The organism is Lysobacter silvisoli (assembly GCF_003382365.1).
GTDB classification, from domain to species: Bacteria; Pseudomonadota; Gammaproteobacteria; order Xanthomonadales; family Xanthomonadaceae; genus Lysobacter; species Lysobacter silvisoli.
Window position 1 is genome coordinate 1,645,747 of the sequence record NZ_QTSU01000001.1, and the last position, 450,073, is coordinate 2,095,819.

The 450,073-nt window shown below is 69.5% G+C and carries 412 protein-coding genes, 6 tRNA genes, 3 pseudogenes and 1 riboswitch (2 of these 422 running past the window's edge); of the genes and pseudogenes, 187 read left to right on the top strand and 234 right to left on the bottom strand.

Annotated features, from left to right (window positions below; all coding sequences use genetic code 11):
- Window positions 1-179 carry the start of a transcriptional repressor LexA gene (gene lexA / locus DX914_RS07210; protein ID WP_115858323.1) on the bottom strand. 466 nt of this gene lie to the left of the window's left edge, so only the first 179 of its 645 coding nucleotides appear in the window; the start codon lies at window positions 177-179; the stop codon falls past the left edge of the window.
- Window positions 180-295: 116 nt separating this feature from the next.
- Between lexA and DX914_RS07215 the strand changes: the two genes are divergently transcribed.
- Entirely contained in the window at window positions 296-1,231 is a 936-nt protein-coding gene (locus DX914_RS07215; protein ID WP_115858324.1) for a bifunctional helix-turn-helix transcriptional regulator/GNAT family N-acetyltransferase, read from the top strand.
- A gap of 157 nt (window positions 1,232-1,388) precedes the next feature.
- Here the strand turns inward: DX914_RS07215 and DX914_RS07220 are convergent, their stop codons facing one another.
- From DX914_RS07220 to DX914_RS07230, 3 genes are all read right to left on the bottom strand, one after another.
- The gene (locus DX914_RS07220; RefSeq protein WP_115858325.1) at window positions 1,389-1,886 is read right to left on the bottom strand and encodes a CinA family protein; all 498 of its coding nucleotides are present in this window, start codon (window positions 1,884-1,886) and stop codon (window positions 1,389-1,391) included.
- Window positions 1,887-1,925: 39 nt separating this feature from the next.
- Complete coding sequence (locus tag DX914_RS07225; protein WP_115858326.1) at window positions 1,926-2,354, bottom strand: VOC family protein; 429 nt, start codon at window positions 2,352-2,354, stop codon at window positions 1,926-1,928.
- Window positions 2,355-2,763: 409 nt separating this feature from the next.
- Window positions 2,764-5,340 (bottom strand): TonB-dependent receptor, encoded by a 2,577-nt coding sequence (locus tag DX914_RS07230; protein WP_231118171.1) that lies wholly within the window; start codon window positions 5,338-5,340, stop codon window positions 2,764-2,766.
- A gap of 461 nt (window positions 5,341-5,801) precedes the next feature.
- On the opposite strand from DX914_RS07230, the gene DX914_RS07235 reads away from it, so the two are divergent.
- A complete protein-coding gene (locus tag DX914_RS07235; RefSeq protein ID WP_115858328.1) occupies window positions 5,802-6,632 on the top strand; it encodes an esterase/lipase family protein in 831 nt (276 codons plus the stop codon).
- A gap of 14 nt (window positions 6,633-6,646) precedes the next feature.
- Window positions 6,647-7,651, top strand: coding sequence for a hypothetical protein (locus DX914_RS07240; RefSeq protein ID WP_115858329.1), 1,005 nt, complete (start codon window positions 6,647-6,649; stop codon window positions 7,649-7,651).
- A 5-nt stretch (window positions 7,652-7,656) separates the two neighbouring features.
- Here DX914_RS07240 and DX914_RS07245 read toward each other — a convergent pair whose 3' ends face one another.
- Complete coding sequence (locus tag DX914_RS07245; protein WP_115858330.1) at window positions 7,657-8,733, bottom strand: hypothetical protein; 1,077 nt, start codon at window positions 8,731-8,733, stop codon at window positions 7,657-7,659.
- Window positions 8,734-8,912: 179 nt separating this feature from the next.
- On the opposite strand from DX914_RS07245, the gene DX914_RS07250 reads away from it, so the two are divergent.
- The 8 genes from DX914_RS07250 (at window position 8,913) to katG (ending at window position 22,845) form a co-directional block, all read left to right on the top strand.
- The gene (locus DX914_RS07250; protein WP_115858331.1) at window positions 8,913-10,094 is read left to right on the top strand and encodes a hypothetical protein; all 1,182 of its coding nucleotides are present in this window, start codon (window positions 8,913-8,915) and stop codon (window positions 10,092-10,094) included.
- 154 nt (window positions 10,095-10,248) lie between these two features.
- Window positions 10,249-12,849: a DNA mismatch repair protein MutS gene (mutS, locus tag DX914_RS07255; protein ID WP_196778840.1), complete on the top strand. Its 2,601-nt coding sequence runs from the start codon at window positions 10,249-10,251 to the stop codon at window positions 12,847-12,849.
- Window positions 12,850-12,903: 54 nt separating this feature from the next.
- Entirely contained in the window at window positions 12,904-16,257 is a 3,354-nt protein-coding gene (locus tag DX914_RS07260; RefSeq protein ID WP_231118172.1) for an AAA family ATPase, read from the top strand.
- A gap of 38 nt (window positions 16,258-16,295) precedes the next feature.
- Entirely contained in the window at window positions 16,296-16,745 is a 450-nt protein-coding gene (locus DX914_RS07265; RefSeq protein WP_115858333.1) for a helix-turn-helix transcriptional regulator, read from the top strand.
- 31 nt (window positions 16,746-16,776) lie between these two features.
- Window positions 16,777-17,187 carry a VOC family protein gene (locus DX914_RS07270; protein WP_115858334.1) on the top strand — a complete coding sequence of 137 codons (411 nt, stop codon included), beginning with the start codon at window positions 16,777-16,779 and terminating at the stop codon, window positions 17,185-17,187.
- 62 nt (window positions 17,188-17,249) lie between these two features.
- Window positions 17,250-17,756 carry an iron chaperone gene (locus DX914_RS07275; protein ID WP_196778841.1) on the top strand — a complete coding sequence of 169 codons (507 nt, stop codon included), beginning with the start codon at window positions 17,250-17,252 and terminating at the stop codon, window positions 17,754-17,756.
- 87 nt (window positions 17,757-17,843) lie between these two features.
- Window positions 17,844-20,246, top strand: coding sequence for an ATP-binding cassette domain-containing protein (locus tag DX914_RS07280; RefSeq protein ID WP_115858335.1), 2,403 nt, complete (start codon window positions 17,844-17,846; stop codon window positions 20,244-20,246).
- Window positions 20,247-20,673: 427 nt separating this feature from the next.
- A complete protein-coding gene (gene katG / locus DX914_RS07285; protein WP_115858336.1) occupies window positions 20,674-22,845 on the top strand; it encodes a catalase/peroxidase HPI in 2,172 nt (723 codons plus the stop codon).
- A 274-nt stretch (window positions 22,846-23,119) separates the two neighbouring features.
- Here katG and DX914_RS07290 read toward each other — a convergent pair whose 3' ends face one another.
- On the bottom strand, window positions 23,120-24,037 hold the full coding sequence (locus DX914_RS07290) for an aminoglycoside phosphotransferase family protein (protein ID WP_231118173.1): 918 nt from the start codon (window positions 24,035-24,037) through the stop codon (window positions 23,120-23,122).
- A 249-nt stretch (window positions 24,038-24,286) separates the two neighbouring features.
- Here DX914_RS07290 and DX914_RS07295 point away from each other — a divergent pair, with 249 nt between their 5' ends.
- Window positions 24,287-24,916 (top strand): DUF937 domain-containing protein, encoded by a 630-nt coding sequence (locus tag DX914_RS07295; protein WP_115858337.1) that lies wholly within the window; start codon window positions 24,287-24,289, stop codon window positions 24,914-24,916.
- 761 nt (window positions 24,917-25,677) lie between these two features.
- Here the strand turns inward: DX914_RS07295 and DX914_RS07300 are convergent.
- The 8 genes from DX914_RS07300 to ffh form a co-directional block, all read right to left on the bottom strand.
- Window positions 25,678-26,106: an RNA-binding S4 domain-containing protein gene (locus DX914_RS07300; RefSeq protein ID WP_115858338.1), complete on the bottom strand. Its 429-nt coding sequence runs from the start codon at window positions 26,104-26,106 to the stop codon at window positions 25,678-25,680.
- Between the two features lie 66 nt (window positions 26,107-26,172).
- Window positions 26,173-26,538 (bottom strand): hypothetical protein, encoded by a 366-nt coding sequence (locus DX914_RS07305; protein WP_115858339.1) that lies wholly within the window; start codon window positions 26,536-26,538, stop codon window positions 26,173-26,175.
- A gap of 124 nt (window positions 26,539-26,662) precedes the next feature.
- A complete protein-coding gene (gene rplS / locus DX914_RS07310; protein ID WP_115858340.1) occupies window positions 26,663-27,061 on the bottom strand; it encodes a 50S ribosomal protein L19 in 399 nt (132 codons plus the stop codon).
- Window positions 27,062-27,188: 127 nt separating this feature from the next.
- Window positions 27,189-27,989: a tRNA (guanosine(37)-N1)-methyltransferase TrmD gene (gene trmD / locus DX914_RS07315; protein WP_115858341.1), complete on the bottom strand. Its 801-nt coding sequence runs from the start codon at window positions 27,987-27,989 to the stop codon at window positions 27,189-27,191.
- 84 nt (window positions 27,990-28,073) lie between these two features.
- Window positions 28,074-28,589, bottom strand: coding sequence for a ribosome maturation factor RimM (gene rimM, locus DX914_RS07320; protein WP_115858342.1), 516 nt, complete (start codon window positions 28,587-28,589; stop codon window positions 28,074-28,076).
- Window positions 28,590-28,641: 52 nt separating this feature from the next.
- Window positions 28,642-28,899 (bottom strand): 30S ribosomal protein S16, encoded by a 258-nt coding sequence (gene rpsP, locus DX914_RS07325; RefSeq protein WP_115858343.1) that lies wholly within the window; start codon window positions 28,897-28,899, stop codon window positions 28,642-28,644.
- A 231-nt stretch (window positions 28,900-29,130) separates the two neighbouring features.
- Complete coding sequence (locus DX914_RS07330) at window positions 29,131-30,027, bottom strand: hypothetical protein (RefSeq protein WP_115858344.1); 897 nt, start codon at window positions 30,025-30,027, stop codon at window positions 29,131-29,133.
- A 531-nt stretch (window positions 30,028-30,558) separates the two neighbouring features.
- Window positions 30,559-31,929: a signal recognition particle protein gene (gene ffh, locus DX914_RS07335; RefSeq protein WP_115858345.1), complete on the bottom strand. Its 1,371-nt coding sequence runs from the start codon at window positions 31,927-31,929 to the stop codon at window positions 30,559-30,561.
- A gap of 195 nt (window positions 31,930-32,124) precedes the next feature.
- Between ffh and DX914_RS07340 the strand changes: the two genes are divergently transcribed.
- From DX914_RS07340 to DX914_RS07365, 6 genes are all read left to right on the top strand, one after another.
- Complete coding sequence (locus DX914_RS07340) at window positions 32,125-32,913, top strand: cytochrome C assembly family protein (RefSeq protein WP_115858346.1); 789 nt, start codon at window positions 32,125-32,127, stop codon at window positions 32,911-32,913.
- Between the two features lie 18 nt (window positions 32,914-32,931).
- Entirely contained in the window at window positions 32,932-33,597 is a 666-nt protein-coding gene (locus tag DX914_RS07345) for a CPBP family intramembrane glutamic endopeptidase (protein WP_115858347.1), read from the top strand.
- 176 nt (window positions 33,598-33,773) lie between these two features.
- The gene (locus DX914_RS07350) at window positions 33,774-34,229 is read left to right on the top strand and encodes a MarR family winged helix-turn-helix transcriptional regulator (RefSeq protein ID WP_115858348.1); all 456 of its coding nucleotides are present in this window, start codon (window positions 33,774-33,776) and stop codon (window positions 34,227-34,229) included.
- A gap of 3 nt (window positions 34,230-34,232) precedes the next feature.
- On the top strand, window positions 34,233-35,732 hold the full coding sequence (locus DX914_RS07355; protein WP_115858349.1) for an efflux transporter outer membrane subunit: 1,500 nt from the start codon (window positions 34,233-34,235) through the stop codon (window positions 35,730-35,732).
- Complete coding sequence (locus DX914_RS07360; RefSeq protein WP_115858350.1) at window positions 35,729-36,913, top strand: HlyD/EmrA/EmrK family protein; 1,185 nt, start codon at window positions 35,729-35,731, stop codon at window positions 36,911-36,913. Before DX914_RS07355 ends, DX914_RS07360 begins: the two co-directional genes overlap by 4 nt.
- Before the next feature lie 159 nt (window positions 36,914-37,072).
- Entirely contained in the window at window positions 37,073-38,641 is a 1,569-nt protein-coding gene (locus tag DX914_RS07365; RefSeq protein ID WP_115858351.1) for a DHA2 family efflux MFS transporter permease subunit, read from the top strand.
- Between the two features lie 264 nt (window positions 38,642-38,905).
- On the opposite strand, the gene DX914_RS07370 is transcribed toward DX914_RS07365, so the two are convergent.
- The gene (locus DX914_RS07370; protein ID WP_196778842.1) at window positions 38,906-40,603 is read right to left on the bottom strand and encodes a hydrogenase maturation protein; all 1,698 of its coding nucleotides are present in this window, start codon (window positions 40,601-40,603) and stop codon (window positions 38,906-38,908) included.
- Window positions 40,604-41,108: 505 nt separating this feature from the next.
- Window positions 41,109-43,589, bottom strand: coding sequence for a Tle-like phospholipase domain-containing protein (locus DX914_RS07375; protein ID WP_115858352.1), 2,481 nt, complete (start codon window positions 43,587-43,589; stop codon window positions 41,109-41,111).
- 116 nt (window positions 43,590-43,705) lie between these two features.
- On the opposite strand from DX914_RS07375, the gene DX914_RS07380 reads away from it, so the two are divergent.
- Complete coding sequence (locus DX914_RS07380; protein WP_115858353.1) at window positions 43,706-44,710, top strand: ankyrin repeat domain-containing protein; 1,005 nt, start codon at window positions 43,706-43,708, stop codon at window positions 44,708-44,710.
- A gap of 207 nt (window positions 44,711-44,917) precedes the next feature.
- Here the strand turns inward: DX914_RS07380 and radA are convergent, their stop codons facing one another.
- From radA to DX914_RS07405, 5 genes are all read right to left on the bottom strand, one after another.
- Window positions 44,918-46,327 (bottom strand): DNA repair protein RadA, encoded by a 1,410-nt coding sequence (gene radA / locus DX914_RS07385; RefSeq protein ID WP_115858354.1) that lies wholly within the window; start codon window positions 46,325-46,327, stop codon window positions 44,918-44,920.
- Window positions 46,328-47,191: 864 nt separating this feature from the next.
- The gene (locus DX914_RS07390) at window positions 47,192-47,476 is read right to left on the bottom strand and encodes a hypothetical protein (protein WP_115858355.1); all 285 of its coding nucleotides are present in this window, start codon (window positions 47,474-47,476) and stop codon (window positions 47,192-47,194) included.
- A 220-nt stretch (window positions 47,477-47,696) separates the two neighbouring features.
- Complete coding sequence (locus DX914_RS07395; RefSeq protein WP_115858356.1) at window positions 47,697-48,824, bottom strand: DUF6973 domain-containing protein; 1,128 nt, start codon at window positions 48,822-48,824, stop codon at window positions 47,697-47,699.
- Window positions 48,825-48,881: 57 nt separating this feature from the next.
- Window positions 48,882-49,169 carry a hypothetical protein gene (locus DX914_RS07400; protein ID WP_115858357.1) on the bottom strand — a complete coding sequence of 96 codons (288 nt, stop codon included), beginning with the start codon at window positions 49,167-49,169 and terminating at the stop codon, window positions 48,882-48,884.
- A 293-nt stretch (window positions 49,170-49,462) separates the two neighbouring features.
- The gene (locus DX914_RS07405; protein ID WP_115858358.1) at window positions 49,463-49,768 is read right to left on the bottom strand and encodes a hypothetical protein; all 306 of its coding nucleotides are present in this window, start codon (window positions 49,766-49,768) and stop codon (window positions 49,463-49,465) included.
- 291 nt (window positions 49,769-50,059) lie between these two features.
- Between DX914_RS07405 and DX914_RS07410 the strand changes: the two genes are divergently transcribed.
- Complete coding sequence (locus tag DX914_RS07410) at window positions 50,060-50,872, top strand: alpha/beta fold hydrolase (RefSeq protein ID WP_115858359.1); 813 nt, start codon at window positions 50,060-50,062, stop codon at window positions 50,870-50,872.
- Here DX914_RS07410 and DX914_RS07415 read toward each other — a convergent pair.
- Window positions 50,869-51,738, bottom strand: a complete 870-nt coding sequence (locus DX914_RS07415; RefSeq protein ID WP_115858360.1) for an MBL fold metallo-hydrolase — start codon at window positions 51,736-51,738, stop codon at window positions 50,869-50,871. The two genes, DX914_RS07410 and DX914_RS07415, sit on opposite strands and share 4 nt — an antisense overlap.
- Entirely contained in the window at window positions 51,735-52,553 is an 819-nt protein-coding gene (locus tag DX914_RS07420) for an MBL fold metallo-hydrolase (RefSeq protein WP_158549206.1), read from the bottom strand. The genes DX914_RS07415 and DX914_RS07420 overlap by 4 nt, the downstream gene beginning before the upstream one ends.
- 139 nt (window positions 52,554-52,692) lie before the next feature.
- On the opposite strand from DX914_RS07420, the gene gcvA reads away from it, so the two are divergent.
- From gcvA to DX914_RS07455, 8 genes are all read left to right on the top strand, one after another.
- On the top strand, window positions 52,693-53,601 hold the full coding sequence (gene gcvA, locus DX914_RS07425; RefSeq protein WP_115858362.1) for a transcriptional regulator GcvA: 909 nt from the start codon (window positions 52,693-52,695) through the stop codon (window positions 53,599-53,601).
- Between the two features lie 8 nt (window positions 53,602-53,609).
- Window positions 53,610-54,308 (top strand): SIR2 family NAD-dependent protein deacylase, encoded by a 699-nt coding sequence (locus DX914_RS07430; protein WP_196778843.1) that lies wholly within the window; start codon window positions 53,610-53,612, stop codon window positions 54,306-54,308.
- Between the two features lie 75 nt (window positions 54,309-54,383).
- On the top strand, window positions 54,384-54,926 hold the full coding sequence (locus tag DX914_RS07435; protein ID WP_115858364.1) for a hypothetical protein: 543 nt from the start codon (window positions 54,384-54,386) through the stop codon (window positions 54,924-54,926).
- A gap of 97 nt (window positions 54,927-55,023) precedes the next feature.
- A complete protein-coding gene (locus DX914_RS07440) occupies window positions 55,024-55,296 on the top strand; it encodes a hypothetical protein (RefSeq protein WP_115859175.1) in 273 nt (90 codons plus the stop codon).
- Between the two features lie 45 nt (window positions 55,297-55,341).
- On the top strand, window positions 55,342-55,752 hold the full coding sequence (locus tag DX914_RS07445) for a DUF2946 family protein (protein ID WP_115858365.1): 411 nt from the start codon (window positions 55,342-55,344) through the stop codon (window positions 55,750-55,752).
- Between the two features lie 69 nt (window positions 55,753-55,821).
- Window positions 55,822-57,897 (top strand): TonB-dependent receptor family protein, encoded by a 2,076-nt coding sequence (locus tag DX914_RS07450; protein ID WP_196778844.1) that lies wholly within the window; start codon window positions 55,822-55,824, stop codon window positions 57,895-57,897.
- Window positions 57,894-58,025: a hypothetical protein gene (locus DX914_RS20695; protein WP_269204240.1), complete on the top strand. Its 132-nt coding sequence runs from the start codon at window positions 57,894-57,896 to the stop codon at window positions 58,023-58,025. Before DX914_RS07450 ends, DX914_RS20695 begins: the two co-directional genes overlap by 4 nt.
- Window positions 58,022-58,504: a copper chaperone PCu(A)C gene (locus DX914_RS07455; protein ID WP_196778845.1), complete on the top strand. Its 483-nt coding sequence runs from the start codon at window positions 58,022-58,024 to the stop codon at window positions 58,502-58,504. The genes DX914_RS20695 and DX914_RS07455 overlap by 4 nt, the downstream gene beginning before the upstream one ends.
- A 53-nt stretch (window positions 58,505-58,557) precedes the next feature.
- On the opposite strand, the gene DX914_RS07460 is transcribed toward DX914_RS07455, so the two are convergent.
- From DX914_RS07460 to cyoA, 7 genes are all read right to left on the bottom strand, one after another.
- Window positions 58,558-59,094: a response regulator transcription factor gene (locus tag DX914_RS07460; RefSeq protein WP_115858367.1), complete on the bottom strand. Its 537-nt coding sequence runs from the start codon at window positions 59,092-59,094 to the stop codon at window positions 58,558-58,560.
- Window positions 59,084-60,427 carry an ATP-binding protein gene (locus DX914_RS07465; RefSeq protein WP_115858368.1) on the bottom strand — a complete coding sequence of 448 codons (1,344 nt, stop codon included), beginning with the start codon at window positions 60,425-60,427 and terminating at the stop codon, window positions 59,084-59,086. Before DX914_RS07465 ends, DX914_RS07460 begins: the two co-directional genes overlap by 11 nt.
- The gene (locus DX914_RS07470) at window positions 60,402-61,202 is read right to left on the bottom strand and encodes an SURF1 family protein (protein ID WP_231118174.1); all 801 of its coding nucleotides are present in this window, start codon (window positions 61,200-61,202) and stop codon (window positions 60,402-60,404) included. Before DX914_RS07470 ends, DX914_RS07465 begins: the two co-directional genes overlap by 26 nt.
- A complete protein-coding gene (gene cyoD / locus DX914_RS07475) occupies window positions 61,199-61,591 on the bottom strand; it encodes a cytochrome o ubiquinol oxidase subunit IV (protein ID WP_115858370.1) in 393 nt (130 codons plus the stop codon). Before cyoD ends, DX914_RS07470 begins: the two co-directional genes overlap by 4 nt.
- Window positions 61,588-62,217, bottom strand: coding sequence for a cytochrome o ubiquinol oxidase subunit III (cyoC, locus tag DX914_RS07480; protein WP_115858371.1), 630 nt, complete (start codon window positions 62,215-62,217; stop codon window positions 61,588-61,590). The genes cyoD and cyoC overlap by 4 nt, the downstream gene beginning before the upstream one ends.
- Complete coding sequence (gene cyoB, locus DX914_RS07485) at window positions 62,210-64,189, bottom strand: cytochrome o ubiquinol oxidase subunit I (RefSeq protein ID WP_196778884.1); 1,980 nt, start codon at window positions 64,187-64,189, stop codon at window positions 62,210-62,212. Before cyoB ends, cyoC begins: the two co-directional genes overlap by 8 nt.
- A gap of 81 nt (window positions 64,190-64,270) precedes the next feature.
- Window positions 64,271-65,335 carry a ubiquinol oxidase subunit II gene (gene cyoA / locus DX914_RS07490; RefSeq protein WP_115858372.1) on the bottom strand — a complete coding sequence of 355 codons (1,065 nt, stop codon included), beginning with the start codon at window positions 65,333-65,335 and terminating at the stop codon, window positions 64,271-64,273.
- 144 nt (window positions 65,336-65,479) lie between these two features.
- Between cyoA and DX914_RS07495 the strand changes: the two genes are divergently transcribed.
- A complete protein-coding gene (locus tag DX914_RS07495; protein ID WP_115858373.1) occupies window positions 65,480-66,790 on the top strand; it encodes an MFS transporter in 1,311 nt (436 codons plus the stop codon).
- Window positions 66,791-66,880: 90 nt separating this feature from the next.
- Here DX914_RS07495 and DX914_RS07500 read toward each other — a convergent pair whose 3' ends face one another.
- Both DX914_RS07500 and DX914_RS07505 read right to left on the bottom strand, forming a co-directional pair.
- Window positions 66,881-67,537, bottom strand: a complete 657-nt coding sequence (locus tag DX914_RS07500) for a hypothetical protein (RefSeq protein WP_115858374.1) — start codon at window positions 67,535-67,537, stop codon at window positions 66,881-66,883.
- A gap of 208 nt (window positions 67,538-67,745) precedes the next feature.
- Window positions 67,746-68,693 carry a hypothetical protein gene (locus tag DX914_RS07505; RefSeq protein ID WP_231118175.1) on the bottom strand — a complete coding sequence of 316 codons (948 nt, stop codon included), beginning with the start codon at window positions 68,691-68,693 and terminating at the stop codon, window positions 67,746-67,748.
- A 171-nt stretch (window positions 68,694-68,864) separates the two neighbouring features.
- On the opposite strand from DX914_RS07505, the gene DX914_RS07510 reads away from it, so the two are divergent.
- Genes DX914_RS07510 through DX914_RS07530 form a run of 5 tightly spaced genes read left to right on the top strand, consistent with a single transcriptional unit; the run spans window position 68,865 to window position 71,188 of the window.
- Window positions 68,865-69,206, top strand: coding sequence for an ArsR/SmtB family transcription factor (locus DX914_RS07510; RefSeq protein ID WP_115858376.1), 342 nt, complete (start codon window positions 68,865-68,867; stop codon window positions 69,204-69,206).
- Entirely contained in the window at window positions 69,203-69,682 is a 480-nt protein-coding gene (locus tag DX914_RS07515) for an ArsI/CadI family heavy metal resistance metalloenzyme (RefSeq protein ID WP_115858377.1), read from the top strand. The genes DX914_RS07510 and DX914_RS07515 overlap by 4 nt, the downstream gene beginning before the upstream one ends.
- A gap of 8 nt (window positions 69,683-69,690) precedes the next feature.
- Window positions 69,691-70,128, top strand: a complete 438-nt coding sequence (gene arsN2 / locus DX914_RS07520) for an arsenic resistance N-acetyltransferase ArsN2 (protein ID WP_115858378.1) — start codon at window positions 69,691-69,693, stop codon at window positions 70,126-70,128.
- Entirely contained in the window at window positions 70,125-70,511 is a 387-nt protein-coding gene (locus DX914_RS07525; protein ID WP_115858379.1) for an arsenate reductase ArsC, read from the top strand. The genes arsN2 and DX914_RS07525 overlap by 4 nt, the downstream gene beginning before the upstream one ends.
- On the top strand, window positions 70,508-71,188 hold the full coding sequence (locus tag DX914_RS07530) for an aquaporin (RefSeq protein WP_115858380.1): 681 nt from the start codon (window positions 70,508-70,510) through the stop codon (window positions 71,186-71,188). Before DX914_RS07525 ends, DX914_RS07530 begins: the two co-directional genes overlap by 4 nt.
- A gap of 87 nt (window positions 71,189-71,275) precedes the next feature.
- On the opposite strand, the gene DX914_RS07535 is transcribed toward DX914_RS07530, so the two are convergent.
- Both DX914_RS07535 and DX914_RS07540 read right to left on the bottom strand, forming a co-directional pair.
- Entirely contained in the window at window positions 71,276-71,758 is a 483-nt protein-coding gene (locus tag DX914_RS07535; RefSeq protein ID WP_115858381.1) for a hypothetical protein, read from the bottom strand.
- 682 nt (window positions 71,759-72,440) lie between these two features.
- Entirely contained in the window at window positions 72,441-72,680 is a 240-nt protein-coding gene (locus DX914_RS07540; RefSeq protein WP_115858382.1) for a hypothetical protein, read from the bottom strand.
- A gap of 72 nt (window positions 72,681-72,752) precedes the next feature.
- Between DX914_RS07540 and DX914_RS19995 the strand changes: the two genes are divergently transcribed.
- Window positions 72,753-72,950, top strand: coding sequence for a hypothetical protein (locus DX914_RS19995; RefSeq protein WP_147300623.1), 198 nt, complete (start codon window positions 72,753-72,755; stop codon window positions 72,948-72,950).
- Between the two features lie 115 nt (window positions 72,951-73,065).
- Here the strand turns inward: DX914_RS19995 and DX914_RS20700 are convergent, their stop codons facing one another.
- Window positions 73,066-73,200 (bottom strand): hypothetical protein, encoded by a 135-nt coding sequence (locus DX914_RS20700; RefSeq protein WP_269204241.1) that lies wholly within the window; start codon window positions 73,198-73,200, stop codon window positions 73,066-73,068.
- Window positions 73,201-73,527: 327 nt separating this feature from the next.
- Here DX914_RS20700 and DX914_RS07545 point away from each other — a divergent pair, with 327 nt between their 5' ends.
- The 3 genes from DX914_RS07545 (at window position 73,528) to DX914_RS07555 (ending at window position 75,259) form a co-directional block, all read left to right on the top strand.
- On the top strand, window positions 73,528-74,151 hold the full coding sequence (locus DX914_RS07545; RefSeq protein WP_115859178.1) for a hypothetical protein: 624 nt from the start codon (window positions 73,528-73,530) through the stop codon (window positions 74,149-74,151).
- A 19-nt stretch (window positions 74,152-74,170) separates the two neighbouring features.
- Window positions 74,171-74,821: a DUF6766 family protein gene (locus tag DX914_RS07550; RefSeq protein WP_115858383.1), complete on the top strand. Its 651-nt coding sequence runs from the start codon at window positions 74,171-74,173 to the stop codon at window positions 74,819-74,821.
- A 246-nt stretch (window positions 74,822-75,067) separates the two neighbouring features.
- Entirely contained in the window at window positions 75,068-75,259 is a 192-nt protein-coding gene (locus DX914_RS07555; protein ID WP_147300624.1) for a hypothetical protein, read from the top strand.
- A gap of 39 nt (window positions 75,260-75,298) precedes the next feature.
- Here the strand turns inward: DX914_RS07555 and DX914_RS07560 are convergent, their stop codons facing one another.
- Entirely contained in the window at window positions 75,299-76,303 is a 1,005-nt protein-coding gene (locus tag DX914_RS07560; protein WP_158549207.1) for a magnesium transporter CorA family protein, read from the bottom strand.
- Between the two features lie 151 nt (window positions 76,304-76,454).
- Here DX914_RS07560 and DX914_RS07565 point away from each other — a divergent pair, with 151 nt between their 5' ends.
- A complete protein-coding gene (locus DX914_RS07565) occupies window positions 76,455-77,030 on the top strand; it encodes a DUF4142 domain-containing protein (RefSeq protein ID WP_158549208.1) in 576 nt (191 codons plus the stop codon).
- Between the two features lie 52 nt (window positions 77,031-77,082).
- On the opposite strand, the gene DX914_RS07570 is transcribed toward DX914_RS07565, so the two are convergent.
- Window positions 77,083-77,748 carry a hypothetical protein gene (locus DX914_RS07570; protein WP_115858386.1) on the bottom strand — a complete coding sequence of 222 codons (666 nt, stop codon included), beginning with the start codon at window positions 77,746-77,748 and terminating at the stop codon, window positions 77,083-77,085.
- 284 nt (window positions 77,749-78,032) lie between these two features.
- Here DX914_RS07570 and DX914_RS07575 point away from each other — a divergent pair, with 284 nt between their 5' ends.
- On the top strand, window positions 78,033-78,929 hold the full coding sequence (locus DX914_RS07575; protein WP_115858387.1) for an alpha/beta fold hydrolase: 897 nt from the start codon (window positions 78,033-78,035) through the stop codon (window positions 78,927-78,929).
- A gap of 460 nt (window positions 78,930-79,389) precedes the next feature.
- Here the strand turns inward: DX914_RS07575 and DX914_RS07585 are convergent, their stop codons facing one another.
- The 8 genes and pseudogenes from DX914_RS07585 to murJ all read right to left on the bottom strand — a co-directional run bounded on the left by DX914_RS07585 (window position 79,390) and on the right by murJ (window position 87,861).
- Window positions 79,390-79,785 (bottom strand): type II toxin-antitoxin system PemK/MazF family toxin, encoded by a 396-nt coding sequence (locus DX914_RS07585; protein WP_115858389.1) that lies wholly within the window; start codon window positions 79,783-79,785, stop codon window positions 79,390-79,392.
- 23 nt (window positions 79,786-79,808) lie between these two features.
- Window positions 79,809-80,261 carry a DUF6714 family protein gene (locus DX914_RS07590; protein WP_115858390.1) on the bottom strand — a complete coding sequence of 151 codons (453 nt, stop codon included), beginning with the start codon at window positions 80,259-80,261 and terminating at the stop codon, window positions 79,809-79,811.
- A 208-nt stretch (window positions 80,262-80,469) separates the two neighbouring features.
- A tRNA-Thr gene (locus DX914_RS07595) sits at window positions 80,470-80,545 on the bottom strand.
- A 111-nt stretch (window positions 80,546-80,656) separates the two neighbouring features.
- Window positions 80,657-81,607: a 4-hydroxy-3-methylbut-2-enyl diphosphate reductase gene (ispH, locus tag DX914_RS07600; protein WP_115858391.1), complete on the bottom strand. Its 951-nt coding sequence runs from the start codon at window positions 81,605-81,607 to the stop codon at window positions 80,657-80,659.
- 20 nt (window positions 81,608-81,627) lie between these two features.
- The gene (gene lspA, locus DX914_RS07605; RefSeq protein WP_115858392.1) at window positions 81,628-82,140 is read right to left on the bottom strand and encodes a signal peptidase II; all 513 of its coding nucleotides are present in this window, start codon (window positions 82,138-82,140) and stop codon (window positions 81,628-81,630) included.
- 27 nt (window positions 82,141-82,167) lie between these two features.
- A complete protein-coding gene (gene ileS, locus DX914_RS07610; RefSeq protein ID WP_231118229.1) occupies window positions 82,168-85,026 on the bottom strand; it encodes an isoleucine--tRNA ligase in 2,859 nt (952 codons plus the stop codon).
- A gap of 86 nt (window positions 85,027-85,112) precedes the next feature.
- Window positions 85,113-86,048, bottom strand: a pseudogene (locus DX914_RS07615) (bifunctional riboflavin kinase/FAD synthetase); the annotation flags it as partial.
- Window positions 86,049-86,232: 184 nt separating this feature from the next.
- Entirely contained in the window at window positions 86,233-87,861 is a 1,629-nt protein-coding gene (murJ, locus tag DX914_RS07620; protein ID WP_115858395.1) for a murein biosynthesis integral membrane protein MurJ, read from the bottom strand.
- A gap of 145 nt (window positions 87,862-88,006) precedes the next feature.
- Between murJ and rpsT the strand changes: the two genes are divergently transcribed.
- Window positions 88,007-88,276, top strand: coding sequence for a 30S ribosomal protein S20 (gene rpsT, locus DX914_RS07625; RefSeq protein ID WP_115858396.1), 270 nt, complete (start codon window positions 88,007-88,009; stop codon window positions 88,274-88,276).
- A 196-nt stretch (window positions 88,277-88,472) separates the two neighbouring features.
- Here the strand turns inward: rpsT and cgtA are convergent, their stop codons facing one another.
- The 3 genes from cgtA to rplU all read right to left on the bottom strand — a co-directional run bounded on the left by cgtA (window position 88,473) and on the right by rplU (window position 90,300).
- Window positions 88,473-89,540, bottom strand: a complete 1,068-nt coding sequence (gene cgtA, locus DX914_RS07630) for an Obg family GTPase CgtA (protein ID WP_115858397.1) — start codon at window positions 89,538-89,540, stop codon at window positions 88,473-88,475.
- Window positions 89,541-89,716: 176 nt separating this feature from the next.
- A complete protein-coding gene (gene rpmA / locus DX914_RS07635; protein WP_115858398.1) occupies window positions 89,717-89,977 on the bottom strand; it encodes a 50S ribosomal protein L27 in 261 nt (86 codons plus the stop codon).
- Window positions 89,978-89,991: 14 nt separating this feature from the next.
- Entirely contained in the window at window positions 89,992-90,300 is a 309-nt protein-coding gene (rplU, locus tag DX914_RS07640) for a 50S ribosomal protein L21 (protein ID WP_115858399.1), read from the bottom strand.
- A 208-nt stretch (window positions 90,301-90,508) separates the two neighbouring features.
- Here rplU and DX914_RS07645 point away from each other — a divergent pair, with 208 nt between their 5' ends.
- The 5 genes from DX914_RS07645 (at window position 90,509) to DX914_RS07665 (ending at window position 98,741) form a co-directional block, all read left to right on the top strand.
- On the top strand, window positions 90,509-91,138 hold the full coding sequence (locus DX914_RS07645) for a YidB family protein (protein ID WP_115858400.1): 630 nt from the start codon (window positions 90,509-90,511) through the stop codon (window positions 91,136-91,138).
- 747 nt (window positions 91,139-91,885) lie between these two features.
- Window positions 91,886-93,973, top strand: a complete 2,088-nt coding sequence (locus tag DX914_RS07650) for a S8 family peptidase (RefSeq protein ID WP_158549209.1) — start codon at window positions 91,886-91,888, stop codon at window positions 93,971-93,973.
- A 157-nt stretch (window positions 93,974-94,130) separates the two neighbouring features.
- Window positions 94,131-94,991 (top strand): OmpA family protein, encoded by an 861-nt coding sequence (locus tag DX914_RS07655; protein WP_158549210.1) that lies wholly within the window; start codon window positions 94,131-94,133, stop codon window positions 94,989-94,991.
- 418 nt (window positions 94,992-95,409) lie between these two features.
- Entirely contained in the window at window positions 95,410-98,331 is a 2,922-nt protein-coding gene (gene uvrA / locus DX914_RS07660; protein ID WP_115858403.1) for an excinuclease ABC subunit UvrA, read from the top strand.
- Window positions 98,328-98,741, top strand: coding sequence for an acyl-CoA thioesterase (locus tag DX914_RS07665; protein WP_115858404.1), 414 nt, complete (start codon window positions 98,328-98,330; stop codon window positions 98,739-98,741). The genes uvrA and DX914_RS07665 overlap by 4 nt, the downstream gene beginning before the upstream one ends.
- 67 nt (window positions 98,742-98,808) lie before the next feature.
- Here the strand turns inward: DX914_RS07665 and DX914_RS07670 are convergent, their stop codons facing one another.
- The 3 genes from DX914_RS07670 to DX914_RS07680 are packed head-to-tail and all read right to left on the bottom strand — an operon-like array spanning window position 98,809 to window position 102,295.
- Window positions 98,809-100,560 (bottom strand): DUF885 domain-containing protein, encoded by a 1,752-nt coding sequence (locus DX914_RS07670; protein WP_158549211.1) that lies wholly within the window; start codon window positions 100,558-100,560, stop codon window positions 98,809-98,811.
- Window positions 100,561-100,601: 41 nt separating this feature from the next.
- Window positions 100,602-101,420 carry a nuclear transport factor 2 family protein gene (locus tag DX914_RS07675; RefSeq protein ID WP_147300625.1) on the bottom strand — a complete coding sequence of 273 codons (819 nt, stop codon included), beginning with the start codon at window positions 101,418-101,420 and terminating at the stop codon, window positions 100,602-100,604.
- Window positions 101,417-102,295, bottom strand: a complete 879-nt coding sequence (locus DX914_RS07680) for a nuclear transport factor 2 family protein (protein ID WP_158549212.1) — start codon at window positions 102,293-102,295, stop codon at window positions 101,417-101,419. Before DX914_RS07680 ends, DX914_RS07675 begins: the two co-directional genes overlap by 4 nt.
- A gap of 191 nt (window positions 102,296-102,486) precedes the next feature.
- Here DX914_RS07680 and DX914_RS07685 point away from each other — a divergent pair, with 191 nt between their 5' ends.
- Entirely contained in the window at window positions 102,487-103,422 is a 936-nt protein-coding gene (locus DX914_RS07685; RefSeq protein ID WP_115858408.1) for a LysR substrate-binding domain-containing protein, read from the top strand.
- A gap of 16 nt (window positions 103,423-103,438) precedes the next feature.
- Here the strand turns inward: DX914_RS07685 and DX914_RS07690 are convergent, their stop codons facing one another.
- Complete coding sequence (locus tag DX914_RS07690) at window positions 103,439-103,897, bottom strand: copper chaperone PCu(A)C (protein ID WP_115858409.1); 459 nt, start codon at window positions 103,895-103,897, stop codon at window positions 103,439-103,441.
- A gap of 71 nt (window positions 103,898-103,968) precedes the next feature.
- Here DX914_RS07690 and DX914_RS07695 point away from each other — a divergent pair, with 71 nt between their 5' ends.
- Window positions 103,969-104,727 carry an enoyl-CoA hydratase/isomerase family protein gene (locus DX914_RS07695; RefSeq protein WP_115858410.1) on the top strand — a complete coding sequence of 253 codons (759 nt, stop codon included), beginning with the start codon at window positions 103,969-103,971 and terminating at the stop codon, window positions 104,725-104,727.
- 63 nt (window positions 104,728-104,790) lie between these two features.
- Here DX914_RS07695 and DX914_RS07700 read toward each other — a convergent pair whose 3' ends face one another.
- From DX914_RS07700 to DX914_RS07715, 3 genes and pseudogenes are all read right to left on the bottom strand, one after another.
- Entirely contained in the window at window positions 104,791-105,642 is an 852-nt protein-coding gene (locus DX914_RS07700) for a sulfurtransferase (RefSeq protein WP_115858411.1), read from the bottom strand.
- Window positions 105,639-106,501 (bottom strand): annotated as a pseudogene (locus DX914_RS07705) (NUDIX hydrolase). The gene DX914_RS07700 and the pseudogene DX914_RS07705 overlap by 4 nt, the downstream one beginning before the upstream one ends.
- A gap of 204 nt (window positions 106,502-106,705) precedes the next feature.
- Entirely contained in the window at window positions 106,706-107,392 is a 687-nt protein-coding gene (locus DX914_RS07715; protein ID WP_115858413.1) for an FKBP-type peptidyl-prolyl cis-trans isomerase N-terminal domain-containing protein, read from the bottom strand.
- Between the two features lie 202 nt (window positions 107,393-107,594).
- Here DX914_RS07715 and DX914_RS07720 point away from each other — a divergent pair, with 202 nt between their 5' ends.
- The 16 genes from DX914_RS07720 (at window position 107,595) to rnt (ending at window position 122,002) form a co-directional block, all read left to right on the top strand.
- Complete coding sequence (locus DX914_RS07720) at window positions 107,595-108,377, top strand: enoyl-CoA hydratase/isomerase family protein (RefSeq protein WP_115858414.1); 783 nt, start codon at window positions 107,595-107,597, stop codon at window positions 108,375-108,377.
- Window positions 108,374-108,760: a hypothetical protein gene (locus tag DX914_RS20725; protein WP_331250643.1), complete on the top strand. Its 387-nt coding sequence runs from the start codon at window positions 108,374-108,376 to the stop codon at window positions 108,758-108,760. Before DX914_RS07720 ends, DX914_RS20725 begins: the two co-directional genes overlap by 4 nt.
- 137 nt (window positions 108,761-108,897) lie before the next feature.
- Window positions 108,898-109,533, top strand: a complete 636-nt coding sequence (gene nth, locus DX914_RS07730) for an endonuclease III (RefSeq protein WP_231118230.1) — start codon at window positions 108,898-108,900, stop codon at window positions 109,531-109,533.
- Between the two features lie 344 nt (window positions 109,534-109,877).
- A complete protein-coding gene (locus DX914_RS07735) occupies window positions 109,878-111,101 on the top strand; it encodes an OprO/OprP family phosphate-selective porin (protein WP_115858417.1) in 1,224 nt (407 codons plus the stop codon).
- 187 nt (window positions 111,102-111,288) lie between these two features.
- A complete protein-coding gene (gene pstS, locus DX914_RS07740) occupies window positions 111,289-112,362 on the top strand; it encodes a phosphate ABC transporter substrate-binding protein PstS (RefSeq protein ID WP_196778846.1) in 1,074 nt (357 codons plus the stop codon).
- Window positions 112,363-112,683: 321 nt separating this feature from the next.
- Complete coding sequence (gene pstS / locus DX914_RS07745) at window positions 112,684-113,778, top strand: phosphate ABC transporter substrate-binding protein PstS (protein WP_115859181.1); 1,095 nt, start codon at window positions 112,684-112,686, stop codon at window positions 113,776-113,778.
- 243 nt (window positions 113,779-114,021) lie between these two features.
- Complete coding sequence (pstC, locus tag DX914_RS07750) at window positions 114,022-114,990, top strand: phosphate ABC transporter permease subunit PstC (protein WP_115858419.1); 969 nt, start codon at window positions 114,022-114,024, stop codon at window positions 114,988-114,990.
- The gene (gene pstA, locus DX914_RS07755; RefSeq protein ID WP_115858420.1) at window positions 114,990-115,886 is read left to right on the top strand and encodes a phosphate ABC transporter permease PstA; all 897 of its coding nucleotides are present in this window, start codon (window positions 114,990-114,992) and stop codon (window positions 115,884-115,886) included. The genes pstC and pstA overlap by 1 nt, the downstream gene beginning before the upstream one ends.
- A 49-nt stretch (window positions 115,887-115,935) precedes the next feature.
- Window positions 115,936-116,751, top strand: coding sequence for a phosphate ABC transporter ATP-binding protein PstB (gene pstB / locus DX914_RS07760; protein ID WP_231118176.1), 816 nt, complete (start codon window positions 115,936-115,938; stop codon window positions 116,749-116,751).
- Window positions 116,752-116,911: 160 nt separating this feature from the next.
- Window positions 116,912-117,622, top strand: coding sequence for a phosphate signaling complex protein PhoU (gene phoU / locus DX914_RS07765; protein WP_115858422.1), 711 nt, complete (start codon window positions 116,912-116,914; stop codon window positions 117,620-117,622).
- A gap of 239 nt (window positions 117,623-117,861) precedes the next feature.
- The gene (locus DX914_RS07770; protein WP_115858423.1) at window positions 117,862-118,377 is read left to right on the top strand and encodes an RNA polymerase sigma factor; all 516 of its coding nucleotides are present in this window, start codon (window positions 117,862-117,864) and stop codon (window positions 118,375-118,377) included.
- A 106-nt stretch (window positions 118,378-118,483) separates the two neighbouring features.
- Window positions 118,484-118,888 carry an HvfA family oxazolone/thioamide-modified RiPP metallophore gene (locus DX914_RS07775; protein WP_115859182.1) on the top strand — a complete coding sequence of 135 codons (405 nt, stop codon included), beginning with the start codon at window positions 118,484-118,486 and terminating at the stop codon, window positions 118,886-118,888.
- Between the two features lie 10 nt (window positions 118,889-118,898).
- Window positions 118,899-119,756 (top strand): HvfB family MNIO-type RiPP peptide maturase, encoded by an 858-nt coding sequence (locus DX914_RS07780; protein WP_115858424.1) that lies wholly within the window; start codon window positions 118,899-118,901, stop codon window positions 119,754-119,756.
- A complete protein-coding gene (locus tag DX914_RS07785) occupies window positions 119,749-120,534 on the top strand; it encodes an HvfC family RiPP maturation protein (RefSeq protein ID WP_115858425.1) in 786 nt (261 codons plus the stop codon). The genes DX914_RS07780 and DX914_RS07785 overlap by 8 nt, the downstream gene beginning before the upstream one ends.
- 61 nt (window positions 120,535-120,595) lie before the next feature.
- Window positions 120,596-121,246: an HvfX family Cu-binding RiPP maturation protein gene (locus DX914_RS07790; protein ID WP_115858426.1), complete on the top strand. Its 651-nt coding sequence runs from the start codon at window positions 120,596-120,598 to the stop codon at window positions 121,244-121,246.
- A 114-nt stretch (window positions 121,247-121,360) separates the two neighbouring features.
- Window positions 121,361-122,002 carry a ribonuclease T gene (gene rnt, locus DX914_RS07795; protein WP_115858427.1) on the top strand — a complete coding sequence of 214 codons (642 nt, stop codon included), beginning with the start codon at window positions 121,361-121,363 and terminating at the stop codon, window positions 122,000-122,002.
- Window positions 122,003-122,017: 15 nt separating this feature from the next.
- Here rnt and DX914_RS07800 read toward each other — a convergent pair whose 3' ends face one another.
- The 6 genes from DX914_RS07800 to DX914_RS20190 form a co-directional block, all read right to left on the bottom strand.
- Window positions 122,018-122,455, bottom strand: coding sequence for an acetyltransferase (locus DX914_RS07800; protein WP_115858428.1), 438 nt, complete (start codon window positions 122,453-122,455; stop codon window positions 122,018-122,020).
- A 56-nt stretch (window positions 122,456-122,511) separates the two neighbouring features.
- Entirely contained in the window at window positions 122,512-122,829 is a 318-nt protein-coding gene (gene sugE, locus DX914_RS07805) for a quaternary ammonium compound efflux SMR transporter SugE (RefSeq protein ID WP_115858429.1), read from the bottom strand.
- A 199-nt stretch (window positions 122,830-123,028) separates the two neighbouring features.
- Complete coding sequence (rlmB, locus tag DX914_RS07810; protein ID WP_115858430.1) at window positions 123,029-123,790, bottom strand: 23S rRNA (guanosine(2251)-2'-O)-methyltransferase RlmB; 762 nt, start codon at window positions 123,788-123,790, stop codon at window positions 123,029-123,031.
- A gap of 127 nt (window positions 123,791-123,917) precedes the next feature.
- Window positions 123,918-126,380 carry a ribonuclease R gene (rnr, locus tag DX914_RS07815; protein WP_115858431.1) on the bottom strand — a complete coding sequence of 821 codons (2,463 nt, stop codon included), beginning with the start codon at window positions 126,378-126,380 and terminating at the stop codon, window positions 123,918-123,920.
- A gap of 145 nt (window positions 126,381-126,525) precedes the next feature.
- A tRNA-Leu gene (locus DX914_RS07820) sits at window positions 126,526-126,610 on the bottom strand.
- Window positions 126,611-126,680: 70 nt separating this feature from the next.
- Complete coding sequence (locus tag DX914_RS20190; RefSeq protein WP_158549213.1) at window positions 126,681-126,833, bottom strand: hypothetical protein; 153 nt, start codon at window positions 126,831-126,833, stop codon at window positions 126,681-126,683.
- On the opposite strand from DX914_RS20190, the gene parC reads away from it, so the two are divergent.
- From parC to DX914_RS07835, 3 genes are all read left to right on the top strand, one after another.
- Window positions 126,832-129,075 carry a DNA topoisomerase IV subunit A gene (gene parC / locus DX914_RS07825; protein ID WP_115858432.1) on the top strand — a complete coding sequence of 748 codons (2,244 nt, stop codon included), beginning with the start codon at window positions 126,832-126,834 and terminating at the stop codon, window positions 129,073-129,075. The two genes, DX914_RS20190 and parC, sit on opposite strands and share 2 nt — an antisense overlap.
- Window positions 129,076-129,080: 5 nt before the next feature.
- Window positions 129,081-129,737, top strand: a complete 657-nt coding sequence (locus DX914_RS07830; RefSeq protein ID WP_115858433.1) for a thiopurine S-methyltransferase — start codon at window positions 129,081-129,083, stop codon at window positions 129,735-129,737.
- Window positions 129,738-129,973: 236 nt separating this feature from the next.
- A complete protein-coding gene (locus tag DX914_RS07835; protein ID WP_115858434.1) occupies window positions 129,974-130,444 on the top strand; it encodes a hypothetical protein in 471 nt (156 codons plus the stop codon).
- Window positions 130,445-130,501: 57 nt separating this feature from the next.
- On the opposite strand, the gene asnB is transcribed toward DX914_RS07835, so the two are convergent.
- The gene (asnB, locus tag DX914_RS07840) at window positions 130,502-132,187 is read right to left on the bottom strand and encodes an asparagine synthase B (protein ID WP_115858435.1); all 1,686 of its coding nucleotides are present in this window, start codon (window positions 132,185-132,187) and stop codon (window positions 130,502-130,504) included.
- Between the two features lie 403 nt (window positions 132,188-132,590).
- On the opposite strand from asnB, the gene DX914_RS07845 reads away from it, so the two are divergent.
- On the top strand, window positions 132,591-134,948 hold the full coding sequence (locus DX914_RS07845; protein WP_115858436.1) for a penicillin acylase family protein: 2,358 nt from the start codon (window positions 132,591-132,593) through the stop codon (window positions 134,946-134,948).
- A 145-nt stretch (window positions 134,949-135,093) separates the two neighbouring features.
- On the opposite strand, the gene dapE is transcribed toward DX914_RS07845, so the two are convergent.
- The 5 genes from dapE to map are packed head-to-tail and all read right to left on the bottom strand — an operon-like array spanning window position 135,094 to window position 140,971.
- Window positions 135,094-136,239 carry a succinyl-diaminopimelate desuccinylase gene (gene dapE, locus DX914_RS07850; protein WP_115858437.1) on the bottom strand — a complete coding sequence of 382 codons (1,146 nt, stop codon included), beginning with the start codon at window positions 136,237-136,239 and terminating at the stop codon, window positions 135,094-135,096.
- A complete protein-coding gene (locus DX914_RS07855; protein WP_115858438.1) occupies window positions 136,236-136,595 on the bottom strand; it encodes a Spx/MgsR family RNA polymerase-binding regulatory protein in 360 nt (119 codons plus the stop codon). The genes dapE and DX914_RS07855 overlap by 4 nt, the downstream gene beginning before the upstream one ends.
- Window positions 136,596-136,608: 13 nt before the next feature.
- Window positions 136,609-137,508 (bottom strand): 2,3,4,5-tetrahydropyridine-2,6-dicarboxylate N-succinyltransferase, encoded by a 900-nt coding sequence (dapD, locus tag DX914_RS07860; protein WP_196778847.1) that lies wholly within the window; start codon window positions 137,506-137,508, stop codon window positions 136,609-136,611.
- A complete protein-coding gene (glnD, locus tag DX914_RS07865; RefSeq protein ID WP_115858439.1) occupies window positions 137,505-140,198 on the bottom strand; it encodes a [protein-PII] uridylyltransferase in 2,694 nt (897 codons plus the stop codon). The genes dapD and glnD overlap by 4 nt, the downstream gene beginning before the upstream one ends.
- Complete coding sequence (gene map, locus DX914_RS07870) at window positions 140,195-140,971, bottom strand: type I methionyl aminopeptidase (protein WP_115858440.1); 777 nt, start codon at window positions 140,969-140,971, stop codon at window positions 140,195-140,197. Before map ends, glnD begins: the two co-directional genes overlap by 4 nt.
- Window positions 140,972-141,058: 87 nt before the next feature.
- Here map and DX914_RS07875 point away from each other — a divergent pair, with 87 nt between their 5' ends.
- From DX914_RS07875 to tsf, 3 genes are all read left to right on the top strand, one after another.
- Entirely contained in the window at window positions 141,059-141,958 is a 900-nt protein-coding gene (locus DX914_RS07875; RefSeq protein WP_158549214.1) for an MBL fold metallo-hydrolase, read from the top strand.
- Between the two features lie 453 nt (window positions 141,959-142,411).
- Entirely contained in the window at window positions 142,412-143,254 is an 843-nt protein-coding gene (gene rpsB / locus DX914_RS07880; RefSeq protein WP_115858442.1) for a 30S ribosomal protein S2, read from the top strand.
- Window positions 143,255-143,400: 146 nt separating this feature from the next.
- On the top strand, window positions 143,401-144,282 hold the full coding sequence (tsf, locus tag DX914_RS07885) for a translation elongation factor Ts (protein ID WP_115858443.1): 882 nt from the start codon (window positions 143,401-143,403) through the stop codon (window positions 144,280-144,282).
- A 393-nt stretch (window positions 144,283-144,675) separates the two neighbouring features.
- Here tsf and DX914_RS07890 read toward each other — a convergent pair whose 3' ends face one another.
- The 5 genes from DX914_RS07890 to DX914_RS07910 form a co-directional block, all read right to left on the bottom strand.
- Entirely contained in the window at window positions 144,676-145,368 is a 693-nt protein-coding gene (locus DX914_RS07890) for an AIM24 family protein (protein WP_115858444.1), read from the bottom strand.
- 208 nt (window positions 145,369-145,576) lie between these two features.
- The gene (locus tag DX914_RS07895; RefSeq protein ID WP_115858445.1) at window positions 145,577-148,861 is read right to left on the bottom strand and encodes an autotransporter domain-containing protein; all 3,285 of its coding nucleotides are present in this window, start codon (window positions 148,859-148,861) and stop codon (window positions 145,577-145,579) included.
- Between the two features lie 354 nt (window positions 148,862-149,215).
- A complete protein-coding gene (locus DX914_RS07900) occupies window positions 149,216-152,083 on the bottom strand; it encodes a TonB-dependent receptor (RefSeq protein ID WP_158549215.1) in 2,868 nt (955 codons plus the stop codon).
- 174 nt (window positions 152,084-152,257) lie between these two features.
- Window positions 152,258-153,238 carry a FecR family protein gene (locus DX914_RS07905; RefSeq protein ID WP_158549216.1) on the bottom strand — a complete coding sequence of 327 codons (981 nt, stop codon included), beginning with the start codon at window positions 153,236-153,238 and terminating at the stop codon, window positions 152,258-152,260.
- A 32-nt stretch (window positions 153,239-153,270) separates the two neighbouring features.
- Entirely contained in the window at window positions 153,271-153,870 is a 600-nt protein-coding gene (locus DX914_RS07910) for an RNA polymerase sigma factor (RefSeq protein ID WP_115858448.1), read from the bottom strand.
- 290 nt (window positions 153,871-154,160) lie between these two features.
- Between DX914_RS07910 and pyrH the strand changes: the two genes are divergently transcribed.
- The 18 genes from pyrH (at window position 154,161) to DX914_RS08005 (ending at window position 175,752) form a co-directional block, all read left to right on the top strand.
- Window positions 154,161-154,883: a UMP kinase gene (gene pyrH / locus DX914_RS07915; protein ID WP_115858449.1), complete on the top strand. Its 723-nt coding sequence runs from the start codon at window positions 154,161-154,163 to the stop codon at window positions 154,881-154,883.
- 597 nt (window positions 154,884-155,480) lie between these two features.
- Window positions 155,481-156,482 (top strand): cation diffusion facilitator family transporter, encoded by a 1,002-nt coding sequence (locus tag DX914_RS07925; RefSeq protein WP_115858451.1) that lies wholly within the window; start codon window positions 155,481-155,483, stop codon window positions 156,480-156,482.
- Between the two features lie 92 nt (window positions 156,483-156,574).
- Window positions 156,575-157,132, top strand: a complete 558-nt coding sequence (gene frr / locus DX914_RS07930) for a ribosome recycling factor (RefSeq protein WP_115858452.1) — start codon at window positions 156,575-156,577, stop codon at window positions 157,130-157,132.
- A gap of 170 nt (window positions 157,133-157,302) precedes the next feature.
- Window positions 157,303-158,076, top strand: a complete 774-nt coding sequence (gene uppS, locus DX914_RS07935; RefSeq protein ID WP_115858453.1) for a polyprenyl diphosphate synthase — start codon at window positions 157,303-157,305, stop codon at window positions 158,074-158,076.
- Window positions 158,073-158,909 carry a phosphatidate cytidylyltransferase gene (locus DX914_RS07940; protein ID WP_115858454.1) on the top strand — a complete coding sequence of 279 codons (837 nt, stop codon included), beginning with the start codon at window positions 158,073-158,075 and terminating at the stop codon, window positions 158,907-158,909. Before uppS ends, DX914_RS07940 begins: the two co-directional genes overlap by 4 nt.
- 2 nt (window positions 158,910-158,911) lie before the next feature.
- The gene (locus DX914_RS07945) at window positions 158,912-160,078 is read left to right on the top strand and encodes a 1-deoxy-D-xylulose-5-phosphate reductoisomerase (RefSeq protein WP_115858455.1); all 1,167 of its coding nucleotides are present in this window, start codon (window positions 158,912-158,914) and stop codon (window positions 160,076-160,078) included.
- A 41-nt stretch (window positions 160,079-160,119) separates the two neighbouring features.
- Window positions 160,120-161,481 (top strand): RIP metalloprotease RseP, encoded by a 1,362-nt coding sequence (gene rseP / locus DX914_RS07950; RefSeq protein WP_115858456.1) that lies wholly within the window; start codon window positions 160,120-160,122, stop codon window positions 161,479-161,481.
- Window positions 161,482-161,579: 98 nt separating this feature from the next.
- A complete protein-coding gene (gene bamA, locus DX914_RS07955; protein WP_115859184.1) occupies window positions 161,580-164,042 on the top strand; it encodes an outer membrane protein assembly factor BamA in 2,463 nt (820 codons plus the stop codon).
- Window positions 164,043-164,067: 25 nt separating this feature from the next.
- The gene (gene lpxD / locus DX914_RS07960) at window positions 164,068-165,120 is read left to right on the top strand and encodes a UDP-3-O-(3-hydroxymyristoyl)glucosamine N-acyltransferase (RefSeq protein WP_115858457.1); all 1,053 of its coding nucleotides are present in this window, start codon (window positions 164,068-164,070) and stop codon (window positions 165,118-165,120) included.
- On the top strand, window positions 165,117-165,569 hold the full coding sequence (fabZ, locus tag DX914_RS07965) for a 3-hydroxyacyl-ACP dehydratase FabZ (RefSeq protein WP_115858458.1): 453 nt from the start codon (window positions 165,117-165,119) through the stop codon (window positions 165,567-165,569). The genes lpxD and fabZ overlap by 4 nt, the downstream gene beginning before the upstream one ends.
- 8 nt (window positions 165,570-165,577) lie before the next feature.
- Window positions 165,578-166,360 carry an acyl-ACP--UDP-N-acetylglucosamine O-acyltransferase gene (gene lpxA / locus DX914_RS07970; RefSeq protein ID WP_115858459.1) on the top strand — a complete coding sequence of 261 codons (783 nt, stop codon included), beginning with the start codon at window positions 165,578-165,580 and terminating at the stop codon, window positions 166,358-166,360.
- 255 nt (window positions 166,361-166,615) lie between these two features.
- The gene (gene lpxB / locus DX914_RS07975; RefSeq protein ID WP_115858460.1) at window positions 166,616-167,845 is read left to right on the top strand and encodes a lipid-A-disaccharide synthase; all 1,230 of its coding nucleotides are present in this window, start codon (window positions 166,616-166,618) and stop codon (window positions 167,843-167,845) included.
- A complete protein-coding gene (gene rnhB, locus DX914_RS07980; protein WP_115858461.1) occupies window positions 167,832-168,485 on the top strand; it encodes a ribonuclease HII in 654 nt (217 codons plus the stop codon). The genes lpxB and rnhB overlap by 14 nt, the downstream gene beginning before the upstream one ends.
- Before the next feature lie 821 nt (window positions 168,486-169,306).
- A complete protein-coding gene (locus DX914_RS07985; protein WP_147300626.1) occupies window positions 169,307-169,951 on the top strand; it encodes a hypothetical protein in 645 nt (214 codons plus the stop codon).
- 174 nt (window positions 169,952-170,125) lie between these two features.
- Entirely contained in the window at window positions 170,126-173,683 is a 3,558-nt protein-coding gene (gene dnaE / locus DX914_RS07990; protein ID WP_115858463.1) for a DNA polymerase III subunit alpha, read from the top strand.
- Window positions 173,684-173,795: 112 nt separating this feature from the next.
- A complete protein-coding gene (locus DX914_RS07995; RefSeq protein ID WP_115858464.1) occupies window positions 173,796-174,755 on the top strand; it encodes an acetyl-CoA carboxylase carboxyltransferase subunit alpha in 960 nt (319 codons plus the stop codon).
- Between the two features lie 17 nt (window positions 174,756-174,772).
- Window positions 174,773-175,483 (top strand): transglycosylase domain-containing protein, encoded by a 711-nt coding sequence (locus DX914_RS08000; RefSeq protein ID WP_147300627.1) that lies wholly within the window; start codon window positions 174,773-174,775, stop codon window positions 175,481-175,483.
- The gene (locus DX914_RS08005; RefSeq protein WP_115858466.1) at window positions 175,480-175,752 is read left to right on the top strand and encodes a hypothetical protein; all 273 of its coding nucleotides are present in this window, start codon (window positions 175,480-175,482) and stop codon (window positions 175,750-175,752) included. The genes DX914_RS08000 and DX914_RS08005 overlap by 4 nt, the downstream gene beginning before the upstream one ends.
- Before the next feature lie 10 nt (window positions 175,753-175,762).
- On the opposite strand, the gene DX914_RS08010 is transcribed toward DX914_RS08005, so the two are convergent.
- Entirely contained in the window at window positions 175,763-176,845 is a 1,083-nt protein-coding gene (locus tag DX914_RS08010) for an NADH:flavin oxidoreductase/NADH oxidase (RefSeq protein WP_425480674.1), read from the bottom strand.
- Window positions 176,846-176,927: 82 nt separating this feature from the next.
- On the opposite strand from DX914_RS08010, the gene tilS reads away from it, so the two are divergent.
- Genes tilS through ispA form a run of 3 tightly spaced genes read left to right on the top strand, consistent with a single transcriptional unit; the run spans window position 176,928 to window position 179,418 of the window.
- A complete protein-coding gene (gene tilS / locus DX914_RS08015; protein WP_115858467.1) occupies window positions 176,928-178,223 on the top strand; it encodes a tRNA lysidine(34) synthetase TilS in 1,296 nt (431 codons plus the stop codon).
- A gap of 48 nt (window positions 178,224-178,271) precedes the next feature.
- Window positions 178,272-178,544, top strand: a complete 273-nt coding sequence (locus tag DX914_RS08020; RefSeq protein WP_115858468.1) for an exodeoxyribonuclease VII small subunit — start codon at window positions 178,272-178,274, stop codon at window positions 178,542-178,544.
- A complete protein-coding gene (gene ispA, locus DX914_RS08025) occupies window positions 178,537-179,418 on the top strand; it encodes a (2E,6E)-farnesyl diphosphate synthase (RefSeq protein ID WP_115858469.1) in 882 nt (293 codons plus the stop codon). Before DX914_RS08020 ends, ispA begins: the two co-directional genes overlap by 8 nt.
- Window positions 179,419-180,102: 684 nt before the next feature.
- On the opposite strand, the gene DX914_RS08030 is transcribed toward ispA, so the two are convergent.
- Both DX914_RS08030 and pmbA read right to left on the bottom strand, forming a co-directional pair.
- Window positions 180,103-180,465 (bottom strand): DUF4870 domain-containing protein, encoded by a 363-nt coding sequence (locus DX914_RS08030; RefSeq protein ID WP_115858470.1) that lies wholly within the window; start codon window positions 180,463-180,465, stop codon window positions 180,103-180,105.
- 223 nt (window positions 180,466-180,688) lie between these two features.
- The gene (gene pmbA, locus DX914_RS08035) at window positions 180,689-182,071 is read right to left on the bottom strand and encodes a metalloprotease PmbA (protein WP_115859186.1); all 1,383 of its coding nucleotides are present in this window, start codon (window positions 182,069-182,071) and stop codon (window positions 180,689-180,691) included.
- A gap of 102 nt (window positions 182,072-182,173) precedes the next feature.
- On the opposite strand from pmbA, the gene yjgA reads away from it, so the two are divergent.
- Window positions 182,174-182,737 (top strand): ribosome biogenesis factor YjgA, encoded by a 564-nt coding sequence (yjgA, locus tag DX914_RS08040; RefSeq protein ID WP_115858471.1) that lies wholly within the window; start codon window positions 182,174-182,176, stop codon window positions 182,735-182,737.
- A gap of 160 nt (window positions 182,738-182,897) precedes the next feature.
- Here the strand turns inward: yjgA and tldD are convergent, their stop codons facing one another.
- The 4 genes from tldD to DX914_RS08060 form a co-directional block, all read right to left on the bottom strand.
- On the bottom strand, window positions 182,898-184,340 hold the full coding sequence (gene tldD / locus DX914_RS08045; RefSeq protein ID WP_115858472.1) for a metalloprotease TldD: 1,443 nt from the start codon (window positions 184,338-184,340) through the stop codon (window positions 182,898-182,900).
- Between the two features lie 166 nt (window positions 184,341-184,506).
- Window positions 184,507-188,400: a YhdP family protein gene (locus tag DX914_RS08050; RefSeq protein WP_115858473.1), complete on the bottom strand. Its 3,894-nt coding sequence runs from the start codon at window positions 188,398-188,400 to the stop codon at window positions 184,507-184,509.
- 167 nt (window positions 188,401-188,567) lie between these two features.
- The gene (gene rng, locus DX914_RS08055) at window positions 188,568-190,055 is read right to left on the bottom strand and encodes a ribonuclease G (protein WP_115858474.1); all 1,488 of its coding nucleotides are present in this window, start codon (window positions 190,053-190,055) and stop codon (window positions 188,568-188,570) included.
- Window positions 190,056-190,136: 81 nt separating this feature from the next.
- Window positions 190,137-190,706, bottom strand: coding sequence for a Maf family protein (locus DX914_RS08060; RefSeq protein WP_115858475.1), 570 nt, complete (start codon window positions 190,704-190,706; stop codon window positions 190,137-190,139).
- Between the two features lie 124 nt (window positions 190,707-190,830).
- Here DX914_RS08060 and DX914_RS08065 point away from each other — a divergent pair, with 124 nt between their 5' ends.
- The 3 genes from DX914_RS08065 to DX914_RS08070 all read left to right on the top strand — a co-directional run bounded on the left by DX914_RS08065 (window position 190,831) and on the right by DX914_RS08070 (window position 192,735).
- Entirely contained in the window at window positions 190,831-191,613 is a 783-nt protein-coding gene (locus DX914_RS08065) for an SIMPL domain-containing protein (RefSeq protein WP_196778848.1), read from the top strand.
- The gene (locus DX914_RS20195) at window positions 191,613-191,783 is read left to right on the top strand and encodes a hypothetical protein (RefSeq protein ID WP_158549217.1); all 171 of its coding nucleotides are present in this window, start codon (window positions 191,613-191,615) and stop codon (window positions 191,781-191,783) included. Before DX914_RS08065 ends, DX914_RS20195 begins: the two co-directional genes overlap by 1 nt.
- A 283-nt stretch (window positions 191,784-192,066) precedes the next feature.
- Entirely contained in the window at window positions 192,067-192,735 is a 669-nt protein-coding gene (locus tag DX914_RS08070; protein ID WP_115858476.1) for an energy transducer TonB, read from the top strand.
- A gap of 198 nt (window positions 192,736-192,933) precedes the next feature.
- Here the strand turns inward: DX914_RS08070 and rlmH are convergent, their stop codons facing one another.
- On the bottom strand, window positions 192,934-193,404 hold the full coding sequence (gene rlmH, locus DX914_RS08075; protein WP_115858477.1) for a 23S rRNA (pseudouridine(1915)-N(3))-methyltransferase RlmH: 471 nt from the start codon (window positions 193,402-193,404) through the stop codon (window positions 192,934-192,936).
- Between the two features lie 142 nt (window positions 193,405-193,546).
- Between rlmH and DX914_RS08080 the strand changes: the two genes are divergently transcribed.
- Window positions 193,547-195,100 carry an alkaline phosphatase PhoX gene (locus tag DX914_RS08080; RefSeq protein WP_115858478.1) on the top strand — a complete coding sequence of 518 codons (1,554 nt, stop codon included), beginning with the start codon at window positions 193,547-193,549 and terminating at the stop codon, window positions 195,098-195,100.
- Between the two features lie 320 nt (window positions 195,101-195,420).
- Here the strand turns inward: DX914_RS08080 and rsfS are convergent, their stop codons facing one another.
- The 6 genes from rsfS to DX914_RS20200 all read right to left on the bottom strand — a co-directional run bounded on the left by rsfS (window position 195,421) and on the right by DX914_RS20200 (window position 201,661).
- Window positions 195,421-195,846, bottom strand: coding sequence for a ribosome silencing factor (gene rsfS, locus DX914_RS08085; protein WP_115858479.1), 426 nt, complete (start codon window positions 195,844-195,846; stop codon window positions 195,421-195,423).
- A gap of 171 nt (window positions 195,847-196,017) precedes the next feature.
- Entirely contained in the window at window positions 196,018-196,692 is a 675-nt protein-coding gene (nadD, locus tag DX914_RS08090; protein ID WP_231118178.1) for a nicotinate-nucleotide adenylyltransferase, read from the bottom strand.
- Window positions 196,689-197,732: a DNA polymerase III subunit delta gene (gene holA / locus DX914_RS08095; RefSeq protein ID WP_115858480.1), complete on the bottom strand. Its 1,044-nt coding sequence runs from the start codon at window positions 197,730-197,732 to the stop codon at window positions 196,689-196,691. Before holA ends, nadD begins: the two co-directional genes overlap by 4 nt.
- Window positions 197,733-197,734: 2 nt before the next feature.
- The gene (locus DX914_RS08100) at window positions 197,735-198,376 is read right to left on the bottom strand and encodes an LPS-assembly lipoprotein LptE (protein ID WP_115858481.1); all 642 of its coding nucleotides are present in this window, start codon (window positions 198,374-198,376) and stop codon (window positions 197,735-197,737) included.
- Between the two features lie 205 nt (window positions 198,377-198,581).
- Complete coding sequence (gene leuS / locus DX914_RS08105; protein ID WP_147300654.1) at window positions 198,582-201,320, bottom strand: leucine--tRNA ligase; 2,739 nt, start codon at window positions 201,318-201,320, stop codon at window positions 198,582-198,584.
- A 164-nt stretch (window positions 201,321-201,484) separates the two neighbouring features.
- On the bottom strand, window positions 201,485-201,661 hold the full coding sequence (locus tag DX914_RS20200) for a hypothetical protein (protein ID WP_158549218.1): 177 nt from the start codon (window positions 201,659-201,661) through the stop codon (window positions 201,485-201,487).
- 176 nt (window positions 201,662-201,837) lie between these two features.
- Here DX914_RS20200 and DX914_RS08110 point away from each other — a divergent pair, with 176 nt between their 5' ends.
- Together DX914_RS08110 and DX914_RS08115 are read left to right on the top strand one after the other, a co-directional pair.
- Window positions 201,838-203,154 carry a metal-dependent hydrolase family protein gene (locus DX914_RS08110; protein WP_115858483.1) on the top strand — a complete coding sequence of 439 codons (1,317 nt, stop codon included), beginning with the start codon at window positions 201,838-201,840 and terminating at the stop codon, window positions 203,152-203,154.
- 67 nt (window positions 203,155-203,221) lie between these two features.
- Window positions 203,222-203,473, top strand: coding sequence for a SemiSWEET transporter (locus DX914_RS08115; RefSeq protein WP_115858484.1), 252 nt, complete (start codon window positions 203,222-203,224; stop codon window positions 203,471-203,473).
- On the opposite strand, the gene DX914_RS08120 is transcribed toward DX914_RS08115, so the two are convergent.
- The 3 genes from DX914_RS08120 to DX914_RS08130 are packed head-to-tail and all read right to left on the bottom strand — an operon-like array spanning window position 203,460 to window position 204,915.
- Window positions 203,460-204,080 (bottom strand): DUF998 domain-containing protein, encoded by a 621-nt coding sequence (locus DX914_RS08120; RefSeq protein WP_231118179.1) that lies wholly within the window; start codon window positions 204,078-204,080, stop codon window positions 203,460-203,462. The two genes, DX914_RS08115 and DX914_RS08120, sit on opposite strands and share 14 nt — an antisense overlap.
- Window positions 204,065-204,280, bottom strand: a complete 216-nt coding sequence (locus tag DX914_RS08125) for a helix-turn-helix transcriptional regulator (RefSeq protein ID WP_115858485.1) — start codon at window positions 204,278-204,280, stop codon at window positions 204,065-204,067. The genes DX914_RS08120 and DX914_RS08125 overlap by 16 nt, the downstream gene beginning before the upstream one ends.
- A gap of 5 nt (window positions 204,281-204,285) precedes the next feature.
- The gene (locus tag DX914_RS08130) at window positions 204,286-204,915 is read right to left on the bottom strand and encodes a hypothetical protein (RefSeq protein WP_147300628.1); all 630 of its coding nucleotides are present in this window, start codon (window positions 204,913-204,915) and stop codon (window positions 204,286-204,288) included.
- A gap of 133 nt (window positions 204,916-205,048) precedes the next feature.
- Here DX914_RS08130 and trxA point away from each other — a divergent pair, with 133 nt between their 5' ends.
- From trxA to DX914_RS08165, 7 genes are all read left to right on the top strand, one after another.
- Window positions 205,049-205,924 (top strand): thioredoxin, encoded by an 876-nt coding sequence (trxA, locus tag DX914_RS08135; protein ID WP_115858487.1) that lies wholly within the window; start codon window positions 205,049-205,051, stop codon window positions 205,922-205,924.
- A gap of 314 nt (window positions 205,925-206,238) precedes the next feature.
- Complete coding sequence (locus DX914_RS08140; protein WP_115858488.1) at window positions 206,239-206,688, top strand: DUF4442 domain-containing protein; 450 nt, start codon at window positions 206,239-206,241, stop codon at window positions 206,686-206,688.
- Window positions 206,689-206,956: 268 nt separating this feature from the next.
- Complete coding sequence (locus DX914_RS08145) at window positions 206,957-208,966, top strand: bifunctional serine/threonine-protein kinase/formylglycine-generating enzyme family protein (RefSeq protein ID WP_158549219.1); 2,010 nt, start codon at window positions 206,957-206,959, stop codon at window positions 208,964-208,966.
- A 171-nt stretch (window positions 208,967-209,137) separates the two neighbouring features.
- Window positions 209,138-209,809, top strand: coding sequence for a DUF502 domain-containing protein (locus tag DX914_RS08150; protein ID WP_115858490.1), 672 nt, complete (start codon window positions 209,138-209,140; stop codon window positions 209,807-209,809).
- A gap of 4 nt (window positions 209,810-209,813) precedes the next feature.
- A complete protein-coding gene (locus DX914_RS08155) occupies window positions 209,814-211,019 on the top strand; it encodes a PQQ-dependent sugar dehydrogenase (protein ID WP_115858491.1) in 1,206 nt (401 codons plus the stop codon).
- Window positions 211,016-211,807, top strand: a complete 792-nt coding sequence (locus DX914_RS08160; RefSeq protein WP_115858492.1) for a queuosine precursor transporter — start codon at window positions 211,016-211,018, stop codon at window positions 211,805-211,807. Before DX914_RS08155 ends, DX914_RS08160 begins: the two co-directional genes overlap by 4 nt.
- A gap of 258 nt (window positions 211,808-212,065) precedes the next feature.
- Window positions 212,066-213,871, top strand: a complete 1,806-nt coding sequence (locus tag DX914_RS08165) for a DUF885 domain-containing protein (RefSeq protein ID WP_115858493.1) — start codon at window positions 212,066-212,068, stop codon at window positions 213,869-213,871.
- 69 nt (window positions 213,872-213,940) lie between these two features.
- Here the strand turns inward: DX914_RS08165 and DX914_RS08170 are convergent, their stop codons facing one another.
- The gene (locus tag DX914_RS08170) at window positions 213,941-214,348 is read right to left on the bottom strand and encodes a hypothetical protein (protein ID WP_147300629.1); all 408 of its coding nucleotides are present in this window, start codon (window positions 214,346-214,348) and stop codon (window positions 213,941-213,943) included.
- A 349-nt stretch (window positions 214,349-214,697) separates the two neighbouring features.
- On the opposite strand from DX914_RS08170, the gene DX914_RS08175 reads away from it, so the two are divergent.
- Together DX914_RS08175 and DX914_RS08180 are read left to right on the top strand one after the other, a co-directional pair.
- The gene (locus tag DX914_RS08175) at window positions 214,698-216,278 is read left to right on the top strand and encodes a FecR family protein (RefSeq protein WP_231118180.1); all 1,581 of its coding nucleotides are present in this window, start codon (window positions 214,698-214,700) and stop codon (window positions 216,276-216,278) included.
- Window positions 216,275-217,936 carry a CHASE2 domain-containing protein gene (locus DX914_RS08180; protein ID WP_115858496.1) on the top strand — a complete coding sequence of 554 codons (1,662 nt, stop codon included), beginning with the start codon at window positions 216,275-216,277 and terminating at the stop codon, window positions 217,934-217,936. Before DX914_RS08175 ends, DX914_RS08180 begins: the two co-directional genes overlap by 4 nt.
- 24 nt (window positions 217,937-217,960) lie before the next feature.
- Here DX914_RS08180 and DX914_RS08185 read toward each other — a convergent pair whose 3' ends face one another.
- Window positions 217,961-218,311 carry a hypothetical protein gene (locus tag DX914_RS08185; RefSeq protein WP_115858497.1) on the bottom strand — a complete coding sequence of 117 codons (351 nt, stop codon included), beginning with the start codon at window positions 218,309-218,311 and terminating at the stop codon, window positions 217,961-217,963.
- A gap of 17 nt (window positions 218,312-218,328) precedes the next feature.
- Window positions 218,329-218,784, bottom strand: a complete 456-nt coding sequence (locus DX914_RS08190) for a BLUF domain-containing protein (RefSeq protein WP_115858498.1) — start codon at window positions 218,782-218,784, stop codon at window positions 218,329-218,331.
- Between the two features lie 425 nt (window positions 218,785-219,209).
- Between DX914_RS08190 and DX914_RS08195 the strand changes: the two genes are divergently transcribed.
- The gene (locus tag DX914_RS08195) at window positions 219,210-220,421 is read left to right on the top strand and encodes a S1 family peptidase (RefSeq protein WP_115858499.1); all 1,212 of its coding nucleotides are present in this window, start codon (window positions 219,210-219,212) and stop codon (window positions 220,419-220,421) included.
- A gap of 602 nt (window positions 220,422-221,023) precedes the next feature.
- Here DX914_RS08195 and DX914_RS08200 read toward each other — a convergent pair.
- The gene (locus tag DX914_RS08200) at window positions 221,024-222,349 is read right to left on the bottom strand and encodes a DEAD/DEAH box helicase (protein ID WP_115858500.1); all 1,326 of its coding nucleotides are present in this window, start codon (window positions 222,347-222,349) and stop codon (window positions 221,024-221,026) included.
- Window positions 222,350-222,757: 408 nt separating this feature from the next.
- Here DX914_RS08200 and DX914_RS08205 point away from each other — a divergent pair, with 408 nt between their 5' ends.
- Window positions 222,758-223,114: a DoxX family protein gene (locus tag DX914_RS08205; RefSeq protein ID WP_115858501.1), complete on the top strand. Its 357-nt coding sequence runs from the start codon at window positions 222,758-222,760 to the stop codon at window positions 223,112-223,114.
- A 13-nt stretch (window positions 223,115-223,127) separates the two neighbouring features.
- Window positions 223,128-224,333, top strand: coding sequence for a low temperature requirement protein A (locus DX914_RS08210; RefSeq protein WP_115858502.1), 1,206 nt, complete (start codon window positions 223,128-223,130; stop codon window positions 224,331-224,333).
- A 15-nt stretch (window positions 224,334-224,348) separates the two neighbouring features.
- Here DX914_RS08210 and DX914_RS08215 read toward each other — a convergent pair whose 3' ends face one another.
- From DX914_RS08215 to DX914_RS08225, 3 genes are all read right to left on the bottom strand, one after another.
- Window positions 224,349-225,737, bottom strand: coding sequence for an MBL fold metallo-hydrolase (locus DX914_RS08215; protein ID WP_115858503.1), 1,389 nt, complete (start codon window positions 225,735-225,737; stop codon window positions 224,349-224,351).
- A gap of 123 nt (window positions 225,738-225,860) precedes the next feature.
- Entirely contained in the window at window positions 225,861-226,850 is a 990-nt protein-coding gene (locus tag DX914_RS08220) for a hypothetical protein (protein ID WP_115858504.1), read from the bottom strand.
- A 285-nt stretch (window positions 226,851-227,135) separates the two neighbouring features.
- On the bottom strand, window positions 227,136-228,152 hold the full coding sequence (locus DX914_RS08225; protein ID WP_147300630.1) for a hypothetical protein: 1,017 nt from the start codon (window positions 228,150-228,152) through the stop codon (window positions 227,136-227,138).
- Between the two features lie 324 nt (window positions 228,153-228,476).
- On the opposite strand from DX914_RS08225, the gene DX914_RS08230 reads away from it, so the two are divergent.
- Window positions 228,477-230,570 carry a M13 family metallopeptidase gene (locus DX914_RS08230; RefSeq protein ID WP_196778888.1) on the top strand — a complete coding sequence of 698 codons (2,094 nt, stop codon included), beginning with the start codon at window positions 228,477-228,479 and terminating at the stop codon, window positions 230,568-230,570.
- A 310-nt stretch (window positions 230,571-230,880) separates the two neighbouring features.
- Window positions 230,881-232,905, top strand: coding sequence for a M13 family metallopeptidase (locus DX914_RS08235; RefSeq protein WP_115858506.1), 2,025 nt, complete (start codon window positions 230,881-230,883; stop codon window positions 232,903-232,905).
- 66 nt (window positions 232,906-232,971) lie between these two features.
- Here DX914_RS08235 and DX914_RS20000 read toward each other — a convergent pair whose 3' ends face one another.
- From DX914_RS20000 to DX914_RS08245, 3 genes are all read right to left on the bottom strand, one after another.
- A complete protein-coding gene (locus DX914_RS20000; RefSeq protein WP_147300631.1) occupies window positions 232,972-233,886 on the bottom strand; it encodes a hypothetical protein in 915 nt (304 codons plus the stop codon).
- Between the two features lie 23 nt (window positions 233,887-233,909).
- Window positions 233,910-234,566, bottom strand: a complete 657-nt coding sequence (locus DX914_RS08240; protein WP_115858507.1) for a rhomboid family intramembrane serine protease — start codon at window positions 234,564-234,566, stop codon at window positions 233,910-233,912.
- 71 nt (window positions 234,567-234,637) lie between these two features.
- Entirely contained in the window at window positions 234,638-234,985 is a 348-nt protein-coding gene (locus tag DX914_RS08245) for an MGMT family protein (protein WP_115858508.1), read from the bottom strand.
- A gap of 48 nt (window positions 234,986-235,033) precedes the next feature.
- Here DX914_RS08245 and DX914_RS08250 point away from each other — a divergent pair, with 48 nt between their 5' ends.
- Complete coding sequence (locus DX914_RS08250; protein ID WP_115858509.1) at window positions 235,034-235,441, top strand: hypothetical protein; 408 nt, start codon at window positions 235,034-235,036, stop codon at window positions 235,439-235,441.
- A 170-nt stretch (window positions 235,442-235,611) separates the two neighbouring features.
- Here the strand turns inward: DX914_RS08250 and DX914_RS08255 are convergent, their stop codons facing one another.
- Together DX914_RS08255 and DX914_RS08260 are read right to left on the bottom strand one after the other, a co-directional pair.
- Window positions 235,612-236,739 (bottom strand): inorganic phosphate transporter, encoded by a 1,128-nt coding sequence (locus DX914_RS08255; protein ID WP_115858510.1) that lies wholly within the window; start codon window positions 236,737-236,739, stop codon window positions 235,612-235,614.
- 10 nt (window positions 236,740-236,749) lie between these two features.
- A complete protein-coding gene (locus DX914_RS08260) occupies window positions 236,750-237,376 on the bottom strand; it encodes a DUF47 domain-containing protein (RefSeq protein WP_115858511.1) in 627 nt (208 codons plus the stop codon).
- Between the two features lie 312 nt (window positions 237,377-237,688).
- Between DX914_RS08260 and DX914_RS08265 the strand changes: the two genes are divergently transcribed.
- Entirely contained in the window at window positions 237,689-239,026 is a 1,338-nt protein-coding gene (locus tag DX914_RS08265; RefSeq protein WP_115858512.1) for a hemolysin family protein, read from the top strand.
- On the top strand, window positions 239,010-239,648 hold the full coding sequence (locus DX914_RS08270; protein ID WP_115858513.1) for an exopolysaccharide biosynthesis protein: 639 nt from the start codon (window positions 239,010-239,012) through the stop codon (window positions 239,646-239,648). The genes DX914_RS08265 and DX914_RS08270 overlap by 17 nt, the downstream gene beginning before the upstream one ends.
- Before the next feature lie 223 nt (window positions 239,649-239,871).
- On the opposite strand, the gene DX914_RS08275 is transcribed toward DX914_RS08270, so the two are convergent.
- The 3 genes from DX914_RS08275 to DX914_RS08285 all read right to left on the bottom strand — a co-directional run bounded on the left by DX914_RS08275 (window position 239,872) and on the right by DX914_RS08285 (window position 243,872).
- On the bottom strand, window positions 239,872-242,007 hold the full coding sequence (locus tag DX914_RS08275; RefSeq protein ID WP_115858514.1) for a putative bifunctional diguanylate cyclase/phosphodiesterase: 2,136 nt from the start codon (window positions 242,005-242,007) through the stop codon (window positions 239,872-239,874).
- Window positions 242,004-242,903 carry a phosphate/phosphite/phosphonate ABC transporter substrate-binding protein gene (locus tag DX914_RS08280; protein ID WP_425480675.1) on the bottom strand — a complete coding sequence of 300 codons (900 nt, stop codon included), beginning with the start codon at window positions 242,901-242,903 and terminating at the stop codon, window positions 242,004-242,006. The genes DX914_RS08275 and DX914_RS08280 overlap by 4 nt, the downstream gene beginning before the upstream one ends.
- Window positions 242,904-243,041: 138 nt before the next feature.
- Window positions 243,042-243,872 (bottom strand): RNA methyltransferase, encoded by an 831-nt coding sequence (locus DX914_RS08285; protein WP_115858516.1) that lies wholly within the window; start codon window positions 243,870-243,872, stop codon window positions 243,042-243,044.
- 94 nt (window positions 243,873-243,966) lie between these two features.
- Between DX914_RS08285 and DX914_RS08290 the strand changes: the two genes are divergently transcribed.
- Window positions 243,967-244,785: an inositol monophosphatase family protein gene (locus DX914_RS08290; RefSeq protein ID WP_115858517.1), complete on the top strand. Its 819-nt coding sequence runs from the start codon at window positions 243,967-243,969 to the stop codon at window positions 244,783-244,785.
- 275 nt (window positions 244,786-245,060) lie between these two features.
- On the opposite strand, the gene secF is transcribed toward DX914_RS08290, so the two are convergent.
- The 8 genes from secF to DX914_RS08330 form a co-directional block, all read right to left on the bottom strand.
- On the bottom strand, window positions 245,061-246,014 hold the full coding sequence (gene secF / locus DX914_RS08295; RefSeq protein WP_115858518.1) for a protein translocase subunit SecF: 954 nt from the start codon (window positions 246,012-246,014) through the stop codon (window positions 245,061-245,063).
- A 13-nt stretch (window positions 246,015-246,027) separates the two neighbouring features.
- Window positions 246,028-247,896, bottom strand: a complete 1,869-nt coding sequence (secD, locus tag DX914_RS08300) for a protein translocase subunit SecD (RefSeq protein ID WP_115858519.1) — start codon at window positions 247,894-247,896, stop codon at window positions 246,028-246,030.
- A gap of 58 nt (window positions 247,897-247,954) precedes the next feature.
- A complete protein-coding gene (yajC, locus tag DX914_RS08305; RefSeq protein ID WP_115858520.1) occupies window positions 247,955-248,311 on the bottom strand; it encodes a preprotein translocase subunit YajC in 357 nt (118 codons plus the stop codon).
- A 270-nt stretch (window positions 248,312-248,581) separates the two neighbouring features.
- A complete protein-coding gene (gene tgt, locus DX914_RS08310; protein ID WP_115858521.1) occupies window positions 248,582-249,688 on the bottom strand; it encodes a tRNA guanosine(34) transglycosylase Tgt in 1,107 nt (368 codons plus the stop codon).
- Window positions 249,689-249,875: 187 nt separating this feature from the next.
- Window positions 249,876-250,937, bottom strand: coding sequence for a tRNA preQ1(34) S-adenosylmethionine ribosyltransferase-isomerase QueA (gene queA, locus DX914_RS08315; protein ID WP_115858522.1), 1,062 nt, complete (start codon window positions 250,935-250,937; stop codon window positions 249,876-249,878).
- Window positions 250,938-251,126: 189 nt separating this feature from the next.
- Window positions 251,127-251,729 (bottom strand): response regulator transcription factor, encoded by a 603-nt coding sequence (locus DX914_RS08320; protein ID WP_115858523.1) that lies wholly within the window; start codon window positions 251,727-251,729, stop codon window positions 251,127-251,129.
- Entirely contained in the window at window positions 251,726-252,895 is a 1,170-nt protein-coding gene (locus DX914_RS08325; RefSeq protein ID WP_115858524.1) for a sensor histidine kinase, read from the bottom strand. The genes DX914_RS08320 and DX914_RS08325 overlap by 4 nt, the downstream gene beginning before the upstream one ends.
- 136 nt (window positions 252,896-253,031) lie before the next feature.
- A complete protein-coding gene (locus DX914_RS08330; RefSeq protein WP_147300632.1) occupies window positions 253,032-254,810 on the bottom strand; it encodes a CIA30 family protein in 1,779 nt (592 codons plus the stop codon).
- Window positions 254,811-255,217: 407 nt separating this feature from the next.
- Here DX914_RS08330 and DX914_RS08335 point away from each other — a divergent pair, with 407 nt between their 5' ends.
- From DX914_RS08335 to upp, 3 genes are all read left to right on the top strand, one after another.
- A complete protein-coding gene (locus DX914_RS08335) occupies window positions 255,218-256,711 on the top strand; it encodes an aminotransferase class III-fold pyridoxal phosphate-dependent enzyme (protein WP_115858526.1) in 1,494 nt (497 codons plus the stop codon).
- 151 nt (window positions 256,712-256,862) lie between these two features.
- A complete protein-coding gene (locus DX914_RS08340) occupies window positions 256,863-257,171 on the top strand; it encodes a hypothetical protein (RefSeq protein WP_115858527.1) in 309 nt (102 codons plus the stop codon).
- Window positions 257,172-257,251: 80 nt separating this feature from the next.
- The gene (gene upp / locus DX914_RS08345; protein ID WP_115858528.1) at window positions 257,252-257,887 is read left to right on the top strand and encodes a uracil phosphoribosyltransferase; all 636 of its coding nucleotides are present in this window, start codon (window positions 257,252-257,254) and stop codon (window positions 257,885-257,887) included.
- 641 nt (window positions 257,888-258,528) lie between these two features.
- Here upp and DX914_RS08350 read toward each other — a convergent pair.
- The 8 genes from DX914_RS08350 to rsmD form a co-directional block, all read right to left on the bottom strand.
- Window positions 258,529-259,308: a TMEM43 family protein gene (locus tag DX914_RS08350; RefSeq protein WP_115858529.1), complete on the bottom strand. Its 780-nt coding sequence runs from the start codon at window positions 259,306-259,308 to the stop codon at window positions 258,529-258,531.
- Window positions 259,305-260,195: an MBL fold metallo-hydrolase gene (locus tag DX914_RS08355; protein WP_115858530.1), complete on the bottom strand. Its 891-nt coding sequence runs from the start codon at window positions 260,193-260,195 to the stop codon at window positions 259,305-259,307. The genes DX914_RS08350 and DX914_RS08355 overlap by 4 nt, the downstream gene beginning before the upstream one ends.
- Window positions 260,196-260,319: 124 nt before the next feature.
- On the bottom strand, window positions 260,320-260,901 hold the full coding sequence (locus DX914_RS08360; protein WP_147300633.1) for a hypothetical protein: 582 nt from the start codon (window positions 260,899-260,901) through the stop codon (window positions 260,320-260,322).
- A 91-nt stretch (window positions 260,902-260,992) separates the two neighbouring features.
- Complete coding sequence (gene ggt, locus DX914_RS08365; RefSeq protein ID WP_115858532.1) at window positions 260,993-262,711, bottom strand: gamma-glutamyltransferase; 1,719 nt, start codon at window positions 262,709-262,711, stop codon at window positions 260,993-260,995.
- Window positions 262,712-262,716: 5 nt separating this feature from the next.
- Window positions 262,717-262,965 (bottom strand): YfhL family 4Fe-4S dicluster ferredoxin, encoded by a 249-nt coding sequence (locus DX914_RS08370; protein WP_115858533.1) that lies wholly within the window; start codon window positions 262,963-262,965, stop codon window positions 262,717-262,719.
- 254 nt (window positions 262,966-263,219) lie between these two features.
- Complete coding sequence (locus tag DX914_RS08375) at window positions 263,220-263,726, bottom strand: hypothetical protein (RefSeq protein ID WP_115858534.1); 507 nt, start codon at window positions 263,724-263,726, stop codon at window positions 263,220-263,222.
- Window positions 263,727-263,752: 26 nt separating this feature from the next.
- Entirely contained in the window at window positions 263,753-264,265 is a 513-nt protein-coding gene (gene coaD, locus DX914_RS08380; protein WP_115858535.1) for a pantetheine-phosphate adenylyltransferase, read from the bottom strand.
- Between the two features lie 124 nt (window positions 264,266-264,389).
- Entirely contained in the window at window positions 264,390-265,028 is a 639-nt protein-coding gene (gene rsmD / locus DX914_RS08385) for a 16S rRNA (guanine(966)-N(2))-methyltransferase RsmD (protein WP_115858536.1), read from the bottom strand.
- A gap of 65 nt (window positions 265,029-265,093) precedes the next feature.
- Here rsmD and ftsY point away from each other — a divergent pair, with 65 nt between their 5' ends.
- From ftsY to DX914_RS08405, 4 genes are read left to right on the top strand one after another with little or no spacing between them, the layout of a single operon-like run.
- The gene (ftsY, locus tag DX914_RS08390) at window positions 265,094-266,284 is read left to right on the top strand and encodes a signal recognition particle-docking protein FtsY (RefSeq protein ID WP_115858537.1); all 1,191 of its coding nucleotides are present in this window, start codon (window positions 265,094-265,096) and stop codon (window positions 266,282-266,284) included.
- Window positions 266,285-266,304: 20 nt separating this feature from the next.
- Complete coding sequence (locus DX914_RS08395; RefSeq protein ID WP_115858538.1) at window positions 266,305-267,573, top strand: AsmA family protein; 1,269 nt, start codon at window positions 266,305-266,307, stop codon at window positions 267,571-267,573.
- Window positions 267,570-268,652, top strand: a complete 1,083-nt coding sequence (gene mutY, locus DX914_RS08400; protein ID WP_231118181.1) for an A/G-specific adenine glycosylase — start codon at window positions 267,570-267,572, stop codon at window positions 268,650-268,652. The genes DX914_RS08395 and mutY overlap by 4 nt, the downstream gene beginning before the upstream one ends.
- Window positions 268,653-268,706: 54 nt before the next feature.
- Window positions 268,707-268,979 carry an oxidative damage protection protein gene (locus DX914_RS08405; RefSeq protein WP_115858539.1) on the top strand — a complete coding sequence of 91 codons (273 nt, stop codon included), beginning with the start codon at window positions 268,707-268,709 and terminating at the stop codon, window positions 268,977-268,979.
- Window positions 268,980-268,989: 10 nt separating this feature from the next.
- Here DX914_RS08405 and DX914_RS08410 read toward each other — a convergent pair whose 3' ends face one another.
- Window positions 268,990-269,187 (bottom strand): hypothetical protein, encoded by a 198-nt coding sequence (locus DX914_RS08410; RefSeq protein ID WP_115858540.1) that lies wholly within the window; start codon window positions 269,185-269,187, stop codon window positions 268,990-268,992.
- A gap of 158 nt (window positions 269,188-269,345) precedes the next feature.
- Between DX914_RS08410 and DX914_RS08415 the strand changes: the two genes are divergently transcribed.
- Window positions 269,346-270,080, top strand: coding sequence for a DNA-formamidopyrimidine glycosylase family protein (locus tag DX914_RS08415; protein ID WP_115858541.1), 735 nt, complete (start codon window positions 269,346-269,348; stop codon window positions 270,078-270,080).
- Between the two features lie 429 nt (window positions 270,081-270,509).
- Window positions 270,510-272,834 carry a S8 family serine peptidase gene (locus tag DX914_RS08420; protein WP_158549220.1) on the top strand — a complete coding sequence of 775 codons (2,325 nt, stop codon included), beginning with the start codon at window positions 270,510-270,512 and terminating at the stop codon, window positions 272,832-272,834.
- A 115-nt stretch (window positions 272,835-272,949) separates the two neighbouring features.
- Here the strand turns inward: DX914_RS08420 and DX914_RS08425 are convergent, their stop codons facing one another.
- The 5 genes from DX914_RS08425 to DX914_RS08445 all read right to left on the bottom strand — a co-directional run bounded on the left by DX914_RS08425 (window position 272,950) and on the right by DX914_RS08445 (window position 279,419).
- A complete protein-coding gene (locus tag DX914_RS08425; protein ID WP_115858543.1) occupies window positions 272,950-273,360 on the bottom strand; it encodes an OsmC family protein in 411 nt (136 codons plus the stop codon).
- A 365-nt stretch (window positions 273,361-273,725) separates the two neighbouring features.
- Window positions 273,726-275,270 carry an alpha-lytic protease prodomain-containing protein gene (locus DX914_RS08430; RefSeq protein WP_115858544.1) on the bottom strand — a complete coding sequence of 515 codons (1,545 nt, stop codon included), beginning with the start codon at window positions 275,268-275,270 and terminating at the stop codon, window positions 273,726-273,728.
- 686 nt (window positions 275,271-275,956) lie between these two features.
- Window positions 275,957-278,356: a serine/threonine-protein kinase gene (locus DX914_RS08435; protein WP_115858545.1), complete on the bottom strand. Its 2,400-nt coding sequence runs from the start codon at window positions 278,354-278,356 to the stop codon at window positions 275,957-275,959.
- 76 nt (window positions 278,357-278,432) lie between these two features.
- Complete coding sequence (locus DX914_RS08440) at window positions 278,433-278,996, bottom strand: ECF-type sigma factor (protein WP_115858546.1); 564 nt, start codon at window positions 278,994-278,996, stop codon at window positions 278,433-278,435.
- 27 nt (window positions 278,997-279,023) lie between these two features.
- Window positions 279,024-279,419 (bottom strand): hypothetical protein, encoded by a 396-nt coding sequence (locus DX914_RS08445; protein ID WP_115858547.1) that lies wholly within the window; start codon window positions 279,417-279,419, stop codon window positions 279,024-279,026.
- Window positions 279,420-279,583: 164 nt separating this feature from the next.
- Here DX914_RS08445 and DX914_RS08450 point away from each other — a divergent pair, with 164 nt between their 5' ends.
- Entirely contained in the window at window positions 279,584-280,384 is an 801-nt protein-coding gene (locus tag DX914_RS08450) for a hypothetical protein (protein WP_147300634.1), read from the top strand.
- Between the two features lie 107 nt (window positions 280,385-280,491).
- Here DX914_RS08450 and DX914_RS08455 read toward each other — a convergent pair.
- Window positions 280,492-280,567, bottom strand: a tRNA-Phe gene (locus DX914_RS08455).
- Between the two features lie 170 nt (window positions 280,568-280,737).
- On the opposite strand from DX914_RS08455, the gene DX914_RS08460 reads away from it, so the two are divergent.
- Window positions 280,738-281,211: a DUF6491 family protein gene (locus DX914_RS08460; RefSeq protein ID WP_115858549.1), complete on the top strand. Its 474-nt coding sequence runs from the start codon at window positions 280,738-280,740 to the stop codon at window positions 281,209-281,211.
- 280 nt (window positions 281,212-281,491) lie between these two features.
- On the opposite strand, the gene DX914_RS08465 is transcribed toward DX914_RS08460, so the two are convergent.
- Complete coding sequence (locus DX914_RS08465) at window positions 281,492-282,883, bottom strand: S8 family serine peptidase (RefSeq protein ID WP_231118182.1); 1,392 nt, start codon at window positions 282,881-282,883, stop codon at window positions 281,492-281,494.
- Window positions 282,884-283,107: 224 nt separating this feature from the next.
- Between DX914_RS08465 and DX914_RS08470 the strand changes: the two genes are divergently transcribed.
- The 10 genes from DX914_RS08470 to dxs all read left to right on the top strand — a co-directional run bounded on the left by DX914_RS08470 (window position 283,108) and on the right by dxs (window position 296,280).
- The gene (locus DX914_RS08470; protein ID WP_115858550.1) at window positions 283,108-283,938 is read left to right on the top strand and encodes a DUF6689 family protein; all 831 of its coding nucleotides are present in this window, start codon (window positions 283,108-283,110) and stop codon (window positions 283,936-283,938) included.
- A 44-nt stretch (window positions 283,939-283,982) separates the two neighbouring features.
- Entirely contained in the window at window positions 283,983-284,861 is an 879-nt protein-coding gene (locus tag DX914_RS08475) for an FHA domain-containing protein (protein ID WP_115858551.1), read from the top strand.
- Entirely contained in the window at window positions 284,858-288,172 is a 3,315-nt protein-coding gene (locus tag DX914_RS08480; RefSeq protein WP_115858552.1) for a serine/threonine-protein kinase, read from the top strand. Before DX914_RS08475 ends, DX914_RS08480 begins: the two co-directional genes overlap by 4 nt.
- 3 nt (window positions 288,173-288,175) lie before the next feature.
- Entirely contained in the window at window positions 288,176-288,892 is a 717-nt protein-coding gene (locus DX914_RS08485) for a sensor histidine kinase (RefSeq protein ID WP_115858553.1), read from the top strand.
- Window positions 288,893-288,937: 45 nt separating this feature from the next.
- Window positions 288,938-289,588, top strand: coding sequence for a response regulator (locus DX914_RS08490; RefSeq protein ID WP_115858554.1), 651 nt, complete (start codon window positions 288,938-288,940; stop codon window positions 289,586-289,588).
- A gap of 205 nt (window positions 289,589-289,793) precedes the next feature.
- Entirely contained in the window at window positions 289,794-290,267 is a 474-nt protein-coding gene (locus DX914_RS08495; RefSeq protein WP_115858555.1) for an LEA/WHy family protein, read from the top strand.
- A 45-nt stretch (window positions 290,268-290,312) separates the two neighbouring features.
- Window positions 290,313-292,103 (top strand): acyl-CoA dehydrogenase C-terminal domain-containing protein, encoded by a 1,791-nt coding sequence (locus DX914_RS08500; protein WP_115858556.1) that lies wholly within the window; start codon window positions 290,313-290,315, stop codon window positions 292,101-292,103.
- A 288-nt stretch (window positions 292,104-292,391) separates the two neighbouring features.
- Complete coding sequence (locus DX914_RS08505) at window positions 292,392-292,904, top strand: HNH endonuclease (RefSeq protein ID WP_231118234.1); 513 nt, start codon at window positions 292,392-292,394, stop codon at window positions 292,902-292,904.
- A gap of 150 nt (window positions 292,905-293,054) precedes the next feature.
- A complete protein-coding gene (locus tag DX914_RS20365; protein WP_196778850.1) occupies window positions 293,055-294,236 on the top strand; it encodes a hypothetical protein in 1,182 nt (393 codons plus the stop codon).
- 133 nt (window positions 294,237-294,369) lie between these two features.
- Entirely contained in the window at window positions 294,370-296,280 is a 1,911-nt protein-coding gene (gene dxs / locus DX914_RS08520) for a 1-deoxy-D-xylulose-5-phosphate synthase (protein ID WP_115858558.1), read from the top strand.
- Window positions 296,281-296,375: 95 nt separating this feature from the next.
- On the opposite strand, the gene DX914_RS08525 is transcribed toward dxs, so the two are convergent.
- From DX914_RS08525 to DX914_RS08535, 3 genes are read right to left on the bottom strand one after another with little or no spacing between them, the layout of a single operon-like run.
- Window positions 296,376-296,705, bottom strand: a complete 330-nt coding sequence (locus DX914_RS08525) for a DUF3325 domain-containing protein (protein ID WP_115858559.1) — start codon at window positions 296,703-296,705, stop codon at window positions 296,376-296,378.
- A 12-nt stretch (window positions 296,706-296,717) separates the two neighbouring features.
- The gene (locus DX914_RS08530) at window positions 296,718-298,286 is read right to left on the bottom strand and encodes a PepSY-associated TM helix domain-containing protein (protein ID WP_115858560.1); all 1,569 of its coding nucleotides are present in this window, start codon (window positions 298,284-298,286) and stop codon (window positions 296,718-296,720) included.
- A 10-nt stretch (window positions 298,287-298,296) separates the two neighbouring features.
- Window positions 298,297-298,629, bottom strand: a complete 333-nt coding sequence (locus tag DX914_RS08535; protein ID WP_196778851.1) for a hypothetical protein — start codon at window positions 298,627-298,629, stop codon at window positions 298,297-298,299.
- A 187-nt stretch (window positions 298,630-298,816) separates the two neighbouring features.
- On the opposite strand from DX914_RS08535, the gene DX914_RS08540 reads away from it, so the two are divergent.
- The 3 genes from DX914_RS08540 (at window position 298,817) to DX914_RS08550 (ending at window position 300,703) form a co-directional block, all read left to right on the top strand.
- Entirely contained in the window at window positions 298,817-299,815 is a 999-nt protein-coding gene (locus DX914_RS08540) for a TraB/GumN family protein (protein WP_115858561.1), read from the top strand.
- 64 nt (window positions 299,816-299,879) lie between these two features.
- A complete protein-coding gene (locus DX914_RS08545; protein WP_115858562.1) occupies window positions 299,880-300,185 on the top strand; it encodes an NIPSNAP family protein in 306 nt (101 codons plus the stop codon).
- A gap of 32 nt (window positions 300,186-300,217) precedes the next feature.
- Window positions 300,218-300,703: a hypothetical protein gene (locus DX914_RS08550; RefSeq protein WP_115858563.1), complete on the top strand. Its 486-nt coding sequence runs from the start codon at window positions 300,218-300,220 to the stop codon at window positions 300,701-300,703.
- A 615-nt stretch (window positions 300,704-301,318) separates the two neighbouring features.
- Here the strand turns inward: DX914_RS08550 and DX914_RS08555 are convergent.
- Window positions 301,319-301,681, bottom strand: a complete 363-nt coding sequence (locus tag DX914_RS08555) for a hypothetical protein (RefSeq protein ID WP_115858564.1) — start codon at window positions 301,679-301,681, stop codon at window positions 301,319-301,321.
- 46 nt (window positions 301,682-301,727) lie between these two features.
- On the bottom strand, window positions 301,728-302,927 hold the full coding sequence (gene purT / locus DX914_RS08560) for a formate-dependent phosphoribosylglycinamide formyltransferase (RefSeq protein ID WP_115858565.1): 1,200 nt from the start codon (window positions 302,925-302,927) through the stop codon (window positions 301,728-301,730).
- Between the two features lie 107 nt (window positions 302,928-303,034).
- Here purT and DX914_RS08565 point away from each other — a divergent pair, with 107 nt between their 5' ends.
- The 8 genes from DX914_RS08565 to DX914_RS08595 all read left to right on the top strand — a co-directional run bounded on the left by DX914_RS08565 (window position 303,035) and on the right by DX914_RS08595 (window position 307,276).
- Window positions 303,035-303,952, top strand: coding sequence for an SdiA-regulated/phytase-like domain-containing protein (locus DX914_RS08565; protein ID WP_115858566.1), 918 nt, complete (start codon window positions 303,035-303,037; stop codon window positions 303,950-303,952).
- A gap of 157 nt (window positions 303,953-304,109) precedes the next feature.
- On the top strand, window positions 304,110-304,973 hold the full coding sequence (locus DX914_RS08570) for an SPFH domain-containing protein (RefSeq protein ID WP_115858567.1): 864 nt from the start codon (window positions 304,110-304,112) through the stop codon (window positions 304,971-304,973).
- Between the two features lie 7 nt (window positions 304,974-304,980).
- The gene (locus DX914_RS08575; protein ID WP_115858568.1) at window positions 304,981-305,352 is read left to right on the top strand and encodes a hypothetical protein; all 372 of its coding nucleotides are present in this window, start codon (window positions 304,981-304,983) and stop codon (window positions 305,350-305,352) included.
- A complete protein-coding gene (locus DX914_RS08580) occupies window positions 305,349-305,540 on the top strand; it encodes a type II toxin-antitoxin system antitoxin (protein WP_115858569.1) in 192 nt (63 codons plus the stop codon). The genes DX914_RS08575 and DX914_RS08580 overlap by 4 nt, the downstream gene beginning before the upstream one ends.
- Complete coding sequence (locus DX914_RS08585) at window positions 305,537-305,719, top strand: hypothetical protein (RefSeq protein WP_196778852.1); 183 nt, start codon at window positions 305,537-305,539, stop codon at window positions 305,717-305,719. The genes DX914_RS08580 and DX914_RS08585 overlap by 4 nt, the downstream gene beginning before the upstream one ends.
- 35 nt (window positions 305,720-305,754) lie before the next feature.
- Window positions 305,755-305,892: a hypothetical protein gene (locus DX914_RS20205; protein ID WP_158549221.1), complete on the top strand. Its 138-nt coding sequence runs from the start codon at window positions 305,755-305,757 to the stop codon at window positions 305,890-305,892.
- 1 nt (window position 305,893) lies between these two features.
- On the top strand, window positions 305,894-306,436 hold the full coding sequence (locus DX914_RS08590) for a PH domain-containing protein (protein ID WP_115858570.1): 543 nt from the start codon (window positions 305,894-305,896) through the stop codon (window positions 306,434-306,436).
- A 9-nt stretch (window positions 306,437-306,445) separates the two neighbouring features.
- The gene (locus DX914_RS08595) at window positions 306,446-307,276 is read left to right on the top strand and encodes a M15 family metallopeptidase (RefSeq protein ID WP_115858571.1); all 831 of its coding nucleotides are present in this window, start codon (window positions 306,446-306,448) and stop codon (window positions 307,274-307,276) included.
- Between the two features lie 15 nt (window positions 307,277-307,291).
- Here the strand turns inward: DX914_RS08595 and DX914_RS08600 are convergent, their stop codons facing one another.
- From DX914_RS08600 to rlmE, 15 genes are all read right to left on the bottom strand, one after another.
- Window positions 307,292-307,669 (bottom strand): hypothetical protein, encoded by a 378-nt coding sequence (locus DX914_RS08600; RefSeq protein WP_115858572.1) that lies wholly within the window; start codon window positions 307,667-307,669, stop codon window positions 307,292-307,294.
- Window positions 307,670-307,673: 4 nt separating this feature from the next.
- A complete protein-coding gene (locus DX914_RS08605; RefSeq protein ID WP_115858573.1) occupies window positions 307,674-307,907 on the bottom strand; it encodes a hypothetical protein in 234 nt (77 codons plus the stop codon).
- A gap of 65 nt (window positions 307,908-307,972) precedes the next feature.
- Window positions 307,973-308,344: a hypothetical protein gene (locus DX914_RS08610; protein WP_115858574.1), complete on the bottom strand. Its 372-nt coding sequence runs from the start codon at window positions 308,342-308,344 to the stop codon at window positions 307,973-307,975.
- A gap of 19 nt (window positions 308,345-308,363) precedes the next feature.
- Window positions 308,364-309,251 (bottom strand): restriction endonuclease, encoded by an 888-nt coding sequence (locus DX914_RS08615; protein WP_115858575.1) that lies wholly within the window; start codon window positions 309,249-309,251, stop codon window positions 308,364-308,366.
- 111 nt (window positions 309,252-309,362) lie between these two features.
- Window positions 309,363-310,655, bottom strand: a complete 1,293-nt coding sequence (locus DX914_RS08620) for an adenylosuccinate synthase (RefSeq protein ID WP_115858576.1) — start codon at window positions 310,653-310,655, stop codon at window positions 309,363-309,365.
- A 258-nt stretch (window positions 310,656-310,913) separates the two neighbouring features.
- On the bottom strand, window positions 310,914-311,102 hold the full coding sequence (locus DX914_RS08625; protein ID WP_115858577.1) for a DUF2065 domain-containing protein: 189 nt from the start codon (window positions 311,100-311,102) through the stop codon (window positions 310,914-310,916).
- Between the two features lie 2 nt (window positions 311,103-311,104).
- Window positions 311,105-311,968, bottom strand: a complete 864-nt coding sequence (hflC, locus tag DX914_RS08630) for a protease modulator HflC (RefSeq protein WP_115858578.1) — start codon at window positions 311,966-311,968, stop codon at window positions 311,105-311,107.
- Window positions 311,965-313,083, bottom strand: coding sequence for an FtsH protease activity modulator HflK (hflK, locus tag DX914_RS08635; RefSeq protein ID WP_115858579.1), 1,119 nt, complete (start codon window positions 313,081-313,083; stop codon window positions 311,965-311,967). Before hflK ends, hflC begins: the two co-directional genes overlap by 4 nt.
- A 91-nt stretch (window positions 313,084-313,174) precedes the next feature.
- Window positions 313,175-314,482, bottom strand: a complete 1,308-nt coding sequence (gene hflX / locus DX914_RS08640; RefSeq protein ID WP_115858580.1) for a ribosome rescue GTPase HflX — start codon at window positions 314,480-314,482, stop codon at window positions 313,175-313,177.
- Window positions 314,483-314,573: 91 nt separating this feature from the next.
- Window positions 314,574-314,846, bottom strand: coding sequence for an RNA chaperone Hfq (gene hfq / locus DX914_RS08645; protein WP_115858581.1), 273 nt, complete (start codon window positions 314,844-314,846; stop codon window positions 314,574-314,576).
- 144 nt (window positions 314,847-314,990) lie between these two features.
- Window positions 314,991-315,971, bottom strand: a complete 981-nt coding sequence (miaA, locus tag DX914_RS08650; protein WP_115859196.1) for a tRNA (adenosine(37)-N6)-dimethylallyltransferase MiaA — start codon at window positions 315,969-315,971, stop codon at window positions 314,991-314,993.
- A gap of 989 nt (window positions 315,972-316,960) precedes the next feature.
- Window positions 316,961-317,860 (bottom strand): dihydropteroate synthase, encoded by a 900-nt coding sequence (gene folP / locus DX914_RS08655; protein WP_115858582.1) that lies wholly within the window; start codon window positions 317,858-317,860, stop codon window positions 316,961-316,963.
- Window positions 317,861-317,927: 67 nt separating this feature from the next.
- Complete coding sequence (locus DX914_RS08660) at window positions 317,928-318,347, bottom strand: Cif family virulence factor (protein WP_115858583.1); 420 nt, start codon at window positions 318,345-318,347, stop codon at window positions 317,928-317,930.
- Window positions 318,348-318,437: 90 nt separating this feature from the next.
- Complete coding sequence (gene ftsH / locus DX914_RS08665; RefSeq protein WP_115858584.1) at window positions 318,438-320,333, bottom strand: ATP-dependent zinc metalloprotease FtsH; 1,896 nt, start codon at window positions 320,331-320,333, stop codon at window positions 318,438-318,440.
- 92 nt (window positions 320,334-320,425) lie between these two features.
- The gene (gene rlmE, locus DX914_RS08670) at window positions 320,426-321,058 is read right to left on the bottom strand and encodes a 23S rRNA (uridine(2552)-2'-O)-methyltransferase RlmE (protein WP_115858585.1); all 633 of its coding nucleotides are present in this window, start codon (window positions 321,056-321,058) and stop codon (window positions 320,426-320,428) included.
- Between the two features lie 83 nt (window positions 321,059-321,141).
- Between rlmE and yhbY the strand changes: the two genes are divergently transcribed.
- The 3 genes from yhbY (at window position 321,142) to DX914_RS08685 (ending at window position 322,617) form a co-directional block, all read left to right on the top strand.
- Window positions 321,142-321,447: a ribosome assembly RNA-binding protein YhbY gene (yhbY, locus tag DX914_RS08675; protein ID WP_115858586.1), complete on the top strand. Its 306-nt coding sequence runs from the start codon at window positions 321,142-321,144 to the stop codon at window positions 321,445-321,447.
- A 137-nt stretch (window positions 321,448-321,584) separates the two neighbouring features.
- A complete protein-coding gene (locus DX914_RS08680; protein WP_115858587.1) occupies window positions 321,585-321,959 on the top strand; it encodes an Mth938-like domain-containing protein in 375 nt (124 codons plus the stop codon).
- 121 nt (window positions 321,960-322,080) lie between these two features.
- Window positions 322,081-322,617 carry a hypothetical protein gene (locus DX914_RS08685; protein ID WP_115858588.1) on the top strand — a complete coding sequence of 179 codons (537 nt, stop codon included), beginning with the start codon at window positions 322,081-322,083 and terminating at the stop codon, window positions 322,615-322,617.
- 18 nt (window positions 322,618-322,635) lie between these two features.
- Here the strand turns inward: DX914_RS08685 and DX914_RS08690 are convergent, their stop codons facing one another.
- The 4 genes from DX914_RS08690 to surE are packed head-to-tail and all read right to left on the bottom strand — an operon-like array spanning window position 322,636 to window position 325,559.
- Window positions 322,636-323,463: a peptidoglycan DD-metalloendopeptidase family protein gene (locus DX914_RS08690; protein WP_425480658.1), complete on the bottom strand. Its 828-nt coding sequence runs from the start codon at window positions 323,461-323,463 to the stop codon at window positions 322,636-322,638.
- A complete protein-coding gene (locus DX914_RS08695; protein ID WP_115858589.1) occupies window positions 323,460-324,077 on the bottom strand; it encodes a YqaA family protein in 618 nt (205 codons plus the stop codon). The genes DX914_RS08690 and DX914_RS08695 overlap by 4 nt, the downstream gene beginning before the upstream one ends.
- Window positions 324,078-324,102: 25 nt before the next feature.
- On the bottom strand, window positions 324,103-324,783 hold the full coding sequence (locus DX914_RS08700; protein ID WP_115858590.1) for a protein-L-isoaspartate(D-aspartate) O-methyltransferase: 681 nt from the start codon (window positions 324,781-324,783) through the stop codon (window positions 324,103-324,105).
- Window positions 324,780-325,559, bottom strand: a complete 780-nt coding sequence (gene surE, locus DX914_RS08705; RefSeq protein ID WP_115858591.1) for a 5'/3'-nucleotidase SurE — start codon at window positions 325,557-325,559, stop codon at window positions 324,780-324,782. Before surE ends, DX914_RS08700 begins: the two co-directional genes overlap by 4 nt.
- A 374-nt stretch (window positions 325,560-325,933) precedes the next feature.
- Between surE and DX914_RS08710 the strand changes: the two genes are divergently transcribed.
- Window positions 325,934-326,509, top strand: coding sequence for a Smr/MutS family protein (locus tag DX914_RS08710; protein WP_115858592.1), 576 nt, complete (start codon window positions 325,934-325,936; stop codon window positions 326,507-326,509).
- Window positions 326,510-326,534: 25 nt separating this feature from the next.
- Here DX914_RS08710 and DX914_RS08715 read toward each other — a convergent pair whose 3' ends face one another.
- From DX914_RS08715 to DX914_RS08780, 14 genes are all read right to left on the bottom strand, one after another.
- The gene (locus DX914_RS08715; protein ID WP_115858593.1) at window positions 326,535-326,762 is read right to left on the bottom strand and encodes a hypothetical protein; all 228 of its coding nucleotides are present in this window, start codon (window positions 326,760-326,762) and stop codon (window positions 326,535-326,537) included.
- A gap of 109 nt (window positions 326,763-326,871) precedes the next feature.
- Window positions 326,872-327,936, bottom strand: coding sequence for a tRNA pseudouridine(13) synthase TruD (truD, locus tag DX914_RS08720; protein ID WP_115858594.1), 1,065 nt, complete (start codon window positions 327,934-327,936; stop codon window positions 326,872-326,874).
- Window positions 327,933-328,406: a 2-C-methyl-D-erythritol 2,4-cyclodiphosphate synthase gene (gene ispF / locus DX914_RS08725; RefSeq protein ID WP_115858595.1), complete on the bottom strand. Its 474-nt coding sequence runs from the start codon at window positions 328,404-328,406 to the stop codon at window positions 327,933-327,935. Before ispF ends, truD begins: the two co-directional genes overlap by 4 nt.
- 64 nt (window positions 328,407-328,470) lie before the next feature.
- Window positions 328,471-328,728, bottom strand: coding sequence for a hypothetical protein (locus DX914_RS08730; RefSeq protein WP_115858596.1), 258 nt, complete (start codon window positions 328,726-328,728; stop codon window positions 328,471-328,473).
- A gap of 7 nt (window positions 328,729-328,735) precedes the next feature.
- Window positions 328,736-329,425: a 2-C-methyl-D-erythritol 4-phosphate cytidylyltransferase gene (ispD, locus tag DX914_RS08735; protein WP_115858597.1), complete on the bottom strand. Its 690-nt coding sequence runs from the start codon at window positions 329,423-329,425 to the stop codon at window positions 328,736-328,738.
- Window positions 329,422-329,757 carry a cell division protein FtsB gene (ftsB, locus tag DX914_RS08740; protein ID WP_115858598.1) on the bottom strand — a complete coding sequence of 112 codons (336 nt, stop codon included), beginning with the start codon at window positions 329,755-329,757 and terminating at the stop codon, window positions 329,422-329,424. The genes ispD and ftsB overlap by 4 nt, the downstream gene beginning before the upstream one ends.
- Before the next feature lie 19 nt (window positions 329,758-329,776).
- Entirely contained in the window at window positions 329,777-331,063 is a 1,287-nt protein-coding gene (gene eno / locus DX914_RS08745; protein WP_115858599.1) for a phosphopyruvate hydratase, read from the bottom strand.
- 70 nt (window positions 331,064-331,133) lie between these two features.
- Window positions 331,134-331,673 carry a hypothetical protein gene (locus DX914_RS08750; protein ID WP_147300635.1) on the bottom strand — a complete coding sequence of 180 codons (540 nt, stop codon included), beginning with the start codon at window positions 331,671-331,673 and terminating at the stop codon, window positions 331,134-331,136.
- A gap of 59 nt (window positions 331,674-331,732) precedes the next feature.
- Window positions 331,733-332,566, bottom strand: coding sequence for a 3-deoxy-8-phosphooctulonate synthase (gene kdsA / locus DX914_RS08755; protein WP_115858601.1), 834 nt, complete (start codon window positions 332,564-332,566; stop codon window positions 331,733-331,735).
- Between the two features lie 8 nt (window positions 332,567-332,574).
- Window positions 332,575-334,233: a CTP synthase gene (gene pyrG, locus DX914_RS08760; protein WP_115858602.1), complete on the bottom strand. Its 1,659-nt coding sequence runs from the start codon at window positions 334,231-334,233 to the stop codon at window positions 332,575-332,577.
- Window positions 334,234-334,478: 245 nt separating this feature from the next.
- Entirely contained in the window at window positions 334,479-334,865 is a 387-nt protein-coding gene (locus DX914_RS08765; RefSeq protein WP_115858603.1) for a DUF488 domain-containing protein, read from the bottom strand.
- Between the two features lie 64 nt (window positions 334,866-334,929).
- Window positions 334,930-335,634: a phosphodiester glycosidase family protein gene (locus DX914_RS08770; RefSeq protein ID WP_115858604.1), complete on the bottom strand. Its 705-nt coding sequence runs from the start codon at window positions 335,632-335,634 to the stop codon at window positions 334,930-334,932.
- 9 nt (window positions 335,635-335,643) lie between these two features.
- Window positions 335,644-336,087, bottom strand: a complete 444-nt coding sequence (locus tag DX914_RS08775; RefSeq protein ID WP_115858606.1) for a GFA family protein — start codon at window positions 336,085-336,087, stop codon at window positions 335,644-335,646.
- A 5-nt stretch (window positions 336,088-336,092) separates the two neighbouring features.
- Window positions 336,093-336,296, bottom strand: coding sequence for a zinc ribbon domain-containing protein (locus DX914_RS08780; protein WP_115858608.1), 204 nt, complete (start codon window positions 336,294-336,296; stop codon window positions 336,093-336,095).
- A gap of 155 nt (window positions 336,297-336,451) precedes the next feature.
- Between DX914_RS08780 and DX914_RS08785 the strand changes: the two genes are divergently transcribed.
- Window positions 336,452-336,796, top strand: a complete 345-nt coding sequence (locus DX914_RS08785; protein WP_115858609.1) for a hypothetical protein — start codon at window positions 336,452-336,454, stop codon at window positions 336,794-336,796.
- Between the two features lie 64 nt (window positions 336,797-336,860).
- Here DX914_RS08785 and DX914_RS08790 read toward each other — a convergent pair whose 3' ends face one another.
- Window positions 336,861-337,097 carry a hypothetical protein gene (locus DX914_RS08790; protein ID WP_115858610.1) on the bottom strand — a complete coding sequence of 79 codons (237 nt, stop codon included), beginning with the start codon at window positions 337,095-337,097 and terminating at the stop codon, window positions 336,861-336,863.
- A gap of 200 nt (window positions 337,098-337,297) precedes the next feature.
- Between DX914_RS08790 and DX914_RS08795 the strand changes: the two genes are divergently transcribed.
- The 3 genes from DX914_RS08795 to DX914_RS08805 all read left to right on the top strand — a co-directional run bounded on the left by DX914_RS08795 (window position 337,298) and on the right by DX914_RS08805 (window position 340,343).
- On the top strand, window positions 337,298-338,026 hold the full coding sequence (locus tag DX914_RS08795; RefSeq protein WP_115858611.1) for a hypothetical protein: 729 nt from the start codon (window positions 337,298-337,300) through the stop codon (window positions 338,024-338,026).
- A 26-nt stretch (window positions 338,027-338,052) separates the two neighbouring features.
- Window positions 338,053-339,954 carry a DNA topoisomerase IV subunit B gene (parE, locus tag DX914_RS08800; RefSeq protein WP_115858613.1) on the top strand — a complete coding sequence of 634 codons (1,902 nt, stop codon included), beginning with the start codon at window positions 338,053-338,055 and terminating at the stop codon, window positions 339,952-339,954.
- 92 nt (window positions 339,955-340,046) lie between these two features.
- A complete protein-coding gene (locus tag DX914_RS08805; RefSeq protein ID WP_115858614.1) occupies window positions 340,047-340,343 on the top strand; it encodes a hypothetical protein in 297 nt (98 codons plus the stop codon).
- A gap of 158 nt (window positions 340,344-340,501) precedes the next feature.
- On the opposite strand, the gene DX914_RS08810 is transcribed toward DX914_RS08805, so the two are convergent.
- Genes DX914_RS08810 through DX914_RS08830 form a run of 5 tightly spaced genes read right to left on the bottom strand, consistent with a single transcriptional unit; the run spans window position 340,502 to window position 347,333 of the window.
- Window positions 340,502-341,755, bottom strand: coding sequence for a winged helix-turn-helix domain-containing protein (locus tag DX914_RS08810; RefSeq protein ID WP_115858615.1), 1,254 nt, complete (start codon window positions 341,753-341,755; stop codon window positions 340,502-340,504).
- Entirely contained in the window at window positions 341,752-342,558 is an 807-nt protein-coding gene (hutG, locus tag DX914_RS08815; RefSeq protein WP_115858616.1) for an N-formylglutamate deformylase, read from the bottom strand. The genes DX914_RS08810 and hutG overlap by 4 nt, the downstream gene beginning before the upstream one ends.
- 5 nt (window positions 342,559-342,563) lie before the next feature.
- Complete coding sequence (locus DX914_RS08820) at window positions 342,564-344,636, bottom strand: S9 family peptidase (RefSeq protein ID WP_115858617.1); 2,073 nt, start codon at window positions 344,634-344,636, stop codon at window positions 342,564-342,566.
- Window positions 344,637-344,682: 46 nt separating this feature from the next.
- On the bottom strand, window positions 344,683-346,044 hold the full coding sequence (gene gorA / locus DX914_RS08825) for a glutathione-disulfide reductase (protein ID WP_115858618.1): 1,362 nt from the start codon (window positions 346,042-346,044) through the stop codon (window positions 344,683-344,685).
- Entirely contained in the window at window positions 346,041-347,333 is a 1,293-nt protein-coding gene (locus DX914_RS08830) for an NAD(P)/FAD-dependent oxidoreductase (RefSeq protein WP_425480659.1), read from the bottom strand. The genes gorA and DX914_RS08830 overlap by 4 nt, the downstream gene beginning before the upstream one ends.
- A 455-nt stretch (window positions 347,334-347,788) precedes the next feature.
- Between DX914_RS08830 and DX914_RS08835 the strand changes: the two genes are divergently transcribed.
- Window positions 347,789-349,339 carry a M4 family metallopeptidase gene (locus DX914_RS08835; RefSeq protein ID WP_115859199.1) on the top strand — a complete coding sequence of 517 codons (1,551 nt, stop codon included), beginning with the start codon at window positions 347,789-347,791 and terminating at the stop codon, window positions 349,337-349,339.
- A 141-nt stretch (window positions 349,340-349,480) separates the two neighbouring features.
- On the opposite strand, the gene DX914_RS08840 is transcribed toward DX914_RS08835, so the two are convergent.
- Together DX914_RS08840 and DX914_RS08845 are read right to left on the bottom strand one after the other, a co-directional pair.
- On the bottom strand, window positions 349,481-350,698 hold the full coding sequence (locus DX914_RS08840) for a DUF418 domain-containing protein (protein WP_115858619.1): 1,218 nt from the start codon (window positions 350,696-350,698) through the stop codon (window positions 349,481-349,483).
- 151 nt (window positions 350,699-350,849) lie between these two features.
- The gene (locus DX914_RS08845) at window positions 350,850-351,329 is read right to left on the bottom strand and encodes an FKBP-type peptidyl-prolyl cis-trans isomerase (protein ID WP_115858620.1); all 480 of its coding nucleotides are present in this window, start codon (window positions 351,327-351,329) and stop codon (window positions 350,850-350,852) included.
- A 118-nt stretch (window positions 351,330-351,447) separates the two neighbouring features.
- Here DX914_RS08845 and DX914_RS08850 point away from each other — a divergent pair, with 118 nt between their 5' ends.
- Complete coding sequence (locus DX914_RS08850; protein ID WP_115858621.1) at window positions 351,448-352,029, top strand: C40 family peptidase; 582 nt, start codon at window positions 351,448-351,450, stop codon at window positions 352,027-352,029.
- 235 nt (window positions 352,030-352,264) lie between these two features.
- Entirely contained in the window at window positions 352,265-352,864 is a 600-nt protein-coding gene (locus DX914_RS08855) for a C40 family peptidase (RefSeq protein ID WP_115858622.1), read from the top strand.
- 505 nt (window positions 352,865-353,369) lie between these two features.
- Here DX914_RS08855 and DX914_RS08860 read toward each other — a convergent pair.
- The 5 genes from DX914_RS08860 to DX914_RS08880 form a co-directional block, all read right to left on the bottom strand.
- The gene (locus DX914_RS08860) at window positions 353,370-353,666 is read right to left on the bottom strand and encodes a DUF2149 domain-containing protein (protein ID WP_115858623.1); all 297 of its coding nucleotides are present in this window, start codon (window positions 353,664-353,666) and stop codon (window positions 353,370-353,372) included.
- On the bottom strand, window positions 353,663-354,106 hold the full coding sequence (locus tag DX914_RS08865) for a MotA/TolQ/ExbB proton channel family protein (RefSeq protein ID WP_115858624.1): 444 nt from the start codon (window positions 354,104-354,106) through the stop codon (window positions 353,663-353,665). Before DX914_RS08865 ends, DX914_RS08860 begins: the two co-directional genes overlap by 4 nt.
- Window positions 354,107-354,121: 15 nt before the next feature.
- Window positions 354,122-358,483 (bottom strand): cobaltochelatase subunit CobN, encoded by a 4,362-nt coding sequence (locus DX914_RS08870; RefSeq protein ID WP_196778853.1) that lies wholly within the window; start codon window positions 358,481-358,483, stop codon window positions 354,122-354,124.
- 213 nt (window positions 358,484-358,696) lie between these two features.
- A riboswitch (cobalamin riboswitch) is annotated at window positions 358,697-358,929 on the bottom strand.
- Between the two features lie 53 nt (window positions 358,930-358,982).
- Entirely contained in the window at window positions 358,983-359,483 is a 501-nt protein-coding gene (locus DX914_RS08875; RefSeq protein WP_115858626.1) for an acyl-CoA thioesterase, read from the bottom strand.
- Window positions 359,480-360,121: an NADPH-dependent FMN reductase gene (locus DX914_RS08880; protein ID WP_115858627.1), complete on the bottom strand. Its 642-nt coding sequence runs from the start codon at window positions 360,119-360,121 to the stop codon at window positions 359,480-359,482. Before DX914_RS08880 ends, DX914_RS08875 begins: the two co-directional genes overlap by 4 nt.
- A gap of 106 nt (window positions 360,122-360,227) precedes the next feature.
- Between DX914_RS08880 and DX914_RS08885 the strand changes: the two genes are divergently transcribed.
- Together DX914_RS08885 and DX914_RS08890 are read left to right on the top strand one after the other, a co-directional pair.
- Window positions 360,228-360,635: a hypothetical protein gene (locus DX914_RS08885; protein WP_115858628.1), complete on the top strand. Its 408-nt coding sequence runs from the start codon at window positions 360,228-360,230 to the stop codon at window positions 360,633-360,635.
- Window positions 360,632-361,099 carry a hypothetical protein gene (locus tag DX914_RS08890; protein ID WP_115858629.1) on the top strand — a complete coding sequence of 156 codons (468 nt, stop codon included), beginning with the start codon at window positions 360,632-360,634 and terminating at the stop codon, window positions 361,097-361,099. Before DX914_RS08885 ends, DX914_RS08890 begins: the two co-directional genes overlap by 4 nt.
- 673 nt (window positions 361,100-361,772) lie before the next feature.
- On the opposite strand, the gene DX914_RS08895 is transcribed toward DX914_RS08890, so the two are convergent.
- Window positions 361,773-363,191 carry a M16 family metallopeptidase gene (locus DX914_RS08895; RefSeq protein ID WP_115858630.1) on the bottom strand — a complete coding sequence of 473 codons (1,419 nt, stop codon included), beginning with the start codon at window positions 363,189-363,191 and terminating at the stop codon, window positions 361,773-361,775.
- 10 nt (window positions 363,192-363,201) lie between these two features.
- The gene (locus DX914_RS08900; RefSeq protein ID WP_115858631.1) at window positions 363,202-364,578 is read right to left on the bottom strand and encodes a M16 family metallopeptidase; all 1,377 of its coding nucleotides are present in this window, start codon (window positions 364,576-364,578) and stop codon (window positions 363,202-363,204) included.
- A 210-nt stretch (window positions 364,579-364,788) separates the two neighbouring features.
- Here DX914_RS08900 and bla point away from each other — a divergent pair, with 210 nt between their 5' ends.
- Both bla and DX914_RS08910 read left to right on the top strand, forming a co-directional pair.
- Window positions 364,789-365,670, top strand: coding sequence for a subclass B3 metallo-beta-lactamase (gene bla, locus DX914_RS08905; protein WP_115858632.1), 882 nt, complete (start codon window positions 364,789-364,791; stop codon window positions 365,668-365,670).
- On the top strand, window positions 365,670-366,158 hold the full coding sequence (locus DX914_RS08910) for an NUDIX hydrolase (protein WP_115858633.1): 489 nt from the start codon (window positions 365,670-365,672) through the stop codon (window positions 366,156-366,158). The genes bla and DX914_RS08910 overlap by 1 nt, the downstream gene beginning before the upstream one ends.
- Before the next feature lie 466 nt (window positions 366,159-366,624).
- Here the strand turns inward: DX914_RS08910 and DX914_RS08915 are convergent, their stop codons facing one another.
- Window positions 366,625-367,320, bottom strand: a complete 696-nt coding sequence (locus DX914_RS08915) for an alpha/beta hydrolase (RefSeq protein ID WP_115858634.1) — start codon at window positions 367,318-367,320, stop codon at window positions 366,625-366,627.
- A 257-nt stretch (window positions 367,321-367,577) separates the two neighbouring features.
- On the opposite strand from DX914_RS08915, the gene DX914_RS08920 reads away from it, so the two are divergent.
- The gene (locus DX914_RS08920) at window positions 367,578-368,495 is read left to right on the top strand and encodes an AraC family transcriptional regulator (protein ID WP_115858635.1); all 918 of its coding nucleotides are present in this window, start codon (window positions 367,578-367,580) and stop codon (window positions 368,493-368,495) included.
- Between the two features lie 81 nt (window positions 368,496-368,576).
- On the top strand, window positions 368,577-368,969 hold the full coding sequence (locus DX914_RS08925; protein WP_115858636.1) for a hypothetical protein: 393 nt from the start codon (window positions 368,577-368,579) through the stop codon (window positions 368,967-368,969).
- A gap of 214 nt (window positions 368,970-369,183) precedes the next feature.
- Here the strand turns inward: DX914_RS08925 and DX914_RS08930 are convergent.
- The 13 genes and pseudogenes from DX914_RS08930 to uvrB form a co-directional block, all read right to left on the bottom strand.
- Window positions 369,184-369,260 (bottom strand) — tRNA-Pro (locus DX914_RS08930).
- A gap of 54 nt (window positions 369,261-369,314) precedes the next feature.
- Window positions 369,315-369,671 (bottom strand): MerR family transcriptional regulator, encoded by a 357-nt coding sequence (locus DX914_RS08935; RefSeq protein WP_055902735.1) that lies wholly within the window; start codon window positions 369,669-369,671, stop codon window positions 369,315-369,317.
- Window positions 369,652-369,963: pseudogene (locus DX914_RS08940) on the bottom strand (integration host factor subunit alpha); the annotation flags it as partial. The gene DX914_RS08935 and the pseudogene DX914_RS08940, both read right to left, overlap by 20 nt.
- A 22-nt stretch (window positions 369,964-369,985) precedes the next feature.
- The gene (gene pheT, locus DX914_RS08945) at window positions 369,986-372,388 is read right to left on the bottom strand and encodes a phenylalanine--tRNA ligase subunit beta (protein WP_115858638.1); all 2,403 of its coding nucleotides are present in this window, start codon (window positions 372,386-372,388) and stop codon (window positions 369,986-369,988) included.
- Window positions 372,389-372,585: 197 nt separating this feature from the next.
- On the bottom strand, window positions 372,586-373,596 hold the full coding sequence (pheS, locus tag DX914_RS08950) for a phenylalanine--tRNA ligase subunit alpha (protein WP_115858639.1): 1,011 nt from the start codon (window positions 373,594-373,596) through the stop codon (window positions 372,586-372,588).
- Between the two features lie 186 nt (window positions 373,597-373,782).
- Window positions 373,783-374,142, bottom strand: coding sequence for a 50S ribosomal protein L20 (gene rplT, locus DX914_RS08955; RefSeq protein ID WP_115858640.1), 360 nt, complete (start codon window positions 374,140-374,142; stop codon window positions 373,783-373,785).
- A 13-nt stretch (window positions 374,143-374,155) separates the two neighbouring features.
- A complete protein-coding gene (gene rpmI / locus DX914_RS08960; protein ID WP_115858641.1) occupies window positions 374,156-374,353 on the bottom strand; it encodes a 50S ribosomal protein L35 in 198 nt (65 codons plus the stop codon).
- A 244-nt stretch (window positions 374,354-374,597) separates the two neighbouring features.
- Entirely contained in the window at window positions 374,598-375,803 is a 1,206-nt protein-coding gene (locus DX914_RS08965) for a Tle-like phospholipase domain-containing protein (protein ID WP_115858642.1), read from the bottom strand.
- Between the two features lie 82 nt (window positions 375,804-375,885).
- Entirely contained in the window at window positions 375,886-376,560 is a 675-nt protein-coding gene (locus tag DX914_RS08970; RefSeq protein WP_115859200.1) for an ankyrin repeat domain-containing protein, read from the bottom strand.
- A 311-nt stretch (window positions 376,561-376,871) separates the two neighbouring features.
- A complete protein-coding gene (gene infC / locus DX914_RS08975) occupies window positions 376,872-377,411 on the bottom strand; it encodes a translation initiation factor IF-3 (protein WP_115858643.1) in 540 nt (179 codons plus the stop codon).
- A gap of 71 nt (window positions 377,412-377,482) precedes the next feature.
- A complete protein-coding gene (thrS, locus tag DX914_RS08980) occupies window positions 377,483-379,399 on the bottom strand; it encodes a threonine--tRNA ligase (protein WP_115858644.1) in 1,917 nt (638 codons plus the stop codon).
- Between the two features lie 338 nt (window positions 379,400-379,737).
- Window positions 379,738-379,812 (bottom strand) — tRNA-Val (locus tag DX914_RS08985).
- 99 nt (window positions 379,813-379,911) lie between these two features.
- On the bottom strand, window positions 379,912-381,945 hold the full coding sequence (gene uvrB / locus DX914_RS08990) for an excinuclease ABC subunit UvrB (RefSeq protein WP_115859201.1): 2,034 nt from the start codon (window positions 381,943-381,945) through the stop codon (window positions 379,912-379,914).
- A 150-nt stretch (window positions 381,946-382,095) separates the two neighbouring features.
- Between uvrB and DX914_RS08995 the strand changes: the two genes are divergently transcribed.
- Window positions 382,096-382,608 (top strand): GspH/FimT family protein, encoded by a 513-nt coding sequence (locus tag DX914_RS08995; protein ID WP_158549222.1) that lies wholly within the window; start codon window positions 382,096-382,098, stop codon window positions 382,606-382,608.
- Between the two features lie 79 nt (window positions 382,609-382,687).
- Window positions 382,688-382,764: transfer RNA gene (locus tag DX914_RS09000), tRNA-Asn, on the top strand.
- 100 nt (window positions 382,765-382,864) lie between these two features.
- On the opposite strand, the gene DX914_RS09005 is transcribed toward DX914_RS09000, so the two are convergent.
- The 13 genes from DX914_RS09005 to grxD form a co-directional block, all read right to left on the bottom strand.
- Window positions 382,865-383,599 carry a hypothetical protein gene (locus DX914_RS09005; RefSeq protein WP_147300636.1) on the bottom strand — a complete coding sequence of 245 codons (735 nt, stop codon included), beginning with the start codon at window positions 383,597-383,599 and terminating at the stop codon, window positions 382,865-382,867.
- Between the two features lie 93 nt (window positions 383,600-383,692).
- Window positions 383,693-384,550: a DUF1570 domain-containing protein gene (locus DX914_RS09010; protein WP_158549223.1), complete on the bottom strand. Its 858-nt coding sequence runs from the start codon at window positions 384,548-384,550 to the stop codon at window positions 383,693-383,695.
- Between the two features lie 179 nt (window positions 384,551-384,729).
- Entirely contained in the window at window positions 384,730-385,128 is a 399-nt protein-coding gene (locus DX914_RS09015) for a type IV pilin protein (RefSeq protein ID WP_115858648.1), read from the bottom strand.
- A gap of 22 nt (window positions 385,129-385,150) precedes the next feature.
- On the bottom strand, window positions 385,151-389,008 hold the full coding sequence (locus tag DX914_RS09020; RefSeq protein WP_115858649.1) for a pilus assembly protein: 3,858 nt from the start codon (window positions 389,006-389,008) through the stop codon (window positions 385,151-385,153).
- 11 nt (window positions 389,009-389,019) lie between these two features.
- Entirely contained in the window at window positions 389,020-389,496 is a 477-nt protein-coding gene (locus DX914_RS09025) for a pilus assembly PilX family protein (protein WP_115858650.1), read from the bottom strand.
- Between the two features lie 12 nt (window positions 389,497-389,508).
- Window positions 389,509-390,765, bottom strand: a complete 1,257-nt coding sequence (locus DX914_RS09030; RefSeq protein ID WP_115858651.1) for a PilW family protein — start codon at window positions 390,763-390,765, stop codon at window positions 389,509-389,511.
- Window positions 390,762-391,247 carry a type IV pilus modification protein PilV gene (gene pilV, locus DX914_RS09035; RefSeq protein WP_115858652.1) on the bottom strand — a complete coding sequence of 162 codons (486 nt, stop codon included), beginning with the start codon at window positions 391,245-391,247 and terminating at the stop codon, window positions 390,762-390,764. The genes DX914_RS09030 and pilV (DX914_RS09035) overlap by 4 nt, the downstream gene beginning before the upstream one ends.
- A complete protein-coding gene (locus DX914_RS09040; RefSeq protein WP_115858653.1) occupies window positions 391,244-391,777 on the bottom strand; it encodes a GspH/FimT family pseudopilin in 534 nt (177 codons plus the stop codon). The genes pilV (DX914_RS09035) and DX914_RS09040 overlap by 4 nt, the downstream gene beginning before the upstream one ends.
- A gap of 480 nt (window positions 391,778-392,257) precedes the next feature.
- Window positions 392,258-393,637: a nucleotide 5'-monophosphate nucleosidase PpnN gene (gene ppnN / locus DX914_RS09045; protein ID WP_115858654.1), complete on the bottom strand. Its 1,380-nt coding sequence runs from the start codon at window positions 393,635-393,637 to the stop codon at window positions 392,258-392,260.
- A gap of 121 nt (window positions 393,638-393,758) precedes the next feature.
- Entirely contained in the window at window positions 393,759-397,019 is a 3,261-nt protein-coding gene (locus tag DX914_RS09050) for a TonB-dependent receptor (protein WP_115858655.1), read from the bottom strand.
- Window positions 397,020-397,282: 263 nt separating this feature from the next.
- The gene (locus DX914_RS09055; RefSeq protein ID WP_115858656.1) at window positions 397,283-397,879 is read right to left on the bottom strand and encodes a YhgN family NAAT transporter; all 597 of its coding nucleotides are present in this window, start codon (window positions 397,877-397,879) and stop codon (window positions 397,283-397,285) included.
- Window positions 397,876-398,628, bottom strand: a complete 753-nt coding sequence (locus DX914_RS09060; RefSeq protein ID WP_115858657.1) for an SDR family NAD(P)-dependent oxidoreductase — start codon at window positions 398,626-398,628, stop codon at window positions 397,876-397,878. Before DX914_RS09060 ends, DX914_RS09055 begins: the two co-directional genes overlap by 4 nt.
- 14 nt (window positions 398,629-398,642) lie before the next feature.
- Window positions 398,643-398,963: a Grx4 family monothiol glutaredoxin gene (gene grxD, locus DX914_RS09065; protein ID WP_115858658.1), complete on the bottom strand. Its 321-nt coding sequence runs from the start codon at window positions 398,961-398,963 to the stop codon at window positions 398,643-398,645.
- Between the two features lie 170 nt (window positions 398,964-399,133).
- Between grxD and DX914_RS09070 the strand changes: the two genes are divergently transcribed.
- Both DX914_RS09070 and DX914_RS09075 read left to right on the top strand, forming a co-directional pair.
- Window positions 399,134-399,712 (top strand): superoxide dismutase, encoded by a 579-nt coding sequence (locus tag DX914_RS09070; protein ID WP_115858659.1) that lies wholly within the window; start codon window positions 399,134-399,136, stop codon window positions 399,710-399,712.
- 141 nt (window positions 399,713-399,853) lie between these two features.
- Window positions 399,854-400,372 carry a CcdC protein domain-containing protein gene (locus DX914_RS09075; RefSeq protein ID WP_115858660.1) on the top strand — a complete coding sequence of 173 codons (519 nt, stop codon included), beginning with the start codon at window positions 399,854-399,856 and terminating at the stop codon, window positions 400,370-400,372.
- A gap of 154 nt (window positions 400,373-400,526) precedes the next feature.
- Here the strand turns inward: DX914_RS09075 and DX914_RS09080 are convergent, their stop codons facing one another.
- The 3 genes from DX914_RS09080 to purE form a co-directional block, all read right to left on the bottom strand.
- Window positions 400,527-401,027: a YegJ family protein gene (locus DX914_RS09080; protein WP_115858661.1), complete on the bottom strand. Its 501-nt coding sequence runs from the start codon at window positions 401,025-401,027 to the stop codon at window positions 400,527-400,529.
- A 69-nt stretch (window positions 401,028-401,096) separates the two neighbouring features.
- Window positions 401,097-402,236: a 5-(carboxyamino)imidazole ribonucleotide synthase gene (locus tag DX914_RS09085; protein ID WP_115858662.1), complete on the bottom strand. Its 1,140-nt coding sequence runs from the start codon at window positions 402,234-402,236 to the stop codon at window positions 401,097-401,099.
- Window positions 402,233-402,718 carry a 5-(carboxyamino)imidazole ribonucleotide mutase gene (purE, locus tag DX914_RS09090; RefSeq protein ID WP_231118235.1) on the bottom strand — a complete coding sequence of 162 codons (486 nt, stop codon included), beginning with the start codon at window positions 402,716-402,718 and terminating at the stop codon, window positions 402,233-402,235. The genes DX914_RS09085 and purE overlap by 4 nt, the downstream gene beginning before the upstream one ends.
- A 154-nt stretch (window positions 402,719-402,872) precedes the next feature.
- On the opposite strand from purE, the gene DX914_RS09095 reads away from it, so the two are divergent.
- Together DX914_RS09095 and nadC are read left to right on the top strand one after the other, a co-directional pair.
- On the top strand, window positions 402,873-403,142 hold the full coding sequence (locus DX914_RS09095; protein WP_115858664.1) for a Trm112 family protein: 270 nt from the start codon (window positions 402,873-402,875) through the stop codon (window positions 403,140-403,142).
- Window positions 403,139-404,008, top strand: coding sequence for a carboxylating nicotinate-nucleotide diphosphorylase (nadC, locus tag DX914_RS09100; RefSeq protein ID WP_115858665.1), 870 nt, complete (start codon window positions 403,139-403,141; stop codon window positions 404,006-404,008). The genes DX914_RS09095 and nadC overlap by 4 nt, the downstream gene beginning before the upstream one ends.
- 624 nt (window positions 404,009-404,632) lie before the next feature.
- Here the strand turns inward: nadC and DX914_RS09105 are convergent.
- Window positions 404,633-405,436: an FHA domain-containing protein gene (locus DX914_RS09105; protein WP_158549224.1), complete on the bottom strand. Its 804-nt coding sequence runs from the start codon at window positions 405,434-405,436 to the stop codon at window positions 404,633-404,635.
- 81 nt (window positions 405,437-405,517) lie between these two features.
- Here DX914_RS09105 and DX914_RS09110 point away from each other — a divergent pair, with 81 nt between their 5' ends.
- The gene (locus tag DX914_RS09110) at window positions 405,518-405,841 is read left to right on the top strand and encodes a DUF3301 domain-containing protein (protein ID WP_115858667.1); all 324 of its coding nucleotides are present in this window, start codon (window positions 405,518-405,520) and stop codon (window positions 405,839-405,841) included.
- A gap of 239 nt (window positions 405,842-406,080) precedes the next feature.
- Here the strand turns inward: DX914_RS09110 and DX914_RS09115 are convergent, their stop codons facing one another.
- The 6 genes from DX914_RS09115 to DX914_RS09140 form a co-directional block, all read right to left on the bottom strand.
- Window positions 406,081-406,581, bottom strand: a complete 501-nt coding sequence (locus DX914_RS09115; protein ID WP_115858668.1) for a ClpXP protease specificity-enhancing factor — start codon at window positions 406,579-406,581, stop codon at window positions 406,081-406,083.
- A gap of 82 nt (window positions 406,582-406,663) precedes the next feature.
- The gene (locus tag DX914_RS09120) at window positions 406,664-407,299 is read right to left on the bottom strand and encodes a glutathione S-transferase N-terminal domain-containing protein (protein ID WP_115859202.1); all 636 of its coding nucleotides are present in this window, start codon (window positions 407,297-407,299) and stop codon (window positions 406,664-406,666) included.
- Window positions 407,300-407,477: 178 nt separating this feature from the next.
- Window positions 407,478-408,311 (bottom strand): cytochrome c1, encoded by an 834-nt coding sequence (locus DX914_RS09125; protein WP_115858669.1) that lies wholly within the window; start codon window positions 408,309-408,311, stop codon window positions 407,478-407,480.
- Window positions 408,304-409,563: a cytochrome b gene (locus DX914_RS09130; RefSeq protein WP_115858670.1), complete on the bottom strand. Its 1,260-nt coding sequence runs from the start codon at window positions 409,561-409,563 to the stop codon at window positions 408,304-408,306. Before DX914_RS09130 ends, DX914_RS09125 begins: the two co-directional genes overlap by 8 nt.
- 3 nt (window positions 409,564-409,566) lie before the next feature.
- Complete coding sequence (petA, locus tag DX914_RS09135; protein WP_115858671.1) at window positions 409,567-410,181, bottom strand: ubiquinol-cytochrome c reductase iron-sulfur subunit; 615 nt, start codon at window positions 410,179-410,181, stop codon at window positions 409,567-409,569.
- Window positions 410,182-410,378: 197 nt separating this feature from the next.
- Entirely contained in the window at window positions 410,379-411,335 is a 957-nt protein-coding gene (locus DX914_RS09140; RefSeq protein ID WP_115858672.1) for a lytic transglycosylase domain-containing protein, read from the bottom strand.
- A 151-nt stretch (window positions 411,336-411,486) separates the two neighbouring features.
- Between DX914_RS09140 and miaB the strand changes: the two genes are divergently transcribed.
- The 3 genes from miaB (at window position 411,487) to DX914_RS09155 (ending at window position 414,063) form a co-directional block, all read left to right on the top strand.
- Window positions 411,487-412,896, top strand: coding sequence for a tRNA (N6-isopentenyl adenosine(37)-C2)-methylthiotransferase MiaB (gene miaB / locus DX914_RS09145; protein WP_115858673.1), 1,410 nt, complete (start codon window positions 411,487-411,489; stop codon window positions 412,894-412,896).
- Window positions 412,897-412,910: 14 nt separating this feature from the next.
- Window positions 412,911-413,408 (top strand): GNAT family N-acetyltransferase, encoded by a 498-nt coding sequence (locus DX914_RS09150; protein ID WP_115858674.1) that lies wholly within the window; start codon window positions 412,911-412,913, stop codon window positions 413,406-413,408.
- 181 nt (window positions 413,409-413,589) lie between these two features.
- A complete protein-coding gene (locus DX914_RS09155; protein ID WP_115858675.1) occupies window positions 413,590-414,063 on the top strand; it encodes a hypothetical protein in 474 nt (157 codons plus the stop codon).
- Window positions 414,064-414,127: 64 nt separating this feature from the next.
- On the opposite strand, the gene DX914_RS09160 is transcribed toward DX914_RS09155, so the two are convergent.
- The 6 genes from DX914_RS09160 to DX914_RS09185 all read right to left on the bottom strand — a co-directional run bounded on the left by DX914_RS09160 (window position 414,128) and on the right by DX914_RS09185 (window position 421,217).
- On the bottom strand, window positions 414,128-415,519 hold the full coding sequence (locus DX914_RS09160) for a DUF1501 domain-containing protein (RefSeq protein WP_115858676.1): 1,392 nt from the start codon (window positions 415,517-415,519) through the stop codon (window positions 414,128-414,130).
- Window positions 415,516-417,300, bottom strand: coding sequence for a DUF1800 domain-containing protein (locus DX914_RS09165; RefSeq protein ID WP_158549225.1), 1,785 nt, complete (start codon window positions 417,298-417,300; stop codon window positions 415,516-415,518). Before DX914_RS09165 ends, DX914_RS09160 begins: the two co-directional genes overlap by 4 nt.
- A 165-nt stretch (window positions 417,301-417,465) precedes the next feature.
- On the bottom strand, window positions 417,466-418,569 hold the full coding sequence (locus DX914_RS09170; RefSeq protein WP_115858678.1) for an ABC transporter permease: 1,104 nt from the start codon (window positions 418,567-418,569) through the stop codon (window positions 417,466-417,468).
- On the bottom strand, window positions 418,566-419,507 hold the full coding sequence (locus tag DX914_RS09175) for an ABC transporter ATP-binding protein (RefSeq protein ID WP_115859203.1): 942 nt from the start codon (window positions 419,505-419,507) through the stop codon (window positions 418,566-418,568). Before DX914_RS09175 ends, DX914_RS09170 begins: the two co-directional genes overlap by 4 nt.
- A 26-nt stretch (window positions 419,508-419,533) precedes the next feature.
- Window positions 419,534-420,496, bottom strand: coding sequence for an HlyD family secretion protein (locus DX914_RS09180; RefSeq protein ID WP_115859204.1), 963 nt, complete (start codon window positions 420,494-420,496; stop codon window positions 419,534-419,536).
- Between the two features lie 40 nt (window positions 420,497-420,536).
- Window positions 420,537-421,217: a TetR/AcrR family transcriptional regulator gene (locus tag DX914_RS09185; RefSeq protein WP_115858679.1), complete on the bottom strand. Its 681-nt coding sequence runs from the start codon at window positions 421,215-421,217 to the stop codon at window positions 420,537-420,539.
- A 699-nt stretch (window positions 421,218-421,916) separates the two neighbouring features.
- Here DX914_RS09185 and DX914_RS09190 point away from each other — a divergent pair.
- The 3 genes from DX914_RS09190 to ybeY all read left to right on the top strand — a co-directional run bounded on the left by DX914_RS09190 (window position 421,917) and on the right by ybeY (window position 423,728).
- Window positions 421,917-422,150, top strand: a complete 234-nt coding sequence (locus DX914_RS09190) for a hypothetical protein (RefSeq protein WP_115858680.1) — start codon at window positions 421,917-421,919, stop codon at window positions 422,148-422,150.
- Between the two features lie 98 nt (window positions 422,151-422,248).
- Window positions 422,249-423,235, top strand: coding sequence for a PhoH family protein (locus DX914_RS09195; protein WP_115858681.1), 987 nt, complete (start codon window positions 422,249-422,251; stop codon window positions 423,233-423,235).
- Between the two features lie 10 nt (window positions 423,236-423,245).
- Window positions 423,246-423,728: an rRNA maturation RNase YbeY gene (ybeY, locus tag DX914_RS09200; RefSeq protein WP_115858682.1), complete on the top strand. Its 483-nt coding sequence runs from the start codon at window positions 423,246-423,248 to the stop codon at window positions 423,726-423,728.
- A 350-nt stretch (window positions 423,729-424,078) separates the two neighbouring features.
- On the opposite strand, the gene DX914_RS09205 is transcribed toward ybeY, so the two are convergent.
- From DX914_RS09205 to DX914_RS09240, 8 genes are all read right to left on the bottom strand, one after another.
- A complete protein-coding gene (locus DX914_RS09205) occupies window positions 424,079-426,814 on the bottom strand; it encodes a M16 family metallopeptidase (protein WP_115858683.1) in 2,736 nt (911 codons plus the stop codon).
- Window positions 426,815-427,170: 356 nt separating this feature from the next.
- Window positions 427,171-427,659: a hypothetical protein gene (locus tag DX914_RS09210; protein WP_115858684.1), complete on the bottom strand. Its 489-nt coding sequence runs from the start codon at window positions 427,657-427,659 to the stop codon at window positions 427,171-427,173.
- A gap of 204 nt (window positions 427,660-427,863) precedes the next feature.
- Window positions 427,864-428,280: a type IV pilin protein gene (locus DX914_RS09215; protein ID WP_115858685.1), complete on the bottom strand. Its 417-nt coding sequence runs from the start codon at window positions 428,278-428,280 to the stop codon at window positions 427,864-427,866.
- An 8-nt stretch (window positions 428,281-428,288) separates the two neighbouring features.
- The gene (locus DX914_RS09220) at window positions 428,289-432,998 is read right to left on the bottom strand and encodes a pilus assembly protein (protein ID WP_115858686.1); all 4,710 of its coding nucleotides are present in this window, start codon (window positions 432,996-432,998) and stop codon (window positions 428,289-428,291) included.
- Window positions 432,999-433,012: 14 nt separating this feature from the next.
- The gene (locus DX914_RS09225; protein ID WP_115858687.1) at window positions 433,013-433,513 is read right to left on the bottom strand and encodes a pilus assembly PilX family protein; all 501 of its coding nucleotides are present in this window, start codon (window positions 433,511-433,513) and stop codon (window positions 433,013-433,015) included.
- A 10-nt stretch (window positions 433,514-433,523) separates the two neighbouring features.
- Window positions 433,524-434,741, bottom strand: a complete 1,218-nt coding sequence (locus tag DX914_RS09230; RefSeq protein WP_115858688.1) for a PilW family protein — start codon at window positions 434,739-434,741, stop codon at window positions 433,524-433,526.
- Window positions 434,738-435,217, bottom strand: a complete 480-nt coding sequence (gene pilV, locus DX914_RS09235) for a type IV pilus modification protein PilV (RefSeq protein ID WP_115858689.1) — start codon at window positions 435,215-435,217, stop codon at window positions 434,738-434,740. Before pilV (DX914_RS09235) ends, DX914_RS09230 begins: the two co-directional genes overlap by 4 nt.
- Window positions 435,214-435,741, bottom strand: a complete 528-nt coding sequence (locus DX914_RS09240) for a GspH/FimT family pseudopilin (protein ID WP_115858690.1) — start codon at window positions 435,739-435,741, stop codon at window positions 435,214-435,216. Before DX914_RS09240 ends, pilV (DX914_RS09235) begins: the two co-directional genes overlap by 4 nt.
- A gap of 491 nt (window positions 435,742-436,232) precedes the next feature.
- Between DX914_RS09240 and DX914_RS09245 the strand changes: the two genes are divergently transcribed.
- The 6 genes from DX914_RS09245 (at window position 436,233) to DX914_RS09270 (ending at window position 443,262) form a co-directional block, all read left to right on the top strand.
- On the top strand, window positions 436,233-436,760 hold the full coding sequence (locus DX914_RS09245; protein ID WP_158549226.1) for a GspH/FimT family pseudopilin: 528 nt from the start codon (window positions 436,233-436,235) through the stop codon (window positions 436,758-436,760).
- Window positions 436,761-436,934: 174 nt separating this feature from the next.
- On the top strand, window positions 436,935-437,798 hold the full coding sequence (locus DX914_RS09250; RefSeq protein ID WP_115858692.1) for a CorC family transporter: 864 nt from the start codon (window positions 436,935-436,937) through the stop codon (window positions 437,796-437,798).
- A 185-nt stretch (window positions 437,799-437,983) separates the two neighbouring features.
- Window positions 437,984-439,270, top strand: coding sequence for a lipoprotein N-acyltransferase Lnb domain-containing protein (locus DX914_RS09255; protein WP_425480676.1), 1,287 nt, complete (start codon window positions 437,984-437,986; stop codon window positions 439,268-439,270).
- A gap of 41 nt (window positions 439,271-439,311) precedes the next feature.
- Entirely contained in the window at window positions 439,312-440,313 is a 1,002-nt protein-coding gene (gene corA, locus DX914_RS09260; RefSeq protein WP_115858694.1) for a magnesium/cobalt transporter CorA, read from the top strand.
- A 680-nt stretch (window positions 440,314-440,993) separates the two neighbouring features.
- Complete coding sequence (locus tag DX914_RS09265; protein WP_115858695.1) at window positions 440,994-443,054, top strand: carbon starvation CstA family protein; 2,061 nt, start codon at window positions 440,994-440,996, stop codon at window positions 443,052-443,054.
- Window positions 443,026-443,262: a YbdD/YjiX family protein gene (locus tag DX914_RS09270; protein ID WP_115858696.1), complete on the top strand. Its 237-nt coding sequence runs from the start codon at window positions 443,026-443,028 to the stop codon at window positions 443,260-443,262. Before DX914_RS09265 ends, DX914_RS09270 begins: the two co-directional genes overlap by 29 nt.
- Window positions 443,263-443,447: 185 nt before the next feature.
- Here DX914_RS09270 and DX914_RS09275 read toward each other — a convergent pair whose 3' ends face one another.
- Entirely contained in the window at window positions 443,448-445,526 is a 2,079-nt protein-coding gene (locus tag DX914_RS09275; protein ID WP_115858697.1) for a S9 family peptidase, read from the bottom strand.
- A 152-nt stretch (window positions 445,527-445,678) separates the two neighbouring features.
- Between DX914_RS09275 and DX914_RS09280 the strand changes: the two genes are divergently transcribed.
- Together DX914_RS09280 and DX914_RS09285 are read left to right on the top strand one after the other, a co-directional pair.
- On the top strand, window positions 445,679-447,409 hold the full coding sequence (locus DX914_RS09280) for a peptide MFS transporter (protein ID WP_231118184.1): 1,731 nt from the start codon (window positions 445,679-445,681) through the stop codon (window positions 447,407-447,409).
- Window positions 447,410-447,617: 208 nt separating this feature from the next.
- A complete protein-coding gene (locus DX914_RS09285) occupies window positions 447,618-448,253 on the top strand; it encodes a hypothetical protein (protein ID WP_115858698.1) in 636 nt (211 codons plus the stop codon).
- A gap of 157 nt (window positions 448,254-448,410) precedes the next feature.
- Here DX914_RS09285 and DX914_RS09290 read toward each other — a convergent pair whose 3' ends face one another.
- Window positions 448,411-450,073, bottom strand: the 3' portion of a protein-coding gene (locus tag DX914_RS09290; protein WP_231118185.1) for an alpha/beta hydrolase family protein. It continues 65 nt past the right edge of the window; 1,663 of the gene's 1,728 nt are visible here — the last part of the coding sequence; its start codon lies beyond the right edge, outside the window — the gene reads right to left on this strand; the stop codon is at window positions 448,411-448,413.

Consider the following 450,073-nt stretch of genomic DNA (forward strand, 5'->3'; position numbering starts at 1 on the left):
CCGGGCATGCGCTCGATGGCGCCGGCGGCCTCCAGGGCCTCCAGGTGGTACTGCGCCGCGCGCACGCCCTTGAACCCGAAGGCCCGGGCGATCTCGGTCTGCGACGGCGGGAAACCCTCGGCTTCGATCCGCTCCGCGATTAGCGCGAGGATGGCTTGCTGGGTATCGGTCAGGTCCATGGTTAGCAGTATTACTACTAACAAGGCGCTATCGCAAGCCCGAAATCGGGAAATTTAGTTGACTTTGTCAAGTAGTTTCGCGAACGTGGCCGTGCCCTCCCCTGCGAGCCCCGGCCATGCCCGTCGCCGCTGCCGAAGTCGATGCCGTCCGCGCCTTCAACCGCTACTACACCCGCCGCATCGGCGTGCTGCAGGAAGACCTGCTCGACAGCCCCTTCCCGCTGACCCAGGCGCGCGTGCTGTACGAGCTGGCGCAACACGAACCGGTGGCCGCGCGCACGATCGGCGAAGCGCTGGGCCTGGATGCGGGCTACCTGAGCCGGATTCTGCAGGCCTTCGCCCGCGCCGGCCTGGTCGAGAAGGCGCGCTCCGGCGACGACGCGCGCAGTTATCTGCTGCGGCTCACCGCGCAGGGCCGCGAGGCGTTCGCACGCCTGGACCGCAGTTCGCACGAGGCTATCGAGAAGATGCTGGCGGCGTTGCCGCCGCTGCGCCGCGCGCGGCTGCTGCACGCGGTGGCGGAGATCGAAACCGCGCTGTCGCCGCAGACTCAGAGCGATGCGCAGCGCCTCACCGTTCGCGAGTACGGCATCGGCGACCTGGGCTGGGCGATCGAGCGCCACGGCCGCTTGTACGCCGAGGAATACGGCTGGAACGGCGAGTTCGAAGCGCTGGTGGCCAAACTGTTCGCCGATTTCGCGACCGATCACGACCGCGAGCGCGAACGCTGCTGGATCGCCGAGTTGGACGGCGAGCGCGTGGGCTGCGTGTTCGTGATCCGCAACCGCGACCACACCGACACCGCGCAGCTGCGCTGCCTGCTGGTGGACCCGCGCGGGCGCGGCCTGGGCGTGGGCCGGCGCCTGGTCGAGACCTGCCTGGATTTCGCCCGCGCGGCCGGCTACCGGCGCATGCGGCTGTGGACCAACGACATCCTGGTCGCGGCGCGGCGCATCTACGAGGGCTGCGGGTTTGGTCTGGTCGAGCAGTACCCGCACCACAGCTTCGGCCACGACCTGACCGCACAGGTGTGGGAGCGCGACTTGGACTGAGCGGGGGCGTGGGCCGTGGCAAGCCGCTGCCGATCCAACATCGCGGCGTAATCGCGGTGTCTGCAGCGCCTTAGGGCGATCGCGGCCCACGCCGCACCCACAGCAGGCACGTGCGCGACGGCGAGCGTTTCAAGACGCCGCCATGCCGATGACGCATCTACTCCATCAATCCCAACAAGCCCTGCAGCGCCGCCGCCACGCTCTGCCGGCGCACCGCCTCGCGGTCGCCGTCCAGGTGCAGCACCTCGGCCTTGGGATAGCCGCCGCGGCGCTTCCAGGCCAGCCACACCGTGCCCACCGGCTTGTCGGCGGTGCCGCCGCCGGGGCCGGCGATACCGGTGACCGCCACGGCCACGGTCGCGCCGGTGTTGGCCAGCGCGCCGGAGACCATTTCGATCACCGTCTCGCGGCTGACCGCGCCGAATTGCTCCAGCGTCTGCGGGCGCACGCTCAACAACGCCTGCTTGGCTTCGTAGCTGTAGGCGGCCAGGCCGCATTCGAACCAGCCCGAGGAACCGGGAATGTCGGTCAGGGTCTTGGCGATCCAGCCGCCGGTGCAGCTCTCGGCGGTGACCAGCATGTGGTGGCCCGATCGGGCGGCCTCGCCGATCCGTTCGGCGAGACGTTGCAAGGCGGCATCGGAGACGTCGGTCATGCGCGCACTATAGGGCCTGCGGCATGAACCGGGATTGCCTCAGAAGGTGATCCGCACCGACTCGGCGCTGCGCCGGGCCTGGCCGTGGTGGACCGCCTCGATATTGTTGCCGTCCGGGTCGAGCAGGAAGGCGGCGTAGTAGCCCGGGTGGTAGTCGCGTTCGCCGGGCGCGCCGTTGTCGCGGCCGCCGTGGCGCAGGCCGGCTTGGTGCACGGCGTCGACGGTGGCTCGGTCCTTGGCCTGGAAGGCGAAGTGGTGGCGGCCGGTCAGCGCACCCTGCGCGGCCTTGCTGTCGGCGGTGGACACGAACAGTTCGTCGGCCCAGAAGTAGTCGTCGCCGCTGCCGCCCAGCGGCAGGCCCAATTCCTTGAACACGGCCTCGTAGAAGCGGCGGCTGGCGGCAAGATCGACGACCACCAACTGGATGTGGTCGATCAGGCGTCCGCGGTGCAGTTCGGTGGTTTCCATGAGGGATTCCTGTCGTGGGGGACGGGGCCGCGCGTGGGACCAACGCGCGAGGCGGGGCCGATGGTAGGGAACGGGGTGTGTGCGTGGTGTGGGGGGGAAACGCGGCTCACGCCGCTCCCACAGAAAGAAAAGGAGTGGCGCCTGTGGAATCGGCGGCACCGAGGTTTCGCGGTGTGTGCGATGTCGCGGTCGCGGCTTGCGCCGCTCCTACCCCAAAGTGCCCAGCGGCGCTGCGATTCCGATTGTAGGAGCTGCGCGAGCTGCGACTGCGAAAGCTCGCTCGGCGATGTTTGCGCGGTGTATGCGGTGGCGCGGTCGCGGCTCACGCCGCTCCTACCCCAAAGCGGAAAGCCTAGCCGTTGCGGCTGGGCAACGGCGGCCGCGGACTTGCCGCGGCCGCCGCAGTGGCTCAGTACGAAACCCGGAAGGTCACGCCGTAGGTGCGCGGCGCACCGAGGAAGGCGTTGAACGAGTTGAAGGGGTTGTTCGGCAGCGGCGAGACGTTCTGCAGCGGCGCGTCGAAGCCGACCTGCACGTAGTCCTCGTCGAAGATGTTCAGGCCCCAGAACTCGACCATCCAGCGCTTGTCGCGGCGGCCGATGCCGACGCGGGCATTGACCACGGTGAACGCATCCTGCTCCTTCTCCGGGTCCAGGTCGGAACCGGTGTTGTAGTCGGACATGTACTTGGCGCCGACGTTGAAGCGCGCGACCAGGTCGTTGCCGAAGTTCCAGTCGTAGGTGATCGAAGCCGAGCCCGACCAGTAAGGCGCGAAGCTGACCTGGCTGCCCGGCAGCTTGTACAACGCACCGGCCGGCGCGGTGCCGCCGGGGGCGATGAAGTCGCCGCCGGGACGCTCGTCGCCGTAGCGGGTGTCGGCGTAGGTCAGGCCGCCCTGAATCATCAGGCCGCGGCTGGGCTGCCACAGCACTTCGGTGTCGATGCCCTGCGAGACCACTTCCGGAATCGAGCGCACCACGAAGCTGGTGCCCAGGAAGCTGTTGAGCTGGAAGTCCGAATAGGTCTGGTGGAACAGGGTCGCGTTGAGCAGCAGGTTGCCGTCGGCCCAGGTGGTCTTGGCGCCCAGCTCGAAGCTGTTGACGAACTCGCCCGGGAACGAGGTGTCGTTGACCGGCAGGATGCCCTGCCCCGCGCTGGACAGGCCGTTGGCCGACTGCACGCGGTCCAGGTTGAAGCCGCCGGCCTTGTAACCGCGCGCGCCGGACACGTAGGTCATGACATGGTCGTTCCAGCGGTAGGCCAGCTTCAGCGTGCCCGACCATTCCTTTTCTTCGCGTTCCTGGTGGGTGACCCGGCCGTTGTGCAGCGGGTTGGCCCAGGGCAGGCAGCTGAAGCCGACGATGTTGCTGATGATCGCGGCCTGCTGCGCCGGCGGCAGCGAGGCGAACGGCAGGCCGCGCCCGGTCAGCGCCGCGGCGATGCGGCCCTGCGCGGCCGCGCTGACCTGGCCGTTGGGGCCGAAGTACGAGGCGCAGCCCACGCTGCCGTTGGGATTGCTGTAGCGCGAATCCAGTTCCTTGTCTTCGCGGGTGTAGCGCAGGCCCAGGGTGACGTCGAGCGCGTCGGTGGCGTGCCAGGTGTTGTTGGTGAAGAAGGCCGCGGTCTTGGAGTTCTGGCGGTACTTGTCGTCGGCGCCGAAGCCGGCGAAGGCGGTGCCGAACGGCCGGCCGGTGGTCTGCGACAGGAAGGTCGCCGCGGTCGGCGACTGCGCCAACGCCGGATTGATCAAGGCCAGCAGCGCGGTCGACAGGTAGGGCTCGTAAGCGGCGCCGATGCGGTAGGTCTCGTTGCGGTTCAGGTCTTCGTCGGAGAAGAACAGGCCGAACATCCAATCGACCTTTTCGGTCGAACCGGTCAGGCGGAACTCCTGGCTGAAGGTCTTGAACTCGGTCAGCGATTCGTCTTCGTCGGCGTTGCGGTACAGCAGGTCGGCGCTGGAGAAGTCGAAGTCCAGGCCGTTGATCGCGCGCCATTCGCGCTTGGCCGTGATCGAGGTCAGGGTGGCGTTGTTGAACCAGGGCGTGATCCAGTTGATCTCGGCCGAGACGCCCTTGTCCTTCATGTCCTGCTCGGTGCTGCGGTTGCTGTAGGCCACGCGGCCGAACGGGTCGGCCGTGGGCGACACGCCCGAATCCGGGGACAGCGCGTCGATGATGTTGCCGGTGGCACCACGCACGGTGGTCACGCCCACGCAGCAGTTCTCCTCGCGGCTGGTGAAATCGCCGATGAGGTTGATGTCCAGGTTTTCGGTGGGTTCCAGCAGCAGCTGCGCGCGCAGGGTGTGGAAGTTCTGGTCGAAGTCCTCGGTCTCGCGGCGCGGGCCGGCGCCGGTGCGCACGTCGATGAAGCCGTCGCGCTCGCGCTTGGCGCCATAGACGCGGAACGCGGCGTTGTCGCCGATGGAGGTGTTGAACGCGCCCGACACGCCCAGCGCGCCGTAGTTGCCGACAGTGAGTTCGCCTTCGACGCTGGTGTTGTAATCCGGGCGGCGGGTGATCACGTTGATCACGCCGGCCGAGGTGTTCTTGCCGAACACCGTGCCCTGCGGACCCTTGAGCACTTCGATGCGCTCGACCTCGCCCAGGTCGCCGAAGCCCACGCCGTTGCGCGGCCGGTACACGCCGTCGATCACGACACCCACCGACGATTCCAGGCCGGCGTTGTCGCCGACCGTGCCGATGCCGCGGATGCGCGCGGTGGTCTGCGCCTCGCTCTGGGTGCTGGTCACGGTGAGGCCGGGCACCAGTACCTGCAGATCCTTGACGTCGCGCACGCCGTTGTCCTGCAACAGCTGCTGCGGCAGCGCGGTGATCGCGATGGGCACGTCCTGCAGCGCTTCCTCGCGCTTCTGCGCGGTCACGGTGAGGCCGGCCAGGGTGGTCGCCTCCTCCTCATCCTGCGCTTTCGGCGCTGGATCCTGCGCATGCAGCGGCGCGGCGGCGAGCGCCGACAGCGCTACGGCCACCGCAAAAGCGAGTCGACGTCGTCCATGGTTCCGTGTTCCGTGGCCTGCCGGCTTGCGAGCACTCATCGCTATCTCCCCTGACAATAGTTGAACCGCCGGCCCCTGCCGGCGGCGATCCGGTGTTGCGAATTGACGACCCCTGCGACCGCAGCGCGAACTTCGCGCCCACGCGCCCCCTAGGCACGGCCGGGTGCGAACGACCTACGCCAACGCAGTCCGACCGGGACGACGGCCAGGATAGTTGACGCTGTGCACAAAAAAGATAGCCGAAGCTAACACGCCCGTCGCCTGGGTCATGCGGCGCAGCAGCAATCGCACGACCGTTCGTCCAGACGTCGTTTTCACACGTCACCGCCCCATGCGTTCCTCGACGCGCCGCCGGCAGAAAAATTGACAGCGTTCGCATTACCGCAACAGACTGGCCCGGTCATACATCGGCGAATGCAACAGGGACCGTTCGCATGCCTCATATCGTGGTGGACCAGGTTCGCACGCGCGAACGCGATCCGTCCTATGCCTATTGGAATGTCCGGCCGGCCCAATCGCTGGTGGTGTTCGTGCACGGCTGGGGCGGGCATTGCACCGATACCTGGAAGCCGGCCGCCGGCTACATCGCCGCCCACGACGGCGCGGGCGCCGGACACGACCTGCTGTTTTACGCCTACGACTCGCGCAACCAGCCGGCGGGCGTGTCGGCTGCGCAACTGGCGCGCTACCTGCTGGACTTCCTGGCCGACCCCACCGCGGCGATCAACGCCAGTGCCAAGTTCGGACTGCGCAGACAGGCGACCGCATACCAATCGGTGATCTTCCTTTGCCACTCCCTGGGCGCAGTGGTGACCCGGCAAGCCCTGCTGGATCTGGCGGCCCGCAGCAATGCGCCGCCGGCATGGCTCAACCGGGTGCGTCTGGCCTTGTTTGCGCCCGCGCACAAAGGCGCGCTGGCCACCGAAGTCGGCAATACCCTGCTGTCCGAGTTGCTCGGGGCACCAGGACGGGCGATCGGAGCGGCGTTGCGCCTGAAATGGCAGTCGCTGCTCGACTTGGAACAAGGCTCTTCGTTCCTTGCGACCCTGGAACAAGACAGCCGCGCCTATCTGCAGCACAACCCTGGCGCGGGCTGTGCTCGCGCGGCCGTCGTGGCCTGGGCCAGCAACGACCTGATCGTGGTCCGGCAGAACTTCGCTCTGGATGTCCCGGCCGAAGTGGTGAACGGTACCGACCACGTCTCCATCTGCAAGCCGGCGCAACGCGAACACGATGCCTACGCCCTGATGACCGCCCTATTGTGACCGGTGCCGCGCCCATGAGCGATCTGCTGCAACTGCAACGCGACGCGCAATTGGCCCAGCTGCTGGCCAGCTGCAACTTCGATGCCACGGTGGCCGCGGTTTCGCGGCTCGACGACCGCAGGTTGAAGTACTTGTTGGGCTCGCACCTACTTCACGACTACGAAGGCGAGGAAGTGGCGTTCCGCGATGAGGTGGACGGTGTCGTCAGTACCTTGGGACTGGTCGAACTGGGGGTGGCCTTCGGCGCGGTCGCGGTGCCTGGGCCGGAAGTGCGCGAGTTCCTCGAACGCCCACGCGTGCACCGCTACACCTTCGATTTATACCCGCAGCTCCTGGCAGGGCAGCTGCTGCAGCGCCTGCGCGGAAACCCGGCCTTGCCCGAGGCCGGTCTGGGAGCACCGGAGGACTTCCATCGCGTGCACCAGCTCAACGCGCGCAAGCAACAGGAAGACCTCAACCTTTACCTGTCCCTGTTAGACGATATCGCGGTGGACGATTTCGGTCTTTCCGATTTCCTGGAACGGCTGAATGATCCCAAGCAGATAGAACGGGCGCTGAGCGGCCGCAAATCGACCTTCGCCACCGCGCTGTTCGGCCTGTTCGCGTTCCTCAAATGGAGCAGCGACATCCACGCATTGCTGGAGCGCACCGGCAACGACGTCGCGCGCTCGGTCATCTGGCATCAGTTCGGCTATTGGTTCGTCCTCAGCGGCGGCCAGCGCTACGGGGCGCTCGCTGCCTGCCTGGACAGCGCGCGCGACGCGCTGGGCCAACTGGCCCAAAGCGGCGGCGAGATCGATGCGCCGGAGATCGATCGCTATCTGGCGGTGCTGCGCGAACTCACCTCGCACCGCTATGGGGCACCCCTCGAAACCCGTATCCGGGAGCAGGCGCTGGGCCTGCAGTACCAGACGCTGGCGCTGGCACTGAACGATATCTCGTGGGGACCGACGCTGAGCGTGAGCGTGGCTCTGGAGCCTACGATCCAGCCTAAGCTGCTGCTGGGACACGAAGACTAGACGCCTCAGCAATCCCCCGGCTTGAACGGCCCCGCGCTCGCCGGCCTGGCCGCCGGGTCCTGGACGAAGATCTCCTCGCGCAGTACCGCCTCCACCTGGCTCCAGGGCGTGTTGGCGTCGCGCAGCAGGATCAAGCGGCGCGTGGCGGCGATGGCGGCGCGCACCTGCACCGGGTCCGCGTCGCCGGCCGGGTAACCCTCCTTGTCGGGCCGGTCGTGGCAGGCCGTGGACTGGCCGGTGTAGCTGTAGTGCTCGAGGATGCGCGAACCGCTGCCGTCGATGGCGAACTCGCGGCCGGTATGGCTGCGCGAGTACGAGTCCTGCACGGTGTGCAGCAGGGCGCCGAAGGCCATGTCGCGCACCAGCATGTCGTTGTAGTCCTGACCCAGGCGGAACAGCGTCTGCGCGGTCCAGTCGCGCTTGCTGCCCTGGAACCAGGGCTGCATGGGCGCGAATTCGGCGATCGGCCGGTTCACCGGCAAGCGGTCCGCGCCCTGGCGCAGGCCCAGCCGATAGGCGTACTGCGACCAGGCCATGATCCGCTCCAGGGTGAGCGGCGCCGGTTCGGCGTCGGCGCTGGCCATCGCGTGCAGGAACTGCAGGTCGCCGTAGTGGGTGCGGTAGAGCATCAAGTGGTCTTCGCCGAACAGCGGCTGCGGCGGCCCCTTGGGCTTGGGCGCGGTCTTGGCTTTGACGATGGCGTCGCCGATGAAGCCGATCCAGCAGTCGGGGCGGTGCTTGGGCATCAACACCAGTTCGCCCCAGCACGTGGGCCAGCGCACCGATTTCGGAATGCCCGGCGGGTTGTCGTTCCAGATCACCCCCAGCATCACCCGCTGGTACTCGGGCCGGCCGGGGCAGTCGCTGGCGGAAATGCAGCCGTAGGCCGACAGGGTCATGCGCTCGTGCACCGGCGTGGAGCGCGAGCGCAGCACCGTCTCCACGGTGCGCTGATCCACGCCCAGGTGCCGGGCGAGGCCGGCGGCGTCGGCCGCGGCATCGCGTTCGATCATCAACAGCTGCGAGGCCGGACTGACCCCGGCGGTAGCGGCCAAGGCGGCCGCCAGTATCCACTTGCGCATGGAAGCCCCCTGCTCCCTCCCCGATAGCCGCGCATGCTCCGCAAACGGATGACGCCGCGTCAAATTTCTTCTAGGCTGCCCAAGCACGCATCGACAGGGGGTCTTGCATGCGCACGCTTCGGCTAGGGACGGTCGTCGTCCTGCTGGCAGCCGCCGTTGGCTGTTCCAGCATCAATCACGTGGACACGCTGCCCGACGGCAGCGAAATGACGTTCGCCGGCCTCCGCGACCATTTCGGCGCGCACCCGGCCCTGCATGTGTTGCAGACCCATGGCATGGGCGACCATCCGGCGGCGGACCTCTGCGCGCCCGGTGGGCTCAATCTCAAGCTGCAGGACCGGATAGCCGAGCGGCTGAACTTCAAGGTGCTGCCCGAGTTCGCCGCGCCGGCCACGCAGTCGATCCTGCGCGACGGCGTGGAGGTGGGCAGCTATTCCACCCGGGTGTTCGTCGACGACCTGCAGCGGCCCAGCCGCCAGTTGTACTTCTCGTGCGTGACCTGGGGCGAGGCCAGCCGCCTGATCAAGCGCGAGCTGCTGGAGCTGGACGGCGACTTCCTGGAAACCAATCCGCACGAGGGGCGCCGCGCCTTCATCAACCGCAAGGCCAAGCAGTTCGTCAACCGCAGCTTTTCCGACCCGGTGATCTACGTCGGCGAATTCGGCCCGTTCATCCGCGAAACCGTGCGCGAGGGCATCGCCCGTATCGACGCGGCCCAAAGCCATAACCGCATGGGGCTAGTGCAGCGCTACCCCGCCCTGGTACAAGCGGCGCCGGCACCGGCCACGCAGAGCTTCGTCGCCAGCACGCCGATGGCGGTGATCACCGACAGCCTCGGCAGCCGGGTCCTGTTCGACGTGCTGTGGCCGCGCGCAGGCACCTCGGCGCAGAACGACGAATTCGCGCTGCATGGCGACAGCGATCGCGCCGCCAGCGACCGTGCGCTGCAGCGCGCCGGCCAGCAAGTGCGCGCTATCTATATGCTGGCCAACCAACTGCCGCTGCTGGCCCTGGCCGAACTCAAGCCTCCGCCGCAGGGCCAGCCGCTGGATCGCTGGGCGCGGCAGTCGCCCTGCCTGATGCCGCCGCAGGCCTTGGCCGAGCTGAAGGCGCTGCGACCGAGCGAGCCGGCCCTGACCCTGGTCGCCTTCACCGACGTCAACGACGCCCTGAGCTACCGCCTCAGCGACAAGTTCAAGCAACGCTGCGCCCCGCCAGGCTCCGGCCTGAGCATCGTCAACGTCACCCTGACCAATACCCGCGCCTGGTTCGGCCTGTACGCCAACCTGATCGAGGCCCATGCCGACGGCTTCAAGCACAACGAGGACGCCATCGGCTACGTGGTCGAGGGCAATAAGTAAGCCCCAGGGTCGATCCCTGAACGGCGCCGCCCCCGCGCCGGGGGGCCTGATCTGCTCGGCATTTGTCAACCTTGGGCGGGGCGGCCGACTTTAGCTACCCTGTGGCTCCGCGGACGGCACCCGCCCCGCGCCCTGCGCCACCCCACCGCCCCTGATGACCGATATCGCCGACGCGCGCAAAGCCCCGCAAACCGCGGAGCACACCCCGCTGATGAAGCAGTTCTTCGCCGCCAAGGCGGAGCATCCGGACGTGCTGCTGTTCTTCCGCATGGGCGATTTCTACGAGTTGTTCTACGACGACGCGCGCAAGGCCGCGCGGCTGTTGGACATCACCCTGACCCAGCGCGGCGCCTCGGGCGGGCAGCCCATTCCCATGGCCGGCGTGCCGCACCATTCGGCCGAGGGCTACCTGGCGCGGCTGGTGGCGCTGGGCGAATCGGTGGCGATCTGCGAGCAGATCGGCGACCCGGCGCTGGCCAAGGGCATCGTCGAACGCAAGGTGGTGCGCATCGTCACCCCGGGCACGGTCACCGACGAAGCCCTGCTCAACGAACGCCGCGACACCCTGCTGCTGGCGATCGCGCGCGGCAAGCACGGCTACGGCCTGGCCTGGGCCGACCTGGCCGGCGGCCGTTTCCTGGTCAACGAAGTGGCCAGCGAGGACGCGCTGGAAGCCGAGCTGGCGCGGCTGGAGCCGGCCGAGACCCTGGTCCCCGACGAGGACGGCTGGGCGCCGTTCGTGGCCGAGCGCAGCGGCCTGCGCCGGCGCGCGCCCTGGCTGTTCGACGTCGACAGCGGCCGGCGCCAGTTGTTGCGCTTCTTCGGCCTGCACGACCTGTCCGGCTTCGGCCTGGAAGACCGGCCGCTGGCGATCGCCGCCGCCGCCGCGCTGCTGGGCTACGTCGAGGAAACCCAGAAGCAACGCCTGCCGCACCTGACCTCGATCGCGCTGGAATCCGGCGACGGCGCCATCGCCATGAACGCCGCCACCCGCCGCCATCTGGAATTGGACAGCCGCATCGACGGCGACAGCCGCACCACCCTGCTGGGCGTGCTCGACAGCACCATCACGCCGATGGGCGGGCGCCTGCTGCGGCGCTGGCTGCACCGGCCGCTGCGCGACCGCGCGACCCTGCAGCTGCGCCACCAGGCGGTGGCCACCCTGATCGAGCGCGGCGCCGGCGACAGCGTGCGCGAGCGCTTCCGCGCGCTGGGCGACCTGGAACGCATCCTCTCGCGCATCGCTTTGCGCAGCGCGCGCCCGCGCGACCTGTCGACCCTGCGCGACGGCCTGGGCCTGCTGCCCGACGTGCGCGCGGTGCTGGCGCCGCTGGACGCGCCGCGCCTGGCCGAGCTCGGCGCCGAACTGGGCGAGCACGCCGAACACGCGCACCTGCTGGCGCAGGCGATCGTGCCGCAGCCGCCGGTGCTGGCCCGCGACGGCGGCGTGTTCGCCACCGGCTTCGACGCCGAGCTGGACGAACTGCGCACGCTGTCGACCAATGCCGACCAGTTCCTGGTCGACCTGGAAGCGCGCGAGCGCGCGGCCAGCGGCATCCCCACCCTCAAGGTGGGCTACAACCGCGTGCACGGCTATTACCTGGAAATCAGCAAGGCCCAGGCCGAGAAGGCGCCCACGCATTACACCCGCCGCCAGACCCTGAGCAACGCCGAGCGCTACATCACCGAGGAGCTCAAGCAGTTCGAGGACAAGGTGCTGTCGGCGCGCGAGCGCGCGCTGTCGCGCGAACGCCTGCTCTACGAACAACTGCTGGACGCGCTCAACGAACGCCTGGCCCCGCTCAAGCGCTGCGCCGCGGCGCTGTCCGAACTGGACGTGCTGTGCGCCTTCGCCGAACGCGCGGCCAGCCTGGACTGGGCGCAGCCGGAACTGACGGAGGCGCCGGGCTTGCGCATCGAACGCGGCCGCCACCCGGTGGTGGAGGCGGTGCGCAGCGAGCCGTTCGAGCCCAACGATCTGATCCTGGACGAGGACAACGGCCGGCGCATGCTGGTCATCACCGGCCCGAACATGGGCGGTAAGTCGACCTACATGCGCCAGAACGCGCTGATCGTGCTGTTGGCGCATATCGGCAGCTTCGTGCCGGCCTCGCGCGCCGTGCTCGGCCCGGTCGACCGCATCCTGACCCGCATCGGCGCCGGCGACGACCTGGCCCGCGGCCAATCGACCTTCATGGTCGAAATGAGCGAGACCAGCTACATCCTGCACCACGCCAGCGACCGCTCGCTGGTGCTGATGGACGAGATCGGTCGCGGCACCTCGACCTACGACGGCCTGGCGCTGGCCGAGGCCTGCGCTCGCCACCTGGCCCATCACAATCGCGCCTACACCCTGTTCGCCACCCACTATTTCGAACTGACCGCGCTGGCCGAACCCGGCAACGGCATCGCCAACGTGCACCTGGACGCGGTGGAGCATGGCGAGCAACTGGTGTTCATGCACGCGGTCAAGGACGGCCCGGCCGACCGCAGTTTCGGCCTGCAGGTGGCGGCGCTGGCGGGCCTGCCCAAATCGGTGGTCAAGCAGGCGCGCGCGCGCCTGATCGAACTGGAGCAGCAGGGCCGCGACCATCCCACACCCTCGCTGGCCACCGCCGCACTGGACGCACCGCAGCAGTTCGGCCTGTTCGCGCCGTCGTCGGCGGCGCTGGACGCGCTGGGCGAGGTCGATCCCGACGAGCTCACGCCCAAGCAGGCGCTGGAAGCGCTGTACCGGCTCAAAGCCCTGCTCTGAGGTCCGACGCGCCGCAGCCGCTAGACTGTGGCGCAAACGGTCAACGGAGCGGTCGTGGAAGCCCTGATTTTCGTCGTCGGCCTGGTCGCCGGCCTGATCCTCGCGCGCCTGTACCGCCCCGCCCCGCCGGCGCCGCCGGCCACGCCCATCGCCGCACCGCCCGAGCGCGAAGACGAGCGCAGCGAAGCCGCCTTGCCCGCGCCGCCCAGCGAACCGGAATCCGCGCCGCCCGACGCAGCGCCGGAGACGCCGCAGGATCGTCTGGATCGGCTGGTGCGCGAGGTCATGGCCAACGACGACCGCATCCAGCGCCCGCAGGACCTGATCGCCCAGCCCGCGTTCCAGCAGGGCGTGGACCTGCTCGCCAGCGACGCCTTCAGCGCCGACGAACTGCTGCGCCAGGTGCCCGGCGCGGGTTACGTGCTGCAGTCGATGGCCATCCGCGCCGCTGCGCGCCGCGAGGACGTGGCCTTCGCGCCCTTGCTGGATCAGGCCGGCCAGTTCGGCGCCTATCCGCTGCATCTGCTGATCGAAGCGCTGCGCACGCGCGCCGACGCCGCCTCGCTGCTGCCGCTGATGCGCCACGCCCAGCCGTGGTGGTGGGAGTTCGCCCCGCTGCGCCAGTTGCTGCGCGACTACCTGCAGTGGGCCGAGGGCATGGGCGCGGCGAGCGCGGTGCCGCCGCTGGACGATCTGGACGAGGACGGCATCGCCCAGCTGCGCGAGAGCCTGAGGCGCTTCGCCTCTCCTGCGCTGGCGCCGCTGGCCGAGCAGTTGGAACGCGCCGCGGGCGCGCGCCGCGAAGGCCGCGTGCTCGGCGGCTTCGGCCGGGTCAATCCGCAGCCCAAGCCGCGCACCCGCATCGTCCACGACGAACTGGCCGCGCAACTGCAACGCCTGCACGAGCTCTACAGCGGCGACGACGCGGCCTCGGTGCTGGTCTCCGGCGAACACGGCGTGGGCAAGAGCGTGCTCATCGACCTGCTGACCGAGCGCCTGCAAGCCGAAGGCTGGCTGGTGTTCGAAGCCTCCGCCGCCGAGGTGCTGGCCGGTCAGAGCTACATCGGCGAACTCGAGGAGCGCGTGCGCGAGATGCTGGCGGTGCTCAACCGCAAGCGCGCGCTGTGGCGGGTGCCGGAGTTCGTGGACCTGCTCAACAAAGGCGCGCATTCGCGCGACCCGCGCGGCCTGCTCGACCTGGTGCTGCCGGCGATCGAGCGCGGCGAACTGCGCCTGATCGGCGAGATCACCCCGCGCCAGCTGGCTCAGTTGCAGGTGGCGCGGCCGGTGATCAAGCACCACTTCCGCGCCCTCAACCTGGAGCCCCTGGCCGCCGACGCGCTGGAGCCGGTGGCGCAACGCTGGGCCCAGGCCGAGCGCGAGCGCCACGGCCGCGAGATCGCCGACGCGCGCACCCTGGGCGAAGCCGCGCGCATGGCCGCGCAGTACTTCCCCGAGCAGCACGAACCCGGCCGCCTGCTGCGCCTGCTCGACGACACCCTGCAGGCCGCCGTCGCCAGCGACCCGCCCCGCCTGCCGCTGGACGGCGAACAGGTGCTGGCGGCGATCGCGCGCCGCAGCGGCCTGCCGCTGGAGGTGATCGACGACCGCCAGAGCCTGGACCTGGAGCGCCTGCGCGCGCTCTTCCGCACCCGCGTGATCGGCCAGGACGAGGCCGTGGATGCGCTGCTGGACCGCATCGCCCTGCTCAAGGCCGGCCTGACCGACAACGGCCGCCCGATCGGCGTGTTCCTGTTCGCCGGCCCCACCGGCACCGGCAAGACCGAACTGGCCAAGGCCCTGGGCGAATTGCTGTTCGGCAGCGACGAGCGCCTGTTGCGCCTGGACATGAGCGAGTTCCAGTCCGAGGACGCGGCCTGGCGCCTGACCGCCGACGACGACGGCCAGGGCGTGCGCTCGCTGACCTCGCGCATCCGCCAGCAACCGTTCTCGGTGGTGCTGCTGGACGAGTTCGAAAAGGCCCACCCCAAGGTCTGGGACCTGTTCCTGCAGGTGTTCGACGACGCGCGCTTGAGCGACCGCAGCGGCCACACCGCCGATTTCCGCCACAGCATCATCATCCTCACCAGCAACGTCGGCTCCACGATCACCCGCAGCGCCGGGCCGGGCTTCACCGCCACCCGCGGCGGCTATTCGCGCGCGGCGGTGGAAAAGGCGCTGTTCGAAACCTTCCGCCGCGAATTCATCAACCGCCTGGACCGGGTGGTGCTGTTCAACCCGCTGGACCGCAACCTGATGCGCGAGATCCTGCACAAGGAACTGGCGCGGGTGCTGACCCGGCGCGGCCTGCGCAACCGCGACTGGGCGGTGGAGTGGGAACCCTCGGCGATCGAGTTCCTGCTCGACAAGGGCTTCACCCCGGACCTGGGCGCGCGCCCGCTGCGGCGCGCGATCGAGCACCACCTGCTGGCGCCGCTGGCGCGCAGCATCGTCGAGCACCGCGCGCCGCAAGGCGACCAGTTCCTGTTCGTGCGCAGCGCCGGCGACAAGCTGGAGGTGGAGTTCATCGATCCCGAACCCGCGCCGGCCGCCGCCGCGCCGGCGCCGGCGGGCGCGGTGCCGGCACCCGGCGGCGACGATCTGCGCGACCTGGTCTACGCGCCCACCGCCGATGCGGCCGCGGTCGCGCGCCTGGACGCGCGCCTGAGCGCGCTGGAAGCGACGGTGCAGGGCGCGCCCTGGCGCAACGAGCGCGAGGCCGACTATGCGCGCATGAGCGCCGCGGATTTCTGGGAATCGCCCGAACGCCACGGCGTGCTCGACCGGATCGAACGCCGCGACCGCATCGAAAGCGCGCTCGATACTGCCCGGCGCATGCAGCACCGCCTGCGCGAAGACCGCGGCAGCGACGAATTCGCCGGCCGCCTGGCGCAGTTGCTGTTCCTGCTCGATCTGGCCGCCAGCGCGGTGGCCGAGCAGCGCCCGCAGGACGCGCTGCTGGAAATCGACACCGATCCGTCCGTGCAGCAGCGCCACGGCGCCGACCTGCGGCTGTGGTGGCAGGACCTGCTGGAGATGTACCTGGCCTGGGCGCGCCGCCGCAACATGCGCGTGGAAGTGCTGCGCCAGGACGGCGAACGCTGCCGCGCCTGGCTGGCGATCAGCGGCTTCGGCGCCTACGACCTGCTGCGCGACGAATCCGGCCTGCACGTGCGCGAGGAAGCCGACGAAGGCGCGACCCGGCGCCTGAGCCTGTCGGTGCAGGTCGCGCCCGACCTGCCGGGCCGCGCGCGCGTGCCCGCACCGCGCGCCGAGGACGAGCGGCGGATCTGCCGTCGCTACCGCGACACGCCCTCGCCGCTGGTGCGCGACGGCGTGCGCGGCTGGCGCAGCGGCCGCCTGGACCGTGTCCTGGGTGGCGAATTCGATGTGATCCAGGGCGGCTGAGCTTGAGCGCCCCTGGGGCGCATGGCAGGATCGCGCCGGTGACCACTCCGACCGCCGAGGCAGTGCACCTGCGCGACCTGGCGCGCCTGCGCCGGGTGCGCGACCGCATGGACCGCGATTACGCCCAGCCGCTGGACGTGGAAGCGCTGGCGCGCGGCGCGCACATGTCCGCCGGGCACCTGAGCCGGCAGTTCCGCCTGGCCTACGGCGAATCGCCCTACTCCTATCTGATGACCCGGCGCATCGAGCGCGCGATGGCGCTGCTGCGCCGCGGCGACCTCAGCGTGACCGAGGTCTGCTTCGCCGTGGGCTGCTCCTCGCTGGGCACCTTCAGCACCCGTTTCGCCGAGTTGGTGGGCATGCCGCCCAGCGTCTATCGCGAGCAGGCGGCCGGCGACCTGCGCGGCCTGCCCTCGTGCCTGAGCAAGCAGGCGAGCAAACCGATCAGGAATCGAGAAGCGCCGGCGCCCGAGCCGGACCTAGCATGAGCGCTCCTTTCAACCGCCACGCAGGACCGCCATGGAACTCTCGATCCACGCCAGCTTCCTCCCCCAGAACGACCCCGACGCCGCGCTGAGTTTCTACCGCGACACCCTGGGTTTCGAAATCCGCAACGACGTGGGCTACCAGGGCCTGCGCTGGATCACGGTGGGCCCGGTCGGGCAGCCCGCGGTCAGCATCGTCCTGTATCCGCCGGGCGCCGCGCCGGGTGTGACCGACGAGGAGCGCCGCACCATCGCCGAGATGATGGCCAAGGGCACCTACGCCTCGCTGCTGCTGGCCAGCCGCGACGTCGACGCCGCCTTCGCCCTGCTGCAGGCGCGCGACGCCGAGATCGTGCAGGAGCCCATCGACCAGCCCTACGGCGTGCGCGACTGCGCGGTGCGCGACCCGGCCGGCAACATGATCCGCATCCAGCAGCAGCGCTGAACGCTCCCTCGCGATGCGGCCCGACGCCGCATCGCCCCTTCACCCTCGCCGAGGAACGCCCCATGGCCAAGACCGCCACCGGTGCCAAGAAAACCGCCCAGCCCGCGGCCAAGAAAGCCGCCGCCCAGAAGACCGCCAAGCCCGCCGCCAGCGGCTTCAGCGCCGAGGAACGCGCGGCGATGAAGGAACGCGCGCAGGAAGTGAAGGCCGAGGCGCGTGCGCGTGCCGGCCGCGAGGAAGGCGAACGCACGATCAAGGCCGCCATCGCCGCGATGCCGGCGCCGGACCGCGCCATGGCCAAGCGCCTGCATGAGATCGTGAGCGAGAACGCGCCGGCGCTGATGCCCAAGACCTGGTACGGCATGCCTGCCTACGCCGATCAGGACGGCAAGGTGGTGTGCTTCTTCCAGGCCGCGTCCAAGTTCAAGGCGCGCTACGCCACCTTCGGCTTCAACGACGCCGCCCAGCTCGACGACGGCGCGATCTGGGCCACCGCTTTCGCCGTCAAAGAACTGAGCGCGGCCGCGGAAAAGAAGATCGCCGCGCTGGTCAAGCAAGCGGCGGGCTGACACGCGTCACGCACAAGCGCGTCACCCATCGGGCCTCCCACGGCGGGACGGTCTCGTAAACTGTCCGGTTCCAACCCAGGAGGCAGGATGAGCAAGGGCAAGAGCGGCAATGCCGCCAGCAACGGCGGCGCGCAGCCGCACGCCGCCGACCGCCACGACCTGATCCGGGTGCAGGGCGCGCGCGAGAACAACCTCAAAGACATCGACATCGCCCTGCCCAAGCGCCGGCTGACCGTGTTCACCGGCGTGTCGGGCTCGGGCAAGAGTTCGCTGGTGTTCGGCACCATCGCCGCCGAATCGCAGCGCATGATCAACGAGACCTACAGCAGCTTCGTCCAGGGCTTCATGCCCACGCTGGCGCGTCCGGACGTGGACGTGCTCGATGGCCTGACCACCGCCATCATCGTCGACCAGCAGCGTCTGGGCGCGGACCCGCGCTCCACCGTGGGCACCGCCACCGACGCCAACGCGATGCTACGCATTTTATTCAGCCGCCTGGGCAAGCCGCACGTGGGCCCGCCCAGCGCCTTCGCCTTCAACGTGCCTTCGGTGACGGCGGTGGGCGCGCTCACCGTCGAGCGCGGCGCCAAGACCAAGACGGTCAAGGAAACCTTCAACCGCCTGGGCGGCATGTGCCCGCGCTGCGAGGGCCGGGGCTCGATCTCGGACATCGACCTGACCCAGCTCTACGACGCCGGCAAGTCGCTCAACCAAGGCGCGCTGACCATCCCCGGCTACAGCATGGACGGCTGGTACGGCCGCATCTACCGCGGCTGCGGCTACTTCGACCCGGACAAACCCATCGCCAAGTTCGGCAAGAAGGAACTGCACGCCCTGCTCTACCAGGAGCCGACCAAGATCAAGGTCGACGGCATCAACCTGACCTACGCCGGCCTGATCCCGTCGATCCAGAAGTCGTTCCTGTCCAAGGACATCGAGGCGCTGCAGCCGCACGTGCGCGCCTTCGTCGAACGCGCCACCACCTTCACCACCTGCCCCGACTGCGGCGGCACCCGCCTGGCCGAGCATGCGCGCGCGTCCAAGATCGGCAAGCTCAGCATCGCCGATGCCTGCGCCATGCAGATCAGCGACCTGGCGCTCTGGATCGCCGGCTTGAAGGAGCCCACGGTGGCGCCGCTGCTGACCAAGCTGCGGCACGCGCTGGATTCGTTCGTGGAAATCGGCCTGGGCTACCTGTCGCTGGACCGCCCCGCCGGCACCCTGTCCGGCGGCGAGGCGCAGCGGGTCAAGATGATCCGCCAGCTCGGCTCCTCGCTGACCGACGTCACCTACGTGTTCGACGAGCCCACCACCGGCCTGCACCCGCACGACATCCAGCGCATGAACGAGCTGCTGCTGCGCCTGCGCGACAAGGGCAATACCGTGCTGGTGGTGGAGCACAAGCCCGAGGTCATGGCCATCGCCGATCATCTGGTCGACCTGGGCCCTGGCGCCGGCACCGCCGGCGGGCGCGTGTGCTACGAGGGCGACCACGCCGGCCTGCGCGCCAGCGGCACGCTCACCGGCAAGCATCTGGACGATCGGGCGGCGCTGAAAACTCGGGTACGCAAACCGACCGGCTCGCTGCCGATCCGCGGCGCCGACGCGCATAACCTGAAACAGGTGAGCGTCGATATTCCGCTGGGCGTGCTGTGCGTGGTTACCGGCGTGGCCGGTTCGGGCAAGAGCTCGCTGATCCACGGCTCGGTGTCCGGGCGCGAGGGCGTGGTCGCGATCGACCAGGCGCCGATCCGCGGCTCGCGGCGCAGCAATCCGGCCACCTACACCGGCCTGCTGGAACCGATCCGCAAGGCCTTCGCCAAGGCCAACGACGTCAAGCCCGCCTTGTTCAGCGCCAACTCCGAAGGCGCCTGCCCCAGCTGCAACGGCGCCGGCGTGATCTACACCGACCTGGGCATGCTGGCCGGCGTCGCCGTGCCTTGCGACGACTGCGAAGGCAAGCGCTTTCAGCCGGCGGTGCTGAAGTACAAGTTCGGCGGCCGCGACATCAGCCAGGTGCTGGCCATGCCGGTGGCCGAGGCGCTGGAATTCTTCGCCGCCGGCAAGGGCAAGGACGCGGCCGCGCAGGCGATCCTGCAGTGCCTGGCCGACGTGGGCCTGGGCTACCTGAGTCTGGGCCAGCCGCTGACCACGCTGTCGGGCGGCGAACGCCAGCGGCTCAAGCTGGCCACGCACATGGGCGAGAAGGGCGGCGTCTACGTGCTCGACGAGCCCACCGCCGGTCTGCACCTGGCCGATGTGGCGCAGCTGCTGGCGCTGTTGGATCAACTGGTCGACGCGGGCAAATCGGTGATCGTGATCGAGCACCACCAGGCGGTGATGGCGCACGCCGACTGGATCGTCGACCTGGGTCCGGGCGCGGGCCACGACGGCGGCCGTGTGGTGTTCGAAGGCACGCCGGCGGAATTGATCGAGCGCCGGGCGACGCTCACCGGCCGGCATTTGGCCGATTACGTCGGCCGCAAATAGGCCGTCGCCGATCGCATAACGGCGGGCCGCAAGGTCCGCCTGTGCCGTGGCGACGTCACTCCGCCATCACACCGCCGCTACCGTCGCCTCCGCAGCCTGCGCCAGGGGCGGCGGGCGTTCGGCTGTGCATCGGCCTTCATAGCCAGGGCCTATCGGATACGTCGAAAGGATCGATTTCACAAGCAGATCGCGCCGACCTATCGTCCCTGGGTCCCCCGCGACACGGAACGCCAGCGATGAGCCAGCAGGACGACCGCTCCACTCTCTCCCCGACCGCTGCGCACGGCGTCGCGGTTCCTCGCTGGCGCCCTCCCCCGCTCGACTACTAGCGCCACCGCAACGGCGGCGCGCGTCCGCGCGCGCCGTTGCCTCGAACCCGTTCCCTCGAATCACGCACTCCACCCACACCGTCGAAGGCAGAGAGCCCATGTCAAACGAAAGCAAATGCCCGTTCAACCACACCGCTGGCGGTGGCCGCAGCAATCGCGACTGGTGGCCGCACCAGTTGCCGGTGGACCTGCTGCACGATCATTCCTCCAAGTCCGACCCGCTGGGTGCGGACTTCAACTACGCCGAGGCGTTCAAGCGCCTGGACCTGAAAGCGCTCAAGGCCGACATCGCCAAGGCGCTGACCGATTCGCAGGACTGGTGGCCGGCCGACTTCGGCCATTACGGCCCGCTGATGATCCGCATGGCCTGGCATAGCGCCGGCACCTACCGCACCTTCGACGGACGCGGCGGCGGCGGCCGCGGCCAGCAGCGCTTCGCTCCGCTCAACAGCTGGCCGGACAACGGCAACCTGGACAAGGCCCGCCGCCTGCTCTGGCCGGTCAAGCAGAAGTACGGCCAGAGCATTTCCTGGGCCGACCTGATGATCCTCACCGGCAACGTCGCGCTGGAATCGATGGGCTTCAGGACCTTCGGCTTCGGCGGCGGCCGCGCCGACACCTGGGAACCCGACCACGACGTGTACTGGGGCTCGGAAGACACCTGGCTGGGCGACAAGCGCTACAGCGGCGAACGCGACCTGGAAACGCCGCTGGGCGCGGTGCAGATGGGCCTGATCTACGTCAATCCCGAAGGCCCCAACGGCAACGCCGATCCGATCTCCGCCGCGCGCGACATCCGCGACACGTTCGCGCGCATGGCCATGAACGACGAAGAGACCGTGGCCCTGATCGCCGGCGGCCACAGCTTCGGCAAGACCCACGGCGCGGGCGATCCCAAGAACGTCGGCGCCGAACCCGAAGGCGACGACATCACCGCCCAGGGCCTGGGCTGGCGCAGCACCCACGGCACCGGCCACGCCGGCGACGCGATCACCAGCGGCCTGGAAGTGACCTGGACCACCACACCGACGAAGTGGAGCAACAACTTCTTCGAGAACCTGTTCGGTTTCGAGTGGGAACCCGACACCAGCCCCGGCGGCGCCAAGCAGTGGGTGGCCAAGAATGCCGAGGCGATCATTCCCGACGCGCACGACCCGTCGAAGAAGCATCGCCCGACCATGCTCACCACCGACCTGTCGCTGCGCATGGATCCGGCCTACGAGAAGATCTCGCGCCGCTTCCTGGAAAACCCCGACCAGTTCGCCGACGCCTTCGCCCGCGCCTGGTTCAAGCTGACCCACCGCGACATGGGCCCGAAGGTGCGCTACCTGGGTCCGGAAGTGCCGGCCGAAGACCTGATCTGGCAGGACCCGGTGCCGGCGGTCGATCACCCGCTGATCGATGCGCAGGACATCGCCGCGCTCAAGGCCAAGATCCTGGCCTCGGGCCTGAGCGTGCCGGAACTGGTGTCCACCGCCTGGGCCTCGGCTTCGACCTTCCGCGGTTCGGACCGTCGCGGCGGCGCCAACGGCGCGCGCATCCGCCTGGCTCCGCAGAAGGACTGGGCCGTCAACCAGCCGCAGCAGCTGGCCAAGGTGCTGGCGGCGCTGGAAGGCATCCAGAAGGATTTCAACGGCAGCGCCGCCGGCGGCAAGAAGGTGTCGTTGGCCGACCTGATCGTGCTGGGCGGCAACGCCGCGGTGGAGAAGGCGGCCAAGGACGCGGGCGTGAGCGTGGACGTGCCATTCTCGGCCGGCCGCACCGACGCCAGCGATGCCCAGACCGACGCCGAATCCTTCGCCGTGCTCGAGCCGTTCGCCGACGGTTTCCGCAACTACCTCAAGGCCAAGGCGCCGGTGCCGGCCGAGTCGCTGCTGATCGACAAGGCGCAGCTGCTGACCCTGACCGCGCCGCAGATGACCGCGCTGATCGGCGGCCTGCGCGTGCTCGGCGCCAACGCCGGCAACAGCAAGCATGGCGTGTTCACCGACCGCGTCGGCACGCTCAGCAACGACTTCTTCGTCAACCTGCTGGAAATGGGCACCGAGTGGAAGGCCGTCAACGGCCAGGAGAACCTGTTCGAAGGCTACGACAAGTCGAACCAGGTGAAGTGGACCGCGACCCGCGTGGACCTGATCTTCGGCTCGCACTCGCAGCTGCGCGCGCTGGCCGAGGTCTATGCGAGCTCGGACGCCAAGGAGAAGTTCGTGCGCGACTTCGTCGCGGCCTGGAACAAGGTGATGAATCTGGATCGGTTCGATCTGGCCTGATCCTGCGGCTGCGTGCGGATGCGTCCCAAACGGCATCCGCACATCACTGGCCCGGCGAGCGATCGCCGGGCTTTTTTTGAGGTCGGGCTGGCGTCGTCGCTTTGGATGCGCGGTCGCGGCTTACGCCGCTCCTACCCCAAGGCGTAATCGGAGTCGCCGCCGCGGGTGCGCGGCCGCGGCTTGGGCCGCTCCTGCACGAAAGCGATGCGGCACGCTGGCTTTGGGCTAGGAGCGGCGTGAGCCGCGACGCGGGTAACGGACCGCGGCGTGGCGCTCAGTCGCTGCCCTCGCCCGCACCCAGGACCAACGCCGCCCGCAGCACCGACAGCGGCAGCTCGGCTTCGTCTTCCTCGTCGTCTTCCAGATGCCAGGCCGCGGACAGACCTTGCTGCGCCACCACCCAGCGCAGCATGCGCGAACGCGGGATGCCGCCGGCTTCGGTGACGATGTCCAAACGGCCCGCCAACCGCCCGGGCAGTTCGTCGCCCAGCTGCAAGGGGTCGCCCAGTTGGGTCGCATAGTCGTAGCCACGCTCGCCGATCACACGCTTGGGATCGATCGCCAGCCAGCCGCGCTGCGGGCCGAAATCGAGCACGTTCTCGTGGTGCAGATCGCCGTGCAGCGGCACCGGTGGCCAGGGCTGCGACAGCAGTTCGTGCGCGATCGACCAGGCGGTGGCGTACAGGCCGCCGTGATCGCGCGCAGCCTGTTCCAGCGAATCGAAATAACGCGGCAGCGGCACCAAGCCCTGCGGCGGCGCATGCGGATGGCCGTGCAGGCGCTGGGCCACGTCGCAAAGGATGCGGCAGGCCTGCGCGTCGCGGCCGTCGCCGGCCATGGCGAGCAGGGTATCGCCGCCGGTCGCGCGTTCCAGCAACAGCACCGGACCCTCGCACGCGAGCACGCGCGCGGCGCCGTCGCCGTCCCACCAGCGCATCAGCACGCCGCTGCGCTGTTCTTCGGCGTCGTAGGCCAGCTTGAGCATCGCAGGCTGGCCTGCGTGCCGCACCGGTTGCAAGGCGCTGGACGGCGTGTCGAAGGCGGCACCGTCGGGCTGCAGCGACCAGCGCGCGCGCCACGGCGCCAGGGCGGTGTCGGGATCGGGGCGGGCCGCGTTCTCGGACGCGTCGGGCGCTGGGGTCATCGAGGCTCGGTCCAGGTAGCGGCGGAAGCGGCGGTCGCGGGGCTCCATCTTGACCGTTGCACCTCGCGAGGGCGATGCCGATTCGGGCCGCTGCGCGCCTGTCTTCATCCTGTAGAGGGTGCCGCCCGGCCGCCGCCGATCCGGAGCGCGCAACCCCTGCCCCTGTCGCTCGATGTGGAGCCACTACACACTGATTACATACCGCTTTCCGGCCGCGCCGGGCCCCGCCGTGGCCGTCACCACGGCCGCGCCAAACAGCGCTAGGATCGGCTTCCACCGCTAACAGGACACGCCCCCATGAGTTCGATGACCGACGACCTCCTCCGCCAACTCCAGGGCCAGCCGCTGGAACAGATGAGCAGCCAGCTGGGCCTGTCGCAGTCGCAGACCGCGGGCGCGGTGTCGGCGGCGCTGCCGCTGCTGCTGGGCGCGCTGGGCCGCAACGCCAGCCAGCCGCAGGGCGCCGAGGCGCTGTTCGGCGCGCTGCAGCGCGACCACGCCGGCGGCGCCGGCAGCGGCCTGGACATCGGCAGCGTGCTGGGCGCGGTGCTGGGCGGCGGCGCCAGCCGTCAGACCGACGGCGCCGGCATCCTCGGCCACATCTTCGGCGGCCGCCAGGACACCGCGGCACAGGGCCTGGGCCAGGCCACCGGCCTGGGCGGCGGGCAGGCCAATACCCTGCTCAAGATCCTGGCGCCGATCGTGCTGTCCTACCTGGCGCAGCGCATGTTCTCCGGCGGCGGCGGCCGTCAGGCCTCGCCGCAGGCACTGGGCGACGTGCTCGGCCAGGAGCGGCAGCGCATCCAGCAGGACAGCGGCGCCGGCGGCCTGCTCGGCGCGGTGCTGGACCAGGACGGCGACGGCCAGCTCGGCCTGGGCGACCTGCTCAAGATCGGCGGCGGCCTGCTGGGCGGCGGCAACCGCTAAGCGCTCGCCACCCTCAGCTCGCAAACAACGGCCGCGCTCGACGCGGCCGTTGTCGTTTTGCCCGGCCTGCGCCTCGGGGTAGGAGCGGCGTGAGCCGCGACCGAGTATCCGCAACTACGACGAAGGCCGCGATCGCCCCTGTAGGAGCTGCGCAAGCTGCGACCGCGAATTCGCACCTACGGCGTAGCTCTGCGCTTCCGCCTTTGCTTGTCTTCCCCCTCTGACAAAGGGGGATTGAGGGGGATTTGCTTTGGCTCTTAAGCAACAGCAACAGCTTCCGTCCGCAAGCGGCCGGGTCACTTTCTTTTGATAAGCGTCAAAAGAAAGTAACCAAGGAAAAACGCTTCGCCAGAGCTCCCGTGCGAGAGCGGAGTTGGCGCGGGGATTTTTCGATGGCACATCCCTGTGCCAGCGAAAAACGGCGCACATCCTGTGCGCCGCCCTTCGGGTCTTCTATTGGTACTGCGAGTTCGGCGCTCGAGCGAGGGGCAAGAGCATTCGCGCTTTGCGCTCACCCCCTCACCCTAACCCTCTCCCGTAAACGGGGTGAGGGGCAGCGCTTGCGAGCCACTGGCTCGCGCTGCACCGAGCGCCCGACCGCTATGCGGTCGGGCCGGGGTGCTGGTTGAAGTCGGTGATGATAATGCCTGCTTTAGCCCCTCTCCCGTTTACGGGAGAGGGGTTGGGGTGAGGGCGCGCGGGGCAGCAACCCACAGCGTTACCTCACCTCCACGCTTCCGGACCCGACACCGCACGCGCCCTCACAACGCATCGATATCCCCCAACGCCCGTATCAACCGCCTGGCGCGCTTATCCGGCTTGGTTTCCGGCGCGCGATAGCCGTTGCGTTCGGCCGCCCGCAACGCACGCGCCGCTTCGCGCGCGGCGCGAGAGGCCTCGGTTTCCGCGTACAGCGTCTGCGCCACGCTGGCCGGTCCGCGCGTGTCGCTGAGCGCGAGCACCTGCAGTTCGAACTGCTCCTCGCCGCGCACCACGCGCAACGCGTCGCCCGCGCGCACGGTGCGCGAGGCCTTGGCGCGCTGGCCGCCGATCTCGACCTTGCCGGTGTCGATCGCGGTGCGCGCCAGGCTGCGGGTCTTGTAGAAGCGCGCGGCCCACAGCCACAGGTCCAGGCGTACGCCGGCTGCGGCCGGGGCCGCGGAATGGGAGGTGTCGGAATTGGGTTTCATCGGATTCAAACTTAGGGCGCCGCACCGGATTCGCAATGACCGCAGCGATCCGCCCATCGGCAAAGCTCAGATCTCTTCCAGCGCCAGGGTGAACACACCCGCCTCGCCTTTGCCGTAGGCCTCGCGCCAGATCCGATACCCCTCCAGGTCCGCCTCGGCCACCGGCATCGAGCCGATCACCCGTGGCGAGGCTTCGAGCACCCGGCTGGCGACGATGGGGAAATGGTTGAGCAGCGGCAGGCCCATGAGCTCGGCGACGTCGTCAATGTGCTCGGCCAGCACTTCGTCGCCTGTGTGCACGTTGAATTTGCGCAGCGACAGCGCCTGCTCGCCGTCAGGCATGGGGTCGATGCGCTGCACCCAGAAGAACCCCCAGCCTCCGTCGCTGCGAGGATAGGTGCAGATATCGCCTACGGACAGAACCGGTTGCATGCGTGCGCTCCTGCGGCATGAGACATTCCGGACGAAATGTAGCGCATCGCGCAATCCGCCAACGAAAACGGCCGCCTCGCGGCGGCCGTTTTCTCGCGCTGCGCGCCTGGCGCGCGTCGCGGAATTACTCGGTGACGGCGGCGTTCTTGGCGCGCGCGTAGGCGGCCAGGTCTTCGCGGATGCGCGCCTTCTTGCCTTCCAGGCCGCGCAGGTAGTACAGCTTGCCCGAACGCACCTTACCGCGGCGCTTGACTTCGACCGAGTCGATGATCGCGCTGTGGGTCTGGAACACGCGCTCGACGCCGAAGCCGTGCGAGATCTTGCGCACGGTGAACGACGAGTTCAGACCGGCGTTCTTCTTGCCGATGACCACGCCTTCGTAGGCCTGGACGCGTTCGCGGTTGCCTTCCTTGACCTTGACGTTGACGACGACGGTGTCGCCGGGGCCGAAGTCCGGCAGCTGGCGCTGCACCTGTTCGGCTTCGAAGTTCTGCAGCAGGGTATTGAGCGAGGGCTTGTTCATGGCACGGCCTGTTGGATTAGTTGTTGCGCGAGTGCACGAGGACCCGCGTCATGGCATGGATGGAGCAATGAAGCCGCGCATTATAGCGGCATTTTTCCTTGTGTGACTAGCGTTTAGCCCGTTCCGCCTAGGCGGCGGGCTCGCCGTCGGCCGGCTCGGCCGGCCCAGGCATGGCACCGGCGCCATCCGCAGCGGCCATCTGGGCCTTAAATTCGTCCAACAGGCGCCGATCCTGCTTGGAAAGCGCGGCTTCGTTCAACAAATCAGGCCGCCGCAGCCAGGTCCGGCCCAGCGACTGCTGGCGCCGCCAGCGCGCGATCAGGGCGTGGTTGCCCGACAGCAGCACCTCCGGCACCGCACCCAGGGGATGCTCGACCGGGCGGGTGTAGTGCGGGCAGTCCAGCAGGCCGTCCTCGAAGCTGTCCTGGACCGCGGACTCGGCGTCGTTGAGCACGCCCTCGCGCAGGCGCGCGACCGCGTCCACCACCACCGCCGCGGCCAATTCGCCGCCGGACAGCACGTAGTCGCCGATCGACAGTTCCTCGTCCACCTCGGCCTGGAGCAGGCGCTCGTCCACGCCTTCGTAGCGGCCGCAGAGCAGGATCAGGCGTTCGCTCTGGGCCAGCTCGCGCACCTTGTCCTGGGTCAGGCGCGCGCCCTGGGGGCTCAGGTAGATCACCCGCGCCGGCGCCGGGTCGGCCGCGCGTGCGGCCCGCAGGCAGTCGCGCAACGGCTCGATCAGCATGACCATGCCGGGCCCGCCGCCGAAGGGGCGGTCGTCGACGCGGCGGTAGTTGCCTTGCGCGTAGTCGCGCGGGTTCCAGCCGTGCAGCGACAGCAGCCCGCGCTCGCCGGCGCGGCCGACCACGCCGAAGGCGGCGCACTGGGCGACGAATTCGGGGAACAGGCTGACGATGTCGATACGCATAGGGCAGGAGTTAGCGCGTAGGAGTCAGAAAATAGCAAGAGCGGAATCGGCTTCTGCCAACGCCTGACTTCTATCCTCTATTTCCTAGAAATCCGGATCCCAATCGACGGTCACGAGCCCCTGCTCGAAATCCACCGAAGTCACGTACTGCGGAATCACGAACGGAATCATGCGCTCGCGTTCGTCGTCGCGCGCCACCAGCACGTCGTTGGCGCCGGTGGCGAACAGGTGCGAAACCGTGCCCAGCGCCACGCCGTCGACGGTGACCACGCGCAGGCCTTCCAGATCCACCCAGTAGTACTCGCCGTCGCGCGGCGGCGGCAGCGCCGAACGCGGCACGTAGATTTCGGTGCCGCGCAGCGCCTCGACCGCGTCGCGGTCTTCTACCTGCGGCCATTGCGCGACCAGAAACTTGCCGCTTTCGCGGCCGCGTACGCCGCTGAGCTCGCGCTCGCGCCCTTGCGGGTCGCGCACGATCCAGGGCTGGTAGCGGAAAATCGCGCTGCGCGGCTGGGTCCAGGACTCCAGCTTGGCTTCGCCACGAACGCCGAAGGCGCCGAGCACCCTGCCCAGCAGGATGCGGCGCCCGCTATCGCTCATCTGAGACAGACCGGAAAGGGACCGCCGCGCGCGGGGCGCGCGGCGGAGCGCCTTAGGCGGCCGGAGCGGCCTTGGCGGCCTGCTTGTACAGGGCGGCGACCTTGTCGGTCAGCTGCGCGCCCTGGCCCACCCAATGCTTCACGCGCTCGAGGTCGAGCTCGACCGGCTTCTCGTTGCCGGTGGCAACGGGGTTGTAGTAACCGACGCGCTCGATGTTGCGGCCGTCGCGGGCGCTGCGGCTGTCGGTGACGATGATGTGGTAGAACGGACGCTTCTTGGCGCCGCCACGGGTCAGGCGGATCTTGACCATGTTTGCTATTTCCTGTGTTGCCCAGCCGTCGGAATGACGGGGTAAGCCGGAAAGTGTAACTGATTCGCGGGCTTAGGCAAAGTCGGCCGCTCCCGGCGGCGCGGATCGCCGCCCCGCCCCGCATCGGCGCGGCGGCAGGCCCCTCCCTGGACCCGCCGCCCGCCCCGTCGTCTGGCCATCCCTGGCCGGTCCCGCCTTCCGTGGCGGGACCCGTAACGCCTCAGCCCTGGCTTACATGCCGTAACGGACGGTGCCGGTCAGCGGCTTGTCCGCACCGTCGCAGAACTGCTGGAACTCCAGATGGATACCGGTCATGCGGCCGTCCAGGGAGTCGTAGCGCACCCCCTTGACCTCGACCTGCCCGCCGCTGATCCAGGAGCAGCGCCCCCCAGTCGGGCGGTCGAACATGAACATCGGGCCGGTCGTGGTACCGATGGGCCAGGTACCGGGCTGGATCGCCGTGCCCGGCGACGGCATCAGGTCGATGCGCCAGACGTCGCGCTGGCCGCTGACAGTCAGGTGCATGTAGCCGGTATCGCCGTTCAGCGCGAAGGTGCTGGTGTCGCCCAGATAGGTCTTCTGCTGCCCCAGCCCGACCGGGTCGTCGCCGCCGCTGACGAACTTCAGCGAGTACGGCGCGACGTTGTGGCGGATCACCGCCGCCAGCACCGGCGCGGTGGCGTTGTCGCAGCGCTGCAGCACGGTGGCCTCCAGCGCCGCAATCCGGCCCTGGCGGTCGTACTCGACCTGCTGGATGTGGATCTCGCCCCACAGGTCGTTGCAGCGGCGGCCGGTGTTGGCCATGTACACGAACGGCGCGCGGCCGGTGCGCAGGGTCGGATGTTCGGCGTGGTAGTAACGGCCGACCTCGAACCTGCGCTGCGTCGGCGCGCCCAGCGACACGTACCAGTGATCGTCGTCGCGCGCGACGGTCATGCGGATGGAGTGCGCATCGCCTTCGAAGGTCATGGCCGAGTCGGTGTCGGTAAAGACCGCGGACTGGCCGAGACCGACCGGATCGCCGTCCTGGCTGGTGGTGGAAAACACCGTCTCCGCCTGCGCGGAAACGGCGAACAAACCCGCGAACGCGAGGGCGATGGCGGTGCAACGGCGGAACGTCTTCGTCATGGGCACTTCTCTCCTTGATGGCGGCCGCGGCACCCTTCCCCGGGGCAGCGCGGCCGATGGCGAACCCGCCGGCGCGAGCGCGCCGGCGGCCAGTCGGTGGCGACTGTGCAGCGCGTGGCGGTCCTGCCTTGCGCTGCCGGACTATGATCGGCTTCGGCCGTCTCCCTCATCGAGACGGCGCGCGCCGTTGGTCTGGCGATGCGCGGTGAACGCCATCGCAGCGGGCGATACGGCGTTGGTGTACCCATGCGGCAGGCGTTGGCGCGGCCAAAGCCGGTCGCCGGAATTCGATCGGAATCGGGTCGCGGCTCACGCCGCTCCTACCCCAAAGCGGAGCGATCGGCTTCTGTGGGAGCGGCGTGAGCCGCGATTCGATTCGAGGCCGAACTCCGCTTGCGATGCGTTCGCAGTTGCCGCGTTTCGCGATCGCGGCTCACGCCGCTCCCACAGAGATCAAAAGCAGGCTGGGCGACGGAAAACGAAAACGGCGGCCGAGGCCGCCGTTTTCCTTCGCGCGATGGTGCTCCGCGATCAGCGGAACGGCATGCCGCCGCCGCGGCCGCCCATCATGCCGCGCATGCCCCGCATCAGGCCCTTCATGCCGCCGCCGGAGAGCTTGCTCATCATCTTTTCCATTTGCTGGAACTGCTTCATGAGCTTGTTGACGTCGGCCGGGGTCATGCCGGCGCCCTTGGCGATGCGCGCGCGGCGCGAGCCGTTGAGCAGGGCCGGGTTGCGCCGCTCCTTCTTGGTCATCGAGTTGATGATCGCGACCATGCGCGGCACTTCCTTGCCGGTGACCTGGTTCTTGACCGCATCGGGAATCTGGCCCATGCCCGGCAGCTTGTCCATGAGCCCGTGCAGGCCGCCCATGTTCTGCATCTGCTCGAGCTGGTCCTTCATGTCGTTGAGGTCGAACTTCTTGCCCTTGGCGACCTTCTCGGCGAGCTTCTGCGCCTTGTCCTTGTCGACCTGCTGCTCGACCTGCTCCACCAGCGACAGCACGTCGCCCATGTCCAGGATGCGGCTGGCGACGCGGTCGGGATGGAACACGTCCAGGCCGTCGGGCTTTTCGCCCACGCCGATGAACTTGATCGGCTTGCCGGTGATGTAGCGCACCGACAGCGCGGCGCCGCCGCGCGCGTCGCCGTCGGTCTTGGTCAGGACCACGCCGGTCAGCGGCAGCGCTTCGCTGAAGTGCTTGGCGGTGACCGCGGCGTCCTGGCCGGTCATGGAGTCGACCACGAACAGCGTTTCCACCGGCGTCACCGCCGCATGCAGCGCCTTGATCTCGGCCATCATCGCCGCGTCGATGCTGGTGCGGCCGGCGGTGTCGACGATCAGCACGTCGACGTAGGACTTGCGCGCGTCGTCGATGGCCGCCTTGACGATGGCTTCGGGCTTCTGCTCGGGCGCGGACGGGAAGAACAGCACGTCCACTTGCTCGGCCAGGGTCTTGAGCTGCTCGATCGCGGCCGGGCGGTAGACGTCGGCCGACACCACCATGACCTTCTTCTTGCGGCGTTCCTTCAGGTGCTTGGCGAGCTTGCCCACGGTGGTGGTCTTGCCCGCGCCCTGCAGGCCGGCCATCAGGATCACCGCCGGCGCCGGCACGTTGAGGTTCAGATCGGCGGCCTGCGAGCCCATCACCGCGGTGAGCTCGTCGCGCACGACCTTGATCAGGGCCTGGCCGGGGGTCAGCGACTTGAGCACTTCCTGGCCGACCGCGCGCACCTTGATGCGCTCGATCAGGGCCTGCACCACCGGCAGGGCCACGTCGGCCTCGAGCAGGGCGATGCGCACCTCGCGGGTGGCCTCGCGGATGTTCTCTTCGGTCAGACGGCCGCGGCCGCGCAGGCGCTCGATGGTGCCGGACAGGCGTTGGGTCAGGGATTCGAACATGGGCGGAGCGGCTGCTGGACGTCGGGGGCGGCAAGTATACCGGCCCGGCCGGGCGGCGCTGGGGGCGGCCAGGAACGAGGCAGCGCGGGCGCTCTGGATCCCCGCGTTCGCGGGGATGACGGATCGAAGCGGCGCGGCCTCTACAGATCGCCCATCGCGAATCACCAATCCCGGCACTTATGCCACACTGCGGCGATGACAATCGTTCTCATTGCCGTCGCCCTCTACCTGATCGCCGCCGGCCTGCTGGTGGCGGCGGTGCGTCGCGACGGCGGCCGCAAGGCGCGGCTGTGGCTGCTGCCGGCGGATCTGGCGGTGCTGCTGCACGGCGCGGCCCACCTGACGGCCTGGCAGCTCGCCGGCGGCACCGACCTGCATTTCTTCGCCGCGCTGTCGCTGGTGGGGCTGGGCATGGCCGCGCTGACCGCGATCGTCGGTGCGTCCGGGCGCATGGCCGCGCTGGGCGTGGTGGTGTTCCCGCTGGCCGCGCTGGCCCTGCTCGGCTACCAGTGGTACGGCCATCGCCTCGCCGAGCCATTGGACTGGCGCCTGCAACTGCATGCCTGGTTCGCACTGCTGGCTTACGCCACCCTGGCCGTGGCCGCGCTGCTGGCGGTGATGCTGTGGCTGCAGGAACGCGCGCTGCGCCGGCGCGAGTTCCACGGCTGGCTGCGCGCGCTGCCGCCGCTGGTGGAACTGGAGACGCTGCTGTTCCGCACCATCGCGGTCGGCTTCGTGCTGCTCAGCGCGACCTTGCTGACCGGCCTGCTGTTCGTGGAGAACCTGCTGGCCCAGCACCTGGTGCACAAGACCGCGCTCAGCGTGCTGTCGTGGCTGGCCTTCGGCGGCCTGCTGCTGGGGCGCTGGCGCTACGGCTGGCGCGGCGTGACCGCGGTGCGCTGGACCCTGGCGGCGATGGCGCTGCTGGTGCTGGCCTTCTTCGGCAGCAAGTTCGTGCTGGAACTGGTGCTGCGCCGGACCTGATCTGCTGCGGGGTTTTCGATGCTGGAGTGGCTGCGCTCTCTTTCGCCGCGCACCGAATTCGTCGCGGTGATCGCGCTGGCCTTCGGCTGGGCGATCGTCAGCAGCACCGCCAGCGTATTGGCCGGACCGCCGCCGCCCGCCGCCGCGCCGGAATTCACCGCCGGCGGCTTGTGGGGCATCGTGTTCCTCGAAGTGATGACGCTGGCGCTGCTCACCGTGTTGCTGAGCGCTCGCGGCTGGACCTGGCCGCAGCTGAGCCGGCCCTGGGCGCAATCGGACCTGCTGATCGGGCCGGCCCTGTTGGTCACCGCCTACCTCAGCTACGCCTTGCTCGCGACCTTGGCCAGCCACAGCGGCGTCGCCTTGCGCGAGCCCACGTTCGAACACGGCGTGGGCTGGGCCGCGGTGCTCGGGGTATCGGTGGTCAACGGCTTCTATGAGGAAGCCCTGGTCTGCGCCTACGTGATCGTGGCGCTGCGCGAGCGCTGGGGCCTGTGGCCGGCGATCCACGCCAGCACCGCCATCCGCACGGCCTACCACCTCTACCAGGGCAGCGCCGGGGTGCTGTTCATCGTGCCGTTGGGGCTGATCTTCGCCGGCTGGTACGCGAGAACAGGGCGGCTGTGGCCGTTGATCCTGGCCCATGTGCTGGCCGACGCGCTGGCTTTGTCGGTCATGGCGTGACCGGCCGGGGCCCGAACAGCGCCCCAGGAATCCGTTCTAATTCGTTGAATTATCAGAATTTAATCATTAAACGCCGCCGCCGGGGCGGCGCGCATGCCTGCCTGCGACACGCCGTTCCATTGCAATAACAATATTTGCATTGACAACTATTGCATGGGGTAGCAATATGCCGCCCCATGAAGACCGTCCCCACCCCCGCCTGCAGCGGCTCCACCCTGGGCCTGCTGTTCCGCCAGGTCCGCGACGCCATGTGGGCGCAGATGGAACGCGAACTGGCCGCCGCCGGCCACGAGCTGACTTTCAGCCAGTACATCACCCTGAAGAAGCTCGCCGACGGCACCGCCGGCGTCACCGACCTGGCCCGCGCCGCCGAGCTCAACCCCGGCGCCATGACCCGGTTGCTGGACAAGCTCGAAGCCCGCGGCCTGGTCGAGCGCGTGGCCGATCCGTCGGATCGTCGCGCCTTGAACATCCATCTGACCGATGCCGGCCTCGTCATTTGGCAGGACATCAACAAATGTGGTCAGCGCGTACGCGAGCGCGCGCTCAGCGGCATGAGCGACCACGAACGCGAACAGCTCACGCGCCTGCTCGAACAGGTGCGCGACAACCTCACCCCTTCCGATGCCTGAGCCATGACCCTCCCCGCCCCCGCGCGCCGCTTGTGGCGCCCCGCCCTGACCGCCCTGGCCGCCGCGCTGATCCTGGCCGGCTGCGCCAGCAGCCGCGGCCTGTCCCCCGAAGGCCGTCCGCTGGACGCCGATGCGCTGCACAGCGAGCGCAGCCTCGGCGCCTACGCGGTGTCCGACGCCGCGTTCCCCAAGCAAGACTGGTGGACCGCGTTGGGCGACCCGCAGTTGGACGCGCTGATCGCGCAAGCCCTGGCCGGCACGCCCAGCCTGGATGCGGCCGACGCGCGCGTGCGCCAGGCCATCGCCCAGGCCGGCCTGGCCGACGCCGCGCGTAAAGCCACGGTCGGCGCCGGTGCGCAGTACGCCGGCGTGCGCGTGCCCGAGACGGTGGCGCCGGAACCGCTGGGCGGCCACTACAGTGGCGTGGAGCTGCTGACGTTGAGCTTCAAGTACAGCCCCGACCTGTGGGGCGGCCACCGCGCGCGCTGGCAGGCGGCGCTGGGTCAGGCGCGCGCGGCCGAAGTCGAAGCGCAGGCCGCCCGCCTCACGCTTTCGGCCAACATCGCCCGCGCCTATGTGTCGCTGGCGCAGGCGCATGCCGCGCAGGACGTGGCCCGCGCCGAGCAGGCGCGCGCCAAGCAACTGCTCGACCTGGGCCGCCAGCGCGTCAAGGCCGGCCTGGACAACCAATTGCAGATCCGCAACGCGGAAAGTTCGGTCGCCTCGGCCGAGCAGCAGGCACAGGCCGCGCAGCAGCAGATCGACGCCACCCGCAACGCCATCGCCGCGCTGATGGGCCAGGGCCCCGACCGCGGCCTGAGCATCGCCGCGCCGGCGCTGTTGAACGCGCCGGTGCCGCAGATTCCGGCCGTGGCCTCCAGCGAACTGCTGGGCCACCGCCCCGACGTGGTCGCCGCGCGCTGGCGCGTGGAAGCGGCCGCGCACGGCATCGACGCGAGCAAGGCCGAGTTCTATCCCACGGTGAACCTCAGCGCGATGATCGGCCTGGCCTCCGGTGGCCTGTCCGACCTGTTCACCGGCGACGCGTTGCTGGTGCAGGGCGGCCCGGCGATCAGCCTGCCGATCTTCGACGGCGGCCGCCTGCGCAACCAGCTGGCCAAGAGCGACGCCGACTTCGACCTGGCCGTGGCCGACTACAACCAGAGCCTGGTGGGCGCGCTGCGCGACGTCGCCGACGCGCTGCAATCGGCGCGTTCGCTGGACGCGCAGCTGGTCTCGGCGCAACGCGCGCGCGACGCCGCGCAGTCGGCCTGGCAACTGGCCGCCGCGCGCTATCGCGGCGGCCTGGGCACCCAGCTCGACGTGCTCTCGGCGCAACGCCCGCTGCTGCAGCTGGATCAGCAGATCGCCGCGCTGCGCGCGCAACGCTACGCCGCGGCGATCGAACTCGATCGCGCGCTGGGCGGCGGGCTCAGCCTGACCTCTCCTACTTCCGACATCTCCGCTCTTACTCAGTCCGACCTCAAGGCCTCCACGCCATGACCACCGAAATCAATCCGCAAGCCGCCGCCCCGGCGGCCGCCGGCAACGGCAAGCGCCGCAAGTTCCTGCTCCTCCTGCTGGCCGTGGTGATCGTCGCCGCGATCGCCTGGACCGCGTGGTACCTGCTGGTCGCGCGCTGGCACCAGGGCACCGACGACGCCTACGTGCAGGGCAACATCGTCGCCATCACTCCGCAGTCCGTCGGCACCGTGGTCGGCATCGGCGCCGACGACGGCATGAAGGTCCAGGCCGGCCAGGTGCTGGTGCAGCTGGACCCCAACGATGCCCAGGTCGCCTACGAACAAGCCGTGGCCAACCTGGCCAACACGGTGCGCCAGGTGCGCGGCCTGTACAGCGCGGTCGACGCCGGCCAGGCCGACCTGAGCGCGCGCGAAGTCGCGGTGCAGAAGGCCCGCGCCGACGTGAAGCGCCGCGAAGGCCTGGTCGCCACCGGCGCGGTCTCGGCCGAAGAACTGGCGCACGCACGCGACGAGCTGGCCGCGGCCGAAGCCTCGCTGTCGTCCTCGCGCGGCACCCTGTCACGCAACCGCGCCCTGGTCGACGCCACCACCCTGGCCAAGCAGCCGCAGGTGGCCGCCGCCGCCGCGCAACTGCGCCAGGCCTACCTCAACCTGCAGCGCGCGGCGATCGTCGCGCCGGTCTCGGGCTACGTCGCCAAGCGCAACGTGCAGCTGGGCCAGCGCGTGCAGCCGGGCGCCACCCTGATGACCGTGGTGCCGCTGGAACAGGTATGGGTGGACGCCAACTTCAAGGAAACCCAGCTCAACGACATGCGCATCGGCCAGCCGGTGGAACTGCATTCGGATCTCTACGGCAGCGACGTGGCTTACCAGGGCAAGGTCGCCGCGATCGGCATGGGTACCGGCAGCGCCTTCGCCCTGCTGCCGGCGCAGAACGCCAGCGGCAACTGGATCAAGATCGTGCAGCGCGTGCCGGTGCGCATCGAAGTGGACCGCAAGCAGGTCGCCGAGCATCCGCTGCGCCTGGGCCTGAGCATGCACGTGGACGTGGACATCCACGACCGCGACGGCGCCATGCTGTCGACCGCGCCGCCGTCCAAGCCGGTGCTGACCACCGATGCCTACGCCAAGCAACTGGCCGACGCCGACGCGCTGATCGAAAAGATCGTCAACCAGAACCTGCCCGGCCGCCACGGCTGACACCCGGGGAGCGCGGTTGCGTGCCGCGCTCCCGCCGATCCGCCCGCGCGCCGGGCGGCGGCGAACCACCCGTACCGACGCCGCAAGCGATCGCGACGTTGCCCCTTTCAGCGACGAACACCGCGACGAACGCGCGCCGCCCCTCTTCAAGGCCGTTCCATGTCCGCTACCGCCACCGCTGCCGCGCCCGCTCCGCAAGCCGGCTTCCGGCCGCCGAACATTCCGCTGACCACGCTGGGCCTGGCGCTGGCGTCGTTCATGCAGGTGCTCGACCTGACCATCGCCAACGTCTCGCTGCCGACCATCTCCGGCAACCTCGGCGGCAGCGCCAATCAGGCCACCTGGGTCATCACCTCCTTCGCCGTCAGCAACGCCATCGCCCTGCCGCTGACCGGCTGGCTCACCCGCCACTTCGGCGAACGCAAGCTGTTCGTCTGGGCCACCTTCCTGTTCGTGATCGCGTCGCTGCTGTGCGGCCTGGCCAACAGCATGGGCCTGCTGGTCGCCGCGCGCGCGCTGCAGGGCTTCGTCGCCGGGCCGATGTACCCGATCACCCAGGCGCTGCTGATCTCGATCTACCCACCGCACAAACGCGGCCAGGCGATCGCGCTGCTGGCCATGGTCACCGTGGTCGCGCCCATCGCCGGCCCGATCCTGGGCGGCTGGATCACCGACAACTACAGCTGGGAATGGATCTTCTTCATCAACGTGCCCATCGGCATCTTCGCCAGCCTGGTGGTCGGCAGCCAGCTGCGCGGCCGTCCGGAAAAGCTGGAAAAGCCGAAGATGGACTACATCGGCCTGATCACCCTGGTGATCGGCGTGGGCGCGCTGCAGATCCTGCTCGACCTGGGCAACGACGAGGACTGGTTCCGCTCCAACCTGATCGTGATCCTGGCCATCGTCTCGGCGATCTCGCTGGCGGTGTTCGTGATCTGGGAGCTCACCGACAAGGACCCCATCGTCAACCTGCGCCTGTTCCGGCACCGCAACTTCAGCGCCGGCACGGCGGCGATGGTGATCGCCTACGCCGCGTTCTTCAGCGTCGGCATCCTGGTGCCGCTGTGGCTGCAGCGCAACCTGGGCTTCACCGCGATCTGGGCCGGTTTCGCCACCGCGCCCATCGGCATCCTGCCGGTGCTGTTGACGCCGTTCGTGGGCAAGTACGCGCACAAGTTCGATCTGCGCTGGCTGGCCACGCTGGCGTTCGTGGCCATGTCGCTGACCAGCTTCGCGCGCTCGGGCTTCAACCTGGACGTGGACTTCGACCACATCGCCATGGTCCAGTTGTTCCAGGGCTTCGGCGTAGCGCTGTTCTTCATGCCGGTGCTGCAGATCCTGCTGTCGGACCTGCAGCCGCACGAGATCGCGGCCGGTTCCGGCCTGGCCACCTTCATGCGCACGCTGGGCGGCAGCTTCGCCGCCTCGCTGACCACCTATGCCTGGACCGAGCGCGGCGCCGTGCACCACGCCCACCTGACCGAGAAGCTGTCGGCCTACGACCCCAACCTGATCGAGACCGCGACCCGCATGGGCGGCGGCAACCTGCAGACCGGCGCGGCCATGCTGGAGCGCATGATCTCCAACCAGGCCGCGCAGATCGGCTTCAACGAGATCTTCCACCTGCTCGGGCTGATCTTCCTGGCGGTGATCGTGTTCGTCTGGTTCGCCAAGCCGCCGTTCACCGCCAAGGCCGGCGGCGGCGCGGCCGCGGCGGGCGGTCACTGACGCCTTATAGTCTCGCGATCGCACAGCACGAGGCCGGGGATTCCCGGCCTCGTGCTTTCTGCGGGACCGGCGTGAGCCGCGACGCCAGAACGGAACCCAGGCCGACGCCCGCCCTGGCGACCAGCGCCGCCCGTTAAGCGCACAGGCTTTGGGGTAGGAGCGGCGTGAGCCGCGACACCGCGAGCCGGCGCATTCCGCCGGCTCGCGCACCGACGCGATCGCGGCTCACGCCGCTCCCACAGGATTCCGCGGCCGTGCGCCCGCTTAAGCCAGCGCCTCGCGCGCGTCGCGCGGCGTGCTCGCCGGTGCCGGCGCGCCCTTGCGCACGAAGCGGCGCCGTGCCTCGTGGTAGGACGGGTCGGGACCGAAGAAGTTGCGGTACATGTGCGTCAGCTCCTCGGCGCCGTAGCTCTCCAGCGGCTTGCGGCGCTCGTCGGCGGCGCGGCGGCGGCGCTTGGCCGCGACCGCCTTGCGCACGTCTTCGGCGGCGCACAGCGCCAGCGCGCGCTCGGCCACCTGCGCCCGGAAGCCGGCGCCGTCTTCGCCGAAGCAGGCGTCGATCAGGCCCATGCGCTGCGCATGCTCGGACGACAGCGGCCGCAGCGATTCGGTCAGTTCCTGCGCGCGCGCGGCGCCGACCCGCCGCGGCAGCAGGTAGGTCCAGTACTCCGACCCGTACAGGCCGCCCATGCCTTTGTAGTGCGGGTTGAAGACCAGCCCGCCGCGCGCCCACACCTGATCGGCGGCCAGGGCCAGGATCACGCCGCCGGCGCCGGCGTTGCCCTGCATGGCCGAGACCACGCGGTGGCTGTCGGTGAGCACGATCTCGCGCACCAGCGCGTTCATCGCCAGGATATTGCGCCAGGATTCCAGCGCCGGATCGGGCGCGGCGTCGATCCGGTTGAGGTGGATGCCGTTGCTCCACACGTCCTGCCCGCCCATGAGCACGATGCAGCGTGTGGGCCGCTGGCGCGCCTGCACGAACGCCAGGCGCAGGCGCTCGCATTGCTCGCTGGACATGGCGCCATTGTAGAAGTCGAAATGCAGGTAACCCACCGGCCCGCGCTCGACGTAGCGGATGTCGCGCCAGGTCTGGCCTTGGTGTTCGGCGTCCGGCGCCAGCGGCCGTTCGCTCACCCCGCTCAAGCGCTGCGCCCCCAACACCTGCGCCGCCGGCAGCTTGATACCCTCGCGCGCGCGCAGATGGGTGAGCCACAGCGCGCCGTCGCCGGTACCGATGCAGATCGCGCCTTCGCGCTGCGCCAGCAGTTGCGCCGGGTGCCCGCGCAACGCGTCTTCGGGCCAGGCGTCGTAGGCGTGGCAGGCCAGCCCGGCGACGGTGGCGCGCGCGCCGGGCGCGCTGTCGCCGCTGCGCACCCGGCGCAGCAGCGTGGCGGTCGGCAGCTCCCAATCCAGCTGACGGTCGGACGCGCGCATGGGCGGACGCAGGCGCCCGCGCACCTCGGCCTCGGCGTAGTCCAGTGCGCGCGGCGTGTGCAACCCGGATTCGTAACGCTCTACCGCCTGCAGCAGCGCGCGCAGCGCCGCCTGGCTGACCTCGTGCCGGTACAGTTCGCTCTTGCCCACGCCGCGCATGGCGAAGGTCGAGGTGGCCCAGATGTCGCCGGCGTCCATCTCCGCCGCCGCCTGCAGCACGGTCACGCCCCATTCGCGCTCGCCGTCGAGAATGGCCCAGTCCAGCGAGGACGGGCCGCGGTCGCCGACGATGCCCGGATGCACGATCAGGCAGGTGGTGCGGTTCCACACCGCTTCGGGGATCGCGGACTTCAGCATCGGCGCCACGATCAGGTCCGGCCGCTCGCGCTGCGCGGCCTGCTGCATGACGTCCGGATCGCCGGTGGCCTGTACGACCACGTCGTGCCCCAGTTCCTGCAACCGGCACGCGGCCAGCTGCGACAGTCCGTTGTACGCCGTGCACAACACCAGGATGCGCAGTGCCATCGAACATTCCTTGTCCGGCCGTGGTGCATCGACTGTCGAGCAAGCCCTGCGTGCAATCTCGCGCCGAAGTCACAATTCCGCCAAAGCTACAACGCGGGCGTTGGAAATCCGATGCAGTTCGCATTCGCTTTCGAACTGCGTTGCAGACGCGCACCATGCGTAGAGAGCAAAGGCGGTGACCTGTGAGTCGGATCGGACATGCGCCAGGCGGTGTAGCGCGATGATCGGCGTGTGGTGCATGCGAAAAAAAGTGGTTCGGGCGCTGGGACGATCGTGTGTCGCTGGCCGTTTGTAACTCCCTTTGGAGGAAGGGGATCGAAGTGGTTGTCCCGGCTAAAGGCAAATCCCCCTAGCCCCTTTTTCAAAGGGAGGAACGGCTAGCGGAGTGTGGAAGAGCAAGGCAGCGCTCGAAGCACAGGGCTGCTTGTCTTCCCCCTTTGAAAAAGGGGGATTGAGCGGATTTGCTCTTGCTACGGCGAAGAACTACGGCACGCGCCGCCGCGCCTCAGGCGCGGCGCATCGCCCGCTCGCCGTTCTGCTGCTCTTGCGCCGGGTCCTGGGTCTGCTGCTGGGCCTGTTGCGCAGGCGCGCGCGCGGCCTCGATCTCGTTGGCGCGCTGGGTGCTCTCGCGCAGCGGCGTATCCATGCCGCGCGCGGTTTCGACGCTGGCGTTGAGCCGCGCCGGGTCGTCCAGCCGGCCCTGCACCGCGAACACGCGGCTGGCGTCGCGGCTGAGTTCGACGTGGTGGATCTCCTGCATGCCGCTGCGCATGGCCGCCACGGTCAGCGCACCGGCGAGCTGGTCGCTGCGGCCGTCGGAGGCGCGCGCGTGGCGCGCGTCCAGGGCATAGACGCCATCGGCGGCTCCGCGGTACAGCGGGTACTGGTTATGACGCGGGTCGTTGAGCTGCACGCCGTCGCCACCCTGGGTATTGGCGCCGCGCGTGTCGGGCGTGCTGCCCGGATTGGCCGGCGCGATCACCGGCGCATCGCGGCCCGGCAACGGCACCACTGTCTGGGCGCGGCTGAGCGCGGCGCGCTCCATCTCGCGGGTGCGGAAGTCCATGCTCGGCAGTACCGTCTCGACCATGCCGTGGCGCTGCACTGCCTCGCCCGCGGCCTGGCCGATGTTGTCGAACAGCACCTTGGTGCGCGCGATGTTGCCCCAGTTGCTGGGATGGGTCGGGTCGAAGGTGACCGCGGTGCCGGCCAGGCCGGACACCGTGGCGCCGGTCAGCGCGCCGGCCAGCGGCGCGTAGCTGGTGGTGCGGCGCACCTGGTAGCCGGTGGCGTCCAGGGTGGCGTCGATGGAATGGCCGGCACCGTCGGCCGCGCGGCGCACGCGCGCGCCCGCCGCGTCGGCGGTCTGCTCGATCGCCTGCGCGCCGTGCTGGGCGGCGGCGCGGGTGTTGTGGGCCGACTGCTGCGAGCTGGCGATGGCCGCCCGCGCTTGGCCGCGCTGGGTTTCGCAGTACTGGCTGGTGGCGCGGTCGTTGCGGTCGGCGATGTCGTTGAGCATCGGCACCCAGCGCCCGGCGCCGCGCAGCAAACTGCTGGTTGCGCTGTTGGACCACTCGGCCGCCTTGCACTGAACCATGTCCACGCCTGCCGCGGCCTGGCCGCGGACCAGTTGAACCTGGGCGGTGGCTTCGCCCCCGGCGCGCACCTGCCAGCCGACCACCTGACCGACGGTGTGGCTGCCGGCCTGCGCTGCGCGGCCGGTCATCTGCAGGCTCACGCGCGCGCCATCGCCGGCCGCGTCCAGACCGCGATCGACCACGCGGCCGCCGGTGGCGACCACTTCGCCGACCTGGCGCCCGGCCTGGGCGCCGGCCAGCGACACGCTGGCCACGCGCAGCAGCGGGCCGGCGAACTCGCCGGCCTGGCCCAGGCTCATCGCCTGCGGACGATCGACCAGGCTGCCCTGGGCGTCGCGGGTCTTGGGCGTGAGCAGCGGCTGCACCTGGCCTGCGGCCAAGGGCATGTCGCGCAGCGCGCGGCTGCCGTTCTGGGTGGCCAGCGCATCGACCAGCCCGCGTGCGTCGGCCTGGGCCTCGCGGCTGTAGGGCAGGTGCTGCGCCAACTGCTGGCCCATGAGTTCGCGCGCGCCGGGCAGGCGCAGCAGTTCCGAAGCCTGGTTGGCCACGCGGCCCAGCTCGGCGCGGCGCGCGCCGTTCATGCGGTCGATGCTGGTCTGCACGTCGGTCAGCACTTCGCCGGTGACCTGGTACGCGGCCACGGTCTGGTTCGGGTTGTGCACGCGCAGGCCGTTCTGATCGGCAAAGCGCTGCGCCGTGGTCTGATGCAGGCCGGCGGCATTGAAGGTGGTGGTGGGCACGCCGGTCACGGCCGAACCGGCCGAGGCCATGCCGCCGCCCAGCGAGTGGCCGACGATCTCGAACTTTTCCTGCACGCCGGACTGGCGCAGCTCGCGCGCCAAGGTCATCGCGCGGGTGTAGTAGTCGCTTTCCAGGCCCAGGCCCTGGCGACCGTTGTTCATCCAGTCTTCGGGCGCGGATTCGCGGGTGACCTGGCGGCCGCTTTCGTCGAACACCACCGGCCCGTTGGAGCCCTTGTAGCTCAGCACCGGGCGCACTTCCGGGCCGTACACACGCGGGTCGGGCAGATAGACCTCGGCGCGGAACGCGGAGTCGTCCGGCTGCAGCAGCTGATCGGTGCGCTGGTTGCTCCAGTTGATGCCGGCCTGGCGCAGCAGTTCGGGATGCTCGCTGCCGCGCAGCCAACCCGGCGGCGGTTGGCCGGTGTGCGATGCGGCGTTGTAGACGTCGGCGGCCAGACCGGCCATTTCGCGCGCGTGGTACTGGCGTTGCAGCGCGTCGGCCTGCACGCCCAGTTCGCGATCGCCGCCGCTGGCGGCGCGTTCGCGCAGCGAGCTCAACAGCGCCTGCTGCTCGCGCAACTGGGCGATCTTCTCCTCGACGGTCCGCGGGGTCTGCGAGGGCAGGCCAGGATCGGGCGTGGACATGTGACAGTTCCTTCCCTGAACGGCACGAATCTTGCGCCGAAACTGCCACCACGCCCGCGCCCTGTCAAACGACGGCTTTGTTACATTCGGGCCGCCCGCCGCCCAGGACGACCGCCATGCCGTCTACGCCCCTGCCGCCCCCTCCCCGGCCGCTGCGCCGCTGGCTGCTGGCCGGCCTGATGCTGTGCGCGCTGGCCGGCTGCTGGGCCGCGCCGCCGGCCGAAGGCCAGCGCCTGCCCTGGGACCCGGGCGACTACTTCCAGGGCCAGGCCCTGCAGCTGGCCCTGGCCACCGACCGGCGCAAGGCCGAGCAGGTGCGCTGGCTGATCCGCGATCAGGGCGTGAACCCCGACCGGCTGTTCGACAAGGGCGACATGCCCCTGGTGGCCTGGCCGGTGTTCAACGAGAACCCCGAGGGCCTGCGCCTGCTGCTGGAAAACGGCGCCGACCCCAACGCACGCAAGCACGAACCGCAGCGCCCGCGCGGGCAGTACCGCAACAACGCGCTGGTGCTGGCCGCGCGCAGCAAGAACCCGGTGTACCTGAAGCTGTTGCTGGAGCACGGCGGCGATCCCAACACCCTGAGCTCCAACGAGGAATCGCTGCTGCACGTGGCCTACCAGGCCGGGCAGTGGCGCAATGTGCAGTTGCTGGTGCAGCGCGGCGCGCGCATCAACGAACCCTTGTTCGCCAAGTCCGAAGGTGGCCAGGCGCTGGGCCACGACACCGTGCTCAATTGGTATTCGGGCCTGGGCAATTTCGACAAGGCCTATTGGCTGCTGCAGCACGGCGCCGACCCCGCGCGGCGCATGTGGCTGCCGGCGGAGATGCCGGACCGGGCGAAGCAGGCGCAGCGCATGCCGATACTCGAAGACATCTTCTGGCTGCCGGTGAAGCCGGAGATGGAAGCGTGGCAGCGCAAATGCCAGACCTATGCGCTGGCCCGCGGGCTGAAGCCGCCGCCGATGCCCAGCGCGATCAAGGCCAGCCGCAAGGGCTTGGGTTTGCCGACCGAGGAGCGGGATATCCCGCTGCCTAGCGTGGAAGAAGCCAAGCGCGAGCAGGCGGCGGAAGCGCAGAAGGCGGCGGTGCAGTCGGTGTCGGATGTTCCTGCTGGCTGAGCCGGCGACGTTCCGACTCCGACTACCAGTTTTTCTTCCCCCTTTGTTGAGAGGGATTTGCTCTCATCGCGGTCCAGAGCAAATCCCTACCCCCTATTTCAAAAGGGGGAACAGCAAAGGGCTGCAACACTCTGTCGATGCGCCAAGGCTTGTCGTCCCCCTTTGGAAAAGGGGGTTTGAGGGGGATCTGCTTTTGCGTCGCCGCCGTTAGTCCGTAGCCGATTCCAGCGCGTCCGCTAGCCGCTCCACGCCGATCACGGTCATCTCCCCTACCCGGCCGCTCTTGGGCGCGTTGGCCTGGGGCACGATGGCGCGTTTGAAGCCGTGGGTGGCGGCTTCCTTCAGGCGCTCCTCGCCGTTGGGCACCGGGCGGATCTCGCCGGACAGGCCGACCTCGCCGAAGGCCACGGTCTGCTCGGGCAGCGGCCGGTCGCGCAGCGAGGACAGCACCGCCAGCAGCACCGGCAGGTCGGCCGCGGTTTCCTGCACGCGGATGCCGCCGACCACGTTGACGAACACGTCCTGGTCGCCCACACCGACGCCGCCGTGGCGGTGCAGCACCGCCAGCAGCATGGCCAGGCGGTTGCCCTCCATGCCGACCGCGACGCGGCGCGGATTGGACAGCGGCGAGGAATCCACCAGCGCCTGCACTTCGACCAGCAGCGGCCGGGTGCCCTCGCGGGTGACCATCACGCAGCTGCCCGGCTGCGGGCTGCGGCTGCCGGACAGGAAGATCGCCGAGGGGTTGGGCACCTCGCGCAGGCCCTTGTCGCCCATGGCGAACACGCCCAGTTCGTTGACCGCGCCGAAGCGGTTCTTGAACGCGCGCAGCACGCGGAAGCGGCTGCCGCTTTCGCCTTCGAAATACAACACCGCGTCGACCATGTGCTCGAGCACGCGCGGGCCGGCGATGCCACCCTCCTTGGTGACGTGGCCGACCAGGAACACCGAGGTGCCGGTTTCCTTGGCGTAGCGCACCAGCCGTGCCGCGCTCTCGCGCACCTGGCTGACCGAGCCCGGTGCGGCGCTGAGTTCCTCGGTCCACAGGGTCTGCACCGAGTCGGCCACGATCAGCGCCGGCTTCATCCTGGCCGCGTGTTCGAGGATGCGCTCCACGCCGGTCTCGGCCAGTGCGTGCACGCCGTCCAACGGCAGGCCCAGGCGCGCGCCGCGCCCGGCCACCTGCGACAGCGATTCCTCGCCGGTCACGTACAGGCCCGGCAGGCTCTGCGCCATGCGCACGATGGCCTGCAGCAGCAGGGTGGATTTGCCGATGCCCGGGTCGCCGCCCACCAGCACCACCGCGCCATGCACCAGGCCGCCGCCGAGCACGCGGTCGAACTCGCCGATGCCGGTGCTGACCCGCGATTCCTCGGCGTGCTGCACGTCCTTGAGCGCGGTCACCGCCGGCGCGTCGGCGCGGCCGGCCCAGCTGGTGCGCCGGCTGGCGGCGACGCCGCCGCCCTTGGCCGCGGGCTCGACCACGAACTCGCTCAGGGTGTTCCAGGCACCGCACTCGCCGCACTGGCCCTGCCACTTGTTGTGGTCGGCGCCGCATTCGGAACAGACGTAGGCGGTGCGCGCCTTGGCGGCGCTCTTGCTGACGGGCTTGGACATGAGGCCGGTAACGGGAAACCAGGCACCACTGTACCGGGCGTGTGTCGCAGGATGCGAGACCGGAATGGCCGGAGCCGTGTAGGGCTAGGCCGCATCGGCCGCTAAGGCTTCCCTTACCCCTGTGGGAGCGGGGTAAGCCGCGACCGCGGCAATGCAGCTACGGCGAATGTGCGCCGGCTTGTGGGGTTCGCGGTCGCGGCTTACGCCGCTCCTACCCCAAGGCATTGACGCGCCGCCCAGCCCCTGTAGGAGCGGCGCGAGCCGCGACCGCGGCAATGCAGCTACGGCGAATGTGCGCCGGCTTGTGGGGGTCGCGGTCGCGGCTTGCGCCGCTCCTACCCCAGGGCATTGATGCGCCGCCCATTCCCTGTAGGAGCGGCGTGAGCCGCGATCGCGGCAACGCAACTGCGGCGAAACCACACCGGCTCGCGCGACTCCGGGTCGCGGCTTACGCCGCTCCTACCCCAAGGTATCGATGCGGTGGCGACTGCCCCCTGTAGGAGCGGCGTGAGCCGCGACCGCGGCAATGCAGCTACGGCGAATGTGCGCCGGCTTGTGGGGGTCGCGGTCGCGGCTTGCGCCGCTCCTACCCCAGGGCATTGATGCGCCGCCCAACCCCTGTAGGAGCGGCGTGAGCCGCGATCGCGGCAACGCAACTGCGGCGAAACCACACCGGCTCGCGCGACTCCGGGTCGCGGCTTACGCCGCTCCTACCCCAAGGCATTGATGCGCTGCCCAGCCCCTGTAGGAGCGGCGTGAGCCGCGACCGCGGCATTGCAACTACGCCGAATCTACGTCGGCCTGCGGGTTTCACCGTCGCGGCTCACGCCGCTCCTACCCCAAAGCAAGACACGGCAGCGCGGTTCAGGCGGCGCGGCGGTGATGCTCGGGATACAAGGCCGGCAGCCAGCGCTGCGGCTGCGCCAGCAGGCCGGTCACGTCCTCGCGCGAGACCACGCCGTAGCCGCGCGCGTCGATGTCGGTGGCGATCGCGCGCCAGTCCAGGCGCATGGCCGCGCGCTCGCTGTCCAGCGCCCAGCCGTAGCGCAGCGCGCCCAGCGCCAACATTTCGTCCAAGGGCAGCGGCCGCCCGGCGGGCGCCACCACATAACCTTCGTTGTCGCCCACCACGAATACATCCACACGCATCTAACGCCTCCTGGCCCGCCGCGCTGAGCGAGGGCGCGCCATGGTGGACAGGCGATCGGAAAAATTCCGTGAAAGGAAAATGGCCGAATGGTGAATCGGCGGGCCGGCGATAGAACGATCGCTTATCGCGGCATGCACGGCACGCGGTCCGCCGCTCCGCCGCAAGGGTCGGCGTAGGTTCAGCCGTGGCGATGATGCCATCGCCACGGCCGCTACCGGATCAGCCCAGCGCCTTGCGCTGCGGTTCGGGCTGCTCGGCCGTCTGCGCGGCGGCCAGCTGAACTTGCGGCTGCGCCGCCCCGGGCGTTTGCACCGCGACGTTCGCCGCGTCCTGTTCGCGCACGCCGCGCGCCTGGTTCTCGCTGACCATGGCGTAGTTCGGGCCGGTCGGGCCACGGCTGCCGTCGAACACGAACACGTTGCGGTCCGGCTGGCCGTTGGCATCGACCACGGGATTGCCGGGCTGGATGCCGGTCACGCCCTCGAAGCCCTTGAGCTTGGCGCCTGCATACAGATTGGCCGCCAGCTGCTCATCGGCCATGCCGTGGGTGCGCATCGCCGCGACCACCTGCTGGTACATCGGGTCTTCGCGCATGCGCGCGACGTTCGGGTCCAACGCGGCCACCGCCGTGCGCGCTTCGCCGGGCGCCGCCTGCGGCGTCAGGCTGGCCTGACGGCTGTCGGTGGACACGGCGCCGGGCGTGGGCAGCTTGGGACCGATCACGTCGTCCGGCGACAGACCGTGCTGGCCCACGCGCACGCGGTCGCTCCACTCCAGGTTGCCGCTGCTGTTCATCAGCACCAGCTTGCCCTGGTCGAGCTGCTGCCCGATCAGGTTGGCCAGTTGCTCCGGCGTGGCGTTGCGGTTGGCCGCGCCGATCTGGACGCCGATGGAATTGTTGTACAGGTCCATCGCTTCGCGATTGGCCCAGTTGCCGGGCAACCCTTCGTGCGCGGTGGTGAAGGCCTTGGCCCAGTCCGGCCCGTACTCCTGCGCCAGGCGCGCGCTCCAATAGGCGTGCCGGAACGCGTCGCGGTGGCCGTCGTTGCCCTGCCACTCGCGCGCGCGGTCGGCGGGAACGCCGGACGGCACTGGATTGTCGGGGAAGCGCCGCTCGCCTTCGGCGAAAGCGTTGCGGGCGATATCGCGGAACTCGCTCAGCCCCACCAGCCCGCGATCGCGGGTCAGGCGGTCGAGCAAGGCGCCCTCGGTCTTGGTCATCTCCCGCCCGTCGGTGAACGGGATGTCGATCGCGCCGAACACGCGCGGCCGATAGGTGATGACCTCGTCGTCGGCGACCTGGTACGACGTCCGGATGTCGTTGAGGTTGGGGCGTGGATCCGCCATGGCGCTCTCCTTTTCGCTAGCCTTCGTCCGTCGCGCGCCGTACGCGCGCTACGCGCCTCAGCGGCGCGACCAGCGGCGCGATGCGACGCGCCCGTCTTGGTAGCGGACCTCGTAATACTCTTCGTCGATGCCGGCGTCGGACACGCCCAGCTCGTACACATCGACGCCCTTGGCGGCATCGCTGGAATCGGGTTCGCCGAGCACGCCGATCACGTCCGCGCGCGGCATGCCCTCGCTGATCAGGTTCGCCAGCGCCGGCACCATGGCGCCGCGCTGGTTGTCCAGCGGCTTGGCGCCGCGTTGCGATTTCCAGGCAGCCGAATCGAAGTTCGTGGTTTCGTGCATGGCGCAGCCCGCTATAAGGAGGGGGAAAATCAAGACACCTGCCCGCGCCCGCTGCAATGCGAGCCGGAGAATGACTGCCAAGGTGACCGATAGCTTGCGCATGAACCGTCCCTGGGTACGAAGGCGTCCGAACGGTTCAGAGCCTAACATGGCGGCCTGACACCGTCGTTGGGCCGGATGTCGCGGCCTTGACGCGATTCGACGCTAGGGCCAGCGGGTCCGTCCGGGTGGCCGTCCTCCTGAATACGCGGTTCGCAGGCCTGACAGGACAGGGCCACGCTGGACTGGGGCGTTCAGGCCGCTTCGGCGCGGTGGCGCAGGCGCCGCAACACCAGCGCTAGCGTGCGCCGCGAGGTCTCCATGGCGGCCAGATAGTCGCCCGGGCGCTCCTGCCCCATGGCCTGCTTGCCGGCGTTGACCGTGTCCAGCACCAGCACCGCGCCGTCGGCGCCGACCATGTCGCTGAGGGTGCGCCGGTGCGCGTCCAGGCGCCGCTCCAGTTCGTAGTCCAGCCCGCGCCCCGCGCGCGCCTGCACCCGCGCCAGGGTCGCGCTCAATCGCTGGAATTCGGCTTCGATCTGCTCGGGCGTATAGGGCATGGCGGGCACCGTGGGAACCCGTCGGAGCGACGGGATGAAAGTGTGCGCGGCGGCCGTCTCACCGGATGACACGGCCGCGGGCATCGATGCCATTCGAATGGGGACGAACCCGTTCGGTTCCGCGCGGCGCGGCGCAACGGTTCAGTGCGGCGTCATGATCTTTGGGCCTGCGGCGGCCGGCCTTGATCGTGTTTGGATGGCGCGATCCGGAGCGGAAACACGCCGTCCGGTTCTGGGCGGCGGCGACCGCCGTTTACACTGCGGGAATCGCTATCCGCCGCTTTGATACGCATGAGCCTGGCTACGACCGAAACGTATTCGATTCCTACCGGCTCGGGCCGTCTGCACGCGCAGCGCTGGCGTCCGACGCAATCCGAAAGCGGTGCGCCCATCGTGCTGCTGCACGATTCGTTGGGCTGTGTGGCGCTATGGCGCGATTTTCCGTCGCGTCTGGCCCAGGCCACGGGTCGCAGCGTGATCGCCTACGACCGTCTGGGTTTCGGTCGCTCCGATCCGCATCCGGCCCGTTTGGACAAGACCTTCGTCCACGCCGAAGCGCGCCAGGGTTTCGCGGCGTTGCGCGAGGCCTTGGCGTTGGAACGCTTCGTCGTTTTCGGCCACAGCGTAGGCGGCGGCATGGCCGTGGGCTGCGCGGCCGCGTATCCCGACGATTGCGTGGCCCTGATCACCGAGTCCGCGCAGGCCTTCGTCGAAGACCGCACCGTCGCCGGCATCCAGGCGGCGCGCGCGACCTTCGCCGAGCCCGGACAGCTGGAACGCTTGAGCAAGTACCACGGCGACAAGGCCGCCTGGGTGCTCAGCGCCTGGATCGACACCTGGCTCGCCGACGATTTCGCCCACTGGTCCTTGGACGACCACTTGCGGCAAGTGCGGTGCCCGGTGCTGGCACTGCACGGCGAACTCGACGAGTACGGTTCGCACCGTCACCCCGAACGCATCGCCGCGCTCAGCACCGGCCCGGCCACGCTGCGCCTGCTGCCCGGCTGCGGCCACGTGCCGCACAAGGAGCGCGAAGCGCAGGTGCTGGCCATGGTCGAGCGTTGGCTGGGCGACGGCTACGTATTGGCGGACGACGCGGCTTAGGCGCCGCCGTTCCAATCCAGCCACTCGCCCGGCGCCAAGGCCCGAATGCGCAAGCCCTTTCCGCGTGCGGCCGCGCGCAGGCGACCGAGCGGATCCTCGATCTCCTCGTAATCGGTTGCGCCCGCCACGCCGTAGTGGATCGGCACCAGGCAGCGCGCACCCAAAATCACGGCCGCCGCCACCGCCTGCTCCGGCGTCAGCACGCCGGGTTGGCCGCTGACCGGCTTGCGCCAGCCGAAGCGCGCGCCGTTGATCGGCAGGAAGGCCGCGTCGAACGGACCGAACTGGCGGCCGATGCGCCACCAATGGCCATGCCACAGCGTGTCGCCGCCATGGAAGATGCGGCGCCCACCGGCCGACACCACCCACGACACCTGCGGATCGCCGTAGCCGTCCGACGCCGGCACCGGCGTGGCGGTGAAATCACCGAGCAACTGCGGTTCCCAGGCCACACTGGGGCGTGCGCGTGCGACGGCCGGCATGGGCAGGGGTTGGGTGCCCGCGGGATAGGCGAGCACGCCGCCCTTGGCCAGCGCCTGCGCTACCGCTTGAGCGTCGAAGTGATCCGGATGGGCATGGGTGATCGCCACATAGCTTTCGTCCGATGCGTCGCTCACCGGTACCAGCCGGTCCTTGAGCGCCAGCCCCCAAGCGTCCGGATTGGTGAGCGGATCGATGAAAAGGCTGGCTCGCGGCAGCTGCAGGCGAATACCGGCCCAAGCCAGGCGCTGGATGCGCAGGCCCTCGCCGCCGCTTGCGCGCAGCATTCCGACAGGCAGCAGCGCGGACGCCGCCATGCCCGCCGTAGCCGCCAACAGCCGCCGGCGGGTGATGCGCCCCTCGACGCCGCGTTCGCCCCTGCTCATGCCCCAGCCTCCCGTGCGGCGATCGCCGCGTCCAAAGCGAATACCGACTGCGCCACGATCGCCTCCAGGTTGCGCCCATGCCATTCGCGCTCGAACGCCAGCGGCTGCACCTGCGGAGCCAAGCAGGCTTCGATGGGGATCGCGGTGATGCGCTCGTCGGCCTGCGTCGGCACGCTGGTCGCACGGATGCGCACTACCGTCTCGCGCAGGCGGTCCAGATAGTGCAGCGCCTGTTCCAGCACCGCCGCGGGAAAGCAGCCCATATGCCCGCCGATCACCCGGCCGCGGCCCAGCTCGCGCAAACGCAGGATCGCCGCGCGCAACGCCATGGGATCGGCACGCGACAGGTAGACGATGCGGCCGACGATGTTGTCGCCCGCGCAGACCAGATCGGCGCCGGGCACGTCCACGCTCACGTGGTCCAGGGTCTTGCCCGGGTTGTGCAGCAGGCGCAGCTCGTGGGCGCCCCAACGCAGCGTCATCGCCTGGTCGAACACCAATCGCGGCTCGCGGTAGTAGGCATCCTCGCGCCGGTTCTGGTACAGGAAGGTATGGCGGTAGTGGCGCTGGGCGATGCTCAGCGCCTGCGGGAACAGCGGCAGCCCGGCCAGGTGGTCGCTCATGTAGTGGGTCGCCACGATCGCGCGCACGCTCTTGCCGCGCTGTTCGCACAGCGCCTGACGCAGCCGCAGCGCGTCTTCGGTGCTGGCCAGCGTATCCACCAGCAGCGCGTCGTCGCCGTCAATGAAAGCGGTGGCCACGGATTCGTAGGCCTCGCCCACGAACATCCACACCTGCTCCGCCAGTTCTTCCATCCGCATCGCCCATGCCCTCGGTTCGCAGGGCGCCATCTTTGCCAGGCACGGCGAGCGCGACAAACGAGATTTTTTGGCTGCCGCTTTAGCAAAACTAACTTGATACGATGCGGTTCCAGCCCTTGCCCCGAGGCGACCCTTGAAGCCGCGCCGCCCTGCCCCGCTCAACGCCCTGCGGGCCTTCGAAGCGGCCGCGCGCAGCCTGAGTTTCCAGACCGCCGCCACGCAGTTGTTCGTGACTCCCGCCGCGGTCAGTCACCAGATCAAGCACCTGGAGGACCACCTGGGTACCCGGCTGTTCGTGCGCGGCCATCGCAGCGTCGAACTGACCGCCGAGGGCACGGCGCTGGCCGCCGAACTCGGGGCCGCCTTCGCCCGCATCGACCTGGCCCTGGACCGCGCCACCGCCCCCCTGGCCGCGCACCTGCGCGTGAGCACCGTCGAATCCTTCGCCGCCAAATGGCTGGCGCCGCGGCTGCACCGCTTCCACCGCGACCACCCCGAACTCAAGCTGCGCATCGACACCGGCAACGAACACAGCGACTTCGCCCGCGACGGCATCGACGTGGCCATCCGCTACGGTGCAGGCGGCTATGCCGAGGCCGAGAAGCTGATGGACGCGCCGGTCTTTCCGGTGTGCGCGTCCGCCTTGGCCGACGACCCGCAGCGCCCGCTGGCGCGACCCGACGATCTGCGCCACCACACCCTGCTGCACGACGACAGCGCCACCGGCCGCGCCGGCGTGCCCGACTGGGCGGCCTGGCTGCAGGCTGCCGGCGCCGGCGGCGTGGACGCCACGCGCGGCCCGCTGTTCTCCAGCATCTACCTGGCGCAGGAAGCCGCCGTAGCCGGGCATGGCGTAACGCTGGGCGTGGCGCCGCTGGTGCAGGACGACCTGCGCCACGGCCGGCTGGTCCAGCCGTTCGAGCTCGCCCTGCCCAACGCCTATGCGTTCTGGGTAGTGCGCGCACCTGGCCGTGATACGCGCCCCGCTGTGGATGCCTTCTGTCGCTGGCTACAGCAAGAGGCCCATGTAGAAGACCGATGAGCGCCACCATGCAGCCCAACAAAATCGTCGTCCTCTCCGGCTCCGGCCTCAGCGCCGAAAGCGGCCTGCCCACCTTTCGCGACAGCAACGGACTGTGGAACCAGTACCAATGGCACGAGGTCGCCAGCCCCGAAGGCTGGCGCGCGCGGCCGGAAGCGGTGCTGGCCTTTTACAACGAGCGGCGACTGAAGGCCTGGCACGCGCAGCCCAATGCCGCGCACGCGGCCATCGCCGCGCTGGAGGCGGCGTTCGAGGTGGTGGTGATCACCCAGAACGTCGACGCGCTGCACGAGCGTGCCGGCTCCAGCCGGGTCATCCATCTGCATGGCGAGCTGGCTTATGCGCGCAGCACCGGCACCCCGCCGCTGCGCTACCGGATCGACGACGCGCCGATCGCGCTGGGCCAGTTGGCCGAGGACGGCAGCCAGCTGCGCCCGGACATCGTCTGGTTCGGCGAGCAAACCCAGTACATGGACGAGGCCCGCGCGCACGTGGCCACCGCGGCCAAGGTGCTGGTGGTGGGCACCTCGTTGAGCGTGCACCCGGCGGCCTCGCTCGTATGGTCCGCGCGCGGCCGGGCGGAGAAGGTGCTGGTCTCGCTGGAGATGGACGAGATACCCGACGGCTTCGAGTTCCGCCGAGGCAAGGCCACCGAACACCTCCCCGCCCTGGTCCGGGCTTGGCTCGCGGCGCCCACTTCGCCCTGACTTCACACACGCGCCTTCGTGCTCGCACACGCGGCGCCCACCCTGGCGCCACCATCGAAGCCTGGGGGCGCAGACATGACCGAGACCATTCGCAACACCTGGCCCAGCAGCCCCTGGCGCGCGGCCATGTGGGCCGCCGCGCTGGCGTTGCTGCTGCTGCCCTGGGTGGCGATGCAGTTCACCGGCGAGGTGCAATGGAGCCCGGGCGACTTCGTCGTCTTCGGCGCCATGCTGCTGGGCGCCTGCGGCGCGATGGAGCTGGGCGCGCGCATGAACGGCCACCTGGCCTACCGCGTCGGCGTGGCGGTGGCCGTCGCCGCCGGCTTCGGGCTGGTGTGGGTGAACCTGGCCGTGGGCATCGTCGGCAGCGAGGGCAATCCGCTCAACCTGATGTTCGCCGGCGTGCTGCTGGTGCCGGTGATCGGCGCGCTCGCCGCACGCTTCAAAGCGCGCGGCATGGCCTGGACGCTGGCGGCCACAGCCGCCGCGCAGGCGATCGCCGCGGCGGTGGTGTGGTGGCTGGGCTACACCTACGAGGCCTTGCTGACCTGCGTCTTTATCGCGCTGTGGGCGGTGTCGGCGCTGCTGTTCCGCTGGGCGGCGTCCGCGCAGCGCTGAGCCTGCGCATCGCGGCGGGGGCGTAGGCGGGGTTATCCTGGCGGCGCCCTCGCCACTGGTTGCGGTGGGCCGCACCGTGAGCCCGCACTCCGCCGCCATGAACTACACCGTCTTCCTGTTGTTTTTCTGCGCCACCGCACCGATCGCGCTGATGCCCAGCATCATCGCCTGGCTGACGCGTCACCAGGCGCGCTGGCCGGTGGTCGCGGCGAACCTGGCGTTGTGGACGATGATCTTCTTCACCGCGCGCAGTTTCACCATCGGCACGTCGAGCAAGTTCCAGGTGCCCACCGTGGTGGCGCTGTTCGCGTGGCTGGCATTGCTGGGGTATGTGATCCGTACGGCTGGGTCGCCGCGCGGCAGGGTGTGAGGTCCGGGCACTCCAAGCCCACCCGGTTGCTACAATCGCCGCCGCATGCGCTCCCCCACTTTCCAGCGCCGGATGGCCCTGCTGGCGTTAGTCGCCATGCTGCTGCTGTTCGCCGTGCCCACAGCCGGGCGCATGCTGGCCGGCAGCGCCAACGCCGACGGCGTATGGGCGCAGATGTGCACCATGGCCGGCCTGAAGTGGGTCAAGCTCGCGCCCGACGGCGCCGACCCGATGAACCCGGATCCCACGCCCACATCGCCTGCCGGCAGCGCCATGGCCGGCGAGGACTGCGCCTACTGCCCGGTGCTGGGCGGCCTGGCGATCCTGCTGCTGTGCCTGGTGTTCGCGCTGCCGGCGCCTTCGCGCCGGCCGCCCATCCCATGGCGGCTGAGCGCACCGCGCAGCCTGCTGTATCCCTGCGGCCTGGGCTCGCGCGGCCCGCCGCTGGCGCTCTGAAAGCACACCGCTTCCCGATCCGCGCGCGGCCGTAGCCGCGCGCGTTCCGTAGCTTTCGGAGTTTTCACCATGTCGATCTTCCCGATCGCGATGGCGCCTGTGCGCGCGTCGCGACTGGCCCTGGCCGTGGCCTGGGCCCTCGCTATCCCCTGCCCGGCTCATGCCGCAGAACCCACCGATGCCGCCACCACGCTGGACAAAGTCGTGGTGCGCGGCGAACGCCCCGAACTGGGCACCGTCGAACGCATCGAACAAGCGCGCGAGCGCCTGGATCAACGTGCCGGGGGCACCGCCCTGGTCGATGGCGACAGTTACCGCGACGGCCGCGTCAGCACCCTGACCGATGCGCTGGGCTATGCGCCGGGCGTGTTCGCGCAATCGCGTTTCGGCGCCGAGGAGGGGCGCCTGTCGATCCGCGGCTCCGGCCTGCAGCGCACCTTCCACGGCCGCGGCATCGAACTGCTGCAGGACGGCAGCCCGCTCAACCTGGCCGACGGCGGCTTCGACATGCAGGCGGTAGAGCCGCTGGCGGCGCGCTACATCGAGGTCTATCGCGGCGCCAACGCCCTGGAATACGGCGCCGCCACGCTGGGCGGCGCGGTCAATTTCGTCTCGCCCACCGGCTACGACGCCGCCGCCACCGACCTGCGCGTGGAAGCCGGCAGCGACGGCTACCGCCGCGCCCAGGCCGCACTGGCCGGGCAAACCGGGCGCGCCGACGGCTACCTCAGCCTCACCGGCTACGCCCAGGACGGCTACCGCGACCATGCCGAACAGGAGACCTATCGCCTGTTCGGCAATGCCGGCTACCGCTTCGGCGACACGCTGGACGGCCGCGTCTACCTGACCCATGTCGACACGCGCTCGGAACTGCCTGGCAACCTGACGCTGGCCCAGGCACGCCGCGATCCACGCGCAGCCAACGCCGGCAACCTCGCCCTGGACCAGCGTCGCGATTTCCGCCTGGACCGCATCGCCGCCAAGCTGGCCTGGGCGCCGTCGCAAGCGCGCTCGCTGACGCTGTCGGCCTACTACGCCGACAAGTCGCTGCACCACCCGATCTTCCAGGTGCTGCAGCAGGACAGCCGCGACGCGGGCGTGGACCTGCGCTGGCGCAGCGAGGGCCGCATCGCCGGTCATCGCAACGTGCTGATCGCAGGCCTGGCCTATGCGCAGGGCCATATCGACGACGACCGATTCTTCAACCTCGCCGGCAAGCCCGGCCCGCGCAGCAACCGCTTCGACCAGCGCGCCAGCAACCTCAAGGCCTATGTGGAAAATCAGACCTGGCTGGACGACCGCTGGGCGTTGTCGCTGGGGCTGCAAGGGCTGCGCTCCACGCGGCGCTCGCGCGACGAGTTCGTCACCGGCGGTCGCGACGAGAGTTTCGACGTGCGCTACTCCGGCTTCAGCCCCAAGCTAGGCCTGCGCTACCTGATGGACGATGGGGTGCAGTGGTACGCCAATCTCAGCCGCAGCCTGGAACCGCCGAGCTTCGGCGAGCTGTCGGGCGGTCCCAACGTCACCCAGGTCGATCGGCAGCAGGCCACCACCGCCGAGCTGGGCCTGCGCATCCAGCGCGATACGCTGGCGTTGGACGCGGCGCTGTATCGCGCCCGCGTGCGCGACGAACTGCTCGCCCTGACCGACGGCAACGGCAATCCGCTGGGCACGGTCAACGCCGACCGCACCGTGCACCAAGGCCTGGAGCTGGGTCTGGGCTGGCAGCTCGCGCCGGCTTGGGCCTTGTCCGCGCACTACCTGTGGAACGACTTCCGCTTCGACCGCGACCGCGTCTACGGCGACAACCGCCTGGCCGGCCTGCCGCCGCAGCAGCTGCGCGCCGCGCTGCGTTGGTCGCCGAGCCAGACCTGGTACCTGACGCCCAGCCTGGAGTGGGCGCCGCGCGGCGCCTATGTCGATCACGCCAACACCCTGCGCGCGCCCGGCTACACCACCCTGGGCCTGCGCCTGGGCGGCGAGGTCGACACGCGCTGGTCCTGGTTCGTCGATGCGCGCAACCTGAGCGACCGAAAGTGGATCGCCAGCACCAACGTGATCGCCGACGCCCTGGGCCGCGATCAGGCCGCGTTCCTTCCCGGCGATGGCCGCTCGGTTTACGTGGGGATCGAATGGAAGCGATGAGCGCGTTCTTCACCCTCACCGGGGCGTGGCTGTTGGCCTGGGGCGCGCTGCTGTCGCGCCTCGCGCTGGAACGCCGTCCCTGCACCGCCGCCCTGTCCCTGTTGGATTCACCGGAGCCACCGCGATGAACCTCACACGTTCCATGCTCGTCTTCGCCCTGATCGCGCTGGCCTTCCTGGCGGCCTGCTCGCGCGCGCCCCAAGCCACCGTCGGCGACATCGCCATCGAACGGCCCTGGGTGCGGGCGATGGCGCCCGGCGCGCCCGCGGCCGGCGGCTTCGCCGCCCTCACCAACACCGGCGATCGCCCGGACCGCCTGGTCTCGGCCAGCACACCCGACGCGCAGCGCGTGGAAATCCACGAAATGCGCATGGACCAGGACGTGATGCGCATGCGCCAGCTGGCCGATGGCTTGCCGCTGCCCACCGGCACACGCGTGGAACTCAAGCCCGGCAGCTACCACCTGATGCTGGTGAGCCCCAAGCGGCGGTTCATGCAAGGCGAGCGAGTGACGATCGAACTGAGGTTCGAGCGCGCAGGCAAACACCAGGTCGTGTTCCCGGTGAAGCCGATGCTCAACGAAGACGGCGGCGACGATCACCATTGAACGCCTTGCGCCCCGGCGCCGGTACGCCGGCTCCGGGGCGCGGTATCGACCCGCTACTTGATCCGCCGCTTCTCCAACTTCCGCGCCAGCGTGCGCCGGTGCAGGCCCAGCCGGCGCGCGGCCTCGGAGATGTTGAAGTCGCTTTGCGCCAGCGCCTCGTGGATGTGTTCCCACTCCAGGGTCTTGATCGAGGTGGTGCGCTGGGTCAGTTCCACCTCGGTGTCGCCGGCGGTGCGCTGGAACGCGGCTTCGATGTCGTCGGTGTTGGAAGGCTTGGCCAGGTAATGGCGGGCGCCGAGCTTGATCGCCTCCACCGCGGTGGCGATGCTGGCGTAGCCGGTCAGCACCACGATCACCAGTTCCGGATCGAAGGCGTGCAGGTGTTTGACGCAGGACAGGCCGGAGGCGCCGCCGGCCAGCTTCAGGTCCACCACCGCATGCGTGGGCGCGTACTGCTGCAACAGCGCCGGCAAGCCGTCTTCGCCGGCCAGGTGGCGCACCTCATAGCCGCGGCGTTCGAACGAGCGCACCAGGGTGCGCGCGAAGGCGGCATCGTCTTCGACGATCAGGAGCCTGCGTTCAGTCGTCATCGCCGTCCTCCTCGATGGCTATCGCCGACAGCGGCAGCGCCAGGGTGACCGTCGCGCCGCCTTGGGAGCGGTTTTTCGCCGAGAGGCTGCCGCCCAGGGTACGCGCCACGTTGACCGAAAGGAACAGGCCCAGGCCGCCGCCCGGGCGGCCCTTGCTGCTGTTGTAGGGGCTGCCCAGGCGCTGCAGGATGTCGCGCTCGAACCCCGGGCCGGCGTCGCTGACTTCGATGCGCAGCTCGCCGTCGCGGCAATGCGCCTCCAGGCCGACCCAGCCGGGCGAGGCTTCCAGCGCGTTGTCGAGCACGTTGAACACCATCTGCCGCAGGCCGGCGTCGGAGACGATGCGCGGGTTGTCGCTGCAGCGGTTCTCGTAGCGGAAACTCTCGGGGCTGCGCGCGGCGCGCCATTCGGCGGCCAGTTCGTCCAGCAGCGCGTGCAGCGTGGTTTCGATCGGCGCTTCGCCGCGGGTTTCGCCGGCCGACAGCAGGATGTTGGTGACGATGGATTTGCAGCGCGCCACCTGCGCCTGCATCTCGCTCACGTCCTGGTCCAGCTCGGCATCGGCGGCCACCGCCGGCAGCCGCCGCCAGTCGCCCAGGATCACCGACAGGATCGCCAGCGGCGTGCCCAGCTCGTGCGCCGCGCCCGAAGCCAGCAGCCCCATGCGCACGATGTGATCCTCCTCGGCCGCGCGCTGGCGCAGTTCGGCCAGGCGCGCGTCGCGCTCGCGCAGGATGCGGCCGATGCGGGTGATGAACACCACCAGCAGCGCGGCGATCAGCAGGAAGCAGATCAGCAGGCCCTGCACGTAATGGTCGGCCAAACCGTTGGCCGGCACCGCCGACAGCTGCAGCGGCGTGGGTACCAGGGTCAGGCCGGTCACGCACAGGCCCGCCGCCGCAGCCAGCACCCAACTGGCCGGCGAGCGCAGCAGCACCGTGCCCAGCACCACCTGCAGCAGGTACAGGAACACGAAGGGGTTGGTGATGCCGCCGCTGAGGTAGAGCTGCACGGTCAGCGAGGCCACGTCCACCAGCAGGCCCAGCAGCAGTGCGCCGTTGGACACGCGCCCGCGCCGGCGCCACCATAGCTGGCTGCCCAGGTTGAAGGCGGCCAAGGCGGCCAGCACCGTGCACATCATCGCCAGCGGCAGGTCGATGCCCAGGCCGTAGTCGACCACCAGGATGGTCGCGATCTGCCCCACCACCGCGATCCAGCGCAGTTGGATCAGCTGTTGCATGTTGCGCAGCGCGGCGCGGTCCGGGCGGATCACGGACGGGCCCTGCGGCGCCGCGTCGGCGGCGTCCTCATCCCGGTCCGGTGCTGTGTGCATGATCGGCGCGCCCTTTGGCTCGCGCACGATCTTGCCGCAAACGGCGCTCGGAGGCGAACAGCCACCCTGCCCCCACCAGGGTCAGCGCGGCCAGGCCGAACCAGGTCAGCGCGTAGGACAGATGCGAATCGCGGAACTTCACCACGGTCATGCCGCCGCGCGGCCAGGCGCGCCCGTCGCCTGCGCGCGCGGCATCGATGAAATAAGGCGCCACGCGCTCGGCCGGCAGCCCGCGCGCCAGCGCCAGCGCGCGCACGTCGCGCGAGTACCAGCGGTCGTGCTGCGGATCGTTGCGGCGCAGGAAGCCGCCGCCGGGCTCGCTCATGCGCAGCAGGCCCACCAGCTCCACGCGGCCCTGCGGCGCGGCGCGGCCGGTGTCGCCGGTGGGCACGAAGCCACGGTTCACCCAGACGTAGTCGCCGTCGTCGGTCTGCAGGGGCTGCAGCAGCCACACGCCCGCGCCCAGCTCGGTCACCGCCTGAGTGCGCGCGGCCTTGCCGGGCACGAAACGCCCGCTCACGCGCACGCGGCGGTAACTGTCGCGACTGTCGCTGACCGCGACCCAGCCAGCGCGCGCCGGCGCGTCCGTGGGCGCGGCCTGCACGCGCGCGTCCACGCGCGCGATCAGGTCGCGTTTCCAGCCCAGGCGCTGTACCTGCCACACGCCCAATGCGAGGAAACCCGCAAACGCCAGCAGCAGCGCCGCCGCGAACACGGCCCGCAGCGCGCGCCGGCGCCGTGGGGTCCGCGCAGCGTCGGCGCCTATCGGGGTCACGGCGCGTTCTTGATCATTTCCTGCATGTCGTGCGCGCCCGGCATCATGTTCGAGTTCAGGTGGTGCATGACCCACAAGGAGCCGCTGAGCACGATCACCACCAGCACCACGGTGAAGATCAGCGCCAGCGCGTTCCAGCCGCCTTCGGACTTGGCGTTCATGTGCAGGAAGTAGACCATGTGCACCACCACCTGCACCGCGGCGAAGGCCAGCAGCACCACGGCCAGCACGATGGAGTTGGGCACGGCCTTGCCCATCACCAGGGCGAAGGGAATCGCGGTCAGCACCACCGACAGCACGAAGCCGGTCAGGTATTCCTTGACCGAGACGTGCGGAATGCCGTCGTCGTCATGGTGCTCATCGTGGCCGTGGACGGAAGGGTCGGTCATGGCAGCGAGCCCATCAGGTAGACGAAGGTGAAGACGCCGATCCAGACGACGTCGAGGAAGTGCCAGAACATCGACAGGCAGGCCACCCGGCGCGCGTTGGCGCGGTTGATGCCGTGCTTGTTGACCTGCACGCACAGCACCAGCAGCCAGATCACGCCGAACAGCACGTGCAGACCGTGGGTGCCGACCAGGGCGAAGAACGAAGACAGGAACGCGCTGCGCTGCGGGCCGGCGCCGATGTGGATCAGGTGCGCGAACTCGTACAGCTCGATGCCCAGGAAGCACAGGCCCAGCAGCCCGGTCACCAGCAGCCAGCCGATCAGCCCGCGCTTGCTGCGCTTCTGCAGGGCGATCATGGCGAAGCCGTAGGTGATCGACGACAGCAGCAGCACCGCCGTGTTCACCGCGATCAGCGGCAGCTCGAACAGGTCCGCGCCCGAGGGGCCGGCCGCGTAGTTGCGGCCGAGCACGCCGTAGGTGGCGAACAGACAGGCGAAGATCATCAGGTCGCTGAGCAGGTACAGCCAGAAGCCCAGCAGCGTGCCGTTATGCGGATGGTGCTTGCCTTCGGTGTCCAGGAACACCGGGCGGCCGTCGGCATGGGTCAGGGACACGGACTCAGACACGGGCGGCCTCCAGCTGCGCGGTGCGCGCCTGTTCGGTCGCGGCCACTTCGGCGGCGGGGATGTGGTAATCGCGGTCGTAGTTGAAGCTGTGGTAGATCGCGTAGACCACGATGCCCGCCAGCGACGCCACGGCCAGCCACCAGATGTGCCAGATCAGGGCGAAGCCGCAGGCCGTGCTCAGGCCCGCCAGCACCACGCCGGCCGGCGTGTTGCGCGGCATGTGCACCGGCAGGAAGCCGCCGAGCGCGCGCTTGAAGCCACGCTGTTTCATGTCCCACCAGGCGTCGTTGTCGTGCACCACCGGGGTGAAGGCGAAGTTGTAGGCCGGCGGCGGCGAGGAGGTGGACCATTCCAGGGTGCGGCCGTCCCAGGGATCGCCGCTCACGTCGCGCAGCTGCTCGCGCTTGCGGAAACTCACGTAGATGCAGATCAGGAACGCGGCGATGCCCACGGCCACCAGCACCGCGCCGAAGGCGGCGATCACGAACCAGATCTGCAGCGACGGGTCCTCGAAGTGGCTGACCCGGCGGGTCACGCCCATCAGCCCCAGCACGTACAGCGGGGTGAAGGCGAACCAGTAACCGGCCAGCCAGAACCAGAACGAGACCTTGCCCCAGAAGTCGTCGAGCTTGAAACCGAAGGCCTTGGGGAACCAATGGGTCATGGCCGCGAACAGGCCGAACACCACGCCGCCGATGATCACGTTATGGAAGTGCGCCACCAGGAACAGGCTGTTGTGCAGCACGAAGTCCGCCGGCGGCACCGCCAGCAGCACGCCGGTCATGCCGCCCACCACGAAGGTGACCATGAAGCCCATGGTCCACAGCATCGGCACCTCGAAGCGGATGCGGCCGCGGTACATGGTGAACAGCCAGTTGAAGATCTTCGCCCCCGTGGGGATCGAGATGATCATGGTGGTGATGCCGAAGAACGAGTTGACGCTGGCGCCCGAGCCCATGGTGAAGAAGTGGTGCAGCCACACCAGGTACGACAGCACGGTGATGCACACCGTGGCGTAGACCATCGACGAATAGCCGAACAGGCGCTTGCCCGAATAGGTCGATACGATCTCCGAGTACACCCCGAACAGCGGCAGGATCAGGATGTACACCTCCGGGTGGCCCCAGATCCAGATCAGGTTGACGTACATCATGGCGTTGCCGCCCAGATCGTTGGTGAAGAAGTTGGTGCCCGCGTAGCGGTCCAGGCCCAACAACGCCAGCACTGCGGTCAGCACCGGGAACGACACCACGATCAGCACGTTGGTGCACAGCGCGGTCCAGGTGAACACCGGCATCTTCATCAGGCCCATGCCCGGCGCGCGCATCTTGATGATGGTCACCAGCAGGTTCACGCCCGATAGCAGGGTGCCTACGCCGGCTATCTGTAGCGCCCATATGTAGTAGTCCACGCCTACCCATGGACTGAAGGCCTGTCCCGACAGCGGCGGATAGGCCAGCCAGCCGGTGGCGGCGAACTCGCCGAAGAACAGCGACATCATCACCAGCACCGCGCCGCTGACCGTCATCCAGAAACTGAAATTGTTCAGGAACGGGAAGGCCACGTCGCGCGCGCCGATCTGCAGCGGCACCAGGTAGTTCATCAGGCCGGTGACCAGCGGCATGGCCACGAAGAAGATCATGATCACGCCGTGGGCGGTGAAGATCTGATCGTAGTGGTGCGGCGGCAGGTAGCCGGCGTTGTCGCCGAAGGCCATGGCCTGCTGCAGGCGCATCATGATCGCGTCGGCGAAGCCGCGCAGCAGCATCACCAGGCCCAGCACCATGTACATGATGCCGATCTTCTTATGGTCGATGCTGGTGAACCACTCCTTCCACAGGTAGCCCCACAGCCTGTACTTGGTGACCGCGCCCAGCACCGCCAGGCCCACGAGCACCGAGCCGATGAAGGTGGCCGCGATGATGGGATCGTGCAGCATGGGCACCGCATCCCAGGTCATGCGACCGAAGATCGGTGAGGTCGGGGGCATACCGCTTTCGAGGGACATCGCAGGGACTTCCAAAGACGATTCGTTAGGTCGTGAGCGGGCGCCTTACGGCGACGACTTCATGCCGGCCAGCGCGGGCGACGGGATCAACGGCGAGCGCGGTTGCGCCACGCACACTTCGGCCGGCACGTAGGCGCCCAGGCGCGGGTCGCCGCGGCGCGGCGTGGCCAGCGACTTCAGGCCGTCCAGGCCCAGGCCGCCGGCGGCGTCCAGCGCCATCATCTGGTTCATGCACAGCCGGTCCACGTCCACGCAGCGGTTGAGCACCGCGTCGTACAGGCCGCGGTCCACGCGCGCGTAATGACGGATGGGCTCGCGCGTGCTGGGCTTTTCCAGCTCCAGGTAGGCCGCACGCGTCAGCTGATCGGGATCTTTACGCAGCTGGGCGATCCACTGCTGATAGTCGCCATCGGCCAGGCCGTGGAACTTGAAGCGCATGTGCGAGAAGCCGGCGCCGCTGTAGTTGGCCGACAGGCCTTCGTACTCGCCCGGCGCGTTGATCACGGCGTTGAGATTGCTCTCCATGCCGGGCATGGCGTAGATCATGCCGGCCAGCTCGGGCACGTAGAACGTATTCATCACCGACGAGGCGGTGATGCGGAAGCGCACCGGCCGGTCCACCGGCACGGCCACTTCGTTCACCGACGCCACGCCCTCTTCCGGGTAGACGAACAGCCATTTCCAATCCAGCGCCACCACCTGGATTTCCAGCGGCTTGACCTGCGCCGGCACCGGCTTGCCTTCGGCGATGCGGTCCAGCGGGCGGTACGGGTCCAGCAGATGGGTGCTGATCCAGGTCACCGCGCCCAGGGCGATGATGATCAGCAGCGGCACGCCCCAGATCACCAGTTCCAGCTGGGTGGAATGGTCCCAGTCGGGCTGGTAGGTGGCGGCGGTGTTGGACGCGCGGTAACGCCAGGCGAACCAGAAGGTCAGCGCGATCACCGGCACGATCACGATCAGCATCAACACCGTGGCCACCACGATCAGCTGCCCTTGGCGGGCGGCGATGTCGCCGGAGGGGTTGAGGACCAGCAAGTTGCAGCCTGAAAGCAGGCCCGCGGCCGCTAGCAGCAGGGCCGCCTGCAGGGTTCTGCGCGCAATGGACATGGGAGTGGGGGTACTGAAGATTCGGCGCCAATGTAGTGCTGCGCCCGCGGCGGGTGTATTGGACGTTTTGTCCTATCGCCCGCGCCCACCGCCTCTGTCAGGCTAGCTCACGCAACCTGCCCTTCCCTGCCCGACGCCGCCCCGATGTCCTTCGTACCCGCCACCGCCTCCACCCACGATCACGGCACCAAGGCGCACGCCGAAGTGGCGCCCGGCGAGATCGCCGTGGGCGTCGTGGTCGGCCGCGCCTCGGAATACTTCGACTTTTTCGTGTTCGGCATCGCCTCGGCGCTGATCTTCCCGGCGGTGTTCTTCCCCTTCCTGGACCGCCTGCACGGCACGCTGTATTCGTTCGCGGTGTTCGCCCTGGCGTTCGTGGCGCGGCCGCTGGGCACCGTGCTGTTCATGTCCATCCAGACCCGCTGGGGCCGCGGCATCAAGCTGACCGTGGCGCTGTTCCTGCTGGGCACCGCCACCGCCGGCATCGCGTTCCTGCCAGGTTATGCAAAGTGGGGCTGGGTCTCGATCGCGCTGCTGGGTTTCCTGCGCGTGCTGCAGGGCATCGCCCTGGGCGGCTCCTGGGACGGCCTGCCCTCGCTGCTGGCGCTGAACGCGCCCAAGTCGCGCCGCGGCTGGTACGCCATGCTCGGCCAGCTGGGCGCGCCGCTGGGCTTCATCGTCGCCGCCGGCGTGTTCGCCTTCCTCTACGCCAGCCTGAACGAAGCCGACCTGTTGTCCTGGGGCTGGCGCTACCCGTTCTTCGTCGCCTTCGCCATCAACGTGGTGGCGCTGTTCGCGCGCCTGCGCATCGTGGTGGCCGACGAGTACCAGCACAGCATGGGCCAGCTGGACCTGGAGCCCACGCCCATCCGCGAGCTGTTCAGCGCCAAGGGCCAGCACGTGGTCATCGGCGCGTTCGCCGCGCTGGCCAGCTACGCGCTGTTCCACATCGTCACCATCTTCCCGCTGTCGTGGATCCTGCTGTACTCGCAGCAGTCCGTGGTCGGCTTCCTGCTGGTGCAGATCGTCGGCGCCTTCATCGCCGCCGGCGCCATCGTCGCCTCCGGCCTGATCGCCGACCGCGTCGGCCGCGCGCGCACCCTGGGCGGCCTGGCGGTGCTGATCGCCATGTTCAGCGGCTTCGCCCCCACCCTGATGGGCGGCGGCCCCGCCGGCCAGGCGGCCTTCATCCTGATCGGCTTCGCCCTGCTCGGCCTGTCCTACGGCCAGGCCGCCGGCGCGGTCACCGCCAACTTCGGCCGCCGCTACCGCTACACCGGCGCCGCGCTCACCTCCGACCTGGCCTGGCTGATCGGCGCCGCGTTCGCGCCGCTGGTCGCGCTGGGCCTGTGCTCGCAGTTCGGCCTGGAATGGCTGGGCGCCTACCTGCTCTCGGGCGCGGTGGGCACCATGGCCGCGCTGGGGATCAACCGCATGCGCAACTACAAGAGCTGAGGCGCTGCGCACGCGCACGACCAAGCCCCGCCATCGGCGGGGCTTTTCGTTTAGGTGCGATGCGACGGCTGCGGTGCAAGCGCCCGCGCCTCAAATCACCCGGCTCAGGCTGAGGTTCGGATACTCCTGCTGGAAGTAGTAAAGCAGCGGCCGCACCACGCGCATGTATTCCTCCAACGCGTCCACGTTGTCCTGGTGGATACGCTGCGGCTCCCTGGCAGGCTTCACCAGCAGCAAGCCGTACTCGCCGATGTCCAGCATTTCCTCGGCCCACTTGCCCAGCGTCTTGTCGGGTTTCCACTTGTTCTTGTTGGTCATCTCCCGGATCGCATGCTGCTCCTTCGACAGCGGCGTGGCCTGTATGGATTTGTCCACCACACCGCGGTAGCTGCCCACGTAGTCCTTGGCCAGCTCGGCCGCCATCGTGAACAGGTCGGCCGAGCTGGCCGGCCCCGTACTGGGCACCCAGGACGTCAACGCCTTCACCATTTCCACCGCCGACTCCCGGGGCTGCTTGGTCTCCTCGAACGCGCCCCAGATCTTGCCGATGCAGCGCGCGCACTTTTCCAAGTTTTGCAGGTAGGGCTGCCGCAACGTGCTCTGCACATTCTTGCGCAGCTGCTCGTCCCACTCCGCGCGGGTGACCAAGCCCACCGGCTTGAGCCGGTCGAACACCAGCACCTGGATGCTGTGATTGGCCAGATCGCTTTGCTTGGCATTGCGTGGATAAATGCTTTCCCATCCCATGAGCTGTCTCCTGCTGGGCTGATGAGCGCGCTGCAGGTTGCAACGTGCTGGCCACCCCGCGCACGAGCCGGCCGCCCCAGTCCGCATAGGCGGGGCGCTACTCGACCGGCTGCCGTGTGCCTGGGCCGCTGATGGGTTGAACGCGACAGGCGCGCCGGCGTGAACGGCGCGTGTCCGTGAGTTCGGGGGGCGGCCGCGCCGCCGTGAATCAATGCCGGCGCGTTGGCGCGTTGCTGTGGCCGTCCGGGCTGAAACCCATGGTCTGTTCGCTGATGCTGTCCACACCGCGCCCGGCCAAGGTGGTTTGCGGGCTGACCGCCAGGTTGATGGCCACCGTGGCCTCGCCGAGCAGCTTCAGCGCCGCCTTGTTGTCCGCAGCGTCCACGCCATAGATGTTGTAGCCCAGCGCAACCGCATTGACGGCGGCCCCCTTGCCGGCCACGAACGCCGCCGTGGGGTTGGCGTTGGTGGCGAAGGCCGCGCCCGCCTGTTGGCAAAGTTCCAGGTTGAAGCGGCCCGCCACATGCTGGGCCGTGTCGGCGCGCAGCGTCGGGTCCAGGTTCCAGAACGCGGCGGACTCCTTCACGAACTTCTCGTCCGCGTTCACCACCTGCCGCAGATCCTTGCCCTCCAGCGCCAGCAGGTGCTCGCGTTTATGCCCGCTGAGCGACAGGAAGCTATGCGGCTCCTTCAACAGCGCATCCAGGCTCGCCAGCGTCTGCGCGTCGTGCTCGGGCGCCCGCGGCGCGCTGCTGCTGGCGGCGGGCGCGCTGCTGCTGGCCTGCGCCGCGTCGATCGAACGTGCTGGCGCGGGCTTGGAGATGCCCGCTTCCTCCAGGGGCTTGGTGCGGCGGGTGCCGTTGAGGGTCTTATAGCCTTCGTCCAACACCTTCAGGCGATGGCCTTCGCTCATGCCCAACTCGCCGGACAGCGTCTCGATCGCCCGGTAGCGGGCCACTCGCGCTTCGGCGGAGTCGGGTGTCCAGTGGATGGCCCGGCCCTGCTCCAGATTGAGGTATTTGCTCAGACCGGTGTAGGTGATGGCATCGGGGCGCGGGTTCCCACGCTCGTCGGAGTGCCGGCAGGCTTCCTTGACGATCTGCTCGAGCGGTTTGGTCTCGTTCGTCTTGCCGGGCGCGGACTGCCCTTGGGTCACGTTTCCCATTGGATGCCTCCTTGTAAGCGCAACGGGCACGCAGGTTCCCGCGTGTGGCTGGCAAGGTAGGCGCATCCCCGCGCGGCCAGAATCCCCGAAACCAGGTAAGGGCGCGCAACCGCCCCTGGCCGGGGACTTGACGCATTTCGATAATTCCATAAATATGGAATTATGAACACCGACACCGCCCTGAAAGTCCTCAGCGCCCTCGGCCACGAGTCCCGCTTGGCCGCCTTCCGCGCGTTGGTGCAGGCCGGCCCCGACGGTCTGCCGGTGGGCGACCTGCGCGACCGCCTGGACCTGCCCGCCGCCACCCTGACCGCGCAGCTCAACCTGCTGCGCAACGCGGCGCTGGTGAGCGACCAGCGCGAAGGCCGGGTGATCCGGGTGCGCGCCAACTACCTGCAGATGAACGCCCTGATCGCCTACCTGACCGAGAACTGCTGCGGCGGCCTGGCCTCGTGCGAACCCGCCATCGGCTGCAAGCCCGCCCAAAAAGGAGCCTCGAAGTGAATCGCTTCCACGTGCATCTCAACGTCGCCCGCCTGGACGACAGCCTCCGTTTCTACACCCGGCTGTTCGCGCGCGAGCCGGCCGTGGTCAAGGCCGACTACGCCAAATGGATGCTGGACGATCCGCGCCTGAACTTCGCCATTTCCGCCACCGGCCGCGCACCGGGCGTGGATCACCTGGGCCTGCAAGTGGACAGCGGCGAGGAATTGGCCGCGCTGGGCCAGCGCCTGGACGCCGCCGGCCAGACCGTGGCCCCCGAACCCGACGCCACCTGCTGCTACGCGCGCTCGGACAAGTTGTGGACGCAAGACCCGCAAGGCACGCGCTGGGAAAGCTTCCACACCTTCGGCGACGCGGTGACCTACTACGCGGGCGATCAAGCCTGCGCGGACCACAGCGCCGCCTGCGCCGCTCCCGCGCCCGCCGCCGTGGCGAGCACCGGCGCCTGCTGCGCGCCCAGCACACGTTGCGCCTGAGGCCCGCCATGCGACTGCGCGCACCGCGCGACGGCGAACTGGTCCAGGTCCGGGCACTGCTGGCCGCCGCCGCCTTGCCCACCGCCGATCTGGACGATGCCGCCGTGCGGTTCACCGTGGCCGACTGTGACGACGCCCTGGTCGGCGTGATCGGCCTGCAGGCGTTCGGCGCATCCGGCCTGCTGCGCTCGCTCGCCGTGCGCGCCGACGCACGCGGCCACGGCCTGGGCAACGCCCTGGTCGGCTCGCTGGAAGCACAGGCGCGGGTATCCGGCCTGCGCGAATTGGTGCTGCTGACCGAAACCGCGCAGGCCTATTTCGCTGCGCGCGGCTACCGCCTCATCGATCGCCAAGCCGCTCCCGCCGCCGTACTGGCCAGCGCCGAATTCCGCTCGCTGTGCCCCGCCTCCGCCGTGTGCATGCTCAAACCCCTGGACCCCGCATGAAACGCGTCCTGTTCGTCTGTGTCGAAAACGCCAACCGCAGCCAGATGGCCGAAGCCTTCGCCCGCCGGTACGGCGGCGATCGGGTCGAAGCGCTGAGCGCGGGCTCGCGCCCGTCGGGCGTCATCCATCCCAAGGCCGTGCGCTACATGGCCGAGCTCGGTTACGACCTCAGCGCCCACGCCTCCAAGCCGCTGGACGAGATCGAAGGCGAATTCGACGCCGTGATCACCATGGGCTGCGGCGACAACTGCCCCTGGGTGCCCGCGCGTTTGCGCGAGGACTGGGCCCTGACCGACCCCAAGCACCTGGACGACGACGCCTACCGCGCCGTGCGCGACGACATCGCCCTGCGCGTCAAAGCCCTGCTGGCCCGGCTGTCGTGAGCTTGCCGCGCAAGCTGCTGGCCGAGTTCATCGGCACCGCCCTGCTGCTGGCCGCGGTGGTGGGCTCGGGCATCATGGGCGTGACCCTGTCCGGCGGTAACGAGGGCCTGGCCCTGCTGGCCAACGCCGCCGCCACCGCCGGCGCGTTGTACGTATTGATCGTGTTGCTGGGCCCGATCTCGGGCGCGCACTTCAATCCGGTGGTCACCGCAGCGATGCGCCTGCGCGGCGAACTGACCGCGCGCGATGCCCTGGCCTATATGGCGGTGCAGCTATCGGCCGCAGTGGCGGGCGTGCTGCTGGCCCACGCGATGTTCGATCTGCCGCTGCTGCAACCCGGCACGCGCGTGCGCAGCGGCACGCCGCAGTGGCTCAGCGAAGCGGTGGCCACCTTCGGCCTGCTGCTCACCATCGTGCTCGGCATGCGCCACCGCCCCAACGCGGTGCCCGCGCTGGTGGCCAGCTACATCTTCGCCGCCTACTGGTTCACCGCCAGCACCTCGTTCGCCAATCCGGCCGTGACCGTGGCGCGCGCGCTCACTCAGACCTTCGCCGGCATCCGGCCGGCAGACGTGGCGGGGTTTGTCGCGGCGCAGTGCGCGGGTGCCCTATTGGCGCTGGGTGCGGTGCGCGTCTTGGCCGCGCCGGCCCCCGCTCCAGCCGCACCGACGGCTTGAAGCCACCGGCAGCGAATCGCTGCCACGCCACCCCAAAAAAAAGCCCCGCCGATAATGGCGGGGCCGTGGTGTATGGGAGCGCGTGTCCTAGATCTGCGGCGGCGGCTCTTCCGGCGCAGCCGTCTTGTTCGGGCCGCGGTTGAACCGCGCCGACAGCATCTGCCGCAGCGCATCCAGCCCCTCGCCCTTGCCGGCGATCTTCAAGAACGCATAGCCTTCCAGCGCCGCGCTCATCAGGTCGCTGCCCAGGGCCATGTCGCTGTCCTGCAGGCGCTCGTTCAAGCGCGCCAGCCGCACCGCGCGCGGTCGTAGCGCGTCCAGCGCGGCCAGATCGCGGCGCAGGCCGTCCAGGTCGAAATTGCGCGGCAGGATGCCGGGGTTCTCGTTCACCACATGCAGGGCCTGGCGGCAGAAGGCTTCGGATTTGTCGCCCATCTTGGTGAGCTGGCGGCGTTGGTCCGGCGTCAGCGCCACTAGGCCGATCAGGGCGCTTTCCAGCGTGTTCAGGGCCTCGTCGATGGCGTTCAGCGCATCGGCGGGCAGTTGCAGGTCGATCAGGTTCTGGCTCATGGCAATCCCTAGCGTTCAATGGAGACGTGCCGGCCAAAAGGGCCGGCCTCCGCAGGCTAGGGGGCGGTGCGCGGAGCGCGATGAACGCAAACTTTCGCTTTAGGGGCAGCGCGCCGCGCTTTGTGCTTCGCTCGTGGCGTTCGTACTTCCCACCGCCGTGCTTTTGGGCGCGTTCGCAACGCCTTGCGCTCCAACGCAAAGCGCCGTGCTTTGCAGCCGCAAGCCACATAGCTCCGGCCGCAACGCTTGATGGGGCAAGCGCAAGGCGTGTTGCTCGGCCGCCGGGAAAAGTGCCTCGCGCACCGAGCAAAACGCTTTGCAAACGCAAAGTGGAAACGGCGACGCGCGAAAGTCGGCGCCCGGGCCGCGAAAGATCGGGCTTGGCGGGTGGGATGCGCAGAGCGGCGCGAAGGACCGGGATGCTCGCGGCTGAGGGTCTGTGGCTGGGATGCACAGTGCAGGTGCCCCGAGCGCCGGGAAAACCGCTCCGCGCGCGAAGCATTTTGCTCGGCCGCCGAGCCGACCAGAGCCACGCGTCGAGCGAAGCGCGCCGGAATACGAGCCACCGGACAGACCACCCCCTGTAGGAGCGGCGTGAGCCGCGATTCGCACCCCCAAGTACACGCGCAACCACCCTACCGCGCCCCCTCCTGGCCCGGCGCTTAAGCCGGGCCGGTGCGTCTTAATGAACCCTGCGCGAAGCCGGCATTCCGCCCAGGTCATCGCCGCCGGGCGTCCACACGCAGGCGTCCACCACCGGGTCCAGCCGGCGGGCCAGGCCCTCGAACACGTCGCGCAGCAACTGCTGGTCCGGGGTGGTGTCGTAACCGATCTCCACTAGCGCCGCCGGCGGCAGCGTGCGCACGATGCCGTGCAACTGTCGGTGGAAGCGGTACAGCTCCTTGAAAGCGTCAACGGTCATGCCCCCCCTCGCGCGGGGGCACAGACTCGGGCTTGCGGGGCATACGCGGCACTCCTGTCCCAGACTCGGGCCATGACCCAATCCCTTGCTCAGCTGAAAGCCGGCATGGCGGCGCTGGAAGCCGACCTGGGCGATCTGAAGCATGAGCAAGCCTACTTCTGGGACATCGAAGGTCGGTTCGATGTGCTGCTGTCGGATGCGTCGCCCGAGGATGCGGAGTGGGCACTCAATGCGCTGCGGGGCATGATGGACCGCCACGCCATTGGATAGCGCCACTCCCGCCCCCTTGCGGTTCTTGGCTCGATGGCCGTCTTGCGCTTGGCCATGGCGCCGCACCGCATCCGCGTGATGGAGGCCGGTTACCGTACGAGGGCGGCGCTTTCGCCTAAGCGCGCTTGCGCAGTGCCGGGTGCGCCCGCGCGCCTGCGGGCAGCAGCAAGCGGCTCCACTCCCGCTTGGCCGCGCTGATCAGACGCCGGGCCACTCGCTCCTTCAACAACAGCAGATCGCGGTCGTCCATCAGGTAAACCTCACGGGTGGGCCCATGAAAGTAGAGATAGAGACGACGTTCCGCATTGCGCACAATGGTGCCGACCTTCTCGCCCCCTGCAGCACATCCATCGCCCAATCGCCTGCGCTGCCGCGCTCAACAAATGTGACGTCCATCCAATACTCCAATCCGTGGGGTCACCCCATATGCCCACGCTAGCGTTAAAGCCGAGTCCATTTCGTGTGCGCGCGGCGATAAGCGCATGAATGATTCAGGGTTTTCGCCGACGCCGATCGACACGAAATCGTCACCGCTCGGCCCGGACACTCGATGGAACCTTCCACCGAGGCTCCCACCATGGCAAAGAAGATCGACTACGACTCCGACCAGTCGAAGGAACTGCTGCTGCAAGCGCTGGAAACCGAGCGCGGCGGCATCCAGGTGTACGAAACGGCGGTGGCCCTGGCCGTCAACGACGATCTGCGCAAGGAATGGAACGAATACCTGGAAGAAACGCGCACTCACGAGCAAGTGCTGCTCAACGTGTTCGAGGGCCTGGGCCTGGATCCGGAAGAGCGCAGTCCGGGGCGCGACGTGGTGGCGCACCAAGGCGCGTCGCTGGTGAAGGCGATGAAGATGGCGGCGAAGAACGGCGAGCCCGCGGCCGCGCAGCGGGTAGCGGGCGAATGCGTGGTGCTGGCCGAAACCAAAGACCACTTGAACTGGGAGTTGATCGGGCACGTGGCCCAGCACGGCTCCGGCCCCGAGACCAAGCTGCTCAAGGCCGCACACGAGGCGGTGGAGAAAGACGAGGACCATCACCTCTACCACACCACCGGCTGGACGCGGGAGCTGTGGATCGAGTCGCTGGGCTTCCCGGCCGTGCTGCCCCCGCCGGAGGAGGTCAAGAACGTGGAAACGGCCATCGGCGCATCGCGCGCCGAGCAGGCCCGCGGCGACATGCTGAAAGGCCGCCACTGACGCACGCCGGGGCACTGCCATGGCCGGCTTTTGGAAACGCAACGGTCTTTCCCTGGTGTTGCTCGCGTTGTTTGCCGCCACCTTCGCCGGCCAGATGCTGGCCGGCCACCGGGTCTACAACCGCGAGCAGGTCGAGGCCGGCCTGCCCCCCGTGACGCTGCCCACCTATCTGCAGCAGGGGCATTTCATCTCGGCCACGTTCGAGAACTGGGAAAGCGAATTCCTGCAGATGGGCTGGTACGTGCTGCTGACCGTATGGCTGCGCCAGCGCGGTTCGGCCGAGTCCAGGCCGATGGACGAGGAAGACGAACCGCCGGAGCGGATAGCGCCCGGCCCCACGCCGTGGGCGGCCCGCGCGGGGGGCTGGGTGCGCGCTGTGTACGCGAATTCGTTGTCCATCGCGCTGCTGGCGCTGTTTGCCGTTTCGTTCGTGCTGCATGCTTGCGGAAGCTGGAAGCAACACGCCGAAGAACTGCTGCGCCAAGGGCAGCCGGTGCCCAGCTTGCCGAGTTATCTGGGCGATGCGCAGTTCTGGTTCGAGTCGTTCCAGAACTGGCAGAGCGAGTTCCTGGCCGTGCTGACGCTGGTGGTGCTGTCGATTTTCCTGCGCCAACACGACTCGCCGCAGTCCAAGGCGGTGGACGCACCGCACTCGCAAACCGGCACCTGACCCGCCCTGCCGCCGCGGCGACGCGGCCATCTTCTGAACGATTCACGAGCGGCTCCAGGTTGCGAGTGCCGCTGGCGCGCGGTTGAGCCGCGATAAGGCGGCTCGACCGGATGCGTTTGGACACCTGCCCCCGAGTTGCTGGAATGGGGTGACGGCGCCGCACGCGCGCATGCACCGATCGGTAACCAGACCGCGCCTACGGTCGATCGGTAGCCGGCGCATCCGCACCGGAACATGGAGAGCAACATGGGTAACCACCAGAACGAGCGCGACCCGAACCGTCAGAACCCGACCGGTCAGGACCAGCGCCCGCAGGCGCAGGACGACCAGGACGCGCAGAACCGCCCGACGCGCGCCCAGGGCGGCGACGAGCAAGAAGGCGACGCGCAGCAGGACCGCCAGCAGGACCGCCAGCAGGATCAGCGTAACCCGCAGTAGCGGCACAGGAGCCCCGGGAAACCGGGGCTTCGGTCTTGGTCAGAACCATTGCCTACGCTTACCCCACCAAGCCGCCGCCGCGGTGAGCAGCACCATCAAACCAAGCGCCGCCGCGAATCCAACGGTTTCTGTCTGGAAGAAGGGCGCGTCGAAGTTCATCCCCAGCACCCCTGCCACCACCGTCTGCACGCCGATGACCACCGTGGCGAAGGTCAGCAGGCGCATGGCGCGATTGGTTCGCAGCAGGATCTGATTGGTGTACAGGTCGAACGACCCGATCACCAGTTCTCGCGCATTCTCCACGGCGTCCATGACCCGCTCGAAATGTTCGTCCAGGCGCGTAAAGTGTTGCACCGATTCCGGCTCGTCGCCGGGCCGAAAATCGGGGCGCGCCAAACTGGCGAAGACCACGCGGTGCGGCGCCAGCATGCGGCGCAAGCGCGAGGCGCCGCGCCGCAGGCGGCTGAGCGCGCGGGTGTCCTCGTCTTGCACCCCTTTCAGCACGGCCTCTTCCAGCCGCTCCACTTCCCGCTCGAAATCCGACACCGCCTCGAAATAGCTATCCAGCTGCCAGTCCAACAGCGACGCGGAGAACGCGCTGTCCTTCAGCGCGCCCAGGCGGGTCTGGCCGTGCTCGCGCTGGCGCAGCGCCTGGATGAAAGCGATGGGTTGGTGGTGCAACGACAGTACGAAGCCAGGGCCCGCAACGATGGCCAGCAGTGCGCCGGAAAATTCCAGCTGCCCCGGATGAGTGACAGCGACCACCTGGATCATCACCACGTCTGCGTAATTGCGCACGCTAGGCGTGGAGCGCAACTGCAGCAGGTGCCCCAAGATCGACTCGTTCAGCTCCAGGCGCGTGGCCGCCGCTTCGATGAGCGGTGCGGAGTCGCCCTCGATATCGACCCATAACAGCTGGTTTGGGTCGGTAGGCCGCCGTACTTGATCCAGTGGCAGTGGCTGGTCTTTTCCTTTGGCGCAGAACAGCACGCAATGCGCGCTTGAGTCGCCCGACCCGCTCGTTGCCTGGCTTACGCTATTCATGTCCGCCTCCACGCTGTGCCGGCCTATGAGCGGCCACCGACCGTTGCGCAGGGGTGACGACGCGCGCGCTAAGAACGCACCGCCGGTTAACCTGCAGCGGAGCAGTGTCGGTGCACCGCCGAACAATCGCCTACGGCGACAGGAGCAGCACATGATCAGGCCGCTACCGGTGCTCATTGTTTTCGCCGCCTTGTTCAGCGCCCCGGGGGCTGCGCAGGAGCAGCCGCAAGGCTTTGCGTTCGCATGGAAGGAGGCGGTGGCCGCCGCGGCCGAGGGCGGCGGGGTGCGCGAAGTCGCCGGAGACGACCGCCATGCGTTGGGGTTGCTGGCCGCCTTGGACGAGAACGAGATCGCCGCGGCCCAGCAAGCGGTCTCCAAGCAGGTGACCGGCGATGTCCTGGCTTATGCTCAGCTCATGCTGAAGGCGCATGGCGAGAATCTGTCCAAGACCCGAGCCTTGGGCCCACCGTCGGACGATGCCGACGTGGCCGAGCTCAAAGACCAGGGACGCAAGGAACTGGCCACCTTGAACGCGCTTTCGGGACCGGCGTATGCCAAGGCCTACATCGATGCGATGGTCAAGGGGCACACGGATGCGTTAACGCTCATAGACCAACAGATGATGCCGGCGGCCCAGCACCCCGCGGTGGAGAAACACTTGACCCAGACCCGGGCGCACGTGGCGGACCATCTGGCGCGCGCAAAGCAAATCGCGGCGACCGATTGAGAAGCCGCGCATTTTCATCCCGTGCAACGCCATCGCCAGCGCCTGTGTTCGCTCATTTGGACGGTGGCGCGGGCGGCGCGGGCGGGTAGTACGGCACCGACGGCGGCGGCTCGGCCGCCGGCGCCGTTGGCGGTTCGCAGGTGTGATACGCCACCAGCCTCAGCGCCCCCATGGCGTAGCGCTCGGCCTCCGCCGCTGGCGCGTCTTGCGCGGGCCGCAGATACGACAGGCGGAACTTGACGATGCGGTCGGGCGTTTCGCCCACCCACAGCAGCGAACCCACGCCCTCGCCTTCCTGGGTCCACTGGTAGAGGTTCCTGCGCCCTTCGACGGGCAGGTTGGCCAAGTTCAGTTCCAACGAGCCGCTCTGGAGCGGCGCCACGCCGGGGTTGAAGGCCACGATCTGCTCGGCCGCGCTTTGGAATTCCTGCTCCACGCCGCCGGCTTGGGCTTTGTTGAGCAGGTAGACCGTCACCGTGGTCTGGTGCCGGGGCGACTTGTAGCCGAACAGCAGGCCGCGGCGTTGTTCGCGCATGGCGCGGTGCAGGGCCGGTGGGAACTCCGACGCCTGCAGCTCGCCGAGGCGCTCGGGGAAGCAGTCCGGGACCGACGGCGGCGTCAGGGCGAAGGCGGGCCCGGCCGCCGCACCGACCGCTGCCCCGAGCACCACCAGCGTGTGCAGTACGCGACGGATGCGCCTGCCTTCGACTTTGTCCATGAGCCCCCCTTTTGCCCGGAAGCATACGCTGCGGCGGCGCATCGCCCCGGCGCGATGCGCCCGAACGAAGCGCACCGGCGACCGGGTCGCGGGCCGCGCTCGGAAAAGCCGCACGCCCTGCCGTTCGAGGGCGCATCGGAAGGGCTCAGGGCGGGGCTGGCCCGGCCTAGCGGTTTCCTCACGCTCGCCGAACGGGGGGCCGCGTTAGCGTCGAATCACGACCCGGATTGTGCCCCACGGCGACCCCGGCTCCGCGAGCGCAGAGACCTCGACAGGAGAGCCAGATGCGAAGCACCCAGCACCGGACCGTCGACGCCGACGGCCTGGAGATCTTCTACCGGCACGCGGGCGACCCCCGGCAGCCGGCGCTGTTGCTGCTGCACGGCTCGCCCAGTTCGTCGCACATGTTCCGCCAGGTGATCGAGCCGTTGGCGCAGTGCGCCTACGTGGTGGCCCCGGATCTGCCCGGGTTCGGCTTTTCCTCGGCGCCGCCGGCCGATGCCTATGCGTACACCTTCGCCAACATGGCCGACACGATCGCCGCCTTCACCGAGGCCATCGGCTTGGACCGCTACTACCTGTACGTGAACGACTTCGGCACGCCGGTGGGCTACTACCTGGCCACGCGGCACCCCGAGCGCATCGGCGGCTTGATCGTGCAAAACGGCAATGCGCACGAAGCAGGCCTGGGCCCGGATTGGGACGCCCCCAAGGCCTACTGGGCCGACCCCAGCCCGGCGAACCGGGCCAAGCTGCCGGAGTGGCTGAACTTCGAGGGCACGCGCAACACCTACCTGGGCGGCCTGCCCGAGCGCCTGAAGGCGCTGTACCCGCCGGAGCTATGGCACCTGGATTGGGAGCGCATGAACCGCCCCGGCCACATCGGCATCCACTTCCAGATCTTCAGCGACTACGGTGCCCACGTGGCGCGCTTCCCCGCCATCGCGGACTACCACCGCGAGCACCAGCCGCCCTGCCTGCTGCTGTGGGGCCGCCACGATCCGTTCTTCGAGCTGGAGGAGATCATGGCCTACAGCCGCGTGCTGGATGCGCTGGAAATTCATGTATTCGACGGCGGGCACTTCCTGTTGGAGACGCATCACCGCGAGTGCGTGGGGTTGATCGAGCGATTCATCCGCGATGTGGAGGCGGGGCGATTTGCGGAAAAGGGGACTGCATGAAGCGCTGTTCTCAAGCCATGCCGATAAGACATCAGCCTTCGATCCGATACGCATAGAAGCCCAAGCCGATCGACGTATAGGACGGATCGGAGCCCGGACTCGTGTTCACCTCTGCTCCGCCGCGAGGCACGTAGATGCCCTGCTCCCGCGCGAAAAACGATGAGGTGACGAGGTAAAGCCCTCGGGAATTCACGTAGACCCGCTTGGGCTCCAACCGCCGCAACGCCTCCGGCCACTGGCTGGGGGGATGTCCCGTTGCTGCGAACCCGAACTCATCAGTTCCGGGACCTCGATGGCGAAATCCTCCAACTCCGCCAATGTGGGCGTGCGACTGCAAGCCGCCAATGCCGCCACGAGCAGCATCGCAGCGATCGGCCGCACTAACGTGTCCAAGGTCTGCTTAGCCATCGAGTCCCCGACCCGTTCGGCGCGAGCGAAGGCGGCGCTCGTCACCCTGGCGCTAACCGCGCCGATGAAACGCAGCTTGCACGAAGCGCAACCCGGCGATCACCTGATCCACCCGCGCCTGCGACAGCGCGCCGATGCATTCCCCCAGCCGCGCCTTGTAGACGCAGGACACCTGTGTGGCCACCACCACGCTCTGCCGTTCCAGCCCGCCCTCGCCCGGCTCCAGCAGCACGTTGCCCGGCTCGGTGGCTTTGCGCAGGTTGGTGCTCAACGCGCACACCACGACGGTGCCGATGCGGGAGTGGTTGAACACGTCGTCCTGCACGATCAGGTGCGGGTGCGGCGCGCCGGGGACGCCGCCTTTGGATTCGTCGGCGGCGATCCAGTAGAGGTCGCCCCGATGGATAAGGCGGGTGTCAGCGGCCTGGGGTGGCGTTGCTCTGTCCATGCGGTCCGCGGGCGTAAGCCCGATTAACGATAACGGGCGCCGGGCGCCCAGTACTCTTCCAGCGCCAGCATAGCGTCGTCTTGCCACACCGACTCGTGGGCGAAGGCCAACTCGTCGAGCACGGCGATCACCGCTTGGCTCTGCGCCGGGGTCAAGGCACCGAAACGCGGCGGGTCGCGGTCGGGCGGACGCAAGTAGTAGAGCAGGCTCTGGACGACCATTGAGCCGGGGCGGGCCAGGCTCTGCAGGGCATGCGCCAACAAGTGCGGCAGGTAGTAGCGCCAGGACTCGGCGTCCAGGTACCCGATGCCCCAATGGTAGGTCTCCAGATACTCCGGCGTGAGGCGATCGATCTCTGCGTCGTAATCGGGGTGCGCTTCGTAGTCGTCCTCGGCATTACCGGCGCGCAGCGACATGGCCGGGCGGTCCGGCAGGCCGTTGAAGGCGGCGAATAATTCAAGGACGCTGATGCTCATGGCCGCCACCCACGGACGATGCGACAGCACTCTACAGCTCCGAGCGACGCTACCACCATCGAATCGAAAACAGACCTCTAGGGCCTTCAGGTCTACGTGCCCTGATGCTCCGGCGAATGTCCGCCGACTCGCAGCCGATGGGCACTACAAAAGACAAGCGCTCTGCCTGGAAAAAACAAAGGCCCGCGCGAGCGGGCCTTTGCGGGATTGGTGCCGGAAACAGGAGTCGAACCTGCGACCTACGCATTACGAATGCGCCGCTCTACCAACTGAGCTATTCCGGCGGTGGAGCCTGGCCCGGGCCTTGCGGCGGGGCCGCCGCGGGCGGGCCGCGGGGTCGTGAATTGTAGGGTTGCGGGGCCAGGACGGTCAATTCGGGCGCCCCGCCCCGGGGTTCAGCCGACCAGCTGCAGGCGCAGTTCCTTGGGCAGGGCGAAGACCATGTCCTCGGGCTCGCCGTCGAGCTCGTTGACGCGCTCGGCGCCCAGTTCGCGCAGGCGTTCGATCACGCCGCGCACCAGCACTTCCGGGGCCGAGGCGCCGGCGGTGATGCCGATGCGCTTGCGGCCGCGCACCCATTCCGGGTCGATCTCGACCGCGCCGTCGATGAGGTAGGCCTCCACGCCTTCGCGCTCGGACAGCTCGCGCAGGCGGTTGGAGTTGGAGCTGTTGGGCGAGCCGACCACCAGCACCAGGTCGCAGCGCGCGGCCAGTTCGCGCACGGCGTCCTGGCGGTTCTGGGTGGCGTAGCAGATGTCGTCGTGGCGCGGGCCCTGGATGGCCGGGAACTTGGCGCGCAGGGCCTCGATCACGCCGCGGGTGTCGTCCACCGACAAGGTGGTCTGGGTGGTGTAGGCCAGGTTCTCGGGCTGATCCACGACCATCGCGGCGACATCGTCGGTGTCTTCGACCAGGTAGATGCGGCCGGTGCCTTCCTCGCGCCGCCACTGGCCCATGGTGCCTTCCACTTCCGGGTGGCCTTCGTGGCCGATCAGGACCACGTCGCGGCCGGCGCGGCAGTGGCGCGAGACTTCCAGGTGGACCTTGGTCACCAGCGGGCAGGTGGCGTCGAACACCTTCAGACCGCGGCGTTCGGCTTCCTGGCGCACCGCCTTGGACACGCCGTGGGCGCTGAAGATCACGGTGGCGCCGTCGGGCACCTCGTCCAGTTCCTCGACGAAGATGGCGCCGCGGTGCTTGAGGTCGTCGACGACGAAGCGGTTGTGCACCACTTCGTGGCGGACGTAGATCGGCGCGCCCAGGGTTTCGATCGCGCGCTTGACGATCTCGATGGCGCGGTCGACCCCGGCGCAGAAACCGCGGGGATTGGCGAGCAGGACGTCCATGGGGCGATTGTACTCCCGGCTCAGGCGCCCGGCTTGGGCGCGGGCTGGGGACGGGGGCCGAACAGGCCGACCAGGGCGATGCCGAAGGCGCCGCAGACGATGGCCGCATCGGCCAGGTTGAAGGCCGGCCAGTAGAAATCGCGCCAGTGCCACTGGATGAAGTCGACCACGTGGCCGTGCAGCAGCCGGTCCAGGACGTTGCCCAGGGCGCCGCCGATGACCAGGGCGTAGGGCAGCGCGGTCTTCCAGTCTTCGCGGCGGGCGGCACGCAGCCACCAGGTCAGCATGCCGCTGATGATCAGGGCCAGGCCCACGAAGAAGTACTTCTGCCAGCCGCCGGCATCGCTGAGGAAGCTGAAGGCCGCGCCGGTGTTGTAGGTGCGGTACCAGTTCCACACGCCTTCGATCACCGGGATGGCGGTGTACTCGGGCAGCGAGGTCAGCACCCACCACTTGGTGAGCTGGTCCAGCGCGATCACCAGGACCGAGACGAGCAGCCAGGGCAAGGCGTTCTTGTGCGGATGTGCGGTCATGTGGGCGTTCGTAGGCGGTGCGTAAGGTCAGAACCAGCGACGGTCTTCGCCGGGGCCGTCGACGTTGCTGACGCAGCGGCCGCACAGCTCGGGGTGCTGGGCATGAGCGCCGACGTCGGCGCGGTACTGCCAGCAGCGCACGCACTTGGTCTTGGTGGTGGGGGTGGCGAGCACGGCGATGTCCTTGGCGGCGTCGTCGGCGAGGATCTCGACGTCGCCGCTGATGAACAGGAAGCGCAGTTCGTCGGCCAGCGGCGCCAGCCAGTTCTGGTCGGCCACGCCGCAGCGCAGGACGATCTCGGCCTCGAGCGCGGCGCCGATCGAACCGGCGGCGCGCAGCGGCTCCAGGGTCTTGCTCACGCCTTCGCGCAGCGCGAGCAGGCGGGCGTAGTCCTCGGCCGACAGCGGCGCGTGCTCGGGCAGCACGGCCAGGCCGTCGTACCAGGTGGTGAACAGCACGTTGCCGTCGCGTGCGCCGTGTTCGGTCGCCGCCGGCAGGTGGCGCCACATTTCGTCGGCGGTGAAGCTCAGGATCGGCGCGATCCAGCGCACGAAGGCCTCGGCCACGCGGTACATGGCGCTCTGCGCCGAGCGGCGGCCGCGCGAGTCCTCGCGCATGGTGTACAGGCGGTCCTTGGTCACGTCCAGGTACAACGCGCCCAGGTCGACGCTGCAGAAGTTGGACAGGGCCTGGACGATCTCGGCGAAGGCGTAACGCTCGTAGGCCGAGGCGATGCGCTCCTGCAGTTCGGCGGCGCGGTGCACGATCCAGCGGTCCAGCGCGACCATGTCGTCCAGCGCGACCAGGTCGCGCGAGGGATCGAAGCCGTGCAGGTTGCCGAGCAGGAAGCGCGCGGTGTTGCGGATGCGGCGGTAGACGTCGCCGTTCTGCTTGAGGATCTTGTCCGACACCGACATTTCGGCGCTGAAGTCGGTGGCGGCCACCCACAGGCGCAGCACGTCGGCGCCCATGGCGTCGATGACCTTCTGCGGGATCACCACGTTGCCCAGCGATTTGGACATCTTCTTGCCCTGCTCGTCCACGGCGAAACCGTGGGTGAGCACCTGGCGGTACGGCGCGGCGCCGTCCATGGCCACGCCGGTGAGCAACGCGCTGTGGAACCAGCCGCGGTGCTGGTCGGAGCCTTCCAGGTAGAGGTCGGCGGGCTTGCGCAGGCCGTCCTGCGGGCGCTGGGCGAGCACGCAGTCGTGGCTGACGCCGGAGTCGAACCAGACGTCGAGGATGTCGTTGACCTTCTCGTAGCCGGCGGCTTCCTCGCCCAGCAGCTGTTCGGCGGTCATCGCGTACCAGGCGTCCACGCCTTCGCGTTCCACCGCGTCGGCGACCTGGCGCATGATCTGCACCGAGCGCGGATGCGGCTCGCCGGTTTCGCGGTCGAAGAACAGCGCGATCGGCACGCCCCAGTAGCGCTGGCGCGAGATGGTCCAGTCCGGGCGGCCTTCGATCATGTTGTAGATGCGCGCCTCGCCCCAGCCGGGCACCCAGGACACGCCGGGGATCGCGGCCAGCGCGTCGCGGCGCAGGCCGGCCTGCTCCATCGACACGAACCACTGCGGCGTGGCGCGGAACACCACCGGGGTCTTGTGGCGCCAGCAGTGCGGGTAGCTGTGGCGGATGCGGCCGGCGGCCAGCAGCGCGCCGCGCTCGCGCAGCACGCCGACGATGACCGGGTCGATCTTGAAGATGTGCTGGCCGGCCAGTGCCTGATCGCCGGCCGGCGGCGTGGACGGCAGATAGCGGCCGCGCGCGTCGACGGGGTTGATCTGGGCGGCGCTGTAGCCGTCGGTGAGGCCGTACTTCAGGCCCACCGCATAGTCTTCCTGGCCGTGGCCGGGCGCGGTGTGCACGGCGCCGGTACCGGCGTCGACGGTGACGTGGTCGCCGACCAGCACGGGGATCGTGCGTTCGTCGTAGAACGGGTGCTGCAGGCGCAGGCCTTCGAAGGCCACGCCCGGCTGCGGGCCCCACTCGCGCGCCTGCACGGCGGCGCCGGCCTTGAGCGCGTCGGCGTTGGCCAGGTTGGCGAGGAAGCCGGCGGTCAGGTCGTGCGCGACCAGCAGGTATTCCGGGCGCGTGCCGCCTTCCTTGAACAGGCCGTCGGCCGCGGCGCCCACCTGGATCAGCATGTACTGCACGTCCGGGCCCAGGGTCACGGCCAGGCTGGCCGGCAACGTCCACGGCGTGGTGGTCCAGATCGGCACCGACAGCGGCGCGCCGTCGTCGGCGAGGCCGAAGGCGTCGAACACGCGCTTGCGGTCGATCACCGGGTAGCGCACGTAGATTTCGGTGGAGTCCTTGTCCTGGTATTCGATCTCGGCTTCGGCCAGGGCCGAGCCGCAGTCGAAGCACCAGTGCACGGGCTTGGAGCCGCGCACCAGGTGGCCGCGTTCGACGATCTTGGCCAGCGCGCGGATGATGTCCGCCTCGTAGCGGAAATCCATGGTGCGGTAGGGGTTGTCCCAATCGCCGATCACGCCCAGGCGCTTGAAGTCGCGGCGCTGCAGGTCGATCTGGGTGGTGGCGTACTCGCGGCATTTGGCGCGGAAGGCGGCGGCGTCGAGTTTCTCGCCGACCTTGCCGAACTCCTTCTCCACCTTGTGCTCGATCGGCAGGCCGTGGCAATCCCAGCCCGGCACGTAGGGGGCGTCGTAGCCGGCGAGCAGCTTGGACTTGACCACCAGGTCCTTGAGCACCTTGTTGACCGCGTGGCCGATGTGGATCTCGCCGTTGGCGTAGGGCGGGCCGTCGTGGAGGACGAAGCTGCGCTCGCGGCCGCCGACCTTCTCGCGAATGCGCGCGTACAGGCCCTCGGCCTCCCAGCGCGCCAGAGTGTCCGGCTCGCGCTTGGGCAGGTCGCCGCGCATCGGGAATTCGGTCGCCGGCAGGTGCAGGGTGGCCTTGTACTGGCTGCCGGGGGCGGTGTCGGTAGAGTCGGTCACGCGAACGCTCGTCGTTGGTCGATCTGAAGGAGGCCGCGCGCCTGTTCGGCGTCGCGGTGCATCTGCGCGGTCAGCGCCGGCAGATCGGGGAACTTGAGTTCGTCGCGCAGCTTGGCCACGAACTCGACGCTGATGCGGCGGCCGTAGAGGTCGCCGTCGAAGTCGAACAAATGCGCTTCCAGCAGCGGCTCCACGCCGTCCACCGTGGGCCGCGTGCCCAGGCTGGACACCGAGGCGCGCGGCGCATCGCCCACGCCGTGGACCCAGGTGGCGTAGATGCCCGACAGCGCCGGGGTCTTGCCGCCGAAACGCAGGTTGGCGGTGGGAAAGCCCAGGGTGCGGCCCAGTTGCTGGCCGCGCACCACGCGCCCGCCGATGGCGTAGGGCCGGCCCAGCAGGCGCGCGGCGGCGGCGAAGTCGCCGGCCAGCAGCGCGCTGCGGACGCGGGTGGCCGAGACGCGCTCGCCGTCCAGGTGCACCGGCTCGATCTCGCCGGCGACGAATCCGGCGCTTTCGCCGGCCGCGCGCAGCGCCTCGATATCGCCGCCGCGCGCCTTGCCGAAGCGGAATTCCGGGCCGACCCAGACTTCGCGCGCGCCCAGACGCTGGACCAGCACGCGCTCGATGAACTCCTGCGCCGACAGCGAACTCAGCTGGGCGCCGAAGCGCAGCAGGCCGACCTGATCGGCGTCCAGCGCCAGCAGGCCTTCGGCCTTGGCGCGGGGCAGCAGCAGGCGCGGCGGCGGCGCGGACGGTGCGAAGAATTCGCGCGGCAGCGGCTCGAAGCTCAGCGCCACCGCCGGCAGGCCCAGCGCGCGCGCGCGGGCGACGGTGTGGCGCACCAGCGCGCGATGCCCGAGGTGCAGGCCATCGAAGGCGCCGATGCAGACCACACTGCCGTGCGGGCAACGCAGCCCGCCCTCGACGTCACGAAACAGCCTGCTCATTGGGTCTGGCGTAGGGGGATGCCGAAAGGTGAATAAGGAAGTATAGCCGCCGAGGCACGGTCTCAACCGCGCCGCGTCAGTCGGTTAACGAACCCGAACGCAGGCTGCGGTGAGCCCAAGGCGGACCGCACCGCCCTGCCGCTGCGCAGCCCGTATCCGGGCGCGGCGGCGCGGCAGAGCCCCGTCAGTGCCCGCGCAGATCGCGCATGCGGATGCCCTGCAGCCACAGCGCCGCGCCGTAGCTGGCGCCGCCGGCGCCGACCACCACCGCCAGCTTCCAGCCGCGCTCCCACCACGGCCAGCCCGTCCAGCCCTGCCACAGCCACAGCAGCGCCAGCACCACCGCGCTCATGGCCACGCTGGCCACCGCGATCTGGCGCAGGAAACGGCGCCAGCCGGGCTGGCGCGCATAGACCTTGGCGCGGCGCAGGTACCAGGCCAGCTGCAGCGCGTTGACCCAGCCGGCCAGCGCGATGGCTGCGGCCAGGCAGGCGTGCGCGCCCGGAATCTGGCCCAGCGCCATGCGCAGGTCGCCGCCGCTGCGCGCCAGCGCGGCCTGGCCGGCATCGGTCAGGTACAAGGCGGCCAGCAGCAGCGATACGGTCGCGCCCAGGTTCACCAGCACCGACACCACCGCCGACTTCACCGGGGTCTTGGTGTCCTGTCGCGCGTAGAACGCCGGCGCCAGCACCTTCACCAGCAGGAAGGCCGGCACCGCCAGCGACTGCGCCATCAGGCTCAGGCGGATCATCTGGGTGTCGCCGGCGTCGAGCTGGCCGTACTGGAACAGCGCGGCCACCAGCGCCTGCGCGCACAGCACCAGGCCCAGGCAGGCCGGCACGCCGATCAGCAGGCACAGGCGGAAGCCCCAATCCAGGCCCTGCGAAAAGCCCTGCGGATCGGTGGCGGCGTGGCGCTTGGACAGGTGCGGCAGGATCACCGTGCCGATGGCCACGCCGAACATGCCCAGCGGGAATTCCAGCAGGCGGTCGGTGAGGTAGAGCCAGGTCACGCTGCCGGCGATCAGGAACGAGGCCATGGCGGTGTTGAGCAGCAGGTTCACCTGCGCCACCGAGGAACCGAACAGGGTCGGCACCATCAGCCGCAGGATCTTGCGCACGCCCGCATGGGCCGCGCCCCAGCGCGGCCGCGGCAGCAGGCCCAGCTTGGCCAGCGCCGGCAACTGGAACGCCAGTTGCAGGATGCCGGCGGCGAACACGCCCCAGGCCAGCATCAGCACCGGGTTGAGGCCCAGCGGGGTCATCACCGGCGCGGCGCAGACCGCGGCGGCGATCATCGACAGGTTCAGCAGCACCGGCGACAGCGCCGGCACCGCGAAGCGCCCGTAGCTGTTGAGCACTCCGCCCACCAGCGAGGCCAGCGAGATGAACAAGGCGTAGGGGAAGGTGATCTGCAGCATCTGGGTGGCCAGGCGGTACTGCTCGCTGCCCGGCTCGAAGCCCGGCGCGAACAGCTGCATGACCCAGGGCGCGGCCAGCACCACTGCCGCGGTCAGCACCAGCAGCGCGGCGGCCAGGGTGCCGCTGACCCGGTCGATCAGCTCCTTGACCGCGGCGTGGTCGTGCTGCTGCTTGTACTCGGCCAGCACCGGCACGAAGGCCATCGAGAACGAGCCCTCGGCGGACAGCCGGCGCATGAAGTTGGGGATGCGGAAGGCGACGAAGAACGCGTCCATGGCCGGGCTGGCGCCGAACTGCCAGGCGTAGACCTGGTCGCGGACCAGGCCCGACACCCGCGAGACCAGGGTCATGGCGCTGAACACGGCCGAAGAGCGCAGCAGGCCGCGGCTCATAGGGGGGCTCCGGGCGCAGGCGCGGCGGGTTTTGGGGCCTGCTCGGCCCAGTTGACGCAAGTCACTGAATCGGCCATACTTTTGGGTCTGATTTTCCGCAACTGCATTCTTCTACCAGTTTTCTACCTTTCAGGAATCCACACCCGTGGCAAACATCAAGTCCGCCAAGAAGCGCGCCAAGCAGACGGTCGTGCGCAATGCCCGTAACGCCAGCCAGCGTTCGATGCTGCGTACCGCCGTGAAGAAGGTGCTGAAGGCCCTCGGCGAGAACGACGCCGCCGGTGCCAAGTCCGCGTTCGACGTCGCCCAGCCGATCCTCGACCGTTTCAGTGCCCGTGGCCTGATCCACAAGAACAAGGCCGCGCGCCACAAGAGCCGCCTGTCGGCCCGCATCAAGGCGCTGTCCGCCGCCTGATTCGCGTTGCGCGGCTACGGCCGCGCAAGCACGCAAAAACCCGGCCTCGGCCGGGTTTTTGTTTTTGCGGGTCGCGCGCGCCTTGGCGAACATGGGCGCGATCATCGTAGCGCCAGGTGAAGCCGGCACGAAGTCGCCCTCGCCCGCCGTGCGGCAGGCGCGCTTGGAAACCAACGGTATAGAGCGCGAATGCGGCTCAGGGCGCATGGTCGCCGGCGGCGTTCGCGGCTTCCAACGCGTCCTCGCGCTGGCGGTCGAAGAACGCCATCACGTCGAGCATGATCGGCCAGGTGCCTTCGCGGCCGATCGCCGAGACCAGGTACCAGCGGTCGCTCCAGCCCAACTCGTCGATCACCGCCTGCGCGGCGGCTTGCTGCTCTTCTTCCAGCAGCAGGTCGGCCTTGTTGAGCACCAGCCAGCGCGGCTTGGCCAGCAGTTCGGGATCGTGCTTGCGCAGCTCGTGTTCGATCGCGCGCACCTGCTCGGCCGGGCTCACGCCCTCCACGCCGCCTTCCATCGGCGCGATGTCGACCAGGTGCAGCAGCAGGCGGGTGCGCTGCAGGTGGCGCAGGAACTGCGCGCCCAGGCCGGCGCCGTCGGCCGCGCCTTCGATCAGGCCGGGGATGTCGGCGATCACGAAGCTGCGGTGCGCCTCGACGCTGACCACGCCCAGATTGGGATACAGCGTGGTGAACGGGTAGTCGGCCACCTTGGGCGTGGCCGCGGACACGGCGCGGATCAGGGTGCTCTTGCCGGCGTTGGGGAAGCCGAGCAGACCCACGTCGGCCAGCAGCTTGAGCTCCATCTTGAGCATGCGCTCCTCGCCCGGCAGGCCCGGCAGCGCCTTGCGCGGCGAGCGGTTGACCGAGCTCTTGAAGTGCATGTTGCCCAGGCCGCCCTTGCCGCCCTTGGCCACCAGCAGGCGGTCGCCGTGGGTGGTGAGGTCGCCGATGACCTCGTCGGTTTCGACGTTGGTGATCACGGTGCCCACCGGCACGGTGATGACCAGGTCCTCGCCGCCCTTGCCGTACATCTGCCGGCCCATGCCGTTCTCGCCGCGCTTGGCGCGGAACTGCTTCTGGTGGCGGAAGTCGACCAGGGTGTTGAGGTTTTCGTCGGCCACCAGGTACACGCTGCCGCCATCGCCGCCGTCGCCGCCGTCCGGCCCGCCCAGCGGGATGAACTTCTCGCGACGGAAGCCGACGCAGCCGTTGCCGCCGTTGCCGGCGATGACCTGGATTTCCGCTTCGTCTACGAGTTTCATGGGAATTCGGGATTCGGGATGGGGTGATTCGTTAAAGCAGGAGCCTGCCGGGACATTCGCAGGGAGCGGGGCCGGGAGAGTCGCTTTTGCGAATCGCGAATCCCCCATCCCCAATCCCGGCCTGCAAACGAAAAGCCCCGCCGAAGCGGGGCTCCTCGCAACGTCTCGCAGCGGGATTACTCGCCGGCGACGACGCTGACGGTGCGACGCTTCTTCGGACCCTTGGTCGAGAACTCGACCTTGCCGTCGACCAGCGCGAACAGCGTGTGGTCGCGGCCCAGGCCGACGCCCGAACCGGCGTGGAACTGGGTGCCGCGCTGACGCACGATGATGTTGCCGGCCTCGATGGCCTGGCCGCCGTACATCTTCACGCCGAGGTACTTCGGGTTGGAGTCGCGGCCGTTACGGGTGGAACCTACGCCCTTTTTGTGTGCCATGGCTGCTGCTCCTCTTAACCGGCGATGCCGATGATTTCGATTTCGGTGTAATGCTGACGGTGGCCCATCTGCTTGCGATGGTGCTTACGGCGGCGGAACTTCACGATGCGCACCTTGTCGGCGCGACCGTGGCCGACCACCTTGGCCGAGACGGTGGCGCCCTTCAGAGCGTCGCCCACCTTCACGCCATCGCTGCCGCCCAGCATCAGAACGTTGTCCAGCTTGATCTCGGCGCCGACTTCGGCATCGAGCAGCTCGACGCGCAGGGTTTCGCCCTGCATCACGCGGTATTGCTTACCGCCGGTGACTACAACTGCGTACATGACCAGATTCCTCTGTAGTTATTTTGGTCGCTGCCGCACCCGGAACCGGGCGGACAGAAGCGGAATTCTAAGCGGTTCAGCAAGTTAGAGCAAGCACCCCCATCCGGCGGACCGCAGCCGGCGGCTGGCGCCGGCTTAACGCCGCCCGTGCTGTAGTGGCCGGGCTGCGACGGACCCCGCGGCCCCTACTCCGTGCGGGACCCAGGCCATGTTCGATCACCTGCTGGAACCCCTCGCCGGCCGTCATGGGCTGGCCCCGGACCAGGCCCGGGCGCTGCTCGCGGCCTGGCTGGACCGGATCTTCGACCCCGCCCGCGGCGGCCCGGCCGGCTTCCTGGCCGCCTTCCGGGCCCAGGGTCTGGAGGACCTGGCCGGCTCCTGGGTCGCACCGGGCCCGAACCGGCCGCTCACCGCCGACCAGTTGGAGCGGGTGTTCGGCGAGCGCGAACTGGCCGACCTGGCCGCGCGCCTGGACCTGCCCGCCGCGGTGGTGGCCAGCGCCTCGGCCGCGCTGCTGCCCGAAGCGGTGGACAGCCTGGGCGAGGACGGGCGCTGGCCGGGACCGGCGGAGTGGCCGCCCGCGGCCGACCCGGCCGCAGCGGAGCCCGCCGGCCTGCAAGCGGTGCGCGATGCCGGGCTCGGCCCCCTGTCGGCCAGCGATGCGCCGCTGTACCGCGCGCACGACGATGCGCCGCATCGCGACCCCGCCGATGGGCACCGCGTTGACGAACCTGTACCGGCACCCGCGTCGGCGTCGTCGCGCGCGCGGCGGTGGGCGATCGTGGTCGTCGCACTGCTGGCGATGGTCTTGGCGGCGCTGCTGTCGCTGCGCGGCTGAGGCACGAATTTCCCGTATCGCGACTTCGCTCACAGTATCGCGATTCCGCGCGAATGCTCGCGTTGGGGAAAAGCGCTGGCGCAAGCACGTTGCATCGCGCGCATTCGCATTCGTGAAGGCGGCTGTGTAAACACCGAATTTCATGGCGTTTTGCACATCGAATGCAGCGCAAGCGAGCCTGCGCATCGCCGCGCGCGTTACCGAATCGCAACGCTCCGGCACCGACTTTGGTCGCAGTGCGTGCCACTTGCGCGCATCGTTTGCATTTGTTTACGTTCCTTACGACGCGCCTGCAGGGGGTCGCGTTGCAGGAACCGGCACGGAGGCCGAGTCGCCGCGCAGTTGCGCGTGCGGACGCGGCGCATCGCGCCGGTTCCAAACACAGGGGCCTCTGCATGCGACTGGAATCGTCCAGCCTATTCGCTTCATTCGTCAGCCAAGTGCGCCGCGCGTCCGCGCGCACCCAGCCAGCTCACACCAGCAAGCGTCGCCGCAGCACGCGCGTGCATTCGATGCGCCGCGCGGCCTGCGCTCGCGTCGCAGCGTCGGAGACCGCGCTGCGCCACGCTGGGCTCCACGGTTTCCAACCCCACATCGCGACCACGCGCCGCCCGGGACGGGCGTCGATGCGTGGCACGCGAACCCCAGTCCCGCGGCGAGGAGAAGAGAGCTAAGGCCGCGGACCCGCACCCGAAGCCGCTAGGGGAGGCAACGGGATTCACGAGCTACGAACCAAGGATGTTTGTCATGACTCGCAAAGCACGTTCGATGAAATGGACCGCACTGGCCATCGCCACCGCGATCGTGGTCGCACCGGCGGCCTACTCCGGCGGCAAGCTGCCGACGGCCAACAAGACCAAGGTCTCGACCTTGTCCCCGCAAGCGGCGCAGTCGGCTAAGGAACAGCCGGTGCGGCAAGACCGCTTCATCATCACCTACAAGGGCTCGGCCAGCGCCAAGAGCGCGTCGGCGGCCAAGGTAGGCACGCAGCTGTCGGCCGCGTCCAAGGCGCTGGGCCTGGGCATCGCGCCCATGCGCACGCTGGGCACCGGCGCGGCGCTGATCCGCACCGACCGCAAGCTCGACAGCGCCGCCAGCAAGGCGCTGATGATCGAGCTGATGAAGGATCCCAACGTGCTCGCGGTGGAGCCCGACCGCTTCCGCCAGAAGCTGTTGGTGCCCAACGACCCGGGCTACGCGCAGCAGTGGCACTACAAGAACGGCCCCGGCGGCATCAACGCCGAACCGGCCTGGGACCTGAGCACCGGCGACGGCGTGGTGGTCGCGGTGCTGGATACCGGCAGCACGCCGCACGCCGACCTGGTCGGCAACCTGGTGGCCGGCTACGACTTCATCATCGACACCGACGTGAGCGTGGACGGCGACGGCCGCGACGCCGACCCGAACGATCCGGGCGACTGGCACGACGGCGAGTGCAACATCTTCGGCATCCCCGAGGACAGCAGCTGGCACGGCACCCACGTGGCCGGCACCATCGCCGCGACCACCAACAACAGCGTCGGCGTGGCCGGCGTGGCCTTCGGCGCCAAGGTCCAGCCGGTGCGCGTGCTGGGCAAGTGCGGCGGCTACGAGTCGGACATCATCGACGCGGTGACCTGGGCCTCCGGCGGCACCGTGACCGGCGTGCCGGCCAACGCCACTCCGGCCGAAGTCATCAACCTCAGCCTGGGCGGCGGCGGCGCCTGCTCGGTGGCCGAGCAGGCGGCGTTCACCGCCGCGGCCGCTCGCGGCACCACGGTGGTGGTGGCGGCGGGCAACTCCTCGGCCGATGCCGCGGGCTACTCGCCGGCCAGCTGTAACGACGTGATCACCGTGTCCGCGGTGGGCCCGACCGGCGCGCTGGCCGGCTATTCCAACTTCGGCAGCGTGGTCGACGTGGCCGCGCCCGGCGGTTCCGGCGTGAACCCGGCGGCCGACAACATCCTGTCGACCCTGAACCTGGGCCTGCAGGGCCAGGAAGGCGACGGCTACGCCTGGATGGCCGGCACCTCGATGGCGGCTCCGCACGTGGCCGGCGTGGTCGCGCTGATGCAAGCCGCGGCGCCGACGCCGAAGACCCCGGCGCAGATCAAGAAGATCCTGGAGAACACCGCTTACGCCTCCGGCGGTTTCGCCAGCGGCTGCAGCTACGAGAAGCCCTGCGGCGCCGGCATCATCGACGCCCGCTACGCGGTGGCCGTGGCCTCCGGCGCCGAACCGCTGCCGGCCGATCCGCCGCCGGCGCCGGAACCGCCGCCGGCCATCGAGCTGAGCAACGGCGTCACCGTCACCGGCATCGAAGTGCTGGCCGGCGCCACCGTGCGTTACCAGCTGCTGGTGCCCAACGGCGCGTCCAACCTGCTGTTCGCCATGTACGGCGGCACCGGCGACGCGGACATCTACGTCAAGCGCGGCACCCCGCCGACCAACACCTCCTACGACTGCCGTCCGTTCAGTTCCGGCAACAACGAGAACTGCTTCTTCCCGGCGCCGCAGGGCGGTATCTGGTACGTGACGGTCAAGGGCTTCAGCAACTCGGCCGGCGTGTCGCTGTACCCGAGCTTCACCGACGCCAACTGGCCGCGCGCGGTCGAAGCGGAAGCCACCCCGCTGACCAACCACCGCACCCGCGTGGACCTGACCTGGAAGAAGGGCAAGCGCAACATCGACATCTACCGTAACGGCGCGATCCTCAAGACCGTGCGCAACAACGAAGCCGCCACCGATACCTTCCGGATCATCGGCACCGGCACCATGAGCTACAAGCTGTGCAACAACGGTACGCAGGAGTGCGCCGATCCGGTGGAGATCGAGTACGCCTCGTCCAAGCGCTGATCGCGGTTAGCCGCAGGAGGGCCCGGTACGCCGGGCCCTCCAACGGCGTCGGGCGCCCTGGCGGCGCCCGGCTCCGTCGGCGGCGGATTTCCGCGCTACCGCACGGCAGGCCCTAGCGATGCTGCCAGCGACTCCCCACGCGATACCCGGAGTTTTCATGCACCCCGATTCCCCGATTTCCCCGCGCTCGCGCCGCCCGACGGCGGTGTGGGCGCTGGCCCTGGCGCTGGCCGCCACCGGCCTGGCCGGCTGCAACCGCGGCGGCGAGGCCGCCGACACCGCAGCGGCCGAACAGGCCAAGCCGGTCCCGCGCTACGAGGCCAAGCTCAGCCTGGTCAACAACAACGGCGCGCTGCGCTACGATGGCAACGTCGACAGCGACGCGGCCAAGCAGGCCATCGTCGCCGCCCTCGCCCATGCCTACGGCGCCGAGCGCGTGTCCGGCGACCTGGCGGTGGACCCGTACGCGCGCCCGGCCGACTGGGCCGCGCAACTGCCGCAGTTCGCCGCCGCCTTCACCCAGCCCGGCGCCGCGGTCAGTTTCGAAGGCCGGCGCATCGAACTGGCCGGCCAGGTCGCCGAGGCCGACCGCGCCGCGCTGCTGGACCGCGTGCGCCAGCTCTACCCCGGCTATGCCTACACCGGCCTGTTCGAAGGCGTGGGCGCCGGCCCGGCCAACGCGGCGCTGGCCGCGCTGCCGGCCAAGGCCGAGGCCGCGGCGGTGGTCGCGGCGCTGAACCAGACCCCGATCGGCTTCGAAGGCGACAGCGCGCGCATCTCCGCCGGCAGCCTGGACGCGCTGGCCGAGGCGGCCAAGGCCATCCAGGCCGCGCCGGCCAACACGCGCATCGAGATCTACGGCCCGGCCGGCGGCTCGGACGACCAGATCGACCTGTCCAAGCAGCGCGCCGAGGCGGTCAAGGTGCTGTTGATCGTGAACGGCGTGAACCCGGCGGCGATCGAGACCAAGTCGGCGCCCGACGGCAGCCGCGGGCTGGGCTTCAGGCTGATCAAGTAAACGGCGGCATAACCGCAGCCGCCGGGGCTTCCGGCGGCTGCAGGCTCAACGGCCTCTCTCCAGGCCCTCGCCGGCGCAGTTTGCGCCGGCGAATTTTTTTGGGCGGAGCAAAAGCAAATTCCCCCTAGCCCCCTTTTTCAAAGGGGGGGAACCGCAATGGCCGCATCCCTAGCCAGCGGGCGCATTTGTGACAGATCCGTCCAACCGGAGTCGTCCTCGCCGCCTTTGCTTTTGTTCCCCCTTTGAAAAAGGGGGGCTCGGGAGATTTGCTCTTAACCCGCGCCCCAGTCTCACCCCCTGAGACCACCCCCGCCCACCCTTCCGTTTCCGGCATTTGCCCCCATCTACGCCACTCGATACGCTCTTCTGTTCGCCGTCGCCCCTGGCGTCGGCGGCCCTCCCCCCTTGCAGGCACCCGATGGCGCTGGACTTCATCCGCATCCGCGGCGCGCGGACGCACAACCTCAAGAACATCGATCTCGACCTCCCCCGCGACAAGCTGATCGTGATCACCGGCCTGTCCGGCTCCGGCAAGTCGTCGCTGGCCTTCGACACCATCTACGCCGAGGGCCAGCGCCGTTACGTCGAGTCGCTGTCGGCGTATGCGCGGCAGTTCCTCAGCGTGATGGAGAAGCCCGACGTCGACCACATCGAAGGCCTGTCGCCGGCGATCTCGATCGAGCAGAAGTCGACCTCGCACAACCCGCGTTCGACGGTCGGCACGATCACCGAGATCTACGACTACCTGCGCCTGCTGTACGCACGCGTGGGCTCGCCGCGCTGCCCGGACCACCACTACCCGCTGGAGGCGCAGACCGTCAGCCAGATGGTCGACCAGGTGGTGGCGCTGGGCGAGACCGAGGCCGGCCGCGAGCAGCGCTACATGCTGCTGGCGCCGGTGGTGCGCGACCGCAAGGGCGAGCATGCGCAGGTGTTCGAGCAGCTGCGCGCGCAGGGCTTCGTGCGCGTGCGCGTGGACGGCGCGCTGTACGAGATCGACGCGGTGCCGCCGCTGGCGCTGCGGGTCAAGCACACCATCGAGGCGGTGATCGACCGCTTCAAGCCGCGCGAGGACATCAAGCAGCGCCTGGCCGAGTCGTTCGAAACCGCGCTCAAGCTCGGCGACGGCATGGCCCAGGTGATGTCGCTGGACCACCCCGACGCGCCGCCGCTGCTGTTCTCGTCCAAGTACAGCTGCCCGGTCTGCGACTACTCGCTGCCGGAGCTGGAGCCGCGCCTGTTCTCGTTCAACTCGCCGGTGGGCGCCTGCCCCACCTGCGACGGCCTGGGCGTGGCCCAGTTCTTCGATCCCTCGCGCGTGGTGGTGCATCCGGAGCTGTCGCTGTCGGCCGGCGCGGTGCGCGGCTGGGACCGCCGCAACGCCTACTACTTCCAGCTGATCCAGTCGCTGGCCAAGCACTACAAGTTCGACGTCGACGCGCCCTGGCAGTCGCTGTCGGAAAAAGTGCGCAATGCCGTGCTCTACGGCAGCGGCGACGAACTGATCAACTTCAACTACATCACCGAAAGCGGCGGCCGCAGCCAGCGCAAGCACCGCTTCGAAGGCATCGTGCCCAACCTGGAGCGCCGCTACCGCGAGACCGAGTCGGCGGCGGTGCGCGAGGAACTGGCCAAGTACATCAGCGAGCGCGCCTGCACCGACTGCGGCGGCGCGCGCCTGAACCGCGCCGCGCGCAACGTGTTCGTGGCCGAACGCCCGCTGCCCGAGCTGGTGGTGCTGCCGGTGGACGAGGCCCTGGCCTTCTTCAAGGCGCTGAACCTGCCGGGCTGGCGCGGCGAGATCGCGGTCAAGATCGTCAAGGAAATCGCCGACCGCCTGCGCTTCCTGGTCGACGTGGGCCTGGACTACCTGACCTTGGAGCGCAAGGCCGACTCGCTGTCCGGCGGCGAGGCCCAGCGCATCCGCCTGGCCAGCCAGATCGGCGCCGGCCTGGTCGGGGTGATGTACGTGCTCGACGAGCCGTCGATCGGCCTGCACCAGCGCGACAACGAGCGCCTGCTCGGCACCCTGACCCGCCTGCGCGACCTGGGCAACACCGTGATCGTGGTCGAGCACGACGAGGACGCGATCCGCCTGGCCGACTACATCGTCGACATCGGCCCCGGCGCCGGCGTGCACGGCGGCGAAATCGTCGCCCAGGGCCTGCTGCCCGACGTGCTCAAGGCGCCGCGCTCGCTGACCGGCCAGTACCTCAGCGGCCAGCGCCGGATCGAGATCCCGAAGAACCGGCACAAGCCCAACCCCAAGACCACGCTGCGCCTGCACGGCGCCAGCGGCAACAACCTCAAGGACGTGGATCTGGAGATCCCCTCGGGGCTGTTCACCTGCGTCACCGGCGTGTCGGGCTCTGGCAAGTCCACCCTGATCAACGACACCTTGTTCGCGATCGCCGCCAACGAGCTCAACGGCGCCTCGCACACGCCGGCGCCGTACAAGTCGGTGGACAACATCGAACTGTTCGACAAGGTCGTGGACATCGACCAGTCGCCGATCGGCCGTACTCCGCGCTCCAACCCGGCCACCTACACCGGCCTGTTCACGCCGCTGCGCGAGCTGTTCGCGCAGGTGCCCGAGGCGCGCGCGCGCGGCTACTCGCCGGGCCGTTTCAGCTTCAACGTGCGCGGCGGCCGCTGCGAGGCCTGCCAGGGCGACGGCCTGATCAAGGTCGAGATGCACTTCCTGCCGGACGTGTACGTGCCCTGCGACGTCTGCGGCGGCAAGCGCTACAACCGCGAAACCCTGGAGATCCTGTACAAGGGCTACAACATCAACGACGTGCTGGAAATGACCGTCGAGGATGCGCTGGGCCTGTTCGAGGCGATCCCGGCGATCTCGCGCAAGCTGGAAACGCTGATGGACGTGGGCCTGAGCTACATCAAGCTGGGCCAGAGCGCGACCACCCTGTCCGGCGGCGAGGCGCAGCGCGTCAAGCTGTCCAAGGAGCTGTCGCGCCGCGACACCGGCCGCACCCTGTACATCCTGGACGAGCCCACCACCGGCCTGCACTTCCACGACATCGAGCACCTGCTGGCGGTGCTGCACCGCCTGCGCGACGACGGCAACACCGTGGTGGTGATCGAACACAACCTGGACGTGATCAAGACCGCCGACTGGGTCATCGACCTGGGCCCGGAAGGCGGCCATCGCGGCGGCAGCATCCTGGCCACCGGCACGCCCGAGCAGATCGCCGCCCTGGCCCATTCGCATACCGGCCGTTTCCTCAAGCCGCTGCTGGGCCCGCCGCAGGCCGCCGCCGCGACCGCGCGCAAGCCCGCCGCCGGCAGCAAGTCCAAAGCCAAGAAGAAGTCCGCCGCATGACCGACACCGCTACGCCCGCGCCTCTGTTCCGCGCTCCATTGGAGTTGCGCTGGCGCGACCTGGACGCGTTCAACCACGTCAACAACTCCAACTTCCTGACCTACCTGGAAGAAACCCGCATCCGCTGGTTCGCCAGCTGGAACGGCGAGTGGGTGACCGAGGCGGTGGCGCCGCTGCTGGCGGCGGTGCAGTTGAACTACCGTGCGCCCATCCCCTACCCGTCCGAGGTGGCGGTGGAACTGTACGCCGAGCGCATCGGCAGCACCAGCCTGACCATCGGCCACCGCATCGTCTCGGCCGACGGCGCCACGCTGTACTGCGACGGCCACGTGGTGGTGGTCTGGATCGACCGCGCCAGCGGCCGTCCGGTGCCGCTGCCGGCGGCGGTGTTGCAGGCGATCAAGGGCTGATCGCAAAAACCGGGCGGGGTGCGATGGGTGCGGTTGGCACCGCACCCTACGCTCGCGCCTGAAGCATTCACCCGCCCGCCGCGATCCAATCGTCGACCACCGCGTCCAGCACCGCCAACGGCACCGCGCCGTGGCGCAAGCCGGCGTCATGGAAGCGGCGCGGATCGAAGCGCTCGCCCAATGCCTGTTGCGCGCGCCGCCGCGCCTGGGTCCAGGCGTTGTGCCCGCACTTGAAGGCCACGCCCTGCCCCGGCGTGACGCTATGCCGGTTCACCCGCGCCATCGCCGCGGCCGGCGCCAGGCCGCCGGTGTCGGCGATGAAGGCCGCCGTGCGTTCGCCGCTCCAACCCAGCGCATGCAGGCCTGTGTCGGCGATCAGATTCATGGCGCGATAGCGGAACGAACGCAGGTAGCCCAGCGCCATCAGCGGCTGGTCCGCGTACACGCCCATCTCTTCGGCCAGGCGTTCGCAATACAGGCCCCAGCCTTCGTGGAACGCCGGCAGGTTGATCGCGTCGAACAGCCGCGGCGTGCGCGCCTGCGCCGCGCGCTCGACCTGGACGTAGTGGCCCAGGGTCTCGTGATAGCCGTGCGATACCACTTCCCAGCGCGGCACGTCGGGGGAGCGCAGGCTGGAGGCCAGCGGCGGCAGCCGGCGAACATCGGGGGGCGATGCCGGCGATATGGCCAGATAGCGCGGCAACAGCGGCCAGAGCGAATCCACGCGCGACTGCAGATCGCGCCGCAACTGCGCCGCGCCGGCCTCGTTGCCGGCGTAACGGTGCTGCACCTGTTGCGACAGCGCCAGGTAGCGCTGCCCCACCGATCCCTCGGTCAAGCCCTGCGCACGCAGCAATGCGTCCATGCGCGCGTCCAGTTCGGCCAGTTGCGCCAGCCCCTGCCGATGCAGTTCCGTCGCGTCCACCGCCTGAGTGGCGTTGTGCTGCAGCGCCCAGCGGTAGTAGGCCTCGCCCTCGGGCAGGCGCCCCACACCCGGCATCGCGCCGGCCTGCGGGCGCCACGATTCCAGCAGCGCGACCTGCCGTTGCAACGCGGTGCGCAGCGGCCCTTGCACGATGCGTTCGGCCTGCGCCTGCCACGCCGCCGCGCCCGGTAGCGACGCGGTCGCGCGCCGCAACGCGCTCAGCAGCGGCTGCTGTCCGACCGGCAGATCGCGCTGCGCGGCCAGCGCCGCAAGCGCCGATTCGATCACCGCCAAGGGCGGCACTACGCCGCGTCCGGCATCTTCGCGCGCGCGCTCGCCGTCCTGGGCCATGGCCAGCGGCAACGCCGCCAGGCGCTCCAGGTAGGCCTGTGCACCGTCGCCATCGGCGATCCAGTGGCTGGCTTCTTCCAGCAGCGCCGGTACGTCCATGTGCGCGCCGTCGAGATGACTCAACGCGTACGGCCGCGAGACCTGCGGCGCGCCGTAGCCGTAAGCGGCGCCCTGCACGTAGGACGCGCTCAGCCAACGCGCCGCGCGCAGGCTCACCGCGGCCGGCGCGGGCAAGGCGCGCGCGTCGATGGCATCGAGTTCGCGCAGGAACCTGCGCTGCTCGCGGACGAAGCGCTCGCGCGCGGCCAGCGAACGATCGCCCAGCCGACGGCGCGCGGAAGCCTGCGCGCCGCGATCCAGCCCCTGACTGCTCAGCTGCTCGGGAAAGTCGCGTGCATAGGCCTGGAACATGCGCTCCAGCACGCGCGCCAACGCGGCATCGTCGCCTTCGGCTCCGGCCGCCAGCGCGCGCGAGCACGCGGGCAAGGAGGCGGCCGTCGCGGCGGCGAGCGTGGACACCAGAAAACGGCGGCGATCGATCATCGTGCGGCTCCAGTCATTACGCCGGTCATGGCTTGCGTCGCTCACGGCGCCACATGCCATTCGGCCAGGATCGCGCCGTCGCGCACCCGGTACAGGCTCAGGTGTTCGCGCTCGGGCCGGCCGCCGCCGCGGTAGCGTTCCAGCGCCGCCACCCATTCGCCCAGCGCCACGCTGTCGATCAGACTCACCTGCGCGGGCGCGCCGCGTGCGTACAGCTCGCGGTAGTAGCGCAGGCGTGCGTCCGCATCGGGCGGCGTGGCCGACTCCGCGCCGCCAAAGCGGTCGCGCGCGTGGCGCGCGTGAAAGTGCTTGGCCTGCGGGTGGTAGAGCGCGACGAAGGCCTCGGCGTCGCCGCGGTTGTTGGCCTCCCCCAATCGCCGCACCACCTCGAGTGCATCCTGTCCGGACTGCGGGCCGGCGTCGGCTTCGCGGGCGATATGCCAGATCCGCTCGATGCCGTCGGTGCCGACCCGGAACGCGGTGAAGGCATGATCCGGCGGCGTGCCGTCGGGCAGGTGCGTGGCCACGCGCACGACCACGAGGTCGCCCAGCGACAGCATCTGCTCGACCCGGTGCGGCGCCGGCGGTTGATCGAGGAAGGCGGTGCGGAAGAAGGCGCGCAGCTCTTCGCGGGTGCGCATGCGCGTGGACAGTTTGCCTTCCAGCGCCAGCGGCTCGGCGGGCAGGCCGTACATCTCGAACTGCGGTGCGAACTGCGCGGCCAGGCCGTCCACGTCGCCGCTGCCCAGGGCGGCGAAATCCTTGAGCACCACGGTTTCGGCGCGACGGTCGGCCGCCGCCGCCACCGGCGTCAGCGCCGCGAGCAACACCCCGAGGCAGGCAAGCGCGAGCCGGCTCACGGCTGCGCCCCCTGCACCGCGGCCGGCAGCGTTTCCTCGGCCAGCAGCCAATCGCCGACGATGCGCCCGTCGCGGATGCGGTAGATCGATACCTCATTGACGCGCTTGCCGGGCGCGTCGGCGAAGCCGCTCACATGCGACTGCTCCACCACCAGGTCGCCGACCGAGAACAGCGCCACCGCCCGCACCTGCACCGGCGTGCCGGCGAAGTACTTGCGGAAGTAGCGCTCGCGGCTGGCCGCGTCGACCAGGGTCTTGGACGGCTGTTCGGCCAGTTGGCGCGGATCGGCGGAGTGGCGGAAGTTGCGCGCTTGCGGATCGAACAGACTCAGAAAGCGGTCGGCGTCGCGCGCGTTGTTGGCCTCGATCAGCGCGCGGACGGTCCGGCTGGGATCGGGCTGGGCGGGCGCCTGCTCGGGCAGCCAGGCGATATGCCACAGGTCGTGGATGCGGCCGTCGCGTATGCGGAAGGCGGTGAGAAAGCGCATGCGCTGGCTATAGTCCGGCGGCTGCGCGGAATAGCCGGCGGCGATCGCCAGGTCGCCGACCACGGCGATGTGCTCGACCGTTTCGCGCGCCAGCGGCGAACGCACGGCACGGCTGAAGTAGTCGGCCAGCTGCGCCTTGCTGCCGATCGCTTGCGAGCGTGCGCCGGCCAGCCGCAGCGGATCGCGCGAGCGGTCGTAGCTGCGTGCGTCCTCGTCGAACAAGGCCAGCAGCCCGGCCACGTCGCCCTCGCTCCAGGCCTGGGCGTGGCGGCGCACCACCTGCTCGGGCGTGGCCGGCGCCTGCGCCGAGGCGACGGCGGCCAGCGTCAGCCACAGCGCCAGCACGGCGACGCAGGGCAGCGGTTCAAAGCGGGAATTCCAGCGCATGCAAGCTCCAGGTGGCGGGGAGACGGGGCCCAGGCTGCTATCCGCTCGTGCATTTGCCCTAGCGTTACTTTTGGCACATAGTGAAAGCAGGCGGGAGCGGATCAGCAGCATTCGGCTTATTTCCGCGAGGTTATGGCGTATCTCGCCAGGCGCACAACGCGAAATGCGCCCTTTATGCATAAGGTCAATTTATGAATAACCCGAGCCATGCCTTGCCCCCGCTGAGCGCCGTGCGCGCCTTCGAAGCGGCCGCGCGCCTGTCCAGCTTCACCGCCGCGGCGCAGGAACTGGGCATGACCCAGGCCGCAGTGAGCTACCAGATCAAACAGCTGGAGCAGCGCCTGGGACTGAGCCTGTTCCAGCGCCTGCCGCGCAAGGTCGCGCTGACCCGCGCCGGCGAACGTCTGGCGCCGGCGGTGCTCGACAGTTTCCAGAACCTGCGCAGCGCGTTCTCGAGCACGCTGGAACGTTCGGAAAGCGAACTGGCCATCACTTCGCTACCGACCATCGCCGCCAACTGGCTGGTGCCGCGCCTGGGCGCCTTCCATCTGGCACGGCCGGGGCTGGCGGTGCGCCTGGACACCGGCGTGCCGCTGGTGGACCTGAGCCAGGGCGACTTCGACGTCGGCATCCGCGTGGGCGAAGGCCGCTGGCCCGGGCTGACGTCGCATTACCTGCTGCCCAGCCTGTACACGCCGCTGTGCGCGCCCGCGCTGCTGCAAGGCGGCGCGCTGCAGCGCCCGCAGGATCTGCTGAAGCTGTTGCGCATGGGGCGCGAACGCTGGTGGCGGTCGTGGCTGATCGCGGCCGGGATCGCCGAACCCGACCTGTCGGCGCGACCGGGCGTGGACCTGGGCGTGGAACAGTACGAAGTCACCGCGGCCATCGCCGGACACGGCGCGGCGATCACCTCGCCGCTGTTCTTCCACGCCGAACTCGAGGCCGGCCGCCTGGCACAGCCGTTCGCGCAGGTGCTGCGCGACCATCGCGATTACTGGCTGGTGTACCCCACCGCGCATCGGCGCAGCCCGAAGATCTGCGCGTTCCGCGACTGGCTATTGGATCAGGCGGCGCAAGACCTGCGCGCGTCCCCGTGGGCAGAACTGAAGCCGACGCTGCCGCGCTGAGCGCGCGACCGCACGCTTACGGCGCGGGCTTGCGCGCTTCCAGCTCGCCGCGCAGCACGCCGCCGTCCTTGAGCTTGAATTCCACCACCACCTTGCTGCCCGGCTTCAGCGGCGCATGCGGCTGCATCAGCATCAGGTGCAGACCGCCGGGCTTGAGCACGGCGTTGCCGTCGGGCGCGATGCGCAGCTCGGGCATGGCGCGCATGCGGCTGACGCCGTCGACCAGGCGGGTCTCGTGCAGCGAGCTGTCGCCGAAGGCCGGGCTGCTGACGCCGACGATGGTCAGCGGCGTGGCGCAGGGATTCTCGATGCGGCCGAAGCCGGCCATCATCGGCATGGCCATCGGCGGCAGCCGCACCCAGCCCTCGACCACGCGCGCGCTGCAGCCGCGCGCCTGCGCCGAAACCGATGCCGCGCACAGCGCGGCGGCCAGGGCCAGAACAGTGAACGCGCGTCGGCTACGGGGGCTGTGCATGGCCCTATGATAAGGCCCAACCCCGTCGTCACCACGACGCCCGCTTGCGACAAATCGTCCCAGGAAGCCCCATGAGCCTAGTCACCGCCCTCCGCCACGGCGACATCGTCGAACTGCAGCTGGCGCGCGCGCCGGTCAACGCCCTCAACCCCGCGCTCTGCCACGACCTGCGCAACGCCCTGGGCACGGCGATCGCCGAAGGCGCGCAAGGCGTGCTGCTCAGCGGCGGCCCCAAGGTGTTCTCGGCCGGCCTGGACGTGCCCTACCTGCTGTCGCTGGGCGACGACCGCCACGCGCTGATGACCGCCTGGCAGACCTTCTTCGACACCGCTCTGGCGCTGGCCGCCAGTCCGATACCGGTGGTGGCCGCGCTGGCCGGCCACGCGCCCGCCGGCGGCTGCGTGCTGGCGCTGTGCTGCGACTATCGGGTGATGGCCTCGGGCCCCTACCGCATCGGCCTCAACGAAACCCAGGTCGGCCTGGTCGCGCCCGAGGGCATCCAGCGCCTGATGCGCCGCGTGGTCGGCACCTACCGCGCCGAACGCCTGCTGGTGGCCGGCGAAATGCTGGAATCGGAAGCCGCGCTGGCCGTGGGCCTGGTCGATGAGCTAGTCGAGATCGACCACGTCGCGATCCGCGCGCGGGTGTGGCTGGAACAGCTGCTGACGCTGCCGCGCCAGGCCATGCTGCAGACCCGCAGCGTCGCCCGCGCCGATCTGATCGAAGCGATGCAGCCCGAGCACATCCGGCTGCAGCATTTCATCGAATCCTGGTACGAGCCGTCGACGCAGCAGGCGTTGAAGGCGCTGATTGCGAAGTTGGGTAAGTAAAGCGCGAGAGCCGACACTTCTTTGCTGTGGATTCCCCCTCAACAAAGGGGAAGGCAACATCGATCACTCCTCGCCCGTCGCCACCGGCCGCGAGGGATCGTCGATCCATCCGCTCCACGAGCCGGTGAACAGCCCCGCGCCCTGCAGCCCCGCGTGCTCCATCGCCAACAGGTGATGACAGGCGGTCACGCCGGAGCCGCACATCACCACGGTGTTGTGCGCGGGCTGCGCGCCCAGGGTCTGGGCGAAATCCTGGGCGAGTTCGTCGGCGGGCTTGAAGCGGCCGTCGCGCAGGTTCTGCGCATAGGGGTGGTTGCGCGCGCCGGGCACATGGCCGGCCACGCGGTCCAGCGGTTCGGTCTGGCCGCGGTAGCGCTCGGCCGCACGCGCGTCGATCAGCAGGCCGCCGGCATCGACATGCGCGCGCACGGCATCGGCGTCGAACAAGCGGTGGCGGTCGAACTCGGCTTGGTACTGCGAAGGCTGCGGCGTGGGCACCACGGCGTCGGTGGGCAGGCCCAGCGCGGTCCAGCGCTGCCAGCCGCCGTCCAGCACCGCCACCCGGCGGTGGCCCAGCGCGCGCAGCAGGAACCACAGCCGCGCCGCGGCCAGCGCGCCGTCGCCGTGGTCGTAGGCCACGACCTGGTCGCCGGGCGACACGCCCCAGCGCCGCAGCGCGGCGGTGAAGTCGGCGGCGTCCGGCCAGGGATGGCGGCCGGCGTTGCGTTTGCGGTGGTCGGACAGGTCGCGGTCCAGATGGGCGTAGCGCGCGCCGGGAATGTGCGCTGTCTGGTAGGCGGCCTCGCCGCTGCCCGGGTCGGCGAGCGCGGCGCGCGCGTCGATCACCACCAGGTCGTCGCGGCCGAGTTGCGCGGCCAGGTCCTCGGCCGCTACCAGCGTGGTCCAGTCGCTCATGCGATCGCCTCCAGGCGTTGGCGCAGGTTCAACAGCATCGACGCGGTCGCGCCCCAGATGCGCTGGTCCGGATAGCGGAATTCCAGCACCTGGCGCGGACGGCCGCGGTATTCGAGTTGGTGATGGGCCAGATTGGCCGGATCCAGCAGATAGGACAGCGCGACCTCGAACACCGCCGCGACTTCGCCGGGATCGGGCTTGGCGATGTAGGCCGGGTCGATGATGGCCACCACCGGCAGCACGCGAAAGCCGGTGATCGTGGCCAGCGGGTCCAGGTAGCCCAGCGGTGCGATCTGCGCCGGCGGCACGCCGATCTCCTCGCCGGTTTCGCGGATGGCCGCGGCCACCGCGTCGGCGTCGTCGGCTTCGATGCGGCCGCCGGGGAAACTGACCTGACCGCTGTGCTGGCGCAGGGCGTCGGTGCGCCGGGTCAGCAGCACGCGGGTGCCGTCGGCGCGCGGCACCAGACCCACCAGCACGGCCGCGCGCGCGGGCACGGCATCGGGCGGCAGCAGGCCGTCGAGTTCGTCCAGGTTCCAGGCGTCGCCGTCGGGTTCGGCCGTGAGCGGGCGCAGGGCCTCGCGCAGGCGCGGGACGTCATGCGGCATGCGGTCGTGCGGCATGCGCTCGAACCGCATCAGGTCGTGCTGGATGACGTCGGGCGGCAGCACGCTCACCGCCGGCGCGACTCGCGCTCGGGCAGCACCTGTTCCATCAGCCGCAGGCGCTCGTCGTCGTTCATCTGCGACCAGCGCGCGATCTCGGACGTGGTGCGGAAGCAGCCCAGGCACAGGCCTTGCTCGTCCAGCGTGCAGACGCCGATGCAAGGACTGAGCACTGCACGGAATTGGAAGCTCATCTCACCGCACCACCGGGCCGCGATGGTCGGCGCGGCCGTTCAAGGCGGCCCGGGGGCCGCAACGCACCGGCCGTGGCCGGGTCCAACGCGCCGCCGTATCGCGGCGGGCTCGGGACTTAGATCGTGGCGCTACGGCCGCGATGCAAGCCCCCGAAAAAAGTTGCGCCGGCAAGGCCGGCGCAACGGTGTTACGGCTGGGAGCGCTTACTTGGTGCTGACCAGCTTCAGTTCGAACTGCACCGCCACGTTCGGCGGGAACGGCGTGCGCGGGTCGGCGCCATAGGCCTTGTCCGGCGGCAGGGTCACTTCCCACTTCGAACCGGCCGGCATCTGCAGCAGCACTTCGCGCATGGCCTGCATTTCGATCTCGCTGACCTTGATGGCCGGGATCGCTTGCGGCGGACGCGCCTGCGCCGGACGCTCGCCCCAGGCGTAGGGACCGGCGACTTCCAACTGCACGGTGCTGGCCTGAGTGGGCTTGGCGCCGGTGCCGTTCTCGATCACGCGGTACTGCACGCCGCTGGGCAGGGTCTTGACCCCGGCCTTGGCCTTGTTGGCGGCCAGGTAGGTGTCGCTCTTGGTCTTGTTGGTGGCGGCGGTCTTTTCCCATTCGGCCTTGGCGCGGGCTTCCTGGCGCTGCTGCATGTTCTTGACCGCGGTGCGCAGCTGGTCGACCGGAACCGAGGGCTCCTTCTTGCCGTAGCCGTCCTGCAAGCCCTTGAGCACGGTATTCACATCGATCTGCTCGCCGCTTTCCACGGCGGTGCGGCCCCATTCGTAGCCCAGGGCGTAACTCAGCTTGCCCTTCTCGGACGAAGTGTCCTGCGCGACGGCGTTGCCGGCAGTCAGAGCCAAAGCCGCGACGGCGGCAGCGATCAAACGCAACTTCATTCGTGGGTATCTCCAGTAATGGCACGGGGCGGATCGCGCCGCCCCGTCGATAAGGCCCGATCGGGTCGAATGCGCCCGAATGGACGGGTTAGGATAGCGGCGGGCTGGCTTAACCGCCACTGACATCCCGGGCTCAGACCCCGCGGGCGCGCCGGAGTTCCGTACGCCCGCCCTGCCTCCTCCCCTCCAAACGCCTATTCACATGTCCTCATCGCCCCTGCTGACCTCCGATCGCGGCGCCGTGCGCACGATCACGGTGAACCGCCCCGACAAGCTGAACGCCCTCAACGCCCAGACCCTGGACGCCCTGCTGGAGGCCTTCGAGGCCGCCGCGGCCGATCCGGCGGTGCGCTGCGTGGTGCTGACCGGTGCCGGCCCCAAGGCCTTCGTGGCCGGCGCCGACATCGCCGAAATGAACGGACTGACTCCGGTCCAGGGCCGCGACTTCTCCCTGCGCGGGCAGAAGCTGATGCGCCGGATCGAGAAGATGCCCAAGCCGGTGATCGGCATGATCAACGGTTTCGCCCTGGGCGGCGGCCTGGAGCTGGCGATGGGCTGCCACCTGCGCATCGCCGCCGACAGCGCCAAGCTCGGCCAGCCCGAGGTCAACCTGGGCCTGATCCCCGGCTTCGGCGGCACCCAGCGCCTGCTGCGCCTGGCCGGCCGCGCCGCCACCCTGGAGCTGTGCCTGGTGGGCGCGCCCATCGACGCCCAGCGCGCGCGCGAACTGGGCATCGTCAACCGCGTGGTGCCGGCGGCCGAGTTGGAAGCGGAAACCGCCAAGCTGGCCGAACAACTGGCCGCGTCCGCGCCGCTGGCGCTGCGCGGCGTGCTGGACTGCGTGGCCGTGGGCGGCGAGTGCGGCATCGAAGAAGGTCTGGAGTACGAGACCGCGCAGTTCGGCCTGATGTTCGCCACCGACGACATGCGCGAAGGCACCGCGGCGTTCCTGGAGCGGCGCAAGCCGGCGTTCGCCGGCACGTGAGCGCCGCCTGCCGCTGCGGCTGCACGCGCGAGCATCCGGCGCACGCTATGGTCGCGGCGCTGGCGCAGGACGACGTGGACGGCGCCCTGCGCCTGGGCCTGCTCGACAGCGACGCCTGCGACGACTGCAGCGACGACTGCCGCGGCGGTTTGATCGACGCGCGCGATGCGCGCCTGCGCGCGCTGCAGGCGCGCGAGCGCTACCGTGCGCGCGATGCGCGCCTGCAACGGCGCGTGCAGGAGCGCGCCGCGCTGCGCAATGCGGCGCCCGTCGCCGCGACGCCCGACCGCCCCGCGGTTGCCACCGCTCCGGCCCTGCCCGCCGCTGCCGCCGCTGCGCTGGCGCGGGCCAAGGCCAAGGCCGCCGAACGCCACAAACCATGAGCCGCCATCCGCCCGCCAAGCCCGGCCGCCGCGCCGCGGCCCCGCCCGCCGCGAAGAAGGCCGCCAAGAAGGCGGCGAAGAAAGCGGTCGCCAAACCGCGCCGCCCGGCCCGCCTGTCCCCGGCCGAATCCGAGGACATGTTCGCGCGGCTCAAGGCGCTCAACCCCCACCCCACCACCGAACTCGAATACAGCACGCCCTACGAGCTGCTGGTGGCGGTGACCCTGTCGGCGCAGGCCACCGACGTGGGCGTGAACAAGGCCACGCGCAAGCTGTTCCCGGTGGCCAACACCCCGCAGGCCATCGCCGCTCTCGGCGTGGACGGGCTCAAGCCGTACATCGCCACCATCGGCCTGTACAACACCAAGGCCGCCAACGTGGTCGCCCTGTCGCAACGCCTGCTCGACGAGCACGGCGGCCAGGTGCCGCGCGACCGCGCCGCCCTGGAGGCCCTGCCCGGGGTCGGCCGCAAGACCGCCAACGTGGTGCTCAACACCGCCTTCGGCGAGCCGACCATGGCGGTGGACACGCACATCTTCCGGGTCGCCAACCGCACCGGCCTGGCCCCGGGCAAGACCGTGCGCGCGGTCGAGGACGGCCTGCTCAAGGCGGTGCCGCCGGACTACCTGCACGACGCCCACCACTGGCTGATCCTGCACGGACGTTACGTCTGCAAGGCACGCAAACCCGACTGCCCGCACTGCGCGATCCGCGATCTGTGCCGCTATCCGGACAAGACCCCGGGCGAGCCGGAGCCCGTGGCCTCTGATTAAGGGCGGCGCCTGGGGGACAGCCCTGGCCTCTGCTCGTCGTTTAGGGAATAGCCCCGGCCTTTGCTCGTCATCCCCGCGAACGCGGGGATCCACGGCTTCATCCAGGCATGACGCTGAAGTCTCTGGATCCCCGCCTTCGCGGGGATGACGGATCGGAGCGACGCTGACCCGGCAGCTCGGTTCCAGCGGACCGCCTGAATGGACGGGCGCGCGTCTGGTCTTGACCCCATCCGGCCGGACCGTCACCAATCGGTCACGGCAGCGAAATAAGTCAGTCCTGTCATATTTACGCAACTTTCACACCCTAGCCTGCGCGGCATCCACCCACGCCCTAGGGCTTCCCCATGAAACTCTCCCGCAGCACCCTGTCCGTCGCGCTGCTCGCCGCGCTCGCCGCGCCGGCCGCGCACGCCGAAGTCGCCCTGGACGTCATCGGCAACTCCGAAGTCAGCTTCGAAGGCCTGGTGCAGGCCGACTTCTACAGCTACGGCAACGACCTGAAGAACCTCAACGTCGACGCCCCGGACGGCTCCGATTCCGACAACGAGCTGCGCCGCGCCGAGCTGGTGCTCAAGGGCAAGGGCCCAGGCAACTTCGAGTGGGTGCTGGGTTACGACGCCAAGGACGACAAGTTCCTGGACGTGAACGTCAAGTACAAGTTCGGCAACAACGCCAACCACTTCATCCAGGTGGGCCAGTTCAAGCAGCCCAACAGCATGGAAGAGCTGTCGTCGACGAAGAACAACGACTTCATCGCCAAGGGCTCGATCACCAACACCTTCGGCGTGGCCCGCCGCGTCGGCGTGGGCTACTACTACGGCGACGTCAACTGGGGCGTCAACGCCACCTACTTCAGCCGCGAGCTGACGCGTAACCGCAAGCACGGCAACGGCTTCGGTCTGCGCGGCACCTGGGCGCCGATCAACGAGACCGGCAACATCCTGCACTTCGGCCTGTCGCACATGGACTACGACGCCGACCTGGGCGGCACCGCCGCGCTCAACACCGGCGACATCGTGTCCTTCAGCGCGCGTCCGCTGGCCGACATCTCGCAGACCCTGGTCAGCACCGGCAACATCACCCGCTCCGACCGCGTCGCCACCACCGGCTTCGAAGGCCTGTGGGTGCGCGGCCCGTTCAAGCTGCAGGGCGAGTACATGAAGACCAGCGTGCAGCGCTACGGCGGCTCGCCCGACGTGGACTTCGACGGCGGCTACATCAGCGGCCTGTGGAACATCACCGGCGAGAGCTGGGGCTACAAGTCGGGCACCCCGACCACCCCGCTGCCCGATAACCCCGGCCTGGGCATGTGGCAGGTCGGTCTGCGCTACGACACCATCGACCTCAACGACGGCACCGGCAACACCACCACCGGCGCCACCACCGGCGTGCTGGGCGGCGAACAGGACGCCTGGACCGTGGGCGTGAACTGGTACTGGCGCTCGAACTTCAAGTTCATGCTGAACTACGTCAAGGTCGACAGCAGCAAGTGGGTCGGCGGCACCACCCGCCGCTACGTCGACGACAACCCGAACATCACCGAAGTGCGCATGCAGTTCTACTGGTAATCGTCGGGCGGTACCGCTTCTCTCTCCCCCCTCGCTGTATCGTTCGCAAAACCTTCGGGGCGCGGCCGCAACGCCGCGCCCCTTTTTGTTGCGCGCGCGCCGCCGCGGTAAGGCCGACAGATTTCAACCGCAAGTCGCGTGTCACCGGTTTGTCACATACCGGACCCGCGACTGTCATCGAACCGTTATGAAATGCGCCCCGAGCGGGCCCGTGCCCGTCGTCTCTCTTCAGGAGCCCTCCGTGTTCAAGTCCATCCGCTTCCGCCTGGCCGCGCTCGCGCTCGCCAGCGCCTTCGTCGTCAACGCCCACGCCGCCGACGTCACCGGCGCCGGCGCTTCCTTCGTGTTCCCGCTGATGTCCAAGTGGTCGTCCGACTACGCCAAGGCCACCCAGAAGAAGGTCAACTACCAGTCGATCGGCTCCGGCGGCGGCATCGCCCAGATCAAGGCCGGCACCGTCGATTTCGGTTCCTCCGACGCCCCGCTCAAGCCCGACGAGCTGGCCAAGTTCGGCCTGGCCCAGTTCCCGTCGGTGATCGGCGGCGTGGTGCCGGTGGTCAACGTGCCGGGCGTGGCCTCGGGCGCGATGAAGCTCGACGGCGAGACCCTGGCCAACATCTTCCTCGGCAAGATCACGATGTGGAACGATCCGGCCATCGTCGCCCTGAACGGCGGCATCCAGCTGCCGAACAAGAAGATCACCGTGGTCCACCGCTCCGACGGTTCGGGCACCACCTTCAACTTCGTCAACTACCTGTCCAAGGTCAGCGGCGAGTGGAAGACCAAGGTCGGCGAAGGCACCTCGGTCAAGTGGCCGGTGGGCATCGGCGGCAAGGGCAACGAAGGCGTGGCCGCTTACGTCAAGCAGATCCAGGGCGGCATCGGCTACGTCGAGATGTCCTACGCGCTGCAGAACAAGATGACCTATTCGCGCGTGAAGAACGCCGAAGGCAACTTCATCGTTCCCAGCGACGAGAGCTTCCAGGCCGCCGCCGCCAGCGCCGACTGGGCCAACGCCAAGGATTTCTACCTGGTGATGACCAACGCCCCGGGCGCCAAGTCCTGGCCGATCACCGCCACCAACTTCATCCTGATGTACCGCCAGCCCAAGAACGCCGAAGGCGCCAAGAACGCCAAGCAGTTCTTCCGCTGGGCCTACGCCAACGGCGACGCCCAGGCCAAGGCCCTGGACTACGTCCCGCTGCCGCCGGCGCTGGTGCAGCAGATCGAGGCTTACTGGTCGGCGAACATGAATTACTGATCCTTGCGGATCGGTTGCACGGAACGGGCCTTCGGGCCCGTTCTGCGTTCTGGGGGCTCTGTCTTCCCTTCTCCCGCCTGCGGGAGAAGGTGCCCGAAGGGCGGATGAGGGCGCGCGACATGCGGGGGCGGCGCGAGACCGGCACCCCGCGCGCCCTCACCCCAACCCCTCTCCCGCAGGCGGGAGAGGGGCCTCAGCCCCAACCAGCCTTTCACTACAAATTCGTTACCGAACGATGTCATAGCGCTGTAACAAAAAGATCATCAAATGGCGCAGCCAGCCGACGAGCCTAGTCGGCACCCCCTGTATATGGAGTTGCGCATGACCCGCTCGCCGGCCCGCCTCGCCGCCCTCACCCTCGCCATCGCGCTGGCCGCCAGCGCCTGCCAGCCCGGCACCGACGCGGGCAAGGCCCCGGCCGCCAACGGCGCCGCCGCCGACAGCGCCGCGCCGGCCGGCGACAAGGTTGCCGCGCAGATCACCGGCGCCGGCGCCACCTTCATCTATCCGCTGCTGTCGAAATGGTCGGACGACTACCACAAGAGCACCGGCGCCAAGGTCAACTACCAGTCGATCGGCTCCGGCGGCGGCATCGCCCAGATCAAGGCCGGCACCGTCGACTTCGGTTCCTCCGACAAGCCGCTGCCGCCGGAAGAGCTGGCCGCCGCGGGCCTGGGCCAGTTCCCCTCCGCCATCGGCGGCGTGGTGCCGGTGGTCAACGTGGAAGGCCTCGAGGCCGGCAAGCTGCGCCTGACCGGCCCGCTGCTGGCCGACATCTTCCTGGGCAAGGTCGCGACCTGGAACGACCCGGCGATCGCCGCGGTCAACCCGGGCGTGGCGCTGCCGGCGGTCAAGATCAACATCGTCCACCGCTCCGACGGTTCGGGCACCACCTTCAACTTCGCCAACTACCTGTCCAAGGTCAGCCCGGAGTGGAAGAGCAAGGTCGGCGAAGGCACCTCGGTGCAGTGGCCGGGCGGCGTGGGCGGCAAGGGCAACGAAGGCGTGGCTTCGTACGTGAAACAGATCAAGGGTTCGATCGGCTACGTCGAACTGGCCTACGCGCTGCAGAACAAGATGGCCTACACCCAGCTGCAGAACGCGGCCGGAAAGTTCGTCGAGCCCAACGCCGCCGCCTTCCAGGCTGCCGCGGCGGGCGCCGATTGGGCTAACGCCAAGGACTTCAATCTGGTCATCACCAATGCCGCCGGCGAAGGCGCGTGGCCGATCACCGCCACCAACTTCATCCTGATGTACAAGCAGCCCAAGGACGCCAAGCGCGCCGCCGACACCCGCGCGTTCTTCAAGTGGGCCTTCGAGCAGGGCCAGGAACAAGCCAAGGGTCTGGACTACGTGCCGCTGCCGCCGGAACTGGTCAAGCAGATCGAGGGATATTGGGCGGCGGAGTTCAAGTGACGCATCGGCCCGAGCCCGCGCAAGCGGGCTCGGCTTTGCCGATGCGTCATCCCCGCGTAGGCGGGGATCCAGAAACTTCAGCGCCATGCCCCGATGAGAGGTTCGTCGCGATGTAGCCCTGGATGTTCGGCTACGCCGAAGTGAAGCAGAGCCCGCGTTCGCGGGAATGACGGCAACAGCAACAGCAACAACAACAACAACAGCACCACCCAGCCCGCAGGCCCAGACGGACCCCACCCCGCAATGAACGCGACCGCCTTACCGACGACCGCACCGCAAGCCCGCGACCACGCCGACGCGCGCAACGACCGCCTGTTCCGCTACGTGCTCACCGCCACGGTGATCTTCGTGCTGTTCGCCCTGGCCGGCGCCGCGCTGTCCATGCTCTGGGGCGGCCGCAGCGTGCTCGCCAGCGAAGGGCTGGACTTCTTCATCACCGCGCAGTGGAACCCGGTGGAGAACCAGTACGGCGCGCTGGTGCCGATCTACGGCACCATCGTCACCGCCCTGATCGCCATGCTCATCGCCGTGCCGGTGAGCTTCGGCATCGCCTTCTTCCTGACCGAAGTGGCGCCGCGCTGGGCGCGCGGCCCGATCGGCACCGCGATCGAACTGCTGGCCGGCATCCCCTCGATCATCTACGGCATGTGGGGCCTGTTCGTGCTGGTGCCGGTGATGACCGAGTACGTCACGCCCTGGCTCAACGACCACGTCGGCACCTGGCCGGTGATCGGCAAGCTGTTCCAGGGCCCGCCGCTGGGCATCGGCATGCTCACCGCCGGCATCGTGCTGGCGATCATGGTCATTCCCTTCATCTCCTCGGTCATGCGCGAAGTGTTCCTGACCGTGCCCACGCGGCTGAAGGAATCGGCCTACGCGCTGGGCTCGACCAAGTGGGAAGTGAGCTGGGACATCGTCCTGCCCTACACCCGCTCGGCGGTGATCGGCGGCATCTTCCTGGGCCTGGGCCGCGCCCTGGGCGAGACCATGGCCGTGGCCTTCGTGATCGGCAACTCGGTCAACTTCTCCGCCTCGCTGCTGGAGCCGGGCACCACCATCGCCGCGCTGATCGCCAACGACTTCGGCGAGGCCACCGAAACCTACCGCTCGGCGCTGCTGCTGCTGGGCTTCGTGCTGTTCATCGTCACCTTCGTGGTGCTGGCGGCTGCGCGACTGATGCTGATGCAACTGGCGCGCAAGGAGGGCAACTGATGGCCGCCGCCAACCCCACCGACGTGGCCGCGCAGCACCGCGCCGCCGACGCGCTGTACCGCCGCCGCCGCATCGGCAACGCGGTGGCGATCCTCGCCGCCTGCGCCGCCGCGCTGTTCGGCCTGTTCTTCCTCGGCTGGATCCTGTGGACCCTGGTGTCCAAGGGCCTGGGCGGCATCAACTGGGCGCTGTTCACCCAGAACACGCCGCCGCCGATGCAGGAAGGCGGCCTGCTCAACGCCTTCTTCGGCAGCGCGGTGATGTGCGCCATCGCCATCCTGATCGGCACCCCGCTGGGCATCGCCGCCGGCACCTGGCTGGCCGAGTACGGCAACGCGCGCAAGATCGGCACCGTGGTGCGCTTCGTCAACGACATCCTGCTGTCGGCGCCGTCGATCGTGCTGGGCCTGTTCGTCTACACCCTGGTGGTGATGCAGACCGGCGGCAACTTCTCGGCCCTGGCCGGCGCCATCGCCCTGGCCTTCATCGTGCTGCCGGTGGTGGTGCGCACCACCGACGAGATGCTGCGGCTGGTGCCGGCGCAGATGCGCGAAGCCGCGCTGTCGCTGGGCGTGCCGCAGTGGAAGGTGATCGTGCAGGTGCTGTACCGCAGCGCCTCGGCCGGCATCGTCACCGGCATCCTGTTGGCGCTGGCGCGCATCAGCGGCGAAACCGCGCCGCTGCTGTTCACCGCCTTCGGCAACCAATACTGGAGCGCGAACGTGCTGCAGCCGATGGCCAGCGTGCCGGTGGTGATGAACCAGTTCGCCGGCAGCCCCTACGAATCCTGGCAGACGCTGGCCTGGGCAGGCGCCCTGGTGCTGACCTGCTTCGTGCTGTTCGTCAGCCTGTTCGCCCGCACCGTGATCCTGCGCAAGCGAGTCTCCCATGACTGACCTGCGCACCCCCGACCTCAATCTTCGCAACCTAGACCGGACTCCGGCCATGAACGACGCCCGCCTCAATCTCGCCACCCCGGAGCGGGACGCCGCCGCCACGGCCGCCGCGCCGGTCAAGCTCGCCGCGCGCGGGCTGGACTTCTACTACGACAAGTTCCACGCGCTCAAGAGCATCAACCTGGAGATCCCGGAGAAGCAGGTCACCGCCTTGATCGGCCCCTCCGGCTGCGGCAAGTCCACCCTGCTGCGCATCTTCAACCGCATCTACGCCCTGTACCCCAAGCTGGAGGCCAGGGGCGAGGTGCTGCTGGATGGCGAGAACATTCTCGATCCGAAGTACCCGATGAACCGCCTGCGCAGCAAGGTCGGCATGGTGTTCCAGAAGCCGGTGCCGTTCCCGATGACCATCTTCGAGAACGTGGCCTACGGCATCCGCCACCACGAAAAGCTGTCCAAGAGCGAGATGAACGACCGCGTCGAGCACGCGCTGCGCCAGGGCGCGCTGTGGGACGAGGTCAAGGACAAGCTCGGCCAGAGCGCGCTGGGCCTGTCCGGCGGCCAGCAGCAGCGCCTGTGCATCGCCCGCGCGGTGGCTCTGCGCCCGTCGGTGCTGCTGCTCGACGAGCCGACCTCGGCGCTGGACCCGATCTCCACCAGCCGCATCGAGCAACTGGTGGAAGAGCTGAAGAAGGACTACACGATCGCGATCGTGACCCACAACATGCAGCAGGCCGCGCGCGTGTCCGACTTCACCGCCTTCATGTACCTGGGCGACCTGATCGAGCACGGCCCCACCGAAACCATTTTCTCCAAGCCGAGCAAGCAGCAGACCGAGGATTACATCACCGGCCGGTTCGGCTAAGGCGACACGAGCCCCCTCTCACGCTTGCGGGAGAGGGGTTGGGGTGAGGGCACGCGGCCTAACAAACTCGCGCCGTCATCCGCGTTTCGCACGCCCTCATCCGCCCTACGGGCACCTTCTCCCGCAGGCGGGAGAAGGGAAAGGCAAACAGGACACACTCATGAGCACCCACATGCACGACCACATCGTCAAGAGCTACGACGAAGAGCAGCGCCGCCTGCTGGACGAAACCCTGCGCATGGGCGAGATGGCCGCCTCGCAGCTGGAGGCCGCGCTGGACGTGGTCGAACGCCGCGACGACAAGGCCGCCGAGCGCATCATCGCCAACGACGAGGCGATCGACGCGCTGGAGCAGGAAATCAGCCACGACGTGATGAAGCTGGCCCTGCGCGGCCCGATGGCGCGCGACCTGCGCGAGATCCTGGCCGCGATCCGCATCGCCGCCGACATCGAACGCGTGGGCGACTACGCGGCCAACGTGGCCAAGCGCTCCACCGCGCTGAACCTGTCGCCGCCGCTGCCGCACATCGGCGGACTGCATGCCCTGGGCACCCTGGCGGTGAAGCAGCTGCGCGACGTGCTGACCGCCTACCGCGACAACGACATCGAGCTGGCCCAACGCGTGCGCGCGCGCGACGCCGAGATCGACACCGCCTACACCGGCCTGTTCCGCGAGCTGCTCACCTACATGATGGAGGACGCGCGCAGCATCACCCCCTGCACGCACCTGCTGTTCATGGCCAAGAACATCGAGCGCATCGGCGACCACGCCACCAACATCGCCGAGAACGTCTGGTTCCTGGTCAAGGGCGAAGAGCTGCTGCCGCCGCGCGAGAAGCGCGACACGACCAACACCACCGGCGCGGTCTGAAACCGCCCCGCCCGGCTCCGCATCGCGGGCCGGGCCGCGGCGCCCGCATGGCGCCGTTTCGCGCTGCAGCGCAACAAACCTGCAAACGGTTCCAGCGTTCGCCAGCTGAACCGAAGCCCAACAAAACCGCCCGCGTCGCCTCCGGGGCGAACCGTTTGCCGTAATCCCTAACTCTTGGTACATGTCCGTAGCGCCCCGCTACGGTTTATGTGGCAAGGATTCGGAGGGATACGAAGGGCATGACGGTTTCGATGGCTCATGGCGACCTGGCCGCGGCCCATTCCGGCGATCGCGCGGCGCTGGAGCGGGTGCTCGCGCACTCGCGCCAGGACCTGCGCCGTTATGCCGAATTCCATTGCGTGATCAACGACATCGAGGACGCCGTCCAGGAGTCGCTGATCACCGTCTCGCGCAAGCTGCGCGACCTGCGCTCGCTGGAGTGCTTCGCCTCCTGGACTTTCCGCATCGTCAAGCGCGAGTGCAACCGGCTCAAGCGCGGCATGCGCCTGTTGACCGGCGACGCCATCACCGAGAACATCCTGCCGGTGGTGCTGCCCGAGCCCTGCGAGTGGCGCCACGACGTGGCCGCCGCCCTGGAGTCGTTGCCGGACCACTACCGCGAAGTGGTGCTGTTGCGCGACCTGGAGGGCCTGACCATCGCCGAAATCGGCGAACGCCTCGAGCTGACCCGCGAAGCGGTCAAGGCGCGCCTGCACCGGGCGCGCGTGCTGGCACGCGAATACCTGGATCCATGAACAGTTTTCATACACGGAAGCCGGCACACTCGCCCGGCGTCCGCCCCGCGTTTCCCACCGGCGGGTTGCCCCCGTCATTATCGCCAACGTAATGGAGAGCAAGCGCATGTCCAAGCAGATCAAGAAACCCGTCGCCCTCGCGCTCGGCGCCGCCCTGGTAGGCGGTATCGGCCTGTCGTCGTCCGCCTTCGCCATGAGCGACCTCGCCCAGGGCTACGTGCTGGGTGCGCAGCAGGCGCAGACGGCCGAGAAGGCCGCCGATGCCAAGGCCACCGACGCCAAGGCCGCCGAAGGCAAGTGCGGCGCCGACAAGAAGACCGGCGAAGGCAGCTGCGGCGCCGACAAGGACAAGAAGCACGCCGAGGGCAAGTGCGGCGAAGGCAAGTGCGGCGCCGACAAGAAGAAGGCCGGCGAAGGCAAGTGCGGTGAAGGCAAGTGCGGCGCCGACAAGGACAAGAAGAAGGCCGGTGAAGGCAAGTGCGGCGAAGGCAAGTGCGGTGGCTCGGTCTGAGCCACGCGCCATGGACGGCGCGCGTCCGCTGAATGCGGACGCCGTCGGACTGGGCTTGCGGCGGGCCCTGCTGGGCCCGCTGCGGTCGGCCGCGGCCGGCGATTTCGATTTCCTGGAATTGGCGCCGGAGAACTGGATCGGCGTCGGCGGTCGCTACGGCGAGGCCCTGCGCGAGCTGTCCGCGCGCCACCCGCTGGTCTGCCACGGCCTGTCGCTGTCGCTGGGCGGCACCGCGCCGCTGGACGAAACCTTCCTGATCCGCGTGCGCCGCTTCCTCGACCAGCATCAGGTGCGCTGCTACAGCGAGCACCTGAGCTATTGCAGCGACGACGGCCACCTCTACGACCTGCTGCCCATCCCCTTCACCGAGGAGGCGGTGCACCACGTGGCCGCGCGCATCCGCCGCACCCAGGACATCGTCGGCCGGCGCATCGCCATCGAGAACACCTCGACCTACGCCCATCCACACCAGGAGATGAGCGAGATCGACTTCACCAACGCGGTCCTGGCCGAGGCCGACTGCGACCTGCTGCTGGACGTCAACAACGTCTACGTCAACGCGATCAACCACCGCTACGACGCCAGCGCCTTCCTGGCCGCGCTGCCGGGCGAGCGCATCGCCTACATCCATGTCGCCGGCCATTACGACGAGGCCGAGGACCTGAAGATCGACACCCACGGCGCGCCGGTCAAGGACGCGGTGTGGGCGTTGCTGGGCGAGGCCTACCGCCGTTTCGGCGCGCGCCCGACCCTGCTGGAACGCGACTTCAATTTCCCGCCCTACGCCGAGCTGGTGGCCGAGCTGGACACCGTGCGCGCGGTGCTGCGCGAGCATGCGCCCACGCAGGCGCGCCAGGCCCATGGCTGAGCCGCAGCACGAAGCGCCCGCGCGCCTGCGCGCGCAGCAGTTCGAACTGACCCGGCACCTGCGCGATCCCAGCGCCAGCCCGGCGCCGTCCGGCATCGAGGAACGGCGCCTGGAGATCTACCGCGGCCTGCTGTTCAACAACGTGCTGGGCCTGCTGTCGGGCAACTTTCCGGTGATCGCCGAGCTGCTGGGCGAGGACGACTGGGCCACGCTGGTGCGCGACTTCTATCGCGACCACCGTTGCCACACGCCGCTGTTTCCGGAGCTGGCGCGCGAGTTCCTGCGCTATCTTGAAGACCGCGACACCCTGCCCTATGCCTTCCTGCCGGAACTGGCGCACTACGAGTGGGTGGAACTGGCGCTGCAGATGTCCGAGGCGCAGCCCGCCGACGCCATCGACGGCGGCGCCGACCTGCTCGAGGCCGCGCCGGCGCTATCGCCGCTGGCCTGGGCGCTGGCCTATGCCTGGCCGGTGCACCGCATCGGCCCGGACTACCGGCCCGACGCGCCACCGCCGCAGCCGACCTTGCTGCTGCTGCGCCGCGAGGCCGACGGCGAGGTGCGGTTCTCCGAACTGAGCCCGCTGGCCTACCGCCTGATCGAACGCCTGAGCGAATCGCCGCAGCTCAGCGGCCGCGAGCAACTGCGCGCGCTGGCGGCCGAGGCCGGCAGCGACGACGTCGAGGGCTTCGTGATCCAGGGCCACGCGCTGTTGCAGCAGATGCGCGCCAGCGGCGCGATCTTGGGCGGCGCGATCTTCGATAGCGCGAACCCTTAGGCCCGGTCGGCGCCTCTATGGGAAAAGCGCCGGCGGTTCCGGCGCGTTCCGAGAGACCGCTATGCCGTCCCTGTTCCGCTGCGCCGCGTCCCTGCGCGACCGCCTCGAAGGCCTAGGCGCCTGGACCGCGCCGCTGGGCCTGCGCCTGATCCTGGCCTGGGAGTTCTACGAATCCGGCCGCGAAAAACTGCACGGGGAAAACTGGTTCGGCGACGTAATGGCCGCGTTCCCGTTCCCGTTCGACCGCGTGCCGGCGAACCTGAGCTGGAGCCTGGCGACATGGTTCGAGTTGATCGGCGGCATCGCCCTGCTGCTGGGCCTGGGCACGCGCGTGTTCGCCGCCGCGCTGTTCGTGCTGACCGTGGTCGCGATCGCCGCCGTGCACTGGCCGCAGGACTGGATGGGCCTGAGCCAGCTCGCCCAGGGCTATGCGATCACCGACCAGGGTGCGGGCAACTACAAGCTGCCGCTGCTGTTCCTGGTCATGCTGTGGCCGCTGATCCTGCGCGGCCCCGGCCGGCTCAGCCTGGACGCGCTGATCGCCCGCCGCGGCGCGCTGCCGCAACCGCAGGCCGACACCCTGGCCTGGGGCGTGGCCGCGGCGCTGTTCGGCGCGGTCGCGGCGATGCTGCTGCCGCTGCCCGGCCTGGTGCTGGCCGCCGCCGGCCTGGCGCTGCTGGCGGCGCAGGCCCTGCGCCGCCACACACGTTGAACGCCCCACTCCCGTCCTCGTCCCCGCGCTTGCGGACGCGGGCGGGGGTGCGGGCACCGCCCGTGCGACCGCCGCGCCGCAGGCCCGATACGCGCGTCTGCTAGGCTTTCACGCATGACCGATGCCGGCCCCGCCTCCTCCACCGCTGTGGCTCCACTGCGTTTGAACACCCGATTCCGCGGCTTCCTGCCGGTCGTGGTCGATGTCGAAACCGGGGGTTTCGACTGGAACCGCCATGCCCTGCTGGAAATCGCGGTGCTGCCGCTGGAGCTGGACGAGCACGGCCAGCTGATCCCCGGCATCACCACCAGCGCGCACGTGGTGCCCGCGCCGGGCACCCTGATCGACCCCAAGTCGCTGGAAATCACCGGCATCGACATCGACCACCCCTTCCGCGACGCCAAGCCCGAACGCGCGGCGCTGGAAGCGGTGTTCGCGCCGGTGCGCGAGGCCTGCAAGCGCCACGGCTGCCAGCGCGCGATCCTGGTCGGCCACAACGCCCACTTCGACCTCAACTTCCTCAACGCCGCCGTCGCCCGCAGCGGCCACAAGCGCAACCCCTTCCACCCTTTCAGCGTGTTCGACACCGTGACCCTGGGCGGCCTGGCCTACGGCCAGACCGTGCTCGCGCGTGCGGTGCAGGCCGCGGGCTTCCACTGGAACGCCGAAGAGGCGCACTCGGCCGTGTACGACGCCGAGCGCACCGCGGAGCTGTTTTGCAAGGTGGTCAATGCCTGGCCGGCGCCGGTGGGCTGATCCCGTCGGTGGCGCTTATTGCGGCAAAAACGCCATGTGGATCAGCGGAAAATGCCGCCCCTGCGCATCGGTCTCCGAGCGCCCGGTATCGACGAAGCCATAGCGCCGGTAGAAACCGTGCGCCTGCGGGTTTTGTTCGTTGACGTCGACGGTCAAGGCGCCGTGCAGGGCGCGCGCGTGATCCAGCAGGCGCGTGCCGATGCCGCGGCCGCGCAGCAACGGGTCCAGGAACAGCATTTCCACTTGCGCGCCGGCCAGGCCGATGAAGCCGGCGACGGCGTCTGCGTCTTCGTATACCCAGACTTCGACCGCATCCAGATAGACGTCGCGCACCTGCGGCAGCAGTTCGGCGATGTCGGCCTCGCCGAGGAAGTCGTGGGTGGCGCGGACCGAATGCTCCCAGATCTGCACCAGGCGCGCGCGGTCGCTGCGTTCGGCGCGGCGTATCGTCATGGCGTTCTCGCTGAAGCTCCGGCGCGATACGGTATCGCGCCGGAGCGGGTTGCGCGTTACGGCGTGGCCAGCTTCAAGCCGACCAGGCCGGCCACGATCAGTACGATGCTGCCCGCGCGCAAGGCGTTCATCGGCTCGTCGAACAGGAGGGTGCCCAGGATCACCGTGCCCACCGCGCCCACGCCCACCCAGATCGCGTAGGCCGTGCCCACCGGCAGCGACTTCATCGCCAGGCCCAGCAGGCCCACGCTGATCGCCATCGCCGCGACCGTGCCCACGGACGGCCACAGGCGGGTGAAACCCTCGGTGTACTTGAGGCCGATCGCCCAGCCCACTTCGAACAGGCCGGCGAGAATCAGCAGGATCCAGGGCATGACGGAACTCCCATGTCGATGGGGCCGTCCCCTTGCGAAACGCGCGCCGCATCGTATGGCCATGGCGGCCGGGCTGCGCGGACCCGAGTCGTCTCGGGTCGAGGGCCATTATAAGGGCGTGCCCGCGCCCGTGAGCGCGGAGCCGGGCGCCGGGTCAGCGGGGGGTTCATTGCCTGCCGGCGTGCGCTGGGAGCGCGACTCAACGGCTGCGCTGGCGCACCGCTTCGAACAGGGTCACGCCCGCGGCCACGGATACGTTCAGGCTCTCCACCGCCGCGCCTTCGGCCGCGCCGCCGGGCATGGGGATCTTGACCAGCTGGTCGCAGTTCTCGCGGGTCAGGCGGCGCAGGCCGTCGGCTTCGCCGCCGAGCACCAGGCCGACGTTGCCGCGCAGGTCCAGGTCGTAGAGCGAGGCTTCGGCTTCGCCGGCCAGGCCGTACAGCCACACGCCCAGCTGCTGCAGCTCGCGCAGGCTGCGCGCCAGGTTGGTGACCGGAATGATCGGAATGCTGTCGGCGGCGCCGGCCGAGGTCTTGCGCACGGTGGCGTTGATCTGCACCGCGCGGTCTTTGGGAATGATGACGACCGTGACCCCGGCCGCGGCCGCGCTGCGCAGGCAGGCGCCCAGGTTGTGCGGGTCCTGCACGCCGTCGAGCACCAGCACCAAGGCGCGGCCCTCGGCGCCTTCGACCAGGCCCTGCAGTTCGCTTTCGCCCCAGGTCTTGGCCGCGGCGTAACGCGCCACCGCGCCCTGGTGGCGCAGGCCGCCGGCCACGCCGTCCAGCGCCTGCCCCGCGACCCGGCGCACATCGATGCCGGCACGGCGCGCGTTGCTTTCGATCTCGGCCAGGCGCGGGTTCTTGGCGCCGGCTTCGATCAGCACTTCGCGCACGTTGTCGGCATCGTGCTCGATCGCCGCCGAGACTGCGTTGATGCCGGCGATCCATTGTTTCTGGCTCATGGGGGTTCCGAAAACGGGGTTGGGGCTAGGCGGAGAATTCTAAGCTACTGGCGTCCGACCGGCCCGACGGCAGCAGTCCCCCCTCTTTGAAAAAGGGGGCTAGGCGCGCCCCCCCGGGCCCAGTGCCTCAGTACTTCTGCTTCACCCGCTTGGCCGGCAGCCCACGCGGCGGCGGCGGCTTCACGCCGCGCTCCTCGACCAGGCGGAAGTCGATCTTGCGGTCTTCCACGCTGGCCTTCATCACCACGATCGACACCCGGTCGCCCAGGCGGAACTCGCGACCCGTGCGCTCGCCCTGCAAAGTCTTGCGGATCGGGTCGAAGTGGTAATAGTCGTGCGGCAGCTGGGTCACGTGGATCAGGCCGTTGACCTTGGATTCGTCCAGTTCGACGAACAGGCCGAAGCTGGTCACGCCGCTGATCGTGCCCTCGAACTCGCCGCCCACGTGCTTTTCCATCCACGCGGCGCGGTAACGCTCGTCGACCTCGCGTTCGGCCTCGTCGGCGCGGCGCTCGCGCTCGGAGCACTGCAGCGCCAGCGCGGCCATCTCGCGCGGCGAATACACGAAACGGTCCGGGCGCTGGCCGCCGATCGCGTGCTTGATCGCGCGGTGCACCAGCAAGTCGGGATAGCGGCGGATCGGCGAGGTGAAGTGGGCGTAGGCCTCCAGCGCCAGGCCGAAGTGGCCCACGTTCTGCGGCGCGTACACCGCCAGGCTCTGGCTGCGCAGCAGCACCGATTCGATCAGGGCCGCGTCGGGGCGCTCGCGCACCTTCTTCAGCAACGCGGTGAAGTCGCGCGGCTGCACCTGCGCCCACGGCGGCATGCGCAGCTTGAACTCCTTGAGGAACTCCTCCAGGTCCGCGTACTTCTGTTCCGGCGGGCGCTCGTGGATGCGGAACGGCGCCGGCACCTCGGCCTGGATCAGGAACTTGGCCGCCTCGACATTGGCGGCGATCATGCATTCCTCGATCAGCTTGTGCGCGTCGTTGCGCTGGAGCATGCCGGCCTGCACCACTTCGCCGCGTGCGTCCAGCACGAAGCGGACCTCGCTGGATTCGAACTCGATCGCGCCGCGGCGCTGGCGCGCCTTCAGCAGCACCTGGAACAGCTGGTGCAGGCGCTGCACCTGCGGCAGCAGCGAGCCGATCACGCCCAGCGCTTCGTCGCGCTCCTGCTCGGGGATGCCCTCGCCCACCGCGTTCCAGACCTGGGTGTAGGTCAGGCGCGCGTGCGAGTTCATCACCGCTTCGTAGAACTTGGAATGGCTGACCAGGCCATCGCGGTCCACCTGCATGTCGCAGACGAAGCACAGCCGGTCGACCTTGGGCTTGAGCGAGCAGATGCCGTTGGACAGCGTCTCCGGCAGCATCGGCACCACGAAACCGGGGAAGTAGACCGAGGTCGCGCGGCGCGTGGCTTCCTCGTCCAGCGGCGTGCCCGGGCGCACGTAGTGCGAGACGTCGGCGATGGCCACCACCAGGCGGAAGCCGTCGCGGTTGGGCTCGCAATAGACTGCGTCGTCGAAGTCCTTGGCGTCTTCGCCATCGATGGTCACCAGCGGCATCGCGCGCAGGTCCACGCGTTGCGCGGCGACCTCCGGCGGCACCGTCAGCGGCACCGCCGCAGCCTCGTCCAGCACCGACTGCGGGAACTCGTGCGGCAGCTCGTGGCCGTGGATCGCGGCCTGCACCGCCAGCGAGGCGGTCAGGCGTTCGCCCAGCACCGTCAGCACGCGGCCGATCGGCGGCCGTTTCGGGTCGGGCGCCTGCAGCAGTTCGCACACCACCAACTGGCCGTTGCTAGCGTCCATGCGCGCATCGGGCGGAATCTGCACGTTACGCTGGATGCGGCGGTCGTCGGGCACCACGTAGCTGATGCCCGACTCCAGCACGAAGCGGCCGATCAAGCGGTTGAGGCGGCGCTCCAGCACTTCGACGATGGCGCCTTCGCGGCGGCCGCGGCGGTCCACGCCGGTCACGCTGGCCAGCACGCGATCGCCGTGCATGGCCTTGCGCATCTCGAACGGCGGCAGGAACAGGTCGTCGCCGCCGCCGGATTCCGGACGCAGGAAGCCGAAGCCGTCGGGGTTGGCGATGACCACGCCGGCGATCAGGTCCATGCGCGCGGCGGGCGCGAATTCGCCCTTGCGGTTCTGCAGCAGCTGGCCTTCGCGCAGCATCGCCGCCAGGCGCTTGCCCAGCGCATCGGCGCGGTCGGGCGCGCTCAGGCCCAGGGTCTGCGCCAGTTCCTCGGCGCGCATCGGGCCGTCGGCGGAGGACAGCAACTGCAGGATGGCCTCGCGGCTGGCGATGGGCTGCTCGTAGCGCGCCGCTTCGCGTTCGGCGTAGGGATCGTGATACGCCGGCGGCGCGCCGTGCGGGCGCGGCGACGGCGCCGCGGCTTTGCGCGCGGGCTTGCCGGACTTGGCCGGCGGGCCGTGCTGCAGGTTCTCGGGCAGCCAGGCCGGTCGCGGCGCGGCTTTCTTGGTGGCGGTCTTTTTGCCGCCCGCCGGCTTGCTGCCGGCCTTCGCGCCGGCGGCGCGGGTGGTTTTGCCGGGTTTGCCCCCGGCCGGGCCTTTTTTACTCATGCCCGTCATGGTCGCACATCACCATGAATACGGCGTCGTCGGGCGGTTGCGGGCGCGCATCGTCTCGACGCGTCGGGCGGCGCCGCGCAAGCACGGAGCCCGAAAACGAAAAACCCCTGATTTCTCAGGGGTTCTTCTTGAAGAGTGGTGCCCAGGAGAGGACTCGAACCTCCACGGTTTTACCCGCTAGTACCTGAAACTAGTGCGTCTACCAATTCCGCCACCTGGGCCTACCGCCGCGCCAGCAGCGCTGCGGGAGGCGTATGTTGCGGTGCGGTGAGGCGGCTGTCAACGGTTTTGTCACAACGCCGGTTCAATGCCCGATCCGGCACAGGCGGCCGCTGCCGCGCCCATCCGGCCGCCGCCCCGCGGCGCGTCCTCGCACGGGGCGAGCAAGAGCGCGACGCCGGTTAGAATCCCGTCGATCCCTATCGCGAGTGCTTTGCGTTCCATGACTGATTCCGTACGTCCGGTCTTCCACGGCTTCGAACAGATCCCGCTGCGCGAGTACGCCGAGCGCGCCTACCTCGACTACTCGATGTACGTGGTCCTGGACCGCGCCCTGCCGTTCCTGGGCGACGGCCTCAAGCCGGTGCAGCGCCGCATCGTGTATTCGATGAGCGAGCTAGGCCTGAACGCCGCCTCCAAGCCGAAGAAGTCCGCGCGCACCGTCGGCGACGTGATCGGCAAGTACCACCCGCACGGCGACAGCGCCTGCTACGAGGCGATGGTGCTGATGGCGCAGCCGTTCTCGTACCGCTACCCGCTGGTGGAGGGCCAGGGCAACTTCGGTTCCAGCGACGATCCCAAGTCGTTCGCAGCCATGCGCTACACCGAGTCCAAGCTGACCCCCATCGCCGAGGTGCTGTTGGGCGAGCTGGGCCAGGGCACGGTGGACTGGACGCCGAACTTCGACGGCACCCTGGAGGAGCCGACCTGGCTGCCGGCGCGCCTGCCGCACCTGCTGCTCAACGGCACCACCGGCATCGCCGTGGGCATGGCCACCGACGTGCCGCCGCACAACCTCAACGAAGTGGTCAGCGCCTGCGTGCGCCTGCTCGACGACCCGGACGCGACCACGCGCGATCTGTGCGAGCACGTGCTGGGCCCGGACTATCCGACCACGGCCGAGATCATCACCCCGCGCAGCGACCTGATCGCGATGTACGAGTCCGGCCTGGGCAGCGTGCGCGCGCGCGCCGTGTACGAGAAGGACAACGGCAACCTGGTGGTCACCGCCCTGCCCTACCAGACCTCGCCGGGCAAGGTGATCGAGCAGATCGCGACCCAGATGCGGGCCAAGAAGCTGCCCTGGCTGGAGGACATCCGCGACGAGTCCGACCACGCCAACCCCACCCGCATCGTGCTGGTGCCGCGCTCCAACCGCGTCGACGTCGAACAGCTGATGGGCCACCTGTTCGCCACCACCGACCTGGAGCGCAGCTACCGGGTCAACTTCAACGTGATCGGCCTGGACGGCCGCCCGCAGGTGAAGGGGCTCAAGGCCTTCCTCGGCGAATGGCTGTCGTTCCGCAGCGACACCGTGACCCGCCGCCTCAAGCACCGGCTGGACAAGGTCGAGCGCCGCCTGCATCTGTTGGCCGGCTTGCTGATCGCTTTCCTCAACCTGGACGAGGTGATCCGCATCATCCGCAGCGAGGACGAGCCGCGGCCGGTGCTGATGCGCCGCTTCGACCTCAGCGAGGAGCAGACCGACTACATCCTGGAAACCCGGCTGCGCCAGCTCGCGCGCCTGGAAGAAATGAAGATCCGCGGCGAAGAAGCCGAATTGGAGAAGGAGCGCGAGCAGCTGATCGCGACCCTGGGCAGCAAGGCCCGGCTGAAGAAGCTGATCAAGGACGAGCTGCTGGCCGACGCCAAGAAGTTCGGCGACGCGCGCCGCTCGCCGCTGGTTTCGCGCAACGCCGCGCAGGCGCTGTCGGAAACCGAACTGGTGCCCAGCGAGCCCATGACCGTGGTGCTCAGCGAGAAGGGCTGGGTGCGCGCGGCCAAGGGCCACGACATCGACGCGTCCACGCTCAACTACCGCGAAGGCGATGCGCTGCTGGGCGCGGCCAAGGGCCGCAGCACCCAGCAGGTGGCGTTCCTGGACTCCACCGGCCGCGCCTACTCCACGGTGATCCACGGCCTGCCCTCGGCACGCGGCAACGGCGAACCGCTGACCGGCCGCTTCTCGCCGGCCGCGGGCGCCTCGTTCCAGGCCCTGGCCGCGGGCGACGACGACCACCGCTTCGTGCTGGCCAGCAGCCACGGCTACGGCTTCGTGACCCGTTTCGAGAACCTCACCGGCCGCAACAAGGCCGGCAAGGCCATGCTTTCGCTCACGCCCAACGCGCGGGTGCTGCAGCCGGCCGCGGTCGGCGACGCCGCCCAGGGCCGGGTGGTGGCGGTGACCAACGTCGGCCACCTGCTCGCGTTCCCGGTGGCGGAACTGCCCGAGCTGGATAAGGGCAAGGGCAACAAGATCATCGACATCCCCAAGGCCAAGCTCGGCACCGAGCGGGTGGTGGCGGTGGCGGTGGTCGCGCCCGGCGCGACTCTGAGCGTGCGCTCCGGCGCGCGCACCATGAGCCTGTCGTTCAAGGACCTGGAGGCCTACCTGGGCGCGCGCGCGACCCGCGGCGGCCTGTTGCCGCGCGGCTGGCAGAAGGTCGAAGGCCTGTCGGTGGAGTAAGCGCGATGGACGCGGACTTCTGGCACCAGCGCTGGCAGGACAACCAGATCGGCTTCCACCAGGACAGGCCCTCGCCGTTGTTGTTGAAGCACTGGCCGTCGCTGGGCCTGGCCGGCGGCAGCCGGGTGTTCGTGCCGCTGGCCGGCAAGACCCTGGACATGGCCTGGTTCGCCTCGCAGGGCCACCGCGTGCTGGGCGTGGAACTGTCGCAGCTGGCGGTGGAGGCCTTCTTCGCCGAACTCGGGCTGACGCCGGAGGTGTCGGAATCGCGCTACGGGAGCCACTACCGCGCCGGCGCGATCGAGCTGATCTGCGGCGACGCGTTCGCGCTCGATGCGCAGGCGCTGGGCGACTGCGCGGCGGTGTTCGACCGCGCGGCGCTGATCGCGCTGCCGCCGCCGTTGCGGCAGCGCTACGCGGACGAACTCTATCCGCGCCTGCAGCCAGGCTGTCGCGGCCTGCTGATCACGCTGGAGTACCCGCAACACGAGAAGCAGGGCCCGCCGTTCTGCGTCAGCGAAGCGGAAGTGCGCGCGTTGTATGCGCGCGACTGGGATGTGACCACGCTGGAACGCCGCGACATCCTGGCCCAGCAACCGGGCTTCGTCGTCGAAGGGGTGACGGCGTTGGAGACCATCGTGTACGCGCTGGGGCGGCGCTGATCTAAAGCAGCGCTGACGTCGCCGCCACCAGCGATGGCGGGTAATCGCCAGCGAACGGCGCGATGCGACGAAACCCGGAATACGCCGACGGATGCGGGTGACGGCGTTCGGGATGGGCCGCAAAATGGACGCGACGGCGCAAAGCCGTCGTTGCTGCCGGCGACGGCCACCGGCGCGATCGCGCCGGATGCGCGTAGCCGGCTTTATCCACCTCAAGAACGCAAGGATCTGCGTCCATGAAGCACTCGAACCATCGCGTCGCCCTGTTGGCGGCCGCCCTGCTGTGCCTGCCCTCAATCGCCGCGGCCGCGCCGCCGCCGGATGCCACCAGCCGCGTCGCGGTCTGCAACAGCGGTTACTTCGCCGAAATGTCGCTGGATTTCGGCAACACCGGCACCACCGCCACCGTCGTGGCCAAGGCCCACCTGGTCAGCAGCCCGGTCGGGCCGTTCCCGCCGAAGCCGCCCTACTTCAACGTCTACGCCTCGGCCTCGCACCGCCCCGACGCGGCCTCGGCCTGGTCCAGCAACGACCAGCAGTCCGACGGCTACGACTCGTATCCGGCGCAGCCGGCGCGCGCGCAGAAGTCGATGTTCCGCACGCCCACCTGCGAACTCGCGGGCAGCGCGGTGGTCAGCGTGCACTGCCCCTCGGGCCAGTGGGAGTACAAGACCCTGGATCGCGTCTGGGTCGGTTGCGGCCTGTAAGGCCGCGCCATCGGCGGATCGCGGCGGCGCATCGGCGCCGCCGCGATCCGCAACACCTCATGCCAGCGCGGCGTGGTGCACACCGGCGATCGCGCGGCCCGAGGGATCGGCCATCTGCGCGAAGGCCGCGTCCCAGGCGATCGCCGCCGGCGAGGAGCAGGCGATGGACTTGCCGCCCGGCACCGTCTCGGCGCAGGCCGTGCCCGGGAACTGGCGTTCGAAAATGCTGCGGTAGTAATAGGCTTCCTTGCTCTGCGGCGTATTGATCGGGAAGCGGCTGGCGGCTGCGGCGAATTCGCGGTCGCTGACATGGGCTTCCGCGTGCGCCTTGAGCCCGTCGATCCAGCCGTAGCCGACGCCGTCGCTGAACTGCTCCTTCTGCCGCCACAGGATCGACTCCGGCAGGTAACCCTCGAAGGCCTCGCGCAGCACCGCCTTCTCGATCCGACCGCCGGCCTTGTCGACCATCTTGGCCTGCGCGTCCATGCGCATGGCCACCTCCAGGAATTCCACGTCCAGGAACGGCACCCGCGGCTCCACGCCCCAGGCCATCATCGACTTGTTCGCGCGCAGGCAGTCGTAGCTGTGCAGGGCGTCGAGCTTGCGCACCAGCTCCTCGTGGAACTCGCGCGCGTTGGGCGCTTTGTGGAAGTACAGATAGCCGCCGAAGATCTCGTCGCTGCCTTCGCCGGAGAGCACCATCTTCACGCCCATGGCCTTGATCCGCCGCGCCAGCAGGAACATCGGCGTGGACGCGCGAATGGTGGTCACGTCGTAGGTCTCGATGTGCTGGATCACGTCCGGCAGCACGTCCAGGCCTTCCTCGAAGGTGTAGGTGAAACCGTGGTGCACCGTGCCCAGCGCCTGTGCCGCCACTTCGGCCGCGGCCAGATCGGGCGAGCCCTGCAGGCCGATGGCGAAGGAATGCAGGCGCGGCCACCAGGCCTCGGCCTGGTCGTCCTCCTCGATGCGGCGACGGGCGAAGCGCGCGGCGCAGGCCGCCACCAGCGAGGAGTCCAGGCCGCCGGAGAGCAGCACGCCGTAGGGCACGTCGCTCATCATCTGCCGGTGCACGGCGCGCTCGAAGGCGCTGCGCAGTTCCTCCTTGCTCACCTGCACGCCCTGCACCGCCTCGTAGCCGCGCCAGCCGGGCTGGTAGTACTTCACCGGCACGCCCACGTCGCTGTCGTAGTAGTGCCCGGGCGGGAACGCGGCCACGTCGTCGCACAGCCGCGCCAGCACCTTCATTTCCGAGGCCACCCACAGGCGGCCGTCGGCATCGTGGCCCCAGTACAGCGGGCACACGCCGATGGGGTCGCGCGCGATCACGTAGCGCCCGCGCGCGGCGTCCCACAGGGCGAAGGCGAAGATGCCGTTGAGGCGGTTGAGCAGCGCGCCCAGATCGCCGCCCTCGCGGTACAGCGCGTTGATGACCTCGCAGTCGGACTTGGTCTGGAAGTCGTAGGGCGCGGCCAGCTGCTGCTCCAGCTCGCGGTGGTTGTAGATCTCGCCGTTGACCGCCAGGGCCAGCTCGCCGTCGGCTGAACGCAGCGGCTGCGAGCCGCCGGTAGGATCGACGATGGCCAGGCGCTCGTGCACCAGCAGCGCGCGCGGGTCGACGCTGACGCCGGACCAATCGGGGCCGCGGTGACGCTGCCGCGCCGACAGGGACAGGGCCAGCGGCCTGAGCGGTCTCAGGTCGGCGCCGGGGCGGAGGTCGAACAGGCCGAGGATCGAGCACATAACGGAAATCTCCAGTGGGGCTGCTTTTCTTTAAGTCCCCGGCCATGGATGGCCGGGCTCTTGTTCAAGGACGAACGACAAAATCCAGGACCTAGAAACGAAAAAGCCCGCGCTTTTCGGCGCGGGCTTCTTGAGCGATTGAGCGTGTGTTGCGCGCGCTAATCGCCGGCCCGCGGGAGGCTGGCGTTATTGCGATTGTTATTGTTCGCCGCGGCCACGGCCGTGCCGCCGCCGGGGGCGGTGACGATCTGGGCGGTGACGAAAACGCGGCTCATGGCTCGATCCTGCTTCAGGCCGGGACGGTTTGCAAGCGGGGGCGGCGGCGGCCGGCCCCTGTCACTTTGGAAACGCGCCCCCCGGCACGCCCCGGCCATGGGCTAAGCTGCGCCGCGGAGGGGAGCTCATGCGTCGATGGATCAAGCGCGGCCTGGCCGCGGTGCTGGTACTGGCTCTGATTGCGGCGGCGGGCGCCTGGTGGCTGTTGCGCGCCAGCCTGCCCAGCCTGGAAGGCGAACTGGCGTTGGCGGGTTTGTCGGCACCGGTCGCGGTGCAGCGCGACGCCCAAGGCGTGGTCACCGTGGACGCGGCCAACGAGGCCGACGCGATGCGCGCGCTGGGCTACGTGCACGCGCAGGAGCGCTATTTCGAAATGGACCTGCTGCGGCGCACCGCCGCCGGCGAGCTGTCGGCGCTGTTCGGGCCGGTCGCGGTCGAGGTGGACCAGCGCCGGCGCATGCACCGGCTGCGCGCGCGCACCGAACAGCACCTGGACGGTTTTGCCGGCGAGCAGCGCGCGCTGCTGCAGGCCTACACCGACGGCGTCAACGACGGCCTGGACGCGCTGGGCGCGAAACCCTGGCCCTATCTGCTGCTGGGCACGCAGCCGCAACGCTGGCAGCTGGCCGACTCGGCCCTGGTCGGCTTCGCCATGTACTTCGATCTGCAGGACGGCGACAACGCGCGCGAACGCGCGCTGTGGACGCTGCGCGGGGCCACGCCGACGGCGCTGTACGCCCTGCTCACCCACGATGGCAGCAGTTGGGACGCGCCGCTGTTCGGCACCGCCCGCGGCGACGCGCAGCTGCCCGACGCCGCCACCCTGGACCTGCGCTCGCTGCCGGCGCCCAGCGCCGACGCGCCGGTGCGGGTGCCGTACCGCAACGAGGTCGGCAGCAACAACTTCGCCGTGGCCGGCAGCCACACCCGCGACGGCCGCGCCATCGTCGCCGACGACATGCACCTGGGCCTGCGTGCGCCCAACCTGTGGTTCCGCGCGCGCCTGCGCTACGCCGATGCGCGCGCGCCCGAGGGCCGCGTGGACGCCAGCGGCTTCACCCTGCCCGGCCTGCCTGCGCTGGTGGTGGGCAGCAACGGCCACGTGGCCTGGGGCTTCACCAACAGCTACGGCGACTGGCTGGACTGGAAGCTGGAACCCGGCTGCGCCGGCGACGCGCCCAAGGCCTGCGCGGGCCTGCGCACCTACGAGGAACGCATCGAGATCAAGGGCGAGCCCGCGCGCGTGTTGCGCGTGCGCGAGACCGCCTGGGGACCGCTGATGCGCGACAACGCCGACGGCAGCGCGCTGTCGCTGCGCTGGTCCGCGCACCTGCCCGGCGCGCTGAACCTGGAGCTGGCGCGGCTGATGCGCGCCGGATCGCTGGATCAGGCGCTGAGCGACGCGCAGCGCATCGCCTTGCCGGTGCAGAACCTGCTGGTCGCCGACCGCAGCGGCCGCATCGCCTGGCGCCTGCTGGGGCCGATACCGGAACGCGCGGCGGGCTGCACGCCGGCCGTGCCGATGGCCGCCGACGCGGCCTGCCCGCCCTGGGGCCTGCGCACCGACCGCGCGCCGCAATTGGTCGACCCGCCCAACGGCCGCCTGTGGACCGCGAACTCGCGCACGCTGCAAGGCCCGGAGCTCGCGCGCATCGGCGACGGCGGCCTGGTGCTGGGCGCGCGCGCGCAACAGATCCGCGACGACCTGCTGAGCAAACAGCGTTTCGACGAACGCGACCTGCTGCGGGTGCAGCTGGACGACCGCGCGATCTTCCTGGCCCGCTGGTGGAAGCTGCTGCGCGAGCAGGCCGCAAGCGCCAAGGATTCGCCGACGCTGAAGGAACTGGCCGCGGCATCGGCGCAGTGGGAAGGCCGCGCGGTGCCGGAATCGGTGAGCTACCGCTTGGTGCGGGCCTGGCGCCTGGCCGTGCACGACCGCCTGATCGACGGCCTGACCGCACCGGCGCGCGCGAAGCTGGGGGCGGATTTCGAGCTGCCGGAACTGGCGCAGTTCGAAGGCGTGGCCTGGCCGCTGGTAACCGAACGGCCGATGCATCTGTTGCCGCGTCGCTACGCCTCCTGGGACGCGCTGTTCGAGGATGCGGCGCGCCAGGTGCGCGACGATCTGGCCCAGCAAGGGCCGCTGGCGCAGCGGCGCTGGGGCGAGCGCAACACCGCGGCGATCTGCCATCCGATTTCGCGCGCCCTGCCCGGCTTCGCCAAGCCCGCGCTGTGCATGCCCGCCGACGAGCTGCCGGGCGACGTGGCCATGCCGCGCGTGCAGCGCCAGGATTTCGGCGCGTCCGAGCGCATGGTGGTGTCGCCGGGGCGCGAGGCGCAGGGCTACATCCACATGCCGGGCGGCCAGGCGGGGCATCCGCTGTCGCCGTATTGGGGCGCGGGCCACGACGACTGGGTACAAGGCCGGCCGACGCCGTTTTTGCCGGGCGAGACGAAGTACCGGATGACGTTGAAGCCGCGGTGAGGCTAAAAGCCAATCCCCCCTAGCCCCCTTTTTTAAAGGGGGGAACAGCTACGACGGCGCTCTCGCTTTCGCCCCCCTTTTGCTTTTGACCCCCCCTTTGAAAAAGGGGGCTAGGGGGGATTTGCCGTTGCTGTTGCTGTTGCCGTCACCGCCCCATCAACCGCTCGATCAGCGCCAGATACAAATCCGGCAGCGCCTCCAGATCGGCCACCGACACCTGCTCGTCCACCTTGTGGATGCTGGCGTTGACCGGACCGATCTCGATGCACTGCGCGCCCAGCGGCGCGATGAAGCGCGCATCGGAGGTGCCGCCGCCGGTGCTCTCTTCCGGCGCGGCGCCGGAGAACGCCGCCAGCACTTCGCGCGCGGCCGCGCGCAAGGGGCCCTCGGGCGTGTAGAACGGCTCGCCGCCGCGCTGCCATCGCACTTCGAACTCCAAACCGTGCGCCTGCAGGATCGCCTCGCACTCGCGCTCCAGCTGTTCGGCGCGCCAGGTCGGGTTGTAGCGCAGGTTGAACAAGGCCTGCAGCTCGCCCGGGATCACGTTGTTGGCGCCGGTGCCGGCGTTGATGTTGCTGATCTGCAGGCTGGTCGGCGGGAAGGTCTCGTAGCCTTCGTCCCAGCGCCGCGCGGCCAGTTCGGCGAACGCCGGCATGGCCTGGTGGATCGGATTGCGCGCCTTCTCGGGATAGGCCACATGGCCCTGGATGCCGCGCACGCTGAGCGTGGCCGACAAGGTGCCGCGACGGCCCACGCGCAGCAGGTCGCCCAGCGCCGCCTTGGACGAGGGCTCGCCGGTTACGCACCAATCGATGCGCTCGCCGCGCGCGCGGAAGGTCTCGGCCACGCGGCGCACGCCGTCGATGGCCACGCCCTCCTCGTCCGAGGTCAGCAGCAGCGCGACCCGGCCCGCATGCGCGGGATGGGCGGCGACATAGCGCTCCAGCGCGACCACGAACGCGGCCACGCTGCCCTTCATGTCGGCCGCGCCGCGGCCGTAGAGCACGCCGTCGCGGATCTCGGGCAGGAACGGATCGCTGCGCCAATCCTCGACCGGGCCCGAAGGCACCACGTCGGTGTGGCCCAGCAGCACCAGGGTCGGGCCCTCGCCGTCGCCGTGCACGGCCCACAGGTTGTCGACCTCGCCGTAGCGCAAGTGCTCGCATCGGAAGCCGGCGTTGCGCAAACGCTCGGCGATCAGCGCCTGGCAGCCCAGGTCCGCGGGCGTGACCGACGGCCTTGCAATGAGCTCGCAAGCCAGCGCCAGCACCGGGCTTTGAGCGGCGCTCACTGGCCGATCCCGAAGCGCTGCTTGAAACCGTTGTCGCTGAAGCCCTGGCTGATGTGGCCGTCGTCGGTGATCACCACCGGCCGGCGGATCAGCTGCGGATACTCCTTCAGCAGCAGCTTCCACTCCGCATCCGAGGCCGGCTCCTTGCGGTTGGGCGGCAACGTGCGCCAGGTGGTGGAGGACTTGTTGATCATCGCCTCCCAGCCGCCGAGCCGGTCCTTCCACGCGACCAGGGTCTCCGGCGTCTGCCGGTTATCGCGATAGTCGACGAAGCTGTGAGCGACGCCGAAGCGGTCCAGCCACTTGCGGGCCTTCTTGCAGGTATCGCAGTTGTTGAGTCCGTAGAGCGTGGTCATGTATGGGTTCGCTTCAGTCCGCCAGGCCGCGCAGCAGGTCGTTGATGCTGGTCTTGGAGCGCGTCTTGGCGTCCACCTGCTTGACGATCACCGCGCAGTACAGCGAATGCGAACCGTCCTTGGCCGGCAGCTGGCCGGACACCACCACGCTGTACGGCGGCACGTAGCCGTAGCTGACCTCGCCGGTGGCGCGGTTGTAGATGCGGGTGCTCTGGCCCAGGAACACGCCCATGCCGATCACGCTGTGGTGGCCCACGACCACGCCTTCGACCACTTCCGAACGCGCGCCGATGAAGCAGTGGTCCTCGATGATGGTCGGCGAGGCCTGCAGCGGTTCCAGCACGCCGCCGATGCCGGCGCCGCCGGACAGGTGGCAGTGCTTGCCGATCTGGGCGCAGGAACCGACCGTGGCCCAGGTGTCGACCATGGTGCCTTCGCCCACGTGCGCGCCGATGTTGACGAAGCTGGGCATCAGCACCACGTCCTTGCCGATGTGCGCGCCGCGGCGCGCGATCGCGCCGGGCACCACGCGCGCGCCGAGCTTGCGGAAGTCGGATTCGCCATAGCCTTCGAAACGCGCCGGCACCTTGTCCCAGAACGGCGCCGGATCGGCCTCCACCAGCTGCATTTCGTTGACCCGGAAGTAGAGCAGCACCGCCTTCTTGAGCCACTCGTTGACGGTCCAGCCGCCCTTGCCGTCGGGCTCGGCGACGCGGAACTCGCCCTGCTCCAGGCCCGAGATCACCCGCTCCACCGTCGGCCGGGTCGAGCCTTCGATCTCGTCGGGGGTGAGCATGCTGCGGCGCTCGAAGGCGCTGTCGATCATGAACTTCAGCTCGTCCACGCCGGGCGCCTTGGGCGCGGCGGGCTTCTTGCGGACGGTCTTCTTGCTGGCGGTCTTGGCGGGGCTCATTGGTGGTCTCCTTCCAGGCAGGCGTGCAATGCCGCGCGCAGCGCCTGCTGTTGCGTGTCGTCGAGCGCGCGGTCGCGCCCGTCGGGGTCGGTGGCGGTGGTCGCAGTGATTTGGAACATGTCTTCGGCGCGCTCGCCGAAGGTGGCGATGCGGGCGTCGTGCACGCGCAGGCCCTGGTTGCGCAGGGTCATGGCCACGTCGGCCAGCAGGCCCGGGCGGTCGGTGCAGACCAGGCTGAGCAGGGTGCGCTCGCCGTGGGCGCTGTCGTTGCCGGATTTGTCGACGGTGTTGAAGCCGATCTGCGGCACGATGCGGAAATGCTTGAGGTGGCGCGGCTGGGCGCGGCGCGCGGGGCGCACGCGGTCCAGCGGCGCGGCCAGCGTCGCGGCCAGCCGCCGCTCCACGTCCTCGGCCGTGGGCGGATGACGCGGATCGGTGGGAATCACTTCGAAGGTATCGAAGATCGTGCCCTGCGGCCCGTCCAGCACGCGCGCCTGCTGGATCGCCAGGCCCAACCGGTCCAGGGTGGCGACGATGGCGGCGAACAGGCCGTCGCGGTCGGGCGAATGCACGAACACTTCCAACGCGCCGGCGTGCGCGCTGACCGGCCGCGCACGCACGCAGGTGTCGCCCACCAGCACCCCGCGCAGCGACGCCGCCTGCCAGGCGATCTGGTCGGGGCGTCCGCGCTGGAAACCGATCTCGGGCATGCGCGCGAACAGCGCATCGATCTCGGCATCCTGGCTGCCGAACGCGGCCAGCATGGCCTGCGCGGCGGCGCGGGTCTCGGCCGCGCGCTCGGCGCCGGCCACCGGATGCTCCAGGCCCCGACGCAGGGCCAGGCGGGTGGCGGTGTACAGATCGGCCATGAGCCGGTCCTTCCACGCGTTCCACAGCTTGGGCGAGGTGCCGGCGATGTCGGCGCAGGTCAGCAGATACAGATGGTCCAGGCGCTCGCGGTCGGCGACCTTGCCGGCGAAGCGGTGGATCACCTCCGGATCGGCGATGTCCTGCTTCTGCGCGGTCACCGACATCAGCAGGTGCTGGCGCACCAGCCATTCGACCAGCGCGGTGTCGGCCTCGCTCAGGCCCATGATCGTGCCGAAGCTGCGCGCGTCGTCGCCGCCGAGTTCGGAATGGTCGCCGCCGCGGCCCTTGGCGATATCGTGGAACAGGCCGGCCAGCAGCAGCAGTTCGGGCTTGCGCAGGCGCGGCCAGACCTCGTGGGCGATGCTGAAACGCTCGTCGGCCACGCCCGAGGCGAAGCGCGCCAGATTGCGCAGCACCGCCAGGGTGTGCTGGTCCACGGTGTAGACGTGGAACAGGTCGAACTGCATGCGCCCGGAGACTTTCGAGAACGCCGGAATCCAGCGGCCGAGCACACCCAGGCGCGCCATGCGCTCCAGCGCGTGCACCGGGTGCGGGCCGCGCAGGATCGCCAGGAAACGCTCGCGCAGCGCCGGCTCGGCCTGGTCGTAAGTAGGCACGCGCGACAGCGATTCGGCCAGGGTGCGCGCGGTGCGCGAATGCAGGCCGCGCACCGCGTCGTGCGAGGCCCAGGCGGCGAACAGGGCGAAGATGTCGTGAGCGTCGCGCGGCCACTGCGGCGAGCGCGCGGCGATGTAGTCGCGGCGCAGCTCGAAAGCCTCGAACGCGCCGGACAGCGGCACCGCCACCGGCTCGCCTTCGATCTGCTCCTCGTAGCGCTGCAGCAGGCGTTCGCCGATGCGCAGCACCAGCGCGGCGCTGCGGTAGAAGCCCTGCATCATCTGCTCGACCGCCAGGTTGTCGGCGTTGTCGACGTGGCCCAGACGCTCGGCCAGCAGCTTCTGGTAGTCGAAGCGCAGCCGTTCCTCGCGCTTGCGCGCGACCAGATGCAGGCCGAAGCGCAGCCGCGACAGCGCGCGGCGCTCGCGCTCCAGCGTGCCCAGCTCGTCCACGCCGAGCTGGCCGATGGCCACCAGCGATTCCAGGTCGGCGGTGCCGATGATGCGCAGCGCCATCCAATGCAGGGTCTGCACGTCGCGCAGGCCGCCGGGACCTTCCTTGAGGTTGGGCTCCAGGTTGTCGGCGGTGTCGCCGTAGCGCGCATGGCGCTGGCGCAGCTCCTCGCGCTTGGCCAGGAAGAATTCGCGCGCCGGCCACAGGTACAGCGGCGCGATCGCCGCGCGCAGGGTGGTGCCGGCATGGCTGTCGGCGGCCAGCGCGCGCGCTTCCAGCATCGCCGTCAGCACGGTGATGTCGGCCGCGGCCTCGGTGCACTGCGCGGCCGAACGCACCGCGTGGCCGACCGGCAGACCGGCGTCCCACAGCAGGGTGAAGAAGCGGCCCAGGGCCTCGGCGTGCTCGGCCTGGGCCTCGGGCTCGGCCAGCACCAGCAGGTCGATGTCGGACTGCGGAAACAGTTCGCCGCGGCCGTAGCCGCCCACCGCAAACAGCGCCAGCGGCGCGTCGGCGGGCAGCAGTTCGCGCCACAGCGCGCGCAGTTCGGCGTCGACCGCGTCGGCGCGCGCGTGCAGCAGGCGGTCGATGTCCAGTTCGCTGCCGCCGGCCAGCGCGTCGAAACGCTGCGCCAGCGCCGCGTCCACCGCGGCCATGGCCGCGCGCACCGACGCCGCGCGTTCGGCGCCCTGCGCCGTTGTTGCGCCCGGCTCCGCCAGGCCCGACCCGGCGGGGGCGCTACCGGTCATAGGTCGTTGTCGTCGCCGGGCAGCCGGGTCAGGATCTCGACGCCGTCCTCGGTGACCGCCACCGTGTGCTCCCACTGCGCCGAGAGCTTGCGGTCCTTGGTGACCACGGTCCAGCCGTCGGGCAGCAGCTTGGTGTGGCGCGTGCCCTCGTTGATCATCGGCTCGATGGTGAAGGTCATGCCCGGCTTCAGCACCAGACCCTCGCCGGCACGGCCGTAATGCAGCACCTGCGGGTCCTCGTGGTAGATGCGGCCGATGCCGTGGCCGCAGTACTCGCGCACCACGCTGAAGCGTTCGCCCTCGGCGTACTGCTGGATCGCCGCGCCGATGTCGCCCAGGGTCGCGCCCGGCTTGACCGTGCGGATGCCGCGGAACATGGCCTCGCGGGTCACGTCGACCAGGCGCTTGGCCATGACCGACGGCGTGCCGACCACGTACATGCGGCTGGTGTCGCCGTGCCAGCCGTCCTTAATCACCGTGACGTCGATGTTGACGATGTCGCCGTCCTTGAGCACCTTGGATTCGCTGGGGATGCCGTGGCAGATCACGTTGTTGACCGAGGTGCACACGGTCTTGGGGAAGCCCTTGTAGCCGACGTTGGCCGGGATCGCCTGCTGCACGTTCACGATGTGGTCGTGGCAGAGCTTGTCCAGCGCCTCGGTGCTCACGCCGGGCTTCACGTGCGGGGCGATCATCTGCAGCACTTCGGCGGCCAGGCGGCCGGCGACGCGCATCTTCTCGATGTCTTCGGGTGTTTTGATGGTGATGGCCATGCGGGCATTATCGCCTATTCACGCCCCCCGATCATGGCGGCGCGCGGGCCACAGCGTGCCGTGGCCGCCCCTGCCGGAGTCTTCCGCATGTCCTTGCGCCGCGTTCGCCCCCTGTTGCTGGCCCTGAGCTGGGCCGCCTGCGCTCTGAGCGGCGCCGCCGCGGCCGCCGATGCGCCGCCCGCCGCGCCGGCCTGGATGGAGTTGGCGCCGGGCCTGTCGGCCTGGCAGGGCCCGGCGACCACCGTGCTGCTGGCCGAATCCGAACAGGGGGCGCTGCTGGTGGACAGCGAGCTGGAAAAGACCGCGCCGGCACTGTTGCAGGCCCTGGCCGGGCGCAAGCCGCTGCGCTACGTGGTCAACACCCATTGGCACGGCGACCACGTCGGCGGCAACCGCGCCCTGGCCGCGGCCGGCGCCACCGTGATCGCGCATGAGAACGCGCGCCGGCGCATGGCCGAGGACACCTTCCTCAAGCACCACAACCGGGTGATTCCTGCCCTGCCGGCGGAATTCCTGCCCACCCTGACCCTGGCCGGCGGCGGCCGCCTGCACCTGGGCGGGCTGGAGGCGCGGCTGATCCACGTGCCGGCCGCCCACACCGACGGCGACCTGCTGGTCCACTTCCCCGCCGCCAACGTGCTGCACATGGGCGACTGCTACTTCAACGGCCTGTACCCGATCATCGACACCGGCACCGGCGGCACGGTCGACGGCCTGATCGCCGCGCTGGACCGCGGCCTGAGCCTGGCCGACGGCCGCACCCGGATCCTGGCCGGCCACGGCCCGATCGGCGGCCGCGACGATCTCAAGGCTGCGCGAGACATGCTGATCCAGGTCCGCGACCGGGTCGCCGCGCTCAAGCGCGCCGGCCGCAGCCGCGAAGAGGTGCTGGCCGCCGCGCCCACCGCCGACCTGGACCCCCGCTGGGGTCAGGGTTGGGTGAAGCCGGCGCAGATCGTGAGCTCGGTTTACGATTCGCTGCCTTGAGATGGGTTAGCCGTGCCTAGAGCGGGTTAACCGCACCCACGTCCGTCCTTACCCGTACCCGTCATTCCGGCGAAAGCCGGAACCTGTGTTGATTTTCGGGGCGGTGGTGGGAGCAACAGCAAAATGGGTTCCGGCTTTCGCCGGAATGACGGGGGTGGGGAGCCGAACGGGCGCGCCGCCCGCCCGGTTGCTCCAAGTCCCCGTCCGGGCTACACTTTCACGGCTTTGCGGCCGGTTTCGGCCCCAACGCACCGCCCACGCCGGGCGTCACCGGCGAATACACACCCGCTGCCACAGCCCGTGCCGGGGTGCCTCGTACGAATGAATTCGTATGCGGTTCGGTCACGGAAGCAGCGGGGAGGCCCAACCCCGGAACCTCGCACCGCAGCCCACCTGCGGCGCACCGCCCATCACTGTCGCGGCGGCCGGTTCCATTGCCCTCGGAGTCATGCAATGCCCCAGATCACCATGCGCCAGATGCTGGAAGCCGGCGTCCATTTCGGCCACCAGACGCGCTACTGGAACCCCAAGATGGGCCCGTACATCTTCGGCGCCCGCGGCAAGATCCACATCATCAACCTCGAGAAGACCGTTCCGCTGTTCAACGACGCGATGAACTTCATCTCGGGCGTCGCCCAGAAGCGCGGCACCATCCTGTTCATCGGCACCAAGCGCTCGGCGCGCGAGTCGATCAAGGAAGAGGCCGAGCGTTGCGGCATGCCGTACATGACCCAGCGCTGGCTGGGCGGCACCCTGACCAACTTCCGCACCGTGAAGCAGTCGGTGCAGCGCCTGAAGGAGCTGGAAGCCGGCGAAACCGACGGCAGCTTCGCCAAGCTGGTCAAGCACGAAGTGCTGGGCCTGCGCCGCGAGCGCGAGAAGCTGGAAGCCTCGCTGGGCGGCATCAAGGAAATGAACCGTCTGCCCGACGCGCTGTTCGTGATCGACATCGGCCATGAAGACATCGCGATCAAGGAAGCCAAGAAGCTCGGCATCCCGGTCATCGCCGTGGTCGACACCAACTACGATCCGGCCCTGGTCGACTACGCCATTCCGGGCAACGACGACGCCATCCGCGCCGTGCAGCTGTACGCCCGCGCCGCCGCCGACTCGGTGCTGGAAGGCAAGGCCGCCGCTCCGGCCGCCGGCGCCCGCGAAGACGACTTCGTCGAGCTGGACGCCGAAGGCAACGCGGTGGTGAAGGAAGACCGCAAGGCCGCCCCGCGCGGTCGCGCCCCGGCCAAGAAGGGCCCGGCCCCGGCCGGCGCCAAGAAGGACGCTCCGGCGGCCGAGTAAGCGCACTGTCACGCAGCCGCACCACAGTGTGCGGCTGCGTGCCGAACGAATCCGACCGGGTAGAGGCGGCGTAAGCCGCGAGCGCAGCCGCGCGGGTCGCGGCTTACGCCGCCCCTACCCGGCCACACGAATATTGAGGTAACCCCATGGCTGAAATCACCGCTTCCCTGGTCAAGGAACTCCGCGAGCGCACCGGCGCCGGCATGATGGAGTGCAAGAAGGCCCTGACCGAAAACAACGGCGACATCGACGCCGCCGCCGAATGGCTGCGCAAGTCGGGTCTGGCCAAGGCCGACAAGAAGGCCGGCCGCGTGGCCGCCGAAGGCCGCATCGCCGTGGCCCACGACGGCGGCAAGGCTGTGCTGGTCGAGATCAATTCCGAGACCGACTTCGTCGCCAAGGACGATAACTTCCTGGCCTTCGTCAACTCCGTCGCCCAGGCCGCCCTGGCCTCCGGCGCCACCGACGTCGAAGCGCTGAAGGCCGCCAAGCTGGCTTCGGGCGAGACCGTCGAGGAAAGCCGCGCCGCCGCGATCGCCAAGCTCGGCGAGAACATCCAGATCCGTCGCCTGGCCAACGTGGACAGCGCCAACAACGTCGCGGCCTACGTGCACGGCGGCAAGATCGGCGTGCTGGTCGAGGTCAAGGGCGGCGACGCCGAACTGGCGCGCGGCCTGGCCATGCATGTGGCGGCGATGAACCCGCCGTACATCAAGGCCGGCGACGTCCCGGCCGACTTCGTCGCCAAGGAAAAGGAAATCGAACTGGCGAAGATGACCGACAAGGACAAGGCCAAGCCGGCCGACATCCTGGAGAAGATCATCGGCGGCAAGATCGCCAAGATCGTCAACGAGGTCACCCTGTACGGCCAGCCCTACGTGCTGGACACCAACCAGTCGGTCGAGCAGGTCCTCAAGGCCGCCGGCGCCGAAGTGGTCGGCATGCAGCGCCTGGCCGTGGGCGAAGGCATCGAGAAGCAGGTCGACGACTTCGCTGCCGAAGTGATGAAGCAGGCCGGCCTGGCGTAAGCCGCCGCGCTAGCGAAGCGAGACGAAAAAGGCCGCGGAATCCGCGGCCTTTTTCTTTGGGTGCCGCCGCGCCGGGTTCGCTGGGCGGGTTCCGGTGGGAGGGGCGCGAGCCGCGACCCGGAGCTCCATAGGCCGGTGGTGCTTCGACGTAGTTGCGCTGTCGCGGTCGCGACTCGCGTCGCTCCTACATCGCAGTCGCCAGCCCTGCCCCTGTAGGAGCGGCGCGAGCCGCGACCCGGAACCGCACAAATCGGTGGTGCTTCGACGTGGTTGCGGTATGGGGACTCGCTTCGCTCCTACAATCGCAGCAGGGGGAAATCGCGGCTCACGCCGCTCTCACCGATAGAAAAAGCCGCGGACTTGCCGCGGCTTTTTCGTCGCAACCGGGCGAGCTCAGCCCTGCTGCTGGAAATACACCTCTTCGTACGGCTGCACCACCACCCAGCCGGTGCCGGCGAACTTGAGCTGCACGCTCTCGCCCGAGCCGCGACCGAACAGGGTGCCCAGCGAAATGTCGGTGACGATGTCGGGGCTGAGGTTGCCCGACCAGGCCACGGTGGCGTTGGGGTCGGTGAACACCGGCTGGTCCGGGGTCACCGCCAGGGTCAGCGGTTCGTAGTGCGAGGTGATCGCGACCACGCCGTTGCCCGAGAGTTTGATGTTGAACAGGCCGCCGGACATCATGCCCGAGACCTTACGCATCATCTTGATCTCCGAGGCCACGCCGTCCTCGTAGGCGAGCACGTCGTTGCCGTTGACGTAGATCGACTCGCCGGCCAGGCGCAGCAGGGTGATCTTCTTGCCGGCGTCGGCGATGTACACGCGGCCCTGCCCTTCCATCTTCATCAGCTGGGTGCCCTCGCCGCTGATCGCTTTCTTCAGCAGGTTGCCCAGGCCCTGTTCCAGCACGCCCTGACGCACGAACTTCACGCCGCCGCGGTAGGCGACCATCGAGCCGGCCTTGGCCCAGACCCGGCCGTCCAGCTTGACCTCCAGCAGGTGCGAGCTTTCCAGCTCGAACGTCTCCTGGCTCAGGTCCTTCTGACTGCTGGTTTCGACGAAATCCTTGAGGTTCTTGATGCTCATATGCGGTCCTGCGCCATTGGGACGGCAAGCATAAGCGAGCCGGCGACCGGCGGCATGACAAAAAAAAGGCCGCCCGGAGGCGGCCTGAGGTGCGAGAGAGAATCTGTCCGGCTGTTGCCCCCATCGACGGCGTCCGTGCCGAGCCGGTCGTTCCCCCGGCAGACGCGGCGGGAGAGCGGCCCGCCGCGCGTCGAACCGCATGCGCGGCTCAGAACTGCAGCGAGTAGCGCGCGTTGAGCGCGTGGTCGCGCGCCTCGTCCGCGAGCTGGCCGCTGTAGCTGAGCTCCAGCAGGCCGTTCTGGCCCAGGCGCGCGGCCAGTCCGGCTTCCAGCACGGTCGTGTCCTCGGCCAGCGGCGCACCGCGGACCTGGAACGCGCCGCCGTTGCGCCAAGCCACCGTGGCCTGCGGCGTTTCCGCGCCGCCGACGTGACGGCGGCCGATGCCGCCGCGCAGGCTCAGCCAATCCTCGGTTTGCTGCTCGCCGCGCAGGTTGAGGTTGAAGCGCAGGCCCAGGGTCGACAGGTCCAGACGCTGCTCGGCGCTGGCGCCGCTGAGCGCGGCGGCGCCGCCGCTTTCCTGGAAGCGGTCGCTGTCCACGCGCAGCTGCGCGTACTGCGCGTACGGCTCCCATTCCCAGATGCCGGTGGCGAAACGGTAGCCGCCTTCCACATAGGCCTGGCGGGTGCTGCCGTCGTAGTCGGCGCGGGTACGGTCGACGAAGCCCGGGAAGGCCACGTCGCGCTTGGCCTCGATCTCGTGGCGCGCGTAGTCCGCGCCCGCACGCAGGCCGAAGCCGCCCCAGTTCTGGCCGACGTACACGCCCAGATAACGGCTGCGCAGTTCGCCGCGCGAGCGGCGCGCGTCCAGCTGCGCGTCGCCGCGGCCGGTGCCGCCCAGCGCGCCGATGCGCCAGCCGTTGCCGAAGCGGTAGTCGTAGCCCAGCAGGGTCGCATCGCCGTTGTAGTCCACCGTGCCGGCGTTGCCGTCGGCGCGCAGGTGCCCGCCGCGCTTGAGCACCTGGGCCCACGCGGCCGAACCCGGCTCGCCGTCGACATCGGCATCGAACGCGCCGCGCCCGGCCTGCGCGCGCGCCAGAGCGGCTTCGCGCACGTGGCGGCTGTCTTCCACCAGCACCGAACGCAGGCTCGCATGCAGTTCGCCGCTGAGCGCGTCCAGCGCGTCCAGCGCCTGTGCCGGGAACAGCTGGGTCAGCGGCGCCGGCAGGCCCTGATTGGCGGCCAGCGCATCGGCCGCGCCCGCGGCCTGGCGCTGGTTGTAGCTGTTGGCGGCGCTGGCGATGGCCAGACCGCGCACCACGTCGACGGTGACCTTGTCCGCGCCGTAACCCAGGTCGAACTTCAGGAACGGCGAGAACGCGCTGTGGTCGATGGCGGCGAAACGGCCGTCGACGCCGAGCGTGGCCGAGAGGATGTCGTAGCGCTGGCCCAGCAGGTAGGTGCCGGGTCCCTGCGACACGCGCACGGTACCGCCTTGCAGGAAGGCGCGGCCGTTGACGCGCAGCAGGTCCGAGGCCGAGGGCGCGGCCAGCTCGACCAGATAGGTGGAACCGGCGACCTGGGTGTAGTCGCCGTCGATGGTCAGGGTGCCGATGGAATTACCCGGCGCGATCGTGCCTTCGACCCGGGTGCGGCCCAGGGTGCCGGTGCCGCCCAAGGTGCCGCCGGCGCCGACCACGGTGCTGCCACCGCTCTGCACGCCGTTGAACGCGACCTTGCCGCCGTTGACGGCGAAGGCGACGTTATCCAGGCGGCCGCTGGAGGCGATCAAGCCCCAGCCACCGGCCACGCTGAAGTCCAGGTCGTGCAGGCCGCCTTCGATGCGCGCCACACCGCTGTTCACCTGCAACGGACTGCTGTGCAGCTCGCCGGTAAGCAGCAGGTCGCCGCCGTCCACCGTCACCGCGCCGGCCAGTTTGTTGGTGCCGGCCAGTTCCAGGCGTCCCTCGCGCACGCTGGCGCCGGCGAAACTGTTGCCGCCGCTCAGGCGCAGCCAGCCGATGCCGGACTTGGTGAGCTTGCCGGAACCGGAGATGTCGTTGCTCCAATCGTCCCAGGCGTCGCCCTGCCAGACCTTGGCGCCGCCGGCGCGCTGGTTCATGACCACGTCGGTGTCCACGCGCAACTGGCCGGGGCCGTCGATGGCCTTGCGCAGGTCGATCAGGCCCCAGCCGTAGACCTCGTCCACGCCGGCCTCGCCCAGGTCGGTGGCGGTGGTCAGCAGAATGTCGCGGATCTGCGGATTATCGAGGTAGGGATAGCGCTCCATCAGCAGCGCCAGGCTGCCGGTGACGTGCGGCGAGGCCATCGAGGTGCCGGTGTTGTCGCCGTAGCCGTAACTGATCTGATGCGGATCGATCTCCAGGTCGTAACCGCCGCCGGCGTTGGGCGTCACCCGGCCTTCCATCTCGGCGCTGACGATGGTGGAGCGGATGTCGGTGCCCGGCGCGGTCACGCACCAGTCCTTGCTCAGGCCGCAGATGCTGGAACTGCCGTCCAGGCCGCCGTCGCGGTTGAGGTTGACCACGCTGAGCCAGTACTTCTCCACTTCCGGCGCGAAGCGCGGCAGGGTGGCGTAGGCGCCGGCGATGTTGCCGTAGTCGTTGCCCGCGGCCCACACGTTGATGATGCCGGTGCGCAGCGCGGCGTCGGCGAAGATGCGGTAGTAGTCGGCGTAGGCGGCGTACTCGGCGTCCATGCCTTCCGGCGTCGTCGGCTCTTCGCCGTTGCCCCAGCTGTGATTGATCGCGCGCACGCCCTGCGCGCTCATCTGGTCGAACAGGCTGTTCAGCGCTGCCTCGCCCGGCCCCTGGGTCAGCACGCGGCGATCGATGTTGCCGTCGTCGTCCACGAAGTACTCGTAGATCCGGTCGAAGAACAACTTGGACGCGGTCAGGCTGGCGCCCGTGGCCACGCCGTGCATGCCGCGTCCGTCGCGGTTGGCGACCATGGTGCCGGCCACGTGGGTGCCGTGGTCGTTGTAGAACAGCAGCAGACGCGCGCCGCTGCCGCCGAAGGACAGGTCCGGCGGCACGCTATCGTTGAGGTAGTAGGCCTCGATCTGGGCGATCTCGCCGTCGGAGAAGAAGCAGGCGTCGGCGCCGCTGACCGTGGCCGAGGCCGCGCAGTTCGGATCGGACAGGCGCAGGCTGCGATGATCGCGACCGGCGAACTCCGAATGCGCCAGCGCCGAACCGCTGTCGAAGATGCCCAGGCGCACGCCGCGGCCGGTCAGCCCGCGCGCGTAGGCGTACTCGGCGCCGATCGCGCCCAGGCCCCAGTCGGCCTTGAACTCGTCGCTGCGCCAGCTCTCGGCATCGCCGATCACGCCGGTTTCCTGATAGGCCTGCGCGCTCGCCGCGGGCGCGAACGCGCCGCACAGCAAACCGGCGAGCACCGCCGTGGTCAGCGCGGAGCGCGCGTGGAGGCGGCCGTGGCCGCGGGACTTCCGTGTTGCCTGTGCATCGCCTTGCATCGTTGCCGTGAACTCCTGTCGAACGTGGACCGACCCGACCATCGCAACGCGATGGCGCCGTGGGGGTATGGGTAGGGGTTCGTCAGGATGCGCACCGCTCCCCTGATCGCCGGTGGATGCGTGCCGTCGCTGCACGACCCCTGACTAAAACAACGCAGCGGCGCGCGCCCCCCCTACCCCACACGCGTGATGGCACAACAGACCTAACGTTGAATGTGGAGAAAAGATGCCACCGCAATGCGAAGGGCGACGAGGTTCTCCGGCCCCGGCTAGAGGCAGGAGCTAGCCCCCTTTTTCAAAGGGGGAAGCGAACAGCGAAAACAGAGACGGGGCCCAGCTGCGAAACGAATCCGCTCAGAAGCGGTAAGACGCGCTCAGCAGGTAATAGCGACCGCGCGGATCGTCGTAGGCGATGTCGTAGCCGCCCTTGAGCATGTCGTAGTTCACCGGCCGGCGATCGCCCAGGTCGTGCACGTTGAGCGAGAAGCGCCAGTGGGTGTCGCCGGTGTAAGCCAGGTTCAAGTCCACCGTGGCCGAGCCCGGATTGCTGCAGCGGCCGGCGGCGGCGTAGACCTTGGGGCAGTCCTCGTCGGGCCGGCCGATCTTGGACGGGCCCAGCGCGCGCATGCTCAACGTGGTCGCCCAGCGGCCGTAGGCCCATTCCAGCCCCGCCAGCGCGGTGCGGTCGGGGCCGTTGTAGCCGGCGTAATCCAGCGCCGGCGCATCGGGCGCATTGCGCCGCACCAGCCGATCCAGGTAGTTGCCGCTCAGTCGCAGCGAGAAGCGGCCGTAGCGCTGCGTCTGCAGGCGGTACTCGGCGTCGATCTCCCAGCCGCGCACGTCGGTGGTGCCGATGTTCTCGTAGTAGTCGTCGATGCCGACCAGCAGGCCGTTGCCGTCGTGCTTGAACGAGCGCTCGAACGCTTCGGGATCGTCCAGCGCGTTGACCTTGAGGATCTCGTTGCGGCGGCGGATGTCGAAGTAGTCCAGCGCCAGGCTGAAGCGCTCGTCCGGCGACCACACGAAGCCCAGGGTGCGGCTGCGCGAGGTTTCGGGCTTGAGCTGGTTGTTCTCGAACGCGCTGCGCGCCAGCATGCAGACCTCCACCCCCGCCTCCACCTGCGCAGTGTTGCGGCAGGGGCCGGTGGTGTCGTCCTGGACCACGAACAGGCTGTTGCCGTCCACGTTGGGCCGGCGCAGTTCGAACAGCGAAGGCGCGCGGTAGCCGGAGGCCAGGGTGCCGCGGAAGGTCAGCGTGTCCAGCGCGTTCCACTTCAGTCCGAGCTTGGGCGATACGCGGTGGTTGTAGCCCTGGCGGCGGTCGGCGCGCAGCGCGAATTCGCCCTGCAGGCGCTGCGCCAGCGGCGCGCTGAGTTCGGCGTAGAACGCGGCCTGATTGCGGCTCTGGTCCACGGCCACCTTGGGCGGGCTGAAGGCGAAGTCGTGGTCTTCCATCAGCGGGTCGGGCTGGTTCATCAGCGAGTCGCGGCTGAGCTCCAGTCCCGCGGCCACGCGCGTGCGCCCGGCCGGCAGCTCGAACCAGGGGCCGTGCACGCCCAGCGACAGCTGGTCCAGGCGCGCGCGGCCGCGCGCGGTGGCGCGCGGCGACAAACGGTCCAGCACCTCGCGCGCGTTGCCGCCGCTGTTGAAACGGTAGTCCAGGGTACCGGCGAGTTCGTAGAACTGGCTCAGGCTGACCAGGCCGTCGATGCGGTTGGTGACGTCGTTCTCGTGGTGGCCGACCGAGGCGCTCCACTCCCAATCGCCGCGGTAGGTCTTGGCGCCCAGGTTGAGATCGATCGTGCGCGCCTGGCTGCGCGTGCGGATCGGGCCGACGTCGTAGAACGCGTACTGCAGCGTGGTCGGCTCGCCGCCGGGCCAGAACGCATCGGGGTGGTCCGGAGGCAGGAACACGTTGGCGTAGAACGGCGCGCTTTGCAGTTGCTGGCTCACCTCGCCCAGGCGCAGGCTGGCATAGACCTCGCTGTCGGCACCGATCGGCTGGCGCCAGTGGCCGTAGAACGAGCGCCGTTCGGCCTCGGGCTGCAGGCTGATCCACTTGGCGGTGTCCAGCGGGCAGTAGCCCTTCTGATCGCGGCGCTGACGCGGACAGTACGCCCACAGCCGGGTGTTGTCGTCGCTCAGGTACCCCAGCTGGATACGCAGATCGCGCAAGCCGTCGCCGCTGCGGTCCATGGTGCGCCAGGAACGCTGCGAACCGTACAGCGCGTCCTGCTGGAAATAGTCGGCGCTCAGCAGCAGGTTGCCGCCGCGGCGCAGGTCGAAACCGCTGCCTACCGAAATGCGCCGCTGCTTGGCGTCGTTGCGGTCGGATATGCCCAGGCGCGCGGTCACTTCCGAGCCCTGCTGGTCCTTCTTCAGGATGATGTTGACCACGCCGGCCATGGCGTCGGCGCCGTAAATGGCCGAGGCGCCGCCGCGGATGATCTCGATGCGCTCGACGATGCTCAGCGGAATGCCTTCCAGATCGGTCAGGCCGCCCAGTTCGGCCGAGATCAGGCCGTAGTTGGCGATGCGTTGGCCGTCGACCAGGAACAGGGTGCCGCGCGGACCCAGCGCGTTGAGGCTGGTGGTGGCCGCGGCGGCGAACAGCTGCTGGTAGGGCTGGCCGCCCTCGGCGGCCACGTCCACCGGATGGTGGCCGATCATGCCGGGCTGGAAGCGCAGCAGTTCGAACAGGGTCTGGTGGCCGCTGGCTTCGATGTCCTCGCGGCTGATCAGGGTCATCGGCGAGACCGACACCGATTCCAGGTCGCTGCGCGGGATATGGCTGCCGGTGACCTGGACCGTGCCCAGGTTGGTCGGCTCGGTGCTGCGCAGCGGCGGCGGCGCGGGGCGCGGGCGCGGCGCGGGCCGCGGCGGCTTGGCGATGGGCGGCGGCGCCGACTGCAGCACGAAGGTGTCGTCGTTGACCCGCATCGCGTTGAGGCCGCTGCCGCGCAGCAGCCGCTCCAGCGCCTGCGCCGGCGACAGCTCGCCACGCAGGCCGCCGCTGCGTTTGCCCAGCACCAGATTGGGCGCGTAGAGGATCTGCACGCGGCTTTGCGTGGCCAGCGCCTGCAGCGCATCGTCCAAGGGACCTGCGGGAATCGCGAAGCGGGTGACGGTGGGGGCGGCGGCCGCGCTCGCGACCGCGCCGGGCGCGCTCAGGCCCAGACAGAACGCACCCGAAATGGCTAACGCGTACCTAACTCTGGCCATTGGCGCGGCGCGTCGATCCCCCGAACCCATCAACCATACGGAAGCCGGGGAGCCCCTGCAACGCGGCGCCACTATTGGTTGCGATTCCACGGGCGACGATCGCGCCCATCGCAGTCGCGCCGACTGCAATCGCGCCGAAGGCGATTGCGCTGGCGAAGACCGCCCCGGCCGGCACTAGCGGGTGGCGGCCTGCAGCACGATCTCGCGGTCGCCCACGCGCTGCGCCTGCAGCGACCAGCCGCGTTCCAGCGCCGCCAGCAGCGCCGCCTGGTCGTCGATATGGAACACGCCGCTGACCTTGAGCGCGCCCAGCTCCGGCTGGGCCAGGCGCAGGCGGGTGCGCGAGTAGCGGTTCATCTCGTCCAGCAGCTGGTCCAGGCGGCGGTTCTTGAACACCAGATCGCCCTGCGGCCAGGCCTGAGCCACGGCCAGGTCCAGCGGGCGCTTGTCGCCCAGGCCGCCGCCGGCGTCGATGCGCAGTTGCTCGCCCGGGGCCAGGGTGCTGCGGCGCAGGGGCGCCGCCTGGCCGCCGGTCTCGACCTCGACCACGCCCTCGATCAGGCCCACGTCCACGGCGCTGCCGTCGCGGCTGACCTGGAAGGTGGTGCCGATGTCGCGGATGGTGCCGGCGCCGGCCTTGACCAGGAACGGCCGCGGCCCGCCGCTGCGGCCGGGATCGCCGCCCACGTCGAACTGGACCCGGCCCTGCGCCACCTCGACCACGCGGCGCTCGCCGTCGAAACGCGCGACCACCGCGCTATGAGTGTCCAACAGCAAGGTGGTGCCGTCGGACAGGGCCACCGTGCGCTGCTCGCCGATGGCGGTGGCATACCGCTGCACCTCCGCCTGCGGAGCGGCGCGCAGCCAATAGACCGTGCCCACGGCCAGCGCCAGGGTCGCGGCCAGGGCCGCGCCGGGCAGCAGCCAGCGCGAGGGCCGGCGCGCGCTGTCGCGCCGCGCCGAACGCGCCGCGGCGCGCAGCAGCTCGTCGTCGCCGAGCGCGGCGCACAGCTGGTGCAGGCGCTGCGCCTCGTCGAAATCCTGGGCATTGGCCGGCGACTGCCCGCGCCAGCGCTCGAACGCGGCGCGGTCGGCCGCGTCGCTGTCGGGGGCGTGCAGCCGGGCCACCCAGGCCTCGGCTTCGCCGTCGTCCATTTCGTACCGATTCGAATTCGCGCTCGCCATCATCATGCGCCACCTTCCGTGTCGGCGAGATTTTCCCTCAGGCGCAAGCGCAACAGCACCAGCGCGCGACCGATATGTTTCTCCACGGCTTTGACGGATATCCCACAATGGCGAGATATCTCGGTGTAGCTCATGCCTTCGATGCGGTTGAGCAGGTAGACCTGGCGGCACTTGTCCGGCAGGCGCAGGATCGCTTCACGCACGCGCGCCAGCTCCTGTTGGTTGGCCACGCGCTGCTCGTGGGCGAGGTCCGCCGACGGCAGGCCGTGGAAATGCTGGTCGAAGCTCACGTGCGCGGCCGCGTGCTGGCTCTGCTGGCGGCGGCCGCGGTCGTTGAACTCGTTCATCGCGATCCGGTACATCAGCAGCTTGAGCTGGTCGGCCGGCTGGCCGCGGTAACGCATCAGCCGCACCAGGCTTTCCTGGGCGATGTCCTTGGCGTCTTCCTCGCTGGTGCGCTTGCACAGGAACCGCACCAGCGGCTCGCGGTGCTCGCGCACGAAGCGCTCGAAACCGTCGCCTTCGCTGGCGGCGGCCGGCGCGCGCAGGCCGGTCGGCGCCTCGGGCGCCTCGATCTGGGTCTGGGGCAAGGTCCAAGCCATCGCTCAGATGGCTCCCATTGCGTTGGACATCGGCTGTGTCATCCCCCTGCTCCGGGCTGGCTGGAATCACTGGCTGGCGGGCCGCGGCCCCGATGGGCCTGGGCGGCAGGCCGGTCCCAGGCCCCGCGCTAGCTTTGTAACACGGATTTCGCTATGCCCAAGGCTGGCTCGCGACTTTGCCAAGGCTGGCGAACGCGACGGCCATCGCACTCCAGGGCCCGCCCCGGCTCGTGGAACCCGCCCGCCTCGGCTAGAATCCCAGAGTTTGCCCACGTAATCAGAGGTCGCCCATGTCCCAGCTCGCCTGTCGCCGTGTCCTGCTCAAGTTGTCCGGCGAGGCGCTGATGGGGGACGAGGACTACGGCATCGACCCCAAGGTGATCGGCCGCCTGGCCCGCGAGGTGGTCGAGGCCCAGCAGGCCGGGGCCGAGGTGGCCCTGGTCATCGGCGGCGGCAACATCTTCCGCGGCGCCGGCCTGGCCGCCGGCGGCATGGACCGGGTCACCGGCGACCAGATGGGCATGCTGGCCACGGTCATCAACGCCCTGGCCATGCAGGACGCGCTGGAGAAGCTCGGCGCCAAGGCCCGGGTCATGAGCGCGATCAAGATCAACGACGTGTGCGAGGACTACATCCGCCGGCGCGCGATCCGTCACCTGGAAAAGGGCCGGCTGGTGATCTTCGCCGCCGGCACCGGCAACCCCTTCTTCACCACCGACTCGGGCGCGGCGCTGCGCGCGATCGAGATCGGCGCGGACCTGCTGCTGAAGGCGACCAAGGTCGACGGGGTCTACGACAAGGATCCGAAGAAGCACGCCGACGCGGTGCGCTACGACAAGCTCAGCTACGACCAGGTCATCGCCCGCGACCTGCAGGTGATGGACACGGCCGCGTTCGCGCTGTGCCGCGACAGCGACCTGCCGCTGCGCATCTTCGACATGAGCCAGCCGGGCGTGCTGCTGCGCATTCTGCGCGGCGAGAACATCGGCACCCTGGTGCAGGGACGCGGCTGAGCCGCCTGCATGTAGGAGCGGCGCAAGCCGCGACCGCGAATCCGCACCTACGCCGCAGCCCTCGCCCGCCTGCTTCCGCCTTTGCTTGTCTTCCCCCTTTGTTGAGGGGGATTGAGGGGGATTTGCTCTTGCCTTCAAGCAACAGCAACAGCTTCCGCATGCTACGCACGCGGGTCACTTTCTCTTGCTCGCCCAAGAGAAAGTGACCAAAGAGAAGGGCAGACTTAGTTCGACGCCGTGCGGCGCGAGAACGGAGCTTGCGCGGTGATTTTCCGATCGGGCCTCCTGCCCGAGCGAAAAACGGCGCACATCCTGTGCGCCGCCCCCCGCCTTCGCGGGGGCAGGCTCTTCGGGTCTTCCGATTGGGACCGCGAGGGCCGCAACGGCGTTGTAGGTCAAGAGCATTCGCTGCGCTCATCCCCTCACCCTAACCCTCTCCCGCAAGCGGGAGAGGGGATGCATACGGCGTTGCTGGTTTTAGCCCCTCTCCCGCTTGCGGGAGAGGGGTTGGGGTGAGGGCACGCGGGGCAGCAATCTCGCGCCGCCACCAGCCCCTTGTAATAGTGTCCCCCACCCTCCCCATGCCAGCATCGCGGCATGCACTCGCACAGCCATGACCATGCCGCGAACCCGACCCGGGCGTTCGCGGCGGTCACCCTGATCAATCTGGCCTATACGGCGCTGGAAGCCGGCTACGGTTTCGCCACCAATTCGCTGGCGCTGCTGTCCGACGCGCTGCACAACCTGGGCGACGTGCTCGGGCTGGCCCTGGCCTGGGGCGCGGCGGCGCTGGCGCGGCGCGCGCCGACCGGGCGCCACACCTACGGCTGGCGTCGCGCCACCCTGCTCTCGCCGCTGGCCAACGCCCTGCTGCTGGTCGCGTTCTCCGGCGCGCTGGGCTGGGAGGCGATCCGGCGCTTCAGCGCACCGCCGGACATTCCGGCGCTGCCGGTGATGCTGGTCGCGGCGCTGGGCATCGCGGTCAATCTGGGCGCGGCCTGGCTGGTGCGCGACGGCCACGAGCACGACCTCAACCGCCGCGGCGCCTACCTGCACCTGATGGCCGACGCGGCGGTGTCGCTGGCCGCGGTGGTGGCCGGCGCGGGCATGTGGTGGCTGGGCTGGACCTGGCTGGACCCGGTGACCGCGCTGCTGATCGGCGCGGTGGTGGCGGTGGGCGCGTTTGGCCTGCTGCGCGAGAGTTTCGACGCGGCCATGGACGCGGTGCCGCGCAGCATCGACCAGGCCCAGGTCGCCGAGTTCCTGGCCGGCCAGCCCGGCGTGACCGCCGTGCATCACCTGCACATCTGGTCGCTGGGCGCGGGCGAAATCGCGATGACCGCGCACCTGGTGCGGCCCGACGACCGCGACCACGATCCGTTCCTGGACCGGCTCAACCGCGAGCTGGACCAGCGTTACGGCATCAACCACCCGACCCTGCAGATCGAGCACGGCGGCGCCTGCGAGCACGACCGCCACCCGCGCGCGCCGCACGGCGGCCACGGCCATGCGGCGCATGCGCACGAAGAGGATCACGACCACGATCACGGCCATGAACATGGCCACGCGCATCGCCCAGGCCATAGCCACCGCCACTGAGGCGCGCCGGGCATGACTCCGGGCACGCGCCGCACGCCTGCCCCCGGCCCTATATAATCCCGCGATTACCGTACACAGGACCGGAGCCGGCGATGCTCAACGAGATCAAGAAAGACGCACAGACCCGCATGGCCAAGAGCATCGACGCGCTCCGCCACGACCTGGTCAAGGTGCGCACCGGCCGCGCCTCGACCGCCCTGGTCGACAGCATCAAGGTCAATTACTACGGTTCCGACATGCCGCTGTCGCAGGTCGCCAGCGTGGCCGTGTCCGACGCCCGCACCCTGACCATCACCCCCTGGGAAAAGCAGATGGTCGGCCCGGTGGAGAAGGCGATCCTGGCCTCGGACCTGGGCCTGACCCCCAACACCGCCGGCACCGTGATCCGCCTGAACCTGCCCGCGCTGACCGAGGAGCGCCGCAAGGAGCTGAGCAAGCACGTGCACGGCGAAGGCGAGAACGCCAAGGTCGCGGTGCGCAACATCCGCCGCGACGCCAACCACCAGGTCAAGGAACTGCTGAAGGACAAGCAGATCACCGAAGACGACGCCAGCCGCTGCGAAACCGACATCCAGAAGATCACCGACAGCGCGATCAAGGACGTGGACGAGGTGGTCAAGGCCAAGGAACAGGAACTGATGGCGATCTGACGTGGCCGGGTTCGCCCGCACGTCCGCGCGCCCCGACCGCGCCGCCGCGGAACTTCCGCCGGCGGCGCCGGTCCGCTACCGGTTCGCCACGGCCGCTCGCGGCAGTGGCGGGCGCTGATCGCGCCACGTTCCGAATCCGCCCCGCCCGTCACCCGATCCGCCGCCGGCCCATGCCTTCCGACACCGCCACCGCCGCGCCGCGCGTCCCGCGCCACCTTGCCGTGATCATGGACGGCAACGGGCGTTGGGCCGAGCGCCGTCGCCGGCCGCGCATGATCGGTCACCGCGCCGGCGCGCGCGCGGTCGACGTGTGCATCGATTTCTGCATCGCCCGCGGCATCCACGCGCTGACCCTGTTCGCGTTTTCCAGCGAGAACTGGGGCCGGCCCGAGGAGGAAGTGGGCGCGCTGATGAAGCTGTTCCTGGGCGCGCTGGAGCGCGAGGTCGACGAGCTCGACCGGCGCGGCGTGCGGGTGCGCTTCATCGGCGAACGCGAGCGCTTCTCCGCGTCCATCCGCGAGCGCATGGACGCGGCCGAGGCGCAGACCCGCGGCAACGACGTGCTGCACCTGACCGTGGCCGCCAGCTACGGCGGCCGCTGGGACATCGCCCAGGCCGCGCGCTCGCTGGCCCAGGACGTGGCCGCCGGCCGGCTCACGCCGGAGGCCATCGACGAGGCCGCCCTGGCGTCGCGCATGGCCCTGGCCGACCTGCCCGCGCCGGACCTGTTCATCCGCACCGGCGGCGACACCCGGATCAGCAATTTCCTGCTCTGGCAGCTGGCCTACACCGAGCTGTGGTTCACCGAGGCGTTGTGGCCGGAACTGGATGCGGCCACACTCCAGCGCGCCCTGGACGATTTCGCCGGCCGCGAACGCCGTTACGGCCTGACCGCCGCGCAGATCGCAGCGCGCCCACTAGCACCCGACGAGACCACCGAATGACCCGAACCCGCCTGCTCGCCGCGTTGGTGATGGCCCCGATCGCGATCGCCGCGATCCTGCTGCTGCCCACGCCCTGGATGATGGCGGCGGCGGCGGTGCTGTTCCTGGCGGGCCTGTGGGAATGGTTCGACCTGGCCGAGATCGAAGACACCCTGTCGCGCACCGTGCTGCTGGCGGCCAACCTGGCGCTGATGGTGGCCATCGTCTGGGCCTCGCGCTCCAGCACCGGCTACACCTACGTGCTGTTCCAGCTGGCCTCGGTGATCGGCGTGGTCTGGTGGCTGCTGGCCCTGCTGTGGCTGCAGCGCTACCAGTTCGCCAGCAACCACGAATCCTATGCGCGCGCGTTCAAGCTCGCCGCCGGCGCGCTCAGCGTGATCCCGGCCTGGTGCGCGCTGGCCTGGATCCACGCCGCCCAGCCCAACGGCCACCGCTGGCTGCTGACCGCGCTGGCCATCGTCTGGGCCGCCGACAGCGGCGCCTATTTCGCCGGGCGCAAGTTCGGCCGGCTCAAGCTGGCGCCGCGGGTCAGCCCGAACAAGACCGTGGAAGGGCTGGCCGGCGGCGTGCTGGCCGGCGTCGCGGTGGGCGTGTCGTTCGCGGTGTTCGCTGGCGCCCGGCCCGAGCAGCTGTGGAAGGTGGGGCTGGTGGCGCTGGTGGCGGTGCTGTTCTCGGTGGTCGGCGACCTGTTCGAGAGCCTGCTCAAGCGCCATGTCGGGGTGAAGGATTCCGGCAACCTGATCCCCGGCCATGGCGGCATCCTCGACCGCGTCGACGGCGTACTGGCCGCGCTGCCGGTGTTCGCCCTCGGCAAGGCCGTGCTGGGCTTCTGAACATGCAACGCATCGCCGTGCTCGGCGCCACCGGTTCGATCGGCAGCTCGGCGCTGGACGTGATCGCGCGCCATCCCGAGCGCCTGCAAGTCTGCGTGCTCGCCGCCGGCGGACGCGTGGACGCGTTGCTGGCGCTGTGCGAACGCCACCGCCCCGCGCATGCGGTCATCGCCGATCCCGAATGCTACGCGCCGCTGCGCGACGGCCTGCGCGCGCGCGGCCTGGACACCCAGGCCCACTGCGGCGACGCCGCGCTGGTGGACCTGGTCGCCAGCGACGCCTGCGACACCGTGGTCGCCGCGATCGTGGGCGCCGCCGGCCTGGATTCGACCCTGGCCGCGGCCGCGGCCGGCAAGCGCCTGTTGCTGGCCAACAAGGAATCGCTGGTGCTGGCCGGCGAACTGCTCATGCGCACCGCGCACGAGGCCGGCACCACCATCGTGCCGATCGACAGCGAGCACAACGCGATCTTCCAGTGTCTGCCCGATGCCCATGCCCATGCCGGCCTGGCGCGGATCGTGCTGACCGCCTCCGGCGGGCCGTTCCGCGGCCGCGCGCGCGAGGCGCTGGCCCAGGTCACCCCCGAACAGGCGGTGGCGCATCCGAAGTGGTCGATGGGGCCGAAGATCTCGGTCGACTCGGCCACGCTGATGAACAAGGGCCTGGAAGTGATCGAGGCCCACCACCTCTTCGGTGTGCCCGGCGCGCGCATCGACGTGCTGGTGCACCCGCAGAGCCTGGTCCACTCGCTGGTCGAATTCGTCGACGGCTCAACCCTGGCCCAGCTCGGCCTGCCCGACATGCGCACCGCGCTGGCGGTGGGTTTCGGCTGGCCCGAGCGCATCGCCTCGGGCGTGGCCGGCCTGGACCTGCTGGCCCACGGCCGCCTGGACTTCGAGGCGCCCGACCTGGACGCCTTCCCCTGCCTGCGCCTGGCCTTCGCCGCCCTGGCCGCCGGCGGCACCGCCCCGGCGGTGCTGAACGCCGCCAACGAAGTCGCCGTTTCAGCGTTTCTTCAGCGGCGGATCGGTTTCCTAGCGATACCGGCGCTGGTCGAGGACACCCTCGCCGCGCTGCCCTCCACCCCGGCCACCTCGCTGGCGGCCCTGCGCGATGCCGATGCGCAGGCCCGGCGCTACGCCGGCCAGGCCATCGACCACAAGGCGTAAGGCATGAGCCCGGCCCGATCAGCGCACGAGAGCACCGCCTTATGAGCGAATTCATCGGTTCGGTCTGGTGGCTGCTGGTCAGCCTGGGCGTGCTCGTGACCTTCCACGAGTTCGGCCACTACTGGGTGGCGCGCCGTTCCGGGGTCAAGGTGCTGCGTTTCTCGGTCGGCTTCGGCAAGCCGCTGTGGTCGCGCCGCGACCGCAACGGCACCGAGTTCGCGGTGGCCGCGATCCCGCTGGGCGGCTACGTCAAGATGCTCGACGAGCGCGAGGGCGACGTGGCCCCGGGCGAGGAGGCGCAGGCCTTCAACCGCCAGCACGTGCTCAAGCGCATGGCCATCGTGGTCGCCGGCCCGGTCGCCAACCTGATCCTGTGCGTGGCCCTGTTCTGGCTGATGTTCGTGATCGGCCGCCCGGACTACGCGCCCGCGGTGGGCCTGGTCGAAGGCGTGGCCGCGCAATCGGGCCTGCAGCGCGGCGACCTGGTCCTGGCCGTGGGCGACCGCGCCACGCCCACCTCCACCGAAGCCAGCTTCGCCCTGCTCTCGGCCGCGCTGGACCGCAGCGACGTGCCGCTGCGCGTGCGCAGGGCCGACGGCGGCGAAGCCGTGCGCACCCTGCGCCTGTCGCAGCTGCCGGCCGGCATCGACGAACGCAAGCTGCTGCAGAGCACCGGCCTGACCTGGCGCTTCCTGCTGCCCGAGCCGGTGATCGGCCGGGTGACGCCGGAGTCCCCCGCCTGGCGGGTACTGGCCGAAGGCGACCGCCTGATCGCCATCGACGGCGAGCCGGTCAGCGCCTGGTCGGACATTCCGCGCCTGGTCGACGCGCTGGGCCAGCGCGGCGGCGAGGCCATGGTCGAAGTCATCCGCGGCGGCGACCGCCTGGCCCTGCCGCTGGCGCCCAAGCGCATGAAGCACCCGCAGACCGGCGAAGCCTACTGGGGCCTGGGCCTGGAAGCGGTCAAGAGCGAGCCCCGCCACGACGCCGTGCTGCGCTACGGCCCGCTGGACGCGGTGCCGGCGGCGCTGCGCGAAAGCTGGCGCCAGACCCAGGACATGGTGGCGATGATCGGCCGTGCGTTCAGCGGGCGCCTGTCGGTGGAGAACACCGTGGCCGGCCCGATCACCATCGCCCGCGCCGCCAACGCCAATGCCGAGCGCGGTGCGGCCTGGTACCTGCAGATGCTGGCCCTGCTGTCGCTGAGCCTGGGAATCCTGAACCTGCTGCCGATCCCGATCTTGGACGGCGGTCACCTGCTGTATTACCTTATCGAGCTGGTCAAAGGCAGCCCGGTCAGCGAGCGCGTGATGGCCGCCGGGCAGTACGTGGGCCTGGCGCTGATCGTCGCCCTGATGGGCCTGGCGTTCCACAACGACATCGTCAACAACCTGGTGCGCTGATGCCGGCCCTGCCACTCGACCCGATGCCTCGATCGAAAGATGTCGAAGCCTCGAAACGGCGCCCCGCGGGCGCTAACGAACCCCAACCGGACGTAATGATGACGCGAACCCCTACTCGCCGCCTGCTCGCACTCGCCCTCGCCACGGCGCTGACCTCGGCCGCGGCACCCGCGTTGGCGCAGTCGGCCGACCCGTTCGCACTGGCCGGCGCGCCGGTGCGCGAGCCGGGTTCGTTCACCGTCAGCGACATCCGCGTCGACGGCCTGCAGCGCATCTCCGCCGGTACGGTGTTCACCTACCTGCCGATCGAGCGCGGCGACACCATGGACGGCGCCAAGGCCGGCGAGGCCATCCGCGCGCTGTACAAGACGGGCTTCTTCGAAGACGTGCAGGTCGGCCGCCAGGGCGACATCGTGGTGGTCACCGTGACCGAGCGTCCGGCGATCAACAAGCTGACCCTGACCGGCAACAAGGACATCAAGAGCGAAGACCTGCTGCGCGGCCTGAAGGAAGCCGGCCTGGCCGAAGGCGACACCTTCGACCGCCTGGCCCTGGACAAGGTCACCCAGGAGCTCACCAAGCAGTACAACAACCGCGGCAAGTACAACGTCGAGATCACCCCGACCGTGTCGCGCCTGGACCGCAACCGCGTCGACCTGACCATCACGGTCAAGGAAGGCAAGGCCGCCAAGATTCGCCACATCAATCTGATCGGCAACGAGAAGTTCGCCGAGGAAGACATCGTCGACAGCTGGGAGTCGCGCGAGCACAACTGGCTGAGCTGGTACCGCCGCGACGACCAGTACTCGCGCGAAAAGCTCTCCGGCGACCTGGAAAAGCTCAACAACTACTACCTGGACCGCGGTTACGTCGACTTCAACGTCGAGTCCACCCAGGTCGCCATCAGCGGCGACCGCCAGGACATGTTCATCACCGCCGGCGTCAGCGAAGGCGACCAGTACAAGATCTCCAAGGTCGAGGTCACCGGCGACACGGTGCTGCCCAAGGAGCAGATCGAGCGCCTGGTGATCGTCAAGGCCGACCAGGTGTTCTCGCGCCGCCTGCTGGAAATCAGCTCCGACGCCATCGTCGCCACCCTGGGCAACGTTGGCTACGCCTTCGCCCAGGTCAATCCGATCCCGGACGTGGACCGCGAGAACAAGACCGTCGGCATCAACATGCAGGTGGTGCCGGGCCCGCGCGTGAACGTGCGCCGCGTGGTGTTCAAGGGCAACACCCGCACCGCCGACGAAGTGATGCGCCGCGAAATGCGCCAGTTCGAAGGCAGCTGGTTCTCGCAGGCCGCCATCGACCGCTCCAAGATCCGTCTGCAGGGCCTGGGCTACTTCGAGACCGTGGACGTGGAGACCCAGCCGGTGGCGGGCACCAACGACCAGGTCGACGTGGTCTACAACGTCAAGGAAACCACCTCGGGCAGCTTCGTGTTCGGCCTGGGCTTCTCCCAGCTGACCGGCCTGACCACGCAGATCCAGCTGTCGCAGGCCAACTTCCTGGGCAGCGGCAACCGCGTGTCGGTGCAGGCCAGCCGCAACGACTACCTGCAGCGTTACGACTTCTCGTACACCAACCCGTACTTCACCGACGACGGCATGTCGCTGGGCTACAACCTGTGGTGGCGCGAGTTCGACAACTCCGACTACAACACCGCCCAGTACTCCACCACCAGCGGCGCGGCCCAGGTCGTGCTCGGCCTGCCGATCACCGAGACCGACACCGTCTCGGCCATGTTCGGCATCGACAGCAACGAGATCCTGGTCAGCCGCGGCGGCACCCCGCACAGCCTGGTCGACTACATCGACGCGCTGGGCCAGCGCACCTTCCACGCCTGGCGCGCCGAGTTCGGCTGGTCGCGCAACTCGCTGGACAACCTGCTCACGCCCACCCGCGGCATGCAGCAGCGCGTGTGGCTGGAAATGACCCTGCCCGGCTCCACCGTCGAGTACTACAAGCTCAACTACAACATCTCGAAGTTCTGGCCGATCTCGCGCCACTTCGTGCTCAACACCCGCGCCGAACTGGGCTACGGCGACAGCTACGGCGACGCCGTGACCCGCGTGCTGCCCGATCCGGACGGCGCCGGTCCCGGCTTCTCGCGCACGGTCACCGCCGACGGCCTGCCGTTCTTCGAGAACTTCTACGCCGGCGGCGTGCGCTCGGTGCGCGGCTTCACCGACAACACCCTGGGCCCGCGCGAAGGCGCCTTCGTCGGCGACACCTACACCCAGCCCATCGGCGGTTCGTTCAAGACCGTCGGCTCGCTGGAAATGTACTTCCCGACTCTGCTGGACACCCCGCAGGCGCGCGTGTCGGCGTTCATCGACGTGGGCAACGTGTACAAGGACTACGACGCCTTCGACGCCGGCGAACTGCGCGCGTCCACCGGCATCTCGCTGATGTGGCGTTCGCCGATGGGCCCGATCTCGATCAGCTACGCCTTCCCGATCAAGAAGGAGGACGCCAAGTACAACGCGTCCGGCCAGAAGATCATGGAAGGCGACGAAGTCGAGCGCCTGCAGTTCACCTTCGGCGGCACGTTCTGACGGCCGCCGCCGCGTCGGGCGCGCCATGCTGACACCGGATTTCACCGCGCCCGATTACACCGCGCGCGAACTGGCCGAGCGTTTCGCGCTCGGCCTGCGCGGCGACGGCGAAGTGCGGGTGCGCGGCGTGGGCACCCTGGCCCGCGCCGACAGCGGCCAGCTCGCGTTCCTGGCCAACCCCAAGTACCGCGGCCAGCTGGCCGACAGCGGCGCCTCGGTGGTGGTCATGCGCGAGGCCGATGCCGAGGGTTATGCCGGCACCGCGCTGATCGCCCGCGATCCTTACGCCGCGTTCGCGCGCCTGGCCGCGCTGTTCGAGCCGCGCCCGCTGCGCGAGCCCGGCATCCACCCGTCCGCCGCGATCGACCCCAGCGCCCAGGTCGCCGACGACGCCCACCTGGGCGCCTTCGTCAGCATCGGCGCGCGCAGCCGGATCGAGTCCGGCGCCGTGCTCGGCCCGGGCTGCATCGTCGGCGAGGACTGCGTGGTCGGCGCCGGCAGCGAACTGGTCGCGCGGGTCACCCTGGTCACCCGCGTGCGCCTGGGCCGGCGCGTGCTGATCCACCCCGGCGCGGTGCTGGGCGCCGACGGCTTCGGCCTCGCCCTGGCCCGCGACCCCGACAGCGAGCCGCACTGGATCAAGGTGCCGCAGCTGGGCGGGGTCAGCGTCGGCGACGACTGCGAGATCGGCGCCAACACCACCATCGACCGCGGCGCCATCGAGGACACCGTGCTCGAGGACGACGTGCGCCTGGACAACCAAATTCAGATTGGCCACAACGTCAAAATCGGTGCCCACACCGCCATGGCCGGCTGCTCGGCCGTGGCCGGCAGCGCCCGCATCGGCCGCTACTGCATGGTCGGCGGGGCCGCGGGCATCCTGGGGCACCTGGAGATCTGCGACCGGGTCACGATCACCGCCATGAGCCTGGTGACCTCATCGATCCGCGAGCCCGGCGAGTATTCCTCGGGCACCCCGTTGATGGACAATCTGAGCTGGCGCAAGAACGCCGCCCGCTTCAAGCAGCTCGACGCGCTCGCACGGCGGGTGGCGGCTGCCGACAAGGAACCGAAATGACCGACGTGCAACTCCCGATCGACGTGCCGGCAATCCAGAACCTGCTGCCGCACCGCTACCCCTTCCTGCTGGTCGACCGCGTGGTCGAGTTCGAACCGTTCAAGCGCGTGCTGGCGTACAAGAACGTTACCGCCAACGAGCCGTTCTTCAACGGCCACTTCCCCGGCCACCCGGTGATGCCGGGCGTGCTGGTGGTGGAGGCGCTGGCCCAGGCCGGCGGCATCCTGACCCAGCTGTCCACCCAGTCCAGCGCCGACGGCCGCCTGTTCTATCTGGTCAAGATCGACGGCGCCAAGTTCGTGAAGATGGTCGTCCCCGGCGACCGCCTGGAACTGGACGTGACGGTCAAGCGGGTGATCCGCAACGTCGCCATCTACACCGGCGTGGCGCGCGTGGACGGCGAACAGGTCGCCTGCGCCGAGATCGTCTGCGCCGAGGCCAAGGCCTGAGCGGCACGATGAGCGCACAGATCCATCCCAGCGCGGTCGTGGACACCGGCGCCACACTCGGCACCGGCGTGCGCGTGGGCGCTTTCAGCTATATCGGCCCCGACGTCGAGATCGGCGACGGCACCGAAATCGGCCCGCACTGCGTGATCCAGGGCCCGACCCGGATCGGCCGCGACAACCGCTTCATCGCCCAATGCGCGATCGGCGGCGAGCCGCAGGACAAGAAGTTCGGCGGCGAACGCACCGAGCTGGTCATCGGCGACCGCAACACCTTCCGCGAATTCGTCACCGTCAACCGCGGCACCGGCAACGGCGGCGGCGTGACCACGGTCGGCGACGACAACTGGCTGCTGGCCTACGTGCACGTGGCCCACGACTGCCGTGTGGGCAACCAGTGCGTGTTCTCCAACAACGCCACCCTGGCCGGCCACGTCGAAGTGGGCGACCACGTGATCCTCAGCGGCTTCGCCGGCATCCACCAGTTCTGCCGCATCGGCGCGCACGCCTTCATCGGCATGGGCGCCTTCGTCAACGGCGACGTGCCGCCGTTCGTGATGGTGGCCCAGGACGGTTACGGCCGCCCGCGCGGCATCAACAGCGAAGGCCTCAAGCGCCGCGGTTTCGACGCCGAGCGCATCGCCGCGATCAAGCGCGCCTACCGCGCCCTGTACGTGTCCGGCGCCACCCTGGACGACGCGCGCGCCAAGCTGGCCGAACTGGCCGGCGACAGCGACGACGTGCGCGCGCTGCTGGCCTTCATCGACGCCGGCGAGCGGCCGCTGCTGCGCTGAAACCCAGACAGCCGATCCGGCGACATGCACGCCGGATCGGCCGCTTTGGTGCCTTAATCGTGCCTACGACGCGACTCGTCGCCGCCCGAACCGCGATGGCGATCACGCGCTTTGGCAGGAAGTGACCGCCAAGGACGACGATGGCCGCGCGGCAAGGCACAATGCCGCAGGCAGCTCAGCCCCCGAGCTGACGTCCATGGCGCGCCGCTGTAGCGAACGCGCGGCGTGGGCACGAACCGGAGCCTCCCTTCGCCGATGAACGCCACCGCCGCCCCCGATGCCGCCATCGACGACATCTTCCCCGCCCCGCCCCCGCCGCCGCGGCGCTTCGCCCTGGTCGCCGGCGAGGCCTCGGGCGACCTGCTCGGCGCCGGCCTGATCGCCGAACTCAAGCGCCGCCACCCGGGCGCGCTGTTCGTCGGCGTCGGCGGCGAGCAGATGCGCCAGGCCGGCCTGGACGCCTGGTACGACGCCTCGGAACTGGCGGTGATGGGCCTGTCGGAGGTGCTGCGCCACCTGCCGCGCCTGCTGCGCCTGCGCCGCGACCTGCGCAAGCGCGTGCTGGATTGGAAGCCCGACGTGTTCATCGGCATCGACGCGCCCGACTTCAACCTGGGCGTGGAGCGCTGGCTCAAGCAGCGCGGGGTCAAGACCGTGCACTACGTCAGCCCCTCGGTCTGGGCCTGGCGGGAGAAGCGCGCGGAGAAGATCGGCCGCAGCGCCGACCGCGTGCTGTGCCTGTTCCCGATGGAACCGGCGATCTACGAACGCCACGGCGTGGACGCGCGCTTCGTCGGCCACCCGCTGGCCGACGAGATGCCGCTGCAGCCCGACCGCGACGAAGCCCGCATGCGCCTGGGCCTGGACGACGAAGACCCGGTGCTGGCCTTGCTGCCGGGTTCGCGCGTGGGCGAGATCGAACGCCTGGCCGACGATTTCATCGGCGCCGCCGCGCGCCTGCGCGCGGCCGAGCCGCGCCTGAGCGTGGTCGCGCCCATGGCCAATGCCGGTGCGCGCGCCGCGTTCGAACGCAAGCTCGCCGCGCACCCCGACGCCGCCGCGCTGCGTCCGGCGCTGTACGTGACCGACGGCGGCGCGCGCACGGTGATGACCGCCAGCGACGTGGTCCTGCTGGCCTCCGGCACCGCGACCCTGGAGGCCATGCTGGCCAAGCGGCCGATGGTGGTGGCCTACAAGGTCGCGCCGCTGACCTACACCCTGGTCAAGCGCCTGGGCATGCTCAAGGTCGATACCTATTCCCTGCCCAACGTGCTGGCCGGCGAACGCGTGGTGCCGGAACTGATGCAGCACGATTGCACGCCGGACAAACTCGCCGACGCCACCTTGGCCCTGCTGCGCGACCCGCAACGCGCGGCCGCATTGCCGACGCGCTTCGCCGCCATCCACCAGAGCCTGCGCCGCGACGCGTCCGCGCGCGCCGCCGATGCGGTCGCCGACCTGCTGCCCGCGCATGCGCACGCCTGAGGGCCAACTCGCGCTGGACTTGGCCGTCGCTCGCGGCGCGCAGCGCATCGCCGGCGTGGACGAAGCCGGGCGCGGCCCGCTGGCCGGCCCGGTGGTGGTGGCCGCGGTGGTGCTCGGCCCCGGCCGCACCCCGATCAACGGCCTGGGCGATTCCAAGCAGCTCAGCGCCGAGCGCCGCGAAGCGCTGTACGCGCGCATCGTCGAACGCGCACTGGCCTGGAGCGTGGTGTTCGTCGAGGTCGAGGAAATCGACCGCCTCAACATCTTCCAGGCCACCATGGCCGGCATGCAGCGCGCGGTGAGCGCGGTGGCCCATCAAACCGAACTGGCGCGCATCGACGGCAATGCCCTGCCGCGCGGCCTGCCCTGCCCCGCCGAAGCGCTGATCGGCGGCGACGGCCGCGACCGCGCGATCATGGCCGCCTCGATCCTGGCGAAAGTCTCGCGCGACCGGCACATGCGCGAACTGCATGCGCAATGGCCGCAGTACGGCTTCGACGAACACAAGGGTTATGGCACGCCGGCGCATTTGGCTGCGCTGGCCGCGCATGGGCCGTGCCCGCAGCATAGACGCAGCTTCGCCCCGGTGCGCGCGGCGTTGGGCTTGGGTGCGGCAGAGGCCGAAGCGCTGGGCGCTTGATCTGCGCGGAACGCAATCGACGACGCAAGACCGCAGCTCCGCGTGCCCTCACCCCAACCCCTCTCCCGCAAGCGGGAGAGGGGCTAAAGCAGCAAGCCGCGTCGAATGCATCCCCTCTCCCGCTTGCGGGAGAGGGTTAGGGTGAGGGGATGAGCGCAGCGAATGCTCTTGATCTTCGCTCGGGCACCGAACTCGCCATGCCAATAGAAGACCCGTAGAGCCTGCCCCCGCGAAGGTGGGGGGCGGCGCACAGGAGGTGCGCCGTTTTTCGCTGGCACAGGATGTGCCATCGAAAAATCCCCGCGCCAACTCCGCTCTCGCACGGGAGCTCTGGTGTAGCGTTTTTCTTTGGTTACTTTCTTTTGACGCTTATCAAAAGAAAGTAACCCGGCCGCTTGCGGACGGAAGCTGTTGCTGTTGCTTCAACCAACACACCCAAACACCTTCGCGCGTTCGGAGCTGGTCGCGGCTCACGCCGCTCCTACCCCAAGGCGCCAGAGCAGACCCCACGCTGATCTAGGGCTTGGTCGTAGCTGCGGATTCGCGGCCGCAGCGTGCGCAGCTTCTACAGGGGGTGCTCGTGGGATTCGTCGTGATTTTGGATTCTCGGTCGCGGCTTACGCCGCTCCTACCCCAAGGCAAAGCGCGGCGCGACCGCCCATCGGCTGAACGGGCGCCGCGTGCCCTACGTCACAGCGACTTTCCGCCCGCGCGTCCAGGCTGAGCAACCAAGCATGCTGCCACGGCATCCAAAGGACTGGGTCGAGGCGCCACCGGCCGGTGCCCGACACCTGCCCCCTGGCCGGAGACGGAGGTGCTCCATGCGCATGCCCCATCCGACCCCCACCGCGCAGCCCTTGCCGTTCGAGTCCGGCGCCGATTCCCCGCCTGCGACCGAACCGGCCATGGCCCTGCGCCCGGCCGCGATCGCCGCCTTCGACGCCCTGGTCCACGAGCTCTACCCCGACGCCGCGCGCGTCGACGCCACCCGCCTGCAGCGCCTGGCGGCCTGGCTCAGCGCGATGCCGCCGGCGCAGGCGCGTGCGACCGTGGACGAACGCTTGCAGCGCCTGCAGGAACTGCGCGCGATGGACGCCGATCCCGACTGGGACAGCACACCCCCGCTGCGCGCGCGCCTGGGCAAACTGCTGGCCTACGTCGACGACGGCGACGACCTGATCCCCGACCGGGTGCCGCTGCTGGGCCTGCTCGACGACGTGCTGCTGGTGGAACTGGCCTGGCCCGCGTTCGCCGAGGAAGCCGAGGACTACCGCGACTTCTGCGCCTATCGCGACAGCCACCGCCCGCAGGAACCACACCTGCAGGAGCATGGCGAGCCGCTGCGCGCGGCCTGGCTGCGCGAGCGCCTGGACGAGATGGCCCTGGCGCAGCACCGCGTGCGCGTGCACGATCACCACTACGCCCCCAGCTTCCACGCCGCCGAGTCGCCGTTCCGGGTGACCTGAGCGGGCGACCGGACGCGGCCGGAAGGCGCCGGCAACACGCGGGCAAAGCCGGCGATCGCCGCGCAACGGCGGCGATCGGCGCGGCCGGTCGCGGCCGGCGCGGGCGCCGGGAAAGTCAAGCCTTGTTCCCTGCGGCCGGGCTGCTAACCTGCGGACTGTCACGCCGGCCGTCGCATGTCCGCTCGCTTCGTTCATCTCCACCTGCATAGCGAATACTCGCTAGCCGACTCGACGATCCGCATCGGCGAGTTGGTCAAACGCTGCGCGGCCCTGGGCCAGCCGGCGGTGGCGCTGACCGACCTGGACAACCTGTTCGCGGCGGTCAAGTTCTACAAGGCCGCCGAGGGCGCCGGCCTCAAGCCCATCATCGGCGCCGACGTCGGCCTGGCCGACGGCAACGAAACGCCCTCGCAGATGACCCTGCTATGCCGCGACCGCGGCGGCTACCTGACCCTGTCGCGCCTGCTCAGCCGCGCCTGGCTGGAAGGCCACCGTGTCGATGGCGTGGTGCTGCGGCCGGAATGGTTGCGCGAGGACAACGGCGGCCTGTTCGCGATGGCCGGCCGCCACAGCCTGGCCGGGCGCCTGGCCGTGGCCGGCCGCCACGAGCTGGCCGAGGCCTGGATCGCCGACTGGCAGGGCGTGCTCGGCGACCGCCTGCACCTGGAACTCACCCGCACCCGCCGCGACGGCGAGGACGCGTTCAACGCCTTCGCCCTGCACGCCTCGAGCAAGCGCGGCCTGGCGGTGGTGGCCAGCAACGATGCCCGCTTCCTCGACGCCGAAGGCTTCGAAGCGCACGAGGCGCGCGTGTGCATCGCCTCCGGCCGCGTGCTCGACGATCCCAAGCGCCCGCGCGACTACAGCGCCGAGCAGTACCTCAAGTCCAGCGAGGAAATGGCGCAGCTGTTCGCCGACGTGCCCGACGCGATCGACAACGCGCTGGCCCTGGCCACGCGCTGCAACGTCGAGCTCAAGCTGGGCGAATACGCACTGCCGGCGTTCCCGGTGCCCAGCGAGCACACCATCGAAAGCTGGCTGCGCAACTCCGCGCGCGACGGCCTGGAACAGCGCTTGGAAAAGGCGCCGCTGGCGCCGGGCAAGACCCGCCAGGACTACGACGAGCGCCTGGACGTCGAGCTGGACGTCATCATCAAGATGGGCTTCCCCGGCTACTTCCTGATCGTGGCCGACTTCATCAACTGGGCCAAGGACCACGGCATTCCGGTGGGCCCGGGCCGCGGTTCCGGCGCCGGTTCGCTGGTGGCCTGGGCGCTGGGCATCACCGACCTGGACCCGCTGCCCTACGACCTGCTGTTCGAGCGGTTCCTCAACCCGGAACGCGTGTCGATGCCCGACTTCGACATCGACTTCTGCATGGACCGCCGCGACGAGGTCATCGACTACGTCGCCGGCAAGTACGGCCGCGACCGGGTCAGCCAGATCATCACCTACGGCACCATGGCGGCCAAGGCGGTGGTGCGCGACTCCGGCCGCGTGCTCGGCCACCCCTACGGCTTCGTCGACGGCATCGCCAAGCTGATCCCCAACACCCTGGGCATCAGCCTGGACGACGCGTTGGGCGAGTCCGAAGCCGCGCGCAAGGACAGCAACCTGGCCTCGGCCGACCTGATCCAGCGCTACCACAACGAAGAGGACGTGCGCGACCTGCTCGACCTGGCGCGCAGCCTGGAAGACCTGACCCGCAACGCCGGCAAGCACGCCGGCGGCGTGGTCATCGCGCCCTCGCCGCTGTCGGACTTCTGCCCGCTGTTCGCCGAACACGACGGCGAGGGCCGCGGCCGCAACCCGGTCACCCAGTTCGACAAGGACGACGTCGAAGCCGTCGGCCTGGTCAAGTTCGACTTCCTCGGCCTGCGCACGCTGACCATCATCGATTGGGCGGTGAAGGCGATCAACGAACGCCGCGCCGGCGCCGGCGAGGCGCCGCTGGACATCACCGCACTGGAGCTGGGCGACGTGCCCACCTACGAGCTGTTCGCGCGCGGCGACACCGTGGCCGTGTTCCAGTTCGAATCGCGCGGCATGCGCGAACTGCTCAAGCGCGCCAAGCCCGACACCTTCGAAGACATCATCGCGCTGGCCGCGCTGTTCCGCCCCGGCCCGCTGGGCTCGGGGATGGACCGCGAATGGGTCGACCGCAAGCACGGCCATACCGAAGTCACCTACCCGCACGATTCGCTGGAACCGGTGCTGTCGCCGACCTACGGCGTCATCGTGTACCAGGAACAGGTGATGCAGATCGCCCAGGTGCTGGCCGGCTACACGCTGGGCGGCGCCGACATGCTGCGCCGCGCGATGGGCAAGAAAAAGCCCGAGGAAATGGCGAAGGAGCGCGCCAAGTTCGAGGCCGGTTGCGAAGAGCGCGGCATTCCGCCCAAACAGGCGACGCCGATCTTCGACCTGATGGAGAAGTTCGCCGAGTACGGCTTCAACAAGTCGCACTCGGCCGCCTACGCCCTGGTCGCCTACCAGACCGCGTGGCTGAAGGTGCACTACCCGGCCGAGTTCATGGCCGCGACCTGCTCGTCGGACATGGACAACACCGACAAGGTGGTGAACTTCCTCGACGAAGCACGGGTGATGGGCCTGACCGTGCTGCCGCCGCACGTCAACGCCTCGGCCTACATGTTCGAGGCCATCGGCGACAACGAGCCGGGCAAGCCCGCGCGCGGCGACACCATCCGCTACGGCCTGGGCGCGGTGAAGGGCGTGGGCCGCGGCGTGTGCGAGGCCATCGTCGAGGCGCGCCGCGCCGGCCCGTACGACGACCTCATGGATTTCTGCAAGCGCGTGGACAGCGGCAAGCTCAACCGCCGCGCGCTGGAAGCGCTGATCAACGCCGGTGCGCTCGATGGCCTGGGCAAGAACCGCGCGAGCCTGATGCTGCAGGTGCCCGAGGCGCTGCGCGCGACCGACCAGTTGGCCAAGGAGCGCGAGGCCGGCCAGGTCTCGCTGTTCGGCGGCTTCGAAGCCGCGGCGCCGGCGCTGCACCTGGACCTGCCCGAGACCGAGGAGTGGCCACTGGCGCAGCTGCTGTCGGGCGAGCGCGACACCCTGGGCCATTACCTCAGCGGCCACCCCTTCGATCCCTACCGCGAAGAACTGCGCGCGCTGGTCGGTTCCGACCTGGGCGAATTGGACCGGATCTGGGAGAAGCGCCCGGAAAGCGCGCGCGGCGGCTGGCGCCCGGAACTGGAAGTGATCGTCGCCGGCCAGGTCGTGGGCCTGCGCAAGAAGGGCGACAGCCAGATGTTCGTGCAGATCGAGGACGGCCGCGGCCGCCTGGAGTGCGCGTTCTTCTCCGAAACCTATAGCGAGTTCGCCTCGCTGCTCGCGCGCGACCGCCTGCTGATCGTGCAGGGCGGTCTGCGCGAGGACGCCTTCAGCGGCGGCTTCGCCCTACGCGCGCAGCGCTGCTGGGACTACGCCCAGGTTTGCGCGCGCCACGCCCAGCGCCTGTCGCTGCGCCTGGACCTGCGCGTGCCCGGCACCTGGCAGCGCGTGGACGCGCTGCTGACCAAGAACCGCCCCGGCCAGACCCCGATCCGCCTGGACCTGCTGCGCGCCGGCGCGGCCGGCATGCTCGACCTCAACGGCAACCAGTCGGTGCGCGTGGACGCCGACCTGGTCGGGATCCTGCGTGCCCAGCCCGGCGTGCGCGCGGTCAAGCTGGCGCTGTCCAAGCCCTGGGCCAAGGCCCAGGAGTGAGTTACCGGGCCGTCGCGCGCGTCGCGGCCGCCGATCCCATTCCCAGCCCTACCACTCGGTACGGTCCCCGCCCCTGGGCTAGACTGTGCCCCTTTACGGCCCCGGCCCGAGCATGAACCCGAACTACCTCGACTTCGAGCAGCCCATCGCCGACCTGGAAGCCAAGATCCAGGAACTGCGCCACGCCAGCAGCGGCCCGGCGGTGGACATCGACTCCGAGATCCATGCCCTGCAGGACAAGCTGCGTCTGCGCACCGCGCAGATCTTCCGCGACCTCAGCCCGTGGCAGATCTCGCAACTGGCCCGCCACCCGGCCCGCCCCTACACCCTGGACTACGTGCGCGTGATCTGCGACGAGTTCCAGGAACTGGCCGGCGACCGCGCCTTCGCCGACGATGCCGCCATCGTCGGCGGCCTGGGCCGCATCGACGGCCGCGCCGTGGTCATCATCGGCCACCAGAAGGGCCGCGACACCAAGAGCAAGATCAAGCGCAACTTCGGCATGCCGCGCCCCGAGGGCTACCGCAAGGCGCTGCGCCTGATGAAGCTGGCCGAACGCTTCAAGCTGCCGCTGCTGACCTTCATCGACACCGCCGGCGCCTGGCCGGGCATCGACGCCGAAGAGCGCGGCCAGTCCGAAGCCATCGCCCGCAACCTGCTGGAAATGGCCGAACTCAAGATCCCGGTGATCTGCACCGTGATCGGCGAAGGCGGCTCCGGCGGCGCCCTGGCCATCGGCGTGGGCGACCGCACCCTGATGCTGGAATACAGCACCTACTCGGTCATCACCCCCGAAGGCTGCGCCTCGATCCTGTGGAAGACCGCCGACAAGGCCAAGGACGCGGCCGAACAGCTGGGCCTGACCGCCAAGCGCCTGTCCGAGCTGGGCTTGATCGACAAGGTCGTGCGCGAACCCATCGGCGGCGCCCACCGCAACCCCAAGCAGATGGCCACCCGCCTCAAGGCCGTGCTGCTCAACGAGCTCGACGCGCTCGAGCGGATCCCCACGCCGGAGTTGCTGCAGCGCCGTTACGAGCGGCTGCGCGGTTACGGCGCTTACGAGGCCGCGTAAGCGCAGGATCGCCATCGGTGAGCGCTTGGCCGAAATGGGTGATCGGCGCGGCGTTGGCGCTCGTTTTCGCGTTCGTGGCTTTCATCTACGGCCTGTACTGGTACGGCGCGGCTGCGCTGCCTGCCGAGTTGCCGCGCCCGCGATATGCCTATACCGATGCAGTCCGGGCCGACTACTGGGCCTCCCTGGGTGGCCGCGGCCCTATCGTCGTGGAGCGATGGAATCCGCTGACGCTCTGTTGGCATGTGTACACCGAAGTCCAAGAGCCCGGCCCTCATCCACGCCGCCCCGATTTCCTGATGGTGCAGTCTGTCGCCCGCCAGATTTCGGCCGACCACCAACTTCACCAGCTACGTTCGCGCCGCCCCCTTGCCGAAATCGCCGCGTTGATCCGGGTGAGCAGGGAACGATCCCCGGAACAAATCGTCGATCTAGTACTAGACGAGGGATGGATGGGACTTAATACGCGAGGTCTGCGCGAGGCCGCTCCCGCATACTTTGGCGTGACGCATGAACGGCTCACACGAGCGGAACGTCTCGCGCTGTTCGGCCTGATGAAAGGCCCGTCGTACTTCGACCCGAACCGCGATCTGGAACGTTTTCGTACTCGCTATGCCTACGTAGCCCAGGTTGCCGGCACCCCACCCGACCGCATCGACCCTGAGCGCGATCTCGCACGATTGATCCTGACTCCGCCAACGACATCGCCGACCGAGCAACGGCCATGACCACCCCCGCCGACCTCGAACACCTGCGCGACGGCCTCAAGCGCAAACTCAGCGAGGCCGACATCGTCGCGCAAGCGCATAAGATCAAGGACCGCGTCATTCGCGAGGAATGGACGCAACTGATAGGCAAACGCCATCCCGGCGACGAAATCTGGGAATACGCCTGGATTGCCGAGCCGCGCGCAAATATGAGCGCGTCCTACTCGCTAGGCTGGTGCCTGCTGCGCGGCGACCGCATCGTCGACGCGTACATGCACTCCACGTCCTGAGACCACGCTACTACCAAGCCCGCAAGTACTGGTCCGGCGCATGCAGCTTCGCGCCCAGCTCGGCCGCAGCGCGGCGCGGGAAGTAGGGATCGCGCAGCAGTTCGCGCGCCAGCAGCACCACGTCGGCCTCGCCGTCCTCGACGATGCGTTCGGCCTGCGCCGCATTGGTGATCTGGCCGACCGCGCCGGTGGCGATCTCGGCCTCGCGGCGGATGCGCGCGGCGAACGGCACCTGGTAGCCCGGGCCGTCGGCGATGCGCACGCCCGGCATCAGGCCGCCGCTGGACACGTCGATCAAGTCCACACCCAGCGGCTTGACCACGCGCGCCAGTTCGATGCTCTGCTCGATGTCCCAGCCGCCTTCCAGCCAGTCGGTGGCGGAGATGCGCAGCCACAGCGGCAGGCGCTCGGGCCAGACCTCGCGCACCGCCGTCAGCACTTCGCGCAGCAGGCGCGTGCGGCTGTCGAAATCGCCGCCGTAGCCGTCGCTGCGGCGGTTGCTCAGCGGCGACAGGAATTCGTGCAGCAGGTAGCCGTGCGCGGCATGGATTTCGATGAGCTGGAAGCCCGCTGCCAGGGCGCGGTGCGCGGCCGCGGCGAAATCGTCGATCACATTGGCCAGGCCGCAGCCGTCCAATGCGCGCGGCGCCAGCGAACCGTCGGCGAACGGCAGTGCCGACGGCGCCACCGGCGTCCAGCCGCCGTAGCCCGGGGCGATCGCGCGGCCGCCCAGCCACGGCGGCTCCACGCTGGCCTTGCGGCCGGCGTGCGCCAGCTGCATGCCGGGCACGGCGCCGTTGGCGCGCAGGAAGCAGGCGATCTCCGACCAGGCCTCGCCCTGGCGGTCGTTCCAGATACCGGTGTCGCTGGGCGAAATGCGGCCCTCGGGCGAGACCGCGGTGGCCTCGGTCAGCACCACGCCCGCGCCGCCCACCGCGCGGCTGCCCAGATGCACCAGGTGCCAATTCTCGGGCATGCCGTCGATGGCCGAGTACTGGCACATGGGCGACACCGCGATGCGGTTGCGCAGGGTCACGGAGCGTTGCGTGCAGGGGTCGAACAGGCGGGCCAACGGGACGTCTCGGTAGTGGATGGCGGAAAAATAAGCCCGCGCCGTCGCGCTTACAGCGCCATCGGTGGGTTGCTCCGTCCCACCGCCGTGGCACCATCGCCGCATGCCGTCGCCGCCGCCCTTCACCACCGCCGACCCGCTGCACGATCTGCCGGCGGGCGCGCTGTGCGTGGGCTACAGCGGCGGCCTGGATTCCACGGTCCTGCTGCATCTGCTGGCCGCACAACCGGCCGTGCGCGCGCTGGGCCTGCGTGCCTGGCACGTGCATCACGGCCTGCACCCGCAGGCCGAGGATTGGCTCGCGCACTGCCGCCAAACCTGCGCGGCACTCAGTGTTCCGTTGACGGTGTCGCGCGTGCAGGTGCGACCGGACGGCGACGGCCCCGAGGCCGCCGCGCGGCGCGCGCGTCATGCCGCCTTCGCCGAAGGCCTGGAAACCGGCGAAACCCTGGCCCTGGCCCATCACCGCGACGATCAGGCCGAAACCTTCCTGCTGCGCGCGCTGCGCGCCTCCGGCCCCGACGGCCTGGCGGCGATGCGGCGCTGGCGCGACTGCGGCCGCGGCCGGCTGTGGCGGCCGCTGCTGGACCTGCCACGCAGCGAATTGCTCGCGTACGCGCAGGCACAGGGCCTGCGCTGGATCGACGACCCCAGCAACGCCGACGACCGCTACGACCGCAACTACCTGCGCCAGCGCGTGCTGCCGCTGCTGCGCGAGCGCTGGCCGCAAGCCGATGCCGCGCTGGCCGCGTCGGCAGGCTTGAGCGCACAGGCCGCGCAATTGCTGGAACAGGACGACGCGCTCGCCCTGGCCCAGGCGCGCAGCCTGGACCCGCAGGCGCTGTCGCGCGCCGCGCTGCGCGCGCTGCCGTCCGCACGGCGCGCACGCGTGCTGCGGCGCTGGATCGCCGACCTGGGCCTGCCGCCGCTGCCGGCCCAGGGCGTGGCGCGCATCGAGGCCGAACTGCTGGACGCACGCGCCGACGCCGAAGCGGCCTATGCCTGGCACGGCGCACGCGTGCAGGCCTGGCGCGATCTGCTGCACGCCGCGCCCGCGCGCGCGCCGCTGCCGCAGGACTGGCAGACGCCCTGGGACGGCCGCGCGCCGCTGGCCCTGCCCGGCGGCGGCGAATTGCGCCTGCTCGGCGCCGACGCGCTGGACGCGCCCGTGCGCGCGCATACGCGCCAGGGCGGCGAGCGCATCGCCCTGCCCGGCCGCGAGCACCATCACGCGCTCAAGCACGTGCTGCAGGACCTGGGCCTGCCGCCGTGGGAGCGCGCGCGCCTGCCCCTGCTGTCGTGCGGCGACGAACTGCTGGCCGTGGGCGACCTGGCCTACGCCGCGGGCTTCGACCGCTGGCTGCGCGAGCGCGGCGCGCGCCTGTTGTGGACGCCCTGAACGCCCGCGCGCGTTGACCCGGCGCACCCCGCGCCGCACACTTGTCGCATGCCCCGCAAAGCCGCCGATACCGCCGCCAACCCCTCGCCCGTGGCCGACTTCGAACAGTCGCTGGACGCGCTCGAGCAACTGGTGGAAAAGATGGAACACGGCGAGATGAGCCTGGAAGACTCGCTGGCCGCCTACGAACGCGGCGTGGGCCTGTACCGCCGCTGCCAGACCGCGCTGGAACAGGCCGAGCTGCGCGTGCGCCTGCTCAGCGACCCGCAGGATCCGGACAGCGCCCAACCCTACGGCGCGCTCCCGCCCGCCGATGCGTGATCCGCGCCTGGCCGGCTGGCGCGAACGCGCCGATGCCGCGCTCGCGCGCGCGCTGCCCGACCCCGCCGCCTCGCCGCAGGCTCTGCACGCGGCCATGCGCCACGCCGTGCTGCTCGGCGGAAAGCGCATGCGCCCGCTGCTGGTCTACGCCGCCGGCACCCTGTTCGATGCCGACGAGGCCGCGCTGGACGCGCCCGCGGCGGCGGTGGAGCTGATTCACGCCTATTCCCTGGTCCACGACGACCTGCCGGCCATGGACGACGACGCCCTGCGCCGCGGCCAGCCCACCGTGCACGTGGCCTACGACGAAGCCACCGCGATCCTCGCCGGCGACGCGCTGCAGTCGCTGGCCTTCGCCGTGCTGGCCGACACGCCCGTGGCCGACGGCGTCCGCGTCGCCCTGCTGCGCACGCTGGCCGAGGCCGCCGGCGCAGCCGGCATGTGCGGCGGCCAGGCCCTGGACCTCGCCGCCACCGGCGGCGGCGCCTCGCTGGACCTGGCCGCGCTGGAACGCCTGCACGCGCTCAAGACCGGCGCCCTGATCCGCGCGGCCGTGCGCATGGGCGCGTTGTGCGGCCACGCCGGCAGCGGCGCGCTGGCCGCGCTGGACCGCTACGCGCAAGCGCTGGGCCTGGCCTTCCAGGTCCGCGACGACATCCTCGACGTGGAAGGCGACAGCGACACGCTGGGCAAGACCGCGGGCAAGGATCAGGCCCAGGCCAAGGCTACGTTCCCGGCGCTGATCGGCTTGGAGGGTTCGCGCGAGCGCCTGCGCACGCTGGCCGCCGAGATGCGCGATGCGCTGGCGCCGTTCGGCGACAAGGCGAGCGTGCTGCAGGAATTGGGCGAGTTCGCGGCGCAGCGGGATCATTGATTCGCGGTTGAAGCTTGGGCTCACGAGCATGCGCCGCGACCAGTTACTTCGCGCGCCCTCACCCCAACCCCTCTCCCGCAAGCGGGAGAGGGCTAACAACAGCAAGCAGCTTCGGATGGATCCCCTCTCCCGTTTACGGGAGAGGGCTAGGTGAGGGGATGAGCGCGCAGCGCGAAGGCTCTTGATCCTCGCTCGGGCACCGAACTCGCCGCGCCAACAGCAGACCCGGAGGGCGGCGCACAGGATGTGCGCCGTTTTTCGCTCGGGCAGGGATGCCCGATCGGAAAATCCCCGCGCATGCATCGATCTCGCAGGGGAGCTCTGGGGAAGCGTTTTTCTTTGGTTACTTTCTTTTGACGCTTATCAAAAGAAAGTGACCCGGCCGTTTACGGACGGAAGCTGTTGTTGTTGCTTCAACCAACCCACCCACACACTTTCGCGAGTTCGGAGCGGATCGCGGCTCACGCTCCTACAGAAGGCGCAGACCCGACAGAGATCGAAGCTTTCGTCGTAGTTGCGGGTTCGCGGTCGCAGCTTGCGCAGCTCCTACGGGGGGCTCGTAGGATTCGTCGTGATTGTGGAGGCGCGGTCGCGGCTCACGCCGCTGCCACCCCAAGGCGTGCCGACCAAAACGAAACGGGCCCGGCGATGCCGGGCCCGTTCGGTGTAGCTATGCCGCTGCGATCACTTGATCAGGCGCAGCGCGAACGGATAGCGATAACGCTCGCCGCCATTGGCCTTGATGCCGGCGATGATGTAGAACACGATCGACGCCAGCCACAGCAGCATCGTCAGGATGCCGGCCAGGCCGAAGGTGATCACCGTCAGGATGAACAGCGCCACGTAGGCGATCAGCAGCGTGATGTTGAAGTTCAGCGCTTCCTTCGACTGATCGATCAGGAACGCCTTGTCGGCCTTGTCCTTGTTGATCAACCAGATGATCAGCGGGACGATGAAGCCGGCGATGATGCCCGACAGATGGGTGATCAGCGCCAGGGTCCGATCTTCGGAGTTTCCGCTATCGGACGTTTCGTTGATATCGCTCATTCCTTGTTTCCCCTTTCCGTAAATCCGTTGGATGGACATGGATCCGGCCCTTGCGGCCGCCCCCAGCCGGCCCACTCTCGGCCGCGTCGCCTGCGCTGTCAAGAACGCAGTTGCGCGGCCCACGGGCGCGTTTCCCAGACAACGGCACCGGCGCCGCGCGGCGGCCAGCCGGCATCGCCGGGCAGGATGACGCGCGCCGATGACAGGCGCGCGTCGGCGCGGCTCAGGCCTCGTCGCCGCCGCTGTCGCCGGCCACGGTCATGCGGCCGATCAGGATCGAACCGGTGCGCACCTGCGAGCGCGTTTCCACGTCGTCGCCCACCGCCTCGATCGCCGCGTACATCTGCTTGAGGTTGCCGGCCACGGTGATGCCGTCCACCGGGTACTGGATCTGTCCGTTCTCGACCCAGAAGCCCGACGCGCCGCGCGAATAGTCGCCGGTGATGGTGTTGACGCCCTGCCCCATCAGATCGGTGACCAGCACGCCGCGGCCCATGCCGCGCATCAGCTCGTCCAGGCCGCCGGCGTTGGCCGCGACCTGCACGTTGTGCACGCCGCCGGCGTTGCCGGTGCTGGCCAGGCCCAGCTTGCGCGCCGAGTAGCTGCCCAGCAGGTAGCGCTGCAGCACGCCGCCGAGCACGATCGGCGCCTCGCGCGTGGCTACGCCCTCGGCGTCGAAGGCCGAGGAATGCAGGCCGCGTGGCAGGAACGGCTTTTCTTCGATCGCGAACCAGTCCGGGAACAGCTGGGTGCCGGCGGCATCGAGCAGGAAGCTCGCGCGCCGGTACAGGGCGCCACCAGAGATCGCGCCCAGCAGGTGACCAATCAGCGCGCGCGCGGCCTCGGCCGCGTACAGCACTGGGTACTCGCCGGTAGCGACCGGGCGCGGGGCCAGGCGCGCCACCGCGCGCTCGGCGGCGCGGCGGCCGATGGACGCGGCCGATTCCAAGTCCTCGGCGGCCAGGGCGATGCTGTACCAGCCCTCGCGCTGCATGGCCTCGCCGCGGCCGGCGATCAGGGCGCAGCTGACGCTGTGCTGGGTGCCGCCCTCGCGGCCGACGAAGCCGTGCGAATTGGCGTACACGCCCAGGCTGCCGCCGGTGCCGACCGAGGCGCCGTCGGAGTTCTCGATGCGGCCGTCGAACTCGCGCCCGGCCTGCTCGCAGGCCAGGGCCAGGTCCACCGCTCGGTCCGCTTCCAGCATCCAGGGGTGCCAGCCGTCGTAGGCGCGCCAGTCGGCGGCGGCCTGGGCCGAGGCCATGAGCTCGGGGTCGGCGAGGCCGGCGGCCGGGTCGTCCTCGGTGTAGCGGGCGATGGCGCAGGCCTGCTCCACCGTGGCCTCCAGGCTGTCGTCGCGCAGGTCGGCGGTGCTGGCGCTGCCCTTGCGCTGGCCGAAGTAGACGGTGACGGCGATGCCGCGGTCGCGGGTGGCCTCGACCGTCTCGACCTCGCCCATGCGCACGTTGACGTTCAGGCCGGTCTCCTCCGAGCACGACACCTCGGCCTGGCTGGCGCCGCGGCGGCGCGCGGAGGCCAGCAGGCGCTGGGACAGCTCGGACAGCGCGTCCAGGCGCGTTTCCGGGTCGGCGATGACGTGGGCCGGCAGGACGTTACGGGGGGCGACTGCGTTCAATGGCTTATCCTTGGCTGCCCGCGGCGCGACGCGCCGCCGGTCTGTTCAGTTCGTAAGGGTAACGAGGTCGTAGCGATGCGCGGTAGAGACGAAGAAACCGGCGAGTTTTTCAGCCCCAGCCGCAGCCAGAACCGGCGCGAAGCGCTGGAGGTGCTGGCCCTGGGCGAGCAGTTGTCCAAGCTCACCGATGCGCAGTTGGCGCGGCTGCCGGTGCCGGAGTCGCTGCTGCCGCACATCCGCGAGTGCCGCCGCATCACCGCGCACATCGCCCACAAGCGCCAACTGGCGTATCTGGCCAAGCAGATGCGGCGCGAGGACGACGCCACGCTGGAAGCGATCCGCGACGCGCTGGACGTCAACGGCGAGGCCTCGCGGCGCGAGGTGGCGGCCATGCACCGGGTCGAGGCCTGGCGCGAGCGCCTGCTCGAGGGCGGCGACGCGGCGCTGGCCGAACTGATCGACGAATACCCGCAGGCCGACCGCCAGCGCCTGCGCCAGCTGGTGCGCAACACCCTGGAAGAGCGCAAGCGCAACAAGCCGCCGCATTCGTTCCGCGAGCTGTACCGCGAGCTGCGCACGTTGGTGCTGGGCAGCGCGGAAACCGGCGACGACGACCTGACGGCCGACGACGAGGCGTAAGCGCGCCTCACCACGTCAGTTCTCCCACCGTCATTCCGGCGAAAGCCGGAACCCATTTTGATCTTCGTTCCACTTCAAGTACGAAGAGCGAAAGCAACATGGGTTCCGGCTTTCGCCGGAATGACGGTTGTGAAACTGCGGCTCGCCAAACCCAGCCGCCTCACGCGCTGGTGCCGCCCACGGTCAATCCGTCGATCAGCAACGACGGCTGGCCCACGCCCACCGGCACGCTCTGCCCGTCCTTGCCGCACACGCCCACGCCCTCGTCCAGGGCCAGGTCGTGTCCGATCATGCGCACCTTCTGCATGGTCTCCGGGCCGTTGCCGATCAGGGTCGCGCCCTTCACCGGCGCGGTGATCCTGCCGTCTTCGATCAGATAGGCCTCGGTGGCCGAGAACACGTACTTGCCGTTGGTGATGTCGACCTGGCCGCCGCCGAAGTTGACCGCGTACAGGCCCTTCTTGACCGAGCGGATCATCTCTTCCGGATCGTGCTGGCCGGCGAGCATGTAGGTGTTGGTCATGCGCGGCATCGGCAGGTGGGCGAAGGACTCGCGGCGGCCGTTGCCGGTGGGCGCCATGCCCATCAGGCGGGCGTTGAGCGTGTCCTGCATGTAGCCCACCAGCACACCGTCCTCGATCAGGGTGGTGCAGTTGGTGGGCGTGCCTTCGTCGTCGATGTTGAGCGAACCGCGCCGGCCCGGCAGGGTGCCGTCGTCGACGATGGTGACGCCGGGCGAGGCCACGCGCTGGCCCATGCGGCCGGCGTAGGTCGAGGTGCCCTTGCGGTTGAAGTCGCCTTCCAGGCCGTGGCCCACGGCCTCGTGCAGCAGCACGCCCGGCCAGCCGCTGCCCAGCACCACCGGCATCACCCCGGCCGGCGCGTCGACCGCGTCCAGGTTGACCAGGGCCTGGCGCAGCGCTTCGCGCGCCAGCGCCTCGGGCTTGCCGCCGGCGAACAGCTCGGCGTAACCGTAGCGGCCGCCGCCGCCGGCGTAGCCGCTCTCGCGGCGGCCGTTGTGCTCCACGATCACCTGCACGTTCAAGCGCACCAGCGGCCGCACGTCGGCGGCGAGCACGCCGTCGCTGCGCGCCACCAGCACGGTGTCGACGCCGCCGGACAGGCTGACCATGACCTGGCGCACGCGCGGGTCGGCGGCGCGCAGCAGCTGGTCCAGCTTGCGCAGCGCCTCGACCTTGTCCTCGTTGGCCAGTTCGTCGATCGGGTCCTGCGCCGGGTACAGCGAGCGGCCGCCGCCGCGCACCAGCGCGCGCGCGTTATGCGCGGCGCCGTCGCGGGCGATCGCGCGCGCGGATTTCGACGCCGCCAGCAGGGCGTCGCCGTTGATCTCGTCGGAATAGGCGAAGCCGGTCTTCTCGCCGCTGATCGCGCGCACGCCCACGCCCTGCTCGATCGAGTGCGAACCGTCCTTGACGATGCCGTCCTCCACCGACCAGCTCTCGCGGCGCGCGTGCTGGAAATACAGGTCGCCGAAATCGATGCCCGGCCCCAGCAGGGTGCCGAAGGTGCGTTCCAGGCCGCCGGCGTCCAGCCCAGCGGGCAGCAGCAGGCGGGATTCGGCGAGTTGCAGGGGCAGCGTCATGGGGCGTCCGGGCGGGAGTCAGGGGGACATGCTAACCGGCGCCGGGCGGCGGCGTTCGGGGGAGGCCGGCGGCGCGGGATCAAGCAATAGGTGGCGCCGGGGCGGCCGCGATTCAAGCCGGTGCCGGCCGCACGGTCGCCCCCTTTTGAAAATGGGGGAACAGAAGCTACAGCGCCGTGCGTACCGCCGAGCCGCCGGAGGCCGCCGCGTCGGCCGCGCGGCTCTGCTCGCGCGTCATCACCTCGACCTTGGGCTCCTTCCAGGGCCCGGTCACGCGGTAGGTCTTGGCGCCGATATTGCTCAGCGGCTTCTGCAGCACGGTGCCGGCCGCCGCGCCGATGGCCGCGCCAACCGGGCCGGCGGCGATCGCGCCCACCGCGGTCAGCAGGTTGCCGGTCTTGGGCCGCACTTCCACGGTCTGGTCGTAGCTTTGCGCGCGCAGGTTGGTCGAACCGCGGATGTTGATGGCCGCGGCCGGGCCGTCGATCACCAGGTCGTCGCTGCGCGCGCTGCCGGCGCCGAAACGCACGTTGCCGGCGACCTTGTTGAAGGCGAAGCCCTTGGAGAAGAAGTCGCGGAAGTCCAGGGTCAGGCGGCGCGGCAGCTGGGCGATGCTGAGCAGGCCGATGACCCGGCCGGTGCCGGGTTCCACCTCGAGCAGACGGCCGTCGCGCGCGTCCAGGTGCAGGTTGCCTTCCATGGTGCCCAGCGCGAACGCGGCCGGACTGCCCGGCCAGGCGGCGTCGAAGCGCACCTTGGCCTTGCCGCCGCCGACGCGCCCGCCGAAACCGAAGCCGTCCAGCAGCGCGCCGGCATCGCCGGTGTCGATGGTCATCAGCAGGTGGGTGCGCGCGCTGGCGCCGCGCCCGGTCCAGTCGCCACTGAGATCGATGGCCTGTTTGTCGGCGCGGGTCTGGATCTGTTCGATGCGCATGCCCGTGGCGGTGGGCCGGGTGCGCACGCGCGCGCTGCCCATGCGCGCATCGCCCAGACGCAGGTCGGCGATGTCGATGGTCAGCGGCGGCACCTGCGACGGCGCGATGCCGTTGTCGACCGCGGCCGCGGCCGGCACGGCGATGCCGTTGGAGGTCGCGCTCGCTGCGGGCGCTGCGGTGGATGCGGCCGCTGCGGCCGGTGCCGCCGGCACGCGCCAATAAACCCGGTCGAAGCGCCCGGCGAGCGGCTCGCGGGTATCGGCCGCGATCAGTACCGCCCCTTGCAGCGACGGGCCTTCGGCGCGCACCGCCAGCGCGCCGCGCGGCGCCGGCGCGATCACCAGGCGGGTATCGGCGAACACACCGCCCAGCAGCTGCAGTTTCTGCGCGCTCACGTCGATGCGCTGCAGCGGCATGCCGCCGCCGTCGCGGTCGTCGCCGTGCGCCAGCGTTACCCATTCGATCGCATCCAGCGCGCCGACCTTGCCGGTGGCGATCAGGCCGTGCGCGGGCGGCGCCTCGTCCACGCGCGAGGCGCCCAGCACCACGCGCACGCCGGTGCGGCCGTTGCCGCTGCGCGCGCGCAGCGCCATCACGTTGCCGAAGCCCACGCGGATGTCGCCGCTGCCCACCGGCAACGGCGTTTCCACCGTGGTCGGCAGCACCGCGGCCGCGGGCTTGTGCAGCGGCGCGGGCAGGCTCAGCGCGGTGCCGGCCAGGTTGGAGCGCAGTTGCAGCAGGGTCGGCGCGCTGGCGCCGGGCGCCGAGCGCGGGATCGAGATGCCCACGGTCCAGTTGGAGCGGCCGTCGACATAGGGCTTGAGCCAGGCCATCTCGGGCGCGCGATCCAGCAAGGATTGCGCGCCGACGCTGGCGTCCATTGCGGCCTCGAACACGTTGCCGCGGTCGCGCACGTAATCGCCGGCGCGCAGCGACAGCTTGCCGGCCTGGCCCTCGTGGCGCACGTCCAGGTCGTCGGCGCCGAAGCCGCCGCGCGCGTACTCGGCACGGCCACGCACGTCGTCGAAGGCGAGTTTCCAGCGCGCGTCGGCGAGCTTGGCGCCCTGCAGCTCCACCGCGCCTGAAATCGCGGTGACGCTGCCGCGGCGCAGCGGCAGGTTCATGTCGAAATCGACCCGGGCCGGGCCGCTGGCGGTGAGGTTGGCGAAGGTGTCGGCGTGCTGCTTCTGCAAGGGACTCTGGCGCAGCATGCTCAGCAGTTGCGCGGCATCGGACGCGGCCTGCGCGCGCACGGTCAGCGCGCCGTCGCGGTAGTGGTCGATGCCGGCCTGGATGTGCTGGATGCCCACGCCGCCCATCTTGGCGGTGCCGTCGACGCTGAAGCCGTCGGCGATGAAGGCCACGTCCGCATCCAGGTTTTCGGCCGCGGGCCAATCGGACTGGAACTTGACCACGGCCTGATGCAGTTTGGCGGTGGCTTCGAAACGGCCGTTGCGGTCGCGGAACGGCCAGTCGTCGAGGTCGCCGGAGACGATCGCGCGGCCACCGCGCACGCTGCCGCCCTGCAGCGCCGAGTCCAGCCATTTCACCACCGTCGGCGGCATCTGGTGACGGATCCAGAAGCCCTTGGCCGCGGGCACCGAGGCCTCGTCCAGATCGGCGGCGATGTCGATCCACGGCCGGCTGCCGTCGCCCTGCCACCACAGGCCACCGCGCGCATGCGCGCCGTAACCCTCGCCCTTCACCGCCAGCGAGTGGGTGCCGATGCGCCAGCCCGCGCCTTCGCGCCAGCCGGCGACGGTGCCGTCCAGGTCGATGTTGTGGACCACGCCGAAACCGGCGGGCCAGTCGAAACGGAATTTGGAGGCCGGGTCCAGGCGCAGGCTGAAACCGTCGCCGTCGGCCTCGATGTCGCCAGCCAGGCCGCTCAGGCCCGGCGCGGTGCCGACCGCGGCGAAGCCCAGGCCGTCGATGCGCGCGCTGGCGCGCAGCGGGCCGTCGCGGCGGCCGCTGACCGCGATGCGCTGCAGCGACAGCTGCGGCTGGGTGTTGCGCAGCCAGCGGCGCAGGCCGGCCGGCACGCGATCGCTGAGCGCGGCCGCCTGCAGCAGCGGGCCGGCGTCGATGCGGTCGGCCAGCAACGCATAGCGTTCGCCGCCGGCCACGACCAGGCCGTCCATCACCTGCTCCTTAGGCGCGCCGCCGATGCGCAGGCGCGGCGCGTCCAGGCGCCAGCCGCCGCGGTCCAGGCGCCAGCGCGCGCGGGTTTCCACGCGTTCGAACGCGACCCGCGGCACGCTGCCGTCGGCCAGCGCGGCGCCGCGCAGCGCCACCCGGTCCAGCGCCGCGTCCACGGTGACCATGTCCACGCGATGACCGCGCAATTCGGCCCAGGCCTCGGCCCGGCCCTGCCCGCTTTCGGCGCCGATGCCGGCCACCTGCAGCAAGGCGGTCCAGGCGCTGAGGTCGGCGCGGCGCGCGCCGGCGTAGGCGCGGCCGTCGCCGCGCTTGCGGTCGAAATCCAGGGCCGCGTCCAGCGGCGAGGTCGGCGCGCCGGCCACGCCGGTGCCGGGCCAGGCGCGCAGGCCCGCGCGCACGCGGTCGCCGTCCACGCGCAGGCGCAGGTTGATGCGCGGGATGCGCGCGTCCACGCCCAGCTTGGGCGCGATCACCGCGAGCTTGCCGTCGATGACCTGCAACTCGCCCAAGCCTTCCAGCGCCGACAGCGGATCGCGCGCGGGTTGCTCCTGGCCCGGCAGTCCGCGCACTTTCCAGCGGCCGTCGTCGGCGCGCTCCAGGGTCAGGTCCAGGCCGCGCAGGCGCAGCTCGGAAAACGAATGCCCGGGCAGCAGGCCGGCGTAGATCGACACCAGCATCTCGGTGTCGCCGACCACGAAGGCTTGCGCGCCCTCGCCCACGCGCAGGTTGTCCAGGCGCAGCAGCGGACCGCGCCGGGTCCATTGCGTTTCCACCTTGTCGAACGCGACCGGCCGCCCCGCGCGCTGGCTCAACCAGGCGGCGATGCGCTCGGGATTGCGCTCGGCCATGGGCAGCACCTGGCTGGCCACGCCCAGCGCGACCGCCAGCAGCACCAGCAGCACCGCGCCGGAATAGGCGACGGTGCGGCGGGCGAAACGCAGGCGGCGGCGCAGCGGGGTCGGCATCGGCCTACAGCGCGCACGGCTCCCTCTCCCGCTTGCGGGAGAGGGTTGGGGTGAGGGCGCGCGGGGTAGCGGGTTGCGGCGCACGCTCACTGGCGCGCGCCCTCATCCGGCCCTGCGGGCCACCTCCTCCCGCTAGCGGGAGAAGGGGCGTTACGAACAGCGTGTTTTTAAAGCAGCACGACATCGAACTGCTCCTGCGCATACTGATCGTCGGCCTGGAAGCGGATCGACTTGCCCAGGAACTCCTCCAGCTCCGCCACCGCCGCCGATTCCTCGTCGGTGATGCGCGCCACCACCTTGGGCGAGGCGATCACCAGCAGCCGCTGCGCGTCGAACTGGCGCACCTGCCGGACCACGTCGCGGAAGATTTCGTAGGTCACCGTTTCCGGCGTCTTCAGGGTGCCACGGCCGCCGCATTCGTGGCAGGGCTCGCTGAGCTGGCGCTCCAGGCTTTCGGTGGTGCGCTTGCGGGTCATCTCGACCAGGCCCAGCGGCGAGAACTCGTACACCGTGGTCTTGGCGTGGTCGCGCGCCAGCGATTTCTCCAGCTGCCGCAGCACCTGGCGCTTGTGCTCGGCGTCGGTCATGTCGATGAAGTCGATGATGATGATCCCGCCCAGATTGCGCAGCCGCAGCTGCCGGGCCACCGACTGCGCCGCTTCCAGGTTGGTCCGGTAAACGGTCTCCTCCAGGTTGCGTTGACCCAGGAACGAGCCGGTGTTGATGTCCACCGTGGTCATCGCCTCGGTCTGGTCGATCACCAGATACCCGCCGGACTTCAGCGGCACCTGCTTGTCCAGCGCGCGCTGGATCTCGTCCTCCACCCCGTACAGGTCGAAGATCGGCCGCGCGCCGGTGTAATGCTCGATTTTTTCGTCCAGGCCCGGCATGTACTGCGCGGCGAACACGCGCAGGCGCTCGCAGGTTTCGCGCGAGTCCACCTTGACCTTCTCCACGTCGCGGCGCATCAGGTCGCGCACCGCGCGCAGCGGCAGGCTCAGGTCCTCGTACACGCGCTCGCCCACGCGCGAGCTTTGCGACTTCTCGGCGATCAGCGCCCAGGCGCGGCTCAGGTAGGCCACGTCCTCGGCCAGGGCCTCGGCCGGCTGGCCTTCGGCGTTGGTGCGCACGATGTAGCCGTGCGATTCGCCCGCCGGCGCCAGCGCGGTCACGTGCGCCTTCAGACGCTGGCGCTCGGCCTCGTCCTCGATCCGCGCCGACACGCCGACCACGCGCGTGCGCGGCAGCAGCACCAGGTAGCGCGAGGGAATGCTGAGCTGGGTGGTCAGGCGCGCGCCCTTGCTGCCGATCGGGTCCTTGACCACCTGGACGATGATCTCCTGCCCCTCGCGCAGCAGTTCGGCGATCGGCCGGGTCGGCGTGGGCGGCAGCGGCGCTTCGTCGCCCTCGCCTTCGCTGACCGGCGCCGGCTTGACGATGTCGGCCGCGTGCAGGAACGCCGCGCGCTCCAGGCCGATCTCGACGAAGGCGGCCTGCATGCCGGGCATCACCCGCTGCACCTTGCCCTTGTAGATGTTGCCGACCACACCGCGGCGCCAGCCGCGTTCGATGTGCAGCTCCTGCAGCATGCCGTTCTCGACCACGGCGACGCGGGTTTCGCGTGGGGTCACGTTGACGAGGATTTCTTCGGTCATGGCCTGCGGTGCGGCGCGCGGCCGCCAACGGAAAGGGAGGAGACTGACAGGAGCTGGGGCGCGGCCACCGCCGCGCGACGGTCACGCATCCAGACCGGCCTCGCGCAGCAGGCGCGCGGTCTCGTGCAGGGGCAGGCCCATGACCCCGGAATAGCTGCCTTCCAGCCGGCTCACGAAGGCCTCGGCGCGACCCTGGATGGCGTAGGCGCCGGCCTTGCCCTGCCACTCGCCGCCGGCCAGGTAGGCCTGGATGCGGGCCTCCTCCAGCGCGGTGAAGGTCACCTCGGACACCGACACGGCCATGCTTTCGCGCGCCGGGGACACCAGCGACACCACCGAGATCACCCGGTGCCGGCGCCCGGACAGGCGCCGCAGCATGTCGCCGGCGTCGGCCTCGTCGCGCGGCTTGCCGAACACCTCGTCGTCCAGCACCACCTCGGTGTCGGCGCCCAGCACCAGCGCGCTGGGGTTGCCGATCACGCTCAGCAGGCCGGCGCCGGCCTTCTCGCGGGCGACCCGGCGCACGTATTCTTCGGCCGGTTCGCCCGGCTGGCGCTGTTCCGGTATGTCCAGGTCCAGTACCCCGAACGGCAGGCCCAGACGGGTCAGCAATTCGTGCCGGCGCGGCGATTTGGAGGCGAGGTAGAGCATCGGCGAAAGCATAACCCGCGCTGACTGAGCGCCGGCCTACACGCCGCGCCGCAACCCCGCCCTGGATCACGGTTCGTTCACCGGAACGGCAACACCCTAACCCCCATCGCTACAGGAGTTGAACATGCTCTCGCCAAGCCGGCCCGCCCCCCTGTCCACCCGCCGCTCCGTCCTGCGCCCGCTGGTGCTGGCCGTCACCCTCGCCTTCGGAACCGCCGCCGCCATGACCGCCACCGCCCAGACCAGCCCGGCCTACGTGGCCACCGACGGCACCCTGCTCTCGGTCTCGGCCCAGGCCGAGGTCAAGCGCGTGCCCGACATCGCCACCGTGTCCACCGGCGTGGTCACCCAGGCCACCGACGCCAATGCCGCCATGCGCGCCAACGCCGACCAGATGGCCAAGGTGGTGGCCGCGATCAAGGCCGCCGGCATCGCCGAGCGCGACATCCAGACCAGCGGCATCAACCTCAACCCCCAGTACCGCTACGCCGAGAACCAGCCGCCGCAAATCACCGGCTACCAGGCCAGCAACAACGTCAACGTGGTGATCCGCGATATCGCCAAGGTCGGCAAGATCCTCGACGCCCTGGTCGCCACCGGCGCCAACCAGATCAACGGCCCGACCTTCGACATCGACGAGAAGATCAAGGAAGTGGCCTACGACGAGGCCCGCCAGGCCGCGGTGGCCAAGGCGCAGGCGCGCGCGGAGATGTACGCCAAGACCCTGGGCCTGAAGGTGCGCCGCATCGTCAGCGTCAGCGAGGGCGGCCGCTTCAACCCGCCCATGCCGGTGCCGATGATGGCCATGCGCATGGAGAAGGCCGGCGCCGCCGCCGACACCTCGGTCTCGCCGGGCGAAAGCGCGCTGTCGATCGACCTGGACGTGGTGTTCGAGCTGGGCAAGTGATGAGCGCCCCCCGCGTCCCCGACCCGCGCCGCCCGGACCCCGGCTATTCCGAGCCGGAGCCGCGCAACCCGGACGACGCGCGCCAGCCGCATCCCAAGCGGCCGCCCAATCCCGACGAGGGCGGGCTGGAGCGCGAACCGGAGACGGATCCGGACCCGGCGGACGAGTGAGCCGGTAGCTGTGTGGAAGGCCCGCATTCGCGGGCCTTCTTTTTTGGGCGCGGCCAAGAGCAAAAGCAAATCCCCCTAACCCCCCTTTTTCAAAGGGGGAACCAAGCGGCTTTCGAAGGGATACATACGCTCGCCCCTTTGCACTGCAGTTCCCCCTTTGAAAAAGGGGACTAGGGGGGATTTGCTCTTACCCGCAGAGCACCGAAAAAAATTTCTCGGCGCCTAACCCCACCCGCGATCCGGGCACGTTTGCATTCGTGCAGACCACTCCAGGAGAGCTTCCATGGCGCACGCGATCCCGCACCCCGAACGCCCGCAGCTGGACTACAACCGCATCGCCGGCAATGCCGGAGCGATCGCGGTCAACGCCGTGCTGCTGATGCTGCTGTTGGTGCCGCTGTCGGCGCCGCATCTGATCGAAAAGCCCGAAGAGATCATCACCAACGTGTTCGAGCTGGAACGGCCCAAGAAGAAGGAGCCCGACCCCATCGTCGAACGCAAGATCGAAAAGGTCACCAAGCCGCAGCCGAGCATCACGCCCAAGCCGGTGCTGGTGGAAACGCCGCCGCAGCCGGTCGTCGATCCGATCGAAACCGACAGCATCTACGTGCCTGAATCGCCGCCGCAGCCGGAGACCTTCGCCAGCAACACCATCGGCCGAGGCGAGGTGCTGATGGGCGCGACCTTGCAGGTGATCAACAACCCGCCGCCCAGCTATCCGGGCGAGGCGGTGCGCAACGGCCTGACCGGCACGGTGATGCTGGAAATCCTGGTCGGCGTGGACGGCAAGCCGCTGGAAGTCAGCGTGGTCAAGAGCAGCGGCCACCGCGTGCTGGACCAGGCGGCCAAGCGCGTGGTGCTGTCGCGCTGGACCTTCCAGCCGGCGCTGGAGAACGGCCAGCCGGTGCAGGCGCGCGGCCGGGTGCCGATCGAGTTCACCCTGGACCGTTGAGAGACCCTTGGCGAGGGGGCGGCCCGTGCCGGTAAGGGCGGGCCGCTTTTTTTTGGGCTAAGCGAAAGCAAAAGCAAATCCCCCTAACCCCCTCTACAAAGGGGGGAACAGCAGTGCGAAGGGGCGAGCGTACGCATCCCTTCGAAAGCCGCTTGGTTCCCCCTTTGTAGAGGGGGCTAGGGGGATTTGCCTTTGCCGTCACGCCCGGTGATACGGATGATTGGCCAGCAACGCAGCCGCCCGATACAACTGCTCGGCCGCCACCAGCCGCACCAGCATGTGCGGCAGCGTCAGCGGCCCCAGCGACCAGGTCTCGTCGGCGCGCGCCAGCACCTCCGGCGCATGCCCTTCCGGCCCGCCGATCAGGAACGCCAGGTCCCGGCCCTGCCCGCGCCAGTGCTCCAGCCGCTGCGCCAGCTGCTCGGAACTCCACGGCTTGCCGCGCCCGTCCAACGCGACCACGCAGGCGTTGCGCGGCAGTGCCGCGAGCACGCGCGCGCCCTCGTCCGCGGTCGCGCGCACGGCGTCGCGGCCCTTGCCGCGCAGGCCCGGCTCCACTTCCACCAATTCCAGCGGCAGCCAGTGCGAGAGCCGTTTCTGGTACTCGGCATAGCCCTCGGCCACCCAGCGCGGGGCGCGTTCGCCCACGGCGATCAGTTTCGCTTTCATCGCGCCATGGTAACGGGCTGTGACGCGCGCACGGCGCGAACGCCGTCTGCGTCGCGTTAAGGCGCGATGACATGGCGGCGTCATAGAACCGTTACCGCGGCGACCTAGCGTGCAGGTTCCCCCAGCCAGCAGGAGCCGCACCATGGATGCTTTCGATCCCTCCCGCCGCCAGGTCCTCAAGGGCAGCGCCGCCGCGATGGCGGTCGGCGCGATGGGCACGCTGAGCGCGCTGTACTCGCGCCAGTCGCTCGCCGCCCAAGACCCGACCCGGCTTGCCCCCGTCCCCAGCCGCTACGGCCCGCTCGCCCCGGTGGCCGACCGCAGTACCGGCTTGCCGCTGCTGATGCTGCCGCCGGGCTTCAGCTACCGCTCCTTCGGTTGGAGCGGCGACCGCATGGACGACGGCCGGCCCTGCCCCGACCGTCACGACGGCATGGCCGTGGTCGCGGTCGGCAACGGCGGCCGCGGGCCGCATGCGCACGGCGCCGGTTTCGGCCGCGGCCGCCCGCGCGGCCCCGAATACGTGTTGATCCGCAACCACGAGCGCGGCGCCGCCGAGCCCATCGCCGCGCCGGCCGTGTACGACCGCGGCGAACTGCCGGGCGGCGGCGTCGCCGGCGGCGGCACCACCACGCTGAGCTACCGCGACGGCCAGTGGCGCCGGCTGGAACCCAGCCTGGGCGGCACCCTGGTCAACTGCGCCGGCGGCCCCACGCCCTGGGGCACCTGGCTGAGCTGCGAGGAGATCAAGAGCGACGCGGTCTCCGGCGCCGGCCGCAAGCACGGCTACGTGTTCGAAGTGGATCCGCGCGAAGGCCGCACCAGCGGCCGCCCGCTGATCGGCCTGGGCCGTTTCAGCCACGAGGCGGTGGCGGTGGATCCGCGCACCGGCATCGTCTATCTGACCGAGGACGACCGCAACAAGGCCGGCCTGTATCGCTTCATTCCCAACGACCGCGCCGGCCGCAACGGCTCGCTGGAACACGGCGGCCGCCTGCAGGCCGCACGCGTGCGCGGCCGCCGCAACGCCGACCTCACCGTGGCCGCGATCGGCACCGAGTACGCGCTGGAATGGGTGGACGTGCCCGATCCGGACCTGGACAGCATCGCCGCGCCCGCCGGTTATCCCGACATCTCCGCCGGCGAAACCCTCAGCGGCCCGTTCGCGCAGGCCTGGAGCGAAGGCGCGCTGCGCATGAGCCGCGGCGAGGGCATCTGGTACAGCTACGGCAAGATGTTCATCGTCGACACCAGCACCGGCACCGACGCGCAAGGCCGCAAGGGCCGCGGCAACGGTTCGGTGTGGGTGCTGGACCTGGCCAGCCAGCGCCTGCGCGCGCTGTTCGTCAGCGGCAACCAGCTCGCCGCGCACAACCCCGACAACGTCAGCGTGAGCGCGCGCGGCGGCGTGATCCTGTGCGAGGACGGCGGCGAAAGTCCGGATAGCTATGGTCCCGGCGCGCGCCTGATCGGCCTGACCCGCGCGGGCGAATCGTTCTACTTCGCCAAGAACAACGTGCAGCTGAGCTCGCAGCAGTTGGCCGACGCAGGCAAGACCGTGGCCGAAGGCGATTACCGCGACAGCGAGTTCTGCGGCGCCTGCTGGGATCCGTTCGGCCGCACCCTGTTCGTGAACATCCAGACCCCGGGCATCACCTTGGCGATCACCGGGCCGTGGGAGCGCGGGCCGCTGTAAGCCGTCTGCGTTTGAGGCTTTGGGGTAGGAGCGGCGTAAGCCGCGACCGGCAAACAGCCGCAGCGATGCGCTTGCCCGGCGCGTCGCCTACCCCGAAGCGATGCCGTCGATCTCTGTGGGAGCGGCGTAAACCGCGATTTCGTGGCCGCGTGGGGCTGGGTTAGCGCGACTTACGTCGCTCCTGCAGCTGCAACGATGGGTTTGTCGTTGGTGAAGGTTCGCGGTCGCGGCTTACGCCGCTCCTACCCCTAGGCAAGGAGCGGGGGGCGGAACGGAAAACGGCGCCGTGGGCGCCGTTTTCGTTTGCCGCGGGGAGCCGATCAGAGACGGTCTTCGTCGTCGGTTTCCAGCGCGTCGTCGAACTCGGGCGGCTGGTCGCCGACCGTCCACAGGCGCTCCAGCGCGTAGAACTCGCGCACGCGCGGCAGCATGACGTGCACGACGACATCGCCCAGGTCGACCAGCACCCATTCGGCTTCGCGCTCGCCTTCCACGCCCAGCGGCATCACGTCCAGGTTCTTGGCGAACTTGACCACTTCGTCGGCGATCGACTTGACGTGGCGGGTGGAGGTGCCGGACGCGACGACCATGTAGTCGGTGACGCTGCTCTTGCCGCGCACATCGATCTCGACGACGTCCTTGGCTTTGAGTTCCTCGACCGCGGCATGGACCGTGCGCAACAGGGCGTCTACGGACGGCGGCGGGTTCGGCAGGCGGGTCTTGATGACGTGGGCTTGGCTGGTCAAGGGAAGCACGCTCTGGGGGTTGCGGGGGCATTATAGCGGAGCGCCGGTGAGGGCCTGGTCCGCGGATCGGCGGAGGCTGCGTACCTGAACGTCGCGCGCATCTGAAAGCCCTGCCGGGCCCGGCTTTGCGGGTACCTAAGGGACGCCGGCATGCGCAGGCGGCCGCGTGCCTCAGGGCCGGACGTACAGGCCGTGGCGCTGGATATAGGCGGCCACGGCCAGCGGCACCAGGTCCTGCCAGGGCTGGCCGGCAGCGATGCGCAGGCGCACCTGGCTGGCCGATTCGGCGTGCAGCGGCTGATGCAGGCGCAGCACGCGGCCCGCGGGCGCGGCGCGCAGCGCGGCCGCGTCCGCAGCCTCGCGCCCGTCCAGGGCCGCGGCCAGCTCCGGCGCCAGGTCCTCGTCCAGCGGGCTGCCGGGACGGTCGGCGACGACGAAATGGGCCAGGTCGAACAAGGCCCGCCAGTCGCGCCACTGCGGCAGGCCCAGAAAACTGTCGGCGCCGACCACCAGCGCCACCGGCACCTGCATGCCGACCTGCGCGCGCAACTCGCGCAAGGTGTCGACGGTGTAGGAACGCCCGGCGCGCGCGAGTTCGCGCGTGTCCACGCGCAGGCCGGGTTCGCCGGCCACGGCCAGGTCGAGCATGCGCGCGCGGTGCGCGGCGTTGGCGCCGGGCGGCGCGCGATGCGGCGGATCGGCCGCGGGCATCAGGCGCACCGTCGCCTGCAGCGCGTCGCGCGCGGCGCGGGCGATGGCCAGGTGGCCGTCGTGCACGGGGTCGAAGGTGCCGCCGTAGAACACCCAGAAACCGGGACGCTCGCCGGCGTCGGATTCCGCGCTCACGCGCCGGCCGCCAGCAGGCGCGCGGCGCGGGTTTCGGCCACCGCCAGCAGCAGCCGCTCCAGCGCGATCCAGGCGTCGCCGGACTCGCGGCCCTTGGCCATGCGGTCGACGCGGCCGGCCTGGGCCACGAACGCGTCCCAGCGGCGCGCGTCGTGGCGCTGCAGCGCGCGCCGGTACATGGGCTGCTTGGATTCCCACACCCGCTGCGCCTTGAACTCGGCGGCCAGATTGCCGCCGCGCGCGTGCACGCGCGCCAGCGCGGCGCCGCGTTGCAGTTCCAGCACCACCATGCCGAGCAGGCCGGGCACGGCCTCGCCTTCGGCGCGCAGGCCGGCGAGCATGCGCGAGACCTGCGCGCCCTGCCCGTTCATGGCCGCGTCGACCAGACGGAACACGTCGTAGCGCGCGGCGTCGGCCACCAGCGACTGCATGCGCGCCAGATCGATGGGCTCGCCGTCGGACAGCAAGGCCAGCTTGTCCACTTCCTGCGCCGCGGCCAGCAGATTGCCTTCGACCCGTTCGGCCAGGCTCTGCACCGCGTCGCGGTCGGCGCGCAGGCCGCGCGCGCGCAGGCGGCGCTCGATCCATTCGGACAGCTCGTGCGGCTTGACCTGCCAGGCGATGGCGACCTTGCCCACGCGCGCGATCGCCTCGCTCCACTTGCCGCCGTGCTGCTTGCTCCATTCGCCGCAGGTGATGAGCAGGCTCACGTCCTGCGGCGGATCGGCGCAGAAACCGGAAATGACCTCGGCGCCGTCCTTGCCTGGCTTGCCGCCGGGCAGTCGCAGCTCGACCAGGCGCCGGGAGGCGAACAGGCTGGGCGCGCGGAAACTGGCTTCCAGCGCGTTCCAGTCCGGCTCGCGCTGGTTGCCTTCGGCTTCGAATACTTCGCGCTCGGCGATGCCCTGCGCGCGCGCGGCCGCGCGCACCGCATCGGCGGCTTCGAGCACGCGCAGCGGTTCGGGGCCTGCGATCAGATACGCCGGACGCAACGGCTCGGACGCGACCTGCGCGGCCAGCTGTTCCGGCTTGAGTTCCATGCTCAGGGCGGGGTCGGCGTCGCCGGCTCGGTCTTGGCCGGCTCGCTGGGCGCGACCGATTCGGCCGCCTGCATCGCCGCCTGCGCGGCGTCGGTGGCGATCGGGCGCGCGGCGGCGGGCGCGGCGGCGCTGCCGCCGCCGACGTTCTTCACCACCGCGTCGATGCGGCGCAGCACCGCGGCGCTCATCTCGCGGCGCATTTCGCGCTGCAGCACTTCGCGCTCGCCTTCGGTGCCGATCGAGTTGGTCGGGTTGGACACGTAGTCGCGCGCCAGTTCGATGGTCTGGCGCGGCACCAGCGGGGTGCCGTCGGACTTGCGCAGTTCGAAGATCACCGCGTAGCGCAGGCTGTATTCCTGGGTGCGGCCCAACTGGTCCAGCGCCACCGGGGTGTCGCCCCAGCGTTCGGACAGCAGGTCCAGCACCGCCGCCGACTCGGTTTCCGGCGTGGCCGGCACCGCGCCGGCGCGGGTCAGCGCCTGGGCCAGGCTTTCGGCCAGCGGGCTGTAACGATCCACCGAGACCACGCGCACCGGACCCAGGTCCGGCGGCAGCGTCATCGCGCTGCGCAGATGGAAACCGCAGGCCGACAGGGTCAGCGCGAGCGCGGCGGTGGCGAGGACGATCAGCGGACGACGGGTCATGCGCGAAGTCTGGACGAGGCGGCGGCGCGCAGCAATAGCGGGGGCTGAACGAGCCAGGGCGTGTGGAGCGAATCCCCCTCAATCCGCCTTTTCCAAAGGGGGAAGACAAGCGGTTGCGTCGCAGCCGCTACTTCAGCGCCATCCGCCTCCCCCTTTGAAAAGGGGGGATTGAGGGGGATTTGCCTTTACCCCACCACGTCGCGGCTTACGCCGCGACGATATTCACGATCTTGCCCGGCACCACGATGATCTTGCGCACGCTCAGGCCTTCCATGTACTTGACCACGTTCGGCTCGGCCAGGGCCAGGCGCTCGGCCTCTTCCTTGGCCACGTTGACCGGCACCTCGATGGTGCCGCGCAGCTTGCCGTTGACCTGCACCGCCAGCACCACCGCGTCGCGGGTCAGCGCCTCGGCCTCGGCCTGCGGGAACGGCAGGTCCTCGAGCAGGGTTTCGGCGTGGCCCAGTTCCTGCCACAGCGCATGGCTGGCGTGCGGGGTGATCGGGTTCAGCAGCAGCACCGCCGCCTCCAGCGCCTGCTGGCGCAGGGCGCGGCCGTTGCCGCTGGCGTCGTCGAACTTGGACAGGTGGTTGAGCAGTTCCATCACCGCGGCGATGGCGGTGTTGAAGCTGTGGCGGCGGCCGTAGTCGTCGCCGACCTTCTGGATGGTCTCGTGCAACTGGCGGCGCAGGGTCTTCTGCGCGGCGTCCAGCGCGGCCGTGTCCAGCGCCGGCGCGGGGCCGTCGGCGGCGTGCTTGTGGACCATGCTCCACAGCCGGCGCAGGAACCGCGCCATGCCTTCCACGCCGGCCTCGTTCCACTCCAGCGACTGTTCCGGCGGCGCGGCGAACATCGAGAACAGGCGCACGGTGTCGGCGCCGAACTTGCCCACCATCAGCTGCGGGTCGACGCCGTTGTTCTTCGACTTCGACATCTTCTCGGTCCCGCCGATATGCACCGGCTGGCCGTCGGCCTTGAGCGTGGCGCCGACGATGCGGCCGCGCTCGTCGCGCACCGCTTCCACGTCGGCCGGATTGATCCAGTCCTTCTGGCCGTCCGCGCCGTCGCGGTAGAAGGTCTCGGCGATCACCATGCCCTGGGTCATCAGGTTGGTCGCCGGCTCGTCGCTGTCGACCAGGCCCTGGTCGCGCATGAGCTTGTGGTAGAAGCGGAAGTACATCAGGTGCAGGATCGCGTGCTCGATGCCGCCGATGTACTGGTCCACCGGGGTCCAGTACTTGGCGCGCTCGTCGACCTGCTCGCTGGCGCCCGGCGAGGTGTAGCGCGCGTAGTACCAGCTGGACTCCATGAAGGTGTCGAAGGTGTCGGTCTCGCGCTCGGCCGCGCCGCCGCAGCTCGGGCAGGCGACCTTGCGCCACTCCGGGTCGGCCTTGATCGGCGACTGCACGCCGCTGAACGCGACGTCCTCGGGCAGCACCACCGGCAACTGGTCTTCCGGCACCGGCACGTCGCCGCAGTTCGGGCACAGGATCACCGGGATCGGGCAGCCCCAGTAGCGCTGGCGGCTCACGCCCCAGTCGCGCAGGCGGTAGTTGACCCGCCGGGTCACCCGGCCCTCGCCCTCGAAGCGCGCGGCGACCGCGTCCAGCGCCTGCTGGAAGTCCAGGCCGTCGAACTCGCCCGAATTCACCAGCCAGCCGCGCTCGGTGTAGGCGGCCTCTTCGTGGATCCGGCGCTGGAACTCGTCTACCACCTGCACCGCCGCCGTGGTGTCGTACACGTCCACCGCGCCGGCTTCGCCCAGCGCGCTGCGCATCGGGTCGTCGTGGCGGGCGACATGGCGGCCGATCTCGTCCAGCGCGTCGCGCACTTCGTCGGGCACGATCACCATCTTGATCGGCAGCTGGTAGCGCAGCGCGAACTCGTGATCGCGCTGGTCGTGACCGGGCACGGCCATGACCGCGCCGGTGCCGTAGTTCATCAGCACGAAGTTGGCCACGTACACCGGCAGTTCTTCGCCGGTGACCGGGTGCAGCGCGCGCAGGCCGGTGTCCATGCCGCGCTTTTCCTGGGTTTCCAGTTCGGCCTCGGTGACGCCGCCGCGCTTGAGTTCGGCCAGGAACGCGGCCAGCGCCTCTTCCTTGGCCGCGGCCTGCAACGCGAGCGGGTGCTCGCCGGCGATGGACAGGTAGGTCACGCCCATCAAGGTGTCGGGGCGGGTGGTGAACACGGTCAGCGGCTGGGCCGCGTTGCCGTCCTCGTCGCGCACCTCGAAGCGGATTTCCAGGCCTTCGCTGCGGCCGATCCAGTTGCGCTGCATGGTCTTGACCGCGTCCGGCCAGCCCGGCAGCGCGTCCAGCCCGTCCAGCAGTTCCTGGGCGTAGGCGGTGATCTTGAGGAACCACTGCGGGATTTCGCGCTTTTCCACCAGCGCGCCGGTGCGCCAGCCGCGGCCGTCGATGACCTGCTCGTTGGCCAGCACGGTCTGGTCGACCGGGTCCCAGTTGACCACCGAGTTCTTGCGGTAGGCCAGGCCCTGCTTCATCAGGCGCACGAACATGCGCTGCTCGTGCACGTAGTACTCGGGCCGGCAGGTGGCGAATTCGCGCGACCAGTCGATGGCGTAGCCCATCTGCTTGAGCTGCGCCTTCATGTGCTCGATGTTGGCGTAGGTCCACTTGGCCGGCGCGGTCTTGTTCTTGATCGCGGCGTTCTCGGCCGGCAGGCCGAACGCGTCCCAGCCCATCGGCTGCAGCACGTTGTGCCCGGTCATGCGCTTGTAGCGGCTGATCACGTCGCCGATGGTGTAGTTGCGCACGTGGCCCATGTGCAGCGCGCCCGACGGGTACGGCAGCATCGACAGGCAGTAGTACTTGGGCTTGGCCGAGCGCTCGTCGACCTCGAAGGCGCGGGTGTCGTCCCAGTAGCGCTGGGCGGCGGCCTCGACGGCCTGGGGATCGAAGGCTTTCGGGTCGGTAACGATTGCGGCGTCGCTGGACACGGGGGCTGGCGGGGACAAGGAGGACCGAACAGCCTACCGCAGCGCACAAAAGGCCGCCACGGCGGCGTGGCGAGGTCCGGGCGCGCGATGGCCCGGGCGTACGCCGCCGCGGCCGGCTCCCGTGCCGGGCCGCGGCGGTGTCCGGGTCAGCGTTTCATGCACACCCAACTGATCAACTTGCCGTTGGCGTCGTAGACCGGCGTCGCTTTCTGGCCCATGGGGCACATCATCAGCGGCGGACTGGTGGTGCCGGTCGCGCCCGCCGGAGCCGGCGCGAGCGCGGTCGCGACGAAGGCGGCGAGCAGACAGAGCGTCAACTTCATGGACGTCCTCCTGTTGATTTCCGCAAAGGTTCGCTTGCATGCTGCGGCGGCCCATCCCGGGGCCGCGCGGCGATTGTTACCGCATTCGGGCCGGCATGTGCGAAACCCGTCGCATTCTCCGCCGGTGCGCCAGCGTATGGCGCGCGGCGCCGTCCACGCCCAATGCCGGAATCCCGATGACCCGCACCTGCGCCCTGCCCTTCGCCCTCGCCGCCGCCCTGCTGGCCCCGCCCGCCCTTGCCGCCGACGCCGCGCCCGCCGCCACCGCGCTGCACTGCGGCAAGCTGTTCGACGCCCGCAGCGGCCAGTTGCTGGATGCGCGCACCGTGGTGGTACGCGACGGCAAGATCGCCGAGGTGTTGCCCGGCCGCGCCGAGGTCGCCGGCGCCACCGCCATCGATCTGGGCGGACACACCTGCACCCCGGGCTGGACCGACCTGCACGTGCACCTGGGCTCGCAGTCCAGCCCGCAGAGCTATTCCGAAGGCTTCCGCCTGGATCCCACCGATTTCGCCTTCCGTTCGGTGGGCTACGCGCGCAAGACCTTGCTGGCCGGCTTCACCAGCGTGCGCGACCTGGGCGGCGAAGTCAGCCCGCACCTGCGCGACGCGATCAACCAGGGCCTGGTCGACGGGCCGCGCATCTGGGCGGCGGGCAAGTCCATCGCCACCACCGGCGGCCACGCCGACCCCACCAACGGCTACAACGACGCGCTGTCGCACCTGATCGGCCCGCCCGGTCCCACCGACGGCGTGATCAACTCCATCGACGACGCCCGCCAGGCCGTGCGCCAGCGCTACAAGGACGGCAGCGACGTGATCAAGATCACCGCCACCGGCGGCGTGCTGTCCTACGCCAAGTCCGGCGACGCGCCGCAGTTCACCGTCGAGGAGGTCAAGGCCATCGTCGACACCGCCAAGGACTACGGCTACCGCGTGGCCGCGCACGCGCACGGCGAGGAAGGCATGAAGCGCGCGGTGCTGGGCGGCGTGACCAGCATCGAGCACGGCACCTACATGAGCCCCGAGGTCATGTCGCTGATGAAGCAGAAGGGCACCTGGTACGTGCCCACCATCTACGCCGGCCGCTTCGTCGCCGACAAGGCGAAGATCGACGGCTATTTCCCCGAAATGGTGCGGCCCAAGGCCGCGCGCATCGGCGCGCAGATCCAGGACACCGCCGGCCGCGCCTACCGCGGCGGGGTCAAGATCGCCTTCGGCACCGACATGGGCGTGGGCCCGCACGGCGACAACGCGCGCGAGTTCCTGTACATGGTCGAAGCCGGCATTCCGGCCGCGACCGCGCTGCAGGCCGCGACCATTCGCGCCGCCGAGGTGCTGGGCGTGGACGACCAGGGCGTGATCGAGGCCGGCAAGCGCGCCGACATCGTCGCCGTGCCGGGCGATCCGATCGCCGACATCAACGCGGTGATGAAGGTCGACTTCGTGATGAAGGACGGCAAGGTCTACGCCCAGCCCGGCCGCGCGCTGTAATCGCAGCCGGCAGGCGTCCAAGGGCCCGTGCCGCGCGCACGGGCCTCACCCGGCGAGGAACGCGGCTATGGATCTGGAATGGATGGGCTACGTGGCCGCCACGCTGACCACGCTGTCGTTCGTGCCGCAGGCGATCAAGACCATACGCAGCCGCGACACCCGCGGCATTTCGCTGGGCATGTACGTGGTGTTCACCGTCGGCGTGGCCTGTTGGTTCGGCTACGGCTGGGCCCTGGATTCCTGGCCGATGATGGTGTCCAACACCATCACCTTCGCCCTGGCCGCGACGATATTGGGCTTGAAGCTCAAATACGGCTGACGCCGGCGCGCGCCGCGTACCACCACCACAGCAGCCAGGCGCCGAACGCGGCGCGCTGGGCCAGCCCGGCCGGCAGCAGCGAAGGCAGCACCAGCACGCACAGCAGCACCGCCAGCGCGGCGATCAGGCTGGCGCGGCTCAGCGCCTGCAGGCCGGCGCGGCCGTGCGTGCCGAAGGCGATCGCCAGCGCGCCGGCGGCATAGGCCAGCCACCACAGCAGCCACACCGTGGCGTGCAGGCGGCTGGCGTGCGCGTCCAGATCCTGCGCGTCCAAGGGCAGCAGGCCCTGCGCGGCGAAGGCCAGCGCCGACAGCAGCGTCAGCTGCGCGCCCACGCGCGCGCTCCACGCGCCCTCGCCCAGCACCTGGCGCAGCCGCAGCGCGATCGCCGCAGCCAGCGCGCCCGGCAGCACAAAAGCCAGCAGGTTGAAGCCCAGCGCGTAGGCCACGCCGGTCGCGCCCAGCCAGGCCACCGGATGCTGGGCATGGGTGTAGCCGCCCAGCTGCGCGCCGAAGCCGGCCAGCGCGGCGGCGAAGCACAGCAGCGCGGCCAGCGCCGCATACGAACTCCAGCCCATCGCGGTCTTGCCCATCACTTGCCTTCCCATTCGAATACGTCCTCCACGCCCAGCCCGAACGCGCGCGCGATCCGGAACGCCAGTTCCAGCGACGGCGCGTAGCGGCCGGCCTCCAGCGCGATGATGGTCTGCCGGGTCACCCCGCAGGCCTCGGCCAGCGCCTGCTGGGTCATTTCGCCGCGCTCGAAACGCAGGCGGCGGATACGGTTGGCGATCGGTGCGGCGCCCATGCCGCTCAACGCCGGTCGCGCCAGTAGTAGACCGCGCTGGCCGCGTACTCGCACAGCCAGCCCCACATCAGCGCGAAGATCAGCAGGCTGGACACCATCGCCGGCGTGGCCCAGGCCAGACGCGACTGCGGCGACAGCCCCAGGGTCACGGCGATGGCGATCACGCCGAAGGTCAGCGCGCCGCGGCCCCAGCCGGCGGCGCCCTGGGCGATCTCGCGATCGCGTTCGTCCTCGCTCACCGCGCCGCGCCAGCGCGAAGCCAGCACCTGCGAGATCACCGTCCAGGCCACCAACAGCAGCACCAGCTGGCGCGCCACCGCGGAGGCCGCCGGATTGCGCCACAACTCCGCGCCCTGGAACAGGTGCAGCTTGCTCAGGTAGAAGGCGATGCTGACCGCCATGAAGCCCAGGCCGATCCAGGCCTGCCATTCGCCCAGCGCCGCGCGGCCTTCGAACTCGCTGCGCGGAATCCGGTACAGCAGGTACAGGCTGACCCAGGCCGTGCCGGCCAGCAGCGCCACGCCCAATTGGCCGGTGTCGAAACCCAACGGCAGTCCCTGCCCCGAAATCAGCAGCCACAAGGCCAAACCGGCAACCGCGACCACCGCGGCCAATCCCCCGCCACGCAATGCCATGATGTCACCCCCACACGACAGTATGTAAAGTTCACATTACACAGGACGCCGACCAATGTAAAGCACGCTTTACATGACTTGGATTCCCCCGCGGCCGGCACCATGTCCGGCTGATCGCCTTACAGGACTGCCCATGACCGCCTCCACCGCCCCGAAGCCGCACGTATTCGACGCCACCGCCGACCGCTTCGAAGCCGACGTGATCCAGAAGTCGCTGCAGACCCCGGTGCTGGTGGATTTCTGGGCCGAGTGGTGCGAGCCCTGCAAGACCCTGGGCCCGGTGCTGGAAAAGCTGGCCGGGGAATACAACGGCGCTTTCGAGCTGGCCAAGGTCGACGTGGACGCCGAGCAGCAATTGGCCGGCATGTTCCAGATCCGTTCCATCCCCACCGTCTACCTGGTCAAGGACGGGCAATTGGTGGACGGCTTCCCCGGCGCGCTGCCGGAAGGCCAGCTGCGCGAATTCCTCAAGCATCACGGCATCGAGCCGGCCGCCGCGGCCGAGCCCGAGGCGGTGGCCGCCGAGCCCGAAGCGGTCGACCCGCATGTGGACGTGCTGCGCCTGCGCGCCGAAGTGGCCGCGCAGCCGGAGCAGGACGAACTCAAGCTCGACCTGGCGCTGGCGCTGCTGCGCACCGGCGCCGCGCACGAGGCCGAGCAACTGCTGGACGCGCTGCCGGCCAACCTGGCCACCGACGACCGCGCGATCCGCGCCCGCGCGCGCCTGGGCTTCGCCGCCCTGCTCAAGGACGCGCCGCCGCCGCAGGTGCTGCAGGCCGCCCTGGCCAGCGACGAAGGCGACCTGCGCGCGCGTCACCTGCTGGGCGCGCACCTGCTGGTCGCCGGCGATTCCGAGGCCGCGCTGGAGCAGTTCCTGGAGATGCTGCGCCGCGATCGCGCCTACGAGGACGGCCTGCCGCGCAAGGCCCTGATCGACGCGTTCCGCGTGGTCGAAGACGAAGACCTGGTCGGCCGCTACCGCCGCAAGATGTCGTCGCTGCTGTTCTGAGCGCAGTGCGGGAGCACCGCTTCCCGCATGTCGCCGCCATAGCGCCGATCGGCCTACGCCTGCCTCAGCCGCGCAGCGCACTCCACCCCGTCATTCCGGCGAAAGCCGGAACCCATGTTGATCCGGCTTTTTGCTCTGGGGATCAACGAGCAGACGGAGCAAAGTCAAAATGGGTTCCGGCTTTCGCCGGAATGACGGGGCGTGGATATGTAACGCGCCATGGAATGCGCGACGCAGCATTGTCCAGCACCGCCGCCGCTTGACTATACGCATGCGTATGGCAGGCTAGGCACCCCACTCCGCCGCACCCGCGCATGAAAGCCAGCACCCTGAAACTCGGCCTCAACCTGTGGCCGCCGTTCCTGTTCAGCGGCGTGCGCGTGCGCGAGATCGCCGCCGACTACCGCCGCGCCCACGTCGAGCTGCGCATGCGGCCGTGGAACCGCAACTACGTCGGCACCCACTTCGGCGGCAGCCTGTTCGCGATGACCGATCCGTTCTGGATGCTGCTCGCGCTCAACGCGCTGGGTCGCGACTACATCGTCTGGGACAAGGCCGGCAGCATCGAATTCGTGAAGCCCGGCCGCGGCACCGTGCATGCGCACTTCGAACTGGGCGACGCGGTGCTGGACGAGTTGCGCTTGGCCACGCAGGACGGCGACAAGACGCTGCGCTGGTTCGACACCGACGTGATCGACGGCCAGGGCGAGGTGGTGGCGCGGGTGCGCAAGCAGCTGTACGTGCGGCGCAAACCCGGCCGCTGACGCCGTTACAGCGCCGCCGCCATCGCGCGCTGTCACAGATGTGAAGACCGACGGCGGCGCAATCTGACGCTGCGGGTCCAATGCCGACACGGCCACCGCGGTAAAACTGCGGAACCTCTGTGCCTACTGTGTCGAATTGCCGCCTAAGCAAGGCACAATAGGCGTACGCACCAATGGATGGGGCGTCTTCACGTATTTTGCGTGACGAATGTGTGGTCAGTCCCGGCGCGCGCGAGCGTATGCTGGGCACTCGCGACAGGGGGCCGCGATGTCCAGGTCTACATCGAACCAGCACGAGAACGAGGCGCCGTTGCCGGAGATCGCCGGCTATCGCCTGCGCCGCGTCATCAATCACGGCGGCATGTCCACCGTGTATCTGGGCGAGCAGATCGGGCTGGCGCGCGAAGTCGCGATCAAGGTGATGCTGCCCACCGCGCTGTCCGACGAGGTCAGCCGCCGCCGCTTCGAAAACGAAGTGCGCACCATCGCCCGCCTCGAACACCCGCACGTGGTGGTGATCCACGAAGTCGGCCGCACCCGCGAAGGCCTGCCCTACTACGCCATGCCCTACCTCTCGCGCGGCCACCTGGGCCAGCGCGATCTGAGCAAGGACGAGCCGCGCGTGGTGTCCATCATGGAGACGCTGCTGTCGGCGCTGGACTACGCGCATTCGCGCGGCGTCGTGCACCGCGACGTCAAGGCCGAGAACGTGCTGTTCGACGACAGCGAACGGCCGCTGCTGGCCGACTTCGGCATCGCCCTGCGCCGCGGCTTCGGCCCGCGCGTGACCGCCGCCGGCCTGGCCGTGGGCAGCACCGCCTACATGGCACCCGAGCAGGCGCGCGGCGAAGACGTGGACGGCCGCGCCGATCTCTACAGCCTGGGCGTGCTGGGCTGGGAAATGCTCACCGGCCGGCTGCCGTTCGAGGCGCCCGACGCGCTGTCCATGGCGGTGATGCACGCGCAAGACCCGATTCCCAAGCTGCCGCAGCACCTGCGCCATTGGCAGCGTTTCATGAACCGCGCCCTGTCCAAGCAGCCCGGCCACCGCTTCCAGGACGCGGCCGAGATGCGCCAGTGGCTGGCCGACATCCACCGCAGCGGCGTGGTCCACGCGATCAAGCGGCTGATCCCGCGCGGCGGCAAGCTGCGGCAGTGGGCGATGCCGCTGTGGGCCGGCCTGGCCGTGGTCGCGGTGGCCGTGGTCACCGTCGGTTTCGGCCTGAGCAGCGCCAAGGACGACGGCTTCTTCCGTGTCGAGGGCGCGCCCGTCGCTACCCCGGCCGCCGGCGGCGACGACCCCACCACGGCGATGATGGCGCCGCTGCCGGAAGCGCCGCTGCAGCGCTCGCTGGAAGAAGCGCGCCGCTACCTGCGCCAGGGCAAGCTGACCGCGCCCGCCGACGGCAACGCCTACAACAGCCTGCTCACCGCCTGGCATGCCGACAGCACCAGCCCCGAGGTGCACACCGCGGTGGCCGAACTCACCCAGGCCTTCGCCGAGCAGATCGCGCTGGCCGTGCGCGAACGCAACGACCAGCGTGCGCGCGAACACCTGGTCAACGCCACCGCGCTGGCGCAGCAGACCGGCAACGCCGATTCGTCCGCGATGCGCGCGTTGCGCGAACGCGCCGGCACCGCGCTGCAGGCGCGCATCGAACTGGACGCCAAGCGCAACGACCGCGCCGACGCCGAACGCGCCGCCGCCCTGGCCGCCGAACTGGGCCTGCCCAAGGCCAACACCGCCAAGCTGCTGGCGCAGGCGCGCGCGATCGGCGGCGGCCTGCCCGGCCAGCCCGTGGCCGTGGGCAGCCTGAGCCAGGACAACGGCCGCATCACCGTGGCCCTGAGTCCGCGCCCGGTCAGCCGCGCCGAGTACGCGCGCTTCGCCAGCGCCAGCAACCGCGAACCGGCGCTGTGCCGCGAACGCGCCTCGCTGCTGCGCGTGCTGGCGCCGCGCAACTGGCAGAGCCCGGGCTTCAAGCAGTCCGACGGCGAGCCGGTGGTGTGCGTGTCGCAGGCCGACGCCGAGGCCTATGCGCAGTGGTACAGCCAACAGACCGGCCGCCGCTACCGCCTGCCCACCGCAGCCGAAGCCGAGGCGCAGAGCGCCGAAGCCGGCGGCCGCGCGCTGTCGATGTGGCTGCGCGACTGCGGCCGCAACTGCCTGCAGCGCCAGGCTGCCGGCGCTTCCTGGCGCAGCGCCCAGGGCCAGCGCCCGCTGACCGCCGCGCGCGGCTACGACGACGTCGGCTTCCGCCTGGTGCGCGAACGCTAGGCCGCCGCTCCGGCCTTGGGGTAGGAGCGGCGTAATCCGCGACCGCGAACCAACGACCTGCGCGTCGACAACGAAGTCTGGCCGTCCATCGGTCGCGGCTTGCGCCGCTCCTACCCCAAAGTCCGATCGTCAAGCCGCACCGCCGCCCGCGCTCGCCTACAATCTGGCGCCATGCGCATGTCCAACCTGCAACGCCTGTTCCTCACCGGCCTGCTCACCCTGCTGCCGATCTGGCTGACCTGGGTGGTGGTCAAGTTCGTCTTCGTGCTGCTGTCCGACACCAGCCGGCCGCTGATCGACCCGCTGCTGGCCAACCTGGCCGCGACCAATCCGCAGGCGCTGGGCTGGCTGACCGAATCCTGGGTCGCCACCGGCATCGCCCTGGCCGCGACCCTGGGCGTGATCCTGCTGTCGGGCGTGATGGCCCGGCGCGTGTTCGGCCAGACCGTGTTGCGCGGCTTCGAAGCGCTGATCAAGCGCATCCCGCTGGCCAGCACCATCTACTCCAGCGCGCGCCAGTTGCTGGACATCCTGCAGACCAAGCCCGACGGCACCCAGCGCGTGGTGCTGATCGACTTCCCGCACACCCAGATGAAGTCGATCGGCTTCGTCACCCGCGTGCTCAAGGAACAAGGCACCGGCCGCGAACTCGCGGCGGTCTATGTGCCGACCACGCCCAACCCCACCTCCGGCTACCTGGAAATCGTGCCGGTGGAACTGATCACGCCCACCGACTGGACCGTGGACCAGGCGATGAGCTTCATCATCTCCGGCGGCGCGGTGTCGCCCGAGAGCATTCCCTTCTCCGTTCCCGTCGCCAACGACGCCCAGCCCGCGAACTGATCCCATGAACCTGCACGGACGCACGCCGCTTTCTCTGTTCCGCCGCACCGCCTGCGCGCTGCTGGTCGCGCTGCTGGCCCTGCCCGCTACGGCGACCGAAGCCGTGGCCCTGCTGCCGCAGACGGTCAAGCTCGACGACGGCCGCAGCTTCAAGCTGACCCTGCCGGCGAACCTGGAAGTACTGCCGGTGGCGCAGGGCTACAAGCGCATCCGCTTCTTCGCCCGCAGCCCCGACGGCCGCATCTTCCTCACCGACATGCGCGACCTCAGCGACAACCGCAAGGGCCGGGTGCTGATCCTGGACGGCTGGGACGAGAAAAAAGCCAAGTTCGCCCGCGTCCACACCTACCTCAGCGAGCAGCGCAACCCCAACAACCTGGCTTTCTACACCGACGCGCAAGGCCAGCAATGGCTGTACCTGGCGCTGACCGACAAGCTCGTGCGTTACCGCTACCAGGCCGGCGACGTGGCGCCGTCCTCGCCGGCGCAGGTGCTGGCCACCTATCCGGACTACGGCCTGAGCTACAAGTACGGCGGCTGGCACCTCACCCGCACCGTGGCCTTCAACAACGGCAAGATGTACGTGTCGGTGGGCAGCAGCTGCAACGCCTGCATCGAGAAGGAAGCGGTGCGCGCGACGGTGATGGAATACAACCCCGACGGCAGCGGCGCGCGCGTGTACGCGCGCGGCCTGCGCAACGCGGTGGGCCTGATCGCCCACGACGGCCGCCTGATCGCGACCAACCAGGGCTCCGACCACCTGGGCAACGACAAGCCCGACGAAACCTTCTTCAAGCTCGAGGACGGCGCCGACTACGGCTGGCCGCACTGCTACCACAGCCAGGGCAAGGTCTACGCCGATCCCAAGTTCCCGCGCAAGGCCGGCTGCGGCAAGGTGCCGCGCGCGTTCGGCTGGTTTCCCGCGCACGCCTCGGCGCTGGGCGTGGACTGGTTCCCGGCCGGCGGCGACGCCTTGAGCGAGCAGTACGTGGTCGCCCTGCACGGCTCCACCAACGCCAAGATCGGCCACGGCTACAAGCTGGTGCGCGTGAACGCCGACGGTCGCTACAGCGCCGACCTGATCACCGGCTTCCTCGACGGCGGCAAGGTCAACGGCCGCCCCTGCGGCGTGCTGCGCATGGGCCGGGACGCGTTCCTGTTCACCGACGACAAGTACGGCGTGATCTATTACGTGAGGCCCAAGCGATGAACCCACCGGTGGCCGGCATCGGCGCACGTACCCTGGACGACCGCGCGCTGCGCTTGTTCATCGTGCTGTCGGCGTTCTTCTGCGTGAACGCGGTGCTGGCCGAGTTCATCGGGGTCAAGATCTTCGCCCTGGAAGACACTCTGGGCATCGCGCCGCTGCAATGGAACCTGTTCGGCCAGAGCGGCTCGCTGAGCTTCACCGCCGGCACCCTGCTGTGGCCGGTGGTGTTCCTGATGACCGACGTGATCAACGAGTTCTTCGGCCGCCGCGGCGTGCGCACGATCTCGTGGCTGGCGGCCATGCTGATCGTGTACGGCTTCGTCTTCGCCTTCGCGGCGATCTCCCTGGCGCCGGCCGGCTGGTGGGTCAAGGCCGCCGAATCCCAGGGCGTGGCCGACTACCAGGCCGCGTTCGCCGCGGTGTTCGGCCAGGGCCTGTGGACCATCGCCGGTTCGCTGGTGGCCTTCATGCTGGGCCAGCTCATCGACGTCGCCGTGTTCCACCGCATCCGCAACGCCACCGGCGAAAAGCACATCTGGCTGCGCGCCACCGGCTCCACCGCGGTATCGCAGCTGGTCGACAGTTTCGTGGTGCTGTACATCGCCTTCGTGCTGGGCCCGCAGAAGTGGCCAACCTCGCTGTTCCTGGCCGTGAGCACGGTCAACTACGCCTACAAGATGCTGGCCGCCTTCGCGATGATCCCGCTGATCTACTTGGTGCGGGCGGCGATCGTGCGCTACTTGGGTGAGGCGCGTGCGCATCAGTTGCGTGAGGAAGCGGCGGCCTAAGTGAGAGTCGCGGCGCGAGGTTGGCGCTGCGCGTGCCCTCACCCCAACCCCTCTCCCGCAAGCGGGAGAGGGGCTAAGACCAGCGGCGTCGGATGGGTTCCCTCTCCCGTTCACGGGAGAGGGCTAGGGTGAGGGGATGAGCGCGCAGCGCGAATGCCCTTAGATTTGCAGCACACGCCCATTCACCCGTGACTTCCGACCGGGGCGGGCGGCAAGCCCCTCGGCCATGCTGGCGGCTTCATCCTCCGGGGAACCCCCATGACCTTGCGTCCGCTCGCCCTAGCACTCGCCCTGACCCTGGCCGCCGCGACGGCCGCGCCCGCCGTGGCCGCCGACGCGCCCAAGGCGGTCGCTTCCGATTCCGCCAAGGCCGCCAAGCTCACCGCGCTGTACGCGCAGTACTGGGAAGAGACGCTCAAGCTCAACCCGGTGCAGGCCACCTTCCAGGGCGACAACCGCTACAACGACCAGCTGCCCGATTTCGGCAGCGCCGAATATCGCAAGCAGTCGCACGACTTCACCGTGCGCTGGCTCAAGACCGTGCAGGACATCGGCCCGGCCGGCCTGCAGGGCCAGGATCTGCTGAGCTTCGAGACGTTCGTGCGCGAAGCCAAGAGCTCGCTGGAAGGCGAGCAGTTCCCCGACTGGATGATGCCCGTCAACCAGATGGGCAGCATCCCCAGCTTCGCCGCGCAGATGGGTTCGGGCACCAGCGCGCAGCCGTTCAAGACCGTGCAGGACTACGACAACTGGCTGGCACGCGGCAACAAGTTGCCGGTGCTGTTCGACACCTCCATCGCCAACATGCGCGAAGGCATGAAGGCCGGCGTGGTCCAGCCGCGCGCGCTGATGGTCAAGGTGATCCCGCAGTTGGACGCGCTGATCAAGGACAAGCCCGAAGACACCCTGTTCTGGGGCCCGATCAAGGACCTGCCCAAGGACTTCTCCGACGCCGACAAGCAGCGCCTGACCGCGGCCTACCGCGAGATGATCGCCAACCGGCTGATGCCGGCCTACAAGAAGCTGCGCGCCTTCATCAACGACGAATACCTGCCGGCCACGCGCGACAGCGTGGGCCTGGACAAGCTGCCCAACGGCCAGGCCTGGTACGCCTTCAACGCGCGGCAGCGCACCACCACCGATCTGAGCCCGGCGCAGATCCACCAGATCGGCCTGGACGAGGTCGCGCGCATCCACGGCGAGATCCGCAAGATCATGGCCCAGGTGGGCTTCAAGGGTTCGCTGCAGGACTTCTTCAAGTTCATGCAGACCGACCCGCGCTTCAGCTTCAAGAGCGAGGAAGCGCTGCTGGAGCACTACCGCGCGCTGGAGGCCAAGATCAACCTCAAGGTGCCGCAGCAGTTCTCGCTGCTGCCCAAGGCGCCGTTCGAGATCCGCGCGGTCGAGCCCTTCCGCGCCCAGTCCGCGGCCGGCGGCGAATACCGCTCGCCCAGCGAGGACGGCAGCCGTCCGGGCGTGTTCTACGTCAACACCTACGACCTGCCCACGCGCAAGACCTGGGACGCCGAGGACCTGTACCTGCACGAAGCCATCCCCGGCCACCACTTCCAGCTGGCCCTGCAGCAGGAACTGACCGGTATCCCGGCCTTCCGCCGCTTCGGCGGCGAAACCGCCTTCATCGAAGGCTGGGGCCTGTACGCCGAGTCGCTGGGCAAGGACCTGGGCGTGTACACCGATCCCTACAACTACTTCGGCTATCTCCAGAACGAGCTGTGGCGCGCGATTCGCCTGGTCACCGACACCGGTCTGCACAGCAAGGGGTGGACCCGCGAGCAGGTGATCAAGTACATGCTCGACAACTCGGCCGAGAGCGAGACCCAGTCCACCGCCGAAGCCGAGCGCTACATCGCCTGGCCGGGCCAGGCCCTGGCCTACAAGATCGGCGAGCTGAAGATCCAGGAGCTGCGCCGCAAGGCCCAGCAGGAACTGGGCGCCAAGTTCGACGTGCGCGAGTTCCACGCCGAAGTGCTTAAGGACGGCTCGGTGCCGCTGGAAGTGCTGCAGCAGAAGATCGACCGCTGGATCGCCAGCAAGAAGGGCTGAGCGCATAGCGCAGCCTGATGAAAAAGCCGGGCGATGCCCGGCTTTTTCTTTGCCCGTTGCCGCCGCGGCTTACTTGATCGAAAAACTGATCGTGTAGTTCGACTTCTTGCCCTGACGCGTGGCCGCGCGCATCTGATAGACGCGCACCGTGTAGTCGCCGCTGGCCGGCAGGCGCCCGCTCCAGCGGTTTTCGCCGCTGATGGAACTGTTGACCAGCGCTTCCTGGCTGCCGGGCGGCAGCACGTTGAAATAGGCGTTGGTGGACCCCTTGAGGCTGACCGTGAGCGTCTGCCCGGCCTTGGCCGCGAGCACGTAGTCGCGGCTGTCGCCGAGGCTGCCGCTGAGGGTGGCGGCGTTGGCGCCGGGCTTGAACGCGACGCGTTCGGCCAGGGCGCTGCCAGCGAGCAGCAGGCCGGCGCAGAGCGCGGCGGCCAGGGCCGCGCGGCGTGGGAAGGGCATGAGAGCGGTTGCGGACATGAGGAAAGACTCCGTGTGAGAGGCGGCAACGCATGGGCGCGCATGCGCCAGCAGCCTCTCGGCCACCGCCGTGGCCACAGCATAGGCAGGCCAGGCCCGCCTCCAGCCTGAACGGATGCTGGCGCGCTCGTCCATCACATTGCTGAATCGGCGAAAAAATCGCCAATTGGCACACCCAGGCCTCATAATTACTGCTTAACGCGTCACAAATCGTGTCGCACTACGCCTACCTCAGCCCGCCATCGCCAGCCACGGAAGACGGATGTTCGACTTAGCAGTGCCGCCCCATCACGCCCGTCGCTGGCGTGCAGCGGGCCGTTTCTTCGCCGCCTTCCTGCTCCTAGTCGCAGTGTCCGTTCCCGCCTATGCGCAGGAATGGAGCTACCGCGTGCGCCCGGGCGACAACCTCTGGGATCTGAGCGCGCGCCATCTGCGCCCGGACGTGGACTGGCGCCGCCTGCAGCGGCTCAATCGCGTCGACGATCCCTATCGCCTGCCGCCGGGCAGCCTGCTGCGCTTTCCGGTGTCGTGGCTGCGCATCGAGCCTGCCAAGGCGACCCTGGTCGCACTGCGCGGCCAGGTGCGCGCGCAGGTGTCGGCACGCGGCGACGTGGCCGCGGCCAGCGAAGGCCTGCGCCTGGGCATCGGAGGCTGGATCGAAACCGGCGCCGGCGCCAGCGCCACCCTGGAATTCGCCGACGGTTCGCGCCTGCTGCTGATGGCCAACAGCCGCATCGTCTTCGACCGGCTCAGCACCTACGGCCGCACCGGCATGGTCGACACGCGCATGCGCCTGCAGCGCGGCCGCGCGACCAACCGGGTGATCCCGGCGCGCGGTCCCGCATCGCGCTACATCATCGAAACCCCGTCGGCGACCTCCAGCGTGCGCGGCACCCACTTCCGCGTGAGCGCCGGCGAAAACGAAGAGCCCGCCGCCACCGAGGTGCTGGAAGGCAAGGTGCAGGTGGACGGCAGCCAGGGCGCCGGCGTGCTGCTGCGTCCCGGCTACGGCAGCATCGCCCGCGCCGGCGCCGCGACCTCGGCGCCCGTGCCGCTGCTGCCCGCGCCGACCCTGGATGCGGCACGCAGCCGCCTGGACGCGCTGCCGCTGACCCTGGCCTGGGCGCGCACCGACGGCGCGGTCGCCTACCGCGTGGAGGTGGTGCGCGACGATGCGCCCGAAGTGCAGCTGTTCGAAGCACGCACCCAGGACACCCAACTGCGCATTCCCGCCCTGCCCGCCGGCCGCCACCGCGTACTGCTGCACGCCATCGCCGGCAACGGCCTGGGCGGCAGCGACGCGCAGCACGTGTTCGAACTGGCCGCGCTGCCGCCGCCGCTGACCATCCGCCCGCTGGACGGCGAAACCCTGTACGCGCCGCGTCCGCGTTTCGAATGGACGCTGAGCCCGGGCGCCGCCGACACACTGTTGCAGTTGGCCGACGATCCCGGGTTCGAACGCCTGCGCGCGGAGACCGCAGTGTCAGGCACGCGCTACCGCGCCGCGCAGGACCTGCCGCCGGGTCGCTACTACTGGCGCGTGGCCGCGCGCGACGCCGCCGGCCGCGGCGGCGCCTACGGCGATGCCCTGCCCTTCGACGTCAGCGACGCCCCGCCCGATCCGGGCCTGCAACCGCCGCAGGCCGAACAGGGCCAGCTCACCCTGCGCTGGAAGGACGCCGCGCCGGGCCAGCGCTTCCAGGTGCAGATCGCGCGCAAGCGCGACTTCGCCCAGCCGCTGCTGGACCGCGAAGTCGACACGCCGCAGGTGAGCCTGGACCGCCCCGGCGGTGGCCGCTGGTACGTGCGGGTGCGCCCGATCGAGGACGATGGCTACGCCGGGCCCTACGGTCCGGTGCAGGAAATCCGCCTGCCCTGCCGCGTCTGCTATGCCGGTGCCGGCGCGCTCGTGCTATTGCTGGTGTTGTGAACGCCTTTGCGCCGTCGTGGCCGTTGCGGATCGCCATCGCCTTGGCGGCCGCCGGCCTGGCCGCGCTGATCAGCGTGTACGGCGCGTTCTGGTTCCTGGACGACGCCTTCTACGACCAGCATCTGGCCGCCTGGACCTACCCGCCCGACGACGACGTGGTCATCGTCGCCATCGACGACCAGAGCCTGAGCGAGCTGGGCCAGTGGCCGTGGCCGCGCGATCTGCATGCCGAACTGCTGGAACGCCTGGCCCATGCCGGCGTGCACGGCGTGGCCATGGACCTGCTGTTCACCGAACCCGATCGCAACGGCGTCGCGCACGACGACCGCCTGGCCGAGGCCATGCGCTACAACGGCCGCGTCGCCCTGCCGGTGCTGGCCGCCGCGCCCAGCCAGAACGGCCTGCCGGTGGAAGTGCTGCCCACGCCGATCCTGGCCGACGCCGCCGCCACGCTGGGCCATACCGACATCGAACTGGATGCCGAGGGCGCCGCTCGCGGCCTGTACCTGCGCGCCGGCCTGGGCGAAGCGCGCTGGCCGGCGCTGGCGCTGGCCACGATCTCGTTGGACCCGGCCTACGCACGCCGGCCGCTGCCCGGCCTGCGCAGCCCCGACGCCGCGCAGGGCTCGCCCTATCTGTGGACGCGCGATCATTACGTGCGCATCCGCTACGCCGGCCCGCCCGGCAGCTTCGCCCAGGTGTCCTACGCCGACGTCGTCGCCGGCCGCGTGCCGGCCGAGCTGCTGCACGGGCGCTGGGTGGTGGTGGGCGTGACCGCCGCCGGCCTGGCGCCGCCGTTCCTCACGCCCATGTCGGGCGAGCTGCGCATGCCCGGCGCCGAGTACCAGGCCAATGTCATGGAGATGCTGCTGCACGGCCGCGCGATCGTGCCGCTGGCGCCGCTGTGGCAGGGCGTGCTCACCGGCAGCATCGTGTTCCTGGTGGCGCTGTGCCTGCTCGCACCGGTATTCCCGCGCGCGCTGCTGCTGGCCAGCGCCGCGGCGCTGGCCACGCTGGCGGCGAGCATCTTCCTGCTGCGCCTGGGCAACCTGTGGTTCGCGCCGGCCACCGCCGTGGTCGCTATCGTGCTGTGCTACCTGGCCTGGATGGTCGGCCACCTGCGCCACTGGCGCCGCCAGGCGCACCTGGACACCCTGACCCGCCTGGCCAACCGCCGCCGCTTCGACCATGTACTGGAACGCGAGCTGGGCAGCGCCCGCCGCACCCACATGCCGCTGACCTTGGCGCTGATCGACGTCGACCACTTCAAGGCCTACAACGACGCCGAAGGCCACCGCGCCGGCGACCGCGTGCTGCGTCAGGTCGCGCGCCTGATCGCAGCGCACGCGCGCCGCCCGCGCGACCTGGCCGCGCGCTTCGGCGGCGACGAATTCGCCATCGTCCTGCCCGACACCTCCGCCGAAGGCGCGGCCCAGGTCGCCGAGGCCGTGCTGGCCGACATGCGCGCGCTCAACCTGCGCCATGGCGACGGCCTGGGCGGCGCCAAGGTCAGCCTCAGCATCGGCATCCACACCTGCGTGCCCGGCCCGCGCACGCGCGAGCGCACCTTGTTCGACGCCGCCGATGCGGCGCTGTACCGGGCCAAGGAGAACGGGCGCAACGGCTATGTGGCTACGCAGGCGTTCGACGTGGAGTGAGGCGGCCCGCTGCCGCATCGGCGACTAGCTCTGGCGCTTCCAACGCTGCACTTGGGCGACGAACGCTCGCGGGTGGCGTGGCGTGATCGCCACTTGGTATAAAACGGCCGTCTTCCTGCGTATCACCACGATGCCGGATCGTCTCAGGCGATTTCCGGCATGCACCGTGAACAACCCAAGATCATTCCAGTCGCCGACCTCGATCGATTCGATGTCCCTGCCATCGATCCAATACACCGGGATCTTGCCGAAAAGCACTACCTCCACCCGGCCATTGGCGAATCGATAGTCGTAGATCAACGGCAGCGCGAAGACAACCGCGACCAAAACCACAGCCGCGCCGGCGATCGCGACGATCGCGTCCCAGTCAACCATGGCACCCCGCACCTAAGTTAGCGCGGCAATACCGCATCGCCCGGACTCTCGGCCAGCCACTTGCTCCAGTAGTACAAAACCAAGCGCACGCCCTCGCCGACATCGGTGCTGTCGCGGGTGATCGGCATGGACTCGGTCCAGGCGGCGTTGGACAAGGCCTGCAGTGTGCTCTCCGGCGCTTGGCAGAAACCCATGTGCCAGCGGTCGAACTGCCGCTTCGCCACTGGCTCATGCAGAAGCTCGACCACGTCGCGGTGAGCGCGCGCATGGCGGATGCGTTCGTAGACCTGATGCAGGCCTGCAGGTTCGCCTTCGATGTATTGGAAGAAACGGCCGTCGTGATGGAACAGCACGCCGGACACGCCGACCGCGGCGTTGAACACGCGTGCGTCGACCAGCAGGGCATCCAGTTCCAGCGAGGACAACGGGCGCGAGGCGCGGCTGTGATAGGCGACGGCGAGTAGTTCGGTCATGTGGAGCAACGTAGCACGGCGATGGGTGCGGGAGATGGCGCGGGCTGGCGGCTGGATGACTTCGCTTGCGAAGTTGATCGTGGCGGATAACGCACCGACCAGTTATCCGAGCATGCGTCGTAGTTGCCGATTCGCGGTCGCAGCTCGCGCAGCTCCTACATGAGGCAGGCGTGGCCTTCGTCGTCACTGTGTAGCGATATTTGGCGTGTAAATGCGTATTGCTCGCATTCGTCGTCATTTCTGCTGCGCAGCAGCACGGACTAGTACGCAAATCCGCAACGCAATCGGATTCGGGAGGTAGGGGGGCGCGGACTTGGCCGCGTTCTGAACAGTAGCGGCGGTGAGAAACGCTCGACCCCCGCGAGCGATTCAGCAATCGCCGCCGTAGTTCGCATCCAACACTCTCGTCCAAGGAGCTTCAGGATATGCGTAAGTTCAGCGTCTCGGCCGTCGCCGCACTCGTGGCCATGGCAGCTTCCGGTTCGGCCTTCGCGGCCGACGATCTCGCCCCCGCTTTGAAGGCCGCGATGCAGCGCGACCTCGACCTGTCCGGCCCGCAGCTGGCGCAGTACCTCAAGGCCGAACGCCAGGCCGCGCAGCAGGAAAAGGCCCTGCAGCGCGAACTGGGCCGCAACTACGCCGGCGCCTGGCTGGAGCGCAAGGCCGACGGCACGTTCGACTTCGTCGTCGCCAGCACCTCGGCCAAGGCGCCCAAGGCCGCCGGCGTGCAGACGCGCCTGGCGCGCCATAGCCTGGCCTCGCTGGATTCGGCCAAGGGCCTGCTGGACCGCCAGCTCGGCAGCGACGCGCGGGCGACCCGCGGCGTGTACAGCTGGTCGGTGGACCTGCCCAGCAACAGCGTGATCGTGGGCGTGGCGCCGGGCGCCGAAGACGCGGCGATCGACTTCATCGCGCGCAGCGGCGCCGATGTGGGCACCGTGCGCTTCGAAACCATGAACGAGGCGCCGCAGCGCCGCATCGCAATCCAGGGCGGCCGCGGTTACCTGCGCGACCCGGGCGACGGTTATGTCTACGCCTGCTCGGTCGGCTTCTCGGTCACCCAGAACACCACCCCGGGCTTCGCCACCGCCGGCCACTGCGGCACCACCGGCGAAAATGTCTATCACGAGGTTTCGCAGTGGACGCCGGGCGTGAAGCTGGGCTCGTTCGCCGCCTCGACCATGCCCGACGGCAACCAGACCGGTCCGGACCGCGGCTGGGTCAAGGTCGACAGCACCCACACCCTGTCGGCCAGCGTCTACGGCTACGGCAGCGGCGACGTGACCGTGCGCGGCAGCACCGAGGGCGCGGTGGGCGCGGCGCTGTGCCGCTCCGGCCGCACCAGCGGCTGGCGCTGCGGCACCATCCGCGCCAAGAACGTCACCGTGTCCTACGTGGACGACAACAACCAGCCCGACGGCACCGTCACCGGCCTGACCCAGACCAGCGCCTGCGCCGAAGGCGGCGACTCCGGCGGTTCCTTCATCACCAGCGTCGGCCAGGCCCAGGGCGTGCTGTCCGGCGGCAGCGGCAGCTGCAAGGGCCGCCAGGGCAAGAACGGCGGCGGCAACAGCTACTACACGCCGATCAACTCGATCCTGAGCGCGTATTCGCTGACGCTGCGTACTAGCCCGTGATGCGGGATCGGTGAGTGGGAGGCGGACTTGCGCCGCCGCTTTGTAGCTTCGCGTGCCCTCACCCCAACCCCTCTCCCGTGAACGGGAGAGGGGCTAAAGCAGCAAGCGGCGTCGAATGCATCCCCTCTCCCGCTTGCGGGAGAGGGCTAGGGTGAGGGGGTGAGCGAAGCGAATGCTCTTGACCCGCGCTCGGGCCCCGAACTCGCAGCACCAATACAAGACCCGGAGGGCGGCGCACAGGAGGTGCGCCGTTTTTCGCTGGCACAGGGATGTGCCATCGAAAAATCCCCGCGCAAACTCCGCTCTCGCACGGGAGCTCTGGGGCAGCGTTTTTCTTTGGTTACTTTCTTTTGACGCTTATCAAAAGAAAGTAACCCGGCCGCTTGCGGACGGAAGCTGTTGCTGTTGCTTCCACCAGCACACCCACACACCTTCGCGAGTTCGGAGCGGATCGCGGCTCACGCCGCTCCTACAGAAGGCACATCGCGCAGAGACCGAAGCGTTCGTCGTAGGTGTGGATTCGCGGTCGCAGCTTGCGCAGCTCCTACAAACAGGCAAAGAAAAAGGCCGGCTAGGCCGGCCTTTTTCGACTGCGACTGCGCTTACGCGCCTTCGCGACGCTGACCGCCACCGGGACGGCCGCCGCCGCGGTGCTGGGCACCGGCGTGGGCGTGACGCGGTGCCGGCTTGCCGTGCGGGCGGTGCGAGGGCTTGCGCGGGCCGTTGTTGCCGCCCGGCCGCTGACCGCCGGGGCGGCGCGCGCCCGGCGCGTCGGAACCCATGCGGATCGGACGGGTGGGCTCGAAGCCCGCCACCGTGACCATCTGGATGTCGTCCTTGAGGATGCGCTGGATCTGGCGCAGCAGACCGCCCTCGTCCGGCGAGACCAGCGACAGGGCCTCGCCCGTGGCGCCGTTGCGGCCGGTGCGGCCGATGCGGTGCACGTAGTCCTCGGCCACCATCGGCAGGTCGAAGTTGATGACCAGCGGCAGGTTGGGGATGTCCAGACCGCGCGCGGCCACGTCGGTGGCGACCAGCACGCGGGCCTTGTTGGCCTTGAAGTCGCGCAGCGCTTTCTGGCGCTGGGCCTGGCTCTTGTTGCCATGGATGGCCACGGCCTTCAGGCCGGCGTCTTCCAACTGTTCGGCCAGGCGGTTGCAGCCGTGCTTGGTGCGGCCGAAAACCAGCACCTGATCGGTGCTGCGCTCGCTGAGGATGCGGATCAGCAGATCGCGCTTGCGGCCGCCGTCGACCGGGTGGGCGCGGTGGGCGATGGTGTCGGCGATGGTGTTGTTGGCCGCGACCTGCACCTGCTGCGGATCGCGCATGAACTCCAGCGCCAGCTTCTTGATCTCGGCCTCGAAGGTGGCCGAGAACAGCAGGGTCTGACGCTGCGCGGGCAGACGGTTGAGGATGCGCTTGATCGCCGGCAGGAAGCCCATGTCGAGCATGCGGTCGGCTTCGTCCAGCACCAGCACTTCGACCGCGTCGAGCTTGGCGGTGCCGCGCTCCAGGTGATCGATCAGGCGGCCCGGAGTGGCCACCAGCACGTCCACGCCGCGGCGCAGCAGGTCGACCTGCGGGCCCATGCCGGCGCCGCCGTAGATCGCGCTGATGCCCATGCGCAGGTGCTTGGCGTAACCGCGCAGGCTTTCGGTGACCTGCACCGCCAGTTCGCGCGTGGGCACCAGCACCAGCGCGCGCGGCTTGCGCGGGCCGTTGGCGGCGGTGAGCTTGGACAGGCGGTTCAGCAGCGGCAGGCCGAACGCGGCGGTCTTGCCGGTGCCGGTCTGGGCGCCGCCCAGCAGGTCGTGCCCGGCCAGGGCCAGCGGGATCGCCTCGGCCTGGATCGGGGTCGGGTTGAGGTAGTTCTGCTCGACGAGCGCGCGCAGCAACGCGGGCGCAAGCCCGAGGGTTTCGAACGTCATGATGGGTACTGCTCCAAAAGTTCTGGGCTCCGTCGACGCAAGTCGCGGAGTCACTCGGAGCGTTCCCTGAAACCGCGCTGCGAGTAATCGGATGACGGCGCCGGATGCTCCGGGCCGTGTCGGCGCTACGAAAGACGTGCGGGAGAAAGACCGGTCCGCGAGCCCTGGGGCTGGCGCGACACGGGGGGCAACCTGGGAAACGTACCCCTTGCGGGGAGGCAGCCGTGCGCTGAACAGGGCAAGTTTACGCGAAAACCGCGCGAACAGCCAGCGCTAAATTCTTGTGCCGGCTGGGAAAAGCCCGTCCGCCCCCGGCACTGGCCCAGGACCGCCCCTCCGGCCTCCGCAGGCCCCATGCAGGAACCGTCAGGGGCTGGTAGAAAGGGGCCATCCGACAGGGGAGCGTCCATGGACAACCGCAGTCTCGCCACCGTCGCGCGCACGCTGATGGCCAGCGTGTTCATCGTCCTGGGCCTGTACCGCCTGCTCAGCGCCTGGGGCGGCGTGCCGACCCCGCCGGCCACCCTGGGCTTCAGCGCCGGCGAGCTGGTGCTGGGCCTGCTGATCGCCAGCGGCTGGAAGCTGCGCTGGACCGCGCTGATCGCGGCCCTGCTGATGCTGGTGGACGCGCTGCTGTCGCACCCGTTCTGGAGCCTGGCCGGGGCCGAGCGCAGCGCGCAGTTGCTGCACTTCATGAAGAACATCGGCCTGATCGGCGGCCTGTTGCTGCTGGCCGCGCACGCCGGCCACCCGCCGCGGCGCTGAGCGGGAGCGGCCGATGACCCCGCCCGCCCGCCGCAGCCTGCTGCGCAACCGCGACGGCCACGAGCACGGCCGCGTCACGATGGTGGAGCTGTTCTTCGACCTGGTGTTCGTGTTCGCGGTCACCCAGCTCTCGCACACCCTGCTCGAGCACCTGGACCTGGCCGGCGCGCTGCAGACCACGCTGCTGTTCTTCGCGGTGTGGTGGGTGTGGGTCTACACCTCCTGGTGCACCAACTGGCTGGACCCCGAACGCGCGCCGGTGCGCTTGATGCTGTTCGCGCTGATGCTGGGCGGGCTGCTGCTGTCGAGCTCGCTGCCGCAGGCCTTCGCCGAGCGTGGCCTGCTGTTCGCCGGCGCCTACGCGGCCATGCAGGTGGGGCGCACGCTGTTCATGGTCTACGCACTGCGCGGCCACCGCAGCGAGTTGCGCCGCAACTTCGTCCGTATCGCGGTGTGGCTGATGGTATCGGCCACGCTGTGGATCGCCGGCGGGCTGAGCGAAGGTCAGGCGCGCTTCGCCTGGTGGGCGGCCGCACTGCTGATCGAATTCGCCGGCCCCTGGATGTTCTTCTGGGTGCCCGGACTGGGCCGCTCCAGCATCAGCGACTGGGACGTGGACGGCGGCCATCTGGCCGAACGCTGCGCGCTGTTCGTGATCATCGCCCTGGGCGAGTCCATCCTGGTCACCGGCGCCACCTTCGCCGGGCTGCCGCTGGACCCGGTGCACGTGAGCGCGTTCGCGATCGCCTTCGTCGGCAGCGTGGCGATGTGGTGGCTGTACTTCGACACCGGCGCCGAACGCGCGAGCCAGCGCATCGTCGCCGCCAGCGACCCCGGCCGGCAGGCGCGCATCGCCTACACCTACCAGCACCCCTTGATCGTCGCCGGTATCATCGTCTGCGCGGTCGCCGACGAGCTGGTGTTGATGCACCCCGGTCACGTCGACAACGCCGGCATGGCCGCGATCATCGGCGGTCCGGCGCTCTACCTGCTCGGCAACGCGCTGTTCAAGTGGACGACGAACGACCGCCGGACGCCTCCCCTTTCGCATCTGGCGGGCTTGGCGCTGCTCGCGGCGCTGACGGCGCTGGCGTTGAGCCTGCATCCGTCGGCGCTGGTCCTTGGCGGCGCCACCACGGCGATCCTGGTGCTGGTGGCGGCGTGGGAGTGGCTGGCGCTGCGGCGCGGGGCTTCGCAACCGCGGCCGGCAGCGCACTGAAGGCGCCGCCCGCGCTCACACGTCGAAGCGCATCCCTGGCCGCACCAGCACCGGCTTGATGCCGTAGCGCTGGCCGATCTCGCCGGCCAGCGCTTCGCGCGCCTGATCTTCGCCGTGCACCAGGGCCAGCGGCGGATGGTCGGCGCCGGCCCCGCCGTTGATGGCGCCGTACCACTCCATCAGGCCGCGCTGGTCGGTGTGCGCCGACAGCCCGCCCACGGTATGGCGCTGCGCCTGCACGCGCACGTCGCGGCCGTGGATGCGCACCCACTTGGCGCCGTCGACCAGGCGCCGGCCCAGCGTGCCCTCGCCCTGGTAGCCGACGAAGACCACGCGCGTGCTGGGGTTGTCCAGGCGGTGGCGGAAGTGGTGCAGGATGCGGCCGGCGTTGGCCATGCCCGAACCGGCGATGACGATCGCACCGCGTTCGACCGCGTTGATCGCGATCGAATCCTCGCTGGATTCGGTCAGGCGCAGATTGGGCAGGCGGAACGGATTGGGCTGCTCGCGCCAGACCCGCTGCGCGCCCTCGTCGAACAGATCGGCATGGCGGTCGTACACCGCCACCACCTTGGCCGCCATCGGGCTGTCCAGGAAGATGCGCCAGCGCGACATCTGCCACTCGTCCCAATGCTTGGCGAACCAGTACAGCAGTTCCTGGCTGCGCCCTACCGCGAACGCCGGGATCAGCACGTTGCCGCCGTCTTGCCAGGTCTCGTCGAGGATGCGGCCGAGCTCGCGGATGGTTTCGGCGCGGTCGCGGTGCAGGCGGTTGCCGTAGGTGGACTCCATCAGCACCAGGTCGGCGCTGTCGATCGGCGCCGGATCGCGCAGGATCGGCGTGCCCTTGGGGCCCAGGTCGCCGGAGAACACCAGCTTGCGGCCGTCCGCCCACAGCTCCACCGCGGCCGAACCGAGGATGTGGCCGGCCTCGCGGAAGGCCAGATCGACGCCGGGCAGGATGTTCTCGCGGCGGTCGTAGGGCAGCGGCCGCACCTGCGCCATCGCCGCCTCCACATCGGCGGCGGTGTACAGCGGCACCGCCTCGGGCTGGCCGTGGGCGCGGCGCCGGTTGGCGCGCTCGGCCTCGCTTTCGGCGATGTGGGCCGCGTCCAGCAGCATGATCCGCATCAGGTCGGCGGTGGCGGCCTGCGCATGGATCGCGCCGCGAAAGCCGCGCCGCACCAGCAGCGGCACCCGGCCGATGTGGTCGATGTGGGCGTGGCTGATCACCAGCGCGTCGAGCGCGGCGGCGTCGAACGGAAACGGATCGGCGTTGCGCGCCTCGGCTTCCGGGCTGCCCTGGATCATGCCGCAGTCGAGCAGCACGCGGCGGCCGGCGGCGACGACCTCGTGCAGGGAACCGGTGACCTCGCCGGCGGCGCCGTGGAAATGCACTCTCATCGCGTTGCTCTCAAGGCGCGGCCGCTGTCGGCCGTAGCCGGCACCATGGCGCAAGCGCGCAGGCTCCACAAGAGCGAAGGCCCGCACGAGGCGGGCCTTCGGACGAAACTGACGGACCTGGGCTCAGCGGCCCGGCACCCGGCAGCAGCGGGCGGTCGCGGTGACCGTACCGGCCGAGGCGCTGTCGTTGACCATATTGCAATGCGAGGTCCAGCTGCCGGCCACGCGCATGCCGAAGATCGACGGACGGCACTGCGTTTCCACCGCGGTGTAGCCTGCGGTGCAGGTGCCCGCGAAGGCGTTGCCGGCCGCACCGGCGGCGAGATTGAGCGGCGTGCCGTCGACCTCGACGCACTGCAGCGCGGTCGCCTGCGGATTGATGAAGTAACCGACGATGTCGCCGACCAGGTGGGTCTGGGCGAAGGTGTACACGCTGACTTCGTTAGCCGAAGCGCCCTGGTCCAGCGCGACCGTGGCCAGGTTGCCGCGGATGTCGCCGGCGGTGTAGTTCACCGTGGCCGCCACCGGCTGGGTGCCGCCGAACGGGAACGCGGTGATATAGCCGGCGCCCGCGGGCGTGACCACGGTGAAGTTGATCACCGCCGCGGCGAACGAGCCGGCGGCGCCGACACCGTTGCAGTTGCTGGCGGCGCCGCCCTGGAAGCTGTAGTCGGACACCGCGGTCACGTCGAAGCTGCGCACGGTGTTGGCGGCGATCGCACCGCCGGCCAGACGCGTGTCGAACAGGCGGCAGGGCGAAACCGGCACGAATACCAGATCGGTAGCCGCATCGCCCAGCGCCGTGGGCGCCACGTCCGCACCGGCCTTGCTGGCCGCCACGTTCGGCCCCAGCAGGGCATTGTTCATGGCGTCGAAGCTGCGCGCGTCCGCCGCCATCTGCAGCGAATCCATCGGCGCCTTGGCGAAGATCGGCCCCATCTGCTTGGACCAGCTGCCCATATCCGAGCGATAGGCCTCCTGAACGTGCGGGCCCCACTTCTTCACGATCTGATAGACCAACTCGCCGCGCGCGCCGCGGCCGGCCGCATCGGCCGTGCTCGACAGCACGGGCGCAAGCGCGAGCAGTCCGGCGGCCAGGATCAACTTGTTCATGGTGTTCCCCTCTGGTTCGATTCGCGGGTCGGGCCCCCCGTGGACCCGATCGCCGACATTCCAGAAGGACGAGAACCCGAACCCAAACAGGACACGCGTCACATTTTTCTTCCGCCGATGATGGTTCGACGTGGCATGCGATGGGTGATTTTCCCTAGCGTTCCCGCGCTGCAAACGGTTGCATGCGCCTGCCTCCGCGGCGACGCGCTAACCGCGCCGCAAAACGGATCAGGCCCGCGCAAGGCGGGCCTGATCGAGGTGCACGTAAAAACCGCGCGCGACCGGTCAGCGGCCGGGCACTCGGCAACACTCGGCGTACACCGTCACCAGCATGGCCGTCGGGCCTTCGTTGGCGAATAGACATTGGTGCAGCAAACCGTTCGGATAAGACGCGACCACGCGCCCGGCTGCGGCCGCCGCCTGGCAATAGCCGCCGGTCTTGGTGTAACCGGCCGGACACGCCGGCGAGGTGCCGGTAAAGGTGGAGCTGCCGTTCATGGTGCTGATCGTTTGCACCGTCTGACATTGCAACGCGGTAGGCGTGGGCGCGATGTAGTAACCGACCAGGTCGGCGACCAGATGGGTGTCGGCGTAGGAATACACGCTCATCTCGTTGACCGCCGCGCCCATTTCCAGCGCGACCACCGCCAGATTGCCGCTGATGTCGCCGCCGCTGTAATTGACCGTAGCCGCCACAGGCCGCGGCGTCTGCAGCGGATAGGCGGTGATGTAGCCCGCTGTCGACGGCGTCACCACGGTGAAGTTGATCACCGCGGCATAGAACGAACCGGCCGCGCCGGCGCCGTTGCAGTTGCCGCTGGCGCCGCCCTGGAAGCTGTAGTCGGCCACCGAGGTCACGTCGAAATCGCGCACGCTGTTGGCGGCGATGGCCCCGCCGGAAAGGCGTGTATCGAGGATGCGGCAAGGCGGAATCGGCACGAAGGTCAGGTCGGTGGTGGGGCTGCCTATGGCCGTGGGTGTCACCGGTGCCCGTGCCGCGGAAGCCGCGCCCGCCTTGCCCAACAAGGCATCGTTCATCGCCTCGAAGCCGCGCGCATCGGCGGCGCGCTGCAGGGCGTCCATCGGCGACTGGGCGAATACCGGCCCCATCTGCCGCGCCCACTCGTTAATGTCGGCGCGATAGGCCTCCTGCACGTGCGGCCCCCACTTCTTCACGATCTGGTGGACCAACTGGCCGCGCGGTGAATAGCGGGCAGCTCCGTCCTGGGCGCTGGCGGGCGCCGGCGACGAAAGGGCGGCAGCGGCCAGTACGGCCGCCGCGAGTAGCGACTGGTGGTTCATGAGAGTTCCGTCCTCGGGTGCCCCGGCACGGACGCCGGATCCGCCGTGGACCGGTCGGCGCGCCGGGGGTGCGCGTCCGCGGCAGAGTATGCCGGCGCCCTGGCAATAGTTGTGCCAAGGTTGTGCCGAGTCTGGCTTTCCGCGCATCGGCAACGCCGCGGGCCGGCTGCGTCCCTACCGCCATCGCGCCATGACCTTCGACACCCCCGGCCGGCGGCGAAGGGGTCTATTGTCCTGCCACGCCCCGACCGGGGCGGCAACCTGCCCTACTCCTCATACGCCGCAAGGCCGGAGCCCGCTGTGACCCTCAAGAAACCGCAAGTCCTGCTGCTGACGCTCGCCATCACCACGGCCATGGTCGCCTGCACCAAGAAAGACGAAACCGCCGCGCCTGCCGCCGACGCCGCCCAGGCCAGCGCCGATGCCGGCGCGGTGAAGATCGACGACAGCAAGCTGCCGCAGGTCAACCGTTTCCAGGTCGGCGATCTCGACACCACCAAGGACGCGTGCACCGACTTCGGCGGCTACGTCAACGGCAAGTGGCTGGCGGCCAACGCCATCCCCGGCGACCGCACCTCGTGGGGCGCGTTCGAGATGCTCGACGAGCGCTCCACCGCGATCCAGAAGCAGCTGGCCGAGAAGGCCGCCGAACTGCCCAACGCCACCGGCGTGGACAAGATCGTCGGCGACCTCTACGCCACCGGCATGGACGCGGCCAAGATCAACCAGCAGGGCATCGACCCGATCAAGCCGGAACTGGACGCGATCGCCAAGCTCGCCGACAAGGCGCAGATCGCCGACTACCTGCGCAGCAGCGCGGCCAAGGGCCAGAACGTGCTGTTCGGCTTCGGCGCCGAAGCCGACTTCAAGGACTCCAAGAACAACATCGCCTACGCCTCGCAGGGCGGCCTGGGCCTGCCCGACCCGGCCTACTACCTGCCGTCGGCCGACAAGGACCAGAAGGACAAGCTGGGCAAGTACGAAGCGCACGTGGCCAAGGTGCTGGAGCTCAGCGGCGTAGCCGCCGCCGACGCCGCCAAGCAGGCCAAGGACGTGATCGCGTTCGAGACCCGCCTGGCCAAGGCGTCCAAGACCAGCAAGGAACTCTCGCGCGACGTCGAGCTGTACTACAACCCGGTCAGCATGGCCGACGCCGACAAGCTGACGCCGAACTTCCCCTGGACCAAGTTCTTCGAATCGCAGGGCGTGGCCCCGCAGAAGATGTTCTCGCTGGCCATGCCCGACTTCCACAAGGAAGTCAGCAAGATGCTCGACGACGTGCCGGCCGCGCAGTGGCAGAGCTACCTGCGCTTCCACGCCGTCGACGGCGCCTCGCCCTACCTGTCCGACGCCTTCGTGCAGGAGAACTTCGAGTTTTACCGCAAGACCCTGCGCGGCCAGGCCGAGCTGAAGGAGCGCAGCAAGCGCGTGCTCGACACCGTCGAAGAGCAGGCCGGCGAAGCGCTGGGCCAGATGTACGTGAAGGTCGCCTTCTCGCCCGAATCCAAGGCGCGCATGGAGACCCTGGTCAAGAACCTCAGCGAAGCGCTCAAGCTGCGCATCGAGAAGCTGGACTGGATGAGCCCGGACACCAAGAAGAAGGCGATGGAGAAGTGGGCTTCGTTCACCCCCAAGATCGGCTACCCCGACAAGTGGCGCGAATGGGCCGGCCTGCAGACCAACCGCGACAGCTACCTCGGCAACGTGATGGCCGCGACCGAGTTCAACTACAAGTGGAACCTGGGCAAGATCGGCAAGCCGGTCGACCGCACCGAATGGGGCATGCCGCCGCAGATGGTCAACGCCTACTACAACCCGCTGCAGAACGAGATCGTGTTCCCGGCCGCCATCCTGCAGCCGCCGTTCTTCGACCCCAACGCCGACGACGCCACCAACTACGGCGGCATCGGCGCGGTCATCGGCCATGAGATGACCCACGGCTACGACGACCAGGGCAGCCGCTTCGGCGCGACCGGCAACTTCGAGAACTGGTGGCAGCCGACCGACGCCAAGGGCTTCAGCGGCCGCACCGACAAGCTGATCGCCCAGTTCAACGGCTACGAAGCCATGCCCGGCGCGCACGTCGACGGCAAGCTGACCCTGGGCGAGAACATCGCCGACCTGGGCGGCCTGGCCACGGCCTACGACGCGATGGTCAAGGCCACCGCCGGCCAGCCGGACCCGAAGACCGACGGTCTGACCCGCGACCAGCGCTTCTTCCTCAACTGGGGCACCGTGTGGCGCCGCAACTTCAAGCCCGAAGAGCTGAAGGTGCGCCTGTCCACCGACCCGCACGCGCCGGCCAACTTCCGCGCGATCGGCGCGCCGTCGAACCTGCCGGCCTTCGCCGCGGCGTTCTCGTGCAAGCCGGGCCAGCCGATGGTGCGCGATGCCGACAAGCAGGTCGTGATCTGGTAAGCCATCCGCGCCACGCGCGCCGGTGCGTCCCGCCTCCGTGAGCGGGACGCGCGGCCACGCGGCGCGACCCTCTGCCTCTCCTCGTCTGGCAGGCACGAAGGCCCGGGATTATCCCGGGCCTTCGTGTTTTCGGGCCGCGGCAGGCGCCCGTCCGTTCAGGCGGCGCCGTCCACTCCGGATCAAGCACTTGCGTGCCTGCCCGCACGCGACGCCGGCCGCGCATCCAAGCTCTGAACCCGTTCACAGGTTTCTTCATGGGCACGGCCCGGTCGCTTGTTAAACTGGCCCGATCACCAGGACGGAATCCGCGATGACGACCCTACGCCCGCTTACCTGCGCCCTCGCCCTCAGCCTGATCGCCGGCCTGGCCGCGCCGACCGCCGACGCGGCCAAGAAGAAGCGGGCCCCCGCCGCCAAGCCCAAAGCCGCGGCCGCCGCCACCGCCTGTACCGATTTCTACGCCAACGCCAACGCCGACTGGCTGCGCGGCAACCCGCTGCCGGCCGGCGCCGGCACGGTCTCGGCCCTGGAGCTGATGGGCGCGCGCGCGCGCCAGCAGCAGCTGGACCTGCTCAACGGCGCCATGACCGCGCCGCAGGGCAACGTGCAGAAGCTGCTCGGCGACTTCTGGGCCAGCGGCCTGGACGAGGCCGCGGTGGAGCGCGACGGCGCCCAGCCCATCGCCCCGCTGCTGTCGCGCATCGCCGCGATCAAGAAGGCCAAGGACGTGCCGGCCTCGATCGCCGCCCTGCATCAGGTCGGCATCCCGGTCGTGTTCAACTTCGCCGCGGACGTGGACCTGCGGGACCTGGAACGCCACATCGGCTACTTCGGCCAGGGCGGCCTGGGCCTGCCGGACCCGGCCTACTACACCCGCACCGACAGCGACACCCGCCAGATCCTCGGTCACTACAACAACTACGTGCAGAAGATCCTGGCCCTGACCGGCACCCCGCAGGACAAGCTGGCGGCCGAGTCGCAGCTGGTGATCGACCTGGAAACCCGCATCGCCCGCGCCTCGCGCTCGCTGACCGACCTGCGCGACCTGCGCGCGCACTACAACCCCACCCAGGTCGCCGCGCTGGCCAAGCAGTACAAGCGCCTGCAGTTGGCGGACTTCCTCAAGGCCCAGGGCGTGAACGACGACAGCGTGTCGATCGGCAACGCCCAACTGTTCGCCGAACTGGACAATCTGGTCGGCACGCTCAAGCCCGAGCAGTGGAAGGTCTACCTGCGCTGGCGCGTGGGCGACTCGATGGCGCCCTACCTGGCCAAGCCCTTCCGCGACGCCCAATACGACTTCCACGGCCGCATGCTGCGCGGCATGACCGCGCCGCTGCCGCGCCAACAGGCGGTGTTGGACGCGATCAACCTGGCCGCCGGCCCGATGATCGGCCGCGAGTACGCCAACAAGTTCCTGCCCGCGGCCACCGACAAGCGCGCCGAGGAAATCGCCTCGCAGGTGCGCGCGAGCCTGGGCAAGGCGATCGACGCCGAAACCCGCTTCAGCGACGCGGCCAAGGCCGAAGCGCGCGCCAAGCTGGCGCGGCTGAAGATCGAAGTGGGCACGCCCAACCGCGACCTGGACTACAGCGTGCAGCCCATGGGCCGCGGCAGCTTCGGCAGCAACATGCTGATCGCCTCGACCTGGCGCCACCGCGAGGAAATGAAGCGCATCGGTCGCGGCAACGCCGACCGCCGCTGGGACGTGCTGCCGCAGGACCCGGCCCTGGCCTACGACATCGCCCAGAACCGCCTGATCGTGACCGCGGCGGCGCTGCAGGCGCCGGTGCTGGACATGAGCAAGGACGCGGCCTGGCAGTACGGCTCCTTCGGCGCCCTGGTCGGCCACGAACTCAGCCACGGCTTCGACAGCCGCGGCCGCCTGGTCAACGCCAAGCAGGAAGTCGGCGACTGGTGGACGCCCACCGAAACCGCCGCCTGGGACGCGTTGGGCAAGCGCGTGGCCGCGCAGTACGGCAGCTACGACTACCCCGGCCTCAAGGGCGTGAAGGTCAACGGCCAGCAGACCCGCGACGAGAACATCGCCGACATCGCCGGCGTGGAACTGGCCTGGAACACCTTCAAGGGCGCCGACGCCGGCGCCGGCAAGGACGCGGGCCAGTCCTTCTACCGCGGCTGGGCCTCGTTGTGGGCGCAGCAGGCCAGCACCGAGGTCTACACCCAGCGCGCCGCCGTCGACGTGCACGCTCCCGGCCAGTGGCGCACCAACGGCCCGCTGATCAACCAGCCCTCCTTCGGCGAAGCCTACGCCTGCAAGGCCGGCCAGCCGATGCAGGCCAAGCCGGACCAGCGGATCACGATCTTCCCGTAAGCGGTGGCCACGCAGGCAAAAAAAATGGCGCGGAATTCCGCGCCGTTTTTTGCCGCATCGATCAGATCACTTGCCGATACGGAGCGTGGCGCCACCATCGCTACCGAACATCACGGGAATGACGCCGTACCGCAGATCCTCTCCAGTAAACGGGGCGAACACGTACCCCAGGGCACAGGCCTTCAATTTCTCGCCTAGTACCGGAGACGGTGAAAAATTCTGCAGCAAGACTCTACTGGCGCGCCCCGTAGGTTCGACCTCTACGAGATAGACGGCGTATCCACCCCTAATCCCCGCAGGCATAGATGGGCTGCAACTGCCTTTTTTAAGAATTTGTGGGGCTTTCATGGCCCCCGAGGAAGGCCTGACTTCTCGCTGTCTCAGGTCCGAACCCGGCTTCTCTCCAACCGAATCGAAGTACCCGTTCAAATCCTCTTGGATCAGACCGGTGGCAGCCCCCATCTTGCGTCGCCACAATGCCTGCGCTCGCCTCAACAGGTCGGCGTTATAGCCGCTCAGATCGAAGCTACCTACGCGATGATCGAACTTCGAGCTGCTATGGGCCCTCAAGTACAAGTACACCTGAGCCCACTTCATAGCCTCCCGTGCATCGCCTTCTGCTAGGGCCATTTCCGCGAGATCGGCATAGGCGAGCGAATAACCGGCTTCCGCATACGACAGAATTAACGGACGCGCCTTGGTGCTGTCCTTTGCCAGAAAATTGCCCGGTAAATCCGCGCCGTGACGGTACAACAAGCCCAGTTGATAAGCCTCTAGCGGACATTGCCGTGCAAGCTCTTTCAATCTTTCGAGACTGCTCGCACGTCTCGGCTGCTCGAGAGAATCGTCCAGCGCAGTCGCAAACAAAGTCGAATCCTGGGATTGGCGAGCATCGCAATCCCAAGGCTTACGAGCATCTTGCGCGTGAGTCACGCCGCAAAAGCCGAGCACAAACATCACCGCGGTGAACGACATATGCATAGGTGCTTGTCCGGCCTGGCTAGTCAGCGCACGATCCGCGGCCGCGGCGGCTTGGGCTTGCCGAACGGCGGCTGCCCGCGCCAGTAGCGGATCAGCAGCCAGCCGAACAGCATGCCGCCCAGGTGGGCGAAGTGGGCCACGCCCGGTTGCTGGCCGGTGATGCCCAGCAGCAGTTCGACCACGCCGTAGATGATGACCAGCGTGCGCGCCTTCATCGGTATCGGCGGAATCAGCAGCATCACGCGCTGGTTCGGGAACAGCATGCCGTAGGCCAGCAGCAAACCGAAGATGCCGCCGGAGGCGCCCAGCGTGGGATAGGCCTGGCCGCCCTGCGACATGTTCCAGTAACCGACCGCGAGCTGGCACAGCGCCGCGCCGACCACGCACACCAGGTAATAGGACAGGTAGCGGCGCTGCCCCCACACGTGTTCGATCTGCGCGCCGAACATCAACAGGGTCAGCATGTTGAACAGCAGGTGCGGGAAATTGCCGTGCAGGAAGCCGTAGGTCAGCACCTGCCAGGGCATGAAGCCGTAGCCGGCGTAGGGGTCGCTCTCGGCGCCGGGCGGCCACAGCATGAAGGGATAGAACGCGGACTCGCCCAGGGCGAGTTGCAACAGGAATACCAGGCCGTTGGCGATCAACAGGGCCTTGGTGACGGGCGGCAGGTTGGAGAACATCGGTACTCCCGGGGGATGCGGCTATGGTAGCCGCTGCCCGCGCGCGTCGCCCGCGCACGCGGCGGCGCCGTTCAGTCCGGCGGCCCCCAGATTTGCGAATCCAGCGTCGCGGCGGCGCGAACGCCGATCACCCGGCCGCCTTCCACGCGCAGGCCTTCGGCGCGCAGGCGCTGGCACTGCTCGCGGTAGCCCTTGGAGCCCTCGGGCAGGGCGATGCGGCCGTCGGAGCGCAACACGCGGTGCCAGGGCAGCTTAGGGTCGTCGTTCTGGCTGAGCAGGCGCGCGACCAGGCGCGCGCGGCCGGGCAGGCCGGCGCGGCGGGCGACCTCGCCATAGCCGGCGACCTCCCCCTTGGGGATGGCGCGGATGGCGGCGAAGATGCGTTTTGCGGCGACGTCCGGGTCCATGGGGTTTAGCATAGCGGGGTAGGCGCGCAGCGCGCGCAGCGATATCGCACGGAGCAGAACATGCAATTCGAACAGATCCGCAAGCACCTCACCCAGTCCGGCTTCAACCTCACCCTGCACGACGAGGGGGTGCTGTGCATCGAACTGTCGCTGGAACAGGGCACCCGCCACCAGGCGATCTTCCTGTCCGAGCTGGAACACGACGACGGCCGCCCGTTCCTGCGGGTGAGCACGGTGATCGCGCCGATCACCGGCATCGACGCGCGCCGCGCGCTGGTGTTCAACTGGCAGAGCCACGTGGGCTACCTCGCCATCGGCGACCTGGACGGCGTGCCCTACCTGCAGTTGTGCGAGAACCGCCCGCTGGACGGCCTGGCCGCGGCCGAGATCGACCGCCTGGTGCTGGAGATCGGCGGCCTGGGCGACCAGATGGAACGCATGATGTCGGCCGACGGCGACCTGCTGTAAGCGCAGGCCGGTTGCAGCTGTGGGAGCGGCGTGAGCCGCGATTTGCGCCGAAATCGCGTGGTGGGGGTAATCGCGGCTCACGCCGCTCCCACAGAAGGCCGCAGATCCAGCCCGATAACGAAAAAGCCCGCATCGCTGCGGGCTTTTTCTTTGCGGGCGACGCGGAAGCCTCAGGCCCAGCCCAGCGCCCGCATGCCCGCGAACAGGCCGTAGGCGATGCCGCCGGCGGCCGGGATGGTGAGGATCCAGGCCCAGATCATCTTCTCCACCACGGTCCACTTGATCGCGTTGAAGCGCTTGGCCGTGCCCACGCCCATGATCGCCGCGGAGATGTTGTGAGTGGTGGACACCGGGATGCCCAGCGACGAGGCCAGGGTGATCACCGAGGCGGCGCTGGCTTCGGCGGCGAAGCCGTGGATGGGATGCAGCTTGACCAGCTTGTGGCCCAGGGTCTTGATGATGCGCCAGCCGCCGGCGGCGGTGCCCGCGGCCATGACCACGGCGCAGGTCAGCTTGATCCACAGGTCGATGTCGTTGTGCGCGATCGCGCCCGGCGACGGATGCAGGAAGGCCAGCCAGGCCGGCAGGTCGTTGAGGGTGCCGTCGGCCTGCGCCGCGACCAGGGTCAGGGCGATGATGCCCATGGTCTTCTGCGCGTCGTTGGAGCCGTGGGCGAAGCCCATGTAGGCGGCCGAAGCCAGCTGCGCCTTGCCGAAGAAGCCGTTGACCCAGCGCGGGCGCGCCATGCGCCGCAGCCAGCCGCGGGTGCTGGCCATGCCGGAGATGATCGCGAACAACACGCCCATGAGCACGAAGCCGGCGGTGAAGCCCAGCACCGGCGAGCTGATCATCGGCACCACGACCTTCCACAGCACGCCGGCGCTCTTGTACCAGGGGTCGGCCGGCTGCGACCAGACCACCGCGGCCGGGTCGTTCATGGCCGCGGCCACCGCCGCGCCGCACAGGCCGCCGATCAGCGCGTGCGAGGACGAGGACGGCAGGCCCAGCGCCCAGGTGATCAGGTTCCAGACGATGCCACCCAGCAGCGCGCACAGGATCAGCTGCGAGCTCACGTCGACCACGCCGGCGTCGATGATGCCCGAGGCCACGGTCTTGGCCACCGCGGTGCCCCACAGCGCGCCGATGAGGTTCATGAACGCGGCCAGGCCCACCGCCTGCGCCGGCGACATTACCTTGGTCGCCACCACCGTGGCGATGGAGTTGGCGGTGTCGTGGAAGCCGTTGATGTACTCGAAGATCAGCGCCGCGAGCACCACCACCAGGACGAGCGTCAGCATCGCGCGCGCCTCAGGAGTTCTTCAGCACGATCTGGTAGGCGACCACGCCGGCTTCGCGGCAGCGGTCGATGGCCTTTTCCAGGATCTCGAAGAACTCCTTCAACAGGAACATCTGCAGGTTGTCGAGCTGGCCGGAGTAGATGTCGCGGTACAGCTCCAGCATCAGGCGGTCGGCCTCGTTCTCCAGCGAGCGCAGCTGGTCGTTGAGCGCCTTCATCGGCTCCAGCTTCAGATGGCGCAGCTGGTGCACCATCTTCACCACCACCCCGGCGGCCTGCTCCAGCATCGCCGCGCGCGGCGCGAAGTCGATGTGTTCCAGGTGGCGGGTGGCCAGCGAATAGCGGTCGGCGAACTTCTCGACCTGCTTGGGGATCTTGTACAGCGCCGAGCCCAGGGCTTCGATGTCCTCGCGCTCGATCGGGGTGATGAAGCTGTCCACCAGCTCCTGGCTGATCTTGTCCGAGGCCTCGCGCTCGCGCTGGCGGGCGAGCTTGAACGCGTCCAGCGCGGGCTGGCGGTCGGCCTCCTTGAGCATGGCGTGCAGGGCCTTGGTGCTGTCGTGGGCGGCGACGGCGGCCTCCTCCAGCAGGGTGTAGAACTGGTTGCCTTGGCCGAAGATCGTCTGCAGGGAGAACATGCGTGGGTAGCCTCTAGATGCCGGCCGCGACGGCCCGGGGTGAACTGCGGGCGCGATTATGACGGTTTGGTGGCAGTTGCGCCCGTCTTTTCGGCCCCGCCGGGCCTCCGAGACCGCCTGAAGGGGGCGGCGGGCCGGCGCTCACGCGGCCGGGGCGGCGGCGCCTGTTAAGATCGGGTCTGCGCCACCCCCTCCCCCAACCCGCTCCATGGACGACGACCCAACATCGCCCGCCCGCGCCCACGCGGCCACCCTGCCCGGCCCGTTGCGCCCCCGCAGCCCCATTGAACCCGACACGACGGAGCGGCCCGCATGCTGGAGCTGCTGATCGTCGTCGCCCTGATCGTGCTCAACGCCTTCTTCGCTTTGTCGGAGATGGCGCTGATGACCTCGCGCAAGCTGCGCCTGAAGCAGATGGCCGAGACCAGCCGCGGCGCGCGCATGGCGCTGGCCCTGGCCGAACATCCGGACAACTTGCTGTCGACCGTGCAGATCGGCATCACCGGCATCGGCGTGCTGACCGGCTACTTCGGCGGCGAGTCGATCGGCCTGGTCATCGCCGGCTGGCTGAGCCATCTGCTCCCGGGCGACTTCACCCAGTACGCCCGCCCGATCGGCATCGGCACCGCGATGGCGCTGATCACCGCCGCGCAGGTGATCTTCGGCGAGCTGATTCCCAAGCGCCTGGCGCTGACCAACCCCGAGCGCATCGCCTGCGCGGTCGCGCTGCCACTGTACGGCCTGTCGCGCGGCGCGCGTCCGGCGGTGCTGGCGCTGGGCGCGATCAACCGCGGCGTGCTGCGCCTGCTGGGGATCAAGGACGACGCCCGCAGCGAGATCAGCGAAGAGGAGATCCGCCTGCTGGTGACCGAAAGCCACGAGCAGGGCGTGATCGACGCCGACGAACGCAAGATGATGAACCGCGTGCTCAGCCTGGGCGACCGCACCGCCGAGAGCCTGATGACGCCGCGCACGCGCATCGCCTGGCTGGACGCCGGCGTGGACTTCGCCGAGAACCTGGCGAGCATGCGCGAGTACGCGTATTCGCGTTATCCGGTCTATCGCGGCAACGACAGCGACGTGCTCGGCGTGCTCGAGGTCAAATCGCTGCTGGACCGCCTGGACCAGACCGCGCCGGAGCTGTTCTCCGACCTGCGCCCGCCGGTGTTCGTGGCCGAGTCCACCCATGCGCTGAAGCTGCTGGAGATCTTCCGCGAGGAGCAGCAGTCGCTGGCCCTGGTGGTGGACGAGTACGGCGACGTCACCGGCCTGGTCACGGTCAACGACCTGATGGGCGCGGTGATCGGCCGCATCCAGACCAACGAGACCGACGACGTGGCCGCGCCCGTGGTCGAGCGCGCCGACGGTTCCTACCTGCTCGACGGTTCGCTGCCGCTGGAAGACCTGCGCGAACTGGTCGGGGGCGGCCGCCTGCCGGACGAGGACGAGCACGACTTCCACACCGCCGCGGGCATGGTGATCGCGCACTTCGGCCGCATCCCACACGTGGGCGAGCATTTCGACTGGAGCGTGTGGCGGATCGAGGTGGTGGACCTGGACGGCCCGCGCATCGACAAGCTGCTGCTGCAGCGCGTCGCCGCGCCGCGCGAGGAAACCCAGGAGCCGGTGTCCGATGACGCCTCCGGCTGAGTCCGAGCACACGCCGCGCGAGGCCGGCACCCGCGCCCTGCTGGACGTGTTCGCGTCCGGCGACCCGGAAGAAATGCTGCGCATGGGCGACGTGCTCGCCGGACTGGGCAAGCGCTCCTTCGGCATGCTGCTGTTCGTCTCGACCATTCCCGCCTTCATCCCGATCCCGGGCGTCGGCGGCGCGGTCAGCGGGCCGCTGGTGATCCTGATCGGGCTGCAGCTGCTGGTGGGCCTGCGCAAGCCCTGGCTGCCGGGCTTCCTGGCCCGGCGCGGCCCGCACCGGCACGCGATGGTGCGATTCCGCAACCTGCTCTCGCCCTGGCTGACCCGGCTGGAACGGGTGGTGCGCCCGCGCGCCACCGCGTTGCTGGATCACCGCGCGGCCAGCGCCTTCACCGGCCTGCTGCTGGTGCTGCTGGGCGTGCTGCTGTCGCTGCCGATCCCGTTCACCAACTTTCTGTTCGGCGCCTTGCTGCTGCTGTTCGCCTTCGCCCTGCTGGAACGCGACGGCCGCCTGATGGGCGTGGCCTGGGCCGCCGGCGCGGTCGCGGTGGCGGTGTTCGGCGTGCTCTCCGGCAGCCTGGCGACGATGATCGGCGGCTGGATCGACAGGCTGACCTGAGCGCGCGAGATCCGATCGCGGCTCACGCCGCTCCCACAGAAGGCAGAAGCCGCTGCTTTGGGGTAGGAGCGGCGTAAGCCGCGACCGCGCCAAAGGGCCGTGGGCGATTCTCCGCGGCGGGCATCGCAGCTGTGGCGGCGAGGGCGAACCTGCATGCGCCGGGGGCCTGGGTTGGAGGTCGCGGCTTACGCCGCTCCTACCCCAAGGCAAAGCGCGTTCGGGCTCAGCCCAGCAGCGTCATGAACTCGTCGGCGCCGACCGGGTGGCCCAGCCAGTAGCCCTGGGCCAGGTCGCAGCCGCGCTCGCGCAGCACCGCGTACTGGCCTTCCTTCTCCACGCCCTCGGCGACCACGGTGATGCCCAGCGAATGGGCCATGGCGATGATCGCGGTGGTCAGAGCCAGGTCGTCGGGGTCGCGCAGCACGTCGGCGATGAAGCTGCGGTCGATCTTGACCCCGTCCACCGGCACGCGGCGCAGGTGGCTCAAACCGGAGAAGCCGGTGCCGAAGTCGTCCAACCACACCTTGACGCCGGTGGAGCGCAGCCGCGCCAGCAGGTTGCTGGCATGAATTTCGTCGCCGATCACCGCGGTCTCGGTGAGTTCCAGATGCAGGTTGTGCGCGGCCAGGCCGGTGTCGTGCAGGCAGGCGGCGACCACGTTGGGCAGGTCGCCGCTGCGCAGCTGGCGCGGCGAGACGTTGACCGACACGAACAGCGGCTCGGACGCGGCCGGGCGCACGTGCTGCCAGCGCACCGCGTCCTGGCAGGCCGCGCGCAGCACCTGCGGGCCCAGGGTTTCGATCAGGCCGCTCTGCTCGGCCACGTCGATGAACACCGACGGCGCGACCAGGCCCTGCTCGGGGTGGCGCCAGCGCAGCAGCGCCTCGGCGCCGACCATGGCGCCGTCGCCCAGGCGGTACACCGGCTGATAGACCAGGCTGAGTTCGCCGCGGTCCCAGGCGCCGCGCAGCTCGTGCTCCAGGTGCACGCGGCGTTCCACCGCCTGATCCATAGCGCGGCTGTAGAAGCGGTAGCAGTTCTTGCCGGCGACCTTGGCCTGGTACATGGCGATGTCGCCGTTCTTCATCAGCGCGGTCGCGCCGGACGCGTCCTCTGGGAACAGGGTCACGCCGATCGAAGTGCCCAGGAACACCTGGCGGTCGTGGACCACGATCGGCTGGCCGAGCTCGGCCACCAGCACGTCGGCCAGGTGGCTGGCGCGCGCGCGCACGCCCTGCTCGTGGCCCTCGTCGTCCTGCACCAGGATCACGAACTCGTCGCCGCCGAAGCGCGCCAGCAGCGCGTCCTCGCCGCCCAGGCGCGTGACCGTCTCCTGGATACGGTTGGCGAACTGCAGCAGTACGTCGTCGCCGGCGTCGTGGCCCAGGGTGTCGTTGACGCGCTTGAAGTCGTCGATGTCGGCGAACAGCAGGGCCAGCTGGCGGCCGGCGCCGCGCAGCTGCAGCAGGCGCTGGTCCAGGCTCTCGCGGAAGGCCAGGCGGTTGGCCAGGCCCGTCAGCGCGTCGGTGTAGGCCATGCGGCGGATGTCGCGGTCGTGCCGCGACAGGCTCTGGCTCATGCGCCCGAACGCGCGCATCAGGTCGCCGACTTCGTCGTGACGCTTGCTCGGCGGCGTGTTGGTGTCGAAGTGGCCGGCCTCGATTTCCATCGACGCCTCGGCCAGCTGGCGGATCGGCTGCACCAGGAAGCGCTGGATCAGGTAGACCATCAGCGCGCCCAGCGCCAGCAGGCCCACGCCGAGCAGGCCGATCCAGATCATGTGGCGCTGGCCCAGCGCGTCCAGGCGGCCGCGCAGGTCGGACAAGGCCTGTTCCTGGAACTGGCGCATGGTCTTGAGGTCGTAGCCCACGCGCACGCCGCCCAGGCGCTCGGCGCCGATCATGATCGGCGCCGACACGTCCATCACCGACTCGCCCCATTGCGTGTGCAGCTTGCGCGCGGCGATGACTTCATAGGCCATCGCATCGTCCATGCGCTTGCCGTAGCTGGGGATCTCTTCGCTGCCGTCGTGCAGCACGTTGCCGTCGTTGTCGTAGACGATGACGTAGCTGATGCCGGGGTTGCGCAGGGTGGCGCGGCTGAGCACGCCGATCTGGTCCAGGTCGAAGTAGTACAGCGGATTGGCCAGCGACTCGGCCAACTGCCCGACCATGCCTTCGTTGTGGCGGCGCAAGTTGTCGGTGACCATTTCGGTCATCGCCTGGCGGCTCACGCCCAGCACTTCGCGCTGCATCCGTTCCTGGCGGTTGAGCAGCAGCGCTATCAGCGCCAGCACCACCAGCAGGGCCACCACCATCATGGCCAGGAACTTGGCCTGCAGGCCGAAGCGCAGGTTCATTCGACCTCCGCCCGGACCTGGGCGACGCCGGTGCCGATGCGCTGCAGCGCCTGTTGCGAGGCCGGATCGATCGGCATGAAGCGGGTGGTCTTGAAGAAGCGCAGCAGCGCCTCGCCGGCATCGGGATCGCCGGCGGCGTCGAGCAGCACCTCGCGCAGGCGCGCCTCGACCTTGGGGTCCATGTCGCCGCGCACCACTTCCACCGCGCGCGGATAGTCGCCGGTGCGGCCGATCTCGATCATGTCGCGGCGGAACGCCGGCGGCATGCGCCGCGGGTTGTCCCAGTCCAGGTTGCTCATCACGCCCACGTCGACCAGGCGCTTGTGCACCCAAGTCGAAATGTTCAGTTCCGAGCGCGCGAACAGGTAGCCGACCTCGCCGCGTTCGATGCGGTCGGTAGGCGAGAGCAGGATTTCCAGGCGCAGGCCGCGGTCCAGCAGTTCGGCCACCGGCACGAAGTAGGCGCTGGTCGAGGACGGGCGCTGGAAGGCCACGCTGTGGCCGCGCAGGTCGTCCAGCGAATGCAGGCCGCTGTCGCGGCGGGCGAAGAACACGCTGTGGTAGTGGCTGGTGCCGTCGCGCTCGGTCAGCAGCAGCGGCTTGGCCCCGGCGCGCTGCTTGAGCAGCATCGCGGTGCCGGCGGTTTCGGTGACCCAGTCGACCCGGCCGCGGCGCAGGTAGCTGGCCATCTGCTGCGAGTCCTTGGCCATCAGGATCCGGCCTTCGCGGATGCCGACGTTGGCCATGCGCGGGACCACGTAGTCCAGCAGCGGCTTGAGCTGTTCGTAGTGGGCCTTGGGATCGTCGCTGATCCGGCCCAGCACCAGCACCCCGTCGCTGCCGACGGCGTCGGCCGATTGCGCGGGAACCGGCACCGATAGCCCCGCAGCGGCCAGCGCGAGCCCGAGCAGGACAGCGATGCAACGCGCGCTAGCGATCAAGTAGGTGATCCGTCGGGACTGCCGGCGCAGCGTAATCGAAACCGGCTTGGCCGGATACCTCCCGGCGCGCCGCCGGGCGGGCCCTCGGCGCGCTCATGCCCCCGGACCGTCCCCGCCGCGGCGGCCGGCCAGCATGGCCATGCGCTCGGTGTCGGCCAGGATGCCGCGCAGCAGGCGCACCTCGCGCTGGTCCAGGTCGGCGCGCAGGTACAGCCGGCGCAGCTTGCGCAGCGCCGATTCCGGCGCGCGGCCCTTGTGGAAATCGATCGCGTCCAGGGCCTGGCCTAGCTGGGCGAAGAAGCCTTCCAACTGGGCGTGCGAGGCCGGCGGGTCGCGCGGTTCGGCCCCGGCCTCGGCCGGCGCGGCGTCCAGCGCGGCCATGCGCAGCTCGTAGGCCAGCACCTGCACCGCCGCGGCCAGGTTCAAGGAGCTGTAGCCCGGATCGGCGGGGATGTGCACGGCGGCGTGGCACAGCTGCAGCTCCTCGTTGTCCAGGCCGGTGCGCTCGCGGCCGAACACCAGGGCCACCTGGGCGCCCTCGCCGGCCGCGGCCAGCAGCCGCCCGGACGCGGCGCGCGGGCTCAGTTCGTCCAGGGCCACGCGCCGGCTGCGCGCGGTGCAGCCCAGCACCAGGCGGCAGTCGGCCAGGGCCTCGGCCAGGGTGGCGTGGGTGCTGGCGGCGGCGAGCACATCGTCGGCGCCGGCGGCCAGGGCCATGGACTCGTGGTTCGGGGCCTTTTCCGGCGCCACCAGCGCCAGCCGGCTCAGGCCCATGGTCTTCATGGCCCGCGCGGCCGAGCCGATATTGCCGGGGTGCTGGGTGCCCACCAGGACCACGCGCACGCGCGCCAGCAGCGCGCGCAGGTCGGCGCCCGGGGGCGGTTGCGCAGGTGCGGAGGAAAGTTCGGAGTTCGGATCGCTCATGGGTAAATGGTAAACTCCCCGCCCCGGCCACAGCGCCGGTTCGCTCTTTCAGTCCGCCAGCCCGTCCCCCACCTCCGTTCCGAGGCCGTAAGCCATGCAGAAACCCGCCGTCACCCTCATGGTCAAGGCCGCCCGCGCCGCCGGCAACGTGCTGTTGCGGCACATGCACCGGCTGGACGCGCTGAACGTGGTCGAGAAGGACCGGATGGACTACGCCAGCGAAGTCGACGGTCTGGCCGAGGCCGAGATCATCAAGGAATTTCGCCGCTCCACGCCCGACTACGCCATCCTGGGCGAGGAAAGCGGCTCGCTCGGCAACGGCCGCTACACCTGGGTCATCGATCCGCTGGACGGCACCAGCAACTACCTGCGCGGCATCCCGCACTTCTGCGTGTCCATCGCCCTGGTCGAGGGCGGCGAGCCGCTGCACGGGGTGATCTTCGACCCGCTGCGCAACGAGCTGTTCACCGCCAGCCGCGGCAGCGGCATGCAACTCAACGACAAGCGCGTGCGCGTGGCCGAGCGCAAGGACCTGGCCGGCGCCATGATCATCACCGGCTTCCCGCCGCGCGAGCGCCCGCGCGCCAGCGCCCACCTCAAGTGCGTGAACGCGCTGCTGACCGAAGCCGAGGACATCCGCCGCACCGGTTCGGCCGCGCTGGACCTGGCCTATGTGGCCTGCGGCCGCGCCGACGCCTATTTCGAGGCCGGGGTGAAGCCCTGGGACATCGCCGCGGGCGCGCTGATGGTGCGCGAAGCCGGCGGCAAGGTCTGCGACTTCCGGGGCCGCAGCACCGGTCCGATGGACGCGCGCGGCACCATCGGCCGCCAGTTGGTGGCCGGCAACCTCAAGGTTTGCGACGCGCTGCAGAACCGGATCGTCAACACGGGGTATGCGGCGGCGTTCGATTGAGGGCCGGGGGCCGGGTCGCGGCTTACGCCGCCCCTACCCCAAGGCAGTGTCGCTGAAAGCCGCGCCCATGCGCGGCTTTTTGCTGCCTGCGCTACTGCAAGCTTTCTGTGGGAGCGGCGTGAGCCGCGATTCGCTCCGAATTCGCCAGATCTTCCACAGGGGGTAATCGCGGCTTACGCCGCTCCCACAGGAAGCAGAGCAGGAGCAGGCGACGCGACGCCAACAAAAAGGCCGCGCTTTCGCGCGGCCGTTTGCTTGAACGCGGCGCGCCCGGCTTAGGGGCGACGCGCCAGCGCCGCTTCGTCGCGAGCCTTGGGCAGCAGGTCCTGCTTGGTCACCTTCAGCCAGCCCATGGTCAGCAGCGGGCAAGCGACGAAGATCGAGGACAGGGTGCCGATCACGATGCCCAGCATCTGCGAGATCGCCATGCCTTCCAGCGAACCACCACCGTACAGGTACAGCGCGAACACGGTCAGGAAGGCCACGAACGAGGTGATCACCGTACGCGACAGGGTCTGGTTGATCGACTTGTTCAGGATCGCCTCGGGCTCGGCGCGCATGGAGCGGAAGTTCTCGCGCACGCGGTCGAACACCACGATGGTGTCGTTGATCGAGTAGCCCATCACCGACAGGATGCCGGCCAGCACGGTCAGGTCGAACTCGTTGCCGAACAGCGCGAACCAGCCGGCCACCACGACCACGTCGTGCAGGGTGGTCAGCACCGCCGCCACCGCGAACTTCTTCTCGAAGCGGAACGAGATGTAGATCAGGAAACCGACCACCACGAACAGCAGCGCCCAGATGCCGTTGGCGGCCAGGTCGCGGCCCACCTGCGGGCCGACGTAGCCGCCGCCGCGCACCTTGCCCGGGTTGTCTGGCGTGGACGCTGCGGCCTGGACCTCGGCGATGGTGTTGGACGACTGCTTGTCGCCGCCGGACTTGGGCTGCAGGCGGATCAGCAGCTCGTTGCCGGCGCCGAAGGTCTGCACCTGCGCGCCGTCGTAGCCGGCCGCCTCCAGGCGCTCGCGGATGCCGTCCACGTCCACCGGCTTCTCGAAGCCCAGCTCCACGCTGGTGCCGCCGGTGAAGTCCAGGGCGAAGTTGAAGCCCTTGACCGCGATGGCGCCGATGGCCACCAGCATGATCAGGCCGGCCACGGCCATCGACACCCAGCGCAGACGCAAGAAGTCGATGTTGCTGCCGTAGGGGAACACGTTGAAAGGTTTCATGTCGCGTGCTCCCTTAGATCGCGATCGATTTCAGCTTGCGGCGGCCGCCGTAGATCAGCGTCGCGATACCGCGCGACACCGACACCGCGGTGTAGGCCGAGGTCGCGATACCCAGCATCAGGGTGATGCCGAAGCCGCGCAGCGGGCCGGTGCCGAACACCGCCATCGCCAGACCCGCCAGGAAGGCGGTGACGTTGGCGTCCAGGATGGTGCCCGAGGCGTGCTCGTAACCGCTGGCGATCGCCGCCTGCGGCGGCAGACCGGCGCGCAACTCCTCTCTTATTCGTTCGTTGATCAGCACGTTGGCGTCCACCGACATGCCCACGGTCAGGGCGATGCCAGCCAGGCCCGGCAGGGTCATAGTCGCGCCGAACAGCGACATCAGCGCCACCACCATCAGCAGGTTGATCAGCAGCGCCAGGCAGGTGATCACGCCGAACATGCGGTAGTAGATCAGGAAGAACACCAGGGCGAAGGCGAAGGAGTAGGTCACCGCGCGCAGGCCGCGCTCCACGTTCTCCGCGCCCAGGCTGGGGCCGACCACGCGTTGTTCGATGAAGTCCATCGGCGCGGCCAGCGAGCCGGCGCGCAGCAGCAGGGCCAGGTCGGACGCGGCCTGCTGGCTGTCCAGGCCGGTGGTGCGGAATTCCTTGCTGAACACGCCTTGGATGGTGGCGACGCTGATCACTTCTTCGTTGATGCGGGTGCTGCGCACTTCCTTGCCGTCGACCATGCGCGACTCGGGGATGCGCTCGATGTACACCACCGCCATCGGCTTGCCGACGCTCTCGGTGGTGAAGTCGAACATGCGCTGGCCGCCGACGCCGTTCAGGCGCACCGACACCGCCGGGGTGCCGCTCTGCGCGTCGAACTCTGCGGTCGCGCCGACCAGCTGATCGCCCGAGGCGATCACGCGCTTGTTCAGCAGGATCGGGATCGGCTTGCCGTCCACGCCCTTTTCCCGGCGGTAATAGATGCGCGCTTCCGGCGGTACGTTGCCGGTGCGCTGGGCCTCGTCGGCATTGCCTTCGACCACGCCGCGGTACTCCAGCGTGGCGGTGGCGCCGAGGATGCGCTTGGCCTGGGCGGTGTCCTGGATGCCGGGCAGCTGGACCACGATGCGGTCGGTGCCCTGGCGCTGGATGATCGGCTCGGCCACGCCCAGGGCGTTGACGCGGTTGCGCAGGGTGCCGACGTTCTGCTCCACCGCCTCGGCCTGCATGCGCGCGATTTCGGCGTCGGGCACCTGGATGCTGACGGTGTTGCCTTCCACCTCCTGCAGCAACGCCGGGTTGCCGCGGGCGATCGCCTGGCGCGCCTTGTCGCCGTCGGCGGCGGCGCCCAAGGTGGCGACGATGGTGTTGTTGGCGCGGCGCTCGACCGATTCGTAGCGGATGTGCTGGTCGCGCAGGGTCACGCGCACGTCCTCGGCGGTGGCCTCCAGGCGCTTGTCCAACGCGGCCTTCTGGTCCACCTGCATCAGGAAGTGCACGCCGCCCTGCAGGTCCAGGCCCAGCAGCATGGACTTGGCCTTGATCGCGGTCAGCCACGAGGGCACGGTCGAAGCCAGGTTCAGCGCCACCACGTAGTCGCTGCCCAGCGGATCGCGCAGCGCGTCGGCCATGCGGTCCTGCTGCTTGGCGTCGGCCAGGCGGATCAGCAGGTTGCCTTCCTTCTCGATGGCCACCGACTTCGGCGTGACGCCGGCCTTGGTCGCCACCTCGGCCACGCGCTTGCGCAGCGCCTCGTCCACGGGCGCGCCGCGGGCCGAGGAGATCTGCACCGACGGGTCCTGCGGGAACACGTTAGGCAACGCATACAGCGCGCTGAGCAGCAAGACTACGAGGATGGCCAGGTATTTCCAGCGCGAGTAAGTCAGCATCGATTGCCCCTGCGGCGGCCACCCCGGCCGCCGTGCGTCAAAAAGTCGTGGCGTCGGCTCAGGCCGACTTCAAGGTGCCCTTGGGCAACACGTTGGCGATGGCGGCGCGCTGCACGCGGATGCGCACGTTGTCGGCGATCTCGACCGTGACGAAGTTCTCGCCGATGTCGGACACGGTGCCGGCGATGCCGCCGTTGGTCAGCACTTCGTCGCCCTTGGACAGCTTGTCCAGCATGGCGCGGTGTTCCTTGGCGCGCTTCATCTGCGGGCGGATCATCAGGAAGTACATGATCGCGATCAGGATGATCGGCATCAGCAGGCCGCCGAGGCCGCCGCCGAACAGGCCGCCCGGAGCGGCAGCGCCGCCCGCGGCTTGGGCGTAAGCGGGGGCGATCAGTAGGTCGAGCAGGTTCATAACCGAAAGTCCTGGAACGAAAATAGCCGGGGATTATGCCATGGCCGGAAGTAGGCCATGGGCGGGCCCGGAATGGGCCCTGGCGCACGCTTTGTCGGGGGTGGGAGGGCTGGCTGGGCTTAGCGTCCGGGGCCCTTGGGGTGGGCTTTTGGCGCTAGGTCCGGCTCCGGGCGGCCGTTGGATCGGGGGTGCGCGGAGGCCCTCACCCCTGCCCTCTCCCGCCTTGCGGGAGAGGGGGAAAGGGAGTCCGCCCTCTGGGCGGACGGCTTTCTACAGGCGTGCGGCGTAGAAGGACTCGCGGAAGGCGGCGAAGGTTCCCTGCTCGATCGCCTCGCGCATCTGCGCCATCAGCCGCTGGTAGTAGCGCAGGTTGTGCAGGGTGCCCAGCATCGGCCCCAGCATCTCGTTGCAGCGGTCCAGGTGGCGCAGGTAGGCGCGGCTGAAGCCGTTGGCGCAGGCATAGCAGTCGCAGCCCTCCTCGATCGGGCGCAGGTCGCGCTCGTACTTGGCGTTGCGCACCCGCACCGTGCCCTGGGCGGTGAAGTAATGGCCGTTGCGCGCGTTGCGGGTCGGCATCACGCAGTCGAACATGTCCACGCCGCGCGCGACCGACTCCACCAGGTCCTCGGGCCGGCCCACGCCCATGAGATAACGCGGGCGGTCTGCGGGCAGCTGCGGGCAGGTGTGCTCGAGCATCTCGTTGCGCTCGGCCTCGGGCTCGCCCACGGCCAGGCCGCCGATGGCGTAGCCGTCGAAGCCCAGGCCCTTGAGCCCCTCGGCCGAACGCGTGCGCAGGCCATGGTGCACGCCACCCTGGACGATGCCGAACAGCGCCGCATCGTTGCCCTCGTGCGCCTTCTTGCTGCGCTCGGCCCAGCGCAGGCTCAGCTCCATCGACTTGCGCGCCACGTCCTCGGTGGCCGGGTACGGCGTGCACTCGTCGAAGATCATCACGATGTCCGAGTCCAGCACGCGCTGGATGCGCATGCTCTCCTCCGGCCCGAGGAACACCTTGCTGCCGTCCACCGGCGAGGCGAAGGTCACGCCCTGCTCGGTGATCTTGCGCCGGTGCGCGAGCGAGAACACTTGGAATCCGCCCGAGTCGGTCAGGATGGGGCCGTTCCAGCGGGCGAAGCCGTGCAGGCCGCCGTGATCGCCGATCACGTCCAGGCCCGGGCGCAGGTACAGATGGAAGGTGTTGCCCAGGATGATCTGCGCGCCCAGGTCGCGCACGTGCTCGGGCATGATCCCCTTGACCGAACCGTAGGTGCCCACCGGCATGAAGGCCGGGGTTTCCACGGTGCCGCGCGGGAACGTCAGGCGGCCGCGGCGTGCCGCGCCGTCCTGGCCCAGGAGTTGGAAGGACATGCGGCTCATGCGCGGGTTCCTAGGTGATTGCGCAGGTCGGCGCGTCGTGAGGGTTCGGGGGTCATTGCAATGCCGTTGCGGCGCTCCGCTATCCCGTCATTCCGGCTTTCGCCGGAATGACGGTGTGGGGGTGTCGCTTCGCGACGGCGCAGCGTGTCCTGGCTGCGCGGAGCGAACGCGCCGGCCACCGACGGCATCACGCTTGCGGCCACAGCAGCATGGCGTCGCCGTAGGAGAAGAAGCGGTAGCGCTGCGCGATCGCGTGCGCATAGGCCTCGAACACGCGCTGCTGACCGGCGAAGGCCGAGACCATCATCAGCAGGGTGCTTTCGGGCAGGTGGAAGTTGGTGATCATCGCGTCCACCGAGCGGATCTTGTAGCCCGGCAGGATGAACAGCCGGGTCTCGCCGGCATAGGGCTGCAGTTCGCCGTCGCGCATGGCCCCGCTTTGACGCCAAGCGCTTTCCAGCGCGCGCACCACGGTGGTGCCCACCGCGATCACCCGGCCGCCGGCCGCGCGCGTGCGCCGCACCTGCTCGACCAGGCCGGCGCCGACGTTGAGCCATTCGCTGTGCATCACGTGCTGGTCCAGGCTGTCCACGCGCACCGGCTGGAAGGTGCCCGCGCCCACGTGCAGGGTCACGTGGCCGAACTCGACCCCGCGCTCGCGCAGGCGCTGCAGCAGCGGTTCGTCGAAATGCAGGCCGGCGGTGGGCGCGGCCACCGCGCCGACCTCGCGCGCGAACACGGTCTGGTAGCGCTCGGCGTCGTCGTGGCCGGGCTCGCGCTGGATGTAGGGCGGCAGCGGCAGGCGGCCGGCGTGCAGCAGCCAGCTCTCCAGCGAATCGCCGTGCGGCTGGCCGCCCAGGTGGAACTGCAGCAGATAGAACTCGCCCTCGCGGCCCAGCACCTCGGCCTCGCCGCCCGCGTCCAGGGCGATGCGCGCGCCAGGCTTGGGCGACTTGCTCACGCCCAGTTGCGCGCGCGCACGCGCGCCGGCGAGCAAGCGTTCGATCAGGATCTCGACCCGGCCGCCGCTGCTCTTGTGCCCGAACAGGCGCGCCGGGATCACCCGGGTGTCGTTGAACACCAGCAGGTCGCCGGGCGCGAGCAGGTCGGGCAGATCGGCGAAGGCGCCGTCCTCGAACGCGGCCGGCGCCGGCGGCACCCGCAGCAGGCGGCTGGCGGAACGTTCGGCGAGCGGGGCCTGGGCGATCAGTTCCGGTGGCAGCTCGTAATGGAAATCGGATTTTTTCAAGGCGAACGGATACTGGAGGCGGCGCTCAGGCGCGGGGGACGCGACCTTAGCCGCGGCGGGGCCGCAAGCCGTGGCGGCCGCTGGCGGGGGCGGCCCGGCGGGGCGCGGGAAGCCGCCATTATCCGCGCCTTCGGGGTCGCGGGGCAAAAAGGCGCCACGCCCAGGTCCCGCGCCGGCCCGCCCCCGAGGCTAGAGCCAGCCGTTCTGCCGGGCCTGGCGATAGGCCTCGATGCGGTTGCCGGCGCCGAGCTTGCCGATCGCCTCGGACAGATAGTTGCGCACCGTGCCCTGGCTCAGGTGCAGGCGCTGGCCGATCTCGGCGGTGCTCACGCCCTCGCCCGCCAGGCGCAGCACCTGGCGCTCGCGCTCGGTCAGCGGATCGTCCTCGCCCCAGGCCGCCACCGCCAGCTGCGGATCGATCGCGCGGCCGCCGCGATGAACCTGGCGCAAGGCCTCGGCCAGCTGTTCGGCCGGCGCGTCCTTGAGCAGGTAGCCGCGCACGCCGGCGTCCAGCGCGCGGCGCAGGTAGCCGCTGCGGCCGAAGGTGGTCACGATCACCACCCGTGTTTCCAGCCCCGAGTCGCGCACGCGCTGGGCCAGCTCGATGCCGGTCATCTGCGGCATTTCGATGTCGGTCACCAGCAGTTCCGGTTGCAGGCGCTGCACCGCCGCCCAGGCCGCCTCGCCGTCGCCGACCGCGGCCACAACGTCCAGGTCGGTTTCCAGGTTCAGCAGCGCGGCCAGCGCGCCGCGCACCAGCGCCTGGTCCTCGGCCAGCACCAATCGGATCATGCCGCTCCCCGCTCGTGGTAAGTGCGCGCCGCTGCCGGCGCTTCGTCGCTGCGCCGCGCGGCGGCCAGGGCCTCGCGCGGCAGGATCAACCGCAGGCGCGTGCCCGCGCCCGGCGGACTGTCGATTTCCACGCTGCCGCCGACCGCGCGCAAACGCTCGCGCATGCCGGTCAGGCCATGGCCTTCGCGGCCGGCGCCGCCGCGGCCGTCGTCGGCGATGAGCAGGCTCAGCCCGCCGCGTGCTTCGCCGATCAATTCCACCTCGACCCGGGTCGCGCCGGAATGGCGCAGCACGTTGGTCACCGATTCGCGCAGCGCCAGGGTCAGCGCGGTCTCGACCTTTTCCGGAATTTCCACCGGCGCCAGACGATGATCCAGGCTGATCTCGGCGCCGAGCAGGGCCAGCCGCGCGGCCGCGAGTTCGGCCTGCAGGCCGCTGGCGCGGATACCGGCCACCGCCTCGCGCACCTGGGTCAGGGCCTCGCGCGCGACCCGCTCCACCTCGCCGATCTGGGCGCGCGCGCCCTGCGGGTCGCGGTCGAACAAGCGCGCGGCCAACTGGGTCTTGAGCACCACCAGCGACAGCGTATGGCCGAGCAGATCGTGCAGGTCGCGGCCGATGCGCTCGCGCTCGGCCAGGCCGGCCAGGCGCCGCACTTCGTCCTGGGTCAGGCGCAGTTCGGCGTTGCGCAGTTCGCGGTTGCGGATGCTGACCACGCCCACGAACACCATCGCCGCCACGATCACGTTGATCATGTAGGTCGACAGCGGCCGCGCCTCGATCGGCATGAAGCGGTAGAAGCACACCGCCTCGATCGCCATCACCGCCACGCACAGCGTCAGCGCGCGCCACACCGGCAGGCTGGCCGCGGCCATGCCGACCGCATAGATCACATAGGCCGCGCCCGCGCCCATCGGCATGGTCACGAAACCCAGCGCCGCCACCGCAAGGGTCAGGGCCACGCGCCGGCGCCGCGAGACGGCGTAGTGATGGGCGAAGTACAGCACCACGAACACCAGCGCCGCGGCCACGAACAGCAGCGCCCACCGCAGCGGCACCTGCGGCCAATAGAACATCGGCAGGAAGGCGAAGATCAGGTACAGCAACGACACCCAACGCCAGACCGGCGGATGTTCGTGGGATTGGAGCAGGGCCTTGAAGCGCATTCGGGTGTGTCCTTCGCTGCCGCGACTGTAAGTAATCCGGAGCCAAAAGTTCAGGGTGGCGCGTGGCGGAACGAAAAACAGGTCGCGCGCGTCGGGCCGAGGGAGGGGGCCCGACGCGCGCGACCGGGGCCGCGGCTCAGCGCAGTTCGACCGCCTCGATGGCGAAGGCGAACGGGCCCGGCGTGCCTGCCGCCAGGGAAATGCCGCGCAAACGGCTCAGATCGACGTTGGGCAGGCTGGACAGCGGCACCGTCACCTCGCGCCACTCGCCGGCGGTGGCCACCTGGTGCACGCCGGGACGGCCGTTCATGTCGACGCCGGAGAACACCAGCAGGGTCAGCGGCCTGCCGTCGCCGCGCACGCGCAGCACCAATTCGCGCACGCCGCTGGCGTCGGTGGCGCCCATGGGTTCGGCGCCCGGGAACAGGATGATGCCGCCCCAGGGGTTGGCCGCGCCGGCGACGATCTCGCCGGCCACCTGCAGCGCCGGGCCGCCATCGCGGCCCTGGCCCACGGTCAGCCTGGACTGCGAACGCCCGCCGATCATCTGGTCGCTGGTCGCCGACCAGCTCGGTGCCGGCTGGCCTTCGCGCAGTAGTTCCACCGCGCCCGCGGCCACCCGCGGCGCCGGCTTGTCGGCCACGCGGGCCACGCTGTAGCCGTTCTTCCACACCGCGCGGATCGCGCGCGTGGCGGTGATGTCGGCACTGGGATCGCCGTCGACCAGGACCAGGTCGGCGCGCAGGCCGGCGGCGATGCGGCCGCGGTCGCTCAGGCCGAAGCGCTGCGCCGGCGCCGAGGTCGCCGCGCGCAAGGCTTCCACCGGGCTCAGTCCGGCCTGCACCAGCAGCGCCAGTTCGGCGTGCTGGCTGGCGCCGTGGGTGGTGCCGGGGTTGCCGGCGTCGGTGCCGGCCAGCAGGGTCACCCCGGCCGCATGCAGGCGGCGCACGTTCTCCAAAGCATTGGGCAGGTGGTGGGCGATATGCTGCGGCAGCGGGAAGGTCTGGTTCAGCGCGTCCTTCTGCGCCGGCTGCAGCATCGGCGCGATGCGCGGGTCGGCCGCGAGCTTGGCGCCCTCGCCGGCGCGCGACAGCGTGGCCATCACGCTCAGGGTCGGGGTGACGAAGGCGTCGCGGCGCTTGATCGCGGCCACCAGTTCGTCGTCGGCCACGCGATCGCTGTAGATGTGGATCAGGCCGTCGGCGCCGGCGTCGATGACCTTGCGCGCGTCGCCGACCTGGGCCACGTGCACCAGCGCCCGCTTGTCGTGCCGGTGCGCGGCGACGATCGTCGCCTGCATCGCGGCGTCCGACAGGGTCGGGATGCGCGGCTTGCCGGTGTAAGCGGCGCCGTTGTCGACCACCAGCTTGATGTAGTCCGAGCCCTCGGCGATGCGCTCGCGCACGAAGGCTTCGGCCTGGGCCGGGTCGTCCAGGGTCGGTATGGCCAGGCCGTACTCGCTGCCGTGGCCGCCCTTGGCGGTGACCAGGGTGCCGGCCGACCACAGGTCGGCGCGGTCGGTGCGGGCCAGGCTCTGGCGCTCCTTGCCCGCCGCGGGCAGCAGGCGGTGGTCGGTGAACATGTCCAGTTCGGTGGTCACGCCGAAACGCAGGGCGTCGCGGCGGGCCTCGCCGAAGCTGTGGGTGTGGGCATCGATCAGGCCCGGCAACAGGGTGCCGCCGCGGCCGTCCACCACCGGCACGCCGGCCGGGATCTGCAACTGCGGGCCGATGGCGGCGATCCGGCCGTCGCGCACCAGCACGGTGGTGGCCGGCTGCATGCGCTGGCCGTCGAATACGCGTACGTCGCGGATGGCGACGTCGTCGCTGTCGCCGGCCGGCTCGGCAGCCAACGCGGTCGCGCTCAGGGCGGCCAGCACCAATACGGCCAGCCAGCGGGGTCTGGGAAGGTTCATTCGGGGCTCCATGAGGGCCGGCCGGACCGGCTTCGGGGTGGCGCCACTGTCGCGATCCGGCCGTGCGCGCGGCAGTGGGCGCCGTCACCGGGCCTCCATGACAGCTGTCAGCCGGCGCGGGCCGGAGGGGGTTATCGCCGTGTCGCGGACGTGGTAAACTCACTCAAGCTATTGAATTGAAACGAAAAACACCTCAACGCCAGCTGCCATGGCAGGCCGTTGCGGCTTTCCTCGTTTCAGCCCATGCGCGTTTCTACCTGCACGATTCGACCTGCATGAAGGGCGGCGCTTGGCGACCCGATACCAACCGGGGCGCTGCAACTGCGAGCGCCCGGCCACGGAGGCCGGGCCTGTTCTTCATCCCACGATGCTTCGGCCGGATGCCGACGACCATTGGAGATCCTGTGATGACCCTGCTCAGCCCTCTCGCGCCGCTGCGCGCCCACGCCGGCGCGCGCCGCACCATCGGCCTCGACGACGCCACCGTCGAGCGTTTCGCCGCCAGCCATGCGGAACTGGCCGAGGTCATCGAAGCCGCCGCCGCCGAATACGCGGCCGTGCGCGCCGACATCGCCGAGCTGCTGGACCTGGACGAGGACGCGCAGATCCGCGCCGTGCAGGCCGGCTACGTCAACTTCTATACCGACGACGGCGTGAACCCCTACGTGGCCCTGGCCGCGCGCGGTCCGTGGATCGTGACCCTGAAGGGCGCGGTGCTGCACGACTCCGGCGGCTACGGCATGCTCGGTTTCGGCCACACTCCGGGCGCGGTGATCGCGGCCATGGCCAAGCCGCAGGCGATGGCCAACATCATGACCCCGTCGCTGTCGCAGCTGCGCTTCGACCGCGCCCTGCGCGCCGCCATCGGCGGCGAGCGCGGCTGCCCCTACACCCGCTTCCTGTGCTTGAACTCGGGCTCGGAATCGGTGTCGCTGGCCGCGCGCATCGCCGACGTCAACAGCAAGCTGATGACCGACCCGGGCGCCAAGTACGCCGGCCGCGCGATCAAGCGCGTGGTGGTCAAGGGCAGCTTCCACGGCCGCACCGAGCGCCCCGCGCTGTACTCGGATTCCTCGCGCAAGGCCTACGTGCAGTACCTGGCCAGCTTCCGCAACGAGGACTCGGTGATCACCGTCGAGCCCTACGACATCGAGGCGCTGAACAAGGCCTTCGCCGACGCCGACGCCAACGGCTGGTTCATCGAGGCCATGTTCCTGGAACCGGTGATGGGCGAAGGCGACCCGGGCCGCAGCGTGCCGCCGGCGTTCTACGCCGCCGCGCGCGAGCTGACCCGCAGCCACGGCTCGCTGCTGCTGGTGGACTCGATCCAGGCCGGCCTGCGCGCGCACGGCGTGCTGTCCATCGTCGACTACCCGGGCTTCGAAGGCCTGGACGCGCCCGACATGGAAACCTATTCCAAGGCGCTCAACGCCGGCCAGTACCCGCTGTCGGTGCTGGCGGTGGGCGAGCGCGCGGCCTCGCTGTACCGCAAGGGCCTGTACGGCAACACCATGACCACCAACCCGCGCGCGCTGGAAGTGGCGGTGGCGGTGCTGCAGCAGATCACCCCGCAGCTGCAGGCCAACATCCGCGCGCGCGGCAGCGAGGCGCTGCAGAAGCTGGAACAGCTCAAGAGCGAGCTCGGCGGCCTGATCACCAAGGTCCAGGGCACCGGCCTGCTGTTCTCCTGCGAGCTGTCGCCGCAGTTCAAGTGCTATGGCGCCGGCTCGATCGAGGAATGGCTGCGCGAGCGCGGCATCGGCGTGATCCACGGCGGCGTCAACTCGCTGCGCTTCACCCCCAACTTCACCATCACCAGCGCCGAGCTGGAGCTGCTGGTGAGCATGGTCGGTCGCGCCCTGAAGGAAGGCCCGCGCGCGCAGCAGGCCGCCGCGGCCTGAAGGCAAGAGTTGCGAATAGGAGTTGGAAGATAGCGACCGCTGGCCTTCGCTTTCGCTAACTCCTATCTTTGCTCCTTCCCTTCTATTTTCCCCTCAAGGACCAGAGCGCCGCCGCGGGCCGTGGACACCCGCCGCGGCCCGTTCCATTCCCATGGCGCTAGACCTGATCCCGGCCCGGCACGAACGCGACATCCATGCCGCGCAGCGGCGGTTCGCGATCGACCAGGCGCTGCACGCGCAGTTGCAGGCGCGTGCGCAGCCGCCCGACGACTATCCGCTGCTGCGCGCCCTGCGCTATCACGACGACACGGCTTTCCCGCTGGCCGAGCTGCGCGCGCTGCACGCCGAACTGCTGCGGGTCGAAACCCGTTTCACCGAACCCAGCCAAGTGCGCGAGCTGCTGTGTTTCGTCGAGCGGACCATCGCCGACGGGGATAACCTCTACGCCACCGCCGACTGAGGCCGCGCGGCGCTTGCGCCCTGCCCCACACCCCAACGATCCTGACCGGCCAGGATCGCCCGCCCCGCCCGAGGCCGCCCATGAAAGTCGTAGAAGTCAGCCATCCCCTGGTGCAGCACAAGCTCGGCCTGATGCGCCGCGCCGGCAACAGCACCAAGGAATTCCGCGAACTCGCCTCCGAAGTCGCCACCCTGCTCACCTACGAGGCCACCTCGGACCTGGAGACCGAGGAAGCGACCATCGAAGGCTGGGCCGGCCCGGTCGCGATCCGCCGGATCAAGGGCGCCAAGGTCACCCTGGTGCCGATCCTGCGCGCCGGCCTGGGCATGCTGCCGGGCGTGCTGGAGCTGATCCCCTCGGCCAAGGTCGGCGTGGTCGGCCTGCAGCGCGACGAACGCACCCTGCAGCCGGTGGGCTACTACGAGAAGCTAACCGGGCGCATGGACGAGCGCACCGCGCTGATCCTGGACCCCATGCTCGCCACCGGCGGCACCCTGATCGCCACCGTGGACATGCTCAAGGCCGCCGGCTGCCGCCGGATCAAGGGCCTGTTCCTGGTCGCCGCGCCCGAGGGCTTGCGCGCGCTGGAAGCCAGGCACCCCGACGTGGAAGTGTTCACCGCCTCGGTGGACCAGCGCCTCAACGAAGTCGGCTACATCCTCCCCGGCCTGGGCGACGCCGGCGACAAGATCTTCGGCACCAAGCACGAAAGCTGAGCCGGCCTTTACGCACCGCCCCCCGTCTGCTTTGGGGTAGGAGCGGCGTAAGCCGCGACCAAGAAACCACACCTGCCGCGCGCCTTGCACGAAGCCCCCTGTAGGAGCGGCGCAAGCCGCGACCGCGAAGCTACGCCTCACAGCGCAAGCTCCGCTTCGTGCGCATTCTGCGGGAGCGGCCCCCAGCATGCCCGTACAGCCCGGCCGATGTCCTTACCTCATGCGGAGCAAATCGCGACTCACGCCGCTTCCACAGGGAGCCGGTGAGCGCGGCGATTGGGTGAGGGCGCCGTCGCCGCTTGCGCCGCTCCTACAGTCGGATGCGTGAGCTGCGCGGCAATTGGGTGAGGGCGCGGTCGCGGCTTACGCCGCTCCTACCCCTGTCGCGACGGCGAAGCTCTTGTAGGAGCGGCGCAAGCCGCGACCGCGAAGCTCGCCGCCCAGCGCAAGCTCCGCTCCGCACGCCTTCTGTGGGAGAGACGTAAGTCGCGATCGGCCGCAGTAATAGCCGACCTGCCATTGCCCGCACCGCCGGACCGAGCTCTTTCCTCATGCGATGCAAATCGCGGCTCACGCCGCTCCCACAGGGAGCCGGTGAGCGCGGCGATTGGGTGAGGGCGCGGTCGCGGCTTGCGCCGCTCCTACCCCTGGGCGTCGCGGGATTCGGCCAGTGCGCGGGCTTTGGCGCGGCGCCTGCGGCGCCCCACCAGCGCGATCACGATCACCAAGGCGCCACCGCCGAACCACGGCCACAGCCGGTGCGCGCCTTCGGCCGCGGCCTCCGCCGGCTCGGGCACCGGCGCGGCGTTCAAGGCCGCCGCCGCGGTCGCGGCCGACATGCGCCAGCGCCCCTGCTGCAACTCCACCCGGCCTTCCAGCGGCGGCAGGCGCAGCTCGCGCCAGGTCACGCGCAGGTCGCCGATCTGCGGGTCCAGCGGATTCTCGGCGCTGCCCAGGCCGTCGCCTTCGGGCTGGAAGGTCGCGGCCAGGTTGGCCGGCAAGCGCGAAAAATTAGGCCGGAACAGCCGCCACTCGCCCAGCCCCTGCAACAGGGTGAGGTCCACCGGCTTGCCGTCCAGCGTGGCCGAGTCCGACCACCAGCGCTGGTTCTCCAGCGGCAGCGTCGGCGGATTCTCGTGCCCGGGCGCGAAGCCCTGCGAATCGATGCGCGCGGCATTCCACACGCGCTGGTAGCCGCCGCCGGACACGGCCTGCCACTGATACATCTCCACCCGCCGGTCCAGGCCGAACTGGCGCGTGAGCACGCCGAACTCGCGATCGCGCAGCGGCTCGGCGGTACGCGGCTCGTCTACCGGCGTTGCCGCCACGGGCGCCTGCGCCGGCGCGGTCGGCGCCTGCGCCGAGGCCGCGGCGGCGAACGCTAGCGGCAGCAGCCATGCCGCGCGCCGCACAGGCCTCATGCGGCCAGGGCCCGCGCTTGCAGTTCGGCGACCTCGTGCGCGGTGCCGAACCGTCCCTTGTCGTCGCGCACCACCTGCGCCAGCGCGCAACCCGGGTCGTGGGTGAAGAACAGATGCACGTTGCGCTCGAGCTTGTCGGCCAGGAACGCCTTCTTCTCGTCGATGAGCAACTCGGCATTGCGGTCGTAGCCCATGGTGATGGGCACGTGCACCCAGGGCCGGCCGGGGATCAGGTCGGCGCAGAACACCACGCCGCCGTGCGGCTGCCCGTCCACGCTTTCCGGCCCGACGATCTCGGCCAGCATCAGCCCCGGCGTGTGGCCGTCGCTGTAGTGGAAACGCACGCTGTCGCCTAGCGCGCGCGAATGCTCGCCGTCCACCAGTTCCAGGCGGCCGCTGGCTTCCAACAGGCCCGGCAGCTCGGGAATGAAACTGGCGCGGTCGCGCGCATGCGGCGAGGTCGCACGCTGGTAGTGCGCGCGGCCGACCAGATACTGCGCGTTGGGGAACAGCAGCTGCGGCGCCTGGCCTTCCTGCCAGGGCGCGAGCAGGCCGCCGGCGTGGTCGAAGTGCAGGTGCGAGAGCACCACCACGTCGATGTCCTGCGGCGCGAAGCCGGCGCCGGCCAGCGATTCCAGCAGTACGTGGCGTTCTTCGTTGACGCCGTAGCGCTCGCGCAGCTTGGGCTCGAAGAAGGCGCCGATGCCCGTTTCGAACAGCACGGTCTTGCCGGCCAGCGGGCTGGCCAACAGCGCGCGGCAGGCCAGGTCGATGCGGTTCTCGGCGTCGGGCGGCGACCAGCGCTCCCACAGGGCGCGCGGCGCGTTGCCGAACATGGCGCCGCCGTCGAGCTTTTGGCTGTTGCCGAGTAAGGACCAGAGTTTCATGCGAGCGATCCGGTTGGGGGCGGACTACACAGAGGCGGGCGCGGCAGCGTGCCGGCGAGCCGCGCGACTGCGGCCTGCATAGGTTAACTCCGGCCGCGTTAGCGCCGCGATAGCGACCGCCGACTCAAGGCGCCGGCGCGGCCACGGTAGTGAAATGGAACACGAAACGGCCGGCCTTGCCCTTGTCCGCGGTCACCTCGATCGGCGCCAGCGGCCGGTCCGCGCGCAGGCGCGCGCTGCCGCTGGCGCTGACCCGGCTGATCAGCCCGGTGCTGTGGCCGACGATCTTGATCGGCATCTCCTGGCCCGGCACCAGCACCAGCCGGGCGATGGTCGGATCGCTGCCGCGCGGGCGCGCGACGGCTTCTTCGCCGGTGTCCACGTAGTCGCGCGAACTCAGCGAGAACAGGCCTTCGCCGCCGCCTTCGATGTCGAAGCTCCAGGCGGTGCTGCCGTTGCTGCCGTCGTCGAGCACGTCGATGCGGTCCAGGGTCAGCAGGATCGCGGTCGGTCCCGCTGCGGGCGACTTGGGCGCGGGCGGATTCGCGGGCTTGGCCGCGGCGGCCGCGGGCGCGGGCTTGGCCTCGTCGCGCAGCCAGTCGCGCACGTTGTTGATCAGGGTGGTCAGGCCGACCAGGAACGCGAGCACGGCCACCGAAATGGCGGGCACGCGCGTGTACCAGGGTTTGTTCTGTTGTTCGCTCACCACTGGCCCCTGTGCGCCGCGCCCTGATCCGTAGCGCGCAATCTACCGCGACGCGCGCGACGGCTCTAGCGCCGCCGCGCGAGTTTCGCCCTCAGGGCTGCGGCAGCACCGCCGCCTGGCCCACCGGGTTGCGCGGGTCGGTGCCGCCGGACAGGGTGTTGGCGGCCTTGTCCCACATCACCGTCTGCAGGTTGCCCCAGGTGGATTCGCCGGCATTCACGGTGTGGCCCATGGCCTGCAGCGCGGCCACGGTCTGCGCCGACAGCGCGCCGGCCTCGGCCGAGATCGCATCGGGCATCCATTGGTGGTGGTAGCGCGGCAGCGCCGCGACCTGCTGCGGCGCCAGGCCGGCGTCGTAGGCCAGCACCGCCAGCAGCACCTGGGTGATGATGCGGCTGCCGCCGGGCGCGCCGACCGCGATCACCTTGTCCTTGGATTCCAGGAAGCTGGGCGTCATCGAGCTGAGCATGCGCTTGCCGGGCTCGGGCGCGTTGGCGGCGAAACCCATCACGCCGAAGGCGTTGGGCGTGCCCGGGCGCAGCGCGAAATCGTCCATCTCGTTGTTGAGCAGCACGCCGGTGCCCGGCGCGACCATGCCCGAGCCGTACAGCAGGTTCACCGTCTGGGTGGCCGACACGCGGTTGCCTTCGGCGTCGATGATCGAGAAGTGGGTGGTTTCGTCGTCTTCCAGCGGCGCCGGCTGGCCCGACAGCAGGGCGCTGGGCGTGGCCTTTTCGGGGTGGATGGTGGCGCGCAGGCCGGCGGCGTAGTCGGCGCTGGTCAGACGCGCCAGCGGCACCTTCACGAAATCCGGATCGCCCAGGTAGATGGTGCGGTCGCGGTAGGCGCGGCGCATGGCCTCGGCGACGATGTGCACGCGGTGCGCTTCGTCCAGCTTGGACAGGTCCCAGCCTTGCAGTATCTGCAGGATCTCGGCCATGGCCACGCCGCCCGACGACGGCGGCGGCGCGGTGGTGATGTCCCAGCCGCGGTATTTCAGGCGCAGCGGCTCGCGCTCGCGCACCTGGTAGCCGGACAGTTCCTCTGCGCGCCACTGGCCGCCTTCCTGCTTGACCGCGGCCAGCAGCTTCTTGGCGACTTCGCCGCGGTAAAAACCGTCATAGCCTTTGTCCGCCAGCAGTTCCAGCGTGCGCGCCAGGTCGGGCTGCTTCAGCGTCTCGCCGGCCTTGGGCGGCGTGCCGTCGGCCAGGAACACCGCGCGCGTGCCGGGGTAGCGCTCCATCACTTCGCGGCGGCTGCCGTAGCCCTTCTCCAGCCGCGCATACACGCTGAAGCCGTCGCGCGCGATGCGGATGGCCGGCTGCAGCGAGGTGCGCAGCGGCAGCTTGCCGTAGCGCTCGGCCAGGTGCACCAGCGCCGCCGGCAGGCCGGGGATGCCGGCCGACCACGGGCCGTTGGTGGCGCGGTCGCGGTCGAGCTCGCCGTTCTTGTCCAGATAGGCCGCCGGCGTGGCCGCGGCCGGCGCGGTCTCGCGCGCGTCCACGAACACGTCGCGGCCGCTCTTGGCCTCGTGCAGCAGGAAGAAACCGCCGCCGCCGATGCCGGAACTGATCGGCTCCACCACCGACAGCGTGGCCGACACCGCGATCGCCGCGTCGAAGGCGTTGCCGCCCTGGCGCAGGATGTCCAGGCCGGCCTGGGTCGACAGCTCGTGCGCGCTGGCGACGACCGCGCCCGGCGGATGCGCGGCGCGTTGCGGCGCCTGCGCGGCTTGCGCCGGCGCCAGCACGCAGGCGCCCGCCAGCGCCAAAGACAAGCAACCGGCCTGCAGCGCGGAGGCGATGCGCATCGTGTTCACTCCTGTTGAAGACGCTGCAGCTTGGCCAGCAGCTGTTCGTGGGATTCGGGATGGCCGGGGTCGGGATCGATGCACTCGACCGGGCAGACCACCACGCACTGCGGCTCGTCGTAATGGCCCACGCACTCGGTGCAGCGCGCCGGGTCGATCACGTAGATGGTTTCGCCCTGCGAGATCGCCTGGTTCGGGCAGGCCGGCTCGCAGACGTCGCAATTGACGCAGAGTTCGTTGATGCGCAGGGACATGGGGGGACTATGCCACTCGATGCGGGGATTTTCGCATTGCTGGGGCGCGGGTGCGACTTGGCGAGGTCCTGGGTGGTAGGACGCTGTATTTCCTAGGACGGCGCGATGGGCGCCGCCCGGCCCGAGCGCGCAGCGCTCGGGCGTTCGCGGAAGCGCGAGCCAGTGGCTCGCAAACGCTTCCGCTCACCCCCGCCTGCGCGGGGATGACGCTTTGGCAAAGGCGTGGCCGCCTGCGGCGGCCACGCGCCAAAGCGTCACTTCGCTTCGACGAACGAGTATTCGACGCCGTAGGGGGTCACCGCGGCCTTGACGCGCTCGCTGTCGGCGGCGGCGCCGATGAACATCACCTTGACGTTCTTCATCGGCGGGGTTTCCTTGGTCGGCGCCGGGAACGCGGCGACGATCAGGTCGGCGATCTTGGCCGAAGCCGGCGAACCGTAAGCCAGCAGGCTGCCTTCGCTGATGCCGCGGGCCACGTCGAGCTTGGCCTTTTCCAGCTGGCGGTCGTAGTAGCCCTGGAAGTCGGCGGTGCTTTCGGCCGGCAGGTAGTACAGGTAGGGGCTGGTGGCGATGCCGTCGGCCTCGACCTTGCGCTTGACCACGTCGGTCAGGTACTTGCTCCACTCGTTGTCGTCGGAGCTCTTCGGCGCGGTCAGCGGCGCCTGCACGGCCGCAGCCGGAGCCGCCTCTTCCTTCTTGCACGCGGCCACGAAGGGCAGCGCGAGGCAGGCGATCAGCATCAGGCGGGAGGTGGTGTTCATCGGGATCCCCGTTTGTGTTGGAAGTCTTAGGAAGAGTGTTTCTGGGTGCGCTGCCATTGCACCTGCAGCGCTTGGGCTACCGCCGGCGGCACGAATCCGGAGACGTCGCCGCCAAGGCGGGAAATCTCGCGTACCAGCGAAGAGGAAATGAAGCCGTACTGCTCGGCCGGGGTGAGGAACAGCGTCTCCACCTCCGGAATCAGATGGCGGTTCATGCTCGCCAGCTGGAATTCGTATTCGAAGTCCGACACCGCGCGCAGGCCGCGCAGCAGCACCCCGCCGCCGACCTCGTCGACGAAATGGGCGAGCAGGCAGTCGAAGCCGCGCACCTCGATGTGCGGATGATGGGCCACCGCCTTGCGCGCCAGGTCCACCCGCAGCTCCAGCGGCAGCGCCGGGCCTTTGCCGGGGCTGGCGGCCACGCCGATGATCATGCGTTCGAACAGCGGTGCGGCGCGGTCGACCAGGTCGATATGGCCGTTGGTGATCGGATCGAAGGTGCCGGGATAGACGGCGATTCGAGTACGGGCCACTGTCATGGAGTGATCGTTCGCGTCTGCTGGCGGTGGGACGGCGGCCTGGCGCCGCAGCCGGCGCTGCGCGCCGCGGCGGTCGCCCGGCAGGCGCCGGGACGGAGCGCAGTGTAGCAGTCGGGCGCAATCTCTAGGCCGGTTGCGACGGTGCCGGTTCGGTCGGTACCGCTTCGGTCGCCCGGTGCCGGTACAGGGCATAGCTCACCTCGCGGGTGCCGCCCTCGCGGTGGCGCAGCCAATCCGCCGGCAGGGCAATCGGCGTGTCCCGCGGCGCCTCCACGTACAGCCAGGCGCCGGGCGCGAGCTTGGGCAGCAGCGCCGGCCAGACCGCGTCCCACAGGCCGGCCGCGAACGGCGGGTCGACGAAGGCCAGGTCGTAGCCGCCGCCGGGCTGCGCCGGCAGCCAGGCCAGGGCGTCGCCCTGCACCACCTGCGCGGCCTCGCCGCCGGGCAGGCGCGCGGCGGTGGCGCGCAGCGCTGCGGCCAGGGCCGGGTCGCGCTCGACCAGGGTGGCCGCGGCCGCGCCGCGCGACAGCGCCTCCAGGCCCAGCGCGCCGGTGCCGGCGAACAGGTCCAGCACGCGCGCGCCGGGCAATGCCGGCAGCAGCCAGTTGAACAAGGTCTCGCGCACGCGGTCGGCGCTCGGGCGCAGGCCCGGCGCATCGGGCACGTCCAGGCGGGTGCCGCGCCAGCGGCCGCCGATGATGCGCACGCGTCCGGACGCGGCCTTGCCGCCGCCGCTGGGGCGGCCGTGGGAGGGTTTGCTCATCGGGGGCGCAGGGGGGCCGGTGCTAGCATGTGCGCATTCTCGCGCATTCGTGACGCTCTCCCCCGATGATCGGTTTTTTCCGCCGCAAGAAGCCTGCAGACGCCCCCGCCAGCGAACCCCGCCTGAGCACCGAGGAACTGGCCGCCGCCTTCCCGCAGGCGCAGCCGGAGCCGGCCGCCCCGCCCGAAGCCGCCGCCGAACCGGTCGCGCCCGAGCCGGTGCCCGCGGAAGTGATCGCCGCCGCGCTGGAAGTGGACGCCCGCACCTCGGCCGCCAGCGCCGCCGCGCCCGCGTCCGCTTTCGAACCCGAACCCGTGGCCGCGCCCGCCGCTGCCGGCAAGCCCGGCTGGCGCGAGCGCCTGCGCGGCAGCGCCTTCGCCCGCAGCCTGGGCGGCCTGTTCTCGCGCAACCCGCGCCTGGACGACGACCTGCTCGACGAAATCGAGACCGCCCTGCTCATGGCCGATGTCGGCGTGGCCGCCACCACCGAGCTGGTGGAAGGCCTGCGCAAGCGCATGAAGTCGCGCGAGTTCGCCGACGCCAACGCCCTGCTCGCCGCCCTGCGCGCCGACCTGATCGCGATGCTGCGCCCGGTCGCCCAGCCGTTGCGCATCGACGCCGCCGCGCGCCCGTTCGTGCTGCTCACCGTGGGCGTCAACGGCGTGGGCAAGACCACCACCATCGGCAAGCTGGCCAAGCGCTACCGCGACGAGAACCGCGCGCTGATGCTGGCCGCCGGCGACACCTTCCGCGCCGCCGCCGTGGCCCAGTTGCAGGCCTGGGGCGAACGCAACGGCGTGCCGGTGATCGCCCAGGGCCAGAACGCCGACGCCGCCTCGGTCGCCTACGACGCCCTGCAGGCGGCCAAGGCGCGCGGCAGCGAAGTGCTGATCGCCGACACCGCCGGCCGCCTGCACACCCAGCAGGGCCTGATGGCCGAACTGGGCAAGATCAAGCGCGTGCTGCAGAAGGTCGACGCAGCCGCGCCGCACGAAGTGCTGATGGTGATCGACGGCACCACCGGCCAGAACGCGCTGTCGCAGCTGCGCCAGTTCCACGCCGCGGTCGGCGTGACCGGCCTGGTGGTGACCAAGCTCGACGGCACCGCCAAGGGCGGCGTGGTGTTCGCGCTGGCGCGCGAGTTCGGCATACCGATCCGCTACGCCGGCATCGGCGAGCGCCCGGAGGACCTGCGCGTGTTCGACGCCGAGGCCTTCGTCGACGCCCTGCTGCCCGAAGCGCTGGGCGGCGCCTGACCGCGCCGACCGGCGCACGCATGGCCGCCGACCCCGCTCCCGCCGCGCCGCGCAAGCGCCGCCGCGTCCTGCCGGCGCTGGCCGCGCTGGCGCTGCTGCTGTTGCTGTCGCTGGGCTGGTTTTCGCAACCCGACCGCGCCGCCGGCCTGCTGCTGGGCCGCATCGGCGCCGCGCTGGGCCTGGAGATCGAAGCCGCCGGCGCCAGCGAGTACCGCCTGCGCGGCACGCCCATGCTGTTGCTGCGCGATGTGCGCGTGCGCGAGCCCGGCGCAACGACGCCGCTGTTGACCGCAGGCCGCATCCAACTGTCGCTGCCGTGGTCGACCCTGCGCGCGCGCGGCGACGACCTCACCGTGGAGCGCGTCGAATTGGACGCGCCGCAGTTGGACCTGCCGTCGCTGCAGCGCTGGCTGGCCAGCCGCCCGCCCTCGCAGCAGACCCGCATTCCCACCCTGACCCGCGGCCTGCGCATCGTCGACGGTCGCATCCTCAATCACGACTGGCGCATCGACGGCGTCGGCGCCGACCTGCCCGCGCTGTATCCCGACCAGCCCGTGCGTGCGCGTCTGCGCGGCCGCTACGTGGATGCGCCGCTGGGCATCGCCTTCGATCTGGCGGTGGCGCTGTCGCGCCCCGCGGCCAACGCCGGCCTGGGCACGCGCGGCGATATCAGCATCGAGCAATCGGATTGGCGCCTGCCGGCCAAGGTCGCGCTGTCCGGGCCGCTGCGCATCGGCGACGACGAACTGAGCATCGTGCCCGCGCGCCTGGGCGCCTCGGCGCGCTACGAGTCCGGCGACACCCGCCTGCCGTTCGCGCTGGGCCTGTACGGCCCGCTGAAATTCGACGAGGCGGTGTGGTCGCTGGAACCGGTGGCGCTGGCGCTGCGCGCGCAAGGCGACGACAACCCGCTGCCCACCCTGGACGCGCACGGCGCGCTGGCGCTGGGCCGGCGCCTGGTGCTGCAGCTCGACGGCCGCGTCGCCGCCTGGCCGCAGGCCTGGCCGGCGCTGCCCTCGCCGCTGGGCGAATCGACCTCGCCGCTGCCGTTCGAATTGCGCTACCTCGGCAAGCCCGATCTGAGCGAGCCCGCGCAGCTGCGCCTGAGCCGCGACGAGATGCGCGCCGACACCCGTTTCCGCCTGCCCGCGGTGCTGGCCTGGATCGGCGCCGACGGCGGTTCGCCACTGCCGCCGCTGCGCGCCACCGTGACCGCGCCGCGCATGCAGGTATCCGGCGCGACACTGGAAGCGGTGGAGATCGAACTGGACGAGGACGCCGCGCCGTGAGCCGCAAAGCCGCCACCCAGGCCGCGCCCACCCCGCAAGCCGACGCCTTCGCCGAGCGCCTGCTGCGCTGGTTCGACGTCAGCGGCCGCCACGACCTGCCCTGGCAGCATCCGCGCACGCCTTACCGCGTGTGGCTGTCGGAGATCATGCTGCAGCAGACCCAGGTCAAGACCGCCGCGCCCTATTTCGAACGCTTCGTCGCCGCGCTGCCGACCTTGCTCGACCTGGCGCAAGCGCCGCAGGACCAGGTGCTCGCACTGTGGTCGGGCCTGGGCTACTACGCCCGCGCCCGCAACCTGCATGCCACCGCCCAGCGCTGCATGGAATCGCATGGCGGCGAACTGCCGCGCGATATCGACGCGCTGACCGCCCTGCCCGGCATCGGCCGCAGCACCGCCGCGGCGATCCTGTCGCAGGCCTGGGGCGACCGCCACGCCATCCTCGACGGCAACGTCAAGCGCGTGCTCGCGCGCTACCACGGCATCGCCGGCTACACCGGCCTGCCGGCGGTGGAAAAACAACTGTGGGCATTGGCGGAGTCGCAACTGCCGCAGACGCGCATGGCCGACTACACCCAGGCGCAGATGGACCTGGGTGCGACCCTGTGCACGCGCGCCGATCCGGCCTGCGTGCTGTGCCCGCTGCAGGACGACTGCGTCGCCCGCCTCGAAGGACGCACCGCCGAACTGCCCACGCCCAAGCCCGGCAAGGCCGTGCCGCAGCGCTACGCCCAGGTGTTGTGGCTGCAGGACGCGCAATCGCGCGTGTTGCTGCAGCGCCGCCCGCCCACCGGCATCTGGGCCTCGCTGTGGACCTTGCCGCAAGCCGACGACGCGGCGGCCGCGCGACTCTGGTTCGACGCCCACGCCCGCGGCGATTTCACCGCCGCCGAAGCGCTGGCGCCGGTCGCCCACGCCTTCAGTCACTACAAGCTGGAACTGCAGCCGCTGCGCTGGCGCGGCATCGCCCTGCGCGAGGCGGTGCGCGACAATGACGGCCTGCGCTGGGTCGCACGCGCGGAGTTGGCCGAACTGGGCATCCCCGCGCCGATCCGCAAACTGCTGGAAAGCGACGGCTAAGTCCGACCGCTCCGATGCGGCCTACGCCGCGCCAACCTTTATCAGGAAATCGTCATGGCCCGCACCGTCCACTGCCAATACGAACACCGCGACACCGAAGGCCTGGACTTCGTTCCCTGGCCCGGCGAGCTGGGCAAGCGTGTGTTCGCCCACATCGGCAAGAGCGCCTGGGCCGCGTGGCTCGCGCACCAGACCATGCTGATCAACGAGAACCGGCTGTCGCCGCTGGATCCCAAGCACCGCGCGTTCCTGGAAGCGGAGATGGAGAAGTTTCTGTTCGGCGGCGGTGCGGAAAAGCCGGCCGGCTACGTGGCCCCGCAGGAATAAGCGGCGCGGCTCAGCGCACGGCCCGGCGATCCAGCAGCGCGCGCAGCTGATCCAGCAGCCAATCGGCGTCGTTGGGGCTGGCATCCAGCAGCAACGCGTCCATGCGATCTTCGATGAGGCCGAAGTACGGCTGTTCGTGCCTCAGATCGCCCAGATCGCTTTCCAGGGTCTCAAGGTCCGCGGCGAACTGAGCGCGCGTCTTGTCCATTCTGGGCAGCGTAAACCCGCTGGCGAGCCGGTACTGCGCACTCCGGCACGGATTGGCGCAGCCACCGTGCTGAACCGTTCATCGTCGATGCAAATATTGCACTCGAGCGGCATCGCCGCATTGACTTGGGTATCACGCCTGCGCCCGATACTGGCCGCATGCCCGAAGGCCCCACGATCGTCATCCTCAAGGAAGAGGCCGCGCCATTCGTCGGCCGCCGCGTGCAGCAGGTCGCCGGCAACAGCAAGCAGGACATCCAGCGCATGCGCGGCCAGCGCATCGCCGCGCTGCGCTCCTGGGGCAAGCACTTCCTGATCGAGTTCGACGACTTCACGCTGCGCATCCATTTCATGCTGTTCGGCAGCTACCGCATCAACGAGCAGCGGCCCGCCGCGCCGCGCCTGAGCCTGGGCTTCGCTGGCGGCGAGGAATTCAATTTCTATTCCTGCTCGGTGAAGTTCATCGACGAGCCGCTGGACCAGGTCTACGACTGGTCGGCCGACGTCATGAACGACGACTGGGACCCCAAGGCGGCGCGGGCCAAACTCAAGCTCAGGCCCGACGAGCTGGCCTGCGACGCGCTGCTGAACCAGCCGGTGTTCTCCGGCGTGGGCAACATCATCAAAAACGAAGTGCTGCACCGTATTCGCGTGCACCCCGAGACCAGCATCGGCGCCCTGCCCGCCAGGAAGCTCAGCGAGCTGATCGCGCAGGCGCGCGAGTACAGCTTCGATTTCTATCATTGGAAGAAGGCCTACGAGCTCAAGCGGCATTACCAGGTGCATACCCGCACCCATTGCCCGCGCGACGGCGCGCGCCTGAGCTATCGCAAGCACCTGGGCCGGTTCAAGCGCCGCGCGTTCTTCTGCGAGGTCTGTCAGAAGCGCTACTAGCGCAGACTCGGCGATGCGCCAAAAAATCGCCCGCGGCGACGAAACTGAATGCCGGTAGCGCGCCATCGCACGCGGTAAACGTTTTTCATGCGGCCTACGCACGCAGATCCGCGGCCTGACCTGTGCACCGCGGCTTCCGCGTTTCCTAAGCTTACAGGGACAGTGCAGCAAGCCATGGAGGCTATCCGCGCCCAGCGACCGCGCCAGTCGTAGTGCCATCGCTCTCGTCCAGCGGTGTCGTCCGCAATACGTATCGGGTCCACGGACCAATACCCCCGCCATGCCTATCGGACCGGCTTGAGCCCGTCAGGGCGAAGCCTTGCCGTCCCTATGCCGAATCGTCGCGCAACGACGATGAACGCCTGTGCCCTGGCGAACCCTGGGCATCAGGAGAGACACATCATGGAGAGACACATCATGGAAAGCAGCATGAACATCGACGTAAGGCGTAAGGCGGCCCCGCCGCACCGCCACGGCACCCGCATCGCGACCTGGATCGCTACCGGTCTGGTCGCCTTGCTGCCGCTGGCGGCCATGGCCCAAACGACCAAAGCGCCGCTGCTCAACGAGCACGCGCCCAAGCGCATCCCCGGCCAGTACATCGTGGTCTTCAAGCAGGGCGTGGCCGGCAAATCGGTGCAGGCTTCGCAAGATCGCATGCGCGCGCTCGGCGGCAAGATCGGCTACACCTACAACACCGCGCTGCGCGGCTTCAGCGCCGCGCTGTCGGACAACGCGGTGGCGCGGCTGCGCGAAAATCCGGAAGTGGCCTACATCGAAGTCGATCAGGTCGGCGATCTGAATGTGGTTCAGAACAACCCGCCCGCGGGCCTGGACCGCACCAGCGAACGTCTGCTGCCGCTGGACCTGCGCTACACCTACAGCGAAACCGGCAACAACGTGCACGTGTACGTGATCGACACCGGCATCCGCCCCACCCATAACGAAATGGTCGGGCGCGTGTCGGGCGGCACCAACACCATGAACCTGGCCGCCGGCACCGGCGACTGCCACGGCCACGGCACCCACGTGGCCGGTACCATCGGCGGCACCACCTTCGGCATCGCCAAGCAGGCCCTGCTGCACCCGGTGCGCGCGGGCGATTGCTTCAACACCTACCTGGCGCCGGTGATCGCGGCGGTGGACTGGGTCACGGCCAACCGGGTGCTGCCGGCAGTGGCCAACCTCAGCTCCGGCTTCTCGCCCAGCCCGACCTTGGACACGGCCATCGCCAACTCGGTCGCCTCCGGCGTGACCTACTCGGTCGCGGCCGGCAACAACAACGGCGACGCCTGCAACATCTCGCCGGCGCGCGCGCCGACGGCGATCACCGTGGGCGCGATCAATCCGACCAACGACACCCGCGCCAACTTCTCCAATTGGGGCACCTGCGTCGACCTGTTCGCGCCGGGCGTGAACACCCTGTCGGCCGGCATCGCCAACGACGCGTCCACGGCGGTCATGTCGGGCACCTCGATGGCGGCGCCGCACGTGGCCGGCGTGGCCGCGCGCTACCTGCAAATCCATCCGGCATCGACGCCGGCGGCGGTCTGGGCGGCCCTGCACAACGCCAACAACACCCCGGCCACGCCGGGCTGGGCCGGCGTGATCAACCGCGGCGCGGGCTCGCCCAACGAGCAGCTGCATTACGGCTCGCTCAACGACGGCGTCGACGACGGCGACCCGCACATCACCACCGTCAACGGCCTGCACTACGACTTCCAGCCCGGCGGCGAGTTCGTCGCCCTGCTCGGCAACATGGGCATGGAAATCCAGACCCGTCAGACCGTGGTGCCCAGCGCACCCTGGGTCAGCGTCAACACCGCCATCGCCGCGCGCGTGGGCAGCTACCGCGTCACCTGGGTGCCCAATCTCAGCGGCGTGCCCGACCCCAGCGGCCTGCAGTTGCGCGTGAACGGCTCGCTGGTCAGCCCCGGTCCGGGCGGCATCGCCCTGGGCGTGGGCGGCCGGCTGAGCAAATACGGCAGCAACGGCATCCAGGTCGACTTCCCCGACGGCACCACGCTGATCGCGACCTCGAACTGGTGGTCCAACCAGAGCCAGTGGTACATCAACGTGCGCGTCTACCACACCCCGGCCACCGAAGGCCTGATGGGCGTGCTGACGTCGGGCGAGTGGAACCGCCCGGGCTTCGTCGACTCCTGGCGCGTGACCGACAAGACCACGCTGTTCGACTACGCCAAGGAAGACTCGACCGGCAACTACCGCAAGGACCCGTTCCCGGAGGACAAGATCCCGCCGATGAAGCCCGAGAACGTGGAACTGGCGCGTCGCGTCTGCGAACCGCTGCAGGACCGCCGCATCCGCGCGAACTGCGAGTTCGACGTGGGCACCACCGGCGACGACATCTTCGCCAAGAGCTCGCAGGAGAGTCAGGCCGTGCAGAACGGCGGCACCAAGACCTCGCTGGGCGCCAACGGCAAGGAAGACGCCGTGGTCCTGACCGCCAGCGTGTCGCGTCTGGCGCGCGGCCAGTCCGCGCCCACCGGTGCCGCCCGCCTGCTGGTCGACGGCAAGGACATCGCCGAAGCCGCACGCCTGGACAAGAACGGCGTCGCCCGTTGGACGCTGTCGGCCGAGGCCATCAAGGGCCAAAGCGTGGTCGCCGAGTATGTGCCGGCCAAGGACAGCGGCTTCCTGGGCAGCACCAGCGGCGCGCTGGAGTACGGCCGCGAGGCCAAGCGTGCGGGCGATCCGCTGGCCGACCCGGTTTACCGCCGGTTGTCGAAGTGAGTTGAGCAAGTAACCGCGCGCGAGCGCAAACGCTCGGGTACCGCCGCCACGGCGGCGGTACCCGACGTGTTTTGTTGCGGCGGACTGCGATGCCCCACGCGCGCTCCTGCCGCGATCAAGGGGCTTCCAGTGCCGTCGCGATCCGCACTTCCCCGGTCAGCACCTTGTGGATGGGGCAGGCGTTGGCGATCTGCAGCAGCCGCTCGCGCTGCTCGGCGCTCAGCTCGCCCAACAGGGTGATGCGACGCTCCAGGTCGGTGCCGGCCGCCGGCTTGCCCTCGGGGTTGAAGCGCAGCGCCACCTCGACGCCGGCCAGCGGCCACTGCTTGCGCACCGCGTACATGCGCACCGTGATCGCGGTGCAGGCGCCCAGGCTGGACAGCAGCAGATGATCGGGCGTGGGCCCGGTGTCGCCGCCGCCGAGGTCGGCGGGTTCGTCGGCCTGCCAGGTATGGCCGCGGTCGTCGAGGAAGGTCACCACGTAGGGCGTGGGCTGGGTGCTGGCGTGGACGGTGGCGACGGTCATGGCGGTCTTGGAAGGTCACGGCGACGGTGCCGCTGGCTCAGACCTTAAGGCCGTGCGTGGGGGGGAACCAGCCGCGTCGGCGGCACGTTCAATCCCAGCAGCTGGTATGGCGAGATTGCGTCCCCGCGTGCCCTCACCCCAACCCCTCTCCCGCAAGCGGGAGAGGGGCTAGAAGCAGCCGCGTCGAATGTGTCCCCTCTCCCGCTTGCGGGAGAGGGCTAGGGTGAGGGGTGAGCGCGCAGCGCGAATGCTCTTGATCCACTACACCCCTACTACCCTGGCGATCCCAACCGCGGCCGTCGCCGCAACGAGCCCGCTCCCCAGCCCACTACGGGCGGCGCCCTCCGGCGCCGCCCGCAGCGCCTTCAGCGCCCCGCCGTACCGGTGCTCCACAGCGGCTTGCGCTGGTAGTCGTAGACCACCACGTTGCCGTCGTTCTGCACCATCAGCACATTGCCGCGCTTGCCGCCGGTGTTGCTGGCCCAGCGCACCTGGTTGGCGCCGTCGCGCACGGTCAGGTTGCCGTCGGTCTGCATGTGCAGGGTGTGGCCGCTGCCGTAGACGTGGTTGGCCCAGATCGCGCCGACGTTGCGCTTGTACAGCACCAGGTTGCCGTCGCCCTGGATCGCCAGGGTGAAGCGCTGGTCGCAGGAGGTCAGGGTGCCGTTGGTCTCGCGCCAGTCGCGCGGATTCAGGCGGCCACAGGTAGGCACCGTGCGCAGCACCAGGTCGTAGGCGTTGAGGGTGGGTTGCAGCGGCTGGAAGTAGCCCACGGGTGCCGAGTCGCCGCAGTTGTCCTCTCGGCCCGCGGCGAAGTCGCCGCCGGAATGCACGCCCTGGGCCTCGGCGCTGGGCGTGATCACTGCACCGCCCGAATCGCCGAAGCCGGAACAGGTGCTGGTCTTGGTCAGATTCTTGACCACGCCGTATTGCGGGCCGTAATCCACCGTCCAGTTCTTGGCCTGCACAGTGCCGCAACGATAGCCGGTCTTGTCGCCCGAGCGGCACACCGCCGCACCCACCGGCGCTTCGAAGCCTCCGCGCACGTCGATGTCGACGCCGGCGTAATTGTTCACCCACGGCAGGATATGCCACAGGTTGGGCTGAGTGTTCTGTACCCAGGCGTGATCGGAGCTGGGGAAAGTGGAATTCGCGAAGTGCCCGATCGCGGAGCCGTTGGTGCCGCTCACCGGCGTGTTGACCGGCGCGCAATGGCCTGCCGTCACGAAGCCGGGCGTGTTGCCCTTGAAGGCCGAGAACCCCATGGAGCACCCGCTGGTGGGCGTGTGGTAGAAGTCGCCGCCACGCAGGTCGTGCAGCGGCTGAGGGCGCTTGGCCGAGGTCACGATGTGCACCATCTTCGCGTCGATACCGCTGCGCGCGATCAGATCGATCGCTGCCTCCTCCGCGCCGGGATCTATGCTCAATTCGATACGATTGTTGCGCAGATCGACGCCCCAGCCCTGCACGCGCGGACCGTCGATACGCATCACGCCCACCGCCGGCTGGCGATGCGCCTGGTTCAACTGCGCCTGCGCCGCGTCCAGCTGGGCCTGACTATGGCGCTGCAGCCGCAGCTCGTCGCCTATGCGCGGCATGCGGCCGCTCGACTTGGCATCGGTGGTGCCCACGATCAGGCGGAAGCTACCGGCGGCGTCGCGTTCCAGCCAGGTGCCGGCGTAGTGCGCGCCGAGCGCCGCCTTGGCCTCGGCCTGCGCGCCCATCGCGCGATGTTCGGTGGCCAGGTAGGCCTGCAGCTGCGCGGGCTGCAGGCCCAGGTCGCGCTGCATGGCCTGGCGCATGGCGGCCGATACCGGGTTGGCCTGCAACGGGGCGGCGTCGGCGGTCAGCGGCAGGAGCAGAGCGCACAGCGAGACGCCCAGCGCAGTGAGGGTGTGAGTGGCATTCATGATGCGGTTTCCTTCCTTGAGTGATGTGGTCGCGCACGTCCGATGGCGGCCGTGCCTATCCCTGTACGAGCGGACGCGCGAAACCCTGACATTCCTGTCCCGATGTCTCGGCGGCTGTGCCTGATGGGCCCTGGTGCGGTGGGCGCTGGGATGCCCGGGCTTTGGGGTAGGAGCGGCGTAAGCCGCGACCGCGACCCCGCAACTGCGACCAAAGCCGCGAACACCCCTGTAGGAGCTGCGCAAGCTGCGACCGCGAAACCGCCATTACGCCGCAACCCCATCCTCTCGCTTCCCCTTAGCTTCCGCCTTTGCTGTCTTCCCCCTTTGGAAAAGGGGATTGAGGGGGATTTGCTCTTAGCTCTTAAGAGCAACAACAACAGCTTCCGCCTGCTGCGCATGCGGGTCACTTTCTCTTGCTTGCCCAAGAGAAAGTAACCAAAGAGAAGGGCAGTGTTATTTCGACGCCGTGCGCGGCGAGATCGGGGCGAGCGCGGTGATTTTTCGATAGGCCATCCCTGGCCTAGCGAAAAACGGCGCACATCCTGTGCGCCGCCTTCTGGGTCTCACTATTGGAACCGCGAGGGCGGTAACGGCGTTTGAAATCAAAAGCATTCGTGCTTTGCGCTCGCCACTCACCCTAGCCCTCTCCCGCAAGCGGGAGAGGGAATGCATTCGAGGGTGCCGAATTAGCCTGGAGGTTGCTTACGCGTCTGGCATTCGACCATCCATTGCTGGCTGAGGCGGCGATGCCACGGCGTCTGGTTCGGCGTGGCCAGCAGCTGCCGCACCGCCTCGGCCAGCTCGCTACGGCGATCGGCGGTCTCGCAGCGCGCGCGCTCCAGCGCGACTCGTTCGAAACGCGGCTGCGATTCGACGATGGCTTCGTCGGCGCGCTGGGCGGCGTTGGCTTGCAAGGCGGCGACGGCCTGCGCGGTCTTGCCGCGCTGCAGCCAGGCCACGGCGCGTAGTCCGTCTATATCCAGCAGCTGGCCATGGCCCTCCGCGTTGCGCAATGCCGACAGCCGGCGGGCACGGTCCAGGTCCTGTTCGGCCAGCGCCCACTCGCCGCGCGCCAGGCGTGTTTCGCCGCGCCCGAGCAAGGCCGACACCGACGCCGGGTGTTCTTCGCCGTGGAATTCCAGCGATCGCGCGACCATGCGGTCGTAGCGCTGCAAAGCTTCGTCCAGGCGCTGGGTCTGCAACGCCGCCAGCGCCAGGTTGCGGCCGATCAGCAGCTCTTCGTCCGGATTGCGCGGAGCCAGCTGCTGCACCAGCGTGTCGGCCTTGAGCAGCAGCGGGTAAGCCTTGGCGGCGTCGCCATCGGTGAGCGCGATGCCGCCGCTGTTGACCAGCGCACGCACGTGGTCCTTGCGCGTGGCCGCGCCGCCGGCTTCCAGCAGCGCCAGGCTGCGGTCCAGGTAGGTCCAGCCGCGCGTCTTGTCGCCCAGAGCGAAGTGGCCGATGCCGATGTTGCCCATCAGACGCGCATAGAGCGGATCTTGGGTCGCACCGGCGCGCTCGAGCACCTGCGCGGCTTGTTGGCTGTACTGCAGGAATCGCTGCGGCTCGGCCAGGCCGTAGTGCGCGGTGGCCAGGCCACGCAGGGCATCGGCCAGGGCCGTCGGATCGTCCTGGTCGCGCAGCGCGGCGACTGCGCGCGCGTAGGCGTCGCGCGCCTGCGCGGGCATGCCCAGGTCGGTGTAGACCTGGCCGGAGGCGTGCAGCAGGGCCGCCAGCGCTTGCGGCGACTGCGTCCGGCCTTGTTGGTCCTGCAATTGCTTCATGCCGCGGTCGAGCAGTTCGCGCGCGGTGAGCTCGCCGTTGGCGGCCGCCTTCGGCGTGGCGCTGCGGAACAGGCTGACGAAGTAATCGGCCACGGCCCGCGCTTTTTCGCGCTCGCGTTCGGTGCGCTCCAGCTGGCGGTCCAGGCTGTAGATATGGAACGCGGCGAAGACCATGGCCGCCGCGACGGCGGCGAAGGCGGGCCAGCGCCGGCGCAGCAGCCTGCGCAGTCGATAGCCGCGCTCGTGGCCGCGCGCGCGGATCGGCAAATGCTGGCTCCAGCGCAGCAGATCGTCGGCCAGGGCCTCGGCGCTGGGGTAGCGTTCGCCCGGTTCGACGGCGGTGGCATGGGCGACGATGCATTCCAAGTCGCCGTGCACGCGCGCCGCCAGACGTGCGGTGCTCAACCCCCGCGCGGCGGCGATGTCCGCAGCCGCCGCCGGATCGTCGCGCAGCGAAAGGTTCCATCGCTGGCTCAATCGCAGCGGTACGCCCTCGTTCTGCGCACGCGCGCCGACCAGCAAAGCTTGCAGCAATAAGCCCAACTGATAGACGTCGGTGGCCGTAGTCACCGGCTCGCCGCGGCGCTGCTCCGGCGCCGCCCAGGCCGGCGTCATCGAACGCGTCTGGGTCTGGGTGGGATCGGCTTCGTCGAGCAGCTTGGCGATGCCGAAATCCAGCAACTTCACCTGGTCGCAGGGATCGACCAGCACGTTGGCCGGCTTGATATCGCGATGCACCACCAGATGGCCATGGGCGAACTGCACCGCCTCGCAGACCTGACGGAACAGGGCGACGCGCTGCTCCAGCGTGGCCTTATGGCCGTCGCACCATTGGGTGATCGCCTCGCCGGGGACGTACTCCATCGCGAACCAGGGGTGTCCGTCGGCGGCCAGGCCACCGTCCAGGAGTTGGGCGATGTGCGCATGCTGCAGGCGCGCTAGCACCTTGCGCTCGCGCAGGAAACGCTCGGTCAGCGGCGAGAACCCGCCCCAGATCCGCTTCAAGGCGACCTGACGCTGCCAGGCGCCATCGGCGCGCTCGGCCAGGAACACCTCGCCCATGCCGCCTTGGCCGATGCGGCGCAACAGGCGATAGGGGCCGATCGCCGAACCGGCGGCAGCTTCGGCGCCGGACGTCGCCTCGGCTTCGGCTTCGTCGAGGTGCGACAGCAGTTCGCGCACGCGCTGCGCCAGTTCGGGTTGGGTCGCGCAGACCTCTTCCAACAGCGCATCGCGCCGGTCCGGGGACGTATCCAAAAGTCGGCGCAGCAGCGGCAGTGCCGCGTGGTCGAGACGGTTCATAGGATTGAGCGAGACCTGCCGGAACGGGAAGCGGAGCGCCTATCAGGAATACGGCTTACGGCCCCGAACCCTGACGTCAGGATTCCAGCCGGTCGCGCAGCCACGCCCGCGCCGCGGCCCAGTCGCGATACACCGTGCGCTCGTCCAGGCCCAGCACCCGCGCCACCTCCGGCACGCTCAGGCCGACGAAGTAGCGCAGCTCCACCACTTGCGCCATGCGCGCGTCGAGCTGTTCCAGCGCCGCGAGCGCGGCATCCAGATCGGGCAGCCGCGTCTGCTCCGGGATCGGCAGCTGCAGCGCTTCGGTGAAGTCGTCGCGCCGCCAGGCGCCGCCGTGCTTTTCGCTGGCCGCCTTGCGCGCGCGGTCCACCAGGATCTGGCGCATGATCCGCGCCGCCGCGTTGAACAGATGTGCCGAGTTCTCGAACGCCACGCCGTCCTGCCCCAGCAGGCGCACGAACACGTCGTTGACCAGGGCGGTGGGCTGCAAGGTGTCGTGCCCGCGATGCCCGCGCAACTCGCGCGCGGCGATCGCGCGCAGGTCGGCGTAGACCAGCGGCAACAGCGAGTCCAACGCGGCCGCGTCGCCGTGCCGCCAGCGCTGGATCAGTGTCTGCGGGTCCGTCGCGATATCGGCCATGGGGCCGTCTCCATCGGTGCGTGTGCCTTACTTCGCGCGCAAGCCCCGCGTGGGCAGCGACAGCACGCTGGGATGATCCACGGCCTGACGTATCTGCGCCATCATCGCCTGGCAGATCTGCGCGCGCGAGCCGGCGTCGCCGATGGACTCGTAGTAGCGGTCGGCCTCGTCGTGGCCCGTGCCGAACTCGGCGTCCACGTCCACCTGCTGCCCGGCCGGCAGCGACGCGTTTGCCTGCGCCGCCTCCGCCTCGAACTTGGCCTTATGCCGCGCCAGCAGGGCCTGATCGAAGCCGCAGCGCGTGCCGAACTGGTGGCTCATGCCCGTCGCCCGGGCCATCCCTGTGATGGCCTCGCCCATGCCGCCGTTGGCGGCGAACGCGGGCAGCGAAAACAACAGCAGGGCGAGCGACAGGTGCCTCATGGGGATCCTTCTCCGTGACGGTGTGCGGGCTGGGCAGGAGCCGGAGTGTAATGGAGGTTAGGCGGCGCGAGGCCAGCGCTCGGGACGCTTGCCAAGTCTCCCGCCCCGCGTGGCACTCTGTCCGTGGGGATGGCGCCGCCGCGGCGCCGAGGGAAAACTGCCGAATGCAACCTACGCTGCGCTGCGCCCGTGCCGGGCGCATGGTAGGCCTGAGCCTGTGTTTCGCATTGCTCGCCGCTTGCGGCGGTGGCGGCCCGGCAGGCAACGAGTACGTGCAGTACAAGGGCAAGACCCTGGTCGTCGAGGGCACGCCGTTCGAACGCGAAACGTCGCCGGACCCGCCCGGCACCTACCTTCCGGGCCGCATCGTGATCCAGCCCGACGCCGGGCAGGACGACGACGCCTTGGCCCTGGTCCAACGCTACGGCCTGACCCTGGAAGGCCGCAGCGCGCAAGGCTGGCTGCTGGTCAAGGGGCCGGAAGGTTACGAGATGCAGTGGGCTTCGGCGCTGCAGTCGCAGCTGGGCGGTCGCAGCACCGCGACCCTCGACACCGCGCAGTCGCCCACACCCATCGCCACCGCCGCCAAGCGCGACGACGCGGCGAACACGCCAGAGGACGCGGAGGCGGGCGCGCCCGTGCCCGACCGCGAACCCTCGGCCGCCGACGTGCGCCGTATCGCATTCGATGTTTATGAGCGGCTTGAAGAAGGCGGCGGCTTGCCCGCGACCATGACCGCCACGGGCCAGTCCATGGTGATCCACGCCAAGGTATTCGACGCGCGCAAGGAGTCCTGCCGGCCGCTGCCGCAGGCCAAGCCCGGCGAGTGGGAATGCGAAGCCGAGCTGATGATGGCCCTGTGCACCGGCGACTGCGATCCGTCCGCCGAGGAACCGCTGCCCAAAGGCGAACGCCTGCCCGTGCGCTGGGATGCGAAACAGGCGCGCTACACCTCGGGCTATTGAGTACGCGTGCATTCGCCGCAGGGCCGGCAGCCGTTAAGGCCGGCCCAAAACAAAAAGGGCTCCGCTTTCGCGAAACCCTTCGTACTCATCTGTCGACGCCAATGAAATGGTGGCCGGGGAGGGAATCGAACCCCCGACACGGGGATTTTCAATCCCCTGCTCTACCAACTGAGCTACCCGGCCATTTCACGGGCAGGCCGTGAGAGAGGCGGCATGATACGGAGCCGATCGCGATCTGGCAAGCCGCCTGAACGCTGAATGCCGGTCAGCGGCGCCCGCGCGGTGTGCCTACAGGCGCGCATGATGGTGCCGACGCAACGCAGGGACCTGATTCCCACGCACAAGGAGCCGCCATGAAACGCGTTCTCTATGCCTTATCCGCCGCGCTCGCGCTGTTCGCGATGAGCGCCTGCGCCACCGATCCCAAGCTGCGCGAAGCCGACCGTCTGGCCCTGTACCGCGCCCACGCCGGCGCGCCGGTGCAGGCCTTTCAGTACTACGGCCGCCTCGACGGCTGGACGCCGCTGGGCGATAGCGCGCTGGCGGTCTGGACCCGCCCCAGCCAGGCCTACCTGCTGGAACTGCAGGGCCGCTGCCCGGACCTGGACTTCGCCTCGGCGATCACCGTCAGCAACCAAGCCGGGCGGGTGTATTCGCGCTTCGACAAGGTGATGGTGCTGGGCCACGGCGCCCTGCCCTTCCCCTGCCACATCGGCCAGATCCGCCCGCTGGACGTCAAGGCGATCAAGCAGGCGCAGCGCGACATGCGCTCGGCCGGCAGCATGCCGGCAGCCGAAAGCGGCCAGGCCGAGACCGACAAGAAGTAATCCCCAGGCTTGAAGCAAAAAAACGGCCCGGCGAGCGCCGGGCCAGTCTCGCCTGAGTCGGCGAGGGGGATGCCTTGGGAGCGGATCGCTCCGTTCATTGCTGCCAACGCGGGCGGCGCGCGGCGCCGGCCAACCGGCTGTCGGCTAAAACGGCTGTCGGCGAAAAAATGCGGGCATCCGCTACGACCCGGATGCCCGCCATGGAACCGCCAGGAGAGAGCCCGCAGCGGTGTTGCGAAAGTCCCGCCGACCGTCCGTGGCCGACTGGGACAGGGGACCGTCAGTAGCTCTGGGCCACCTGCGCCGCCTCATAGGCGTCGACATGGCCGCTGCCGACCTCGAAGGCCTGCCGCCCGGCCATGGGATTGGCGGTGGCGGACAGGATCTCCTTGACCTCCATCGGGTTCAGCGAGGGATTGGCCTCCAGCAGCAGGGCGACGATGCCGGCCACGTGCGGCGTGGCCATCGAGGTGCCGCTCATGTGGGTGTAGAACAGGGCCTTGGCGCCCAGGGACGCGTCCTGGCTCGCCGCCAGCAGCGGCAGCGCGCCGGTCAGCGCGCGCGTGGACACGATGTCCACGCCGGTGGCGACCAGGGTGGGCTGGTTCACGTAAGTCCACTGGCTGCCGTCGCCCATGCTGAAGTTGCCGGTCTCGCCCGGGTTGCCGCGCGAGGAGAAGTCGGCCAGGGTGCCGTCCTTGTTGCCCGCGCCCACCGAGATCACCCACGGCGCCTGCGCGTAAGGATTGTGGGTGTTGGCGCCGGGGCCGTCGTTGCCGGCGGCGAACACGCTGACGATGCCGGCCTTGTAGGCGGCGTAGCTGGCCACGTTGACAGGGTCGGCCGGATCGAACGCGCCCGAGCTGCCCCAGGAATTGGAGATCACCCGGATCGGCGAGGCGAAGCTGTTCTTCTTGCTGATCGCATAGTCGTAGCCGCCGACCGCGTCCAGGATCGAGATCACCGCGCCGGAGCCGTAGCCGACCAGGTCGGCGCCGGTGGCCACGCCGCGGTACAGGCCGGCCGACTGCGCGCCGCTGCCGCCGACGGTGCCGGCGCAATGGGTGCCGTGGCCGGAGCTGATGTCGGTGTTGAGCTGGTTTTCCAGCACCGTCACCGGCAGGAAGTTCAGCACCGAATGCAGGTTGGTCAGCGCCTGCACGTTCTGCACCACGCGCACGCCGTACTTGAGATCGGCATGGGTCGCGTCGATGCCCGAGTCGTTGATCATCACGCTCACGCCACGGCCGGTGAACGGCACGGTGCGACCGAAATCGCCGGGATTGGCCTGCACCCGGTTCACGCCCGACAGCTCGCGCGCCTCCTGGTTGTAGTACTCCAGGTTGCGGTTGAGGTAGATCGCGCGCACGTCGCTGCGCTGGGCCAGCGCGCGCACCTGCGAGGGCGTGGCCAGCGCGCCGGCGATGGGCAGGTTGCGCATGCTGATGCCCTTGTTGATGCCCAGCAGCTTGAGCACCTGCAGCTGGCCGCTGCTGACCGGGCCGGACTGGTCGTAGGTCACCACCACTTCCAGCGGCTGCAGCGCCGAGACGGTGTTCAGCACGCTATTGAGGGCGTCGTCGATGCGGGCGCCGGCCAGGGCCATGCCGCTGGCCATCATGCCCGCGGCCAGCGCGGACAGCTTGAGGAAGGTGCGGCGACTGCTGTGCATACGGTGATCTCCAGTAACGGTTGCGGGACTGCGGACCGGCGGACGTGCCGGCGAGCCAAGATGGCGGCGCCCCGCCATCGGCGGCCATCCGGATCAACGCCCAAGCGTCATGGGGGGAATCCCCTAGAGACTTTGCGGGGCACGCGGAGTACGCTCGGCGTATGCCGCTGCCCCCTGCGCGTTCACGGCGGACGCGATCCGGCGACGGCGACGGGGGGTGTGTCATGGCGAACTGGGCGTGGAGCGCGCTGCTGGCGGCAGTGCTGTGGAGCGGCTCGGGCGCGGTAGCGGCGCAGTCGCTGCCGGTGAACGTGACCGTTACCGGCAACGAGGCCAGCGCACACGTGGGACTCGGCGGGCTGACCCTGCTGGACCTGAACCTGGAATTCGAAGACCCACAGGGCCTGACCCCGTCCAGCCTGGGCGTGAGCGCGCAACTGCTGAGCCCGCTCAGTCCGCTGCTGCAGGGCCGCCTGCCCAGCCTGCTGACCAACCTGACCGCGGCCCTGCCGATCCTGGTCACCGTGCAGCCGCCGGCCAACGGCGGCCTGAGTTTCCACGGCACCGGCCGGGTCGAACTGCATACCCATGCCCTGCCCTACGCGCTGGGCAGCTCGCTGCGGCTGTTCAAGGCACCGCTGGGCGGGCCGTTCAAGGACATCACCGACGAGATCGCCCAGGGCAGCGTGCGTGCGCGCGGCACCTACGGCGGCTTCTCGCAGTTCCTGATCCTGATCGACCTGCGCCCGACCAACTGGGTCATCAACGAAAAGATGCAGCGCCTGCGCACCCGCGTGGACCTGCTGCCGGTCGGCGAGCAGGCCGCGTTCGACGACCTGATCGACGACGTGGACGAGGCCCTGGACGACCACGACTACCCGGCCGCGCTGACCGCGATCGACGCCATCCGCAGCCGCGCCGAAACCCGCGCCGGCACCTACATTCCCAACGAGTGGCGCGCCGACCAAAGCACGGCCAACCATGCCGGCGAACTGGTCGCAGGCGCCGCCACCTTGCGCTTCAGCGTGGTCTTCAAGCGCGACTACGGACAGTGATGCGCATCCGCCTCAAGGCCCGGGCCCGCGCTTAAGATGCGCCCATGCCGGCGCGCCTGATCGCCTATCCGCCCGAAGCCGCCGCGATCACCCGCTGGGTGGCCGCGGGCGGCCGCCTGCGCATCGGCCGCGCCGCCGACTGCGACCTGGCGCTGGAGCATTCCTCGGTCTCGCGCAACCACGCCGAACTGCAGCACGACGGCGAGCATTGGCAGCTGCGCGACCTGGGCAGCAAGAACGGCAGCTACGCCGACGGCATCGCCGTGGAGCAGGCGCCGCTGCGGGGGCCGGCGTGGCTGCGCTTCGGCGACGTGCACTGCGACTTCGCCGAATTCACCGACCAGCAAAGCGCGGGCTTGCGCGCGCGCCAGCAGCAGCGCCGCGATTTCTCGCTGGCGCTGACCCGCCGGGTCGAGGCCCAGGCCGATCACGAACGACTGCCCGATGAAGTGCTGCGCGGCGTGGTCGAACTGGCCGACTGCAGCCGCGGCTTCCTGCTGCTGGCCGCCGACGGCGACGACTACGCGGTGCGCGCCAGCGTGCACCTGGACCCCAATCAGCTCGGCGCACGCGTGTTCGGCGGCAGTGTGGGCGCGGTACGGCGCGCGCTGTCCACGCGCGCGCCGGTGGTGGTCAACGAAGTCGCGCGCAGCGACTGGGCGACCGAGCGCGCCTCCATCGTCGACAGCGGCCTGAAAAGCCTGATCTGCCTGCCGCTGCTGGACGGCCCGCGCACCTTGGGCGCGATCTACGCCGATCGGCGCACAGCGGGCGAACCGATCACCCAGTTCGACCTGGAACTGCTCAGCGCCTTCGCCGAGAGCGCGGCGCTGTGGCTGCTCGCGCGCCGCGCGGTGGCCGAACTCGACGATGCGCCGCGCTGGAGCACCCTGGTCGGCGGCCCGGCGCACACCCTGCCATGACCGATTCCAACGCGCCCACCACCACCGGCTTGTATGCGCAGCAGCGGCTGGCGCCGGGCACGGTCCTGGCCGGGCGCTTCCGGATCGAGGCGGTGCTGGGCGTGGGCGGCATGGGCGTGGTCTACCGCGCCACCGATCTCACCTTGGACGTACCGATCGCGCTCAAGCTGCTGCGCCCGGAACTGGCCACGCGCGCCGACGCCTTCGAGCGCTTCCGCCAGGAACTGCTGATGGCGCGGCAGGTGTCCAGCCCGCGCGTGGTGCGCATCCACGACCTCGCCCAGCACGACGGCCAGTGGCTGATCGGCATGGACTATATCGACGGCGAGGCGCTGGACCGCAAGCTAGACCGCGAAGGCCCGCTGCCGATCGAGGATGTCATCCGCATCGCCCGCCAGGTCGCCGAAGGCCTGGCCGCAGCGCACGCGCGCGGCGTCATCCACCGCGACCTCAAGCCGGCCAACGTGCTGGTGGACCGCGCCGGCGACGCCAGCATCACCGACTTCGGCGTGGCCCGCTCGCTGGCCAGCACCGGCCTGACCCAATCCGGCGCCGTGGTCGGCACGCCCGACTATCTCTCGCCCGAACAGGCGCGCGGCGAAACCGTGGACGCGCGCAGCGACCTGTACGCGCTGGGCCTGATCCTCTACGAAATGCTCAGCGGCGCGATCCCGTTCGCCGGCGGCACCGTGCACGAGGTGCTGGCCCAGCGCATGCTGCGCGCACCCGCGCCGGTCGGGGAAAAACGCCCGCAAACGCCGCCCTGGCTCGCGCGCCTGACCGACCGTCTGCTGCGCCCGCAACCGGCGCACCGGCTGCAGAGCGCGCAGCAGGTCATCGCCGTGCTCGACCAGCGCAAGCTGGCGCGCGATTACCGCCCCAGCCGGCGCGCGTGGTGGGCGGTGGCGGCGGTGCTGGCGCTGGCCGTCGCCGGCGGCAACCTGTGGTGGCGCACCCAGCACAACGCGGCCGTGCCTGCCGGCGTGGCGGCGGTGGCGCCGCTGCACCGCCTGCTGGTGCTGCCGGTCGATGCGCCCGACGACGCGGTACCGGTGCAGCGCCGCACCGCCCTGGCCGCGCAACTGCGCAACGCCCTGGCGGCGATACCCGGCTATGCCGTGGTCGATGAAGACCGCAGCCAGCAGGCGCTGCGCCAGCTCGACCCCACCGGCAGCGCGCGCCTGGACGCCGACGCCTTGCGCCGCACCGTCGGCGCCGACCGCATGCTGCACGTGGTGCTGCGCCGCGACGGCAGCGCCTGGATCGCCGATGCCGAACTGCTGGACGCCGCCGGCCGCGCGCACCGCAGCGCCGGCCGCGGCGCCGACCCGCTGGCCGCGTTCGCCGCGCTGCCGGCCGATGCCGGCTTCCGCCGCGACCTGGGCCTGAGCGCCTCGCCGACCCTGCCGCTGCCGCCGCCCAAGGCCCTGGACGCCTACGGCCAGGGCCTGCTCGCGCGCCAGGACAGCGCGCCGGTGGACGCGCTGGCCGCCTTCCGCAGCGCCGCCGATGCGGCGCCGAGCTTCGCCCCGGCCTGGCTGGGCGCGGCCGAATCGGCTCAGGCCATCGGCGACCTGGACGCCGCCTACGACGCGATCGAGCGCGGCCAGCGCGCGCTCGGCGATGCGCCCGCCTCGCTGCGCCGCCGCTACGCCGCCGAACGCGCCCTGCTCGACGGCGACGCCGCCGCGGCGGCCGGCGCCTGGCGCGAACAACTCAAGGCCACGCCCGACGACACCCGCGCCGAACTGGAACTGGGCCGCGCGCTCGGCGCCGGCGGCGACTTCGCCGCCGCGGTCGCGCAGTTGCTGGCGCTGACCGCTCGCGACGCCAACGACCCGCGTGCCTGGTACGAACTGGGCAAGTTCTCGATCCTGCACGGCCAGGCGCGGCGCGCGGTCGACGACTACCTGGTGCGCGCGCTGGTGCTGTATAAGCGCAGCGGCAACCGCTACGGCGAGGCCGAAACCGTCAACGCCCTGGGCATCGGCTACAGCCGCCTGGGCCAGAACGATCACGCCCAGGAGCAGTACCGCAAGGCGGTGGAACTGCGCCGCGCGGTCGGCAACCGCCGCGGCCTGGCCACCAGCCTGCGCAACCTGGGCAACGTGCTGTCGCTGTCGGGCCGCTACGACGAAGCCGCCGCCAGCCTGCAGCAGGCGCGCGAACTGCACCTGGCCCTGGACGACCGCCACGGCCTGGCCGCGGTCGACAACGAACTGGGCCTGCTGGCCGAGGAACGCGGCGACTACACCGCCGCGCTGACCGCGTTCCGCGCCGCCTTGCAGGGCTGGCAGCAGACCGGCGACGAACAAGGCACCGCGCAGGCGCTCAACGACATCGGCTTCGCCCAATACCAGCTCGGCGCCTACGACGACGCCCAGGCCTACCTGCTGCAGTCCTCGGCCGCGTACGAAAAACTCGGCGATCAGACCGGCCGCATCCGCAGCCAGCAGAACCTGGGCCAGCTAGCGACCGCGCGCGGACAGTGGAACGCCGCACGCGAACAACTGCAGCGCACGCTCGGCGATGCCGAACGCGAGCAGATGGTCGAGGAAGCCGCGGTCAGCCGCCGCAACCTGGCCGAACTGGATCTGCTGCAAGGCCGCTACGACCAGGCGCTGGAGCAGTCGGGCAAGGCCGAGGCGCTGTTCCGCCAGCGCCAGGACCCGCGCGGCGTCGCCGACGCCGGCCTGCTGCGCGCGCAAACCTTGTTCGCCGCCGGCGCCGCCGTCCAGGCCGGCAAGGCGCTGGAAGCGCTGGCCCAGTCGGTGGCGCAGGCGCCGCCCGAACAGCGCGGCCTGGACGCGCTGCTGCGCGCCGAACTCGCGCGCCATGGCGGCGACGCCAAGTCCGCCGCGCAGCGGTTGCAGGAAGCGCGGCGCCTGGCCCAGGCCTCGGGCGCGCGGCTGCTGCGCCTGCAAGTGGCGCTGGAAGCCATGCGCCAGGGCCAGCACGAGCCCGACCTGGACGCGCGCACCGCCACCCTGGGCCATGCCGCGCTGCGCCTGGGCTGGGCCGAAACCGCGATCGAACAGGCCCTGGCCGCGCGCCGCTACGACGATGCGGTCAAACGCTACCGCAGCGTGCTGCCGCTGCTGCGCCGCGGCGACTACGCCGGCGCGTTCCGCCTGCACGAACTGGGCGCCAGCGCGCTGGCCCAGGCCGGCGACGCCGGCGCGGCCACCGCCGCGCGCGAGGACGCGCTGGCCGCGCTGCAGCGCGTGCGCGCGCACCTGCCCGACGCGCTGCGCGCGGGCTTCGACGCCTCGCCGCGGATCGCGCGGCTGGACCCGCCACGCCAGCGCTGAGCCATGGACGAGCTCGCCGACCTGCGCCACCAGTACCGCGAGCTGCTCGAGCGCCTGGAGCGCAACGAACGCGAATTCCGCCGCCTGGGCCGCGCGGTGTGGCGGGTGCAGGAAGACGAGCGCCGACGCCTGGCGCGCGAGCTGCACGACGGCATCGGCCAGAACCTGACCGTGCTCAAGCATCGCCTCGGCCAGCTCGACCAAGCCCTGCCGCCCGGCGACGGCGACGCCCGCAATACCCTGGCCGCGGCCCTGGCGCTGTGCGGCGATACCCTGCAGGACACCCGCGAACTCTCGCGCCTGCTGCGCCCGCCCATCCTCGACGACCTGGGCCTGGAAGCCGCGCTGCGCTGGCTGGTGCGCAGCCAGGCCGAGACCAGCGGCGCGGCCATCGACCTGGACATCGCGCCGCTGCCGGCGCTGGACGGCGAAGTGCAGACCCTGCTGTTCCGTGTCGCTCAGGAAGCCCTGAACAACGCCGCCAAGCACGCGCAGGCGCGCCATGTGCACGTGCAACTGGCGATGCGCGAAGGCGGCGTGCAGCTGCTGGTGCAGGACGACGGCCGCGGCTGCGACCCCGACCAGGTCCTGCACAGCGGCGGCAGCGGCCTGGGCGGCATGCGCGAGCGCCTGCGCCTTTATGGTGGCCTGCTGCAGCTGCGCAGCGTGCCAGGCGAAGGCCTGCGCCTGAGCGCGCGCGTGCCCTTGGCGCCGGCCTGAACGAAGACGCTTGACGAGCGGCGGGCGCACGCGCAGCGTAAAGCCATGGGGACCAAGACCGTGCGCGTACTGATCGCCGACGACCACACCATGGTTCGCGAGAGCCTGGTCGGCCTGCTCCAGGCCGATGGCGACGTCCAGGTGGTGGCGCAGGCCGCCGACGGCCTGGAGACCCTGGAAAAAGCCGTGGCCACCCGCCCGGACGTGGTCATCACCGACATCTCCATGCCGCGCTTGAACGGCATCGAGGTGGTCCGCCGGCTGTGCGAGGCCCTGCCCGACACCCGCGTGCTGGTGCTGACCATGCACCAGGAAAACGAGTACGTGCTGCAAGCCGTGCGCGTGGGCGCCTCAGGCTACATGGTCAAGGACAGCGCCGCCTCCGAACTGCTGGCCGCGGTGCGCGGCGTGCACGCCGGCCACGGCTATTTCGGCCCGCAGGCCGCGCGCGCGCTGGCCGAACAGCTGCAACATCCCGAGCGCGACCTGGGCGATCCCTACGGCCGCCTGACCGCGCGCGAACGCGAGGTCTTCCACCTGATCGCCGAAGGCCACACCACCAAGGAAATCGCGCGCGAGCTGTCGATCAGCGTCAAGACCGCCGAGAACCACCGCGCGCGGGTGCTGGCCAAGCTGGACGTGCGCAATACCGCGGAGCTGGTGCGGTATGCGCTGCGCAAGGGGTTGGTGGACTGAGGGGCGGGAGCAAGAGCAAATCCCCCTAGCCCCCTTTTTCAAAGGCGGGAATCAAAACCGAAGGGCGATGACGTTGCTGCTGTTCCCCCTTTGAAAAGGGGGGGCAGGGGGGATTTGCTTTTAGCGCCCCAACCCCACTCCGCCCCCACCCTACGCCGTAGTATCCTCCCGCTTCCCATCACGGCGGAGCGGCGGCATGAAGGCAATGCGTTGGACTCGTGGATTGGCCCTGGCGCTGTGCGCGCTGATCCTGGCCGCCTGTACCGGCGGGCCGGTCAAGCGCGTGTCCGAGCCGGCCGCACGGATCCAGCAGCTCACCGTGCGCGCCGACGGCAGCTGGTCGGCGGAACTGCGGATCGAGAACTTCAGCAGCATCCCCATGCGCTTCGACCGCTTCGACCTGGCCCTGAGCCTGGGCGAGGACGCCGCCGGCCGCCTGCAGGGCACGCCGGCGCTGTCGATCGGCCCGGAATCGGCCGACGTGGTCGTGGTGACCCTGCAACCCAACGGCCCGGCCAAGCTGGCCATCGCCGACGCGCTGTCGGCGCGCCGCAGCGTGTCCTACACGCTCAAGGGCAGTCTGACCGCCACCCCCGACGAAAAGAAGCAGCGCGACTTCGACGTGCAGCGCAGCAGCGCGCTGAGCCCCGCGCCGGGCCTGCCCGGCGTGCTGCGCTGAGCCGCGCACCGCTCCCCCTCTTTCTCTAGCCGAATCCGGATCGCCATGAGCACTTACAAAGCCCCACTCGCCGACATGCGCTTCGCCCTGTTCGACGTGCTCGACGCCGAAACCCAGTTCCAGCGCATGGGCTTCGCCGACGCCAGCCGCGACGTGCTCGACGCCGTGCTCGAGGAAGGCGCGCGCTTCACCGAAACCGTGCTCGCACCGCTCAACCGCGTCGGCGACGAAATCGGCTGCAGCTACGACAAGGCCAGCGGCGCGGTGACCACGCCGCCGGGCTTCAAGCAGGCCTACGCGCAGTACGTCGAAGGCGGCTGGGCCGGCCTGGTCTCGCCGACCGAGTTCGGCGGCCAGGGCCTGCCGCACGCGGCCGGCGTGCCGCTGAAGGAAATGATCGACGCGGCCAACCTGGCCTGGGGCAACTTCCCGCTGCTCTCGCACGGCGCCACCGAGGCGCTGCTGCACCACGGCGAGGCCTGGCAGCAGGAAGTGTTCCTCAAGCCGCTGGTCGAAGGCCGCTGGACCGGCACCATGTGCCTGACCGAACCGCACTGCGGCACCGACCTGGGCCTGCTCAAGACCCGCGCCGAACCGCAGGACGACGGCAGCTACGCCGTCACCGGCACCAAGATCTTCATCACCGCCGGCGAGCACGACTTCACCGACAACATCGTCCATCTGGTGCTGGCGCGCCTGCCGGACGCGCCGGCCGGCAGCAAGGGCATCTCGCTGTTCCTGGTGCCCAAGGTGCGCGTGGCCCGCGACGGCACGCTCGGCGGTGCCAACGCGGTGCGCTGCGGCGCGCTGGAACACAAGATGGGCATCCACGGCTCGGCCACCTGCGTGATGAACTTCGACGGCGCCCAGGGTTATCTGATCGGCCAGCCGCACAAGGGCCTGATGGCGATGTTCACCATGATGAACACCGCGCGCCTGGCGGTGGGTCTGCAAGGCCTGGGCCTGTCCGACCGCGCCCTGCAGAACGGCCTGAACTACGCGCGCGAACGCCTGCAGATGCGCGCGCTGTCCGGCGCCAAGTTCCCCGACAAGCCGGCCGATCCGATCATCGTCCACCCCGACGTGCGCCGCATGCTGCTGACCTGCAAGGCCCTGGTCGAAGGCGGCCGGGTCATGGGCTATCACGGCGCGCTGCTGGTCGATGTAGCCCACCACGCCAGCGACGCCGCCGAGCGCGAACGCGCCGACGCCCTGGTCGGCTTCATGACCCCCATCGTCAAGGCCTGCCTGACCGAATGGGGCGTGGAATGCACCTACCACGCGCTGCAGTGCTACGGCGGCCACGGCTACATCGCCGAGCACGGCATGGAGCAGCTGGCGCGCGACGCGCGCATCACCACCTTGTACGAAGGCACCACCGGCATCCAGGCGCTGGACCTGCTCGGCCGCAAGGTCATGCAGCAGCAGGGCGCCGGCCTGCGCGCGATGCTGGAGGACATCGAGACCTTCTGCGCCGCCAACGCCGGCAACGCCGCGGTCGCCGAGTTCATCGGCCCATTGCGCGAACAAGCCGCGCAGTGGCAGCAGCTGACCATGAAGATCGGCCAGCGCGCGGTCGCCGACGCCGACGAAGTGGGCGCGGCCGCTTACGACTATCTGATGTACTCCGGCTACGTCGCCCTGGCCTATTGGTGGGCGCGCAGCGTCGCCGCCGCCGAGGCCTCGGCGCAGACCCAGGCGTTCAAGGACGGCAAGCGCGAAACCGCGCGCTTCTACTACGCGCGCATCCTGCCGCGCACCCTGGCCCACGCCCAGGCCATCGCCGCGCCGCTGTCCACCCTGACCGCGCTGGACGCCGACGCGTTCGACGCCTGAAACAGCTGTATTCGGCGCGGCCGCGACCCGGCCGCGCCGCGGTTTCCCGCTTCAGCTACCCAAACCGTCATCAAACGGGTATAAGCTGATGTCCCGATGGAGACCGATAGAGCGAACTTACGCCTGGTCCGAACCGGAACCCACGCAGAGCGACTGCTGCGTGAGCCGGACCCTACGGTCGTCCCTGTGGATGCCGCACACCGCTTCGCCGGCCCCCGCTCCGTTTCCGACCGCTTCAACGCCGTGCGGCTGCTGTCGCTCGACGCGCACGGGCGCGTGCTGGACTGGATGAACTGGCAGGAAGCGACCTGCCTGTACGTGCGCGGCGCCGTGGCCTGGACCTTGGGCGATCCCTGCCTGCGCGTGCACGGCGGCACCAGCCGGCTCAGCGGCGAGCAGAGCGTGATCGAACTGCACCCGATCGTGGCCGCGCGCGGCCATGCCCGCAGCCATGCCCTGGACCCGACTCCCGCGCTGACCAACGCCGCGCTGTTCGCGCGCGACGACTACCTGTGCCTGTACTGCGGCCGCGACTTCACCCGACCGCACCTGACCCGCGACCACGTGATCCCGGTGTCCAAGGGCGGCCGCGACATCTGGGAGAACGTGGTCGCCGCCTGCTTCCACTGCAACTCGCGCAAGGGCAACCGCACCCCGCAGCAGGCCGGCATGCCGCTGCTGGCGGTGCCGTACCGGCCCAGCTGGGTCGAGCATCTGATCCTGTCCAACCGCAACATCCTGGCCGACCAGATGGCGTTCCTGCGCAACCAGCTGCCCAAGAACACCCGTCTGCAGGCGTGAACGGCAAGCCGTGACGTGGGTCGCGGTCTGGCGACCGTGCGCCGGCGCACCTGCCGAACTGCGCTGGTTTGCGACGTTCTGCGCGCGTTGACGACACGCAGGCGGTCCGCAACACTCGTCCACCACGAGCACGCACGACGGACGTAAAAGATGGCCTTGACCCTCGGTCTGACCGGCATGGACCCGGCGACGGAGACCGCACTGCAGGCGGCCTTCAAGGATGCCAACTCCCGCTTGGGAAGCCGCTGGCAGCTGCTGCCGGAAAGCCAGGCCGATTATGTGGTCGTGGACATGGACAGCATGTACGGCCCGATGAGCTGGCTGCGCCTGCATGCCGCCGGCAAGAGCGTGATCGCGCTGACCTCGGCGCAACGCACCCAGGCCGACTACCGCCTGGCCCAGCCTTTCGACGCCAACGGTATCGGCGAATTGTTGCGCGAGATCGCGAGCCAGGCCGGACAGCCGCTGGAACCCGCGCCCGCGCCGCCGGCGATGGCCGCCGCGCCTGCGCCCGCTCCCGCGATCGCACCGGCGCCTGCACCCGCTCCGGCGCCGGTGCTCGATAGCGCCGTCGAGATCCCCATGGGCAACGTGCCGGCTGCCGCGCCGAAGCCCGCTCCTGCGCCCGCGCCTGCTCCGGCACCCGCTCCGGCACCCGCTCCGGCCCCGGCACCCGCCCCTGCGCCCGCCGCAGCGGCGCCGCGCGCACCGGCTCCCGCACCCGCTCCGGCACCTGCACCCGCCCCGGCACCGGCACCGATTCCCGCCGCGGCCAGCGCCGGCGACGCGCTGCTGGTCTGGCTGACCTCCGGGCGCCTGCGCGGCCGCGTGCGCCTGCGCGGCGACGAGCCCCTGTTCATCGACGCCGAGCAGCGCCAGTACCACGGCCCGGCCGCGCTCAAGCCGCTGGCCGCGTACTTCGACAAGGCCAAGACCGCCGCCGATTTCGAAGCCGTCGACGGCGCCGCCTGGGCCGCCGCGGTCGCGCCGCTGGGCGAGGCCATGCCGCTGTCGCGCCTGGTCTGGTTCGGCAGCCTGCTCGCCGGCCGCGGCGTGCTCGCGCCGGGCTACGACCCGCAGCGCCGCTACCTGATGGTGAAGTGGCCGCAGACCGAGCGCGAATACCCCAAGCACTTCCGCATCGCCACGGTGATGATGAAAGGCCCGGCGACCCTGGCCGAGATCACCGAAGCCAGCGGCGTGCCGGCCACGGACGTGGCCGACTTCGTCAACGCCAACTTGGCCACCGGCTTCGCCGAGCCCGAGTCCGAGCCCGATCCGGTGGAACCGGCCAAGGCCGGCGGCCTGTTCGGGCGCCTGCGCGGGCGTTGAGCGCCCGCACACGGCCTTGCGGCCGCTCCACACCTGGACAAATCGTCTCAGACTGAACCCGGAGCGCCGCGCTTCTTGCCCGCCTCACACAGGGGCGGGACAATGACCGACTGAACGCCAGAATCCGTCGGTAATGATCGATCCGCAGCGCTACCCGCGTCTTTCCCGCATCCAAGTTCCCGCCGACCTGCGCCAGTTCCCGGAAGAGGAACTGCCGGCCATCGCGGAGGAACTGCGCGCCTACCTGATCGAACAGGTCGCCCTGGTCGGCGGCCACTTCGGCGCCGGGCTCGGCGTGATCGAACTGACCGTGGCCCTGCACTGGCTGTACGAAACGCCGGTGGACCGCCTGGTCTGGGACGTGGGCCACCAGAGCTATCCGCACAAAATCCTCACCGGCCGCCGCGACAGCATTCACACCGTCAAGCAGAAGGACGGCGTGGCGCCGTTCCCCAAGCGCGACGAATCCGAGTACGACACGCTCGGCGTCGGCCACAGCTCCACCTCCATTTCGGCCGCGCTGGGCATGGCGGTGGCGCTGCAGCGCCGCGGCGACGAGCGCAAGGTGGTGGCGGTGATCGGCGACGGCGCGATGACCGCCGGCATGGCCTTCGAGGCGCTGGCCCATGCCGGCGGCATGACCGACCCCGAACCGAATCTGCTGGTGATCCTCAACGACAACCAGATGTCGATCTCCGAGAACGTCGGCGGCGTGACCAAGATGCTGGGCCGCCTGACCGGCAGCCGCACGCTCAACGCGCTGCGCGAGGGCGGCAAGAAATTGCTCGGCGACAAGAACAAGCCTGCGGCCAAGTTCGTGCGCCGCTGGGAAGAACACTGGAAGGGCATGTTCGTGCCTTCGACTTTCTTCGAGGAAGTCGGCTTCCACTACACCGGCCCCATCGACGGCCACGACCTGCCCGCGCTGCTGGGCGCGATGAAGACGCTCAAGGGCCTCAAGGGGCCGCAGCTGCTGCACATCATCACCACCAAGGGCAAAGGCTACGAACTGGCCGAAGACGACCAGATCGGCTACCACGCGGTGGGCCCGTTCGATCCCGAGAAGGGCCTGGTCAGCAAGCCCGGCGCCAAGAAGCCGACCTACACCGACATCTTCAGCGACTGGCTGTGCGACATGGCCGCCGCCGACGAGCGCCTGATGGGCATCACCCCGGCCATGCGCGAAGGCTCGGGCCTGGTGCGCTTCAGCAAGGAATACCCGCAGCGCTATTTCGACGTGGCCATCGCCGAGCAGCACGCGGTGACCCTGGCCGCGGGCATGGCCATCGAAGGCGCCAAGCCGGTGGTGGCGATCTATTCCACCTTCCTGCAGCGCGGTTACGACCAGCTCGTGCACGACGTGGCGATCCAGAACCTGGACGTGCTGTTCGCGATCGACCGCGGCGGCGTGGTCGGCCCCGACGGCGCGACCCATGCCGGCAACCTGGACCTGTCCTACCTGCGCTGCGTGCCGAACATGGTGGTGATGGCGCCGGCCGACGAGGACGAGTGCCGCAAGATGCTGTCCACCGGCTTTGGCTACCAGGGCCCGGCCGCGGTGCGCTACCCGCGCGGCACCGGCCCCGGCACGGCGGTGCAGCCGAACCTGGACACGCTGCCCATCGGCAAGGCCGAAGTGCGCCGCAACGGTTCGCGCGTGGCCCTGCTCGCCTTCGGCGCGATCGTACCGGCGGCCGAACAGGTCGCCGCCGAACTCGGCCTGACCCTGGTCAACATGCGCTACGTCAAACCGCTGGACCGCGCGCTGGTGCTGGAACTGGCCAAGAGCCACGAAGGCTTCGTGACCCTGGAAGACAACGTGGTCGCCGGCGGCGCCGGCAGCGGCGTGGCCGAACTGCTGGCCGCCGAAGGCGTGCTGCTGCCGATCCTGCACCTGGGCCTGCCCGACGAATTCCAGCACCACGCCAGCCGCGAACAGCTGCTGGCCGAAGCGGGCCTGGATGCGGCGTCGATACGCGCCAGCGTGCTGGCGCGCTGGCCGCAGTTGCTGGGTGCGCCCGCGCCGCGTAGCGCGGCGCTCTAAAGGCGAAAAGCAAATCCTCCTCAATCCCTCTTTTTCAAAGGGGGAAGGCAAGCCGAGCAGCGGACGACGGGGGATTTGCTGTTGCTGTTGCTTGCTCAGCCCAGCAATACCGCCGTAGCCAGCCCGCTCAGCGCCGCGGCGAACGCCAACTTCGGACTGGCTCTGGGCCACAGCGTCAACGCCAACGACCAGGCCAAGGCCGACACGATCAGCGCCGCCGTCCAGAAGACCGGGCCTTGCGCCCAACCCCAGCCCTGCACGAACAGGGCGAAATCCGCCGCCAGCAACCCCCAGCCCACCGCGCGCATCGCGCGTGCACGCCTAGGCCGAAACGCTCCCGCGAACGCCTGCTGGTGGTGCTTCTCCAGCCCCAGGCTCAACAGGCACCACGCGGCGATTCCCAGACACAAACCCAGCCACAACATGCGCGCGCCTCCTCAGCGTTCCGCCAGCGCCGGCCCGCCGGCGCGCTCGCGCCGCCGCGACGCGCGCGCATCCTGCGGCTGCCGCGCCTTGGCGTAGCTGCGCCAGGCCAGCGCCGCGAAACCCGCGCCCAGCCCCAACGCGGTCAGATCCACCGCCGCCAGCGCCCAATCGCCGCGGCCCAGCGTGGCCAGCAGATGGCTGTTCGGCGCCGTCGCCAGGTTCACCAGCGGAATTGCCGCGAACGCCAAGGCATTCAAGCCGAACCACCGGCCCCAGCCGCGCCGGTGCACGGCCGGAATCGCCGCGTACAGCGAGGCCGCGATCCACACCGCGCAGAACACCGCGATCTCCGCGCCGCTGCGACCGGCCGCATCGGCCGCGATCAGCCGATTGCCGATCACCATCGCCGCACTGGCCAACGGCATGCCGCCGACCACGCCCAGGTTCAATGCCTGCACCAGGCCATAGCCCGACAGGCTGCCGGCCTCGGCGATCTTCTTGGCGCGCTTGTTCACCCATACCTGCAGGCCGCTGGCGATCATCACGCAACCGGCGATGCCCATCACGAAGTACAGCCAGCGCAATGCGCTGCCGCCCCACTGCGCCATGTGCAGGCCGCCGAGAAAGGTGTACGCGGTATAGCCCGCCGCCATCTCGCCGCTTTGGTGCAGGAAGCGCCCGTCGCCGGCGTCGTAGAACACCTGGCGGAAGTTCCAGGCCACATCGCGGCTGTGGTCGCCGCCGAAGGAAATGGTCGCGCTGGTGTCGTCGGGGTGGTGCACGCTCGCCCAGGTCACCGGCTCGCCCAGGCGCGCGCGCGCATCGGCCAGCAAGGCGTCGAGCGAGTGGATGCGCTGCAGCGGCTTGCCGGTCTCCGGCCGCTCATAGCTGTCGGCGGCCTCGACGAAGAACTTCTCCACGTCGCCGTCGTAGGCGGCGAACAATCCGGCCGGCATGTAGTTGGCGACGAAGATCGCCACGCCGGTGTAGGCGATCATCAGATAGAACGGCAGGCCCAGCACGCCGGTGAGGTTGTGCCCGTCCAGCCAGGCGCGCTGGCCGCCGGCCGTGGGCCGGAAGGTGAAAAAGTCCTTGAAGATGCGCTTGTGGATCACGATGCCGGTAACGATCGCCACCAGCATGAACATGCCGGCCAGGCCGACCACGTACATGCCCCAGGTTCCGGCGTGCAGGTTGTAGTGCAGGGTGAAGAAGAATTCGCCGCCTGCGGTCTCGGGCACGGCGGCGCCGGTGGACGGATCCAGGTCCAACAGGTCCGGGTCGCCGGCGTCGTAGTACACCCCGCCCTGCAGGGTCTTGCTGCGCTCGCCCGGCAAGGTGAGGTAGTAGGCGTGCGGGTGTTCTTTGGAAAGCTTCTGCAATTGCGCTACAGCCGCGTCCAGGCTCACCGCGTCCGCACCGCGCTCGTGGCCGTGCAGCGCCGGCTGCATCCAGTGGGTGAGCTCCTTGTCGAAGCAGGCGATGGTGCCGCCGACGAAGATCACGAACAGCAGCCAGCCCACGATCAGGCCGGTCCAGGTGTGCAGCCAGGCCATGGCCTGCGAGTAGGTGTTCTTCATGCGCGCGTCCTCACGGCCGGGCCGCGTAGCCGGGGAAGGCCCAGGCCACGGCGTACAGCGCCGCGGCGGCCAACAGCAGGGTCCACAGCGCGCGCCAGGCGCTCTTGGCCGCGAACGCGTGCATCGCCGCGTAGCACCACACCGCAAAGCACAGCAGGCTGGCCGCCACCACCCGGTCGCTGCGCGAGAACGGCAGCACCACGGTCAGGAACGCGGTGGATGCGTAGGCCAGCAAATAACCGGCGACCACCGCGGCGAACGCACGCACGGCGACGGCGCCGCGGTAACGCCACGGCAGGGATTTGCGTTTGCGCGCAGGCGCGGCGGCGGTAGTGGCGGACATGCGGGAGCCAGGTCGGGCGCAGCGGCGGCGCGCAGATCGCAGTCTATTTGATAATAGTTCTCATTAGCAAACATCGCGAGCGGCTGAACGGATGCCGCACGAGCGCGCGGCCCCACCCCGCCTCGCACTGCGAGTCTGCACACGAATCTGGCAGGCTCCACGCACCCTCACCCACGGATCGCAACGGATGCGCTTCGCCCTGCTCGCCTGCCTCGCGTTCTGCCTCGCTCCCGCCGCCCACGCGCAAAGCGCCGCGCCCGCTCCCGCCGAAGTCATCCGCGACGTCGACACCGTGGTGGTGTCCGGCGTGCTGCCCGGCCCGGGCATGTGGAAGGTCAGCCGCGGCGACCATGTGCTGTGGATCCTCGGCACGCTGAGCCCCGTGCCCAAGGGCATGACCTGGCTGTCGCGCGACGTCGAAGCGGTGATCGCGCAGTCGCAGGAGATCATCGAGCCGCCCTCGCTCAACGTCAGCAGCGACCTGGGCATGTTCCGCAGCATGCTGCTGATCCCCTCGGCGCTGAAGGCACGCAAGAACCCCGACGACAAGACGCTGCGCGAAGTGGTGCCGGCCGACTTGTACGCGCGCTGGCTGCCGCTGAAGGCGCGCTACATCGGCAGCGACCGCGGCGTGGAGAAATGGCGGCCGGTGTTCGCCGCGCAGGAACTGTATGAAGCCGCGATCCGCCGCTCCGGCCTGTCGCTGAGCGGCATCGTCTGGCCGGTGGTCAAGGAAAACGCCAAGAAGCATGAGGTCAAGCTCACGCCCTCGCGCCTGGAGATCAAGATCCAGGACCCCAAGGCCGCGATCAAGGAGTTCAACCAAAGCGCCCTGGCCGACACCGACTGCTTCGCCAAGACCCTGGCCCGCATCGAGGGCGACCTGGAAACCATGCGCGCACGCGCCAACGCCTGGGCCGTGGGCGACATCGAAGCCCTGCGCGCGCTGCCGCAGGGCGACCAGTACGAAGTCTGCGTGCGCGCGGTCACCGCCTCCGCCGTGGCCCAGCGCCTGGGCTTCGGCGACATGCGCGCGCGCGTCACCGAACATTGGCTGGGCAAGGCCGACGCCGCGCTGGCCAGCAACCGCGTCACCTTCGCCACCCTGCCGATCGCCGAACTGCTGCGCGAAGACGGCTACCTGGCCAAGCTCAAGGCGCGCGGCTACACGGTGGAGGAACCCTGAGCCGCTGCAGGCGTGCGCACGAGCGCGCATGCTAGGGTCGCGCATCGGACACCGGAGATCGACCTTGGTCACCTGCTACCTGCGCTACGTGCTCGACCCGGCCAAGCTGAGCGAGTTCGAAACCTACGCCCGCATGTGGATCCCGCTGGTCGAGCGCCTGGGCGGCACGCACCACGGCTACTTCCTGCCCGGCGAGGGGCCGAGCAATATCGCGCTGGCGTTGTTTTCGTTTCCTTCGCTGGCCGCCTATGAGATCTACCGCCAGCAGGCCGCCGACGATCCCGGTTGTCAGGCGGCGGTGCGCTATTACGAGGAAACGCGCTGCTTCTTGAGCTACGAGCGCAGCTTCTACCGGCCGGTGCTGGCGTGACGGCGGAGCGGCCGCGATCCGGGGGCGACTGAGTGCCCTTCACGCCCATCCACCTGGGCCCCGGCCTGGCGTTCAAGGCCATCGGCGGCCGCCATTTCAGTTTCATGGTGTTCGGCGGCGCCCAGGTGCTGATGGACATCGAGCCTTTGGTCGGCATCCTGCGCGGCTGGCCGGTGCTGCACGGCTACACCCATACCGTGTTGGGCGCCCTGTTGATCGGCCTGCTGGCCGGGGCGATCGGCCGGCCGATCAGCGAAACCTGTTTGCGCTGGCTGCGCCTTCCGCATGCGCCCTTCACTTGGCCGGCATCGTTCGCCGGCGGGCTGATCGGCACCTACTCGCATGTGTTGCTGGACGCGATCATGCACAGCGACATGCATCCGGCCTGGCCGCTGTCCGCCGCCAATCCGCTGCTGCGCTGGATTTCGGTGGATGAGTTGCACTTGCTGTGTTTGGGGCTGGGTTTGGCGGGGTTGGCGGCGATGGCCGTGCGGGCGGCCTGGGCGAGTTTGCGCTGAGGTTTTCGTAGGGGCGGACTGGCGCCGTGATGTGTAACTTCGCGCGCCCTCACCCCAACCCCTCTCCCGTGAACGGGAGAGGGGCTAAAGCAGCAAGCTGCGTCGAATGCATCCCCTCTCCCGCTTGCGGGAGAGGGCTAGGGTAAGGGGGTGAGCGAAGCGAATGCCCTTGACCCTCGCTCGGGCGCCGAACTCGCCATGCAAATAGAAGACCCGTAGGGCGGCGCACAGGAGGTGCGCCGTTTTTCGCTGGCACAGGATGTGCCATCGAAAAATCCCCGCGCAAACTCCGCTCTCGCACGGGAGCTCTGGCGAAGCGTTTTTCTTTGGTTACTTTCTTTTGACGCTTATCAAAAGAAAGTGACCCGGCCGCTTGCGGACGGAAGCTGTTGCTGTTGCTTCAACCAACACACCCACACACCTTCGCGAGCTCGGAGCGGATCGCGGCTCACGCCGCTCCTACAGAAAGCACATCCCGCAGAGACCGAAGCGTTCGTCGTCGTTGCGGGTCGCGGTCGCAGCTTGCGCAGCTCCTACAGGAGTGGGCGCAGCGTTCGTCGTAGCTGTAGGGCCGTGGTCGCGGCTTACGCCGCTCCTACCCAAAAGGCCGGCGCACTATTCGGCGGGCTTGTTCGGGCTATCCGGCGCGGGCGCAGGCGCCGCCTGCGGCACCACCACCACCGGCGTCGCATGCGCCACATGCGCCGGGCGCGGCCCGAAGCCGAAGGCTTCGTCGCTGCGCGCGGAGACGATCATGCGCACCATGTTGGTCGGCACCATGAGCTCCAGCGATACCGCCCGCCCCTCGCTGGTCTGCATCTCCAGCGTCATCTCGATCAGCGCGCCGGCGGTGTCGATTTCGCGGCACAGCACATGCGGGCCGCCGGGGCTGTCCAGCAGATAGGGCTTGATCGCCTCTCCCAGCGCTTCCAGCGCCTGCGGAAAAAAGAAAACGGCGTAGCCTCGCGATTCTTCCATTGCGGATCCCCCTGTCAGGACCGTGGTACGGAACGGGACGCCGCGCTCAGCGCAGCTCGATGGTCAATGCCGCGGCCGCCTCGCGCGCGCGCTCGCGCGCCGCGTCCACATCGGCACCCAGCGCCAGCGTGACCGCCACCCGGCGGTGGCCCTCCACGCGCGGCTTGCCGAACAAGCGCAGTTGGGTGTCGGCCTGCGTCAGCGCCGCGTCGACGCCGGAGAACACCGGCACGCCGTGGCCCTGCGCCAGCACCGCGCAGGATGCCGAGGGGCCGTATTCGCGGATCGCCGGAATCGGCAGGCCCAGGATCGCGCGCGCGTGCAGCGCGAACTCGCTCAGGTCCTGCGAAATCAGGGTGACCAGGCCGGTGTCGTGCGGCCGCGGCGAGACCTCGCTGAACCAGACCTCGTCGCCGCGCACGAACAACTCCACGCCGAACACGCCCCAGCCGCCCAGGTCGTCGGTGATCGCATGCGCGATCTGCTGCGCGCGCTCCAGCGCGCGCGGCGACATCGGCTGCGGCTGCCAGCTTTCGCGGTAGTCGCCGTCGCGCTGCAGGTGGCCGATGGGCGCGCAGAAGGTGGTGCCGCCGGCATGGCGCACGGTCAGCAGGGTGATCTCGTAATCGAAGTCGATGAAGCCCTCGACGATGACCCGGCCGGCGCCGGCGCGGCCGCCGGTCTGGGCGTAGTCCCAGGCGCGGTCCACGTCGTCGGTGCCGCGCACCAGGCTCTGGCCCTTGCCCGAGGACGACATCACCGGCTTGACCACGCAGGGCAGGCCGATCTCGGCCACGGCGGCGCGATAGTCCTCCACGGTGTCGACGAAACGGTAGGGCGAGGTCGGCAGCTGCAGGGTTTCGGCGGCCAGGCGGCGGATGCCCTCGCGGTCCATGGTCAGGCGCGCGGCGCGCGCGGTCGGAATCACCCGCGTATCGGTGCCGCGCTCGGCGAATTCGCGCTCCAGCTCCACCAGGGTCTGGGTGTGGATGGCCTCGATCTCCGGCACGATCAGGTGCGGGCGTTCGGCGGCGATCAGCGCGCGCACGGCCTGGCCATCGAGCATGTCCAGCACATGGCTGCGGTGCGCGACCTGCATGGCCGGCGCGTCGGCGTAGCGGTCGGCCGCGATCACCTCCACCCCGTAGCGCTGCAGTTCGATCGCCACCTCTTTGCCCAATTCGCCCGAACCGAGCAGCAACACGCGACAGGCGTGCGGGGACAGGGGCGTGCCGAGCGTGGTCATGCGGATTCCTGGCGATGCGTAGTGGAGGCTGACGCTAGTCTAACTTTCCGCGCACCGGATCGGGTCCGGACTGTCGGCGCGCGCGCCGGTCGTGCGATGCTTGCGCCATGCCGCGTTACGTGCCGCTCCCCCTGCGCGCCGTCGTCCTCGCCGCCGCGCTCGTCGCGGCGGGCGGTTGCGCGCGCCAGAAGCCCGGCGAGAGCGGCAGTTCGCTCAACGGCATGCTGGTCGACGGCCAGCTCGACGAGATCAGCGGCCTGGCCGCCTCGCGCCGCCACCGCGGCGTGCTGTGGATGATCGACGACGGCGGCAACCCCGAGCGCCTGTTCGCGGTGGCCACCGACGGCGAGCGCCGCGCGACCTACCGCGTCGAGGGCGTGACCAAGACCGACTGGGAGGACATCGCCTCCTTCCGCCTGGACGGCCGCGACTACCTGCTGATCGCCGACACCGGCGACAACGGCGGCCTGCGCCGCAGCCTGCAGTTGCACGTGATCGAGGAGCCGACCAAGCTGGAGAACGCGCGCCTGCGCCCGGCCTGGTCGATCGCCTTCCGCTGGCCCGACGGCGCGCGCGACTGCGAGGCGGTGGCGGTGGACGCGGCCAACGGCCGCATCCTGCTGATCTCGAAGAAGCGCCAGCCGCCGGAGTTGTTCACCCTGCCGCTGCGCCCGCGCGGCACCGAGCTGTTGACCGCGCAGCGCACCGGCGAGCTGGCCGGGGTGCCCGAACCCAGCGCCGAGCAGCTCAAGCAAAACCCGCGCGGCGCCCGCCTGCAAGGCCAGGTCACCGCCGCCGACGTCTCGCCCGACGGCCGCACCCTGGCGGTGATGACCTACCGCTACCTGCTGCTGTACCCGCGCCAGACCGGTCAGGGCTGGGGCAGCGCCGTCGCCGGCAAGCCCAAGGTCATCGCCCTGCCCTGGCTGCCCCAGGCCGAGGCCCTGGGCTGGTCGGCCGACGGCCGCGCCCTGTACGCCACGGGCGAGTTCGTGCCGGCGCCGCTGTACCGCATCACCCCCTGAAAGCCCGGGCCGCCGCGCGGCCCTCCCGTCCATCCGCCCCGCCGCCCAGCCCTGGGAGGCCCGCGACCGTTCGTCCGACGGCGCTTGCGAAGATTGATATCAATTTGATATCAATATCTCGAACCCACCATCAACCACCACGACGCGAGACCGCGCCATGAAAGAGAACCCGACCCGCTCCCTGTCCGGCATCCCGACCCTGCTGCTCCTGCTGGCGGCCGGCGCCTTCGCCTTCTGGCTGTTCGTCGGCGGCATCCAGGCCAAGGCCGATCTGCAGATCGCCGCCGCGATCGCCCTGGGCGCGCTGCTCTTCTTCGGCCTGATCGGCCTGTACAAGGTCGAGCCCAACCAGGCCGCCGTGCTGAGCCTGTTCGGCAAGTACGTGGGCACGGTCAAGGACAACGGCCTGCGCTGGAACAACCCCTTCTACGCCAAGAAGAAGGTCAGCCAGCGCGTGCGCAACTTCGAAAGCGGCAAGCTCAAGGTCAACGAACTCGACGGCAGCCCGATCGAGATCGCCGCGGTCATCGTCTGGCAGGTGGTGGACTCGGCCGAGGCCGTCTACAACGTGGACGACTACGAGAGCTTCGTCCACATCCAGTCCGAGTCGGCGCTGCGCGCCATGGCCACCAGCTACCCCTACGACCAGCACGAGGAAGGCCAGTTGGCCCTGCGCAGCCACGCCGCCGAGATTTCCCAGCACCTCAAGGACGAGTTGGCCGAACGCCTGGCCGACGCCGGCGTGCAGGTGCTGGACGCGCGCATCAGCCACCTGGCCTACGCACCGGAAATCGCCCACGCCATGCTCCAGCGCCAGCAGGCCAACGCGGTGATCGCCGCGCGCACCCGCATCGTCGCCGGCGCGGTGGGCATGGTCGAAATGGCCCTGGCCGAACTGCAGAAGAACGGCGTGGTGCATCTGGACGAGGAACGCAAGGCGCAGATGGTCAGCAACCTGCTGGTGGTGCTGTGCGGCGACCGCAGCACCCAGCCCATCGTCAACGCCGGCACCCTGTACTGAGGCGCGCATGGACAGCTCGCTCAACGCCCTGTTGCTGCCCGCGATCATGCTGGTCAGCGGCCTGCCGGTGCTGGTGGCCGCGGTGCTGGTCGGGCGCGGCCACCTGCACCTGATCAACGGCCTGGACGCCTCGCGCCTGCGCGATCCGGCCGCCGCGGCCGCGCGCTTCGCCCGCCTGCTGGCGCTGGTGGCCATCGCCATCTTCGCCTCGGCGCCGGGCTTCTACTGGGCGCACGGCGATGAGAGCCGCACCCTGGTCGTTGCGGCACTGCTGCTGGTCGCGGTCAACGGCCTGGCCGTGATCCTGCTGATGGCCGCGGCCAAGATCAAGCGCGAGTACCGCGACCCGCGCGCCGACGACCGGACCGGCCGCCGGTGAGCGAGAAGAAAGCCTACCCGCTGCGCATCAGTGCCGACGTGCTGACGGCGGCGCAGCGCTGGGCCGACGACGAGTTGCGTTCGCTCAATGCGCAGATCGAATACGTGCTGCGCGACGCCCTGCGCAAGGCCGGACGCCTGCCCAACCAACCCTCCGCACCGTCCACTCAGGAAGACGAAACGCCATGATCCACACGCAATGGAAGTACCTGGTCAGCGAAATCGGCCCGCAGTTGTTCGGCCCGTCGGCGAAGGAACGCGTCGCCGAGGAACTGAGCAAGCGCGGCACCCAGGGCTGGGAACTGGTGACCGCGCACTACGACTCCGCCGGCATGACCACCCGTCTGTTCTTCAAGCAACCGGCCTGAGCGCGATCGCGCCAGCCGCACCGAGGAGATTCGCCATGCTCCACATCGTCAAGCTGATCGAACGCCGCTTTTCGCCCGAGAAGGCGCCGCGGCGCCGCCCCGCCCTGGTCGCCTCGCTGCTGACGCTGTCGGCCACCGGCATGGTCCTGGGTTCGTTGTTGCTGCTGCGCTGAGATGACGCGCTACGCCGTTCCCGCCCCCGGCCGCGCGGCATTGCTGGTGCCCGCGGTCTCGCTGATCGCGGCGCTGGCAGGCGTGGCTTACGCGGTACTGCGCTCGCGCGAGGATCCGCAGGCGCTGCAACTGGCGTGGATCGCGCTGCCGGTGCTGGCGCTGGTGTCGGGCCTGATCTGGCTGGGCGCGCGCCGACGCTCGGTGGAATTGGATGGCGCCACCCTGATCGTGCGCGCCGGCCCGCATACGCGGCGCGTGCCGGTGTCGGAACTGGACCTGGCGCAGGCGCGCGTGGTCGATCTGGACGAGCACACCGGCCTGCGACCGTCGATCAAGACCCTGGGCAGCGCCCTGCCCGGTTACCAGGCTGGCTGGTTCCGCATGCGCGATGGCTGGCGCAAGGGCTACTACCTGCTCACCTCGCGCCAGCGCGTGCTGTGCCTGCCCGAACGCGGCGGTGCCACGCTGCTGCTGTCGCTGGAACAACCGCAGGCCTTGCTCGATGCACTGCAGGCCGTGGCGCCGCGGGGCCGCTCCCGCTAACCTGCGCGCATGCGCAGCGACGCCCGACGATCGGCCCGGGGCCCCAGCGGCACCGATCTCATCAACACACCGGACATCGAACTCTGGCCCGGCGGCCTGCTGCGCGCGCGCAACGGCCACGACGCCCGCGCCCTGGCGCGCGCGCGCCATGTGCTGCGGCGCAAGCGCGACGGCCAGTACCTGGCCGCCGACCTGCCCGAGGGCCTGCTGCCGCTGGTGCAGCGGCTGACCCGCGAGCCCGGCATCGAACAGGCCCTGGACGCGCTGCAGCGCGCCGCCGCGCCGCGCCGGCCGGGCCTGGAACGCATCGCCGAACTGCCTTTGGACCGGCTGGAAGAACGCCTGCACGCGCTGGGCCTGGACGCCGACGGCTACGGCGAGCGCACCGGCCTGGACCTGGTGCCCGAGCCCGACCGCCTGGCCTACGCCGGCCACGACCGCTACCGCCGCCCGCTGTGGCTGCACCCGCTGGCCGCGCGCGCCTGGTCGCACCTGCACGAGGCCGCGCTGCGCGACGGCGTGGTGCTGGAGGCGATCTCCGGCTACCGCAGCCACGACTACCAACTGGGCATCTTCGAACGCAAGCTCGCGCGCGGGCAGAGCGTGGAGCAGATCCTCACCGTCAACGCCGCGCCCGGCTACAGCGAACACCACTCCGGCCTGGCCCTGGACATCGGCGCGCCGGACCAGCCGCCGGCCGAGGAATCCTTCGAAACCACCGCCGCCTTCGCCTGGCTGCGCGAGCACGCGCCCGGCCGCGGTTTCGTCATGAGCTACCCGCGCGACAACCCGCATGGGATCGTGTACGAGCCGTGGCATTGGAAGTTCCTGGCCGCCTGAGCGGCCGGCACGAGCTCAGATCGTTTCTCCCAGCCTGAAGATGGGCAGGTACAACGCCCATGCGCACAGCGGCAATACCACCAGCGCGCCGAGCAGGCCGCACAGTCCGGCCGCGAGTGCGCGATAGCGGCGCCGCGGCCAGTACATCCGCACCAGCACGACTAAAAGCGGCAGCACCCACAGTCCCAGGTAGCCGTCTACCAACCAGCGTGTGGGCGGCGACAGTTCGGCCCCGAAAGAACGAAAGGTCTCCGCGAACATCGGCACGGCCAAGGTCGGCACCAGCGCGGCGAATACGGCCGACAGCAGGCCTAGGACGAGCCACAGCGGATGACCGGCACTGGTTGCGGGAGGAACGGAAGTAGCGGGAGCCTGGTAGGGATCGTGGGTCATGGCATTAGCGCTCCTGCCCGCCGCCACCTGAAGCATGGCCTATAGAGCGCATATCTAGGACCGGTTTATCCAAGGCCTCCAGCATCAACTCAAGCTGCTCTCTTAATTCCTGGATGTTCTCACCGTAGACATAAGTCGGGGAGACGTGGGTCGCCACTGGGACGCCAATCGAGTCGTAGTAAACATCGTAGATGACGAGTTCGTCGTCGCTTCGGACAACGCGAAAATTAAAAGCCATATCGGCACCTCATTACCGACGAATCCCACCAGATGCGAGCAATCACCGTCGCCCCACATTGAAAGCTAAGCGGCCGCATACCGGACCAACGCGAACGCCAGCGCAAACACATAGCCATAAGAAAACTTATCCAACCGCACCAGATCGCCGCCGCGGCGTGATCGCCATGAGCCGATGACGCTCAAGACCAGGCCGACAGCGACCGGAGTGATCGCCAGGTTGGCCATTTGCGCCATGGGATGCGAAATCAGCTGCTGTGGGAAGAGCATCAGCGAAAGCCAGCCCAGCCCGCCACCGAGCAAGACATAGATCACCACCGAGACCACGGGCGGCACGGCCGGGCGATCCCGCTTGAAGCCGTGCAAGCCCAGTTCGACCAGCACCTCCAACACCAACTGGATGACGAACTCCAGCAGCAGTTCTAGCAGGATCGACAAAACCGCTCTCCTTGCTGCCTCAATCCTCTGCGGCCAGGAACCACACCGGCTTCAGCGGCAAGCGCCGACGCGCGGCGTCCTCGAGCTTCGAATAATGTTCGATCCACAGCTCCACCAGCTTGGTGGTGTCCAGCAGGGTGACGCGGCGATGCGATTGGCGCGCTTCCAGTTCGGCATCCCGAGTGAAGCCCGACATGGCCACGAACAGGCCTACATCGCCCTCACCCAGCACCGCCATGAAGCTGCGCAAGCCGACCACGTCGATGCGCGGCGAATGGGCGTTGCGCTTGACCTGCACCTTGATGCGCGGCGGGCGGGTGCCCAAGGGATCGTTGTAGGCGATCACGTCCACGCCGCCGTCTTTTCCGGTCGGTGCGATCCACGCGACGTGGTAGCCCATCGCACGCAGCAACTCGCCGACCAACTCCTGGAACTCGTAGGGCGGCATGCCGGCCAGGAACTGCTCGATCTCCTTCCAAGCCACCTCCTCGGCCTCTTCCAGGGTGATGACCGCCGAGGTCTCCGCCGCTTCTTCGGCCGGTGTGTCCTCCGCAGCGGCAGGCTGTGCCTTGCGCCAGGTCCAATACAGGCGCTCGGCCTGGCGGTAGAACTTTTCCGGATCTGTAATCTGGGCGAACGCTGCCGCGCCCTCGTCGCTGACCGTCCACACGCCCTTGTGCTTGACCAGCCAACCGGCCTTGACGCAGGACACGGTGGCGAATCGCACGATGCGCTCGAAACGCCGTCCGCCGGACTCGTAGTCGCCGGCCTCGTAGGCGGTGAGCTGCACCGACTTCTCCAGAGCGGCCAATGCGTCGGCCGCGCGCATGCCGTCGCGCTGTCCCTGCAGGATTTCGAACAATTTGCGTATCAGCAGGCCGGTCCTGGCCTTGGTGACGTCCGCCATGGGTCCCCTCCCCTCCGTCTGCCTGCACTTTACGGGGCAAACCGGCGATCGCTCAACCAAAGAAAAAGCCCCGCACTGCGGGGCCTTTTCCTCCTACCGATCCGCCGGCGCTTACGCCCAAAGATCGTGCAGCACCATGGTGTGGTCGCGGTCCGGACCGGTGGAGACGATGGCCAGCGGGCAGCCGGCCAGTTCTTCCAGCGCGCGCAGGTAGGCGCGGGCGGCCGGGGGCAGCTTGTCCCACTCGGTGATGCCGTGGGTGTTCTCGTCCCAGCCCGGGAACTCCAGGTAGACGGGGGTGCACTCGTCCCAGCCGGCGGCGTCCAGCGGCGCGTACTCGGTGCGCTTGCCGCGGTATTCGTAGGCGATGCAGATCTTCAAGGTCTTCATGCCGTCGAGCACGTCGAGCTTGGTGATGCACAGGCCGGTGATGCCATTGATCGCCACGGCGCGCTTGAGCGCGACGATGTCGATCCAGCCGCAGCGGCGCGGGCGGCCGGTGGTGGCGCCGTACTCCTGGCCGCGGTCGCGGATGCCCTGGCCGACTTCGTCGTCCAGTTCGGTCGGGAACGGGCCGCCGCCGACGCGGGTGGCGTAGGCCTTGGCGATGCCCAGCACGTAATCGATCGAGTCCGCGCCCACGCCGGTACCGGCCAGCGCGCCGCCGACGGTGGTGTTGGACGAGGTCACGTAGGGGTAAGTGCCGTGGTCGATGTCCAGCAGCGAACCCTGCGCGCCTTCGAACAGCACGCGCTGGCCCTGCTTGCGCAGGTCGTGGAGGATGCCGGCCACGTCGGACTTCATCGGCTGCACGTACTCGCCGAAGGCCAGGGCTTCGTCCAGGGTCTGCTGGAAGTCGACCGCGTCCACGCCCAGGTACTTGGTCAACACGAAGTTGTGGTAGTCCAGCGCGGTGCGCAGCTTTTCGGCCAGCTGTTCGGGGTAATGCAGGTCGGCCACGCGGATGCCGCGGCGCGCGACCTTGTCTTCGTAGGCCGGGCCGATGCCGCGACCGGTGGTGCCGATGGCCTTGCCGCCGGCGGCCTTTTCGCGTGCCTGATCCAGGGCGATGTGGTACGGCATGATCAGCGGCGTGGCCGGGCTGATCTTCAGGCGCGAGCGCACTTCCACGCCGGTGGCTTCCAGTTCGTCGATTTCCTTGCGCAGCGCGGCCGGGCTCAGGACCACGCCGTTGCCGATCAGGCACAGCGCGCCTTCGCGCAGGATGCCCGAGGGGATCAGGTGCAGCACGGTCTTCTTGCCGCCGATGACCAGGGTGTGGCCGGCGTTGTGACCGCCCTGGAAGCGCACGACCGCGCCGATCCGCTCGGTCAGCAGGTCGACGATCTTGCCCTTGCCTTCATCGCCCCACTGGGCACCGAGAACGACGACTGACTGACCCATTACACGCACTCCGAATTGGTTAGGCTCGACCCGGCCGGCCCGGCATCGCGGAAGGCCCCGGCAAGGCGCGGCGGCCGAAAACGACAAAAGCCGGCGGGAATCCCCGTCCGGCTTTTGTGCATTATCCGGGTTTCGGGTGGCCAGGGCCACCCCGGGCGGGCCAGCGGACAGATTCGGCTCAGCCTGGGGCCGCCGGGGCCCTGACCAGACGGGTTTCAGGCCCCTGTCGCGGCGGGGCCAGCCAAGGTTGGGGCGGCCTCAGCCGCGTACCAGCCACAAAGCCGCCACGCCGATGGCGGCGGCGATCGCGCCAACCAGGCGCAGCTGGCGGTCGGGCATGGCCTGCAACTGCTCGGCGGCGCGCTTCCAGCCGCGCGGCGCCACCAGCAGGAACAGCCCTTCCAGCACTGCGACCAGGCACAGCGCCGAGACCAGCTCGGCGCTCATGCTCAGCGGTCGGACTTGAGGTACTGCAGGAACGGGTCGTTGCGATCGAGCACGATCACGCTGTCGCCGTCCTTGAACGACTGCCGGTAGGCCTCCAGGCTGCGCTGGAAGGCGTAGAAGGCCGGATCCTTGTTGGCGGCGGCGGCGTAGGCACGGGTGGCCTCGGCGTCGCCTTCGCCGCGCAGGCGCTGGGCGTCGCGCTCGGCCTCGGCCACGATCACGGTGCGGTCGCGGTCGGCCTTGGCCTTGATCGTTTGCGACTGCTCGGTGCCCTCGGCGCGCAGCTGGCTGGCCACCTGCTGGCGCTGCGAGCGCATCTGCGCGTATACCGAGGCCAGCACGTTGCTGTCCTGCGGCAGGTCGATGCGCTTGATCCGGATATCGACGATGCGCACGCCCAGGGTCGCGGCGCCGCGGTTGATGCCTTCCAGCTGCTTGCCGATCACGCTGGCGCGGTCGCCGGAGACCACCTGCAACAGCGTGCGCGAGTTGATCTCGTTACGCAGCGAGTTCTTGATGATCGGCGACAGGCGCTCGGACGCGGTCTTCTCGTCGCCGCCGGTGGCCTGGTAGAAGCGACGCAGGTCTTCGATCTGGCCGATGGCGAAGAAGTCGACGCTGACGTCGAGCTTGTCGGCGGTGAGGTAGCGTTCGGGGTCGGTCTGCAGCACCTGCAGGCGGCGGTCGAACACGGCCGCGTTCTCGATCAGCGGCCACTTGAAGTGCAGGCCGGGACCCACGTCCTGGCGGACGATGGTGCCGAAGCGGAACACGATCGCGCCGTCGCCTTCCTTGACCACGAACATAGAGCCCAGCAGCGCCAGCAGCGCGGCCACGGCCAGGGCGATCCAGACGGGATATCTCATCGGGTGGGCTCCTCGCCGCGCGGGCTGCGGGCCGGACGCGGCAGGCCGGAGCTGGCGCTCTCGGACGGGGTAGCCACGGTGGACGGCAGCAATTCGGGGGTCAGCAGCGGCGCCTGCGACGCGCTACCGGCGCCGCGCCGCTCGGGCAGCGGCACGTACAGCAGCTGGCGCGAATCGCCGCCGACGATCTTGCGGTTCTCGCTCATCACCTGCTGCACGGTTTCCAGCCACAGGCGCTTGCGGGTCACGTCCGGCGCGTTCTTGTACTGGTCCACCAGCAGCGAGAAGCGCGCCGCGTCGCCTTCGGCGCGGGCGATCTGCGCGGTCTTGTAGCCCTCGGCCTCGGCGCGCACCTGCGCGGCCTGGCCGCGCGCTTCGGGCACGACCTTCTTGGCGTAGGCCTCGGCCTGATTGATCAGGGTGGTCTTGTCGGCGCTGGCGCGCTGGGCCTCGTCGAAGGCGTCCTTAACCTCGTCCGGCGGGCGCGCGTTGGGCAGCGCCAGCTCGGTCACCACCAGGCCGGTGTGGTAAGCGCCCAGCGACTGCTGCAGGCGCGTGCGCACGGTGGTGGTCAGGGCGCTGCGCGAATACAGCACGCTGTCCAGGTCGGAACGGCCGATCACCTCGCGCACCGCGCTCTGCGCGGCCTGCTGCAGCACCGCGGCCGCGTCGCGCGAGCCGTACAGGTATTGCTGCGGATCGCCGATGCGGTACTGCACGTTGATCTCGACGTTGACGATGTTGCCGTCGCGGGTCAGCACCGGCACGTTGTCGCTGTAGGCGTTGCTCTGGGTGGCGTTGACCTTGGTCACCCGCTCGATCGGCCACGGCGCCTTGAAATGCGGGCCCGGCTGCAGGATGCGCGCGAACTGGCCGAAGCGCAGGACCACGCCGCGCTCCTGCTCGGTCACCAGCACGAAGCAGTTGAACACCAGCCACAGGCCCAGGACCAGCGCGACCCAGCGCAGGATGCCGCCGCCACCGCCGCCGAACACGCCGCGCAGGGTGTCGAGCACGGCATCCAGGCCGCGGCCGTCGGGTTTGCGTTGCCGCGGCGGCCGACCGTTGGGGTCGGAGCCGCCGGAATTGTCGCTACCAGGGGTATTCCAGGCCATGCCTGCTCCAAAGGGGAATCTGCACCCGCGTTCAGCTTGCGGGTCGGTTGATTCTAGGTGGGGGCCCCGGCGGCCTCAAGCAAGGTGGCCGTCAAACTAAATCGTCCGGCTCAAGCACCGCTTCCAGCAAAGGCCGCAGGGATTCGCCATGGGGCTGGGCGAACAGGCGCTGGGCGTCGGCGATGGCCAGGTCCACCTCCAGCTCCCAGCCGTGCTCGTCGGCGCGCTCGGCGCGCACCGCGCCCAGCTCATGCAGGCGCGCGCGCAGGCGGGCGTCGCGCGGGGCCACCCGCAGCGTCCCGGCCACGTGGCGCAGCTCCAGCGACTCGGCCAGGGCCGAGCGCAGCAGGTCCAGGCCGCGACCCTCGCGCGCCGACAGCCAGACCCGGGTGCGGCCCTCGCCCGGACGGTCGATGCGCGGTTGCGCGCCGTCCAGGCGGTCGATCTTGTTGAACACCAGCAGCTGCGGCAGATCGCCGGCGCCGATCTCCTTGAGCACGGCGTCGACCTGGGCGATGCGCTCGTCGCGCAGCGGGTCGGCCGCGTCGATCACGTGCAGCAGCAGGTCGGCCTCGCGCGATTCGGACAGGGTCGAGCGGAACGCGGCGACCAGTTCGTGCGGCAGGTCGCGGACGAAACCGACGGTGTCGGCCAGCACCACCGCGCCGCCGGACAGCTCGATCCGGCGCACGGTCGGGTCCAGGGTCGCGAACAGCTGGTCGGCGGCGTAGGCCTCGGCGCCGGTGAGCGCGTTGAACAAGGTGGACTTGCCGGCGTTGGTGTAGCCCACCAGGGCCACGCGCGGCAGTTCGCTGCGCACGCGCGCGCGGCGCATCTGGGTGCGCTGCACCTCGACCTTGTCCAGGCGGCGCTGCAGCTGTTCGACCCGCTTCTGCAGCAGGCGGCGGTCGGTTTCCAGCTGGGTTTCGCCGGGGCCGCGCAGGCCGATCGAACCGCCGCGCTGGCGCTCCAGGTGGGTCCAGCCGCGGACCAGGCGCGTGGCCATGTGCTTGAGCTGGGCCAGCTCGACCTGCAGCTTGCCCTCGGCGCTCTGCGCGCGCTGGGAAAAGATGTCCAGGATCAGGCCGGTGCGGTCGACCACGCGCCGTTCCAATGCGCGTTCCAGGTTGCGCTCCTGGCCCGGGCTCAGCGGATGGTTGATCAGGATCAGGTCGGCGCCGGTGGCGTCGGCGGCGGCCTTGACCTCGGCCAGCTTGCCGCTGCCGATCAGCATGGCCGCGTTGGGACGGTCGATGCGCGCGGTCAGCACCGCGGCCACGGTGGCGCCGGCCGATTTGGCCAGGTCGGCGAATTCTTCCAGCACGCCCTCGTCCGGCGGACCGCCGGCGTGGGGCTGGATCAACAGGGCGTGCTCGCCCTTACGGGAACGTTCGAACATCGAGACAGCGTAGACGCAAAGCGGCCGAAGCGAGAAACGGCGCGGGGCGCTAGTTTCTCACTTCCGCCGCATTACTTCCCGGCCAGCGGCCTTATTCGTTCTCGTCGGCGCCTTCGCCGCCCTCGGCGGACTGCACGTAGCCGCCGCCCGGGCCGACGCGCACGTTGCGCGCGGGCACCACGGTGGAGATGGCGTGCTTGTAGACCATCTGGCTCACGGTGTTGCGCAGCAGGACCACGAATTGGTCGAAGGATTCGATCGTGCCCTGCAGCTTGATGCCGTTGACCAGATAGACCGATACCGGCACGCGTTCGCGGCGCAGAGCGTTCAGGAAAGGATCCTGCAAGGATTGCCCCTTGGACATCAGTAGTTCCCCAGCTTTCTAGTTATAAGGATTGGTGCCGTAGCGGACCCCGCGGAGTCCGCGGGCCGCATCGCCGGTAGCTGTCCCCACAGCGGCGACCGGCCGATGGTAACGCAACTGGCCCTTGGCGCTAGGGCCCGGGGCTCAGCCGTGGCGGCGGTCGTGACCGGTGCCGCGGATGAACAGCGCCAGGGCCGCCTCCAGCTCCGGCCGCTGCCGCAGCGGGTCCAGCCAGCGCGCGTCGATTTCGCCGCGCAGCCAGGTCAGTTGGCGCTTGGCCAGCTGGCGGGTGGCATAGATGCCGCGGTCGCGGAACTGGGCCGCGTCGCCCTGCCCGTCCAGGTATTCCCAGGCCTGGCGGTAGCCCACCGCGCGCACCGCCGGCAACTCCAACGGGCGCGGATGCGCCTGCAATTCGGGCAAGCCGCGCAAAGTCCGGACCTCGTCCAGGAAGCCCGCGGCCAGCATCGCGTCGAAACGCTGGGCGATGCGCTGGTGCAGTTCGGCGCGCCCGGCCGGCGCCAGCACCAGCTTCAGCACCCGGTACGGCAGCCGCGGCGCGCCGGCGGCCTCGCGCCGCCAGTCGCTGATGCTGCGGCCGGACAATCGATAGACCTCGAGCGCGCGCTGGATGCGCTGGGCGTCGCTGGCGTGGATGCGCGCGGCCGCTTCCGGGTCCACCGCGCTCAGTTGCGCGTGCAGCGCGGCCCAGCCCAGTTGCGCGGCTTCGGCCTCCAGCTGTGCGCGCACGGCCGGGTCGGCCTCGGGCATCGGCGCCAGGCCGTGCAGCAAGGCGTGGAAGTACAGGCCGGTGCCGCCGGCCAGGATCGGCAGGCGTCCGCGCGCGGCGATGCCGTCCAGGGCGCGGCGCGCGTCCAGCGCGAACTCGGCCGCCGAATACGGCTGCCAGGGCTGGCGCAGGTCGATCAGATGGTGCGGGACCTGCGCCTGTTCCTGCGCGCTGGGCTTGGCCGCGCCGATGTCCAGGCCGCGGTACACGAGGGCCGAGTCGACGCTGACGATCTCGCCGCCCAGGCGCTGCGCCCAATCCAGCGCGAGCGCGGTCTTGCCCGAGGCGGTCGGGCCCATCAGGGCGATCGCGAGCGGGCGCGGGTCGGCGGACATGCGGCGGGCGGCGTGGGCGGGCTCGCAGCCTGGCACAGGCGCGCGCGCGGCGGAAGCGCGGCCCGCGGCGGCGGTGTCCACAGCGCCTGTGGGCAAGCGCCGGGGCAAGCCTGTTGATAAGGCGCTACCGCGCAGGCGGAGCAAGGGCCGCACGCGACTCGGCGATTTTTTCGCCAATGCCGCCGCGCTATCCACAAGGCCTGTGGACAAGCCTGCGGACAGTATCGGGACCGTGGTGCTGCAGCCCTTGCGGTACAAGCATTGCAAGAGGGCTGGCGATATTTTGACCACCCCTGAATGGGCGCGAGCCTGCCGCAACCGCCTTCGACAAGCTTGAGCGTTCATGCTGCAACGCAATACAGCGCGACACGCAGCTATCCACACCGCCTGTGGACAAGCCTGCGGACAGTGTGCGGATGAGCGGGCCGCAGCCCTTGCGGCATAAGGCTTGCAAGAGGCTTGGCGAAAAATTGACCAACGAAAAAACTTGACCTTCGCTCGGCTTTCGGCATCGCCGGGACGCGCTCGCGGACGCGCGGAATCGCGCTCACGTCAAGCTTGTTTTTGTTCGCGCGATGCGCTTGCGAGATTGACGCGTGCGTCTATCCACATCGCCTGTGGACAAGCCTGCGGACAGGCGCGTGGGTAGTCTTATGCAAGCCCCGCGGCGCAAGGCGCGCAAGGAGTTTGGCGAAAACTTCGCCAGCTGCGTTCGCATTGGTGAGCGCTTACGGGGTTTCGCGCAAAAAGCGGCGGTGAGCGGCTTGAAGCCGGGCGCGACGACGACGATCGCGACCCGATCGCGATCCGATTGCCCTCATGCCTCCACCCGTCATTCCGGCGAAAGCCGGAACCCATTTTGATCTTCGCTCGCGCGCTGCGCGGTCCCACTCAGCGCCAACCGCAAAAGCAAAATGGGTTCCGGCTTTCGCCGGAATGACGGATAGGAGGTCGGATCGGATGAAGCGATGCTGGTGCCGTGCACAGGCCTATTCGTCGTCGGGCCACTTCGGCATGGACGGCGCTGCGGCGCGGCGCGGCTGCGCTTGCGCGGCTACCGCCTCCCATACCTTCAGCGCGTCCACGGTCGCGGCCACGTCGTGCACGCGCAGCAGGCGCGCGCCGCGCTGCGCGGCGATCAAATGCGCGGCCACCGAACCGTACACGCGCTCGCGCGCGTCCTCGCGACCGGTGAGCTCGCCGATGCTGCGCTTGCGCGACAGGCCGGCCAGCACCGGCACGCCGAGTTCGGCATAGCGTCCCAGCTGCGCGAGCAGGATGAGGTTGTGCTCCAGGGTCTTGCCGAAGCCGAAGCCGGGATCGACCACGATGCGCTGCTTGGCGATGCCGGCCATCTCGGCGGCGAAGATGCGCTCGGCCAGGAAGCGGTGCACCTGCGCGACCACGTCGTCGTACTGCGGCGCGGCCTGCATGCTGCGCGGTTCTCCCTGCATATGCATCAGCACCACCGGCACGCCCAGTTCGGACGCGGCTTCCAGCGCGCCCTCCTGGCGCAGCGCGTAGACGTCGTTGATCAGGCCCGCGCCGGCCGCGACCGCGGCGCGCATGACCTCGGGCTTGGACGTGTCCACGCTGATCGGCAGCGCCGTTTCGCGCGCCAGCCGTTCGATCACCGGCAGCACCCGGCGCAGCTCCTCTTCCAGCGGCACCGCGTCCGCGCCCGGGCGGGTGGATTCGCCGCCGATGTCGAGCGCGTCGGCGCCCTCCTGGGCGAGCCTGAGGCCGTGCGCCACCGCGGCGTCCAGCGTGTCGTGCTGACCGCCGTCGGAAAAGGAATCCGGCGTGACGTTGACGATGCCGAGCACGCGCGGGCGGTCCAGCTTCAGCGGGCGCCCGTTGCAGTCGAGGACGGGGCTGGTGTCGAACATGGGGCGGGCCTGCGCGGGACGGGGCTCGTAGGCTACCGCAGCGGCCGCCGGCGCGCGCCCGACGGGGTCAGGGGATCAGCCCGCCCTCGCGCATGGTCTGGCGCTCGTCTTCGTGGGAAATGTAGAACACCACCTTGGGCCCGCTGCCGGGGTCGAACAGCACGTAGCTGATAGTGAACTCGAACGGGCGCGGCGTGCCCGCCGGCCGCTCGAACAGCATCCGCCAGTGCACCTTGGCCAGCGTGTAGCGCTCGTCCAACGCGGTCGATTCGATCGCCAGGATGCGCGCGGAGCGGAAGCCGATGTCGCGGAAGAACGCCTGCCGCTGCGGGATCGCGGCACGGAAGGCGGCATCGTTGTTCAGGCAGGCCGCGCCGTTGGGGTCGGCGCCCATGAATTGTTCGCTGAACTGGGAGACGACCAGGTCCGGGTCGAAATTGTTGGCGCCCTGCTCGTAGCGGGCGAAGAACTCCTCGATCTTGCGCATGCGGCACCTCCGGCGGTTCACAGCGGCCGCCGGCGGAAACGAAAAAGGCGGCCGTAGCCGCCTTCTTCTATAGCAATCGCCGCGTCAAGCTCAGGTCTGCGCCGCGGGACCGCCGATCGCGCCTGGACGGCCCTTGTCGTCCTTGCTGGTCCGGCCGGACTTGACCCAATCCGCCGGCGGACCCGGCACGCGCCCTTCCATGATCTCGTCGATCTGGCCTGCGTCGATGGTCTCGTACTGCAGCAGGGCCTGGGCCATCACTTCCAGCTTGTCCCGGTTGGCCTTGAGGATCTCGGTGGTGCGCGCGTAGGCGCTGTCGAGAATGCTGCGCACCACCTCGTCGATCTTGCGCGCGGTCTCGTCGGACACGTTCTTGTGCTGGGTCACCGAGCGGCCGAGGAAGACTTCGTCCTCTTCTTCGCCGTAGGTGATCGGACCCAGCTCGGACAGGCCCCACTTGGTGACCATGTTGCGGGCCATCTTGGTCGCACGCTCGATGTCGTTGGACGCGCCGGTGGTGACCATGTCCGCGCCGAAGATCAGCTCCTCGGCGACGCGGCCGCCGTACAGCGAGCACAGACGGCTTTCGATGTTGATCTTGTTGTAACTGTAGCGATCGCCCTCGGGCAGGTACATGGTCACGCCCAGCGCGCGGCCGCGCGGGATGATGGTGACCTTGTAGACCGGGTCGTGGTCGGGCACCAGGCGGCCGACGATCGCATGGCCGGCTTCGTGGTAAGCGGTGTTGCGCTTTTCCTCTTCGCTCATCGCCATGGAACGGTTTTCGGTGCCCATCATGATCTTGTCGCGGGCCTTGTCGAAGTGCTCCATGCGCACTTCCTTGCCGTTCTCGCGCGCGGCGAACAGCGCCGCCTCGTTGCACAGGTTGGCCAGATCGGCGCCGGAGAAACCCGGAGTACCGCGGGCGATGGTCATGGGCACCACGTCGTCGGCCAGCGGCAGCTTGCGCATGTGCACGCGCAGGATCTGCTCGCGGCCCTTCACGTCGGGCAGGCCCACCACCACCTGGCGGTCGAAACGGCCCGGGCGCAGCAGCGCCGGATCGAGCACGTCGGGGCGGTTGGTCGCGGCGATCACGATCACGCCTTCGCCGCCTTCGAAACCGTCCATCTCGACCAGCAGCTGGTTCAGGGTCTGCTCGCGCTCGTCGTGGCCGCCGCCCAGGCCGGCGCCGCGATGGCGGCCGACCGCGTCGATTTCGTCGATGAAGATGATGCAGGGCGCGTGCTTCTTGGCCTGCTCGAACATGTCGCGCACGCGGCTGGCGCCGACGCCGACGAACATCTCGACGAAGTCGGAACCGGAGATCGAGAAGAACGGGACCTTGGCCTCGCCGGCGATGGCGCGCGCCAGCAGGGTCTTACCGGTACCCGGCGGGCCCACCATCAGCACGCCGCGCGGGATCTTGCCGCCCAGCTTCTGGAACTTGGACGGGTCGCGCAGGAACTCGACCAGCTCGCCCACCTCTTCCTTGGCCTCGTCGCAGCCGGCCACGTCGGCCAGGGTCACCTTGACCTGGTCCTCGCCCTGCAGCTTGGCGCGCGAACGGCCGAAGCTCATCGCGCCCTTGCTGCCGCCCTGCTGCATCTGGCGCATGAAGTAGACCCAGATGCCGATGAACAGCAGCCAGGGCAGCACGTTGATCAGGATCATGAACAGCGACGGACCGCTCTGCGGCGGCGCCTGCTCGATCGCGACCTTATGGTTGATCAGATCGTTGACCAGATCCTTGTCGGCCGGCGCGTAGGTGACGAACTTGCTGCCGTCCTTGCGCTCGCCGTTGATCGTGGTGCGATCCTCGGAAATGTTGACCTGCTTGATGCGGTCGCCCTGCACCTGCTGCACGAACTGGTCGTACGCCAGCGCTTCGCTGCCGACCGCGGGCGGGCCGAACGCCTTGAACACCATCATCAAGACGACGGCGACGATCACCCAGAGCAACAGATTCTTGGCCAAGTCGTTCATTCAATTCCTGCCTGCTGCCCGTGGGGGGCACGTTTGCCGCTGGCGCCCAGTGCGCCCTGACGCGGAATACCGGAGAACCCGGTCTCCGCACCTTACTTAATTTGCGCCCGCTTGCCCTGTGCCAACGCATAGACTTCCGTCGAACGCTTGCGCGAGGCCGCGGGTTTGCGGATCGAGACCTTGGCGTAACGGCGGCGCAGCTCGCGCACGTACTCGTCGAAACCCACGCCCTGGAACAGCTTGATCAGGAACGTGCCGTCGACGCGCAAATGGCGGTCGGCGAAATCCATCGCCAGTTCCGACAGGTGCATCGCCCGCGGCAGGTCCACCGCATCCACACCGCTCATATTGGGGGCCATGTCGGACAGCACAAGGTCCACCGTTTGTCCGCCCAGGCTCGCTTCCAGCCTGGATAGGACCGCATCGTCCCTGAAATCGCCATGAAGGAACTCCACCCCGGCCAGGCTGGGCATCTCCAGGATGTCCAGGGCGATGACCCGGCCCTTATCGCCCAGGGCCTGGCGGACCCACTGCGACCAGCCGCCCGGGGCCGCGCCCAGGTCCACCACGACCATGCCCGGCTTGAGCAGACGGTCGCGCTCGACCAGTTCCTCCAGCTTGTAGGCCGCGCGCGAGCGCATCCCTTCGGCCTTGGCCTTCTTCACGAAGGGGTCCGAAAAGTGCTCTTTGAGCCAGCGGTGGCTGCTCTTGCTGCGGGCGGGCATGACGGTAAGGGGGGCGTACGGCGGGGAGGCGAGGGGCGGCCATGATACCCTGACGCCCCCTCAGAACCCGACCGCGTGCCCGAATGTCCACCCTGCTGACCTCCGCCCAGACCCGTTTCCTGCGGGGGCAGGCGCACGACCTGAAGGCGATGCTGCAGGTCGGCGGCAAGGGCGTGACCGACGCGCTGGTGGCCGAGATCGACCTGGCCCTGGAGCACCACGAGCTGATCAAGGTCAAGGTGGCCGCCGAGGACCGCGAGGCCCGCGACGCCATGATCTCCGACCTCGCCGACCGCACCGGCGCCGCCCTGGTCCAGCGCATCGGCCACACCGCCGTGCTGTACCGGCAGAGCAAGGACAAGCGCCAGATCGTGCTGCCGCGCAACTGAGCCGGGGATCTGGCGGCGGCGATAGCCCGCCCCGTCCCGTCACCCATCCCCGCGAACGCGGGGATCCAGGGCTCCATCGAGGCATGACGCTGAAGGTTTTGGATCCCCGCCTGCGCGGGGACGACGAGCAAAGGCCAATGCAACTGACGCTGGAAAACCCCGATCACGCCTATTTCCTGCGCGGCGCCGACGGCCAGGCTGCCTTGGTCAACGACCGCCGCCTGGAAGCCAGTTTCGTGCTCTCGCCCGACACCCTGGTCGAAGGCTGGGGCGTGCGCGACGTGCGCAGCCTGAGCCTGGACGACCTGGCGCCGCTGCTGGCGCTGGAGCCGGAGCTGATCGTGCTGGGCTGCGGCGGCCAGCAGGCCTTCCCGCCCGCCGCCACCCTGGCCGCCTGCCTGGCCCGCGGCGTGGGCCTGGAATCGATGACCAACGCCGCCGCCGCCCGCACCTTCAACGTACTGGCCGGCGAAGGCCGGCGCGTGGTCGCCGGATTCGTGCTGCCGGGGTGAGTTCGCGGCCTGGGCCGTCGGCAGCAGCGATCGCGGCCGTGATCGCCGCCTGAAGTTCGGTGTGCCACCATGCGGCCACAGGCGCGCCGCCTCGCCGCTGATCGGAGCCTAGCCCCACGCCATGAGCGCGAACCGCATCGACGACGATGCCGGGCATACGACGCTGGATGCGCGCGAGCGCAGCTATCTGCGCACCCGGCTCTCATCGACGCCGCCGATCCTGCAGCTGGCCGACGGTTTGATCGCAGTGGCCGTGTGTATCGGCATGGTGGTCGCCTCGCCCGAGCTGCATGGGTTCTGGTCCATCTTCGGCTTCGGCGTGATGGCCTTGATCATGCTGTTGTTCGCGCTGCACCTGCACGGCGAGCAGACCGCGCTGCGCGCGGATCTGGAACAGGGCGTCAAACGCTGGCGTGAGGGACGGATACACGACCGGACCCAGACCGAGGACAGCGAGAGCGGCGCGGTCGGCTACCGCGTCTACGTCGCCATCGACGGCGATCCGGACACGCTGATGGACTTCCCGATTCCCCAAGACTGCTACGAGGCCATCGCCCAAGGCGATCGCGTTCGCATCGCGTATGCGCCGAAAAGCGGGCTGTTGCTCGATCTCATCGACGGCAGCTACGAGTTCGCGGCGGTGTCGAGTCGAGCCTGACGCGCTGGGGCCAGCGCGTTACTTCTTAGGCAAATACAGCAGCGGATCCACCGGCTTGCCGTTGTAGCGCACCTCGAAGTGCAGCATTTCCCGAGCCGCGCCGCTGCGGCCCATTTCGGCGATCTGCTGGCCGCCCTTCACCAGTTGGCCTTCGTTGACCAGGCGGCTGCGGTTGTGGCCGTAGGCCGAGAGCCAGGCGTCGTTGTGCTTGATGATGATCAGTTCGCCGTAGCCGACCAGGCCGGAGCCGGAGTACACCACCACGCCGTCCGCGGCCGCGCGCACGGGCGCGCCGCTGCTGCCGGCGATGTCGATACCCTGCTTGGTCGGGTCGCCCGAGGAATAGCGGCTGAGCAGGCCGCCATCGGCGGGCCAGCGCCAGTTGATCCCGCTGCTGACCGGCGCGGCCGGCGGCGGCGTGGGGCGCGGCGGGGCGACCACCGGCGGGCGCGGCACGGTCGGCGTGGTGCCGGTCGACGGCCGGGTGGGCGTGCCCGCCACCGGCGGCGCGGACGGGCGCGGCGCGCTGCCGCGACCGCTGCCGGGGTAGAGCTTCAAGCGCTGCCCGGGATAGATGGTGTAAGGCGGGGCGATGCCGTTCCACGCGGCCAGGTCGCGCGCGTCGATGCCGTTGCGGAAGGCGATGCCGTAGAGCGTGTCGCCGCGCTGCACCGCGGCGGTGGCACCATACTTGGGCGTGGACACGCGCACCGGAGCCGGGCGGCTGCCGCCACGCGCGGGCTCGCGGATCACGGTGCTGGAACAGGCCGCCAGCGACAGCGCGGCCGCGACGGCGATGCAGGCGAAAGTGCGGGTCCTTGCGGTCTTGGTCATGCGCGCGCTCATGCTCCCGATTTGGCGTGCCACCACAGCCAGCCCAATCCCACCACCACGATCGCGGTGGCGATCCAGCCCACCGGCTCGATGTAGCGGCGCAATGCCGCCTCGGCGCGCGGGCCGCCGATGCGGATCGCAAGCGCCAGCAGGTAGACCCGCTTGCCGCGGCCGATCAGCATGCTCAGCACGTATTGCAGCATGGGCACGCCGACGATGCCCGACGCCCAGGTGAACACCTTCATCGGAATCGGCATGAAGCCGCCCAGCACCAGGAAGGTGAACACCGCCCACGGCGATTCGGCCATCTTGGCCTGGACCGTGGCGATGCCCGATTCGATCGCCGGCAGCATGCCCATGGCCGCGAACACCGGCTTCAGGGCCTCGAACGCGTAATGGCCCAGCGCGTAGCCGACCAGGGCGCCGAGCATGGAGCCGGCCAGGCTCAGGGTGGCGAACCAGAACCCGCGCTTGGGCTGGGCCACGCACATCGGCGCCAGCATCACCTCGGGCATCACCGGGAAGATGATGGCCTCGACGAAGCTGAGCACGGTCAAATAGGTGGGCGCGCGCGGGTGCGCGGCCCAGGTCATGGTGCGCTCGTAGAGCGGGCCGAAAATCTTCACAACGGGTTCCCTGCGCGCGCGGCGTTCAATCGATCATGCCCGACAGCAGCGGCACGAACACCACCGGCGCCAGCGTGGTTTGGCTGACGTTGCCTTCGGCGTCCTTGCGCAGCTTCAGCAGCGACTGCGACGAAGCGCCGCCGACCGGCGCGATCAGGGTGCCGCCCGGGGCCAGCTGCGCGGTCAGCGCATCGACCAGAGCCGGCGCGGCAGCGGTGACGATGATGGCGTCGAAGGGGCCGTTCTCGGGCCAGCCGATGCGGCCGTCGTCGTGCTTGCTGCGCACGTTCAAACCGAGTTGGCGGAAGCGCTTGCGCGCCACCCGCAGCAGCTCGCCGATGCGCTCGACGGTATGCACTTCCAGGCCCAGCGCGGCCAATATCGCGGCCTGGTAGCCCGAGCCGGTGCCGATCTCCAATACCTTGGCCGGCACGCCGTCGGCGAGCAGGGCCTCGGTCATCTTGGCCACCACCCAAGGCTGGGAGATGGTCTGGCCGTGGCCGATCGGCAGCGCGGTGTCCTCGTAGGCGCGCGTGGCCAGTGCCTCGTCCACGAACAAATGGCGCGGTACGGTGCGGATGGCGTTGAGCACGCGCTCGTCGCCGATACCGTTGTCGCGCAGGCGCTCGACCAGGCGGTCGCGCACGCGCTGCGAAGTCAGGCCGGTACCGATGGCGTCGGGTTGCAGGCGCATGCGTACGCTCATGCCCCGCGCTCCAGCGCGTCGGCCAGTCCGCCGACCCAGCTGGCGACCTGTTCCAGCGCCTGGTAACGGGTCAGGTCGACGTGGATCGGGGTGATCGAAATGCAGCCGCGGCGCAGCGCATGGAAGTCGGTGCCGGGTCCGGCGTCCTGCTCGGGGCCGGCCGCGCCGATCCACCACCACTGGCGGCCGCGCGGGTCGCGCTGCGGTATGCAGGCTTCGGCGCGGTGGCGGTTGCCCAGGCGGGTCACCTCGAAGCCGGAGATCTCACTCCAGGGCAGGTCGGGCACGTTGACGTTGAGGATGGTGTCGGCCGGCAGCGGGTCGGTGCGCAGCCGGGCGATGATTTCAACCGCGGCGCGGGCCGCGGTTTCGTAATGCTTGCCGTCGTGGTCCACGGTCTGCAGCGACATCGCCACCGCCGGCAGGCCCAGGAAGCGGCCTTCCATCGCCGCGGCCACGGTGCCGGAATAGATCACGTCGTCGCCGAGGTTGGCGGTGTTGTTGATGCCGGACACCACCAGGTCGGGCTCGACCTCGAGCATGCCGGTGATGGCCACGTGCACGCAGTCGGTGGGGGTGCCGTAGACGCGCCAGGTCTGCGCGTCGACCTGGGTCACGCGCACCGGCGCGTCCAGGGTCAGCGAATTGCTCGCGCCGGAACGGTCGCGGTCGGGAGCCACCACCAGCACTTCGTGCCCGGCCTCGCGCAGGGTCTGCGCCAGGACGCGGATGCCGGGGGCATCGACGCCATCGTCGTTACTCACGAGAACTCGCATGGACTCCCTTGCGTGACCGCACTGCCTAGAGGAACGGCGCGGCCCGCCACGGCCCCGGCCGGCCGGCGTTCCCTGCGGAGCGGCGGCGATGCGGATGGGGGTGCGCGCGAGCCGGCGCGCAGGACCATGATAGCCGATGGGCGTTACCCGCTCGCGCGGGCCGGCGCGGCGTGCGCGGATAAGGCGCGATCGGGCGGATTGCGGCCAGGATCGGAAAGATGGGCCTGCGTCGCGCTTTTTGGGGTAGGAGCGGCGTAAGCCGCGACCGCGACACCGCGACCACGACGGAACTTTCGCCGGCGGCGTGATTCCGCGGTCGCGGCTCACGCCGCTCCTACCCCAAGGCATGCCGTCCGACCGGCTACCATCGGCGCATGGCCGACGAACGCGACGACGACGATGCCGCCCTGTTCCGCTCCGCGGTGGGGCCGGTGCGGCCGTTGCCGGACAACGCACCGCCGCCGGCCGCGCCCAAGCCTAAGCCGCGCGCGCGCATGGCCGAGCGCGACGAGGAGCAGGCGCGCGACGACTTCCGCCATGCCCTGGACGTCAGCCTGGCCGGCAGCGGCGAGCTGGAGGCCGGCGACGCCCTGTCCTATCGCCGCGAGGAACTGCCGCTGCCCACGTTCCGGCGCCTGCGCCGCGGCGAGATTTCGGCGCAGGAGGAATTGGACCTGCACGGCAGCGACGTGCGCGAAGCCGAGGCGCTGCTGCGCGCCTTCCTGCGCGACGCGCGCGAGCACGGGCTGGGATGCGTGCGCATCATCCACGGCAAGGGCCGTGGCGGCGCGGACTACGTCGACAGCCGCGGGCTGCCGGTGCTGAAGAACCTGGTCGACCGCCTGCTGCGGCAACGCAGCGACATTCTCGCCTTCCACTCCGCTCCGCCCACGCAGGGCGGCACCGGGGCGGTGCTGGTATTGCTGGCGCCGCCGCTACGGCGGCGCTAGCTCAGGTCGGCCGTTACGGCGCGGCTCAGTCGCTGTGCTTGGCCAGCGGCTTGCGCGGCACGTTGACCCAGGTCACGTCGATGCCGCGGCGGCGCGCGATGCGCTCGACCTGGGCGATGTAGGCCTCGTCGTTGTCCATGATCGACGGCTCGCGCGGCGGCGGTACGTAGGTGCTCTTGGTGCTGTGACCGGCGCAGGCGGCCAGGCCGACGATCGAAAGCGAAAGAACGACAAGGCGCAAGGACGCGTTCATGATCCCGTCTCCCTAAGCGTGCCGGCCCCATTGCCGGACACACTTCCGGCTTATACGCCCGCCTTCACAGGCAACCAGTGCCCTCCGTTGCTTTCCGACGAACGGTCGATCAGGGGCGAACCAGCGACGCGATATCGCCGATTTCGGACATAACGACGGTGGCGTACGCTCCGGCGGGAAGCGCGAAGGAAAGCTCCAAAACAGCGCCTTCCGCGTCGTCCAGCCAACGCCACGACAGCCCTTCCGGGCGCAGGCGCAATGCCCTGCGCTCCTGGTTCAAACCGGCCTGCTCCAGGCCGGCGCGCAGCGCCGCGGCTTCATCGCCGGCCAATGCGGCCTGCTCCAGCTCGGCCGCCTGTTCCTGCGCGCGCGACTGGCCGCGCCCCCACAACGGACCGCTGGGATGAATGTCGAACGCCGCCAGCCGCGCCGCCAGCGTGTCGTCGTAGGGCTGCGGACCGAACACGCTGCGGCTGCCGTCCAGCATCCACACCTCGCCCGGCAGCGCGCGATCCCAGTTGCCGTCGGCCACGCGCGCGGCCAGCACCCGATTGAACAACTCCGAGCGCGCGGCGGACAGCAGCAGGCTGCGCTGCTCGCGGCGCACGCGGCGGCCGGCGAACATGGCCAGCGCCGCGGCCACGTTGTCGCCGTCGCGGCCGAAACGCTGCTCGCCGAAATAGTTGGGCACGCCGCGCGCGGCGATCGCCTGCAGGCGCTGCTCCACTTGCGCACGCTCGCCTTGCGCCTCGCGCAGGGTCAGCACGAAGCGGTTGCCGGCCAGGGCGCCGCGCGGCAGCTTCTTGGCGTGCCAGGTGCTGGCCAGCACGCGCAGCGATTCGCCCGACTCGCTCACGCTGTCCAACGTGGCCGGATCCGGCGCCACCCGCTTGGGCAGATGCACGCTGAAACGCTGCCGGGTCAGGGCCTGGCGATCCTTGAGGCCGGCGTAGCCGATCGCCATCTCGCCCACGCCCGCCCATTGGGCGATGCGCTTGGCGGCGAAGGCGGTGTTCATGCCGCGCTTCTCCACCGTCAGCAGCAGGTGCTCGCCGCTGCCGCTGGGCTCGAAGCCGGGCAGTTCCTCGACCACGAAATCCTCCGGCGCGCTGCGCATGCGTGCGCGCAGCACCGGCGCGCCATGCGCGCGCGGCAGCGGATCGGTGCCGCTCACAACGGCACCAGCAGGCAGATCGCGGTCGCGGCAATGCCCTCGCCGCGGCCGGTGAAGCCGAGCTTTTCGCTGGTGGTGGCCTTGACGCTGACCGCGTCCAGATCGATGCCCAGGTCGGCGGCGATGGCCTCGCGCATGGCCTGCGCGTGCGGGCCGACCTTGGGCCGCTCGCAGACCACGGTCACGTCGGCGTTGCCGACGCGATAACCGCGCTGCGCGATCAGTTCGTTGCAATGGCGCAGGAAGCGGCGGCTGTCGGCGCCGCGCCAGCGCTCGTCGCTGGGCGGAAAGTGCCGGCCGATGTCGCCCAGCGCCAGCGCGCCCAGCATGGCGTCGCACAGCGCGTGCAGGACCACGTCGCCGTCGGAATGGGCGAGCACGCCGCGCTCGTGCGGCACGCGTACGCCGCCCAGCATCACGTGGTCGCCGTCGCCGAACGCGTGGACGTCGTAGCCTTGGCCGATGCGCATGGAGAAATCCGGAAGTTGCGGAATCGCGGGAATTATGACGGGTTCGGCGCGCCGATGCGGCCGACTACGGGGCGGCTCGATCAGTGTCGTGCCGTTTGCCGCGCGGCCGTAGCAACAACCACAAACCGAAGGCCAGGATCGCGCTCCACAGCGCCAGATGTCCTAGGGATGCGACCAGAGTCGGCGGCTCGCCGAACGGATCGGCATCGTTGGACAGCTGCACGGACACGGGATCGAGCATTCCGATCACTGTCATCAGCGCGCCAAGCCCACCCAGCAGCGTGGCTAGCGGGCCCAGCACGCGCAGGACGAATCTCAGCATCGGCCGCTCAGCGCAGGCCCAACAGATATTCGACCAGCGCCAAATCCGCCGGCGTAGTCACCTTCAGATTGTCCTCGCGCCCTTCGACCAGCCGCGGATGGAATCCCGCGTATTCCATCGCCGAGGCTTCGTCGGTCACCATCAGGCCGGCGACCGCGGCGTCGCGCAGCGCGGCGGTGAGCGCGCCGCGGCGGAAGGCCTGCGGGGTGAACGCGCGCCACAGGCCGTCGCGCGGCTCGGTGCTGAGGATGCGGCCGTCGCCGGCGCGCTTGAGCGTGTCGCGCACGGGCGCGCCGAGGATGGCGCCGTCCGCTTCGGCTTCGGCCGCGGCGATCAGCGCGTCCAGGTCGGCGCCGCGCAGGTTCGGACGCGCGGCATCGTGCACCAGCACCAGATCATCGTCGGCCACCGATGCGGGTAGCGCGCGCAGCGCGGCCAGCACCGAGTCGGCGCGTTCGCCGCCGCCGGCGCAGCGCAGCACCGGCTTGCCCTGACGCTCGCTCCAGCCCGGCCACAGCGCATCGTCTGCGGCCAGCGCCACCATCGCCCCGGCCACGCGCGGGTGCGCGAGCAACGCGTCCAGCGCGTGCGCGATCAGCGGCTTGCCGGCCGCCTGCAGGTATTGCTTGGGCATGGGCCCGCCGAAGCGGGTACCGCGGCCGGCGGCGGGCATCACCGCCCAGACCGCGGCGCTCATGGCGCCTGTGCGGCCGGGTCGGCGGCCTCGCCCTGGGCGTGCGCCGGGGATTCGGGCTCGACCACGCGGTAGAAGGTCTCGCCGGGCTTGATCATGCCCAGCTCGCTGCGCGCGCGCTCCTCCACCGCGGCCTCGCCGGACTTGAGGTCCTCGACTTCGGCCTTGAGCGCGGCGTTGCGCTGGCGCAGCCCGCCGTTGTCGCGGGTCTGCTGCTGCACCTGATGTTCCAGCGAGGCCACCGAACGGGTGCCGCCCTGGCCCCACCACAAGCGGTACTGCAGGACGACGAGCAGGCCCGCCAGGGCCAACACCAGCAACCGCTGCCAGCGCATGCTCGCCGCCCCTGCCCGATCAGCGCTTCAGCGACACGAACGCGTCGCGGCCGGCGTAGCGCGCCGCGGCGCCGAGCTGTTCCTCGATGCGCAGCAGCTGGTTGTACTTGGCCACGCGATCGCTGCGGCACAGCGAGCCGGTCTTGATCTGGGTGGCGGTGGTGGCCACGGCGATGTCGGCGATGGTGGTGTCCTCGGTCTCGCCGGAACGGTGCGAGACCACCGCCGCGTACTGGGCCGCGTCGGCCATGGCGATGGCTTCCAGGGTTTCGGTCAGGGTGCCGATCTGGTTGACCTTGATCAGGATGGCGTTGGCCACGCGCTGGTCGATGCCTTCCTTGAAGATCTTGGGATTGGTCACGAACAGGTCGTCGCCGACCAGCTGCACCTTGTGGCCGATCTTCTCGGTCAGCAGCTTCCAGCCGCTCCAATCGTCCTCGGACATGCCGTCTTCGATGGTCACGATCGGGTACTGCGCGGCCCAGTTGGCCAGGAAGTCGACGAACTGCTCGCTGGTCAGGCGCTTGCCCTCGCCCACCAGGTGGTACTTGCCGTTGTCGAAGAATTCGGTGGAGGCCACGTCCAGGCCCAGCAGGATGTCCTCGCCGGCCTTGTAGCCGGCCTTGCCGATGGCTTCCAGAATGGTTTCCAGCGCTTCCTCGTTGCTGCGCAGGTCGGGAGCGAAGCCGCCCTCGTCGCCGACCGCGGTGCTCAGGCCGCGGCCCTTGAGCACGGACTTGAGCGCATGGAAGACCTCGGCGCCGGCGCGCAGCGCCTCGGCGAAGTTGGGCACGCCCACCGGCAGGATCATGAATTCCTGCAGGTCGACGTTGTTATCGGCGTGGGCGCCGCCGTTGATGATGTTCATCATCGGCACCGGCAGCACCGCGGCGCGGTCGCCGGCCAGGTACTTCCACAGCGGAAGTTTCTTCGACGCAGCCACCGCGTGGGCGTTGGCCATCGACACGCCCAGCAGCGCGTTGGCGCCCAGGCGGCCCTTGTTCTCGGTGCCGTCCAGGTCGATCAGGCGGCGGTCCAGGCCGGCCTGGTCGGCGGCGTCGAAGCCGGTCAGGGCCTGGGCGATGGCGCCGTTGACGTGCTCGACCGCCTTGCGCACGCCCTTGCCCAGGTAGCGGGTCTTGTCGCCGTCGCGCAGTTCCACGGCTTCCTTGCTGCCGGTGGACGCGCCCGAGGGCACCATGGCGCGGCCGAAGCTGCCGTCGGCGAGGGTGACTTCGGCTTCCAGGGTCGGGTTGCCGCGGCTGTCGAGGATTTCGCGGGCGTGGATCTTGCTGATCGTGGTCATGGGCGGAGGAAGGGGTCGGTGTGGGGGTATGGAATGAAATTCGCGCCGGCGGCGCAAGTTCGCGGTTTTGTTAGGGTTCGGGGCGGACCCGGGCCATGGCCTGGAGCAGGGCCGGCGACGCCGTGCAGGCGCCCTCGCTGACCCCGGCCAGTTCCACCGCCGCGATCGAGATCGCCTTGGCGCGCAACAGGCGCGCGCGCAGGTCGCCCTGCGGCGGGGTTTCGCTGGCGTAGGCGCCGAGCGCCGCGATCAGGCCGGCGGCCTGCCGCGGGCTGCCCTGACCGCTCTCGCGCGCCGAGCGCACCAGGCTGTGCGAGGAACCCAGCACGCCGGCGGTGGCCTCGGCCAGGGCCGGATAGCGGCCGGCGGCCTGCAGGCGCGCGGCCATGGGGCCGATGCCGCCGCTGCGCTCCATGTAGGGGCGCAGGCATTCGTACAGCTGGTGGCTGCGCACGCCCAGGAAGACGTACAGCTCGAAGTCGCCCAGGGCGGCCACGTCGGTATTGGCCGGCGGCGCAGGCGGTGCGGGTGGAGGTCCCATCACATCCACCGGCAACGGATCGGGCGGCACCGGCAGCGGTTCCGGCGGCGCGGCGACGGCGAACGGCATGGCCGCGGCCAGCGCCAAGGCGCACAGCCCGCGGCCGCTTCGTCGTCCGCCCGCCTCCATCAGAACGAACTCTCCAGGAAGCCGTTCTTCTTGGTGATCCGGTCCAGTTCGACCAGCGTTTCCAGCAGCGCGCGCATCTTCGGCAGCGGCACCGCGTTGGGGCCGTCCGACAGCGCCTCTTCGGGCTTGGGATGGGTTTCCATGAAGATGCCGGAAATGCCCACCGCCATCGCCGCGCGCGCCAACACCGGCACGAACTCGCGCTGGCCGCCGGACTTGCCGTCCATGCCGCCGGGCAGCTGCACCGAATGGGTGGCGTCGAACACCACCGGGCAGCCGGTGTCGCGCATCACGCTCAGCGAGCGCATGTCGCTGACCAGGTTGTTGTAGCCGAAGCTGGCGCCGCGCTCGCAGGCCATGATCTGCTCGTTGCCGGTGGCCTTGGCCTTGGCGGTGACGTGCTTCATCTCCCAGGGCGAGAGGAACTGGCCCTTCTTGATGTTCACCGGCTTGCCGGCGCGCGCCACGTTCTGGATGAAGTCGGTCTGCCGGCACAGGAAGGCCGGCGTCTGCAGCACGTCCACCACCGAGGCGACTTCGGCCATCGGCGTGTACTCGTGCACGTCGGTGAGCACCGGCACGCCGATCTGGCGCTTGACCTCGGCCAGCACCTTCAGGCCCTCCTCCATGCCCGGGCCGCGGAAGCTCGTCGCCGAGGTGCGATTGGCCTTGTCGAAGCTGGACTTGAAGATGAAGGGAATGCCCAGGCCCGAGGTGATTTCCTTGAGCTGGCCGGCCACGTCGAGCTGCAGCTGCATCGACTCGATCACGCAGGGGCCGGCGATCAGGAAGAACGGCCGGTCCAGGCCGACTTCGAATCCGCACAGGTTCATGGGGCTGGTCACGCGCTGGCCTCCTTGAGCAAACGGCCGCCGGCCTTGGCCTCGCGCGCGGCGCGGACGAAGCCGATGAACAACGGGTGGCCGTCGCGCGGCGTGGACAGGAATTCCGGGTGCGCCTGGCAGGCCAGGAACCACGGATGCTGCGACTTGGGCAGCTCGATCATTTCCACCAGCAGGTCGTCCATGGACTTGGCGGAAATCACCAGGCCCGCGTCTTCCAGCTGGGTGCGGTAGCGGTTGTTGAACTCGTAGCGGTGGCGGTGACGCTCGCCGACCACGTCCTTGCCATACAACTCGCGCGCCAGGGTGCCGGGCTTGAGGCGCTGGTCCTGCAGGCCCAGGCGCATGGTGCCGCCCAGGTCGCTGTCCTCGTTGCGGCGCTCGACCTCGCCGGTGGCGGTGCGCCATTCGGTGATCAGGCCGATCACGGGGTGCGCGCTGGCCTTGTCGTTCTCGGTGCTGTTGGCGCCGTCCAGGCCGGCGACGTGGCGGGCGTAGTCCACCACCGCGGCCTGCATGCCGTAGCAGATGCCGAAGTACGGCACGCCGTGTTCGCGCGCGTACTTGGCCGTGGCCACCTTGCCTTCGAAGCCGCGATCGCCGAAGCCGCCGGGCACCAGGATGCCGTCCACGCCCTGCAGCGCCTCGACGCCATCGCGCTCGACCTCGCTGGATTCCAGCCACTTCAGCTTGACCTTGGTGCGCTGGCGCAGGCCGCCATGCTTTAGGGCTTCGGCCAGCGACTTGTAGGCGTCCTGATGGTCGATGTACTTGCCGACCACGGCGATGGACACCTCGTCCACCGGGTGCTCGGTCGCGTCCACCACCTCGTGCCACTCGCCCAGGGCGGCCGGACCGGCCTGGATGCGCAGGCGGTCCAGGACGATCGCGTCCAGGCCCTGCTCGTGGAACCACTGCGGCAGCTTGTAGATGTTGTCCAGATCGACGGCCGAGATCACCGCCTTTTCCGGCACGTTGGTGAACAGCGCGATCTTGCGGCGCTCGCTGTCGGGCAGCGGTTGCTCGCTGCGGCACAGCAATACGTCGGGCTGGATGCCGATGGAGCGCAGTTCCTTGACCGAGTGCTGGGTGGGCTTGGTCTTGAGCTCGCCGGCGGCGGCGATGAACGGCACCAGGGTCAGGTGCATGAACAGCGCGTGCTCGGGGCCGCGCTCGGTGCGCAGCTGTCGGATCGCCTCCAGGAACGGCAGCGATTCGATGTCGCCGACGGTGCCGCCGACCTCGACCAGGGCCACGTCGAAGCCTTCGGTGGCCTCGACGATGCATCGCTTGATCTCGTCGGTGATGTGCGGGATCACCTGCACGGTGCCGCCCAGGTAGTCGCCGCGGCGCTCCTTGCGGATCACGTTCTCGTAGATGCGGCCGGTGGTGATGGAGTTCTTGCGGCTGAGCCGGGTGCGCAGGTAGCGCTCGTAGTGGCCCAGGTCCAGGTCGGTCTCGGCGCCGTCGTCGGTGACGTACACCTCGCCGTGCTGGAACGGGCTCATGGTGCCCGGATCGACGTTGATGTAGGGGTCTAGCTTCATCATCGTCACGCGCAGGCCGCGCGCTTCGAGGATGGCCGCCAGCGAGGCTGCCGCAATGCCCTTGCCTAACGAGGACACCACGCCGCCGGTGACGAAAATCAGGGGAGTCATGGTTTTACTGCCGCTGGAAAGCCGTAGTTTACCGGTTGGGCGGCCGGGCCGCGACTGCTTGACAGCCGGCGGGAGCAGCCGAACCGGGCGCAAAGCCAGGCCTGGCGGGGCTTGCGGGGGTTCGGACCCAGCCCAGCGGTTCAACCGCTTTGGGGTAGGAGCGGCGTGAGCCGCGACCGCGAAGCTTGGCCAGCCAGCGCGGTCGCGGCTCACGCCGCTCCTACCCCACAGCCGAAGCACCGGCCTCAGGCCAACTTCGCCCCCCGCTCGGCCAGCAGCTCCCGCAGCACCGAGCGATGGCAATGCGCCTCGTCCTCGCAATAGCAGCCCACCGAGAAGTCGCTGTGCTGGGACAGGGCCGCCAGCAGCTGCAGCGCATGGGCGGCCTCGGGCTCGGCCATTTCCGACTTGTACTTGCGCACGAAGGCCTTCCACTGCGCCGGGGTCTGCGCCTGCTGCGCCTGCTTCACGGTCTCGGCGCCGGGCGCCAGGGTCGGGAACCAGACGTCGTACCAGTCCTGCCTGGCGAACTCGCTCTTGGGCACGCCGCGCGGCGGCCGCCGCACCGTGCCGATGCGGGTGCCTTCGTGGGCCTGCCTGGGGCTGCCCAGCCTGACTATGCGCACGGCCATCGTCGTCTCCTGGGTGCTGCGCTCAGCCGCACCATAGCCGCGCGCGTCGCGGCCGGCCAGCGCCCTACTCCACCACCCCGATCATCGGCCCCAACTTGGCGCCGGAGCCGCGCCGCTTCAGCGCGGGCGCGCGCAGGGTGGAGATCGCGCCGTCCAGGTACAGCGCATCGCTGCAATGCAGAACGTCGCGGAAATGGCGGGCGAATTCGTACAGCGTCACCGGCTCGTCGCTGATGACGAAATAGGCGATGGGCCCGTCCACGCCGACGCCGTTGCGCACGTGGCGCGACTTGGAATCCGGGCCCAGGCGCGGGTGGATCGCCCCGCCCTGCAGCAGCAAGGGACCGGACTGGGTGGCCAGGCGCACGCCTTGCGCCTGCGCCGGGTACCGCGAGGATTCGATCACCCGCGGCCCCTGCGCGCCCAGCAGGAACACGCCGTTGGGCTTGAGGTAGAAGTTGCCCTCGCCTTCGCGCAGGTTCAGCGGCGCCAGTTCCTGGCCGTCGATCACCAGCAGCCCGACCGGCGAATAGTCGGGCTCGTACATGCCGGCGTTCATGGCGAAGCGCAGCGACTGACCGCGCGACCGCAGCCAAGCGTCCAGACGCTTGAGCTGCAGCAGCGGCTTGCCCTGGTCGTCGCGCAGGAACAGGCGCAGGTCCTCGCTGCGCGTGTCCACGCGCAACACCGTGTAGCGCGGCTCGCGCGCCGGAGCGGCGGCGCCGAACAAGGCGGCCAGGGCGATCAGGGCGCGGGCGAGCAGCTTCATGCGGCCAGCTTAGCCGCTGCCGGTCACCGCCACGTCGCCCACCCACAGCCGGGTCCAGCGCTCGATCTTCTGCTCGCGGCTCAGCAGCTGCGGCGAGGCGTCCACCGCGGGCAGGAACGCATCGCGCCGGTCCAGCGCGGTGGCGTTGACCGCGGCGTACAGGCGGCCATCCTGTTCGTAGGTGACCGCGACCAGCACGCCACAGCGCGCGCACAGGCGGAACAGCGCCGCCTCCGAGCCCTGCCGGTACGCCAGCAGGCCGGCGGCGTCGGCCACCCGGATGCGCAGGCGCCCGGTCGGATCGGACACGTAGGCCGCGCCGTGCTTGCGGCAGAAATCGCAGTCGCAGGCGCGCGGCGCGGTGTCCTGTGGCGTCAGCGCGGTGGCGAATTCCAGCCGCACAGCGCCGCAGTGGCAGCCGCCCGGCAGCAGGTTCGGGTGGGGGTCGGACATGCGCGTCAGCCGGCCAGAAAGTCGAACAGCTTGGCGCCGTCGGACAGGTCGGCGCGATAGAACTCGGTGTAACCGCAGCGCTCGCAGCTGACGGTCTTGAACTTCCGGGTCGACACGTCCAGCACCGACGACATCAGCCCGCCGGCGCCGCGCAGCTCGGCCACTTCGCAATCGGTGCCACCGCATTTGACGCAAACGTAGGACGACATGCCGCCGGTCTCCGGATCGATTGCCGCGAGTATCGCGCAAGCGCCGCCCGCATGGCGCCGGGCAGGCGTCGCCCACGCACGGCTGGGCGCAAGCGCCGCGCCGGCATCGCTGACCTGGGCTAGATTGTCGCCGTCCCCGACCGTCTCGCGCCGCCATGACCGAAGCCTGCCCAAAGTGCGACAGCGCCGCGCAGCTGCGCAGCAAGTGGCTGCTGATCGATGCCCACGATCCGGAGCGCGCGCAGCGCCATCCCGACACGCGCGGCGCTTGCGCCTGCGAAGGCGAGCTCGGCGTGGACGGGCTCAAGCCCGAGGCCGTGGCGGACGCGCCGCTGCAACAGTTCGTGTCCGGCTTGTACTGCGAGGCCTGCGGCATCGGCTTCGTGCCCGAGGCCATGGCCAAACCCGCGCCGCAGCGCTGGGTGCTGACGCCGGAGGGATACCGGGTAGTGCAGGCAGACGGCACGCTGGGGCCGGCGCAGCCGCGCATGGGCGGCTAGGGCCGCGCAGGCGGCCCGAAGGCGCGATGCGCCCATCCCGGGCGCATCGGCCTGACTTGCGGACTCAGCGCTTGCCGTCTTCCTCTTCCGGCTCGGCGGTCGGGTCGGCGGCCTTGTCCTTCTTCTTGTCTTTCTTCTTGTCCTTGGCGGCCTGGTCGGCCTTGGCCTTCTCGGCCTCTTCGGCCTTCTTCTGCGCCTGAGCGGCGGCCTGCTGGGTCTGGGCGGCGTCCTGGGCGAACGCGGCCGGGGCCACCAGGGCAGCGGCGATCAGGGGCGCAATCAGATACTTACGGGTGGTCATGCTGCGGTCCTCCGGTGTCGTGGGGTCAACGTTAAGGCGGGAGCGCCTGCGCCGCTCCCCTCAGCGACGGCGCGACCGTAACGGCTGCCGCCATGCTCGCGACTGAACGAGGGGCTGGCAACCGTTCGGCCCGGTACGGCGCTTGACCGGGGCCGGACCCGTCGCCATGCTCGCCGGGCTCGATGACAGGGGACCCTTCCATGCCGTACCTGCGACTCGTACTGGCCCTGCTGCTGCCGCTGGCGGCCGCGCTGCCCGCCCATGCCGCCAACACGCCGCTGCCGATCGAACAGATCCGCATCGACGAGCTGATGAACGACACCCAAAAGACCGGCGGGGGCATCGAGTCCAGCGAAATGGTCTGGTGGCTGCCGCCGCAGCTGTGGGCCTACGTGCTGGCCAAGCAGGAAGGCGCCGGCGGCAAGCACGACAAGAGCGCGTCGCAGGCGGTGTCCAAGCAGTTCCAGGACCTGTTCACCCGCCACACCGTGGTGGCGGTGCTGCGCATCAGCGACAACAACACCCTCAATCCCGAATTCAGCGGCGAGGCCGAGCTGCGCTCGCAGCTGCGCCTGATCGATATGAACGGCGAGAGCCATACGCCGGTGGCGGCCGACAAGGTCGACCCCGAGCTCAGCGCCATCCTCAAGGTCATGCGCCCGGTGCTGACCGGCCTGATCGGCCCGGCCGGCGAGAACATGCAGTTCTATGTATTCCCCGGCCGCGGCAAGGCCGGCCCGGTCGCCGACGCGCTCGCCGATGGCAAGATGCGCGTAATGCTGGGCCGCAACGAGTTCGTCTTCCGCCTGCCGCTGGGCGCGCTGCTGCCCGCGCGGCGCGATCCCGGCAACGGCGAGACGTTCCCCGGCAACTATCGCTACAACCCGTACACCGGATCGCCCCTGGAGGCGGTCGGCGGCGGGCGCTAACCGTTCACTACCCCCATGCAGGTTTCATGAGCAGTCGTTACAACGCCGCCGATATCGAAGTCCTCTCCGGCCTGGACCCGGTCAAACGCCGGCCGGGCATGTACACCGACACCAGCCGGCCCAACCATCTGGCCCAGGAAGTCATCGACAACGCCGTCGACGAGGCCCTGGCCGGGCACGCGCGCAGCATCGAGGTCACCCTGTACGCCGACGGCAGCTGCGAAGTGGCCGACGACGGCCGCGGCATGCCGGTGGACATCCACCCCGAGGAGAAGATCCCGGGCGTGGAGCTGATCCTGACCCGCCTGCACGCGGGCGGTAAGTTCAGCAACAAGAACTACACCTTCTCCGGCGGCCTGCACGGCGTCGGCGTGAGCGTGGTCAACGCGCTGTCCAAGCTGGTCGAAGTGCACATCAAGCGCGACGGCAGCGAATACCGCATGACCTTCAAGGACGGCGACCGCGCCACCCCGCTGGAGGTGGTCGGCACCGTCGGCAAGAAGAACACCGGCACCCGCGTGCGCTTCTGGCCCGACGCCAAGTATTTCGACACGCCCAAGTTCTCGCTGCGCGCGCTCAAGCACGTGCTGCGCGCCAAGGCGGTGCTGTGCCCGGGCCTGAACGTCAAGCTGTTCGACGAGGCCAGCGGCGAGCGTCTGGAGTGGTACTACGAGGACGGCCTGCGCGACTACCTGTCCGGCGAGCTGCGCGAAGGCCAGCCGCAGCGCGAACTGCTGCCGCCGGAACTGTTCGTGGGCCAGCTCAAGAAGGACACCGAGGTCGTGGACTGGGCGGTGGCCTGGGCGCCCGACGGCGAGCTGGTGCAGGAAAGCTACGTCAACCTGATCCCGACCGCACAGCACGGCACCCACGTCAACGGCCTGCGCACCGGTTTCACCGACGCGCTGCGCGAGTTCTGCGACTTCCGCAACCTGCTGCCGCGCGGCGTCAAGCTGGCGCCGGAAGACGTGTGGGACCGCGTCGCCTTCGTGCTCAGCATCAAGATGACCGACCCGCAGTTCAGCGGCCAGACCAAGGAGCGCTTGTCCTCGCGCCAGGCCGCAGGCTTCGTCGAGGGCGCCGCACACGACGCGTTCTCGCTGTGGCTCAACCAGCACACCGAACTGGGCGAGAAGATCGCCCAGCTGGCGATCGAGCGCGCCGCCGCGCGCCTGAAGACCGAAAAGCAGATCGTCCGCAAGAAGGTCACCCAGGGCCCCGCCCTGCCCGGCAAGCTCGCCGACTGCAGTTCGCAGGATCTCTCACGCACCGAACTGTTCCTGGTCGAGGGCGACTCGGCCGGCGGCAGCGCGCGCCAGGCGCGCGACAAGGATTTCCAGGCGATCCTGCCGCTGCGCGGCAAGATCCTCAACACCTGGGAAGTGGCCTCGGGCAGCGTGCTGGGTTCGCAGGAAGTGCACGACCTGGCGGTGGCGATCGGCTGCGATCCGGGCAAGGACGACATCAGCGGCCTGCGCTACGGCAAGGTGGTGATCCTGGCCGACGCCGACTCCGACGGCCTGCACATCGCGACCCTGCTCAGCGCGCTGTTCCTCAAGCACTTCCCGGCCCTGGTCGCGGCCGGCCACATCTTCGTGGCCATGCCGCCGCTGTTCCGCGTGGACGTGGGCAAGCAGGTGTTCTACGCGCTGGACGAAGAGGAAAAGCGCATCCTGCTGGAGAAGATCGAACGCGAGAAAGTCCGCGGCGCGATCAACGTGACCCGCTTCAAGGGCCTGGGCGAGATGAACGCCGGGCAGCTGCGCGAGTCCACCATCCACCCCGACACGCGCCGCCTGGTGCAGCTGACGGTGGACGATTCGGCCGAAACGCATTCGCTGATGGACATGCTGCTGGCCAAGAAGCGCGCCGGCGACCGCAAGTATTGGTTGGAAACCAAGGGCGATCTGGCCACGCTGGAAGTCTGAGCGGCTTGTGCCGCGGCCGCGAACCGGTATCGTGCAGCGATGCCGGTTCGCGCGCAGACGCGGACCCACGCGCCCGCCGCAAGGAGCAACGCATGCCGCCGCCGCTACCCGCGCCCAAGACCGTCTGGCTGTGGACGGCCATCATGGCCGCCGGCGCGCATCTGCCGCTGATCAGCCTGCTGATGATCTGGGCGCAGGAAGGCCACTGCGGCGACGGGCTGTGCGGCTTCATGGAATCGGTGTTCGTGTGGCTGCTGTGCGGCTTCGTCGCGCTGGTCGCGGCGATCGTCGGCCTGGCGCGCGGCGAGCGGCCGCGGTGGCTGGCGCTGGTGGCGTTGGCGACGATGGTGGTGCCGATGGCGGTGTTGATGGGGGTGGCGGCGCTGTAGGCGCCGCTCGCCCCGCTCTCCCCTTTGCTTGTCTTCCCCCTTTGAAAAAGGGGGATTGAGGGGGATTTGCTTTTCGCTTTGGGGAGAGGCAGAAGCAACAGCAACAGCAAATCCCCCCTAGCCCCCCTTTTTCAAAGGGGGAACTAAAGGAGGGGGAGCTAAGCGGACGCGAGTGCTTTCAACGCCGCGCGCAGCGGTGCGCGCAATGCAGCCGGATAGCAGCGCGTCACCGCCACTTTCGGCGTGCCGTGCCAACGCGCGCAGTCGTCGATGGCGCGGGCGATGTCGTCCACCGGCGCGCGTTCGGGCGCGATGCCCTCTTCCAGGTGCAGGGCTTTGACCTCGAACACGCCTTCGCGGCGGTGCGCCTTGGCGTCCAGGCGCCCGACCAGGCGGCCGCGGGCGAGGATGGGCAGTACGAAGTAGCCGTAGCGGCGCTTGGCCTCGGGCGTGTAGCACTCCAGGGTGTAGTCGAAGCCGAGGAATTCGCGCGCGCGCTCGCGGTCCCAGACCAGCGGATCGAACGGCGACAGCAGCGCGCAATGGGTGGCGCGCAGGCGCCCGGCCGCGGCCTGCGCCAACACCTGCGCATGATCGGCGTGCACGTAGCCCGGCGCGTCCCAGCCCTGCACCTCCACGCGCAGCAGATCGCCCTGCTCCACCAGCGGCTGCAGGTCGGCATCGCGCAGGCGCGGTTTGGTCCGGTAGTAGTCGGCGACCCAGCGCGCCTGGGCGATGCCCAGGGCCTTGACCGACTTCAGGATGGTCTGGTGGCGCACCTGGGCGAGCTCGAGTTCGGTGCTGTCCCAGCCCGGCACTACGGCGCCGGCCACGCGTTCGCTCAGGTCGTACACGCGCTGGAAGTTGTCGCGCCGCGCCACCATCAGTTCGCCCAGGGCGAAGCCGGTTTCCAGCCAGCGCTTCTCGTCCTTCCAGCCCCACCAGCCGCCAGCGCCGGGCTGCTTGCGCTCGAAGTCCGAGGACTTGACCGCGCCCAGGTCGCGGATGTGCGCCAGCAGGCGGTCGATCTTGGCGCCGCTGCGGCTGCGGTGCGCCTGCGCGTTGCGGATCGCCCAGTGGTGGGCGCGCTGCGGCATGGCGTTGCGATGCAGCAGGTAGTCGTCCATCGGCGCGAAGCAGGCCTCGTGCGCCCAGACTTCGAAGATCGCGCGCTCGGCCAGCAGCTCTTCCAGCCAGCGCGACGGGTAGTCGCCCAGGCGCGCGTGCAGCACCAGGTAGGGGCTGCGCGCGACCACGTGGATGGTGTCGATCTGCAGCAGCTGCATGCGCGCGATCGCGGCCAGCACGTCGGCCTTGCGCGCGCGTTTGCGCGGCCGCGCGAGCAGGCCCTGCGCGGCCAGGTGCAGCGCGCGCGCCTGCGCCGGGCTCAGCGGCGCCGCGGCCAGGCTCATGGGTCCAGACAGGCGCGCAGCAGGCGTTCCAGCAGCGGCTGTAGGCGCACCGCCACGGCTTCGTCGTAGGCGTAGCTGCGCTCGTCCATGTAGTTGCGCTGGCTCAGCTCCAACTGCACCGCCTGCACGCCGGTCTCGGGCGAAGCGTAGTGGCGGGTGATGTAGCCGCCTTTGAAGCGGCCGTTGACCACGTAGTCGTAGTCGCCTTGCGCGGCCAGCAGCGCTTCCAGCCGGGCCTGCAGCTGCGGCGAACAGCTGGCGCCGCCGGAGGTGCCCAGGTTGAGGTCGGGCAGCCGGCCCTCGAACAGGAACGGCAGGTCGCTGCCCTTGATCGAATGGCCTTCCCACAGCACCACGCGGCCATGCTCGCCGCGAATGCGCGCGAGCTCGGCGTCCAGGTTCTCGTGATAGGGGCGCCAGTACAGGTCCACGCGCTGCGCCACTTCCTCGGGGGTGGGCTCCTGACCGTCCAGGTACACCGGCTCGCCGGTGAAGCGCACCGCCGGGCACAGGCCGGTGGTGTTCTGGCCCGGATACAGTGAGGTGTCGTCGGGCGGACGGTTCAGGTCGACCACGTAGCGCGAGTAGCGCGGCACCAGGATCGAGGCGCCCAGTTCGCGCGCGAACGAATACAGCAGCGCCACGTGCCAATCGGTATCCGGCGCCTCGCGCGCCTGCGGCTGCATGCGCGCAGCCAGCTCCGGCGGGATCTGGCTGCCGTTGTGCGGCAGGCTGATCAACAGCGGCGCGCTGCCGCGATGGAGTTCGAAGACCGGTTCGGCCGGCGCGGGGACGTGGCTCATGGCGTTCAGGGTTTCAGGTGGCGCTGGAAGAAGTCCATGGTACTGCGGTGCACCTGCAGCCAGGTCGCATAGCGCAGGAAGAAGTGGTCTTCGTCGGGCAGCACCAGGCTCTGCACCGGCACGCCCCGCGCGCGCAGGCGCTCGGCCAGGTCCACGCCCTGGCTGAACTTGACCGCGCGGTCGTCGTCGCCGTGCACCAGCAGTACCGGCGAACGCCAGCCTTCCACGCGGGTGACCGGCGAGGAGCGGCCGGCCAGTTCCAGCTCATCGGGCTTCAGGCCCCACAGCCCGCTGTTGTCGCCGCCCTTGGCGCTCTCGCGCCAGTCGTGCACGCCGTGACGGTCCACGCCGGCGGCGAACAGGTCGGAATTGCGCGCCAGCGCCTGCGCGGTGAGGTAGCCGCCGTAGGAACCGCCGTAGATGCCGATACGGCGCGCATCGATCTCGCTGCGCGCGGCCAGCCAGGCCTGTGCGGCCAGCACGTCCTGGTATTCGCTGGCGCCGCGCGGGCCCTGCTGGGCGGCGCGGCGGAAGGCCTGGCCGTAGCCGGTGCCGGCGCGGAAGTTCAGCGCCAGCACCACGAAACCGCGGCTGGCCAGCCATTGGTTGCTGGCGTAGTCGTTGTAGTAGTAGCTGCTGTAGTGCCAGCCCGGCAGCATCTGCCGGATCGGCCCGCCGTGCACGTAGATCAGCGCCGGGCGCTTGCCCTTGAACGCAGCCGGCGGGTGGAACACGGTGGCGTGCGCGACCACGCCGTCGGCCGCGCGCAGGGTGATGGTCTCCGGCTCCACCAGCTGCGCCGTCGGGAAGGCGGCCGGCAGTTGCGCGGGGAAGATGCGCCGCGGTTCGCCGCCGGCGATGGGCATGACCGCGATCGCGGTCGGCCGGCGCGCGTCGGCGTGGCGGAAGGCCAGCCAGGGCGCGCCCACCAGCGGCAGCGGATCGGTGGCGATCTGGCCGTCGCCGCTCAGGCGTTGCGGCGCACCCTGCGCCGGCGCCGCGTACAGCTGACGGCGTTCGATGTCGCCGCAGTTGGCGCTGTAGACGAAGGCGCCTTCGCGGTTGGACGCGGCGCTTTCCACCTCGCATTCGCCGCGGCTCACCGGCACCGGCGCGCCGCCCGCGGGCGAGAGCGCGTGCCAATGCAGCCAGCCGCTTTCCTCGGACGCGAACAGCAGGCGGCCGTCGCGGTGCCAGCGCAGCGGCTCGGTCACCGCGAACTGGGCGTAGCCGCCGGCGTCGGCGCCGGAGCGGAACACGCGACGCGCGTCGCTGCCGTCGGCGTTGGCCACCCAGATCTCGAAGGCGTTGGCCGCGGTGAGGTCGAAGGCCTGGCCCGGCCGGGTGCCGGCGGTGCGCAGGAAAGCGATGCGGCGGCCGTCGGGCGACCACGCCGGCGCGCTGTCGTTGTTGTAGTCCGGCGCGATCCAGGTCACCGCGCGCGCGGCCAGGTCGAGCACGCCGACGAAGGCGTGATCGCCGCGGTTGCTGACGAACAGCAGGCGACCGCCGTCGGGCGAGAACGCCACCGCGCTGTTGGCGCCGCGCGTCTTCAGCAGCGCTTCCCTGCACCACGCCGGCGCGGTCGCGCCGGGGCGCGCGTAGCAGCTCAGCCCCTTGCCTTGCACGATCAGCGCGTCGCCGCCCGGTGCGAACAGCGCCGAGCGGCCGGCGGCCACGCGCTGCGGCGCGGCCGAACCGTCGCTGGGCACCCACCACACCGCCTGCTCGGCACCGTCGGGGTCGCCGGTGGGATTGCTGTTGTTGCCGGCCGCGTCGGGGCCGCCGCCGCGCACGTAGGCCAGCCAGCGGCCGTCGGCGCTCAGGCTCAGGCCGCTGAGCTGCTGGCCGTCGTCCTCGTCATAAGAGGAGAGCTGGCGCGGCGCGAACTCCGGCGCGCGCGCGCTCCACAGATTGCGCACGCCGCGCTCGTTCGCGGCCCAGGCGATCACCGGCGCCTGCGCCGCGGCCACTGGCGCGTCGGGCTGCGGCGCGCCGATCAGGTCGGCGATCTCCATGCCCTGCGCCATCGGCGCGGCCAGCGCACCGATCAAGCCCCATACCCACCGTTGCTTCATGCCGTGCTCCCGATCCTTGTTTGCAGGTTGCGGTGCGGTGCCGCGCTCAGCGCATCAGCACCACTTCTTCGGCGCTGGTCGGGTGAATGGCCACCGTCTCGCGCAAGTCGTCCAGAGTGATGCCGCGTTTGATCGCCACGGCATACCCCTGCAGGATTTCGTCGGCGGCCTCGCCGAGCAAGTGCAGGCCGACCACCTGCCTTTCGGCACCCACGCACACCAGTTTGAACAAGCTGCGCTGCGGCGAATTGGCCAAAGCGTGCAACATCGGCCGGAAGCCGGCGCGGTACACGTGCACCTCGTCGCCGTGGCGCTCGCGCGCCTGCGCCTCGGTCAGGCCGACCTTGCCCAATGGCGGATGCGAGAAGGTCACGGTGGGAATGTCGCGCTGGTCGAGCACGCTGCTGGAACCGCCGTACAAACGGTCCATGAGCCGGCGCGCGGCGGCGATCGCCACCGGCGTCAAGGCGAGGTTCGCGGTCACGTCGCCCACCGCATGGATGCCGGCCACGTTGGTGGCGTGGCGCTCGTCGACCTGCACATAGCCGTCGGCATCGGTGGCCACGCCGGCGGCGGCCAGGTCCAGGGAGGCGGTGTTGGCGCGGCGGCCGGTGGCGAACAGCAGGCGGTCGTAGGGTTCGCTGAGGCGGCCGTCGCGGTCGCGCAGGCGCAGGCCGTCGCCGTCGCACTCGACCGCGGCCAGGTGATGGCCGAACTCGATGTGCACGCCGGCGTGGCGGTAGTCCTCGGCCAGTTGCTCGACCAGCTCCACGTCGAAACCGTCGAGCAGGCGGCCGCGCACCAGCAGATCGACGCGGCTGCCCAGGGCCTGCAGCAATCCCGCCAACTCCACGCCGATGTAGCCGCCGCCGACCACGGCCACGCGCGCGGGCGCCGCGGTCCACTGGAAGAAATCGTCGGACACGCCGCCCAGCTCGGCGCCGGGCAGGTCCGGCCGCACGGGGTGGCCGCCGGTGGCGATCAGTATCTGCGAGGCGCTCAAGCGCACGCCGTCCATGCATTCGATGGTGCGCGCGTCGATGAACCTGGCCCGCATCGGCGCCAGCACGATGCCGGCCGCGTCCAGGCGGTGGCGGTAGCTGTCGTGGATGCCGGCGATGTAGCGCTGGCGGTGGGCGATGAAGGTCGGCCAGTCCAGCGACGGCGAGTCGGCCACGTCGAAGCCCAGGTCGCGCGCCATGCGCAGGCGGCCGGCGACTTCGGCGGCCAGCCACATCGCCTTCTTCGGCACGCAGCCCACGTTGACGCAGGTGCCGCCGAGCAGATGCGGTTCCAGCAGGGCCACGCGCGCACCGTGCTGGGCCGCGCGGAACGCGCCGGCGAGACCGCCGGAGCCGCCGCCGATCACGATCAGGTCGAAGTCGCGCTGCGGGTCGCTGGCGCTCATGCGAAACGCTCCGGTCGGTAGGGCTGGGGATCGATGGCCGGGGCGCGGTCCAGCATCAGGTCGGCCAGCAACTGGCCGCTGCCCACGCTCATGCTCACGCCCATCATGCCGTGGCCGGTGGACAGCCATAGGCCGTCGCGGCCGGGCACGCGGCCGATCAAGGGAATGTCGTCGCTGCTCATCGGCCGCCAGCCGTACCAGCGCTCGCGCTCGACCGGACCGACCGGCGCGTGCAGGTATTCGGCGGCGCCGCGCTCCAACGCGGCCAGGCGGCGCGGGTTGAGGCTGTCGTCGTAGCCGGAGAATTCCATGGTGCTGCCCAGGCGGTAGCCGCTGTCCCAGGCGGTCACGCAGACCTTGCGCTCGCGCAGCACCACCGGCCGCCGCGGCACCTGGGCGGGACGGTCGTAGGTGATCGAATAGCCCTTGCCGGGCTGGATCGCACGCTTCAGCGACGGCAGGCCGATGGCGTCGGACAGCTGCGGCGACCACGCGCCCAGCGCCAGCACCACGTCCTTGGCGCGCAGCTCGCCCTGGCTGCTGCGCAGGCGGCAGGCGTCGCCATCGCGGTCCAGGCCTTGCACGCGGCAGTGCTCGACGATGACGCCGCCGCGCCCGCGCACCGCCTTGGCCAGCGCATCCACATAGCGATCCGGGCGCAGCACGGCGTCGTGCTCGAAACAGATCGCCCCGGCCAGGCCCGGCTTGAACGCGGAATCGCGCGCTTCGTAAGTACGCCCATCGACGACCTCCACGCGCACGCCCAGTTCGCGCAGCAGGTCCAGTTCGATCTGGCCGGCGGCGAAAGCGCGCTCGTCGCGGAAGATGTAGTCCACGCCGGTCTGGGCGAACTCGCATTCCAGGCCGTAATCGGCCACCCATTGCTGCAAGCGCTCGCGCGAGTCGTTGAGCAGCGCCGATTTCGCCAGCGCGCTGCTGCGCCAGTCACGCGCATTGCAGCGCAGGGCGAAACGCAGCAGCCAGCCCCACAGGCGCGGGTCCAGGCGCGGATGCACGTACAGCGGCGCGTCGGGCGTGAGCATCCAGCGCAGCGCCAGCGCGATCACGCCGGGCGCGGCCAGCGGCGTGGCGTGGCTGGGGGTGATGGTGCCGCAGTTGCCGTGCGAACTGCCGCTGCCCAGGGTGTTGGCCTCCAGCACCTGCACGCTGCGGCCGGCTTGCAGCAGGGCCAGCGCGGCGGTCAGACCGATCACGCCGCCGCCGACGACCGCCACATCGGTGGCGCGCAGCGCGTCTGCGCCGGGAGTGTGTGGATCGTGGCTGGACAAAATACGCGCTCGATTCGACCGGAAATCCGGAAGTGTGATCGTAATCAGGTTGCGAGCTGCGTGGTCCGGTTGCGCGACGCGACGCTGCGTTCCAGCGCGCCCTACGGTTCCAGTCGTCCACGGCGACACGCGATGGAATCGTACTCGCCCGCACACGTTGTGGATCCAAACAGTACCGGATGTTGAAGCGTTCCACCAATCACTCAAGGACCCGGGAGACTCGCGCCATGCAAAGGAAAACCGCCGTACTCAGCACCGCCATCGTCGCCGGCTTGGCCCTGCTGGCTGGCCGCGCCATCGCGCCCGACGACACCGCCGCCCACGGCGCGGTTGCTGCCGGCGCGTCCGCCGCGGCGGACGCCGCCAGCGCGACCGCCCGCCATCCGGCCGCGCGCGGCCTGCAGCCCGCCGCCGTGGAATTCGCCAGCGGCCGCGGCCCGCACGCCAGCGACCTGATGTTCGCCTCGACCTCGCCCGAGGAAGCCGACGCCTCGCCCGCCGCCGATCGCGCGCGCGGCCTGCTCGCCGGCGCCGCCGCGCGCCAGGTGCACCGCGTGCCCGGCGATGGCTTCGTCGCCCGCGACGTCTTGGTGGACCGCGACGGCACCGAGCACGTGCGCATGGACCGCCGCTACCAGGACCTGCCGGTGATCGGCGGCGACATGGTCGTGCATTCGCGCAACGGCCGCGTGCTGTCCATCACCCAGGCCGAGGGCATGCGCAGCGACGCGCGCCCGCAGCTCAAGCCCGGCATCGACGCCGACCGCGCGCTGCTGGAGGCCGGCAGCCTGTTCGACGGCCGCATCGACGACATCGCCGCCCAGTTGGTGATCTACGCGCGCGGCGCCGCGCCGACCCTGGCCTACCAGGTCTCGCTGACCGGCCAGCGCAGCGACCAGTCGCCGGGCAACCTGTCCTATTACCTGGACGCGCGCAACGGCAAGCTGCTGCAGGAAGACGATCACTTCCACACCGCCGCGGCCACCGGCACCGGCCGCAGCCTGACCCTGGGCAACGTGTCCATCGTCACCAACTCGGTCAGCGGCGGCTACCAGATGACCGACCCCTCGCGCGGCAACGGCCAGACCCTGGACGCGCGCAACCGCAGCAGCACCTCCGGCGCCACGGTGTTCAGCGACAGCGACAACACCTGGGGCAACAACACGGTCGGCGACCGCGCCTCGGCCGCCGCCGACGCGCACTACGGCGTGGCGGCCACGTTCGACTATTTCAAGAACACCCACGGCCGCAACGGTATCGGCAACAACGGCAACGGCGTGCGCAGCTATGTGCACTGGGGCAGCAACTACGTCAACGCCGGCTGGAACGGTTCGTACATGGTCTACGGCGATGGCGACGGCGTGACCTATAAGCCGCTGGTGGCGCTGGACGTGGCCGGCCACGAAATGGCCCACGGCGTGACCGGCGCGACCGCGCGGCTGGGCTACTACAACGTCAAGGACGCCGGCGGCCTCAACGAGTCCACCTCGGACATCTTCGGCACCCTGGTGGAATACGGCGTGGCCAACAGCAACGATCCGGGCGACTTCCTGATCGGCGAGGAGATCTACATCAGCAACCCGGGCGACACCAAGGCCCTGCGCCTGATGTTCAAGCAGGACGCCGACGGCAAGTCCTTCGCCTGCTATCCCGCCGGCGGTTTCAGCGCGAGCCTCGCCTATGCGCGCGGCCCGCACGATCCGCACCAGACCTCGGGCGTGGGCAACCGCTTCTTCTACCTGCTTGCGCAGGGCGCGGTGGCGGCACCGGGCTTCAGCTACACCCCGGCGCAGCTGGTCTGCAACGGCGACACCGGCATCGTCGGCATCGGCCGGACCAAGGCCGGCGCGATCTGGTACCGCGCGCTGACCCGCTACTTCGTCTCCAGCACCACCTATCCGCAGGCGCGCACGGGCACGCTGCAGGCGGCGGCGGATTTGTACGGCAATGGGTCGGCGGAGTATCAGGCGGTGGCTAGGGCCTGGTCGGCGGTGCAGGTGAACTGACCGATTCCTCACCGCCTTTGAGCTCCCCCCTTTGTTGCGGGGGGCTGGGGGGATTTGCTGTTGCTGTCGCGAAAAGCAAATCCCCCTCAATCCCCCTTTTCCAAAGGGGGAGGCTAAAAGCAAAGGGGGAAGTATCGAGCATCAAGCCCTCACCCACTCCGGCCGCCGCGCATACGTAAACCATCGCCACAGCCACTCCACCGGTCCATAGCGGAAACGCAAGAACCATAGCCGCGCGAACGCGAGCTGCAACGCGAACAACACGCACACGCCCAGCACCTGCACCGCCCGCGGCACCTGCCCCCACCAGCCCAGCCCGTAGCCGTAGAACACCAGCGTGCCGATCAGCGACTGCATCAGGTACAGGGTCAGCGCCATGCGCCCGGCCGGGGCGAACCACAGCGGCCAACGCGCGCCGCGCTGCAGCGCGCCGACGATCCAGGCCAGGTAGGCCAGCGACATCAGCGGCGCGCCGGCCATCTGCAGGGTCGCGGCGAACAGGTCGCTGCCGCGCACGCCCGGCCCGACCAGGATCGGCTCGCTGTCCACCGCCATGCCGGCCAGGGTGATCGCCAGGCCCAACGGACCGGCGCCCCACAGCAGCCAGCGATACAGGCGCGGGTGGCTCTCGGGCTCGGCGATCGCGCCGCTGCGCACGAACCAGCTGCCGACCGCGAACAGACCCCAGGCCATCGGTACGAACACGATCAGCGTGGCCAGGGTCTGTTCGTAGAAGTAACGCAGCCGCATCATCGTGGCCTGGGCATAACTGCCTTGGGCATAGGCGGCGATCTCGTCCTTGCGCAAGCTCAAGTCGGCCGATGCGTCGGACGCGGCGGCCATGATGCTGCCGGCGAAAGCCATGGCGACGGAGGCCAGCAGCAGCATCATCACCAAGCTCAGGTGGGTGAGCAGGCCGATCGGCCACAACGCGCCCAGCGGCGCATGGCGCAGGGCCAGCAAGCCGAACGCGGCCAGCGCGTAGCAAACCAGCACGTCGCCCGACCACAGCAGGATCGCGTGCAGCAGGCCGATCGCCAGCAGGCCCAGGCTGCGGCGCAGGTAGATCGGGCCGAACGCGGCGCCGGCCGCCTGCGCGCGCTGGCTCATGACCGCGAAGCCCATGCCGAACAGCAGCGCGAACAGGGTCCAGAACTTGCCCTGCACGAACAGATACACGAAACCGTCGGCGAGGCGGTCGGCCAGGCCCTGGCCGGGGTCGATGCCGCTGCCGGCGTCGAGCATGGACGTGGTGAACGATTCCACGTTCATCAGCCAGATGCCGAGCAGGGCGATGCCGCGCACCGCGTCCAGGGCGTGCAGGCGGTCGGCGGCGGGCAGCGGCGAGAAGGCGGTCATGCGGGCGTCCGTGGCGGGCGGGTGCGGACGATGTAGCCGCAGTCGCCAGCGATAACGCAAGGACGGAAGGTCACCCCACCCGCGCGGACGGCGAAAACGCGAACGGCCCGCATCGCGCGGGCCGTTCGGGGTACTGCGTGGAGCGTGCGGCTTAGTGGTGGTGGCCGCCGTCGCCGTGCACGTGGCCGTGCTCGATCTCTTCCGGGCTGGCCTCGCGCACGTCGACGATCTCAACGGCGAAGTGCAGGTCCTTGCCGGCCATCGGGTGGTTCAGGTCCACGTCGACCACGCTCATGCCCACCTTCAGGATGGTCACCGCGCGCGGGCCGAAGTTGGTCGGCAGCACGGCCTGCATGCCCGGCTCCAGGCGCGCGTCCTTGAAGTACTTCTTCGGCACGCGCTGGGTCAGGCCTTCCTGGCGCACGCCGTAGGCGTCGGCCGCGGCCACGTCGGCCTCGAACTTGTCACCGGCCTCGCGGCCGTCCATCGCCGTTTCCAGGCCCGGGATGATGTTGCCGTGGCCGATCAGGATCGCCAGCGGATCGCGGCCTTCCGAGCTCTCCAGCGGCTCCTGGCCGGCTTCGGAGACGGTGTAATGGAAACGGACGACGCGATCTTTCTCGATTTTCATTGCGGGACTCGGCTGGCGGCCGCCGGCGGCGGCGCGGATAGGAATTGCGCGGCATCGGCACGGGCGCCGGCGTCGCGAAGGCTTGTCGTCGTAGGCGGCAGCCGCCAAGCTGACGGCCATGACGAAGGCCGCGCATTATCCCGGCAACACCGCCCCCGCGCCAGCGCGCGGCCGTTCGCTGCGCTCCGGCGCGCGCTGGCTGGTCCTGGCCGGCGCCTGCGCCGTGCTGCTGGCGGCCTGCGGCGGCGGCCGCGAGAGCGTGCGCCGGCCCGCGCCGAAAGCGCCGCTGCGCAGCTGGCCGGTGGTGGAGCCGGCCGACCCGGCCGCGGCCAACGCCGTGCTCATGCGCGCCCTGAGCCTGGTCGGCACGCCCTACCGCTACGGCGGCAACACCCCCGACAGCGGCTTCGACTGCTCCGGTCTGGTCAACTACGTCTACCGCGACATGCTGGCGCTGAACCTGCCGCGCACCTCCCGCGACCTGGCCGGCTACCAGGGCCCCAAGATCGCCCCGGAGCGGCTGGCGGCGGCCGATCTGGTGTTTTTCGCCAGCGGTGGCACCGTCACCCATGTCGGTATCTATGTCGGCGAAGGCCGCTTCGTCCACGCCCCCAGCAGCGGCGGCACGGTCCGCCTGGACCACCTGGACGGCCCCTACTGGCGCGATCACTACAGCGGCGCCAAGCGCGTGCTGAAGTAGGCTGCGGACAAAAATGTGAGCAAAATCACGCGCTTGTTAACGAGCTGCTAACGAAATTTGAACCATCTGTTGCGCTTCGGCAGGCATGATCGCCCGGTGACGACTTAGTGATGACCGCGTGACGACCCAGCTTTCCTGCCAAGGCCGCCCAGCAGCCACCACCGCCTCCCGCCTCCCGCGGGCCGCATTCCGCATTTCCCTAGCCCTCGCGCTGGCCGCCCTGGCCCTGCCCGCGATGGCCCAGGAACAGCCTTCCGCCTCGGCCAGCCTGGCCGGCGGCTCGGCCCTGAGCAGCGATTCGGCCGACGCCCTGGCTCCGGCCGCGCGCAGCCTGCTGCCCGAGGCCATGACCCTGCCCGACCGCGCCCTGCTGCTGGCCACCGACCTGAACCGCCTGCTGGCGCCATCCTCGGCCACCGGCGAGATCAAGCCCGGCGCCGCCCCGGCCGGCGAAGGCCGGATCAAGGGCATGCTGCAGCGCGCCCTGGCCCTGCTGGGCACGCCCTACCGCTGGGGCGGCAACAGCCCCGAGAAGGGTTTCGACTGCAGCGGCCTGGTCGGCTACGTGTTCCGCAACGCCCTGGGCATCGAGCTGCCGCGCGTCTCGCGCGAGATGGCCAAGACCGGCGAACTGATCCGCGACCGCGACGAACTCAGCGAAGGCGATCTGGTGTTCTTCGGCCGCAAGGGCCGGGTCGACCACGTCGGCATCTACCTGGGCGAAGGCCGCTTCGTGCACGCCCCGCGCACCGGCAAGGACGTGACCGTGTCCAGCCTGGACACCGGCTACTGGAGCGGCAAGTTCATGGAAGCGCGCCGGGTCGAAGGGATCTGAGGCTTCGCGCCGTAACTCATAGAGAAGGCCGCCTCCGGGCGGCCTTTTGCTTTTGGCCTGTCATCCCCGCGAAGGCGGGGATCCAGGGCTTCATCCAGGCATGACTCTGAAGTCTCTGGATCCCCGCTTTCGCGGGGATGACAAGCAAGAGCACACGCCACGTCCCTCAGCCGTCATTCCCGCGAACGCGGGAATCTAGGGCTTCATCCAGGCATGACTCTGAAGGCTCTGGATTGCCGCCTTCGCGGGGATGACGAGCGGAAGCTGCGGCGCTTCTCGCTCTTGCTCGTCATTCCCGCGAACGCGGGAATCCAGGGCTACATCCAGGCATGACTCTGAAGTCTCTGGATCCCCGCCTTCGCGGGGATGACGAGCAAAAGCAGATGCCGAAGCCCTCAGCCGTCGTTCCCGCGAACGCGGGAACCCAGGGCTTCATCCAGGCATGACTCTGAAATCTCTCTTTCCGGCCATCGGGCACAGCCCGATGGCGCAGCGCAATCGAGCCCTAGCGCTCGATCAGAATCAGCTTGCCGGTCTTGGGATCGCGATACACCTGCCCCACCGCCTCATAGCCGGCGCCGGCCTGTTGCTCGCCCTGCAACGGGCGCTCGATCGTGCGGCCGCGTTCGACCGGCGCCGGCACGCGCTGCTGCGCGACCGCGCCGATCGCCGCCAACAGGCCGCAGGCGAACACCAGCATCACGTCGACCAGGTTGACCAAGCTGGCGCGCGGGTCCTCGTCGTCGTGGTCGAAGCGGGTGCGCAGGCGGGCGGCCGCGCGGCTGCGGCGCGGCGGGCTCATGCGGCGGCCTCCATGCGTTCCAGCAGTTCCTCGTACCAGCGCTTGCGCAGCCGGCCGATCCACAGGCCGGCGATGCCGGCCAGCAGGCCCAGCACGGTGGCGTCGAAGGCCACGGTGACCGCGCTGGCCAGCTGCGCCGGATCGCCCTGTCCCAGCGCGGCCAGACCCGGGCCCAGCGGAATGATGGTGGCCATCAGGCCCAGCATCGGCGGCACCCGCGCGAGCAGGTCGCAACGCTCGATGCGGCGGCGCGCCAGCCGCGCCACCGCCTCGATGTCGCCGCTGCGCTGCAGCCGGCGCAGACCCAGCCAGCGCTCGCCCAGGGCCAGGCCGGCCTCGACCAGGGCCAATGCGCAGGCGGCCAGCAGTATCGCCAGCACCGCCGGCAGCAGCAGCGCGATCAGCCGGTGCAGGGTGTCGAAATGGATCCAGCCTTCCATCGGGTGCGGCCTCGTCTAGGACTGCGAATCGGCGCTCGCCGGCGACGGCCGGCGGCGTGCGGTGGGTGCGGCCAGGCCGCGGCGCAGGCCGAAGCCCAGCAGGATCAGCGCCAGCAGCGCGAGCGCGGCGGCGGGCAGCGGATGGCGGCGGATCAGCGCCTGCGGCGCCAGGCGCAGCAGTTCGCTGGCGCGCTCGGGTGGCGTTGCAGGTGCGGCCGGCGGCGTTGACGGCTGGGCAGACGCCGCGCGTGCGGCGGCGGCCGGCGCAGACGGCGTGCTCCGCGCGGATTCGGCTTGCGGCGGCGCTTGCGCCAAGGCCTCGCGTGCGCGCTGCGGCGCACCCAGCGCATACGTGGACACCGCGCCGCGTTCGCCGCGCGCGCGCGCCAGCACTTCCTGCAAGCGCGCACGTGCCGCCGGCGCCAGGCGCGGCTGCAACCAGGCCCACATCGGATGGTCGGGCGCGGCGTGGCCGCTGCCGGGCAGACCGTTGCGCGCGACCAGCTCGGCCAGTTCGCCGCCGAGCTTGGCGACGTTGGCGTCGCTGGTGGACCAGTAACCCTTGTGCGCGGCCACCAGCATCAGCGCCAGCATGTGCGCCTTGGCGTGCTGCGAATGGCCCTTGGACAGGAACTCGTTCACGCCCAGGCCGTGGCGGTCGTCCAGGTAGACGCGCTGCACCTCGTCCCAGGCCCAGCCGCGGATCAGGTCCGGCCGGGTCACCTCCCAGCCCCACAGGTTCTCCAGGAATTCCTGGCTGATGGTGCGCGCGCCGGCGTAGTCGTGGCGCATCAGCGGGCGGATCCAGGCGGGGTTGAGATAACGCCCGCGGAACTCGCGCAGCAGCGCCGCCTGCAGCGGTTCCACGTCGGCGCGCTCGGCGTCGACGTTGTACAGCACCTGCGCCTGCGGCACGCGGCCGGTCAGGGTTTCCACCGCCAGCGACAGGCCGCCGAAATAGTCGAAGGCGTCGTTGTTGTCGAGCAGGCCGTACAGATGCGAGGCGCGGCCGTGGTAGCTGCGCTCCACGCCGCGCAAGCCGGTGGCGAAGGCCTGGTGCGCGGGCGTGCCTTCGGCGTCCAGGCCGTAGGCGTGACCCATGCGGTTGAGGTAGGCGCGGCCGATCTGGGCGCGTTCGCGCCAGGCGCCGGAGCGTTCGGTCAGCCGGTTCACGCCGGCGCCGTAAGCGCCGGGCGCATCGCCGTATACGCGCCAGGCCGCTTCGCGCCCCGCCGCTTCGTCGGCCAGGCCTTGCGCGCGCAAGGCATCCACGCGCTGCAGCCATTGACGCGCCACGCCGTTGTCGGCGATCGCCTCCTTGCCCTGCTCGAACTGTTCGCCCAACGGCGCCAATGCGGCGTCCAACGCGGCGGCCAGATCCGGGCGCTGCGCGCGCAGGCTGTGCGCGCTGGAGGCGAGCGCCAGACGTCCGCCGCGGTCCAGCAGCAACACCAGATTCGGATACAGATCGCGGAACAGGCCGGAGGTGGTGACCAGCACGTCGCGGCGCGGCTGGCCCGGCGGCATCGGCCGCAGTTCCAGGCCCTGGACGATGCCGCGCGCGTTCCAGCGCGGCTGCACGCCCATCAAGGCCAGGGCGAAGCCGACCATCACGCCTTCGTCGCGCACCGCGTCGGAGGCCCACAGCACCACGCCTTCGCTACCGCTGCGCGCCGCGCCGCTGGCGAGCACGCGCTCGGCCTGCTGCGCGCCCAGGCGCTGGGCCAACGGCGTGGGCAGCACGTCGCCGTCCAGGCCGTGGAAGTTGCGGCCGGTGGGCAGCGCCTCGGGCGCGCGCAAGGGATCGTTGCCCTTGCCCGGCAGCACGTAGCCGCCTTCCAAACCATGCAGCAGCGCGGCCATCTCCGCCGGCGGCGACGCCTGCAGCTTGGCGCGCAGGGCATCGGCCTCGCCCAGTTCGCGCATCGACTCGAGCATGGTCCGCAGCTGGGTGTCGTCCCAGGCCTGGCCGAACACGTGCAGGCCGTGCGGCATGAACTTTTCCTGCAACTTGGTCAGGTAGTGGCCGATCTCGTGCGCGAGCAGATCGTCGTCGGCCTGCTCGAAACCGATGCCGCGCACCTGCAGCACATCGGCCATGCTCGCTTCCAGTTCGGCGCGCAGCTGCAGCGCTTCGACTTGTTCGCGCATCTCGCTGGCGGCCTGCGCGCGCAGCGGCTCGCTGCTGCTGCTTTCGAAGCTCTCCACCAACTGGCGCAGGCGCAGCAGGCGGTCGTACAGCGGCGTGGCCGCCAGCGGCGGGGTGAGGTGATCCACGATCACCGCCAGACCGCGGCGCTTGGCCTGGGTGCCCTCGCCCACGCCATCGACGATGTAGGGATAGACACCGGGCACGTCGCCGGCGATCAGGCGCGAGTAGTCGTCGCTGGCCAGACCCACGGCCTTGCCGGGCAGGAATTCGTAAGTGGAATGGCGGCCGACGTGGACGATCACGTCGGCGCCGAACACGTCGCGCAGCCAGTGGTAATAGGCCAGGTACTGGTGCGGCGGCAGGATCTGGGTGTTGGCGTGCAGCAGTTCCTCATCCACCTCCCAACCGCGCGGCGGCTGCGGGCCGATGAACACGTTGCCCAGGCGCAGGCCCGGGATCACCACCGCGCCGTCGTGCACCATCACCTTGCCCGGCGCCGGGCCCCAGCCACGCAGGCCGGGCACCTGCAAGGCCTGCAGCGAGGCTTGCACGCGCCCGGCTTCGGCGCAGGCGGCATCGGCCGCGGCGTCCTGGCCGCGCAGGCAGCGCAGGTGCGCGTCGATCAGTTGACGGAACTGCGCCAGCGCGGCGTCGCGTGCGCGATGGTCGACGCCTTCGAGCAGGTGCAGCAGTTCGCGCTCGGCATCGCGCACGCGGCGTTCGCCCAGCTCGAGCTCCTGCGCCTGGCGCGCGAGCGCGACCTGCGCGCGCAGGCGCGCGAGCGGCCCGTCGCTGACTTCGCCACGCACGCCCTCGGGCAGACCGGCGAACCAGCGCCGGTAGTCGTCGCCGGACAGCGTGGTCACCTGCTGGGCCATGGCCGCGAGTTCGCCGCCGTCCTCGGGCGTGTTCACGCCTTCGCGCATCATCCGGTCCAGCAGCAGCGCGGGCGTGGCCGGCAGATCGTCCACGCGGTACCCCTGCGCGCGCATCGCGCTGAGGATGCCGTGCAGCGAAGCCGGCACGTCCAGGTTGTCGGCGCCGATGTTCTGCCGCCCGGGCGGATGGTTGTAGTAGATCACCGCCACCTTGCGCTGCGCCGGCGCTTTCTCGCGCAGGCGGCGCCAGCGCTGCGCGCGTTCGACCAGGGACTGCATCTCCTGGGTCAGCGGTTGCGGGCGTTGCAGGCGCACGCCGGTCAGCGCATCGATGCTGGCGGGCCCGGCGGCGGCCAGCACCAGCGGTTGGCTGGCGCCCTGCAGCTCGGACATGGCCACGCGGTACTGCACGCTGGACGCGGGCAGGCCGTCGCCGGACAAACGCCATTGCGCTTCGGTGCGGTCGAGCACGCGGATGGCCTTGAACACCGGCACGTCCAGCTCGGCGATCGCGGTGCTGGCGGCGTCGCGGCCCTCGGCGGCGCCGACCACGAAGTCCTGCAGCACCACCACCGCGGCCAGCGGGCGCGCGCCCGCGAGCGCACGCAGGTCCTGCACCGCGCGCAGCGAGGCTTCGCCCCAGCGCGCGTAAACGCCCAGGCAGTCCAAGCCCGCACGCTCGGCTTGCGCACACAGCGCATCGCCGGTGGCGACGTCGGCATTGTTGAGATCGAGCACCGCGAGCAAGGGGCGTTCGTCCGGCGCAACCGCCGTCACGCTACGGCCGCGTTGGCGCAGCACCCGGTCGGGTTGCGGTTCCGGTGCCGGCACCGCACCGCCCTCCAGCAGGAAGCGCAGCGCGCGTTGCAGGTTGCGGCCGCCGCCTTCGCGCCACAGCGCGCGCACCTCCAGCCATTCGCGCGCGAAAGGATCGGCCTGTGCACGCGCGAGCAGCGCCGGCAGCGGCGTTTCCTGCGTCAGCTGGGTCAGCTCGGTGGCGTTGAACGCGCCCAGGCCGCGGCGGTCGCGGTAGCTGGCCAGGGCCAGGCCGGCTTCGCCATGGAAGGCGTACAGGCGCTTGGGCCCCTGCCCGCGCCGGTGCAGGGCGGTGGCGGCTTCGCGCAGGCGCACGCCTTGCTCGCCGAACAGCGCGACCGCGATCACCGCGTCGCTGCCGGCGACCAGCTCGCGCAACTGTGCGCGGTCCAGTTCCTGCAGTTGCTGCGGCGTGCGCAGGATTATGCGGTCGCCCGGCCGCGCGGCCAGCACTTCGCGCGCGGCCTCGGCGGTTTCCGGCGCGGCGCGCTCGGACACCACGCCCAGCAGCGTGGCCGCCTGCGCGTGCATCGAAGCGCAGCAGAGCAGCGCCGCCGCCCACAGCGCCCGCCAATTCCTGCGCGCCATACGCGCGCCACTTGCCTTCACCGCACACCGCATCGACGACCTCGCCCCCGCACGCCCTGTGCGGACCGGATGGAAGGGGCGGACGTAGCGAAGGCAAAACCGCACGGAGCCGGCGCCGGACGGGCGCGAGCGCGCGCGACGTCGCCCTCCGCAACGTCCACCGCGTACGCATCGGCCGGTCTCCGGGCTTGCGAGTGCCGGGGAATCCCGGCGGCATCGGCGCCTTCCCGGAACCATGGTTCCAGTGGCGGTGTGCCGATGCTTTGCTCGCTCACCGTTGCAGGGGCAGCGCCGGACTGATTCGCCTGGTCGAGGCGAACGCACCGGCTTCCCGTTCAACCGCGACCGCCGGAACGGCGGGCGCGGCACCAGATGCAAAGCGCGCGCAATCTAGCACAGGCGCGCGCGCGGCGTCCGCGCGGGCGGTCGCGCCAGGGCGCGGTCAGTCGTTGTCGCGCACGTAGCGCTCGACCGTGGCTTCGATGCCCTTGCTCAGTTCCATCACCTTCAATGCGTACTCGGCCAGGCGCTTGTCGTCCTCGCTGACCGGGGTCCACGGCGGCACCGGCGTGGGCTTGCCCTCGGCCTGGTCCATGGCCACGAACACGATCACGCAATGGGTGCACAGGCGCTCTTCCGGCTCGCGGTCGTCCAGACCCGGATCGCGCGCCTTCACGTCCACCGCGAAGTGCATGCTGGTGGTGCCGGTGTGGATCAGCTTGGTGTGCACGGTGACCAGGTCGCTGATCCGGATCGGGGCGACGAAGCGGATGCCGCCCACCGCCACGGTCACGCTGTACTTGCCGCTCCAGCCGACCGCGGCGGCGTAGCCGGCCTGGTCGATCCACTTCATCACCATGCCGCCGTGGACCTTGCCGCCGTAGTTCACGTCGGTGGGCTGAGCGAGGAAACGCAGGTTGAGTTCGCGCTGCTGGCCTTTCATGCCTTCGCTCCCTTGCACAGATGGCGGACCACGGCCGCGCCCACGTTGAGCACGGCGCTGCGCAGGCGTTCGTCGGCGAGCACGCCGGTGTCGGGCAGGCGCTCGGCGGCGTTGCCCACCGCGACCTGCTGCGGCACCACCAGCAGGCCGAGCTTGGACAGCGCGTCGCGCAGCACGATCAGCGAGCGGATGCCGCCCAGCGGACCCGGCGAGGCCGAGACGATGCCGGCCATCTTGTCCTGGAACAGCAGGGTGCCGGACTTGCCCTCGACGGTGGCGCGCGACATCCAGTCCAGGGTGTTCTTGACCAGGGCCGGCATCGAGCCGTTGTACTCGGGCGTGCTGATCAGCAGGCCGTCGCTGGCGGCCATCAGCGCCTGCAGGCGGTACACGTTGTCGGGCATGCCGGCGGCCTCGATGTCGCCGTCGTACACCGGCAGCGGATAGTCGCGCAGCTCGATCAGGTCGACATCGGCGCCGGCCTCGCGCGCGCCCTGCGCCAGCAGCGGCACCAGGCGGCGGTTGTAGGACGCCGCGCGCAGGCTGCCGGCGAAGGCCAGCAGGCGCGGGCGCGGCGGCGGGGTGGCGATGGTGCGGTCGGCCTCGGGCGAGCGCGGATCGGACGGGCTGGCGGACATGCGCTGGCTCCTGGGGGACGGCCGACGATTATGCGCACAGGCGCCGCGCTTGCGGCAGCCGCCGCGACCGGCGATGCTCGCCGCCGACGCAACGGGGAGACCGGCCATGGGACGCACGATCGTCGCGGTACTGGTGGGGCTGATAGCGGCCTGGATCACCATCATGCTGTGCGAGTTCGGCAGCGCGGCGCTGTCGCCGCCGCCGACCGGCATCGACCTGAGCGATCCGACCGCGCTGGCCGCCCACATCGCCGCCGCGCCGCCGGCGGCCATGGCCCTGGTGCTGGCCGGCTGGACCCTGGGCGCCTTCGACGGCGGCCTGATCGCCGCGTTGATTTCGCGCCGCCACAAGACCGGCGCCGCTTTGACCATCGGCGTGCTGGTGGTGCTGGGCGTGATCGCCAACAGCCTGCTGATCCCGCACCCGCTGTGGATGACCGTCGCTGGCCTGGCGCTGCCGATCCCGGCGGCGTGGCTGGCTTCGCGCGTGGTCTCGCGCAAGGCCGCCGCATGAGTCGCAGCCCCTCGCACGGCAAGGCCCTGCTGTACACCGTGGGCCTGTTCGCCGGCGCCTTCGCCATCGGTGCCTGGCTGGCCGGCTTCGCCGCGCCCGCACACGAGGCGGCGTGGTGGATCAGCGGCGCGCTACTCGCGGTGGGCCTGGTCGTGGGGCTGAAGGTCCTGGAGGCTGCTGCGCTGCTGGTCGCACCGCTGGTGCTGGCCCGGATGGCCGCGCGCTGGGCCGTGACCGGCAAGCCGCTGGATACGCGCAAGGACGGCGACCGGCACGATTGGATCGCCTATCTGTTGTTCATTCCATCGTATGCGGTGTTTGCGCTGTTGACGGGTGCCGGTGTCGGCTTCGTCGATGGCGGCTTGGGGTTCTTTTTAAGCGCGCTGCTGTATGGCGCGATCGGCTTGGTGCTTGGGGCGGTCGGTGCGCGGGTCATCGTCAAGTACGCGATGGAGGCGGGTTGAGCGGTCGCCCGGCACGGCTCGCGTGAACTTGCGCGGGAGTTGGTTGCTTCGCGCGCCCTCACCCCAACCCCTCTCCCGCAAGCGAGAGAGGGGCTAAAACAGCAAGCGGCGTCGAATGCATCCCCTCTCCCGCTTGCGGGAGAGGGCTAGGGTGAGGGGATGAGCGCAAAGCGCGAATGCTCTTGATCGGGCATTGAACTCGCCGCGCAAACAGAAGACCCAAAGGGCGGCGCACAGGACGTGCGCCGTTTTCCGCTCGGGCAGGAGGCCCGATCGGAAAATCCCGGCGCCCGCTTCGATCTCGCAAGGGAGCTCTGGGGCAGCGTTTTTCTTTGGTTACTTTCTTTTGACGCTTATCAAAAGAAAGTGACCCGGCCGCTTGCGGACGGAAGCTGTTGCTGTTGCTTAGGAGCTAAGAGCAAATCCCCCTCAATCCCCCTCAACAAAGGGGGAAGACAAGCAGGGCGGAAGCAGGGGCGAAGGTTGCGACGTAGGTGAGGATTCGCGGTCGCAGCTTGCGCAGCTCCTACAGGGGGCTCGAGAGGTTTGTCGCAGATGTGGATTCGCGGTCGCGGCTTATGCCGCTCCTACCCCAAGGCTTAGGCCGGCGGCGCGGACGAAAAACCCCGCTTCTTTCGAAGCGGGGTTTTTCGGGATTACGGCGTTAACTGGCTTACTTCGCGGGCGCGGAGAACTCGCCGTAGGTCTTGAGCTGCTCGGCCACCGCCTTACCGTCGCCGACCACGATGATCGACTGGTCGCCCGGCGCGTAGTACTTCTTCGCCATCGCCTGCACCTGGGCCGCATCCACCGCGCGGATCTTGGGCACGTACTCGCCCAGGAACTCCGGCGGCAGGCCCACCAGCCAGTTGTTGGCCAGCTGGCTGGCCACCGAGTACTGCAACTGGTTGCTGATCAGATAGCCGCCGGCCACATAACGTTTGGTGTCTTCCAGCTCCTGCGCCGGCACCGGCTCGCTGCCCAGGCGCTCGAACTCGTGGAAGAACTCCTTGATCGCCGCGCCGGTGACCTCGTTGCGCACGTCCGCGCCCGCCTGCACCCGCCCGCCCGCACGCGCGGCCGAGAGGCCGGCGCTGGCGCCGTAGGTGTAGCCCTTGGCCTCGCGCAGGTTCTGGTTGACGCGGCTGCTGAAGCCGCCGCCGAGCACGGTGCCGGCCAGCTGCATCGGCACGTAGTCGGCATCGGTGGCCGGAATCGCCGGGCGGCCCAGGCGCACGGTGGACTGCACGCTGCCGTCGCGCTGGATCAGCACGTGCGCCGGCGAGGCGCTGCGGCGCGCGGCCGGGGTGTCGGCGCTGGCCGTGCCGCTGTTCTTCCAATCGCCGAACGCGCGCTCGGCAAGCTTGAAGCCCTCATCGGCGCCGATCCGGCCGGTCACGATCAACAGCGCATGGTCGGGACGGAAACGGCGCGCGTGCTCGGCGCGCAGGCGCTCGGGCGTGACCGCGGCGATCGAGGCCTCGGTCTGCTGCACGCGCGCGTAAGGATGGTCGCCGTAGGTGGCGGCCAGCAGCGCGCGCGTGGCCTTGAAGCCGGGCTGCGCCTCGGCGGCCTTGAGCCCCTGCAGCGCGTTGGCCTGGGCCAGCTTCACCTCCTTCTCGGGGAAGGCCGGCGTGCGCACCACTTCGGCCAGCAGCTCCAGCATCGGCGCGGCCATCGACGGCAACGCGTTGGCGCCCACGGTGATGCCGTCGTTGTTGGCGTTGCTGCCGATGCTGCCGCCATAGCCCTGCGCGGCCTCGGCGATGGCCTTGGAGTCGCGCTTGGCGGTGCCTTCGCTGAGCAGGCCCGCGTACAGACTGGCGAAGCCCGGCGCATCGGCGGCGTCGGCGGCGAAGCCGGCGTTGCGCACGGCCAGGGTGTAGTCCACGCGCGGCAGGCCCTGGCGCGGGATCACCCACACCTGCAAGCCGTTGGCCAGGCGCTTTTGCGCGATCTGCGGCACCGGCAGCGGCCGGTCGGGCGCATAGGCGGGCAGTTCCTTGGGCAGCTCGGCCTTGGGGCCGGCCACGGCGGCGCCGCACAGCACCAGCGAGACGGAGAGCGCGAGCGTAGCGATTCGGATAGCCATGGTCGTCTCCTTACTCCGGCTTCTTGGCGGCCGGGGCCAGCATGGCTGCCGGCTTGCGGTCGATGACGGTGCGGTTGGGCACGGTCAGGTAGGTGCGCGCGACGCGCTGCAGATCGGCCGAGCTCACGCCTTCGATCCAGCCGGGAATCTTGTTCACGGTGGCGGCATCGCCCCACAGCGTCTGCAGCTTGGCCAGGGTGTCGGCGCGGTTGATGAAGCTTTCGATGCCGTTGTACCAATCGGCCAGCATGCGGGTCTTGACCCGCTTCAGCGTGGCCTCGTCCACGCCCTGCTCGGCGACCTTGGCGATCTCCTCGTCCATGGCCTTGAGCACGGCATCGGCGTTGGTGTCGGGCTTGTACAGCGCGAACACGGTGAACAGCGTGGGACCGTCGTAGGTCCAGGGGTCGGTCAGGCCGTACAGCGCTTCGACGTTGAGCGCGAGCTCGCGGCCCTTGACGATGCCCTGGTAGAAGCGCGAGGCGTCGCCTTCGGCCAGCAGCGCGCCCAGCACCGCCATCGGCGCCTGGTCGGCGCTGCCGCGATCGGGCATCTTCCAGGCCGCGGCGATCGCCGGCACCTGCGCCAGCGCGTCGCTCTGGGTGACGCGCTTTTCCTTGGTGTTCAGGCCTTCGCGGTAGTCCGGCGCTGGCGGCGCGGGGCGCGAGGGGATGCCGCCGAAGTACTTCTCGGCCAGGGCGAAGGCCTCGGCCGGCGCGATGTCGCCGGCAATGCCCAGCACCGCATTGTTGGGGCCGTAGTAGTCGCGGTGGAACGCGGCCACGTCCTTCAGGTTGGCGTTCTCCAGGTCCTGGAAGCTGCCGTAACCGTCGTGGTTGTTCTCCCACTTCTCGAACGCGTGCTGGCCGATGTCGATCCACATGAAGCCGCCGTAGGGCTGATTCTTCACGTTAACCCGGATCTCCTCCTTGACCACGTCCTGCTGGTTCTTCAGCGTGACCGGATTGAAGTCCAGGGTCTTCATGCGATCGGCTTCGAGCCACAGGATCGGCTCCAGCGCGGACACCGGCGCGACCTCGATGTAGTTGGTGAAATCGGCGCGGGTGGACCCGTTGTTGCGGCCGCCGCCGCCGGTGATCACGCGGTCGAAGACGCCTTCCTTCGCGTTGGGCGTGCCCTCGAACATCAGGTGCTCGAACAGGTGGGCGAAGCCGGTGCGGTTCTTCGGTTCCAGGCGCATGCCCACGTGATAGACCACGCTGATGCCCACGGTGGGCGAGCTGTGGTCTTCGGACACGACCACGGTCAGGCCGTTGTCGAGTTTCTTGACCGCCACCGGCAAGGTCCAGCGATCGCCGTCCGCCGCCAGGGCGGTGGAGGCGAGCGTGAGTCCGGCCAGCAGCAGCGCGAGGCGACGCTTGCGCATGGAAGTCTCCCTACTTGTATGAAGTTCCGTGATGAAGACCGCCACCCTAACGCCGCCCGCGCGGGCGCCATACCGGCCAGAAGTCATGTCGGGCGGAGGCACCGTGCCTGCGTTGGCGAGTCGCCGAAACGGGCGCGCGATGCTGGCTGCGCCGGCGCGGATCGCCGACACTTAAGCTTCTCCCCCGCCGCCCCCAGCCACCGCCCGCCCATGCCTTCGATCCGCCGCTGCGCCGCCGTTGCCGCCCTCGTCCTCGCTCCCGCCTTCGCCCCCACCGCCTCTGCCGCCGAGCCCGTGCTGCCGCAGGGCCGCGGCTACGAAACCCCCGAATACTGGCGCCAGCCCGTGGCGCCGTTCACGCTGGCCCAGCGCAGCTGGTACATCGGCACCGCCGGATTGAGCGCGGTGCTGATCAAGACCGACGCCGGCGCGGTGCTCATCGACGGCGGCCTGCCGCAGGCGGCCGACCTGATCCTGGCGCGCATGCAGCAGCTGGGCGTGGCGCCCTCGGACCTGCGTCTGATCCTGATCGGCCACGCCCATGCCGACCACGCCGGCCCGGTGGCCGCGATCCGCCGCGCGACCGGCGCGCGCGTGGTCGCCAGCGCCGAATCGGCGGTGCTGCTGGCGCGCGGCGGCACCGACGACATCCACAACGGCGACGGCCTGGACTTCCCGCCGGTGACGGTGGACCGCATCGTCATGGACGGCGAGATCGTCGAACTCGGCGGCGTGCGCATCACCACCCATTTCACTCCCGCGCACACGCCCGGCAGCACCAGCTGGACCTGGACCGACCAGCGCGACGGCAAGCCGCTGCGCATCGCCTATGCCGACAGCCTGAGCGCGCCGGGTTACAAGCTCATCGACAATCCGCGCTACCCGCATATCGTCGACGACTACCGCCGCGGCTACGCCGCCGTGCGCGCCCTGCCCTGCGACTTGCTGCTGACCCCGCACCCGGACGCCTCGGGCTGGAAGCCCGATAACACCGCCCAGCCGCATCCGCAGCCCATGAGCTGCGCGGCCTACGCCGACAAGGCCGAGCAGGCGCTGGACCAGCAGATCGCGCAGCAGCGCGGAGGCCGCTGATGCCCTACACGCCTATCGTGGCCACCCTGGGCTACGTGCTTTCGCCCGACGGCGAACAGGTGCTGATGGTCCACCGCAACGCGCGGCCCGACGATCACCAGCTGGGCAAGTACAACGGCCTGGGCGGCAAGCTCGAGCGCGACGAGGACGTGATGGCCGGCATGCGCCGCGAGATCCTCGAGGAGGCCGGCATCGCCTGCGATGAGCTGCAACTGCGCGGCACCGTCAGCTGGCCGGGCTTCGGCAAGCAAGGCGAGGACTGGCTGGGTTTCGTCTTCACCATCAGCCGCTACAGCGGCACGCCGTATGCAAGCAATCCCGAGGGCACGCTGGAATGGGTGCCGCTGGCGCGGCTGCACGAACTGCCGATGTGGGAAGGCGACCGCGAGTTCCTGCCGCTGGTGTTCGACCGCGATCCGCGGCCGTTCCATGGGGTGATGCCGTATCGCGACGGGCGCATGCAGTCGTGGCGGTATTCGCGCGGTTGAGACCCGCGCGGTCGATGCCCACCACCTCCACCGTCATTCCGGCGCAAGCCGGAACCCACTTTGATCTTGCTTCAGGCCTATCGCCGCGCCTCGAGCAACAGCAACCACAACATGGGTTCCGGCTTACGCCGCAATGACGGTGATGGTGCAGCCTTAAGAATTCGATGCGCGAATCCGGGACGTACTCAACCTGCGATGCGCATCCCCGCCCGGATCGAACGCCCTACCCTCCGCGCCGATGCCGTCGCAAGGCCGGCCGCCACGTCGGCGCCGGCAGCGTCGCGGCGGCCGTAGCCGAGAGCAGCCGCAGAAAGGCGGCTCGCAAGTCGCAGTGCAGCTCGGGGTCCGCGGGGTTGGCGCTGAACGCAGCGTTGCGAGCCGCCGCAAGCGCGGTCGCGTCGTCGGCATCCTCGGAAGTCGGGAAACCCAAGGCGCGATCGGATCCGTTCGGCGACGGCGGCCGGACTCAGCCGGCCGTAGCCTGCGCGGCCTCGTCGATCAACGCCGCCACCTCCGCCGGCCGCGACGCCAGCGACGCGTGGCTGGCATCGAGCTTGAGCACCTTCTTCGCGCCCATGCGCACCGACATGTGCTCCTGGTTCTCGGGGTGGATCATGCGGTCCTGAGTGGACAGCTGGTACCAGCACGGTTTTTTCTTCCAGGCCGGCGCGGTGATGTTGTCGCCGAAGGTGCCGGCCAGCGGCGCTTTCTGGGTGACCGCCATCACCAGCGCTTCGTCGGCGCTCAGGTCCTGGCAGAAACTCTCGTGGAACTTGTCGGCCTTCAGCCACAGGTAGCCGTCGCTGTCCGGCGCCAGGTTCGGCGCGGCCTGCGGCAGATGGGCCTGGGTGATGCCGCCCGGGCTTTCGCCCATGTCCGGCGCGAACGCGGCGATGTAGACCAGGGCCTGCACGTTGGCCTGGTCGCCCATCTGGGTGATGACCGCGCCGCCATAGGAATGCCCCACCAGCACCACCGGGCCGTCCACCTGCGCCACCATCTTGCGCGTGCGCTCGGCGTCGTCGGCCAGCGAAGTCAGCGGATTTTCGACCGCACGGATGTCGCCGTAACCCATCCGGGCCAACGCGACGATCACCTTCGACCAGTGGGCCGCTCCGCCCCAAAAACCGTGCACCAGCACCACCGTGGGTTTGTTGCTCATGGCCCTGCCCTCCCGAATCGAAGCGTGGATCGATATGCACTTTCAACGTGGCAACGGCGCGAAAGCGGTCGGCACGAAGTTTGCGTACGGCAAGTAATCGCTTTCGATAGCGCGCAGGAAACTCGCTTCGCCGAAAGAACGAAGCTTCTGCGCTATATCGATGCCCGGTCGCGTGGTTTCCTCTGGACGAGAATGTGGATTCGGTGCAACTGTATTCGTAGCCCGATCATGGGTCTTGATCGAAACGCCGTAACGCCATGCCGAAACGCCAAATCGCCTTGAAAACGCCCGCATCGGCCGCCCCCGACGCATTCTTCGAAGTCTTCAGCCTGACCCGAATGCGTGGCGAATCGGTGACCAACGATCAATTGCTAAGAAACGAATCAAGAGATTTTCCCAGCGCCGCGGCTTATTTCCATTCCCTAGACGGACCTTCCTGCACCTTACGCATCGCCGACAGCAGACGAAAACTCACCCTGCACTCCGGCGATCTGATTTTCCTTCCGCACGGCGATGCGCACCGCATCGAATACGCCGCCAAGCACGACGCCCCCGTGCGGCTCACCACCGGGGTTTTCCGCTTCGAATCCGCCTACGGCAACGCGCTCACGCGTTCGCTGCCGCAGTGGCTGCACGTATCGCAACTGGACCGCATGCCGACCTCGCCGCCGATCAGCGCGGTGGAATGGCTGGCGGTGACGCTGGCGGCGATGCACGTGGAAACCGAACAACCCACGCTGGGCAGCGCGGTGATGCTGTCGCGGCTGATCGACCTGCTGTTCGTGTGGGCGGTGCGGCATTGGCTGGCCAGTTCGCCCAAGCAGCCCAGCGGCTGGATCGCCGCGCTGCAGGACCCGATGATCGGCGAGGCGCTGTCGCTGCTGCATTCCGACCCGGCCCACGACTGGAGCGTGGAGGCGCTGGCCGAACGCCTGCATCAGTCGCGCTCCGGGCTGTCGCAGCGCTTCGTCGCCCTGGTCGGCGAACCGCCGATCCGCTACCTGACCCGCTGGCGCATGCATCTGGCCGCGGAACTGCTGGCCTCGTCCAACCTGCGCGTGTCGCAGATCGCCGAACGCGTGGGCTACGACTCCGAGCCCGCCTTCAGCCGCGCCTTCCGCCGCTACCTGGGCGAGGCGCCGGTGGAGTACCGCAATGCGCGCAAGGCCGCCTGAACCGCGTCCGCGGCCGGCCGGGGCCTAGCTGGCCCCGGCGATGTCCGCTTTCCAGCGCGATCCCCGAAAGACGACTGTGCCATGAGCCACTCCGCCCGCCTTTGCGCCGACTACCGCGAGTACCTGGCCCTGTTCGGCCCGCACCTGAGCCTGCCCGAATTCGCCCAGGCCTACCGGGCGACGCGCCGGCCCGCGGGCGGGCGCGACCGGCGCGCGCGTTACCGCACGCTGCGCGCCTGGATCGCCGCGGCGGCCGAGACGGAGCTGGCGCAGCAGCGCGAACGGCTGCGCCAATGCCGGATCAAATTGGCGGCGCGCCCCGCGCTCAAGGGCGCGGCCAGCGAGGAACGCATCGCCACCCAGCGCATCGTGCGCGCGCATTACCGGCTGATGGAGTTGCGGCGCAGCGAGCCGGTGGCGCGGGCTGCGGGTGCGCGTGCCTCATCGGCCCGCGCGTCCGCCGCACGGGTTTGAGGGCGCCCTACGGGCTCTGGAATCAAAATGGGTTCCGGCTTTCGCCGGAATGACGGTATGAGCGGTGCGCGACCGATTCGAAGGCTGGAACGGCAGGCAGCAGCGTGCGCCCCCACCAAAGCGGGCCGATATTGAAACGATAGGGTGAGAATAGGGTGGAAATAGGGTGGGCGAAAAAATCGCCACTTCCAACCCGTTGATTTATCGCAAGTAATGGTCGGGACGGCCGGATTTGAACCGACGACCCTCTGCCCCCCAGGCAGATGCGCTACCAGGCTGCGCTACGCCCCGACGTGTTGCGATCACCGCCCTTGCGAGCGGGCGGCAAGTATAGCCGCAAAACGATCAGCGCCGCAGCAGTTGCAGCACTTCTTCCAGTTCCATCCGCACCTGGCGGATGATTTGCGAGCTCAGCGCCGACTCGTCCTTGGCGGCTTCCCCTTCCAGGCGCAGGCGGGCGCCGCCGATAGTGTAGCCCTGTTCGTACAGCAGGCCGCGGATCTGCCGCACCATCAGCACTTCGTGGCGCTGGTAATAACGGCGGTTGCCGCGGCGCTTGACCGGATTGAGGGTCGGAAACTCGGTTTCCCAGTAACGCAGCACATGCGGCTTGACGTCGCACAGCTCGCTGACCTCACCGATGGTGAAGTAGCGCTTCGCCGGGATCGGCGGAAGTTCGCGATTACTGCCCGGATCCAGCATAAGCCTCCACCCGCTCCTTGAGTTTCTGGCCCGGGCGGAAGGTCACCACCGTCCGCGCCGAGATCGGAATTTCCTCGCCGGTCTTCGGATTGCGCCCCGGCCGCTGATTCTTGCGGCGCAGGTCGAAATTGCCGAAGCCCGACAGCTTGACCTGCCGGCCCTGCTCCAACGCTTCGCGCAACGCGTCGAAGAACGCGTCGACGAATTCCTTGGCTTCGCGCTTGTTCAGACCGACTTCGTCGAACAGCCGTTCCGCCATTTCAGCCTTGGTCAATGCCACATCGTTTCCCCTGTTCCTATGCCGCGATGCGCGCTCAGGCGCGGATCTTGGCGCCGTGGTCGCGTTCGATCGCCGCCATCACCGCCTTCACCACTTCTTCCACATCGCGGTCGGTCAGGGTGCGCGATTCATCCTGCAGAATCAAGCCCATAGCGAGACTCTTGCATCCGGTTTCCACCCCCTTGCCCTGGTAGCGGTCGAACAGCACCAGATCACGCAGGGACGGGCCCGCAGCCGCCTGAACAGAGGCCGCCAGGGCCGACCAGGGCACGTCCTGGGCGACGACGAACGCGAGGTCGCGGCGGACGGACGGATAGCGCGACAGCGCCCCGGCGCGCGGCAGCGGGCGCTGGGCCAGCGGCGCCAGGTCGAGCTCGAAGCCCAGCACCTCGGCGTCCAGGTCCAGGGCGCGCTGCAGGCGCGGGTGCAACTGGCCGATCCAGCCCAGGCAGGTCTCGCCCTGCCCGTCGACGCGGTAGACGTCGGCCGAGCGGCCCGGGTGGGCCCAGGCCGGCTGCGAGGCGCGGTAGTCCAGGCGCGCGCCGGACAGCGCGGCCAGGCTGTCCAGGTCGCCCTTGAGATCGTGGAAGCCCAGCGGGCGGCTCTTGCCGTCCCACTGCTCGGCGCCGGCATCGCCGCAGGCCACCGCGGCGATGCGCAGGGTCTCCAGCGGCGCCTGGCCCGCGCGCGCGGCGAATACGTTGCCCAGCTCGAACAGGCGCACGCGCGGCTGCTGGCGCGCGAGGTTGCGGCCCAACGCGGCGACCAGGCCCGGCAACAGGCGCGTGCGCATGGCGCCGAGCTCGGCGCTGAGCGGATTGGCCAGCGGCACCATGCCGTCCTGGGCCTGCCAGGTGGCGAGCAGGCCGGCGTCGACGAAGGCATAGTTCACCGCCTCCAGATAATCGCGTGCGGCCAATTGGCGGCGCAGCACCGACGCGTCGACGCGGGTTTCGCTGGGCGCGATCAGGCGCGCGGCGCCGGCCGGCAGCGTGGTCGGCACGGCGTCGTAGCCGTGGATGCGCGCGATCTCCTCGATCAGGTCTTCCTCGATCGCCAGATCGAAGCGGCGGCTGGGCGCGGTCACGCTCCAACCCTCGTCGGTGGCGGCGACCGCCAGGCCCAGCGCGCTCAGGATGCGTTCGACTTCGGCGTCGGCCACGCGCAGGCCGAGCACGCGCGCCAGGCGCTCGCGGCGCAGGCGCACCGGCTGCGGCGCGGACAGGTGCTCGGGCAGCACCGCCTCGGTCGTGGGGCCCGGCACGCCGCCGGCGATCTCGACGATCAGGCGGGTGGCGGTTTCCACGGCCTGGCGCGGCAGTTCGGGGTCCACGCCGCGCTCGAAGCGATGGCCGGCATCGGTGTGCAGGCCGAGCTTGCGGCCGCGGCCGATGATCGCCGAGGGAATCCAGTGCGCGGCTTCCAGGAACACATTGACGGTGGCGTCGGTCACGCGGGTGTCGTGGCCGCCCATGATGCCGCCCAGGGCCACGGCGCGCGCGCCGCGTCCGCCCTGGCTGTCGGCCACGACCAGGAAATCCTCGTCCAGGCTCACCGTGCGGCCGTCGAGCAGCTTGCACTGCTCGCCCGCGCGCGCCGGACGCACCACCACCGGCGCGCTCAGGCTGTCGCGATCGAAGGCGTGCATGGGCTGGCCCAGCTCCAGCATCACGTACTGGGTCACGTCGACCAGGAAGCTGATCGGGCGGATGCCGCTGCGGCGCAGGCGCTCGACCATCCACACCGGGGTCTGCGCGCGCGCATTCACGCCGTCGATGGCGCGGCCGACGAAGCGCGGCACCTTGGCGCCGGCGTCCAGTTCCACCGCCATCTGCGCATCGCTCAGCGCCGGCATCGGCGCGGCGTCCAGCGGCACCACGCTGGAACCGCAGGCCGCGGCCACGTCGAAGGCGATACCGCGCACGCTGAAGCAGTCGGCGCGGTTCGGGGTCAGCTTGATCTCGATGCTGGCGTCGGGCAGGCCCAGGTACTGCGCCAGCGGCGCGCCCACCGGCGCGTCCTCGGGCAGTTCCAGCAGGCCGGACGCGTCCGGGTCCACGCCCAGTTCCTTGGCCGAGCACAGCATGCCGAAGGATTCCACGCCGCGCAGCTTGGCGGCCTTGATCGCCATGCCGCCGGGCAGCAGCGCGCCGACCGTGGCCAGCGGCGCCTTCAGGCCCGCGCGCGCGTTGGGCGCGCCGCACACGATCTGTACCGTGGCGCCGTCGCCGATCTCGACCTGACACACCTGCAGGCGGTCGGCCTCGGGGTGTTTTTCGGCGCTGACGATGCGCGCCACCACCACGCCGTCCAGGGACTCGCCCAGCGCGACGACCTCTTCGACCTCCAGGCCGATCGCGGTCAACGTCGCGGCCAGCTGCTCGCGGGTCGCGTCGGTCGGCACGTGCTGGCGCAGCCAGTTTTCGCTGAATTTCATAAGGGACTCGGGAGACTGGGGTCGAGAATCTGGATGTCTGTGTTCGGAACTGCAGAAGCACTACGGCGGCGGTCGTCGTTTCGTTCCGTCATCCCCGCGCACGCGGGGATCCAGGGCTCTATCGAGGCATGACTCTGAAGTCTCTGGATCCCCGCCTTCGCGGGGATGACGAACGAAAGCCCGGTCGCCGCGACCGATCAGGCGAACTGCCTGAGGAAGCGCACGTCGTTGTCGAAGAAGCTGCGCAGGTCGTCCACGCCGTAGCGCAGCATGGCGAAGCGCTCCACGCCCAGGCCGAAGGCGTAGCCGGTGTACTTCTCCGGATCGATGCCGACGTTGCGCAGCACGTTCGGGTGGACCATGCCGCAGCCCAGCACTTCCAGCCAGCGGGTCGAACCGTCGGGCTGCTGCCAGGCGATGTCGACTTCGGCCGAAGGCTCGGTGAAGGGGAAGTAGCTGGGGCGGAAGCGCATTTCGAAATCGCGCTCGAAGAACGCGCGCACGAATTCGGCCAGCGTGCCCTTGAGGTCGGCGAAGCTGGCGTGCTCGTCCACCAGCAGGCCCTCGCACTGGTGGAACATGGGCGTATGGGTCTGATCGCTGTCGCTGCGGTAGACCTTGCCCAGCGCGATCATGCGCAGCGGCGGCTTGTGGTCGAGCATGTAGCGCACCTGCACGCCCGAGGTGTGCGTGCGCAGCAGGCGGGCGACACCGGCGCTGTCGGGCGGGAAGTAGAAGGTGTCGTGCATGGCGCGCGCCGGATGGTGCGGCGGGAAGTTCAGCGCCTCGAAGTTGTGCCAGTCGTCCTCGATCTCGGGGCCGTCGCTGAGGGCGAAGCCCAGGCGGCCGAAGATCTCGGCGATGCGCTCCATGGTGCGGCTGACCGGGTGCAGGCCGCCCACCGCCGAGCGCAGGCCCGGCAAGGTGACGTCCACCGATTCGGAGGCCAGGCGCGCGTCCAGGGCCGCGTCGTCCAGCGCCTGCTTGCGCCGGTTGAGCGCGTCGGTGAGCACGTCGCGGGCCTTGTTGATCGCCTCGCCGGCGCTCTTGCGCTGTTCCGGCGGCAGCGCGCCCAGCTGCTTGAGCTGCGCGGTGACGCTGCCGGACTTGCCCAGCAGGGCGATGCGCAGCGCTTCCACCGCCTCGGAACTGGTCGCTGCCGCGATGTCGGCGAGCGAGCGCTGGCTGAGTTGTTCGATCTCGCTCATGGGGGATCGCTTCCTAATGCAACTAGCGAATGGGACCGGGAAGACCCGCCTGCCGCGAGAGCACGGACAGCGGACCGCCCAAAACGACAATGGGGAAGGACTTGCGCCCTTCCCCATGCCTTAACCACGTTGTCCTCGCACCGAACCAGTGCAGGGCACGTGGCTCGGGACGGGGATGGAAACAGGTTACGCCGCGAGCGCGCTTTTAGCCTTTTCAGCCAGCGCCGCAAAACCCGCCGCATCGTGCACGGCGATATCCGCCAGCACCTTGCGGTCCAGGGTGATGCCGGACTTGAGCAGGCCGTTCATGAAGCGGCTGTAGCTCATGCCGTTGATGCGGGCCGCCGCGTTGATGCGGGTGATCCACAGCGAACGGAAGTTGCGCTTCTTCTGCTTACGACCGATGTAGGCGTACTGCAGAGCCTTCGTCACCGCCTGCTTGGCGACGCGGAAGACCTTGCGGCGGGCGTGATAGTAGCCCTTGGCCTGCTTCAGGATTTTCTTGTGACGGCGGCGCGCCGTAACACCACGCTTGACTCGTGCCATTGTTCAGTCCTCCTCAGAGATACGGCAGCATGCGGACCAGACGGCCTGCGTCCTCGGCACGAACGTGGTTCGTCTGCCGCAGGTTGCGCTTACGCTTGGTCGCCTTCTTGGTGAGGATGTGGCTCTTGTTGGCGTGGCCGCACTTGAACTTGCCGGAAGCGGTCTTCCGGAAGCGCTTGGCTGCCGCCCGATTGGTCTTGATCTTGGGCATTGCGATGTCCTTTCGGAGATTAGGTCACTGGCCTGGGCGGTGGCTGTCGCCACGCTTTCCGTCCTGCCCTTGCCGGCTTATAAGTCGTTGATCCGAAAGGGATCACGACAGGTCCGTAGTACTGCATACAACAAACCCGGCGAACCGGGCCGGCCATTATGCCCGCACCGCGGCCCGCATGCAAACGGGCCCGGGATCGAATTCCCAGGCAAATCATGGCGTTGGCGGCCGGCGGCCGCCGGGCTCAGCGGCCGCGTGCGGCCAGGGCGGGCTCCAGGGCCGGCGCGGGCGCGGCCTGCGCCGGCTCGCGCTGGGCCAGCTGCAGCGACTGCTCGCTGCTGCGCGCCAGCGGCTGCTCGCGCGCGGCGGCCACGTCCACGTGGGCCACGCGCTGCGATTCGGCCTGCTGGCCCTGCACCGCGAAGGCGCGACGGCCGTCCTCGCCGAACACCACCCTGTCCACGCGCTGCAGATCGCCGCGCTGGGCCTCCAGCGCCAGCGCGCCGGCCAGGCGCTGGGTCTGCTCGCCGTCCAGGCCGCGCGCGGCGGCCTGGCCCTGCAGGCCCTCCAGCGACTGCCGGTACAGGCCGTTGGCCGGGTGCGCGGGCTGGTCCATGCGCGCCATGCCGCGCTGCTCGAAGTCCTTGCCGAACTTCTTTTCCTGGGCCTCGATCACCGCGTCGATGTAGTGCATCTCCACGCCGTGCTTGATCGACTTGACCGGATTGAGCTTCTGCCAGAACGACAGCGGGTCCGGGTCGGGCAGTTCGATCTTGTGGCCGACCGCGTCGGGCATGAGGTGGCGGATGATCGGCTTGTTTTCCTGCAACTCGGTCAGGATCTCGTTGTCCACCGCGTAGCGGCGGATCAGGCCCCGCTCGGCCTCGCGCTTGACCGCGTCCGGGTCCAGGCCCACACGCTCCAGGGTGCGGTCGTGCACGCCGGCGGCGTTGAAGGTGACCGCCGGGGTGTCGGTGGACACCGCCGCGGCCGCGGCCAGGCCGCCGCCCAGCGAATGGCCGGTGATGACCAGGTCCTGGCCGAAGGCGACCTTGGCCTGGCGCGCCAGGGCCATGGCCTGGTTGTACTGCGAGGTCTCGAAACCCAGGCCCTGGCCGAAGTTGGTCAGCCAGTCCTTGGCCTCGTCGGTGCCGCTGTAGGCCAGCACGTGGCGCCCCTGGCCGTCGCCGTAGACCACGGCGAGGAAGCCGCTGCTCTGGTTCTTGAGCAGGGTCGGGTCGATGCCGACGCCGCGCAGTTCGTCCTCGCCCAAGGGCTTCCAGGCGCCCACGCCCTCCTGGCGGCCGTTGCGGTCGTAGTCGTAGACGTCGCGCATGAGCTTGGCCAAGGTCACGTCCACCGGCAGCGCGGACTGGCCGCGCACCTCATCGGCGAACGTAGGCCGCTGGCCCTGCGCGCTCAGGCGCTCCGGATCGATCTGTGCATTCATCCCTGCCGCTCCCCTCTACAACTCCTGACGGATGCCAACCGGCCGCGTCGTGCGGCCGATCCCCTGGCCTACCCGGCCGCGCTCAGCGCGGTCCTTCCAGCGCCACGCCGTGCGACGTGAGCCAGGCCTCCACTTCTTCCCGCCGCTGGCGGGTTTGCGCGTTCAGCAGCGACGCGCGGGTCATGAACAGATAGCGCTGAAAGGTGGCGCCCTGGGCGTTGCGCGCCTTCGGGTCGGCGCCGGCTTTGAGCAGATCCAGCGCGCGCGCCGGTTCGTTGATCTGGCCGGCGGTATGCAGCGGCGTGTTGCCGACGCGGTCGGCCAGGTTCGGATCGGCGCCGGCGGCCAGCAGCGCGTGGAACTGCGCCTCGCGCTCGCCCATCAGCGCCGAGCGCAGCGGGCCGGCGCCGGATTCGGGATTGCGCACGTTCGGATCGACGCCGCGCGCGAGCAATTCGGTCAGGTAGGACGCGTCGTTGGCCATCGCCGCCAGGTGCACGACGGTGTCGCCGTCCACCCCGGGCTGCTTGGGGTCGGCGCCGGCGTCGAGCAGCGCCTTGAGGCTGTCCAGGCGCTGGTTCAGCAGCGCCCATTGCAGCAGGGTCACGTTCTTGTCGCCGCGCGCGGACAGGTCGGTGCCGGCGGCCAGCGCGCGCACGCGGCTGTCGTCGCCCTGGGCCACGGCTTCGGCGAGCGCCGCCACCGCCGGGTCGGCGAAAATCTGCTGCGCGTGCGGACGGGTTTCGGTTGCGAGCATTGCGTTCTTCTCCATGGCGCAAGTCGTACAGGCCGCGCATGCGGCGATCGACAGCAAGATGGCCTGCGCCATCCCTCGGGCCTTCGCGCTATCCAGTCGCATCAGCACCTCTTGGCACGCTCCCCGCGTACCTACTGCACCGCATGGTGCCGGGAAGGGATGACAGGAACAAGCGCCCCGGGCCTGTCTCTTGGCCCTATGCGACGGAACGCCCCGGGCTGTGCGCCCAGTCACGCTTCCGGGCCCCGAAAACAAAAACCCCCGCACCAGGCGGGGGTTCTCGGATCGGTTCCGGCGCGCGCGCCGGACGATCAGGTCTTCTTCTTCGGCGCGATCATCATGACCATCTGCCGCCCTTCCAGACGCGGGCGCGACTCGATCACGATCTCGTCGCCCAGGTCGGCCTCGATCCGCGCCGCCATTTCGCGACCGAGCTCCTGATGGCTCATTTCGCGGCCGCGGAAGCGGATGTTGACCTTGACCTTGTCGCCCTCTTCCAGGAACCGGCGCATGTTGCGCAGCTTGATCTGGTAGTCGCCCTCGTCGGTGACCGGACGGAACTTGAGTTCCTTGATCTCGACCTGCTTCTGCTTCTTCTTGGCCTCGTTGGCCTTCTTCTGCTGCTCGAAGCGGAACTTGCCGAAATCCATGATCTTGCAGACCGGCGGATCGGCGTTGGGCTGGATTTCCACGAGATCCAGGTCTTCGTCCTCGGCCATGCGCAGCGCTTCGTCGCGCGTGAGCACGCCGATCATTTCGCCATCGCTGCCGATCACGCGCACGCGCGGTACGCGGATTTCCTGGTTCTTGCGGTTCGGCTTCTCGGGGGTACTGATGTTGCAATCTCCAATAGTGGCACGCCCTGCGTGCCGGGCCGTCCCGGACGGTTCCGGGACGGAGTCTGTTATCTGCTGCTGCGCGGTTAGGCTTTGCTCTCGCCTTGCAAACGCGTGGCGAACTCGGCGACGGTCATCGTCCCCAGGTCCTCCCCTCCCCGCGTACGCACGGCAATCATGCCATTTTCCTTCTCGCGGTCGCCGGCCACGAGCAGGTACGGCACGCGCTGCAGCGTGTGCTCGCGAATCTTATAGCCGATCTTTTCGTTCCGCAAATCGGACTGGACCCGGAACCCTTGATTTGCAAGGAGTTTCCGAACTTCGTCCACATAATCGGCCTGGGCGTCGGTAATGTTCATGACCACTGCCTGGACCGGGGCCAGCCAGGCCGGGAACTGGCCGGCGTGGTGCTCGATCAGGATGCCGATGAACCGCTCCATGGAGCCGACGATGGCCCGGTGCAGCATGACCGGGGTCCGGCGCTGGCTGTTCTCGTCCACGTACTCGGCGCCCAGGCGGCCGGGCATCATGAAATCGACCTGCATGGTGCCCAGCTGCCAGGTCCGGCCGATGGCGTCCTTGAGGTGGTACTCGACCTTGGGGCCGTAGAAGGCGCCCTCGCCGGGCAGCTCCTGCCACTCCACCCCACAGGCGCCCAGGGCGCTGCGCAGCGCGGCCTCGGCCTTGTCCCAGGTGGCGTCGTCGCCCAGGCGCGATTCCGGGCGCAGGGCGATCTTGATCTGGACATGCTCTTTAGAATCGGCGTCGAAACCGAAGTCGCCGTACACCGCCAGCGCCTGCTGGTGGAAGGCGGTGACCTCGGCCTCGATCTGGTCTTCCAGGCAGAAGATGTGGCCGTCGTCCTGGGTGAAGCCGCGCACGCGCAGGATGCCGTGCAGCGCGCCGGAGGGCTCGTTGCGGTGGCAGGAGCCGAACTCGCCGTAGCGGATGGGCAGGTCGCGGTAGCTGTGCAGGCCCTGGTTGAACACCTGGACGTGGCCCGGGCAGTTCATCGGCTTGACCGCGTAGGTGCGCTTCTCCGACTCGGTGAAGAACATGTTCTCCTTGTAGTTGTCCCAGTGGCCGGACTTCTGCCACAGCGACACGTCCAGGATCTGCGGGCAGCGCACCTCGCCGTAGCCGCTCTCGCGGTAGACGCGGCGCATGTACTGCTCCACCACCTGCCAGATCGACCAGCCCTTGGGGTGCCAGAACACCAGGCCCGGCGCCTCTTCCTGCAGGTGGAACAGGTCCTGCTGCTTGCCGATCTTGCGGTGGTCGCGCTTCTCGGCTTCCTCGATGCGCTGGATGTAGGCCGACAGCTGCTTCTTGTCGGCCCAGGCCGTGCCGTACACGCGCTGCAGCTGCTCGTTCTTGGAGTCGCCGCGCCAGTAGGCGCCGGAAATGCGGGTCAGCTTGAAGGCCTTGAGGAAGCGCGTGTTGGGCACGTGCGGGCCGCGGCACATGTCCACGTATTCCTCGTGGTAATACAGGCCCATGGCCTTTTCGTCGGGCATGTCCTCGACCAGGCGCAGCTTGTAGTCCTCGCCGCGCGCGGCGAACACCGCGATCACCTCCTCGCGCGGCGTGACCTTCTTGATCACGTCGTAGTCCTTGTCGATCAGCTCGATCATGCGCGCTTCGATCGCGGCCAGGTCCTCGGGCGTGAACGGGCGCTCGTACCAGATGTCGTAGTAGAAGCCTTCCTCGATGACCGGGCCGATCACCATCTTCGCGGTCGGGTACAGCTGCTTGACCGCGTGGCCGACCAGGTGGGCGCAGGAGTGACGGATGATCTCCACGCCCTCGGGGTCCTTGGGCGTGATGATGCGCAGCTTGGCGTCGTGGTCGATGCGGTCGCTGGCATCGACCAGCCTGCCGTCGACCTCACCGGCGACGGTGGCCTTGGCCAGGCCGGCGCCGATCGAGGCGGCGACCTCCATGACCGTAACGGGGTGGTCGAACTCGCGGCGGCTGCCGTCGGGAAGGGTAATGGCGATCATGGCGGGCACGTGTCGGAAACTGGGGCGGGAGCGGCGCGTAGCGGCCGCTCCGGCGGGGTTCTGGGGGCTTGCGGGCAAGCCAGGGGCAAGAAAAAAGCGCCCGAGGGCGCCTGCGCTTGCGGGGCCTGGGCAGGTTCAGCGATGGGCGGAGGTAGTGTCCATGTCGCACGCTAGACCGGCGGGTACGCCGCGGGCCACCTGATGGAGCGCTGCGGCCGGATGCCGCAACGGATTGCACATAGTTGGGGACGCGGCGGGGTCAAGTCAACGGCGGCGGCTCGGCCGGCCCGCCGAAAAAGCGAAAGGCCCGGCTTGCGCCGGGCCTTTCGTCACCGAAGTGGTGGGCGGTACAGGGTTCGAACCTGTGACCCCTACCATGTCAAGGTAGTGCTCTACCGCTGAGCTAACCGCCCGTCGCCGACAACTTCCCGGCGAAGGGCGCGCAGTGTAGCCCAGCGCCGCCCGGGCGACAACCGCTTTGTGCGCCGCCGGCGGCCCCGGCGACGGCCCGCTCAGGCCGCGAAACCGGCGTCCTTGAGCTTGTGCAGCTGGTCGCGCACGGCCGCGGCCTCCTCGAATTCCAGGTCGCGGGCGTGCTGGTACATCTGCTGCTCCAGCTGCTTGATCTTGGCCGCGAACTGGGCCGGGCTGAGCGCGGCGTAATCGGCTGCGGTCTCGGCCACCTTGCGCGCCTTGCCGCGGCCGCGCGCGGTCTGCTCCGGCTCGGCGCGCGCGCCCTCGAACAGGTCCACCACCGGCTTGGCCACCGACCTGGGGGTGATGCCGTGCTCGGTGTTGTACTCGACCTGCTTGCTGCGGCGGCGGTCGGTTTCGTCGATCGCCGCCTGCATCGAGCGGGTGATCTTGTCGGCGTACAGGATCGCCTTGCCGCGCACGTTGCGCGCGGCGCGGCCGATGGTCTGGATCAGCGAGCCGGTCGAACGCAGGAAGCCTTCCTTGTCCGCGTCCAGGATCGCCACCAGCGACACCTCGGGCATGTCCAGGCCCTCGCGCAGCAGGTTGATGCCCACCAGCACGTCGAACTTGCCCAGGCGCAGGTCGCGGATGATTTCCACGCGCTCCACCGTGTCCACGTCCGAGTGCAGGTAGCGCACGCGCACGCCGTGCTCGCCCAGGTACTCGGTCAGGTTCTCGGCCATGCGCTTGGTCAGGGTGGTGATCAGCACGCGATCGCCGATGGCCACGCGCTCGTTGATCTCGCCCAGCACGTCGTCGACCTGGGTGCCGACCGGACGGATCTCCACCACCGGGTCGATCAGGCCGGTGGGGCGCACCACCAGCTCGGTGATCTGCCCTTCCGACTTGCGCAGCTCGTAGGGGCCGGGCGTGGCGGAGACGAAGATCGCGCGCGGCGAACGGCCTTCCCATTCCTCGAAGCGCAACGGGCGGTTGTCCAGCGCCGAGGGCAGGCGGAAGCCGAACTCGACCAGGGTTTCCTTGCGCGAGCGGTCGCCTTTGTACATGGCGCCGATCTGCGGCACGGTCACGTGCGATTCGTCCACCACCAGCAGCGCGTCCGGCGGCAGGTAGTCGAACAGGCACGGCGGCGGCTCGCCGGGCATGTGCCCGGTCAGGTGGCGCGAGTAGTTCTCGATGCCGTTGCAGTAGCCCACCTCGGCCAGCATTTCCAGGTCGAACTGGGTGCGCTGGGCCAGGCGCTGGGCCTCGACCAGCTTGTTCTGCGCGTACAGCTGTTCCAGGCGCTCGCGCAGCTCGTTCTTGATCGCGTCGATCGCGTCCAGCACGGTGCGGCGCGTGGTCACGTAATGCGACTTGGGGTAGATGGTGTAGCGCGGCAGCTTGCGCAGGCTCTCGCCGGTGAGCGGGTCGAACGCGGTCAGGTTCTCGATCTCGCCGTCGAACAACTCGATGCGCAGCGCCTCCATTTCCGATTCGGCCGGATGCACGTCGATGACCTCGCCGCGCACCCGGTAGGTGCCGCGGCGCAGCTCGGTGTCGTTGCGGGTGTACTGCATTTCGGTCAGGCGACGGATCAGCTCGCGCTGGTCGATGCGCTCGCCGCGCACCATGTGCAGCACCATGCGGAAGTATTCGTTGGGGTCGCCCAGGCCGTAGATCGCCGACACCGTGCACACGATGATGGTGTCGCGGCGCTCCAGCAGCGCCTTGGTCGCCGACAGGCGCATCTGCTCGATGTGCTCGTTCACCGAGCTGTCCTTCTCGATGAAGGTGTCGCTGGACGGCACGTAGGCTTCGGGCTGGTAGTAGTCGTAGTAGCTGACGAAGTATTCGACCGCGTTGTGCGGGAAGAAGGCCTTGAACTCGCCGTACAGCTGCGCGGCCAGGGTCTTGTTCGGCGCCATCACCAGGGTCGGCTTCTGCACCGCCTGGACCACGTTGGCGATGGTGTAGGTCTTGCCCGAACCGGTCACGCCCAGCAGGGTCTGCTGCACGAGGCCGTTGTCGAAACCGGCGATCAGGCGCTCGATCGCCAAGGGCTGGTCGCCGGCCGGCGAATACGGCGCGACCAGCTGGAATCCTGCGGGGTGGATGAGCTCGTTCATGGTCATCGGCTGCGGTCGATCCTCAAGTGTACCCAGACTCCGGCGACGCGCCGGCGGGCGGTTTTCCTACCCTGCATGCGGCCGGCTTCCGATACGCACGCCCGGCCCACGAACGGCAGGCTGGCGACGGTTAGAACGGAATCGGCCGACATGAACAAACGACAACGACGCGGCATCGGCCTGGCGCTGGGCCTGCTCGCCGCCGGGGCCGCGCCCGCCCATGCGGAGGCGGAAACGGTCACGCTGCAGCGCGATCGGCTGCAACGCGCCGTGCAGGCGCTGGGCACCGATCTCGCCTACGCCAGAAGTGCGGCCATTCGGCGCGGAACCCAAGTGGTGCTGTGTCCGCGCGCGAGCGACGGCCGCTGCCGTCCCAACGGGCGCTGGGAACAGGGCTGGCTGGTGTTCGTGGATCGCGACGGCGACGGCCGCCCCGACGGCGCCGGCGGCCTGCTGCGCGTGTCCGCGCCCGCGCGCGCCGGGCTCACCATCCGCTCCACCGTGGGCGAACCGGTGCTGCGTTACGGCCCGGGCGGACGCGGCGCGTGGCAACGCCTGCTGATCTGCGGCGGCGAGCGTCTATTGGGCGAAATGGAGGTGAGCGCCGACGGCCGCGTGCGCAGCGCCCGGCCCAAGGTCCAGCGGCCCTGCCCCGCACCGTGATCGCCGAAGCCACGGAAACGCCGCAAAACGCGAACAGCCCTTGACCCCCACGGGACGGCCCCCTAGGATATGCGTCCCCGCCCGAATAGCTCAGCCGGTTAGAGCACTTGACTGTTAATCAGGGGGTCGTTGGTTCGAGTCCAACTTCGGGCGCCAAATACTCAAAAAGGCTCGCAGCGATGCGGGCCTTTTTGTTTGGCCGCACGTTTTGCATGTGTCGAGCATGCAGCGCCGACGCGTCTTGCACGGGCGAGCCTCATGGCGCGCACTGGCAATCGCCGGTGAAACTGCGGCAGTCCGACGGCACCATCCACTGTTCGCGATATCCGCCCTCGTCCGGCGTCAGCCGCACCACGCCACGGCGCGCGCCGATGTACCAGCGGTCCTTGTGGCCGACGATGCTGGACGGCCCCAGCTGCCACCAGTTCAGATTGGTGTGCAAGCGCCGCGCCTGCAGGGTGCGCAGGTCCAGATGGGTCACGCCGATGGCGGTGACCAGGGTCCACTCGCCCTCGCGCGCATAAGTGCCCAACGGTGCTTCCTGCAGGTCCAGCACCCGGTCGATCTGCCAGCGCCCGTTGTCGCGCGCGCGCAGCCGGTAGATCGAGCCGTCGCCCTCGATCCGGTGCGACAGGCCGGCGGCGACGAAGATGTCGCCGCGGTATTGGGCGAAGCCGATCGGGGTGATGTCCAGCAGCTTCTGCCGCGGCCCGCCGCCGGCGGGCAGCCAATCCAGCGAGCCGCCGGCCAGGCCGCGGTTGTTGCCGATCAGGCGGCCGCGCTTGCCGATGGCCCAGACCAGTTCCGGCTCGCCCTGCCCCGCTCCGGTGCGCGGCGCGAAGCGCAGCTCGCCGTGCCGCCCGACCTGGGCGCGCCATTCCTTCTGCACGCTGGAGGTGCACAGATAATCGACCCGCGACTGCGGCGGTTCGATCACGGTCCAGCTGGAAGCCGCGGTGGTCGCGGTCAGCCAGGCTAAGGCGTTGAGCATCGGCGACGGTTCCCTGTGTCCGACGGCGGCCTCCGCGAGCGCCGCCTCGTCCCGCATCTTCGCACCGAATGCAGCGTGGCGCGCGGATGCCGCTCAGGGGTCGACGACCAGCACCTCGCGCACCGGCTCCTGGCGCACGATCCCGCGCCGCAGGTAGTCGTACCACTCGCGCTCCACCTGCTCCACCGGGCCGATCAGGCGCTCGAAACCGGCCAGGCTGCCGCCCTCGCGCAGCAGCGCGCGATAGCCCTGCGCGTAGCGGCCGTTTTGGTGATGGAACAGGAAGTGGGTCAGGCTCCAGTAGCCGATGTAGTACTGGTTGAAGCGGCGGTTGAGGTCCTTTCGATCGCTGGCGATGAGCTGGCGCAGGCCGACGATGCGCTTGTTCTTTATGTCGCTTTGCAGGTCGCCGCTCAGGACCAGGTCGCCCAGCCACCAGATCGGATAGGTGTTGGCGTCGACGGTGCCGACCTGCAGCCGACCGTCCGCGTAGCGGCTGGTGCTGAAGTAACTGGCCAGGCCCTCGTCCAGCCAGCGCGCAGGCTTGAGCCCCGCGACCTCGCGGGTCAGCTGGTGCGTGGCCTCGTGCAGCATCCAGTGATACGGATTGGCGCCGTCGTCGGCATAGGCGTAGCAATTGGGCCGCAGGTAGTAGGCCTCGGCCCAGGCGCTGCTGCGGTTGTTGGCGCGGAACTCGGCGCGGCTGCCGAACAGCACCAGTTGCCGTTTGCCGCCGCCGGCGGGGGCGGCCGCGACTTCGGGGAACACCGTTAGATACGCACGATGCAGCGCTTCCACCGCCTGCAAGGTCGCCCGCGTGCGCTCGGGCGAGGCCGAGCTGGCGGCCAGGTAATGTTCGCTCTCGTAGCGTTGCCCGCGCGGGTGCGCCTGTTCCAAGGTCAGCGCGGAAGGGGCCGGCGGTTGGCTGGAGGGCCGTGGCCACGAATACATGCCCGCCGCCACGGCGACGACCGCCCCCAGACCCCAGCCGAACCGGCTCCCTGCGCGCATCGCAGCCCCCTGCCCTCGCCTGGGCCGACAGTGACGCGGGGCTGCGCACGATGCAAGCGGCGCATAAAAAAGGGCCGCGGTGTTCCGCGGCCCTGGTGTGTCGCCGAACCGATCCGGATTTACCAGCAGCGATCCGTGGTGGGCGTCTTGGCACCCGCGGCATTGAGCCCCAACGTGCCGCAGGTGTCTTGAGTCTGCACCCCCTGCGGCGTCGCGGTCAGGGTGTAGCCGGTGGCGTTCTGGTTGGCGATGGCGATGTTGTAGAACGCCGTGCCCTGGCGCGGCGACACGTTCATGCCGGCCGGAATCGCGAAGCCGGTGTAGGTGTTGTTGACCGTGCGGAAGCGCTCGGCCAGCTGCGCGATCTCGACCAGATCGGCCTTGGCCTGCCCACGCCGCGACTTGCGCACGCTGTCCTGGTAGGCCGGTACCGCAATGGCGACCAGGATGCCGACGATCGCGATGGCGATCATCAGCTCGATCAGGGTGAAACCTTTGCTGCGGTTATGACGGTTCATGTCTTAAGCATCCCTAATCGCATTAACGGGCCTGGCGCCAGGATTGGCGACCGCACATGCCCCACTTGTACAGCGGCGGACCACCGGCGGCCTGCACGATGCGCGAACACTGCGGCGTATTCAAGCGCGCATCGATCTCGGCCTGGGTCGCGCCCGAGCCCAGCGGCGCCGGCGGCGGCGGGCTCATCACGTTGACGTCGGTGATGGGACCGCTGGTATCGGCTTCCAGACGCAGGGCGCCGGAACCGGCCGACATCGGATCGCCGGTGGGCGAGCCCGGCCGCACGCTGCTCATGTAGGCACTGCCGCTGAGCGCGCTCAAACCGTACAGCCAGTTGGTACCGCCTGCCGCGCAGCCGCTTTCGGCCGCGTTGGCCGACGACGCGGTGATCGGCTCGAAGGTCGGGAAGAAGAAGGTGCCGTCCTGCACGCGCGGGCGGCCGACCATGCGTTCGCCGGTCTGCACCGGTGCCGCCGCACCCACCTTCACCGCCAGATCCATGTACCAACCGGACTTGGTCAGGAAGTTGACCGAGTTCTGGGTGACCTCGCGGATGTCGTCGTTGTTGTCGTTGCTCAGCACCTGCTGCTGCAGCGCCGTCTCGCGCGCAGCGGTAATGCGCACTCCGCGGTCGATCACGCCGTACACCGACTGCATGTCCTTGTTGTCGGCATCGCCGCCGAAGGAGTAGGCGCCGGTGCCGAACAGGATCATCACGCCGTTGGACGGGCCGGCCACCGCGTTCAGATCGCCCAGGATGGGCTGGCGCTTGCCGGCCGAGTCCTTGGCGGTGAACAGCGGCAGGTTGGCGCCGAACGAGGCGACGTTGGTGCGCAGGTCGAATTTCCAGATGTTGCCGTGCAGGTCGCCGCCGTAGACGGTGTCGGCGTAGCCGTCGCTGCCTTCGCTAAAGGTGCCGCTGTCGAACACGTAGCGGTCCAGGGCGATGATGTTGCCCAGCCCGTTGGGTTCGGTCGGCACGCCGGTGCCGGGGGTTTCGGCGACTTCGATGGTCACCACCGAACCGTCGAGCACGTCGACGATGAACAGCGAAGCCTTACCGCTGATGCTGCCGTAGCCGTTGCCGAAGATCGCCTTCCAGCGCGTGCCCGAGGCGGTGCGCACCGGCAGGATCACCGGCTTGCCCAGCACGTGGCCGATGCGCTGGCCGGTCGTGCCGGTGACCTTGTCGTTGACTTCCCACAACACGCTGCCCGAGGTGAACAGGCTGGGATCGCTCACGTCCAGGCCGAACACGCTGCGGCCGCCGGCGCCCGAGGTGCCTACCATCGCGGTGCTCCAGCCGGTGCCGGAGTACACGTCGGACACGGTGATCGGACCGTCGACGAAGTAGCGGTGCTGGAAGATCTGGTCGCCCTTGCGGTCCGGATCGTAGGGGAACAGCAGGTTGCCCATATGACCCACGGCCGTGGCCGGAATGTAGCCGAACGCTTCGCCGCCGGTGTCGCCGCGGAAGCCGTGGATCATGCCGTCGTTGGCGCCCACGTAGACCATCGGAATCCGGGTCTTCTTCTGGGTCAGATAGGCTTCGTAGTTGTACGGGTCGAACTCGGTGGCGTTGGCGCCGCGCAGGGTCATGAAGCCGTAGTTGTCCAGCGGCGAGGTCACCAGCGGCGAGGAGTTGATGATGTCGCCCAGGCGCGTGGTGCGGTCGCGCAGCTTGCCGCCGTTCTTCTTCTCGCCCGAGTCCTGGCCGGCCAGGTAGGCCACGGCCTCGGATTCGGTCACGCCCAGGGTGGTGACCGCGGCCTTGGTGCAGGTCGACAGGGTGTCGGCGCACAGGGTGGTGAACACATCGCCCAGGTTGCCGCTGGTGAACGAGCGCACGACCGGCTTGACCGCGCCGCCGCTGGTGGTGCCGAACAGCAGGTTGCGGCCGGTGCGCGGCAGCTGCGCGCTGGCCTCCCACTTGGGCGTGAAAGTGACCTGACCGGCGGCGTTGGCGCTGACGCTGGACGCGTTGAGGCGGCTGTACCAATCGGTGTTGTTGTTCTTGGACTCGTAGAACGGCACCACCGACAGCGAGTTGCTGGAGATGCGCGCGCCGCTCAGGCCGACGCTGCCCGAGGGGCTGGCGCCACCGGCCACCGAGGCCAGCACGCGGCGCATGGCGGCGGTGATGTCGGCCGGGGTCTTGGCGTTGATGTACTCGCCGCGGGTGTTGACCGTGGCGTGCCAGATGTCGTCGACGGTGGTCGGATTGTCGTTCTGCCAGCCGGGCCAGGCCGGGTTGGTCACGAACGGATCCTGGGCCACGTCCGGGTTGAAGATGGTGCCGCGGGCGCCCAGGGTGATGCCGTAGAAGTTCAGGTGCAGGCGGCGCTCGCAGTCGAGCTTCTTGCTGGGCGAGGCGTTCTTACACTCGTCCGGCACCGGCACGCGGCCGCCGTTGGCGCCCAGGGCGAAGTTGCCGTCGCTGCGCAGCGGCACCACGCCGCCGTTGGCCGTGTCCAGGTAGTACTGCGACACGATATCGGCCATGGTATCGGAGTTGCCGTCGGCGAACGGCGCGCCCATGTTGCCGTCGACGTTGCCCACGGTGACCGAGTTCTGGTTGCTGTAGCCGTCGGTGAACAGCATGACGGCGTTCTTCTGGCACACGCGCAACACCGGCGCGCCGCCCTTACCGTCGGCGACCGCGTCGGTACGTTGGAACTGGCTGGCCGCCGCACTCACCGCCTGGCGGTTCGGCGTGCTGCCACTGGCCCCCAGGGCGAAGATGCCGTTGGTGTACAGATCGTCGCGACGGGCCTGCACGCTCATGTCCTGCATGTAGACGCGTTCGGCGGCGTTGGTCAGCGGCGAGTTGTAGCTGCCATGCGAGTTGATCGGGAAGAAGCCGACGCGCATGTCCTTGATGTCGGCCAGCGAGCGGCTCATGCCGGCGACCATCGCGCGGTTGCGGTTACCGTAGTAGCTGAACCAGTTGGCGAAGTTCTGCAGCTGGTTGGTGTAGTTCGCCGTGGTGTCGAAGTTGCCCGAGGCGATGGTGTACTTCCACAGGTTGCAGCCGGTGCCGCATCCGTTGGTGATGACCGGGCGCGAGGTCGCGTCGGTCTTGTACCCCACCGGCTGCTGCGCCGCCGGCGTGGTCGTCTTCATATAGAAGGTCGCCGGGTAGTACTGCATGTAGACGTTGGTGGTGCCGCCGGTCCAGGTCGTGCCGCCAGTGGGCGCGGTGAACGCGTTGCCGTTGCTGACGATCTGGTAGTTGGTGCCGGCCGGCAGGAACATGCCGGTGCGCAGCGTGAACACTTCGGCCGTGGTGTAACGGTTGGCGGCCAGGTTGACGGTGCCGGTGTTGCGCGGATCGATCTTGGTGGCGCTGGTCGACGCGTTGCCGTTCGGATTGCCGGCGCTGTAGTCGTACGGCACCTTGGTCGGCGGCATCGACGAGGTCAGCCAGGCGTCGTACTTGACGTTGGGGTTGTAGAACGAGGGGTTGAAGTCGGGCGAACGCGCCGCGCCCAGCTGGTCCAGCGGCGGCAGGCCCAGGAAGCCGGTGCCCGCGCGCGGGCCGGGCAGCAGATAGAAGTGGTCGCAGCTGCCGTCGGTACGCGGCTTACCGGCGTTGCCACCGGTGGTGTAGAACAGGCCGTAGGGCTCGCTGGAACTGTCGCGGCCGAAGCAGACCTCGCCGTCCTGACCGGGGAACATGGTCTGGAAGGTCATCGAACCCGAGTCGTCCACCGCCATCATGAAGGCCGGCGGCACGCCGTCGCCGCCCAGGTTCAGCGGCGCCTGGGCCAAAGTACCGGCGCCCTGCGTGGTGGTGTTGGCGACCAGCTGCGGCGCGCGGATGCCGAGCACCGCCAGGCTGGTGGCGGCGACGATGAGAAGAATGCGATTGGTATTCATGACCGGGCCGCTCAGGGCTGGATGAAGATGGAGTCGACCACGGCGTCCGAAGTCGGATCGGCCGGGCGGTCTTCGCGGTAGGCGGTGATGCGGAAACGGGCGAACACGTCCTCGCTTTCCGGACGCTTGCCCAGGCTCAGGTCGCCGCCGGGAATGCAGCGCTTGATGTTGCGCACACGCACCGGCTCCTCCGCCGGGCTGGGCGGTTTGATCGCCGCATCCACGCCGAATTGCTCCGGCGAGAAGCCGCCGCAGTTTTCCTCTAGCGGAATGGACGGTCCGGCCGTCAGCTCGGCCTCGCGCGAGGCGGCCTCGGCGCGCTGGAACGCCAGGTTGGTGGCCAGGTAGTTGGCCGACATGCGCTCTTGCATGGTGGCCACCTGCATGCCCGTCACGCCCAGCAGAGCCAGGATGATCAGGAAGATCAGCGCGACGTACAGCGCCGCACCCTGTTGCTTACGCGGACCGTGGAATCCGGAACGGCTCATGGGCCTGTCTCCTCAGTTCTCGAACAGGCGGTTGCGCTGGGCAACGGTGGTTTCGTACACCGAACGGTAGAAGCCGTCGTCTTGCGGGGTCACCTGGGTGCCCAGCACCGACATGCGCTGCGTGGCCGGATCCATTTGCGCCGACACCGCGCCTTCGGAGCTGCGCATCACCAGGCCCACCTGGACCGTGCCGATGCGGCGCCACAAATTGGCGTTGTTGCCGGCCGGATTGACCACGCCGCCGCCGACCTGGTTGGCGGTCCAGCTGGTGGTGACGTAGCCGCTGGGCGGCGCGTTGGCCGCGACCACGCGGTCCTGGCCGTACAGCAGCTGCAGCGACTCCACGCCCTCGACCAGTTCCTCGCGCTCGGCCTGCAAACCGCCGCCCGCGCCGCGCACGTAGCGCACGCGATACAGCGACGGGCCGGCCACGCCGGTGTTGCCGGTGCCGGCGCCCACGCCGACGAAGTACACGATCACCTCGGCGCGGTACAACGTCGCCTTGCCGGTGTCGTAGGGCTCGCGGTCGCCCATGAAGTTGGACTTGTTCAGCGGGTCGCTGGACGAGCCGACCGTGACCACGCCGGCGCCGTTGACCGTGCCGGCGAACACGCTGGCGCTGCGGCAGTTGGCGAGCCCGAACAGGCCCGAGCCGCCGGTCGTCACCGCGGGCACGGTCGGCGTGATGGTGCTGGTGGGGTCGCCCGGGGCGAACCCGGTCATGCCGGAGGAAACCGGCGCGAAATAGCGCAGCACCACGATGTCGCTGCCCGCCACCGGCTGCAGCGCGCCCAGGTCGGCCGGCAGCGACGGGCTCCACTGGTTGACGTTGCCCACCACCGGCGCGCCGGTGGCCAGATTGACGGCGTCGCCCGGCGCGGTATTGACCGCTTCGAAGCCCTGCATGCCCACATCGAAGCGCAGCAGGTAGGGCGCGGCCGAGAAATTCGAGGCGATGCGATCGGCCTGGGTCAGGAACAGCAGGTTCAGGCCTTCCTCGGCCGGAATCGCCGACTGCATCAGCGCGGTGTCGTTGATGCAGCCCAGGTGGCCGGCCATGCGCAGGTCGCGCTCCAGCGAGTCCATGGCGAAGCGCGCATTTTCCTGCGCGCGGCCTATGCCTTCGGCCAGGCGGTAGGCCGAGCGCGAGGCGGACATCACCTGCACCAGGCCCAGCATCAGCAGCATGCCGATCGCCAGCGCGACCATCAGCTCGACCAGCGACAGACCCTGCTGGGAGCGGTAAGTAGGAGTCGGTAGGCGCGTCATAGCCGTGTGGTCACCACGTAGGTGGATTGGGCCTGGCCCAGCGCGGCCTGGCTGAGGTCGTCGTTCCAGCGCACGGTCACGGTGACCTGGTCGCCGTTGAAGGTGACCTGGCCCTGCCCGCCCGGCAGGCTGGAGCTCACTTCGCAGCGCCACACGTTCATGTTGGCGTTGAAGTCGACGGCGGCGCCGCGGCCGCAACCGGCCACCGCCGGCGCGGCCGGGAAGCTGTTGAAGGTCAGCGCCGCGTACTGGCGCGACACCACCCGGTTGCTGCGCATCATGTCGATGACCTGATGCGAGAGGTTGGCCGCTGCGGTGCGGTGGTTGGCGCTCTGGGTGTAGCGGATGTTGAGCGTCTGCAGGAAGGCTAAGCCGAGCAGGCCGAAGGCCAGCACCAGCAGCGCGACCAATACTTCGATCAGGGAGAAGCCGCCGGCGGCGCGGCGCAGCGGCCGCCAGCTACGGGGAAGGGGCCGGCTCATGTGCAATTGGCCTTCTGGATCCGCACCTGACCAGCGCGGGTGATGGTGAGGGTGCGTTGCTTATCGACCGCACCGGTCTGGCAGCCCACCGCCTTGGCGTTCAGCACCACATTGGCGGCCGGAGCGGCCATGCGACCGCGGCGGTCGAACACGATCGCCGGGACCGGCAGCGCAGAACCGAAGGTCAGCTGCTCCGGGTTGCCCTGGAAGTAGCGGATCGCAGGCTCATTGGCGTCCTTGACGTTGTTCATGTCGCGGTCGTTCCAGACCAGCCAGCCCGCGCTCCAGTCGTTGCCGCAGATGGCGCCGTCGGCGCTGGGGCACAGGCCGCCCGCCAGGTTGCTGCGGGTGGCCTCGCTGCGCGCCAGGTTGACCCCGGCGATCATCGAATTGGACGCCGCGGCCAGGCGATTGGATTCCAGCATCGCCGTGAACGACGGCCAGGCCAGGCCCAGCAGCACGCCCAGGATGGCGATCGCGATCATCAACTCCATCAGGGTGAAGCCCCGAATGGCACTTATTCTGGACATGCTCTCTCCCCAGCATTCACGCGATGGATGCTAAAGGAGTGCCGTTGAGCTGCAAGACTTGACCGGACGGGCGGTCAAGCGGTGGGGATAGGCGTGCCAGAACGCGACATTTTGTGACGCAGAACGCTCACGAAACCCGACACTGGTACGTGCTGATTCCAAGCATGCGATGCACTTGCGCGGAATCGTTAAATTCTCGCTTTGGCACGCTTTTCGCCGGGAGGGCTTGCACCTCGCACACGCAGCCTACGCATGCCGCGCACCCTACTCCGTCATTCCGGCGCAAGCCGGAACCCATTTTGATTTGCCGGCCTAGGCCGTCGTAAGCACGCACCAAAGTCGAATTGGCTTCCGGCTTGCGCCGGAATGACGGATGGAACGCAAAAACGACGCGGCCCGCGACGAAGCGCGGGCCGGTCGTAGCGGGGCGGCAGGCGCCACCTTATCGAAGCGAACTCGAACTCGAACTCGAACTCGAACTCAGGTCACCACGCGATAACAGGGCTTGTACTCGCCCGCGATCTTCATGCGCCGCTGCTCCACGAACGCGCGCAGCAGCGCGTCCAGCGACTGCATCATGTCGGCATCGCCGTGGATCTCGAACGGGCCGAATTCCTCGATCCGGCGCATGCCGTCCTCCTTGACGTTGCCGGCGACGATGCCCGAGAACGCGCGGCGCAGGTCCGCGGCCAGCTCGTGCGGCTTGCGGCCGTGGTGCAGGTCCAGCGCGGCCATGGCCTCGTGGGTCGGCGCGAACGGGCGCTGGAACTCGACCGGAATGTCGATCGACCAGTTGAAGTAGAACGAGTCCTTCTGCGCGATGCGGTGCTCGCGCACCTTGCGGATGCCCGCGGTCATGCGCTTGGCCACCGTCTCCGGGTCGCCGACCACGATCTCGTAGCGCGAGGTCGCCGCCTCGCCCAGGGTCAGGCGCAAGAAGCGGTCGATCTGCTCGAAGTAAGGCGCCGACGCGGTCGGGCCGGTCAGGATCAGCGGGAACGGCAGGTGCGCGTTTTCCTCGCGCAGCAGGATGCCCAGCAGGTACAGGATTTCCTCGGCCGTACCCACGCCGCCGGGGAATACGATGATGCCGTGACCCAGGCGGACGAAGGCCTCCAGGCGCTTCTCGATGTCCGGCATGATCACCAGGTGATTCACGATCGGGTTCGGCGACTCGGCCGCGATGATGCCCGGCTCGGTGATGCCGATGTAACGCATGCGGCGCTTGCGCTGCTTGGCGTGGGCGATGGTCGCGCCCTTCATCGGCCCTTTCATCGCGCCCGGGCCGCAGCCGGTGCAGATGTCCAGACCGCGCAGGCCCAACTCGTAACCCACCTGCTTGGTGTAGATGTACTCGTCGCGCGAGATCGAATGGCCGCCCCAGCACACCACCAGGTTCGGGTCGGCCGGGTGCAGGATGCGCGCATTGCGCAGCAGGCCGAACACCGCATCGGTGATGCCGTCGCTGCTGACCAGGTCGCGGCCGCCGTCGGCGCCCAGCTCGATCGCCGTGTAAGCCAGGTCGCGAACCACCGCGAACAGCAGCTCGGCCACGCCGCGGATGATCTCGCCGTCGACGAAGGCCATGGCCGGCGCGTGGCTCAGGTCGATGCGCACGCCACGGTCCTGCTGATGGACCTGGATGTCGAAATCGGGGTACAGCTCGCGCGCCGCGCGCGGGTCGTCGGAGGCGCTGCCGCTGGTGAGCACCGCCAGGGCGCAGCGGCGCAGCAGATCGTGCATGCCGGTGGACGCGTCGCGCAGGCGCGCGACCTCGTCGCGGGACAGGACGTCCAGCCCGCCCTTGGGATAGATGCGTGCGTTCACCGTCGGCAGGGCGGTGGTGATGGTTGCGGTCATGCTTGCCTTCTTTTGGGTGTTCATCGTCGATTTTGGACAGTGACTCTAGCGCAGGGGTCCCCCAAAAAGAAAACGGCCGGGTTTCCCCGGCCGTTTCCTGGTGTCGCAAGGCAGGCGCCGCTTAGAACTTGTAGCGGAAGCTGACCTGAGCGGCCCAGCGCGAGATGCCCTTATCGTCGTAGATGTTCAGGGCGTCCGGACCGTTGTAGCGGTACACGTACTTGCCGGCGTTGCCGACGCAGGTACCGGTCAGCGGAGCGCCGCCGGCGCCGCAGATGCCGCCGTACTCGACGATGCCGCGGTAGCCCGGGAAGCCCATTTCCTCGACGCTGCCCCACTTCTTGTTGAGCAGGTTGCCGACGTTGAGGATGTCCAGGGCGATTTCGGCCTTGTGGCCTTCCATGAAGCCCGGGATCTCCTGCGAGATGCGCATGTCGAACTGGTTGACCCAGCGGCCGTGCGCGGCGTTGCGCTCGGCGACCTGCCCCAGGTGACTCTTCAGGTAGTCGTTCGAGTTCACGAACGCCCAGAAGCCGGCGGCCTCGGCGGCGCTGCCGAACACCACGTCGGTCAGGTCCTTCGGGATGTACAGCAGGTCGTTGGCGCGGCCGTCGCCGTTGGCGTCGTTGTCGAAGGTGTAGCTGTACGGACGGCCCGAACGGCCTTCGTAGAACATCGACACGCTGGTGTTGTAGTCGCCGAAGAAGGCGTGCTTCCAGCTGACCGCCGCGGTGAAGCGGTTCTTGATCTCGTAGCTGGAGGTGGCCGACACCTCTTCGTTGGACTGGAACACCGCCACGTTGCCCAGCTGCGAGCCCGAGGTGGAACTGGTCAGCGGGCTGACTTCGTTGGCGTTGGTGTAGGTGTATGCCAGCAACCAGGACCAGTCGCTCTCGTTGAACGGCTTGTTCAACGACAGGGTCAGCTGCTGGCTTTCGCCCTTGCTGGTCGAACGGGCGATGATCGCGTCGTTGAAGGTGCGGTTGCGGTTGAAGCGCGCGTCGGTGCCGGTGCCCACGCCCAGCTGGTTCCAGCTGTTCGGACGCAGGCCGTTGTTGGCGCCGGTGTTGTTCCAGTAGATCTTGCGGCCGTCCTGACCGATAGCGGTCGGGTTGCCCAGGTTCAGCTGCTGGTAGTAGATACCTTCCTTAACCGAGGTCAGCACGACTTCGGCCGAACCCACCACGCCCCACCACGGCAGCTCGGTTTCGAACGCCAGGTTGGCCTTCCACACCGAGGGCTGGCCCAGGTCCGGATCGATGAAGTCGACCGATTGGGTGCCGCCGGTGCCCGGGGTGAACTGGTTCAGCTGGTCGGCCGGATCCGGATCGAAACGGGTGATGCCGGTCGAGAAGAAGTAGTCGGTGTACGACACGCCGTTGTTGGCGTACGGGTTGGCCAGCCACACGGTCGCGGCCGAGCCCTGGAACAGGCCGATGCCGCCGCGCAGCTGGGTCGGGCGCTCGCTGTCGAAGGTGTAGTTGAAGCCGAAGCGCGGCGACAGCAGGCCGTTGCCGTCGATGGTGTTGTCGTTGCGCACGCCGAACGCGGTCGAGGCGGCGGCGTTGTAGGCCGGCTTCTGATCCACCATCGGCTCGTCGTAGCGCACGCCGAAGGTCAGGGTCAGGTTGTTGTTGACCGCCCAGGTGTCCTGCACGAACAGGCCCAGGTTCTTGAGCTTGAACTCGGCGGCCATGTTGTTGATGTCGCCGCCGCGCGGGTAGAACAGCTGGTAACGGCTGGAGATGCCGCTTTCGAACGACTTGGCGCAGCCAGCGCCCAGCGGACCGCTGGCGGTGTTGATGCAGTCGAAGGTGTACACGCCGTTCACGCGACGGCCGAAGAGGTTGTAGATCTCGTTCTCTTCGTAGTCGGCGCCGAACTTGATGGTGTGATCGCCCAGGAACCAGTTACCGGCGAAGAACGCGTTCTTCGTGGTGGTTTCCAGGATGTTGGCGTGGGTGTTCTCTTCGGTGCCCAGGTTCAGGGTGGCCGAACCGATGCGGATCGCGATCGCCGGCAGATCGGCCAGCGGGTTGCGCACGGCCGAGTAGTCGCGGTACGAGACCTTGGCTTCGGTGGAGAAGTTGTCGGTCCAGTCGCTGAACAGCTGCGCGGTGTACGACTCCAGCTCGAAGTCGCGCACGTAGTGGTAGGTGTTCAGGGCGAGCGTGGTGTTGCCGAAACCCTGCAGGTTGGCGGTGTTCTGCTCGGACTTGCTGTAGCGGAAGCTGGCGCGGTGGGCGTCGTTGATGTTCCAGTCGATCTTGATGCCGTATTCCTCGGCTTCCGAGTTCAGCGCCGGCTTGGCCAGCGTGCCCGGATTGAAGCCCTTGAGGCCGGCGAGGCGGATGACCTCATCGATCTGCGCCTGGGTGATGTTGACGATGTTGCTCTCGCCCGAGCCGATCGGACCGAAACCAGCGTTGCCGGTGAACAGGCCCTTGCCCTTGTAGTTCTCGTAGTTGGCGAAGAAGAACAGCTTGTCCTTGATCAGCGGGCCGCCGAAGGTCGCGCCGTAGGTGGTCTCGTTGTCGAACAGCTTGGGACGCACGTTGTTGCGGTTCTTGCCCGACCAGTCGCCGTCGCGGTAGATGCCGTACAGCGAGCCGTGGAACTCGTTGGTGCCCGACTTGGTCACGGCGTTGATCACGCCGCCGGTGCCGCCGGAGATGGTGACGTCGTAGTTGGCCACGTCCACCGCCACTTCGTCGATGGTGTCCATCGAGAACGGCTGGCGCGGGGTCGGCAGGCTGTTGGATTCCAGGCCGAAGGAGTCGGCGGTGCTGATGCCGTCGACGCGGACCACGTTGTAGCGCGGGTTCTGGCCGCCGACCGAGATTTCGTTACGCGACTTGTCGGTCTGGGTCACGCGCGGGTCGAGGCGCACGTAGTCCTGCAGGTTGCGGTTGATCGACGGGAACGCTTCCAGCTGCTGGCGGGTCACGTTCGAGCCGGCGCCCATCTTGGTGGCGCTGAACACTTCCGAGCCGCCGTAGGACACCGCGGTCACCGACTCCAGGGTGGTGACGTCGTTGTTCAGCGACACGTCGACGTTGTTGACCTTGTCCAGGTTCAGGAACACGCCTTCTTGCGAACCGGTGCCGGAACCTTCCTTGGTGGTGGTGATCACGTACGGACCACCCACGCGCAGGCCGCGGGCGTTGTAGCGGCCGTCGGCGTCGGTCGTGGCGCGGCTGACGGTGCCCGACTCGGTGTGGGTGATGACGACTTCAGCGCCAGCGACGGGCTGACCATCGGCGCCGACCACGCGGCCGGCGACACCGGCGGACGTGCTCTGCGCGAAAACGGGCGCGGTGGCGAGAACGGCAAGCAGACCAAGCGTGAGCTTGGACAACCGGACGCTATTCGGATGGGTCATTACGATGGCCTCAGTGCGTGGAATGCGTGTGGAATTCTTGGCGAGTGGCAACAGGCGCGTGGCGCGCCATACGTTGCAGACTGGTATTCGTTCCGCCCCTGACCCGGGTGCAGCGCGTGCGGCCCCGCCGGGTTAACAGCAGTTTAACAGGCTAGAGGGGCTGTGTGACAGAGACGTGACCAACGTCAAACCTTGTCACAGCGTGATCTTTGCCCGATTTGGCCGCTCACGAACCTGAACAACCGAGCCGGGTCCGGCCCGGCTCAGGGGGGCGAGATCTGCAGGTAGGTGCCCAGGCCGTCGAGGAACATCTGCACCGAAATGGCCACCAAAAGCATGCCCATAAGGCGCTCAACGGCGGTCAAGGCGCGCCGGCCCAGCAGCTTGTAGAGGAAGGTGGCCGAGAACAGGATCGCGGCGGTGGCGCCCCAGGCGATCAGCAGGGCCAGGCTCCAGTCGCCCAGCCGGGTGGGCTCGTTGCTGCCCATCAGCATGACCGCGGCCATGCCCGAGGGGCCGGCCACCAGCGGGATGGCCATGGGCACGATGAAGGGCTCGCCGTCGGGCAGCTCGCCCATCAGTCCCTCCGGCGGCGGGAAGATCATGCGGATGCCGATCAGGAACAGCACGATGCCGCCGGCGATGGACACCGACTCCTGGCGCAGGTGCATCAGTTCCAGGGCGTACTTGCCGCCCCACAGGAACACCATCAGCACGCCCAGGGCGATCAGCAATTCGCGCGCCAGGACGATGCGCTGGCGCTTGGGTGGCAGCCCGCGCAGCAGGCTCAGGAACACCGGGACGTTGCCCAGCGGGTCCAGGATCAGAAACAGCAGCAGCGCGGCCGAGGCGATGGTCACGCCTTGAGGCTCCCAGCTTGCACGCTCCAGACCTGGCCGCGGTGGGCGGCGCCGGCCGGCGACAGCAGGGTCACGCAGGCATCGGCATAAGCGCCGGGATCGCGCGCGGCGCGGTCGTTCTCTTCCACGTAGGCTTTGCCGCGCAGCGCGGTGCGCATGGGCCCGGGCTGCAGGCCGGACACCCGCACCGGCGAGTTCGCGCCCAGCTCGGCGTGGAGCATGCCCACCAGCGCGGCCAGCGCGGGCTGGACCAGACCGTAGCCGCCCCAGAACGCGGCGCCGACCCGCGCCGGGTCGTCGACGGCGAACACCAGCGCGGCGTCGGGCGCCTGCGCCAGCAGCGGCAGGCAGGCCTGCGACAGCCACCAGCGCGCGGTGAGGTTGACGTGCACGGCGCGCGCGAACGCGGCCGGGTCGGTCTGCGACAGCGGGGTCAGGCCGGCGAAGTCGGCGGCGCAATGCAGCACGCCGTCCAGGCGGCCGAATTCGTCGCCGATGCGCTGGGCCAAGTCGGCGTAGTCGTCGGGCGAGGCGCCTTCCAGGTCCAGCGGGTACAGCGCCGGTTCCGGGCCTTCTTTGGCCACGGCGTCGTACAGGCGGTTCAACTTGGCCGGCTTGCGGCCCAGCAGCACGGCGGTGGCGCCGGCACGCGCGCAGGCCAGGGCCGCGGCGCTGCCCAGCCCGCCCTGCGCGCCGGCCACCAGCACCACCCGCCCGGCCAGCGCGGCCGCGGCGGCGGGCGTGTCCATGCCGACCGCTGCGCTCACTGGCGCTGGGTCTCGCTGATCATGCGCGCCAGCTCGCCGGACTCGTACAGCTCCAGGGTGATGTCGCAGCCGCCGATCAGCTCGCCGTGGATGAACAACTGCGGGAAGGTCGGCCAGTTCGAATAACGCGGCAGGTTGGCGCGGATCTCCGGATCCTCGAGCACGTTGACCGTGTGCAGCGTGGTCGCGCCGGCGGCCTTGAGCGCCTGCACCGCGCGGCTCGAAAAGCCGCACATCGGGAACTGCGCGGTCCCCTTCATGAAAAGAACGATCGGATGGCCTTCGACTTCGGCCTGGATCCGCTCCATAACGGGCATGACGGCAACTCCTGCAATGCTCTGTTGCGCCGTATACGTCCGGCCGACAGGGCGTGGGGATAGAATGCGCATTGTAAGCCTACGCGGCACCGCGGACGCGACCCGTAGCGGTCCGGGCCCCGGCCGCCGCCCCCGTAGCCAGCCCCCAGAATCCAGCAAGGAGCCCGCCAATGGCCATCGAACTGCCCCCCCTGCCCTACGACCGCACCGCGCTCGAGCCGCACATCTCCGGCGAGACCATCGACTTCCACTACGGCAAGCACCACAAGACCTACGTGGACAACCTCAACAAGATGATCGAGGGCACCGAGTTCGCGGAGCTGTCGCTGGAAGAGATCGTGCGCAAGTCGCAGGGCGGCATGTTCAACAACGCCGCGCAGATCTGGAACCACACCTTCTACTGGAACTGCCTGTCTCCGAAGGGCGGCGGCGAGCCCACCGGCAAGCTGGCCGAGGCCATCAACAAGGCCTTCGGCGACTTCGCCAAGTTCAAGGACGAGTTCACCAAGGTCACCGTGGGCACCTTCGGTTCGGGCTGGGGCTGGCTGGTGCAGCGCCCGGACGGCTCGCTGGCCCTGGTCAGCACCTCCAACGCCGCCACCCCGCTGACCGGCGAGGACACCGCGCTGCTGACCTGCGACGTGTGGGAACACGCCTACTACATCGACTACCGCAACGCGCGACCGAAGTACGTAGAGTCGTTCTGGAACCTGGTCAACTGGGACTTCGTGGCTTCGAACCTGAAGTAAGCCGAGCGTCCAGGCGACACCCAAACGGCCGGGGCGACCCGGCCGTTTTGCTTTTATGGCCGGCCCGACGGCATTTGCGCGGCGGCCGGCGCGAGCGCAAGCTCGGGCCGCCGCGGCGTCGCGGCCTGATGGACCTTATCGATGGCCTCGACGATCGCCACCACCGCTCCCTATTGGGTGCCCGCCTTGTCGGTGCTGCTGGTCTACCGGCGCATCCGCCGCAATTTCGGCGTGCAGCGCTGGCGGCCGGTGCGCGCGGGAATCCGGCTGGGGATCCTGGCCCTGGTCGCGGTCGCGCTAGGCGCGCTGGCGTTCGTGCAGCCGCAAGTGGGCATGGGGCTGGGCCTGGGCGCCGTGATCGGCGCGGCGTTGGGCGTGCTCGGGCTCAAGCACACCCACGTGGCCTGGCGCGACGGCCTGCGCACCTATACGCCCAACCCCTGGATCGGCGGCGCGCTGACCGCGCTGCTGATCGGCCGCCTGGCCTGGCGCTGGACCCATGAAGGCGTGAGCGCCGCGCAATCGCCCAGCGCGCTGACCCTGGGCATGGCCGCGGTGCTGATCGCCTATTCGCTGGTCTACGTGATCGGCCTGATGCTGCAGATGCGCAAGCTGGCGCTGCAGGCTCCGGCCGACACCCAAAACCCGCCCGAACCGTAGCCGTTACTCCGTCATTCCGGCGGAAGCCGGAACCCATTTTGACTTTGCATTTCGAAACGGCGGTGGTGTACGGAGCAAACTCAGAAGCAAAATGGGTTCCGGCTTCCGCCGGAATGACGGTGTTGGTGTGCGCAACAGAACCGCGTGCGCCAGCTCAGTCGCAGCTGAGCCCGAACCGGAGTTTGAACGCCTCCGCCTGCTCCGGCGATTCCCGCGCGATCAAGGCGCAAGCGGTGAAGTTGCCGTGGGTGGCCTGGCGCTCGCTGTCGCGATAGGTCCAGTCGACGATCTCCTCGCGCGCGAACGCGTAGCGCTCGCCCATGTGCACGCGATGGACGATGCGCGGCTTGTTGTCGATCACCGCCGAGTAACCCTCGCCCTCGACCTGCAGGTCGCCCATCCAGAAGAACTCGGTGCGCTCGCCCTCCTTCACCCCGACCTTGACCGAGAAGCCGGTCAGGTGCGCAGGCGGTTCGCGCTGCAGCGCCAGGAATTCGTCCAGGCCGGCGCGCGCCTTGGCGTAGGCGGCCTGCATCTTCGGATCTTCGGCGCGGGTCAGCGCCACCTCGTCGCGCTGCGCGCGTTCGACCAACGTCTGCGCGTCCGCTGCGCCGAACGCGCACGCCAGCGCCATCGCGATTACGGTCTTGTGCATCCCTGCCCCCAGGTCGATGGCGCATGCGTCGTGCACGCGCCCGGTAGCGCCCAGATTAGCAGCCGCCGGTCACCCCAGGCGTTCGATCACCGGCGCCACCTGGGCGTCGCGGCCCAATGCCTGCCCGACCCGCGCGAGCGCCGCGGCCAGCTCGTTCGCGCTGCCCGCGCGCAGGGTCGCGTGCCCGACCTTGCGGCCGGCGCGCGGGGACTTGCCGTAGTCGTGCCAATGGCCGCCGGCCTCGGCCAACACCGGTGCGGCGCCCGGCATCTGCCCGATCCAGTTGAGCATGCAGGCCGTGCCGAGCATGCGCGTGTCGCCCAGCGGCAGGCCCAGCACCGCGCGCAGGTGGTTCTGGAACTGCGAGGTCTCGCTGCCTTCGATGGTCCAGTGGCCGGAGTTATGCACGCGCGGCGCCAGCTCGTTGGCCAGCAGTTCGCCGTCGCGGCAGAACAGCTCCAGCGCGAACACGCCGACGTAGTCCAGCGCTTCGGCCAGCTTGCGCGCGTAGGCGTGGGCGGTGTCGGCCAGCGCCGCGTCGGTCTGCGCCGGCGCCAGGCTGGCCGAGAGCACGCCGTCCACATGCCAGTTCTCGGTCAGCGGCCAGGCGCGGAACTCGCCGTCGCGGCCGCGCACCGCCACCACCGACAACTCGCGTTCGAAACGCACGAAGCCTTCCAGGATCAAGCCCACCGTGGCCGCCTGCGCGCCCAGCGCGGCCCAGGCCGCATCGGCGTCGGCCGCGCTCTTGAGGCGGAACTGGCCCTTGCCGTCGTAGCCCAGGCGGCGGGTCTTGAGGATGCAGGGCGTGCCGATCGCAGCGATGGCCGCGTCCAGCGCTTCGCGCGTGGGCACGTCGGCGAACTGCGGCACCGGAATGCCGAGCTCGCGGAACAGGGTCTTCTCGGCCAGGCGGTCCTGGGCCACGGCCAGCGCGCGCGGGCTGGGGAACACCGGCACGCGCTGCGCCAGCCATTGCGCCGACTCGGCCGGCACGTTCTCGAAATCGAAGGTGGCCACGTCCACCTTGGACGCGAACTCGGCCAGCGCGGCCTGGTCGGTGTAGTCGCCCACCACCATCGGCGCGAACTGCCCCGCGCAGGCGTCGCCCGCGGTGTCCAGCACCAGGAAGCGCAGGCCCAGCGGCGCGCCCGACAGCGCCAGCATGCGGGCCAGCTGCCCGCCTCCGAGGATGCCGACGGTGGTCACTGCGCCGATCCCGAAACCGGCAGGCGCGGATCGTCGTTGGCCAGCACGTCGTCGGTCTGGCGCGTGCGGAACGCGGCCAGGGCCTGGCCGATGGCGGCGTGTTCCGGCGCCAGCAGCGCGGCGGCGAACAGTGCGGCATTGGCGGCACCGGCGTTGCCGATGGCGAAGGTGGCCACCGGAATGCCGGCCGGCATCTGCACGATCGACAGCAGCGAGTCCATGCCGTTGAGCGCCTTGGACTGCACCGGCACGCCCAGCACCGGCACCGCGGTCTTGGACGCCAGCATGCCCGGCAGGTGCGCGGCGCCGCCGGCGCCGGCGATGATCGCGCGCAGGCCGCGCTGCGCGGCGCTGGCGGCGTAATCGAACAGCACGTCCGGGGTGCGATGCGCCGAGACCACGCGTACCTCGTGCGGCACGCCCAACGATTCCAGCCGCGCGGCCGCGTGCTGCATGGTCTCCCAGTCGGAGCGCGAGCCCATCACGATGCCGACCAGGGGGGCGGCGGGCGGGGTGGAACCGGGCGTTGCAGAACCGGACTGGGGAATACCGGGCTGAGCAGGAGCGGACATTGGTCGAGCCTTGGCGCAAAGACGTATTCTAACGCCCTGTCCCGTCGTATCGGCATCGCACCGTATGGATCGCAAACTGTTGGACCTGCTCGTCTGCCCCGTCACCCGCCAGCCGCTGCTGCCGCTGGACAGCCGCGGCCTGCAGGCGCTGAACGCCGCCATCGCGGCCGGCGGCGTGGTCCGCGGCGACGGCGAAGCGCAGGCCCAGGCCCTGCGCGAGGCGCTGGTCACCCGCGACCGCAAGACCGTCTACCGCATCGACGACGGCATCCCGGTGCTGCTGGCCGAAGAGGCCATCGCCACCGCCCAGCTCGACGGCTTCCCCGCCGCATGAGCGCGCCGGTCGCGCCGCCGCCGGCCGAGCAGGTCCAGGCCGACGTGGCCCGAGCCCTGGCCGAGGACCTGGGCAGCGGCGACGTTACCGCCTCGCTGCTGCCCGACACCGCCGACAGCGCCTACCTGCTGTGCAAGGAGCCGGCGGTGGTCTGCGGCCGGCCCTGGTTCGACGCCTGCCACCGCGCTCTGGACCCCGACGTGCGCATCGATTGGCGCGTGGCCGAAGGCGACCAGGTCGCCGCCGGCACCGTGCTGGCCACGCTGCAGGGCCGTTCGCGCGCCCTGGTCAGCGCCGAGCGCGCCTCGCTGAACTTCATGCAGACCCTGTCGGGCACCGCCACGGTCACTGCGGCCTACGTCGAGGCGGTGCGCGGCACCCGCACCCAGATCCTGGACACGCGCAAGACCCTGCCCGGCCTGCGCCTGGCGCAGAAGTACGCGGTGCGCGTGGGCGGCGGCGTCAATCACCGCATCGGCCTGTACGACACGGTGATGCTGAAGGAGAACCACGTGCGCGCCGCCGGCTCGCTGACTGCGGCCATCCGCGCCGCGCGCGAACGCTACCCGGCGTTGCCGCTGATCGTGGAAGTGGAAACCCTGGCGCAGTTGCGCGAGGCCCTGGGCGAAGGCTGCGACCGCATCCTGATCGACGACTTCGACGCGGCGACCCGGCGCGAGGCGGTGGCCATCGCCGCCGGCGCGCCCTACGGCGGCAGGATTCCGCTGGAAGTCTCCGGCGGCGTCGACCTGGCCGGCTTGCGCGCTATCGCCGAGGATGGGGTGGATTGCATCTCCATCGGCGGACTGACCAAGCACGTGCGGGCGATCGATCTGTCGCTGAAGCTGGGGCCGCCGCCGGCTTGAGGCGTTGCCGGCGCGGCGCCGGTCGCGCTTGGATAGAGTGGCGACGCGACGCTGCGAGCCCGCTTGCCCTCACCCCAACCCCTCTCCCGCAAGCGGGAGAGGGGCTAAGCAACAGCGGCGGCGTCGGAGGTGTTCCCTCTCCCGCTTGCGGGAGAGGGCTAGGGTGAGGGGATGAGCGCAGCGAATGCTCTTGATCCCCGCTCGGGTACCGAACTAGCCACGCCTATAGAAGACCCAGAGGGCGGCGCACAGGATGTGCGCCGTTTTTCGCTGGCACAGGGATGTGCCATCGAAAAATCCCGGCGCGCGCATCGATCTCGCAGGGGAGCTTTGGCGAAGCATTTTTCTTTGGTTACTTTCTTTTGAGGCTTATCAAAAGAAAGTGACCCGGCCGCTTGCGGACGGAAGCTGTTGCTGTTGCTTATGGAGCTAAAAGCAAATCCCTTCAATCCCCCTTTGTCAAAGGGGGAAGACAAGCAAAGGCGGAAGCAGAGGGAACGAGGGTTGCGACGTGGTTGCGGGGGCGCGGTCGCGGCTTACGCCGCTCCTACCCCAGAGCAGAAGCGTAGCTACCACCCGGGTTGGCATGACTGCGCTTGCGACCCGGGGCGCCGTTCCCGGCGCTCAGCGCAACAACACGAACGCCGCCAGCCCCGCCAGCACCACGCCCGCCAACACCAGCCAATGCCAAGCCGGTCGCGAGGGCTTCACTGGCACGCTGGCCGCTGCAGGCGCCGCCGCGCCCTCGCCCATCGGCGCATCTTGCAAGGAGCCCGTCAGCCGGAACCGCAACTGATCGAAGCCGATCTCGTCGCCGACCTGGGCGATCGCGCGCAGCACGCGGCGGCCGTTGACGGTGGTGCCGTTGGTCGAGCCCAGGTCCTCGATCTGCAGGCCGTCGTGGGTCGGAATCAGACGCGCGTGGTGGCGCGACAGGCCGGGCTGGTCGATCGGCAGGCCGCAGTCCGGCGCGCGCCCTACCACCGCCGCCGCCAGCAGCGGGAAGCTGCGGCCGAACAGGTCGCCGGATACGCCGCGCAGCACGTAGCGCGGCAGCACCGGGCGCACCGCGGTCACCCCGGGATCGTCGTTGGCCGAGGGCGGCAGCACGCCGGACACGCCGCCCTGGTGGCTGACCGCCGAAGGGCCCAGCGCGGCCAGGCGCGCACGCACCTCGTCGAAGCTGACGTCGTCGCCGGGGCGCAGCGCGATCAGGCCGGGCGCGACCGGGCGGCCGTTGACGCGCACTTGCGCACCGGGCGGCACGTCCAGCATCACGCCCTGCGCGCTCACGTGCAGTTGACAGTGCTGGGGCATGACCCCAGGACGGTTGAGTACGATGGTGGATTCGGGGTCGGAACCGACCCGGTTGACGCCTTGGCCCAGCAGCACCTGCGGGTGCTCGCCGTCCGGAAAGACCAGTTTCATGCGATTTGCGTTTTCCCCTGTAGACCCACAGCGTAGGGCATAACCCCACCCCGTTGTGCACATGGAAGCCACATTCCCGCCATGCCGACTTTGATTCTGTTAATGATCCTGGGTGCCGCCGTGGTGTCCTACTGGAGCGCCGGGCGCGCCGCGGCCGAGCGCGCCGAGGCCCTGGGCCGCGAAGCCTGCCGCCGCGCCGGGGTGCAGTGGCTGGACCAGAGCGTGCACGCCACCGGCCTGCGCCTGTGCCGCCACGACAACGGCTGGCTGGGGCTGGAGCGCAGCTTCCGCTTCGACTACTCCATCGATGGCGAAGACCGCCACGCCGGCCGCCTGGTGCTGCGCGGGGACAAGCTGATCGCCTTCAGCGGGCCGGTGTCGCCGCCGCCTACGCAGTTGCATTGAGCGGCCTTGGGGTAGAAGCTGCGCAAGCTGCGACCGCGAATTGCGGTAACGGCGCCTGTGCGGGCGCCTACGCCATGCGGATCGCGGCGCGCGCCGCATCTAGCGGAGAACCAAAGGTTCGCAATGGTTGCGGCTTCGCGGTCGCAGCTCGCGCAGCTCCTACCCGGGGCGGGCGGAGCGTTTGTCGTTAGAGGGTGGGGTCGCGGCTTACGCCGCTCCTACCCCAAAGCGGTCGCGGGTTACTTCACCACGCGCAGGTGGCCGCCGCGGCGCGGCGTGGGGGTGTGCGGGCCGTCGTCGTCGCCGTCGGGCGCGGGGTCGTTGGGCACGGCGCTCAGCGGCGCCGGGCTGGGCGCGGCGACGTCGAAGTCCTCGTCGGCCTGATCGTGGCCGCCGTCGGTGGCGGTGGCCTCGTCCGGCAGGGCCATGCCCTGGCCGGTCTCGCGCGCATAGATCGCCAGCACCGCGCCCACCGGCACCGATACCGGGTGGCTGACGCCGCCGAAGCGGGCGCTGAAGCGGATGGTGTCGTTGCCCATCTCCAGGCGCGACACCGCGCGCTCGGCCACGTTGAGCACGATCTTTCCGTCCTTCACCGCATGCGAGGGCACCTGCACCATCGGCTGGGTGGCGTCCACCAGCAGGTGCGGGGTCATGCCGTTATCGGCGATCCACTCGTACAGCGCCCGCAACAGATACGGGCGGTGGCTGGTCATGCTGGGGGCGTTCTCATCGCTCATGCCGGGCAGTTTAGCGCCTGGCCGCCTGGCACGCCGTGCCAGCCGTCCGCGATCCGGCCACGCCGGACCGCGCCTGGCGCGTTCAGCCCGGCAGTTCGCGCAGTTTGCGCTCTTGATCGGTGAGACTGCGGGTGAAGCCCGGATTGCGGAAGATGCGGTTGCCGTAATCCTCGATTGCCTTGCCGTCCTTGGGCAGCGGCACGCCCAACGATTCCAGGCGCCAGATGATCGGCGCCATCGCGCAGTCGGCCAGGCTCATTTCCGGATTGAGGAAGAACTTGCTGGCCTTGAACAGCGGCACCGACGCGGTCAGCAGTTCCTTCAGGCGCTTGCGCGCGGCTTCGGCCTGGGCCTTGTTGCCCAACTGGATCGCCTGCACCTGCGGCACCCAATCGTGCTCCAGGCGCAGCGTGGCCAGGCGCAGGCGCGCGCGCGAAAGCGGGTCCACCGGCATCAGCGGCGGATGCGGATAACGTTCGTCCAGGTATTCGCTGACCACGCTGGCCGCGTACAGCACCAGGTCGCGCTCGACCAGAGTCGGCACCGAATGATACGGATTGAGGTCGACCAGGTCCTCGGGCGGGTTCTGCGGATCCACCGCGATCAGGTCGTAGGTGACGCCCTTGGCCGCCAGCACCAGACGCACGCGATGGCACAGCACGCAGTCGGTGGAGGAAAACAGGGTCAGGGCATTACGCATACGTGGACTCGCCGCCATCATCGACCTCTCCAGCGACCGGAATCCGCCAGTCGCAAGACGCCCCCCACCCCGTGTGGGCGGTCGTCACGGTCCCCGAGCGTATGCGTTTTTCCCCCTTCCGCGAAAGTCTCCGGCGTCCTGGCCGGCCTAACGCGGAAGGCCCGCGCATCGCTGCGCGGGCCCTGCGGATGACGCTTTAGTGCTCGACGTCTCGCCAGTACTCGGTCTTGAGCAGGTAGGCGAGGAAGGTGAGCACGGCCAGGAACAGGATCACCCACACGCCCAGGCTCTGGCGCTTGAGGGCGGCCGGCTCGCCGGCGTACTCGAGGAAAGCGGTGATGTCGCGCACGGCCTGGTTGAAGCGCTCCGGCTCGACCGAGCCCGGCGTACCGGCCTTGAAGTGCGTGAAGCACTTGCCGTCGATCTCGCTGGTGCCGTGCGGGCAGGCCATGATCGGCTGGCCCTTGTCGTCCTTCTTCTCGCCGAACATGCCGTGCTCGGGCACCTTGGCGGTGAACTCCGGCGTCTGCGTGCCCTGCATCTGCCACAGCGGATTGGGCATGGAGGCGTTGGGGAACAGCGCGTTGTTCCAGCCCAGCGGACGCGACTCGTCCAGGTAGAACGACTTCAGGTAGGTATAGATCCAGTCGCTGCCGCGCACGCGCGCGATCACGCTCAGGTCCGGCGGCATCTTGCCGAACCACTGGTTGGCGTGGTCGGCGGTGAGCGAGACCTGGATCTGCTCGCCGAACTTGGCGCCGGTGAAGTTGAGGTTGTTCATCACCTCGTCTTCGCTCAGGCCCAGGTCCTCGGCCATGCGCGAGTAACGCAGGTACTTGAGCGAGTGGCAGCCCGAGCAGTAGTTCATGTACAGCTGGGCGCCGCGCTGCAGCGACGCGCGGTCGCCCAGGTCGGTGCCCGCCTGCTGCAGGTTGCCGCCGCCGGAGGCGAAGGCGCTGGCCGAGACGAGCAGGCCGGCGACGAGGGTGGCGAGCTTCTTCACGATGTGGCTCTTCATCATCTTAGTCATGCATCGTCACCCGTTCCGGCACCGGCTTGGTCTTATCGATCTTGGTCCACACCGGCATGGTGATGAAGAACAGGAAGTAGAACGCGGTGAGCACGCGGCCGACGATGGTCTCGACCGGGTCGGTACCCGGACCGGCGCCGATCTTGCCCAGCCACACAAAGCTGAAAGCGAACAGCATCAGCAGGCCCTTGGAGAGCATGCCGCGGTAGCGGTAGGACTTGACCTTGGCGCGGTCCAGCCACGGCACCAGGAACAGGATCGCGATCGCCGCGAACATCACCAGCACGCCGCCGAGCTTGTTCGGCACCACGCGCAACATCGCGTAGTACGGGGTGTAGTACCACACCGGCTTGATGTGCTCCGGCGTCACCAGGCGGTTGGCTTCGGTGAAGTTGTCGTGTTCCAGGAACCAGCCGCCGAAGGCCGGGGCGAAGAAGATGATGAAGGCCGCGATCATCAGCAGGAAGCCCACGCCCACCAGGTCCTTGACCGTGTAGTAGGGGTGGAACGGGATCGCGTCCTTGGGCTTGGTGGCATCCCAACGGTTGCCCTTCGGGCCCTTCTTGATGTCCACGCCGTCGGGGTTGTTGGAACCCACCTCGTGCAGCGCGCCCAGGTGCAGCACGACCAGCAGCAGCAGCACCAGCGGCAGCGCGATCACGTGCAGGGCGAAGAAGCGGTTGAGGGTGGCGTCGCCGGGCAGGTAGTCGCCCATGATCCACTCGGTCAGGCCGTTGCCGATCACCGGGATCGCGCCGAACAGCGAGATGATCACCTTGGCGCCCCAGAACGACATCTGGCCCCAGGGCAGCACGTAGCCCATGAAGGCTTCGGCCATCAGCACCAGGTAGATCAGCATGCCCAGGATCCACACCAGCTCGCGCGGCTTCTGGTAGGAGCCGTACAGCAGGCCGCGGAACATGTGCAGGTACACGACGATGAAGAACAGCGAGGCGCCGGTGCTGTGCATGTAGCGGATCAGCCAGCCCCACTCCACGTCGCGCATGATGTACTCGACCGATGCGAAGGCTTCAGCCGCCGAGGGCTTGAAGTGCATGGTCAGGAAGATGCCGGTCACGATCTGGTTGACCAGCACCAGCAGCGCCAGCGAACCGAAGTAGTACCAGACGTTGAAATTCTTCGGCGCGTAGTACTCGGTCATGTGCTTGCGGTAGGCCGGCATCATGCCGGGCGCGCGCGCGGTGACCCAATCGAAGACGTTGTTGGCGGTACGGGTGATGATGTTGGACATGGCTTACGCCGCTCCCTTGGCCGGGTCGACGCCGATCACGATGGTGGTGTCGTTCTCGTAGTGGTGCGGCGGCACCAGCAGGTTGGTCGGCGCGGGCACGCCCTGGAACACGCGGCCGGCCATGTCGAAACGCGACTTGTGGCAGGGGCAGAAGTAGCCGCCCTTCCACTCCGGATCGAACGGCTCGGGGCGGATCTCGGCCTTCATTTCCGGCGAGCAGCCCAGGTGGGTGCACAGGCCGACCAGGACCGAGATGTCCGGCTTGATCGAGCGCGTTTCGCCCTTGATGTAGTCCGGCTGCTGGTCCTTGTTCTCGGACTTGGGATCGCGCAGGTGGCTGTCCAGGGTGGGCAGCGCCTGCAGCACGGCCTGGGAGCGCTTGACGATCCAGATCGGCTGACCGCGCCATTCCACGATCAGGCGCTGGCCTTCGGCCAGACCGGTGATGTCCTGGGTCACCGGAGCGCCGGCGAGCTTGGCGCGCGCGCTGGGGTTCCAGGACTTGATGAAGGGCACCGCCGCAAAACCGGCTCCGACTGCACCGACCACTGCCGTGGTCGCCGTCAGGAACCGGCGGCGGCCCGTATTGATAGGATCGTTGACCCCTTGGTTGGCCATCCGGCACTCACTCCGCAAAGCTGTAATTCGAAGTTACGCCGCGCCAACCATGCCACTGGCGACGGCTCGCGGCTCAAAAGACGGGGAAGTGTAACGGAACCGTGAATGGCCCGACAATCCGCCACCCTTGCGGAACGCGGACCGTGTCCCCATTCCGCGGCGCCCGCCCGCGGCGGCGGGCCGGCCCGGCGTCCGGGTCAGCGCACCACGGCGGTGACGCCGCGATAGCGCTGCGCCAGCACCGCCACGCGCTGCACGTAGCGCTGGGTCTCGCTGTACGGCGGCACGCCGCGGTACTTGTCCACAGCGCCCTCGCCGGCGTTGTAGCCGGCCGCAGCCAGGGTCAGGTCGCCGTTGAAGCGCTTGAGCAACCAGGCCAGGTACTGCACGCCGCCCTGGATGTTCTGGCCGGCATCGAACGGGTTGGCCACGCCAAAGCGCCGCGCCGTGGCCGGCATCAGCTGCATCAGGCCCTGCGCGCCCACGCGCGAGAGCGCATTGGGGTTGTAGGCCGATTCGGCGTGGATGATCGCGCGCACCACCGCTTCCTCGACCCCGTGCTGGCGCGCGGCCGCGGCGATCTCGTCGCGGTAGGCGTCGGTGTTGAGGCGGATCGAGCCGAAATTGACCCCCGGCCGCGCCGCACAGGCGTAGCAGGTCTCCATGAAGCTGTAGCGGATGGTCCGCACCGCCGAGGCATTGGCCAGGCCTTGCGGCCGCTTGCTGGTGTAGTGGCGGACGCCGTCCTTGATATAGGAGTAGACCTGTCCCTGGACCAGGCGCGAGGCCGGCGCGGACGGCGGCGGCGCCACGCTGGCGACGGCCGGCGCCGCAACGGCGGGCGCGGGCGCGGCGGCCGGGGCGGACATGAAGGTGGCCGGCGGATTGGCGTGGATCGAGGCCGGCGAGCCCGCGACCGGGTTGGCCGGGGTGGCGGCGCCGGACGCGGCCGGTGCGGCCGGCGGCACGTAGGGCGCCGCGCGGCGGGGGCTGGGGCTGTACTGGCTGACCACGGTGCACTTGGCCCCGGGCACGCGCTTGCTGACGTAGCTGCGGTCGCCGGCGGCGGTCTCGCAACGGTATAGGGTGCCCGCCACGGCCGGCGCCATGGCCAGCAGGCAGATCGTCCCCAGCAGCAGTGAGCCCCCCCTCATGGCGGCGAGTGTCCCCCTTTCGCGCGGCCCTTGCCAAGTCCTTGATTCGAAAACGTGACGACGGCCCGCGGGCGGCCGCTAGCGGCTAAACTGTCGCCCCTGCTCCACCCCTCCGGCGCGGATTAACCGCCGCCCTCCCCGGACCTAGGCCATGACCGACCTGCACCCCCTGCCCACGGCGCCCGCCGCCGGCGCCGCCCAGCCCTCGCGGCCGGGCGCCAAGAAATTGTTCATCGAGACCCACGGTTGCCAGATGAACGAGTACGACTCGGCCAAGATGGCCGACGTGCTCGCCGCCAGCGACGGCCTCGAACTGACCCAGGACGCGTCCGAAGCCGACGTGATCCTGATCAACACCTGCTCGATCCGCGAAAAGGCGCAGGAGAAGGTGTTCAGCCAGCTCGGCCGCTGGAAGCAGCACAAGCAGGGCGAACGCCAGGTCATCATCGGCGTCGGCGGCTGCGTGGCCTCGCAGGAAGGCGCGGCCATCGTCAAGCGCGCGCCCTACGTGGACCTGGTGTTCGGCCCGCAGACCCTGCACCGTCTGCCCGAGCTGATCCGCGCCAAGCGCGAAACCGGGCAGCCGCAGGTCGACATCAGCTTCCCCGAGATCGAGAAGTTCGACCGCCTGCCCGAGCCGCGCGCCGAAGGCCCCAGCGCCTTCGTCTCGATCATGGAAGGCTGCTCCAAGTACTGCTCGTTCTGCGTGGTGCCCTACACCCGCGGCGAGGAAGTCAGCCGCCCGTTCGAGGACGTGCTGGTGGAAGTGGCGCAGCTGGCCGGCCAGGGCGTGCGCGAGATCAACCTGCTGGGGCAGAACGTCAATGCGTATCGCGGCCCTTACGGAGAGGGTGAGATCGCAGATTTGGGTCTGCTGATCCGCACCATCGCCGAAATCGACGGCGTAGACCGCATCCGCTTCACCACCTCGCATCCGCTGGAGTTCAGCGACTCGCTGGTGGAGGCCTATCGCGACGTGCCGCAGCTGGCCGACTACCTGCACCTGCCGGTGCAGGCGGGCAGCGACCGCGTGTTGGCGGCGATGAAGCGCGGCTACACCGCGCTGGAGTTCAAGCAGAAGATCCGCAAGCTGCGCGCGGTGCGGCCGAACATCTCGATCTCCTCGGACTTCATCGTCGGTTTCCCGGGCGAGACCGAGGCCGACTTCGACAAGACCATGAAGCTGATCGAGGACGTGGGCTTCGACCAGTCGTTCTCCTTCATCTATTCGCGCCGCCCCGGCACCCCGGCCGCCGACCTGGAAGACAGCGTGTCCAGCGAGGAAAAGCACGCGCGCCTGTCGCGCCTGCAGGCGGCGATCAACGCCAACGCGGCCAGGATCTCGCAGGCCATGGTCGGCAGCGTGCAACGCATCCTGGTCGAGGGGCCTTCGCGCAAGAACCCGAACGAGCTCACCGGCAAGACCGAGAACATGCGTTCGGTGAACTTCCCCGCGCCGCCGCGCCTGGTCGGCCAGTTCGTCGACGTGGTCATCACCGAAGCCCTGTCCAACTCGCTGCGCGGCCGGGTGCTGACCGGCCAGGACCAGGACGCGGCTTAAACACGGAGCTCCGCATGGATCGCGACTTCCACATCCGCGAAATCGGCCCGGACGAGTTCGACCGGGTCTGGCCGATCTTCCACGAAGTGCTGGCGCGCGGGGAAAGCTACAACTACCCCGCCGAGCTGTCGCTGGAACGTGCGCGCGAGATGTGGACCGCGCCGCCCTACCGCTGCTTCATCGCCGAGGGCGACGACGGCGACATCCTGGGCTGCTACAAGCTCGGCCCCAACTACGCCGGCCGCGGCGACCACATCGCCAACGGCAGCTACATGGTGGCCGAACGCTACTGGGGCCAGGGCGTGGGTTCGGCGCTGTGCGAGCACTCGCTGGCGCAGGCGCGCCAGGCCGGCTTTGCCGCCATGCAGTTCAACTACGTGGTCAGCAGCAACGCGGCCGCGGTGCATCTGTGGCTCAAGCACGGCTTCCAGATCGTCGGCCAGATTCCCGGCGCGTTCCGCCACGTGCAGCTGGGCCTGGTGGATGTGTACGTGATGCACCGCCTGCTGTAAGCGCGCTTCCGATCCCTTCCCCGACGCGAACGCCGCCCGCCGGTATCCGCCGGGTGAACCGGGCCTGTCCGTCCAGTTAACTAAAAATAAACAATCTGCCGGGGCCAGGCATGCTGCAGCGTGCGCGGGTGCTAGAACACGCTCACCCCACGCCCCTCCGCCGGTTTAAGGAAGAAGCGCCATGAGCAAGCACACGCTGCTGTCGATCGGACTGTGGCTGGCCCTCGCCTCCGGCTCCGCCTGGGCGGCCACCGGTACGGTGGTGCAATACCCCAACGGCACTTGGGGCTGCGTGGACCAGCACGGCAATCCGATTCCGGCCGGCGCCAACGGACGCTGGGAAGGCAAGCCGGTCGTGGGCACGCCCTGCAGCCCGGCCCGGTTCGTCGTCGCCGACGGCATCGAACCCCCCGCCGGCGCGACCGGCCGCCCCGTGCGCGCGCAAGCCGATGCGGACATTCGCGCCGCCGCTACCGGTCAGACCGCGCAGGCGCAGCCGCAAGCCGGCGCCGAGCGCATGGGCGCGCGCGCTCAGGAGTATGCCGGCGCGTCGTTCGACGCCAAGGGCGTCAGCGGCCCGATCGCCGAGCCGGCGGCCAAGAGCATCAGCGAAAAAGGCTTGAACGACGCCGTCAAATCGCATCGCGGCCGCTGACCGCGCAAGCGGACGCTGCATAGGCGGCGTCCGCCCGCGTTGCGGCTATCGCTGCGCCGCCGCGCTAGGCCATGAAACCCAGGTTGCGCGTGGCGAAGTTGCCCAGGTTGGGGAAGATCAGGTTCAGTTCCGAATCGCCCACGCCGAACCAGCGCGCCAGCGTGGCCGCGTACTGGTCCACCGAGGTGGTCGGAATGATCTGGCCCCAGCCCGCGTCGTCCGGGCCGTCGTTCTGCAGCGTGGGCATGGTGCCGTAGTAGCGCCCGCCGCGGACCGCGCCGCCGACGACCAGGTGGTGGCTGCCCCAACCGTGGTCGGAGCCGTCGCCGTTGGACGACAAGGTGCGGCCGAAATCCGAGGCGGTGAACGCGGTGACGCTGTCGGCCAGGCCCAGTTCCGTGGTGGCCTGGTGGAAGGCGGTCATGGCCTGCGACAGCTGCGACAGCAGCACCGGCTGCTCGGCCAGCAGGCGGTCGTGGTGGTCGTAACCGCCGGCCGAGACGAAGTACACCTGCCGCTTGAGCCCGAGCACGCCGCGCACCTTGATCAGCCGCGCGACCATCTTCAACTGACGGCCCAGTTCGTTGTTCGGGAACGGCGTGGCCAGCGGCGCCGAGGATTCCAGCGCGGTGGAGACGGCGTCGGCATTCTCGCGCGCGCGCCGGAACGCGTCGGCGTAGCTGCGCTCGAAGGCGTGCGACTGGCTGCCCTGCTGCATCAGCGCCAGCATCCGCCGCCGGGTCTCGCCGTCCCATTCGAAATAACTGAAGGTGCGCGGGCCTTCGTTGCCGATCACGTACTGATTGCCGTTCTGGCCGCGGTGCAACAGGCTTTCGAAGTTCAGCGCGATGTTCATCGGAATGAACGCACCGGGATTGGCGTCGTGCAGCAGGTCGGCGATGCGCCCGCCCCAGCCCAGGCCGTTGCCGTCCACGCGCGAGATCTGCCAATAGGCCTGCTGGTCGTTGTGCGAGAACAGCTGCGGCGGCACCTCGGCGCCGCCGGCGCGGTATTGCGCGCGCGTGACCGGCCGGATCAGGGTGCCGACGTTGCCCAGCACGGCCGCGCGGCCGTTGTTGAACAGCCCCTGCAGGCCGCTCATGCCGATGCTGTCGTTGTCGGAGGTGCAGGCCTGCAGGCCGTAGTCGGCGCCGTCGGAGGCGCCGCCGCCGGCTTGCGGCGTCAGCGCCAGCAGCTTCGTGCGCGGCACGGCCAGGGTCGCGCGCGCGCTGGCGTAGCGGCCGTAGTGCGGGTCGCTGCGCGGGATCACCATGTTCAGGCCGTCGTTGCCGCCGAACAGGAACACGCAGACCAAGGCCTTGTAGTCGTTGAAGGCGTTGGGGCCGTAGCTGCGGGTGGCCGCTTCGAGCAGGCCCAGGTTGCCGCGTGCCGAATACAGGCCGGCGCCGCCCAGGGCCGCCGCGATGGCGCTGCTGAGAAATTGCCGACGCTTCATTTCTGCACCACGTATTCAGGCGAATTGACGATGAGGTAGAGCATTTCCTGCACCCGCACCCGGCGATCTTCCTCGGTGGCGGCCGGCATCTCGTTCAGGCGCGCCAGCAGTTCGCTGCGCATGCGCGTGGACATCTGCCCGGACAGGAACAGGACGTTGTAGCGGTTGATCAGGTCGGTGGGCCGGGTCGCGAACGGCATCTCGGCGCTGAGGTCGACCGAGATCTCGTGCTCGCTCAAATCCGGCGCGCCCAGCCAGACCTCGTAGATCTTGTTGCCCAGGTAGCCTTCGGTGCTGGGCAGCATGAAGTCGGTGGCCAGCTGCATTTCCGGCGCGACCAGACCCAGCTGGGTGGGCTCGCCGATCGGCGAATAGGTCGGGCTGAAGAAGTTGAACACCGATGGCGCCGACTGCGGCGCCTGGCCCATGCCGTAGCCGATAGTCCAGAACTCGTCCATGAAGCCCGAGCGCGAACGCGCCTTCATCGCGCGCCACAGGTGGGTCAGGCGCAGCAACGGCTCGCGCACCTTGCCGAAATGGCTGGGGCGGTAGGCCGCATCGCGCGCTTCCGGATCGAGCAGGATCGCCTTGATCACCGCCTTCATGTCGCCGCGCACGCCCTGGCCGTTGTTGTCGAAACGCGCGGCCACGCGCGCCACGTAGGACGGGCTGGGATTGCTGGTGACCAGGCGCTGGATCAGCTGCTTGCCGATGAAGGGGCCGACATTGGGGTGGTTGAAGATGTTGTCCAGCGCCGCGTCCAGGTCGGCCGGCCCGGTGCCGCCGGCCGGCAGCACGCCGCCGGCCAGGCTCACGCCGGGGTACACCAGCAGTTGCTTGGACTGGGCCGAGGCGTAGTAGGCCGCATGGTTCTGCATCGGCCGGGTCCAGGCCGGCGCGTCGGAGTCGTAGTAGTAGCACTCGAACTCGCGGCAGCCGTCGAAGGTCCAGCCGGTGAACACGTGGGCGAAGCCCTTCACCGTTTCCTGACCGTAGGTCGGGATCGGACGGCCGTTGCCGTCCAGCATCGGCGTGCCGTCGGGGTTCAGACGCACCAGGCCCACGCTGAACAACTGCATGATCTCGCGCGCGTAGTTCTCGTCCGGACGGATGTTGCGCGCGGCGTCGGGCTTCTGGTTCTGCATCATCGACAGGAACAGGCCCATCGTCGGGTGCAGGGTCACCTTCTTCAGCAGGTCGCGGTAGTTGCCGAAGGCGCCGCGCGCCAGGGTGTCGTAGTAGTCGGTGACGCCGTGCGGGGCGTTGCCGAGCAGGTCGGAGTTGGCGTCGGAGATCACCAGGATTTCGCTGAGCGCGAAGGCCACGCGCTGGCGCAGTTGGTCGCGGTGCTGCAGCTGCGGATCGAACGGATCCCGGCCGCCGAGCGCGTGCACGAACCAGGCATCCAGGCGCCAGTCGCGGCGCACGTCCTGGCCGGTGGCCGCGCTGGCCGCGGTGAGGAAGCGCAGCTGCGAGGACACCGGGAACGACACCTGTTCGTCGATCCAGCCTTCGTAGCCCAGCTGCTGGACGCGGGTGATGTCGTCCCAGGTCGGGCCGAAGGTGCCCTGGGCCAGGAAATGCGCGGCCGCCGCGTCTTCGATCAACAACTGCGCCGGCATCGGGCCGGACTTGGACGGAGGCGGTTTGCTCGCGCTGGCCGCCGCGCCGGACGCGGTCGGCGGCGGCGTCGGCAGTCGCAGCCAACGCTGCGGCAGCAATACCACGCCCAGTACCAGCAGCAGCAACCACAGGCGCGGCTTGACGCTCGCCCATGCCATGCGCAACGCCGTCCCCTTCATACCGCCCCCTGTTCATCCGTGGGACGGGATGCTAGCGCGCGCGCTTCATACGATTCTTGATAGGCCGCACAGTAATCGATAGTGCGGGCGACGGACTCGTATTGACATACGCAGCCGGATCGAAGACCGGATTGCTCCGGGCTTTCAGTCCAGGCGCTTGCGGAAGCGCAGGATCGCCAGCGTCATCATCACCGCGGTGAACGCCACCAGCGCGAGCACGTCCGGCCACAGCTCCCACAGGCTCGCGCCGCGCAGCATGACCCCGCGGATCAAGCGCAGGAAGTGGGTCAGCGGCAGCAGCTCGGCCAGCCACTGCACCACCCGCGGCATGCCGGCGAAGGGGAACATGAAACCCGACAGCAGGATCGAGGGCAGAAACACGAAGAAGGTCATCTGCATGGCCTGGAACTGCGACTGCGCTTTGGTCGAGATCATCAGGCCCAGGGTCAGGTTGGCCAGGATCAGCAGCACCGCGGCCAGGTACACGTCCAGGGCGCTGCCCTGGATCGGCACCTGGAACAGGGTCAGCCCCAGCGCCAGCACCACCGTGGTCTGGACCAGGCCGATCACCGCATAAGGCAGCACCTTGCCGATCATCAGTTCGGCGCGGGTGATCGGGGTGGCGATCAGCAGTTCCATGTTGCCGCGTTCGCGCTCGCGCACGATGGCCACGCCGGTGAACAGCACCATGGTCATGGTCAGGATCACCCCGATCAGGCCGGGCACGATGTTCACCGCCGAGCGCCGCTCCGGGTTGTAGAACGCGACCACGCCGATCGGCGCGTCGGCGCCGGGCACGATCTTGCGCTGCGCCGCGGCCGCGCTGTCCAGCGGCAGCTGCGCCAATTGCACCGCCGCGCTCTGGACCACGGTGTCGCTGCCGTCCACCAGCACCTGCACCGCCTCGCGGCCCTCGACCCGGCGGCGCTCGAAGTCCGGCGGCACCACCACGCCCACGCTGATTTCGCCGCGGCGCAGCCGGGCCATCAGTTCCTGCGGCGTGCGCGCCTCCACTGTCGGCTCGATCACGCCGGTGGCGATCATGTCCATGACCAGCGCGCGCGAACCGGCGGTGCCGGCCTGATCGGCGATGCCGGCCGACAGGCCGCGCAGGTTGAGGTTGATCGCGTAGCCGAACAGCACCAGCTGCATCACCGGGATACCCACGATCATGGCCAGGGTGATGCGGTCGCGGCGCAGCTGGCGCAGCTCCTTGATCACCACGGCCCAGAGCCGGCGCAGGGTCATGCGGCACGCTCCTGCGCGGCGCCGCCGCCCTGCTCGCGCCCGCGGGTGGCGGCGACGAATACGTCTTCCAGGTTGGGCTGCGAGGCGCCGACCTCGGCCTGCAGGCCGGCCTGCGCCAGCGCCTGGCGGGCCTGCGCGGCGACGTCGCCGCCGGCCGCGGACAGCACGCGCAGGTCGTTGCCGATCTGGGCCACGCTGAGCACGCCGGGCAGTCGCAGCAGCGCGCGCTGGGCCTGGCGCGGCTGTTGCGCGCGCACTTCCAGGGTGCGGCCGGCCAGCGCTCCGGTGAGTTCGGCCGGCGTGCCGTCGGCCACCAGAACGCCGCGGTCCAGGATCGCCAGGCGGTGGCAGCGCTCGGCCTCGTCCATATAGTGGGTGGAGACCAGGAGGGTGGTGCCGGCATCGGCCAGTTCGAACAGCTTTTCCCAGAAATCGCGGCGCGACTCGGGATCGACCGCGCTGGTGGGTTCGTCCAGGAACAGCAGTTCGGGCTGGTGGATCACCGCGCCGGCCAGCGCCAGGCGCTGCTTCTGGCCGCCGCTCATGGTGCCGGCCAATTGCTTCTGCCGGTCTTCGAAGCGGTACTGGGCGATGAGTTCGTCGATGCGGCTTGCGGCTTGCGCCTTGGGGATGTCCTGTACCGCGGCCAGGAACTCCAGGTTCTCGCGCACGCTGAGGTCTTCGAACAGCGAGAACTTCTGGGTCATGTAGCCGATGCGCCGGCGCAAGGCTTCGGCTTGTTCGGGAATGCGCAGGCCCAGCACCTCGATCTCGCCGGCGCTGGGCGTGAGCAGGCCGCAGAGCATGCGGATGGTGGTCGACTTGCCCGAGCCGTTCGGGCCCAGGAAGCCGTAGACGCAGGCACGCGGCACCGTCAGGTCGACCGAGTCCACCGCGAGCAGTTCGCCGAAGCGCTTGCTCAGGCCGCGCGCGCGGATCGCCGGGGCCTGCTCGCCGCCGGCGTTCATGGCGCGGCCGCCGCGAACTCGACCCGCACCGGCAGGCCGGCCGGCAGCTGCGCGGCATCGGCGCCGGTGAGGGTCACTTCGGCCAGGTAGCTCAGGCGCGCGGCGTCCTTGCCGGTCAACGCGTAATAGGGCGTGAAGCTGGGATCGCTGCGAATCATGCGCACGCGCCCGGGCAGCGCCTGCTCGCGTCCGTCGATGTAGACGCGCGCGTTCTGGCCCACGCGCACGCTGGCGCGGATCGGCTCGGGCACGTACACGCGTGCATAGGGCGCATCGCCCACCAGCATGATCGCCAGCGGCGCGCCCAGCGGGGCCTGGTCGCCGAGCCTGTACGGCAGGCTGTCGACGGTGCCGGCGCGCGGCGCCACCACGTCCAGCTTCTGCAGGGTGACCGCCTGCGCGGCGGCCTGCGCCTGCGCCGCGGCCAGCGCCGAGCGGCCCTGCGCGAGCTGTTCGCTGCGGGTGCCGTGTTCCAGTTCCAGCAGCGCCGCTTGTGCCGCGCGCACCTGCGCGTCGGCGTTGCCGGCGGCGGCGCGCGCGCGGTCCACGTCGGAGGCGGCGACCAGGCGCTGCCGGCCCAGCGGCTGCAGGCGCGCGTAGTAGGCGCGCGCATCGGCGGCCTGGGCCTGGGCGGCGTTGAGGCTGGCGCGCGCCTGGGCGATGGCCTCGCTGCGCGGGCCGGCCTGCAGTTCGGCCAGCGCCTCGTCGGCCTGGCGCGCCTGCGCCTGCAACGCGTCCAACTGCGAGCGCGTGCGCGCGACTTCCAACTGCAGCAGCGGCGTACCGGCGGCCACGCGCTGGCCTTCGCGCACGTCGATGCGCACCAGTTTTTCCGCGGCCGGGGCTGGCAGGGTGATGCGGTCCCACTCCAGCGTGCCCAAGGCCTGCGGGCGGTCTTCGCCGCAGGCGCCCAACAGCAGCGCCAGCGACGCGGGGAGGATCCAGTGCGAGCGAGACATGGCGGCGCTCCGCTTGTGCATGCGTTTCATGGAGGTGTCCTCAGCCGCAGCCCAGGCCGCGGTCGAGCAAGGCGATGGTGTGTTCGCGCAACGCGGCGCCATCGAAGGTTTCCACCCCGAACACGCGCTGCCAGACCGGCGCACCGGCGATCGGGAACAGGGTCAGGCCGACCAGCGACACCACCAGGAAGCGCGGGTCCAGGTCCGGGTTGAGCTGGCCGTCGCGCTGCGCCTGGGCGAAGCGCTGGGCCAGCATTTGCGGCAGTTGCGGGCCGATCTGGTCGACCAGCAGATCGCGCAGCGCGCCGCCTTCGCACAGCACTTCGCGCACCCACAGCGACGGGAACCAGGGGTGCTGGGCGACGGTGTCGCCGATGCCGCGGACGAAAGCCGCGACCGTCTGCGCCATGTCGCCGCCCGCGGCGGCCAGCGGCTCGCGCAGGATCGCGATGGCCGGCAGGATCCGCTCCTGGATCGCCGCCTCCAGCAGCCGGTCCTTGTCGCCGAAGTAGTAATGCACCAACGCCGGGTTGACCCCGGCTTCAACCGCGATGCTGCGCAGCGCGGTAGCGGCGATGCCCTGCCGGGTGTAGCAGGCGATGGCCGCGTCGAGCATGCGCGAGCGCAGATCGGGGCCGTCGGCGGCGGGGCGGCCGGGGGCGCGCTTGGCGGCCGCGGTCTTGCGCGGGCGGCGGGGTTTCGGGGGCGCTTCGGAGGTCATGAGGCATATTTAATTCAATGTTTAATTAGATCGCAAGAGCGAGCCGACGGACGGTAGGGGCCGCGGGGCTCGGCATGGGCACGATCCGGCGCCGGATAGCCGAGATGTCGCAGCCCCCTAGACCGGCTGCGTTCGTGGCAACAGGGCCGGCGGACGGAGCTGACGGAGTCGGCTCGGCGTCCAACGCCGAAACGACGGTTCCGACGCAATGCCGCTTCCGCACCTATTTCCAATGTCCCCACACCCGTCATTCCGGCGAAGGCCGGAACCCATTGGGCAGGTGCTCACCGCCGCGAGCGCGTGGCGCGCATCGAAATAGGTACCGGCTTTCGCCGGAATGACGATGGGGTTGTATGCGCGCTAGCGAAACAGCCCGGGCGACGCGGTGGCTCGCGCTCCGGTGGGTCGCGACGAACTCGTCCGTTGCGTTTCGCCGCAATCAGGCGGCGCATGAAACGCCGCGATTCCAGCGCGCGCCAGGCCGTGTACTCACGCCGCCGTCCCGGCCCTTGGAGCAACGCCTGGATTCGCCGGACGCAGGACCGCCTGACGATGCCCGCCCTGCGGCGGTTAGCCGCACACGAAGCGCGCGGGCTACGCGCATCGGCAGCCGAATTCGCGCCATCGCCGCAAACGCGCGCAACCTGCAACGCAGTGGTCTAATCGCCGCAACACCCCAGCCGCCTCGCGCTATCCCCCATGCCCGCCCCGTCCGCCTCCCCTTCCCTGCTAGCGCGCGGCGCGCTGGGCTTCTGGTTCCTGGGGCTAGGCGCGCTGGGCCTGCTGCGCGGCGCGATGCGCGCGTTCCGCCATGGCGCGTTCGCGGCCGACGGCACGACCTGGATCTGGCTGATCGGCTCGGCCTTGCTCGCCGACTACGGCGCGTGGGCGGTGCTGCGCGCCTGGCGCAGCGGCCGCACGCGCGCGGACTGAACGGCGCACGCGCCGGGCTTTGCCAAACCGCGCGCGCAGGCGCAAGCTGACACACCCGCCGCGATGCTATGCCGCGGCCCATGGAAGACGCTCCCCCGATGTCCGCACGCACCACCTCCGAATTCGTCCTGGAACCGGCCGAAACCGAACGCCTGGCCAACCTCAGCGGCCCGTTCGACGGCCATCTGCGCCAAATCGAACTGCGCCTGGGCGTGGAAATCGCCAACCGCGGCAACGTGTTCCGCGTGGTCGGCCCGACCGCGGCCGTGAACAAGGCCGAAAGGCTGCTGCGCCAGCTGTGGAAGGACGCGGCCGAAGAAACGCTGGACGAAGGCGCGATCCACCTGGCCTTGGCCGAAGCGCAGGCCGACGGCCTGGTCAACGCCGACATCGAACCGCAGGAAGTGGCGATCCGGGTCAAGCGCGGCACCATCCGCGGGCGCGGCGCCAACCAGGCCAAGTACCTGCACGCCATCGCCACCCACGACATCAATTTCGGCATCGGCCCGGCCGGTACCGGCAAGACCTTCCTGGCCGTGGCCTCGGCGGTGGAAGCGCTGAACGAGTCGCGCGTGCAGCGCCTGATCCTGGTGCGCCCGGCGGTGGAAGCCGGCGAGAAGCTGGGTTTCCTGCCCGGCGACCTGACCCAGAAGGTCGACCCCTACCTGCGCCCGCTCTACGACGCCCTGTACGAAATGCTCGGCGTGGAGAAGGTGGTCAAGCTGCTGGAAAAGAACGTGATCGAGATCGCGCCGCTGGCCTACATGCGCGGACGCACGCTTAACGATGCCTATGTGATTCTGGACGAAGCGCAGAACACCACGATCGAGCAGATGAAGATGTTCCTGACCCGCATCGGCTACGGCAGCACCGCGGTGGTCACCGGCGACCTCACCCAGATCGACCTGCCGCGCCACGTGAAGTCGGGCCTAAAGGACGCGCTGGACGTGCTGCGCAACGTCGACGGCATCAGCTTCACCTTCTTCGAGGCGCGCGACGTGGTCCGCCATCCGCTGGTGGCGCGCATCGTCACCGCCTACGACGCGCGCGACGCCGAGACCGCGCAGACCGGCCCCAACGCCTGAGCCCGCGCCCATGACCCGAGGCCCCGTCCGCCTGGATGTCGCGATCAACTACGCGGTGCCGCGCACCGGCATCCCCGCCGCGGTGAGCTTCCGCAAATGGGTGGCCGCCGCGCTGGACAGCCGCATCCGCGAGGCCGACCTGGCGATCCGCGTCGTCGGCAGCAAGGAAGGCCGCGCGCTCAACCGCCATTACCGCGGCCGCGACTACGCCACCAACGTGCTCAGCTTCCCCGCCGAAATCCCCGAAGGCCTGCCCAAGGGCGTGAAGTTTCCGCTGCTGGGCGACCTGGTGATCTGCGCGCCGGTGGTGGCGCGCGAGGCGCGCGAACAGAAAAAGCCGCTGGTCGCGCATTACGCCCACCTCACCGTGCATGGCGCCCTGCACCTGCTGGGCTGGGACCACGAAGACGAACGCGAAGCCGAGTGCATGGAGCAGTTGGAACGCGAGATTCTGGCGGGGCTGGGGATCGCGGATCCGTATCTGGAAGACTGACTCATCGGGCCAGATGCCTGATCTCGGGAAGCGCGATGCCGATCAAACGGGAAGGGCGTTTCCTCCTAAGCCACGACTTGGCCCATACCAGCTGCCTGGGCATCGAATCTTCGATGCTCTCCGGGACTGCGTCGACGAGATCAATCGCCGAGGGCTACGTGGAGCCTTCGGCTCGCCCGCGTTCGGATTCCACGAGACCGGTCTCAACAGCCGCCTGCGGCCGCGTGTCGAACGACGCGGGGCGGCGGCTCGCGAGCCGCCTGCCCAAGCTCAAGTTCGCATACGTGCAAGGTCCGGTGACCGGCCTGGCCTAGCAGCGTCCGCGATGACGGTGTCGCCGCGACCTAGGTTCATTCCGCCTGCGCCCGCACCACCTCGCCGAAGTTCAGTTCGCGCACGCCGGCTTCGATCTTCTTCAGGTCGCCGACCACGATCCACACCAGCTCGTCGGGCTGGACGACCTTGCCGGCGCGCGCCAGCGCGTCCGGGTCCAACGCGCGCAGGCGCTGGGCGTAATCGTAGTAATACTCCGGCGCGCGGCCGGTGTTGGCGATGTCGCCGCCGGCGGCGATCAGCGAGTCCAGGGTCTCGAAACGCCCGGGCAGGCGCGCGACCTGGCTGCGCATGATGCTTTCGTACTCCTCGCCGGCCAGCGGACGCGCGCCGGCGACGCCGCGGATCTCCTTCAACACCTCGACCATCGACTCCTTGGTCTTGTCGGTCTGCACCGGCGCGATCACGGTGAACGCGCGCGGGCCGCGCGCGCCGGACAGGCCGCCGGAGGTGCCGTAGGACCAGTGCTTTTCCAGGCGCAGGTTGCGGTTGAGGCGCGAGGTGGCCATGCCGCCGAAGTTGCGCATCACCGTTTCCAGCGCCAGGTCCTGGTCGCTGGCACCGGTGGGCCCCAGGTGCGCGGCCAGGATCACCGACTGCGGCGCATCGGGCTTGTCGATCAGCACCACCTTGCCGCGGCCGGGCGACTGCGTTGCGCTCAGCGACTTCTGCGGCGCGGCGCCGCCCTGCCAGTTGCCGAAGCTGCGTTCCAATTCGGGCTTGAGCGCGTCCATGGTCACGTCGCCGGCGACGATCAGGGTCGCGTTGGACGGCACGAACCAGCGTGCGTGCCACGACTGCAGGGCTGAACGCGGCAGCGCGGCGACGGACGCCTCCTTGCCCAGGCTGCCGCCGGCATTGCCGTAGGCATGGCCGGGGCCGAACAGCAGCGGCGGCAGCGTGCGCGTGGCCGCGCCGGCGGGGCTGGCGCGCTGCTGCTCGATCGCGGCCAGCTGCTGCTTGCGCTGGATCTCGACCATGTCGGCCGGGAACGCGGGGTTGCGCGCCACGTCGGCCAGCAAGGCCAGCGACCCGCCCAGGTTCGGGCGCAGCGCGGTCAGGTAGACCAGCGACTGATCCAGGCTGTTGCCCACGCCCAGGGTCGCGCCCAAGGCGTCGCGCTCGTCGACCAAGCGGAAGGTGTCGCGGCTGGTGGTGCCCTTCAACAGCAAATCGAGGGCGAAGCGCGAGGTGCCGGGCGCATCGGCCGGATCGGCGCTGGCACCCGCATCCACCGCCAGCGCCACGTTGACCAGCGGTGCCGAGTGGCGCTCCAGCAACATGACCTTGAGGCCGTTGGACAGCGTGGTGCGCTGGACCTTGGGGAAATCGACCTGCGGCGGCGCGCCCAGTGCGGGCAGCTGGCTGCGGTCGAAACCGTCGCGACCGGCGCTGAGCTGCGGGAACGGCGCCACGGTCAGGGTCGCGTGGTGGCGGCCCAGCCATTCGCGCGCGGCCGACTGCACCTGGGCCGGGCTCAGGCCGGCCAGATCGTTCAGCCGCTTGAGGTAGGCCTCCGGATCGCCGAAATAGGTTTCGCTTTCGGCCAGCACGTCGGAACGGCCGCCGAAGCCGCCCAGGCGCTGGCTGTTGCGCGCGAAGTCGGCCAGGTAGCGGCTGCGCGCACGCTGCAATTCCGCCGCGGCCGGGCCCTGCGCGAGCAGCTTGGCCAGGGTGGCGTCCAGTTCGCGCTCGGCTTGGAGCGGATCGGCGCCGGGTTTGACGTCGACGGTGACCACGAAGGTGCTGGTCAGCTGCTTGTCCCAGACCGAAGCCGAGACGTCGGTGGCCAGTTGGGTATCGAACACCAGGCGCTTGCTCAGCGGCGCGCTCTCGCTGCCGGCCAGCACGCTGGCGAACAGCTCCATCGCGTGCACGTCGCGCTCGCCCATCGGCGGCAGGTGCCAGACCCGGTAGATGCGGTGCTGCGGCACGCGGTCCTGCACGGTGTCGCGCAGGTCCTGCTCCAGCGCCGGCACCCAGGTCTGGATGCGCGGCAGCGGCGGGCCGGGCGGAATCGCGGCGAAGTACTTGCTCGCCAGCGCGCGCGCCTGCTCTACCGTGATGTCGCCGGCCAGCGACAGCACCGCGTTGTTGGGGCCGTAATAGGTCGCGTACCACTGTTTGATGTCGTCGAGCTTGGCCGCCTGCAGGTCTTCCATGCTGCCGATGGTCGACCAGCTGTACGGATGCGAGTACGGATAGATCAGCTGCACCAGGCGGTCGAACACGCGGCCGTAAGGCTGGTTCTCGCCCTGGCGCTTCTCGTTCTGGACCACGCCGCGCTCGCGCTCGAGCATCTCCTGGTTGATGTTGCCGGCCAGGAAGCCCATGCGGTCGGCTTCCAGGTACAAGGTGCGCTCCAGGCCCGACACCGGCACGTCCTCGAAGAAGTTGGTGCGGTCGGTGTTGGTGGTGCCGTTGCGGTTGTTCGCGCCCAGGTCGTCCATCGCCTCGCGGAAGCCGTGCGGGTAGTTCTGGCTGCCGTTGAAGAAGAAGTGCTCGAACAGGTGGGCGAATCCGGTGCGGCCGCGGCGCTCGTCGCGCGAGCCCACGTGGTACCAGACGTTGACCGCCACCAGCGGCACGCTGTGGTCCTCGTGCACCAGCACGGTCAGGCCGTTGGGCAGCACGATCTTCTCGTGTTTGATGCGCAGGCTTTCCGGCGCGGGCACGGCCGGAGCGGGCGACGCGGCCCAGGCGGGCACGGACAGGATGGCCAGGGACAGCAGCAAGGGGGCGATTGCGCGCATGGTCGGTTCCGGTGCAGGCCGCGCAAGGGCGGCGCGAAGGGCGGCGGAGCGCCACGCCGGCGGCCGCGCGATGCGCGCGCGACCGTCGTGACTGTCCCCGAGGCCACCCTAGCAGCGGCGAACGGCGGCCGGCCTGGGCCAAAGGGCATGGCCCGCGCGGGCTGCGTGGCAGGCGGCGGCCGCCACCGTTCCCCGGACGCCAGCCGGCCCACCCTTGGAACCCGGCGTTCCGATGCCGCGCCGAACCACGCCGCTGTTGCGACGGCAACGGAAGCGGCGCGCGCCAGATTGCGCCGCAACGGCAACGACAGCAGCGATGGGCCCCTGCCCCGCTACCGCAAACAGGCGGCCAGCGCCTAAAGGCAGTCGACCAAGCCGTCGTACAAGCTGCGTCCGGTACCCGGCAGCACCGCGTAGAGCGGGCGCTCGCCGGCCAGGGCGCCGAGCAGCGCCTGCACATTGGTGCCGGGCGCCAGCGGCGAACGGCAACGCCAGTGCTGGAAACGCGCGGCGACCTTGCCGGTGGCCGGATCGACGCTCTCGTTGCTGGCGGCGAACAGCCACAGGCACTGGCCCAGCACCCCGCTGAAGCGATCCACCGAACAGCGGAAGCGCAGCGACTGGATGTTGGAGTAATCGCCCTCGCAGAAAGTATCGCCGCAAATCTCGTCGAAATTCTCGCGCAGGCCGTGCTGCAGGCCGTACCAGGCCTTTATCTCCGCTTCGCTGCTCAAATGGCTGGCCGCGTCGACGTACTCGGCGGCGGCAACGCTCGAGACCCACAGCAGTGCCGCGGCGCAAACCGCCGCCGCCAGCGACCGACGTCCGTTGTTGGAAATACGCATGAGTTCCTTCTCCCTGAAGCGGTGGCGCTCCGCGATCCGGAGCGGAACCAGATTGCGCGCCTGCGCCGGCCCCGTGCATCGGCGCGATGCCCGACGCCGTGTCGGGATTTTCCTAGCGGTATCCAAACGCCCTGTGCGCGACGTCGCGCGTACGCAACGACGAAGTCCGCTGGGCTTGTTCCTTGCATGCCCTAGAGAGGCCAATCACCAGCAATAGCCGGCGCCCGAACTGCCCGTCGCGCCCTTGACCCCCGCTTGGTTCAAAGACAAGGTCGCGCAAGCGGTATCGTCGGCTTGCGCGCCGGCCGGCGCGGCCTCCAGGACGAAGCTGTTGGCGGTTTCGCCGGACACGCGCAAGCTGTAGGCAGGGGTGCCGCTGCGCGGCGAACGCAAATCCGCCGCCGACAAGCTGGCGGTGAAGCCGACATAGCTATTGCCCTGGGTGTGGAAACGCTCGGCGCGCTGCGCCAGCTCCAGCAGGTCGGCCTTGGCCTGACCGCGCCGCGACTTGCGCACGCTGTCCAGGTAGGCCGGATAGGCGATGCCGACCAGGATGCCGACGATGGCCACCGCCACCATCAGCTCGATCAGGGTGAATCCGCGCGCGGCCCGTGTCCGCATCGATCCGCTCATCGCACCTGCCTCCAGGACTGCCGCCCGCAGGGCCGGTCCATATAGACCTGCCCCTCCAGCGTCAACTGGCAGCGGGGGATCTGATTCGGATCGGTCGGACCGGCGCCCGGCGTGCCCTGGCAAGCCGGATCGGTACTGCCGGTCGCGCATTCCCTCGGCTGCGGCGGCGGCTTGAGCAGATAGATGTCGGTGGAGCGGTCGGGCGCGCCGGTGTCGTCGGCACCGGAGTACGCGCCGCAGCCTCCACTGGGGCAGGCCGCGTCGCCACCTGGCTTGCGCAGGCCGTCGAATGCGCCGGCACCGGAATACATGTCCAGCCCGTAGCGCCAGTTACGCACGCCGGGCTTGCAGTCGTCGCCCTGCACTTCGAAGCTGGTGAAGAACACCTTGCCGCTTTGCAGCCGGGGCACGCCGATGAACCGCTCGCCGTTGCCGGTGGCGCCGACCTTCAAATCGAGGAACCAGCCGTCGTTGCCGCTGGACACCTGGCTCACGCTGCGGCTGCTGTTGCCGGCGGCGTCGGCGGTCTGCGCCTGCAGCGCTTGCTCGCCCAGGCTGGCGCGGCCGGCGATACGCGCAGTGCAGTCGGCAGCGGCACAGCGATCGTAGACCGCGTACAGGCTCTGCACCGGGGGATTGGCGGGGAGCGATTCGTCGCCGGAAGCGAAATAGCGTCCGGTACCGAAATACACGGCCACGCCGCCGCCGGGTCCGCTGGCGACGTCCAGCCCGCCGGTGATCGGCTGGGCATTGCCGTTGGCATCCTTCGCGCTGAACAGAGGCTGCCCCCCCAGCGCAATGTTCCAGGACGCGGCGTTGGCCGCCGACAGATCGAATTTCCACAGATTGCCCTGCAGGTCGCCGCCATACACGGTGTCGACCAGCCCGTCGCTGTTGTATCGCGCCAAGGCCACCAGATTGATCAAGCCGTTGCGCTGTGCGTAAGCGCTCGCGGCCGGCTTGAGGCGGGCCAGCACCTCGCCGGTGTTGGCGTCCACCGCGAACAGCACCGGCGCGCCGGCATAGGAATTGGCGCCGTTGCCGAACAACGCGATCCAGCGCGGTCCGGAGGGCCCGGACACCGGCACGATCAGCGGCCGGCCGAACACATGGCCCAGATCGTCCAACACCGCGTGGCTGCCGTCGGTGCCGCGCAACTCCCATAGCACCGAGGCATCGCCGAAGCGGTCCGGATCGGTTACATCCAGCGCCGAGACCGAGCGTCCGCCCGCTCCGGCGCCGGCTACCAGCAAGGTCCGCCAGTTGCCATCGGCGGCGGCGGGCACGTCCGCGCTGACGATCTCGCCGTCCATCGTGTACGCGTGCCGGTAGTTGGGGTTGGCCAGTTGCCCCATGCGTTCGCGCGCCGTCGAGGGAATGTAGGCGAAGCGCTCGCCGCCGCCGGCCGCGGTGGCGTCGAAGGCGTGCAGCATGCCGTCGTTGGCGCCCGCATATGCCGTGGTTTTGTTGGCGTTCTTGCCCTGAAGAAAGGCCTTGTAGCTCTTGCCCAGTGCGGACTTCCAGGCCGGCGACGCCGCACCGTCCCAGGCGCCGTAGCCGTAGTCGTCGCCCGCGGACACGATCTCGACCGAGGAATTGACGATGTCGCCCAGCAGCGCGCTGCGCACGCGGAACGGCGCCGCATTGAGCCCGCCGCGCAGATAGTCGACCAGATTGGCGTCGCTCTGTCCCTTCAGCCAGAGCTCGTCGAGCAGGCCCAAGCCCAGGCGCGCGCGCGCGGTGGACGCGGGCGCATAGCCGGCCAGATTGGAGGCGGTGAACTCGCGTGCCGCCACCATCGTGTGCACGCTGCCGTTGCCGCCCAATACCGTGGATGCCATGGTGGTGCGGATATTGCGACTGCCGGCCGAGCGCCCGGCCAGGCGAGTGGCGGCGCTCCAGCGCTGCGGACCGCGGGTGCCGTCGGCATTGAGCTCGTAGGCGGCGAGATCGCCGGTCCAGTCGGCGGAATTGTCCGGCACCCGGAACGAGGATTGCAGGGTGAACGAGGAGCCCGTCGCCAGGCGCGCGCCGGACGAGCTGCCGCCGCTGGTAGGCGCGCTGCCCAGCGCCTTGCCGATCAGCGCGCGCAACTGCGACTTGAGCTTGGCCGGATTGCGCGCCATCAGGTAGTTGTCGGGCTGGCCATCGCCGTCGGTGTCCCAGTCCGGGCGGCCGTCGCCGTTGGCGTCGGCGGCGCCGTACTTGGCCGCATACCACAATGGGCTGGGCAGCGAACCGCTGGCCGCGCCGGTCACGGCGAAACGCTCGACGCTGGGCTGGCGCCAGGCGTTGTTCACCGGACCGGTCATGCGGTAGTTGGTCCCGTTCGGCGTGGCGTTGGTCAGGAGATTGAAGCCTGCGCCGGCCGCGCAGCCGTTGCAGGGCGGTGCGCTGCCGGCGTTCGGCGGCGGTGGGCGATATACCGCACGATAGGTGCCGTCGCGGTTGCCGCCGAACACACCGAAGCCGACGTAGAGCGGATCGCCGCTGGAGACACCGATCAGCTCCGTGCGCACGAGCACTTCGTTGGCTCCCACGATGGGCCGGTTATTGGACCCGCTACAAGCTGCCGATGCGCTGCCCCAACAGATGTCGGCGCCATCGAAAGCGGCATTGGTGTCGGCGTTGCAGGCCGCTCCGACGCAATAGGTCAGCATGTAGACGAAGTCGCGGTCGTTGGATTCGCCCTCGGGCGCGCCATCCCAGCTGAACATGAAGCTACCCGCGCTGCCGTCCGCGGCCACGTCGCGCCCATAGGTCACGCCATTGGCTGCGGGCTGCGCTCCGGCCAGCGTATCGCCGAGCTGGCAAGTTTTCTCATAAGAGGCGTCGGGATAGGCCACGCAGTATGGCGTCAGGCTCAAGGTACCGCCGCCGGCTTTGATCTCGATCTTGGGCAGCGAGTCGGCCAACGCGACGGCATAGGTGGTCACGTCGACTTTGACCGTCGCGGGCTTGCCCGGCAGGCCCGGCCGCAAATCGGTGGAGCTGGCGGCCTTGGCCAGGCCTCCGATCAGATAGCTGCCTTCGCGGTTGGGCGTGTCGTCGCAGATGCCGCGCACGTAGGACAGATTGTTGATCAGGGTCGAGCTGCAGACGAAGCGGTGCGAGTAAGCCAGGTTGCCGGTCATGCTGGCATCGTTCGGCGCCTGGGCGCCGAAACCGACGAAGTAGCGTTTGCCGTTGATGCCCTCATCCGAGCCCAGGGCATCGGTGGCCGCGGCCGCGGCCTGCAGGCCAGGCACCGCCGGCACGGCATTGCCGTCGTAGGTATTGGTGCCGCTGGACAAAATCATCACGCTGCAATCGGCGCAATACGGGTTGCCACCGCCGTACTGGCTGGCCGGAGCGGCAGCGCCGTATGGATCGCGCCAGGCCGGCCGTGGACCGCCGCTGATGTCGTTACCGGGATTGGCGACGAAGGCAGCTGTGGCCGTTGTCTGTCCCGCTAGATAGCGCAGCGCCTCGGCGTACATCTCGCCGATGGGATTGCCCCAGGGCGTGCAAGCGTAGCCGCTGCCGGGATCGGTGATGGTACTTGAGCCGATGTCGGTGCGGTTCGTCGCCCCCCAGCCGCCGCAGTCGCCGGCCCAACTGGTACCGTTCCACGCGGTGTTGCTGCCGTTCCAGGCAACGAGGCGGAAGCGGTTCAAGGTGTTGACGATGCCCTCGTTGCCCGCGGCTTGATTGCAGAAGGTACCGTCCGACAGCCGCACCTCGTCGCCCACGGCGCAGGCGGCGGGATTGCTGCCATTGCCGGCAAAGCGGCCGATGTTCTTGCGCAGCACGCCGCCGGCGCGCGGCGCGCTGTAGCTGCCCGACACCAGACCGAAACGCAGGCGTCCGGACTCGCCGAATTCCTGCAGCAGGCCCACAGGCTTGAAGCTGGTGCCGTAACGCTGGCAGAAGCTCTCGCGCGAAGCATCGCTGGCCAGGGCCGGATCGCACACGCGCACGCGCACGGTGAAGTCGGTGATCGTCGTCGGGCGGTCGCCGTTGCCTTCCGACACGCCGCTGGCCCCGGTCTGGGCGATGCATTGGGTGAACTCGGTGACGCCCCAACTGGGGAAGCGCCCTTGCGCCACGCGCATCAAAGGCGCACTGGCGGCATCGAGGCTGACGTTGCAGAACGTCATCGACTTGCCGGAGGCGGCAATGCCCACGTATTGCTGCAGGTCGTCGCCGGTGTAGATCTTGGACCAGGCGTGCATGTCGCTGGGGATGTGGGCGCGCTCCAGCACGGTATCCGTGGCGGTGTCGGTGGTGCGCATGCCGCCGTACAGCACGTAACGCAGCACGTCCAGGCGGCTCATCGTGATCCAGTTGAGGAAATTTCCGCTCCAGGCGCTGCCGCCGCACTTGTGATCGGTATTGCGCTCGGGCTTGGCCTTGAATACGCCGGAGGCATAGACGTAACAAAGGAAGGGGTCGAAGTAGCCTTCGTAATCGATGCGGTTGTTGTAGGTATTGTCGACCACGCCATCGCCGCTGATGTCGGTGTAGTCGGTGTAGGCCTTGTCGAACAACTGTTCGTCGCGCGAGGCCACCAGCATCATCAGCGGCGGTGCGTTGCCGCCCAGATATAGGGGCTGGTCGGCGAGCGTATAGTCGCCGACCGCCGCGGCGCCGGGCTGGCTACGGTCCAGCAAGACCACGCCCAGCAGCAAGACGGCGGCGACGCGGCACAGGGTCCAAGGGCTCATGCGGGCAGCGTCCGTCAGGGAATGTAGATGGTGTCGACGACCGCGATCGAGGCCGGATCGGCATCGCGATCGCCGGCCAGGGCGGTGACGCGGTAAGCGTCATCGGTGGTGTCGTTCTTGCGCCCGCCCGCCTTGAGGCTGCTGGGCATGCCGCCGGGACAGCCATCGATGCGCTGGGTGCGCACCGCACGCGCGTCGCGGTTGCTGGCCGGGTCCGACCACCGCGTGGGATCGAAGCGGCTGCAGGTTTCGTCGTCGGCCACGTAGCGCGCGCTGGCACTGAACAGGCCGGACTGCACCTCCGACTCGCGCTGCCGCGCCAGGGCTTCGGCGTTCTGGAAGGCGACGTTGACCCGGTTGTAGTTCGCCGACATGCGCTCCTGCAGGCCGGTGACCTGCATGCCGACGATGCCCAACAAGGCCAGCAGGATCAGCATGATCATGGCCACGTAGAGCACGGCGCCGCGCTGCTGGGCGCGGCTGGGAGGACGGCGGCGGACGGCGGCGGCTCGCATGTTCGGCTCCTCAGTTGCCGTAGAGGCGGTTACGCAGGGCCACGCTGGATTCGTAGACGCTGCGGTAGCGGCCGTCGGCCGGCGGGGTCACTCGCACGCCCAACACCTGCAACGCGGGCATGGCCGTCTGCGCGACCACGCCCGCGCGCTCGGTGCTGCGGCTGAGGAACGCCACCTGGACCAGGCCCACGCGCCGCCAAACGCGCTTGTCGCTACCGGTCTGCACCGCCTGCGCGACGTTCTGCCGCGCGACATAGCCGGTGGGCGGTTGATCCGGGCTGGTCTGCAAGTCCTGGCCGTAGATCAGCTGCATGTTTTCGATGCCCTCCACCAACGGCTCCGGCGCGCCGCCGACCAGGCCGAGCGCACCGCTGCCGGGCGCCGCGGTGTAACGCGCCCGGTACAGGGTCGGTTCGCCGCCATCGGGACTGAGCGCGACGTAATAGACCTCGCTCTCGGCGCGATACAGGGTGCTGCCTTCCAGCGTTTCGGTAGTCAGATCGCTGCGGTTGAGGCCGGCGCCGGCGACGGTCAACGTGGTGCGGCTGCCGCCGCGCGCGACCGAGGTGGCCTGGAACGGAATCGCGCGCTGGCAGTTGCCGACCGCGAACAGGCCCGGCGCGTCGACGCCGCCGCTGGCCACCAGGCCGTCCCAGCTGGCGGTTTCCACGCTGAGTTCGTTGCCCAGGCTGGACACCACCGTGGCGCCTTCGGCGGAGAAGTAGCGCAACACCACCACGTCGCTGCCGGCCATCGGCGCCGGCGACAAGGCGCTGACATAGGCCGGCAGGGCCGGCGAGCCCGACCAGGTCGCCGCCGCCGGCAGGGTCAGCGCGCCGCCGGGCGCGGTGTTGGCGGCTTCGAAGCCCTGGATGGCGGTGTGGAAATGCAGTTGCTCCGGCGTGGTCTCCAACTGGGCCTCGGTCGGCCAGGTCTGCGCGGCGAACGCGGAACGGAAGCCGCGGTTGGACAGGGACAACAGCCGGCTCTGGTCGGCCACGCAGCCCATATGCCCGGCCATGCGCAGATCGCGCTGCAGGTAGTCCATGGCGAAGCGGCTGTTTTCCTGCACTCGCGCCAGCCCTTCGGACAGTTTGTAGGTGATGCGCGAGGCGTCGAACACCTGCAACAGGCCGATCATCAGGAAGGTCCCCAGGGCCAGGGCCACCATCAGCTCCACCATGCTGAAGCCGGCGGCGTGCGACCGGAACACGTGGGCACGATTCATAGCCGGGTTCCGATGCTGACGCTGCCGTTGCTGTTGGCGCCGACCTCGCCCACCGCGCCGCGCGCGTCGGACCAGCGGATCGTCACCGTCATCTGCGGGCCGGCCAGCACCACGTCGGCGTTGGCGCCGCCGCCCAGCGTGGCGCGCACCTGGCAGCGCCAGCGCGCCATCGACGCGGCCGGCGTCACCACCGCCACCGGGCGCGAGCAGTCGCTGCCGGTCACGCCGCCGAAACTGCCCGCGGTGATCGCGGTGTACTGGGCGGCATAGCTGCGGTTGGCGCGGGCCTGATCGAGCAGGTCGTAGGCCAGGTTGGTGGCCTGGGTGCGCAGGTTCGCGCTTTGCGCGTAGCGCACGCTCAAGGTCTGCAGCATGGCGAATCCGAGCAGGCCCAGTGCGATCACCACCAGCGCGATCAGCACCTCGAGCAAGGTGAAGCCCGCGGCGGCGGCACGACGGCGCGGCGGCGCGCTCATGGGCAGGCCGCCCGTCGCAAGCGCAACTGTCCGGTAGCTGCCAACACGATCCGGCGCACCTGCTCGGCGCCGCTCTGGCATTGCTGAGGCTGCAATACGAACTCGCGCGCATTGCCATCGGCCACGCGGCCGCGCGCGTCGAAGCGGAACTGGGTGGCGCTGCCGGCGTTGGCGCTGGCGCTGAGGTCGACCTGCGCCGGCGCGGGCACGTAGCGCATCACCTCATCGCCAGCGGGCGCGCCGTCCGCGTTGCGATCGGTCCATACGATCCAGCCCTTGCTCCAGTCGCCGCCGCAGCGCAGTCCGTCCTCGCTGGTGCACACGCGTCCGCCTTGCGGGCTGCGCAGCGCCTCGCTGCGGGCCAGGCTCATGGTGGCGATCAGTTCGTTGGCCGAGGTCGCCACGCGGTTGGAACGCAGGCTGTCCTGGAAACTCGGCCAGGCCCAGGCCAACAGTATCGCGACGATCGAAATCGCGATCAGCAGTTCCACCAGCGTGAAGCCTTGCGATCGCTGCGCATGCATGCCCTGTCTCCTTGCGGAATCGGGCGAATGCTAACCACGCTACCGCCGACGCCCGCATGTTTATGCGGACGAATGGCGCTCGATACGGGACGAGCGGAATGCGCCTCACTTTAGTTGATGACGCTTGCTGTAATTCACTGCACAAAAGCGCACAAGACACGGATTTTTCCGTGGTTTTCCTACTTTCAGTGCCTGATCGGTGCCCTGTGGTCTGGCATATGGATGCCATAGGCATATCCGGTACGCGTTCGTTGTGATCGAAGCGTGCTGCATTCGGTTTTGCGGCGCGCGCAAGGCCACGGATGGCTTCGTTTTGTCCGACAGGAGCGCATGCAGACTATCGGCCGTCATCGTCACGCCCACTCGATGGCCGCCCCGCGATGCCGCAACGGCGTTCCGCGGCGTTTCCCGACACAGGCGCGCGTTGTTTTCCTACGGCCAGCGCACCGCGGCCGGATGACACTGGCCGCCTGCCCGCAACGGAGTACGCCATGCATCGGACGCGTGGAATCACCCTGATCGAAGCCGTCATCGCGCTGTTCCTGGCCGCCACGCTGATCGCGTTGGCCGTGCCCACCTTCGCCCGCAGCCTGCAACGCGCGCGCATCGGCCAGGTGCAGATGGCGATGAGCGAGAGTTTCATGACCTCCGCCCGCACCGCCGTCGGTGGCGGCTGCGCGACGGTGCTATGCCCCTTGGCGGGCGAGGGTTGCGCCGACAACGCGGACTGGAGCCGGGGCTGGATGGTCTACGCCGACGTCGACGGCGACCGCAGCTACAGCCGCGCGGACGTGTTGGTACAGCGCACGCCGCCGTTGCGCGGGCTGCGCCTGCGCAGCACCGATGGCCGCCGCCGCGTGGTGTTCCAGACCGACGGCGGCAACGAAGGCAGCAACCTCACCTTCACGGTCTGCGCCGAAGGCGGCGGCGAGGCCGGATCGCTGGTCCTGTCCAACGCCGGCCGCTTCCGGCTGGCGCCGCCGAGCCCGGACCAGCGCCGGAGTTGCGAGGACGCCTGAGCCGGCGCGGCGGCGCAGCGCCGCTAGGCCGCGCTCACGCCTGCGGGGAGCGGCGATGGCCGCCGAACGGCGCCCAGACGCCTCTGGGCGGCCCCTTCCGCGGCCTTCCATACGGGGTTCCGGGTTAGACTGGCCGCCTCGCCCCTCCCCCGAGGGGCGCTTAGCATGCATCGAATGTCCGAGGACGACAGTAGTAACCACACCGAACAACCCGAGAAACGGCGCTCCTGGCTGGAGCGGATCAGCTCGGCGCTCTCCGGCGAGCCCACCACTCGGGAAGACCTGGTCGAACTGCTGCGCGACGCCCAGGCCGACGGCCTGATCGCCGCAGACACCCTGCGCATGATGGAAGGCGCCATCGCGGTGTCGGACCTGACCGTGGGCGACGTGATGATCCCGCGCTCGCAGATGGTGGTGTTGCCGGCCGACGGCAAGTTCCTGGACCTGATGAAGCGCGTGGTCGAGTCCGGCCATTCGCGCTTCCCGGTACACGGCGACGACAAGGACGAGATCCTGGGCGTGCTGCTGGCCAAGGACCTGCTGCGCGGGGTGGTCGCCGACAACGGCCCCGGCAGCATCCACGAGCTGCTGCGCCCGGCGGTGCTGATCCCCGAATCCAAGCGCCTGGACGTGTTGCTGCGCGAGTTCCGCCAGTCGCGCAACCACATGGCCATCGTCATCGACGAGCACGGCGGCGTGGCCGGCCTGCTGACCATCGAGGACGTGCTGGAGCAGATCGTCGGCGAGATCGACGACGAGCACGACGACGCCGAAGACCCCAACGCGCTGATCGCCGCGCAGGCCGACGGCCAGTACGTGGTGGACGCGCTGACCCCCATCGCCGACTTCAACGAGCGCTTCGGCGCCGACTTCGACGACGACGAGTACGACACCATCGGCGGCCTGGTCACCGCGGCCATCGGCCATCTGCCCGAAGCCGGCGAGGAACTGACCCTGGGCCGCTTCGTGTTCCGCGTGGCCAGCGCCGACGCGCGCCGCGTGCACGCCTTCCACGTCGGCGTGCTCAGCGCCGACTGAGCGGCGCCGTCCCTGGGGTAGGAGCGGCGTAAGCCGCGATCGCCTGCCCGATACGCTGCCCAGCCTCGAGCGCCAGCGCATGGCCATCGAGGCCGAGCGCCGCGCCTGCTGTCGCCACACCCCACGCATGTGCCGTCATCCGGCCGCCGCTTAGAATGGCCCGTCCCCAAGACCGGCCGCCCGCCTTGAATCCGATCCGCCGTGCCACGCCCCGCTCCGCCGTCCTGCTCGCGCTGTGGCTGTGTGCCGCCCTCGCCTTCCTGACCGCGCCTGCCCTGGCCGCAGCGCAGACCGCGCAAACCGCGTCAGCCGATACGACGGGTACCGCCGCGCCCGCGCAAACGCCGTCTGCGAGCGCGGCGCCCGCCACCACCGTCCCGCGCATCGGCGTGGCCACCATGCAGCCCGGCGAGATCTTCTGGGAACGCTTCGGACACGACGCCCTGGTGGTGCTGGACCCGGGCACCGGCGCGGCCATCTCCTACAACTTCGGCTTCTTCGATCCCGAGGAACCGGACTTCGTCGGCCGCTTCATGCGCAACGACATGCGCTACCGCCTGGCTGCGCTGCCGTTCGAGCAGGACCTGGCGCTGTACCGCGAGGAAGGCCGCGGCGTGTCGATCCAGTGGCTGGACCTGGACGACGATCAGGCGCGCACGCTGGCCGCGTCGCTGGCCGAGAACGCCAAGCCCGAGAACGCCTATTACCGCTACCAGTACTTCGACGACAACTGCTCCACCCGCGTGCGCGACGCCATCGACCGCGCCCTGGGCGGAGCGCTGCGCCGGCAGATCGAAGGCCGTTCGCGCGGCAACACCCTGCGCGGCGAAGCGGTGCGGCTGGCCTCGCCGGCGCCGTGGATGTGGCTGGGCTTCGACATCGGCCTGGGCGCGGCGGCCGACAAGCCGCTGCCGGTCTGGGGCGAGGCCTACGTGCCCATGCGCCTGGCCGCGGCGCTGCGCGAAGTCAAGAACACCCAGGGGCGGCCGCTGGTGCTGTCGGAGCAGGAGATCCTGCCCCACCGCATCGCCCCCGAGCCGGCCGAAACGCGGCGCAACTGGGTGCGCTGGGCCGCCTTCGGCGTGGTCCTGGGCTTGGCCCTGGCCGGCCTGGGCCGGCGCCGTCCGCGCGTGCTCGCGGCGCTGGCGCTGGCGCTGTGGACCCTGTGCGGCATCCTGGCCGCGCTGATGCTGTTCATCTGGTTCGGCACCGGCCACACCTATGGCTGGGGCAACCAGAACCTGCTGTTGTTCAACCCGCTGTGCTGGCTGCTGTGGCTGGGCGGCTGGCGCATCCTGCGCGGCCGCGAGGCCGGCCCCTGGTTCCAGCGGCTGCTGCTGACGGTGGCCGCCTGCGCGGTGCTGGCGCTGTTCCTGCACGGCCTGCCGACCCAGCCGCAGCGCAACGCGCACTGGATCGCGCTGATGCTGCCGCTGCACCTGGGCCTGCTGCTGGGCCTGCGCAAGCGCTGAATGCCCGCTGCGGCTTGCCGCGACGGGCGCGCACGGGCACGATGCGCGCAATGAAGGATCCCAGCCTGCCCCAGTGCGTGATCAACTGCGCCGCCTACGACCGCAACGGCGTGCGCCGCGACATCAGCCTGGACCGGATCAGCGACGTGCTCGCGGTCGACGACGGCAGCTTCGTCTGGGTTGGCCTGTACGAGCCCGACGAGGGCATCCTGGAAAAATTGCAGGAAGAGTTCTGCCTGCACGATCTGGCCATCGAGGACGCGCATAACGCGCACCAGCGGCCCAAGATCGAAAGCTACGGCAATTCGCTGTTCATCGTGGTCCACACCGCGCAGACCGTGGACAGCCACATCCGCTTCGGCGAGACCCACCTGTTCGTTGGCCCGCGCTACCTGGTGACCGTGCGTCACGGCGCGTCCAGCAGCTACGCCGCCGCGCGCACGCGCCTGGAGCGCGAGTCCGAGGAACTGCGCCACGGACCGGCCTCGGCGCTGTACGTGGTGCTGGACATGGTGGTGGACAACTTCACCCCGATCGTCGACGAGTTCAGCCAGGAGCTCAACGCCCTGGAAAAGGACGTGTTCGCCGAGGACTTCCGCAAGGGCACGGTGGAGAAGCTGTACGACCTCAAGCGCGAGCTGACCCGGCTGCGCATGGCGGTGGCGCCGCTGCAGGACATCCTGGGCCAGCTGGCGCGCTCGCGCAGTTCGCTGATCGACGAGGAAAGCCAGCTCTACTTCCGCGACGTGCTCGACCACGCCGTGCGCATCAACGAAACCACCGACACCCTGCGCGAAATGCTGACCGCGGCGATGAGCGTGAACCTGTCGCTGGTGACCATCCGCCAGGGCGAGGTGGTCAAGCGCCTGGCCGGCTGGGCCGCGCTGCTGGCCGCGCCGACCCTGATCGCCAGTTGGTACGGCATGAACTTCAAGCACATGCCGGAACTGGCGGGCGAGCACAGCTACTGGATCATGATCGGCGCCACCATCACCGTCTGCGTGGTGCTGTTCGGCTTCCTGCGCCGGGCGAAGTGGCTGTAGCCGCGACGCAGCCCGCTTTGGGGAGGAGCGGCGCCAGCCGCGACCGCGCAAATACGCAAGCCGGCGTGTGCCGGATAGGCACGATGCACTTACATGCTCAGGCGCCGGCGAGAACGTCGACCCAGGCGCGTGCCGACGCCCCCAAGATCACGGTCGCGGCTCACGCCGCTCCTACCCCACAGCACGGCTTGTCCGCCTTCCGTGGGAGCGACGTGAGTCTGCGTGGTGCTGTTCGGCTTCCTGCGCCGGGCGAAGTGGCTGTAGCCGCCACGCACGCAGCCCGCTTTGGGGTAGGAGCGGCGCAAGCCGCGACCGCGGCAATACGCGGGCCGGCGTGTGCAGGATGGGCACGATGCACGCACATGTTCAGGCGTTGGCGAGAACGTCGACCCAGGCGCGTGCCGACGCCCCCCAAGATCACGGTCGCGGCTGACGCCGCTCCTACCCCACAGCAGGGCATGTCCGCCTTCTGTGGGAGCGACGTGAGTCGCGATGGAACCTCGGGACTAGATCGCGGCTCATGCCGCTCCCGCAGAGACAGCAAAGCGCGGCCGTCCGCCCTGCTGAACAGCCCCAGGCACCACACCGTACGACCAAAGTACTAGCCGCTATGCGGCGCTGCGCATTGACCCCGGGCGGACCCAGGGGCGACGCTGCTACGGTCCATACGGAGGCGCGTCATGAAAGGTCTGTCCTGGCTCGGTTGGGGCCTGCTCGCGGTGTTGGCGGCGTTCTGCCTGGGAACGATCGCGCTGAACCGCGGCGAGTCGATCAGCGCGATGTGGCTGGTGGTCGCGGCGGTGTGCACCTTCACCGTGGCCTACCGCTTCTACGGGCGCTACATCGCCCAGCGCGCGCTGATGGTCGACGGCCGCCGCGCCACCCCGGCCTGGCGCCGCAACGACGGCCTGGACTACGTGCCCACCGAGAAGAGCGTGGTGTTCGGCCACCACTTCGCCGCGATCGCCGGTGCCGGCCCGCTGGTGGGCCCGGTGCTGGCCGCGCAGATGGGTTACCTGCCCGGCACCTTGTGGATCCTGTTCGGCGTGGTCATGGCCGGCGCGGTCCAGGACATGCTGGTGCTGTTCTTCTCCACCCGCCGCGACGGCCGCTCGCTGGGCGAGATGATCCGCGCCGAGATGGGCCCGGCCGCGGGCGTGATCTCGATGATCGGCATCCTGATGATCATGGTGATCCTGCTGGCGGTGCTGGCGCTGGTCGTGGTCAAGGCGCTGGCGGAAAGCCCCTGGGGCACCTTCACCGTGGCCATGACCATTCCCATCGCGATCCTGATGGGCGTGTACCTGCGCTACTTCCGCCCGGGCCGCATCCTGGAGGTCTCGATCATCGGCTTCGTCCTGCTGCTGCTGGCGATCTGGCTGGGCGGCCAGGTCGCCGCGCACCCGACCTGGGGCGAGGTCTTCCACCTCAAGGGCACCACCCTGGCCTGGCTGATGATCGGCTACGGCTTCATCGCCTCGGTGCTGCCGGTGTGGTTCCTGCTGGCGCCGCGCGACTACCTGTCCACCTTCCTCAAGATCGGCACCGTGCTGGTGCTGGCGCTGGCCATCGTGATCGCCGCGCCGCATCTGCAGATGCCGGCCATCACGCCCTTCGTCGACGGCACCGGTCCGGTGTTCTCGGGCAAGCTGTTCCCGTTCCTGTTCATCACCATCGCCTGCGGCGCGGTGTCGGGCTTCCACTCGCTGATTTCCTCCGGCACCACGCCCAAGATGATCTCCAGCGAAGCCGACGTGCGCCTGGTCGGCTACGGCGGCATGCTGATGGAGGCCTTCGTCGCGATCATGGCGCTGATCGCCGCCTGCGTGCTGCAGCCGGGCGTGTACTTCGCGATGAACGCGCCGGCCGCGCTGATCGGCACCACCGCCGAGTCCGCGGCCACCGCGATCTCCAACTGGGGCTTCGTCGTCACCCCGGACATGCTGACCATGACCGCCAAGGAGATCGGCGAGAGCACCATCCTCTCGCGCACCGGCGGCGCGCCGACGCTGGCGGTGGGCATGGCCCAGATCCTGCACGGGCTGATTCCGGGCGACGGCATGATGGCGTTCTGGTACCACTACGCGATCCTGTTCGAAGCGCTGTTCATCCTGACCACGATCGACGCCGGCACGCGCGTGGCCCGCTTCATGATCCAGGAACTGATCGGCCTGGCCTACGCACCGTTCCAGCGCACCGACAGCTGGGTGGCCAATATCGGCAGCACCTTGCTGGCGGTGGCCATGTGGGGCTACTTCCTGTACCAGGGCGTGGTCGATCCGCTGGGCGGCATCAACACCCTGTGGCCGCTGTTCGGCATCGCCAACCAGATGCTGGCGGGCATGGCGCTGGTGTTCTGCACCGTGGTGATGGTGAAGATGAAGCGCGAGAAGTACCTGTGGATCCCGCTGATCCCCACCGCCTGGCTGCTGGTATGCACGCTGACCGCGGGCTGGCAGAAGCTGTTCGATCCCAACCCCAAGATCGGCTTCATCGCCAATGCGCGCAAGTTCGCCGACGCGGCCGCGCGCGGCGAGGTGCTGGCGCCGGCCAAGTCGGTGGAGGAAATGCAGCGGGTGGTGTTCAACAACTACGTCGACGCCGGCCTGACCGCGCTGTTCGTGGCGGTGGTGATCGCCACGGTGTTCTTCGGCCTGCGCGCGGCGTTCGCGGCGCGACGCAATCCGGTCGCCACCGCCAAGGAGAGCGACTATGTCGCGCTGGAAACGCTGGCTCGCTGAAGCGGCCGCGCTGACGGTTCGCGGCTTGCGCGCGTGGTGGCGCGCGGCCGCGCAGACCGCGCGCCTGGCCATCGGCATCCCCGATTACGACGTATACGTGGAACACATGCGCCGCACCCATCCGGAGCTACCGCCGATGGATCGGGACGCGTTCTTCCACGAGCGCATGATGGCGCGTTACGGCAAGGGCCGGTCGCGCTGTTGTTGATGCGCTTTTGCCTCCCCCTTTGGAAAAGGGGGATTGAGGGGGATTTGCTTTGCTGCGCGCCACGCCATTGCGACCTGAAAGCAAATCCTCCCCAACCCTCCTTTTTCAAAGGAGGGAGCTAAAAGCAAAGGGCCGCCCATGAGGCGGCCCTTTGCATGTCGGCGGCGGCCCCTCAGGACCACCGCTTACTGTCCAATATGCTGCTTCAACCAGCCGTTGACCGTGTCGTGCCACAGCACGCTGTTCTGCGGCTTGAGCACCCAGTGGTTCTCGTCGGGGAAATACAGGAACTTGGACTCGATGCCCTGGCGCTGCAGCGCGGTGAACGCGGCGATGCCCTGCTCGACCGGAATGCGGAAGTCCTGCTGGCCGTGCACCACCAGCATCGGCACGCGCCACTTGTCCACGTAGTTGACCGGGTTGAAGCGCTCGTAGTTCTTCGGCACCGCGTAGGGCGTGCCGCCCTGCTCCCACTCGGTGAACCACAGCTCCTCGGTGGCGTAGCCCATCATGCGCTGGTCGAAAACGCCGTCGTGGTTGACCAGACACTTCCAGGGCTGGTTCCAGTTGCCGGCGATCCAGTTGACCATGAAGCCGCCGTAGGACGCGCCCAGCGCGCAGGCCTTGTCGCCGTTGAGGAAGGAATACTTCTTCTGCGCCGCGGCCCAGCCCTTCTGCAGGTCTTCCAGCGGGCGGTCGCCCCAATGCTGGCTGATCGCGTCGGTGAAGGCCTGGCCGTAGCCGGTGGAACCGTGGAAGTCGATCATCACCACCGCATAGCCCTGGCCCGCGTAGGTCTGCGGGTTCCAGCGGTAGCTCCAGCCATCGCCGAAGCTGCCCTGCGGGCCGCCGTGGATCAGGAACGCCACCGGATACTTCTGCCCTTCCTGGTAGTTCCAGGGCTTGACCACGTAGCCGTACACGGTGTCGCCGTTCCAGCCCTTGAACGAGAACTGCTCGTACTCGCCGAAACTCACGTCCTTGAGCATTTCGCCGGCGCTGGGCGTGATCGCGCGCTCCGGCGCGCCGTCGATGCCGCCGACGAAGATCTGATCGCCGCTCTTGAGGCTGTTGCGGGTGAAGGCCAGGGTCGGGCCGGCGCGGGTCACCGAGGACACGCTGCCGTCGCCGATCAGGCGGGTCACGCTGCCGTCGTCGACGCCGATGCCGAACAGCGGCAGCTGGCCCAGTTCCTGCGCCGTGGTGTAGATCGTCTTGCCGTCCTTGGACAGCAGGATGCCCTCGGCCGAGCGATCCCACTTGGGCGCGATCTCGCGGCGCTGGCCGCTGGCCAGGTCCAGCGCCATCAGGCCGAAGCGGTCGGCCTCGAAGCCCGGGCGCTTCATCGCGCGGTAGTACAGGGTCTTGCCGTCCTGACTGAACACCGGGCCGGCGTCCCAGGCGGGGTTGGCGGCGGTGAGGTTCTGCGCCGCGCCGCTGCCGTCGGCGCGCACGCGGTACAGGTCGAAGTTGGTCGACCAGGGTTCCTTGGCATCGGCCTGGCGCGCGCCGACCACCAGGGTCTCGCCGTCCGGCGCCCAGGTGTATTCGCCGCTGTCGCCGAACGGGCGCGAGGGCACGTCGCCGACGATGTCGGCGCCGACCAGGATGGCGCTGGCCACCGGCTTGACCACGCCCTGCTTGTTGGCGCTGGGCAGGGTGGCCACGAACAAACGATTCAGGCGGCCGTCGTTCCAGGCATCCCAGTGGCGGATGAACATGCGGTCGAAGACCACGCCGGTGGCCTTGCTCGCGCCGCGCTCGTCCATGCGCTTCTTGCTGCAGGACAGGTCGGCCGCGCAGTCGGCGAAGGCCTCGGCGTTGAAGGCCACGCGCTTGCCGTCGGGCGAGAGCTGGTAGCCGCCCACGTCGGCGGCGAAGGCGGTCAGCTGCTTGGGCGTGCCGCCGGTGGCCGGGATCGAGTACAGCTGCTGGCTGCCGGACTTGGCGCTGAGGAAGTACACGGTGCGGCCGTCGGGCGAGAAGGCCGGCGAATTCACGCTCCAGCCGGCCGGGGTCAGCGGCTGCGGCGGCGCCGCGTCGCGCGCGAACAGGTCTTCCACGTACAGGCCGGTGGCGGACTTGTTGGCGGCGAAATCGACCTTGCGCTTGGCGAACACCAGGCGGCGGCCGTCCGGCGACAGGGTCGGCGAGGACACGCGGTCCAGGGTGGCCAGATCGCGCGCTTCCAGGCCGCGCGCATCGGCGGCGGCGGGCAGCGCGGCCGCGATCAGCAGCGGCAGGACGGCGTGACGCAGGTTCATAGGAGCTCCGGGCGGGACCAAAACGCCGATGGTAGGGGCCGGGCGGCGCGCCCGCAAAGGCCGGCGGTCATCCCCGCGCCGGGGCCGGCGGCCGCGCCGGCGCCGCTATACTCCGTCGATTGTCCCGAAAGCCCTCCTTCCGGAGCCCCGTAGTGACCGTACCCGCTACCGCATCATCGCCGGCTTCCGGCGAGTTCTTCGGCCATCCCAAGGGCCTGTACGTCTGCTTCTTCACCGAAATGTGGGAGCGCTTCTCCTTCTACGGCATGAAGGCGCTGCTGCTGCTGTACCTGCTGAAGTACCACCTGTTCACCGACGACGCCGGCTACGACCTGCTCGGCGCCTACGGCGGCCTGGTCTACGCCATGCCGGTGATCGGCGGCCTGCTCGCCGACCGCTACCTGGGCATGCGCAAAGCGGTGGTGCTGGGCGGCGTGCTGCTGGTGCTGGGCCATTTGGGCATGGCCTTCGAGGGTCACGCCGCCACCCGCCTGGCCGACGGTACGGTCCAGCGCGACGAGGGCGCGCTGCAGATCTTCTACCTGTCGCTGGCGCTGATCATCATGGGCGTGGGCTTCCTCAAGCCCAACATCTCCACCATCGTCGGCAAGCTCTACCCCGAGAACGACCCGCGCCGCGATTCGGGCTTCACCCTGTTCTACGCCGGCATCAACGTGGGCGCGATGTTCGCCAGCCTGATCTGCGCGTTCCTGGGCGAGACCTACGGCTGGAAGTACGGCTTCGGCGCCGCCGGCGTGGGCATGGTGGCCGGCCTGATCATGTTCATCTGGGGCCAGAAGTACCTGCACGGCCATGCCGAACCGGCCAACCCCGCGCTGCTGCGCGAGCGCATCGCCGGCCTGCCGCGCGAGTGGTGGATCTACCTGGGCTCGTTCGCCGGCGTGGCCGTGGTCTGGCTGCTGATCCAGCGCACCGACACCGTGCACGGCGCCATGCACCTGATCGCCGCCGGCTTCGGCCTGTGGTTCGTGTACTTCCTGGTCACCCAATGCGACAAGGTGCAGCGCGAACAGATGATCTCGCTGCTGCTGATGATCATCGGCGTGCTGGTGTTCTTCACCCTGTACGAGCAGACCTACGGCAGCTGGATCACCTTCAGCGACCGCCTGCTGACCAAGGACATGTTCCCCAGCCTCAGCGGAGTCAGCGCCAGCGCCCTGCCGTGGTCGCTGTTCCTGCTGGCGGCCAGCCCGTTCCTGATGATCGCCGCGCTCAAGGCCAGCGATCGCGGCAACGCCGGCCTGGCCCGGACCATGGTCGTGCTGCTGGGCCTGGGCCTGGCCGTGGCCTGCTTCCACGACGTGGTGCTCAAGCCGCAGACCGCCGGTTCGCTGACCTTCCTGGGTTCGTTCTTCATCATCGTGCTGTCGCCGATCTTCGCCTGGCTGTGGCCGTGGCTGGAGCGGCGCGGGCTCAATCCCAGCAAGCCGGCCAAGATCGCCATCGGCCTGATCGTGGCGGGCCTGGCCTTCGTGCCGCTGATGCTGGCCGCGCAGGCCACCGCCGGTGGCGCGATGGCCAGCGTGTGGTGGCTGGTGCTGGCCTACTTCGTGCTCGAGGTCGGCGAGATGTGCCTGTCGCCGATCGGCCTGTCCGCGGTCACCCAGCTGTCGGTGGCGCGCGTGGTCGGCCTGATGATGGGCGGCTTCTGGCTGGCCACGGCCTACTCGGAAGTGCTGGCCGCGCAGTTCGGCAAGCTGGCCTCGCTGGACCTGCCCGAGGGCGCCGCGGTCGATTTCGCCGTGGCCAGCGCCAAGTACGGCGAGTTGTTCCAGCTGATGATGTGGATCGGCATCGGCTCGGGCGTGCTGTACTTCCTGATCTCGCCGTTGCTGCGCCGGTGGATGCACGGGGTGAAGTGAGGCCCGGCACCGTCGAACAGAGAAAGGGCGCCTTGCGGCGCCCTTTCTTTTTGCGTGGTCTCCTGCGGCCGGTTTGTGCTCGCGGTCACCCTTCCTATGCCCGCGAGGATTTGCCGTGCACTTGGCTCGCCGTTCGACCCGTGCCTAAGCTCGAAGCGCCGGCCGCCGGCCGGCGTCTTATGGATTCAGGGGAACTCAAGGAGGAAACATGCAACTGCGCATCATCGTGGCCGCACTGGCGGTCTGCGGCAGCCTTACCGGGTGCGACGTATCCGGCACGGTCGGCGTGACCCGCCAGGAAGTGGACGGCCCAACGGGCCATAGCGAAACCACCACCGTCACCGGCAGCATCACCTTCACCCGCAAGGGCGGCGCCAGCAGCAACCGCTTCGCGGCTTTCAGCGGCAGCAGCGGCGTCGACGTGTCCGACATCGCGATCGACATCACCGGCCAGCGCACCGCCGTGCTCGACGGCTTCGGTACCGGCACCTTGCTGGTCAAGCAGGGCGGCAGCGTGATCGGATCGACGCCCTTCCAGTACGCGGTGGCCGATTCGATGGCGGTGGTCGCCGACCCGGCGACGGTCAACGCCTGGCTGGCCAACTTCCCGACGGCAGACGGCTACGACGTGGAATTGCCCGACATCGGTACCGTCGATACGGAACAAGGCACGGCCTCGCTCACCGTCGAAACCTTGTACGGCACGACCGTGGTGTCCACCGGCAGCACGTCCTGGACTTCCAGCGCCGGCAGCGGCTGCACGCCGCCGGGCGGGAACGACGGCAATCCGATTCCCGAGCAGCCGATCGAACTGCCGGGCGAAGGCGGCGTTTGCAATCCCTGATCGCCGACGGCGGCAGCCCGCAGGGTGCCGCCCTGGCAGCGTGAAGCAATGCCACGCAGCTAGCGACGAAAACGCGCGAGGGCCGGCTTCGCAGCCGGCCCTCGCGTGACTCGATACCTGGCTGGAACGACCGGCTTCCGCGCCGTTCGCCCGTTCCTTACTTCGCGGCAGCCGGTTTGCCCGCCGGCGCCGCCGCGGTCTGGCCGCCGAGGTGGCGGCTCAGGAAGGCCAGCAAACGCGTGTAGTACTCGCGCCGGTGCGCCTCGGTATAGAAGCCGTGGCCCTCGGTGTCGTAGTACAGGGTCTCGACCGGCGTGCCGGCCTTGATCAGCGCGCGCTCCATGCCCTTGCTGTGCTCGATCGGCGCGCGCTCGTCCTCACCGCCCGCGGCCAGGAACACCGGCACCTTGATCCGGTCGGCCAGGCGGTTGGGCGATACCGCGGCGAGCTTGGCCGGATCGCCGATCCACTCGCGCAGGTAGGTCTCGCCGGAACCGCGGCGCTGGATGTCGCCGGTCTTGAACATGGCCGGCAAGTCGTAGACGCCGACATAGCCGGCGGCGCACTTGTACAGGCCCTGCTCCTTGGCCACGCCCATCAGCGCCGCGTAAGCGCCATAGCTGGCGCCGTAGATGCAGATGCGATCCTTGTCGGCGACGCCCTGCTGGATCGCCCAGCGGGTCGCGTCGGTCAGATCGTCCTGCATCTTGCCGCCCCACTCGCCCGCGCCGGCGTCGGTGAAGGCACGGCCGTAGCCGCCGGAGCCGCGGAAATCCAGCTGCAGCACCGCATAACCCGCCGCCGCCAGCATCTGCGAATCGTCGTCGAAGCTCCAGGACTCGCGGATGCCGAACGGCCCGCCGTGCGGCAGCACCACCATCGGCAGGTTCTTGCCCGCGCTGCCGTTGGGCACGGTCAGATAACCGTGTAGTTCCAGGCCGTCGCGGGCCTTGAGCGCGATGCCGCGCTTGTCGGCCATTTCCGCCGGATCGAACCAATCGCGCCGGCTGAGCAGATGGCTGGCTTTTTTGGCCACCGTGTCGAACAGGAAGAAATCGCCCGGGCTGCGCGCGCTGGAGGTTTCGATCAGGGCCAGACGGCCGTCGCTGCTGCTCGAGGTGATGCGCACCGCGTCGCCGCCGAACGCCGCCTCCAGGCTGCGGTAGAGCTTGGCCTCCGGCGCGCTGTCGTCGAAGAAGCGCGTAGTGCGCTTGCCGTCGATGAAGAACGCGCCCACCGGCACCGACGTGCCGTTGCGATAGATGTAGCCACTGGGATCGACCTTGGCGTCGCGCAGGATCTCCTTGCGGGTCTTGCTGGCGATGTCGTAGGCCACGATCGCATCCGGGCCGCTCTTGCGCTCGGCGGTGAAATAGGCCGTCTTGTCGTCGGCAGAGAAACCCACCGGAATTTCCAGGCCCTGATCGTTCTCGGCGCCGATCATCTCCCACTCGGCGCCGTCGCCGGCTCGGTAGTACAGCTTGCGTACGTTGTCGGTGCCGTAGCCCAGCGCGAAGCGGACCACGCCCTGGTTGTCGGTGACGAAATCGGCGTTGCGCACCGGCGCGCGCGCGAGCTGCTGGCGGCGGCCGCTAATCACGTCCAACCGGTCGGCGCGGGTGAACGGATCGTCGGTGAACGGCGACACCGAGATCACGATGTTCTTGTCGTCCGCGGGCAGGTCGTCGACCAGGAAGGCCGCGATCTGTTCGACCTTCTTGGGCTGGATCTTGGTGCCGAGGCCGGCGCCCTGCACGCTCTGTCCGACCAGCAGACCGGGCTGGGTACCGTCGGCATTGATCGCGTACAGATTGCCGTCC

What these genes read in the sequence shown, in the direction of transcription:
- pilV (WP_115858652.1), bottom strand. Translation starts at nt 391,247, where the DNA reads ATGAGCCGGCCCCTTCCCCGTAGCTGGCGGCCGCTGCGCCGCGCCGCC.
- DX914_RS09210 (WP_115858684.1), bottom strand. Translation starts at nt 427,659, where the DNA reads ATGCGTATTTCCAACAACGGACGTCGGTCGCTGGCGGCGGCGGTTTGC.
- DX914_RS07830 (WP_115858433.1), top strand. Translation starts at nt 129,081, where the DNA reads ATGGACGCGGACTTCTGGCACCAGCGCTGGCAGGACAACCAGATCGGC.
- DX914_RS08350 (WP_115858529.1), bottom strand. Translation starts at nt 259,308, where the DNA reads ATGAGGCCTGTGCGGCGCGCGGCATGGCTGCTGCCGCTAGCGTTCGCC.
- DX914_RS20000 (WP_147300631.1), bottom strand. Translation starts at nt 233,886, where the DNA reads ATGCATATGTCGTTCACCGCGGTGATGTTTGTGCTCGGCTTTTGCGGC.
- rnr (WP_115858431.1), bottom strand. Translation starts at nt 126,380, where the DNA reads ATGAGTAAAAAAGGCCCGGCCGGGGGCAAACCCGGCAAAACCACCCGC.
- DX914_RS07355 (WP_115858349.1), top strand. Translation starts at nt 34,233, where the DNA reads ATGACCCTCCCCGCCCCCGCGCGCCGCTTGTGGCGCCCCGCCCTGACC.
- ffh (WP_115858345.1), bottom strand. Translation starts at nt 31,929, where the DNA reads ATGTTCGAATCCCTGACCCAACGCCTGTCCGGCACCATCGAGCGCCTG.
- DX914_RS09265 (WP_115858695.1), top strand. Translation starts at nt 440,994, where the DNA reads ATGAAAGGTCTGTCCTGGCTCGGTTGGGGCCTGCTCGCGGTGTTGGCG.
- DX914_RS20695 (WP_269204240.1), top strand. Translation starts at nt 57,894, where the DNA reads ATGAGCGCGTTCTTCACCCTCACCGGGGCGTGGCTGTTGGCCTGGGGC.
- coaD (WP_115858535.1), bottom strand. Translation starts at nt 264,265, where the DNA reads ATGACAGTGGCCCGTACTCGAATCGCCGTCTATCCCGGCACCTTCGAT.
- bamA (WP_115859184.1), top strand. Translation starts at nt 161,580, where the DNA reads ATGACGCGAACCCCTACTCGCCGCCTGCTCGCACTCGCCCTCGCCACG.
- rlmH (WP_115858477.1), bottom strand. Translation starts at nt 193,404, where the DNA reads ATGAAAGCGAAACTGATCGCCGTGGGCGAACGCGCCCCGCGCTGGGTG.
- nadC (WP_115858665.1), top strand. Translation starts at nt 403,139, where the DNA reads ATGAGCGCGCCGGTCGCGCCGCCGCCGGCCGAGCAGGTCCAGGCCGAC.
- DX914_RS08375 (WP_115858534.1), bottom strand. Translation starts at nt 263,726, where the DNA reads ATGAACACCACCTCCCGCCTGATGCTGATCGCCTGCCTCGCGCTGCCC.
- dxs (WP_115858558.1), top strand. Translation starts at nt 294,370, where the DNA reads ATGATCGATCCGCAGCGCTACCCGCGTCTTTCCCGCATCCAAGTTCCC.
- arsN2 (WP_115858378.1), top strand. Translation starts at nt 69,691, where the DNA reads ATGCGACTGCGCGCACCGCGCGACGGCGAACTGGTCCAGGTCCGGGCA.
- DX914_RS08340 (WP_115858527.1), top strand. Translation starts at nt 256,863, where the DNA reads ATGGCGCTAGACCTGATCCCGGCCCGGCACGAACGCGACATCCATGCC.
- DX914_RS07780 (WP_115858424.1), top strand. Translation starts at nt 118,899, where the DNA reads ATGGACGGCGCGCGTCCGCTGAATGCGGACGCCGTCGGACTGGGCTTG.
- cgtA (WP_115858397.1), bottom strand. Translation starts at nt 89,540, where the DNA reads ATGAAACTCGTAGACGAAGCGGAAATCCAGGTCATCGCCGGCAACGGC.
- DX914_RS07340 (WP_115858346.1), top strand. Translation starts at nt 32,125, where the DNA reads ATGACAATCGTTCTCATTGCCGTCGCCCTCTACCTGATCGCCGCCGGC.
- hfq (WP_115858581.1), bottom strand. Translation starts at nt 314,846, where the DNA reads ATGTCCAAGGGGCAATCCTTGCAGGATCCTTTCCTGAACGCTCTGCGC.
- DX914_RS09190 (WP_115858680.1), top strand. Translation starts at nt 421,917, where the DNA reads ATGCCCGCCCCGTCCGCCTCCCCTTCCCTGCTAGCGCGCGGCGCGCTG.
- DX914_RS09230 (WP_115858688.1), bottom strand. Translation starts at nt 434,741, where the DNA reads ATGAATCGTGCCCACGTGTTCCGGTCGCACGCCGCCGGCTTCAGCATG.
- lpxB (WP_115858460.1), top strand. Translation starts at nt 166,616, where the DNA reads ATGAACGCCACCGCCGCCCCCGATGCCGCCATCGACGACATCTTCCCC.
- asnB (WP_115858435.1), bottom strand. Translation starts at nt 132,187, where the DNA reads ATGTGCTCGATCCTCGGCCTGTTCGACCTCCGCCCCGGCGCCGACCTG.
- DX914_RS19995 (WP_147300623.1), top strand. Translation starts at nt 72,753, where the DNA reads ATGACCCAATCCCTTGCTCAGCTGAAAGCCGGCATGGCGGCGCTGGAA.
- DX914_RS08910 (WP_115858633.1), top strand. Translation starts at nt 365,670, where the DNA reads ATGCCCTACACGCCTATCGTGGCCACCCTGGGCTACGTGCTTTCGCCC.
- DX914_RS08370 (WP_115858533.1), bottom strand. Translation starts at nt 262,965, where the DNA reads ATGTCCCTGCGCATCAACGAACTCTGCGTCAATTGCGACGTCTGCGAG.
- tldD (WP_115858472.1), bottom strand. Translation starts at nt 184,340, where the DNA reads ATGACGCTGCCCCTGCAACTCGCCGAATCCCGCCTGCTGCTGCCCGCT.
- DX914_RS08770 (WP_115858604.1), bottom strand. Translation starts at nt 335,634, where the DNA reads ATGAAGCTGCTCGCCCGCGCCCTGATCGCCCTGGCCGCCTTGTTCGGC.
- DX914_RS08785 (WP_115858609.1), top strand. Translation starts at nt 336,452, where the DNA reads ATGACCGAAGCCTGCCCAAAGTGCGACAGCGCCGCGCAGCTGCGCAGC.
- DX914_RS07895 (WP_115858445.1), bottom strand. Translation starts at nt 148,861, where the DNA reads ATGCAAGGCGATGCACAGGCAACACGGAAGTCCCGCGGCCACGGCCGC.
- DX914_RS07225 (WP_115858326.1), bottom strand. Translation starts at nt 2,354, where the DNA reads ATGGAAACCACCGAACTGCACCGCGGACGCCTGATCGACCACATCCAG.
- DX914_RS07835 (WP_115858434.1), top strand. Translation starts at nt 129,974, where the DNA reads ATGAAGCACTCGAACCATCGCGTCGCCCTGTTGGCGGCCGCCCTGCTG.
- corA (WP_115858694.1), top strand. Translation starts at nt 439,312, where the DNA reads ATGCGCGCAATGAAGGATCCCAGCCTGCCCCAGTGCGTGATCAACTGC.
- DX914_RS09105 (WP_158549224.1), bottom strand. Translation starts at nt 405,436, where the DNA reads ATGAAACTGGTCTTTCCGGACGGCGAGCACCCGCAGGTGCTGCTGGGC.
- dnaE (WP_115858463.1), top strand. Translation starts at nt 170,126, where the DNA reads ATGTCCGCTCGCTTCGTTCATCTCCACCTGCATAGCGAATACTCGCTA.
- DX914_RS08130 (WP_147300628.1), bottom strand. Translation starts at nt 204,915, where the DNA reads ATGGCATTGCGTGGCGGGGGATTGGCCGCGGTGGTCGCGGTTGCCGGT.
- hflC (WP_115858578.1), bottom strand. Translation starts at nt 311,968, where the DNA reads ATGAGATATCCCGTCTGGATCGCCCTGGCCGTGGCCGCGCTGCTGGCG.
- DX914_RS07365 (WP_115858351.1), top strand. Translation starts at nt 37,073, where the DNA reads ATGTCCGCTACCGCCACCGCTGCCGCGCCCGCTCCGCAAGCCGGCTTC.
- DX914_RS07360 (WP_115858350.1), top strand. Translation starts at nt 35,729, where the DNA reads ATGACCACCGAAATCAATCCGCAAGCCGCCGCCCCGGCGGCCGCCGGC.
- DX914_RS09185 (WP_115858679.1), bottom strand. Translation starts at nt 421,217, where the DNA reads ATGACCTCCGAAGCGCCCCCGAAACCCCGCCGCCCGCGCAAGACCGCG.
- DX914_RS09215 (WP_115858685.1), bottom strand. Translation starts at nt 428,280, where the DNA reads ATGCGGACACGGGCCGCGCGCGGATTCACCCTGATCGAGCTGATGGTG.
- DX914_RS08820 (WP_115858617.1), bottom strand. Translation starts at nt 344,636, where the DNA reads ATGAAGCAACGGTGGGTATGGGGCTTGATCGGTGCGCTGGCCGCGCCG.
- DX914_RS08470 (WP_115858550.1), top strand. Translation starts at nt 283,108, where the DNA reads ATGGCGAACTGGGCGTGGAGCGCGCTGCTGGCGGCAGTGCTGTGGAGC.
- DX914_RS08710 (WP_115858592.1), top strand. Translation starts at nt 325,934, where the DNA reads ATGGCCGACGAACGCGACGACGACGATGCCGCCCTGTTCCGCTCCGCG.
- DX914_RS09285 (WP_115858698.1), top strand. Translation starts at nt 447,618, where the DNA reads ATGCAACTGCGCATCATCGTGGCCGCACTGGCGGTCTGCGGCAGCCTT.
- DX914_RS08615 (WP_115858575.1), bottom strand. Translation starts at nt 309,251, where the DNA reads ATGGCGGACGTCACCAAGGCCAGGACCGGCCTGCTGATACGCAAATTG.
- DX914_RS07445 (WP_115858365.1), top strand. Translation starts at nt 55,342, where the DNA reads ATGCGCTCCCCCACTTTCCAGCGCCGGATGGCCCTGCTGGCGTTAGTC.
- DX914_RS08790 (WP_115858610.1), bottom strand. Translation starts at nt 337,097, where the DNA reads ATGACCACCCGTAAGTATCTGATTGCGCCCCTGATCGCCGCTGCCCTG.
- DX914_RS08125 (WP_115858485.1), bottom strand. Translation starts at nt 204,280, where the DNA reads ATGGGCGCCGCACCGATCGCCAACCGTATCCGCCGCCTGCGTTTCGAG.
- DX914_RS09120 (WP_115859202.1), bottom strand. Translation starts at nt 407,299, where the DNA reads ATGGCGGCGAGTCCACGTATGCGTAATGCCCTGACCCTGTTTTCCTCC.
- DX914_RS07415 (WP_115858360.1), bottom strand. Translation starts at nt 51,738, where the DNA reads ATGAGCAGGGGCGAACGCGGCGTCGAGGGGCGCATCACCCGCCGGCGG.
- miaA (WP_115859196.1), bottom strand. Translation starts at nt 315,971, where the DNA reads ATGTCCGCCGACCCGCGCCCGCTCGCGATCGCCCTGATGGGCCCGACC.
- DX914_RS08915 (WP_115858634.1), bottom strand. Translation starts at nt 367,320, where the DNA reads ATGAGCAACAAACCCACGGTGGTGCTGGTGCACGGTTTTTGGGGCGGA.
- rplU (WP_115858399.1), bottom strand. Translation starts at nt 90,300, where the DNA reads ATGTACGCAGTTGTAGTCACCGGCGGTAAGCAATACCGCGTGATGCAG.
- pstC (WP_115858419.1), top strand. Translation starts at nt 114,022, where the DNA reads ATGAACGCGACCGCCTTACCGACGACCGCACCGCAAGCCCGCGACCAC.
- rimM (WP_115858342.1), bottom strand. Translation starts at nt 28,589, where the DNA reads ATGAGCGATAGCGGGCGCCGCATCCTGCTGGGCAGGGTGCTCGGCGCC.
- DX914_RS08595 (WP_115858571.1), top strand. Translation starts at nt 306,446, where the DNA reads ATGCGCAGCGACGCCCGACGATCGGCCCGGGGCCCCAGCGGCACCGAT.
- rplS (WP_115858340.1), bottom strand. Translation starts at nt 27,061, where the DNA reads ATGAACAAGCCCTCGCTCAATACCCTGCTGCAGAACTTCGAAGCCGAA.
- pyrG (WP_115858602.1), bottom strand. Translation starts at nt 334,233, where the DNA reads ATGACTCCCCTGATTTTCGTCACCGGCGGCGTGGTGTCCTCGTTAGGC.
- DX914_RS08490 (WP_115858554.1), top strand. Translation starts at nt 288,938, where the DNA reads ATGGGGACCAAGACCGTGCGCGTACTGATCGCCGACGACCACACCATG.
- DX914_RS08865 (WP_115858624.1), bottom strand. Translation starts at nt 354,106, where the DNA reads ATGGAAGGCTGGATCCATTTCGACACCCTGCACCGGCTGATCGCGCTG.
- lpxA (WP_115858459.1), top strand. Translation starts at nt 165,578, where the DNA reads ATGAGCGCACAGATCCATCCCAGCGCGGTCGTGGACACCGGCGCCACA.
- DX914_RS08885 (WP_115858628.1), top strand. Translation starts at nt 360,228, where the DNA reads ATGGGACGCACGATCGTCGCGGTACTGGTGGGGCTGATAGCGGCCTGG.
- cyoA (WP_115858372.1), bottom strand. Translation starts at nt 65,335, where the DNA reads ATGTCCATTGCGCGCAGAACCCTGCAGGCGGCCCTGCTGCTAGCGGCC.
- ispD (WP_115858597.1), bottom strand. Translation starts at nt 329,425, where the DNA reads ATGAGCGCCGCGGTCTGGGCGGTGATGCCCGCCGCCGGCCGCGGTACC.
- DX914_RS07940 (WP_115858454.1), top strand. Translation starts at nt 158,073, where the DNA reads ATGACCCGAACCCGCCTGCTCGCCGCGTTGGTGATGGCCCCGATCGCG.
- hflX (WP_115858580.1), bottom strand. Translation starts at nt 314,482, where the DNA reads ATGTTCGAACGTTCCCGTAAGGGCGAGCACGCCCTGTTGATCCAGCCC.
- DX914_RS09075 (WP_115858660.1), top strand. Translation starts at nt 399,854, where the DNA reads ATGGCCTCGACGATCGCCACCACCGCTCCCTATTGGGTGCCCGCCTTG.
- DX914_RS08460 (WP_115858549.1), top strand. Translation starts at nt 280,738, where the DNA reads ATGAAACGCGTTCTCTATGCCTTATCCGCCGCGCTCGCGCTGTTCGCG.
- DX914_RS08225 (WP_147300630.1), bottom strand. Translation starts at nt 228,152, where the DNA reads ATGAACCACCAGTCGCTACTCGCGGCGGCCGTACTGGCCGCTGCCGCC.
- rng (WP_115858474.1), bottom strand. Translation starts at nt 190,055, where the DNA reads ATGACCGAAGAAATCCTCGTCAACGTGACCCCACGCGAAACCCGCGTC.
- DX914_RS08140 (WP_115858488.1), top strand. Translation starts at nt 206,239, where the DNA reads ATGAAAGCCAGCACCCTGAAACTCGGCCTCAACCTGTGGCCGCCGTTC.
- ftsY (WP_115858537.1), top strand. Translation starts at nt 265,094, where the DNA reads ATGATCGGTTTTTTCCGCCGCAAGAAGCCTGCAGACGCCCCCGCCAGC.
- ybeY (WP_115858682.1), top strand. Translation starts at nt 423,246, where the DNA reads ATGACCCGAGGCCCCGTCCGCCTGGATGTCGCGATCAACTACGCGGTG.
- DX914_RS07375 (WP_115858352.1), bottom strand. Translation starts at nt 43,589, where the DNA reads ATGTCCACGCCCGATCCTGGCCTGCCCTCGCAGACCCCGCGGACCGTC.
- DX914_RS08840 (WP_115858619.1), bottom strand. Translation starts at nt 350,698, where the DNA reads ATGACCGCCTTCTCGCCGCTGCCCGCCGCCGACCGCCTGCACGCCCTG.
- yjgA (WP_115858471.1), top strand. Translation starts at nt 182,174, where the DNA reads ATGCGCGGTAGAGACGAAGAAACCGGCGAGTTTTTCAGCCCCAGCCGC.
- petA (WP_115858671.1), bottom strand. Translation starts at nt 410,181, where the DNA reads ATGGCCAACCAAGGGGTCAACGATCCTATCAATACGGGCCGCCGCCGG.
- DX914_RS07845 (WP_115858436.1), top strand. Translation starts at nt 132,591, where the DNA reads ATGCGTCGATGGATCAAGCGCGGCCTGGCCGCGGTGCTGGTACTGGCT.
- DX914_RS09130 (WP_115858670.1), bottom strand. Translation starts at nt 409,563, where the DNA reads ATGTCCAACATCATCACCCGTACCGCCAACAACGTCTTCGATTGGGTC.
- DX914_RS08100 (WP_115858481.1), bottom strand. Translation starts at nt 198,376, where the DNA reads ATGACCCGTCGTCCGCTGATCGTCCTCGCCACCGCCGCGCTCGCGCTG.
- uvrA (WP_115858403.1), top strand. Translation starts at nt 95,410, where the DNA reads ATGGCGCTGGACTTCATCCGCATCCGCGGCGCGCGGACGCACAACCTC.
- pheT (WP_115858638.1), bottom strand. Translation starts at nt 372,388, where the DNA reads ATGAAATTCAGCGAAAACTGGCTGCGCCAGCACGTGCCGACCGACGCG.
- trmD (WP_115858341.1), bottom strand. Translation starts at nt 27,989, where the DNA reads ATGCGTATCGACATCGTCAGCCTGTTCCCCGAATTCGTCGCCCAGTGC.
- DX914_RS07910 (WP_115858448.1), bottom strand. Translation starts at nt 153,870, where the DNA reads ATGGCTTGGACCTTGCCCCAGACCCAGATCGAGGCGCCCGAGGCGCCG.
- DX914_RS08235 (WP_115858506.1), top strand. Translation starts at nt 230,881, where the DNA reads ATGACGACCCTACGCCCGCTTACCTGCGCCCTCGCCCTCAGCCTGATC.
- DX914_RS09205 (WP_115858683.1), bottom strand. Translation starts at nt 426,814, where the DNA reads ATGCGCGCAATCGCCCCCTTGCTGCTGTCCCTGGCCATCCTGTCCGTG.
- miaB (WP_115858673.1), top strand. Translation starts at nt 411,487, where the DNA reads ATGACCGACCTGCACCCCCTGCCCACGGCGCCCGCCGCCGGCGCCGCC.
- DX914_RS08330 (WP_147300632.1), bottom strand. Translation starts at nt 254,810, where the DNA reads ATGAACCTTCCCAGACCCCGCTGGCTGGCCGTATTGGTGCTGGCCGCC.
- DX914_RS08060 (WP_115858475.1), bottom strand. Translation starts at nt 190,706, where the DNA reads ATGCTCTACCTCGCCTCCAAATCGCCGCGCCGGCACGAATTGCTGACC.
- DX914_RS08765 (WP_115858603.1), bottom strand. Translation starts at nt 334,865, where the DNA reads ATGGCCGTGCGCATAGTCAGGCTGGGCAGCCCCAGGCAGGCCCACGAA.
- DX914_RS09070 (WP_115858659.1), top strand. Translation starts at nt 399,134, where the DNA reads ATGGCCATCGAACTGCCCCCCCTGCCCTACGACCGCACCGCGCTCGAG.
- DX914_RS07670 (WP_158549211.1), bottom strand. Translation starts at nt 100,560, where the DNA reads ATGATCGATCGCCGCCGTTTTCTGGTGTCCACGCTCGCCGCCGCGACG.
- DX914_RS08405 (WP_115858539.1), top strand. Translation starts at nt 268,707, where the DNA reads ATGGCCCGCACCGTCCACTGCCAATACGAACACCGCGACACCGAAGGC.
- DX914_RS08145 (WP_158549219.1), top strand. Translation starts at nt 206,957, where the DNA reads ATGTCCAGGTCTACATCGAACCAGCACGAGAACGAGGCGCCGTTGCCG.
- DX914_RS08995 (WP_158549222.1), top strand. Translation starts at nt 382,096, where the DNA reads ATGAACAAACGACAACGACGCGGCATCGGCCTGGCGCTGGGCCTGCTC.
- pstS (WP_196778846.1), top strand. Translation starts at nt 111,289, where the DNA reads ATGAAATGCGCCCCGAGCGGGCCCGTGCCCGTCGTCTCTCTTCAGGAG.
- DX914_RS08485 (WP_115858553.1), top strand. Translation starts at nt 288,176, where the DNA reads ATGGACGAGCTCGCCGACCTGCGCCACCAGTACCGCGAGCTGCTCGAG.
- DX914_RS07590 (WP_115858390.1), bottom strand. Translation starts at nt 80,261, where the DNA reads ATGAGCATCAGCGTCCTTGAATTATTCGCCGCCTTCAACGGCCTGCCG.
- DX914_RS08005 (WP_115858466.1), top strand. Translation starts at nt 175,480, where the DNA reads ATGACCACCCCCGCCGACCTCGAACACCTGCGCGACGGCCTCAAGCGC.
- DX914_RS08110 (WP_115858483.1), top strand. Translation starts at nt 201,838, where the DNA reads ATGACCCGCACCTGCGCCCTGCCCTTCGCCCTCGCCGCCGCCCTGCTG.
- DX914_RS08565 (WP_115858566.1), top strand. Translation starts at nt 303,035, where the DNA reads ATGCCGCGTTACGTGCCGCTCCCCCTGCGCGCCGTCGTCCTCGCCGCC.
- frr (WP_115858452.1), top strand. Translation starts at nt 156,575, where the DNA reads ATGCTCAACGAGATCAAGAAAGACGCACAGACCCGCATGGCCAAGAGC.
- DX914_RS07890 (WP_115858444.1), bottom strand. Translation starts at nt 145,368, where the DNA reads ATGAGCATCAAGAACCTCAAGGATTTCGTCGAAACCAGCAGTCAGAAG.
- secD (WP_115858519.1), bottom strand. Translation starts at nt 247,896, where the DNA reads ATGCTGACTTACTCGCGCTGGAAATACCTGGCCATCCTCGTAGTCTTG.
- DX914_RS07685 (WP_115858408.1), top strand. Translation starts at nt 102,487, where the DNA reads ATGAATAACCCGAGCCATGCCTTGCCCCCGCTGAGCGCCGTGCGCGCC.
- DX914_RS07275 (WP_196778841.1), top strand. Translation starts at nt 17,250, where the DNA reads ATGGCCAAGACCGCCACCGGTGCCAAGAAAACCGCCCAGCCCGCGGCC.
- radA (WP_115858354.1), bottom strand. Translation starts at nt 46,327, where the DNA reads ATGTCCAAGCCCGTCAGCAAGAGCGCCGCCAAGGCGCGCACCGCCTAC.
- DX914_RS07565 (WP_158549208.1), top strand. Translation starts at nt 76,455, where the DNA reads ATGATCAGGCCGCTACCGGTGCTCATTGTTTTCGCCGCCTTGTTCAGC.
- DX914_RS09160 (WP_115858676.1), bottom strand. Translation starts at nt 415,519, where the DNA reads ATGAAGCGTCGGCAATTTCTCAGCAGCGCCATCGCGGCGGCCCTGGGC.
- DX914_RS20205 (WP_158549221.1), top strand. Translation starts at nt 305,755, where the DNA reads ATGCTCCACATCGTCAAGCTGATCGAACGCCGCTTTTCGCCCGAGAAG.
- DX914_RS20200 (WP_158549218.1), bottom strand. Translation starts at nt 201,661, where the DNA reads ATGAAGTTGACGCTCTGTCTGCTCGCCGCCTTCGTCGCGACCGCGCTC.
- upp (WP_115858528.1), top strand. Translation starts at nt 257,252, where the DNA reads ATGAAAGTCGTAGAAGTCAGCCATCCCCTGGTGCAGCACAAGCTCGGC.
- DX914_RS08200 (WP_115858500.1), bottom strand. Translation starts at nt 222,349, where the DNA reads ATGACGTTCGAAACCCTCGGGCTTGCGCCCGCGTTGCTGCGCGCGCTC.
- DX914_RS08465 (WP_231118182.1), bottom strand. Translation starts at nt 282,883, where the DNA reads ATGCACAGCAGTCGCCGCACCTTCCTCAAGCTGTCCGCGCTGGCCGCG.
- rsmD (WP_115858536.1), bottom strand. Translation starts at nt 265,028, where the DNA reads ATGAGCAAACCCTCCCACGGCCGCCCCAGCGGCGGCGGCAAGGCCGCG.
- DX914_RS08505 (WP_231118234.1), top strand. Translation starts at nt 292,392, where the DNA reads ATGAACTGGCAGGAAGCGACCTGCCTGTACGTGCGCGGCGCCGTGGCC.
- DX914_RS09140 (WP_115858672.1), bottom strand. Translation starts at nt 411,335, where the DNA reads ATGAGGGGGGGCTCACTGCTGCTGGGGACGATCTGCCTGCTGGCCATG.
- DX914_RS09245 (WP_158549226.1), top strand. Translation starts at nt 436,233, where the DNA reads ATGCATCGGACGCGTGGAATCACCCTGATCGAAGCCGTCATCGCGCTG.
- dapD (WP_196778847.1), bottom strand. Translation starts at nt 137,508, where the DNA reads ATGAGCCCCGCCAAGACCGCCAGCAAGAAGACCGTCCGCAAGAAGCCC.
- rnhB (WP_115858461.1), top strand. Translation starts at nt 167,832, where the DNA reads ATGCGCACGCCTGAGGGCCAACTCGCGCTGGACTTGGCCGTCGCTCGC.
- DX914_RS08620 (WP_115858576.1), bottom strand. Translation starts at nt 310,655, where the DNA reads ATGGGTCAGTCAGTCGTCGTTCTCGGTGCCCAGTGGGGCGATGAAGGC.
- lspA (WP_115858392.1), bottom strand. Translation starts at nt 82,140, where the DNA reads ATGACCGCACATCCGCACAAGAACGCCTTGCCCTGGCTGCTCGTCTCG.
- DX914_RS08500 (WP_115858556.1), top strand. Translation starts at nt 290,313, where the DNA reads ATGAGCACTTACAAAGCCCCACTCGCCGACATGCGCTTCGCCCTGTTC.
- purT (WP_115858565.1), bottom strand. Translation starts at nt 302,927, where the DNA reads ATGACCACGCTCGGCACGCCCCTGTCCCCGCACGCCTGTCGCGTGTTG.
- DX914_RS08250 (WP_115858509.1), top strand. Translation starts at nt 235,034, where the DNA reads ATGCAATTCGAACAGATCCGCAAGCACCTCACCCAGTCCGGCTTCAAC.
- DX914_RS09115 (WP_115858668.1), bottom strand. Translation starts at nt 406,581, where the DNA reads ATGAGCGATGAGAACGCCCCCAGCATGACCAGCCACCGCCCGTATCTG.
- DX914_RS07790 (WP_115858426.1), top strand. Translation starts at nt 120,596, where the DNA reads ATGCCGTCCCTGTTCCGCTGCGCCGCGTCCCTGCGCGACCGCCTCGAA.
- rlmE (WP_115858585.1), bottom strand. Translation starts at nt 321,058, where the DNA reads ATGCCCGCCCGCAGCAAGAGCAGCCACCGCTGGCTCAAAGAGCACTTT.
- DX914_RS08600 (WP_115858572.1), bottom strand. Translation starts at nt 307,669, where the DNA reads ATGACCCACGATCCCTACCAGGCTCCCGCTACTTCCGTTCCTCCCGCA.
- DX914_RS08260 (WP_115858511.1), bottom strand. Translation starts at nt 237,376, where the DNA reads ATGTTCTCCCTGCAGACGATCTTCGGCCAAGGCAACCAGTTCTACACC.
- DX914_RS07465 (WP_115858368.1), bottom strand. Translation starts at nt 60,427, where the DNA reads ATGCACACAGCACCGGACCGGGATGAGGACGCCGCCGACGCGGCGCCG.
- ftsH (WP_115858584.1), bottom strand. Translation starts at nt 320,333, where the DNA reads ATGAACGACTTGGCCAAGAATCTGTTGCTCTGGGTGATCGTCGCCGTC.
- DX914_RS08320 (WP_115858523.1), bottom strand. Translation starts at nt 251,729, where the DNA reads ATGATCCGATTGGTGCTGGCCGAGGACCAGGCGCTGGTGCGCGGCGCG.
- murJ (WP_115858395.1), bottom strand. Translation starts at nt 87,861, where the DNA reads ATGAGCCGCGGCCTGCTGCGCTCTTCGGCCGTGTTCAGCGCCATGACC.
- DX914_RS08240 (WP_115858507.1), bottom strand. Translation starts at nt 234,566, where the DNA reads ATGTTCTCCAACCTGCCGCCCGTCACCAAGGCCCTGTTGATCGCCAAC.
- DX914_RS08070 (WP_115858476.1), top strand. Translation starts at nt 192,067, where the DNA reads ATGGCGCACGCGATCCCGCACCCCGAACGCCCGCAGCTGGACTACAAC.
- DX914_RS20365 (WP_196778850.1), top strand. Translation starts at nt 293,055, where the DNA reads ATGGCCTTGACCCTCGGTCTGACCGGCATGGACCCGGCGACGGAGACC.
- DX914_RS07455 (WP_196778845.1), top strand. Translation starts at nt 58,022, where the DNA reads ATGAACCTCACACGTTCCATGCTCGTCTTCGCCCTGATCGCGCTGGCC.
- DX914_RS08935 (WP_055902735.1), bottom strand. Translation starts at nt 369,671, where the DNA reads ATGCTGGATCCGGGCAGTAATCGCGAACTTCCGCCGATCCCGGCGAAG.
- rnt (WP_115858427.1), top strand. Translation starts at nt 121,361, where the DNA reads ATGACCGATGCCGGCCCCGCCTCCTCCACCGCTGTGGCTCCACTGCGT.
- DX914_RS08880 (WP_115858627.1), bottom strand. Translation starts at nt 360,121, where the DNA reads ATGTCCGCCAGCCCGTCCGATCCGCGCTCGCCCGAGGCCGACCGCACC.
- DX914_RS08855 (WP_115858622.1), top strand. Translation starts at nt 352,265, where the DNA reads ATGGCCCAGGAACAGCCTTCCGCCTCGGCCAGCCTGGCCGGCGGCTCG.
- DX914_RS08690 (WP_425480658.1), bottom strand. Translation starts at nt 323,463, where the DNA reads ATGAGCGCGCGCATGACCAAGACCGCAAGGACCCGCACTTTCGCCTGC.
- DX914_RS08220 (WP_115858504.1), bottom strand. Translation starts at nt 226,850, where the DNA reads ATGAACAAGTTGATCCTGGCCGCCGGACTGCTCGCGCTTGCGCCCGTG.
- DX914_RS07350 (WP_115858348.1), top strand. Translation starts at nt 33,774, where the DNA reads ATGAAGACCGTCCCCACCCCCGCCTGCAGCGGCTCCACCCTGGGCCTG.
- tgt (WP_115858521.1), bottom strand. Translation starts at nt 249,688, where the DNA reads ATGAGCCGCATGTCCTTCCAACTCCTGGGCCAGGACGGCGCGGCACGC.
- DX914_RS09165 (WP_158549225.1), bottom strand. Translation starts at nt 417,300, where the DNA reads ATGGCATGGGCGAGCGTCAAGCCGCGCCTGTGGTTGCTGCTGCTGGTA.
- bla (WP_115858632.1), top strand. Translation starts at nt 364,789, where the DNA reads ATGCCTTCGATCCGCCGCTGCGCCGCCGTTGCCGCCCTCGTCCTCGCT.
- DX914_RS07645 (WP_115858400.1), top strand. Translation starts at nt 90,509, where the DNA reads ATGTTCGATCACCTGCTGGAACCCCTCGCCGGCCGTCATGGGCTGGCC.
- DX914_RS08355 (WP_115858530.1), bottom strand. Translation starts at nt 260,195, where the DNA reads ATGAAACTCTGGTCCTTACTCGGCAACAGCCAAAAGCTCGACGGCGGC.
- DX914_RS07390 (WP_115858355.1), bottom strand. Translation starts at nt 47,476, where the DNA reads ATGCGTGTGGATGTATTCGTGGTGGGCGACAACGAAGGTTATGTGGTG.
- DX914_RS08495 (WP_115858555.1), top strand. Translation starts at nt 289,794, where the DNA reads ATGCGTTGGACTCGTGGATTGGCCCTGGCGCTGTGCGCGCTGATCCTG.
- DX914_RS08715 (WP_115858593.1), bottom strand. Translation starts at nt 326,762, where the DNA reads ATGAACGCGTCCTTGCGCCTTGTCGTTCTTTCGCTTTCGATCGTCGGC.
- DX914_RS07300 (WP_115858338.1), bottom strand. Translation starts at nt 26,106, where the DNA reads ATGAAACCCAATTCCGACACCTCCCATTCCGCGGCCCCGGCCGCAGCC.
- DX914_RS08730 (WP_115858596.1), bottom strand. Translation starts at nt 328,728, where the DNA reads ATGCTGAGATTCGTCCTGCGCGTGCTGGGCCCGCTAGCCACGCTGCTG.
- DX914_RS08160 (WP_115858492.1), top strand. Translation starts at nt 211,016, where the DNA reads ATGAACCCACCGGTGGCCGGCATCGGCGCACGTACCCTGGACGACCGC.
- DX914_RS08605 (WP_115858573.1), bottom strand. Translation starts at nt 307,907, where the DNA reads ATGGCTTTTAATTTTCGCGTTGTCCGAAGCGACGACGAACTCGTCATC.
- DX914_RS07290 (WP_231118173.1), bottom strand. Translation starts at nt 24,037, where the DNA reads ATGGAGCCCCGCGACCGCCGCTTCCGCCGCTACCTGGACCGAGCCTCG.
- DX914_RS07235 (WP_115858328.1), top strand. Translation starts at nt 5,802, where the DNA reads ATGCCTCATATCGTGGTGGACCAGGTTCGCACGCGCGAACGCGATCCG.
- DX914_RS08920 (WP_115858635.1), top strand. Translation starts at nt 367,578, where the DNA reads ATGCCGAAACGCCAAATCGCCTTGAAAACGCCCGCATCGGCCGCCCCC.
- DX914_RS08750 (WP_147300635.1), bottom strand. Translation starts at nt 331,673, where the DNA reads ATGCCGTTCGCCGTCGCCGCGCCGCCGGAACCGCTGCCGGTGCCGCCC.
- sugE (WP_115858429.1), bottom strand. Translation starts at nt 122,829, where the DNA reads ATGCCCTGGATCCTGCTGATTCTCGCCGGCCTGTTCGAAGTGGGCTGG.
- DX914_RS08780 (WP_115858608.1), bottom strand. Translation starts at nt 336,296, where the DNA reads ATGTCGTCCTACGTTTGCGTCAAATGCGGTGGCACCGATTGCGAAGTG.
- fabZ (WP_115858458.1), top strand. Translation starts at nt 165,117, where the DNA reads ATGACCGACGTGCAACTCCCGATCGACGTGCCGGCAATCCAGAACCTG.
- DX914_RS08590 (WP_115858570.1), top strand. Translation starts at nt 305,894, where the DNA reads ATGACGCGCTACGCCGTTCCCGCCCCCGGCCGCGCGGCATTGCTGGTG.
- DX914_RS07650 (WP_158549209.1), top strand. Translation starts at nt 91,886, where the DNA reads ATGACTCGCAAAGCACGTTCGATGAAATGGACCGCACTGGCCATCGCC.
- DX914_RS08275 (WP_115858514.1), bottom strand. Translation starts at nt 242,007, where the DNA reads ATGAACCTGCGCTTCGGCCTGCAGGCCAAGTTCCTGGCCATGATGGTG.
- DX914_RS09025 (WP_115858650.1), bottom strand. Translation starts at nt 389,496, where the DNA reads ATGAGCCGTTCCGGATTCCACGGTCCGCGTAAGCAACAGGGTGCGGCG.
- DX914_RS09220 (WP_115858686.1), bottom strand. Translation starts at nt 432,998, where the DNA reads ATGAGCCCTTGGACCCTGTGCCGCGTCGCCGCCGTCTTGCTGCTGGGC.
- DX914_RS07995 (WP_115858464.1), top strand. Translation starts at nt 173,796, where the DNA reads ATGAACCCGAACTACCTCGACTTCGAGCAGCCCATCGCCGACCTGGAA.
- DX914_RS07680 (WP_158549212.1), bottom strand. Translation starts at nt 102,295, where the DNA reads ATGCGCTGGAATTCCCGCTTTGAACCGCTGCCCTGCGTCGCCGTGCTG.
- DX914_RS09275 (WP_115858697.1), bottom strand. Translation starts at nt 445,526, where the DNA reads ATGAACCTGCGTCACGCCGTCCTGCCGCTGCTGATCGCGGCCGCGCTG.
- DX914_RS08265 (WP_115858512.1), top strand. Translation starts at nt 237,689, where the DNA reads ATGCTGGAGCTGCTGATCGTCGTCGCCCTGATCGTGCTCAACGCCTTC.
- DX914_RS08290 (WP_115858517.1), top strand. Translation starts at nt 243,967, where the DNA reads ATGCAGAAACCCGCCGTCACCCTCATGGTCAAGGCCGCCCGCGCCGCC.
- uvrB (WP_115859201.1), bottom strand. Translation starts at nt 381,945, where the DNA reads ATGAACGAGCTCATCCACCCCGCAGGATTCCAGCTGGTCGCGCCGTAT.
- eno (WP_115858599.1), bottom strand. Translation starts at nt 331,063, where the DNA reads ATGACCACGATCAGCAAGATCCACGCCCGCGAAATCCTCGACAGCCGC.
- DX914_RS08195 (WP_115858499.1), top strand. Translation starts at nt 219,210, where the DNA reads ATGCGTAAGTTCAGCGTCTCGGCCGTCGCCGCACTCGTGGCCATGGCA.
- ispA (WP_115858469.1), top strand. Translation starts at nt 178,537, where the DNA reads ATGCGTGATCCGCGCCTGGCCGGCTGGCGCGAACGCGCCGATGCCGCG.
- DX914_RS07785 (WP_115858425.1), top strand. Translation starts at nt 119,749, where the DNA reads ATGGCTGAGCCGCAGCACGAAGCGCCCGCGCGCCTGCGCGCGCAGCAG.
- DX914_RS09125 (WP_115858669.1), bottom strand. Translation starts at nt 408,311, where the DNA reads ATGACTAAGATGATGAAGAGCCACATCGTGAAGAAGCTCGCCACCCTC.
- DX914_RS09015 (WP_115858648.1), bottom strand. Translation starts at nt 385,128, where the DNA reads ATGAACCGTCATAACCGCAGCAAAGGTTTCACCCTGATCGAGCTGATG.
- rpsB (WP_115858442.1), top strand. Translation starts at nt 142,412, where the DNA reads ATGCCCCAGATCACCATGCGCCAGATGCTGGAAGCCGGCGTCCATTTC.
- DX914_RS08155 (WP_115858491.1), top strand. Translation starts at nt 209,814, where the DNA reads ATGAACCTGCACGGACGCACGCCGCTTTCTCTGTTCCGCCGCACCGCC.
- DX914_RS09060 (WP_115858657.1), bottom strand. Translation starts at nt 398,628, where the DNA reads ATGGACACGCCCGCCGCCGCGGCCGCGCTGGCCGGGCGGGTGGTGCTG.
- DX914_RS08115 (WP_115858484.1), top strand. Translation starts at nt 203,222, where the DNA reads ATGGATCTGGAATGGATGGGCTACGTGGCCGCCACGCTGACCACGCTG.
- DX914_RS08540 (WP_115858561.1), top strand. Translation starts at nt 298,817, where the DNA reads ATGCGCTTCGCCCTGCTCGCCTGCCTCGCGTTCTGCCTCGCTCCCGCC.
- DX914_RS08625 (WP_115858577.1), bottom strand. Translation starts at nt 311,102, where the DNA reads ATGAGCGCCGAGCTGGTCTCGGCGCTGTGCCTGGTCGCAGTGCTGGAA.
- DX914_RS08420 (WP_158549220.1), top strand. Translation starts at nt 270,510, where the DNA reads ATGAACATCGACGTAAGGCGTAAGGCGGCCCCGCCGCACCGCCACGGC.
- DX914_RS09020 (WP_115858649.1), bottom strand. Translation starts at nt 389,008, where the DNA reads ATGAATACCAATCGCATTCTTCTCATCGTCGCCGCCACCAGCCTGGCG.
- DX914_RS07220 (WP_115858325.1), bottom strand. Translation starts at nt 1,886, where the DNA reads ATGACCGACGTCTCCGATGCCGCCTTGCAACGTCTCGCCGAACGGATC.
- DX914_RS09250 (WP_115858692.1), top strand. Translation starts at nt 436,935, where the DNA reads ATGTCCGAGGACGACAGTAGTAACCACACCGAACAACCCGAGAAACGG.
- pstS (WP_115859181.1), top strand. Translation starts at nt 112,684, where the DNA reads ATGACCCGCTCGCCGGCCCGCCTCGCCGCCCTCACCCTCGCCATCGCG.
- thrS (WP_115858644.1), bottom strand. Translation starts at nt 379,399, where the DNA reads ATGATCGCCATTACCCTTCCCGACGGCAGCCGCCGCGAGTTCGACCAC.
- purE (WP_231118235.1), bottom strand. Translation starts at nt 402,718, where the DNA reads ATGGGCTCGCGCTCCGACTGGGAGACCATGCAGCACGCGGCCGCGCGG.
- DX914_RS09180 (WP_115859204.1), bottom strand. Translation starts at nt 420,496, where the DNA reads ATGTCTCGCTCGCACTGGATCCTCCCCGCGTCGCTGGCGCTGCTGTTG.
- DX914_RS08205 (WP_115858501.1), top strand. Translation starts at nt 222,758, where the DNA reads ATGGACAACCGCAGTCTCGCCACCGTCGCGCGCACGCTGATGGCCAGC.
- DX914_RS08270 (WP_115858513.1), top strand. Translation starts at nt 239,010, where the DNA reads ATGACGCCTCCGGCTGAGTCCGAGCACACGCCGCGCGAGGCCGGCACC.
- DX914_RS07665 (WP_115858404.1), top strand. Translation starts at nt 98,328, where the DNA reads ATGACCGACACCGCTACGCCCGCGCCTCTGTTCCGCGCTCCATTGGAG.
- DX914_RS08965 (WP_115858642.1), bottom strand. Translation starts at nt 375,803, where the DNA reads ATGAATGCACAGATCGATCCGGAGCGCCTGAGCGCGCAGGGCCAGCGG.
- DX914_RS08555 (WP_115858564.1), bottom strand. Translation starts at nt 301,681, where the DNA reads ATGGAAGAATCGCGAGGCTACGCCGTTTTCTTTTTTCCGCAGGCGCTG.
- DX914_RS07855 (WP_115858438.1), bottom strand. Translation starts at nt 136,595, where the DNA reads ATGACCACGCTCTACGGACTCAACAACTGCGATACCTGCAAGAAGGCC.
- DX914_RS08875 (WP_115858626.1), bottom strand. Translation starts at nt 359,483, where the DNA reads ATGAAAGGCCAGCAGCGCGAACTCAACCTGCGTTTCCTCGCTCAGCCC.
- DX914_RS07460 (WP_115858367.1), bottom strand. Translation starts at nt 59,094, where the DNA reads ATGACGACTGAACGCAGGCTCCTGATCGTCGAAGACGATGCCGCCTTC.
- pilV (WP_115858689.1), bottom strand. Translation starts at nt 435,217, where the DNA reads ATGAGCGCGCCGCCGCGCCGTCGTGCCGCCGCCGCGGGCTTCACCTTG.
- DX914_RS08185 (WP_115858497.1), bottom strand. Translation starts at nt 218,311, where the DNA reads ATGGTTGACTGGGACGCGATCGTCGCGATCGCCGGCGCGGCTGTGGTT.
- DX914_RS08530 (WP_115858560.1), bottom strand. Translation starts at nt 298,286, where the DNA reads ATGAAGAACACCTACTCGCAGGCCATGGCCTGGCTGCACACCTGGACC.
- DX914_RS08050 (WP_115858473.1), bottom strand. Translation starts at nt 188,400, where the DNA reads ATGCCGACCCCGCTGCGCCGCCGCCTGCGTTTCGCCCGCCGCACCGTC.
- DX914_RS07770 (WP_115858423.1), top strand. Translation starts at nt 117,862, where the DNA reads ATGACGGTTTCGATGGCTCATGGCGACCTGGCCGCGGCCCATTCCGGC.
- DX914_RS08165 (WP_115858493.1), top strand. Translation starts at nt 212,066, where the DNA reads ATGACCTTGCGTCCGCTCGCCCTAGCACTCGCCCTGACCCTGGCCGCC.
- DX914_RS07245 (WP_115858330.1), bottom strand. Translation starts at nt 8,733, where the DNA reads ATGCGCAAGTGGATACTGGCGGCCGCCTTGGCCGCTACCGCCGGGGTC.
- trxA (WP_115858487.1), top strand. Translation starts at nt 205,049, where the DNA reads ATGACCGCCTCCACCGCCCCGAAGCCGCACGTATTCGACGCCACCGCC.
- DX914_RS07525 (WP_115858379.1), top strand. Translation starts at nt 70,125, where the DNA reads ATGAAACGCGTCCTGTTCGTCTGTGTCGAAAACGCCAACCGCAGCCAG.
- pstA (WP_115858420.1), top strand. Translation starts at nt 114,990, where the DNA reads ATGGCCGCCGCCAACCCCACCGACGTGGCCGCGCAGCACCGCGCCGCC.
- DX914_RS08810 (WP_115858615.1), bottom strand. Translation starts at nt 341,755, where the DNA reads ATGAGCCTGGCCGCGGCGCCGCTGAGCCCGGCGCAGGCGCGCGCGCTG.
- pyrH (WP_115858449.1), top strand. Translation starts at nt 154,161, where the DNA reads ATGTCCCAGCTCGCCTGTCGCCGTGTCCTGCTCAAGTTGTCCGGCGAG.
- DX914_RS07690 (WP_115858409.1), bottom strand. Translation starts at nt 103,897, where the DNA reads ATGCACAGCCCCCGTAGCCGACGCGCGTTCACTGTTCTGGCCCTGGCC.
- DX914_RS07575 (WP_115858387.1), top strand. Translation starts at nt 78,033, where the DNA reads ATGCGAAGCACCCAGCACCGGACCGTCGACGCCGACGGCCTGGAGATC.
- DX914_RS08845 (WP_115858620.1), bottom strand. Translation starts at nt 351,329, where the DNA reads ATGAAAATCGAGAAAGATCGCGTCGTCCGTTTCCATTACACCGTCTCC.
- DX914_RS07985 (WP_147300626.1), top strand. Translation starts at nt 169,307, where the DNA reads ATGCGCATGCCCCATCCGACCCCCACCGCGCAGCCCTTGCCGTTCGAG.
- DX914_RS07555 (WP_147300624.1), top strand. Translation starts at nt 75,068, where the DNA reads ATGGGTAACCACCAGAACGAGCGCGACCCGAACCGTCAGAACCCGACC.
- gorA (WP_115858618.1), bottom strand. Translation starts at nt 346,044, where the DNA reads ATGAGCGCCAGCGACCCGCAGCGCGACTTCGACCTGATCGTGATCGGC.
- DX914_RS08860 (WP_115858623.1), bottom strand. Translation starts at nt 353,666, where the DNA reads ATGAGCCCGCCGCGCCGCAGCCGCGCGGCCGCCCGCCTGCGCACCCGC.
- folP (WP_115858582.1), bottom strand. Translation starts at nt 317,860, where the DNA reads ATGTTCGACACCAGCCCCGTCCTCGACTGCAACGGGCGCCCGCTGAAG.
- DX914_RS07875 (WP_158549214.1), top strand. Translation starts at nt 141,059, where the DNA reads ATGTCCTTGCGCCGCGTTCGCCCCCTGTTGCTGGCCCTGAGCTGGGCC.
- rseP (WP_115858456.1), top strand. Translation starts at nt 160,120, where the DNA reads ATGAGCGAATTCATCGGTTCGGTCTGGTGGCTGCTGGTCAGCCTGGGC.
- DX914_RS08445 (WP_115858547.1), bottom strand. Translation starts at nt 279,419, where the DNA reads ATGAGGCACCTGTCGCTCGCCCTGCTGTTGTTTTCGCTGCCCGCGTTC.
- DX914_RS09170 (WP_115858678.1), bottom strand. Translation starts at nt 418,569, where the DNA reads ATGACCCTGCGCCGGCTCTGGGCCGTGGTGATCAAGGAGCTGCGCCAG.
- DX914_RS07775 (WP_115859182.1), top strand. Translation starts at nt 118,484, where the DNA reads ATGTCCAAGCAGATCAAGAAACCCGTCGCCCTCGCGCTCGGCGCCGCC.
- DX914_RS07905 (WP_158549216.1), bottom strand. Translation starts at nt 153,238, where the DNA reads ATGGACGACGGCGAAGCCGAGGCCTGGGTGGCCCGGCTGCACGCCCCC.
- DX914_RS09050 (WP_115858655.1), bottom strand. Translation starts at nt 397,019, where the DNA reads ATGACCCATCCGAATAGCGTCCGGTTGTCCAAGCTCACGCTTGGTCTG.
- DX914_RS08410 (WP_115858540.1), bottom strand. Translation starts at nt 269,187, where the DNA reads ATGGACAAGACGCGCGCTCAGTTCGCCGCGGACCTTGAGACCCTGGAA.
- DX914_RS08890 (WP_115858629.1), top strand. Translation starts at nt 360,632, where the DNA reads ATGAGTCGCAGCCCCTCGCACGGCAAGGCCCTGCTGTACACCGTGGGC.
- ileS (WP_231118229.1), bottom strand. Translation starts at nt 85,026, where the DNA reads ATGCGCGGCGACCTGCCCAAGCGCGAGCCGGACACTCTGGCGCGCTGG.
- holA (WP_115858480.1), bottom strand. Translation starts at nt 197,732, where the DNA reads ATGGAACTCAAGCCGGAACAGCTGGCCGCGCAGGTCGCGTCCGAGCCG.
- DX914_RS07720 (WP_115858414.1), top strand. Translation starts at nt 107,595, where the DNA reads ATGTCCTCATCGCCCCTGCTGACCTCCGATCGCGGCGCCGTGCGCACG.
- DX914_RS07345 (WP_115858347.1), top strand. Translation starts at nt 32,932, where the DNA reads ATGCTGGAGTGGCTGCGCTCTCTTTCGCCGCGCACCGAATTCGTCGCG.
- DX914_RS08900 (WP_115858631.1), bottom strand. Translation starts at nt 364,578, where the DNA reads ATGCGCAAGCGTCGCCTCGCGCTGCTGCTGGCCGGACTCACGCTCGCC.
- DX914_RS07700 (WP_115858411.1), bottom strand. Translation starts at nt 105,642, where the DNA reads ATGAGCGACTGGACCACGCTGGTAGCGGCCGAGGACCTGGCCGCGCAA.
- DX914_RS08030 (WP_115858470.1), bottom strand. Translation starts at nt 180,465, where the DNA reads ATGAGCGATATCAACGAAACGTCCGATAGCGGAAACTCCGAAGATCGG.
- DX914_RS08795 (WP_115858611.1), top strand. Translation starts at nt 337,298, where the DNA reads ATGCCGTACCTGCGACTCGTACTGGCCCTGCTGCTGCCGCTGGCGGCC.
- DX914_RS08535 (WP_196778851.1), bottom strand. Translation starts at nt 298,629, where the DNA reads ATGTCCGCCACTACCGCCGCCGCGCCTGCGCGCAAACGCAAATCCCTG.
- DX914_RS09110 (WP_115858667.1), top strand. Translation starts at nt 405,518, where the DNA reads ATGCCGACTTTGATTCTGTTAATGATCCTGGGTGCCGCCGTGGTGTCC.
- DX914_RS07305 (WP_115858339.1), bottom strand. Translation starts at nt 26,538, where the DNA reads ATGCAACCGGTTCTGTCCGTAGGCGATATCTGCACCTATCCTCGCAGC.
- DX914_RS08430 (WP_115858544.1), bottom strand. Translation starts at nt 275,270, where the DNA reads ATGAATGCCACTCACACCCTCACTGCGCTGGGCGTCTCGCTGTGCGCT.
- rlmB (WP_115858430.1), bottom strand. Translation starts at nt 123,790, where the DNA reads ATGAGCCAGAAACAATGGATCGCCGGCATCAACGCAGTCTCGGCGGCG.
- DX914_RS07545 (WP_115859178.1), top strand. Translation starts at nt 73,528, where the DNA reads ATGGCAAAGAAGATCGACTACGACTCCGACCAGTCGAAGGAACTGCTG.
- DX914_RS08395 (WP_115858538.1), top strand. Translation starts at nt 266,305, where the DNA reads ATGGCCGCCGACCCCGCTCCCGCCGCGCCGCGCAAGCGCCGCCGCGTC.
- DX914_RS09150 (WP_115858674.1), top strand. Translation starts at nt 412,911, where the DNA reads ATGGATCGCGACTTCCACATCCGCGAAATCGGCCCGGACGAGTTCGAC.
- grxD (WP_115858658.1), bottom strand. Translation starts at nt 398,963, where the DNA reads ATGCCCGTTATGGAGCGGATCCAGGCCGAAGTCGAAGGCCATCCGATC.
- DX914_RS08065 (WP_196778848.1), top strand. Translation starts at nt 190,831, where the DNA reads ATGCTCTCGCCAAGCCGGCCCGCCCCCCTGTCCACCCGCCGCTCCGTC.
- DX914_RS07440 (WP_115859175.1), top strand. Translation starts at nt 55,024, where the DNA reads ATGAACTACACCGTCTTCCTGTTGTTTTTCTGCGCCACCGCACCGATC.
- rpsP (WP_115858343.1), bottom strand. Translation starts at nt 28,899, where the DNA reads ATGGTCAAGATCCGCCTGACCCGTGGCGGCGCCAAGAAGCGTCCGTTC.
- DX914_RS08150 (WP_115858490.1), top strand. Translation starts at nt 209,138, where the DNA reads ATGCGCATGTCCAACCTGCAACGCCTGTTCCTCACCGGCCTGCTCACC.
- DX914_RS08835 (WP_115859199.1), top strand. Translation starts at nt 347,789, where the DNA reads ATGTTCGCCTCGACCTCGCCCGAGGAAGCCGACGCCTCGCCCGCCGCC.
- DX914_RS08925 (WP_115858636.1), top strand. Translation starts at nt 368,577, where the DNA reads ATGAGCCACTCCGCCCGCCTTTGCGCCGACTACCGCGAGTACCTGGCC.
- DX914_RS07500 (WP_115858374.1), bottom strand. Translation starts at nt 67,537, where the DNA reads ATGGGATGGGAAAGCATTTATCCACGCAATGCCAAGCAAAGCGATCTG.
- katG (WP_115858336.1), top strand. Translation starts at nt 20,674, where the DNA reads ATGTCAAACGAAAGCAAATGCCCGTTCAACCACACCGCTGGCGGTGGC.
- DX914_RS08080 (WP_115858478.1), top strand. Translation starts at nt 193,547, where the DNA reads ATGGATGCTTTCGATCCCTCCCGCCGCCAGGTCCTCAAGGGCAGCGCC.
- DX914_RS08480 (WP_115858552.1), top strand. Translation starts at nt 284,858, where the DNA reads ATGACCGATTCCAACGCGCCCACCACCACCGGCTTGTATGCGCAGCAG.
- parE (WP_115858613.1), top strand. Translation starts at nt 338,053, where the DNA reads ATGAGCAGTCGTTACAACGCCGCCGATATCGAAGTCCTCTCCGGCCTG.
- DX914_RS09155 (WP_115858675.1), top strand. Translation starts at nt 413,590, where the DNA reads ATGAGCAAGCACACGCTGCTGTCGATCGGACTGTGGCTGGCCCTCGCC.
- tsf (WP_115858443.1), top strand. Translation starts at nt 143,401, where the DNA reads ATGGCTGAAATCACCGCTTCCCTGGTCAAGGAACTCCGCGAGCGCACC.
- DX914_RS07280 (WP_115858335.1), top strand. Translation starts at nt 17,844, where the DNA reads ATGAGCAAGGGCAAGAGCGGCAATGCCGCCAGCAACGGCGGCGCGCAG.
- DX914_RS07560 (WP_158549207.1), bottom strand. Translation starts at nt 76,303, where the DNA reads ATGAATAGCGTAAGCCAGGCAACGAGCGGGTCGGGCGACTCAAGCGCG.
- yhbY (WP_115858586.1), top strand. Translation starts at nt 321,142, where the DNA reads ATGTCCACCCTGCTGACCTCCGCCCAGACCCGTTTCCTGCGGGGGCAG.
- surE (WP_115858591.1), bottom strand. Translation starts at nt 325,559, where the DNA reads ATGCGAGTTCTCGTGAGTAACGACGATGGCGTCGATGCCCCCGGCATC.
- uppS (WP_115858453.1), top strand. Translation starts at nt 157,303, where the DNA reads ATGCCTTCCGACACCGCCACCGCCGCGCCGCGCGTCCCGCGCCACCTT.
- DX914_RS08895 (WP_115858630.1), bottom strand. Translation starts at nt 363,191, where the DNA reads ATGGCTATCCGAATCGCTACGCTCGCGCTCTCCGTCTCGCTGGTGCTG.
- DX914_RS09080 (WP_115858661.1), bottom strand. Translation starts at nt 401,027, where the DNA reads ATGCACAAGACCGTAATCGCGATGGCGCTGGCGTGCGCGTTCGGCGCA.
- DX914_RS08285 (WP_115858516.1), bottom strand. Translation starts at nt 243,872, where the DNA reads ATGAGCGATCCGAACTCCGAACTTTCCTCCGCACCTGCGCAACCGCCC.
- DX914_RS20700 (WP_269204241.1), bottom strand. Translation starts at nt 73,200, where the DNA reads ATGGACGACCGCGATCTGCTGTTGTTGAAGGAGCGAGTGGCCCGGCGT.
- DX914_RS09030 (WP_115858651.1), bottom strand. Translation starts at nt 390,765, where the DNA reads ATGACGCGCCTACCGACTCCTACTTACCGCTCCCAGCAGGGTCTGTCG.
- DX914_RS09270 (WP_115858696.1), top strand. Translation starts at nt 443,026, where the DNA reads ATGTCGCGCTGGAAACGCTGGCTCGCTGAAGCGGCCGCGCTGACGGTT.
- cyoD (WP_115858370.1), bottom strand. Translation starts at nt 61,591, where the DNA reads ATGACCGACCCTTCCGTCCACGGCCACGATGAGCACCATGACGACGAC.
- secF (WP_115858518.1), bottom strand. Translation starts at nt 246,014, where the DNA reads ATGAAACCTTTCAACGTGTTCCCCTACGGCAGCAACATCGACTTCTTG.
- DX914_RS09040 (WP_115858653.1), bottom strand. Translation starts at nt 391,777, where the DNA reads ATGTCCAGAATAAGTGCCATTCGGGGCTTCACCCTGATGGAGTTGATG.
- DX914_RS07380 (WP_115858353.1), top strand. Translation starts at nt 43,706, where the DNA reads ATGCCGTCTACGCCCCTGCCGCCCCCTCCCCGGCCGCTGCGCCGCTGG.
- DX914_RS08190 (WP_115858498.1), bottom strand. Translation starts at nt 218,784, where the DNA reads ATGACCGAACTACTCGCCGTCGCCTATCACAGCCGCGCCTCGCGCCCG.
- DX914_RS07450 (WP_196778844.1), top strand. Translation starts at nt 55,822, where the DNA reads ATGTCGATCTTCCCGATCGCGATGGCGCCTGTGCGCGCGTCGCGACTG.
- DX914_RS07395 (WP_115858356.1), bottom strand. Translation starts at nt 48,824, where the DNA reads ATGGCGGATCCACGCCCCAACCTCAACGACATCCGGACGTCGTACCAG.
- DX914_RS07715 (WP_115858413.1), bottom strand. Translation starts at nt 107,392, where the DNA reads ATGAAGTTGCGTTTGATCGCTGCCGCCGTCGCGGCTTTGGCTCTGACT.
- DX914_RS08475 (WP_115858551.1), top strand. Translation starts at nt 283,983, where the DNA reads ATGCCGGCGCGCCTGATCGCCTATCCGCCCGAAGCCGCCGCGATCACC.
- hflK (WP_115858579.1), bottom strand. Translation starts at nt 313,083, where the DNA reads ATGGCCTGGAATACCCCTGGTAGCGACAATTCCGGCGGCTCCGACCCC.
- DX914_RS07430 (WP_196778843.1), top strand. Translation starts at nt 53,610, where the DNA reads ATGCAGCCCAACAAAATCGTCGTCCTCTCCGGCTCCGGCCTCAGCGCC.
- DX914_RS08425 (WP_115858543.1), bottom strand. Translation starts at nt 273,360, where the DNA reads ATGACCGTCGCCACCGTCCACGCCAGCACCCAGCCCACGCCCTACGTG.
- DX914_RS07405 (WP_115858358.1), bottom strand. Translation starts at nt 49,768, where the DNA reads ATGCCCTATACGCCCGAGCAGATCGAAGCCGAATTCCAGCGATTGAGC.
- DX914_RS08415 (WP_115858541.1), top strand. Translation starts at nt 269,346, where the DNA reads ATGCCCGAAGGCCCCACGATCGTCATCCTCAAGGAAGAGGCCGCGCCA.
- ispF (WP_115858595.1), bottom strand. Translation starts at nt 328,406, where the DNA reads ATGCGCATCGGCCAAGGCTACGACGTCCACGCGTTCGGCGACGGCGAC.
- DX914_RS08775 (WP_115858606.1), bottom strand. Translation starts at nt 336,087, where the DNA reads ATGTCCGACCCCCACCCGAACCTGCTGCCGGGCGGCTGCCACTGCGGC.
- DX914_RS08680 (WP_115858587.1), top strand. Translation starts at nt 321,585, where the DNA reads ATGCAACTGACGCTGGAAAACCCCGATCACGCCTATTTCCTGCGCGGC.
- DX914_RS08435 (WP_115858545.1), bottom strand. Translation starts at nt 278,356, where the DNA reads ATGAACCGTCTCGACCACGCGGCACTGCCGCTGCTGCGCCGACTTTTG.
- kdsA (WP_115858601.1), bottom strand. Translation starts at nt 332,566, where the DNA reads ATGAACCTGTGCGGATTCGAAGTCGGCCTGGACCGGCCGTTCTTCCTG.
- DX914_RS08805 (WP_115858614.1), top strand. Translation starts at nt 340,047, where the DNA reads ATGCCGCCGCCGCTACCCGCGCCCAAGACCGTCTGGCTGTGGACGGCC.
- DX914_RS07945 (WP_115858455.1), top strand. Translation starts at nt 158,912, where the DNA reads ATGCAACGCATCGCCGTGCTCGGCGCCACCGGTTCGATCGGCAGCTCG.
- DX914_RS08170 (WP_147300629.1), bottom strand. Translation starts at nt 214,348, where the DNA reads ATGTCCGCAACCGCTCTCATGCCCTTCCCACGCCGCGCGGCCCTGGCC.
- glnD (WP_115858439.1), bottom strand. Translation starts at nt 140,198, where the DNA reads ATGACCGGTAGCGCCCCCGCCGGGTCGGGCCTGGCGGAGCCGGGCGCA.
- DX914_RS07400 (WP_115858357.1), bottom strand. Translation starts at nt 49,169, where the DNA reads ATGCACGAAACCACGAACTTCGATTCGGCTGCCTGGAAATCGCAACGC.
- DX914_RS07240 (WP_115858329.1), top strand. Translation starts at nt 6,647, where the DNA reads ATGAGCGATCTGCTGCAACTGCAACGCGACGCGCAATTGGCCCAGCTG.
- DX914_RS08585 (WP_196778852.1), top strand. Translation starts at nt 305,537, where the DNA reads ATGATCCACACGCAATGGAAGTACCTGGTCAGCGAAATCGGCCCGCAG.
- DX914_RS08255 (WP_115858510.1), bottom strand. Translation starts at nt 236,739, where the DNA reads ATGCTGACGCTCGTCCTGGTGGTGGTGCTCGCGGCGCTGATCTTCGAG.
- DX914_RS09225 (WP_115858687.1), bottom strand. Translation starts at nt 433,513, where the DNA reads ATGCGAGCCGCCGCCGTCCGCCGCCGTCCTCCCAGCCGCGCCCAGCAG.
- DX914_RS07925 (WP_115858451.1), top strand. Translation starts at nt 155,481, where the DNA reads ATGCACTCGCACAGCCATGACCATGCCGCGAACCCGACCCGGGCGTTC.
- DX914_RS07900 (WP_158549215.1), bottom strand. Translation starts at nt 152,083, where the DNA reads ATGGCCAGAGTTAGGTACGCGTTAGCCATTTCGGGTGCGTTCTGTCTG.
- map (WP_115858440.1), bottom strand. Translation starts at nt 140,971, where the DNA reads ATGGCCATCACCATCAAAACACCCGAAGACATCGAGAAGATGCGCGTC.
- DX914_RS07550 (WP_115858383.1), top strand. Translation starts at nt 74,171, where the DNA reads ATGGCCGGCTTTTGGAAACGCAACGGTCTTTCCCTGGTGTTGCTCGCG.
- DX914_RS08575 (WP_115858568.1), top strand. Translation starts at nt 304,981, where the DNA reads ATGGACAGCTCGCTCAACGCCCTGTTGCTGCCCGCGATCATGCTGGTC.
- ggt (WP_115858532.1), bottom strand. Translation starts at nt 262,711, where the DNA reads ATGCGCATCGCCTCCGCGCTGCAGGCCGGTTGCTTGTCTTTGGCGCTG.
- DX914_RS08120 (WP_231118179.1), bottom strand. Translation starts at nt 204,080, where the DNA reads ATGGGAAGGCAAGTGATGGGCAAGACCGCGATGGGCTGGAGTTCGTAT.
- DX914_RS08210 (WP_115858502.1), top strand. Translation starts at nt 223,128, where the DNA reads ATGACCCCGCCCGCCCGCCGCAGCCTGCTGCGCAACCGCGACGGCCAC.
- nth (WP_231118230.1), top strand. Translation starts at nt 108,898, where the DNA reads ATGTTCGCGCGGCTCAAGGCGCTCAACCCCCACCCCACCACCGAACTC.
- DX914_RS07270 (WP_115858334.1), top strand. Translation starts at nt 16,777, where the DNA reads ATGGAACTCTCGATCCACGCCAGCTTCCTCCCCCAGAACGACCCCGAC.
- DX914_RS09195 (WP_115858681.1), top strand. Translation starts at nt 422,249, where the DNA reads ATGTCCGCACGCACCACCTCCGAATTCGTCCTGGAACCGGCCGAAACC.
- DX914_RS07535 (WP_115858381.1), bottom strand. Translation starts at nt 71,758, where the DNA reads ATGAGCCAGAACCTGATCGACCTGCAACTGCCCGCCGATGCGCTGAAC.
- DX914_RS08850 (WP_115858621.1), top strand. Translation starts at nt 351,448, where the DNA reads ATGACGAAGGCCGCGCATTATCCCGGCAACACCGCCCCCGCGCCAGCG.
- DX914_RS07435 (WP_115858364.1), top strand. Translation starts at nt 54,384, where the DNA reads ATGACCGAGACCATTCGCAACACCTGGCCCAGCAGCCCCTGGCGCGCG.
- DX914_RS09240 (WP_115858690.1), bottom strand. Translation starts at nt 435,741, where the DNA reads ATGCATGCGCAGCGATCGCAAGGCTTCACGCTGGTGGAACTGCTGATC.
- ispH (WP_115858391.1), bottom strand. Translation starts at nt 81,607, where the DNA reads ATGGACGTCCTGCTCGCCAATCCCCGCGGTTTCTGCGCCGGGGTCGAC.
- DX914_RS07655 (WP_158549210.1), top strand. Translation starts at nt 94,131, where the DNA reads ATGCACCCCGATTCCCCGATTTCCCCGCGCTCGCGCCGCCCGACGGCG.
- DX914_RS08660 (WP_115858583.1), bottom strand. Translation starts at nt 318,347, where the DNA reads ATGCGCAAGATCGAGGAGTTCTTCGCCCGCTACGAGCAGGGCGCCAAC.
- DX914_RS08335 (WP_115858526.1), top strand. Translation starts at nt 255,218, where the DNA reads ATGACCCTGCTCAGCCCTCTCGCGCCGCTGCGCGCCCACGCCGGCGCG.
- DX914_RS07295 (WP_115858337.1), top strand. Translation starts at nt 24,287, where the DNA reads ATGAGTTCGATGACCGACGACCTCCTCCGCCAACTCCAGGGCCAGCCG.
- DX914_RS08020 (WP_115858468.1), top strand. Translation starts at nt 178,272, where the DNA reads ATGCCCCGCAAAGCCGCCGATACCGCCGCCAACCCCTCGCCCGTGGCC.
- DX914_RS07495 (WP_115858373.1), top strand. Translation starts at nt 65,480, where the DNA reads ATGTCCTTCGTACCCGCCACCGCCTCCACCCACGATCACGGCACCAAG.
- DX914_RS08525 (WP_115858559.1), bottom strand. Translation starts at nt 296,705, where the DNA reads ATGTTGTGGCTGGGTTTGTGTCTGGGAATCGCCGCGTGGTGCCTGTTG.
- DX914_RS08970 (WP_115859200.1), bottom strand. Translation starts at nt 376,560, where the DNA reads ATGCTCGCAACCGAAACCCGTCCGCACGCGCAGCAGATTTTCGCCGAC.
- DX914_RS07510 (WP_115858376.1), top strand. Translation starts at nt 68,865, where the DNA reads ATGAACACCGACACCGCCCTGAAAGTCCTCAGCGCCCTCGGCCACGAG.
- DX914_RS08215 (WP_115858503.1), bottom strand. Translation starts at nt 225,737, where the DNA reads ATGAGAGTGCATTTCCACGGCGCCGCCGGCGAGGTCACCGGTTCCCTG.
- DX914_RS09095 (WP_115858664.1), top strand. Translation starts at nt 402,873, where the DNA reads ATGGATCGCAAACTGTTGGACCTGCTCGTCTGCCCCGTCACCCGCCAG.
- DX914_RS08700 (WP_115858590.1), bottom strand. Translation starts at nt 324,783, where the DNA reads ATGAGCGTACGCATGCGCCTGCAACCCGACGCCATCGGTACCGGCCTG.
- pstB (WP_231118176.1), top strand. Translation starts at nt 115,936, where the DNA reads ATGAACGACGCCCGCCTCAATCTCGCCACCCCGGAGCGGGACGCCGCC.
- DX914_RS07330 (WP_115858344.1), bottom strand. Translation starts at nt 30,027, where the DNA reads ATGACGAAGACGTTCCGCCGTTGCACCGCCATCGCCCTCGCGTTCGCG.
- DX914_RS20195 (WP_158549217.1), top strand. Translation starts at nt 191,613, where the DNA reads ATGAGCGCCCCCCGCGTCCCCGACCCGCGCCGCCCGGACCCCGGCTAT.
- DX914_RS07735 (WP_115858417.1), top strand. Translation starts at nt 109,878, where the DNA reads ATGAAACTCTCCCGCAGCACCCTGTCCGTCGCGCTGCTCGCCGCGCTC.
- DX914_RS08685 (WP_115858588.1), top strand. Translation starts at nt 322,081, where the DNA reads ATGAGCGCGAACCGCATCGACGACGATGCCGGGCATACGACGCTGGAT.
- hutG (WP_115858616.1), bottom strand. Translation starts at nt 342,558, where the DNA reads ATGAGCCACGTCCCCGCGCCGGCCGAACCGGTCTTCGAACTCCATCGC.
- DX914_RS08570 (WP_115858567.1), top strand. Translation starts at nt 304,110, where the DNA reads ATGAAAGAGAACCCGACCCGCTCCCTGTCCGGCATCCCGACCCTGCTG.
- mutS (WP_196778840.1), top strand. Translation starts at nt 10,249, where the DNA reads ATGACCGATATCGCCGACGCGCGCAAAGCCCCGCAAACCGCGGAGCAC.
- tilS (WP_115858467.1), top strand. Translation starts at nt 176,928, where the DNA reads ATGCCGTCGCCGCCGCCCTTCACCACCGCCGACCCGCTGCACGATCTG.
- phoU (WP_115858422.1), top strand. Translation starts at nt 116,912, where the DNA reads ATGAGCACCCACATGCACGACCACATCGTCAAGAGCTACGACGAAGAG.
- DX914_RS08440 (WP_115858546.1), bottom strand. Translation starts at nt 278,996, where the DNA reads ATGGCCGATATCGCGACGGACCCGCAGACACTGATCCAGCGCTGGCGG.
- DX914_RS08325 (WP_115858524.1), bottom strand. Translation starts at nt 252,895, where the DNA reads ATGCGCTTCAAGGCCCTGCTCCAATCCCACGAACATCCGCCGGTCTGG.
- DX914_RS08870 (WP_196778853.1), bottom strand. Translation starts at nt 358,483, where the DNA reads ATGCACGCGCAGGCGGCCACGCTGCTGGGCGTGGTGTCCGAGCGCGCC.
- DX914_RS07410 (WP_115858359.1), top strand. Translation starts at nt 50,060, where the DNA reads ATGAGCCTGGCTACGACCGAAACGTATTCGATTCCTACCGGCTCGGGC.
- rplT (WP_115858640.1), bottom strand. Translation starts at nt 374,142, where the DNA reads ATGGCACGAGTCAAGCGTGGTGTTACGGCGCGCCGCCGTCACAAGAAA.
- DX914_RS07370 (WP_196778842.1), bottom strand. Translation starts at nt 40,603, where the DNA reads ATGGCACTGCGCATCCTGGTGTTGTGCACGGCGTACAACGGACTGTCG.
- parC (WP_115858432.1), top strand. Translation starts at nt 126,832, where the DNA reads ATGACTGATTCCGTACGTCCGGTCTTCCACGGCTTCGAACAGATCCCG.
- DX914_RS09010 (WP_158549223.1), bottom strand. Translation starts at nt 384,550, where the DNA reads ATGTATTCGTGGCCACGGCCCTCCAGCCAACCGCCGGCCCCTTCCGCG.
- DX914_RS07695 (WP_115858410.1), top strand. Translation starts at nt 103,969, where the DNA reads ATGAGCCTAGTCACCGCCCTCCGCCACGGCGACATCGTCGAACTGCAG.
- yajC (WP_115858520.1), bottom strand. Translation starts at nt 248,311, where the DNA reads ATGAACCTGCTCGACCTACTGATCGCCCCCGCTTACGCCCAAGCCGCG.
- DX914_RS08245 (WP_115858508.1), bottom strand. Translation starts at nt 234,985, where the DNA reads ATGCTAAACCCCATGGACCCGGACGTCGCCGCAAAACGCATCTTCGCC.
- DX914_RS09005 (WP_147300636.1), bottom strand. Translation starts at nt 383,599, where the DNA reads ATGCTCAACGCCTTAGCCTGGCTGACCGCGACCACCGCGGCTTCCAGC.
- DX914_RS07570 (WP_115858386.1), bottom strand. Translation starts at nt 77,748, where the DNA reads ATGGACAAAGTCGAAGGCAGGCGCATCCGTCGCGTACTGCACACGCTG.
- DX914_RS08450 (WP_147300634.1), top strand. Translation starts at nt 279,584, where the DNA reads ATGCAACCTACGCTGCGCTGCGCCCGTGCCGGGCGCATGGTAGGCCTG.
- DX914_RS07540 (WP_115858382.1), bottom strand. Translation starts at nt 72,680, where the DNA reads ATGACCGTTGACGCTTTCAAGGAGCTGTACCGCTTCCACCGACAGTTG.
- DX914_RS07800 (WP_115858428.1), bottom strand. Translation starts at nt 122,455, where the DNA reads ATGACGATACGCCGCGCCGAACGCAGCGACCGCGCGCGCCTGGTGCAG.
- ftsB (WP_115858598.1), bottom strand. Translation starts at nt 329,757, where the DNA reads ATGCGCTGGCAGCGGTTGCTGGTGTTGGCCCTGGCGGGCCTGCTCGTC.
- rpmA (WP_115858398.1), bottom strand. Translation starts at nt 89,977, where the DNA reads ATGGCACACAAAAAGGGCGTAGGTTCCACCCGTAACGGCCGCGACTCC.
- DX914_RS20190 (WP_158549213.1), bottom strand. Translation starts at nt 126,833, where the DNA reads ATGGAACGCAAAGCACTCGCGATAGGGATCGACGGGATTCTAACCGGC.
- DX914_RS07420 (WP_158549206.1), bottom strand. Translation starts at nt 52,553, where the DNA reads ATGGAAGAACTGGCGGAGCAGGTGTGGATGTTCGTGGGCGAGGCCTAC.
- DX914_RS07215 (WP_115858324.1), top strand. Translation starts at nt 296, where the DNA reads ATGCCCGTCGCCGCTGCCGAAGTCGATGCCGTCCGCGCCTTCAACCGC.
- pheS (WP_115858639.1), bottom strand. Translation starts at nt 373,596, where the DNA reads ATGAGCGAGATCGAACAACTCAGCCAGCGCTCGCTCGCCGACATCGCG.
- rpmI (WP_115858641.1), bottom strand. Translation starts at nt 374,353, where the DNA reads ATGCCCAAGATCAAGACCAATCGGGCGGCAGCCAAGCGCTTCCGGAAG.
- ppnN (WP_115858654.1), bottom strand. Translation starts at nt 393,637, where the DNA reads ATGACCGCAACCATCACCACCGCCCTGCCGACGGTGAACGCACGCATC.
- DX914_RS07585 (WP_115858389.1), bottom strand. Translation starts at nt 79,785, where the DNA reads ATGGACAGAGCAACGCCACCCCAGGCCGCTGACACCCGCCTTATCCAT.
- lpxD (WP_115858457.1), top strand. Translation starts at nt 164,068, where the DNA reads ATGCTGACACCGGATTTCACCGCGCCCGATTACACCGCGCGCGAACTG.